Origin of the sequence: Lysobacter sp. CA199, from assembly GCF_052078715.1 — a bacterium.
Lineage (GTDB): Bacteria > Pseudomonadota > Gammaproteobacteria > Xanthomonadales > Xanthomonadaceae > Lysobacter.
In genome coordinates this window covers 57,672-519,044 of the sequence record NZ_JBQJIL010000002.1, presented here as the reverse complement: position 1 = coordinate 519,044, position 461,373 = coordinate 57,672, and the positions used below count along the sequence as shown (strand labels likewise).

359 protein-coding genes and 2 pseudogenes (2 of these 361 running past the window's edge) are annotated in these 461,373 nt (G+C 66.1%); 175 read left to right on the top strand and 186 right to left on the bottom strand.

The genetic code is table 11. The annotated features are described in order from the left end of the window. From rluB to ACTOWJ_RS04875, 3 genes are all read right to left on the bottom strand, one after another. Window positions 1–28, bottom strand: partial view of a 23S rRNA pseudouridine(2605) synthase RluB gene (gene rluB, locus ACTOWJ_RS04885; RefSeq protein ID WP_441333468.1) — the beginning only. It extends 1,640 nt beyond the left edge of the window; the window shows 28 of its 1,668 coding nt (coding positions 1–28); its start codon is at window positions 26–28; the stop codon falls past the left edge of the window. Next, window positions 25–1,050, bottom strand: coding sequence for an SMC-Scp complex subunit ScpB (scpB, locus tag ACTOWJ_RS04880; RefSeq protein ID WP_441333467.1), 1,026 nt, complete (start codon window positions 1,048–1,050; stop codon window positions 25–27). The genes rluB and scpB overlap by 4 nt, the downstream gene beginning before the upstream one ends. Before the next feature lie 155 nt (window positions 1,051–1,205). Continuing rightward, on the bottom strand, window positions 1,206–2,126 hold the full coding sequence (locus tag ACTOWJ_RS04875; RefSeq protein WP_441333466.1) for a segregation and condensation protein A: 921 nt from the start codon (window positions 2,124–2,126) through the stop codon (window positions 1,206–1,208). 748 nt (window positions 2,127–2,874) lie between these two features. Here ACTOWJ_RS04875 and ACTOWJ_RS04870 point away from each other — a divergent pair. From ACTOWJ_RS04870 to ACTOWJ_RS04825, 10 genes and pseudogenes are all read left to right on the top strand, one after another. Beyond that, window positions 2,875–3,483, top strand: a complete 609-nt coding sequence (locus ACTOWJ_RS04870; protein WP_441333465.1) for a hypothetical protein — start codon at window positions 2,875–2,877, stop codon at window positions 3,481–3,483. A 289-nt stretch (window positions 3,484–3,772) separates the two neighbouring features. Next, the gene (locus ACTOWJ_RS04865; protein ID WP_441333464.1) at window positions 3,773–4,072 is read left to right on the top strand and encodes a YciI family protein; all 300 of its coding nucleotides are present in this window, start codon (window positions 3,773–3,775) and stop codon (window positions 4,070–4,072) included. After that, entirely contained in the window at window positions 4,069–4,359 is a 291-nt protein-coding gene (locus ACTOWJ_RS04860; RefSeq protein WP_441333463.1) for a BolA family protein, read from the top strand. The genes ACTOWJ_RS04865 and ACTOWJ_RS04860 overlap by 4 nt, the downstream gene beginning before the upstream one ends. Window positions 4,360–4,541: 182 nt before the next feature. Next, entirely contained in the window at window positions 4,542–5,642 is a 1,101-nt protein-coding gene (locus ACTOWJ_RS04855; protein WP_441333462.1) for a LacI family DNA-binding transcriptional regulator, read from the top strand. A 102-nt stretch (window positions 5,643–5,744) separates the two neighbouring features. Further along, the gene (locus ACTOWJ_RS04850; protein WP_441333461.1) at window positions 5,745–8,771 is read left to right on the top strand and encodes a TonB-dependent receptor; all 3,027 of its coding nucleotides are present in this window, start codon (window positions 5,745–5,747) and stop codon (window positions 8,769–8,771) included. A gap of 171 nt (window positions 8,772–8,942) precedes the next feature. After that, window positions 8,943–10,382: pseudogene (locus tag ACTOWJ_RS04845) on the top strand (glucoamylase family protein); the annotation flags it as partial. A gap of 322 nt (window positions 10,383–10,704) precedes the next feature. Next, window positions 10,705–12,006 (top strand): sugar ABC transporter substrate-binding protein, encoded by a 1,302-nt coding sequence (locus ACTOWJ_RS04840; protein ID WP_441333460.1) that lies wholly within the window; start codon window positions 10,705–10,707, stop codon window positions 12,004–12,006. Continuing rightward, window positions 12,003–12,881 (top strand): carbohydrate ABC transporter permease, encoded by an 879-nt coding sequence (locus ACTOWJ_RS04835; RefSeq protein ID WP_441333459.1) that lies wholly within the window; start codon window positions 12,003–12,005, stop codon window positions 12,879–12,881. Before ACTOWJ_RS04840 ends, ACTOWJ_RS04835 begins: the two co-directional genes overlap by 4 nt. Continuing rightward, complete coding sequence (locus ACTOWJ_RS04830; protein ID WP_441333458.1) at window positions 12,878–13,714, top strand: carbohydrate ABC transporter permease; 837 nt, start codon at window positions 12,878–12,880, stop codon at window positions 13,712–13,714. The genes ACTOWJ_RS04835 and ACTOWJ_RS04830 overlap by 4 nt, the downstream gene beginning before the upstream one ends. A gap of 188 nt (window positions 13,715–13,902) precedes the next feature. Next, window positions 13,903–17,103 carry a discoidin domain-containing protein gene (locus ACTOWJ_RS04825; protein ID WP_441333498.1) on the top strand — a complete coding sequence of 1,067 codons (3,201 nt, stop codon included), beginning with the start codon at window positions 13,903–13,905 and terminating at the stop codon, window positions 17,101–17,103. 110 nt (window positions 17,104–17,213) lie between these two features. On the opposite strand, the gene pgl is transcribed toward ACTOWJ_RS04825, so the two are convergent. From pgl to zwf, 3 genes are all read right to left on the bottom strand, one after another. Then, a complete protein-coding gene (pgl, locus tag ACTOWJ_RS04820) occupies window positions 17,214–17,960 on the bottom strand; it encodes a 6-phosphogluconolactonase (protein WP_441333457.1) in 747 nt (248 codons plus the stop codon). A gap of 132 nt (window positions 17,961–18,092) precedes the next feature. Then, window positions 18,093–19,100, bottom strand: a complete 1,008-nt coding sequence (glk, locus tag ACTOWJ_RS04815; protein ID WP_441333456.1) for a glucokinase — start codon at window positions 19,098–19,100, stop codon at window positions 18,093–18,095. Beyond that, the gene (gene zwf / locus ACTOWJ_RS04810) at window positions 19,097–20,518 is read right to left on the bottom strand and encodes a glucose-6-phosphate dehydrogenase (protein ID WP_441333455.1); all 1,422 of its coding nucleotides are present in this window, start codon (window positions 20,516–20,518) and stop codon (window positions 19,097–19,099) included. The genes glk and zwf overlap by 4 nt, the downstream gene beginning before the upstream one ends. A gap of 430 nt (window positions 20,519–20,948) precedes the next feature. On the opposite strand from zwf, the gene ACTOWJ_RS04805 reads away from it, so the two are divergent. From ACTOWJ_RS04805 to ACTOWJ_RS04785, 5 genes are all read left to right on the top strand, one after another. Beyond that, on the top strand, window positions 20,949–22,043 hold the full coding sequence (locus ACTOWJ_RS04805) for an ABC transporter ATP-binding protein (RefSeq protein ID WP_441333454.1): 1,095 nt from the start codon (window positions 20,949–20,951) through the stop codon (window positions 22,041–22,043). A gap of 512 nt (window positions 22,044–22,555) precedes the next feature. Further along, entirely contained in the window at window positions 22,556–23,095 is a 540-nt protein-coding gene (locus ACTOWJ_RS04800) for a hypothetical protein (protein ID WP_441333453.1), read from the top strand. Window positions 23,096–23,204: 109 nt separating this feature from the next. Continuing rightward, window positions 23,205–24,629, top strand: a complete 1,425-nt coding sequence (locus tag ACTOWJ_RS04795) for a phospholipase effector Tle1 domain-containing protein (RefSeq protein ID WP_441333452.1) — start codon at window positions 23,205–23,207, stop codon at window positions 24,627–24,629. An 18-nt stretch (window positions 24,630–24,647) separates the two neighbouring features. Continuing rightward, window positions 24,648–25,217, top strand: a complete 570-nt coding sequence (locus ACTOWJ_RS04790) for a hypothetical protein (RefSeq protein WP_441333451.1) — start codon at window positions 24,648–24,650, stop codon at window positions 25,215–25,217. A gap of 105 nt (window positions 25,218–25,322) precedes the next feature. Next, entirely contained in the window at window positions 25,323–26,348 is a 1,026-nt protein-coding gene (locus ACTOWJ_RS04785; RefSeq protein ID WP_441333450.1) for an SDR family oxidoreductase, read from the top strand. 79 nt (window positions 26,349–26,427) lie between these two features. Here ACTOWJ_RS04785 and ACTOWJ_RS04780 read toward each other — a convergent pair whose 3' ends face one another. From ACTOWJ_RS04780 to ACTOWJ_RS04750, 7 genes are all read right to left on the bottom strand, one after another. Then, on the bottom strand, window positions 26,428–27,684 hold the full coding sequence (locus ACTOWJ_RS04780) for an MFS transporter (protein ID WP_441333449.1): 1,257 nt from the start codon (window positions 27,682–27,684) through the stop codon (window positions 26,428–26,430). Window positions 27,685–27,915: 231 nt separating this feature from the next. Then, entirely contained in the window at window positions 27,916–30,294 is a 2,379-nt protein-coding gene (locus ACTOWJ_RS04775) for a TonB-dependent receptor (RefSeq protein ID WP_441333497.1), read from the bottom strand. A 122-nt stretch (window positions 30,295–30,416) separates the two neighbouring features. Further along, on the bottom strand, window positions 30,417–33,485 hold the full coding sequence (gene pgmB / locus ACTOWJ_RS04770) for a beta-phosphoglucomutase (RefSeq protein WP_441333448.1): 3,069 nt from the start codon (window positions 33,483–33,485) through the stop codon (window positions 30,417–30,419). Window positions 33,486–34,071: 586 nt separating this feature from the next. Continuing rightward, window positions 34,072–35,085, bottom strand: a complete 1,014-nt coding sequence (locus ACTOWJ_RS04765) for a LacI family DNA-binding transcriptional regulator (protein WP_441333447.1) — start codon at window positions 35,083–35,085, stop codon at window positions 34,072–34,074. Between the two features lie 155 nt (window positions 35,086–35,240). Beyond that, complete coding sequence (locus ACTOWJ_RS04760) at window positions 35,241–36,806, bottom strand: serine hydrolase domain-containing protein (RefSeq protein WP_441333446.1); 1,566 nt, start codon at window positions 36,804–36,806, stop codon at window positions 35,241–35,243. Between the two features lie 124 nt (window positions 36,807–36,930). Beyond that, window positions 36,931–38,475: a M56 family metallopeptidase gene (locus tag ACTOWJ_RS04755; protein WP_441333445.1), complete on the bottom strand. Its 1,545-nt coding sequence runs from the start codon at window positions 38,473–38,475 to the stop codon at window positions 36,931–36,933. Beyond that, window positions 38,475–38,867, bottom strand: coding sequence for a BlaI/MecI/CopY family transcriptional regulator (locus ACTOWJ_RS04750; protein WP_441333444.1), 393 nt, complete (start codon window positions 38,865–38,867; stop codon window positions 38,475–38,477). The genes ACTOWJ_RS04755 and ACTOWJ_RS04750 overlap by 1 nt, the downstream gene beginning before the upstream one ends. Before the next feature lie 349 nt (window positions 38,868–39,216). On the opposite strand from ACTOWJ_RS04750, the gene smc reads away from it, so the two are divergent. The 10 genes from smc to ACTOWJ_RS04700 all read left to right on the top strand — a co-directional run bounded on the left by smc (window position 39,217) and on the right by ACTOWJ_RS04700 (window position 55,385). Next, a complete protein-coding gene (smc, locus tag ACTOWJ_RS04745; protein ID WP_441333443.1) occupies window positions 39,217–42,720 on the top strand; it encodes a chromosome segregation protein SMC in 3,504 nt (1,167 codons plus the stop codon). 255 nt (window positions 42,721–42,975) lie between these two features. Further along, on the top strand, window positions 42,976–43,746 hold the full coding sequence (gene zipA / locus ACTOWJ_RS04740; RefSeq protein WP_441333442.1) for a cell division protein ZipA: 771 nt from the start codon (window positions 42,976–42,978) through the stop codon (window positions 43,744–43,746). Window positions 43,747–44,017: 271 nt separating this feature from the next. Next, complete coding sequence (ligA, locus tag ACTOWJ_RS04735; RefSeq protein ID WP_441333441.1) at window positions 44,018–46,375, top strand: NAD-dependent DNA ligase LigA; 2,358 nt, start codon at window positions 44,018–44,020, stop codon at window positions 46,373–46,375. Further along, on the top strand, window positions 46,372–47,370 hold the full coding sequence (gene epmA / locus ACTOWJ_RS04730; RefSeq protein WP_441333440.1) for an EF-P lysine aminoacylase EpmA: 999 nt from the start codon (window positions 46,372–46,374) through the stop codon (window positions 47,368–47,370). Before ligA ends, epmA begins: the two co-directional genes overlap by 4 nt. Window positions 47,371–47,473: 103 nt before the next feature. Then, window positions 47,474–48,211: a DUF3011 domain-containing protein gene (locus ACTOWJ_RS04725; RefSeq protein WP_441333439.1), complete on the top strand. Its 738-nt coding sequence runs from the start codon at window positions 47,474–47,476 to the stop codon at window positions 48,209–48,211. 215 nt (window positions 48,212–48,426) lie between these two features. Further along, window positions 48,427–49,176, top strand: coding sequence for a DUF3011 domain-containing protein (locus ACTOWJ_RS04720; protein ID WP_441333438.1), 750 nt, complete (start codon window positions 48,427–48,429; stop codon window positions 49,174–49,176). A gap of 223 nt (window positions 49,177–49,399) precedes the next feature. Further along, a complete protein-coding gene (mtnA, locus tag ACTOWJ_RS04715; protein WP_441333437.1) occupies window positions 49,400–50,458 on the top strand; it encodes an S-methyl-5-thioribose-1-phosphate isomerase in 1,059 nt (352 codons plus the stop codon). A 634-nt stretch (window positions 50,459–51,092) separates the two neighbouring features. Then, window positions 51,093–53,735, top strand: coding sequence for a DNA gyrase subunit A (gyrA, locus tag ACTOWJ_RS04710; protein ID WP_441333436.1), 2,643 nt, complete (start codon window positions 51,093–51,095; stop codon window positions 53,733–53,735). Window positions 53,736–54,053: 318 nt separating this feature from the next. Further along, a complete protein-coding gene (locus ACTOWJ_RS04705) occupies window positions 54,054–54,635 on the top strand; it encodes a YceI family protein (protein WP_441333435.1) in 582 nt (193 codons plus the stop codon). Window positions 54,636–55,028: 393 nt separating this feature from the next. Next, on the top strand, window positions 55,029–55,385 hold the full coding sequence (locus ACTOWJ_RS04700) for a DUF1428 domain-containing protein (protein ID WP_441333434.1): 357 nt from the start codon (window positions 55,029–55,031) through the stop codon (window positions 55,383–55,385). A gap of 66 nt (window positions 55,386–55,451) precedes the next feature. Here the strand turns inward: ACTOWJ_RS04700 and ACTOWJ_RS04695 are convergent, their stop codons facing one another. From ACTOWJ_RS04695 to ACTOWJ_RS04675, 5 genes are all read right to left on the bottom strand, one after another. Next, entirely contained in the window at window positions 55,452–56,357 is a 906-nt protein-coding gene (locus tag ACTOWJ_RS04695) for a S1 family serine peptidase (protein WP_441333433.1), read from the bottom strand. A gap of 576 nt (window positions 56,358–56,933) precedes the next feature. Beyond that, window positions 56,934–58,844 (bottom strand): M4 family metallopeptidase, encoded by a 1,911-nt coding sequence (locus ACTOWJ_RS04690; RefSeq protein WP_441333432.1) that lies wholly within the window; start codon window positions 58,842–58,844, stop codon window positions 56,934–56,936. Window positions 58,845–59,588: 744 nt separating this feature from the next. Next, complete coding sequence (locus ACTOWJ_RS04685) at window positions 59,589–61,508, bottom strand: M4 family metallopeptidase (RefSeq protein WP_441333431.1); 1,920 nt, start codon at window positions 61,506–61,508, stop codon at window positions 59,589–59,591. 815 nt (window positions 61,509–62,323) lie between these two features. After that, window positions 62,324–63,874, bottom strand: a complete 1,551-nt coding sequence (locus tag ACTOWJ_RS04680; RefSeq protein ID WP_441333430.1) for a M4 family metallopeptidase — start codon at window positions 63,872–63,874, stop codon at window positions 62,324–62,326. A gap of 741 nt (window positions 63,875–64,615) precedes the next feature. Further along, window positions 64,616–66,367 (bottom strand): S8 family serine peptidase, encoded by a 1,752-nt coding sequence (locus tag ACTOWJ_RS04675; protein WP_441333429.1) that lies wholly within the window; start codon window positions 66,365–66,367, stop codon window positions 64,616–64,618. 405 nt (window positions 66,368–66,772) lie between these two features. Between ACTOWJ_RS04675 and ACTOWJ_RS04670 the strand changes: the two genes are divergently transcribed. The 5 genes from ACTOWJ_RS04670 to pbpC all read left to right on the top strand — a co-directional run bounded on the left by ACTOWJ_RS04670 (window position 66,773) and on the right by pbpC (window position 77,560). Beyond that, on the top strand, window positions 66,773–71,713 hold the full coding sequence (locus ACTOWJ_RS04670) for an alpha-2-macroglobulin family protein (RefSeq protein ID WP_441333496.1): 4,941 nt from the start codon (window positions 66,773–66,775) through the stop codon (window positions 71,711–71,713). A gap of 38 nt (window positions 71,714–71,751) precedes the next feature. Beyond that, the gene (locus tag ACTOWJ_RS04665; protein WP_441333428.1) at window positions 71,752–72,780 is read left to right on the top strand and encodes a hypothetical protein; all 1,029 of its coding nucleotides are present in this window, start codon (window positions 71,752–71,754) and stop codon (window positions 72,778–72,780) included. 121 nt (window positions 72,781–72,901) lie between these two features. Next, window positions 72,902–73,975 (top strand): hypothetical protein, encoded by a 1,074-nt coding sequence (locus ACTOWJ_RS04660; protein WP_441333427.1) that lies wholly within the window; start codon window positions 72,902–72,904, stop codon window positions 73,973–73,975. Between the two features lie 50 nt (window positions 73,976–74,025). Next, a complete protein-coding gene (locus ACTOWJ_RS04655; protein ID WP_441333426.1) occupies window positions 74,026–75,084 on the top strand; it encodes an adenosine deaminase in 1,059 nt (352 codons plus the stop codon). 127 nt (window positions 75,085–75,211) lie between these two features. Then, entirely contained in the window at window positions 75,212–77,560 is a 2,349-nt protein-coding gene (gene pbpC / locus ACTOWJ_RS04650; RefSeq protein ID WP_441333495.1) for a penicillin-binding protein 1C, read from the top strand. A 39-nt stretch (window positions 77,561–77,599) separates the two neighbouring features. Here pbpC and ACTOWJ_RS04645 read toward each other — a convergent pair whose 3' ends face one another. The 3 genes from ACTOWJ_RS04645 to ACTOWJ_RS04635 all read right to left on the bottom strand — a co-directional run bounded on the left by ACTOWJ_RS04645 (window position 77,600) and on the right by ACTOWJ_RS04635 (window position 79,579). Then, window positions 77,600–78,220 (bottom strand): hypothetical protein, encoded by a 621-nt coding sequence (locus ACTOWJ_RS04645; protein WP_441333425.1) that lies wholly within the window; start codon window positions 78,218–78,220, stop codon window positions 77,600–77,602. A gap of 198 nt (window positions 78,221–78,418) precedes the next feature. Next, complete coding sequence (locus ACTOWJ_RS04640; protein ID WP_441333424.1) at window positions 78,419–79,009, bottom strand: ferritin-like domain-containing protein; 591 nt, start codon at window positions 79,007–79,009, stop codon at window positions 78,419–78,421. A 93-nt stretch (window positions 79,010–79,102) separates the two neighbouring features. After that, window positions 79,103–79,579 carry a peroxiredoxin gene (locus ACTOWJ_RS04635; RefSeq protein ID WP_441333423.1) on the bottom strand — a complete coding sequence of 159 codons (477 nt, stop codon included), beginning with the start codon at window positions 79,577–79,579 and terminating at the stop codon, window positions 79,103–79,105. Window positions 79,580–79,746: 167 nt separating this feature from the next. On the opposite strand from ACTOWJ_RS04635, the gene ACTOWJ_RS04630 reads away from it, so the two are divergent. Next, window positions 79,747–80,646 carry a DnaJ C-terminal domain-containing protein gene (locus ACTOWJ_RS04630; protein ID WP_441333422.1) on the top strand — a complete coding sequence of 300 codons (900 nt, stop codon included), beginning with the start codon at window positions 79,747–79,749 and terminating at the stop codon, window positions 80,644–80,646. Between the two features lie 233 nt (window positions 80,647–80,879). Here ACTOWJ_RS04630 and pilH read toward each other — a convergent pair whose 3' ends face one another. From pilH to ACTOWJ_RS04610, 4 genes are all read right to left on the bottom strand, one after another. After that, entirely contained in the window at window positions 80,880–81,251 is a 372-nt protein-coding gene (gene pilH / locus ACTOWJ_RS04625; protein WP_441333421.1) for a twitching motility response regulator PilH, read from the bottom strand. Window positions 81,252–81,311: 60 nt separating this feature from the next. Continuing rightward, on the bottom strand, window positions 81,312–82,304 hold the full coding sequence (locus tag ACTOWJ_RS04620) for a YhdH/YhfP family quinone oxidoreductase (RefSeq protein ID WP_441333420.1): 993 nt from the start codon (window positions 82,302–82,304) through the stop codon (window positions 81,312–81,314). Window positions 82,305–82,466: 162 nt separating this feature from the next. After that, entirely contained in the window at window positions 82,467–83,543 is a 1,077-nt protein-coding gene (locus ACTOWJ_RS04615; protein WP_441333419.1) for an IS5 family transposase, read from the bottom strand. A gap of 93 nt (window positions 83,544–83,636) precedes the next feature. Further along, window positions 83,637–83,834 carry a hypothetical protein gene (locus tag ACTOWJ_RS04610; RefSeq protein ID WP_441333418.1) on the bottom strand — a complete coding sequence of 66 codons (198 nt, stop codon included), beginning with the start codon at window positions 83,832–83,834 and terminating at the stop codon, window positions 83,637–83,639. A gap of 128 nt (window positions 83,835–83,962) precedes the next feature. On the opposite strand from ACTOWJ_RS04610, the gene ACTOWJ_RS04605 reads away from it, so the two are divergent. Then, a complete protein-coding gene (locus ACTOWJ_RS04605) occupies window positions 83,963–86,551 on the top strand; it encodes an autotransporter outer membrane beta-barrel domain-containing protein (RefSeq protein ID WP_441333417.1) in 2,589 nt (862 codons plus the stop codon). A 218-nt stretch (window positions 86,552–86,769) separates the two neighbouring features. Here ACTOWJ_RS04605 and ACTOWJ_RS04600 read toward each other — a convergent pair whose 3' ends face one another. From ACTOWJ_RS04600 to ACTOWJ_RS04580, 5 genes are all read right to left on the bottom strand, one after another. Next, window positions 86,770–87,132: a hypothetical protein gene (locus tag ACTOWJ_RS04600; RefSeq protein WP_441333416.1), complete on the bottom strand. Its 363-nt coding sequence runs from the start codon at window positions 87,130–87,132 to the stop codon at window positions 86,770–86,772. A 64-nt stretch (window positions 87,133–87,196) separates the two neighbouring features. Then, window positions 87,197–87,790 (bottom strand): TIGR00730 family Rossman fold protein, encoded by a 594-nt coding sequence (locus ACTOWJ_RS04595; RefSeq protein WP_441333415.1) that lies wholly within the window; start codon window positions 87,788–87,790, stop codon window positions 87,197–87,199. 151 nt (window positions 87,791–87,941) lie between these two features. Then, window positions 87,942–89,366: a dihydrolipoyl dehydrogenase gene (gene lpdA / locus ACTOWJ_RS04590; RefSeq protein WP_441333414.1), complete on the bottom strand. Its 1,425-nt coding sequence runs from the start codon at window positions 89,364–89,366 to the stop codon at window positions 87,942–87,944. Window positions 89,367–89,535: 169 nt separating this feature from the next. Then, on the bottom strand, window positions 89,536–90,762 hold the full coding sequence (gene sucB / locus ACTOWJ_RS04585; RefSeq protein ID WP_441333413.1) for a dihydrolipoyllysine-residue succinyltransferase: 1,227 nt from the start codon (window positions 90,760–90,762) through the stop codon (window positions 89,536–89,538). A gap of 61 nt (window positions 90,763–90,823) precedes the next feature. Beyond that, window positions 90,824–93,658: a 2-oxoglutarate dehydrogenase E1 component gene (locus ACTOWJ_RS04580; protein WP_441333412.1), complete on the bottom strand. Its 2,835-nt coding sequence runs from the start codon at window positions 93,656–93,658 to the stop codon at window positions 90,824–90,826. 450 nt (window positions 93,659–94,108) lie between these two features. Here ACTOWJ_RS04580 and ACTOWJ_RS04575 point away from each other — a divergent pair, with 450 nt between their 5' ends. Next, window positions 94,109–94,588 carry a hypothetical protein gene (locus tag ACTOWJ_RS04575; protein WP_441333411.1) on the top strand — a complete coding sequence of 160 codons (480 nt, stop codon included), beginning with the start codon at window positions 94,109–94,111 and terminating at the stop codon, window positions 94,586–94,588. Window positions 94,589–94,612: 24 nt separating this feature from the next. Here ACTOWJ_RS04575 and ACTOWJ_RS04570 read toward each other — a convergent pair whose 3' ends face one another. The 6 genes from ACTOWJ_RS04570 to purB form a co-directional block, all read right to left on the bottom strand. Next, the gene (locus ACTOWJ_RS04570; RefSeq protein ID WP_441333410.1) at window positions 94,613–95,587 is read right to left on the bottom strand and encodes a GNAT family N-acetyltransferase; all 975 of its coding nucleotides are present in this window, start codon (window positions 95,585–95,587) and stop codon (window positions 94,613–94,615) included. 72 nt (window positions 95,588–95,659) lie between these two features. After that, entirely contained in the window at window positions 95,660–96,913 is a 1,254-nt protein-coding gene (locus tag ACTOWJ_RS04565) for a JmjC domain-containing protein (protein ID WP_441333409.1), read from the bottom strand. 168 nt (window positions 96,914–97,081) lie between these two features. After that, window positions 97,082–97,480, bottom strand: coding sequence for a VOC family protein (locus ACTOWJ_RS04560; RefSeq protein ID WP_441333408.1), 399 nt, complete (start codon window positions 97,478–97,480; stop codon window positions 97,082–97,084). A gap of 82 nt (window positions 97,481–97,562) precedes the next feature. Continuing rightward, window positions 97,563–98,477: a subclass B3 metallo-beta-lactamase gene (bla, locus tag ACTOWJ_RS04555; RefSeq protein ID WP_441333407.1), complete on the bottom strand. Its 915-nt coding sequence runs from the start codon at window positions 98,475–98,477 to the stop codon at window positions 97,563–97,565. A gap of 125 nt (window positions 98,478–98,602) precedes the next feature. Beyond that, window positions 98,603–99,031: a DUF695 domain-containing protein gene (locus tag ACTOWJ_RS04550; RefSeq protein WP_441333406.1), complete on the bottom strand. Its 429-nt coding sequence runs from the start codon at window positions 99,029–99,031 to the stop codon at window positions 98,603–98,605. Between the two features lie 22 nt (window positions 99,032–99,053). Next, window positions 99,054–100,430: an adenylosuccinate lyase gene (gene purB, locus ACTOWJ_RS04545; RefSeq protein ID WP_441333405.1), complete on the bottom strand. Its 1,377-nt coding sequence runs from the start codon at window positions 100,428–100,430 to the stop codon at window positions 99,054–99,056. A gap of 348 nt (window positions 100,431–100,778) precedes the next feature. On the opposite strand from purB, the gene ACTOWJ_RS04540 reads away from it, so the two are divergent. The 3 genes from ACTOWJ_RS04540 to yiaA all read left to right on the top strand — a co-directional run bounded on the left by ACTOWJ_RS04540 (window position 100,779) and on the right by yiaA (window position 103,854). Further along, complete coding sequence (locus tag ACTOWJ_RS04540) at window positions 100,779–102,251, top strand: class II fumarate hydratase (RefSeq protein WP_441333404.1); 1,473 nt, start codon at window positions 100,779–100,781, stop codon at window positions 102,249–102,251. 548 nt (window positions 102,252–102,799) lie between these two features. Further along, on the top strand, window positions 102,800–102,988 hold the full coding sequence (locus ACTOWJ_RS04535; protein WP_441333403.1) for a hypothetical protein: 189 nt from the start codon (window positions 102,800–102,802) through the stop codon (window positions 102,986–102,988). A gap of 452 nt (window positions 102,989–103,440) precedes the next feature. Then, entirely contained in the window at window positions 103,441–103,854 is a 414-nt protein-coding gene (gene yiaA / locus ACTOWJ_RS04530) for an inner membrane protein YiaA (RefSeq protein WP_441333402.1), read from the top strand. 79 nt (window positions 103,855–103,933) lie between these two features. Here yiaA and ACTOWJ_RS04525 read toward each other — a convergent pair whose 3' ends face one another. The 6 genes from ACTOWJ_RS04525 to ACTOWJ_RS04500 all read right to left on the bottom strand — a co-directional run bounded on the left by ACTOWJ_RS04525 (window position 103,934) and on the right by ACTOWJ_RS04500 (window position 108,268). Next, window positions 103,934–104,479, bottom strand: a complete 546-nt coding sequence (locus ACTOWJ_RS04525) for a DUF2884 family protein (RefSeq protein ID WP_441333401.1) — start codon at window positions 104,477–104,479, stop codon at window positions 103,934–103,936. A gap of 83 nt (window positions 104,480–104,562) precedes the next feature. After that, complete coding sequence (locus ACTOWJ_RS04520) at window positions 104,563–105,336, bottom strand: DUF4097 family beta strand repeat-containing protein (protein ID WP_441333400.1); 774 nt, start codon at window positions 105,334–105,336, stop codon at window positions 104,563–104,565. A gap of 135 nt (window positions 105,337–105,471) precedes the next feature. Further along, on the bottom strand, window positions 105,472–106,473 hold the full coding sequence (locus ACTOWJ_RS04515; protein WP_441333494.1) for an ABC transporter permease: 1,002 nt from the start codon (window positions 106,471–106,473) through the stop codon (window positions 105,472–105,474). A gap of 20 nt (window positions 106,474–106,493) precedes the next feature. Continuing rightward, window positions 106,494–107,378: an ABC transporter ATP-binding protein gene (locus ACTOWJ_RS04510; RefSeq protein ID WP_441333399.1), complete on the bottom strand. Its 885-nt coding sequence runs from the start codon at window positions 107,376–107,378 to the stop codon at window positions 106,494–106,496. Beyond that, a complete protein-coding gene (locus tag ACTOWJ_RS04505) occupies window positions 107,375–107,770 on the bottom strand; it encodes a GntR family transcriptional regulator (RefSeq protein ID WP_441333398.1) in 396 nt (131 codons plus the stop codon). Before ACTOWJ_RS04505 ends, ACTOWJ_RS04510 begins: the two co-directional genes overlap by 4 nt. Window positions 107,771–107,773: 3 nt before the next feature. Further along, window positions 107,774–108,268, bottom strand: coding sequence for a hypothetical protein (locus tag ACTOWJ_RS04500; protein ID WP_441333397.1), 495 nt, complete (start codon window positions 108,266–108,268; stop codon window positions 107,774–107,776). Between the two features lie 178 nt (window positions 108,269–108,446). Between ACTOWJ_RS04500 and ACTOWJ_RS04495 the strand changes: the two genes are divergently transcribed. The 6 genes from ACTOWJ_RS04495 (at window position 108,447) to ACTOWJ_RS04470 (ending at window position 113,840) form a co-directional block, all read left to right on the top strand. Next, window positions 108,447–109,082: a glutathione peroxidase gene (locus ACTOWJ_RS04495; protein WP_441333396.1), complete on the top strand. Its 636-nt coding sequence runs from the start codon at window positions 108,447–108,449 to the stop codon at window positions 109,080–109,082. 212 nt (window positions 109,083–109,294) lie between these two features. Next, window positions 109,295–110,239, top strand: coding sequence for an FKBP-type peptidyl-prolyl cis-trans isomerase (locus ACTOWJ_RS04490; RefSeq protein ID WP_441333395.1), 945 nt, complete (start codon window positions 109,295–109,297; stop codon window positions 110,237–110,239). 137 nt (window positions 110,240–110,376) lie between these two features. Beyond that, window positions 110,377–111,210 (top strand): FKBP-type peptidyl-prolyl cis-trans isomerase, encoded by an 834-nt coding sequence (locus ACTOWJ_RS04485; RefSeq protein ID WP_441333394.1) that lies wholly within the window; start codon window positions 110,377–110,379, stop codon window positions 111,208–111,210. A 171-nt stretch (window positions 111,211–111,381) separates the two neighbouring features. Beyond that, on the top strand, window positions 111,382–112,728 hold the full coding sequence (locus tag ACTOWJ_RS04480) for a UDP-glucose dehydrogenase family protein (RefSeq protein WP_441333393.1): 1,347 nt from the start codon (window positions 111,382–111,384) through the stop codon (window positions 112,726–112,728). Window positions 112,729–112,786: 58 nt separating this feature from the next. Further along, entirely contained in the window at window positions 112,787–113,020 is a 234-nt protein-coding gene (locus ACTOWJ_RS04475) for a SlyX family protein (RefSeq protein ID WP_441333392.1), read from the top strand. A gap of 10 nt (window positions 113,021–113,030) precedes the next feature. After that, entirely contained in the window at window positions 113,031–113,840 is an 810-nt protein-coding gene (locus ACTOWJ_RS04470) for a DUF2058 family protein (RefSeq protein ID WP_441333391.1), read from the top strand. A 38-nt stretch (window positions 113,841–113,878) separates the two neighbouring features. On the opposite strand, the gene ACTOWJ_RS04465 is transcribed toward ACTOWJ_RS04470, so the two are convergent. Beyond that, window positions 113,879–114,745, bottom strand: a complete 867-nt coding sequence (locus ACTOWJ_RS04465; protein WP_441333390.1) for an alpha/beta fold hydrolase — start codon at window positions 114,743–114,745, stop codon at window positions 113,879–113,881. A gap of 128 nt (window positions 114,746–114,873) precedes the next feature. Next, complete coding sequence (locus tag ACTOWJ_RS04460; RefSeq protein WP_441333389.1) at window positions 114,874–115,662, bottom strand: SDR family NAD(P)-dependent oxidoreductase; 789 nt, start codon at window positions 115,660–115,662, stop codon at window positions 114,874–114,876. A gap of 114 nt (window positions 115,663–115,776) precedes the next feature. Between ACTOWJ_RS04460 and ACTOWJ_RS04455 the strand changes: the two genes are divergently transcribed. After that, complete coding sequence (locus ACTOWJ_RS04455; protein WP_441333388.1) at window positions 115,777–116,352, top strand: TetR/AcrR family transcriptional regulator; 576 nt, start codon at window positions 115,777–115,779, stop codon at window positions 116,350–116,352. Window positions 116,353–116,520: 168 nt separating this feature from the next. Here ACTOWJ_RS04455 and ACTOWJ_RS04450 read toward each other — a convergent pair whose 3' ends face one another. The 6 genes from ACTOWJ_RS04450 to ACTOWJ_RS04425 form a co-directional block, all read right to left on the bottom strand. Further along, entirely contained in the window at window positions 116,521–116,907 is a 387-nt protein-coding gene (locus ACTOWJ_RS04450) for an XVIPCD domain-containing protein (RefSeq protein WP_441333387.1), read from the bottom strand. Beyond that, window positions 116,817–117,770: a hypothetical protein gene (locus tag ACTOWJ_RS04445; RefSeq protein WP_441333386.1), complete on the bottom strand. Its 954-nt coding sequence runs from the start codon at window positions 117,768–117,770 to the stop codon at window positions 116,817–116,819. Before ACTOWJ_RS04445 ends, ACTOWJ_RS04450 begins: the two co-directional genes overlap by 91 nt. A gap of 206 nt (window positions 117,771–117,976) precedes the next feature. Next, on the bottom strand, window positions 117,977–118,699 hold the full coding sequence (locus ACTOWJ_RS04440; RefSeq protein WP_441333385.1) for a hypothetical protein: 723 nt from the start codon (window positions 118,697–118,699) through the stop codon (window positions 117,977–117,979). Between the two features lie 124 nt (window positions 118,700–118,823). Next, a complete protein-coding gene (metH, locus tag ACTOWJ_RS04435) occupies window positions 118,824–121,601 on the bottom strand; it encodes a methionine synthase (protein ID WP_441333384.1) in 2,778 nt (925 codons plus the stop codon). A gap of 148 nt (window positions 121,602–121,749) precedes the next feature. Next, window positions 121,750–122,877, bottom strand: coding sequence for a homocysteine S-methyltransferase family protein (locus ACTOWJ_RS04430; protein ID WP_441333383.1), 1,128 nt, complete (start codon window positions 122,875–122,877; stop codon window positions 121,750–121,752). A 10-nt stretch (window positions 122,878–122,887) separates the two neighbouring features. Further along, on the bottom strand, window positions 122,888–123,850 hold the full coding sequence (locus tag ACTOWJ_RS04425) for an ArsR/SmtB family transcription factor (RefSeq protein WP_441333382.1): 963 nt from the start codon (window positions 123,848–123,850) through the stop codon (window positions 122,888–122,890). Window positions 123,851–124,227: 377 nt separating this feature from the next. Between ACTOWJ_RS04425 and ACTOWJ_RS04420 the strand changes: the two genes are divergently transcribed. From ACTOWJ_RS04420 to ACTOWJ_RS04405, 4 genes are all read left to right on the top strand, one after another. After that, complete coding sequence (locus tag ACTOWJ_RS04420; RefSeq protein ID WP_441333493.1) at window positions 124,228–125,412, top strand: acyl-CoA dehydrogenase family protein; 1,185 nt, start codon at window positions 124,228–124,230, stop codon at window positions 125,410–125,412. A 322-nt stretch (window positions 125,413–125,734) separates the two neighbouring features. Further along, on the top strand, window positions 125,735–130,834 hold the full coding sequence (locus tag ACTOWJ_RS04415) for an NAD-glutamate dehydrogenase (protein WP_441333381.1): 5,100 nt from the start codon (window positions 125,735–125,737) through the stop codon (window positions 130,832–130,834). A gap of 268 nt (window positions 130,835–131,102) precedes the next feature. Then, the gene (locus ACTOWJ_RS04410; RefSeq protein WP_441333380.1) at window positions 131,103–131,693 is read left to right on the top strand and encodes a hypothetical protein; all 591 of its coding nucleotides are present in this window, start codon (window positions 131,103–131,105) and stop codon (window positions 131,691–131,693) included. Between the two features lie 278 nt (window positions 131,694–131,971). Continuing rightward, entirely contained in the window at window positions 131,972–132,751 is a 780-nt protein-coding gene (locus ACTOWJ_RS04405) for an NAD kinase (protein WP_441333379.1), read from the top strand. A gap of 7 nt (window positions 132,752–132,758) precedes the next feature. Here the strand turns inward: ACTOWJ_RS04405 and ACTOWJ_RS04400 are convergent, their stop codons facing one another. Together ACTOWJ_RS04400 and ACTOWJ_RS04395 are read right to left on the bottom strand one after the other, a co-directional pair. Further along, window positions 132,759–133,202, bottom strand: a complete 444-nt coding sequence (locus ACTOWJ_RS04400) for an NUDIX domain-containing protein (RefSeq protein ID WP_441333378.1) — start codon at window positions 133,200–133,202, stop codon at window positions 132,759–132,761. Further along, window positions 133,199–134,143: a LysR family transcriptional regulator gene (locus ACTOWJ_RS04395; RefSeq protein ID WP_441333377.1), complete on the bottom strand. Its 945-nt coding sequence runs from the start codon at window positions 134,141–134,143 to the stop codon at window positions 133,199–133,201. Before ACTOWJ_RS04395 ends, ACTOWJ_RS04400 begins: the two co-directional genes overlap by 4 nt. 167 nt (window positions 134,144–134,310) lie before the next feature. On the opposite strand from ACTOWJ_RS04395, the gene ACTOWJ_RS04390 reads away from it, so the two are divergent. Further along, the gene (locus ACTOWJ_RS04390; protein WP_441333376.1) at window positions 134,311–134,907 is read left to right on the top strand and encodes an NADPH-dependent F420 reductase; all 597 of its coding nucleotides are present in this window, start codon (window positions 134,311–134,313) and stop codon (window positions 134,905–134,907) included. A 28-nt stretch (window positions 134,908–134,935) separates the two neighbouring features. On the opposite strand, the gene ACTOWJ_RS04385 is transcribed toward ACTOWJ_RS04390, so the two are convergent. Further along, window positions 134,936–136,309 (bottom strand): amino acid permease, encoded by a 1,374-nt coding sequence (locus ACTOWJ_RS04385; RefSeq protein WP_441333375.1) that lies wholly within the window; start codon window positions 136,307–136,309, stop codon window positions 134,936–134,938. A gap of 280 nt (window positions 136,310–136,589) precedes the next feature. Here ACTOWJ_RS04385 and ACTOWJ_RS04380 point away from each other — a divergent pair, with 280 nt between their 5' ends. Then, on the top strand, window positions 136,590–137,510 hold the full coding sequence (locus ACTOWJ_RS04380; RefSeq protein ID WP_441333374.1) for a 5'-nucleotidase: 921 nt from the start codon (window positions 136,590–136,592) through the stop codon (window positions 137,508–137,510). Window positions 137,511–137,574: 64 nt separating this feature from the next. Here the strand turns inward: ACTOWJ_RS04380 and ACTOWJ_RS04375 are convergent, their stop codons facing one another. The 5 genes from ACTOWJ_RS04375 to ACTOWJ_RS04355 form a co-directional block, all read right to left on the bottom strand. Then, window positions 137,575–138,468, bottom strand: coding sequence for a GNAT family N-acetyltransferase (locus ACTOWJ_RS04375; RefSeq protein WP_441333373.1), 894 nt, complete (start codon window positions 138,466–138,468; stop codon window positions 137,575–137,577). Window positions 138,469–138,549: 81 nt separating this feature from the next. Then, window positions 138,550–139,071 (bottom strand): CHRD domain-containing protein, encoded by a 522-nt coding sequence (locus ACTOWJ_RS04370; protein WP_441333372.1) that lies wholly within the window; start codon window positions 139,069–139,071, stop codon window positions 138,550–138,552. Window positions 139,072–139,360: 289 nt separating this feature from the next. Next, a complete protein-coding gene (locus ACTOWJ_RS04365; RefSeq protein WP_441333371.1) occupies window positions 139,361–139,912 on the bottom strand; it encodes a DUF2939 domain-containing protein in 552 nt (183 codons plus the stop codon). 214 nt (window positions 139,913–140,126) lie between these two features. Continuing rightward, window positions 140,127–141,302 (bottom strand): DUF4785 domain-containing protein, encoded by a 1,176-nt coding sequence (locus ACTOWJ_RS04360; protein ID WP_441333370.1) that lies wholly within the window; start codon window positions 141,300–141,302, stop codon window positions 140,127–140,129. An 11-nt stretch (window positions 141,303–141,313) separates the two neighbouring features. Next, window positions 141,314–142,207 (bottom strand): hypothetical protein, encoded by an 894-nt coding sequence (locus tag ACTOWJ_RS04355; RefSeq protein ID WP_441333369.1) that lies wholly within the window; start codon window positions 142,205–142,207, stop codon window positions 141,314–141,316. Between the two features lie 599 nt (window positions 142,208–142,806). On the opposite strand from ACTOWJ_RS04355, the gene ACTOWJ_RS04350 reads away from it, so the two are divergent. Continuing rightward, a complete protein-coding gene (locus tag ACTOWJ_RS04350; protein WP_441333368.1) occupies window positions 142,807–145,095 on the top strand; it encodes a S8 family serine peptidase in 2,289 nt (762 codons plus the stop codon). Between the two features lie 47 nt (window positions 145,096–145,142). Here ACTOWJ_RS04350 and ACTOWJ_RS04345 read toward each other — a convergent pair whose 3' ends face one another. Further along, window positions 145,143–146,342 carry an MFS transporter gene (locus tag ACTOWJ_RS04345; protein WP_441333367.1) on the bottom strand — a complete coding sequence of 400 codons (1,200 nt, stop codon included), beginning with the start codon at window positions 146,340–146,342 and terminating at the stop codon, window positions 145,143–145,145. Between the two features lie 115 nt (window positions 146,343–146,457). Between ACTOWJ_RS04345 and ACTOWJ_RS04340 the strand changes: the two genes are divergently transcribed. Further along, window positions 146,458–146,676, top strand: a complete 219-nt coding sequence (locus ACTOWJ_RS04340; RefSeq protein ID WP_441333366.1) for a hypothetical protein — start codon at window positions 146,458–146,460, stop codon at window positions 146,674–146,676. Window positions 146,677–146,730: 54 nt separating this feature from the next. Here ACTOWJ_RS04340 and ACTOWJ_RS04335 read toward each other — a convergent pair whose 3' ends face one another. From ACTOWJ_RS04335 to ACTOWJ_RS04280, 12 genes are all read right to left on the bottom strand, one after another. After that, window positions 146,731–147,417: a DUF2461 domain-containing protein gene (locus tag ACTOWJ_RS04335; protein ID WP_441333365.1), complete on the bottom strand. Its 687-nt coding sequence runs from the start codon at window positions 147,415–147,417 to the stop codon at window positions 146,731–146,733. 170 nt (window positions 147,418–147,587) lie between these two features. Continuing rightward, a complete protein-coding gene (sbcB, locus tag ACTOWJ_RS04330; protein ID WP_441333364.1) occupies window positions 147,588–149,039 on the bottom strand; it encodes an exodeoxyribonuclease I in 1,452 nt (483 codons plus the stop codon). Between the two features lie 2 nt (window positions 149,040–149,041). Continuing rightward, on the bottom strand, window positions 149,042–150,412 hold the full coding sequence (locus ACTOWJ_RS04325; protein WP_441333363.1) for an FAD-dependent oxidoreductase: 1,371 nt from the start codon (window positions 150,410–150,412) through the stop codon (window positions 149,042–149,044). A gap of 118 nt (window positions 150,413–150,530) precedes the next feature. Beyond that, entirely contained in the window at window positions 150,531–150,767 is a 237-nt protein-coding gene (locus ACTOWJ_RS04320) for a GIY-YIG nuclease family protein (protein ID WP_441333362.1), read from the bottom strand. A gap of 138 nt (window positions 150,768–150,905) precedes the next feature. Then, window positions 150,906–152,192: a kynureninase gene (gene kynU, locus ACTOWJ_RS04315; RefSeq protein WP_441333361.1), complete on the bottom strand. Its 1,287-nt coding sequence runs from the start codon at window positions 152,190–152,192 to the stop codon at window positions 150,906–150,908. Between the two features lie 4 nt (window positions 152,193–152,196). Beyond that, window positions 152,197–152,565, bottom strand: coding sequence for a 5-carboxymethyl-2-hydroxymuconate Delta-isomerase (locus ACTOWJ_RS04310; protein WP_441333360.1), 369 nt, complete (start codon window positions 152,563–152,565; stop codon window positions 152,197–152,199). Window positions 152,566–152,590: 25 nt separating this feature from the next. Next, window positions 152,591–153,601 carry an amidohydrolase family protein gene (locus tag ACTOWJ_RS04305; protein ID WP_441333359.1) on the bottom strand — a complete coding sequence of 337 codons (1,011 nt, stop codon included), beginning with the start codon at window positions 153,599–153,601 and terminating at the stop codon, window positions 152,591–152,593. Window positions 153,602–153,610: 9 nt separating this feature from the next. Further along, window positions 153,611–154,990 (bottom strand): amidohydrolase family protein, encoded by a 1,380-nt coding sequence (locus ACTOWJ_RS04300; RefSeq protein WP_441333358.1) that lies wholly within the window; start codon window positions 154,988–154,990, stop codon window positions 153,611–153,613. A gap of 7 nt (window positions 154,991–154,997) precedes the next feature. Continuing rightward, window positions 154,998–155,543 (bottom strand): 3-hydroxyanthranilate 3,4-dioxygenase, encoded by a 546-nt coding sequence (locus ACTOWJ_RS04295; protein ID WP_441333357.1) that lies wholly within the window; start codon window positions 155,541–155,543, stop codon window positions 154,998–155,000. Window positions 155,544–155,547: 4 nt separating this feature from the next. Beyond that, entirely contained in the window at window positions 155,548–156,000 is a 453-nt protein-coding gene (locus ACTOWJ_RS04290; protein WP_441333356.1) for a RidA family protein, read from the bottom strand. Beyond that, on the bottom strand, window positions 155,997–156,671 hold the full coding sequence (gene can, locus ACTOWJ_RS04285) for a carbonate dehydratase (RefSeq protein ID WP_441333355.1): 675 nt from the start codon (window positions 156,669–156,671) through the stop codon (window positions 155,997–155,999). Before can ends, ACTOWJ_RS04290 begins: the two co-directional genes overlap by 4 nt. A 7-nt stretch (window positions 156,672–156,678) precedes the next feature. Beyond that, complete coding sequence (locus ACTOWJ_RS04280; protein ID WP_441333354.1) at window positions 156,679–158,106, bottom strand: aldehyde dehydrogenase; 1,428 nt, start codon at window positions 158,104–158,106, stop codon at window positions 156,679–156,681. 784 nt (window positions 158,107–158,890) lie between these two features. Between ACTOWJ_RS04280 and ACTOWJ_RS04275 the strand changes: the two genes are divergently transcribed. The 9 genes from ACTOWJ_RS04275 to ACTOWJ_RS04235 all read left to right on the top strand — a co-directional run bounded on the left by ACTOWJ_RS04275 (window position 158,891) and on the right by ACTOWJ_RS04235 (window position 171,849). Beyond that, complete coding sequence (locus ACTOWJ_RS04275; protein ID WP_441333353.1) at window positions 158,891–160,519, top strand: TldD/PmbA family protein; 1,629 nt, start codon at window positions 158,891–158,893, stop codon at window positions 160,517–160,519. A 20-nt stretch (window positions 160,520–160,539) separates the two neighbouring features. Beyond that, window positions 160,540–161,874 (top strand): TldD/PmbA family protein, encoded by a 1,335-nt coding sequence (locus tag ACTOWJ_RS04270; protein ID WP_441333352.1) that lies wholly within the window; start codon window positions 160,540–160,542, stop codon window positions 161,872–161,874. A gap of 76 nt (window positions 161,875–161,950) precedes the next feature. Next, the gene (locus tag ACTOWJ_RS04265; protein ID WP_441333351.1) at window positions 161,951–163,576 is read left to right on the top strand and encodes a TldD/PmbA family protein; all 1,626 of its coding nucleotides are present in this window, start codon (window positions 161,951–161,953) and stop codon (window positions 163,574–163,576) included. Between the two features lie 92 nt (window positions 163,577–163,668). Next, the gene (locus ACTOWJ_RS04260; protein WP_441333492.1) at window positions 163,669–164,343 is read left to right on the top strand and encodes a DUF4159 domain-containing protein; all 675 of its coding nucleotides are present in this window, start codon (window positions 163,669–163,671) and stop codon (window positions 164,341–164,343) included. Between the two features lie 216 nt (window positions 164,344–164,559). Continuing rightward, the gene (locus ACTOWJ_RS04255) at window positions 164,560–165,570 is read left to right on the top strand and encodes an AAA family ATPase (protein WP_441333350.1); all 1,011 of its coding nucleotides are present in this window, start codon (window positions 164,560–164,562) and stop codon (window positions 165,568–165,570) included. A gap of 213 nt (window positions 165,571–165,783) precedes the next feature. Next, window positions 165,784–166,677 (top strand): DUF58 domain-containing protein, encoded by an 894-nt coding sequence (locus tag ACTOWJ_RS04250; RefSeq protein ID WP_441333349.1) that lies wholly within the window; start codon window positions 165,784–165,786, stop codon window positions 166,675–166,677. Then, window positions 166,674–167,849, top strand: coding sequence for a BatA domain-containing protein (locus ACTOWJ_RS04245; protein ID WP_441333348.1), 1,176 nt, complete (start codon window positions 166,674–166,676; stop codon window positions 167,847–167,849). The genes ACTOWJ_RS04250 and ACTOWJ_RS04245 overlap by 4 nt, the downstream gene beginning before the upstream one ends. Next, window positions 167,846–170,023, top strand: a complete 2,178-nt coding sequence (locus ACTOWJ_RS04240; protein ID WP_441333347.1) for a hypothetical protein — start codon at window positions 167,846–167,848, stop codon at window positions 170,021–170,023. The genes ACTOWJ_RS04245 and ACTOWJ_RS04240 overlap by 4 nt, the downstream gene beginning before the upstream one ends. Continuing rightward, window positions 170,020–171,849: a carboxypeptidase regulatory-like domain-containing protein gene (locus tag ACTOWJ_RS04235; RefSeq protein ID WP_441333346.1), complete on the top strand. Its 1,830-nt coding sequence runs from the start codon at window positions 170,020–170,022 to the stop codon at window positions 171,847–171,849. The genes ACTOWJ_RS04240 and ACTOWJ_RS04235 overlap by 4 nt, the downstream gene beginning before the upstream one ends. 416 nt (window positions 171,850–172,265) lie before the next feature. On the opposite strand, the gene ACTOWJ_RS04230 is transcribed toward ACTOWJ_RS04235, so the two are convergent. The 4 genes from ACTOWJ_RS04230 to asnS all read right to left on the bottom strand — a co-directional run bounded on the left by ACTOWJ_RS04230 (window position 172,266) and on the right by asnS (window position 175,417). After that, window positions 172,266–173,051 carry an SDR family NAD(P)-dependent oxidoreductase gene (locus ACTOWJ_RS04230; protein WP_441333345.1) on the bottom strand — a complete coding sequence of 262 codons (786 nt, stop codon included), beginning with the start codon at window positions 173,049–173,051 and terminating at the stop codon, window positions 172,266–172,268. A gap of 88 nt (window positions 173,052–173,139) precedes the next feature. Continuing rightward, complete coding sequence (locus tag ACTOWJ_RS04225; RefSeq protein ID WP_441333344.1) at window positions 173,140–173,451, bottom strand: hypothetical protein; 312 nt, start codon at window positions 173,449–173,451, stop codon at window positions 173,140–173,142. Window positions 173,452–173,494: 43 nt separating this feature from the next. Next, window positions 173,495–173,800, bottom strand: a complete 306-nt coding sequence (locus ACTOWJ_RS04220) for a hypothetical protein (RefSeq protein ID WP_441333343.1) — start codon at window positions 173,798–173,800, stop codon at window positions 173,495–173,497. Window positions 173,801–174,016: 216 nt separating this feature from the next. Continuing rightward, window positions 174,017–175,417, bottom strand: coding sequence for an asparagine--tRNA ligase (gene asnS, locus ACTOWJ_RS04215; protein ID WP_441333342.1), 1,401 nt, complete (start codon window positions 175,415–175,417; stop codon window positions 174,017–174,019). A 119-nt stretch (window positions 175,418–175,536) separates the two neighbouring features. Between asnS and ACTOWJ_RS04210 the strand changes: the two genes are divergently transcribed. The 7 genes from ACTOWJ_RS04210 to ACTOWJ_RS04180 all read left to right on the top strand — a co-directional run bounded on the left by ACTOWJ_RS04210 (window position 175,537) and on the right by ACTOWJ_RS04180 (window position 182,838). Beyond that, window positions 175,537–176,799 carry a DUF2891 domain-containing protein gene (locus ACTOWJ_RS04210; protein WP_441333341.1) on the top strand — a complete coding sequence of 421 codons (1,263 nt, stop codon included), beginning with the start codon at window positions 175,537–175,539 and terminating at the stop codon, window positions 176,797–176,799. 226 nt (window positions 176,800–177,025) lie between these two features. Continuing rightward, entirely contained in the window at window positions 177,026–177,364 is a 339-nt protein-coding gene (locus tag ACTOWJ_RS04205) for a HesB/IscA family protein (RefSeq protein ID WP_441333340.1), read from the top strand. 138 nt (window positions 177,365–177,502) lie between these two features. Beyond that, on the top strand, window positions 177,503–179,299 hold the full coding sequence (locus tag ACTOWJ_RS04200) for a DUF885 domain-containing protein (RefSeq protein WP_441333339.1): 1,797 nt from the start codon (window positions 177,503–177,505) through the stop codon (window positions 179,297–179,299). A gap of 398 nt (window positions 179,300–179,697) precedes the next feature. After that, window positions 179,698–180,126 (top strand): 30S ribosomal protein S6, encoded by a 429-nt coding sequence (gene rpsF / locus ACTOWJ_RS04195; RefSeq protein ID WP_441333338.1) that lies wholly within the window; start codon window positions 179,698–179,700, stop codon window positions 180,124–180,126. Between the two features lie 11 nt (window positions 180,127–180,137). Further along, on the top strand, window positions 180,138–180,368 hold the full coding sequence (gene rpsR / locus ACTOWJ_RS04190; protein WP_031372470.1) for a 30S ribosomal protein S18: 231 nt from the start codon (window positions 180,138–180,140) through the stop codon (window positions 180,366–180,368). 263 nt (window positions 180,369–180,631) lie between these two features. Then, on the top strand, window positions 180,632–181,084 hold the full coding sequence (gene rplI / locus ACTOWJ_RS04185; protein WP_441333337.1) for a 50S ribosomal protein L9: 453 nt from the start codon (window positions 180,632–180,634) through the stop codon (window positions 181,082–181,084). A 338-nt stretch (window positions 181,085–181,422) separates the two neighbouring features. Next, entirely contained in the window at window positions 181,423–182,838 is a 1,416-nt protein-coding gene (locus tag ACTOWJ_RS04180) for a replicative DNA helicase (RefSeq protein WP_441333336.1), read from the top strand. Window positions 182,839–182,942: 104 nt separating this feature from the next. On the opposite strand, the gene ACTOWJ_RS04175 is transcribed toward ACTOWJ_RS04180, so the two are convergent. Together ACTOWJ_RS04175 and ACTOWJ_RS04170 are read right to left on the bottom strand one after the other, a co-directional pair. After that, window positions 182,943–185,771: a protein kinase domain-containing protein gene (locus ACTOWJ_RS04175; protein WP_441333335.1), complete on the bottom strand. Its 2,829-nt coding sequence runs from the start codon at window positions 185,769–185,771 to the stop codon at window positions 182,943–182,945. An 81-nt stretch (window positions 185,772–185,852) separates the two neighbouring features. Next, window positions 185,853–186,398 (bottom strand): ECF-type sigma factor, encoded by a 546-nt coding sequence (locus ACTOWJ_RS04170; RefSeq protein ID WP_441333334.1) that lies wholly within the window; start codon window positions 186,396–186,398, stop codon window positions 185,853–185,855. A gap of 318 nt (window positions 186,399–186,716) precedes the next feature. Here ACTOWJ_RS04170 and ACTOWJ_RS04165 point away from each other — a divergent pair, with 318 nt between their 5' ends. Together ACTOWJ_RS04165 and mddA are read left to right on the top strand one after the other, a co-directional pair. Next, window positions 186,717–187,088 carry a hypothetical protein gene (locus ACTOWJ_RS04165; RefSeq protein ID WP_441333333.1) on the top strand — a complete coding sequence of 124 codons (372 nt, stop codon included), beginning with the start codon at window positions 186,717–186,719 and terminating at the stop codon, window positions 187,086–187,088. Window positions 187,089–187,276: 188 nt separating this feature from the next. Further along, window positions 187,277–188,056 carry a methanethiol S-methyltransferase gene (gene mddA, locus ACTOWJ_RS04160; RefSeq protein WP_441333332.1) on the top strand — a complete coding sequence of 260 codons (780 nt, stop codon included), beginning with the start codon at window positions 187,277–187,279 and terminating at the stop codon, window positions 188,054–188,056. A 665-nt stretch (window positions 188,057–188,721) separates the two neighbouring features. On the opposite strand, the gene ACTOWJ_RS04155 is transcribed toward mddA, so the two are convergent. Next, window positions 188,722–189,474, bottom strand: coding sequence for a TSUP family transporter (locus ACTOWJ_RS04155; RefSeq protein WP_441333331.1), 753 nt, complete (start codon window positions 189,472–189,474; stop codon window positions 188,722–188,724). Between the two features lie 170 nt (window positions 189,475–189,644). Between ACTOWJ_RS04155 and ACTOWJ_RS04150 the strand changes: the two genes are divergently transcribed. Genes ACTOWJ_RS04150 through ACTOWJ_RS04125 form a run of 6 tightly spaced genes read left to right on the top strand, consistent with a single transcriptional unit; the run spans window position 189,645 to window position 194,242 of the window. Beyond that, the gene (locus ACTOWJ_RS04150; RefSeq protein WP_441333330.1) at window positions 189,645–190,124 is read left to right on the top strand and encodes a hypothetical protein; all 480 of its coding nucleotides are present in this window, start codon (window positions 189,645–189,647) and stop codon (window positions 190,122–190,124) included. A 36-nt stretch (window positions 190,125–190,160) separates the two neighbouring features. Next, window positions 190,161–191,666, top strand: a complete 1,506-nt coding sequence (locus tag ACTOWJ_RS04145) for an aKG-HExxH-type peptide beta-hydroxylase (RefSeq protein ID WP_441333329.1) — start codon at window positions 190,161–190,163, stop codon at window positions 191,664–191,666. Continuing rightward, window positions 191,663–192,826 (top strand): aKG-HExxH-type peptide beta-hydroxylase, encoded by a 1,164-nt coding sequence (locus ACTOWJ_RS04140; RefSeq protein ID WP_441333328.1) that lies wholly within the window; start codon window positions 191,663–191,665, stop codon window positions 192,824–192,826. Before ACTOWJ_RS04145 ends, ACTOWJ_RS04140 begins: the two co-directional genes overlap by 4 nt. Then, window positions 192,811–193,131, top strand: a complete 321-nt coding sequence (locus ACTOWJ_RS04135) for a hypothetical protein (protein ID WP_441333327.1) — start codon at window positions 192,811–192,813, stop codon at window positions 193,129–193,131. Before ACTOWJ_RS04140 ends, ACTOWJ_RS04135 begins: the two co-directional genes overlap by 16 nt. A gap of 57 nt (window positions 193,132–193,188) precedes the next feature. Next, a complete protein-coding gene (locus tag ACTOWJ_RS04130; RefSeq protein ID WP_441333326.1) occupies window positions 193,189–193,341 on the top strand; it encodes a hypothetical protein in 153 nt (50 codons plus the stop codon). A 46-nt stretch (window positions 193,342–193,387) separates the two neighbouring features. After that, the gene (locus tag ACTOWJ_RS04125) at window positions 193,388–194,242 is read left to right on the top strand and encodes a class I SAM-dependent methyltransferase (RefSeq protein WP_441333325.1); all 855 of its coding nucleotides are present in this window, start codon (window positions 193,388–193,390) and stop codon (window positions 194,240–194,242) included. Between the two features lie 16 nt (window positions 194,243–194,258). On the opposite strand, the gene ACTOWJ_RS04120 is transcribed toward ACTOWJ_RS04125, so the two are convergent. Beyond that, on the bottom strand, window positions 194,259–195,710 hold the full coding sequence (locus ACTOWJ_RS04120) for an NAD(P)/FAD-dependent oxidoreductase (RefSeq protein WP_441333324.1): 1,452 nt from the start codon (window positions 195,708–195,710) through the stop codon (window positions 194,259–194,261). Window positions 195,711–196,384: 674 nt separating this feature from the next. Between ACTOWJ_RS04120 and ACTOWJ_RS04115 the strand changes: the two genes are divergently transcribed. From ACTOWJ_RS04115 to ACTOWJ_RS04075, 9 genes are all read left to right on the top strand, one after another. Next, window positions 196,385–196,672: a glycine zipper 2TM domain-containing protein gene (locus tag ACTOWJ_RS04115; protein ID WP_441333491.1), complete on the top strand. Its 288-nt coding sequence runs from the start codon at window positions 196,385–196,387 to the stop codon at window positions 196,670–196,672. A gap of 285 nt (window positions 196,673–196,957) precedes the next feature. Then, window positions 196,958–198,049, top strand: coding sequence for an alanine racemase (gene alr, locus ACTOWJ_RS04110; protein WP_441333323.1), 1,092 nt, complete (start codon window positions 196,958–196,960; stop codon window positions 198,047–198,049). 255 nt (window positions 198,050–198,304) lie between these two features. Then, the gene (locus ACTOWJ_RS04105; RefSeq protein WP_441333322.1) at window positions 198,305–199,984 is read left to right on the top strand and encodes a S8 family serine peptidase; all 1,680 of its coding nucleotides are present in this window, start codon (window positions 198,305–198,307) and stop codon (window positions 199,982–199,984) included. A gap of 205 nt (window positions 199,985–200,189) precedes the next feature. Further along, window positions 200,190–201,614: a cryptochrome/photolyase family protein gene (locus tag ACTOWJ_RS04100; RefSeq protein ID WP_441333321.1), complete on the top strand. Its 1,425-nt coding sequence runs from the start codon at window positions 200,190–200,192 to the stop codon at window positions 201,612–201,614. Between the two features lie 150 nt (window positions 201,615–201,764). Next, complete coding sequence (locus ACTOWJ_RS04095; protein WP_441333320.1) at window positions 201,765–203,225, top strand: WS/DGAT/MGAT family O-acyltransferase; 1,461 nt, start codon at window positions 201,765–201,767, stop codon at window positions 203,223–203,225. A 361-nt stretch (window positions 203,226–203,586) separates the two neighbouring features. Then, the gene (locus ACTOWJ_RS04090) at window positions 203,587–204,324 is read left to right on the top strand and encodes an OmpA family protein (RefSeq protein ID WP_441333319.1); all 738 of its coding nucleotides are present in this window, start codon (window positions 203,587–203,589) and stop codon (window positions 204,322–204,324) included. A 289-nt stretch (window positions 204,325–204,613) separates the two neighbouring features. Next, on the top strand, window positions 204,614–205,267 hold the full coding sequence (locus tag ACTOWJ_RS04085) for a response regulator (protein WP_441333318.1): 654 nt from the start codon (window positions 204,614–204,616) through the stop codon (window positions 205,265–205,267). 16 nt (window positions 205,268–205,283) lie between these two features. Beyond that, window positions 205,284–206,360, top strand: a complete 1,077-nt coding sequence (locus ACTOWJ_RS04080) for a transporter substrate-binding domain-containing protein (RefSeq protein WP_441333317.1) — start codon at window positions 205,284–205,286, stop codon at window positions 206,358–206,360. Window positions 206,361–206,390: 30 nt separating this feature from the next. Continuing rightward, on the top strand, window positions 206,391–209,363 hold the full coding sequence (locus ACTOWJ_RS04075) for an ATP-binding protein (RefSeq protein ID WP_441333316.1): 2,973 nt from the start codon (window positions 206,391–206,393) through the stop codon (window positions 209,361–209,363). A 51-nt stretch (window positions 209,364–209,414) separates the two neighbouring features. Here the strand turns inward: ACTOWJ_RS04075 and ACTOWJ_RS04070 are convergent, their stop codons facing one another. The 7 genes from ACTOWJ_RS04070 to ACTOWJ_RS04040 form a co-directional block, all read right to left on the bottom strand. Beyond that, window positions 209,415–210,629, bottom strand: coding sequence for an NAD(P)/FAD-dependent oxidoreductase (locus ACTOWJ_RS04070; protein ID WP_441333315.1), 1,215 nt, complete (start codon window positions 210,627–210,629; stop codon window positions 209,415–209,417). 103 nt (window positions 210,630–210,732) lie between these two features. Continuing rightward, complete coding sequence (locus ACTOWJ_RS04065; protein WP_441333314.1) at window positions 210,733–211,164, bottom strand: hypothetical protein; 432 nt, start codon at window positions 211,162–211,164, stop codon at window positions 210,733–210,735. A 185-nt stretch (window positions 211,165–211,349) separates the two neighbouring features. Further along, on the bottom strand, window positions 211,350–212,084 hold the full coding sequence (locus ACTOWJ_RS04060; protein ID WP_441333313.1) for a c-type cytochrome: 735 nt from the start codon (window positions 212,082–212,084) through the stop codon (window positions 211,350–211,352). Window positions 212,085–212,103: 19 nt separating this feature from the next. Continuing rightward, on the bottom strand, window positions 212,104–213,144 hold the full coding sequence (locus ACTOWJ_RS04055; protein WP_441333312.1) for a copper resistance protein B: 1,041 nt from the start codon (window positions 213,142–213,144) through the stop codon (window positions 212,104–212,106). Beyond that, window positions 213,141–214,952 carry a copper resistance system multicopper oxidase gene (locus ACTOWJ_RS04050; RefSeq protein WP_441333311.1) on the bottom strand — a complete coding sequence of 604 codons (1,812 nt, stop codon included), beginning with the start codon at window positions 214,950–214,952 and terminating at the stop codon, window positions 213,141–213,143. The genes ACTOWJ_RS04055 and ACTOWJ_RS04050 overlap by 4 nt, the downstream gene beginning before the upstream one ends. A 166-nt stretch (window positions 214,953–215,118) precedes the next feature. Continuing rightward, window positions 215,119–215,544: a CopL family metal-binding regulatory protein gene (locus tag ACTOWJ_RS04045; RefSeq protein ID WP_441333310.1), complete on the bottom strand. Its 426-nt coding sequence runs from the start codon at window positions 215,542–215,544 to the stop codon at window positions 215,119–215,121. Between the two features lie 167 nt (window positions 215,545–215,711). Continuing rightward, entirely contained in the window at window positions 215,712–217,232 is a 1,521-nt protein-coding gene (locus ACTOWJ_RS04040; RefSeq protein ID WP_441333309.1) for an MBL fold metallo-hydrolase, read from the bottom strand. A gap of 293 nt (window positions 217,233–217,525) precedes the next feature. On the opposite strand from ACTOWJ_RS04040, the gene ACTOWJ_RS04035 reads away from it, so the two are divergent. The 7 genes from ACTOWJ_RS04035 (at window position 217,526) to ACTOWJ_RS04005 (ending at window position 226,102) form a co-directional block, all read left to right on the top strand. After that, a complete protein-coding gene (locus tag ACTOWJ_RS04035; RefSeq protein WP_441333308.1) occupies window positions 217,526–218,872 on the top strand; it encodes a glycoside hydrolase family 16 protein in 1,347 nt (448 codons plus the stop codon). Between the two features lie 401 nt (window positions 218,873–219,273). Further along, the gene (locus ACTOWJ_RS04030) at window positions 219,274–220,527 is read left to right on the top strand and encodes an isochorismate synthase (RefSeq protein WP_441333307.1); all 1,254 of its coding nucleotides are present in this window, start codon (window positions 219,274–219,276) and stop codon (window positions 220,525–220,527) included. Further along, the gene (locus ACTOWJ_RS04025; protein ID WP_441333306.1) at window positions 220,524–222,281 is read left to right on the top strand and encodes a (2,3-dihydroxybenzoyl)adenylate synthase; all 1,758 of its coding nucleotides are present in this window, start codon (window positions 220,524–220,526) and stop codon (window positions 222,279–222,281) included. Before ACTOWJ_RS04030 ends, ACTOWJ_RS04025 begins: the two co-directional genes overlap by 4 nt. After that, window positions 222,278–223,156: an isochorismatase family protein gene (locus ACTOWJ_RS04020; RefSeq protein ID WP_441333305.1), complete on the top strand. Its 879-nt coding sequence runs from the start codon at window positions 222,278–222,280 to the stop codon at window positions 223,154–223,156. The genes ACTOWJ_RS04025 and ACTOWJ_RS04020 overlap by 4 nt, the downstream gene beginning before the upstream one ends. After that, window positions 223,153–224,484, top strand: coding sequence for a condensation domain-containing protein (locus ACTOWJ_RS04015; protein ID WP_441333304.1), 1,332 nt, complete (start codon window positions 223,153–223,155; stop codon window positions 224,482–224,484). The genes ACTOWJ_RS04020 and ACTOWJ_RS04015 overlap by 4 nt, the downstream gene beginning before the upstream one ends. Further along, a complete protein-coding gene (locus ACTOWJ_RS04010) occupies window positions 224,481–225,308 on the top strand; it encodes a siderophore-interacting protein (protein ID WP_441333303.1) in 828 nt (275 codons plus the stop codon). The genes ACTOWJ_RS04015 and ACTOWJ_RS04010 overlap by 4 nt, the downstream gene beginning before the upstream one ends. Then, complete coding sequence (locus ACTOWJ_RS04005) at window positions 225,305–226,102, top strand: 2,3-dihydro-2,3-dihydroxybenzoate dehydrogenase (protein ID WP_441333302.1); 798 nt, start codon at window positions 225,305–225,307, stop codon at window positions 226,100–226,102. Before ACTOWJ_RS04010 ends, ACTOWJ_RS04005 begins: the two co-directional genes overlap by 4 nt. 162 nt (window positions 226,103–226,264) lie before the next feature. Here the strand turns inward: ACTOWJ_RS04005 and ACTOWJ_RS04000 are convergent, their stop codons facing one another. Then, the gene (locus ACTOWJ_RS04000) at window positions 226,265–226,606 is read right to left on the bottom strand and encodes a hypothetical protein (RefSeq protein ID WP_441333301.1); all 342 of its coding nucleotides are present in this window, start codon (window positions 226,604–226,606) and stop codon (window positions 226,265–226,267) included. 285 nt (window positions 226,607–226,891) lie between these two features. On the opposite strand from ACTOWJ_RS04000, the gene ACTOWJ_RS03995 reads away from it, so the two are divergent. The 5 genes from ACTOWJ_RS03995 to ACTOWJ_RS03975 all read left to right on the top strand — a co-directional run bounded on the left by ACTOWJ_RS03995 (window position 226,892) and on the right by ACTOWJ_RS03975 (window position 233,197). Next, window positions 226,892–228,565 (top strand): outer membrane protein assembly factor BamB family protein, encoded by a 1,674-nt coding sequence (locus ACTOWJ_RS03995; protein ID WP_441333300.1) that lies wholly within the window; start codon window positions 226,892–226,894, stop codon window positions 228,563–228,565. Between the two features lie 398 nt (window positions 228,566–228,963). Further along, window positions 228,964–229,713: a glycoside hydrolase family 16 protein gene (locus tag ACTOWJ_RS03990; RefSeq protein ID WP_441333299.1), complete on the top strand. Its 750-nt coding sequence runs from the start codon at window positions 228,964–228,966 to the stop codon at window positions 229,711–229,713. Window positions 229,714–230,270: 557 nt separating this feature from the next. Further along, a complete protein-coding gene (locus ACTOWJ_RS03985; RefSeq protein ID WP_441333298.1) occupies window positions 230,271–231,221 on the top strand; it encodes a sterol desaturase family protein in 951 nt (316 codons plus the stop codon). Continuing rightward, on the top strand, window positions 231,218–232,330 hold the full coding sequence (locus ACTOWJ_RS03980) for a methyltransferase (protein WP_441333297.1): 1,113 nt from the start codon (window positions 231,218–231,220) through the stop codon (window positions 232,328–232,330). Before ACTOWJ_RS03985 ends, ACTOWJ_RS03980 begins: the two co-directional genes overlap by 4 nt. Window positions 232,331–232,570: 240 nt before the next feature. Then, window positions 232,571–233,197 (top strand): DedA family protein, encoded by a 627-nt coding sequence (locus tag ACTOWJ_RS03975; protein WP_441333296.1) that lies wholly within the window; start codon window positions 232,571–232,573, stop codon window positions 233,195–233,197. Window positions 233,198–233,273: 76 nt separating this feature from the next. On the opposite strand, the gene ACTOWJ_RS03970 is transcribed toward ACTOWJ_RS03975, so the two are convergent. Then, complete coding sequence (locus tag ACTOWJ_RS03970) at window positions 233,274–233,873, bottom strand: TetR/AcrR family transcriptional regulator (protein ID WP_441333295.1); 600 nt, start codon at window positions 233,871–233,873, stop codon at window positions 233,274–233,276. Window positions 233,874–234,073: 200 nt separating this feature from the next. Between ACTOWJ_RS03970 and ACTOWJ_RS03965 the strand changes: the two genes are divergently transcribed. Then, window positions 234,074–234,664: a class I SAM-dependent methyltransferase gene (locus ACTOWJ_RS03965; protein ID WP_441333294.1), complete on the top strand. Its 591-nt coding sequence runs from the start codon at window positions 234,074–234,076 to the stop codon at window positions 234,662–234,664. Next, on the top strand, window positions 234,661–235,677 hold the full coding sequence (locus ACTOWJ_RS03960) for an SDR family oxidoreductase (RefSeq protein WP_441333293.1): 1,017 nt from the start codon (window positions 234,661–234,663) through the stop codon (window positions 235,675–235,677). The genes ACTOWJ_RS03965 and ACTOWJ_RS03960 overlap by 4 nt, the downstream gene beginning before the upstream one ends. A gap of 271 nt (window positions 235,678–235,948) precedes the next feature. Here the strand turns inward: ACTOWJ_RS03960 and ACTOWJ_RS03955 are convergent, their stop codons facing one another. Further along, entirely contained in the window at window positions 235,949–236,533 is a 585-nt protein-coding gene (locus tag ACTOWJ_RS03955) for a class I SAM-dependent methyltransferase (protein WP_441333292.1), read from the bottom strand. Continuing rightward, window positions 236,530–237,513, bottom strand: coding sequence for an oxidoreductase (locus ACTOWJ_RS03950; protein ID WP_441333291.1), 984 nt, complete (start codon window positions 237,511–237,513; stop codon window positions 236,530–236,532). The genes ACTOWJ_RS03955 and ACTOWJ_RS03950 overlap by 4 nt, the downstream gene beginning before the upstream one ends. 47 nt (window positions 237,514–237,560) lie before the next feature. Here ACTOWJ_RS03950 and ACTOWJ_RS03945 point away from each other — a divergent pair, with 47 nt between their 5' ends. After that, complete coding sequence (locus tag ACTOWJ_RS03945) at window positions 237,561–238,217, top strand: TetR/AcrR family transcriptional regulator (RefSeq protein ID WP_441333290.1); 657 nt, start codon at window positions 237,561–237,563, stop codon at window positions 238,215–238,217. A gap of 170 nt (window positions 238,218–238,387) precedes the next feature. Here the strand turns inward: ACTOWJ_RS03945 and ACTOWJ_RS03940 are convergent, their stop codons facing one another. Continuing rightward, window positions 238,388–239,308, bottom strand: a complete 921-nt coding sequence (locus ACTOWJ_RS03940; protein WP_441333289.1) for a LysR substrate-binding domain-containing protein — start codon at window positions 239,306–239,308, stop codon at window positions 238,388–238,390. Window positions 239,309–239,698: 390 nt separating this feature from the next. On the opposite strand from ACTOWJ_RS03940, the gene ACTOWJ_RS03935 reads away from it, so the two are divergent. Continuing rightward, window positions 239,699–240,196, top strand: a complete 498-nt coding sequence (locus ACTOWJ_RS03935; protein WP_441333288.1) for a RidA family protein — start codon at window positions 239,699–239,701, stop codon at window positions 240,194–240,196. A gap of 176 nt (window positions 240,197–240,372) precedes the next feature. Here ACTOWJ_RS03935 and ACTOWJ_RS03930 read toward each other — a convergent pair whose 3' ends face one another. From ACTOWJ_RS03930 to ACTOWJ_RS03915, 4 genes are read right to left on the bottom strand one after another with little or no spacing between them, the layout of a single operon-like run. After that, complete coding sequence (locus ACTOWJ_RS03930) at window positions 240,373–242,682, bottom strand: TonB-dependent siderophore receptor (RefSeq protein WP_441333287.1); 2,310 nt, start codon at window positions 242,680–242,682, stop codon at window positions 240,373–240,375. Beyond that, window positions 242,673–242,981, bottom strand: coding sequence for a DUF3325 domain-containing protein (locus ACTOWJ_RS03925; protein WP_441333286.1), 309 nt, complete (start codon window positions 242,979–242,981; stop codon window positions 242,673–242,675). Before ACTOWJ_RS03925 ends, ACTOWJ_RS03930 begins: the two co-directional genes overlap by 10 nt. Before the next feature lie 2 nt (window positions 242,982–242,983). Then, the gene (locus ACTOWJ_RS03920) at window positions 242,984–244,564 is read right to left on the bottom strand and encodes a PepSY-associated TM helix domain-containing protein (protein WP_441333285.1); all 1,581 of its coding nucleotides are present in this window, start codon (window positions 244,562–244,564) and stop codon (window positions 242,984–242,986) included. Beyond that, window positions 244,561–244,851: a hypothetical protein gene (locus tag ACTOWJ_RS03915; protein ID WP_441333284.1), complete on the bottom strand. Its 291-nt coding sequence runs from the start codon at window positions 244,849–244,851 to the stop codon at window positions 244,561–244,563. Before ACTOWJ_RS03915 ends, ACTOWJ_RS03920 begins: the two co-directional genes overlap by 4 nt. Before the next feature lie 411 nt (window positions 244,852–245,262). Here ACTOWJ_RS03915 and ACTOWJ_RS03910 point away from each other — a divergent pair, with 411 nt between their 5' ends. Beyond that, the gene (locus tag ACTOWJ_RS03910) at window positions 245,263–246,864 is read left to right on the top strand and encodes a delta-60 repeat domain-containing protein (protein WP_441333283.1); all 1,602 of its coding nucleotides are present in this window, start codon (window positions 245,263–245,265) and stop codon (window positions 246,862–246,864) included. A gap of 154 nt (window positions 246,865–247,018) precedes the next feature. Here the strand turns inward: ACTOWJ_RS03910 and ACTOWJ_RS03905 are convergent, their stop codons facing one another. Beyond that, on the bottom strand, window positions 247,019–248,419 hold the full coding sequence (locus ACTOWJ_RS03905; protein ID WP_441333282.1) for a trypsin-like serine peptidase: 1,401 nt from the start codon (window positions 248,417–248,419) through the stop codon (window positions 247,019–247,021). Between the two features lie 522 nt (window positions 248,420–248,941). On the opposite strand from ACTOWJ_RS03905, the gene ACTOWJ_RS03900 reads away from it, so the two are divergent. Beyond that, window positions 248,942–249,235 (top strand): hypothetical protein, encoded by a 294-nt coding sequence (locus ACTOWJ_RS03900; protein ID WP_441333281.1) that lies wholly within the window; start codon window positions 248,942–248,944, stop codon window positions 249,233–249,235. Between the two features lie 71 nt (window positions 249,236–249,306). On the opposite strand, the gene ACTOWJ_RS03895 is transcribed toward ACTOWJ_RS03900, so the two are convergent. From ACTOWJ_RS03895 to ACTOWJ_RS03885, 3 genes are all read right to left on the bottom strand, one after another. Next, window positions 249,307–250,191 (bottom strand): hypothetical protein, encoded by an 885-nt coding sequence (locus tag ACTOWJ_RS03895; RefSeq protein WP_441333280.1) that lies wholly within the window; start codon window positions 250,189–250,191, stop codon window positions 249,307–249,309. Window positions 250,192–250,890: 699 nt separating this feature from the next. Further along, complete coding sequence (locus ACTOWJ_RS03890; protein WP_441333279.1) at window positions 250,891–251,664, bottom strand: LytR/AlgR family response regulator transcription factor; 774 nt, start codon at window positions 251,662–251,664, stop codon at window positions 250,891–250,893. A gap of 34 nt (window positions 251,665–251,698) precedes the next feature. Then, window positions 251,699–252,772 (bottom strand): sensor histidine kinase, encoded by a 1,074-nt coding sequence (locus ACTOWJ_RS03885; RefSeq protein WP_441333278.1) that lies wholly within the window; start codon window positions 252,770–252,772, stop codon window positions 251,699–251,701. A 182-nt stretch (window positions 252,773–252,954) separates the two neighbouring features. Between ACTOWJ_RS03885 and ACTOWJ_RS03880 the strand changes: the two genes are divergently transcribed. Next, a complete protein-coding gene (locus ACTOWJ_RS03880; RefSeq protein ID WP_441333277.1) occupies window positions 252,955–253,389 on the top strand; it encodes a nuclear transport factor 2 family protein in 435 nt (144 codons plus the stop codon). Between the two features lie 82 nt (window positions 253,390–253,471). Then, window positions 253,472–254,503 (top strand): hypothetical protein, encoded by a 1,032-nt coding sequence (locus ACTOWJ_RS03875; RefSeq protein WP_441333276.1) that lies wholly within the window; start codon window positions 253,472–253,474, stop codon window positions 254,501–254,503. Window positions 254,504–254,561: 58 nt separating this feature from the next. Here ACTOWJ_RS03875 and ACTOWJ_RS03870 read toward each other — a convergent pair whose 3' ends face one another. Genes ACTOWJ_RS03870 through ACTOWJ_RS03850 form a run of 5 tightly spaced genes read right to left on the bottom strand, consistent with a single transcriptional unit; the run spans window position 254,562 to window position 260,132 of the window. Then, the gene (locus tag ACTOWJ_RS03870) at window positions 254,562–255,935 is read right to left on the bottom strand and encodes an ATP-binding protein (RefSeq protein ID WP_441333275.1); all 1,374 of its coding nucleotides are present in this window, start codon (window positions 255,933–255,935) and stop codon (window positions 254,562–254,564) included. 44 nt (window positions 255,936–255,979) lie between these two features. Beyond that, window positions 255,980–256,702 carry a response regulator gene (locus ACTOWJ_RS03865; protein WP_441333274.1) on the bottom strand — a complete coding sequence of 241 codons (723 nt, stop codon included), beginning with the start codon at window positions 256,700–256,702 and terminating at the stop codon, window positions 255,980–255,982. A 57-nt stretch (window positions 256,703–256,759) separates the two neighbouring features. Beyond that, a complete protein-coding gene (locus tag ACTOWJ_RS03860) occupies window positions 256,760–257,392 on the bottom strand; it encodes a hypothetical protein (RefSeq protein WP_441333273.1) in 633 nt (210 codons plus the stop codon). Then, window positions 257,389–259,548: a molybdopterin cofactor-binding domain-containing protein gene (locus tag ACTOWJ_RS03855; RefSeq protein WP_441333272.1), complete on the bottom strand. Its 2,160-nt coding sequence runs from the start codon at window positions 259,546–259,548 to the stop codon at window positions 257,389–257,391. Before ACTOWJ_RS03855 ends, ACTOWJ_RS03860 begins: the two co-directional genes overlap by 4 nt. Continuing rightward, window positions 259,545–260,132 (bottom strand): (2Fe-2S)-binding protein, encoded by a 588-nt coding sequence (locus ACTOWJ_RS03850; protein WP_441333271.1) that lies wholly within the window; start codon window positions 260,130–260,132, stop codon window positions 259,545–259,547. Before ACTOWJ_RS03850 ends, ACTOWJ_RS03855 begins: the two co-directional genes overlap by 4 nt. Window positions 260,133–260,423: 291 nt before the next feature. Between ACTOWJ_RS03850 and ACTOWJ_RS03845 the strand changes: the two genes are divergently transcribed. From ACTOWJ_RS03845 to ACTOWJ_RS03805, 9 genes and pseudogenes are all read left to right on the top strand, one after another. After that, window positions 260,424–261,395 (top strand): MlaA family lipoprotein, encoded by a 972-nt coding sequence (locus ACTOWJ_RS03845; protein ID WP_441333270.1) that lies wholly within the window; start codon window positions 260,424–260,426, stop codon window positions 261,393–261,395. Window positions 261,396–261,609: 214 nt separating this feature from the next. Further along, window positions 261,610–262,782 (top strand): efflux RND transporter periplasmic adaptor subunit, encoded by a 1,173-nt coding sequence (locus tag ACTOWJ_RS03840; RefSeq protein ID WP_441333269.1) that lies wholly within the window; start codon window positions 261,610–261,612, stop codon window positions 262,780–262,782. Further along, window positions 262,767–265,883: an efflux RND transporter permease subunit gene (locus tag ACTOWJ_RS03835; RefSeq protein WP_441333268.1), complete on the top strand. Its 3,117-nt coding sequence runs from the start codon at window positions 262,767–262,769 to the stop codon at window positions 265,881–265,883. Before ACTOWJ_RS03840 ends, ACTOWJ_RS03835 begins: the two co-directional genes overlap by 16 nt. Before the next feature lie 366 nt (window positions 265,884–266,249). Continuing rightward, complete coding sequence (locus tag ACTOWJ_RS03830; protein WP_441333490.1) at window positions 266,250–266,924, top strand: response regulator transcription factor; 675 nt, start codon at window positions 266,250–266,252, stop codon at window positions 266,922–266,924. A gap of 35 nt (window positions 266,925–266,959) precedes the next feature. Continuing rightward, window positions 266,960–268,258, top strand: coding sequence for a sensor histidine kinase (locus tag ACTOWJ_RS03825; protein ID WP_441333267.1), 1,299 nt, complete (start codon window positions 266,960–266,962; stop codon window positions 268,256–268,258). Window positions 268,259–268,467: 209 nt separating this feature from the next. Continuing rightward, the gene (locus ACTOWJ_RS03820; RefSeq protein ID WP_441333266.1) at window positions 268,468–269,265 is read left to right on the top strand and encodes a MipA/OmpV family protein; all 798 of its coding nucleotides are present in this window, start codon (window positions 268,468–268,470) and stop codon (window positions 269,263–269,265) included. 82 nt (window positions 269,266–269,347) lie between these two features. After that, window positions 269,348–269,665 (top strand): annotated as a pseudogene (locus tag ACTOWJ_RS03815) (VC1465 family Xer recombination activation factor); the annotation flags it as partial. Between the two features lie 268 nt (window positions 269,666–269,933). Beyond that, the gene (locus tag ACTOWJ_RS03810; RefSeq protein WP_441333265.1) at window positions 269,934–270,254 is read left to right on the top strand and encodes an SEC-C metal-binding domain-containing protein; all 321 of its coding nucleotides are present in this window, start codon (window positions 269,934–269,936) and stop codon (window positions 270,252–270,254) included. A gap of 16 nt (window positions 270,255–270,270) precedes the next feature. Next, window positions 270,271–270,753, top strand: coding sequence for a hypothetical protein (locus tag ACTOWJ_RS03805; protein ID WP_441333264.1), 483 nt, complete (start codon window positions 270,271–270,273; stop codon window positions 270,751–270,753). Window positions 270,754–271,295: 542 nt separating this feature from the next. Here ACTOWJ_RS03805 and ACTOWJ_RS03800 read toward each other — a convergent pair. The 3 genes from ACTOWJ_RS03800 to ACTOWJ_RS03790 form a co-directional block, all read right to left on the bottom strand. Further along, window positions 271,296–273,434, bottom strand: coding sequence for a TonB-dependent receptor (locus tag ACTOWJ_RS03800; protein WP_441333263.1), 2,139 nt, complete (start codon window positions 273,432–273,434; stop codon window positions 271,296–271,298). A 98-nt stretch (window positions 273,435–273,532) separates the two neighbouring features. Continuing rightward, window positions 273,533–276,931: an ABC transporter permease gene (locus ACTOWJ_RS03795; RefSeq protein WP_441333262.1), complete on the bottom strand. Its 3,399-nt coding sequence runs from the start codon at window positions 276,929–276,931 to the stop codon at window positions 273,533–273,535. Beyond that, window positions 276,928–277,812 carry an ABC transporter ATP-binding protein gene (locus ACTOWJ_RS03790; protein ID WP_441333261.1) on the bottom strand — a complete coding sequence of 295 codons (885 nt, stop codon included), beginning with the start codon at window positions 277,810–277,812 and terminating at the stop codon, window positions 276,928–276,930. Before ACTOWJ_RS03790 ends, ACTOWJ_RS03795 begins: the two co-directional genes overlap by 4 nt. A gap of 466 nt (window positions 277,813–278,278) precedes the next feature. Here ACTOWJ_RS03790 and ACTOWJ_RS03785 point away from each other — a divergent pair, with 466 nt between their 5' ends. The 14 genes from ACTOWJ_RS03785 to ACTOWJ_RS03720 all read left to right on the top strand — a co-directional run bounded on the left by ACTOWJ_RS03785 (window position 278,279) and on the right by ACTOWJ_RS03720 (window position 306,739). Further along, a complete protein-coding gene (locus ACTOWJ_RS03785) occupies window positions 278,279–284,854 on the top strand; it encodes an amino acid adenylation domain-containing protein (protein ID WP_441333260.1) in 6,576 nt (2,191 codons plus the stop codon). Between the two features lie 95 nt (window positions 284,855–284,949). Next, window positions 284,950–290,478 carry an amino acid adenylation domain-containing protein gene (locus ACTOWJ_RS03780; protein WP_441333259.1) on the top strand — a complete coding sequence of 1,843 codons (5,529 nt, stop codon included), beginning with the start codon at window positions 284,950–284,952 and terminating at the stop codon, window positions 290,476–290,478. Window positions 290,479–290,552: 74 nt separating this feature from the next. After that, window positions 290,553–292,316, top strand: coding sequence for an ABC transporter ATP-binding protein (locus ACTOWJ_RS03775; protein WP_441333258.1), 1,764 nt, complete (start codon window positions 290,553–290,555; stop codon window positions 292,314–292,316). Continuing rightward, the gene (locus ACTOWJ_RS03770) at window positions 292,316–294,058 is read left to right on the top strand and encodes an ABC transporter ATP-binding protein (RefSeq protein WP_441333257.1); all 1,743 of its coding nucleotides are present in this window, start codon (window positions 292,316–292,318) and stop codon (window positions 294,056–294,058) included. The genes ACTOWJ_RS03775 and ACTOWJ_RS03770 overlap by 1 nt, the downstream gene beginning before the upstream one ends. Continuing rightward, the gene (locus ACTOWJ_RS03765; protein ID WP_441333256.1) at window positions 294,055–295,212 is read left to right on the top strand and encodes a saccharopine dehydrogenase NADP-binding domain-containing protein; all 1,158 of its coding nucleotides are present in this window, start codon (window positions 294,055–294,057) and stop codon (window positions 295,210–295,212) included. The genes ACTOWJ_RS03770 and ACTOWJ_RS03765 overlap by 4 nt, the downstream gene beginning before the upstream one ends. After that, entirely contained in the window at window positions 295,209–297,353 is a 2,145-nt protein-coding gene (locus ACTOWJ_RS03760; RefSeq protein ID WP_441333255.1) for a bifunctional Gfo/Idh/MocA family oxidoreductase/class I SAM-dependent methyltransferase, read from the top strand. The genes ACTOWJ_RS03765 and ACTOWJ_RS03760 overlap by 4 nt, the downstream gene beginning before the upstream one ends. Continuing rightward, the gene (locus ACTOWJ_RS03755; protein ID WP_441333254.1) at window positions 297,350–299,542 is read left to right on the top strand and encodes a methyltransferase; all 2,193 of its coding nucleotides are present in this window, start codon (window positions 297,350–297,352) and stop codon (window positions 299,540–299,542) included. Before ACTOWJ_RS03760 ends, ACTOWJ_RS03755 begins: the two co-directional genes overlap by 4 nt. Next, window positions 299,539–300,726 carry a cytochrome P450 gene (locus tag ACTOWJ_RS03750; protein WP_441333253.1) on the top strand — a complete coding sequence of 396 codons (1,188 nt, stop codon included), beginning with the start codon at window positions 299,539–299,541 and terminating at the stop codon, window positions 300,724–300,726. Before ACTOWJ_RS03755 ends, ACTOWJ_RS03750 begins: the two co-directional genes overlap by 4 nt. Then, on the top strand, window positions 300,723–301,895 hold the full coding sequence (locus tag ACTOWJ_RS03745; RefSeq protein ID WP_441333252.1) for a Gfo/Idh/MocA family oxidoreductase: 1,173 nt from the start codon (window positions 300,723–300,725) through the stop codon (window positions 301,893–301,895). The genes ACTOWJ_RS03750 and ACTOWJ_RS03745 overlap by 4 nt, the downstream gene beginning before the upstream one ends. Beyond that, complete coding sequence (locus ACTOWJ_RS03740) at window positions 301,895–302,602, top strand: VOC family protein (RefSeq protein ID WP_441333251.1); 708 nt, start codon at window positions 301,895–301,897, stop codon at window positions 302,600–302,602. The genes ACTOWJ_RS03745 and ACTOWJ_RS03740 overlap by 1 nt, the downstream gene beginning before the upstream one ends. A gap of 39 nt (window positions 302,603–302,641) precedes the next feature. Then, window positions 302,642–304,264, top strand: coding sequence for a (2,3-dihydroxybenzoyl)adenylate synthase (locus tag ACTOWJ_RS03735; RefSeq protein WP_441333250.1), 1,623 nt, complete (start codon window positions 302,642–302,644; stop codon window positions 304,262–304,264). After that, on the top strand, window positions 304,261–305,013 hold the full coding sequence (locus ACTOWJ_RS03730) for a thioesterase II family protein (RefSeq protein WP_441333249.1): 753 nt from the start codon (window positions 304,261–304,263) through the stop codon (window positions 305,011–305,013). Before ACTOWJ_RS03735 ends, ACTOWJ_RS03730 begins: the two co-directional genes overlap by 4 nt. Window positions 305,014–305,018: 5 nt before the next feature. After that, entirely contained in the window at window positions 305,019–305,339 is a 321-nt protein-coding gene (locus ACTOWJ_RS03725) for an isochorismate lyase (RefSeq protein WP_441333248.1), read from the top strand. Then, window positions 305,336–306,739, top strand: coding sequence for an isochorismate synthase (locus ACTOWJ_RS03720; RefSeq protein ID WP_441333247.1), 1,404 nt, complete (start codon window positions 305,336–305,338; stop codon window positions 306,737–306,739). Before ACTOWJ_RS03725 ends, ACTOWJ_RS03720 begins: the two co-directional genes overlap by 4 nt. Before the next feature lie 500 nt (window positions 306,740–307,239). On the opposite strand, the gene ACTOWJ_RS03715 is transcribed toward ACTOWJ_RS03720, so the two are convergent. Further along, window positions 307,240–307,614, bottom strand: a complete 375-nt coding sequence (locus tag ACTOWJ_RS03715) for a nuclear transport factor 2 family protein (RefSeq protein WP_441333246.1) — start codon at window positions 307,612–307,614, stop codon at window positions 307,240–307,242. A gap of 166 nt (window positions 307,615–307,780) precedes the next feature. On the opposite strand from ACTOWJ_RS03715, the gene ACTOWJ_RS03710 reads away from it, so the two are divergent. Next, the gene (locus tag ACTOWJ_RS03710) at window positions 307,781–308,662 is read left to right on the top strand and encodes a LysR substrate-binding domain-containing protein (protein ID WP_441333245.1); all 882 of its coding nucleotides are present in this window, start codon (window positions 307,781–307,783) and stop codon (window positions 308,660–308,662) included. Between the two features lie 30 nt (window positions 308,663–308,692). Here the strand turns inward: ACTOWJ_RS03710 and ACTOWJ_RS03705 are convergent, their stop codons facing one another. Both ACTOWJ_RS03705 and ACTOWJ_RS03700 read right to left on the bottom strand, forming a co-directional pair. Further along, entirely contained in the window at window positions 308,693–309,088 is a 396-nt protein-coding gene (locus tag ACTOWJ_RS03705) for a RidA family protein (RefSeq protein WP_441333244.1), read from the bottom strand. A gap of 250 nt (window positions 309,089–309,338) precedes the next feature. After that, on the bottom strand, window positions 309,339–311,168 hold the full coding sequence (locus ACTOWJ_RS03700; RefSeq protein WP_441333243.1) for a glycoside hydrolase family 9 protein: 1,830 nt from the start codon (window positions 311,166–311,168) through the stop codon (window positions 309,339–309,341). Window positions 311,169–311,339: 171 nt separating this feature from the next. On the opposite strand from ACTOWJ_RS03700, the gene ACTOWJ_RS03695 reads away from it, so the two are divergent. The 5 genes from ACTOWJ_RS03695 (at window position 311,340) to ACTOWJ_RS03675 (ending at window position 319,239) form a co-directional block, all read left to right on the top strand. After that, entirely contained in the window at window positions 311,340–312,590 is a 1,251-nt protein-coding gene (locus ACTOWJ_RS03695; RefSeq protein ID WP_441333242.1) for an ROK family transcriptional regulator, read from the top strand. 60 nt (window positions 312,591–312,650) lie between these two features. Next, window positions 312,651–313,655 (top strand): carbohydrate kinase family protein, encoded by a 1,005-nt coding sequence (locus tag ACTOWJ_RS03690; protein ID WP_441333241.1) that lies wholly within the window; start codon window positions 312,651–312,653, stop codon window positions 313,653–313,655. A gap of 15 nt (window positions 313,656–313,670) precedes the next feature. Next, a complete protein-coding gene (locus tag ACTOWJ_RS03685; RefSeq protein ID WP_441333240.1) occupies window positions 313,671–314,888 on the top strand; it encodes an MFS transporter in 1,218 nt (405 codons plus the stop codon). Window positions 314,889–314,952: 64 nt separating this feature from the next. Beyond that, window positions 314,953–317,637, top strand: a complete 2,685-nt coding sequence (locus ACTOWJ_RS03680) for a TonB-dependent receptor (RefSeq protein ID WP_441333239.1) — start codon at window positions 314,953–314,955, stop codon at window positions 317,635–317,637. Window positions 317,638–317,832: 195 nt separating this feature from the next. Continuing rightward, window positions 317,833–319,239 (top strand): beta-N-acetylhexosaminidase, encoded by a 1,407-nt coding sequence (locus ACTOWJ_RS03675; protein WP_441333238.1) that lies wholly within the window; start codon window positions 317,833–317,835, stop codon window positions 319,237–319,239. A gap of 234 nt (window positions 319,240–319,473) precedes the next feature. Here ACTOWJ_RS03675 and ACTOWJ_RS03670 read toward each other — a convergent pair whose 3' ends face one another. Further along, on the bottom strand, window positions 319,474–322,572 hold the full coding sequence (locus ACTOWJ_RS03670; RefSeq protein ID WP_441333237.1) for a TonB-dependent receptor: 3,099 nt from the start codon (window positions 322,570–322,572) through the stop codon (window positions 319,474–319,476). Between the two features lie 414 nt (window positions 322,573–322,986). Here ACTOWJ_RS03670 and ACTOWJ_RS03665 point away from each other — a divergent pair, with 414 nt between their 5' ends. After that, the gene (locus tag ACTOWJ_RS03665) at window positions 322,987–323,118 is read left to right on the top strand and encodes a hypothetical protein (protein WP_441333236.1); all 132 of its coding nucleotides are present in this window, start codon (window positions 322,987–322,989) and stop codon (window positions 323,116–323,118) included. Window positions 323,119–323,268: 150 nt separating this feature from the next. After that, a complete protein-coding gene (locus ACTOWJ_RS03660) occupies window positions 323,269–323,787 on the top strand; it encodes a YybH family protein (protein ID WP_441333489.1) in 519 nt (172 codons plus the stop codon). 105 nt (window positions 323,788–323,892) lie between these two features. Here the strand turns inward: ACTOWJ_RS03660 and ACTOWJ_RS03655 are convergent, their stop codons facing one another. Together ACTOWJ_RS03655 and ACTOWJ_RS03650 are read right to left on the bottom strand one after the other, a co-directional pair. Continuing rightward, the gene (locus ACTOWJ_RS03655; protein WP_441333235.1) at window positions 323,893–324,405 is read right to left on the bottom strand and encodes a DUF4189 domain-containing protein; all 513 of its coding nucleotides are present in this window, start codon (window positions 324,403–324,405) and stop codon (window positions 323,893–323,895) included. A 102-nt stretch (window positions 324,406–324,507) separates the two neighbouring features. Further along, a complete protein-coding gene (locus tag ACTOWJ_RS03650; protein ID WP_441333234.1) occupies window positions 324,508–325,284 on the bottom strand; it encodes an IclR family transcriptional regulator in 777 nt (258 codons plus the stop codon). Between the two features lie 170 nt (window positions 325,285–325,454). Here ACTOWJ_RS03650 and fucP point away from each other — a divergent pair, with 170 nt between their 5' ends. The 3 genes from fucP (at window position 325,455) to ACTOWJ_RS03635 (ending at window position 328,746) form a co-directional block, all read left to right on the top strand. Continuing rightward, complete coding sequence (fucP, locus tag ACTOWJ_RS03645) at window positions 325,455–326,774, top strand: L-fucose:H+ symporter permease (RefSeq protein WP_441333233.1); 1,320 nt, start codon at window positions 325,455–325,457, stop codon at window positions 326,772–326,774. An 86-nt stretch (window positions 326,775–326,860) separates the two neighbouring features. Continuing rightward, window positions 326,861–327,250: an L-rhamnose mutarotase gene (locus ACTOWJ_RS03640; protein ID WP_441333232.1), complete on the top strand. Its 390-nt coding sequence runs from the start codon at window positions 326,861–326,863 to the stop codon at window positions 327,248–327,250. An 80-nt stretch (window positions 327,251–327,330) separates the two neighbouring features. Continuing rightward, window positions 327,331–328,746, top strand: coding sequence for an alpha-L-fucosidase (locus tag ACTOWJ_RS03635; protein ID WP_441333231.1), 1,416 nt, complete (start codon window positions 327,331–327,333; stop codon window positions 328,744–328,746). A gap of 380 nt (window positions 328,747–329,126) precedes the next feature. Here the strand turns inward: ACTOWJ_RS03635 and ACTOWJ_RS03630 are convergent, their stop codons facing one another. The 7 genes from ACTOWJ_RS03630 to ACTOWJ_RS03600 all read right to left on the bottom strand — a co-directional run bounded on the left by ACTOWJ_RS03630 (window position 329,127) and on the right by ACTOWJ_RS03600 (window position 336,695). Next, complete coding sequence (locus ACTOWJ_RS03630) at window positions 329,127–330,266, bottom strand: L-lactate dehydrogenase (RefSeq protein WP_441333230.1); 1,140 nt, start codon at window positions 330,264–330,266, stop codon at window positions 329,127–329,129. A gap of 11 nt (window positions 330,267–330,277) precedes the next feature. Further along, entirely contained in the window at window positions 330,278–331,657 is a 1,380-nt protein-coding gene (locus ACTOWJ_RS03625; RefSeq protein WP_441333229.1) for an L-fuconate dehydratase, read from the bottom strand. 48 nt (window positions 331,658–331,705) lie between these two features. Then, complete coding sequence (locus ACTOWJ_RS03620; RefSeq protein WP_441333228.1) at window positions 331,706–332,566, bottom strand: fumarylacetoacetate hydrolase family protein; 861 nt, start codon at window positions 332,564–332,566, stop codon at window positions 331,706–331,708. A gap of 40 nt (window positions 332,567–332,606) precedes the next feature. Then, window positions 332,607–333,383, bottom strand: a complete 777-nt coding sequence (locus ACTOWJ_RS03615; protein ID WP_441333227.1) for an SDR family oxidoreductase — start codon at window positions 333,381–333,383, stop codon at window positions 332,607–332,609. Between the two features lie 38 nt (window positions 333,384–333,421). Further along, window positions 333,422–334,273, bottom strand: a complete 852-nt coding sequence (locus tag ACTOWJ_RS03610; protein ID WP_441333226.1) for an amidohydrolase family protein — start codon at window positions 334,271–334,273, stop codon at window positions 333,422–333,424. Next, window positions 334,270–335,319, bottom strand: coding sequence for an aldo/keto reductase (locus ACTOWJ_RS03605; RefSeq protein WP_441333225.1), 1,050 nt, complete (start codon window positions 335,317–335,319; stop codon window positions 334,270–334,272). Before ACTOWJ_RS03605 ends, ACTOWJ_RS03610 begins: the two co-directional genes overlap by 4 nt. Before the next feature lie 590 nt (window positions 335,320–335,909). Then, entirely contained in the window at window positions 335,910–336,695 is a 786-nt protein-coding gene (locus ACTOWJ_RS03600; RefSeq protein WP_441333224.1) for a FadR/GntR family transcriptional regulator, read from the bottom strand. A gap of 158 nt (window positions 336,696–336,853) precedes the next feature. Between ACTOWJ_RS03600 and ACTOWJ_RS03595 the strand changes: the two genes are divergently transcribed. Next, the gene (locus tag ACTOWJ_RS03595; protein WP_441333223.1) at window positions 336,854–339,154 is read left to right on the top strand and encodes a family 20 glycosylhydrolase; all 2,301 of its coding nucleotides are present in this window, start codon (window positions 336,854–336,856) and stop codon (window positions 339,152–339,154) included. Window positions 339,155–339,331: 177 nt separating this feature from the next. Here ACTOWJ_RS03595 and ACTOWJ_RS03590 read toward each other — a convergent pair whose 3' ends face one another. The 10 genes from ACTOWJ_RS03590 to ACTOWJ_RS03545 form a co-directional block, all read right to left on the bottom strand. Continuing rightward, window positions 339,332–340,795, bottom strand: a complete 1,464-nt coding sequence (locus ACTOWJ_RS03590; protein WP_441333222.1) for an alpha-L-fucosidase — start codon at window positions 340,793–340,795, stop codon at window positions 339,332–339,334. A 90-nt stretch (window positions 340,796–340,885) separates the two neighbouring features. After that, window positions 340,886–341,809, bottom strand: a complete 924-nt coding sequence (locus ACTOWJ_RS03585) for a hydroxypyruvate isomerase family protein (RefSeq protein WP_441333221.1) — start codon at window positions 341,807–341,809, stop codon at window positions 340,886–340,888. A 64-nt stretch (window positions 341,810–341,873) separates the two neighbouring features. Further along, complete coding sequence (locus ACTOWJ_RS03580) at window positions 341,874–342,836, bottom strand: sugar phosphate isomerase/epimerase family protein (RefSeq protein ID WP_441333220.1); 963 nt, start codon at window positions 342,834–342,836, stop codon at window positions 341,874–341,876. Further along, on the bottom strand, window positions 342,833–344,023 hold the full coding sequence (locus ACTOWJ_RS03575; RefSeq protein WP_441333219.1) for a Gfo/Idh/MocA family protein: 1,191 nt from the start codon (window positions 344,021–344,023) through the stop codon (window positions 342,833–342,835). Before ACTOWJ_RS03575 ends, ACTOWJ_RS03580 begins: the two co-directional genes overlap by 4 nt. Next, window positions 344,020–345,258: a nucleoside permease gene (locus ACTOWJ_RS03570; RefSeq protein WP_441333218.1), complete on the bottom strand. Its 1,239-nt coding sequence runs from the start codon at window positions 345,256–345,258 to the stop codon at window positions 344,020–344,022. The genes ACTOWJ_RS03575 and ACTOWJ_RS03570 overlap by 4 nt, the downstream gene beginning before the upstream one ends. A 72-nt stretch (window positions 345,259–345,330) precedes the next feature. After that, a complete protein-coding gene (locus tag ACTOWJ_RS03565; protein WP_441333217.1) occupies window positions 345,331–346,059 on the bottom strand; it encodes a 3-keto-disaccharide hydrolase in 729 nt (242 codons plus the stop codon). Beyond that, a complete protein-coding gene (locus ACTOWJ_RS03560) occupies window positions 346,056–347,201 on the bottom strand; it encodes an FAD:protein FMN transferase (protein ID WP_441333216.1) in 1,146 nt (381 codons plus the stop codon). The genes ACTOWJ_RS03565 and ACTOWJ_RS03560 overlap by 4 nt, the downstream gene beginning before the upstream one ends. Next, window positions 347,198–348,001 (bottom strand): ThuA domain-containing protein, encoded by an 804-nt coding sequence (locus ACTOWJ_RS03555; RefSeq protein ID WP_441333215.1) that lies wholly within the window; start codon window positions 347,999–348,001, stop codon window positions 347,198–347,200. Before ACTOWJ_RS03555 ends, ACTOWJ_RS03560 begins: the two co-directional genes overlap by 4 nt. Further along, a complete protein-coding gene (locus ACTOWJ_RS03550; protein WP_441333214.1) occupies window positions 347,998–349,311 on the bottom strand; it encodes a Gfo/Idh/MocA family protein in 1,314 nt (437 codons plus the stop codon). The genes ACTOWJ_RS03555 and ACTOWJ_RS03550 overlap by 4 nt, the downstream gene beginning before the upstream one ends. A gap of 73 nt (window positions 349,312–349,384) precedes the next feature. Beyond that, window positions 349,385–350,239 carry a formylglycine-generating enzyme family protein gene (locus tag ACTOWJ_RS03545; protein WP_441333213.1) on the bottom strand — a complete coding sequence of 285 codons (855 nt, stop codon included), beginning with the start codon at window positions 350,237–350,239 and terminating at the stop codon, window positions 349,385–349,387. On the opposite strand from ACTOWJ_RS03545, the gene ACTOWJ_RS03540 reads away from it, so the two are divergent. After that, the gene (locus ACTOWJ_RS03540) at window positions 350,238–350,570 is read left to right on the top strand and encodes a hypothetical protein (protein WP_441333212.1); all 333 of its coding nucleotides are present in this window, start codon (window positions 350,238–350,240) and stop codon (window positions 350,568–350,570) included. The genes ACTOWJ_RS03545 and ACTOWJ_RS03540 overlap by 2 nt on opposite strands. Here ACTOWJ_RS03540 and ACTOWJ_RS03535 read toward each other — a convergent pair. Then, window positions 350,555–353,479, bottom strand: a complete 2,925-nt coding sequence (locus tag ACTOWJ_RS03535; RefSeq protein ID WP_441333211.1) for a TonB-dependent receptor plug domain-containing protein — start codon at window positions 353,477–353,479, stop codon at window positions 350,555–350,557. The two genes, ACTOWJ_RS03540 and ACTOWJ_RS03535, sit on opposite strands and share 16 nt — an antisense overlap. A 336-nt stretch (window positions 353,480–353,815) precedes the next feature. On the opposite strand from ACTOWJ_RS03535, the gene ACTOWJ_RS03530 reads away from it, so the two are divergent. Both ACTOWJ_RS03530 and ACTOWJ_RS03525 read left to right on the top strand, forming a co-directional pair. Next, window positions 353,816–355,192, top strand: a complete 1,377-nt coding sequence (locus ACTOWJ_RS03530) for an alpha-L-fucosidase (protein WP_441333210.1) — start codon at window positions 353,816–353,818, stop codon at window positions 355,190–355,192. Window positions 355,193–355,308: 116 nt separating this feature from the next. Continuing rightward, entirely contained in the window at window positions 355,309–357,072 is a 1,764-nt protein-coding gene (locus ACTOWJ_RS03525; protein WP_441333209.1) for an alpha-L-fucosidase, read from the top strand. 59 nt (window positions 357,073–357,131) lie between these two features. On the opposite strand, the gene ACTOWJ_RS03520 is transcribed toward ACTOWJ_RS03525, so the two are convergent. Further along, window positions 357,132–358,553: a tannase/feruloyl esterase family alpha/beta hydrolase gene (locus tag ACTOWJ_RS03520; protein WP_441333208.1), complete on the bottom strand. Its 1,422-nt coding sequence runs from the start codon at window positions 358,551–358,553 to the stop codon at window positions 357,132–357,134. Between the two features lie 775 nt (window positions 358,554–359,328). On the opposite strand from ACTOWJ_RS03520, the gene ACTOWJ_RS03515 reads away from it, so the two are divergent. Beyond that, window positions 359,329–359,859, top strand: coding sequence for a hypothetical protein (locus tag ACTOWJ_RS03515; RefSeq protein WP_441333207.1), 531 nt, complete (start codon window positions 359,329–359,331; stop codon window positions 359,857–359,859). Between the two features lie 122 nt (window positions 359,860–359,981). Further along, window positions 359,982–361,637 (top strand): hypothetical protein, encoded by a 1,656-nt coding sequence (locus ACTOWJ_RS03510; protein WP_441333206.1) that lies wholly within the window; start codon window positions 359,982–359,984, stop codon window positions 361,635–361,637. 146 nt (window positions 361,638–361,783) lie between these two features. Here the strand turns inward: ACTOWJ_RS03510 and ACTOWJ_RS03505 are convergent, their stop codons facing one another. The 6 genes from ACTOWJ_RS03505 to ACTOWJ_RS03480 all read right to left on the bottom strand — a co-directional run bounded on the left by ACTOWJ_RS03505 (window position 361,784) and on the right by ACTOWJ_RS03480 (window position 368,356). Beyond that, window positions 361,784–363,736 carry a 3-hydroxyacyl-CoA dehydrogenase NAD-binding domain-containing protein gene (locus ACTOWJ_RS03505; RefSeq protein ID WP_441333205.1) on the bottom strand — a complete coding sequence of 651 codons (1,953 nt, stop codon included), beginning with the start codon at window positions 363,734–363,736 and terminating at the stop codon, window positions 361,784–361,786. Between the two features lies 1 nt (window position 363,737). Next, window positions 363,738–364,439 (bottom strand): ABC transporter ATP-binding protein, encoded by a 702-nt coding sequence (locus ACTOWJ_RS03500; protein WP_441333204.1) that lies wholly within the window; start codon window positions 364,437–364,439, stop codon window positions 363,738–363,740. After that, window positions 364,426–365,226 carry an ABC transporter ATP-binding protein gene (locus ACTOWJ_RS03495; protein WP_441333203.1) on the bottom strand — a complete coding sequence of 267 codons (801 nt, stop codon included), beginning with the start codon at window positions 365,224–365,226 and terminating at the stop codon, window positions 364,426–364,428. The genes ACTOWJ_RS03500 and ACTOWJ_RS03495 overlap by 14 nt, the downstream gene beginning before the upstream one ends. After that, window positions 365,223–366,179 carry a branched-chain amino acid ABC transporter permease gene (locus ACTOWJ_RS03490; RefSeq protein WP_441333202.1) on the bottom strand — a complete coding sequence of 319 codons (957 nt, stop codon included), beginning with the start codon at window positions 366,177–366,179 and terminating at the stop codon, window positions 365,223–365,225. Before ACTOWJ_RS03490 ends, ACTOWJ_RS03495 begins: the two co-directional genes overlap by 4 nt. A 1-nt stretch (window position 366,180) precedes the next feature. Then, window positions 366,181–367,053, bottom strand: a complete 873-nt coding sequence (locus ACTOWJ_RS03485) for a branched-chain amino acid ABC transporter permease (protein ID WP_441333201.1) — start codon at window positions 367,051–367,053, stop codon at window positions 366,181–366,183. A gap of 106 nt (window positions 367,054–367,159) precedes the next feature. Continuing rightward, the gene (locus ACTOWJ_RS03480; protein ID WP_441333200.1) at window positions 367,160–368,356 is read right to left on the bottom strand and encodes an ABC transporter substrate-binding protein; all 1,197 of its coding nucleotides are present in this window, start codon (window positions 368,354–368,356) and stop codon (window positions 367,160–367,162) included. Here ACTOWJ_RS03480 and ACTOWJ_RS03475 point away from each other — a divergent pair. From ACTOWJ_RS03475 to ACTOWJ_RS03455, 5 genes are all read left to right on the top strand, one after another. Then, window positions 368,355–368,579: a hypothetical protein gene (locus ACTOWJ_RS03475; protein ID WP_441333199.1), complete on the top strand. Its 225-nt coding sequence runs from the start codon at window positions 368,355–368,357 to the stop codon at window positions 368,577–368,579. The two genes, ACTOWJ_RS03480 and ACTOWJ_RS03475, sit on opposite strands and share 2 nt — an antisense overlap. Window positions 368,580–369,018: 439 nt before the next feature. Further along, window positions 369,019–369,771, top strand: a complete 753-nt coding sequence (gene paaG / locus ACTOWJ_RS03470) for a 2-(1,2-epoxy-1,2-dihydrophenyl)acetyl-CoA isomerase PaaG (protein WP_441333198.1) — start codon at window positions 369,019–369,021, stop codon at window positions 369,769–369,771. Continuing rightward, on the top strand, window positions 369,768–370,217 hold the full coding sequence (paaI, locus tag ACTOWJ_RS03465) for a hydroxyphenylacetyl-CoA thioesterase PaaI (RefSeq protein WP_441333197.1): 450 nt from the start codon (window positions 369,768–369,770) through the stop codon (window positions 370,215–370,217). Before paaG ends, paaI begins: the two co-directional genes overlap by 4 nt. 32 nt (window positions 370,218–370,249) lie before the next feature. After that, window positions 370,250–371,566 (top strand): phenylacetate--CoA ligase PaaK, encoded by a 1,317-nt coding sequence (paaK, locus tag ACTOWJ_RS03460; RefSeq protein WP_441333196.1) that lies wholly within the window; start codon window positions 370,250–370,252, stop codon window positions 371,564–371,566. Window positions 371,567–371,639: 73 nt separating this feature from the next. Further along, window positions 371,640–372,269 (top strand): TetR/AcrR family transcriptional regulator, encoded by a 630-nt coding sequence (locus tag ACTOWJ_RS03455; RefSeq protein ID WP_441333195.1) that lies wholly within the window; start codon window positions 371,640–371,642, stop codon window positions 372,267–372,269. A gap of 23 nt (window positions 372,270–372,292) precedes the next feature. On the opposite strand, the gene paaZ is transcribed toward ACTOWJ_RS03455, so the two are convergent. The 9 genes from paaZ to ACTOWJ_RS03410 form a co-directional block, all read right to left on the bottom strand. After that, entirely contained in the window at window positions 372,293–374,371 is a 2,079-nt protein-coding gene (paaZ, locus tag ACTOWJ_RS03450; protein WP_441333194.1) for a phenylacetic acid degradation bifunctional protein PaaZ, read from the bottom strand. A gap of 88 nt (window positions 374,372–374,459) precedes the next feature. Further along, complete coding sequence (locus tag ACTOWJ_RS03445; RefSeq protein WP_441333193.1) at window positions 374,460–375,227, bottom strand: Phenylacetic acid catabolic protein; 768 nt, start codon at window positions 375,225–375,227, stop codon at window positions 374,460–374,462. Between the two features lie 18 nt (window positions 375,228–375,245). Continuing rightward, window positions 375,246–376,322: a 2Fe-2S iron-sulfur cluster-binding protein gene (locus tag ACTOWJ_RS03440; RefSeq protein ID WP_441333192.1), complete on the bottom strand. Its 1,077-nt coding sequence runs from the start codon at window positions 376,320–376,322 to the stop codon at window positions 375,246–375,248. Window positions 376,323–376,340: 18 nt separating this feature from the next. Continuing rightward, window positions 376,341–376,877, bottom strand: coding sequence for a 1,2-phenylacetyl-CoA epoxidase subunit PaaD (paaD, locus tag ACTOWJ_RS03435; RefSeq protein ID WP_441333191.1), 537 nt, complete (start codon window positions 376,875–376,877; stop codon window positions 376,341–376,343). Next, window positions 376,874–377,677 (bottom strand): 1,2-phenylacetyl-CoA epoxidase subunit PaaC, encoded by an 804-nt coding sequence (gene paaC, locus ACTOWJ_RS03430; protein ID WP_441333190.1) that lies wholly within the window; start codon window positions 377,675–377,677, stop codon window positions 376,874–376,876. Before paaC ends, paaD begins: the two co-directional genes overlap by 4 nt. A gap of 8 nt (window positions 377,678–377,685) precedes the next feature. Further along, on the bottom strand, window positions 377,686–377,970 hold the full coding sequence (gene paaB, locus ACTOWJ_RS03425; protein ID WP_441333189.1) for a 1,2-phenylacetyl-CoA epoxidase subunit PaaB: 285 nt from the start codon (window positions 377,968–377,970) through the stop codon (window positions 377,686–377,688). 20 nt (window positions 377,971–377,990) lie between these two features. Beyond that, the gene (gene paaA, locus ACTOWJ_RS03420) at window positions 377,991–378,977 is read right to left on the bottom strand and encodes a 1,2-phenylacetyl-CoA epoxidase subunit PaaA (protein ID WP_441333188.1); all 987 of its coding nucleotides are present in this window, start codon (window positions 378,975–378,977) and stop codon (window positions 377,991–377,993) included. A gap of 14 nt (window positions 378,978–378,991) precedes the next feature. Beyond that, window positions 378,992–380,197 (bottom strand): 3-oxoadipyl-CoA thiolase, encoded by a 1,206-nt coding sequence (gene pcaF / locus ACTOWJ_RS03415; RefSeq protein ID WP_441333187.1) that lies wholly within the window; start codon window positions 380,195–380,197, stop codon window positions 378,992–378,994. A gap of 471 nt (window positions 380,198–380,668) precedes the next feature. Beyond that, the gene (locus ACTOWJ_RS03410; protein ID WP_441333186.1) at window positions 380,669–382,303 is read right to left on the bottom strand and encodes a hypothetical protein; all 1,635 of its coding nucleotides are present in this window, start codon (window positions 382,301–382,303) and stop codon (window positions 380,669–380,671) included. A gap of 164 nt (window positions 382,304–382,467) precedes the next feature. On the opposite strand from ACTOWJ_RS03410, the gene ACTOWJ_RS03405 reads away from it, so the two are divergent. Beyond that, window positions 382,468–382,743, top strand: a complete 276-nt coding sequence (locus ACTOWJ_RS03405) for a hypothetical protein (protein WP_441333185.1) — start codon at window positions 382,468–382,470, stop codon at window positions 382,741–382,743. 4 nt (window positions 382,744–382,747) lie between these two features. Here ACTOWJ_RS03405 and ACTOWJ_RS03400 read toward each other — a convergent pair whose 3' ends face one another. From ACTOWJ_RS03400 to ACTOWJ_RS03380, 5 genes are read right to left on the bottom strand one after another with little or no spacing between them, the layout of a single operon-like run. After that, entirely contained in the window at window positions 382,748–384,055 is a 1,308-nt protein-coding gene (locus tag ACTOWJ_RS03400) for a hypothetical protein (RefSeq protein ID WP_441333184.1), read from the bottom strand. Between the two features lie 13 nt (window positions 384,056–384,068). Beyond that, the gene (locus ACTOWJ_RS03395; protein ID WP_441333183.1) at window positions 384,069–385,460 is read right to left on the bottom strand and encodes a hypothetical protein; all 1,392 of its coding nucleotides are present in this window, start codon (window positions 385,458–385,460) and stop codon (window positions 384,069–384,071) included. Then, on the bottom strand, window positions 385,457–389,308 hold the full coding sequence (locus tag ACTOWJ_RS03390) for a WD40 repeat domain-containing protein (protein ID WP_441333182.1): 3,852 nt from the start codon (window positions 389,306–389,308) through the stop codon (window positions 385,457–385,459). Before ACTOWJ_RS03390 ends, ACTOWJ_RS03395 begins: the two co-directional genes overlap by 4 nt. Further along, window positions 389,305–391,398 (bottom strand): CHAT domain-containing protein, encoded by a 2,094-nt coding sequence (locus ACTOWJ_RS03385; protein WP_441333181.1) that lies wholly within the window; start codon window positions 391,396–391,398, stop codon window positions 389,305–389,307. The genes ACTOWJ_RS03390 and ACTOWJ_RS03385 overlap by 4 nt, the downstream gene beginning before the upstream one ends. A gap of 40 nt (window positions 391,399–391,438) precedes the next feature. Beyond that, a complete protein-coding gene (locus tag ACTOWJ_RS03380; protein ID WP_441333180.1) occupies window positions 391,439–392,083 on the bottom strand; it encodes an N-acetylmuramoyl-L-alanine amidase in 645 nt (214 codons plus the stop codon). 369 nt (window positions 392,084–392,452) lie between these two features. Between ACTOWJ_RS03380 and ACTOWJ_RS03375 the strand changes: the two genes are divergently transcribed. Continuing rightward, complete coding sequence (locus ACTOWJ_RS03375; protein WP_441333179.1) at window positions 392,453–393,415, top strand: MBL fold metallo-hydrolase; 963 nt, start codon at window positions 392,453–392,455, stop codon at window positions 393,413–393,415. 170 nt (window positions 393,416–393,585) lie between these two features. On the opposite strand, the gene ACTOWJ_RS03370 is transcribed toward ACTOWJ_RS03375, so the two are convergent. Continuing rightward, window positions 393,586–394,512 (bottom strand): LysR substrate-binding domain-containing protein, encoded by a 927-nt coding sequence (locus ACTOWJ_RS03370; protein WP_441333178.1) that lies wholly within the window; start codon window positions 394,510–394,512, stop codon window positions 393,586–393,588. Window positions 394,513–394,652: 140 nt separating this feature from the next. On the opposite strand from ACTOWJ_RS03370, the gene ACTOWJ_RS03365 reads away from it, so the two are divergent. After that, window positions 394,653–395,054: a RidA family protein gene (locus ACTOWJ_RS03365; RefSeq protein ID WP_441333177.1), complete on the top strand. Its 402-nt coding sequence runs from the start codon at window positions 394,653–394,655 to the stop codon at window positions 395,052–395,054. A gap of 72 nt (window positions 395,055–395,126) precedes the next feature. Here ACTOWJ_RS03365 and ACTOWJ_RS03360 read toward each other — a convergent pair whose 3' ends face one another. From ACTOWJ_RS03360 to ACTOWJ_RS03290, 15 genes are all read right to left on the bottom strand, one after another. Continuing rightward, entirely contained in the window at window positions 395,127–395,516 is a 390-nt protein-coding gene (locus ACTOWJ_RS03360) for a hypothetical protein (protein ID WP_441333176.1), read from the bottom strand. Beyond that, a complete protein-coding gene (locus ACTOWJ_RS03355) occupies window positions 395,513–395,677 on the bottom strand; it encodes a hypothetical protein (protein WP_441333175.1) in 165 nt (54 codons plus the stop codon). Before ACTOWJ_RS03355 ends, ACTOWJ_RS03360 begins: the two co-directional genes overlap by 4 nt. Before the next feature lie 3 nt (window positions 395,678–395,680). Next, window positions 395,681–396,199: a flavin reductase family protein gene (locus ACTOWJ_RS03350; protein WP_441333174.1), complete on the bottom strand. Its 519-nt coding sequence runs from the start codon at window positions 396,197–396,199 to the stop codon at window positions 395,681–395,683. Between the two features lie 135 nt (window positions 396,200–396,334). Then, window positions 396,335–396,964, bottom strand: a complete 630-nt coding sequence (locus ACTOWJ_RS03345; protein WP_441333173.1) for an NAD-dependent dehydratase — start codon at window positions 396,962–396,964, stop codon at window positions 396,335–396,337. A gap of 188 nt (window positions 396,965–397,152) precedes the next feature. Beyond that, window positions 397,153–397,419 carry a helix-turn-helix domain-containing protein gene (locus tag ACTOWJ_RS03340; RefSeq protein WP_441333172.1) on the bottom strand — a complete coding sequence of 89 codons (267 nt, stop codon included), beginning with the start codon at window positions 397,417–397,419 and terminating at the stop codon, window positions 397,153–397,155. 166 nt (window positions 397,420–397,585) lie between these two features. Beyond that, entirely contained in the window at window positions 397,586–398,929 is a 1,344-nt protein-coding gene (locus ACTOWJ_RS03335; protein ID WP_441333171.1) for a lipase family protein, read from the bottom strand. 362 nt (window positions 398,930–399,291) lie between these two features. Next, on the bottom strand, window positions 399,292–399,525 hold the full coding sequence (locus ACTOWJ_RS03330; protein ID WP_441333170.1) for a hypothetical protein: 234 nt from the start codon (window positions 399,523–399,525) through the stop codon (window positions 399,292–399,294). After that, window positions 399,522–408,332 carry a GH36-type glycosyl hydrolase domain-containing protein gene (locus ACTOWJ_RS03325; RefSeq protein WP_441333169.1) on the bottom strand — a complete coding sequence of 2,937 codons (8,811 nt, stop codon included), beginning with the start codon at window positions 408,330–408,332 and terminating at the stop codon, window positions 399,522–399,524. The genes ACTOWJ_RS03330 and ACTOWJ_RS03325 overlap by 4 nt, the downstream gene beginning before the upstream one ends. A 162-nt stretch (window positions 408,333–408,494) precedes the next feature. After that, complete coding sequence (locus tag ACTOWJ_RS03320; RefSeq protein ID WP_441333168.1) at window positions 408,495–408,977, bottom strand: fasciclin domain-containing protein; 483 nt, start codon at window positions 408,975–408,977, stop codon at window positions 408,495–408,497. A gap of 294 nt (window positions 408,978–409,271) precedes the next feature. Next, window positions 409,272–409,457: a hypothetical protein gene (locus ACTOWJ_RS03315; protein ID WP_441333167.1), complete on the bottom strand. Its 186-nt coding sequence runs from the start codon at window positions 409,455–409,457 to the stop codon at window positions 409,272–409,274. Beyond that, complete coding sequence (locus tag ACTOWJ_RS03310; protein WP_441333166.1) at window positions 409,454–410,599, bottom strand: PepSY-associated TM helix domain-containing protein; 1,146 nt, start codon at window positions 410,597–410,599, stop codon at window positions 409,454–409,456. Before ACTOWJ_RS03310 ends, ACTOWJ_RS03315 begins: the two co-directional genes overlap by 4 nt. Before the next feature lie 3 nt (window positions 410,600–410,602). Beyond that, entirely contained in the window at window positions 410,603–412,609 is a 2,007-nt protein-coding gene (locus ACTOWJ_RS03305) for a TonB-dependent receptor (RefSeq protein WP_441333165.1), read from the bottom strand. A 353-nt stretch (window positions 412,610–412,962) separates the two neighbouring features. Next, the gene (locus ACTOWJ_RS03300) at window positions 412,963–414,702 is read right to left on the bottom strand and encodes a serine hydrolase domain-containing protein (RefSeq protein WP_441333164.1); all 1,740 of its coding nucleotides are present in this window, start codon (window positions 414,700–414,702) and stop codon (window positions 412,963–412,965) included. Window positions 414,703–414,848: 146 nt separating this feature from the next. Continuing rightward, window positions 414,849–415,187 (bottom strand): hypothetical protein, encoded by a 339-nt coding sequence (locus tag ACTOWJ_RS03295; RefSeq protein WP_441333163.1) that lies wholly within the window; start codon window positions 415,185–415,187, stop codon window positions 414,849–414,851. Between the two features lie 44 nt (window positions 415,188–415,231). Continuing rightward, window positions 415,232–415,429, bottom strand: coding sequence for a LysM peptidoglycan-binding domain-containing protein (locus tag ACTOWJ_RS03290; RefSeq protein WP_441333162.1), 198 nt, complete (start codon window positions 415,427–415,429; stop codon window positions 415,232–415,234). Window positions 415,430–416,266: 837 nt separating this feature from the next. Between ACTOWJ_RS03290 and ACTOWJ_RS03285 the strand changes: the two genes are divergently transcribed. Next, entirely contained in the window at window positions 416,267–418,024 is a 1,758-nt protein-coding gene (locus ACTOWJ_RS03285) for an ABC transporter ATP-binding protein (RefSeq protein ID WP_441333161.1), read from the top strand. A 5-nt stretch (window positions 418,025–418,029) separates the two neighbouring features. Here ACTOWJ_RS03285 and ACTOWJ_RS03280 read toward each other — a convergent pair whose 3' ends face one another. Then, on the bottom strand, window positions 418,030–418,467 hold the full coding sequence (locus ACTOWJ_RS03280; protein ID WP_441333160.1) for an SAM-dependent methyltransferase: 438 nt from the start codon (window positions 418,465–418,467) through the stop codon (window positions 418,030–418,032). A 344-nt stretch (window positions 418,468–418,811) separates the two neighbouring features. On the opposite strand from ACTOWJ_RS03280, the gene ACTOWJ_RS03275 reads away from it, so the two are divergent. Next, complete coding sequence (locus ACTOWJ_RS03275) at window positions 418,812–419,948, top strand: discoidin domain-containing protein (RefSeq protein ID WP_441333159.1); 1,137 nt, start codon at window positions 418,812–418,814, stop codon at window positions 419,946–419,948. 18 nt (window positions 419,949–419,966) lie between these two features. After that, a complete protein-coding gene (locus ACTOWJ_RS03270; protein WP_441333488.1) occupies window positions 419,967–420,320 on the top strand; it encodes a peptide-N-glycosidase F-related protein in 354 nt (117 codons plus the stop codon). A gap of 47 nt (window positions 420,321–420,367) precedes the next feature. On the opposite strand, the gene ACTOWJ_RS03265 is transcribed toward ACTOWJ_RS03270, so the two are convergent. From ACTOWJ_RS03265 to ACTOWJ_RS03225, 9 genes are all read right to left on the bottom strand, one after another. Further along, entirely contained in the window at window positions 420,368–421,381 is a 1,014-nt protein-coding gene (locus ACTOWJ_RS03265; protein ID WP_441333158.1) for a GGDEF domain-containing response regulator, read from the bottom strand. Beyond that, a complete protein-coding gene (locus ACTOWJ_RS03260) occupies window positions 421,378–422,409 on the bottom strand; it encodes a chemotaxis response regulator protein-glutamate methylesterase (protein WP_441333157.1) in 1,032 nt (343 codons plus the stop codon). Before ACTOWJ_RS03260 ends, ACTOWJ_RS03265 begins: the two co-directional genes overlap by 4 nt. Continuing rightward, a complete protein-coding gene (locus tag ACTOWJ_RS03255; RefSeq protein ID WP_441333156.1) occupies window positions 422,406–424,655 on the bottom strand; it encodes a hybrid sensor histidine kinase/response regulator in 2,250 nt (749 codons plus the stop codon). The genes ACTOWJ_RS03260 and ACTOWJ_RS03255 overlap by 4 nt, the downstream gene beginning before the upstream one ends. Further along, window positions 424,652–425,251 carry a chemotaxis protein CheW gene (locus ACTOWJ_RS03250; protein ID WP_441333155.1) on the bottom strand — a complete coding sequence of 200 codons (600 nt, stop codon included), beginning with the start codon at window positions 425,249–425,251 and terminating at the stop codon, window positions 424,652–424,654. Before ACTOWJ_RS03250 ends, ACTOWJ_RS03255 begins: the two co-directional genes overlap by 4 nt. Beyond that, window positions 425,248–426,519, bottom strand: coding sequence for a CheR family methyltransferase (locus ACTOWJ_RS03245; protein WP_441333154.1), 1,272 nt, complete (start codon window positions 426,517–426,519; stop codon window positions 425,248–425,250). Before ACTOWJ_RS03245 ends, ACTOWJ_RS03250 begins: the two co-directional genes overlap by 4 nt. Further along, a complete protein-coding gene (locus ACTOWJ_RS03240; protein WP_441333153.1) occupies window positions 426,516–426,980 on the bottom strand; it encodes a chemotaxis protein CheW in 465 nt (154 codons plus the stop codon). The genes ACTOWJ_RS03245 and ACTOWJ_RS03240 overlap by 4 nt, the downstream gene beginning before the upstream one ends. A 45-nt stretch (window positions 426,981–427,025) precedes the next feature. Beyond that, window positions 427,026–428,645 carry a methyl-accepting chemotaxis protein gene (locus tag ACTOWJ_RS03235; protein ID WP_441333152.1) on the bottom strand — a complete coding sequence of 540 codons (1,620 nt, stop codon included), beginning with the start codon at window positions 428,643–428,645 and terminating at the stop codon, window positions 427,026–427,028. A gap of 687 nt (window positions 428,646–429,332) precedes the next feature. Further along, window positions 429,333–429,944 (bottom strand): DsbA family protein, encoded by a 612-nt coding sequence (locus tag ACTOWJ_RS03230; RefSeq protein ID WP_441333151.1) that lies wholly within the window; start codon window positions 429,942–429,944, stop codon window positions 429,333–429,335. A gap of 127 nt (window positions 429,945–430,071) precedes the next feature. Beyond that, window positions 430,072–431,016, bottom strand: a complete 945-nt coding sequence (locus ACTOWJ_RS03225) for an MBL fold metallo-hydrolase (protein ID WP_441333150.1) — start codon at window positions 431,014–431,016, stop codon at window positions 430,072–430,074. Window positions 431,017–431,155: 139 nt separating this feature from the next. Between ACTOWJ_RS03225 and ACTOWJ_RS03220 the strand changes: the two genes are divergently transcribed. Further along, window positions 431,156–432,064 (top strand): LysR family transcriptional regulator, encoded by a 909-nt coding sequence (locus ACTOWJ_RS03220; protein WP_441333149.1) that lies wholly within the window; start codon window positions 431,156–431,158, stop codon window positions 432,062–432,064. A gap of 9 nt (window positions 432,065–432,073) precedes the next feature. On the opposite strand, the gene ACTOWJ_RS03215 is transcribed toward ACTOWJ_RS03220, so the two are convergent. After that, window positions 432,074–432,664 carry a DUF1989 domain-containing protein gene (locus tag ACTOWJ_RS03215; RefSeq protein ID WP_441333148.1) on the bottom strand — a complete coding sequence of 197 codons (591 nt, stop codon included), beginning with the start codon at window positions 432,662–432,664 and terminating at the stop codon, window positions 432,074–432,076. Between the two features lie 175 nt (window positions 432,665–432,839). Further along, on the bottom strand, window positions 432,840–433,133 hold the full coding sequence (locus tag ACTOWJ_RS03210; protein WP_441333147.1) for a hypothetical protein: 294 nt from the start codon (window positions 433,131–433,133) through the stop codon (window positions 432,840–432,842). Window positions 433,134–433,162: 29 nt separating this feature from the next. Between ACTOWJ_RS03210 and ACTOWJ_RS03205 the strand changes: the two genes are divergently transcribed. Further along, window positions 433,163–434,329, top strand: a complete 1,167-nt coding sequence (locus tag ACTOWJ_RS03205) for a benzoate/H(+) symporter BenE family transporter (protein WP_441333146.1) — start codon at window positions 433,163–433,165, stop codon at window positions 434,327–434,329. Between the two features lie 452 nt (window positions 434,330–434,781). Next, window positions 434,782–435,138: a hypothetical protein gene (locus tag ACTOWJ_RS03200; RefSeq protein ID WP_441333145.1), complete on the top strand. Its 357-nt coding sequence runs from the start codon at window positions 434,782–434,784 to the stop codon at window positions 435,136–435,138. Between the two features lie 64 nt (window positions 435,139–435,202). On the opposite strand, the gene ACTOWJ_RS03195 is transcribed toward ACTOWJ_RS03200, so the two are convergent. Further along, complete coding sequence (locus tag ACTOWJ_RS03195; protein WP_441333144.1) at window positions 435,203–435,658, bottom strand: hypothetical protein; 456 nt, start codon at window positions 435,656–435,658, stop codon at window positions 435,203–435,205. Between the two features lie 124 nt (window positions 435,659–435,782). Here ACTOWJ_RS03195 and ACTOWJ_RS03190 point away from each other — a divergent pair, with 124 nt between their 5' ends. The 3 genes from ACTOWJ_RS03190 (at window position 435,783) to ACTOWJ_RS03180 (ending at window position 438,543) form a co-directional block, all read left to right on the top strand. Next, the gene (locus tag ACTOWJ_RS03190) at window positions 435,783–436,799 is read left to right on the top strand and encodes a transporter (RefSeq protein ID WP_441333143.1); all 1,017 of its coding nucleotides are present in this window, start codon (window positions 435,783–435,785) and stop codon (window positions 436,797–436,799) included. A gap of 199 nt (window positions 436,800–436,998) precedes the next feature. Next, window positions 436,999–437,139, top strand: coding sequence for a hypothetical protein (locus tag ACTOWJ_RS03185; RefSeq protein ID WP_441333142.1), 141 nt, complete (start codon window positions 436,999–437,001; stop codon window positions 437,137–437,139). 144 nt (window positions 437,140–437,283) lie between these two features. Beyond that, on the top strand, window positions 437,284–438,543 hold the full coding sequence (locus ACTOWJ_RS03180; protein WP_441333141.1) for a YcaO-like family protein: 1,260 nt from the start codon (window positions 437,284–437,286) through the stop codon (window positions 438,541–438,543). Between the two features lie 47 nt (window positions 438,544–438,590). Here the strand turns inward: ACTOWJ_RS03180 and ACTOWJ_RS03175 are convergent, their stop codons facing one another. From ACTOWJ_RS03175 to ACTOWJ_RS03165, 3 genes are all read right to left on the bottom strand, one after another. Then, window positions 438,591–439,778: a M23 family metallopeptidase gene (locus ACTOWJ_RS03175; protein WP_441333140.1), complete on the bottom strand. Its 1,188-nt coding sequence runs from the start codon at window positions 439,776–439,778 to the stop codon at window positions 438,591–438,593. 235 nt (window positions 439,779–440,013) lie between these two features. After that, a complete protein-coding gene (locus ACTOWJ_RS03170) occupies window positions 440,014–441,477 on the bottom strand; it encodes a hypothetical protein (RefSeq protein WP_441333139.1) in 1,464 nt (487 codons plus the stop codon). 133 nt (window positions 441,478–441,610) lie between these two features. After that, the gene (locus ACTOWJ_RS03165; protein WP_441333138.1) at window positions 441,611–442,366 is read right to left on the bottom strand and encodes a glycoside hydrolase family 16 protein; all 756 of its coding nucleotides are present in this window, start codon (window positions 442,364–442,366) and stop codon (window positions 441,611–441,613) included. Window positions 442,367–442,615: 249 nt separating this feature from the next. Between ACTOWJ_RS03165 and ACTOWJ_RS03160 the strand changes: the two genes are divergently transcribed. Next, window positions 442,616–444,220, top strand: coding sequence for an alkaline phosphatase D family protein (locus tag ACTOWJ_RS03160; RefSeq protein WP_441333137.1), 1,605 nt, complete (start codon window positions 442,616–442,618; stop codon window positions 444,218–444,220). Between the two features lie 641 nt (window positions 444,221–444,861). Here ACTOWJ_RS03160 and ACTOWJ_RS03155 read toward each other — a convergent pair. Beyond that, window positions 444,862–445,128 (bottom strand): hypothetical protein, encoded by a 267-nt coding sequence (locus tag ACTOWJ_RS03155; RefSeq protein WP_441333136.1) that lies wholly within the window; start codon window positions 445,126–445,128, stop codon window positions 444,862–444,864. Between the two features lie 24 nt (window positions 445,129–445,152). Between ACTOWJ_RS03155 and ACTOWJ_RS03150 the strand changes: the two genes are divergently transcribed. Then, window positions 445,153–446,556 (top strand): pyridoxal phosphate-dependent decarboxylase family protein, encoded by a 1,404-nt coding sequence (locus tag ACTOWJ_RS03150; protein ID WP_441333135.1) that lies wholly within the window; start codon window positions 445,153–445,155, stop codon window positions 446,554–446,556. Window positions 446,557–446,595: 39 nt separating this feature from the next. On the opposite strand, the gene ACTOWJ_RS03145 is transcribed toward ACTOWJ_RS03150, so the two are convergent. Next, window positions 446,596–447,873 carry an MFS transporter gene (locus tag ACTOWJ_RS03145; RefSeq protein WP_441333134.1) on the bottom strand — a complete coding sequence of 426 codons (1,278 nt, stop codon included), beginning with the start codon at window positions 447,871–447,873 and terminating at the stop codon, window positions 446,596–446,598. A gap of 494 nt (window positions 447,874–448,367) precedes the next feature. On the opposite strand from ACTOWJ_RS03145, the gene cyoA reads away from it, so the two are divergent. From cyoA to ACTOWJ_RS03085, 12 genes are all read left to right on the top strand, one after another. After that, window positions 448,368–449,417, top strand: a complete 1,050-nt coding sequence (gene cyoA, locus ACTOWJ_RS03140; protein ID WP_441333133.1) for a ubiquinol oxidase subunit II — start codon at window positions 448,368–448,370, stop codon at window positions 449,415–449,417. 70 nt (window positions 449,418–449,487) lie between these two features. Beyond that, window positions 449,488–451,494 (top strand): cytochrome o ubiquinol oxidase subunit I, encoded by a 2,007-nt coding sequence (cyoB, locus tag ACTOWJ_RS03135; protein WP_441333132.1) that lies wholly within the window; start codon window positions 449,488–449,490, stop codon window positions 451,492–451,494. Continuing rightward, window positions 451,487–452,122 carry a cytochrome o ubiquinol oxidase subunit III gene (gene cyoC / locus ACTOWJ_RS03130; RefSeq protein ID WP_441333131.1) on the top strand — a complete coding sequence of 212 codons (636 nt, stop codon included), beginning with the start codon at window positions 451,487–451,489 and terminating at the stop codon, window positions 452,120–452,122. Before cyoB ends, cyoC begins: the two co-directional genes overlap by 8 nt. After that, complete coding sequence (gene cyoD, locus ACTOWJ_RS03125; RefSeq protein WP_441333130.1) at window positions 452,119–452,535, top strand: cytochrome o ubiquinol oxidase subunit IV; 417 nt, start codon at window positions 452,119–452,121, stop codon at window positions 452,533–452,535. Before cyoC ends, cyoD begins: the two co-directional genes overlap by 4 nt. Window positions 452,536–452,856: 321 nt before the next feature. Continuing rightward, complete coding sequence (locus ACTOWJ_RS03120) at window positions 452,857–453,633, top strand: SURF1 family protein (RefSeq protein WP_441333129.1); 777 nt, start codon at window positions 452,857–452,859, stop codon at window positions 453,631–453,633. Between the two features lie 8 nt (window positions 453,634–453,641). Continuing rightward, window positions 453,642–455,012 (top strand): ATP-binding protein, encoded by a 1,371-nt coding sequence (locus tag ACTOWJ_RS03115; RefSeq protein ID WP_441333128.1) that lies wholly within the window; start codon window positions 453,642–453,644, stop codon window positions 455,010–455,012. After that, window positions 455,005–455,589 (top strand): response regulator transcription factor, encoded by a 585-nt coding sequence (locus ACTOWJ_RS03110; RefSeq protein ID WP_441333127.1) that lies wholly within the window; start codon window positions 455,005–455,007, stop codon window positions 455,587–455,589. Before ACTOWJ_RS03115 ends, ACTOWJ_RS03110 begins: the two co-directional genes overlap by 8 nt. A 332-nt stretch (window positions 455,590–455,921) precedes the next feature. After that, window positions 455,922–457,352: a sigma 54-interacting transcriptional regulator gene (locus tag ACTOWJ_RS03105; RefSeq protein ID WP_441333126.1), complete on the top strand. Its 1,431-nt coding sequence runs from the start codon at window positions 455,922–455,924 to the stop codon at window positions 457,350–457,352. 332 nt (window positions 457,353–457,684) lie between these two features. After that, a complete protein-coding gene (locus ACTOWJ_RS03100; RefSeq protein ID WP_441333125.1) occupies window positions 457,685–457,960 on the top strand; it encodes a hypothetical protein in 276 nt (91 codons plus the stop codon). A gap of 1 nt (window position 457,961) precedes the next feature. Then, complete coding sequence (locus tag ACTOWJ_RS03095) at window positions 457,962–458,546, top strand: DUF4255 domain-containing protein (protein WP_441333124.1); 585 nt, start codon at window positions 457,962–457,964, stop codon at window positions 458,544–458,546. After that, complete coding sequence (locus ACTOWJ_RS03090) at window positions 458,543–459,466, top strand: hypothetical protein (protein ID WP_441333123.1); 924 nt, start codon at window positions 458,543–458,545, stop codon at window positions 459,464–459,466. The genes ACTOWJ_RS03095 and ACTOWJ_RS03090 overlap by 4 nt, the downstream gene beginning before the upstream one ends. 54 nt (window positions 459,467–459,520) lie before the next feature. After that, window positions 459,521–461,373, top strand: partial view of a phage tail sheath family protein gene (locus tag ACTOWJ_RS03085; RefSeq protein WP_441333122.1) — the 5' portion only. The gene runs 73 nt beyond the window's last position; the window shows 1,853 of its 1,926 coding nt (coding positions 1–1,853); the start codon lies at window positions 459,521–459,523; its stop codon lies off the right edge, out of view.

Below are 461,373 nucleotides of genomic sequence, written 5' to 3'. Positions count from 1 at the left end.
AGAGCTTGCGGGGTTTTTCGTCAGTCATTTCTGTTGCTCCGGCTGGTCGTCTTCGGACTCAGCCTCAAGTTCCGGAACGGTCGTCGTCTCGACGGCGTGTTGGTCTTGCTCGTGATCGTTCGCGTCCGCCGCGCGCTTGCCCGGCGCGGCTTCGGGGTCGTCCGAAAGGACGGTGTGTTCGGTGTGTTCGGTGTCGTCTTCGCCGTCGGCGGTTGCGCCGGCGGCTTCGGATTGGGGAGTTGCTTCATCGCCGGCTTCGGCTTCGGCCGGGGCCGAGGCGTCTTCGGCGGCGGCGATTTCTTCATCGCCGTAGTCGTCGTCGTTGACTTCACCGCGCTTGTCGATGGATTCGTCGGCGAGATCCGTATTGGCGAGATCCGCATTGGCGAAAGCCGCATCGGCGTTGCCGGCTTCGGATTCGCCCGGTGCCCGATCGTCGCCGCCGTCCGCTTCCCTGCCGCCGCGGCCGATGCCGCCGGCCACGATCGGCTCGCCGTCCAGTGCCAGCTGCGGTTCGAGCTCGCCGATGTCCTTGAGCTCCGACAGCGGCGGCAGTTCGTCCAGGCGCTTGAGCCCGAAGTAATCCAGGAAGGTCTTGGTGGTGCCGAACAGGGCCGGCTTGCCGGGCACGTCGCGGTGGCCGACCACGCGGATCCACTCGCGTTCTTCCAGGGCCTTGATGATGTTGCTGCTGACCGCCACGCCGCGGACCTGCTCGATCTCGCCGCGGGTGATCGGCTGGCGGTAGGCGATCAGCGCCAAGGTTTCCAGGGTGGCGCGGGTGTAGCGGGTCTGGCGTTCGGTCCACAGCCGCGCCACCCAAGGGTGCACGTCGGCCTGAACCTGGAAGCGGAAGCCGGAGGCCAGCTCGACCAGTTCCACGCCGCGCTCGGCGCAGCCCTGGCGCAGGGTCTGCAGCGCGGTCTCGATACTGTCCGGCGGCGCGGGCTGGTCCTCGGGGAACAGTTCACGCAACTGCGCCAGCGTCAGCGGCTGGTTGGCCGCGAGCAGGGCGGCTTCGACGATGCGGGTGATGAGATGTTGGTCCATGGAGCCGGGATTCGGGAATGGGGATTCGTGATTCGGAAGAGCAAAAACGGTTCAGCCGTGACGCGGGCCGATGCGAGGCGGGCGGGACAGGGCAGACAGCGGTGGCGCGTCGGATGCGAGTGACGTCCGCGCTACGGACTGTCCGACGCCGGCGCTCACAGGGCGCGATCGTCGTCGTTGGCGGCGTCGTCGAACTCGCTGCTGAGTTCGATCTCGTCCGGGTCTTTCATCAGCGCCAGCGACTTGACGTAGATCGGCGCCAGCGGCCCCTCCTGCACGATTTCGATCAACTGCTCCTTGGCCAGGGTCAGCAGCCCCAGGAAGGTCACCACCACGCCGAGCCGGCCTTCCTCGACCGTGAACAGCGATTCGAAACGGTGGAACACGCCGTCGTTCATGCGCGTGAGCAGCTCGCCCATGCGCTGACGCACGCTCAGCGCATCGCGCTTGATCGCGTGCTGGGTATACAGCTCGGCGCGCTTGAACACGTCGTGCAGCGCCAGCAGCATTTCCTTCAACTCCACCGGCGGCGGCAGCTTGACCGAGGCGCGATCGGGCACGTAAGCCTGCACCGGCACGGTATCGCGGTCCTGACGGGGCAGGGTGTCGATGTCCTCGGCGGCCTTCTTGAACCGCTCGTACTCCTGCAGGCGGCGGACCAGTTCGGCGCGGGGGTCTTCCTCGATGCCTTCCTCGTTCGGCGCGCGCGGCAGCAGCATGCGCGATTTGATCTCGGCCAGGATCGCGGCCATGACCAGGTATTCGGCGGCCAGCTCGAAACGCATTTCGTGCATGGCCTGGATGTAGTCGACGTATTGCCGGGTGATCTCGGCGACCGGGATGTCCAGGATGTCCAGGTTCTGCCGGCGGATCAGGTAAAGCAGCAGGTCCAGCGGGCCCTCGAAGGCTTCCAGAATGACTTCCAGCGCGTCCGGCGGGATGTACAGATCCTGCGGAATCTGCAGCACCGGCTGGCCGTGGATCACCGCCAGCGGCATTTCCTGCTGCTGAGGCGTCGTCGGGCCTGGGGCGGGCCCCGGGGGTTCGGTCGCGGCGGGCGCGGGTTCGTTGGTCATTCAGAACCGGCCCCTCCGGGCCATGGGCACAGCTGTTGCGACGATGCGTACGGCACGAGGCCGCACCAGGAATGCCGTGACGGTTGCGTACAACCGACTGCGTACACTCGGGACGTACACCCGAAAACCGAGCGTCCCTACGGGTGCTACCAACCACTCAATAAAAGGCGTGTGCTTGGCCCGAACGATCCCGGCCTGCGCGACACGCTAAGGGCGTGGCGGCTAAGGCGTCGAGGGTTGCGGGCGCGGGCCGGTGGACTGCAGCGATGCAAGCGTACTGGCGCACCGATGATGTGCGGGAGAGTACGGGTGCGGACGTGGCGACGGTGTGGGTTCCGGTCGCGACGGGTTTGCTGCATCCGGCCTGACGGCAATTGACGTTTAGGGTAAGGGCTGGGGCGGGCAGTGTCCAGCGCCGGGATGAATGCCGGCTTCGACGCAGCTCCCGGTTCAGCCAATCCGGATCGCGCCGACGGTGTGCCCGGGGCGAGGGTGGCGCGGCCAGGGGCGGGGCCAGGCTGGTGCAATCAGGCGACGAAACCCGTCCACATTGCTGCGGGGACTCGAACGCGCGCGGTGGCTGGATCGGGAGCCCGGGTCCGTTCGGACTATCGGGGGCATGCAAGGTACGCCGGAGATCGGGCGCCGAAGATCGGGCACCGAAAATCAGGCACCGAAAATCAGGCACGAATCAGCGGCTAAACTGACGTCAGCCAGCTGCATCCACCTTCATGGAACGGGGAATCAGATGAATCGAACAAGGATCGCGGCCGCCGTGCTGGTCGTCGTATTGTCGGCCTGCAAGGCCTCGGCTCCGGCCGAACCAGCGGCTGCCGCGGCAGCGGTACCGGCGCCGGCGGTTGATGCGGCGCCTTCGCAACCCACCCCGGACGCATCCCAACTGGCCCCGCAGGGCGGTAAGCCCGGATTCGAAACCGCGCCGCGGCCGCAACTGGCCGAAGGCGCCTGCGCCAAGACCGAGGACGGCTTCGGCGCCTTCCTCGAACAGTTCATCTCCGAGCCCGAGCTGCGCGCCGCCTACAGCGCGCCGCAGATCGAGGTCCGCGACATCAAGCATCCAGACAAGCTGATCGCCGCGCACACCCCGCAACAGGCCGACCCGTTCCGGATCGCGCTGGTCGACTATCAGTGGTCTTACGACGAGCCGGGCAAGGACGCGGGACAGTTGAGCCGCATCAAACTCGATCGCAAACTCTCCGGCGACAGCATGCGCCTGGATTTCGTCAAGGCCGAGTTCTCGCCGGACGAGGACGTGGTCAAGACCTTCGGTTCGCCGGAAGCCTACGTATTCCAATTCAAGCGCGACTGCTGGCAACTCGCCCAGCATCTGCGCTGATTCGCCGGCCCGCGCCTCGCGGGCCGGTGCGAATCAACATCGACAAGGAGATGTGCGATGCCCAAGTACGCCATCGTCGAATCGGTCGGCAAAGGCGTTCAACATGGGTCGCCTGAGCGAGATTTCGAAGCGTCGTCCCGGAACGGCCCGCATCCGCGCGATGCGGGCCGTTTTCGTAAGCGGCCGCCGCATCGCCGCGCTGCGTTCGCCGATCGGGGTATCGCCGGACGTCGGGCCGTCGCCGCTACAATGGCGGCCTCATTGCGCAGCTACGAGTCGAGGCAAGGCCATGTGGTATTTGATCGAAGGTTACGACGTCGCCGACGCCCTGCCCAAGCGCGGCGCCGCGCGCCCGGCGCATCTGCAGCGCCTGACCGCGTTGCGCGACCAAGGCCGCCTGTTGCTCGCCGGCCCGTGCCCGGCCATCGATGCGGAAGACCCGGGTCCGGCCGGTTTCAGCGGCAGTCTGATCGTGGCCGAGTTCGAATCGCTGGAAGCCGCGCGCGTTTGGGCCGATGCCGATCCTTACGTCGAAGCCGGGGTGTACGCACGCGTCGAGGTGCGGCCGTTCCGCAAGGTGTTGCCGTGAACGCCGGGCCGTTGCCGCGCGAGCAGCGGGTCGAGGCGATCCGCGCCGCGATCGAAGCCGCGTTGGCGCCGACCGCGCTGGAGATCGAAGACGAAAGCCATCGCCACGCCGGACACGCCGGCGCGCTGGATGGGCGAGGGCACTTCCGCGTCGCGGTGGTCAGCGCCGCGTTCGCCGGTCTGAATCCGATCGCGCGGCACCGCGCGGTGTATGCGGCGGTCGGCGAACTGATGACCACCGATATTCACGCGTTGGCGATCAGCGCCAAGACGCCGCAAGAAGTTTGAAGGCTGCCGCACACGAGGCCGCGCCGGTCGACAGTTCCATGGCGCAGCGCAGCATGATCGGCGCGATCGAATCGGGCAGTCTGGCGCTCTAACCGTTTTTCATAACAAGCGCTTTACACTTGTTCCTGAAAACGTTTACAGTCGTCGCACTTTCCAGCCGCGAGGGGCGGTCCAGGACAGTGGTGAGCGTGACGATCAAAGATGTCGCCCGCGCGGCCCAGGTGTCGGTGGCGACCGTATCGCGGACCTTGAACGGCCACGGCAACGTCGCCGAGGAGGTGCGTCGGCGCGTGCTCGCCGTCGCCAACGACCTTCGCTACACGCCGCACGCGGCCGCCCGCAGTCTGAGCAGCCGGCGCACGCAGACGCTGGGCGTGGTGTTGCCGGATCTGCACGGCGAATTCTTCTCCGAACTGGTGCGCGGCGTCGATCAGGTCGCGCGCGAGCATCGGCTGCACCTGCTGGTGTCCAGCTATCACGGCCGTCCCGACGAACAAGTCTCGGCGCTGCGCGCGATGCGCGGCCGCGTCGACGGGCTGCTGGTGATGTCGCCGTATGCCGCCGCGCATGCCTCGATCGTCGAGGAACTGTCGCCGGCGCTGCCGATCGTGTTGATCAACGCGCAGAGCGACGCACCCGAGGTGTTGTCGCTGAGCGTGGACAACTACGGCGGCGCGCAGGCCATGGTCGAGTACCTGGTCGCCAGCGGCCACCGCCGGATCGTCTTCATCGCCGGCCCGGAAGACAATTTCGACGCTCACGAACGCCTGCGCGGTTACCGCGAGGCGCTCGCGCGTCTGTTGCCGGACGCAACGGAATGGGTCTTGCCCGGCGCGTTCGACGAGGCCTCCGGCCACGCCGCCGGACAGACGCTGCTGGCCGCGTCGCAGCGGCCCGATGCGGTGTTCGCGGCCAACGACATGATGGCGCTGGGCTGCCTGTTCTCGCTGGTTCAGGCCGGCCTGAAGGTGCCCGCCGACATCGCGGTGACCGGTTTCGATGATATTCCGCTCGCGCGCTACGTCCACCCCACGCTCACGACCATGCGGGTCAATATCGCCGAGCTCGGCGCCCGCGCCGCGCGTTTGCTGCTCACCCGTTTGAATACGGACACCGCCGCGCAGGACGCGCAATCGCACCAAGCCAGACACGACCTGCGCGAGCAGGAGGAAAGCCAGCACGACCAGATCAAACCAGAGAACCAACGTCAGCGGCAAAGCGAGCCGTTGCGGCCGGAATTGATCGTGCGCGAGTCGGGAGCACGCCGAGGGGGCGGTGCCTGATCGCGTCGAAAAAAATTTGGTCGCGTGTGTAAGCGATTACACAAGCAAGCCGCCTTACCGACGCAATTTTGCAGTACGTGCTCCTTGGAGGGAGGAACGCAAATGACTCACCACGATTCGCAAGCCCAACGCCGCCCCGGATCCGTTTTTCGCATCGCCTCGCGCCGCAATCTGCTCGCCTGCGCGCTGCTCAGCTGCATGGCCATGGCCGCGCCTACCGCGCTGGCGCAAAGCACCGCGGCGACGATCCGCGGAGTGGTCAGCAGCGACGGCGGCCCGGCCGCCAACGCCAGCGTCACCGCGACCAACATCGCCAGCGGCCTGAGCCGCAAGGTGCAGACCGGCGCGGACGGCCACTATTCGCTCGCCGGCCTGCCGCCGGGCACTTATCGCATCGACGTCAACGCAGGCGGCCAGACCAACACCCGCAACGTCACCGTCGCGGTCGGCCAGTCGGCGACGCTCAATCTGTCCACCGGCGGCGTGGCCGAGACCGCGCCGGCGGGAGAGGCCACCGATCTGGACAAGGTGACGGTGACGTCCACCGCGCTGGTCGAGACCAAGACCTCGGAAATCGCGACCTACGTCAGCAACAAGCAGATCGCCGCGTTGCCGCAGGCCTCGCGCAACTTCCTCGCCTTCGCCGACATCGTGCCGGGCGTGCAGTTCACCACCGGCACCGAAGGCTCGACCAAGTTGCGCAGCGGCGGCCAGCTCAGCAGCGGCATCAACGTCTACGTCGATGGCGTGGGCCAGAAGGACTACGTGCTCAAGGGCGGCATCACCGGCCAGGACTCCAGCCGCGGCAACCCGTTTCCGCAGTTGGGCATCGCCGAATACAAGGTGATCACCTCCAACTACAAGGCCGAGTACGACCAGCTCAGCAGCGCGGCGATCACCGCGGTGACCAAGTCCGGCGGCAATGAGTTTCATGGCAGCTTCTTCTGGGATCACACCTCCGATGAATGGTCGGCCAAGACCGTGCGCGAGGAAAAGGGCGAAGTGCCCAAGGCGCAGCAGAAGGAAGATCAGTACGGCGCGTCCTTCAGCGGTCCGCTGATTCAGGACAAGATGCATTTCTTCGTGACCTACGAGGCCAAGGAATACAACTCGCCGCGTTCGATCACACCCGGTCGCAATTACCGGATCGACCAGCTGCCGGCGCAGTTCCAGGACATGGCGCGCGAGTCGATCAGCGCGCCGTTCAAGGAAGACCTGTATTTCGGCAAGATCGATTGGACCCCGGGCGACGCCCATCTGATCGAGTTCACCGCCAAGTACCGCAAGGAAGATGAGCTGACCGGCATCGGCGGCGCCCGGCTCGGCGATTACGGCACGCTCAAGGCCGGCGAGGAGACTCGCCTGGATCTGCGCTACCAGTACAGCGCGGCCAACTGGCTCAACGACGCGCACCTGACCTACGAGGACACCACCTTCGGCCCGCGCCCGGTAACCGTGGCCAATGGCTACCAACTGCGCGTGCCCAAACAGGGCGAGGAGAATCTCAACAATCCGGTGATGGAAGAAGTGCTGTTCTTCGGCGGTGGCGGTGATTTCCAGGACAAGGGCCAGAAGGGTTACGCGCTGCAGAACGACTTCACCTGGAACGGCTGGGAAGGCCACACGGTCAAGGCCGGCGTGAAGTACAAGATGATCGATATCAGCGCGATGGAGAAGCAGCCGTACTCGCCGCAGTTCCGCTACGACATCCGTAATTTCGCCACGCCCTACGAGGTGAATTTCTCCGGCACCGCCAGCGATTTCCCGCCGAGCGTGAAGTCGAAGAACAAACAGTTCGGCATCTATCTGCAGGACGACTGGGAAGTCAACGAGCACCTGACCTTGAACCTGGGTCTGCGTTGGGATTACGAGACCACGCCGAGCTATGAGAATTTCCGCACCCCGGCCAATCTGGTCGCCGCGCTGCAGAATTTCTCCAACATCCACCAGCCCGGCGTCGACTACGACATCAACGATTACATCAGCACCGGCAACAACCGCAAAGCGTTCAAGGACGGTTGGCAGCCGCGTCTGGGCTTCTCCTACGATCTCAATGGCGACGAACGCCATGTGATCTTCGGCGGCGCCGGCCGTTCGTACAACCGCAATCAGTTCGACTATCTCTCTTTCGAGAGCTACCGCCTGGCGTTCCAGCAGATCACTTATCAGTTCAATTCGCCCGGCCATACCTGCACAGTCACCCCGACCGGCAATTGCTTCAACTTCGATCCCAGCTTCTACGATCCCGAAACGCTGGCCGCGCTGGCGCGTCAGCGTCCGAACGCGGGCAGCGAAGTGTTCCTGATCAACAACGATCTGAAGACGCCTTACTCGGATCAGTTCAGCCTCGGCATGCGCAACGGCTTTGCGATGTTCGGTCACGAGTGGAATTCCTCGGCGACCCTGGCCTACGTGCGCAGTCACGACGGGATCTTGTTCGCGCTGGGCAACCGCCGTCCCGACGGCAGCTTCCATGAGGCGGGCCGGACGTTCGGCGGTGCGCCGTTCGACTTCAACCTGCCGGGCTTCGGCAAATTCTTCATCGGCGACAACGCGGTGGAGACCAAGACCAAGCAGGTGCTGCTGTCGCTGGACAAGCCGTTCACCGAAGAGTCGGGCTGGGGTGCGAGCTTCGCCTATACGTTTACCGACGCCAAAGAGAACCGCTTCAACTCCGATATCTTCACCTTCGACTATCCGAATCTGGACAACGTCGGTTTCACCCGCGCGGTGGGCGTGTCCAGGCATCGCTTCGTCGCCACCGGCATCATGGATTTTTACGGCATGACCCTGTCGGGCAAGTTGACCCTGGCCAGCCCGGAGGTGGAAGAATCGACCAACTGCGTCAAGTTCGGCGACAAGAACTGCTTTTTCGATCCGTATACGCCGGACAGCACCATCGGCTTCAAGCAGTTCGATATGGCCTTGCAGAAGGAATGGGACACCGGCGCCGGCATCAAATTCTGGGCCCGCGGCGATGTCCTGAACGTTTTCAACTGGCGCAACTACATCGATTTCGACACCTACCGCGGCACTCAGATAGCGCCGAATCCGAGGCTCGGCGAGCGTCGCGACAACATCGCGCTGCCGACCCGCACGTTCAAGCTGTCGATGGGCTTCAATTGGTGATCGCCGGCGCCGGCCGTCGCGAGGCGGCCGGCGCCGCACCATCGATCCGCAATCGTAATCCGTGAACGTTTCACCGCTCCGCCGGTCTATACCGGCAACCACGAAGACACAGGGGTTTTCGGTTTCATGCAACGCGTCAAAACGACAACACGTGCAGTTTCCTTCGCTGTCATGGGCACGCTGTTGCTCGTCCTGTCCGCCTGCAAGAAGCCGGAAACGCAATCGCAAACGCAACCGATCGTAAGTCCGGAGCCCGTCGTGGTCGAGCCGCTCAAGCAGGAGCGGCTGGAGCTGCCGCCGTTGTTCCGCGATATCGAGAAGCGGACGTTTCAGTTCTTCTGGGATACGACCAACGAGCAGAACGGGCTGACGCCGGACCGGTATCCCTCCAGGCCGTTCGCCAGTATCGCTTCGGTCGGGTTCGCGTTGACCGCATACCCGGTTGGAATCGAGCGCGGCTGGGTCAGCCGCACCCAGGCGGTGGACCGCACCCTGACCACGCTGAAGTTCCTGCGCGATCTGCCCAGCGGTCCGCAGGCGACCGGCAAGGGCGCGTACAAGGGCTTCTACTACCACTTCCTGGACATGCAGAAGGGCCAGCGCTACGACAGCTGGGTCGAGCTGTCGAGCGTGGACACCGGTCTGCTGATGATGGGCGTGTTGTTCGCCCAGTCCTATTACGACCGCGACGATCCGCGCGAGAAGGAAATCCGCGAGATGGCCGACACGCTGTACAAGCGCGTGGACTGGACCTGGCTGCAGCAGAACAAGCCGCTGGTGTCGATGGGCTGGTTCCCAGAGAGCGGCTTCATCAAGCACGACTGGATGGGCTACAACGAGGCCATGCTGCTGTACGTGCTCGCGCTGGGCTCGCCGACCTATCCGGTCGGGCCGGAAGCGTGGACGGTGTGGACGCGGACCTATAACGACGTGTGGGGCGTGTACCAGGGCGAGGAATTCCTGGCCTTCGGCCCCTTGTTCGGCCACCAGTACAGCCACGTCTGGATCGATTTCCGCGGCATCCAGGACGATTACATGCGCGAGCGCGGCATCGATTATTTCGAGAACAGCCGCCGCGCCGCTTATGCGCAGCGCGCCTACGCCATCGCCAATCCGATGAAGTGGGAGGATTACGGCCCGGAAGTGTGGGGCCTGACCGCGAGCGATGGCCCGCAGCAGACCTTGCAGGAATACCGCGGCGAGCAGCGCCAGTTCCGCCACTACTCCGCGCGCGGCGCCGGCCTGCGCGAGAATTTCGACGACGGCACCATCGCCCCGACCGCGGCGATCGCGTCGTTGCCGTTCGCACCGGAGATCGTGATTCCGACCACCGTGACCCTGCACGAGCGCTACGGCGAGTACATCTACTCCAGCTACGGTTTCCTGGACTCCTTCAATCCCAGCTTCAAGTACGACATTCCGCTCAAGACCGGACGGCTGGTGCCCGATCACGGCTGGGTGTCGAGCGACTACATCGGCATCGACCAGGGCCCGATCCTGGCGATGATCAGCAACTACCGCAACGAGTTCGTGTGGAACGTGATGAAGCGCAATCCCTACATCCGCGCGGGACTGGAACGCGCCGGATTCAAGGGCGGCTGGCTGGCCCCGGCGGAAGACAAGAGCAAGGGCAAGGACGGCGATAACGACAAGAAAGAGGCCGAAGCGGCCAAGCCCGAGGCGAAACCGGCCGGCACCATGGATCCGGCCACCGCGCGCGCGCTTGGCGAGGCCGAATCGCGTGCGGGTCGCACCAATGCGCCGGCGAAGCAGAATGCGCCCAAGCCGGAATGACGGTATGAGCGGGAGCGGGCCGGCGGCGATGCGATCGAAGTCCCGGCGGGTGGGCGCGGTGTCGTTGCTTGTTGCAAACAGCAAATCCCCCCTGGCCCCTCTTTTAAAAAGGGGGGGGCTCGGTTGGTGGGGGCGCGGCGTGCGTGCGGTTTCTCGGGTCGTGGCGGTCGCGCTGTTTGCGTTGGTGCTGGGCAGTTGCTCGGGCCGCGGCGATGGACGCACGGTGGTGAAGTTCTGGGCGATGGGCTTCGAGGGCGAAATGGTCGCCCAGCTGATTCCCGAGTTCGAACGCCGCCATCCCGACATCCGCGTGCAAGTGCAGCAGCTGCCGATCATTTCCGCGCACGAGAAGCTGTTGACCGCGTTCGCCGGCGATTCTCTGCCGGATGTCTGCGCGATCGGCAACACCTGGGTGTCCGAATTCGCCTTGCTCGATGCCTTGTCGCCGCTGGAACCGAGGCTGCAGGCGGCGCCCGAGGTAAGTCGCGCGGATTATTTTGCCGGCGCCTGGGACACCGGCGTGATCGCCGGGCAGGTGTATGCGGTGCCGTGGTACGTGGAAACGCGGCTGCCGTTCTATCGCCAGGATCTGCTCAAGCAAGCCGGTATCGCCGAGCCGCCGCGGACTTGGGCGGAATGGAAGACCGCGATGGCGGCGATCAAGCGCGAGGTCGGTCCCGACCGTTACGCCATGCTGCTGCCGCTCAACGAGGCCGAGCCGCTGTTGAATTTGGGCATCCAATCGCCCGAACCGCTGCTGCGCGACGGCGGGCGTTACGGCAACTTCCGCAGCCCCGGATTCAAGCGCGCGCTGACGTTCTATCGCGAAGTGTTCCAGCGCCAGTGGGCGCCGCTGGCCAGCAACACCCAGATCGCCAACGTCTGGAACGAGTTCGGCCGCGGCTATTTCAGCTTCTACGTCAACGGCCCTTGGAACATCGCCGAATTCAAGAAGCGCTTGCCGCCGAATCTGCAATCGACCTGGATGACGATGCTGCTGCCGGGCGAAAACGGCCCCGGCGCTTCGGTCGCCGGCGGCGCCAGCTTCGTGCTGTTCCGCGGATCGCAGCGCCAGGACGCGGCGTGGAAACTCATCGCGTATTTGTCCGAGCCGCAGGTGCAGGTGCGCTTCCATGCGCTGACCGGCAACCTGCCGCCGCGACGCACCTCGTGGAACGCGCCAGCACTGGTCAGCGATCCGTACGCGCGCGCCTTCCGCGATCAGCTCGAACGCGCGCGGCCGGCGCCGAAGGTGCCGGAGTGGGAGCGCATCGCCGTGGAGATCAAGCTGGTCGGCGAGCAACTGGCCAACGGCCGGGTGACCGTGGACCAGGCCGCGGAGGAACTCGATCGCCGCGCCGACAGGATTCTCGAGAAGCGCCGCTGGATGCTCGATCGCGCCGCACAAGCGACGCCGGCGGCGGCGAAGGAGGGCGGATGAAACCCGCGACCGCCGGTTGGGTGTTCGCCGCGCCCGCGCTGACCGTGATCGGGCTGTTCTTCGGCCTGCCGGTGCTGGCCGCGCTGGCCTTGAGTCTGACCGACTTCGATATCTATTCGCTGGCGCACATCGAGAACCTGCGTTTCGTCGCCTTCGACAATTATCTCAACCTGCTCAAGAATCCGCTGTTCTGGAGCGCGCTGGGCAATACCTTGTACTTCGTCGCGGTCGGCGTGCCGTTGTCGATCGCGGTGTCGCTGGGCGCGGCCTTGCTGTTGCATTCCAGGCTCGGCGCTTTCAAGCCGTTCTTCCGCACCGCGTATTTCGCGCCGGTGGTGACCACGGTGGTGGCGGTCGCGGTGATCTGGCGCTATCTGTTCCATACCCGCTACGGCCTGGTGAACTGGGGGCTGAGCTGGGTGGGGATCGATCCGGTCGATTGGCTCGGCGATCCGCGCTGGGCCATGCCGACCATCATCTTGTTCGCGGTGTGGAAGAACTTCGGCTACAACATGATCATCTTCCTGGCCGGCCTGCAGGCGATTCCGGAAGACCTGTATGAGGCCGCGCGCATCGACGGCGCCGGGCAGGGACGACAGTTCCGCTACATCACCTTGCCGATCCTAGGGCCGGTGCTGCTGATGGTCGGCATCCTGACCCTGGCCGGTTATTTCCAGTTGTTCGCCGAGCCTTACGTCATCACCCAGGGCGGTCCGCTGCAGAGCACGGTCAGCGTGCTGTACCTGATGTACGAAGAAGGCTTCAAGTGGTGGAATCTGGGCAACGCCTCGGCGGTGGCCTTCTTGCTGTTCGTGCTGATGACTGCGGTCACCAGCGGCCTGATGTGGTTCGCGCGGCGCAAGGGGGTCGAATGAACGACTCGGGCATGCCGGCCTGGCTGGCCAAATCGATCGTCAACGGTCTGTTGATCGGCCTGGCGGCGTTGAGCCTGGCGCCGTTGCTGTGGATGTTCGCGGTTTCGCTGATGCAGCCCGGCGAGGCCAGCGCGTTTCCGCCGCCGTTGTGGCCGGCCGATCCGACCCTGCACAACTACCGCGAACTGTTCTCGCGCATGGGCATGGGCCGTTACCTGTTCAACAGTTTCCTGGTCTCCACCGTGGTGACGGTGATCGCGGTGCTGCTCAACACCCTGGCCGGCTACGCCTTCGCCAAGCTCAAGTTCCCCGGGCGCGAGGGCGTGTTCCGCGTGCTGCTGGCGGCGCTGGTGATTCCGGCGCAGGTGTCGATGATGCCGCTGTTCCTGATGCTCAAGCAGATGGGCCTGATCAACAGCTACGCCGGCGCGGTGGTGCCGGGCATGGCGGGCATCTTCGGGATCTTCCTGGTGCGCCAGTACGCGCGCTCGATTCCCGACGAACTGCTCGAAGCGCCGCGCATCGACGGCGCGGGCGAGTTGCGGATATTCTTCCAGATCGTGCTGCCGGCGTTGCGGCCGATCCTGGTGACGTTGGCGATCTTCAGTTTCCTCGGCGCCTGGAACGATTTCATGTGGCCGCTGATCGTGCTCAGCGATCAGGATCTGCAGACCCTGCCGGTGGCATTGGCTTCGCTGTCGCGCGAGCACGTGCAGGACAACGAGATGATGATGGCCGGCTCGGTGGTGACCGTGGTGCCGGTGTTGCTGCTGTTTCTGGTGTTGCAGCGTTATTACCTGCAGGGCTTGCTGGTCGGCAGCGTCAAAGGTTGAACCGTCTGCCGCGAGGTCGCGGCGCGAACAAGGTGGATTGGATGTCGAAACCCTGCCTGTCGGCCGCGGTCGAGGCCGCGAAATCTTTTGTGGGAGGGCCTTCAGGCCCGACCGCGGGGCCGAAATCTCGCGGCGATCGTGCGTCGGGCCTGAAGGCCCTCCCACAAAAGACCTCGTGGTTTGCGCTGTTGTGGGTGGCGTTGGCCGTAACGGCGCATGCGCAACAGCCACGAGCGCTCGACGACTTCGAATCGGCCGCGCCGTGGAAAGTGGTCGTCTCCAATCAGGTCAGCGCCAGCTTGCGCAAGGTTGAGGGCGCGCAGGGCGGCGGCTTGTGCCTGGACTACGATTTCAACGGCGTATCGGGCTATGCCGGACTGCAGCGCGAGCTGCCGCTGGACTATCCGGACAACTACCAATTCGCGTTCCAGTTGCGCGGCGATTCGCCGGCCAACGATCTGCAGTTCAAACTGGTCGACGCCAGTGGCGACAATGTGTGGTGGGTCAACAAGCCCAAGTACGAGTTCCCGGCGCGGTGGACGCCGGTCGTCTACAAGCAGCGCCATATCAGCCGCGCCTGGGGACCTGCGCCGGATCCGGCGTTGCGGCGCAGCGCCAAGCTCGAATTCACCGTCTACAACAGCGCCGGCGGCAAGGGTTCGGTCTGTTTCGATTCGTTGAGCCTGCAACCGCTGCCGATCGATCCCGCCGGGCCGTACACCGGCAAGGCCAGCGCCAACGCGGCGCTGCCCGGTGGTGCGGCCAGTCTCGCCGTCGACGGTAAGCCCGACAGCGCATGGCGCGCGCGCCTGGATCCGGCCAAGCCGCCGCAGCTGATTTTCGATCTGGGCCGTTCGCGCGAGTTCGGCGGCGTGGTGCTGCGCTGGGCGCCGCAGGCCTACGCATCGGCCTATCGTCTGGCGCTGTCCGAGGACGGGCGGCAATGGCGCGAAGTCGCCGCGCTCGGCGATGGCGACGGCGATGCGGACTATCTGGCGCTGCCCGAATCGCAGGCGCGCTACCTGCGCCTGACCGCGCAGGTCGGACCGAAGGCGGAGATCGCGCTGTCCGAGTTCGAAGTCAAACCGTTGGCGTTCGCCGCAACGCCCAACGATTTCGTCCGTTCGATCGCCGCCGAAGCGCCGCGCGGTCGGTTCCCGCGCGGCTTCAGCGGCGAGCAACCGTACTGGACCGTGATCGGCGTCGACGGCGGCGACGATCAAGCGCTGATCGGCGAGGACGGCGCGGTCGAAGTCGGCAAGGGCGCCTTCAGCCTGGAGCCGTTCGTGGTCAGCGACGGCAAGCTGCTCGGCTGGGCCGATGTGCGCGCCTCGCAATCGCTGCAGGACGGTTATCTGCCGATTCCTTCGGTGCACTGGCGGCATCCGCAGTTCAAGCTCGACGTCACTGCGTTCGCCGACGACCGTCGTGAGGTCGGCGGCGGTTCGCGGCTGATGGCGCGCTACCGCCTGAGCAACGACAGTGCGCAGGAACGTACTTATCATTTCGTGCTTGCGTTGCGGCCGTTGCAGGTGAATCCGCCGACCCAGTTCCTCAGTCAGGTCGGCGGCGTCAGCCGCATCCGCAGCCTGCGCAGCGACAAGCACGGCTTCAGCGTCGAAGGCGCCGACGGCCGCATGGCTGCGCGCCGCATCCAGGCCAGCGCCGCCGATGCCGCACTGGCGGCCAGTTTCGACCATGGCGATGTGGTCAAGTATCTGGCGCAGGCGGACTGGGCGCGGGTTTGCGAGGCCTGCACGCCCGAAGCCCGGATGTTGCGCCGCCTGGGCGGTTCGGCCACGACCGGGGTCGAGGCGGATCGCAACGCGATGGCTTCCGGCGCGCTGGTCTATGAGGTGACGCTGCGGCCCGGCCAATCGCGCGAGTTCGTCTGGAGCAGCGCCTTGATCGGCCAGGACGACGGCCGTTTCGTCGATGCGGCCGAAGTGGCCTCGCGCCAGCGACTGGTCGCCGGCCAATGGCGCGAGAAGCTCGACCGGGTCAAGCTGCGTGCGCCGCCGGCCGGTCAGCACGTGATCGACACATTGCGCACGGGGCTGGCGCACATGCTGATCAGCCGGGTCGGCCCGCGCCTACAGCCGGGTACGCGCTCGTATGCGCGCGCCTGGATCCGCGACGGCGCGATGATCGGCGAAGGCCTGCTGCGCATGGGCCGCGAGGACGTGGCCGAGGAATTTCTGCGCTGGTACGCGCCGTATCAGTTCGCCAACGGCAAGGTGCCGTGCTGCGTCGACGATCGCGGCAGCGACCCGGTGCCGGAGAACGACAGCCACGGCGAGTTGATCTTCACCATCGCCGAGGTCTATCGCTACCGCCGCGATCGCAAGCTGCTCGAGGCGATGTGGCCGCACGTCGAGGGCGCGGTGCGCTACATGGACGAACTGCGGCTGAGCGAGCGCACGCAGGCCAACCGCGCGTCGAATCCGGCGTTCTACGGCATGATGCCGGCCTCGATCAGCCACGAAGGTTATTCGGCCAAGCCGATGCATTCGTACTGGGACAATTTCTGGGCTTTGCGCGGCTACAAGGACGCGGTGGAAATCGCGCAATGGCTGGGCAAGGACGCGCAGGCCAAGGCGTTCGCGGCTTCGCGCGATGAGTTCCGCCAGGACCTGTACGCCTCGATCGGCCATGCCACGAGCGCGCATGGCATCGACTACATTCCCGGCGCGGCCGAGCTCGGCGATTTCGATGCGACCTCCACCACCATCGCCCTGGCGCCGGGCGGCGAGCAGGGGCTGTTGCCGCAAACGCTGTTGAACAACACCTTCGAGCGTTACTGGAAGGAATTCGTCGATAGGCGCGACGGCCGCCGCGAGTGGAAGGACTACACGCCTTACGAGCTGCGCACCATCGGCAGCTTCGTGCGCCTGGGTTGGCGTGATCGCGCGCACGAGGCGCTGGATTTCTTCTTCAAGGATCAGCAGCCGCGCGGCTGGAACCAGTGGGCCGAAGTGGTCTCGCGCACGCCGCGCAAGCCGTTCTTCGTCGGCGATCTGCCGCACGCCTGGGTCGAGTCGGACTATGTGCGCTCGGCCTTGGATCTGTTCGCCTACACCCGCGATGTCGATCAGGCGCTGGTGATCGGCGCTGGGGTGCCGGCGATGTGGCTGGACGGCGAGGGCATCAGCGTGGAGGGCCTGCGTACGCCGTATGGCGCGTTGGGCTATCGGTTCAAGCGCGCGGGCAAGCAGGCGACGCTGGAGATCGACGGCGGGCTCCACGCGCCCGCCGGTGGCGTCGTCGTGACTTGGCCGTTTGCGGGTGCGCCGGGCAAGACGCTGGTGGACGGGCGCGAAACGGCCTGGGCGAAGGGTGAGCTCAAGATCGAACGGGTGCCGGCGAGGATTTCGATCGCGCTTGATTGAGTGGGCGGTCGGGTGCTGCGTGAGCTGCGCGGGCGTGGGGCGGTGCGTGGTCGCGGCTTGCGCCGCTCCTACATTCGGATGGCTTCAGTACGACAGCGTCTGGCGGCGATTCACGGACACCAATGCACGTCCAGGCCGGCATCGCCGTCCAGACCGATCAGTACCGGCCAGCGCTTCACCTCGCCGTTGGCGAGGGCTTGCTTGAAGGTCTCGCGCTTGGCCGTGCCCTGGATCAGCAACAGCCGCGATTGTGCATAGGCCAGACCGGCCGGGGTCAGGCTGATGCGCTTGGTCCATTGCTTGGCGCCGAGCGAACCGGTCGCGTCGATCGCGATGTAGGGCTGCTTGGACGCCAATGCGCGATCCAGCGCGGCCATGCCCGGGAACAGCGAAGCGGTATGGCCGTCCTCGCCCATGCCCAGCACCGCCGCGCAGGCGGCCTGACGCGCGTGCGCGTTGGCGAAGGCGACCGATTCCTCCAGCGTACGGCCCGATTGGGTCAGCGATTCGAAGCGCGCGGCTGCGGCGTTGTCGCGCAGCAGGTGCTGGCGCACCAGCCGGGCATTGCTGTCGGGATCGTCGGGCAACAACCAGCGCTCGTCGACCAGGGCCACGTCGACCCGCGCCCAATCCAGCGGAGCGCGCGCCAGCGCGCGATACACCGGCGCCGGTGAAGTTCCGCCGGACAGCAGCAGGCGCACGCGTCCGCGCCGGACCAGGTCGCGGCGCAGTTCGGCGGCGATCGCCACCGCACAGGCCCAGACCCAGGTGTCGGTGCTGCGGTGTTCGTGCCAGCGGTACGCGGCGGTCTGGGGTAGGGCGGGATCGTGCGGGACGGGAGTGGAATCGTCGAGCATGCCCCGATCTTCGCACGCCGGGGTTTAAGTCCGTGTGCTCATCGACTGTGACTGAGGCCACACGCGCGGGGCCGCACGCCTATCGCCGCGACCGAGGCGACGAAGGCCAGCGGCCGTCGTCGCCCGCGACCGTTACGCCGCGGCCTTGATCGAGCGTTGCGCGGCCAGCGCCGCCGCGCCGAGCAGGCCCGGCTGCGCGTGGGTCACCGCCAGGGTCGGCACTCGCGCCATGGTCGGCGAGAACCGGCCCTTGTGTTCGAAGCGCTGACGGAAACCCGAGTGGGCCAGCCATGGCATCAGCTTGGGCACCAGGCCGCCGGGCAGGAACACGCCGTCCCAGGCGCCCAGGGTCAGCACCAGATCGCCCGCGGCGGCGCCGAACACCGCGCAGAACACGTCGATCGCGCGCAGGCAACGCACGTCGCCCTCGCGCGCCATGGCGGTGATGTCCTGCGGCTGCAGCGGGCCGGGGTCCTCGCCGGCGATCTGGCTCAGGGCGCGGTGCAGGTTGACCAGTCCGCTGCCGCTGATCAGGCGTTCGTTGGAGACCCGGCCGAACTCGCCCGACAGGCGCTGCAGCACCTCGATCTCCTCGGGATTGTTCGGCGCGAAGCTGACGTGGCCGCCTTCGGTCTGCAAGGGATAGAAGCGACCGTCGCGGCGCAGCAGCGCGCCCACGCCCAGACCAGTGCCCGGGCCGATGATCGCGTAGGTGCGATCGCCCGTGTCGTTGCGGCCATCGCTGTTACCCCAGCCCGCCCAGCGCGCGCCGCCGATCGCCACCACGTCGGCCGGGTGCAGCAGCGACACCGCCATCGCCTGGGCGGCGAAATCGTTGACCAGGTCGATCCGCGCCAGCCCCAAAGCGATCCGCGTCCTTTCCGCCGAGATGACCCAAGGATGATTGGTGATGCGCGCCTCGTCGCCATCTACGCGCCCGGCGACCGCGAACACGCCATGGCTCGGCGTGGCGCCGATCCGGTCCAGGTAATGGCGCGCGGCGTCGGCCAGCGACGGGAAATCGGCGACCGCGAACACCTGCACGCTGTCGGGCAGCAGCGCGGGCGTGGACGGATCGGACGAGGCCAGGGCGAAGCGGGCGTTGGTGCCGCCGATATCCGCGAGCAAGGCGCCGCTCATGCCTGGCCTCCCCGGTAGCCGTTGGTGGGCGGCAGGAACGCTTCGGCCTCGCTCGGGCCCCAGGAACCGGCCGGGTACTCGACGGCCGCTTGCTTGGTTTGCGTCCACGCGCTTTCGATGCTGTCGATCCACTGCCACGCGGCCTCGACTTCGTCGTCGCGCACGAACAGGGTCTGGTTGCCGCGCAACGCGTCGACGATCAGGCGTTCATAAGCGATCCGCCTCTGCGGCGAGCCCGACATTGACAGATCCAGCGACATCGGCTTGAGTTCCAGCGCGCCCCATTCCGGCGCGGCCAGACTGCCCATGAGGCCCAGTTCGATGGTTTCGTCCGGCTGCAGGCGCATGCGCAGGCGATTGGGGCGCTCGCGACCGCGGCGCGGGCGTTCGAACAGCCAGTGCGAGGTCGGGCGGAACGAAACCACCACTTCGGTCGCGCGCTCGGCCAAGCGTTTGCCGGTGACCAACCGAAAGGGGACGCCCGCCCAGCGCCAGTTATCGATATAGGTTTCGACCGCGACAAAGGTCTCGACCGTGGATTCGTGCACGAAGCCCTTCACCGCGCGGCCTTCGACCACGCCCGCCGCGTAGCGGCCGCGCACGGTGCGGGTGGCGACATCGTCGTTGTTCATCGGCCGCAGGGCGCGCAGCACTTTGCGTTTCTCGTCGCGGATGCTGTCGGCGTCGAGCGCCGCCGGCGGCTCCATCGCGATCAGCGCCAGCAGCTGCAGCATGTGGTTCTGGACCATGTCGCGCAGCGCGCCGTAATTGGCGTAGTAGCCCTCGCGGCCGTCCACGCCGGCGGTTTCGCCGACGAAGATGTCGACCGATTCGATCCAGCGGTGCTGCCACACCGCTTCGAGCAAGGTGTTGCCGAAACGCAGTGCCAGCAGGTTCTGCACCGCGGCCTTGCCCAGGTAATGGTCGATGCGGAAGATCCGCGATTCGTCCAGGCAGGCCTTGAGCGCGGCGTTGATCTCGCGCGCCGAGGCCAGATCGCGACCGATCGGCTTTTCCAGGACCAACCGAGATTCGCCTTCCAGCAGGCCCGCCGCTTTCAGACCTTTGGCGCAGGGCACGAACAAATCCGGCGGAGTCGCCAGATAGCTCACGCTGGGCCGATCGGCGTAGGACGCCAGCGCCGTGGCGATGGCCGCTTCGTCGCGCAGATCGACCGACACGTAGGCGATCTTGCCCAGCAGCTCCTCGACCACCGCCGGATCGTCGGCGACCTCGCCGGCCATGCGCTCGCGCAGCCAAGCGCGGAAGTCGTCGTCGGACAACTCCTGGCGACCGACCGCGACGATCCGGAACGCGGGCGGCAGCAGCCGATCGCGCCACAGGTGGACCAGCGAGGGGAACAGGTAACGCTGGGAGAGATCGCCGGTGGCGCCGAACAGCAACAGGGTGTCGTGCATGGAGCGGGTGGGCCATGAAGGGAGGGGGGAGTCGAGCGGACGCGTGGATCGCATCCGTTCAAGTCGCCGGGACGGTGGCGGTCCAGGCGGATCGCCCAAGCATATCGCTGCTTGGACGGTGGGCGAACTTTCGCGCGGCGGATCGGTGGCGGCCGAAAACCGCGGCTGAGTGCCGATTGAGCGAACCGGGCGTGCCACGGGTTGCGTTCGACCGCGAAGCCGGGCGAAGTCGTTTGCGACGATATTGCAATCAGCAGGCGGGGCGGGGTCTCCGGGCGGGTCGGGCAGGGCCGCGCGTCCGACCCGCGCAGGCGCGGTTCGGGCCGGCTGCGGGTATTCACGACGGGGCCGCGCATGAAAACGGTTACATGGCAGAATAGCCCAGGGCGCGGCCAAACGCATCGCCCGGTTCGCATTGTCCGGAGATTTCATGGCGAAGGTCACTCTGCAGCATCTGCGCAAGGTTTATCCGAACGGTTACGTCGGCGTCGCCGACGCCAGTTTCGACATCGCCGACGGCGAACTGCTGGTGCTGGTCGGCCCTTCCGGCTGCGGAAAGTCGACCCTGCTGCGCATGGTCGCGGGCCTGGAAACGATCAGCGACGGTGAACTGCGCATCGGCGACCGGCGGGTCAACGACGTGTCGCCGAAAGACCGCGACATCGCCATGGTGTTTCAAAGCTATGCGCTGTATCCGCACATGACCGTGGCCGAGAACCTCGGCTTCGGCCTGAAACTGCGCGGGTTGAGCAAGTCCGAGGTCGCCCGCCAGGTCGGCGAGGCCGCGGCGATGCTGGAACTGGAACCCTTGCTGGACCGCAAGCCGGCCGCGCTGTCGGGCGGCCAGCGCCAGCGCGTCGCGCTGGGGCGCGCGCTGGTGCGCAAGGCGCAGGTGTTCCTGCTCGACGAGCCGCTGTCCAATCTCGACGCCAAGCTGCGCATGACCATGCGCGTGGAAATCGCGAGGCTGCATCGCCAGTTGGGCACCACCATGATCTACGTCACTCACGATCAGGTCGAGGCGATGACCCTGGGCCAGCGCATCGTGGTGATGAAGGACGGCAAGATCCAGCAGATCGACACGCCGATGGCGCTGTACGAGCGGCCGGTGAATCTGTTCGTCGCGACCTTCCTCGGCAGTCCCAAGATGAACATCCTGTGGGGGCCGGTGACCCAGCGCGAGGGCGAGCTGTACCTGCGTATCGGCGAGGGCGTGGAACTGCATCTGCGGCCGCAGGACGAGATGCTGGAGAAGGTGCGCGGCTACCTCGGGCGCGAGCTGATGGTCGGCCTGCGTCCGGAAGACATGCATCTGGCGCCGGCCGGTCCGGGCACCTTGCCGGCCAAGGTCGAAGTGGTCGAGCCGGTCGGCAACGAGGCCTTCCTCAATCTGGGTTGCGGCGGCTGCGATCTGGTCCTGCGCTTGCCGCCGTTCCATCTGCCCGGGCCGGGCGACACCGTGCATCTGTCGTATCAGGCCGAGCGCATGCACTTTTTCGATCGCGAGAGCGAGCTGAGGTTGTAAGCGCGGCGGTGGTTGGGGGCTGCGGCCCAGGCGATGTGCGTGTCTGCGCTGACGAGGTGCGGACACCGGCGCGGCGGTTCGATTGGCGCGGTCGCGGCTTGCGCCGCTCCTACACAGGGCCCATGCCGCGACGCAGTGTCGGACCGCCCCTGTAGGAGCGGCGCAAGCCGCGACCGCGCCGCAACCAGCACCGAGGCAAGCATCGAAGCCCACCGCGAACCGCCACTCGCCGGATTGAGTCGGAGCGCCGATTGCGGTCAAACTGGCTGCGCGCTTCGGCGACATTCGCGCAGTACGGAAGGGGAACTCTCCGTACAGTGGGCGTGTCTGGTCCGCGATGTTAGTGTGCCCGGGCACCCGGAGGGATCCAGATGGACAGTCAGTCCGCGACCGGCCGCCGTCGCCGCCATGCCGCCCCACGTTGCCGTCCGCAGCGTTTCGCCCATGGCCGCCGCGTCCGCGCCTTGGCCGCGATGCTTGCTCTATTGACCGCAACAGGATGTCAAACCGCCATGTCTACGCCAGCCGCAACCCACACCACCGCGCAGTCCGCGACCGGCGCGGGCACCACGGCCGAGTGGCCGCTGCGCTTCCAGCGTCACCGCTTCGGCGGTTTCTGCTTCGACACCTACGGCTGCAGCATCGTCTACAACGGCTTTCCGCACGGCAAGGACGATCCCGAGCAACTCAGCGCGCCGGCGTCCTCGTTCGGCGCCGACTACCAGCAGCGCATGAAGGCCGCGCATCTGGACATCGCCAATTTCCCCGCGCCGGCTGAGGTGACGTGGCGCGCGAAGGACAAGAGCGAGCATCGGGCCAGCATCGACATCGCCGAGATTTTCCGCGACCAATTGATCCGCCATGAAGTCGCGCGCGAAGACGTGGCCGAAGGCGTGAGCGTCAACGACCCGGAGATCATCCTGGAAGTGGACGACCGCACCGTCAACGTCTACATGCGCAGCATGATTCCGCTGAAGAAACCGCGCGATCCAGCCAACCCGAACAGCGATTTCCGCGCCGACCTGGTGCGGGTGTTCAGCCGCACTTATTGATTCGGCGCATGGCTTGCAGCGCAGCGGCACGGCCGCTGCGACCCTGCCGCGATCGTTACGGCCGCCTTCAGCGCCGACGCTCGCGCCGCACAGCTAAGGAGAGTTTGCGATGGGCGGTGGCAAGAATCCCGACGGCGTCAAGACTTATCCCGCCGACGAGCACGACCTGGACAGTTATCGGCTAGCCAGCGAGCGGCTCGCGCAGTTGCGCGCGCCCACGCTGCTGGATTCCTCCGATCCGCATGCGCGCTTGTTCGTCGCCGCCTTCGACGGCACCGGCAACAGCATGTACGACGGCGATCCGAAGAATCACACCAACGTCGCCGACCTGGTCAAGCAGATCCAGAACGGCATGCACGACAACATCGGCGTGGGCTACGTCGAAGGGCCGGGCACCCAGAGCGGGTTTTTCCGTAGCACTCTCGACGCCGCCACCGGCCGCAGCTTCGAGCCGCGGGTGGAGAAGATGTACGCGCAGTTCATCGAGCAGGCCAAGCAATGGAAGGCCGACGATCCGCAGGCCAAGATCGGCCTGGCCGGGATCGGCTTCAGCCGCGGCGCCGAGCAGGAGGCCGCGTTTTCGCGGCTGGTGCACGAGCGCGGCATCCAGGATCCGGCCGGCGCCAAGTACAGCAAGGACAAGGACGGCAACATCACCGGAGTGGAATATTCCAAGCCGCCGCTGGTGGCGCCGGGGCAGGTTGCGCAGGCGGTCGGTCTGTTCGACCCGGTCGGAACCGGCGAGCCGCGCCATCACGACCGGCGCTTGCCGCCTTCGGTGATGTCGGCCTTCCAGATCACCGCCGAGGACGAGCGCCGCGACCAGTTCAAGTCCACCAGCATCGTGCGCGACGGGTTCGCCGAGGACAAACGTTTCCTCAACGTCACCGTCGGCGGCGCGCACAGCAATATCGGCGGCAGTTACGAGCTCAACGGCTTGTCGATCCGCAGCGGCAATCTGATGGTGGACTACCTCAACGGGCTCAGCGACCGGCCGTATCTGGCCAAGCGCGCCGAACCCGAGGATCCCAAGCTCAACGTGGTGCACCGTTCCGAGCAACACCTGATCTTCTACACCACTCGCGGTTTCCGCGACGGCGTGCGCGACCGCGTCGACGAGGTCGCGAGCAAGGAGCAGATCAAGCACGGTTCGGTCGCCGATCCGCGCAACAAGGAGCCGATCGACGCGAACCTGGACGCGCGCCTGGAGCGCCGGCCGGTAACCATCGGTCCTATCCCGGGCGGCGAATCCCGGATCACCGCCGGCAGACACGCGCACGAGGGCAGCCCGATCGACCAGACGTTCGCGCGGCTGGTCGACGCGGCGCGTAACCGCGACGACGGCGCCTTCCGCGCCGCCACCCAGGAACACGCACAAACCCAAACCACCCAGGCGTGGTTGCAGGGCGGACGCGAGCAGCACCAGCAGATGCAGGCCGACCGGGCCGCGCCGCAGCAGCCCGCATCCCCGCCGCAACAACCGTTGCCGCCCGAGGCACCGCCGAACCCGCAGCCGCGGGCGCCGGGCCCGTAACCCCAGACGGAGAGCGAAGTGCAGGACGCGCAAGACCTGAAACGATTGGCCGCCGATCTGGCGGTGTTCGCCCAACATCTGCAGGAACAAAGCGAGCGCGCGGTGCAGCATGTCGACCGCAGCGCCGACGAATTGCATCGCGCCGCGCTGGGCATGGGCGCGGGCGCGCAGGAGTTGGCCACCCAATTGGTCGACGCGGTGCGCGGCCAGGCGCAGGAGGCGATCGGCCGCGGCGCCATGCAGGCGTTCGGGCCGATCGGCGCGCAACTGCGTGAAAGCGCCGAGGTGGCCACGCGCGCGGCCAAGGCGCTGGAGGATCAGCGCAAGGCGCTCGAGCGCGCCCAGCAGATACTGATCTACAAAGGCACGCTGGCCTTGCTGGTCGCCTCGGCGATCGCGGTGGGCGGCAGTTGGTTCTTCATCAGCAAGTCGATGGACGAAATCCGGCGCGCCAAGTTCGGCCGCGACCTCATCGAGGCGACCCGCTCCGGCGCGCTGACCCGCTGCGACGGCCAACTGTGCGTCCGCGCAGGCGAGCGTTTCGGCAGCAAGGGCGATTACGTGCTGATCGAGCAAGAAAAAAAGTAAGGGACGCGCCGCCGGCCGCAACCCGGCGATCCGCGCATCGGCGTGCGCAGCGAATCCCGGCGCGGCCCTTCGGCCGCGCTCTCATTCCTCTATCGGCCTGTCGGCATGAATGCAGCGACGACTTCGGTGTTGGTCACCGGCGGCTCGGGTTTCCTCGGCGGCCATTGCATCGCGCGACTGCTCGCGGACGGTTACCGCGTGCGCACCAGCCTGCGCGATCCGGGTCGCGAAGCCGGGGTGCGGGCGGCGATCGCGCACGCTGGCATCGATGCGGGCGCGCGTTTGTCGTTCTTCGCCGCCGATCTGCAGCGCGATGCCGGTTGGGACGAGGCCGTCGCCGGTTGCGACTACGTGCTGCATGTGGCGTCGCCGTTTCCGGCCGGGGTGCCCAAGCACGAGGACGAACTGATCGTCCCGGCGCGCGAAGGCAGCCTGCGGGTGCTGCGAGCGGCGCGCGAGGCCGGGGTCAAGCGGGTCGTGCTGACTTCTTCGTTCGCGGCGATCGGCTATGGCCATCGCGAACGCACCGCGCCGTTCGACGAAACCGTGTGGTCGCAATTGAGCGACAAGGTCGGCGCGTATCCGAAATCCAAGACCTTGGCCGAACGCGCCGCCTGGGACTTCATCGAGCGCGAAGGCGAGGGGCTGGAACTGGCGACGGTCAACCCCGTCGGCGTGTTCGGCCCGGTGTTGGGGCCGGATTATTCGACTTCGATCGCCTTGATCAAACGCATGCTCGACGGTGGACTGCCTGGATGTCCGGCCTTGTATTTCGGCACGGTCGACGCGCGCGACGTGGCCGATCTGCATCTGCGCGCAATGATCGATCCGGCCGCCAAGGGCGAGCGCTTCCTCGCCGTCGCCGACGATTTCATGTCGGTGTTGGAGATCGCCCAGACCCTGCGCCGCGGCCTTGGCGCAGCGGCCAGGAAAGTGCCCAAGCGGCAGTTGCCCGACTGGCAGGTACGCATCGCCGCTTGGTTCGATCCGGCGGTGCGCCAGATCGTGCCCGATCTGGGCCAGCGCAAGAACGCGAGCAATGCCAAGGCCAAGCGTGTTCTGGGCTGGGCGCCGCGCTCGCGCGAGGAAGGCCTGATCGCCGCCGCCGAAAGCCTGCTTGCGTTGAACTAGCCCGGAAGCGCGATCGATCGGGCTACGATTCGAGGCCCGGCAAAATTCTCGACAGGACGCTTCGAACCGAACCGGGCGCTCAGCGCGCCGCGAGCGCCCGTTCGGCGCGGCCGGACTGGCGCTTGAGCATCGCGATGGCCGCCAACAGTAGCGCCATCGGCACCAGCGAGAGATAAAACGCGGTGCCGCCGCCGATGCGCGCGAACAACTGACCGGTGATGAACGAACCAGTGGTGCCGCCGAGCGCGGAGAACACCACGATCAGGCCGGTCATGGCCGCATGCCGCGATTTGGGCAAGGAGCTGAGCACCACCGAATTGATCGCCGGATAGATCGGTGCCATGAACAGACCGATCAACGGGAACACGTACGCCGCCAGCGGCGCGCGCATCCAAGTCATGTCAGCATGCGGTCGCGCGTCGCCGGCCAAGGGCAGGGCCAGCAGCATCAACACCGCCATCGCCACCACGCACACGCTCAGCAGCCAGTGCCAGGGCACGCGGCGCAACGCCACACCCGCGGCCAGGCGGCCCAGCGCCAGCGACACGGCGAAGATGCTCGCCGCCTGCACGCTCATCTTGGTCGGCAAATGCAGGATTTCGCGATTGAAGGTCGGAAGCCACGTGCCCACGCTCTGTTCGATCAGCACGTAGAGGAACGCCGAGGCCAGGAATGCGGCGACCAGCGGCTGGGCGACCAGGCGGAACATGTCGAAAAACGATTCGCCCGAGGCGTGGCCGTCGCGCGCCGCCGATTCGTCCAGGTTCGAACCCGCCAGCAGGGCGACGATGGCCGCGGCGATCGCCGCGAGCAGCCAGTACACGTGCAGCCACACCGGATCGCCGGGCGAATCGGGATTGATGAACCAGGCGAAGATCCAGTAGCCGGCGAGCACGCCGACCATGAACCAGCCTTCGATGATGCTGGTCAGACTGGCGTGCGCCTGTTTGCCTTCGGTCAGCAGGCCGATGGAGGAATACACCGAGACCTTGGCCAGGGCGAAGGACGCGCCGATGGCGATGAACAAGACCTTGGTCATCCAGAACGAAGACAGCGCCGGCATCAGCAAACAAGCGACGCCGACGATGCTCAGGCCGAGCATCATCGCCCGGCGGTAACCCAATCGAGGCATCAGCGCGGCGGTGAAGAAGGAAACCACCGCGATCGGCAGATCCTTGAACGCCTCCAGGACGCTGGCTTCGCCCTTGCTGATGCCGAAGCCCTGGATCGCCTGCAGGATCACGGTGCCCACGCTGTTGAGCATGATCCCGAACATCATGTAGGTCAGGATCATCGCCGCGATCATGCGGCGGCGGTTGGCGGCGGTGGAGGTCATGCGGACTCCATGGGTGCAACCGTTGCGCCCTCTCCCGCGTGCGGGAGAGGGCCGGGGTGAGGGCGCGCGTTATCGGGGCCCCCGCGCCTGTAGAGATTCTGTCAGAACAGCGGTGCCGGGCGGCTTTGAGGTTGCACGTTGGCCCTCACCCCAACCCCTCTCCCGCGTTGCGGGAGAGGGGCTTCTAGAGCAATCGGGAGAAGGGCCGGGCGCGGGTGACTCAGCCGTCAATCACCACTTGTAAGCCGCCGAGAACAGATACTGCCGCCCGGCGATCGGCCGCCCCATGAACACGCCGCCGCTGGCCGCGCCGGGCACGCGCACGTTGCCTTCGGTCAGGCCCAGTTCGTTGGTGACGTTGCTGCCGCTGACCGACAGCTCCCAGTTGTCGCCGATGTGCATGTTCGCGCCGACATCGAGCGTTTGGTACGAGGGCAGCTTCTGGGTATTGGCCAAGTCCGCATAACGATCGCCGATGCTTGAATACGTCGCGAAGATCTTCAGATCGCCGAACGGCAGGGTCCAGAAATAGCTCGGAGTGAAGCGGAACTGCTGCTTGGGCTGGCGCATCACCTGGTTGCCGGTGAACTCGCGGTAGTTCTCGTATTGCGCGTCCAGCCACACGCCGGTCAGGGCCAGTTCCAGTCCGCCGATCGGACGCACCGCGCCTTCGACTTCCACACCGTAGGCGCGCGAATCGCCGGAGGTGGTGAAATTTGTACCGTCATCGAGGAAGGCCTGGAACGGCGAGTTGGTGAAGCTGTTGTAGAACGCGGTCAGGTACAGGTCGTAGACCGAATTGCCGGACTTGAAGCCCAACTCGTACTGATCGATCTCCTGCACCTTGGTATTGCCGTCGCGCAGATTGTCGAACGCCGGCAGCTTGTAGCCGGAGTTGGCGCGGGCGAACACGCTGGCGTTGTCGTTGAGCTTGTAGTTCAGGCCCAAGGTCCAGGAGAAATGCTTGTCGTCCTGATCGATGCGGCGCGAGGAGGGCAGCGAGATCGAAGTGGCGTTGTCGTAAAGCGTGTTCGGATTGCCGTCCAGATCGACCGTGGCGGTGTCGTGCACGGTGCCGTCGACCTGCTGCCACTCGTAGCGGATGCCGCCGTCCAGGCGCAGGCGGTCGTTGATCTGCCATTCGTCGGCGAGGAACACCGCGGTGTTCTGGCCGTCGTAGTCGCCGCGCAGCGAGAAGAACGAAGTGCCGGTGAAGCCGTCGCGGGTGACCTGGCGGCCATCGGCCAGGCTCAGGTCGATCCGGCGCGCGTTGTTCTGCGCGGTCAACAGCATGTTGTTGCCCAGGTACCAGGTGTCCTTGGACGAATACTTGGCGAAATACACGCCGGCGGTGAGGGTGTTGCCTTCGAACAGATACTTGCTGAAACGCAGATCGTTGGTGAACGATTCGATCTCCTTGTCGACCACCCAGAAGCCTGCGGTCAGCACTTGCTGGTTGGGATCGACCGCACCGCCGCCGTTGACGTAGGTCGCCGTGCCGGCGCTGCCGAAACCGGCGATGAAGGACGACAGCGTCTGTGGGCTGGCGCCGGTGAACAGGCCATTGGTCGGCGCGCTGCCGGTGACAAAGTTGGCCCGGTCGCTGATGGTCCAGTCGCCGACGTAGAAGTCCATCGAAGCGCCGAACACGTCCAGGTTGATGCCGCGGCCGTCGGCCAGATCGCGCTGGATGCTGGTGCCCGGACCAGTGGGAAGGGTGACGCGGCGGAAATCGTTGCCGAGCAGGGTGCCGGTCTGCGCGTCCAGGCCCGGGAAGCTCGACAGGCTGCTGCCGTCGTTGCGCGAGAGCAGCGGGATCGGGGTGAAGAACGCGTTCTTGTCGTTGGTGTGGCGCGCGTAGACGGTGACCTCGCCGCTGTCCCAGCTGTGGGTCAAGGTCGCGCTGAGCTGGCCGCCTTTTTCTGCGGGGAACTGGGTGTCGCGCACGCCGTCGGTGGTGCGGTAGAAACCGCCGACGCTGTAGAACCAGCCGTCGGCGAGCTTGCCGCTGTTGAACAGATCGACCCGGCGGAAGCCGTCGCTGCCCAGCCCGACCCGCACGCTGCCTTCGGTTTCTTCGCCGCCTTTTTTCTGGATGAAGTTGACCGTCGCGCCGGGCTGGCCGTTGGAGAAGATCGGGCTCGGTCCGCCGCGCAGCACTTCCATGCGCTCGATGGTGTCGTCCATGCGGAACAGCGTGGAGTTTTCCAAAAACGACAGGGTCGGCGGCGGATACAACGGCGCGCCGTCCATCTGCACGGTCACGAACGGCGCATCGCCTTCCGAGGGCATGCCGCGCACGAAGATGTTCGCCCCGGTGCTGCCGCCGGCCGATTCGGCCCAGATGCCCGGTACGACTTTCAGCGCGTCGGCGGTACTCAGCGGCACCGCTTCCTGGATCTGCTCCAGCGAGGCGGTGGTGATGGAGAAGCTGGCGTCGCGCTTGCGCACGCCCTTGAAGCGCGCGGTACCGCTGACCACGACCGCGTCGAGCGTGGTCGCCGCGTCGGCGGCGGCCGGCGCGGCCTGCTGCGGCGCGGGCGCGTCCTGGGCCAGTGCGTAGCCGGGCGCGAGCACGGCCAGGATCGCCGCCGACAAGGCGTAAGGCATCAGCCGGGTTTGCTTGAACTGCGCCTGCTTGGAAACTGCGTGCTGCATGTTGTTCTCCCCACCCATTGTCATGGATTGTTGGTCAAGGACGGCCCTGCCGCGGCGGTACGTGCCGCGCGCGGTCAAGGCGAAACGAAATCGTTCAGATCGAAGGACGCGATATCGGGCACGCAGGCATCGGCGCGCGCCAGCGCGACCGCGTCGCCGATGCCGATCGCGGCCATGCCGGCGGTCTTGATCGACACCACGCCGGCGGCCGCGTCTTCCAGGCCGATGCATTGCGACGGCGCCACGCCCAGCGCGGCGGCGACATCGAGAAAAATGTCCGGTGCCGGCTTGGCGCGGGCGATGCGCGCAGCGTCGGCGATGTAGTCGAAGCGCTCGGCGATGCCCAGGCGGTCGAGCAGCGCGGCGGCGTTGCGGCTGGCCGAGGCCACGCCGAGCTTGAGCCCGCGCGCGCGCGCCTGTTCGAGCACGCGCTCCACGCCCGGGAACAGATCCTTCGGCGTGACCTCGGCGATGGCTTGCACGTAATAACCGTTCTTGCATTCGGCCAGCGCCTGTTTCTGCTCGTCGCTCAGGGTCTTGCCGGCATGGCGCAGGATGATTTCCAGCGAACTCATCCGGTCCACGCCCTTGAGCTGTTCGTTGACGTGTTGATCGAACGGAAAGCCTTCTTCGTCGGCCATGCGCTTCCAGGCGCGGTAATGGGTCTGGGCGGTGTCGGTGAGCACGCCGTCGAGATCGAAGATCAAGGCCTGGGCCTGGCGCGGGAACGCCAGCTTGGCGTCGACGACGGGCGCGGCCAGCGCGCGGCGCAGTGGCGCGTCGCGATGCAACTCGATGCGCTCGCCGGCGTGTTCGATGCTCAACGGCGCGCCGTCGAGCAGCAGGTACTCCACGCCGTCGCGGTGCAGATTCACTCGCAGGCGCCGGCCCTGCCAGCGCAGGCCGAAGCCAAAACCATTCCATTGCCGCGGCAGCGTAGGCGCAAATTTCAGATCGCCGTCAGAAACGCGCAAGCCGGCGAAACCCGCCACCAGTCCCAACCACGTCCCCGCCAGCGCCGCCATGTGCACGCCGTGATCGGTATTGCCGTGCAGATCGTCCAGATCCACCCGCAGGTTGTCGTGGAAGAAGCGCTCGGCCTGGTCGGCCAGGCCGACTTCGCTGGCCAGAATGCCGAACACCGACGCCGACAAGGTCGAATCGTGGGTGGTCACCGCTTCGTAGTAGTCGTAGCTGCGGCGCTTGACCTGCGCGGGAATGCCGTCGCCGGCCAACACCAGGGCCATCACCACGTCGGCCTGTTTGCAGATCTGGTGGCGGTACAGCGTGACCGGGTGGTAGTCGAGCAGCAGCGGACGGTGCTCGCCCTCGTGCTTGGGGACGTGCTGGGGGAATGGCCAGCGCGGCTTGTCGAGGAAGGTGTCGTCCTGGGCGTAGATGCCCAACGCCTGGTCGTAATGCAGGAACATGCGCTCGCCGGCGCGGCGCCAGGTGTCGATCTCGTGCGCCTGCAGTTGCAGGCGTTGCGCCAATGCCTGCAATTGCTGCGGGCGCGCGCGCTGCAACTGTTCCCAGACCCGCACCGCGCGCAGCAGATGCTGCTGGGCCATGCGGTTGGTATAGAAGTTATTGTCGACCAGCGCGGTGTACTCGTCCGGGCCGGTGACTTCGTTGATGCAGAACGCGCCGCCGCGGCGCGGGTTGAAATGGCCGACCTGCGGCCAGATTCGCGCGGTCTCGAACAGGATTTCGGCGCCGCATTCGATCAGGAAGTCGATGTCGTCGGTGGCGTCGAGGTACAGGCCCAGGCCGTAGGCCACCGCGGCGTTGATGTGATACGCCGCCGAACCGGACGGGTAGTGCGCCGAGCATTCGCCGCCGGTGATGGTGCGCCACGGGAACAATGCGCCGAGCGGATGGTTCATCTCGCGCGCGTGCTTGCGCGCCGGTTCCAGTGCCAGGAAGCGCGCATGCAGCATCGCTCGCGCGACGTCCGGCGCGGTGTAGGCCATCACCGGCAGCATGAAGGCCTCGGTGTCCCAGAAATAATGGCCTTCGTAGCCTTCGCCGGTGAGGCCCTTGGCGGCGGTGCCGTTGATGCCGTCGCGGCCGGCAGACTGCAGCAGATGGAAGAGATTGAAGCGCAGCGCCTGTTCGGCCGCGCGATCGCCGTCGATCCACAATTCCGCGCCGTCCCAGAATCGCGCCAATGCCGCGGCCTGCCGCGCTGCGATCGCATCGAAGCCCTGTGCGGCCGCGCGGCTCAGCGCCTGCGCGGCGTGCGCGGGCAGATCGGTCGCGTGCGGGGCGTCGTCGGTGTTGACGTTGTCGGCGGTGATTTTATCGGTGGTGTAAACGACGAACTTCTCGATCGTCGCCGCCTGGCCGGGCCGCAGTTGTGCGACATAGCGCTGCGCGACCCGTTCGGCGCCCAGATCGGCCTGATCGAACGACAGCGCCTGGTCGAGCCGGTGCGCCTGACTGCAGATCACCCGCACGCCGCTGCGGCGGGTCGCCTGGACCACGTGCGCGCCGTGCTCGTCGGCCTGGCGCGACAACAGTTGCAGGCCTTCGGCCGAGGCCACGCCGATGCGCGGGTCGTCGCCTTGTTCGGCCGCCGCGTGACCGCATTCGATCGCCGAAACCAGGCTCAGCGGGCCGCTGTAATCGATCGACTGCACCGTGTAGCGGATCGCCAACAGGTCGACCCCGGCCACGCCGGTGTCGAAGGGCAGCACGCGCTCGGCGCGGATTTCCACGGTCTGGCCCTGCGCGGTCTTCAGCCGCAGGCGGCGGCTCAGCAGACCGCTGCGCAGATTCAGTTCGCGCTCGAACGCGAGCCACTGCGCCGCGGCCGGGTCCAGGCGCTGCGCGCCGAGCCATACCGCGATGCGTTGGCCGTCGGCGACCGGCAGGCGGGTGTCGGTGGTGCGGGCGAAGCCCGGGAAGCGCTCGTGGTAGTGGATCGGGTGTTTCTCGAAGACCGCGGCGAGGAAACTGCCGTCGCTGCCGCCGTCGGCCTCCTCGAAGCCGCCGCGCACGCCGAGCGAGCCGTTGGCCAGGGCGAACAAGGTTTCGTCGCGACGGCCGCGGTTGGCGTCGTAGCGGTCCTGGCGCAGGACCCAGGCCTGGGTGTCTGCGGCGGGAGAGGGAAGGGGTACGGCGGGTTGAGGCTGAGTCACGCGAACGGGCCCTGGGTCTGCGCTGCGCCGGCGCGGTCGCGACGGCTTGGAGGCGGACCCTAGGGATTGATTGTTATCGATGTCAAGTTATCGATATCAATCGGTTGCGGAGGCTACGGATCGGGTGTGACCTGGGCGTGCCAGCCGAGAGCGCGGGTTTGAGAATTAAGGCCACCGAATCAGTCGGTTAAGAAGCCGTTGCGATGCACAAGGCGGCTTCGCGAGCGTTCGCCAGGTCAGCCCACGTTCGTTGCATCGCAGCATGGTTTGCGACACCCGCAGCGCGGCCGCGATCCCGACCGTAGGAGCGGCGCAAGCCGCGACCGGGACACCGCATCGACGACGCAAACTGGAAACCCGCGGTCGCGGCTTGCGCCGCTCCTACAGGGCCGTCCAGCCTTCCTGGGCTTGCGCGGCGCGGAATCAGGTAGCTCGCGCGACGCCTCCCGCGCCACCGCGATCCCGACGGTAGGAGCGGCGCAAGCCGCTACCGGGATACCGCATCGACGACGCGAGCCGGAGAGCCCGCGGTCGCGGCTTGCGCCGCTCCTGCAGGGGCCGTCCAGCCTTCGGGGTCATGGGGAAATCAGGTGACTCGCGCGACCAGATGGGTCGGCAGGATCTCCGACTGCGCCGGCTCGCCTTCGATCATCGCCAGGATCTTGCGCGCCAGCGATACGCCCGCATCGACGAAGTTCTGATGGATCGAGGTCAGCGGCGGCAGGTAGGTGGCGCCGAGTGGGGTGTCGTCGTAGCCGATCACCGACACGTCTTCGGGCACGCGCCGGCCGCGTTCGATCAAGGCGCGGATCGCGCCGATCGCGAGCAAGTCGCTGGCCGCGAACAAGGCGTCGAACTGCGGGTGCTGGTCGAGCAACGCGTGCACCGCCTGAGCGCCCGCGCTGACGGTGAAATTGGCGACCGTCGGAGTCAGCGGCACGATGCCGTGTTCGGCCAGCGCCTGCGCGAACCCGTCCAGGCGCTCGGCGAATTCGCCGTGCGCCTGATCGCCCAGAAACACCGGCCGGCGCCGGCCGAGCGCGAGGAAGCGCTCGGCGGCGAGTTTGCCGCCGCGGTGGTTGTCGCTGCCGACCACCACTTCCGATTCGTGCCGGCTGACCGCGCCCCACACCACCATCGGCCGGCCCCAGCGCTTGACCTGGTGCATGGCGTCCTCATGCGCGCCCTGGCCGAGCAGGATCACTCCGTCGGCAGCCTGCACGCTGGGCAATCCGCCACCTTGCAGCGAAGTCAGCAGCACGCTGTAGCCGGCCGAAGTGAGCTCCTGGCTGATGCCGCCGAGCAGGTCGAGCGGGTAGGGGCCGGACATCTGGCGTTCGACGGTGGGTTTCATTTCCACCACCACCGCGACGGTCATGCTGCGGCGCAGGCGCAGATTGCGCGCGCTGATGTTGAACTGATAGCCCTGGCTTTCGGCCAGTTCCTTGATCTTGGCGCGGGTTTCGGGATTGACCAGCGGGCTGTCGCGCAACGCGCGCGAGACGGTGATCGCCGAGACCCCGGCCAGTTCGGCCAGGTCGGCCATGGTCAGGTGTTCGCCGGCCTTGCGGGTCGGATTGGAGGCGCGCGGTCGGCTCATAGGGGACGGATCGATCCAGGATCACGGTCGAAGACGGGCCGTGCCTATGTACCACGTCGCGCGTAACGGCTGCAGAAACCCGATGCGTGCGCGAACGCGTCGCATCGTGGATCGTTCGGCTGTGCGCCGCGTCCGCGTCGGGATCCGGACGGGTTTTAGGGGCCGCGCCCGCCGACGGAACCGGCTGTCGCTGTCGATGTCGCCGGCGCCGCGTTGCGCCGGTAGTAGATGCGCGATCCGCCGTCCACCACGCTCAACGCATGCACGACACCGTGCGCATTGCGATGGAATTCCAGTTCCGCGCCGACGCTCGTGGCGAGAAACCGGGTCGGGCTCAGTGGCGACAGGTTGGCGGGCGACTCGTCGGGCAAGGCGAGGGTGACCGCGCCGTTGGCCACGGTGATGCTGATCGACTCGTAGCCGAACCAATCCGGCAGCGCGCCGAGCACGTCGGCCGGCACCACGGGATCCAGGCGATAGCTGCCGGCGTAATCGGCATACACCGGCGCGCTGAGATCCAGCGCGACGGTTCGGATGGTCGGTTTGATGCCGTCGCCCAGCGCATCGGAGATCGCATTGCGGATCTCGCCGCGCAGCAGGTAGCCGTTCTCGCCGTTGGTAAGGATGGCGAAACCGTAGCCGGTTTCCGGATAGCCCTCGATCGCAGCGTGATAACTGTCGTTGTCGCCGTTGTGGAAGAATCTGCGCGTGCTGCCCGAGCCGGCCAGATACGGCCCCAGGCCGCGCGTGCCCGGCGCGACCTCGGACATCATCTGCCGGGTGATGCCCGGTGGCAGGACCCCGGCCTCGCCGCGGTAGCTGCGGATCAACGCGGCGACGAACGCGCCCAGATCGTTCGCGCTGGTCCACAGACCCGAGGCGGCCTGTTCGGGGAAGCTCTGCCAACCGCGCGGCAACGCGGTGAGCGCGCCGGCGGCGTCGTGCGCCTTGGCGATGTTGCCGCGCGCGGCCGACAACGGGCTTTCGAAGGTGCTGCGGCGCATGCCGGCGCGCTCGAACACTTGCGCGCGCGCGACCGCGTCCAGCGGCTGGCCGGTGACGTCCTCGATCAGTTGTTGCTCGACCATGATCCCGCCACCGGAATAGTCGGCGCGCGTGCCGGGTTCGCGCTGCAGCCGGATCGGCTTGTTCTTCGCCGGCGGCGTTCCGTTCAAGGTCTGCACCAGCGTGGGCAGGGCTTCTTCCGGCAGATAGTCCTTGAAACCATGCACCGTCAGGCCCGAGGTGTGCGACAGCAGCATGCGCATCGTCACCGTGGGGCGATCGATCCCGGGCGCGTCGGGAATGCGCCAGGATTTCAGATAAGCGTTGACGTCGCGGTCGAGATCGATCTTGCCCTGCGATACCAGTTGCAGCGTGGTCGTCGCGGTGATCATCTTGCTGACCGATCCGACCGAGAACAGCGTGTCCGCGTCGACCGCGTCGCGGGTTCCGGTTTCGCGGACGCCGTAGCCGGCGGCATAGGCGAGCTTGCCGTCCTTGACGATGGCGATGGCCACGCCGGGCACCTTGTGATGCGCCATGCGCTCTTGCAAGGTCCAGGCGGGCAGGGGCTCGCCCATCTTGACGATGCTGGGCCGCAGTCCGCGCTGTATCGCGTCCGCCAGTTCGGCGACGTCGCGATCGGCCGGCGGCCGCGCATGGGCGGTAGCGCCCAGAAAGCACGCAACCACAGTGCAGGCGAACATCGTGGATTTCATTCTTGGTTACCCTTGTGGTGGAGGTGTGGAGCGGCTGCGGCGAGCAAACGCGGGCAAAGCGAGGCCGTACGCGGCCGCAACCGCGCTGCAACGATACGAACGGATAAAAAACGGGGGCCGATGGTCAGGGGTGGCCCGCGACTGCTCCCTGACTGATCAGATAGGCGCGAACGCCCGGATTGCGGGTCTGATTCAGCGGCGACCGCCAGCGTCCTAGCCAGCCATCGGCCACCACCCCCAAATTGACGTCGGCGCCGTGCGCGACCAGGTACTCGACCGTCGCCAGGTGGCCCTCGCGCGCGGCGTTGATCAAAGGCGTTTCGTCGTAGGTCACCACGCGGTTGACGTCCGCGCCGGCTTGCACGAGCCGTTCGACGATGGGTTGCGCGCCGAGTTCGGAGGCGGCGATCAAGGGGTTGCCTTCTCCGAGCGAGGCGCGGTTGGGGTCGGCCCCCAGCGCCAACAAGGCCTCCACCGTGCTCAGATCGCGCGAATGCACCGCTTGGATCAGTGCGGTGCCGTCGCCGAGGACGCGCGCATTGACGTCGACGCCGCGTCCGGCCAGTTTCCGCACGGTGGCGGCGTCGCCCTCGCGGGCTGCTGCGAGCAGTTCGACCACCCGCGCGTCGGGCTCGGCGACCTGCGGCCCGGCCAGTCCCAGCCGCGGCGTGCTCGCGACCGAAAGACCGGCGAAGGCGAGCATGGCCGATACGCACAGCACGATCGCGGTACGTTCGCGCCGAGGCTCCGCGAGCGGGTTTTGCTCGATCAATCCGTCGATGCGCTGGGCGAGATGGCTGCGCCGTTCGAGCATGGCGACCGCCAGCCACGCGGGTCGTTCGCCCAGGTCCAACAGTGTCTCGGCGCTGCTCAGCAAGGAGCCGGCGTAGTCCACGCGCGTATCGCCAGCGCGGGCGGCGCGCGCGTCGCAGGCCATTTCCCGGGCCAGATCCAGGCGCGCATGGATCAGCCGCAGGAAGGGACTCCACCAGAACGCCGCCAACAGGATGCGGACTACCGTGGTCAGCCACAGATCGCCGCGGCGGATATGCGCGATCTCGTGGCGCAGGATGTCGCGCAGCGCTTCCGGTTCCAGGCGGTACGCCAATGCGTGCGGAATCAGGATCGTGGGGCGCAGCAGGCCCACCACCATCGGACCATCGACGGCCGTGGTGGCGATCCGAGCGTACAGCGGCAGTTCCCCTGCCAGCGCCGTCTCCAGCGCCAGCGCCGGACGCGCGCAGCGGCGCAGCCGGCGCGCCTGGCGCGCGCCTTCGACCAGCCGCATCAGCTGCCACAGCGCGCCCAACGCCCAGGCCAAGGCCAGTACGCCGGTGAACGATCGCGGTATCTCCAGGTACATCATGTCCGGGCGGCGGCCGGCGTCGAACACCGCCTCGTCGGCGGTCGGACCTTCTTCTGGTTGCGGCACGATGTGTGCGGCGTAAGTCCACGATGGCGAAGAAGACGTTCCCGGCAGGAACGCCGCCAACGGACACAGCACCGCCAGCGCGAGCACCGCCAGCAGCAACCACGAGCGCAATTCGGCGCTGAGCGCCCGCATGCGCATGAACGTCAGCGCCAGTGCGAACAGCGCGGCGCTTTGCAGCAGATGCTGGGCCGCCAACGCCGGTGCGGCTTCGATCAGGTTTTCGATCGCGCTTTCCATCAAGCGCCCCCCCTTGCCTTGGCCGCATTGACTTTATCGCGCAGTGTCTCAAGTTCGGCGCGGTCGATGTCGTGTTCGTCGAGCAGATGCTGCGCCAGCAAGTCCGGGGAGCCTTCGAAAAATTGCAGCAGCAGGTGGTCCAAGGCCTGCCTGCGGGCCTGATCGCGGCTGATCGCGGCGCGATAGATGAACGCGCGCCCTTCCTGGCGATACGTCACCAAGCCCTTCTTGGCGAGGACGTTGAACATCGTCAGCACCGTCGTATACGCCGCCGGTTTTTGCTTGGACAGTTCGTCCGCTACCTCGCGCACGGAGGCCTCGTCCTTGTCCCACAATACCTCCAGGATCGCTTGCTCGGACTGAGTGAGCGTGGGCGAGGGCGGTCGGGCCATGGCGATCTACGGGTTCATTAGTTGATTTATAGGAGCACGGCCTGTTCCGGCCTGTCAACTATGGAATTAGTAATGGGTCTTTTCGATGCCATCGCGTTGAGTGTCGGGGTGGCGAGGTTCTCGCGTCGATGCCCAGGTCGATGCCCAGACCGGCGTGGATCGGCGGCCGCCCGCGCCGGCGCCGGCACCTCGACGGCGAGCTCGACGCCAGCCCGCTATACTCCCGGATAAGCGCGGCCAAGAACCGTGTCCGGCCCAAGCGATTCAATCACTTGGGCGCCTTACTTAACATCCCACTTAACAACCTACTCACGGCCGCGTCCGCCGCACCCAGAGGCCCCAACGCCGCATGCGTCTGTCCACGATCAAGCTGTCCGGTTTCAAGTCCTTCGTCGATCCGACCACGCTGCACCTGCCCACCAATATGACCGGCGTGGTCGGTCCGAACGGCTGCGGCAAGTCGAACATCATCGACGCGGTGCGCTGGGTGATGGGCGAAAGCTCGGCCAGCCGCCTGCGCGGCGACTCGCTCACCGATGTGATCTTCGCCGGTTCCTCGGCGCGCAAGCCGGTGTCGCAGGCGATGGTCGAGTTGATCTTCGACAACTCCGATCACACCATCACCGGCGAATTCGCCGCGTTCAACGAAATCTCGGTCAAGCGCCTGGTCAGCCGCGACGGCACCAGCCAGTACTACCTCAACGGCGGCAAGTGCCGGCGTCGCGACATCACCGATCTGTTCCTCGGCACCGGCCTGGGCCCGCGCAGTTATTCGATCATCGAGCAGGGCATGATCAGCCAGATCATCGAGGCCAAGCCCGAGGATCTGCGCGTCTACCTGGAAGAGGCCGCCGGCATTTCCAAGTACAAGGAACGGCGCCGCGAAACCGAGACCCGCATCCGCCACACCCGCGAAAACCTCGATCGCTTGAACGATCTGCGCGAGGAAATCGGCAAGCAGCTCGAACACCTGCGCCGCCAGGCCCGCCAGGCCGAGCAGTACCAGGCGATCCAGGCCGAGCGCAAGATCAAAGATGTCGAATGGAAGGCGCTGGAATACCGCGCCCTGGATCAGAAACTGCAAGTCCAGCGCGAGAAGCTCTCGCAGCAGGAAACCCGGCTGCAGCAGTTGATCGCCGAACAGCGCGAGGCCGAGCGCGAGCTGGAAACCGGCCGTGTCAGCCGCGAGGAAGCCGCGGAGAAACTCAACAAGGCCCAGGCCGCCAGCTACGAAGTCGGCGGCGCGTTGGCGCGCATCGAGCAACAGATCCAGCACCAGCGCGAAATGTCCAGCCGCCTGCTCAAGGCGCGCGACGAGGCGATGGCGCAGTTGGCCGAGATCGGCGAGCACATCGGCAGCGATCAATCGCGCCTGGACGTGCTGCTGACCGCGGTGGCCGACGCCGAGCCGCGCATCGAAGCCATGCGCGAGGACGACGAGGCGCGCCAGGACGCGCTGCGCGAAGCCGAAGCCAAGCTCGGCGACTGGCAGCAGCGCTGGGACGCGCACAGCCGCGAACAATCCGAGGCCGCGCGCGCGGCCGAAGTCGAACGCACCCGCATCGAAGGCCTGGACCGCCAGACCCTGGACGCCGACCGCCGCCGCGAATCGCTGAGCAGCGAGCGCACCGGCCTGGACGTGGCTGCGCTGGCCGATGCGTTCGAACAATTGCAAAGCCAGCACGACTTGCAGAAAGAGTCGCTGGACAGTCTTACCGAAGAACTGGAAACGCGTAAGGCCGCGGTCTCGGACCTGCAGGAGCAACAACGCGCCACCCAGAACCAACTCGCCGAGGTGCGCAAGCAGGCGCAGACCTCGCGCGGCCGTTTGTCCTCGCTGGAAACGCTGCAGCACGCCGCGTTGGGCCAGGAGCAGGGCGCGGCGCTGACTTGGCTCAAGGCGCGCGGCCTGGATTCGGCGCAGCGCGTGGGCGAAACCCTGACCGTCGATCCGGGCTGGGAAAACGCGGTGGAAAGCGCGTTGGGCCAGTTGATCGAAGGCGTGCTGGTGGAAGCGCCGGAAGCCCTGGTCGATGCGATCGGCGAACTCGGCGAAGGCCGGCTGACCCTGGTCTCGCCCGAACGCGACGGCGCCAGCTACGCCGCGACTTCGCTGGCCTCCAAGGTGCAGGGCCCGGCGGCGATCCGGCGCTTGCTCGCGCGTCTGCACGGCGCCGAGGACCTGGCCGCCGCGCGCGCGCTGCAGCCGAGCCTGGGCGCGGAAGAAACCGTGATCACCCGCAACGGCGAGCGTCTGGGCGCCGGCTGGGTGCGGGTGTTGCGTTCGGGCGCGGCCAAGCAGGGCGCGCTGCTGCGCGAACGCGAGATCCAGACCCTGCGGGTGGAGATCGAAGAACTGCAGACCCGCGAGCGCGAGCTGGAACACAATCAGATCCAGTTGCGCGACCGCTCGCTCGCGGGCGAACAACATCGCGAAGACGCGCAACGCGCCTTGTACATGGCCCATCGCGGCGTGTCCGAATTGGCCGGCCAGTTGCAGAGCCATCAGGGCCGTCTGGATTCGGCGCGCAACCGCATCGAGAAGATCGACGCCGATCTCGAACAATTGCTGATCGGCCTGGATTCCGGCCACGAGCAGGCGCGCGAGGCGCGCATGCGCCAGGAAGCCGCGGTCGAGCGCATGGGCGAATTGGAAGACTCGCGCCTGCAGCTCGAATCCGAGCGCCGTTCGCTGTCGGACGCGCGCGACGCCGCGCGCAACGCCGCGCGCGAGTCGCGCGACGCAGCGCATGCGCTGACCCTGACTTTGGAAACCCAGCGTGCGCAGGTCGCCGGCCTCAGCCAGACCCTGGAGCGCATGGGCGGCCAGCGCGGTCAGCTCGACTCGCGTCTGAGCGAACTGCGCGCCCAGCTCAGCGACGGCGACGAGCCGGTGGTCGAGTTGGAACAGCAGCGCCAGGTCGCGCTGGAACAGCGCGTGATCGCCGAACAAGACCTCACCGCCGCGCGCACCGCGCTCGACGGCATCGACAACGACCTGCGCAAGTTCGAACAGACCCGCCAACAACGCGACGAGCAGGCCTTGCAGCAGCGCGAGGCCATCGGCTCGCGGCGCCTGGAGCAACAGGCCCTGGTGCTCAAGGCCGAAACCCTGACCGAAGCGATCGCCGAAGCCGGCGCGGTGCTGCAGGACGTGGTCAACGCGCTCGACGAGAACGCCGAGCCGCAGACCTGGGAGCGCACGGTCGCCGAACTCGACAACAAGCTGCGCCGGCTGGAACCGGTCAATCTGGCGGCCATCGCCGAACACGCCGAGTCGCAGCAGCGCAAGGATTACCTGGACGCGCAGTTCCTCGACCTCAACACCGCGCTGGACACTCTGGAAGAGGCGATCCGCAAGATCGACCGCGAAACCCGCGGCCGCTTCAAGGACACCTTCGACCGGGTCAACTCCGGCGTGCAGGAGTTGTATCCGCGCCTGTTCGGCGGCGGCCATGCCTATCTGGAACTCACCGGCGAGGACCTGCTCGATACCGGCGTGGCGATCATGGCGCGTCCGCCCGGCAAGCGCGTGTCCAATATCTCGCTGCTGTCCGGCGGCGAGAAGGCGATGACCGCGGTGGCGCTGGTGTTCGCGATCTTCCGCTTGAATCCCGCGCCGTTCTGCCTGCTCGACGAGGTCGACGCGCCGCTGGACGAGGCCAACGTCGGTCGCTTCACCGCGATGGTCAGCGAGATGAGCGAACAGGTACAGTTCCTGTTCGTGAGCCATAACAAGGCGACGATGGAGGCCGCGCACCAGTTGTCCGGCGTGACCATGCGCGAACCGGGCGTGAGCCGCCTGGTCTCGGTCGATCTGGCCGAGGCGACGCGTCTGGCCGGCGCGGCCTGAGGCCGCGCCCAGGATGGGTGATTCGGGATTCGGGATGGGCAAGCGCCATGTCGTAACGAGTCTTTAGCAAATTTTTTCTGAGTTGGTGCAACGTAAGTCGTCGAACGTCGGTGCGTCCGCCGTTCTTACGAACACCCATCTCTCAATCGTCTTTATTTTGGAGTCGGTATCGGGCAGGGAATCAAGGATCGGCGTCGCCGCTCTTGCCAATCCCGAAGCCCCAATCCCGAATCCCCGCGACAAAAGGAGCAACGAATGTCCGACGTGACCCTGATGAGGATCGGCATCCTGATTGCCGGCCTGGTCCTGATCGGCGCCATCGTGTTCTTCGGCCGACCGCGCAAGCCGGGGCAGGGCAAGCGCGTGGCGCGCGAAGACGAAGCGCGCGCCGGCGAGCGCAAGCCGGTCTCGCGTCAGGAACCGACCCTGGGCGAACAGATCGAGAGCGAACTCGGCCAGGCCGGCGGTCCGCCCGGCGAAGCCACCACCCAGGCCGAGCTGGAACTGTTCGACAAGACCCTGGAAGGCAGCGCCGCGGCCGCCAACAGCGAGCTGGGCCGCCGCATCAGCGACGAGTTCGACAAGATCGTCACCCTGTACCTGGCCGCACGCGCCGGGCAGAAACTGCACGGCCCCGACATCGTGGTCGCGGCCGAGAAGGCCGGTCTGGTCTACGGCCACATGGGCGTGTTCCATCGCCTGGTCGAAGGCCATCCCGAACGCGGCCCGGTGTTCAGCGTGGCCAACATCATGAAGCCGGGCAGCTTCGACATGGCGACGATCCAGTCGCTGGAAACCCCGGCGGTGGCGTTCTTCCTGACCTTGCCGGCACCCGTTCCGGCCTTGGACGCGTGGGAAACCATGCTGCCGACCGCCCAGCGCATGGCCGAACTGCTCGACGCGGTGGTGCTGGACGAACAGCGCAATGCGCTCGGCCGCCAGCGCATCGCCCATCTGCGCGACGAGTTGCGCGCCTACGACCGTCAGCGCGAAGCGCCGCCGTTGAGCAAGCCGACGCGTTGGTAAAGCGCGGGGATTGTCCGCGTCGGTTCGACGCCCCCTGTAGGAGCGGCGCAAGCCGCGACCGCGCCAACTCAACCACGGCGTAAGCGGGAAGGCCGATGCCCGGCCATGACGGCATTCGCGCGGTTCGTCGTAGTCGAGTTGCGGCAGTCGCGGCTTGCGCCGCTCCTACGGGGCGCTTCGCCGCCAGGTCGCAATCCGGGCGACCCCGGCCATGCACAATTGTCCGATTCCCGTTCAAAATGCCGCAACCGCCGCGCCAGGACGCCGACCCGTGACCCCGAAGAAGACTGCGGACCAAGCCGCGCCGCGCGCCGCCGAATTGCGCGCCCAACTCGAAGACGCCAACTACCGCTACTACGTCCTCGACGATCCGACCCTGGCCGACGCCGACTACGACCGGCTGTTGCGCGAACTGGAAGCTCTGGAAGCCGCGCATCCCGAACTGGCCAGCGCCGATTCGCCGACCCAGCGCGTGGGCAGCACGCCCGCGGGTACGTTCGCCGAGGTCGTGCACGCGGTGCCGATGCTGTCGCTGGGCAATGCCTTCACCGACGAGGAAGTCGTCGATTTCGTGCGCAAGATCGTCGAGCGTCTGGACGTGGCGAGTCCGCAGTTTTCGGTCGAGCCCAAGCTCGACGGCCTGGCCATCAGCCTGCGTTACGAAGGCGGCCGGTTCGTCCAGGGCGCGACCCGCGGCGACGGCGCGACCGGCGAGGACGTCACTCTCAACCTGCGCACGGTCAAGGCGATTCCGATGAAGCTTCGCGGCAGCGGTTGGCCGCCGGCGCTGGAAGTGCGCGGCGAGGTCTACATGCCGCTGGCCGCGTTCAAGGCCTACAACGAAAAAGCGCTCAAGGAAGGCGGCAAGGTGCTGGCCAATCCGCGCAACGGCGCGGCCGGTTCGCTGCGCCAACTCGATCCGCGCATCACCGCGCAGCGCCCGCTGGCGTTCTACGCCTACGCGGTCGGCGTGGTCGAGGGCTACGAGTTGCCGGCCACCCATTCGGCCACGCTCAAGCAACTGCGCGACTGGGGCTTTCCGGTCAGCGGCGAAAGCGATGTGGTCGCCGGCAGCGACGGTCTGCTCGGGTATTACCGACAGATGGGCGACAAGCGCGACGGCTTGCCGTTCGACATCGACGGAGTGGTCTACAAGCTCGACGACTACGCCGGCCAGCGCGAAATGGGCTTCGTCTCGCGCGCACCGCGCTGGGCGATCGCGCACAAGTTCCCGGCGCAGGAACAATCCACCGTGCTGGAAGGCATCGACATCCAGATCGGCCGCACCGGTGCGGCCACGCCGGTCGCGCGGCTCAGGCCGGTGCAGGTCGCCGGCGTGGTGGTGACCAATGCGACCTTGCACAACGCCGATCAGATCGCGCGCCTGGACGTGCGCATCGGCGATACGGTGATCGTGCGCCGCGCCGGCGACGTGATTCCCGAAGTCGTCCGGGTGGTGCCCGAGTACCGGGCTCCCGACGCGCCGGAATGGCGCATGCCGGCGCAGTGCCCGGTGTGCGGTTCGGAGATCGTGCGCGAAGAAGGCGAAGCGGCATGGCGCTGCTCGGGCGAACTGAGCTGTCCGGCCCAGCGCAAGGAAGCGATCCGTCATTTCGCCTCGCGCCGGGCGATGGACATCGAAGGCCTGGGCGATCGTTACATCGAGGACTTGTCCGACCTGGGCTATCTGCAGTCGGTCGCGGACCTGTACAAACTCACGCTCGAAGATCTGCTGGAAATGAAGCGCCGCGCCGACGAGCGCGACGGCACTACTCCAGAGACGGTCAAGGCCGGCAAGGTCGCGACCAAATGGGCCGACAACCTGCTCGAAGCGATCGACCACAGCCGCAAGACCACCCTGGAGCGGTTCTTGTTCGCGCTCGGCATTCAGCACGTCGGCGAGAACACCTCCAAGGGCCTGGCGACCTGGTTCGGCGATCTGCAACTGGTTCGCGGCCTGCCGTGGCCCTTGTTCAAGCGGGTGACCGACATCGGCGGCGAATCGGCGCGCGCGATCGGCCATTTCTTCGATCAGCCCGGCAACCAGCAGGTGATCGATGCTTTGCTCGAACGCGGCGTGCATATCGCCGACAGTCACGCGCCGTCGGCGAAACTGCGCGAAGGCCTGAACCTGGCGACTTTGCTGGTCGACATGGAGATTCCCAAGGTCACCAAGATCCGCGCCGATCAACTCGCCACCGCGTTCGCCGACGCGGAAACGCTGCGCGACGCGCCGGAACATGCCTACATCACCGCGGGACTGCCGGCCGACAGCGCGCAGGCTCTGGCGTCGTGGTTGAGCGTGGAGGAGAACGCGCAGTTGCTGGGGCGGGTGGGCGACGCGCTTAAGCGGCTCGATGCGTTGACGCCGGCTTCGTCTGCGTCTTCGGCCGGACCGCTCGACGGCAAGACCGCCGTGCTGACCGGCACGCTCACCGCCTTGACCCGCGACGAGGCCAAGGCGCGGCTGGAGGCCTTGGGCGCCAAGGTCGCCGGCAGCGTGTCGAAGAAGACCAGCTTCGTGGTCGCCGGCACCGAGGCCGGTTCCAAACTCGACAAGGCCCAGGAACTGGGCGTGGAGGTCTGGGACGAGGCGCAGTTGCTGACCTATCTGGCCGAGCACGAATGAGCGCGAACGGTTCGCACGCTCCACGCTGGCGGCCTTCGGCGGAATTGACCGCGTTGCATCTGCGCGCACGGCTCAACGCGGCGGTGCGCGCTTATTTCGCCGAGCGCGCGGTGACCGAGGTGGAAACCCCGGTGTTGTCGGTCGCCGGCAACACCGATCCCAACATCGCCTCGTTCTCGCTGCAGTTCAGCGGCCGCACCGACGGCGCGCCGCGCACGCGCTGGTTGCGCACCTCGCCCGAGTTCGCGCTCAAGCGTTTGCTCGCCGCCGGTTTCGGCGACTGTTACGAACTGGGCCGGGTGTTTCGCGACGGCGAAGCCGGTGGCCGCCACAATCCCGAATTCACCATGCTCGAGTGGTACCGGGTCGGTTGGGACCAACGCCGCCTGATCGGCGAGACCGCGGACTTGGTGCGTGTCGCGCTGGCCCTGGTCGGCCGCGATGCACGCCTGCGCGAAGTCGCCTATCGCGATCTGTATCGCGAGCGGCTGGGCCTGGATCCGTTCAGCGCCAGCGATGAAGCTCTGCAAGCGGCCTTGGGCGAGGTGGTGATCGACCCGGCCGGGCTGAATCGCGACGACTGGCTCGACCTGCTGATGACCCATCGCCTGCAGCCGGGCTTCGCGCGCGACGAACTGTTGGCGGTGCGCGATTACCCCGCCTCGCAATGTGCCCTGGCGCGGCTGCGCGACGATGGCGACGGTTGGCCGGTCGCCGAGCGCTTCGAGTTGTACTTGGGGCCGTTGGAGTTGGCCAACGGTTACCACGAGTTGGCCGACGCGGACGAGCAGGGCGCGCGTTTCGATCGCGACCGGGCTGTGCGCGAACGGCGCGGCGCGGCCGCGCCGCCGCGCGACGAGGCCTTGCTGAGCGCGCTGGCAGCCGGTTTTCCGAGCTGCGCCGGCGTGGCCATGGGCATGGACCGGCTGCTGATGGCGATGCTCGATACCGACCGTATCGGCGCGGTATTGGCCTTCGATTTCACGCGTGCTTGACCGCGATGAACATCGCGCCCTGCGCGCGAGTCGGCTAACGGTTTTTTGATTGCAAGTTCGCCGTTCGCGGTTAGAGTGGCCGCATCGGGTGCGGGGGCCATGCATGCGCAATGTGAAAGCCGCGATCCATCTGTTCGCGTTCGCCGCCATGGCGTGCGCGGGCACGGTGCGCGCGGGACCGGCGGGCGAGCGGCTGTATGGCGGCGACGTGCTGCGCTGCGCGTCCGACGACGAACAAACCGTGCACTGTCCGGCCGATACTCGTGGCGGCGTGCGCCTGATCCGCCGCACCTCCGGCAAGCCCTGCGTGGAAGGCACCAGTTGGGGCGCCGATCGCGGCGGCGTGTGGGTTTCGCAGGGCTGCTCGGCCGACTTCGTGTTCGGCAAGGGCGGCAGCGGCGCCGACAGCACCCGCGGCACGCGGGTGATCAAGTGTGAGTCTCGCGGCGGGCGCTGGAGTCATTGTCCGGCCAAGACCGACGCCGGCGTGGCATTGGCTCAGCAACTGTCCAAACAACCTTGCCTGCGCAATCAAAGCTGGGGCGCCGATGCCAGCGGCGTGTGGGTGTCCGGCGGCTGTCGCGGCGAGTTCCGCCTGCTCGGAGTGGAAGCCCAGCCCGAACCGGTCGCCGCGCCCAGCACCGTGCTGCGTTGCGAATCGCTGGACCGCCGTGCGCGCCGCTGCGACAGCGAAACCGGCGCGGGCGTGCGCATGGTCAAGCAGTTGTCCAGGTCCGAATGCATCGAAGGCCGCAGTTGGGGTTACGACGCGCACGGCGTGTGGGTCGAGAACGGTTGCCGCGCGGAATTCGAACTCGATTTCAAGCGCGGCGGCGGTTGATCCGGGCCGGGTGTTCGCGCATCTGCCTGTGCGCATAGGCCGAAGGTCATGCGACAAACGGCGGAGATTTTCAGGGATTTAGGCGGCAAAATTAGTCTCGCATGAACATTTTTGCGTTGTTTCGACCCGATGCGTCGAAGTACCGGAATCTTGAGCTGGCGTTAAGCAGGCTTCGCTAGAGTCCTCGCAAAATCGACCACGACAAGGAGCACGAAATGTCCGCACGCATTGTTTCCGGCCTGGGCTTGGCAGTCGGCCTCGGCCTTTCCGCCGGTGCGGTCCAGGCCGCGCCGCAGTACGACGATTACGGCAGCGGCAGCAACTCGATTCGTTGCGAATCCGATGGCGGCCGTCGGCGCTACTGCGATGCCGACACCCGAGGCGGCGTGAATCTGCGCCGGCAGTTGTCCAAATCCTCGTGCGTCCAGGGCCGCAGCTGGGGTTACGACGGTCGCGGCGTCTGGGTGTCCGAAGGCTGTCGCGCCGAGTTCGAACTCGGCCGCGGTGGTGGTTGGAACGGCGGTGGTGGTGGCTGGAACAGCGGCGGAAACGGCGCGGTAGTGCGTTGCGAATCCGATGGCGGCCGCTATCGCACTTGTCCGATCAGCGGCAATCGCGCGCAACTGCAGCGCCAGCTGTCGAGCTCTTCGTGCATCGAAGGCCAGAGCTGGGGCACGCGTCCGGGCGAGGTGTGGGTCAACAAAGGTTGCCGCGCCGAGTTCGTCGCCGGCGGTGGCGGCGGCGGTTGGAATGGCGGCGGTGGCGGCTGGAGCGGCGGTGGTCAGGTGATCAACTGCGACTCCAGCAAGAATCGCCAGAATCGTTGCAACGTCTCCGTGCGCCGCGATGTGCGTCTGATCAGGCAGAACTCCAGTTCGGCCTGCGTCGAAGGCCAGAGCTGGGGTTGGGACCGCAACGGTGTGTGGGTCAGCAACGGCTGCCGAGGCCAGTTCCAGGTCAACTGAGTTCGATGCGGTTGCGCAGCGCTCCGGCCACAAGCCGGAGCGTTGTCGTATCCGGGGTGGGACGATGTCGTCTGGCGAAAGCACCGGACCATGGCATCCCAGTCGCTTTTGTAGGCGGGCTTTCAGGTCCGATGCTTTTTCGAGCGCCGAGTTTCTCCTGAATCGGGCCGCCGGCGAACCCCCGATTTCGGCACCGACACATGCATCCGTTAAACTGGCTTGCATGAACGACACCATCGATTTCGACCGCTACGACCGCATCCGTCCGATTCGCTGGACCGGCCAGGCCCTGGAACTGCTCGATCAGCGCAAGCTGCCGTTCGCCGTGGAGTACGTGACTTGCGCCGACAGCGACGCGGTCGCCGCGGCGATCCATGCGCTGACCGTGCGCGGCGCGCCGGCGATCGGCATCGCCGCGGCCTGGGGCGTGGTGCTGGCGGCGGGCGAGGTCGAGGCGACCGACGGCGCGCAGGCGCTGGCCGCGATCGAACCGGCCCTGCAGCGCCTCAACGCCGCGCGCCCGACCGCGGTCAACCTGGGCTGGGCGCTGGCGCGCATGCGCCGGGTGTTGGCCGCGGCCGGCGCCGATTGGCGCGAGGTGCTCGCGCGCGAAGCGCAGGCGATCGCCGATGAGGATCTGGCCGCGAACCGACGCATGGGCGCGCTCGGCGCGGCCTTGATCGAACCGGGCAACGGCGTGCTGACCCATTGCAACACCGGCTCGCTGGCCACCGCCGGCTTCGGCACCGCCTTGGGCGTGATTCGCGCTGGCGTGGCCCAGGGCCGCATCGCCCAGGTGTACGCGGGCGAGACCCGGCCGTGGCTGCAGGGCGCGCGCCTGACCGTCTGGGAGCTCGAACAGGACGGCATCGCGCCGACCCTGATCGCCGACTCGGCCGCCGCGCATCTGATGAAAACCGGCAAGGTCGGCTGGGTGATCGTCGGCGCCGACCGGATCTGCGCCAATGGCGACACCGCCAACAAGATCGGCACCTACCAGTTGGCCATCGGCGCGCGCCATCACGGGGTCAAGTTCATGGTCGCCGCGCCGTCCTCGACGGTCGACATGGCCACCGCCTCGGGCGATCTGATCGAGATCGAGGAGCGCGATCCGGGCGAACTGTTCGCGGTCGGCGGCACCCGCACCGCGGCCGAGCGGGTCGGGGCCTGGAACCCGGTGTTCGACGTGACCCCGCACGAGCTGATCGACGCCATCGTGACCGAGCGCGGCGTGATCGAGCGCCCCGACGCGGCGGCGATGAAGGCGGCGTTCGGGGGCTGAGCGGCCTGTGCGCCGCATTCCCGTCTATGTGAACCCTCAGAACCGTCGCTCCGGTACCTTAGGCCGGCCTTTCCCGAAACGTCATCCCCGCGTAGGCGGGAATCCAGGGCCTTTCGTGCGAAAGCGCTTGAAGTCCCGGTCTTCGTTCCTCGGCGGCATGGTTGCGCGCAGGCGGCGTCGTTCGACGTTCCTTGAACTCGTCATTACCGCGAACGCGGGTTCTGCCGTACTTCGGCTTGGCCGAACATCCGACGACTTCAAACGTTCTCGCACGAAAGGCCCTGGATCCCCGCCTCCGCGGGGATGACGTTCTGGAGGGGCGCGAAAGTCATTGGATTGCCGACTCTCGACTCCCCAAAAAGCCCTGTTGTGGCACCCACCCGACCCAGCGTCGCAATCGATGCTGCAGCGCAGCTGAAAATCCCCGCCAAGTGCTTGTTTCTGCGTGGGAATCAGGCCCCTGTGAAACCGCGTTTCGTGCTATGATTTCCTGTCTCTTTGATGCCGCCCCGAGCGAGCTGCAGGACAGGCCCGCAGACGGCCTGTTTCCGGTGGTTTTGCCGGCGTTCCCAATGGAATGCCGGCACGGTTCGCGCGGGGCGTTCGAATCACCGCCCGCAGCAACGGAACCCTGATGGCCGAACTCGCCAAGGAAATCATCCAGGTCAATCTCGAAGACGAGATGCGCCGCAGTTACCTCGATTACGCCATGAGCGTGATCGTCGGACGCGCGCTTCCCGACGTTCGCGACGGCCTCAAGCCTGTGCACCGTCGCGTCCTGTACGCGATGAGCGAACTGGGCGCTCACAGCAACAAGGCGCACTTCAAGTCGGCACGTATCGTCGGCGACGTGATCGGTAAGTATCACCCGCACGGCGATCAGTCGGTCTACGACACGCTGGTGCGCATGGCCCAGCCGTTCTCGCTGCGCTACCTGCTGGTCGACGGCCAAGGCAACTTCGGTTCGGTCGACGGCGACCCGGCCGCGGCGATGCGTTACACCGAATCGCGCATGGCCAAGCTCACTCACGAGCTGATGGCCGACATCGACAAGGAAACCGTCGATTTCCAGCCCAATTACGACGAAAAGGAATTCGAACCCACGGTCATGCCGACCCGGGTGCCGAACCTGCTGGTCAACGGCTCGTCCGGTATCGCCGTGGGCATGGCGACCAACATCCCGCCGCACAACCTGTCGGAAGTGATCGAGGCGACCATCGCCCTGATCAACGATCCCGAGCTCGATGTCGACGGGCTGATGGAGTACATCCCGGGCCCAGACTTCCCGACCGCGGGCATCATCAACGGCACCGCCGGGATCATCAACGCCTACCGCACCGGCCGCGGCCGCGTGCGCATGCGCGCGCGCGCCGAGATCGAGGTCAACGAGGACACCGGCCGCGAAGCCGTGGTCGTCACCGAGATTCCGTACCAGGTCAACAAGGCGCGTCTGATCGAGAAGATCGCCGAGTTGGTCAAGGAAAAGCGCCTGGAAGGCATCAGCGAACTGCGCGATGAGTCCGACAAGGACGGCATGCGCATCTTCATCGAGGTCAAGCGCGGCGAATCGGCCGAAGTGGTGCTCAACAACCTCTATCAGCAGACGCAGATGGAGTCGGTGTTCGGTATCAACATGGTGGCGCTGGTCGACGGCCGCCCGCAGTTGCTGAACCTCAAGCAGATCATCGAAGCCTTCATCCGTCACCGCCGCGAAGTGGTGACCCGCCGCACCATCTTCGAACTGCGCAAGGCGCGCCAGCGCGCGCACATCCTGGAAGGCCTGACGGTCGCGCTCGCGAACATCGACGAGATGATCGAGCTGATCAAGACCTCGGCCAATCCGAACGAAGCGCGCGAGCGCATGTTGTCCAAGACCTGGGAACCGGGCCTGGTCGGCGCGCTGCTCGGCGCGTCCGGCGCCGAGGACTCGCGTCCGGAAGAGCTGGCGGACGAGTTCGGTCTGCACGACGGCCGTTATCAGCTGACCGAAGTGCAGGCCACCCAGATCCTGGAAATGCGCCTGCACCGCCTGACCGGCCTGGAGCAGGAAAAGCTCACCGAAGAATACAAGCTGCTGCTCGAAGCGATCCGCGGGCTCATCGAGATCCTCGAGAACCCCGACGTGCTGCTGGAAGTGATCCGCACCGAGCTGCGCAACCTCAAGGAAGAATTCGGCGATGCGCGCCGCAGCGAGATCCGTGCGAGCGAAGAAGATCTCGACATCCTCGACCTGATCGCGCCGGAAGATGTGGTGGTGACCCTGTCGCATTCGGGTTACGCCAAGCGCCAGCCGGTCAGCGCCTACCGCGCGCAGAAGCGCGGCGGCAAGGGCCGCAACGCGGCGGCGACCAAGGACGAGGACTTCATCGACAAGTTGTGGCTGGTCAACACCCACGACACGCTGCTGACCTTCACCAGCACCGGCCGGGTGTTCTGGCTGCCGGTGCACCAGTTGCCCGAAGCCGGTCCCAACGCGCGCGGTCGTCCGATCATCAACTGGCTGGCGCTGGAAGCCGGCGAGCAGGTCCAGGCCGTGTTGCCGGTGCGCACCTACGACGACGATCACTTCGTGTTCTTCGCCACCCGCTTCGGCACGGTCAAGAAGACGCCGCTGACCGAGTTCGCGTTCCGTCTGGCGCGCGGCAAGATCGCGATCAACCTCGACGACGGCGACGCCCTGGTCGATGTCGCGCTCACCGACGGCAAGCGCGACGTGATGCTGTTCGCCAGCAACGGCAAGGCCGTGCGCTTCTCCGAGGACGAAGTACGCGCGATGGGCCGCACCGCCACCGGCGTGCGCGGTATCCGTCTGACCGAAGGCGAGGAAGGCCAGGGCAAGGCGATCGTGGTCAGCATGGTGGTGATCGACGGCGACGGCGACATCCTTACCGCCAGCCAGCGCGGTTTCGGCAAGCGCACCGCGGTCGACGAGTACCCGTGCAAGGGTCGCGGCACTCAGGGCGTGATCGCGCTCAAGACCACCGAGCGCAACGGCGCGCTGGTCGGCGCGATCCAGCTCAGCGATCACCACGAAGTGCTGATGATCTCCGACGGCGGCACCCTGGTGCGCACGCGCGCGGCGGAAATCTCGCAGGTCGGCCGCAACACCCAGGGCGTGACCCTGATGCGGTTGGCCGACGACGAGACCTTGCAGACCATCGAGCGCGTCGACGCTTCGCTGGACGAGGTCGAGGAGGGCGCCGAAGGCGAGTTGCCGGCGGCTCCGGGCGCCGACGTCGCCGGCGAATCCTCGCAGACGCCGCAGCCGGACGCCTGATCCAGGCATTGATCCAGGCACGGAATAAAACGCCGCCTTCGGGCGGCGTTTTGTTTTGGGGAACAGGCACAGGGGCAGCGCACGCCACGACTGCGAACAGTGCCGGCGGTGTCGTGCCGCCCGCGGCGCACCGAGCGTCTGCCGCCAGCGCGAACCGCTCGGAACCGCAGCTCCTGCGAATCGCGGTCCGAATGGATTTGCTGCACTGCATCGACGCTTTCCGCTCCATGCTGCTGGCAACCGTGCGGGTTCGGCCTCGATTGCGAGGCGCCAGCCGGCGGTGTAGCGTGGCCCCACTTCCCGCCTCGGAAACTCGCCATGAACAAGCTCACGCTCTGCGTCATGACTTCGCTCGTCGTATTCGCCGGCAACGCCGCCGCGGCACCGGCGACCTACAAGATCGATCCCTCGCACACCTATCCGAGTTTCGAAGCCGACCACATGGGCGGCTTGTCGACGTGGCGCGGCAAGTTCAACAAATCCGAAGGCACGATCACGCTGGACAAGAAAGCCGGCGCCGGCACGGTCGACATCGTGGTCGACACCACCAGCATCGATTTCGGCCTGGATGCGATGAACGAGCATGCCCACAAGGCCGATCTGTTCGACACCGCCAAATTCCCGACTGCGACCTACAAGGGCAAGTTGGCCGGTTTCAAGGACGGCGTGCCGAGTAAGGTCGAAGGCGAGTTGACCCTGCGCGGCGTGACCAAGCCGCTCACGTTGAGCATCAACAAGTTCAAGTGCATGCCGCATCCGATGCACAAGCGCGAAGTCTGCGGCGCCGATGCCGCCGCCACGTTTCAGCGCGATCAGTTCGGCATGAGCGCCGGCAAGGATTGGGGCTTCAGCATGGACGTGAATCTGCGTATTCAGGTCGAGGCGATCGTGGCCGAATAAACCGCGCTTGCGCGATTGCGATCGCCACTGCGCTATCGACGACACGCCGCCTGCGGGCGGCGTGTCGCGTTATGGGGGCGCTGCGTTGCAGCATGACAAATCGCACTGTACCGGCTGCGATCGCATGGGGATAGTAGATCGGGCCTCGTCATGGTCGAGGTGTGCGAATAGAGCGCCGTGCCTTGCGTGCGACGCGATCATTTCGCGCGCAAGCCGCTGCGACGCAACCCGCCGTGAGCGCACGGCCGAGGCCGATCGGTACACACGCTTATCACACGGCGTTTCCGCTCGGTGCGCTATCGGTCTGGCGCGAGACGGTGCGTGCCGACTCACCGAAACGCCATCGCAAGGTTTGCGTTCCCAACACAGGGGTCTGACAGCACAGGAGGATTCATGAGCTACGTCGACGGTTTCGTACTGGCGGTACCGAAAGACAAGATCGCCGCCTATCGCACGGTGTCGCGCAAGGCCGGCAAGGTCTGGATGGAACACGGCGCGTTGGCCTACGTCGAGACGGTCGAGGACGATGTCCCGGTCGGCAAAGTCACTTCGTTTCCCAAGGCGGTGAAGCTCAAGCCCGGCGAGGTGGTGGTGTTCGCGTGGATCGTCTACAAGTCGCGCAGGGACCGCGACCGGATCAACAAGCGGGTCATGGCAGATCCGCGCCTGTCGGGGATGAAGCCCGACGCGATGCCGTTCGACGGCCAGCGCATGATCTTCGGCGGATTCAAGCCGATCGTGACGTTCTGATCGTCGCGTTTCTACGCTGGCGATATCCCGCGCCGGCCCCGCATCGGGGCCGGCGCGAGATGAGGATCAACGCGATTTGGGCGCGAGCTTGACGCCGCTGAACGGGTCGGCGATGAAGGCCGAGATGTCCGGATTGGCCACGCGGGTGAAGATGCCCGGATAACCGGTGGCGCCGCAGCCTTCGCCGCGGCTGACCACGCCGACCTGGATGAATCGCTTGCCGCCGGGCAGGGCGACGAACAGCGGGCCGCCGGAATCGCCCTGGCAGGCGTCCTTGCCGGTGCGTCCGGCGCAGATGTCCACGCCCTCGGTCACGGTGATGCTGCGGCTGTTGCGATAAGCGAAGGCGCATTCGGCGTACGACACCACCGGCAAGTCCACGCCCTGCAGACGATTGGGCGAATTCACGCCGCTGCCGCCCGGCGGAAACGGATTTTGCTGGATGGTGTTGCCCCAGCCGGTGTTGGTCAGCAGGGTGCCGGGACGTTCCAGCGCGTCGGTGCCGGCGGTGACCAGTTCGATCGGCTTGATCTTGGTGATCGGCGATTTCAGCACCAGCACCGCGACGTCATAGCCCTGATCGCCGGCGACATACTTGGGATGCACGTAGATGCCGTCGACGTCGGCGGCGACACCCTGGCCGTCGTTGGTGAGCACGGTGCGGCCGGCGATCACCGACAGATTTTCGCTCTCGAAGCCTTCCGCGCAATGCGCGGCGGTCAGCACCAGCCAGGGCGAGATCAGCGACGCGCCGCACCAGTGGCGGTCGTAAGCGTTGTCGCCGCCGAAGCCCTTGAGCTGCACGGTCACCATGAACGGATATTTGCCGCTGGCGACGGGCGTGCCGCCGATGATCGTGGGGTTGATGTCGGTGCCCAGGCTCGCGGACGCTTTATCGGCCGCGTGCGCGGCGCTGGCGACGCCGGCGAAGGCGAGCAGGCTCGCCAGACACATCCATTTGCGGGATTTCATTGGGGGGTACTCCATTGTTTGTGTTTTTGGTGGCGAAGCCATGCCGTCCCGGCCCGTCGTGAACGGTCAGGCGATCGAGAGGCGATGGCGTTGCGGCGGCGCGATGGCGAATCAGGAGTGGTGGCTGTTCGCGTCCGTCGCGATATAAGAAATATCGTCATGCGTCGCGGCGATGAAGACGTGCGCGGGCACCGCGTCGATCGCAATTGCGAAGCCGATTCCAGATCGAAACATCCGGCGCATGAATGCGCAGTATCGATGTGCGTGCGATTGATCCGATGGCCGCGCGATCGCTTTTCGCTTTCGCGGGGCGGTGCGATTTCGCGTGTCGAGGTTCAGGCCTCCAACAAAGCTGTAGCGACGCTACGTAAGCTTTTGTGGGAGGGCTTCATCCCCGACGCCCCACGCCACGTTGCATCGCTTAACCGGTTCATGGCGCCGCGAAATCGACGAGCCGCATAACCGCCAGCGCGAGCTCGTTCTGAATTTAAACGCAGCCGCACCGACGACACAGGTAAAAAGACCCCGGCCGAAGCCGGGGTCTCCAAGGCGATCATGCGCAATCGCCTGCAACGATCAGAACGTGATGCTCCAAGTGTCGATGCGGCCGACGTCGGCGTTGGCGTTATCGTTCACGCGCAGCTTCCAGGCGCCGTTGAGCGGTTCGCTGGACAGGTTGAAGGTGAAGGTGCCGCTCAGGTTGTCGGCGCTGCCGCCGGCGCGGTTGCTGATGTTATACAGCGAGCCATCCGGCGCCACCAGGTCGACCTTCAGATCGCCGCGGTAGGTGTGGATGATGTTGACCGAGACCTGAGCGTTGGTCGGCGCATTGCCGGGACGGTTGGACACGGTGATCGGGCTGTCGACGGTGGCGTTATCGTTGATCGCGTAGTCGGTGTCGTTGGTGTACTTGGTGCCCGGGCCCGGGCCGGGGCCGCCGGGGCAGGTCACGCCCACCACCGAGAACGCGGCGGTGACGTCGGCCTTGGCGAAGCCCAGATCGGTCGCGGCGGTTTCCACGCCGCACGCGCCGTTGTTGAAGTCGGTGCTCGGGGTCCAGTAGTCCTTGTTGGCCTTGGCGAACACCTTGAACGCCTTGACCGTGTCCCAGCCGGCCTTCTTGGCCAGGGTGTAGAACGCGCGGTTGTACACGCCCGAGGAGTAGTGCACGTCCATGCCGGAGGTGTAGTTGCTGGCATGGCCGATCGAACGGCCGTCGCGGGTCGGGTCGTCCATGTAACGCAACGCGCCGGTGGCCTTGAAGATCTGCGCGCCGACCAGGAAGTCGTTGGTGTTGTTCATGAAGTACTCGGCCGCTTCGCCGGCGATGTCCGAATAGGCTTCGTTGATGCCGCCGGACTGGCCGGAGTACACCAGGCCCGACTGCTGCTCGGTGAAGCCGTGCGAGACTTCGTGCGCCGACACGTCCAGGCTCACCAGCGGGTAGAAGCGCGTGGCGCCGTCGCCGAAGGTCATCGCCGTGCCGTTCCAGAACGCGTTCTCGTAGCTGTTGCTGTAGTGCACCTTCATCTGCAGCTGGAAGGTCAGCGGCGGGGTGCCGACGTAGCTGTTGTACATGTCGAACACGACATGGCCGAAGTAGTGCGCGTCGTTGAGCGGCGAGAACGCGCCGTTGATGGCCTTGACCGTGTTGCGCGGGCAGGTGTACGAGAACGCGGTGGTGCCGCTGGTGCCGTGATTGAGGTTCACCGTCTTGACGTTGGTGTTGCTCATCGAGCAGTTGGTGCCGCTCTGGGTGACGTCGTTGAAGCCGAAGTCGGTGCCGTACTCGTACTGGCCGGTTTTGGTGTTGCCGCCCGGACCGGTGCCGACCAGCGCGTGGTTCAAGCCTTCCCACTGCTTGAGCACGCGGCCGGTATCGGCGTCGAGGATCACGAACGGACGGGTCGGCTCGCTGCCCTTGGCCGCATCGGCGAAGTAATTGACCACGTAGGCCATGTGCGCGCGGCCGTTGTCGTCGATGTAGATCATCTTCTGGCTGTTTTCGTTGCTGACCTGCAGCGCGCTGGCGCGCTTGCCCAGCACCGCGCTCTTGGCCAGGCCCAGGGCCTGAGCGGCGCTGAGCTTGGGCGCGGTGGCCGGCAGTTCGGCGGCCAGACCGGCGACCGAGCGGCCGAACAGAGTGCGCACGTTGCCCTTGGCGTCTTCGCTGACCACCACGTGCTCGCCGAACACCGGCACGCCGCGGAAGGTCTGCTGATAACGGTAGTTGCGCGTGCCGTTGGCGTCCTGGCTGCTCTTGACCTGGGTCAGCGCCGAATCGGCGTCGAGCGAGATCAGTTCGGCGTGGCGCAGGTTGGCCTTGGCGGCGGCGCCGGACTTGGCGACGGCGGCCTGGTACTGCTGATTGAGCTTGGCGACGTCCTGGCTGTGCAGGTCGACGCGCTGGGCGGCGCCGGCGGCGCCGGAGGCGAGGGCGAGCGAAAGGGCGAAGGACAGGGCGGTCTGCGTTACGTTGCGATTCACTGGTATTACCCCCAAACGAGTGTGGATGGTGGCCGCGTTCGCGGCCGGCTCTCAGTGCTCGTGCATCCGCTTCCCCGTAGTCCGCGCGCTCGGTCGCAGGCATTCCGTGCCTGTGTCGATGCGCGTGGTTGGACTTCGTTGCGGATACCGCGTCGACGCGTAACGCGGCGGAGGGACGCTAGGGGCGGGCCAAAAAAAACGTCAATCCGGATTACGGAGTTCACAGTCCGAATGCGACCTGTGCGTGTGCGTGCGCAACATGATTTCGGCTGAGAGCGTTCTACGATCAGGCTTGAAGCGTTTTCTCGTTTTTGCGACGGCAAACCACGGGGCGTAATACTGTTTCAATAGCATTGCTGCGTCGCAACAGATTATTGCGGTAATTGGGTAGGGGCCTGAGTCACATAACGCGTTACATACCAATGCGTGTGGCCTTCGCGAGGGCTCGGGGGCGGTTTTCGAGCGGTTTCAATGCCTGCCCGTTGTCGGAGAAACTGGGCTTTTTAGTGTTTTTTAGCGGTTTTTAAAAAAAACCATCCCTGCATGTGATGGCTGCACGCATGGTTCTGCGAGCACGCATCGCAAATGCATAATCATTATGTTTTTGCATAAGGCCGAATGCGTCGGCGCGACGTCACCGCGAAATAATCCACGCCTGCGAAGGCCGCGCCCGCGCAAGCCAAAAGAGAAAACCCCGGCGCAGGCCGGGGTTTTCCGAGGGGCAAACTGCGACGCGGCGAAGACTCAGAAAGTGATGCTCCAAGTGTCGATGCGGCCGACGTCGTTGCTGGCGTTGTCGTTGACCCGCAGCTTCCAGGAGCCGTTGAGCGGTTCGCTCGACAAGTCGAAGGTGAAGGTGCCGGTCACGTTGTCGGTGGCCTGACCGGTACGGTTGTGGATGTTGTAGAGCGTGCCGTCGGGCGCGACCAGATCGACTTTCAGATCGCCCTTGTAGGTGTGGATGATGTTGACCGACACGCTGGCGTTGCTCGGCGCATTGCCGGTGCGGCCGGACACCGCGATCGGGCTGTCGACGGTGGTGTTGTCGCCGATCGCGACATCGTTGCCGTTGCTGTAGGTCTGCGTGCCGGGACCCGGGCCGGGGCCGCCGCCGGGGCAATCCACGCCCACGACCAGGAATGCGGCCGAGACGTCGGCGACGCTCAAGCCCAGGTCGGTGGCGGCCTGTTCGACGCCGCAGGCGCCGCTGTTGAAATCGGTGTTCGGGGTCCAGTAGTCGATATTGGCCTTGGCGAACACCTTGAACGCTTTGACCGTGTCCCAACCGGCCTTCTTGCTCAGGGTATAGAAGGCCTTGTTGTAGACGCCGGAGGAATGGTGCACGTTCATGCCGCTGCGGTAGTTGCTGGCATGGCCGATCGAAACGCCGTCCCGGGTGGGATCGTCCATGTAGCGCAGCGCGCCGCTTCCCTTGAAGATCTGCGCGCCGACCATGAAATCGTTGCTGCCGCGCATGAAGAACTCGGAGGCTTCGCCGGCCATGTCGGAATAGGCTTCGTTGATGCCGCCGGACTGGCCGGAGTACACCAGCCCCGATTGCTCTTGGGTGAACCCATGCGAAACCTCGTGGCCGAGCACGTCGAGGCTGACCAAAGGATGGAATCTCGTCGCGCCATCGCCGAATATCATGGTCTTGGTCGCGCCATTCCAGCCTGCGTTCTCGTAGTTGCTCGAGTAATGCACGCCGAGGGTCAGCTGCACCGTCAGGGCCGGCATATTCAGATAGGCGGCGTACATGTCGTAGACCACTCCGCCGAAGTAATGCGCATCGTTGAGCGGCGAGAACGCGCCGTTGATTTGCTTGACGGTGTTGCGCGGGCAGGTATAGGAATGCGCGGTCTTGCCGGAAGGATTGGTGCCGCCGTTGAGGTTGATGGTCTTGACGTTGACGTTCTGCATGACGCAGTTGCTGGCGTTCTGAGTCACGTCGAGGAAGCCGAAATCGGTGCCGAATTCGTACTGGCCGGTTTTCTGGTTGCCGCCGGGACCCGTGCCGATCTTGGCATGCTGCAGATTGTCGATCTGATTCAATACCCGACCGTCGTTGGCGTCGATCACCAACTGCGGCGCGGTGAGTTCTCCGCCTTTCGCGCTGTCGGCGGACAACTGCACCAGATAGGCCAGGTGGGCGCGATCGTCGCCGTCGATGTAGATGGTCGGTTCGATCTTCTGCGATTCGATCTTCATCTGCGCAAGACGCTTGCCGAACGCGGCGCGCTTGGCGGCGTTCAGCGCTTGCGCGGAACTCAGCCTGGCCTTCGTGCCGGGCACTTCGGCTTCAAGACCCTGAATCAACTGGCCGAACATCGTGCGCACGCTGCCGCTCGCGTCTTCGCTGACCACCACGTGCTGGCCGAACACCGGCAGCCCACGGAAGCTGAGCTGATAACGATGTTGGCGATGGCCGGCCTCATCGCTGCGCGAGGTCAAGGGCGTCAGGGTCGAGTTCGCATCGAGCGCGATCATCTCGGCGTGGCGCAGGTGAGCGGCGGCGCCGATCGCGGTGCCGGCGACAGCGCGATATTGGCGATTGAGCTGGGACATGTCTTGCCGGTGCAAGTCGACGCGTTGCACCGCGCCGGCGGCGCCGGCGATCGTGGCGAGCGAGATGGCGATCGCCAGGATGGACAAGTTGCGATTCATTAGGTGTGACCCCCAAAGCGTAATGGGAAGGCCGGCGATGCGGACGCGGACGCGGAGGGCGCGCCATCGATGGCGTACCGCCGCTGTTCTGCAACCTGCGCCGTTCGGCAAGTAGGCCGCGACCAGGGTTGGTTGCGTCGTGGCGGGCCGAACCTGGAATCGCGAGGGCGAAGCGTCAACGGCTCCAATACATGTCACATCGGAAATGTGAAGCCGGTAATGTAGGCGGCCGCGGTGGTTTTAACGCGATGAATGGGAAAACAGGCGATGCCGGACCGGAGTCATCGATACCAGCACGGTCGGGTATGTTTGTTATGTTATTTCATTGATTTTGCTGCGGCGCAAAAAATTATCCGCAAGTGCTTGTGTATAAAGGAAATATCAGAGGTGCCGCAGGGCATTTTTCTTCTGTTTCCGACGCTTTTCTCGCAGAGGCGGGCGATCTGATCGATTATCCAATGGGACCGCGGCCACTGTTTTCCTGGCGCGGCCTTATTTATCGGCGCCCCGACGATCGCGGCGTGAACCAGTACTTCTCCGATTTGAGATTACGATCAAACTTGCCGCATGGAGTCTCAGGCCGTCTCGCCTAGGGTCGGCGGCGATCGGCAGGGTTCATTCCGACGCGTTTCGATAGCGTGAGCGCCTGGCTCATTCGCCACTCGCGTGCGGTGTCGGTGCATACGCCCGTCGAGCCGCCGCGATGCGGACAAAAGAAACCCCGGCCAGGGCCGGGGTTTCCACGGTGTCGGTCTTGTCTATGCGCGGTCGCCGTCGAGGGCCGCGACAGACCGCGAGGGCGTGGCGCCTGGGATTTACTGCGCGGTCACCCCCACCTGCGAGAACGCATTGACCACATCGGCCGTGTTGAAGCCCAGATCGGTGGCGGCCTGGCGCACGCCGGTGGCGCCCTGGTTGAAGTTGGTGCTCGGCGTCCAGTAGTCCTTGTTGGCCTTGGCGAAGGCCTGGAACGCCTTGACCGTGCCCCAGTTCGGCTTGTTGGCCAGCAGGTAGAAGGCCTTGTTGAACACGCCCGAGGAGTAATGCACGTCCAGGCCGCTGGTGTAGTTGCTGGCGTGGCCGATGGAGCGGCCGTCCTGCGGCGGGTTGGCGAAGTAGCGCAGGGCGCGGCCGCTGGCCTTGAAGATGTCGGCGCCGACCAGGAAGTCGTTGCTGCCGCGCGCGTAGAACTCGGCGGCTTCGCCGGCGATGTCGGAGAACGATTCGTTGATGCCGCCGGACTGGCCCGAGTAGATCAGGCCCGACTGCTGTTCGGTGTAGCCGTGCGAGGCTTCGTGCGCGACCACGTCCAGCGAGACCAGCGGATAGAACGTGGTGCGGCCGTCGCCGAAGGTCAGTGCGCGGCCGTCCCAGAACGCGTTTTCGTAGTTGTTGCTGTAGTGCACGCGCAGGCTCAACTGGAAGGTCAGCGGCGACAGGCCCACATAGGCGCGATAGGTGTCGAACACGACCTTGCCGAAGTAATGCGCGTCGTTGAGCGGCGAATAGGCGCCATTGATGGTTTTGACCGTGTTGCGCGGGCCGGTGTACGAGTACGCGGTGGTGCCGCTGGTGCCGTGGTTGAGGTTCACCGTCTTCACGTTCGGGGTATTGAACGTGTAGGTGTTGCCGCTGCGGGTCACGTCGAGGAAGGCGCGGCCGCCGCTGCCGTACTCGTACTGGCCGATCTTCTGATTGCCGCCGGGGCCGGTGCCGATCTCGACGTGGTTCAAGCCTTCCCACTGCTTGAGCACGCGACCGGTGTTCGCATCGAGGATCACGAACGGACGGCTGGGCTCGCCGCCGCTCGGCGCATCGGCGAAGTAATCGACCGCATAGGCCAGATGGGCGCGATCGCCGTCGTCGAGGTAGATCACCTTGCGACTGTTTTCGTTGCTGGTGCGCAAGGTGGCCGCGCGCTTGCCGAGCGTGGCGCCCTTGGCCAGGCCCAGGGCCTGCGCGCCGCTGAGCTTGACATCGAGGCTGGGCAGATCGGCGGCCAGGCCGGCGACCGATCGTCCGAACAGGGCGCGCACGTTGCCCTTCGCATCCTCGCGTACGACCACGTGCTCGCCGAACACCGGCACGCCGCGGAAGCTTTGTTGGTAGCGGTAGTTGCGTGAGCCGTCGGTGTCCTGGCTGCTCTTGAGCGGGCTCAAGCTCGAATCTGCGTCGAGCGCGATCAACTCGGCGTGGCGCACGTCGGCCTTGGCGGCGACGCCGGATGTGGCGCTGGCGGCCTGGAACTGCTGGTTGAGCTTGGCGACGTCCGCGCCGTGCAGGTCCACCCGTTGGGCCGCGCCGGCGGCGCCGGCGAGCAGGGCGAGCGAAACAGCGAGGGACAGTGCCGATACGTTGCGATTCATAAGTGACCCCGAAGTGAGAGATTGAATGACGGCCGTGGGCGGCCGGTTCGTGACGTTTCGCGTCCGCGTCCGACTTCCGTTGCGCGCCGGTTACAGGCGTCGCATGGGTGGGGAGGGATGTATGCGGATGCCGCGCGGATGGCCGTGCGGCGGAATCGACGCTAGGCGGCCGCGGCGGCGACGGTCAAACCGACTCGCGATAATCGCCGGGCGGAGCGGACGATTATTTTCCCGCGGTTCGGGGGATTAAGCGCGAAAGCCTTGCGCCGCTTGGTTTGAGCTATTCCCCTGATTTTCAAGGGTAATTGTATTTTTCGGAATAATGTTTCATTATCTATGTTGCGATGCAACATAAATTCGAATGATCCGTCCGCTGACTTTGCCGGGCTGGCATCATGATAATGTGACCGCGATAGAAAATTGAGCCGCTTGGCCGCGGGTCAGGCCTATGCTCGCGACGGCAAGGCGGTGCGGGAAATAAGCGGATTCCGGCACGTCAATAGCCTGATGTGACCGCCGTTACGAGGCTTGTGCGATATGTCCTGGCATTATTCATTGATTATCAGCGACATAACTATTCGCTATGGCCAGGGTATATGGCCGAAATCTGCGCGCCGCCACAATTCGCTGGCCGGCGCATGGCGAAAAAGAAAACCCCGGCCTGAGCCGGGGTTTTCGATAAGGCCGGCGCCCGCCGCAGCGAGCGAGTCGGCCAGGTGGAAAACGGCGCTCGCGGCGGCTTTAGTGCCCGCCGGTACCGCTGTTCCACAAGGCGACGCCTGAAGTGGAGTAGATCACCACATTGCCGTCGTCCTGCACGAGCAACTGCGCGACAGGCTGGCCCCAGGTACCGCTGCTCCAGGTCGGGGTGAAGCCGCCGGTGTAGACGACGAAGTTGCCGTCGCCTTGCAACACCGCCGAACTCGGGCCGATGCCGCCGGTGTTGGACGCCCACAAGGCGCCGCCGGGTGCGTACAGCACCAGATTGCCGTCGGTCTGCATGGCCAGATGGAAGCGGTTGTCGCACGAGTTCAGGCCGGTGCCGTTGTTGAGGCCTTCGCCCGGCAGCAGACGGCCGCAGGCGGTCGGTCCGGGGAAGCTCGGCGGCGGCAATACCCGCGCTACCGCGGCGGCGGCGTTGACGATGCCGGTACCGCAGCCGCCCGGGCACGAGCCGGGCAGGGCACGGGCGGTGGATTTGAGGATCGACTCGATCTCGGCCGGAGTGCGGCTGGCCTTACCGAGAATCAGCGCGGCCACGCCGGCGACGTGCGGCGCCGCCATCGACGTGCCCTGATACCAGGCATAGCCCCCGCCGCCGACCGTGGACAACACGCCTTGGCTGGCGATCGCGGTCTCGCCGCCGGGCGCGGTCACGTCGATGCCGCCACCGTAGTTGGAATACGCGGCGCGGTTGCCGCCGATGTCGTTGGCCGCCACCGCCACCACGTTGGCGCAGTTGGCCGGGCGGAATCCGGACACGTCGGAATTGCTGTTGCCGGCGGCGATCACCACCACCGTGCCGCGCGAGACCGCGCCGTTGATCGCGGTCTGATACACCGGATCGCAGGTGCCGCTGCCGCCCAGGCTGAGGTTGATGACCTTGGCCGGATTGGGATTGCCCGGCGCGCCCGGAACCGAGCCGCCCGAGGCCCAGGTGATGGCGTCGGCGATATCGGAAATGCTGCCGAAGCCGCCGTTTCCGAGCACCCGCAGCGGCGAGACCTTGGATCCGAACGCGACTCCGGCCACGCCGGTGCCGTTATGGGTGACCGCGGCGACGGTACCGGCGACGTGGGTGCCGTGTTGGACGTTGGACGAGTCGGTCGGGTCGCCGTCGCGGCCGTTGCCGTCGCCGGAGCCGCCGTTGCCGGCGCTGGTGGAACTGACGAAATCGTAGCCGCTCACGATGTTGGCGTTGAGATCGGCGTGGCTGAGGATGCCGCTGTCGATCACCGCCACGGTCACGCCACTGCCGTTGGCGTTGTCCCAGGCCGCGGGCAGATTGAGTCCGCCGGTGGCGTTGAAGTAGTGCCATTGCTGCGGGTACAGCGAATCGTTCGGGGTGAACATCGTCCGCGCCAGCGCATCGGCCTGCACCGATTCGACCTGCGGATCGGCGGCCAGCCGGCGGATCAGCGCGGCGGCCTGAACGCTGTCGAGCGGGCGGTCGGCGCCGATCACGTCGAAGCCGATGCCCAGGCGGCGCTGATGACGCAACGCCGGGCCCCGGCCGTTGCGTGTGTCCAGGGCCTGGGCGGCGGCGTCCAGGCCGCGCTGGCGCAGATCGGCGTCGCGCTGCGCGGTGCTGCCGTCTTTGTACTTGACGATGAAACGTTCGAACGTGGTGCCGGGCGAAACGCCGCTGAGGTTGGCGTCGCCGGCGACGGCGGCGAACGGACCCAACAGCGACAACGCCGCCGCGGTGGCCGCGGCGAGCGCAGCCGGACGCGCGGCGCGCGAGCGGCGGAGCAAGGACAAGGTGCCTGACATGGGAGATATCCTTCTCTGAGTGGACAGTACCGGCCCGCGAGGCGCGGGCATCCATTCGAAGGCGGGCAGCGGACGAGTGGGCGATCCTTTGCGCGTCTCGAATCGCGTGGGCGACCAGGTTCCATGTCGCGCGATGGCGGCAGTCTGGGCGGGGCCGCGGGCGAGGGCAGTGATCGCGGTGGCAAGTCGGCGAGAAGGCCGGCGCCGGCCTGTTGTTCAGCGACGGGAGTCCGCTCGCGGGATGCGCGCGGTCGCGTGTCGCCTGTGCGCGTCGGTGGCGACGCGGCGCCGGGCCGATGGGCCGATGGGCCGATCGGTCGATCCGCATAGGCTCGTTCTATACTCGTCGCAGTTTCCGGAGAGATACGCATGAAGCGCTCGCACCCCCTGGATGGCACCGCGATCTTGAACCCGCCGGCGAAGACGGCGGCCCGAGGTTGGCTGATCCGCACGCTCGGCATCGCACTGATCGCCACCGCGGCGCTGGCCGCCGGTTGCAAACGCGACACCACCGGCCAGTTGCCGGTGGTCAGCGGCGAGGCCATCGAGGCCAAGCGCGAGGCAGTCAAGGGCTTCGCCCTGGTCGCGGCCTATCCGGATCAGAAGCGCGGCGACGAACTGGCGATCGCATTGGAATTCAGTCAGCCGCTGGTCGGCACGCAGAGCTTCGACGAGTTGCTCGCGGTCGCCGACAAGAACGGCGCGGCGGTGCAGGGCAGTTGGGTGCTCGACGAGGGCGGCAAGATCCTGCGCTTCCCGCATGTGGAAGCGAGCAAGGACTACACGGTCACGATCAAGCCCGGTTTGACCGCGGCGGCGGGCGATCGCATCGCCCAGGCCATCACCAAGCAGGTCTACACCGGCCCCTTGGAGCCGGTAGTCGGTTTCGCCTCGCAAGGCAGCGTGCTGCCGGCGCGCGACAGCCGCGGCCTGCCGGTGGTGTCGATCAACGTGGCCGAGGTCGACGTCGAGTTCCTGCGGGTCAAGGAAAAGGAACTGCCGAAGTTCTTCGCCGAGTATCAGCGCGGCGGACGCAAGGGCAGTTGGGATCTGGAACGCGATTACGACGACAACCAGCCGCTGTCGAAGCTGGCCGAACCGGTTTACGTCAATCGCTTCGTGCTCGGCGGCAAGCCCAACGAGCGCGTGCTGACCTATCTGCCGCTGCAAGACATCAAGGAACTGCAGGAACCGGGCCTGTACTTCGCGGTGATGAAACGCGCCGGCCAGTTCAAGGACGAGTTCGAGACCGCGTTCTTCACCGTCAGCGATCTGGGCCTGCATGCGCGCGCCTACAAGGACAAGCTGTTCGTGCACGTGGCCTCGCTGGAGAAAGGCGGCGCGGTCGGCGGGGTGGCGCTGAAAGTACTCGACGCCAAGGGCGAGCCGGTGCTCAAGGGCGAGACCGACAGCAACGGCAACGCGATGCTCGGCTACAAGCTCGATGCCGGTCAGGTGTTGATCGCGAGCAAGGGCAGCGATGTGTCGATGCTGCCGTTCAACCAGCCGGCGCTGGATCTGTCCGAATTCGCCGTGGCCGGCCGCGAGCAGGCCTGGTTCGACGTGTTCGCCTGGGCCGGCCGCGATCTGTATCGCCCCGGCGAAACCGTGCGCCTGTCGGCGCTGCTGCGCGATCAGGACGGCAAGCCCATCGACGCCAAGGGCAAGGCCTTGCAGCCGGTGTTCCTGCGCTACGTCCAGCCCGACGGCAAGACCTTCCTGGAAACGCGCCTGCAACCCGACGCGCAAGGTTACGTGCGCCATGCCCAGCTGATTCCCGCCGACGCCGCCACCGGCCGCTGGCGGGTCGAGTTCCGCACCGATCCGGCCAGCAAGGAAGCGGTGCAGGGCATGACTCTGCGGATCGAGGAATTCCTGCCCGAACGACTCAAGCTCGATCTGAGCGCGCCGGCGGTGCTCAAGCCCGGCCAGCCGTTCAAGCTCGGCGTCGACGCGGCGTATCTGTACGGCGCGCCGGCCGCGGGCAATCGCTTCACCGCCAAGATGACGGTCGCGGTCGAGCAGCATCCTTTGGAGCAACTGCCGGGGTATTTCTTCGGCGATCCGACCCTGACCCTGCCCAAGGACGCCAAGGACGTGGTCGACACCACCTTGGACGAGAACGGCAAGCTCAGCCAGGACATCGCGCTGCCCGACGAGGCCAAACCGGTCAGCACCATCGCCGCGATGATCACCGGCAGCGTGTTCGAAACCGGCGGCCGCAGCGTCAATCGCAGCGTCAAGCGGGTGCTGTGGCCGGCCGATGCGCTGGTCGGCGTGCGTCCCTTGTTCGACGACAAGGACGGCGCCGACAGCAACACCAACGCCGGTTTCGAACTCACCCGCGTCGGCAGCGACGGCAAGCCGCGTCCGGGCAATGGCCTGCGCGTGACCTTGGTACGCGAGCACCGCGACTACCACTGGAACTACGGCGACGACGGCGGCTGGGATTACGACTTCACCCGCCGTTTCGAAGACGTGGAAGTGCGCAACGTGGATCTGACCGCGTCGCCGGCCAAGCTCGACTTCCCGGTCGAGTGGGGCGAGTACCGCCTGGACGTCTACGATCCGGCGACCAAGCTCACCAGCCGCTATCCGTTCCGCGCCGGCTGGAGCTGGGACGACCAGAACCGCGGCCTGGACGCGCGCCCGGACAAGGTCAAGCTGGCGTTGGACAAGACTGCTTACAAGGCGGGCGATACGCTGGAGGTTGCGGTGACGCCGCCGCACGAAGGCACCGGCCTGCTGATGGTGGAAAGCGACAAGATGCTGTACGTGCAGGCGATCGAAGCCAAGGCCGGCAGCAAGTTCAAGATTCCGGTCACCGCCGAATGGGAGCGCCACGACGTCTACGTGACCGCACTGGTGTTCCGCGGCGGCAACGCGCCGAGCAAGATCACGCCGGCGCGCGCGGTCGGCGTGGCGCACGTGCCGATGGACCGGCGCGAGCGCAAGGTCGCCGTCGGCATCAACGTGCCCAAGCTGATGAAGCCCGAGCAGGAACTGCCGGTGATTGTCAGCGCGCCGCAACTGGCCGGCAAGGATGCGTACGTCACCGTCTCCGCGGTCGATGTCGGCATTCTCAACATCACCCGTTTCCCGGTGCCGGATGCGGCCGCGCATTTCTTCGCCCAGCGCCGGCTTGGCGTCGATTCTTACGATGTTTACGGGCGGGTGATCGAAAGCTACGAAGGCGACGCCGCCAAGATCCGCTTCGGCGGCGACATGGCGCTGGAAGCCTTGCCGCAGGCTCGGCGTCCGACCGCGCGGGTGCAGACGGTGGATCTGTTCGCAGGGCCGGTGAAGCTCGACGCGCAAGGCATCGCCCGGATCAAGCTGGCGGTGCCGGACTTCAACGGCACCTTGCGGGTGTCGGCGCTGGTCTATTCCGGCGGCAGCTACGGCAACAAGGACGCCGAAACCGTGGTGCGCGCGCCGGTGCTGGCCGAAGCCAGCACGCCGCGGGTGCTGGCGCCGGGCGACAAGAGCAACGTGACCCTGGACGTGCAGAATTTCACCGGCAAGCCGGGCGAGTTCGCGGTCAAGGTCGAGGGCATCGGCCCGCTGTCGCTCAGCGAAGGCGAGCACAAGCTCAGCCTGGGCGTGGAGGCCAAGAAGACCTTGATCTTCCCGATCCTTGCGCGCGAGGGCTATACCACCGCGCAAGTGCGGGTGCGGGTCGAGGGCAACGGCTACAAGGTCGACCGGCGCTACGATCTGCCGGTGCGTCCGGCCTGGCCGTCGGTGCTGCGTTCGCGCACCCGCGTGCTCGATGAGATCGGCGCGATCCAGCTCGGTACCGATTTTGCCGACGGGTTGATGCCGGACTCGGTCAACGCGCGCATGGTGGTCAGCGCGCTGCCGCCGATTCCGTTCGCCAGCGCCTTGCAGGGCGCGCTCGAGTATCCCTACGGCTGCGCCGAGCAGACCACCAGCAAGGGCTATGCCGCGCTGGAACTCGACGAGGCCACCGCCAAGATGCTCGGGGTCAAGGGCATCGACGCCAAGCAGCGGCGCGCGCGCATGGAAGGCGCGTTCGGGCGGCTGGCGGCGATGCAGATCGCCTCGGGCCACTTCTCGATGTGGGGCGACGGCGATTACGTCAATCCGGCGCTGACGCCGTACATCGTCGAGTTCCTGCTGGATGCGCGCGACGGCGGTTTCGCCGTGCCCGAGGCGCTGTTGCAGAAGGCGCTCAAGGTGCTGGGCGAGGACCTGCTCTCGGGCGATGCCTCGTTCTACGGCTACGATCGCCGTGAACATCTCAAGTTCGCCTACCAGGCCCATGCCGGTTACGTGTTGGCGCGGGTCAACCGCGCTCCGCTCGGCACGCTGCGCGCGCTGTACGACAACGATCGCAAGCAGAGCCTGACCGGCCTGCCGCTGGTGCATCTGGGCCTGGCGCTGTCGCTGCAGGGCGACAAGGCGCGCGGCGGCAAGGCGATCAAGGAAGGCTTCGCCCGCGATCCGGCTCAGCGTCCGCCGTACCTGGGCGATTACGGCAGCCGTCTGCGCGACGACGCACTGATGATCGCGCTGGTGCACGAGCACAAGCTGTCGCAGCCCGAGTTTGATGCGCGCACCGTGTCGATGGGCCGCGATCTGGATGCGCGCCGCAACAGCGGCTGGTTGTACTTGAGCACCCAGGAACAGGTGGCGTTGGCACGTCTGGGCAAGGCTTTGATGGCCGATCAGGGCAAGCAGATCTCCGGCCGCTGGACCGTGGCCGGCGCTTCCACCGACGCCGATCCGGCCAAATTGATCGGCCGCGTGTTCGACTACGCCACCCTGGCCTCGGGCGTGAGCTTCGCCCCGAGCGGCCAGCCGCCGCTGTACGCCAGCCTGGAAGTGGCCGGCGTGCCGCGCACCGCGCCGGCCGCCGATGCTTCGCAGATCGAAGTCGGCCGCAAGTACTACACCACGCAAGGCAAGGAGTGGTCCGGCGGCAGCCTGGTCGAAGGCGAGGCGTTGATCGTGCAGGTCGCGATCAAGGCCCACAGCGCGATGCCCGATGCGCTGCTCACCGATCTGTTGCCGGCCGGTCTGGAGATCGAGAACTTCAATCTCGGCGACGCCAAGCAATGGGCCGGCGTGGTGGTGGACGGGATCGAAATATCCGAACGCTCCAGCGCCGCCGACGTCAAGCACGAGGAGTTCCGCGACGACCGTTACATCGCCGCGCTCAAGCTCGACGCCAACCGCACCGCGCGCGTGTTCTACCTGGTGCGCGCGGTGACGCCGGGTACGTACACGGTGCCGCCGTCGTTGGTCGAGGACATGTACCGTCCCGAGATGCGCGGCGTCGGCAAGGCCAGTCCGGCGAGTCTGTCGGTGCGCCAGCCGTGAGTTCGGTGCCCAGGGCGGGAGGCTTCGCGCTTCCCGCCGTGCGCGCGGCATCGCTTACGGCGCTGCTGGCGCTGACGGCGGGCTGCGGCGGTGGCGACGGCACGCAGGCCGCGCAGGGGAACGAGGGCGCCAGCAAGGGCCAAAAAACCGTCGCGGCCGGCAACGCCGCCGACCCGGCGCTGAACTGGGGCGGTACCACGCCGCACGACACGCAGCCGCTGGGTAATGCGCTGCTCGAACAGGCCGATGCGGTCATGCGCAAGGCCGATCCGGCGTTCGACCGGTTCATGGTCGATCACGCCGTCGGCGATCTCGACCGCGACGGCCGCGACGATGTGGTGATCGAGTACGGCATCGGCGAGAAGGGCGCGATGCGCCACGTCGCCAAGCGCGTGCGTGTGCTGTTGGCGCGCGAGAGCGGTCTGCAACTGCAGCCCGATCAGACCGACGCATTTGCCGACTGCCCGCGGGTACGCGAAATCCGCGACGGGCGTCTGTGGGTCGACGGCCTGGAGGCGTGCATGCTGCCGTTCCCGAAGACGTTGGGTTACTACGCCTTCGAATGGGACGGCAAAGGCCTGCGCCGAGTTTCGCAGCAATCGCGCGAGCAGCGCGTGATCGCGCAACTGCTCGCACTGCGCGATGCCTTGCGGGCCGGCCGCGACGATGAAGTTGCACCGCACCTGCGGCCGATCCCTGAGCCTGCCCAAGCGACGGACAAAAACGCGGCGGCGCCCGGGGCCGTCTTCGCCGACCCGGAGCGACGTCGCGCCTTCATCGACACCGTCGGCATGCTCAGCCATCTGGAACTGAGCACGATCGCCGATCGCCGCCGTTTCGCCTCGGTGACCACGCGCGGCGGCGCGGCTCCGGGCGAGCGCGCGTTGCAGATCGATCTGGCGCCCGACGAAGCCATGCCCGAGGTCGCGGGAACCGCTCATACGGTCGACGCGACCGCGACGCTGCAATGGCCGCAGACCGGTGGCGTGGACTATCACATGAGCTTTCGCCTGATCGACGGCGCGCTGTATCTGTCCGATCATGAAGAACACGATTCGAGCGATTGAGCGCCGCGCCGTCAGCCGCGCTGTTGTATCCAGCGCCGCGAACGCCAGGCGTCGCTGACTCGTCACCCGACACAACCGATTCGGCGATCCACCGAATCCAGATTTTTCGCAAGGAGCGAACATGCGCAAGACCCCGATGCTGTCCCCGTTGCTGCTGGTCCTGGCGCTGAGCGCCTGCCAATCCGGCGACCAGTCCGCCCAGCCGCAGCCCGCCGCCGACGCGAGCGCTCCCGCCGCACCGGCCGCGCCGGTCGATCCCAAGCAGACCGCCGAGCGCGCCTTCGCCGAACTGCGCAAGACCGTGCCGGACTTCGAACGTCTGGGCTATTCGCACCTGGTCGGCGACATCGACAAGGACGGTCGGGACGACGTCGCCATCGCATACGGCGAGGGCACGCCCGACGCGACCATGGCCGCGAACATGCGCCTGGCCGTACTGATGACCCGCGCGCAAGGCCCGCAGTTGCTGCCGGCGGTGCAAATGCCGGATTTCTGCGTCAATCTGCGCAAGATCGAGCCGGGTCGTCTGTATATCGACAGCCCGGACATCTGCAGCGCGGCGCGGCCCAAGATCGCCGATTACTACGTTTACCAATGGAACGGCCAGGGCCTGGTCGAGGCCGCGCACGAAACCCGCCAGCAGCGCGTCATGAACGGTTTGCGCACGCTCGCCAAGGCCTTCGCCGATAACGACAAGGCCGGCATCCTGGCTTCGTTGAAGTTCCCGATGGACGCCGGCACGGTGCCGGTCTACGACACCGCGCTGGGCAAGGCCGCCGAAGCCAACGCCGGCAAGATCGACCGCGCGCTGGCCGAGCAACATTTCGCCGATCTGTTTCCGCCCAAGCTGATGACCGATTTCGCCTTGATCCTCTCGCAAGTGCAATCGCTCCAGCCGGCCGCCGGCGAGGACGGTCTGCTCAATGCGGGAACCAAGCGCAAGAAGGGCGACCTCGATGAATGGTTCACCATCACCATCGATCTGGATCCGGAGGAAGACCGCTTCGACGGCAATCAGGAGATCATCGATGCGCGGATCAACCTGGACGGCGGCACCGGCAAGAACATCGAGGTGACCGGCGAATCCCTGGGTGAGGTGCTCGATCGCGAGCAGGCCAGCCAGATGTACCGCAGCATGATGCTGTTCCTGATCGACGGCGAGCTGCGGCTGGTGATCCCCAACGCCGCCGGCTGAGTTTCAGCGGCGGCTTCGGCCACCCACATAGACCACGAGGAACCTGCGACATGGCCGAGCCGACCACGACCCGCCCCGACTTCGCCCGCATCGATGCGCAGCGGTTGCCCGAGCTGTTGCGCGTCATGCCCAAGGCCGAGTTGCACATGCATATCGAAGGTTCGCTGGAGCCGGAGCTGATCTTCGCGCTGGCCCGGCGCAACGGCGTCGATGTGCCGTACGCGGATGTCGAGGAACTGCGCAAGGCCTATGCCTTCACCGATCTGCAGAGTTTCCTCGATATCTATTACGCCGGCGCCAGCGTGCTGTTGCGCGAGCAGGACTTCTACGACATGGCCTGGGCCTACCTGGAGCGCGCCGCGGCCGACAACGTGGTGCACACCGAGATGTTCTTCGATCCGCAGACGCATACCGCGCGCGGCGTGTCGATGCAGACCGTGATCGACGGTCTGCATCGTGCCTGCGTCGATGCCCGGGAGCAGTTGGGCGTAAGCGCGCTGCTGATCCTGTGCTTCTTGCGCCATCTGAGCGAGCGCGAAGCGTTCGAGACCTTGGAGCAGGCCCTGCCGCTGCGCGACAAGTTCATCGGCGTCGGCCTGGATTCCAGCGAGCTGGGGCATCCGCCGGAGAAGTTCGCGCGGGTGTTCGCGCGTTGCCGCGAGCTGGGCCTGCGCCTGGTCGCGCACGCCGGCGAGGAGGGGCCGCCGGCCTATGTGTGGAGCGCGCTCGACGTGCTCAAGGTGGAGCGGATCGATCACGGCGTGCGCAGCGTGCAGGATCCGGAGCTGATGGAGCGGCTTGCGCGCGACCGCATCCCGCTCACCGTCTGCCCGCTGTCGAATCTGAAGCTGTGCGTGTTCGCGCAACTGAGCGAGCACAACCTGGGCGCGCTGCTCGACGCCGGATTGGTCGCCACGGTCAACTCCGACGATCCGGCCTATTTCGGCGGCTACGTCAACCAGAACTTCACCGAAACCTTCGCCGCCATCGGCCTGCAGGCGCAGCACGCCTGGCAATTGGCGGCGAACAGCTTCGAGGGCAGTTTCATCGACGACGTCGCCAAGCGCGCCTATCGCGATCGCCTCGATCAGGTATTCGCGAGCTTCTGAACGCCTCGCCCGGCGGCGCACTCCGCGCAAGCGGGCGCCGCCGCCTCCGCGCTTTTTTCATCGTCCTGCGTCCTTGTCCAAGCCCGCAACCGCCGCCGAATCCCCTCGACCCGCCGGGTCCGCGCGCCTGCGCCGATTCGCGCTGAAATCGCTGCTGGCGCTGCTCACGCTGACGATCGCGGCGATGCTGCTGGATCTGGCCTTTCCGCTGCCGTTGCCCAAGCCGCGCGATGCCGGCGCGGTGGTGGTCGCGCGCGACGGCACGCCGCTGCGCGCGTTCGCCGACCGCGACGGGGTGTGGCGTTATCCGGTGAACGCCGCGCAGGTGTCGCCGTTGTATCTGCAGGCCTTGCTCAACTACGAAGACCGTTGGTTCTGGAAACATCCGGGCATCAATCCGGTGGCGATGCTGCGCGCGGCCGGACAATGGTTGCGCAGCGGCCGGGTGGTCTCGGGCGGTTCGACGCTGACCATGCAGGTCGCGCGCATTCTCGATGCGCGGCCCGGCGAACGCCGGCGCAGCCTGTGGGCCAAGAGCCGACAGATGCTGCGCGCGCTGCAGTTGGAAACGCATCTGTCCAAGACGCAGATTCTCGCGCTGTACCTCAACCGCGCGCCGTTCGGCGGCACCGTCGAGGGCGTGGAAGCCGCCAGTTGGGCGTACTTGGGCAAGCCGTCCTCGCGCTTGTCGCATGCCGAAGCGGCGTTGTTGACCGTGCTGCCGCAATCGCCGAGCCGCCTGCGTCCGGATCGCGAACCCGAGCGCGCGCGCATCGCGCGAGACAAGGTGCTGGCGCGCATGGCTGCGCTGGGCGTGTGGTCGCGCGCGCAAGTCGCCGATGCGCGGGTCGAGCCGGTAGTGGCGCGTTCGCTGCAGCCGCCGCGTTTCGCGCCCTTGCTCGCGCAACGCCTGCGCTTCGCCAACCCCGGCGCGGCGCGGGTGGTGTCGACCATCGATCCGCAACTGCAGCGCACCTTGGAAGACCGCCTCGCCGCGTATTTTTCCAGCTTGCCCGAGCGCACCTCCGCGGCGCTGCTGGTGGTCGACAACACCAGCCTGGAAGCGCGCGCCTATGTCGGTTCGGTGACCTTCGGCGACGCCGCGCGCCTGGGCCATGTCGACATGGTCCAGGCCTGGCGCTCGCCGGGTTCGACCTTGAAGCCCTTCCTGTACGGATTGGCGCTGGACGACGGCCTGATCCATTCCGAAAGCCTGTTCGTCGACGCGCCGCAATCGTTCGGCGGCTATCGGCCGGGTAACTTCGATGCGGCGTTCAACGGCCCGGTCAGCGCGGCGACCGCGTTGCGTCTGTCGCTCAACGTGCCGGCGGTGGATCTGCTCGATCGGGTCGGTGCGGCGCGGTTCTCCGCGCGCCTGGCCCACGCCGGGATCGATCTGCAATGGCCGCGCGGGGCGCAACCCAATCTGTCGATGATCCTCGGCGGCACCGGTGCGCGGCTGGAGGATCTGGTCGGGGCCTATGCCGCGTTCAATCGCGGCGGGATCGCCGGACGCGTGCGTTATCAACAGGGAGAGCAGAAAACTGAGCGTCGGCTGCTGTCGCCGGGCGCGGCCTGGATCGTGCGCGAGATCCTCGAAGCCAACCCGCGTCCCGGCAGCGTCGAACAGACTCTGGATGCGAGCGGCCGCCCGCGCGTGGCCTGGAAGACCGGTACCAGCTATGGGTTTCGCGATGCCTGGGCCTTGGGCAGCACGCGGCGTTATTCGGTCGGCGTCTGGGTCGGTCGGCCCGATGGCACGCCGCTGCCGGGCCAATACGGCGCGGTGACCGCGCTGCCGCTGCTGTTCGAGGTGATCGACAGTCTGCCGCGCGTGCGCGGCGACGCCGTGCCGTTACCGCCGCCGGCCAACGTGCGCCAGATCGAGGTGTGCTGGCCGCTGGGCTTGCCGCCGGATCCGGCCGCGCCGGAGTTGTGTCATCGCCGCTTGCAGGCCTGGACGGTGGACGGATCGGTGCCGCCGACCCTGGCCGAACGCGATGCGCGGCTGTGGAATGCGGGCATCGAGCGTTTCGATGTCGATGCGCGCAGCGGACTGCGTGTGTCGGCCGAATGCGCCAAGCCGCACGAACGCAAGCCCATGCAACTGGCGCGTTGGCCCGCCTTGGCCTCGCCCTGGTTGGCCGCCGACATCCGCAAGGCCGCGCGGCTGCCGCCGCTGTCGCCGGACTGCAGCGAGGACGGCCGCGACGCCAACGAGGAACTGCGCATCGAAGGCATCGACGATCGGGCCACGCTCGCGCGCGCTCCCGGCAGCGCGACGCCGCTGCGTTTGTCGGTGCGCGCCCTCGGCAGTGATGCCCGGGTGCGTTGGCTGCTCGACGGCCGCTTGATCGGCGAATCGCAGGGCAAGGCGCGGCTGGATCACGACTTCGGCGAAGTCGGCGATCACACCCTGACCGCGCTGGCCGACACCGGCGCGTGGTCGCGAGTGCGGTTCAAGGTGCTGCGCTGATCAAACGATTTTCGCGCGGCCTTCGGTTCGCGGCTTGACTCAGCGGCGTTTGCGCCGCTCGTCCAGAGAAACGATTTTGTCGTCGCCGGTTTTGCGCGGCGAGGCGGGCTTTGGCGACGGTGGAGCGGGACGCGCGCGCAGCTTGTCGCGGATGCGTTGCGCCATCCACGGAAAAACCCGCCATGCGGTGCGTCCGTCGAACGGCGAGATCGGCAGCAGATTGACCATCGCGTTCAACAGATTCAACGGCCCCCACACCAATACCACCGTCGCCAAGATCGGGCTCAGTGGGCCGCCGGTACCGGGCGACAGCTTCGACAACGCTACCGCCAGCGCGAACAGCAACGCCTGCGCCGCGACGCCGCCCCACGCCACGGCGATTTCCTGCCCGCGCGTGCCCCCGCCCTGGTACAAGCACCAGCCGTGCATCGGAAAAATCTGCAGCTCGTACACGTGCAGCCCGTTGCGCACCGCGACCCAGGCGTGTCCGGCTTCGTGGGCGAAGATCAACGCAATGTAGGCGGCCAATGCGCTTAGCAGCACCAGAGGATCGCGGCTGAACAACAAGCCCAGCAATACGATCAGCAGCACCGACCAGTGAACCCGGACCGGTGCGCCGAACAGACGGAACAAAGTCGGGTTGCTGCGGTTCGTGGACATGGGCAGGCGATACCAGAGGGCCGGATGGTGATGCGAAGTCGCGCCAGGCAACCGGCAGCGCCGTATCCTAGCGCGAGGCGACGTGCGCCTGCCAACGGCGACCGCACCGTGGCATGGGATCGAAACGAACGACCCCGCGCGAACGCGGGGTCGTCGGTTGCCGGCCACGAATCGCAGCGGCGGCTCGCGATGAAGCGGCTACTTGCCGGTCCAGCCGTCGAGCATGTCCGCCAGTTCGTCGGCGTGCTCTTCTTCCTGCGCCAGGATGTCTTCCATCATGCGCTTGGTGGTGGTGTCCTTGTCGCCGATGTAGTTGATGATTTCGCGATAGCTGTCGATCGCGATGCGCTCGGCGACCAGATCCTCCTTGACCATGTCGCGCAGATCGCTGCCTTCCACATACTCGGCATGCGAGCGCTTGGACAGCACGTCGGGATTGAGATCGGGTTCGCCGCCGAGCTGGACGATGCGTTCGGCGATGCGGTCGGCGTGCGCCTGCTCTTCGTTGGCGTGCTCGAGAAATTCGGATTTGACCGCGTCGGCCATCAGGCCGCTGGCCATGAAATAGTGGCGCTTGTAGCGCAGCACGCAGACGATCTCGGTCGCCAGGGCTTCGTTGAGCAGCTTGACGACGGCTTCGCGATCGGCGGTGTAGCTGCCGGTGATCGCGCCGTCTTCGATGTGCTTGCGGGCGCGCGAGCGGATCGTAGCGATGTCGGTGACGAACGGCGACGACTTGGCGGCGTTCGATTTGCGCGGTTCGATCTTGCTGATGGGCTTGGCAGACATGACGTCTCCTGGCGGGTCGGGGGAAAGACGGTTACCTCGTCTTGCTGGCGGTGAAGGAAACGGGCCCGGCGCGCCGCCGGGCCCGCGTGGGGATCAAACCTGTTCGAGCATGTATTCGGCCGAGGACACGCGGTACTCGCCCGGCGCCTCGACGTGCAACTGCTTGACCACCCCGTCGTCGGCGTACAGGGCGAAGCGCTTGGCGCGCGTGCCCATGCCGTAGGCGCTTGCGTCCAGCTCCAGGCCGAGCGCGCGGGTGAAGTCGCCGTTGCCGTCGGCCAGCATCATCATGCCGTCGGGCACGTGCTGGCTCTGCGCCCAGGCCTGCATCACGAATGGATCGTTGACGGCCAGGCAGGCGACCTCGATGCCCTTGTCGCGGAACTGCTGGAAATGTTCGACGAAACCGGGCAGGTGCTTCTCCGAGCAGGTCGGAGTGAAGGCGCCGGGCACCGCGAACACCACGGCTTTGCGGCCGTCGAACAGCGTGCGGGTGTCGACGGTCTCGATGCCGTTGTTGATGCGCTTGAGCGCGATTTCGGGCAGGCGTTCGCCGACTTGGATGCTCATGGGATTCTCCTGATGTGGGGGCAGTCTAGGCAGCCGGTTCTAAATACCGCGTCAAGGCGACTTGAAATCGCGGGCGCAACCGCCATGCTGTGGGGTTAATGATGCGTCAAGGCAAGGTGAGCGGATAGCGCCGCGCTTGGCGCTTGCGCCGTTGGAGCGATTGATCGATGCAGTTCAAGGACTATTACGAAACCCTGGGCCTGGAGCCCAGCGCGGGCGAGGCCGAGATCAAGACGGCCTATCGCCGTCTGGCGCGTAAGTATCACCCCGACGTCAGCAAGGAGGCCGGCGCGGAGGACAAGTTCAAGGCGGTCAACGAGGCCTATGAGGCGCTGCGCGATCCGGCCAAGCGTGCGGCCTACGATCAGCTGCGCGCGCGCGGCTACCGCCCCGGCGACGAAGTGCAGCCGCCTCCGGGCGGTTTCGGCGGCGGCCCCGGCGGCGGCGTGGATTTCGAGGAAATCTTTGCAGGCGGCGGCGCGGGCGGCGGTTTCAGCGACTTTTTCGAGAACCTGTTCGGCCGCGGCCGTTCGGCCGGAGGATTCGCCGGCAACGCACGTACTGCGCAACCGCCGCGCGGCGACACCCGGGCCAAGCTGGCGATTTCGCTGGAGATGGTTTACGAAGGCGGCAGCGTACGGATCTCGGTCAACAACAAGACCCTGGACGTGCGCGTGCCCAAGGGCATCCGGCCGGGCCAGCTGATCCGCCTGGCCGGGCAGGGCACGCACGGCGATCTGCTGTTGGAAATCGAGTACGCCGCGCATCCGCAATTCGAAGTCGACGGCCGCAACGTCATCCATGTGCTGCCGTTGGCGCCATGGGAAGCCGCGCTGGGCGCCACGATCAGCGTGCCGACCCTGGGCGGGCCGGTGGAGTTGAAGATTCCCAGCGGATCGGAAGCCGGTCGCAAGCTGCGCCTGCGCGGCCGCGGCTTGCCGGGCACGCCGGCGGGCGATCAGATCGTCGAGCTGGAGGTGCTGGCGCCGCGTCCGGAGAACGATGCGCAGCGCGAGGCTTACCAGACCATGCGCGAGGCTTTCGGCGAGGATTGGCGCCGCGCCTGAGCCACGGTCGGATCGCCGCGAACATCTCCCTCTCCCGCTGCGGGAGAGGGCTGGGGTGAGGGCCCGAGCGCCGCAGGCGCGAACGCTGTCGCTTGAATCGCGCCCATATCCCTCGCGCAATCGCGGGCGCTGCGAACTTCGAAGCAGGCAAGGCTCAGCAGCCCCAAACGCGAAATCCCGGCATACGCCGGGATCCGCATTCATCTGATCGGCGGCGCAGCCGCCTGGCGCATTCAGCCGGCCGAGGGCAGCAACTGGCTGATGATTTCCGACAGGTCGGTTTCGCTGAACGGCTTGGTGATGTAAGCCTTCGCGCCCTGACGCATTCCCCACACCCGGTCGGTGTCCTGGTCCTTGGTGGTCACCAGCACGATCGGGATGTGCTTGGTGGTGGCCTCTCGGCAGATCGAGCGGGTGGCCTGGAAACCGTTGAGGTTGGGCATGACCACGTCCATGAGGATCATGTCGGGCAACTCGCGCTTGGCCGCCTCGACGCCCGCGGCGCCGTCCTCCGCGGTCAACGCTTCATGCCCCAATTTCTCGACGATGCGCCGGATGCCCATCAGCTGGGACGGCGAATCGTCGACGATCAAAATACGCGCCATGTGTTTTCCCCAAGGATCTGCGGCCGATTGTAGCGACGCCGCGCGTGGCTGCAATGCCAACTAGATCACGACCAGCGTCCGGCCCAGCGAGCCGCCGGCCAGCATGCCCGGAAACACCTGCGGCAGTTCGCTCAAGGACACCTCGCGGGTGCAGATGCGGTCCAGGTACGCGGGCTTCCAGTCGCCGCCCAGGCGCTGCCAGATGTCCTCGCGGATCGCGCGCGCGGTGCCGGCCGAAGCCACTCCGAGCAGGGAAACGCCGCGAATAATGAAGGGCATTACCGTGGTATCGAGCGCATGGCTGGCGGCCAGACCGGCGGTGGCGACGTTGCCGTAGGGCGCGGTTTGCGCGAGCAGACTGGCGAGCATCGGCCCGCCGACGTTGTCCAGGCCGCCGCCGAAACGTGCCGACTCCATCGGCCGTTGCGTGCTCAGCGCATCGCGTCCCAGCACCTGACGAGCGCCGATGGATTTCAGATAATCGGTCTGCTCGGGTTTCCCGCTGATCGCGTGCGCCTCGAAACCCGCGCGGCTGAAGATGTCCAGCGCCAGCGAGCCGACCCCGCCGGTCGCGCCGGTTACCGCCAGCGGCCCGTGTTCGGGCGTCTGCCGGTTGTCGAGCATGCGATGCAGCGCCAACGCGGCGGTGAAGCCGGCGGTGCCGAGGATCATGCTTTCGCGCAGGCTCAGCCCGGCCGGCAGCGGAATCGCCCATTGCGCCTGCAGTCGCGCGTACTCGCCGTAGCCGCCGTCGCGGGTCTCGCTGAGGCCGCAGCCGGTGACCAGCACCGCATCGCCCTCTTTGAATTTTCCGTCGCTGCTCGCGACTACGTGACCAGCCACATCGATTCCGCCCACCAGCGGGAACTTGCGCAGGATCTTGCCTTCGCCGGTGCCGGCCAGCGCGTCCTTGAAGTTGACCGAGGAGTAGGCGGTCTTGATCACCAACTCGCCGGGCGACAGGTCGTCGATGCCGACGGGCTCGATGCCGCTGCGATGGCCGGCAGAGTCATTGTGGATGCGGAAGGCGTTGAACGCGGTGGTAATAGGCACGATCACGATCACGATGACGATGCTCGGTGGGCCGTAATAATAGCCTTAACAGGCTGTTGAGAAACCCCACTACAGCCATCGTGCGATAGGCCCGACATATGAATAGTCGGTCCAATCCCGATCGTCTCCAACGACAATGCCGCTCTCGCACCGATCTCGCGCTTAGGTTGGCGCCGGCGTCCACCAGCCGCCAATGCCTCCCAGCCGGATCAGGTTATATGCAGCAAAATTCCAAGTCGCCCAAGCGCGGACTTTCGCCAAGCCGACCACCGGAAGCTTGCGCAGATCGCCTACGGTCTTGACCCAGCCGAAGCCTTGTTCAATGCGCTTACGCGCCCGTTGGCTCATCGCATACCCCTTGCCCCGCGCCGTGCGACCATCCACCGCACTGCGTCGCCGCGTGGTGTGACGGGCGATATGCGGCGCGATTCCACGCGTCAGCAATGACGTCACGAACTCACGCGTGTCGTAACCTTTGTCCGCACCCAGACTCGCGCCTGTCCCTATCCCGGCCGCGTCCAACAACGCCAACGCGCCGTCACGCTCGCCGGTTCCGCTGGCGATGCGAACGTCTACGCCTATCAACAAGCCGTTGCGATTCTCCATCAGCACATTGGCCAGATAACCCAGACGGGCTTGCTGGCCTGCGCTCTTGCGGACCAAGCGAGCGTCCGGATCGCTGGTCGAGGCATGCGTGTCGTTGCTGCGCTTTTGTCCACGAAAATCGCCGCCGTCCGCGTCGTCGTCGCCGTCCTTGCGGCGAAAGCTCTTGTGCGAAGCCCACGCTTCCAACAAGGTTCCGTCGACGCAGAAATGTTCGTCGCTTACCAAGTCCTGCAAACGCGCCAGCAAGACGGTGTTCTCAAAGAATCGTTGGGCGATGTGCTCATCGAACAATCGCTCGCGGTTGAACGAAAACGTCGAGTGATCCCAAACCGGGTCGTCGACGTTGAGCCCCACGAACCAGCGAAACAACAGGTTGTAGTTCAACTGCTCCATCAGCAGACGTTCGCTGCGCACGCTGTAGACCACTTGCAGCAGGCAGGCACGCAGCAACCGCTCCGGCGGGATCGAGGGTCGGCCCGTGCTCGAATAGCGCCGAGCCAATTCACTATCCAGTTCGAGCAACAAGGCATCGACCAGCACACGCAGCCTGCGAATCGGATGGGACGCGGGGACCCGGTCCTCTACTGAAACATACGAAAACAGGCCCGATTGCTGAGTGTCACGACTGCGCATGGAAAGGGGACTGATTGGGTGGGGCTATTATTGTCGCCGGTTGCTGTGGTTTCTCAACAGCCTGTTAAAGCGGTTCGCGCCCGGGTCTCCGATTCACCCGACGTTTGCGGAAGCGGCGCGCGTGCGCATCAGGACGGGCTCAGACTTGTTTGCCGGCGGCAGCAGGCCGATCCAAGTCATGCGATCCGCAGGCGTCACGCATTGCAACGCTGACGGCGATTCAGTCGAGTATTTCGATCCGGGTAGCGTAAACTTTACTTCGCCCGTGAGATGCCGGGCAATGCCGCTCATGTACACACTCGCGGCCCAGTGCTCTTCGATTGAGTGAAGTGCGTCGGCGCTTCTCATCGGTTCGACCGGAAAATCGTGGCCCTGTAGGGCGAGACGACAGAACTTGGATAGGCAATATGGAGTTTTCAATGAACCGTGTACGTAAGGATGCTGATCTTGGCTGCTCAGACGGAAAGCAGCTTCTGGCTCAAGCTATTGCCATTATCTGTGGTGGATTACTGCCTGTGGCGCCTGTCTTAGCGCAGACCATTCCCAATGGCGTCACCGTAACGGTGCCCGGGACCTATCCAAGTCCGTGGCAGATGCCCGTTTCCAGCGATCAATGGATCGCTGGGCACTTGATCGTCGAGTCAGGCGGTGTGGTGAACAGCGCCGGCCCATTGCGTATTCATGTAGAACTCTTCAGTCCTCCCCAAGCAAACGCCGGGGTAATTGTGCGTGGAGACGGCGCTGTCTGGAATCACAAAGGCCAGCTTTGCGTGGCTTGTAACAATACGGCTTTCACGTCGCCCCGCGGTTTTGTCCGCGTTGAGAACGGGGGTGTCGTCAATGTCGACGATACCGTCTTTGCGTCCAGGGGCTTTGCTGAAATCGATATAACCGGCAGAGGATCCGTCTGGAATACGAACACACTGCAGTTCTCCATCGGCTATGGTGTATTTACTATATCGGCGGCCATTTTGAAAGTGTCGGACGGAGCCGTTCTCAACTCCTCAGGCTTAGCCGTTGTCGGCGTAACTGGTTCTTCGATTGATGCGAGGCAGAGTAATGGGGCTGTAATCAGGATCGATGGGGAGGGAACGCAATGGAATGCTTCGGGGGGAATGTCTCTCCGTACTTCCACCGAGATGATCATTTCGTCTCAAGGCACAGTCTCCGCGCCTAGCATCGAGATGCTTCCGCGCGGTGTTACCGGTGCTCCAATCCGGGGTTCGTCAATCACGTTCGGGGGTGCCGTCAACGACTCTTCCGGACGTCCGGATTTAGTTCCCGACGCCCCCGTCGCTGCCGGCAGGCTGGATACGGATGTCATCAATATCCGTGGGGCGGGCAGTATCAACTTCAATCACACCGAATCCGATTATCGTTTCAGTACGAAACTCGTAGGCGGCGATGATCCCGCTGCTCCGGGTTTCAGTTTCGTCAATGTATTTGCCGGCACCACTCGCTTGACCGCAGACAACAGCGCTTTCAACGGCCAGGCAAGGGTGTTCGGGGGTAAGTTGCTCGTAGACGGCGTGTTCGGCGGTGGGGCGACGATCAATGCGGGCGGCACGCTGGGCGGTAACGGGCGTTTGAACGGCAATGTGCTTGTCAATTACGGGGGGCGATTGGCGCCGGGTAACTCGATCGGCTCGTTGAGTGTCGGAGGCGACCTGACGTTCGCGCCGGGTTCGATCTACGAAGCCGAAGTGACGCCGCAAGGCGCGAGCGATCGTGTCGTGGTCGGCGGCAAGGCGACGATCAACGGCGGCTCGGTGGTTTCCCTCGGACAGGATTCGGGCTTTCAACCGTTGACCCAATACACGATCCTGACGGCCTCCGGCGGTGTCAGCGGCCGATTCGCCGGCGCGAGCAACAACTACGCGTTCCTGAACCCGTCGCTGGTGTACGAACCGAATGCAGTCAAACTGCAGTTGCTGCGCAACGACGTCAGCTTCGGCTCGATCGGCGCGACGGCCAATCAGCGCGCGGCTGCGGCCGGTGCGGAATCCACCGGCCCGGGCAATCCCGTCTGGAACGCAGTGGCGGTTCTGAGCGCGGAGCAGGCGCGGGCGGCGCTCGATTCGATCTCGGGCGAACTGCATGCGTCGACCCAAACGGCATTGATCGAAGATGCGTTGTCGATCCAGCACGCGGTGCTGGACGGTTACACCGACAGCCAGCAGCGCGGCGATATGCGCGTATGGATCAAGGCGCTGGGCGCACGCGCGCAAACCGATGCGACGCACGAAACCGCCAAGCTCGAGCGCGACAGCAGCGGGCTGTTGTTCGGCGCCGACTGGGCGCTGGGCCAGAACTGGCGTCTGGGTGCGCTGGCTGGCGGCGGCAAGACCCGCAACGACGTCGATGCGCGCGGTTCGCGCAGCGAGAGCGACAACTTGCATTACGGGCTCTATGCCGACGCGGCGTGGGAGAACGGTTGGCGCCTGCGTCTGGGCGGTATCCGTTCGGACTATGACGTCGATACGCGTCGCCGGGCGACGGTCGTAGGATTGGGCAACAGCTTTACCGCCACGACCGATGCGCGTGCGACCCAGTTCTATGGCGAATTGGGTTACGCCTTCAATGCAGGCGCGGTCGAGTTGGAGCCGTTCCTGGGCGCATCGCAGATCAAGCTGAAAACCGATGGTTTCGGCGAGCGTGGCGGTGTCGGCGCGTTGCACAGCGAAGACGTGGACGCAAGCACGCGTTACGCGACGCTGGGTCTGCGTCTGGGCTACGGTTTCGGCGACAGCAGCCGTTGGCGTTTGGGCGGTTCGTTGGCCTGGCGGCGCGCCAGCGGCGATCTGGAGCCGGTCTCGAAGCTGCGTTTCGACGGTGGCCAGTCGTTCCTGGTCGAAGGGGCGCCGATCGCGCGTAACGCGGCGGTGGTGACGGCGGGAGTCAGCGCGCAGCTGAGCGAACGCATCAGCCTGAATCTGTTGTACTTGGGGCAGATCGCTTCGGATGCCGACGATCACGGCGCATCGGCCAAGCTGATCGCGAAGTTCTGATCCAAGACGCGGTAGTCGGTTACCCCTCAACAGGCGATAGGTCATGAGGCCGGCTGGGCATTGGCCCAGCCGACCTCATGAGGTTATGCCTATCGGAGTCAAGCCGGCGAAAGTGGTCGCGGGCTTCTCGTTCATTCACTTCGATGCCGTCGCCGAGATGTAATCGCGCATCGGCCCTTTCGCGCAGCTCCCGGGCAAAGGATTCCGCAGCCTTCGGTCTATTCGTGACTGGTGATGGCGTAACGGCCGTGCCGCCGTCCATCCAGCGACGCGACCCGCACCTCGCCGGTGTCGGCATCCACATGCAACACGCGCGCGACCGGATGGCCGTTTTGATGGATCACATTGCCGGCGATACGGTACCTCGTGCCGGGAGCGTCGGACAATTCGATGAAGTAGTCCTTGCCGATGCGCCAGCCGTCCTGGTGGGCCAGTACTTCGTTGACGAGGTAGGCGCCGTCGGGCGGCGACCAGCGTGCGCGGGCGAGGTAATACGCGGCTTGGAGCTCTGCGCGATAAACCGCGCCGAGCGCCATCGCGGCGAGCAGCAGGGCGATCAGCGCATAGCGTGGTCGGAGCATGCGGTGGAGGGTAGCGTCGGCACGCGGCCGGCGCAACGAGAGACCATCGGGCCGGTGAGTGCGATCAACGCAACGCGTTGCGCCGCTTCTCGTCCATCCACTTCGAAGCCGCCGCGGGCGTGTAGTCGCGCATCCATTCGAGCATCGTCGCGATGTCGTCGCCGTGCCACAGATCCTGGCGCTGGTCGGCGTGCAGGAAGCGTTCTTCGACCATCCGATCGAGCATCGCCATCAGCGGCGAATAGAAGCCGTCGATGTCGAGGAAGGCGCAGGGCTTGTTGCCGATGCCGAGCTGGCGCCAGGTCAGCATCTCGAACATTTCATCCAGGGTGCCGAAGCCGCCGGGCAGGGCGACGAAGCCGTCGGCCAGATCGAACATGCGCGCCTTGCGCTCGTGCATCGAGCCGACGATTTCCAGCTTGCTCAGGCCGCGATGGGCGACTTCCCAGTTGACCAGTTGTTCCGGAATCACGCCGATCGCTTCGCCGCCGGCATCCAGCACCGCATCGGCGACCGTGCCCATCAGGCCGACGTTGCCGCCGCCGTACACCAGGGCGATACCGTCGCGGGCCATGCGCGTGCCGAGCGCGATCGCGCGTTCGGTGTAGATCGGCTTGTTGCCGGAGTTGGAACCGCAATAGACGCAGAGGGTTTTCATGGGCACAGGTTTCTAGATTAGGGAAGCGGGATTCGCGGATCGACTGCTCGCGATAGGGCGGCGGAAAACGCAAAACGCCAGGCAAGGCCTGGCGTCTGCGTGGGATTCGGTTGGGGTCGCTGGCGCAGATCCGCAATACCGAACCCCGGTTTCAATTGGCTTTGTGGATCGCGCGCTTATCGACCGCCATCGCCGCATCGTGGATCGCTTCCGACAAGGTTGGATGCGCGTGGCAGATGCGGGCCAGGTCGTCGGCTGAGCCGTTGAACTCCATGGTCAGCACGCCTTCGTGCACGAGTTCGGACACGCCGACACCGACCAGATGCAGGCCGAGCACGCGGTCGGTCTCGGCATGCGCGATGACCTTGACGAAGCCGGCCGGCTCGCCCATGGCCACCGCACGGCCGATCGCCGCGAACGGGAAGCTGCCGGTCTTGTACGGGATGTTCTCGGCCTTGAGCTGCTGCTCGGTCTTGCCGACCCAGGCGATTTCCGGCTCGGTGTAGATCACCCACGGCACGGTGTCGAGGTTGACGTGACCCGGCAGGCCGGCGATGAGTTCGGCCACCGCGATGCCTTCTTCGAAGCCCTTGTGCGCGAGCATCGGCCCGCGCACGCAGTCGCCGACCGCCCACACGCCGTCGACGCCGGTGTGGCAGTGTTCGTCGACTTCGATCTGGCCGCGTTCGTTGATCTTGACGCCGGTGCCTTCCGCGAGCAGGCCCTTCGAGGCGGCGCGGCGGCCCACGGCCACCAGCAGCTTGTCGACGACCAGTTGCTGATCGGACTTGCCGTCGTTGTAGGTCAGGTGCACGCCGTCCTTCTTGATTTCGGCCTTGCTGACCTTCGCGCCGAGCTTGATCTCCAGGCCCTGCTTCTTGAATTCCTTGGCCGCGGTCTTGGCGACCTCGGCATCGGCGGCGGCGAGGAACTCGGGCAGGGCTTCGAGAATGGTGACTTCCGAACCCAGGCGCTTCCACACGCTGCCCAGTTCCAGGCCGATCACGCCGGCGCCGATCACGCCCAGGCGCTTGGGCACTTCGGTGAAGTCCAGCGCGCCGACGTTGTCGACGATCTTGTCGCCGTCGAACTTGGCGAACGGCAGTTCGATCGAATCCGAACCGGCGGCGATGATGACGTTGGTGCCCTTGAGCTCGACCTCGGAACCGTCGTGCTGCTTGACCTTAACCACGTTGCCCGGATGCAGGGTGCCGAAGCCGTAGTACGGGGTGATCTTGTTCGCCTTGAACAGCATCGCGATGCCGCCGGTGAACTGCTTCACGATCTTGTCCTTGCGGCCGACCATGGTCGCGACGTCGATCTTGGCGTTGTCGGCGCTGATGCCGTGCTCGCCGAACAGATGCTGCAGGTTCCAGAACTGGCGCGAGCTGTCGAGCAGCGCCTTGGACGGGATGCAGCCCACGCGCAGGCAAGTGCCGCCCAGAGCGGGTTTTCCGTCCTTGCCGAGCGCGGCATCGATGCAGGCGGTCTTCAGACCGAGTTGGGCGGCGCGGATGGCGGCGTGATAACCGGCCGGGCCGGCGCCGATGACGACTACGTCGAATTGCTCAGACATCTAAGAATTCCTTTGCCTTGTCCCTTCTCCCGCTGGCGGGAGAAGGTGCCCGAAGGGCGGATGAGGGAGGCGGGGAGGGCGGCGTGGCGGATCGCTGCGGGCCCTCACCCCAACCCCTCTCCCGCTGAGCGGGAGAGGGGCTCGAGCGGTATGAGAGGGGCTTAGTGCATCACATGCCGAGCAGCATGCGATGCGGATTTTCCAACTGGTTCTTGATGTCGACCAGGAACAGCACCGCGTCCTTGCCGTCGATGATTCGGTGGTCGTAGCTCAACGCGATATACATCATCGGCGCGGCCACTACTGCACCATTTTCAACGATCGCGCGTTCCTTGATCGCGTGCATGCCGAGGATCGCCGACTGCGGCGGGTTGACGATCGGGGTCGACATCAGCGAGCCGAAGGTGCCGCCGTTGGTGATGGTGAAGGTGCCGCCCTGCAGGTCTTCCAGCGCCAGCTTGCCGTCGCGGGCCTTCTTGGCGTAATCGCCGATGGCCTTCTCGACGTCGGCGAAGCCCATGCGCTCGACATTGCGCAGCACCGGCGTGACCAGGCCCTTGTCGGTCGACACGGCGATCGAGATGTCGGCATAGCCGTGATAGACGATGTCGTTGCCGTCGACCGAGGCGTTGACCACCGGGTGACGCTGCAGCGCGTTGGCCGCGGCCTTGGCGAAGAAGCTCATGAAGCCCAGCTTGACGCCGTTGGCCTTCTCGAAGGACTCGCCCAGCTCCTTGCGCATGGCCATGACCTTGCCGAGGTTGACTTCGTTGAACGAGGTCAGCATCGCGATCGAATTCTTCGACTGCATCAGGCGCTCGGCGATGCGCGCGCGGATGCGGGTCATCGGCACGCGCTCTTCCGGACGCGCGCCGGCGGCGTTGCCGACGCCGCCGCTCTTGGCGTAATTGACGATGTCTTCCTTGGTCACCGCGCCCTTGCGACCGGTGCCTTCGACCTGCGAAGCGTCGATGCCCTGGGTGTTGGCGGTGAAGCGCGCGCCCGGGGGCAGTTGGTCGTTGCCGGCCGGGGCCTTCGGCGCTTCGGCGGACGCGTTGGCCTTGGGCGTGATTGGCTGGGCGCCGGCGGCCGGCAGCGCTTCGGTCTTGGCCGCGGCCGGTGCGGCTTCGGCGGCCGGTGCGCTCGCAGCGGCGACGGCACCGGCCTCGACGATCGCGATCAGCTGCTGGCTGGTCACGGTCGCGCCTTCCTCGAACTTGATTTCCTTGAGCACGCCGTCGACCGGCGAGGGCACCTCGAGCACGACCTTGTCGGTTTCCAGATCGACCAGGTTCTCGTCGCGCTTGACCGCATCGCCCGGCTTCTTGTGCCACGTGGCGATCGTGGCGTCGGAGACCGACTCGGGAAGGACGGGGACTTTGATCTCGGTGCTCATGGGGCAGGCATCCTGGAGTGCTTGAATGTGGGGTTGTAAGTTGTTTCGGGAGAACAGCGCCTTACTCGGCGCTGGACTCTCCGTGCAGCGAATTGACCAGCGCGTCGGCGACCAACTTGGTCTGCTCGACGACGTGATCGGCCAGATGCCCGGCCGCCGGCGACGGCGAACGCGCGCGTCCGGCGTAGTGCAGGGTCTGCTTCGGCGCCAGGCAGGCGGTCAAGTGGTGACGGATCTGGTACCACGCGCCCTGGTTCTGCGGCTCTTCCTGACACCACACCACGTCCTTGGCCGCGCTGAAGCGCTTGAGTTCGGCGGCCAGGACTTCGCGCGGGAACGGGTAGAGCTGTTCGATGCGGACGATGGCGACGTCTTCCAGACCGTCCTTCTGCGCCTGTTCGAACAGGTCGTAATAGACCTTGCCCGAGCACAGCACTACGCGCTTGACCTTCTTCGGGTTGGCCGCGGCATCGGGAATCAGATGCTGGAATTCGCCGTTGGCCAGATCGTCCAGGGTCGACACCGCCAGCTTGTGGCGCAGCAGCGACTTGGGCGTCATCACCACCAGCGGCTTGCGCGTGCTCATGCACATCTGCCGGCGGATCATGTGGTAGGCCTGGGCCGGCGTGGTCGGCACGCAGACCAGCATGTTCTCCAGCGCGCACAGTTGCAGGAAGCGCTCCAGGCGCGCGGAGCTGTGCTCGGGGCCTTGGCCTTCGTAGCCATGCGGCAGCAGCAGGGTCAGGCCGCACAGACGGCCCCACTTGGCTTCGCCGGAGGACAGGAACTGATCGATCACCACCTGGGCGCCGTTGGCGAAGTCGCCGAACTGCGCTTCCCAGATGTCGAGCGTCTGAGGGTCGGCGGTGGAGTAGCCGTACTCGAACGCCATCACCGCTTCTTCGCTGAGCAAGGAGTCGATGATGGTGACGTCGGAGGGGTTGGTGACCAACTCACGCAGCGGCACGATGTATTCGTCCGTGGTCTGCTCGTGCTGGATCGCGTGGCGGTGGAAGAAGGTGCCGCGGCCGCTGTCCTGACCGACCAGACGCAGCCTGTAGCCTTCGCTGATCAAGGTGGCGTAGGCCAGATTTTCCGCGAAGCCCCAGTCGCCCGGCAATTCGCCGGAGACCATCTTGCGGCGGTCTTCGTAGATCTTGGCCACGCGCGGGTGCAGCTTGACGGTGTCGGCGACGGCGTTGATCTGGGTCGCGAGCGCGTCGAGCTTGGCGCGCGGAAACTTGGTGTCGACCGGATCGCTGATCTTGCCCGACAGGTACTTCGACCAGTCGATGGTGAACTCGTCCGGCTTGACCTCGACTATTTCGGTGGTGACCTCGCCGGCGTCGAGCTTGTCGCGGTACTGGTCGACCAGTGCCTGCGCCTGCTCGGCGGTGATCGCGCCTTCGCCGATCAGTTGCTCGGCGTAGATCTCGCGCGGGGTCTTGTGCTTGCGGATCACCTGGTACATCAGCGGCTGTGTCGCCGCCGGCTCGTCGGCCTCGTTATGGCCGTGGCGGCGGTAGCAGACCAGGTCGACGACCACGTCGCGGCCGAAGCGCTGACGGAAGTCCAGCGCCATCTCTGCGCAGAACGCAACCGCTTCGGGGTGATCGGAGTTCACGTGCAGGATCGGCGCGCCGACCATCTTGGCCACGTCGGTGCAGTACAGCGTGGAACGCGCGTCCTGGCGCTCGCTGGTGGTGAAGCCGACCTGGTTGTTGATGACGATGTGGACCGTGCCGCCGACCGCGAAACCGCGTGCCTGCGACATCTGGAACAGCTCCATGCCCACGCCTTGGCCGGCGAACGCGGCGTCGCCGTGCAGCAGCACCGGCAGCACCTGGGCGCGGCCGTTGTCGCCGCGGCGGGTCTGGCGCGAGCGAACGCTGCCGGCGACCACCGGGTTGACGATTTCCAGGTGCGAGGGATTGAACGCCAGCGCCAGATGCACCGGGCCGCCCGGCGTGGCGACGTCGGCGCTGAAGCCCATGTGGTACTTCACGTCGCCGGTGTGGGCGTGTTCGTCGTGGTCGAACTTGCCTTCGAACTCGTCGAACAGCTTGCGCGGCGACTTGCCGAGGGTGTTGACCAGGACGTTGAGGCGGCCGCGGTGGGCCATGCCGATGACCACGTCCTGCACGCCCTGTTCGCCGGAGCGGCGGATGGTCACGTCCATCAGCGGGATCAGCGCGTCGCCGCCTTCCAGCGAGAAGCGCTTCTGGCCGACGTACTTGGTGCCCAGGTAACGCTCCAGGCCGTCGGCGGCAGTCAGCCGCTCGAGGATGCGCTTCTTGTCTTCGGCGCTGCGGCCGTACTTGCCGGCGGCGGTTTCCAGGCGCTCGTACATCCAGCGGCGCTGTTCGGCGTCGGCGATGTGCATGAACTCGGCGCCGATCGGACCGGTATAGGTCGCCTTGAGCAGGGCGAGCAGCTCGCCGAGCTTCATGCGCTCCTTGCCGGCCACGCCGCCGGTCGAGAACTCGACCGACTGGTCGCTCTCGGACAGGCGGTGGAAGCCCAGCGCCAGGTCAGGCGCGTCGGGTTTTTCCAGCAGGCCGAGCGGATCGATGTTGGCGGCGAGGTGACCGCGCGAGCGGTACGCCGTGATCACCTTGCCGACCGAGCGCTCGCGCTCGTCGCTGCCGGTCGGCGAGGCGCCATTGGCGGCGACTACGCCGCGCGAGGCGGCCTTGCCGGCCTGGGTGATGCTTTCGATCGCGGCCGAATGCGGAATGTCGCCGGCTTCGCGGCCCTTGAAGCCGTCGAAGTAGCTTTTCCACTTGGCCCCGACGCTGTCGGGATCGACCAGGTACTGCTCGTACAGGTCTTCGATGAAGGCGGCGTTGGCGCCGAGTTGCGAGGATTGCGAGAACTGCTTGAGGAGGCTGTCCACGATGGCTATCGGGAAACTCTTGGGGGGCGGAAGTGGCGTCGCGCGCACGCGCAAGGCGGGTGGCGCGGACAAGGCTCGGAATTATAGCGGTAGTGTTAAGCCCAGCGGCATAACTACTTATGTCTAAGCGACCGATTTGCTTCGATTTCGGGCCGGTCGGGGCGGGTGGGCGGGACCGGGAGGCCAAGAGGACCGTTCCGGCAATGCCGTTAAAGTCTTGGGCCAACCCCGCGCGGTTCAAGTCGGCTCCCCCGCGCAGGGCCTGCGAGGCTGGACCGATGGCATCGATCGCGCGATTCATCCCGCGCTCAGGCCGCGGCATCCGCGCCGGTATCGACCCGTCCGCGATCGGCAATCCGTGGCGGCGGTCGTGATTCGGCGGCCCGGTGCGCGGTTGGGCGCGGCGGCGGCCTATGATCGGGTCGGGTCGGGTCGCTGGGGAGAGGATGGATGCGGAGAGTCGGATCGTTTTGGACGGGCGCGGCGTTGTTGATCGCGCTCAATGGTTGTGGGCTGCAACCCGGTGCGGCGCCCGCGCAGGGCGGCGAAGTCCAGCGCGGTTCGGGTTCGCCGGGAAACGGTTTCACCACCCAGGCCGCGGCGACGGCCGCACCCGGTTCCATCGGTGATCCGGCGAGCGCGCCGCCCGCGACCGAGCGGGCTTCGGCCGAAACGGTGCGCGATCGTTACAACGCCCTGTTTCCGGCGTCGTGCCGGGTCGATTCGGTGCGTTTTTCCGAGCGCGGCGCCGTGCTGCGCGGCAAGGCCGAGAGCAACGCCGCCGTCGCCGAAGCCTTGCGCGCGATCGATAACGCGCAGCGCCGGCCTTCGCGCTCGCCCGGCGCGGATTTGCTGCTGATCGAGCGCCAGCCCGACGGGCGGTACGCGTTCGAGATGGTGCTCAACGATCCGGCCGCCTACGCGCGTTAACCACACGGGTTGACGCCGCCGGACTCAGATTCCCAGCGCGCGGTACTCGCTGCACGGCCGACCGCGTTCCCAGACCGGTTCGAAATGCGCGCGCAACTGGCGCGCGCGGGCGCCGCCGTCGAGCCGGGTTTCGCCGTCGAAGCGGTGGCCGAGCGGGCGGAAATACCAGCCGTCGCGGTCGTTGACCAGGTAGGCGGCCGGATGATTGCGGTCGACCGGTTCTTCGATCGCGCGGAATTCGAACGCGCTCGGCAGACGCTGGGCCAAGGCGATCAGCGGCGCCAGCGCGCGCTGCGGCGCGGCTGGGTCCTGCAGCAGGATCTGCGCGATGCCGCCACCGGTGGCGAATCGGCGCAACGCGGCGATCGCGTCGGCACGATCGAGCAACCCGGGGTCGAGCTCGCGGCTGTAGATCGCCAAGCCGTGGCGCGCGCCGGCGACGATGCCGATCAATGCGGCCAGCGCGGCTTCGCGGGTCTCCACCGGATTGGCGGCACCGAGCAGGCGGCGCATGGTCAGGTGGTCGATGCCGGCTTCGACGAAGCGTTCGCCTTCGGGCAGGAAGCCGTTGCGGGCGTAGAAACCGATCGCCGATGCCTGCGCGTGCAACGACAGCTCGCGCCAACCCAGCCGTTGGGCATGCTCGATCAAGGCGGCCAACAGAGCCTCGCCGACGCCGCGGCCGCGCCACTGCGCGAGCACGGCCATGCGGCCGATGCGTCGGTCCGGGGTGAGCCGGGCGGTGCCGATCGGGTTGTCCTGGCGGTCGAAGGCCAGGACGTGCTGGCACAGCGGATCGCGTTCGGCGTCCAACTCCAGTTCGCGCGGGACGTTCTGTTCGTGCACGAACACGGTCTCGCGCACCGCGCGCAATGCCGGTTGCGCCGCGGCATAGTCGGCGACCACCACCACCCGGAAACCGGCGGCCGGGTCGGTCGACGAAGTCGGTGGGGTCGAATCGGCGGTGGTCGGGTCGGTATCCATCGGACGCGAACTCATGGTGGTTGAATCCATCGCAGGGGCGGCCCGGATCGGCCGGGCCGGATCGTTCGGGCGCGGGCGGCGCCGGACTTATTCCTGATCGTCGTCTTCGCCTTCGTCCACGCCCAGGCGGTAATGCCCGCCGGCGATCAGTTCGAGCACGCAGGCGCGCCCGTTTTCCGACAGCGCCGAATACGCCGCCAGATCCAGTTCGGCTGCGGCCGCGATCGTCTGCGCGTCCCGCGCAGGCAGGGCGAATTCCTGTCCGCTGACGTACAGGCGGGCCGCGCCGCCCTTGGCATGCGCGCGGCGCCAGGCCATGCGCGACCACGGATGCCGCCACAGGCTCGCGCTGCGCTGCAGATCCCATTCGATTTCGATCCGCGAACGCGGCGCCTCGCCGCCAGCGGACACCTCGCCGGCGGCGCGATAGACGGTGATGAAGCGGCCGAACCAGTCGCCGAGGCGATCGGGATCGTTCATGCGCAAGGCGTTCAAGGCCTCGACTACGCGGGTCATCGACTCGGCGTCGATTTCGTTCGGATCGCGCGGCGGGGTCAGGTCGGGATCGTGGTAGCGCAGGCTTTCGTCGGCTTCCCCGGCCAGGGTGTCGATGTAGTCGCCCATCAATTCGGCCGCCGAGGGCGCGCGCATGCCGACCGAGAAAGTCAGGCAGGCGTCTTCGGCGACGCCGTGGTGCGGCACGCCGGGCGGCAGATACAACATGTCGCCGGGGCCGAGCACCCAATCGTGGCTGGGCTCGAACTCGCGCAGCAGCTTGAGTTCGGCATCGGGTCGGAAGTCCTGCGGCGCGTCGGCGCGCGCATTGATCTGCCAGCGCCGATGGCCCTGGGCCTGCAGCAGGAATACGTCGTATTGATCGACGTGCGCGCCGACCGAACCGCCCGGCGCGGCGAACGACACCATGATGTCGTCGATGCGCCAGCGCGGCAGGAAATCGAATGCGGGCAGCAGCGCGGCGACGTCGGCGTCCCACTTGTCCACGTCCTGCACGAGCAGGGTCCAGTCCTGGTGCGGCATGCCCGGGAACTCGGATTCTTCGAACGGCCCGTGCCGCACCGAATAACGATCGTTGGCGCGGTCGTGCTGGATCAGCCGCGACAGCGCGCCTTCTTCGCAGGCCAGACCGGCCAGGTCTTCGGGCTGCAGCGGCGATTCCAGACCCGGGAAGGCGTTGCGGATCAGCAGCGGACGCTTTTGCCAGTAATCGCGCAGGAAGGTCTCGGCGGGCATGCCCAGCGGCGGATGCCGACTGGCGTCGACTTCGATCGCCGGAGCGCCTGGAGTTTTCTTGGACGAGGCGGTGGCGGGCTTCTTGGGCATGGTTCGAACACAGTGGCGGGCGCATCGCGCCGATGCGGGCATTGTCGCTCATGCGAGACGGGCGTGTCGGCGCCGGCCAGGACCGCGGCGATGGCCGCCCGGTTCGGATTTATCCAGGACGGCTTTATCCAGAACGGCTGCGGTCGATCGCCGGCGCGCGGCCGCCGTTCAATCCGCGATCTCGTCGTAGCCGCGCCCCAGAAACTGCAGCAGGCACCAGCCATGGCCGAACGGATCGGCGATCTGCACGATCCGGCCCCAGTTGGCGCTGCGGATCTCGCCCTCCTGCCGCGCCCCGGCCTGGAGCGCGCTGGCCAGGGCCGCGTCCAGGTCCTCGACCACCGCATCCACATGCAGCGGCGACCAATGCCGCGCGTAACGCCGCGTATCGGACCCGGCCGCGGCAGAGCCCTCGGGTTTGCGCAACAAATACATCGGCGCCTGTCCGCCGAGCAGTTCGACGACTTCGCCGCCGAGCCGGCGCCCGGCGTGCAGGCCGAAGGCGCGGGTATAGAACCTCAGCGCCGCTTCCAGATCGGGCACATCGATATTGATCAGTTGCTGCATCGCAGTCCTCCGTTCGCGTCGTCGCCGACTGTGCGCGCACAGGCGCCAAGGCCGCGTGGTCGCGGCCGTGCTCGCGGTCCGCTCACGGCGTGGTCGCGCCGCGCTCCTTGGCGATGCGCGCGTCGAGTTTGGCGGTGCCGGTGGCGGCATAGACGCGGCAGGCGCCGGCGTCGACCAACGATTTGCTCGCCTGCGGGCCCAGTCGCGCGAACAGGTCGCTGGCGCTGGGGTGCGGCGTCAACAGAATGTCGCAAGGCAATCGGGCGACCGTGGCCAGGCTCTGGCGGAACGCGGCGATCACGCCCGGGTGGGCGGCCTCGTCGGTGTAGCGGTACTCGTCGTCGGAAAACGGGGTCAGGCTGTCGGCGTAGGCGATCGCGCGGCACACGCCGGCCTGATCGCAAGCGTTCCAGGTCCAACTGGTGCTGCCCGGGGTATGGCCGGGCGTGGCGTGCGGGGTCAGCGCGATCGGGCCCAGGCTCAGCGTTTCGCCGACGGCGATCCGGCGCACCGCGCGCACCGGCTTGAACGGTGGAGTGCTCAGGAACTGCGGATCGCCGCGGTCGCCCTGGCCGCGTTCGAGCGAAACCGCTTCGGCCGGCAGCGCGACCACGGTCGCGCCGCTGTCGCGCTGCAACTGGGCGATGCCGCCAGCGTGGTCGAGGTGTTCGTGCGAACTGAGGATGTACTTGACGTCTTCGACGCGGAAACCCAGCGTGCGAATGTTGGCTTCGATCTGCGTCGCGGCCTTTTCGGTGGCGCCGTCGATCAGCACATGGCCCTGATCGGAGGCGATCAGGATCGAACTGATCCCGCAGGTGCCGACATACCAGGTGTTGCCGTGGATGCGGCGGGGCGGCGAGGGCGTGTCCCAGGTCGGATCGGCCGGACAGACCGTTGCGGCCGTGGCCGGATCCGCCTTTCGATCGGGCTTGGAGACGGACGCGGCGCAGCCGCTGAGTATCAGTGCACCGATCAGACCCATCGCCAAACGCATCATCGCCTCGCTCGCGGAAGTGAAAAACGATTGGACACTATCGGCTATCGCGATGCGTTGCGGAATCGGGTCTGGTGATCGGTACTGCCGATCGGGTCTCGTGTTTCGATTCGCGATGGGCGGGCTTAGCGCGCGCCGAGCGCGTCGGCGAAGGACTGGTAGAACTCGCCCTTGGGATCGCTCTCGTGGTCGATCTCGATCGGATAGGGCGCGGCTTCCTGCGGCATCGTGTTGAGCACGCCGATGAAGGCATTCACGTCGCGGGTATGGAACACGTACTCGCGGTGGTCGGGTTCGGTGAACACGATCGCCAACAGGCTGTGGCCGGCGGCCTCGATGCGCTCGCAGACCCGGTCCTCGAAGCGCTGCATCGCTTCAAGCTCGGCCGGCGAGGCGGTGCCGGTGCCCGGGTCGTCGCGATAGGCCCAGATCAGGTTCAAGCGTTCGGGATAGGTGCGGAAATCGAAACCGCGCTCGATCTGCTTGAGCCGAATCAGGGACAGGCCATCGTCGGCATGCTGCTCGGCGAGGGTCCAGCCGCGGGTGTCTTCCATCGCGATCGCGCTCCGTTCCGGGTCAGATCTCGCGCGCCAGGCGCTCGGCCAAGCCGGTGTAGCTGCCCGGCGTCATCGCCAGCAGACGCTGCTTGTCCTGCGCCGGCAGATCCAGCGAGGCGATGAACTCGCGCATCGAGGCTTCGGTGATGCCCTGACCGCGGGTCAGCGCCTTGAGGTGTTCGTAGGGATTGGGCAGGCCGTGGCGGCGCATCACCGTCTGCACGGCTTCGGCCAGCACTTCCCAGGCCGCGTCCAGATCGGCGGCCAGGCGCTCGGGATTGACGCTGAGCTTGTTCAGCCCGCGCAGCAGCGCGTCGATGCCGATCAGGGCGTGGCCGAACGCGGTGCCCAGCGCGCGCAACACGGTCGAGTCGGTCAGATCGCGCTGCCAGCGGCTGATCGGCAGCTTGGCGGCGAAGTGTTCGAACAAGGCGTTGGCGATGCCGAAGTTGCCCTCGGCGTTTTCGAAATCGATCGGATTGACCTTGTGCGGCATGGTCGAGCTGCCGACTTCGCCGGCCTTCACGGCCTGCTTGAAGTAACCCAGCGAGATGTAGCCCCACACGTCGCGGCACAGATCGATGCAGATCGTGTCGATGCGGCGCTGCGCGTCGCAGACCTCGGCGATGCCGTCGTGCGGCTCGATCTGGGTGGTGTAAGGCTGCCAGTCCAGGCCCAGCGAGGTCACGAAACGCTGGGAGAAGGCGGCCCAATCGATATCGGGATACGAGGCCAGGTGGGCGTTGTAGTTGCCGACCGCGCCGTTGATCTTGCCCGGCATCTGCGCGCCGGCCAGGGTTTCGCCCTGACGCAGCAGGCGCGCGACCACGTTGGCGAGTTCCTTGCCGACCGTGGTCGGCGAGGCGGTCTGGCCGTGGGTGCGCGAGAGCATCGGCAGGCCGGCGTGCTCGTGGGCCATCGCGCGCAGCTTCTGGATCAGTTCGTCGAGCTTGGGCAGCAGCACCTGCTGGCGCGCCTGATTGAGCATCAGCGCGTAGCTGAGGTTGTTGATGTCCTCGCTGGTGCAGGCGAAGTGCACGAATTCCAGGGCCGGGCCCAGCTCGGCATCGTCCTTGAGGCGCTCCTTGATCAGGTATTCCACCGCTTTGACGTCGTGGTTGGTGGTGCGCTCGATTTCCTTGACCCGGGCTGCGTCCGCCAGCGACAGCTCGTCGGCGAGCTTGCGCAGGCGCGCGGCCGCGGCCGCGGAGAACGGCTTGAGTTCGACAATGCCCGGCTCGTCGGCCAGGGCCAGCAGCCATTCCACTTCGACCTTGACCCGGGCCTTGATCAGGCCGAATTCGGAGAAGATCGGTCGCAGCGCATCGACTTTGCCGGCGTAGCGGCCATCGAGCGGGGACAGGGCGAGCAGGGTGGTCTGGGAGTCGGCGGACATGGCACGCGTGGAGAGTAAGCAGTCCGCCATTCTACCCCAGCGCTTGGGTCCTGCCGGGCCCTCACTGTAGGAGCGGCGCAAGCCGCGACTGCGGTCTGACCCGCTTGCGGCGCGAGCATGAGTGGCCGCGGTCGCGGCTCCTACAGAAGCTGCAAACCCTGCCGGATCGGGCGGAAATCCGGACTGCACTCGACGTCCATCGCGCACATCGCGATGATGGCCCTGCCAGCGAAAACGATGCCAGCACGGCGTGAACCCTTGCGATAGCCGGGTTCTCCCCAGACCTAATCGACACGCGGGCGGCATCGATCCGCGGCGTGTCTCCCCCACGACTCAATGGAGTTGGCAATGGCGAGCAAACGCAAGACCCCGGCCCGGACCTCCGGCCAGCCCGCGAAACCGGCGGCCAAACCCGCCGCGGCGGGTTTCCGTCTCGAACACGACAGCATGGGCGAACTCAGCGTTCCCGCCGATGCGCTGTGGGGCGCGCAGACCCAGCGCGCAGTGCAGAATTTCCCCATCTCCGGCCAGCCGATGCCGCGAGAGTTCATTCGCGCCCTGGCCCTGGTCAAGGCCGCCGCGGCGCAGGTCAACGGCGGTTTCGGCCTGCTCGACGCGCCCGCGGCCAAGGCGATCCGCGCCGCCGCGGCCGAAGTCGCCGAGGGCCGCTTCGATGCGCATTTCCCGATCGACGTCTACCAGACCGGCTCGGGCACCTCGAGCAATATGAATGCCAACGAGGTCATCGCCACGCTGGCCTCGCGCACGGGCAAACACAAGATCCATCCCAACGATCACGTCAATCTGGGCCAAAGCTCCAACGACGTGATCCCGACCGCGATCCGGGTGTCGGCGCAGTTGGCGGTGATGGAGTCGCTGCTGCCGGCGCTCAAGCATCTGCGCAAGACCATCGGCAAGCGCGCCAAGGAGCTGGCCAAGGTCACCAAGACCGGGCGCACCCATCTGATGGACGCCATGCCGCTGACCTTCGGGCAGGAATTCGGCGCCTGGGCCGCGCAGTTGGATTCGGCCGAACAGCGCCTGCTCGACAGCCTCAAGCGCCTGCGCCGGCTGCCGATCGGCGGCACCGCGATCGGCACCGGCATCAATGCCGATCCGCGCTTCGGCAAGGCCATGGCCAAGGCCTTGTCCGACGCCACCGGGACGCGTTTCGAATCGGCCGCGGACAAGTTCGAGGGCCTGGCCGCGCAGGACGATGCGGTGGAATTGTCGGGTCAGCTCAACGCCCTGGCGGTGGCGCTGATGAAGATCGCCAACGACCTGCGCTGGATGAATTCCGGTCCGCTGGCCGGGCTGGGCGAAATCGAATTGCCGGCGCTGCAGCCGGGCAGCTCGATCATGCCGGGCAAGGTCAACCCGGTGATTCCCGAAGCCTTGGCGATGGTCTGCGCGCAGGTGATCGGCCACCACGCAGCGATCACCGTGGCCGGGCAAAGCGGCAATTTCCAGCTCAATGTGATGTTGCCGCTGATCGCCTTCGATCTGCTCGACTCGATCCGCCTGCTCGCGCGCGCCATGCCGCTGCTGGCCGACAGCGCGATCGCCGGACTCAAGGTGCGTCAGGCGCATGTGCGCGAAGCGCTCGACCGCAACCCGATCCTGGTGACCGCGCTCAATCCCATCATCGGCTACGAAAAGGCCGCCGCGATCGCCAAGCAAGCCTATAAAGAAGGCCGGCCGGTGTTGGAGGTGGCGGTGGAAACCAGCGGTCTGAGCGAGAAACAACTGCGCCGGCTGCTCGATCCGGCCTCGCTGACCCGCGGCGGCATCCAGTCTGGCGGCGGCAGCGGCGGCGGTTGATCGCGACTCGCGCGGCGGCGGCGCACTAAATGCCGCCGCCGTGTGAGCGCCGCGTATAGGGCGCGTGAAGTAAATGTTCCGGGAATTTAATCTGCGAACACGGTTGGATTCCGTCGGTGGGGCGATTGGATATCCTGCGGGCGACACGAAGGAATAATCGGAGTTATTCGGCGGTAACCACCGCAGCAAACCGGCCCGAGGCGTCGTGGGGATGCGCGCCAGGGCATGAAGCCGGGCGGTTCGCGCCGAAACGACAGGGGTTCAGGCCTTTTTGGGGAATATCCGCGACGGGGCGCTGCGGCCACGATCGCGGCGACAGGCGAGCGAAAGCCCGCATTGGGTAAAGTCGCCGGTCGTGCCCGATGCCGGCGCCCAGGCGTGGCGCCGCCCGCGGTTCGATGACGACATTTCTTCTGCAATACCCGAGACATGAAATTTTTGCTGCACCGGTACGGCGACCAAGGGATCACGGCGCGCCGTAGCGTTTTTCGCCCCGCCGGGCTTCGCGGTCCGGCAGCCACAACCAGAAAGTTTTTTGGAGCCCAGCCATGAAATCCAACCGCTACTTCGTACTCGCCATCGCCCTCGCCACGACGCTTTGCGCCGGTTGCGATCCGCAGTTCATGCGTTTCGACGACAACGCCCGCGCGCAGGCCGCGGCCCAGGCGGCGGCAGCGGCCGATGCGGCGTTGCGCGCTTCGGTGCCGAAGCAGGCGTTGGCCGCGGCCGGGCGCTGATACCCGTTGCCGCGCCGGCGATTGAGTGGCGCGCGGCGACCTGCCGGCTGCGTCCGGCCCGCGACCGCGTGCTTGCGCGGCCGCTGATTACACGCTCGATTCGACGGCGCGGACCGGTTCGCGGCCGCCGCGGTTTCCCGCGCTCCGCGCCAAGCGCCGATGCGCTCGCGTGCGCAACGCATCGATCGGAGCGTTGCATTTGGATTTCAGATAATGCCGGCCGGGGTGTCCGCCGCCGGGACGTTCCCGCGCGGACCGCTCGCGCAGTTCCGGACCGCATCGTGTCTACGCTCCCGGCCACCGCGTCCGGCGCGGCGCGGACGATGACAGCCATCGCGCTTCAAGGCATAGTGCGCACGCGGGCTGGGAGCGCCCGCACGGCACGCCGGCCCATCGGGTCGGCGCAGATATCGGCGATTGCCCAGCCGCTACCCCACGATCAAGGAATCGATATGAACTCTGCCTTTTCCCGGAAGCCCTCGGCGGCTTTCGTCGGCGCTTCATGGACCGCGCTCATGCTCGGCGCACTGGCCTATCTGATCGGCCTGTGGAATGCGCAAATGCAGCTCAACGAAAAGGGCTACTACCTGACCTTGCTGCTGTACGGCCTGTTCGCGGCCGTGTCGGTGCAAAAAGCGGTGCGCGACCGCATGGAAGGCATTCCGGTCACCAACATCTACTACGGCCTGGCCTGGGTGTCGGTGGTCAGCTCGTTGCTGCTGTTGTTCATCGGCCTGTGGAACGCGCAGATCAGTTTCAGCGAGAAGGGCTTCTACGGCATGGCCTATGCGTTGAGTCTGTTCGCGGCGATCGCGGTGCAGAAGAACACCCGCGACAGCGCGACCTCCGGCGACGACATCGAGTAATCCCGCCGCGTGGATCGCGGCCGTCGCCGCGCGGTACGGCGACGGTGGAGGCGTTCGGGCATCGAACTTGGGGTGCCGATCAGCTCGCGCAGTCGGCGCCGGGGTCGGCTTGGATCCGCGAGAACGGCGCGAACGCCGGCAGCGAAGCGCGCAGTTGATCCTGCGCGGCGCGCAGGTTCACCACGTGTCCGCACATTTGCTTGGCCCGCGCCTGCAGCTTGGAGGTCTCGGCTTCGACCTTCTTGCCGATGTCGTCGGTGTTGCCGGTGCGGATGCCCTCCAGCGCCGAACTCACCGCGTGGCCGGCGATCGCCGTGCCGGCCTTGCCCATTTGCGCGCCTTCGCGACCGATCGCCGAGGCTTCCTGGTAATACCGTCGGCTGAAGGCCTGTTGCGCCGGGGTCAGCGCGATCGTCCGGCCGTCGATGCTGAGCGCACCGTCGGCGCGGAATTCGGCTTCGCCGCCGCCATCGCCACGCACCAGGACGCGATCGCCGTCGATCCGCAGGTGATCGATCACCAACACGCGCAGTCCGCTGTCGGAGGATTTGGCGCAACCGGCGGTGGAGGCCAGCAACAGCGCGGCCGCGACCGCGAGCGAAGCCAATGGCGAAAAAGCCTTCATGATCTCGATCCTCGGCGCGGCGCGCCCATGTGGGAACAGTAGGGTGAGGCGGCGTGGCCTGACGCCGCGCTCGCGTTTTGCGCTCAGTCGTCCTGCGGCACGTCGACCCGGCCGGCGACGCCGCGGTGGTGCACCGAGCCGCTGCCGACCCGGGCCACGCGCAGGTTGCCGCGCACATCCTCGACTTCCAGATCGCCCGAGCCGAGCCGTTCGAGTTCGACTGAACCGCCGACGCGACGCAATTCGACATCGCCCGAACCGACCGAGCCGATCTTGACGTCGCGGGCGATGCCGCGCGCCTTCAGATCGCCCGAACCGAGCTTGATCAGTTGCAGCGAACCGACTTCGTCCATATCGATATCGCCCGAACCCACCGAGACGGCGACCAAGCCGCGTACGCGACTGATCTTGATATCGCCGGAATTCACATCCGCGCTCAGCGAGGCGACCTTGTCGACCGAGGCATCGCCGGAGCCGACCTTGAGCTGGACCATCAGGCTGTCCGGCACCGTGGCATGCAACTGCATGTAGCGATGGCCGTTGAAGCCGAGGCTGATCTTGTTGCTGTGCTCGGCGGTGACGATGAGTTTGTCGCCGGCCCGGCGCTGGGTCAGGGTCAACCCGGCCAGGTCGGAGGCGTCGGAGGCGCAGGCGCGGCCTGTGACCTCGCCGGCGCCGCTAGCGCCGCTGGCGCCCCTGACGGCCAGATCGTCGGAGCCGATTTCGAACACCACCGCTTTCACGCCGGTCAGATCCAGGCGCAGATCGCGCGGCTGGGCGTGATCGCAGCGATCGTTGGCCTGGGCGGCCAACGGCAACAGCAGCGCGACGGAGAGGAGGGCGAGGGGCAGGCGCATTGGGCGCTCCGGGGCAGGATGGAACTTGATGGATGCCGATCGGGCGCAAACGGTTGAAGCCGTCGCGCAGCGATACGTCGCGATACGTCCCGCGCCGGCGCCGGGCCGGCGCCGGGCCGGCACGGGACGCGGGTTTCAGCCCTCGTCGCGCCAGCGGCGCAGGCGGATCGCGCCGTAGACCATCGCCGCGCCGATCACCGCGCCGACCCACAGGTCGAGCGTGGTCAGGGCGTGCAGGCTGCTGGTGACGTCGATCGACTGGGTCAGCGCCTGCGGACCGGTCATCGCCGCGTCCTTGGCGCTGGCGGCGACCTGTTCGTTGAGGAACCAGGTGCCCGGCACCACGCTGAGCAGGCCGCGCAAGCCGATCACGTACCAGATCGCGCCGTGCGGGATATCGATGCCCGGCATGATGTCCAGAAAGCTCACGAACACGCAGGCCAGCAGCGGAATCACCACCGCCCAGACGAAGGGCACGCTGCGTACCCAGGCCGAGCACAGCATCAGCCAGCCCACCGTCGGCAGCGCCCACAGCGCATACACCGGGATGGCCAGGACGATCTCGGCGACCAACTGCAGCGGATGGGCCTGGGTGAAGATCGCCGAAGCGCCGTCCACTCCGTTGAGCAGCGCCGCCAGCCAGGCCAGCACCCACATCACCAGCCCGACCCCCAGTCCGATCACCGCGGTCATCACCGGCGCGAGCACCAACGCCCACAACAGCTTGGACAGCACCGCCTGCGCGTCCGATACCGGCAGCGATTTCCAGAACAGGATGCTGCGGTCCTTGCGTTCGTCGTAGATCGAGCCCAGGGCGTAGAAGAACACCACGAACACGTACACCGTGAACACCAGGCCCAGGCCGCCGGCCAGGGCCATGTCGCCGATACCGCCTATCTTCTCGCTGTTGCCCGACAGATCCACGCTGACGCCGTCGGAACTGCGTGCGGCGACGTTGTGGAACAGCACCGAGCCGGCGATCACGCCGATCAACGCGAAGCCGATCGCGATCGCTCCGGCGATCAGCGGCCCCCACAGGAAACCGCCGCGGTGTTCCCAGAACTCGCGCTTGAGCAGCATCTTGAACGTCCGCTGCGGCGGGAACGCGGCCACCGTGCGCGGTGCGGTCGGGGTCATCATTTCGTCTGCGCCGGCGTTCATGCGTAGGTCCCCTTCATGGTTGCGACGAACAGGTCGGCCAGGCCCGGAGTGCGGACTTCGCCGAGGTCTTGCAGTTGCGCGGCGTTGACGCCGTCGAACAGCATCACAGTCTTGCCGAACGGCAGGGCGCGCTCGTCCAACGGGCCCAGGGTGCGGGCGTGGTCGGCCTTCTCGCGATCGACCAGCACCTCGGCGAAACGCTCGCCCAGGCTTTCCATCGGGCAATCGAGCACGATCTTGCCGTCGCGGATGAACATCACGTCGGTGAGGATGTGTTCGATCTCCTCGACTTGATGGGTGGTGATCACGATGGTCTTGTTCTCGTCGAAGTAATCCTCCAGCAGGCGCTGGTAGAACTGCTTGCGATACAGGATGTCCAGGCCCAGGGTCGGTTCGTCGAGCACCAGCAGGCGCGCATCGATGGCCATCACCAGCGCCAGGTGCAACTGCACGATCATGCCCTTGGACATTTCGCGCACTCGCATGCCCGGCTTGAGCTGGGTGCCGTGCAGGAAACGCTCGCACTTGGCGCGGTCGAAGCGCGGATGCACGCCGGCGACGAACTCGATCGCCTCGCGCACCTTGAGCCAGCGTGGCAGCACCGCGACGTCGGCGATGAAGCACACATCGCGCATGAGTTCGTCGCGTTCGCTGCGCGGATCGCGGCCGAGCACCGACAGTTCGCCTTCGAACGCGGTCAGGCCCAGGATCGCCTTGAGCGCGGTGGTCTTGCCGGCGCCGTTGGGGCCGATCAGGCCGACGATGCGGCCGGTGGGGATGTCGAAACTGGTGTCGTCGAGCGCGAGCTTGTTGCGATAGGCCTTGCGCAGGCCGCGCGCGGTGACTACGTGGCCCGGATCGATGTGGATGGCGTTGGTCATGGCGTGCCTGCCTTGTCGTTGCCGGCATCGCTGCGGTTGGCGGCGGCGCCGAGCAGTTCCTGGGTGCTCAGGCCGAGTCGGCCGATGCGTTCTAGCACCAGCGGCCATTCCTCGCGCAGGAAGCGTTCGCGCTCGTTGATGAGCAATTTCCTTGCGGCTTCTTCGGTCACGTACATCCCCAGGCCTCGGCGTTTTTCGACCAACGCCTCGTCGGCCAACTCCTGGTAGGCGCGCGAGACGGTGATGGGATTGAGTTGGTATTCGGCTGCGACCTGCCGCACGGAGGGCAGGGCATCGCCGGGTTTGAGCACGCCGTCGAGCATCATCGCGACGACGCGCTCCTTGAGCTGGCGATAGATCGGAGCGCCGTCGCTCCATTGGATTGCGGTCATGGCTCAGCCCCGCGACAGGAAGGAGAAATAGGGCATGACTAGATTGCTTCGGTTGCGGCGCGAGGCCTTCCCTGTTTTGCGCTTGAGTTCGGCGCGCGCCGACTCCGCGGCGGCGTTGGGTTCGATGGCGTTGGCCATCGCGCTGAGATCGGCCACGTCGCGGACCAGCACGCCGGCGAAGTCCGCCAGTTCGCTGGCGCTGGTGGCGCGTTCGAGTTGGGTCGCGCTGGCCTCGATCCGGCGCGCGGCGCCGCTGAGATCGCCGGAACGGCTGCGGGCGCGTTCGAGGTAATTGTGGTTGAAGCGGATCCGGGCCTTGACCGCGCCCAGGTTGACTTCGATCGGGCGGGTGGCCGGCGCATCGCCGGCGAACTGGGCCAGGCCCTGCGCCGGAGCCGCGACCGGAGCGGGCAGGGGCAGCACGATCACCAGGCCCAGAACCAGGGCGCCGCCGGCAGCCATCAGGCCGGAGATCGAGTTGTGCAGCTTGCGGTTCATGGGGTCATCCTGCTCGTTAGTGGGCCGGTGTTGTATGCAACTATAACACCTAAACACGCCGAGTCAACCGGCTTGGACCCAACTGAAGTCATACTTGGCCCTGTCCCGTCGCATCCCCATTGCCTGCGGTCTGCTGCGGCAATGGCTGCCGGCCCCACCGCCCAACCGAGTCCGACCCATGACTTCGTCCTTGCTCCCGCGTTCGCGCGCCGCCCGCGCCGCCTCCGCCGTGTTGCTGACCCTCGCCCTGGCCACCGGCACCGCCGCAGCGGCCGGTGCCGCCGGCGGCCTGCTCGATCGCAGTTACCGCCCGCTGGCCGGCAAGCAGCCGGTCGATCTGGCCCGCACCTACGGCGGCGACGTGGTGCTGGTGGTCAATACCGCCAGCAAATGCGGTTTCACCCCGCAGTTCGAGGCCCTGGAAGGCCTGCACGCCAAGTACAAGGCCAAGGGATTCGCCGTGCTCGGCTTCCCCTCGGGCGATTTCAAGGCGCAGGAATTCGAGGACGAGAAGCAGATCCAGGAGTTCTGCACGCTGACCTACGGGGTCAAGTTCCCGATGTTCGAGAAAGTGCATGTGGTCGGCGACCAGGCCACGCCGCTGTACAAGGATCTGAGCAAGGCCGCCGGCGAAGCGCCCAAGTGGAACTTCCATAAGTATCTGATCGGCCGCGACGGCAAGTTGATCGCCAGCTACGGCAGCAAGGTCACCCCGAACGACCCCAGCGTGGTCGCGGCGATCGAGCGCGCCCTGGCCGCACCGTCGGCCAAATCGGCGGTCAAGCCCGGTGCCGCCAAGGCTGCGGGCAAGTAAGCGGCGTGCGGAACACAGCCGATCGCGCGCGATTTTGCGCGCGCGGTCAGGTTTCCCGATCGGCGACGCATCCGACCGGCGGAACTTCGGCGCTTGTCCGCCGTCACACTGGAACATTGCCGCATCCGCTCGCGCCCGCGACAATGGTGGGCTGGCGCCGCGCCGCGGCGAATCATTCGTAGTCAGGACAAGCAACCAGGAGCTGGACCCCGATGAAGGCTTTCGTGCGCGGCGCAGCCGTGTTGATCACCACTGCAGCGCTGTACGGCGGCGCCGCTTCTGCTCAGGACAAGACCGTGCTCGCCAACGACCGCGAAAAAATCAGTTACGCCATCGGCCTGGACGTCGCGTCCTCGCTCAAGCCGGTCGGCCCGGACCTGGACACCGCCGCGTTCGAGCGCGCAGTCAAGAACGTGTTCGACGACGGCAAGCCGCTGATCACCCAGGACGAGGCGCGCACCGTCGACACCGCCCTGCGCGCGCGGATCGCCTCGCGCGACGGCAAGCCGGTTGCGGGCGCCGCGCCGGGCGCGCAGCCGCCGGCGGTGGCCAAGGACAAGGTCGGTCTGCTGATCGGCACCTTCATGGTCGGCCCGGCCCTGAAGCAGATCAAGAACGAGATCGAGCTGCCGTTGCTGGTGCAGGCCGTGCGCACCTCGCTGAGCGGCGGCAAGACCCTGCTCGCCGAAGGCGATGCGCGCACCGTGCTGACCAACTTCAGCGAGAAGATGCAGGCCAAGCTCAAGGCCGAGGCCGCCGCGGCCGGCGACAAGAACCTCAACGACGGCAAGGTCTTCCTGGAGAACAACAAGAAGGTCAAGGGCGTGTTCTCGACCGGCTCGGGCCTGCAGTACATGATCCTGCGCCAGGGTTCGGGCGAGCGTCCCAAGCCGACCGACAAGGTCAGCGTGAACTACAAGGGCACGCTGCTCGACGGCAAGACCTTCGACAGCTCCTACGATCGCGGCCAGCCGGCCGAATTCCCGGTCAACGGCGTGATCCAGGGCTGGCAGGAAGGCCTGGCGATGATGCCGGTCGGCAGCAAGTTCAAGTTCTGGATTCCGGCCGAACTGGCTTACGGCGCCAACGGCGCGCCGCCGAGCATCGGTCCGAACGCGACGCTGACCTTCGAGGTCGAGCTGCTCGACATCCTGTGATCCGCGCGACCCGCATCGTCCGATGTGGGCCGTACTCGCGTAGCGTTCAGCGGCCGGCCGGCAGTCCGCGCGGCCGGTCCGGTTTCCCACCTTCCGGTTATTCAGTCTCTTAGGAGTGCAGTTTGATGAAGCCTTTCATGCGTAACACCGCCCTCGCGATCGCCGTGGCCTCGATGGCGCTGTTCGCCGCCGGTTGCAACCAGGCCGGCAAGCCGGCCGACAAGGCCGCCGATACCAAGAGCGGCGAGAAGGCCGATCCCAAGGCCCCCGAAGTCAAGGCGCTGGGCGGTATGAAGACCGAAAAGGAACAGGACAGCTATCTGATCGGCATGGACATGGGCCGTTCGCTGGAACTGCTCAAGGACGATCTGGACCTGGCCGTGCTGCAGAAGTCCATGCAGGCCAACATGAAGGGCGACAAGCCGCTGCTGACCGATGAGGAAGCGCAGCAGATCCGCCAGCGCCTGCAGGAAAAGGTGCGTAACAAGCAGGTCGAGAAGATGGTCGCCATGGCCAAGAAGAACCAGGAAGACGGCGTGAAGTTCCTAGCCGACAACGGCAAGAAGGCCGGCGTGGTGACCACCGCTTCGGGCCTGCAGTACCAGATGGTGACCGAAGGCAAGGGCGCCAAGCCCAAGATCAGCGACACCGTGCGCGTGCATTACAAGGGCACGCTGCTCGACGGCAAGACCTTCGACAGCTCCTACGATCGCAACGAACCGGCGGTGTTCCCGCTCGGCGCGGTGGTCCCGGGCTGGCAGGAAGGCATCGCGCTGATGCCGGTCGGCAGCAAGTTCAAGCTGTGGATCCCGAGCAAGCTGGGTTACGGCGAGCAGGGCACCCCGGGCGGCCCGATCGGCCCGAACGCGACCTTGGTGTTCGACGTCGAGCTGCTCGACATCGTCAAGCCCGACGCGCCGGCCGGCGGCCCGGAATCGGCGGCCATGGGCACCGGCCCCAAGGCGCATTGATCGGTTGATGCATTGATGTGGTAAAGCGGGAATGATGGAGCGGGACTGAAGGGAACGGGGGGAATGTGGGGCGCGGCACGGCTCGTGCGCGATCTTCCATCCCCCCAATTCCCCGCTGTTGATCCGCTCCTCATTCCCGTTTTTTGTTTCATCCAGAAAGAGAACCAACGAATGCGCGTCACCATCTTCGGCACCGGTTACGTGGGTCTGGTTACCGGCACCTGTCTGGCCGATGTCGGGCACGACGTGGTTTGCGTCGATATCGACCTGGCCAAGATCGAAGGCCTGAACCAGGGCGTGATTCCGATCTACGAACCCGGCCTGGAAGCGATGGTCAAGGCCAATCACGCCGCCGGACGCCTGCACTTCACCGCCGACGCGGCCGGAGCGATCGCCCACGGCGATCTGATCTTCATCGCGGTCGGCACGCCGCCCGACGAAGACGGCAGCGCCGACCTGCGTTACGTGCTTGCGGTGGCCTCGACCATCGGCCGGCACATCGAACGTCCGGTGGTGGTGGTCAACAAGTCCACCGTGCCGGTCGGCACCGCCGACAAGGTGCAGGCGACCATCGCCCGCGAACTGGCCGCGCGCGAGATGAACATCACCTTCGATGTCGCCTCCAACCCGGAATTCCTCAAGGAGGGCGACGCGGTCAACGACTGCATGCGCCCGGACCGCATCGTGATCGGCTCGGCCAATCAAGTCGCGGTGGAGAAGCTCAAACGCCTGTATGCGCCGTTCAACCGCAACCACGAGCGCATCGTGGTCATGGACCTGCGCTCGGCGGAACTGACCAAGTACGCGGCCAATGCGATGCTCGCGACCAAGATCAGTTTCATGAACGAGATCGCCAACATCGCCGAGAAAGTCGGCGCCGACATCGAAATGGTCCGGCAGGGCATCGGCTCGGATCCGCGCATCGGCTGGCATTTCATCTACCCCGGCGCCGGTTACGGCGGCTCGTGCTTTCCCAAGGACGTGCAGGCCCTGGCGCGCACCGCGCAGCAGCACGGCTATCAGGCGCGCCTGCTCGATGCGGTGGAGGCGGTCAACGACAGCCAGAAGGGCCATTTGTTCGAATTGATCATTCGTCATTACGGCGCCGACATCGCGGGCAAGACCTTCGCGGTGTGGGGCCTGGCGTTCAAGCCCAACACCGACGACATGCGCGAAGCCTCCAGCCGCAAGCTGCTGGCGCAGTTGTGGGAGGCCGGCGCGCGCGTGCGCGCCTACGATCCCGAGGCCAGCGAGGAAGCCCAGCGCATCTTCGGCGAGCGCGACGATCTGGTGCTGTGCGACTCGGCCCGCGCCGCGTTGGTCGACGCCGACGCGCTGGTGGTGGTGACCGAGTGGAAGCAGTTCCGCAGTCCGGATTTCGTCCGCGTGCGTCAGGCGCTGGCCGACGGTGTGATCTTCGACGGACGCAACCTGTACCATCCCGATGAAGTCGAAGCTGCGGACCTGGCCTATTACGGCATCGGCCGCGGCCGCTCGATCCTGATCGACGGCGACTGAGCCGTCGATTCCACAGTTTCCGCCGCTCCATTCTTCACCAGTGCATGGGTCCATCGTTTTGTCCGATACCGAACTCCAGCAGCGCCTGATCGATCTGGAAACGCGCGTCGCGTTCCAGGAGCACGCATTGAACGAACTCAGCGATGCCCTGGCCGCCGCGCGCAGCGAAGAGGCGCGCAATTCCTTGCTGCTGTTTCGCGCGCTCGACGAGATCAAGCACCTGCGCGCCGCCATGGCGGCCAGCCCGCTGACCGGCGATGCCGACAGCGAACCACCCCCGCCGCATTACTGATTACCGAGCAATGAGCGACACTCTCCGCGACCAATTGCTGGGTCTGGGCTTCAAGCCCGCACCCAAGCCCGAACGTACCGAACGCCGTGCCGACGACCGCCGTGGCGGCCACAACAAGCCCGGTGAAAGCCGCGGCGCCGGCCGCGGCGACGGCAAACCGCAACCGCGCGCTGAAGGCGCCAACCGCGGCGATGCGCGCAAGCCCGGCGAACATCGCCCGGGCCGGGCCGCGCATGCCCGGCCCGGCCAAAAGCCGTCCGACCCGAACCGTTCCGATCAGGTTCGCGCCGATCAAGGCCGCGCCAATCCAGGCCGCACCGATCAAGGCCGCGCCGATCGCGGCGGCAAGCCGGGGCAGGGCCGGCCGGCCCAGTCGGGCAAGCCGCGCACGCGCGAGGACATCGATCTGGCCAAGGCCTATGCGATCCGCGCGCAACGCGAGAAAGACGAACGCATCGCCGCCGAACAGGCCAAGCAGGAAGAGGCGCGCCTGCGCCGCGAGGCGCGCGCCAGGCTCGCCGAACTGCTCAAGGACCAGGGCCTGAACGTCGCCGATGCCGAGATCGCCCGGCATTTTCCCTACGGCGGCAAGATCAAGCGCGTCTACGTGACCGCCGAGCAGCTCAAGCAGCTCAATGCCGGCGAACTCGGCGTGGTCCAGTTGGAAGGCCGCTACGTGCTGGTGACCGCGGCGATGCTGGAGCAGGCCGAAGCGGTGTTCGCGCCCGCGGTGGCGCTCAAGGTCGATCCGAACGCGACCGCCGAGGAAGACCCTTACGCCGATCCGCAATATCAGGTGCCCGACGATCTGGTCTGGTAAGCGTTGAATGGTCGGCGCGCACGCGTGCGTGCCGCCGATCAGGCGCCGACCGCGCGCGCCAACTCGGCCGGTCCGGCGTCCTGCGACAGCCTCGGCGCGATCGCGTCGATCATCGCTTCGATCGCGCGTGCGGTGTCCAGCGGGCGTTCCATCGGGAACAGATGCCCGCCCTCGATCCAGGTCCAGCGCTCGCCGACCAGCCGGCGGGTCGCGGCCGAACCGGCGCTGCGCAGTTCGCGCGAATGGGTACCGGCGAGGAAACCGACCGGCACCCGCAAGCGCGGCGTCAGCCCGCTCAGCGAGGTGGTCGGCAGACTGCGGTAGATCCTGTATTCGATATCGCGGTCGAAGGCCAGTTCGCGCGCGCCGTCGGCGGCCGCGTGCGTGCCGTGTTCGACGTAATCGTCTAGCACCCGCGCATCCCAGCGCGCGAACGTCGGCTTGGCCAGGAAATGCGCGCGCACCGCGGCGCGGTCGGGCCAGTGCTTGCGCCGTTGCAGGGTCGCGCGGGTCGGCATGACCAGATTGTCCAGGCCGGTGCGGCGTCCGATCGAGACCAGATGCGCGCGCCAGCCGGCGATCAACGGCGAGTCGAGCATCACCACCCCGGCCAGGCGCGAAGCGATCGCCGAGTCGGCCAGGCGATGGGCCGCCAACAGGCTCAGATAACCGCCGAGCGAATGGCCGACCAGCCAGATACTGGGTGCGTCGCCGGCGGCGGATTCGACCCGCGCGGCGAGTTCCTCGACCAGATGCGGCCAGTCCAGGGTGACCGGATAACGCGGATCGTGGCCGATCCGTTCCGGCCGTTCGATCCGGAAGCGCGCGGCCAGCGCGTCGAGCATCACCCCGTAGACCGGCGCGGGGAAACCGTTGGCGTGTGAGAACAACAGAAGGTCAGGCATGCGGGCCGTGTCTGGGGAGGGCGGCGGTCGAAAACGGCCGCCGCTCGGGAATCGGCAAAACATACCATTGCGTACTGTCTGGCGATAGGACGCCGGTGCCGGGACCGGACCGATCCCGGGTGTGCCGCTCAGGCGGCGGCGCGGTAACGCGGCGCGGGCAGGGCTTGCATGTAGTGAGGCAGCATCGCCTGGCGCGCTGCCTCGAACGTTTCCCACTGACCGGTGTCGTGCAGCGGCGGGATGGTGATCGTTTCGCGGCGGTCGTAACCGGCCAGTGCGGCATCGACCAGATCGCCGACCTCCATGACCGCCGGCAGTGCGTTGATGTCGCGTTCTGAGCGCTCCCAGATCTCGGTGCGGGTGGCCGCCGGCAGTACCGCCTGCACGTATACGCCCTTGGGGCCGAGTTCGAGCTGCAGGCCTTGGCTCAGGAACAGCACGAAGGCCTTGGTCGCGCCGTACACGGTCATGCCCAGTTCCGGCGCCAGGCCGACCACCGAGCCGATATTGACGATGCTGCCGCCGCCGGACGCGGCCAGACGCGGCGCGACCGCCGAGGCGAGCCGGGCCAGGGCGGTGGTGTTGAGGCCGATCAATTGCGCGACCTGATCCGGGGACTGATCGAGGAAGCCGCCGACCCCGGCGGCGCCGGCGTTGTTGATCAGCACGCCGATCCGGGCGTCCTCGCGCAGGCGGGTTTCGACCCGCGCAAGCGCCGCGGTGTCGGTGAGATCGGTCGGCAGCACGTCCACGGCAACGCCGTAATCGCTGCGCAGACGCGCGGCCAGGGCGTCGAGGCGGGCTTGGTCGCGTGCGACCAGAACCAGATCGTGGCCGCGGCGGGCGAAGCGGTCGGCATAGACGGCGCCGATGCCGGTGGAAGCGCCGGTAATCAGAACGGAAGGAAGGGCGGACATGGCGGTGAACCTCGGGTCGGGGAAGGTAACGAGATATTCATGATGAATATCATGTTTGAGTTATCATGATTGCCATCATGTAAGATGTCAAGCACCCGAAAGGAGGGTTACCCGATGAAAGTCAGCCGCGAGCAGGTCGGCGAAAACCGCCGCCGGATCCTCGACGAGGCCGGCCGGCTGTTCCGCGCGCGTGGTTTCGACGCGGTCACCGTGGCCGAAGTGATGAAGGCCGCCGGGCTGACCCATGGCGCGTTCTACGGCCATTTCCAGTCCAAGGACGATCTGATCGCGCAGACCCTGGCGCACGTGCTCGTCCACACCGGCACCGCCGAGGATCCGGCCGAATTCGTAGACGGCTATTTGTCGTCGGCGCACTGCGAGGATCTGGCCGGCGGCTGTCCGACCGCGGGTCTGGGCGCCGAATCGATCCGTCAGTCGCCGCAGGCGCGGGCGGCGATGACCGCCGGCCTGGGCGAACAACTGCGGCGCATGGCCGCACGCATTCCCGGCAACGACGAAGCGCAGCGGCGACGTCAGGCGATCGGTCAATGGTCGGCGATGGTCGGCGCGGTGATCCTGGCGCGGCTCAGCGACGATCCTGCGTTGTCGCGGGAGATGTTGACTCAGACCCGCGCGTGGATCGCCGACACGCAGAGCGCGACGGCGAGCGTGGACGACGGCGAAGATTGACTCGGCTACGCCGGTGCGGCCGTCGTCGACTCAATAGTGACGCTTGAGCCGTCGTCGACTCAATAGTGACGCTTGATCGGCGCGTTGGCGCGGTCGAAACCACCCGCGACGCATCGATGCAGGCACTTCGCGACCGCGATAGGCGCAGTCGCGGTGGCGGAAGTACGCTTACCGGCGCGGACCGCCGCCCGACGGGCCGGAAGGCTCCTGCGGCTGTTCGAACATCTGCCGCAGCACGCTGACCGAGTTCTGCGACGCGGCAGTTTCGGGCGCGGGCGCGCGGACCGAAGTGGTTTCGGACGAAGGCGCGGTGGCATTACGCGCTGGCGTCCGCGGATCGAAGTGCGCGCGCAGGCTGGTCGGATCGCTTGCGTTGCCCTGAATCGCGAACAGGCCCCCATTGAGGCCGGCCGCGACCGAGTCGATACGATTCAATGGAGGCGTGGCGATGAGCGCGGCATCGGTCAGGCCGGCGGCGCTGCGCGCGCGTTCTGACAGCTGCGCGTGTGCGGTCTGCGACAAGCCTTCCAGATGACCGAGCGCCTGCCGGTACATCGCATGGTTGTCGTGACCCGGATGTGCGTAGGGATGCGCATTACTCGGGTGCGGCGACGCGGAGGACGCGATCGCCGAAGCTTGCGACTGCGACTGTGGGGCCGGCGCGCTGTGCACCGTCGATGCGACGTTGGGCGCCGAGGATGCCTGCGATGCGGCCCTGCGGCCGGCGGCGGCTGGGGTGGCGCCACCGGCGCGGTACCGCGGTTCGCCGGTGCCTGCGCGTGAGCGTTGGGCATCGGCTGCCACGGGCCCTTGTTTTCCAGGCTGCGGGTCTGGGTGATCCATTCTTTCGGCACGCTGGTGAGGAAGGCGACTTCGCCGTCGCCGGCCGGGCTGGAAATTGCGAACAGGCGGGCGGTGTCGATGCTGTCGGTGTCGGTCAACAGCACCGGCTTGGTGGAAGGCACGCCGGTTTTCGGATCGGCGGCCGGATGGGCCTGATCCAGACGGGTGATTTCCAGCGGGGTCGTGGCCAACCGGGTCGCCGCCGTGGTCTGCCACGCATACAAGCGCCCGTTCGGCACTTCGATCCGATACATGTTGCTGCGATTGAGGATTCCGCCCACGCCGATGTCGGGCGACGTCGACACGTGCATGGTGCTGGCGCTGGTCTCGCGACGGAACTCGGCGTACAGCGCCGGCAAACCGACCAGAGTCGGATTGGCCTGAGTGCGTTGGAAGTAACCGACGATGGCGCTGTCGCGCGCGTCCGGTAATTGCAGCGGGGCGTGCGGGTCGATCAGGCTACGCCTGACGAGCTGGCGCGCGGTGTCTTCATCCAGTGGCATCCGCGCCTGGAAACCATCGGTGGCGATGGTCTGCGGCGGGCGGTTGTCGCTGCGATACATATGGAAGGGCATGACGTGAACTCGATTGGAAGGGAGAGGTCTGCTGCATCGATCGCAGCGAGCGAAGCTCGGATCCAATTAGCGTCTTGCGCGACTTTCATATCTATCAGACGAGTATCAGATAGCATCGATCAAGCTGATCGTACTGATAGGCGCTTCGTATTGAGGGGCGGTGCTGCGTCGAGCGCGCCACATCGCCGCAGCGCATTGTCGCCAGATCAATCGAACACTTCGCCGATCCATTCGTGCGAACGGTGGCTCAGCTCGCGCACGCTCGACACACCCAGATCGCGAATGATGCGATGGGTGCGATGCGGCAGCGGCGATTCGTCGATGTCGTGCGGGGCGATGTTCTTGCCCGGAACGCCGGGCAGGAACTCGATATCGGCGGCGTGATAGCAGTGCTGCACCAGCGCCGAGCAATACAGCGCGCCTTCCTTGGCCAACAGATTGCTGCGCTTGCGCAGACGGCGGCTGTGCATGGCCATCAAGGTGCCGACCAGTTCGCTGATCGAATAACTCGACAATCCCGCCAACAGATCCAGCCCGGCGATCTGGACCTTGCGCAGTTGTTCCTCGCTCAGTTCGAAATCCAGGATCGCGATGTTCGGAAACGCCTGCGCATCGTAGTAACGCTCGACCCGGTTCTCCTGCACGCCCAGGCGGATCTGCTTGTAACGCAGGTCCAGGTCGGATTCGATCACCCACCAGTGTCCGTCGATGCGCCGTTCGCTGAACAAGAACGCGTGCGACCACAGGCTGCGATGGCCGTCCACGGTCAGCGGCGATTGCGCCTTGCGGATCAGTTTGTTGATGAAGTCGCGGCCGCCGCACAGGCCGATACGGCCCGGCGCGGCGTGCTTTTCGATGAAGGCGGCGTTGCCGCGCGGGTCGGAGGACTCTTCGTCGGCGATGTCTTCGGGCAGGAGGATTTCGCTCATCCGTGCAGCTCTCGTGCGTACAGCGCCTGGGCAGGTCCACTCGATCTGGAGCGGCCGGGTTGGGCTCGCCGCGGCGAGGCGGCGGGCGAACCGCGCATCGCGAGCCCCGGGGCCCGCGACGCGCTCATTCGGGATCGTAATCCAGATTCGAGGCCAGCCAGCGTTCGGCCTGAATCAGGCTCACGCCCTTGCGGCGGGCATAGTCCTCGACTTGTTCCTTGTTGACCCGGCCGACCACGAAGTACTGGCTACCCGGATGGCTGAAGTAATAGCCCGAGACCGCGGCAGCCGGGTACATGGCGAAGCTTTCGGTGAGTTCCAGGGTGGTGTGGCGGGTCGCGTCGAGCATCCGGAACAGCGTGGCCTTCTCGCTGTGCTCCGGGCAGGCCGGGTAACCCGGGGCCGGACGGATGCCGCGGTAACCTTCGTCGATCAGCGCGTCGTTGTTGAGGGTTTCGTCGCTGCCGTAACCCCAGAATTCCTTGCGCACGCGCTGGTGCAGGCGTTCGGCCAGGGCCTCGGCGAGGCGGTCGGCCAGCGCCTTGACCATGATCGAGTTGTAGTCGTCGTGATCGGCTTCGAAACGCGCCACGTGCGGCTCGATGCCGATGCCGGCGGTGACGGCGAAGCCGCCGATCCAGTCCTGGCGGCCCGAATCCTTCGGCGCGATGAAATCGGCGAGGCAGAAGTCGGGCCGGTCGGCGGGTTTGTCGGCTTGTTGGCGCAGGAAGTGCAGGCGTACCGTTTGGCTCTTTCCCCCGCTTGCGGCGGAAGGCTGGGATGGGGGCGCGCCAGCCGCGATGTCCTGCGAGCCCTCTCCCGCAGGCGGGAGAGGGAGTTCAACCTGGACGTCGACATCGTCGCCGACCGAATTCGCCGGCCACAGGCCGAACACCGCCTTGGCCCGGATCCACTTTCCATCGACCAGTTGCTTGAGCATCTTGCGCGCGTCGCGGTAGAGCTCGCTGGCCTGAGTGCCGACGATTTCGTCGGTGAGGATCGCCGGATAGCGACCGGCCAGTTCCCAGGTATTGAAGAACGGGGTCCAGTCGATGTACTCGACCAGTTCGGCCAGCGCGTAGTCGTCGAACACGTGCAGGCCCGGCTGCAGCGGCGTGGGCGGGACGTAGTCGTTCCAGCCGCCGTCGAAACGCTGGCCGCGCGCCTTTTCCAGCGACACCAGACGCTTGCCGTCGCCGCGGTTCTTGTGACGCTCGCGGATCTCGGCGTAGTCCGAGGCATTGGCCGCGACGAAAGGCTCGCGCAGCTCGATCGAGATCAGCGACTGGGCGACGCCGACCGCGCGCGAGGCGTCCTTGACCCAGATCGTCGGCGCCTTGTAATGCGGGTCGATCTTCAGCGCGGTGTGCGCGCGCGAAGTGGTCGCGCCGCCGATCAGCAGGGGCATGGTGAAGCCCTGGCGCTGCATCTCGCGGGCGACGTGGCTCATTTCTTCCAGCGAAGGCGTGATCAGGCCGGACAGGCCGATCAGGTCGGCGTTCTCGGCGCGGGCGCGGTCCAGGATCGTCTGCGCCGGCACCATCACGCCCAGATCGACCACGTCGAAGTTGTTGCAGGCCAGCACCACGCCGACGATGTTCTTGCCGATGTCGTGCACGTCGCCCTTGACCGTGGCCATGACGATCTTGCCGTTGGACTTGCCGACATCGCCGGTGCGCAGCTTTTCGGCTTCGATGTAGGGCAGCAGATAGGCGACGGCTTTCTTCATCACCCGCGCGGATTTGACCACCTGCGGCAGGAACATCTTGCCGGCGCCGAACAGATCGCCGACCACGTTCATGCCCGACATCAGCGGGCCTTCGATCACGTCCAGCGGACGCGTGGACTCGGCGCGTGCGGCTTCGGTGTCTTCCTCGATCCACTGGTCGATGCCATAGACCAGTGCGTGGCTCAGGCGGTCGCGCACCGGCTTGTCGCGCCAGCGCAGGTCTTCGACTTTCTTCTCGCCTTTCTTGCCCTTGAATCGGTCGGCGATTTCGAGCAGGCGTTCGGTGCCGTCAGCGCGGCGGTTGAGCACCACGTCCTCGACCCGTTCACGCAGGTCCGGGTCCAGATCGTCGTACAGCGGCAGGCCACCGGCGTTGACGATGCCCATGTCCATGCCGGCCTTGATCGCGTAGTACAGGAACACCACGTGGATGGCCTGGCGCACGAGTTCGTTGCCGCGGAACGAGAACGAGACGTTGGATACGCCGCCGGAGATATGGCTGAACGGAAAACGCCGCTTGAGTTCGCGCGCGGCCTCGATGAAATCGACCGCGTAATTGTTGTGTTCCTCGATTCCGGTGGCGATGGCGAACACGTTCGGGTCGAAGATGATGTCTTCCGGCGGAAAGCCGATTTCTTCCGTCAGCAGCTTGTAGGCGCGCGAGCAGATGTCGACCTTGCGATCGATGGTGTCGGCCTGGCCGACCTCGTCGAAAGCCATCACCACCACGGCCGCGCCGTAGCGCCGCACCAGCCGCGCCTGGCGCAGGAACTCGGCTTCGCCTTCCTTCATCGAGATCGAGTTGACGATGCCCTTGCCCTGCAGGCATTTCAGGCCGGCCTCGATCACCGTCCACTTGGAGCTGTCGACCATCACCGGGATGCGGGCGATATCGGGCTCGGCCGCGATCAGGTTGAGGTAGGTGACCATGGCCAGCTCGGAATCGAGCATGCCTTCGTCCATGTTGACGTCGAGCACCTGGGCGCCGTTCTCGACCTGTTGGCGCGCGACGACGATGGCTTCGTCGTAACGGCTTTCCATGATCAGTTTCTTGAACTGCGCGCTGCCGGTGACGTTGGTGCGCTCGCCGACGTTGACGAAGTTGCTTTCCGGCGTGATCTGCAGCGGTTCGAGGCCGCTGAGGCGGGTTTGGCGGGGAAGGGTGGCGGTCATTGCTTCAAGTGGTCTGTATTTGCTTTTTGTTCGTCATTCCCGCGAACGCGGGAATCCAGCGACTTTCGTGCCGATACGATTAAAGACACTGGATTCCCGCGTTCGCGGGAATGACGATAGGAAGGTGGCGACGGCGGAGAGGGAAGCCTCACGCCGCCGCATCGACCAGTTGCAACGGCTGCCGCGGCGCCACGCCCTCGACCACCGCGGCGATCGCGGCGATATGCGCAGGCGTCGTTCCGCAGCAGCCGCCGACCAGATTGAGCAGGCCGGCTCGGGCGAACTCGCCCAGCACCTCGGCCATGTCTTCCGGAGTCTCGTCGTAGCCGCCGAAGGCATTGGGCAGGCCGGCGTTGGGGTGAGTGCTGATATTGGCGTCGGCGATCTGCGCCAGCACGTCGATGTGCACGCGCAGATCCTTGGCGCCGAGTGCGCAGTTCAGGCCGACCGCGATCGGCTGGTTGTGTCGTACCGAATACCAGAACGCCTCCGCGGTCTGTCCCGACAAGGTGCGGCCGGAGGCGTCGGTGATGGTGCCGGAGATCATCACCGGCAAGCGCGCGCCGCGCGCGTCGAAGGCTTCCTCGATCGCGAACAGCGCGGCCTTGGCGTTGAGCGTGTCGAAGATGGTCTCGACCATGATCACGTCGGCGCCGCCGTCGATCAGGCCGTCGGTGGCTTGGCGGTAAGCGATGCGCAACTCGTCGAAGGTGATCGCGCGGTAGCCGGGGCGGTTCACGTCCGGGCTCAGCGAGGCGGTGCGGCTGGTCGGGCCGAGCACGCCGATCACGTAGCGCGGCTTGCTCCGGCCTTGTGCGGCATCGCGCGCTTCGGCTTCGTCGCAGGCCTTGCGCGCCAGGCGCGCGCCTTCCTCGTTGAGTTCGCGCGCCAGATGCTCCAGGCCGTAATCGGTCAGCGAGATGGTGGTCGAGTTGAAGGTATTGGTTTCGATCAGGTCGGCGCCGGCGGCGAGGTACTCGGCGTGGATGCCGCCGATGATGTCGGGCCGGGTCAGGGTCAGCAGGTCGTTATTGCCGCGCTGGTCGTGCGAGCAGCCGCAGCCTTCCCTGTGCGCGTGTTCGCCGCCGTGCTCGTCGCGCGGCGCGTACAGCCGGTCGTAGCCTTGCGCGAAGCGTTCGCCGCGATAGTCGGCTTCCTCCAGCGAATGCTGCTGGATCATCGTGCCCATCGCGCCGTCCATGATCAGGATGCGTTGGGCGAGCCCGTCTTGCAGCGCTTGCGCGCGCTCGGGGTTGATCCACGGTAACTGCTTCATGGTCGGTTCCTCACTTCTTCGCCGGTTTGCGCGCCGGCTCGCCGCCGGGCTTGCGCGCCATCAGCGCGATCACTTCGAAATGCGGCGGGCGGCGTTCGCGGGTCACCGTCTCGCAGCTGACGATGTCGAAGCCGGCCTTGGTCGCGAACTTCTGCAGGTCTTTCTCGGCGAAGCCCAGGTTGACGTGGCCGAAGGCTTCGACCGCGCCGCGATGTTCGTGCTTGGCCAGGCTGGTCAGCAGCAAGCGGCCGCCCGGGCGCAACACCCGCGCGGCCTCGACCACGGCCTGGGCCGGGTGTTCGGCGTAGGTGAGGGCGTGCATCAGCACGACCAGATCGAAGGTTTCGCTGTCGAACGGCAGCGCGTGCATGTCGCCTTCGCGCACTTCCACGTTCTTGAGCTTGCGCAGCCGCTCGGACGCGGCGGCGACGACCTTGGTGCTGGCGTCCAGGCAGATGTAGCGGTGCGAGTGCGGGGCCAGCAGTTCGGCCAGCACGCCGTCGCCGGAGGCGATGTCGAGCACGTCGCCGGGCTGCAGCAAGGGCAACGCCGAACGCGCCAGGGCTTCCCAGGTTCGGCCGGGCGAGTAATGGCGTTCCATGTCGCCGGCCACCGAATCGGCCCAGTTCTGGTCGGAGGCGCGCATCGCCAGCACCGCGGTCACCCGCTCGGCGTCCTGGCGCAGCAGCGGGTCGTCGCTGCCGGTGCTCAGGGTCTGCCACAGCGCCCGCTGGGCCTGGTCGAGCGAGCCGTCATCGAAACGGTAATACGCCGAGACCCCGGCGCGGCGGTCGCGCACCAGCCCGGCCTCCTTGAGCTTGGACAGATGGGTGGACACGCGCGGCTGGGCCAGGCGAGTGATCGCCGAAAGTTCGGCCACGGTCAGCTCCTCGCGCTCGAGCAGGGTCAGCAGACGCACACGGGTGGCGTCGGCGAACACTTTCAAACGGGATGACCAGCCTTCGAGATCCATGGGTTGCCTTGGGATTGGGGATTCGGGATTCGGGATTGGAAAGAGCGAAGGCCGGGAGGCTTGGCCAATCCCGAATCTCTAATCCCTGATCCCGGCTTCCATCAACGTATCGCGATATAGCGATAAGTGTGGTGGCGGCGGGCGTGCAGGTCAAGTCGTGCGGCAATGCAGCACATCCGTTACGGACCGAAAGCGCCCCGGCGTAACGCCAGATCGGGGCAGGCCGATGGGTGGGGTTATTCGGCGCGCGCGGCTACAATTCGCATTCGCGACTCGACGAATGGGTTGCGGGCCTTGAGACGGCCCGGTGATACCGCCTTGGCGCCCCTGTGGCGACGGCGCGGGCCGGACCGTTCAAGACGCAATTACGACCAGCAATCACCACACGAAGAGGTGCCGACGTGGATTTTGGCTTTACCGAAGAGCAGTTGATGATCCAGGACGTGGCGCGCCGTATCGCCCAGGAAGTAATTGCTCCCAGCGCCGAGCACCACGATCACACCGGCGAATTCCCGCTCGCCAACATCCGCACCCTCGGCGAGAACGGCCTGATGGGCATCGAGGTGCCGGCCGAGTACGGCGGCGCGGGCATGGACCCGATCTCCTACGTGCTGGCGATGGTCGAAATCGCCGCCGGCGACGCCGCCCATTCGACCATCGTGTCGGTCAACAATTCGCTGTTCTGCAACGGCATTCTCAAGTTCGGCAGCGAGGCGCAGAAGCAGTTGTACGTGCGCGCGATCGCCGAAGGCCGCGAGATCGGCGCCTTCGCCCTGACCGAGCCGCAGTCCGGTTCCGATGCCACGGCCATGCGCTGCAAGGCGATCAAGCAGGCCGACGGCACGTTCCTGATCAACGGCAAGAAGAGCTGGATTACGTCCGGCCCGGTCGCCAAGTACATCGTGCTGTTCGCGATGACCGACCCGGACAAGGGCGCGCGCGGCATCACCGCGTTCATGATCGACACGGCCAAGCCCGGTTTCCACCGCGGCAAGACCGAGCCCAAGCTCGGCATTCGCGCCTCGGCGACCTGCGAGATCGAATTCGAGGACTACGTCGCCGCCGCAGACGACGTGCTCGGCGACGAGGGTCACGGGTTCAAGATCGCCATGGGTGTGCTCGACGCCGGCCGCATCGGCATCGCTTCGCAGGCCATCGGCATCGCCCGCGCCGCCTATGAAGCGACCCTGGCCTACGTGCGCGAGCGCAAGGCCTTCGGCCAGCCGATCGGCGCGTTCCAGATGACCCAGGCCAAGATCGCCGACATGAAGTGCAAGCTCGACGCGGCTCTGCTGCTGACCTTGCGCGCGGCCTGGCAGAAGGGCCAGACCGAGAAGCACGGCGGCCGTTTCAGCAACGAGGCGGCGATCGCCAAGCTCACCGCGTCGGAAGCGGCGATGTGGATCGCCCATCAGGCTGTGCAGATCCACGGCGGCATGGGCTATTCCAAGGAAATGCCGTTGGAACGGTACTTCCGCGACGCCAAGATCACCGAAATCTACGAAGGCACCAGCGAGATCCAGCGTCTGGTCATCGCCCGCAACGAAACCGGTCTGCGCTGAATCCATCCCGATGAAATATTTCGGCTCGTCCAGCCTCACCGCCTGTCCCAAGGACGGCGGTGTCGGCTTGCGCGCTTCGCAAGACGCCTTCGCATACGGCTCGCGCCTCACCGCGCGCGGCCGCGCCTGGGCGGCGCTCGATTACGGCGCCGCCCAAGCGCCGATACCGCCGTCAAACGTAAACGCTCTGTTCATTGATCTACGATCGAGTCAGAGCCTGGCGCGGTAGTTCGGTTTTCTTCGCCGACATCCGATTTTCAAGCAGACCTCCTGCGCCAGCCTCGTCTCTTGGCCTCATTCCATCCGGATCTCAAACGTTCCCATGAGCAAGAAACCCAAAGCTTCCAAGCCCGAACCGGCCAAACGCGCTGCCGCCAAACCGGCCGCGAAACAGGCATCGGCCAAGCAAGCCCCGGTCAAGAAGACGGCTGCCGCGGCGAGTCCGTCGGCTTCGGTCAAGAAGGCCGCGCCCGCGTCGACCGCCAAGAACCAGTCCGCACCGCCGGTCGATGCGCAGGCGGTGAATCTGGAGCCGATCATCGCGGCGATGCGCAAGCGCCTGCCCAAGGCGCGCCACACCGAGGCCGAGGCCTTCGCCCAGACCTTCTATAAGCGCATGAGCCTGGATGAGCTGCCGCAGCATCAGCCCGACGGTTGGGCGGCGTTGGCGGCGGATTTCCTCGACTATGCGCGCGATCGCAAGCAAGGGTCGGCGCTGGTGCGCCTTTTCAACCCCACGCTGAAGTCTCATGGCTGGGAATCGCCGCACACCGTGCTGCAGATCGCCAACGACGACATGCCGTTCCTGGTCGATTCGGTGACCATGGCGCTGGCCGATCAAGGCATCGGCGTGCACGTGCTCGGCCATCCGGTGGTGACCTTCCAGCGCGACAAGGCCGGCAAGCTGCTGGCGGTCGGGCAGGGCGTGGCCGAATCGCTGATGCACCTGGAAATCGACCGGCAGACCACCGAGTCGGCGGCCAAGATCAAGCAGGCGCTGGAAGTGGTGCTGGCCGACGTGCGCGCGATCGTGCGCGACTGGTCGCAGATGCGCGACAAGATGAATCAGGTCGCCGACGGTCTGAGCGGCGAGATCATGCCGATCAACGAGGAAGGCAAGCGCGAGGCGCAGGCGTTCCTGCATTGGGCCGCGGAGAACCACTTCACCTTCCTGGGTTACCGCGAATACGAGGTGGTCAAGCTCGGCGGGCAGGAGGTACTGCGCGCGATCAAGGACAGCGGCCTGGGCCTGCTGCGCGGCAAGGACACCGGCAAGCCGCGTCCGCTGGCCTCGCTGGCGGCGCATTACATGCCGCAGTCCGGTTCGGTCGACGCGCTGATCCTGACCAAGACCAATGCGCGTTCCACGGTGCACCGTCCCGGCTACATGGACTACATCGGCGTGCTGAGCTTCGACGCCCAGGGCCGACCGACCGCCGAGAAGCGTTTCCTCGGTCTGTACACCTCCAGCGCCTACAACCGCCGTCCGTGGGACATTCCGCTGGTGCGCCAGCGCCACGCCTATGTGATGCAGCAGTCCGGCCTGGCGCCCGACAGCCACAGCGGCAAGGCCCTGCGCCACGTGCTGGAAACCCTGCCGCGCGACGAGCTGTTCCAGTCCAGCGAGGACGAACTGCTCAAGACCACCTCGGGCATCCTCGGCCTGCAGGAGCGCGTGCGCAGCAAGCTGTTCCTGCGTCGCGACCGCTACGGCCGTTACTACTCCGGCCTGGTCTACATCCCGCGCGAGCGCTTCAACACCGACGTGCGCCTGCGCGTGGAAGCGATGCTCAAGGACAAGCTGCACGGCGAGCACATCGACACCACCGTGCACATCGGCGAATCGCCGCTGGCGCAGCTGCATCTGATCGTGCGTCCGAAGTCGGGCGATGGCGCTCAGAACGGCACCCGCGTCATCGACAATGCCGCGATCGAGGCCGAACTGGCCGATATCGTGCGCAACCGCCAGGACGACCTGCGCGAAGCGCTGGTGCGCAACAACGGCGAGCAACAGGGCCTGGCCCTGGCCAATCGCTACGGTCGCGCCTTGCCGCCGGGCTATATCGATGAAGTGTCGGCGGGCGTGGCCGCGCAGGATATCGCGCATCTGGCGGCCTTGAGCGGTCCGGACGATCTGCGCCTGAGCCTGTGCCGCACCCGGCAGGGCGAGGGCGGCCTGCGCTTCAAGTTCTATCGCCAGCTCGACGACATTCCGCTGTCGGACGCGCTGCCGATGATGGAGAACATGGGCCTGAGGGTGATCTCCGAACACCCGTATCGCTTGAATGTCGACAACCAGCCGGTCTACATCCAGGACTTCGAAGTCGAGACCGCCAACAACGACATCGACGTCGACCGCCTCGACGAGAATTTCGAGGAAGCCTTCGCCCAGATCTGGCGCGGCAACGCCGAGAACGACGGCTTCAACCGCCTGATCCTCACCGCCAATCTGTCCTGGCGCCAGGTCGCCATGCTGCGCGCCTACTGCAAGTATCTGCTGCAGGTCGGCGTGCCGTTCTCGCAGAGCTACGTCGAGGAAACCTTCAGCCGCTATCCGCTGCTGGCGCGCCTGCTGGTGGAATTGTTCGAAGCCCGCTTCGACCCGTGCACCGGCAGCGAAAGCAAGGACGAGATCAAGGCCGGCCAGGAGCGCCTGGTCCAGCAGTTCGACACGCTGTCCGGCGGCGATGCCGCGGTCATGGCCGCGCTCAAGCCGGTGATCGAAGCGCGCAACTGCAAGCGCGATCAGCAGGCCCAGGCCACGGTCGAATCGATCAAGGCGCTGCTCGACCGCGTCTCCAGCCTCGATGAGGACCGCATCCTGCGCAGCTTCATCGGCGTGATCAACGCGACCTTGCGCACCAGCTATTACCAGACCACCGCCAACGGGTCCGACCGCGGCTACGTCAGCTACAAGTTCGATTCGGCGCAGGTGCCGGATCTGCCCAAGCCGCGTCCGTACCGCGAAATCTTCGTCTACGGCCCGCGCGTGGAAGGTGTGCACCTGCGCTTCGGTCCGGTCGCGCGCGGCGGTCTGCGCTGGTCCGATCGCCGCGAAGACTTCCGCACCGAGGTGCTGGGCCTGGTCAAGGCGCAGATGGTCAAAAACACCGTGATCGTGCCGGTCGGTTCGAAGGGCGGCTTCTTCGCCAAGCGTTCGCCGGTCGGCGGCGACCGCGACGCGGTGCTGGCCGAGGGCATCGCCTGCTACAAGATGTTCATCAACGGGTTGCTCGATATCACCGACAACATCGTCGATGGGAAAATCGTCGCGCCGAAGAATGTCGTGCGCCACGATAACGACGATCCCTACTTGGTCGTCGCCGCCGACAAGGGCACCGCGACCTTCTCCGACATCGCCAACGGCATCGCCGCCGAGCACAAGTTCTGGCTCGACGACGCCTTCGCCTCGGGCGGTTCGGTCGGTTACGACCACAAGGGCATGGGCATCACCGCCAAGGGCGCGTGGGAGTCGGTCAAGCGCCACTTCCGCAGCATCGGCCGCGACAGCCAGACTCAAGATTTCAGCACGGTCGGCATCGGCGACATGTCCGGCGACGTGTTCGGCAACGGCATGCTGCTGAGCGAGCACATCCGCTTGCTGGCCGCGTTCGACCACCGCCACATCTTCCTGGACCCGAACCCGGACGCGGCCAAGACGTTCAAAGAACGCGACCGCATGTTCAAGCTGCCGCGTTCGAGCTGGGACGACTACAACAAAGCGCTGATCAGCAAGGGCGGCGGCGTGTACCCGCGTTCGGCCAAGTCGATTCCGCTGTCGCCGGAGATCAAGACCGCGCTCGGCATCGAAGGCAACGCCACGGCGATGAGCCCGGTCGAGCTGATGAGCGCGATCCTCAAGGCGCCGGTCGATCTGCTGTGGAACGGCGGCATCGGCACCTACGTCAAGTCCAGCAGCGAGAGCAACAGCGATGTCGGCGATCGCGCCAACAACGCGCTGCGCGTCAACGGCAACGACCTGCGCTGCAAGATGGTCGGCGAGGGCGGCAACCTGGGCCTGACCCAGCTCGGCCGCATCGAGGCCGCCCAGCACGGCGTGCTGCTCAACACCGACTTCATCGACAACTCGGCCGGCGTGGACACCTCGGACCATGAGGTCAACATCAAGATCCTGCTCAACGGTCAGGTCCAGGCGAAGAAGCTCACGCTGCCCGAGCGCAACAAGCTGCTGGCGTCGATGACCGATGAGGTCGCCGACCTGGTGCTCAACGACAACTACCGCCAGAACCAGGCGATCAGCCTGATGGAGCGGATGAGCCTGTCGCGCCTGGGTTCCAAGCAGCATTTCATCCGCACCCTGGAATCGCAGGGCTTGCTCGATCGCCAGATCGAATTCCTGCCCAGCGATGCCGAAATCGCCGAGCGCAAGGCGCGCGGCCAGGGCCTGACTCGTCCTGAACTGTCGGTGCTGTTGTCGTACTCCAAGCTGGTGGCGTTCCAGCAGATGCTGGATTCTGACGTGCCCGAAGACCCGTACCTGTCCAAGGAACTGGTGCGCTACTTCCCGCAGCCGCTGCAGGTCAAGTACGCCAAGGCGATGGAGAACCACCGCCTGAAGCGCGAAATCATCGCCACCGCGGTGACCAACTCGACCATCAACCGGATGGGCGCGACCTTCCTGTTGCGCATGCAGGAAGACAGCGGCCGCACCCCGGGCGAGGTCGCCAAGGCCTTCACCATCACCCGCGAGACCTTGGACGCGCGCGAGTTGTGGACGCAGATCGACGCGCTCGACGGCAAGGTCGCCGAGTCGACCCAGATCGACGCGCTGCAGGTGATCTGGAACCTGCAACGTTCCTTCACCCGTTGGCTGCTGTCTCGTCCGGGTGCGATCCCCGACATCACCACCGCGGTGGAGCGTTATCACGACGGCTTCAAGAACATCCGCGCCGGCCACGGCATTCTCGGCGACGGCGAGCGCCCGGCGCACGATGCCGCGTTCGCCGACTGGAAGGCCAAGGGCGTGCCCGAAGCGCTGGCCGCGCAGCTGGCGGCGTTGCCGTACCTGGAGCCGAGCTGCGACATCATCGAGCTGGCGCGCGAGCGCAAGCTCAAGCCGGTCGATGTGGCCAAGGTCCACTTCCGCCTCGGCGAAGCGTTGCGTCTGCCGTGGCTGCAGGAGCAGATCGACGCGCTGACCGTCGACGGCCGCTGGCATGCGGTCGCGCGCGGCGTGCTGCGCGAGGAACTGTCGACCCAGCAGCGCATTCTGGTCGGCCAGGTGCTCAACATGGCCGGCGCCAACCCCGATGCGAAGGTCCAGCAGTGGCTGAGCCGCGACGACCAGTCGCTGCGCTTCACCCTGACGATGCTGACCGAACTGGCGGCGCAGAAGACGCTCGATTACCCGACCGCTTCGGTCGCGGTGCAGCGTCTGTCGCAGTTGGCCGCGCGCGGCTGAGTACGCTGTAAGCCTTTCCCGCTTGCGGGGGAGGCAACGCGGCGTGCGAGCCATCGGCTCGCGCGTCGCCGGATGCCCGAACGCCATGCGTTCGGGTCTGGGCGGCGGTTGTGAGGGCACGAGGCGGTGCAGTCGCCTCGTTGCTGCATTTCGCGGGCCCGTGTCCGCCTTCGCGGGTGCAGGCCGCGCCCCCGACAAGCGGGAACAAAGGCGATACGAATCGGATTCGCGCGTTGTCGCTCGTCAACCTGATCAAGGATCCAATCGCATGCCGCAATCGGAGAGCTCGAAACTGATCGCGCAGGCCGAGGCCATGGCTCGTCCCTGCCTGGTGCTCAAGCGCGATGGCGACAGCGTCGCCGCGCTGTGGGGCGGGGAGGGCGTGGTCACCGCGCCGGATCCGAACCATCGTCACTGGTTGAGCATCGATTGCCGGTTCCTGCCGGAAGGCTTGGGACCGGATGTCGGCGTGCTCAGCGTGTACACCGACGAAGAGGACGGCGAGTCGGGATTCGCCGTCTACGACCCGCAGGCGGTATTGCCGCACGCCTTGCAGCGGATAGACGGGCAACAAGGCGAGCCGCTGTTCGCGCACCCGGCGCGGTCGCTGCCGCCGCCGGACGCCTTCGAAGACGGCCACGACGATGACGCCTATGTGCGGCACTGGCAGGATCAGTGTCCGATGTACGCCGACGACATCGTCGCCGTGCTCGGCGGCTGGCACTTCCCGTGGCCCGACGGCGATTGGGAATCCAACCGCGAACGCCCGCTGCTGGTCTGGACCCTGGAAGAGAGCGAGCCCTGGGTCGAGGTGTGGGGCGGCGGCGCGGCCTTCCAGGTGACGCAGCGGGTGACCTGATCCGCCTGCGGCGACCGCGGCATCGGGGTCGAGACGCGTCCGTCCGGCCCGATGCGGCAGCTGCTCTTACCCAAGCCGCCATCGCCATCCGACTGCGTAGGAGCGGCGCAAGCCGCGACCGCGACACCGCAATTGCGACGAAGGACACGCCGTAGCCGGCCTATCGCGAGCGCCGCTCGTGCAAACGGCCGCGGATCATCGCCGAATCGGGTGAGCCCTGGTGAATCATTCCGTCGCGGCGACCGGGTTATGCTGAGCGCATCCTTCCGGAGCCGCCGATGACCGCGACGCCACGCATCGCCTTCCTCGCCAGTCATACCGACGACGCCCAACGCGCGCTCGCCACCTTGTCCGCGCAGCACGGCCAGCGCGAACCCGACGACGCCGACGTGCTGGTCGCGCTCGGCGGCGACGGTTTCATGCTGCAGACCCTGCACCGCCACGGCGCGCTCGGCAAACCCGTATACGGGATGAAGCTGGGCACCGTCGGTTTTTTGATGAACCAGTACGCGGACGCCACCGGCGATCTGCTCTCACGCATCGCCAGCGCCGAGCCGGCGGTGTTGCGGCCGCTGGAAATGGTGGCCCAGACCGAATCGGGCGCGACCTTCGGCTCGCTCGCCTACAACGAGGTTTCGCTGCTGCGCCAGACCCGCCAGGCCGCGCACGTTCGCATCGATCTCAACGGCCAGACCCGGTTGGACGAGTTGATCTGCGACGGCGTACTGGTGGCCACTCCGGCCGGCAGCACCGCCTACAACTTCTCCGCGCACGGGCCGATCCTGCCGCTGGGCTCGGCGGTGATCGCGCTGACCCCGATCGCCGCGTTCCGTCCGCGCCGCTGGCGCGGCGCGCTGCTCAAGGCCGACACCGAGGTGCGCTTTCGCGTGCTCGATCCGTACAAGCGGCCGGTCAGCGCGACCGCCGATTCGCATGAAGTACGCGACGTGGTCGAGGTGATGATCCGCGAGTCGCGCGACCGCACGGTCACCTTGCTGTTCGACCCCGAGCACAATCTCGAGGAGCGGATGCTGATCGAGCAGTTCACCAGCGGCTGAGCGCGGCTCAGCCCGTATCGCCGCGCAAGCGGCCGATCAGCTCGATCAAGCGGCCGTCGGCCAGGTTCGGCAGCGCCAGCGCCTGCGCCGGTTCGAACCACTGCAGCCGAACGTGTTCGTCGCCGAGCATGGTCGGCTCGCCTTGCCAGTCGTCGACGCGGTACACGGTCAGGCTCGCATCGGCCCAGGGCAGGGGCTCGCCGAGTTGGCGGTAGACGGTCGCGACGACGCCGGCTTCTTCCTGCAATTCACGCAGCAGCGCCTGGATCAGGGTTTCGCCGACCTCGACATGGCCGCCGAGGATGTCCCAGCAATTCGGCGCCAGGCGCTTGTGCGCGTTGCGCAAGCCCAGCAGCACGCGGCCGTCGCGAACCAACACCGCGCCGACCATGCGCACGCCGGTGTCGTTGGCGGCCACGGCGGAATCGCTGGACCCGATGGGCGAACTCATGCCGCCGCTCCGGCCGCGGCGCGCCCGGCCAGCCGTTGCGTCAGCCGTGCCTGTTCGGCGGCCTGGATCAGATAGTCCACGAACGCCCGGGTCTTGGCCGGCATCAGGCTGCGCCCGGCGTAATACAGATGGATCGAACCCAGATCGGCGTACCACTGCGGCAACAGGCGCACCAGGCGGCCGTCGTCCAGATAAGGCAGCGCGTGCTGCACCGCGACCAGGGCCACCCCAAGGCCGTGCAGCGCCGCGCGGCACATGGCTTCGGGATCGTTGAGCACGATCCGTTCGCGGGTGAGCGCCAGCGCTTCGCGGCCGGCGCCATCGCGCATGCTCCAGTGACGCACCCGGCCGGTGCGCGCCGAACGCATCGCGATGCCCTCGTGCGCGGCCAGATCCTCCGGAGTTTCCGGCAAGGCCCGGCCGTCCAGGTAGGCGGGCGAGGCCACCGCGATCACGTGCAGAGGCGCCAGCGGGCGCGCGACCATCCCGGCGGCCAGTTCGATCCCGCCGCCGATCGCGGCGTCGAAGCCTTCCGCGATCAGATCGACCTGGCGGTTCTCCAGCAGCCAGTCCAGGCGGATATGCGGATAGCGGCGAAGGAACTCGGGCATCAGTGGAAGCACGTAATCCATGCCGAAACCGGGCGACATGCTGATCTTAAGCGTGCCGGCTGGCGCTGCGCGCTCCACCGCGGCCACGCTCAGCGCGCTGTTCAAGGCGTCGACGTGCTCGCGCACCGAATCCAGAAAGCGCTCGCCCGATTCGGTCAGCGTGAGCTTGCGGGTGCTGCGCTGAAACAGGCGCAGACCGAGATTGCGTTCCAGCACCGCGACATTGCGGCTGACCGCGGCCGGGGTCAGGCCGAGTTGGCGCGCGGCGGCGGAAAAACCGCGCAGATCGGCGCTGCGGACGAAGGATTCCAGATTGGCCAGGCTTTCCACGCGCTTGCAGCCTTCAACTGATGCTTGAAATTAATTCTAGCCATTACTGGCTTATCCGGGCGAAGTGCTGCGCGCATAGTTCGCAGCACAACGCCCAGGCCGGCTCGAAACGGCTTTAAGTTAAGGGAAATTTGTTATTATTATCAATAATTTGAAGGATAAACCTCATGAGCATCGGCATCCTGGGTGCTGGTCACATCGGCAGCGCCATCGCCCGCACTCTGGCCCGCGCGGGCATTCCCGCCCAGATCGCCAACCGCCGCCGCCCGCAATCGCTGGCCGGCCTGGTTGCCGAACTGGGGCCGAACATCAGCGCGGCCACGGCCGAACAGGTGGCGCAGGCCGATCTGGTCTTCGTCGCGATCAACTGGAGCAAGTTGCCCCAGGCCCTGGCCGGTCTGGACTGGCGCGGCCGCATCGTGGTCGACGCCAACAACCCGATTGAGGCGCCGCAGTTCAAGCCCTTCGATCTGCACGGCCGCACCTCCAGCGAAGTGTTCGCCGATCTGGTTCCGGGCGCGCGCGTGGTCAAGGCGATGAACCATCTGCTGGCCGAAGTGCTCGGCGACGACCCGCGCGGTAACGGTGGCCAACGCGTGTTGTTCCTGTCCGGCGACGATGCCGCGGCCAAGGCCGAGGTCGCCGCGCTGCTGGAGCGCACGGGTTACTTCGCGATCGATCTGGGCGGTCTGGCCGAAGGCGGCCGTGCGCACCAGTTTCCGGGCGGACCGCTGGCGATCCACCATCTGGTCAAACAGGCCTGAGCGGTGCCGGCCGCAACCGGCGCGGGGTTCAGTCGCGCGCGCGCATCCGCCGCGCGACTTCGCTGATCGCGGCGATGCACAGGGTCAGCGCCGCGGTCGACAACAGCTGCATGCGCGGGCCTTCGGTCATCAGCGCCAGCACGAACACCATCGCCAGGATCGCCAGGCCCAGCCAGGTGACGTACGGGAAGGCCCACATCTTGAACGGCAGCACGACGCCGGCGCGGTCGGCGCGGCGGCGCAGGATCAGTTGCGACACCAGCGACAAGGTCCACACCAAAAGACAGGTCGAACCCACCACGTTGAGCAGCGCCGGCAGTACCTTCTCCGGATACAGCAGCTCCAGGGCGGTGGCGATGAAACCGAACGCCACGCTGGCCAGCACCGCGGCGACCGGCACCCGGCTGCGGCTGAGATGGGCGAGAAAACGCGGCGCTTCGCGGCGCTCGGCGAGCGAATAGATCATCCGCGAGGCGCCGTACAGATTGGCGTTGAGCGCCGACAGCAGGGCGATCACCGCGACCAAGGTGATCGCCGTGCTCGCCCCGGGAATGCGCGCCACGTCCAACACCGCGGCGAACGGCGATTTCAGCGCCTCGCTGGTCCACGGCACCACCGCGATGATCACCGCCAGCGAGCCGATGTAGAACACCAGGATGCGCCAGGCCACGGTGCGGATCGCGCGGGTGATGCTGCGCTCGGGATCCTGGGTTTCGGCCGCGGCGATGGCCACGATCTCGGTGCCGCCGAAGGCGAACACCACCACCAGCAAGGCCGCGCCGACGCCGCCCCAGCCCTTGGGCGCGAAGCCGCCGTGGGCGGTGAAATTGGCCAGGCCCGGCGAAGCCACCTCGGGCAGCAGCCCCAGCAGCAACAGCGCGCCGATGGCGATGAAGGCGAGGATCGCGGCGACCTTGAGGATAGCGAACCAGAATTCGAACTCGCCGAAGTTCTTGACCCCGAGCAGGTTGACGCAGGTGAACACGGACATGAACACCAGCGACATCGCCGCGACCGGCAATTGCGGCCAGATCGTCGCCAGCAGGCCGGCCGCGCCGACCGATTCGGCGGCGATCACGATCACCAACTGCACCCACCACAGCCAGCCCAGGGTCGCGCCGGCGGTCGGGCCCATCGCATCGGCGGCATAGACCGAGAACGCGCCGCTGGTCGGCCGCATCACCGCCATCTCGCCGAGCGCGCGCATCACGATGATCACCAGCACGCCGGCGATCAGATACGACAGCAGCACCGCCGGTCCGGCGGTCTGCACGCCCACGCCGGAGCCGAGGAACAGGCCGGCGCCGATCGCGCTGCCCAGCCCCATCATGACCAACTGGCGCGATTTCAGCGCATGGCCGAGTCTGGAGTCGGCGGCGGGCGAGGCGGAACTGATCGACATAGGGCGGGTCCGGGGCACGGGCGGGTCGGGCGGTGCGGAACGATACCGCGTTGGGACTTGTACCGCTGCTGCCGGGGCTCATCGCGATGCGATGAATTCGCAAAGCGCCTGTAGGAGCTGCGCGAGCTGCGACCGCGAAAGCCGGATAACCGCGCCGGCTCGGACCAGCGTCGTCGTTTCATTGGCGCGGTCGCAGCTCGCGCAGCTCCTACGGGGGCTGCCTGAGCCCAATCGCGATCGGGTGCGTACGGCGCGGTGTTCCGCGGTGCACAATAGCCCCATGCCCGACCGTGATGCCGACCCGTTGATCGTCGCGATTTCATCGCGCACCTTGTTCGACATGGAAGAGAGCCACGCGCTGTTCGAGCGCGAGGGCATCGACGCCTACGCGGCGTTCCAGCGCGAGCGCGAGGACGATCTGTTGCGGCCCGGCATCGCCTTCCCGTTGGTGCGCAAGCTGCTGGCGCTGAACCAGGGCGCGCCGGCGGAAGCACCGCGGGTCGAGGTGATCCTGATCTCGCGCAATTCCGCCGACAGCGGCCTGCGCATTTTCAATTCGATCGCTCATCACGGCCTGTCGATCAAGCGCGCGGCGTTCAGCAACGGCGCGCCGCCGTTTCCCTACATCCGCCCGTTCGGCGCCGATCTGTTCCTGTCGGCCAACGCCCAGGACGTCAGCGCCGCGCTCGCCGCCGGCGTCGCCGCGGCGACGCTGCTACCGGCGCTGCCCAGTTCGAAGCTGGCGCCGCACCTGCGTCCGGACCAATTGCGCATCGCCTTCGACGGCGATGCGGTGATCTTCGACGACGAGGGCGAGCGGGTTTCGCGCGAAGGCGGTCTGGCCGCGTTCGCCGAGCACGAGCGCAGCCATGCCGGCGAGCCGCTCTCGGGCGGGCCGTTCCGCGGCTTCCTCGATGCCTTGCACCGGCTGCAGGCGGCGTTCCCGGTCGGCCAGGACGCGCCGATCCGCACCGCCCTGGTCACCGCGCGTTCGGTACCCGCGCACGAACGAGTAATCCGCACCTTGCGCGAATGGGGCATCCGTCTGGACGAGGCGCTGTTCCTCGGCGGACGCGCGAAGGGCCCGTTCCTGGAAGCGTTCGGCGCCGATATCTTCTTCGACGATTCAGAGCACAACATCCTGTCGGCGCGCGATCACGTCGCGGCCGGGCATGTGCCGCATGGGGTTGCGAACCGCTAGCTGCGTGCATGAGGCGTGACGGTCCATTGTCAGTGCGCTGCATTGCGGTGCGCCGGTATCGCTCTCAGTCGTGCCGGAGATTTTTCTGGAACCAGTGGTGTGCATACGGCTCATCGTTGAACGCCTCGACCTCGACGAACCCCGCCGACTCGTAGAGGTGTCTAGCCTCAGTCAGTGAGCGGTTCGTCTCCAGTCGCAGAATCAGCATCTCCCGCGATGCGGCTTCTGCCGCGAGTCGCTCAAGCAGGCGTCGCCCCAATCCAAGGCCGCGCACGTTCGGAGATACCCACATCCGTTTCACTTCGGCAATCCGTGTGTCCGGGTGAAGCTTCAGCGCCCCACACGCCACCGCAGACCCTTGCAAGTTCGCAATCAGTAGCAGCCCGTTCGGCGAGGTCATCTCTTCATCGCTGGCGGGGATGCTCTGCGCGGGGTCGAAGCCGGTATCGAAGCGGCGACCCAGTTCCTCGAAGTACGACCGCAGGCAATACCGTGCGTCGAGGTCGCGCGGATCGGTGATCTCGATCCGCACCTGGGATGCCAGGATGAGTCTTTCCACGTCGGTCATCGCGGCGACCAGACGATCCCGCTGCGACTGCACCAGTGGTTCCAGGATCGATTCGGCGAGTTCGTCGGATGAGCGGTCCAACACCGCCCGCTCCGCGAGGCCTTTGCGGGTCAGTCGAACCTTTCGTACGCGCCCATCGCCGTCGTCGGGATCGGTGGTCGCCAGCCCGTCCGTCTCCAGCCGGCGCAATTGCCGGCTGAAGTATCCCGAGTCCAGACCCAGCCGGGCGCGCAACAGGCGTACCTCAGCCCCAACCGGCCCGATTTCCCACAGCAGTCGCGACAACCCCAGCGAGCGCCCTCGAGAAAGATAGGCATCGTCCAGCGCTCCGATGCGCTGAGTAATTGCGCGATTGAATCGCCGCACGACATCAATCTGACTGCGTTTCATTCTCTGACTATAGTCAGAGAACTTGGTTTTGAAAAGGGAGGCCTGAATGGGTGCGATGAATCGCGATCCCGGACAACCCGTTCAATCGTCGCCCCACCCACGGTTGCCGCCGAGCTGACTGCGCACTTCTCCGCCCGGGAACTTGCTGCTGTGCACGTTCGCGTACGCATGCCCGCGACGCAGCGCCCGCACCAGTTCCTCGAATTCACCGGCGGCGATGCCTTGGCCGCTGGGTCCGACCACGTCCGCTGCGGTGATGACGCCCTGGATCCGTCCCGGCGATGCCGGACACGCCTGCACGCCAGGCGGCGTCGGCGGACTGGCGAGATTCGAGCACAACCATACGGCGATGCCGCCGTTCACGCTCTTCTGGCCCAGATGGATATGCGCCTGGGTGATATCGCCTTCCAGACTGGAATACGAAAGTTCGTAATGGATCGCGCCGCTGGAACCGATACGGGCGCGGAATCCGCCACTGGCGGCGCTGGATACCAAAGGCACTTCCTGACTGCTTTCCAATACCGCGCGGAACTCGCGGTGATCGGCTTGTGCTGGCGCGAACGGAAGCAACGCGGCCATCGCGAACAGGGCGATGCGTGTCATGTCGTCGTTCTCCTGGTTAAGACCGGGCCGGGGGCCAGATGGGAGCGAGGTGGATGCGAGGGCGCATCCGAGCGGACGCTGCGCTCATTCCCGTTAGCCAGGAGTGAAAAATACGGCCGGCAAAAAATGCGCCAAAAACGCCGCGAAAACGCCGCGAATATGACGATTCCGTCCGGTTTCGAGAGGGCGATTGCGAGCCTGCGCTCGGGGCCGGGTCTTTACCTGGCGCGATCAGGCCGATGCGCGACCACTAGGCCGCGATCTCGGAGCGCCTTGCGCCCGAGCGCGACTAAGGCAGCATCTTCTCCAACGGCAGGCGCACGTCGGTGACGGTCCAGCTCAGCCCGTCGCGGGTGAGCACGAACACCACCGGATCGCCGTCGGCGTTGTTCACCGTGGCGGTGAAACGCGAGGGCGATTCGAAACGGTAGCTCAGCTCCTTCAGCGGTTCGGCTGGCGGTACCTGCGCATAAGCGTCGCGACTGGCGGCGTCGCGGTCGAAGCGCTTGAACAACTTGCGGCCTTCCAGCACCGCGCCGATGCCGACGGGAGTGGCGACCGCGTCGACCGCGGTGCCGGCCACGCCGCTGGCCAGGCTCAGGCCGATTGAGCCGAACAGGCTGGACTGCGCGTCGGGACCCGCGCGACGCACGATGTAGTCGTCGACCTGGGCGCGCAGGCTGAGCCGGATCGCGGCGAAGTCGACATGCTTGGACAGCTCGCCGGTATTGCCTTCCTTGACCGCGGCGCGGATCGCTTGGACGGTCAGGAACGGGCCGGCGGCAATGTAGCCGACCAGCAGCACCACGATCAGAACGGCGGCGGCGATCCATTTCTTCATGGCAGCGATCCAGGGTGTGGACCGTCAGATTAGCTGCGTCGGCTTTACTGCGCTTAAGTCATCCATCCTGCTGCCGCTTGCGGGAGAAGGTGACGGAAGAGGTTGCCCTGCGAAGGCGGGGCCGGGTGAGGAGGAGTGGCGATCTTGGGGTCCCTCACCCCAACCCCTCTCCCGTTTTACGGGAGAGGGGCTTGAAGTGGCCTGATTACGATTCTTACCGAGCCACGCGCGCGACCCGCTGGCGCCGCTCGATCGGCGCCAATCGGGTCTGATCGTTGAGCTCGACATTGCGCAGTTCGTACGGCGCGCCGAAGCCTTTCGGCAGTTGCGAGTGGTCGAATGCGAGCTCGATCCGTCCGGCGCCGCCGTCGATCCACTGGGCGCTGTGCGCGACCGCGATCGGACGCAGTTCGCGCCGGGCGTTGCTCGCGTACAACGTGCCGCGCACCTCGTAACGTCCCGGCGCGGCCGCGCGCAAGGGCAGGCCGAAGCTGAGCTTGCCCGCATCGAAGGCGTAGGCGCCGTCGAGCTTGGCGGTGGGCTGGGCGACCGCGATCGCAGTGCGCGCATCGCGCTGGATCTCGCCGTCGCCGGCGAACACCTGCACCTCCCACAGGCCCGGCGGTTGATCGCCGGCGTCGTGCGGCAACGGCACCGCGGCGCGCAGAAGACCGTCCTTGCCGCGCTTGAGCGTCAGCGGCCAGCTGCGGCCGGAAGGCGCGACCAGCAGCGCGCCGCCATCGGCTTTGAGCGTGGCGTCGCCGCGCTTGAGATCGATCACCACCTCGCGGCTGCCGCCGGCCAGCGCGCGGTCGCGATCGAGCCGCGCGAGCAGACGCACGTCGCTGTGCGGTTCGAACACGTGCACGACGTAGCGGCCGCTGGCCTGGGCGACCTGCACCGCGTAATGGCCCGGCGAGGCATCGGCGGCGAGCTGCACCGCGGCGGTACCGGCGCCGACCGCGAGGCCGGCGGCCTGCAGTTGTTCGGCGCCGGTGCGCTTGGCCGCGCTCACCGTGGCGCCTGCGCGGCTGATGCGCACGGCATCGGCCGCGACGTGGGCCGCGCCGTCGACCGGACTGACCCGGATCAACGCGCCCGGCGCGCTGATGGCGACGTCCAGGCCGCGTTGCAGCGTGGCACCGTCGGTCTCCTGCCAGTATTCGCGGCTTTCCACCGCGGCCGGTACCGCATCGGCGTCGAGCGCCGCATTCGGATCCAGCGCCCAGGAGAAACGCAACGGCGCGCGTTCGCCGGCGGCCGTGGGCGTGGACAGCGCGGTCAGGCGCTGAGGAATCTGATCGGACGCGGCGGCCGGCAACATCGGCGCGTCGGCGGCGGCCGCGTCGCTGAGCGCGGCGAGCAGGGCGAGAGTCAGGATCGTTCGCATGGTCGTCGGCCTCACGGGGTCATGTCGCTGCGCAGGATGGTGTTGAGGTTGAAGCAGGCGCGCCGGCTCTGGTTATGGCTCAGCGGCTCGGCGTCCGCGGTGCGCTGCTTGTCCTGGAACCACACGCTGCCCGCGGCCGATTGGCTGGAGCAGTTGAGGAAACCGTCGGAGCAGCTGTTCAACCAGTTCTGGGTGGTTTCCAGTCCCACGTTCTCGGCGTAGCCGCCGCAGTAGCTGTCGCTGTCGAACGGCGAGGAATCCACGTCGGTGCCGACCACGCTGCGGAACGGCTTGGGCAGCGCCGGGCGTCCGGCGGTGCCGTAGAGATTGTTCGCGTTGTAGGTCGCCATCCAACTGACCTGCTGCATCTTCACCGCGTCGGACTTGTAGCCCAGCAGCCAGCCGACCGCCTGTTCGAAGGCGTTGCCGTTCATCGCCGCATCGGCCAGCGGCGTACCGGCGGAAGAAGGCGCGATGGCGTTGACGCGGACGATCTTGCTGATGATGTTCGGGTAGCGGCTGTCGTAAGTCGGGTTGGACATGATCCAACGCATCACGTTGCCGCCGTTGGAGTGGGTGATCACGATCAACTGGGTGATCTGTCTGGCGTTGATGAAGTCGGTGAGTTGCTGGGCCAGGCAACCGGCGGCGCGACTGTCCCACATGTATTGCTCGAAGTCGCAATTGACGACCGTGTAGTTGGACGGATTGGCCAGGCCGCCGCGCACGCTGTCGACCATCGCCGGCTGCCAGTAGTCCTGATAGGCGTTGGTCTGCTTGCCGGTGCCGTGGACGAAGGCCACGCCGGTGGCGGCGGCGCCGGCGGTCAAGGGCGCCGCGAGCGTCGATGCGGCCACGAGCAGCGCCGCGGCGAGCGATCGCCGCGTGATACGAAGCTGATGCATGTTTTCTCCCCGATGTACCGCGACGCGTTGTCGCGGGCGTCCTGCCCGCCGGCTGCGGTCGATGTGGCCGCGCGTTCCTGCGCGGCGATGCGATCGAGCATACGTAGGCGAATGTCGCTGTCATGCGGCAACGCGCCATCGAATCGAGGAAAAACGTGACCGCTGGTACGAATCGATACGACCGCGCGCACAGATGCGGCAAACGCCAGCGCAAATGGGCGCTTGCCGCCACCGCCTCGCGGCGATCGTCGCAAGGCGCGCGAAGCGCGATCCCGATGTGCGCAGTCGTTCACGCAATTAATCAGAAGCGATGGCATTCGCACGATCGGCGCGGCGCAATCGTGACGGCAGTAGCGTCGTGAGAATCGTGGATCTTTACGCTGATCCTGCGGACGGGCCGGATGCTCGCCGCGGATCGCGCAAGCGCTGCTCTCACAAACAGCGCTATCGCGAGCGAAGCTCCCGCAAGCGGACTTCGCGTATCCGACACCGGCCTGCGTTCGCGCCTCGTCCGCGACGCAGCCGCGCTTTCGCTCCTGGCGAACGCCGGCGTTCTCATCCCGCCTCGCGGGTCAACCAGCCTTGAGAAGGAATCTCGTATGTCTGGCATTACCGCTCGCTCGCTCGTTTCCCGTCGCCGCCTGTTGGCGACCGCTTTGCTCTGCGCTTTATCGGCCGGCGCCGCCGCGCCGGCGCTGGCCGGACGCGCGGATCTGTCCGCGCTGCCGTCGCAGACCGCATTTCAGCAGTTCATCGTCCAGTACAAGGCCGACGCGGCCGAACGCCGCGACGCGGCCGTGCTCAAGCGCGGTCTGGATCGGCTTGGGACCGCGTTGCGCACGCGCGACGGTCGCGCGCTCGCGCTCAAGCACCATCGACGCATGGCGATCGGCTTCGACGTGATCGCGGTCGATCGACCGCTCGATCGCGTCGACGCGGAAGCGTTGATGCGCCGGCTGGCCGCCGATCCGGCGGTGGAATCGGTCGAGGTCGATGCATTGGTGCGCACCGCGCTGACGCCCAACGACCCGATGTACAACGGCGCCAACGACAAGCAATGGCATTACTTCCAACCCGCCGGCGGACTGAATCTGCCGGCGGCTTGGGATCTGGCCAGCGGCAACGGCCAGATCGTCGCGGTGATCGACAGCGGCCGGCTCGCGCATCCGGATCTGGATGCGAACCTGATCGCCGGTTACGACTTCGTCAGCACGCCGGGCTCGGGCCTGGGGCAGTCGGGCGACGGCGACGGCCGCGATCCGGATCCCACCGACGTGTCCAACGTCCAGCACGGCACCCACGTCGCCGGCACCATCGGCGCGGTAACCAACAACGGCGTCGGCGTGGCCGGGGTGGCGTTCAACAGCCGCATCGTGCATGCGCGTGTGCTGGGTAACGGCGGTTACGGCAATATTTCCGATATCGCCGATGCGATCAGCTGGGCCTCCGGCGGCAACGTGCCGGGCGTGCCCGGCATCGCCAATCGAGCGAGCGTGATCAATCTCAGCCTCGGCGGCAGCGGTGGTTGCGGCGCGGCCTACCAGACCGCGATCGACGGCGCGGTGGCGCGCGGCACGACCGTGGTGATCGCCGCCGGCAACAGCAATTCCGACGTCGCCAACTTCACCCCGGCCAATTGCAATCAGGTGATCGCGGTGGCGTCCAACGACATCCACGGCGATCGCGCCTGGTACTCGAACTTCGGTGGCGGCATCGACGTCACCGCGCCGGGCGGCGAAACCTGCGAGCCCAATCCCACCAGCACCGGTTGCGGCAGCGTTTCGCATCCGAAGGAGGGCGTGCTGTCGACCGTCGGCGGCAACGGCTATGCCTATTACCAGGGCACTTCGATGGCCGCGCCGCACGTGGCCGGCGTGGTCGCGCTGATCCGCAGCCGCGCCGCGCGCACGCCGGCGCAGATCGAACAACTGCTCAAATCGACCGCGCGGCCCTTGCCGGGGGTGTGCAGCGGCGGTTGCGGCGCGGGCATCGTCGATGCGACCCAGGCCGCGCGCGCGGTCGCCGGCGCGCCGAACTTGCAGGTGATCGCCAAGCAAGGCGCATCGGGCAAGACCGAAGTGCATCCGCTAAACGGCGCCGACAACTACGCCAGTTTCGCAGCCCATTTGGCCACCGCGCAGGGCGTCACCGGCAGCGATCAGCGCTGGGTGTTCGACCTGGGCGACTACAACGGCGACGGCACCGCCGATCTGTACGCGATCGACCGCATGGGCGGCTCCAACACCACCGAGGTGCACGTGCTCAACGGCGCCGATAACTACCAGACGTATCTGCTGCACAGCACCAGCGGCCTGCATCAGACCGGAGCCGACGGCACCTGGCAGTTCCGCCTGGGCGACTACGATCGCAACGGCAAGCTCGACCTGTACGTGATCCTGCGCCAAGGCGCATCGGGCAAGACCGAAGTGCACGTGCTCAACGGCGCCGACGGGTTCAAAACCTTCCTCGCCCATAACGCCACAGGCCTGGGTCAGACCGGCAGCGGCGGCGATTGGGTGTTCGATGTCGCCGATTACGATCGCGACGGCACGCCGGACTTGTACGCCATCGCCAAGCAGGGCGGCTCGGGCAAGACCGAGGTGCACGTGCTCGGCGGAAACGGCAACTTCCAGAACTTCATCGCGCACATCGCCACCGGCCTGGGCGCGACTGGTTCGGACTACGGTTGGGTGTTCGATCTGGGCGACTACAACGCAGACGGCCGCCTCGATCTGTACGCGATCGCGCGCCAGAACACCGGAACCAACACCACCGAGGCGCATATCCTCGATGGCAACGGCTTCCAGAACTTCCTGCTGCAGACCGGCACCGGCTTGCACGTCACCGGCGCCGGCAACGCTTGGGTGTTCGTGATCGGGCAACGCTGAAAACCGCGGCGGCCGCCCGCTTCAGGGCGGCCGCTGTCTCCGGGAATTCACGCCGCCGTCGACGGCGATACCCGCGCGTATCGATGCGCGGCCATGTGCACGCCCAGGGCCAGCAAGGCGCAGGCCGCGCCGGCCAGAAACGCGTACTTGCCACCGCCGTGCTGCCAGGCGAAGGCAGCCATGCCGGCGCCGAGCACGCCCCCGATGCCGCCGCTGAAGCCGTACAACATGCCCTGCGCCGAAGCCATGTCGCGCCGCGCGGGAAACAGTTCGGCCATGCGCCGCATGCAGCCGGCGTGGAAGGCGGCGAAACTCAGCGAGTGGCCGGTCTGCACCAGCGCCATCCAGACGAAGGAATCGGCGAAGAACGCCACCAGGATCCAGCGCAGCGAGGTGGCGATCAGGCAGGCGGCCATCAGCTTGTGCGCGCCGAAGCGCTGCACCAACCGCGGCGCCTGCCAGAACATCGCGATCTCGCAGATCACGCCGATCGCCCAGAGCACTCCGACCGCGAAACCGTCGTGGCCGTGCGCCTGCAACTGCAGGGTATAGAAGACGTAGAACGGGCCGAAGCCCAGTTGCATCAACATCGCCGTGCACAACAGCCGGCGCGTGCCGGGACGCCGCCACAACTGTTCGCGAGGCGCGCCGGTCTGCTCAGGCGGCGACGGCGGATCGGCGCGGTGCAACCACGCGGCGGCCACGGTCAACAGCAGCCAAGGCAGGGTCAGCCAGACGAAGGCGTCGTTGCCGAGCCGGTCGAGCAGCCAGCCGTAACTCGCGGCGACCACCAGGAAGCCGACCGATCCCCACATGCGGATCTTGCCGTAGTCGTGATTGCGCGTGCCCAGTGCGTTCAAGGTCATCGCCTCGAACTGCGGCATCACCGCGTTGAAGAACAGCGCGAACGCGCCCATCACCACGAATAGCATCGCGCCGCCGTCGAACCAACCGAAGTTGGCGAACGCAAGCGCAGCCACCAGACACCCCGCCACCAGCCAACTCCCCGGCGCCTTACTCCGCGCCACCCCTCTGGCCCAGGTAGGCGGCGCCAGAATCCGCCCTCCGTACCAAAGCGCCAACATCGCTCCGACCGCATAGGCCCCATGCCCGTTGGCGCTGACCCAGCGGCCGATATAGGGCGTGTAGGCGCCGAGCGCGCCGTAATAGCCGAGGTAGAACAGCGCGTAACGGCGGAATTCGGCGGTGGACAAGCGCGAGCTCGGCGGCGAGCGGGACAGGCGCATACGATAGCCGAAGCCGCCCCTGGCCCGTTACGCGTTCGCTCGCATTGCTCCACGGCGATGGGGTACGCTCGATCTGCCGACAATGACGTCGGTATCGATGCAAGGAGACGCAACGATGCGCAACAAGAAGTTGATTGCCGCCCTGGCCCTGAGCCTGTGCGCGATTGCCACCGCTGCCTGGGCGGTACCGCCGGTGTACGTCGGCGAGGTGCACGAGTACTACCAGAATGGTCAGGTGGTCGGCTGGGCCCAGCGCGACTGCAGGGGCCGCCTCACTCAAGGCGGGATCGTGACCGACGAGGTCGGGATCAGTTATCTGGTCTGTCCGAACTGAGCCCAAGAAAGTTTCGACCGCCGCGGGCGCCGTGCGCGCCCGCGGCTTCAAACGTCAGAACTCCAGATCCAACGCCGCGCACAGATAGTCGGTGAACGGCGCCAGCCCGGCCAGATCCTTCTCCAGGGTCTTGAGCAGACGCGGACCGGTCATGGTCTCGTCGTCGATCGCGCGCAGGGCGACGAAGTTCTTGCGCCGCAGATCCTCGGCGAATTCGAACTCGGCCGGGAAGCCGCGCGGGGCGCGGGTGAGCATTTCGCTGTCGTCCAGATCGAAACGCCTGCGGAACTTGGGATCGTGCGCCGCGGCCTTCCAACTGCCGGGATTGTCGAGCACGAAGTGGCGGATCTTGCGCAGCGAATCGGGCTGCGGATGCCACACGCCGGAGGCGATGAAACATTCGCCGCCCTGTAGATGCAGATAGAACGAGGGCGCCTCGATCTGGCGGCTGCGCTCGTGGAACAGGCGCGCGCCCTGCCAATTCTTGTACGGCGTCTTGTCGTTGGCGAACCGGGTGTCGCGGTGGATGCGGAACAACGAGCCGCCGACGTTCTTGGGCTCGCTGCGGTAATGCGGGCTGATTTCCGCGAGCGCCGGCTGCAGGTCGCCGAGCAGTTGCAGGAACGGCCCGCGCACGTGCTCCTCATAGGCGCTCTTGTGCGCATGGAACCATTCGCGGTTGTTGTTGCGCGCCAGCGAGCGCAGGAACTTGAAGCTGGCGTCGGAGAAGTATCGGCTCATGCGGTGGTCTCAAGAACGGGGAGCGCGGAAGCGAACGCGTCGGCGACGCGCCGGCGTGCCGCCGACGTACCGCCGGGACGGCTCGTGCTGATTACGGGGCTGTCCATGGAGATGGCGGCCGTCGGCGCGATTCCAAGCGTTCGCGGATCGATTCGCTCATCGCCGCGTCCTCAGCCTGCAGCGTTCAGATCGCGGTCGATCTCGCCGGCCCAAGCTTCCAGCCGGTCGAGCAGCACTTGCTTGGCGCCGTCTTCGCCGGCCAAGGCACGGGCTTGCTGCAGCTCGGCGCGGAAACGCTCGAAGCTGTATTCGGACAGGCCCGACTCGGTGTACAGACGGCGGCGCCGGTATTCGTTCCAACGCTCGCGTTCGTCAGCGTCCAGGCTGTGCGGCCAGTTGCGTGCGCGGTAACGGAACAGCAATTCGGGCAGGCGCGCATCGCGGAAGTCGAAGCGGGCGCCGGCCAGCGCCTCGGGCGCGGTACTGCGCACGTTGCGGAACAAGCGCTTGTCGCCGTCGCCGATGAAGGCGTCGTAGAGCGAAGCATCGACATCCGACGGCGCGCGGGCCGCGTCGGTGGCGTACACCCGGCGTACTTTCTCGACCAGTTCCTGGCCCGCTTCGCGGATCTGCGCGGCGTGGCGTTCGGTCAGGGCCGGATCGATCTGCAACCGCGCAAAATCGGCCGGACGCAGATGGTTCCAGGCGATCAGGGCCGGGCATCGGTTCAGATGCACTTCCTTGAGCGCGACGCGTTCTTCGCCCTCGGGCAGGTCGGCGGCCGGGGTGTAGAGGCGGTCGGCGATCGCCTCCGGCGCCAGGGTCAGCAGGGCCTGCGGATCCTGGGCCAGATCGAACACCAATACGCGATTGTCGATGCGCGGATGCCGGGCCAGCGGAATCACCGGCGCCGCGCACAGCCGCGCGGCCGGATAACGCTGCGAGACGTGCAGCACCGGCGTCATCGCGATCACGTCGAGCAGGCTCGCGGCGAAACGCTTGTCGCGCAGGCGCAGCGCGTAGTCCCACAACTTGGGCTGGGCCTGCTTGAACTTGCGCGCGATGCCGATCAGGGCGCGCACGTCCGACAACGCCTCGTGCGCGTCGCCTATCCGCACTTCGTTGGCGCTGGCCAGGTGTTCGAGCTTGAACGAAGTCGCCCCGTCCTCGCGCTTGGGCCAGATCACCCCGTCCGGGCGCAGCGCATGCGCCAGCCGCAGCACGTCGAGCAAGTCCCAGCGCGAGTTGCCGCCGCGCCATTCGCGTTCGTAAGGATCGTAGAAATTGCGGAACAGGCCGTGGCGCACGAACTCGTCATCGAAACGCAGCGAGTTGTAACCGACGCTGCAGGTTTCCGGCCGCGCCATTTCCTCGAAGATCAGGGCGAATATCTCCGCCTCGCCGACGCCGTCGCGCAGCGCGTCCTGCGGGGCGATGCCGGTGATCAAGGTGGCCGCGGGCGAGGGCAGCAGGTCGTCGGCGGGTTTGACGAACACGCTGATCGGCGCTTCGATCTCGTTGAGGTCGGCGTCGGTGCGCATCGCCGCGAACTGGGCGATACGGGTCGTGCGCGGATCGGCGCCGAAGGTTTCCAGGTCGTAGAACAGAAAGCTGGCGGGCATGGTCAATCGTCCGCGGGCAGTGGGGTCAGGCGATCGCGCACCGCCGCATCGACCGCGTCCCAATCCAGCGTGTCCAGGCTGGCATGGCCGCGGGTCAGCTCGATCAGCAGTTCGCGCTGGCGCTGGCCGCGTTCGAAGGCGACTTCATAGGGCATGCGGTGAAACGTCACCATCGCGTAGCGCGGCATGAAGCGATCGGGATGGCGTTCGGCCAAGCTACGTTCCAGCGCCCGCTGCAGCAGGTAGTCGTCGTCGTCGACGCGGTCGCGCATTTCCAGATAATTCTCCAGCGCCATCGCCTGGATCGCGCGCGCACTGGGTAAGCGCTGCTTCTGGAAATCGGCGAAGGCGCGGGCGCGGTCGCCGTCGGCGAGCAAGCGCTCGGCCAGGGCGACGCAGTCCTCGAACGCGCAGTTCATGCCCTGGCCGTGGAAAGGCACCATCGCATGCGCGGCATCGCCGAGCAGTACCGCGCGTTCGTCCAGGTGCCAGCGCTCCAGGTACAAGGTCGCCAACAGACCGGTCGGATTGTTTTCGAAGTCGTGCTCCAGTTGCGGGATCAGCGGCAGCGCGTCGGCGAAGTCGCGTTCGAACAGGGCGCGCGCCTGGGCGCCGGTGCGGATGCTGTCGAAGCCGGGGTCGCCCTCGTTGGGCAGGAACAAAGTGACGGTGAAGGTGCGCTCGTCGTTGGGCAGCGCGATGCACATGTAGCGGCCGCGTGGCCAGATGTGCAGGGCGTTGGGTTCGACGCTGAAGCCGCCGTCGGGCGAGGGCGGGATTTCCAGTTCCTTGTAGGAATGGCCCAGAAACTCGGTGCGTTCGCCCAGGTCCGAGGCCCGGTTCATCGCCCTGCGCAAGGCCGAGCCCGCACCGTCGGCGCCGACCAGACTGTCGAAGCCGATCTCGTGCGTGCTCCCGTCGCGATCGTCGCTGAAGCGGGCAATGCGGGCGTCGAAATCGACCGAGTTCAAGCCGCGGTGGAAATGCAGCCGGGCACCGGCTTCCTCGGCGATCTGCAGCAGGATCAGATTGAGCTCGCCGCGGTGTACCGACCAGATGACCTCGCTGTCGTCGCGGCCGTAGCGCTGCAGATCGGTGCGCCCGTCGAGAAAGTGCACCATGCGTCCGCGCATCATCACCGCCTGGGCCATGACCGTCTGGTCCGCGCCGGCCAGCCGCAGCGCATGGCGCCCGCGTTCGGCCAGGGCCAGATTGATCGAGCGGCCGCCGGCGTAACCCTTCAAGCGCGGATCGCCGCGCTTTTCGTACACATCGACCTGCCAGCCTTGGCGGGCGAGCAGGGTGGCCAGCAGCGCACCGGCGAGGCCAGCGCCGATGAGGGTGATGTGGTTGGCCTTTTCGGTGGTGTTCAAGGCGCCGTGTCCGTGGTTTCGATAGGTGAATGAAGCGAAGACTTCGATGGCGGGAATGTGGCGCGCGACTTCGCAACCACAAGGCCGTCATTCCCGCGAAGGCGGGAATCCAGAGACTTCAGCGGGTACTTACGATGTCTGGCCATAAAACCCGCCAATCCGGGTTGGACTCCTCAATCAAGCGAATCTTCCACTCTCGATTCCATTTCTTCAGTCGCTTCTCTCGAAGAATGGCGCTTTCCATTGTTTCATGCATTTCATGCCAAACCAGTCGATTCACGTCGTAGCGTTCGGTAAACCCTTCTGTTACATGTTCTCGATGTTGCCATATCCGTTGCACCAGGTCGGAGGTCACGCCGATGTACAAAGTGCCGTGTCTTGCACTGGCCAGGATGTATACGGCGGGAGACCTGGACACATCGGCCTCACTCTGGATTCCCGCCTTCGCGGGAATGACGGTAGGAGGAGGTGTCGCGTCCGATCGTTAAGAGCATCAACCCGCTCTCCACGCGCCGACTGCCTCAGTAAACCGCAACACATCCGCATGCGTGTTGTACAACGGCGCGGGCGAGATGCGGATCACATCCGGCTCGCGCCAATCGCCGAGCACGCCGTGTTCGGCCAAGTATTCGAACAGCGCGCGGCCCGCGGCGCGTCCGCTCAGGCCGCGGCCGCCGATCACCCGCAGCGACAGCTGGCAACCGCGTTGCGAGGCCTGCGCCGGGGTCACGATGTCGAGGGTGTCGCTCAGACGATCGCGGATCAGGGTTTCCAGGTAACCGGTCAGGCGCTGCGACTTCTCGCGCAAGGCGCGCATGCCGACCCGGTCGAACAGTTCCAGCGAAGCGCGCAGCGGCGCCAGACCCAGGATCGGTGGATTGCTGAGCTGCCAGCCGTCGGCGCCCGCGGTCGGTACGAATTGCGGCCCCATGCGGAAGCGGGTCGAGGTTTCATGCCCCCACCAGCCGGCGAAGCGCGGCCGATCGCTGTGCGCGTGGCGTTCGTGCACGAAGCAGCCGGCGACCGCGCCCGGGCCCGAGTTCAGATATTTGTAGTGGCACCACACCGCGAAATCCACGCCGCTGTCGTGCAGGGCCAGATCCAGATTGCCCGCGCCATGAGCGAGGTCGAAGCCGCATACCGCGCCCTGCGCATGCGTCAGACGCGCGATCTGCGCCAGATCGAAGGCCTGGCCGGTGCGGTACTGCACGCCCGGCCACAGCACCAGCGCCAGGCGCGGGCCGTGCTCGGCGATGGTGCGCTCGATGCTGGCCATCGAGATCAATCCACCCGGCTCGTCGGGCTGCAGTTCGATCAGATCGGTGTCCGGATCGAAACCGTGAAAGGCGATCTGCGAGGCGACGGCATAGCGGTCGGAAGGAAACGAACCGGCTTCGATCAGGATCGCCGAACGCTCGCGGGTCGGGCGATAGAAGCTCACCATCATCAGATGCAGGTTGGCGGTGAGCGAGTTCATCGCCACCACTTCGTGCGGCTGCGCGCCGACCACCCGCGCCAGGGGTTCGCGTACCAGTTCGTGATACGGCAGCCACTGCGCCCGGCCGGTGAAGTGGCCTTCGACCGCCTCCATCGCCCACTTGTCCATGACTTCCTCGACATGCGCGCGCGCGCCGCGCGGTTGCAGGCCGAGCGAGTTGCCGACGAAATAGGCCTGTTCCCGATCGTGGTGGCGCGGAATCAGGAACTCATCGCGCAGCGTCGGCAGCGGATCGGCGGCGTCGAGCGCGGCGGCGTGGGCGGGAGCATGCAGGTCGGTCATGGGATCAGGGCAGGTTCGCTGCGAAGGCGTGCTTGGTGTAGGCGCCGGCGTCGAGTTCGTCGACTTCCACGCACAGTTGCGATTCGGGGTGATGGGCGGGCAGCAGTTCGCGCAATACGCTCAACACGGTATCCGACAAGGCCTTGCGCAACGCCGCGTCGCGCCCGGGCAGGACCTTGAGTTGCGCGTGGACGAAACCGCGCCCGCTCTCGGCGGTGCCGATGCGGTAACGATCCAGGCGCAGCGCGCGGCTCTTGATGTCGGCTTCGTTGAAATGGCCGCTGTCGGCCAGGGCCTGATTGATCCGCGCCAGCGCCCGGTCCGGATCGAAACCCTCGAGATTGGCGGTGTAGTGCAAGATCAGATGCGGCATCGGGGCGTCGTCGATCCGGTGTGCGCTAGATGAAACGCGACTTCGACAGGCCCAGCCATTCCAGCGCGGTGCCGTGATACAGCCGCGCCTGATCTGCTTCGTTCAAGCTCAGCGAAGCGATGCCGGCGCCGGGCGTCTGTTCGCCGAGCGGGAAGGGGTAGTCGGTGCCCAGCATTACCCGCGACACGCTGCAGGTGTCGAGCAGATACTGCAGTGCGCGCGGATCGGCCACCCACGAGTCGAAGTAGAACTGCGACAGGTAATCGCGCGGATTGCGCGGGTTGTCGGTCGCGACCAGGTCCGGGCGCATATTGAAGCCGTGCTCGATCCGGCCGATGGTGTAGGGGAAGCTGCCGCCGCCATGGGCCAGGCAGATCTTGAGCTTGGGCAAGCGCTCCAGCACGCCGCCGAACACCAGACAGCAGGCCGCGCGCGATTGCTCGGCCGGCATGCCGACCAACCACGGCAGCCAGTACTTGGGCATGCTCGGCGTTCCCATCATGTCCCAGGGATGGACCAGGATCGCCGCGCCCAGATCGGCGGCGGCTTCGAAGAACTCGAACAGCTCCGGCGCGTCGAGGTTCCAGTCGTTGACGTGGCTGCCGATCTGGCAGCCCTGCAGGCCGAGCTGGTCCATACAGCGCTCCAACTCCTGCACGGCCAAGCGCGGCGATTGCAGCGGTACCGTGCCCAGGCCGGCGTAATGGCGCGAGTAATCGCGGCAGGCCTGGGCCATGTGATCGTTGAGCGCCTGATGCAGCTCCAATGCCTGATTGGCCTTGGCCCAGTAACTGAACATCACCGGCACGGTGCTGATGACCTGCACTTGCACGCCGAAGCGCGAGTAATCGTCGATGCGTTCCTGCGGATCCCAGGTCTTGGACCAAATCTCGCGAAAGAACTTGCCGTCTTTGTAAATGCGATGGCGCCCGTCGTCGGTGTGATGGATCACCGGAAAGCGATCGTCGCCGAACTTGCGCGCCAGATCGGGCCAGTCGCGCGGCAGGTAATGGGCATGGGTGTCGATCTTGAGCATGCGGGCAGTCTACTTGGACGGTGCCGGCGCCGACGATTCGGCGGCCGGTTCGGCGCAGTCGCGCAGGCAGGCGATGTGGCCGTGCTTCATCACCATACGCATGCCTTGCAGGTACGAAGCGTCGCGTTGCGGATCGCCCGCGACGGCGATCAGATCGGCGCGATAGCCCGTGCGCAGCCGGCCCAGTTCCGCGCCCAGGCCCAACGCATCGGCGTTGCCGACCGTGGCCGCGCGCAGCGCCTGGGGCAGCGGCACGCCGGATTCCGCGTACAGCGCGATCTCGCGCGCGGTCGCGCTCGGCTCGAAGCTGGGGCCGCCGTCGGTGCCCAGCGCCAGCGGCACGCCCGCGCGCCAGGCGCGTCCCGGTCCGGCCTTGGCCGCTTCGGTCCAGCGTCGCAGATCTTCCGGGCCGCGACCGTCGCGGCCGCCGGCGAACATGCTCAACTTCGAGGCCACGTGATCGGCGACGAAGGCGGTCGGCACCAGATACGCCCGATGCTTCTTGAACAAAGCCACGGAGGCGTCGTCGAAATAGGTGCCGTGCTCGATGGTGCGCGCGCCCGAACGCAGCGCCAGGTTGATCGCCGCAGTGCTGTGCGCATGCGCGGCGACCGGCCGTCCGGCCTGGCGCGCGGCGGCGACGGCGCTTTCGACTTCGTCCTCGAACATATCCGGCGCGGCCTGAGGCTGGCCGCCGGCTTCGCGTCCCGAACCGGATACGGTGAGCTTGATCCAGTCCGCGCCGTCCTCGATGTTCTCGCGCACCGCGCGCCGGCACGATTCCGAGCCGTCGCAGGCGGCCGGCGCATAGTCGATCTCGCCAGGGCCGGCGCGTTTGGCGCCATGGCCGCCGCTGCGCGAGACGATCCGTCCGGCGGCGAGGATGCGTGGCCCTTGCAGATCTCCCCGATCGATCGCGTCGCGCACGGCATAAGTGACGCCGCTGTTGTCGCCGACATCGCGCACGGTGGTGATGCCGGCGCGCAACAGGCGCCTGGCGTAGGCCGCGGTCGCCAGCGCCATCCGCGCCGGCGAGGCGAAGGTGACCGGATCGACATCGCTGTCGATGGCCAGGTGCATGTGCACGTCGATCAGGCCCGGCAGCACATGCGCATCGGACAGATCGATCACCCGCGCGCCCGGTTCGATGTTCGGCTCCAGACCGGGCTGGAGCCGGGCCACGCGCCCGTCGCGGATCACCAGGGTGTGCGCGCCCAAAGTCGGCTCGCCGGGTTCTGCGATCAGATGGCCGGCGAGCACCACGGTGGTTTCGGCGACCGGCGCCGGCGGCGCGATCGAGACCGCGTTGGCGTGGACGATGCTCAACGGCAGCGCGGCGACGAGCAAGGCGGGCAGCCGGCGCAGCGCAAACGGCAGAGGTGCCTTCATCGGCGACTCAAGTGTCCGGCATCACATAGCGCGCGGGCGCCGGATTGAGATGACCGCATTGCTGGCAGGTGCGGTGCTCGCGAGACGAATAAAAACGCTCGAACACCGGCGGAAAGTCGGTTTCGATATTGCGCAGGTGGAAATACTCTTCATAGATCTTGTGGTTGCATTGCTCGCAGAACCACAGTAGACCGTCGTCTTCGTGCGGCAGGCGCTTGCGCTCGATCACCAGCCCGATCGAGTCGGGCATGCGCTGCGGCGAGTGCGGCACCCGCGCGGGCAACAGGAAGGTCTCGCCGGCGCGGATCGGAATATCGCGCACCGCGACACTGCCGTCGGAAAGCGTGTCTTGAATGCGCAGCACCATCTCGCCTTCGAGCTGATAGAACCACTCCGGGCCTTCGTCCCAGTGGTAATCGGTGCGCTGATTCGGCCCGCCGACCACCATCACGATGAAATCGCCGACATAGATGACCTTGTTGCCGACCGGCGGCTTGAGCAGATGCCGGTGTTCTTCGATCCATGAGGCGAGGTTGATCGGTCCGGGAAGCATGGCCTTACTCCGCTGCGGCGCCGGATGGGCGCGTGGCTGGCAAATGCGCGACGCATTTGAGTTCGATCGCGATCGGCGTGGGCAGGGCGGTGATGCCTACGGTGGTCCGGCACGGGGCGCGGTCGATATCGGGGAAATACTCTGCCCACACGGCGTTGTAGGCGGTGAAATCGCGGGCCATGTCGGTCAGGTAGACGGTGACGTCGACCAGATCGTCCCAGCCGGCGTCGCTGGCCTGGAGCACCGCGCGCACGTTGGCGAACACCGAACGGCATTGCAGGTCGATGTCGTAGGCGATCAGGCGGCCTTGGGCGTCGTGCACGTTGCCCGGGATCGCGTTGCTGGCTGCGTCGCGCGGACCGATGCCCGACAGGAACAGCAGCTCGCCGACCCGGCGCGCATGCGGATACAGGCCGACCGGTCGCGGTGCGTTGCCGGTGCGCACCGAGTCGCTCATCGCGGCGAACCGCCGTGGGTGGAGTGGACCTTGGCGATCGCGCGGTCGTACGCCGGTTGCAGATTCTCGAACGCGTCCACGTTCATGCCGGTGTCGTGCACGCGGCCGTTGCGCAGGCTGTAGACCCAGCCGTGCACGCTCAGCGGCTGGCCGCGCGACCAGGCGTCGCGGACGATGGTGGTCAGGCAGACGTTCTGCACCTGTTCGATCGCATTGAGTTCGCACAGGCGGTCGTGGCGTTCGCTTTCGTGGGCATGGGCCATGCAGTCGCCGTGCTTGTCGGCGACGTCGCTGACGTGGCGCAGCCAGTTGTCGGCCAGGCCCACGCGCACGCCGTGCAGGGCCGCGTGCACGCCGCCGCAGCCGTAGTGGCCGACCACCAGGATGTGCTTGACCTTGAGCACGTCGACCGCGTACTGGATCACCGACAGGCAATTCAGATCGGTATGCACCACCACGTTGGCGATGTTGCGATGGACGAACACCTCGCCCGGGGCCATGTCGATGATCTGGTTGGCCGGCACCCGCGAGTCCGAGCAGCCGATCCACAGATACTCCGGCGCCTGTTGGTGCGAGAGGCGGTCGAAGAATTCGGGATCCTCGGCATTGACGCGTTTGGACCACTCCCTGTTGCGCTCGAGCAGGTCTTCGAGATTGATATTGGAACTCATGCAGCGGTCATCCCAGGTGGAGGCCGACGTTCTTGGCGTCGGTGAAAAAACGCATCGCCTCGAAACCGCCTTCGCGGCCGAGGCCGGACGCGCCGGTGCCGCCGAACGGCGTGCGCAGGTCGCGTTGCAGCCAGGTGTTGATCCAGACCATGCCGACCTGGAGGCGCGCGGCCAGGCGGTGAGCGCGGTTGAGGTCGCAGGTCCACAGCGAGGCGCACAGACCGTAGTCGCTGGCGTTGGCCAGGCTCAACGCGTGCTCATCGTCGTCGAAGGGTTGCAAGGTCGCGACCGGGCCGAAGATTTCCTCGCGGTTGCTCGCGCAATCCGGGCCCAGCCCTTCGATCAGGGTCGGCGCGACAAACCAGCCGGGCCGGTCGAGCGCGGCGCCGCCGCACAGTATGCGACCGCCTTCATGACGGGCGCGGGCCAGGGCCGCCACGACTTTGTCGAAATGCGCCTGCGAGACCAACGGACCGAGCGAGGTGGTTTCATCCGACGGATCGCCGATCTTGAGCGCGTCGGCGCGTTCGACCAGCGCGTCGCGGACCTCGGCGTAGATCGAACGCTCGATCAGGATGCGCGAGCCGCACAGACAGATCTGCCCGGAGTTCTGGAACGCCGAACGCACCAGCGTGTCGAGATTCGCGCGCCAATCGCTGTCGGCGAAGATCAGGGTCGGATTCTTGCCGCCCAGTTCCAGCGAGACCTTGCGCAACAGCGGCGCGGCGATCGCGGCGATGTGCCGGCCGACCGCGGTGCTGCCGGTGAACGACACCGCGCGCACGGCCGGGTGGCCGACCAGCGGTTCGCCGACCTGCGGGCCCAGTCCCTGAACGATGTTCAGCACCCCGCGCGGGAAACCGATCTGCGCGCACAACTCGCCGAGCATCGCCGCGGTGGCCGGGGTCACTTCGGAGGGCTTGGCGACCACGGTATTGCCCGCGGCCAGCGCCGGCGCGATCTTCCAGGTGAACAGGTACAGCGGCAGGTTCCACGGCGAGATCGCCGCGACCACGCCCAGCGGCGCGCGCAGGGTGTAGTTGAGACCGGCCTGGCCGTGGTGGGATTGGCTGTCGAACTGGGTCGCGGCCTGGGCGTAGAAGCGCAGGTTGGAGACGGCGCGCGGAATCTCGGCGTCACGGGCGAGCCGGATCGGTTTGCCGCCGTCGCGCGATTCGGCCCGGGCGAATTCGTCCAGACGATCTTCCAGGGCCGAAGCCAGGACATCGAGCCAACGCGCGCGTTCGCTGTGGGGCAGGCCGGACCAGGCCGGGAACGCCGCCTGCGCCGCGGCGACCGCGGCTTCGACCTCCTCGGCGCCGCCGGCCGCGACCTGCGCGTACGGCTGCGCATTGGCCGGATCGTGGACATCGAGCCAACGCCCGCTGGCCGCATCGCGCGGCTCGCCGTCGATCCAGTGCCGGAATCTGTGCATGCGCCAAGCTTAACGCGTGGGGGTGACGGCGCCCATAGCGCGGCCTGGCGGCGGTTGGCCCAGCGCGGCGGGATCGAGGCGGATTGCGACCGCGATGGCGATGGGCGGACAGCGATGGGCGACACGGTTCGTTGTGGCGCGGGTTTCGAGGCGAGCTGAGCCGGCTCGGATCGGATCGCGCAAGCGCGAAGGCTCAGGGGCTTAGCCCCGACTCGGGAGTTGGAGGATGGCCGGCTCCGGGTGTCGGGCCTGAAGGCCCTCCCACAAAAGACTTCGGGCTTGCCTGCTTCGCGCCGAAAATGTCCACGTATGGGGCGGGCGGACGACATGGTTGCGAACGGACGAGTCGCAGCGAATGAGCAAGGCCGCCGCTGGCAGTGAATGAGCAGGGCCGCCACGGACGCTGGATGTCCCGCGAATCTCCGAGGTCTTTTGTGGGAGGGGCTTGAGCCCCGACACGTTCGTCTCAGTTCTCCGCGCCGGATCGGAAAACACCGGGCGCCAGGAACGTTCCACGAAAGGCTCGCGGCTCGGACCGTCACGCGAGCGGAGTTTGCCGATCGAGGCCGCAACGATCGTCATAGGTCGAAAGTCATGCCCGATCGATGCGGCGATGCGCGATTCGCGCCGATTGCGCGTCGTCGATCGCGCGAAGCCGGGCGACCACTGCCTCACGGCACTTGACGCGCAACTTCGACGCTGCGCACATTCCGGCGGGGTCACTTTCTTCCATTGCCTGGCGAACGCCGCGCGCGCTCGCGGGCCACAACGGCGGGACCAACACGTGGATAGACGCAACTTCCTGGGCATGTCCGGACTCGGCATCGCCGGACTCATGATTCCCTTCGGCAATCTGATCGCCGCCGAAGACCTGTTGGCGCCGCTGGATGTGGCCAAGAAGAAGGTGTGGGCGGACGCCGCGCTCAACGCGGCGCGAGGCGCCGGCGCGAGCTATTGCGACGTGCGTATCGGCCGTTATCTGCGCCAGTTCGTGATCACGCGCGAAGACAAGGTCCAGAACGTGACCAATGTCGAATCCACCGGCATCGGCATCCGCGTGCTGGTCGACGGCGCCTGGGGCTTCGCCGCGACCAACCAGCTCAACAACGACGCCATCGCCAAGGCCGCGCAGCAGGCCGCCGCGATCGCCCGCGCCAACGCCAAGAGCCAGACCGCCAAGGTGCAACTGGCCAAGGCGCCGGGCGTGGGCGAGATCAGCTGGAAGACGCCGATCCGCAAGAACTCGATGGCCGTGCCGCTCAAGGACAAGGCCGAGCTGCTGCTCGGGGTCAATGCCGCGGCGATCAACGCCGGCGCCAACTTCGTCAACTCGATGCTGTTCCTGGTCAACGAGCAGAAATACTTCGCCTCCACCGACGGCTCCTACATCGATCAGGACGTGCACCGGGTCTGGGCGCCGATGACGATCACCGCGATCGACAAGGCCAGCGGCAAGTTCCGCACCCGCCAGGGCCTGTCCTCGCCGATGGGCATGGGCTTCGAGTATCTCGACGGCGACGCTTCGGGCAAGGTCGTCTCGCCCAACGGCGTGGTGAACTACCACAAGTCCTACGACATGCTCGGCGACGCGGTCGCCGCGGCCAAGCAGGCGCGCGAGAAACTCACCGCGCCCTCGGTCAAGCCGGGCAAGTACGATCTGGTGCTCGACCCCTCGCACACTTGGCTCACCATCCACGAGTCCATCGGCCATCCGCTCGAACTCGACCGCGTGCTGGGCTACGAGGCCAACTACGCCGGCACCAGTTTCGCCACGCTCGACAAGCGCGAATCCGGCTTCAAGTACGGCAGCGACCTGGTCACCGTGTTCGCCGACAAGACCCAGACCGGCAGCCTGGGCGCGGTCGGTTTCGACGACGAGGGAGTCAAGACCAAGCGCTGGGATCTGATCAAGGACGGCATCCTGGTCGATTACCAGACCATCCGCGATCAGGCCCACATCCTGGGCAAGACCGAGTCCGACGGCTGCTGCTACGCCGATTCGTGGTCCTCAGTGCAGTTCCAGCGCATGGCCAACGTCTCGCTGGCGGCCGGCAAGAACAAGCTCAGCGTCGCCGACATGATCAAGGACGTGGAGAACGGCATCTACATCATCGGCGACGGTTCGTTCTCGATCGATCAGCAGCGCTACAACGCCCAGTTCGGCGGCCAGCTGTTCTATGAGATCAAGAACGGCAAGATCACCGGCATGCTCGAGGACGTGGCCTACCAGATCCGCACGCCCGAGTTCTGGAACTCCTGCGTGGCGGTGTGCGACGAGAGCGATTACCGTCTGGGCGGCTCGTTCTTCGACGGCAAGGGGCAACCGGGCCAGGTCTCGGCGGTCTCGCACGGTTCCAGCACGGCGCGGTTCAACGGCGTCAACGTCATCAACACCGCCCGCAAGCTCGGCTGACCGGCACAGGAGAATTCCACATGAGCATTTTCAGCGAAGCCCAATCCAAGACCCTCCTCGACAAGGTCATCGCCCTGTCCAAGGCCGACGAATGCACCGCGGTGTTGACCGGCGCGATCGAAGGCAACGTGCGTTTCGCCCTCAACAACATCTCCACCAGCGGCATCGTCAGCGACGTCAGCCTGGCGGTGCAGGTGGCGTTCGGCAAGCGCGTGGGCACGGCCACCATCAACGAATTCGACGACTCCGCGCTGGAACGGGTGGTGCGCCGGGCCGAAGATCTGGCGCGGCTGGCGCCGGAGAACCCGGAGTTCATCCCGGCCATCGACAAGCAGAACTACACCGCCAGCCCGACCTTCAGCGCGGCCACCGCGGCGATCACGCCCGAGTACCGCGCCAAGGTCGCCGCCGATTCGATCGCCCCTTGCCGCGACAACAAGCTCACCGCCGCCGGCTTCCTCGAGGACGGCCAGAGCTTCGTCGCCTTCGCCAACAGCAAGGGCAACTTCGGTTACCAGACCGCGACCAGCTTCAACTACACCTGTACGGTGCGCACCGACGACGGCCGCGGTTCGGGCTGGGTCGGCCGCAATCTCAAGGATTCCTCCGAATTCAAGGGCGATGCCGACGTGCGCGTGGCGATGCGCAAGGCGACCGAATCGGCCGAGGCCAAGGCGCTGGAACCCGGCAAGTACACGGTGATCCTGGAGCCGCACGCGGCCGCCGGGCTGATCTCGTTCATGATGAATTTCTTCGACGCGCGCCAGGCCGATGAAGGCCGCAGCTTCCTGTCCAAGAAAGGCGGCGGCAACAAGCTCGGCGAACAGGTCTATGACACCCGCGTCAACATCACCGCCGACCCCTGGGATCCGCGCGCGCCGGTGATGCCCTGGGATCAGGAAGGCCTGCCGCGCGAGAAGATGGCGGTGATCGAGAACGGCAAGGTCGCATCCTTGCGCTACTCGCGCTATTGGGCGCAGAAGCAGGGCAAGAAGGCGGTCGGCGCGCCGGGCAATCTGTTGATGGCCGGCGGCGACAAGTCCACCGCCGACCTGATCAAGGGCACCCAGAAGGGCATCCTGGTCACCCGCACCTGGTACATCCGCATGGTCGATCCGCAGACCGTGCTGCTGACCGGTCTGACCCGCGACGGCACCTTCTACATCGAGAACGGGGTCATCAAGCATCCGGTGAAGAATTTCCGCTTCAACGAATCGCCGGTGATCATGCTCAACAACATCGAGGAACTCGGACGTCCGGTGCGCGTGGCCGGCGACGAGTCCGGTTTCGTGATGATGATCCCGCCGATGAAGCTGCGCGATTTCACCTTCACCTCGCTGTCGGACGCGGTCTGACGTTTCCTGGTCGGGCGGCGGATCGACCGGTCCGCCGCCCGCGCGCCCCTTCGACCACGACGAGGCCGATTCACCCGTGCAACGACGCGACTTTCTCAGTTTCACCGGCTTAGGGTTGGCCGGTCTCATGTTGCCCTACGGCCGCAGCATCGCCGCCGAGGCGATGCTGGAACCGGCCGACATCGTCCAGCGCCGCCGCTTGGCCGACATCGCCCTGAGCGCGGCGCGCGAAGGCGGGGCGAGCTATTGCGACGTCCGCATCGGCCGCTACCTGCGGCAATCGGTGATCACCCGCGAGGCGCAGGTGCGCAACATCGTCAACGCCGAATCGGCCGGGGTGGGCATCCGCGTGTTGTGCGAAGGCGCATGGGGTTTCGCCGCCACCGCCAACCCGAACGCCGATACGGTCGCCGCGGCGACCCGCCAGGCCCTGGCCATCGCCCGCGCCAATGCGCGCGTGCAGACCCGCAAGGTCGAGCTGGCGCCGGTAGCTGGCGTGGGCGAGGTGCGTTGGGCCACGCCGGTGCGCAAGAACGCGATGGCGGTGCCGATCAAGGAAAAGGTCGAGCTGCTGCTCGGGATCAACGCGGCCGCGCTCAAGGCCGGCGCGGACTACTTCAATTCGACCCTGTTCGTAGTCAACGAACAAAAGTACTTCGCCTCCACCGACGGCAGCTACATCGATCAGGACGTGCACCGCATCTGGCTGCCGCTGACCGCCACCGCGGTCGACAAGGCCAGCGGCAAGTTCCGCACTCGCGACGGTCTGTCGGCGCCGATGGGCCTGGGCTACGAATACCTGGACGCCGATCCGGCCGGCAAGGTCGTGCTGCCCGGCGGGCTGACCGGCTACGGCCGTTCCTACGATGTGATGGAGGACGCGGTCGCGACCGCGCGCCACGCCCGCGCCAAGCTCAAGGCGCCGTCGGTCAAACCGGGCAAGTACGATCTGGTGCTGGACCCGTCCAACCTGTTTCTGACCATCCACGAGAACGTTGGCCATCCGCTCGAGCTCGATCGCGTGCTCGGCTACGAGGCCAACTACGCCGGCACCAGCTTCGCCACCCTCGACAAGCGCGATCAGGCCTATCGCTACGGCAGCGAACGGGTGAACTTCGTCGCCGACAAGACCCGCCCGGGCAGCCTGGGCGCGGTGGGCTACGACGACGAGGGCGTGAAGACCCGCGAATGGGATCTGATCCGCGACGGCATCCTGGTCGATTACCAGGCCACCCGCGACGAAGCGCATTTGCTCGGCCACAAGCAATCGCACGGCTGCAGCTACGCCGATTCCTGGTCCAGCGTGCAGTTCCAGCGCATGGCCAATGTCTCGCTCAAGCCCGGCAAACAATCGCTGAGCGTGGCCGAGATGATCAAGGACGTCGAGCATGGGCTGTACGTGCACGGACGCGGCTCGTATTCGATCGACCAGCAGCGCTACAACGCCCAGTTCGGCGGGCAGCTGTTCTTCGAGATCAAGAACGGGCAGGTGGCCGGCATGATCGAGGACGCGGCCTATCAAATCCGCACGCCGGAGTTCTGGAACGCCTGCGTGGCGGTGTGCGATGAGCGCGATTTCCGTCTCGGCGGTTCGTTCTTCGACGGCAAGGGCCAGCCGAGCCAGGTGTCGGCGGTCTCGCACGGCTCCAGCACGACCCGCTTCAACGGCATCAACATCATCAACACCGCGCGTGCGCTGTAGGCGATGGCGTTGATGCGACACTCGCTCGGGTCTGTGGGCCGCGCATCGGCGCGGGGCAGAGCGACGTGAACCGCGCGCAGTTCCTGCGCCTGATGCTGGCCGGCGCGGCCGGCGCCTGGCTGTCGCGCACGCCGCTGGCGCACGCCGCGGCCGACTACGACTTCTGGTTCACCCGGTTGAAGTACGACTCCGGCGACTGGGACGTCGACCAGCGCATGCCGGCGAACCTGATCACCTCGCTGATCGATTACACCAATCTGCGGGTGGATCCGAAGGAACACGTGCTGGCGCTGGCCGATCCCAAGATGTTGACCGCGCCGTTCTGTTATCTGGCCGGGCACAAGCTGGTGGAATTCAATCCGGACGAGCGGCGCAATTTCGAGCGTTACGTGCGCAACGGCGGCTTCGTGTTCGTCGACGATTGCAACCACGACATCGACGGCCTGTTCGCCAAGTCCTTCGAAGCGCAGATGGCGAAGATATTCGGGTCCAAGGCGCTCAAGCGCTTGCCGAAGAATCACCCGATCTACCGCAGCTTCTTCGTCTTCGACGGCCCGCCGGCGACCGGATTCGAACTCAACGGCTGGGGCGACGATCTGGTCCACGATTACCTGCAGGGCATCCACATCGACGGCCGGCTCGGCCTGCTGTACAGCAACAAAGACTACGGTTGCGAATGGGACTACGACTGGCGCAACAAGCGGTTTCTGGCCGAGGACAATACGAAGTTCGGGGTCAATATCGTGATGTATGCGTTGAATTCGTGATTAGAGGCTCGGGATTCGGGATTCGGGATTCAGGATTCGAAAACGACGTCGTGCTGTTGCCTCCTTTGTAGAGGGGGCGGCGACCGCGAAGCGGGTGAGGGGGATTTGCTTTTGCTGCCGTTGTTGCAAAAGCAAATCCCCCCTTACCCCCCTTTTTCAAAGGGGGAATAGGTTAGGTGGTTTAGGTCGGGTTTTGGCATCGGGAGTGTTATAGGCATGAGTAATCAACCAACAGGCGCGGCCGTCGAAGCGCAACTGCAAGCGCAACTTGCCCGCCTGGGCGAACTGCGCAGCGCGATCGCCCAGGCGATCGTCGGCCAGGACGAAGTGGTCGAACAACTGCTGATCGGCCTGCTCGCCGGCGGCCACTGCCTGCTCGAAGGCGTACCCGGGCTCGGCAAGACCCTGCTGGTGCGTTCGCTGGGCCAAGCGCTGGAGCTGCAGTTCCGTCGCGTGCAATTCACTCCCGACCTGATGCCCAGCGACATTCTCGGCACCGAATTGCTCGAAGAGGATCATGGCACCGGCCATCGCCATTTCCGCTTCCAGCCCGGGCCGATCTTCACCAACCTGTTGCTCGCCGACGAACTCAACCGCACCCCGCCCAAGACCCAGGCCGCGTTGCTGGAAGCGATGCAGGAACGCACGGTCAGCTACGCCGGCGTGACCCATTCGCTGCCGGCGCCGTTCTTCGTGCTGGCTACCCAGAATCCGCTCGAACAAGCCGGCACCTATCCCTTGCCGGAAGCGCAGTTGGACCGTTTCCTGCTGCATATCCGCGTGGGTTATCCGAGCGAGCGCGAGGAGCACGACATCCTGCTGCAGACGACCGGTTCGCACAGCGCGCAGGTGCCGCGGGTGATGGGCGGCGAGGACGTGCTCGCGCTGCAGGCGCGCGTGCGCGAGGTGCATCTGGGCGAGGATCTGTTGTTGTGGGTGACGCGTCTGGTGCGTGCCAGCCGTCCGGACGAGCGCTCCATTGCCGAGGTGCGGCAATGGGTCAAGTGGGGCGCCGGCCCGCGCGCCGGCCAGTCGCTGGTGCTCGCGGCCAAGGCGCGCGCGTTGCTGCACGGACGTTTCGCCGCAACCCGCGAGGACATCGTCGCCCTGGCCGGGCCGGTGATGCGTCATCGCTTGTTGTTGTCGTTCGCAGCCGAGGCCGAGAACAAAAGCGCCGACGACGTGATCGTCGCCTTGCTGCACGGCGTGCCGTACACCGCTGACTGACGCGATGAGCGCCGCCCCGGGTAAATCGCTTATCGCATTCCCTCCTTTGGAAAAGGGGGGGCAGGAGGGATTTGCTTTTGCAACTACAACAGCAAAAGCAAAAGCAAATCTCCCGCACCCGCTGCGCGGACGCCATCCCCTTTTTCAAAGGGAACCGCCCACGGCGGCGCTGTCTATTGGACTGCATGAACCGGACCTGCGCGGGAGCCGAGCGTGCGGGATTTGATTCCACCCGACGTGCGCGCGCGACTGCGCAATCTGCGTCTGGTCTCCAAGCGCGCCGTCGGCGCGCACGGCATCGGCGTGCACAGCAGCCGCAGCCGCGGCGCCGGGCTGGAATTCGCCCAGTACCGGGCCTACGAACCCGGCGACGAACTGCGCCAGATCGATTGGAAGCTGTACGCGCGTTCGGACCGGTTCTTCGTCCGCGAAGCCGAGCGTGAAAGTCCGCTGGCGGTGTGGCTGCTGCTCGACGCCAGCGCCTCGATGGCCCAGGAAGACGCTGCGCGTCCGGGCTGGTCGCGCCTGGATGCGGGCAAGGCGCTGGTCGCCTGCGTGGCCGAACTGGCGCTGCGTCAGGGCGACCGCTTCGGCCTGATCGCGTTGCGCGGCGACGGCCTGCGCCTGCTCGCGCCCGCGACCGGCGCGCGCCAACGCGATCGCCTGCTGCTGGAACTGCATTCGCTGTCGGCGCACGGCGCCTGGCCGGCCGCACAGCAATTGCGGCCGCTGTGGGAACGGATCGGCGCGGGCGATCTGGTGTTGATGATCGGCGACGGTTTCGACGAGGCTTCGGTCGAGGTCGCCGAACGTCTGGCCTCGGCCCGGCGCGAGGTGCTCAGCCTGCGCATCCTGACCGTCGAAGAACGCGATTTCCCGTTCCGCGGCGGCTACCGTTTCCGCGATCCGGAAACCTTCGAGGAACTGCTCGGCGACGGCGTCGCGCTGCGCGAGGGATTCCTCGAACGCTTCAAGGCCGCGCGCGCGGCCCTGGACGCGCGGCTGGACGCCAGCGGCATCCGCCACGTTGAGTACGTCCTCGACGAAGAACTCGACCTGCCGCTGCGCCGCTTGTTCGGCGCACGCGACGCGGCGGAGCCGTCGTGACCCCGGTGCTGCTGTTGCCGATCGCGCTGGCCGCGCTGGCGGCGCTGATCGTGCCGCTGCTGATCCATCTGGCCCGGCGCAGCGAACAGCGGCCGACCGACTTCGCCGCGCTGCGTTGGCTGCGGCAACGGCCCAAGCCGCGTCATCGCATTCGTTTCGACGAGTGGCCGCTGCTGTTGCTGCGCCTGATCTTGCTGACCTTGCTGGCGCTGCTGCTGGCCCAGCCGGCCTTGTTCGGCGCGCACAGCGCCAAGCCCTGGGCGGTGGTGTGGCCGGGCGCCGATGCGGCGCGGGCGCGCGCGGAACTCGCTGCCGGGCCGGTCGAACTGCGCTGGCTGGCGCCGGGCTTTCCGGCGTTGAGCGAGCCGCCGCCCGCGGCCTCGACCGCGGCCGCCAGTGTGCTGCGCGAGTTGGATGCGAACCTGCCGGCCGGCGTCGCGCTCACGGTGTACCTGCCGTCGAATCTGCACGGCGTCGACGGCGAACGCTTGCGGTTGTCGCGTCCGCTGCAATGGCGGATCAGCGACGTCGCCGCCACGGATGCGGTCGCGTCCGCGCCGCGGCCGGCGCGGGTGTCGCCGCAGATTCGTTACGCGCCCGATCGCGCCGCGGGTCGGGTGTATCTGCAAGCCGCGCTCGCGGCTTGGAGCGGCTCGACCGATGCCGCCGATCCCAATCCGGCGGCGCCGCTGGAACAGGCCTTCGACCGCAAGGCGCGTGCGTTGATCTGGCTGGCGCCCGACGCCGTGCCCGAAAGCGTAAGCGATTGGGTGGAGCAGGGCGGCCGCGTCCTGCTCGACGCCGACAGCCGGTGGCCCGGCCCTGCATTGGTGTTCGACACGCCGCTATGGCGCGACGCCAGCGGCCAGGTCCGGGTGGAAGGCGCGGTGTTCGGCCGCGGCCAAGTGCTGCGCTTCACCGGACCGCTGTCGCCACGGGCCTGGCCGGAGCTGTCGCAGCCCGGTTTCGCGCAACGCTTCGGCCGCTTGTTCGAGCCGCCCGCGCCGGCGCCGGCGCGCGTGCGGGCGCTCGATTACGCGCCGGCCACCGGCGGCCCCGCGTTCTCGCTGCCGCCGTTGGATCTGGCGCCGTGGTTGGCGCTGCTGATCGCGTCGTTGTTCTTGCTCGAGCGTTGGCTCGCCACGCGTTCGCGTCGCGGCGGTGCGCCGTGAGTGCGTCATCGCGGCTGCGGACCTGGCTGCGCGCCGCGCGTTGGCGGCGCGGCGCCGATGCGGCGGCGACTTGGTCGCCGTGGCTGATTCCGATCGCCTGGGGCACGGCGCGCGCTGGCGGAGCGGTGTGGGCTTGGGGCGCGGCGTTGTCGTGTGCGGCGTTGCTCGCCGGTTTCGCTTGGCGTCGCGCGGTCGATTTGGATACGCAATGGTTGATCCGCCGGCTCAACGCGTTGCGGCCCGACATGGACGACAGCGCCGATCTGTTGTTCGCGCGCGGCGACGGCCTCAATGGCCTACAACGCCTGCAACAGGCGCGGCTGCAAGATCGCATTGTGACCGCGCCCGCCGTCGAGCTGCGTCCTTCGTGGTCGCGGCGGCGGATCGCGGTATCGGCCTTATTCGCGGCGCTGGTGTCGACGGCCATTGCGTTGTGGCCGGTATCGCCGCCGCGCGATGCGCTCGATCGGCTCGCACCCGCGCCGTCGATCGCCGCGGCCCCGGGCCAGCCGCGCTTGATCGGGCAGTCGCTGCGCGTGGACCCGCCGGCCTACACCGCGCTCGCGCCACGCATGGAACCCAGCTTGGAAGGCCGCGTCGCCGAAGCCTCGCGGCTGCGCTGGACTCTGCGTTTCCAGCCGCAACCGACGACGGTGACGCTGGTGTTTCACGACGGTCAGCGCCTGCCGCTGCGGCGCGACGCGGAGGATTGGAGCGCGCAGCGCGTGCTGAACAAGTCCGTGCTGTATCGGATCGAGGCCAGCGCAGCGCCGGCGGCGCTGGCGCGCAAGCTGTATCGGATCGACGTGACCGCCGACCGTCCGCCGCAGTTGCGCGTGCTGGAGCCCGAACGCGGCCTGACCCTGTTGACCGCCGGGCAGAAAACCTGGCCGCTGAATTTCGAAGCCAGCGACGACTACGGCCTGGCCACCGCCGCGCGGCTGCGCATCACCCTGGCTCAGGGCAGCGGCGAGAACATCACTTTCCGCGAACAGTTCCTGAGTCTGCGCGGCAGCGGCCCGGCCAAGCTCAAGCGCTACGCGCACCGGCTGGATCTGGCCGCGTTGGGCTTCGCCGTGGGCGACGATCTGATCGTGCAGTTGCAGGTCGAAGACAACCGCGCGCCCAAGCCGCAGAACGCGCTCAGTCCGAGCCTGATCCTGCGTTGGCCGGCCGATCTGGGCAGCCAGGCGACCGGAATCGAGGGCCTGGTCAAGACCACCTTGCCGGCTTATTTCCGCAGTCAACGCCAGATCATCATCGATGCGCAGGCCTTGATCGCGCAGCGGCGCAAGCTCGATGCCGAGCGCTTTATCAAGCGCTCCGACGAGATCGGCGTGGATCAACGCCTGCTGCGGCTGCGCTACGGCCAGTTCCTCGGCGAGGAAGCCGAGGGCGAGCCGAAGCTGCCGACCAGCGACAGCGAGGATGCGCACGACGAAGACCACGACCATGCCGAGGGCGCCGACGCGCCCAAGCAAACCGCGGCGCACGACGATCACGACCACGCGCCGACCGCGGCGCCGGTGTTCGGTCAGGAAGGTTCAGTGCTTGAGCAGTACGGCCACACCCACGATCACGCCGAGGCGGCGACCTTGCTCGATCCGCAGACCCGCCAACTGCTCAAGTCCGCGCTCGATCAGATGTGGCAATCGGAATTGCATCTGCGCCAAGGCCATCCGCAACAGGCCTTGCCGTTCGCCTACAAAGCCTTGGGTTTCATCAAGCAGGTGCAGCAGGCCAGCCGGATCTATCTGGCGCGGGTCGGGCCGGAACTGCCGCCGATCGACGAAAGCCGACGGCTCAGCGGCAAGCGCGAAGGACTGGCGCGGCGCGGCGACGAACTCGACGCGGCGACCGCGGCCGATCCGACATTGGCCGCGCTGTGGCGCGAGCTGGAACCCGGCGCGGGCGCGACGGCCGCCGGCGCGATCGACTACGCCGCACTGGAGCGCTGGCTGCGCGAACACGAGGCGCGCGTGCCCGATCCGCTGGCATTCGCCGCAGCGTTGTCGGCGTTGCGCGAACAACCCGATTGCGCGGCCTGCCGCGCGCAATTGCGCGCTCTGCTGTGGCCGCTGTTGCAGCGACCCGCGGCGACGGTACGTCCGCGCGACGGCGGCGATGCGGTCGACCGTCGCTATTTCGAAGCCTTGCAGCAGGCGCGGCCATGACGATCGAGACGATCATCGCCGCGGTGCTGGCGCTGAGCGCGATCGTCGCGATCGCGCGGCTGTGCCTGCGCCAGTACCGCGCGCAACCGGGGCAAGGCGCGCGCGCGAGGCGCCTGATCTTGTTGCTCGCCGCCCAGCCGTTGGCGGCGGCGCTGCTGTATTTCGCGCTGTTGCCGCCGCGGCTGCCGGGGCAGGCGGGCGCCATGGTCGTCGCCACCGCCGATGCCGGCGCAGCCACCGCGCAGGCCGCGGGCGATGTCCGTATCGCACTGCCTCAGGCGCCGGCCACCGCGATCGGCGAACGCGTTCCTGATCTGGCCACGGCGCTGCGGCGGCATCCGGACACGCAACGTCTGCGCGTGCTCGGCGCGGGCTTGACTGCGCGCGATCGCGATGCGGCGAACGGCCGACAGATCGAGTTCGTGCCCGCGCCGCTGCCGCGTGGATTGACCAGCCTGTGGTCGCCGCAGCGCGTCGCCGAAGGCGAAGACTTCGCGATCGCCGGGCGGGTCGAAGCGATGCCGGGCGGCAGCGTCGAACTGCTTGATCCCGGTCTGCAGCGGGTGGATCGTGCGATACCGCGCGGCGACGGCGGCTTCCTCGTGCACGCGCTGGCGCGCGGCGCCGGCCTGGCGACGTTCAAGCTGCGCCTGCGCGATGCGCGTCAGCGGGTGATCGAAGAGGTCGACGTTCCGGTCGCGATCGCCGCCGTGCCCGCGCCGAAACTGCTGCTGTTGGCCGGCGCGCCCGGCCCGGAACTCAAGTACCTGCGGCGCTGGGCCCTCGACGCCGGTCTGAAACCGCATACCCAGATCAGCGTCGGCGCGGGCCTGCAGTTGGGCGATGCGCCGATCGCCCTTGATGCCGCGAGCTTGTCCGGATTCGATCTGCTGGTGCTCGACGAACGCGCCTGGGAATCGCTGAGCGCTTCGCAACGCGGCGCCGCGGTCGGCGCCGCGCGCGCCGGCCTGGGCGTGTTGTTGCGCGTGTCCGGCCCGCTGTCGCCGGCGTTGCGCGCGCAATGGCGCCAACTGGGTTTCGAAACCGGCGCCGGCAACGAGTCGAACGCGCTGCGATGGCCTGCGGCGGAGATCGACGAAGCGGCCTCGCGCGCGCGCCTGGGGCCGGGCTCGGCCGATGCGCCGAGGCCGCGCGATCAGGCTCCGGCGCAGGCGCCGGCTCTGACACGGCGGGTGTTGGCGCTCGACGGCGCCGATCTGCAGCCGCTCGGCCGCGATGCCGACGGCAAGGCGTTCGCCGCGTGGCGCGCGATCGGGCAGGGGCGCATGGGCGTAACCGGCTTGAGCGACAGTTTCCGTTTGGTGCTGGCCGGCCGCGACGATCTGCATGCGCGACTGTGGAGCGATGCGTTCTCGGTGCTGGCGCGCGCCCGCGCGGGCGAATCCGCACGTGTGGAAGGCGCATCGCGCCAAGGCGAACGGATGCGTCTGTGCGGCTTGAGCGAGTCGGCGCAGGTGCTGCCTCCGCGCGGCCCGGCGGTAGCGCTGCTGATCGACCCTGCAGCGGGCGATGCGCGATGCGCGGGGTTCTGGCCGACCGCGACGGGCTGGCATGCGCTCAGGCAGGGCGAGCGCACGCTGCCGTTCTATGTGCGTGGCCGCGACGAAGCGCCGGGCTTGCGCGCCAGCGAACTGCGCGAGGCCACCGCGGCATTGCGTCTGGCCGCGCTCGGCGCGCAGGGATCGCGCACGAGCGCGCTCGATGCCGGCGGCGCACGCGGCTCGCGCTGGCCCTGGTTTTTCGCCTGGCTGATAGTGAGCGCGGGTTTGTGGTGGCTGGAACGGTCGCGGCGCGGTCGGCGCTAGCGGTGGAATCCCTCGCGCTGATCGAACAGCGTCGGGCCTGAAGGCCCTCCCACAAAAGAATTCGCGATGACGAAAAAAAGCGCAGATGCGCGCACGGATAATGTCCGCGGCCATCCTTATCCACGTCGGGGTTGACGCCGCTCCCACGCCGATGGTCGCGACAATGGAGCTTCCGCGCTGCGCCGCAGACTAATGAAGCCTCTGCGCTGCGCCGGAGACTTTTGTGCGAGGGCCTTCAGGCCCGACGCTGTTCGATCCGATCGCAACACACCTGCCAGAGCACCCGCTCCGGAGAAAAAAGCGTCGGGCCTTGAGGCCCTCCCACAAAAGCAGTGGTGGTTGCGTTAAAGCCTTGCGGCTCTTTCCCCCGGTTGCATTCGCGCCAAGACTTCAGCCCCGACTGTCGAGGCATCCGGTCAGATCGACTGCATCCGCCCGCCGTCCACCGCCAGGCTCACGCCATTGACGTATGCGGCGGCCGGCGAGCACAAGAACGCGATGCAGGCGGCGATTTCGGATGCCTCGGCGAAGCGGTTCGCCGGCACGGTCTTGCGCATCGCCTCGATCACCGACTCCTCGGACTGGCCGCTGTTGCGCGCGCGATCGCCGATGATCTGTTCGATCCGCGCGGTCTTGGTGTAACCGGGCAGCACGTTGTTGACGGTGATGCCGTCGGCGCCGAGTTCGCGCGACAAGGTCTTGGCCCAGCTGGCGACCGCGCCGCGGATGGCGTTGGACACGCCCAGGCCGGCGATGGGTTCTTTGACCGAAGTCGAGATCACGTTGACCACGCGGCCCCACTGCGCCGAACGCATGCCCGGCAGCACCGCGCGCAGCAGGGTCTGGTTGGCGATCAGATGGCGCTCGAACGACTCCAGGTACGCCGTGTTGGTCGCGGTATGCGCCGGACCGCCCGGTGGACCGCCGGTGTTGTTGATCAGGATGTGCACCGGCTTGCCCGCGGCCAGGGCCTGGGCTTGAGCCGACAGCGCCGCGCTGTCGGCGACATCGGCGGCGATCCAGCCGTGCGCCTGGGCGCCGCTGCGAGGTAGGTCCCGGGCGACCGCCGCCAGCGCGTCTGCGCGACGCGCCAGCACGGTGACGTCGCAGCCGAGCAGGGCCAACTCATGCGCGGCCGCGCGGCCGATGCCTTCGGAGGCGCCGCAGACCAGAGCGTGTTTGCCGGTGAGGTTGAGATCCATGCGAGCTCCAGAAACGATGCGGCGTGGCGGCGTGGCGGCGCGATGTGCGATGCGATACGGCGAACGCGGGTGGCGACCGCCGCGAGATTCAGTGCGGCAGCGGCAGCTTTTGCACCATCAAGGCGGCCAGCGCGGCGTCGTCGCCGGCCTGCGGCGGCGTGAGTTCGCTCAGCGCGAAGCCGCGCGTGCGCGCATCGTCTTCGTCCAGCCCTTCGAGCTCGACGAACTCGGCGTCCATCAACGCCGCCCGCGCGGTGTCTTCGCTGTCGTAGGACAGGGTGTTGCCGTCGCTGTCGAAGACCTCGGCGGTGCCGGCCTCGCGGACGCGCAGGCGCGCCCAGATCACGGTGCGGCCGAGCGTGGCCAGCCACCATTGCGCGTAGTCGTTCGTATCGTTCATTGGAGCACCATCGATCAGGACATCTAAAGTCAGGGCAGCAAGGTCAGGACAGCAAGTTGGAAAGCAGCCACAGCAGGCCGGCGCAGGCCAACGAGGCGATCACGACCAGCAGCGACACCCGCGCGGGCGTGGCCAGGCCGTCCAGATTGCGATCGCCGGCAGTGCGATAGCGCTGGCGCAGCAGCCAGTTCCAGGCCGAAGGATGCACGAAGGCGGCCTCGCCGAGTTGTCCGCGCAAGGCCGGATGGCGGTCGCGCAGATGCACCAGGGCCAGCGGCCAGAAAATCGCGAAGGCGCAGAACGCCGAGATCGCGATGCCTACGAAGGTCAGGGCCAGGAACAGGATCACTTGGGTGTTACCTCATTGACCGGTCGACGCGGCGATTGCAATCGAGTACCGCGTTTTTCACGCATGTCGCGTAGTTTCAGGCCGTCATCCCCGCGCATGTGGGGATCCAGAGACTTCAGAATCATGTCGCGATGGAGCCCTGGACCCCCGCCTGCGCGGGATGACGAGCAAAAGCCGACACGCTTCAGGGGCGTATCGCCGCGAGCGTTCGCGAAATCAAAACTCCGCATTACCCGGAGCACGCGGATACGCGATCGCATCGCGGATATTGCTCAGCCCGCACACGTACACCACCAGCCGCTCGAAACCCAGGCCGAAGCCGGCGTGCGGCACCGATCCGTAACGGCGGAAGTCGCGGTACCAGCCGTAGTGCGCCGGGTCAAGGCCGAACTGCGCCATGCGCGCGTCGAGCACGTCCAGGCGCTCCTCGCGTTGGCTGCCGCCGATGATCTCGCCGATGCCGGGCGCCAGCACGTCCATCGCCGCGACGGTCTTGCCGTCGTCGTTCAGGCGCATGTAGAAGGCCTTGAAGTGCTCGGGGTAGTTGGTCACCACCACCGGGCGGCCGACGTGCTGCTCGGTCAGCCAGCGCTCGTGCTCGGTCTGCAGGTCCAGGCCCCATTCGACCGGGAATTCGAACTTCTGCCCCGACTTCTGCAGCAGCGCGATCGCATCGGTGTAGTCGATGCGCTCGAACGGCGAATTGACGAACGCCTCCAGGCGGGTCAGCGCGCTGGGTTCGACGCGTTCGGCGATGAAGGCCAGATCGTCGGCGCGTTCGGCGAGCACCGCGCGGAACAAGTACTTGAGGAAGTCCTCGGCCAGTTGCGCGTTGGCGGCCAGATCGTTGAACGCGACCTCCGGCTCGATCATCCAGAACTCGGCCAGATGGCGGGTGGTGTTGCTGTTCTCGGCGCGGAAGGTCGGGCCGAAGGTGTAGACCTTGCTCAGCGCCAGCGCGTAGGCTTCGGCGTTGAGCTGTCCGGACACGGTCAGGAAGGTTTCCTTGCCGAAGAAGTCGCGCGAGAAATCCACCGCGCCGTCCTTGCCGCGCGGCAGGTTGACCATGTCCAGCGTGGACACGCGGAACATCTGCCCGGCGCCTTCGGCATCGGAAGTGGTGATGATCGGCGTGCTGATCCAGAAATAGCCGTTCTCGTGGAAGAACCGGTGCACGGCCTGGGCCAGCGAGTTGCGGATGCGGGTGACCGCGCCGAACAGATTGGTGCGCGGGCGCAGGTGGGCGAACTCGCGCAGGTACTCCAGCGTGTGCTGCTTGGGCTGCATCGGATAGGTGAGCGGATCCTCGACCCAGCCGACCACTTCCAGCGCGCTGGCCTGGATTTCGAAGCTCTGGCCCTGACCCTGCGAGGCGACCAGGGTGCCGGTGGCGATCACCGAACAGCCGGCGGTGAGGTGCTTCACCTCCTCGTCGTAGTTCGCCAGGGTATTGGGGACCACCACCTGGATCGGCGCGAAGCAGGAGCCGTCGCTGACATTGACGAAGCTCAGACCGGCCTTGGAATCGCGCCGGGTGCGCACCCAGCCGCGTACCGTGACCTCTCCGCCCGCCGGAATCTTGCCCGCGAGTGCCTGTTCGACGCTTACCACCGTCATGTCGTGCCGCCTTAGCGCTATGAAAAGTGAGGGACGGCGATCATAACGGATGGAAACGGCGCAGCGCGCCGGCGCGGCCGCCTTTAGACTGCGTAATGGATCACGGGCGGGGGCGCGGCATGGGCGGTATCGAGGCGAACAAGGCGGGCGAATCGGGGCAGGGCACAGGCCTGCGCAACGGCGCGTCGCGCAGATGGGGCACTGTGGCGCGACGTCTGGGCCTGCGCATCGCGGCGGCGTCGCTGTGCTGCGCGGCGGCCGGTGCCCAGGCGCAGGAACCCTTACCCAAATCGCCCCTATTACCCGAGCCCGCACCGGTGGTGCTGGACGAAGCCCGCGCCGCCCACTTCGCTGGCCTGGCGCTGAGCTGCGTGAGCCGCGAATACCCGAACAAGATCGCCCATCGCCTGGAGGACGCGCAGGACGTGGCCGCGCCGAGCAAGCTGTATCCGGCGTTCTACGGCTGCTACGACTGGCATTCCTCGGTCCACGGGCATTGGTTGCTGGCGCGGTTGACGCAGCGGTTTCCGCAGGCGCCGTTCGCCGCGCAGGCCCGCGCCGCGCTGGCGCGCAACCTCACCGAAGCCAACATCGCCGGCGAGCTGGCGTATCTGCGCCACAGCGACGACGAGAGTTTCGAGCGGCCCTACGGTCTGGCCTGGCTGCTGCAACTGGGCGCGCAGTTGCGCGGCTGGGACGATCCGCAGGCCCGGCAATGGGCGCAGGCCCTGCAACCGCTGGAGCGCGAAGCTTCCGCGCGCCTGCTGCGCTGGCTACCCAAGCTGACCAAGCCGATCCGGGTCGGCGAACACAGCCAGACCGCGTTCGCCTTCGGTCTGGCCCTGGACTGGACCGCGATCAGCGGCGATCAGGCCTTGCGCGATGCGCTGATCGTTCGCTCGCGTTACTACTACCTGGCCGACCGCGATTGCCCGCTGGCCTACGAGCCGTCCGGGCAGGATTTTCTCTCTCCCTGCCTGGCCGAGGCCGATCTGATGCGGCGGGTGCTGGCGCCGCAGGAATTCTCGCGCTGGCTCAAGACCTTCCTGCCGCAGATTCCGCGCCGCGCCCGCGCCGACTGGCTGGTGCCAGGACTGGTGCTGGATCCGGGCGACGGCAAGCTGGCGCATCTGGACGGCCTCAATCTCAGCCGCGCCTGGATGCTCGAAGGCATCACCGGCGGGCTGCCGCCGCGCGACCGTCGCATCGGCGCCCTGCGCGCGGCGGCGGCGCTGCATCGCGAACTGGGCCTGATCGCGGTCGGCGACACCCATTACGCCGGCGCGCATTGGCTGGGCAGTTTCGCGACCTATCTGCTGGCACCGCCGCAGTCCGAGCCGGCCGCCAGCGCTGCGGCGGTGGGCGCGGGCGGGGCGGATTGAGGCGGGGCGGATTGAGGCAGGGCTGATGGGCGCCGCCTGAACGCGCGGCTTAACGGGGAACGGGGCCGGCTTGACGGCGCTGGCTTGAACCGGGCCGGCACGCCGCCATATCCGGTACAGCCCCGCGATGCCGGCCTGATAAGATGCCGCCATCGCTTGATTCAGCCGCCGCCGCCCTGGCCGATACTCGCAGGGCCCGCCGATCGAGCCCTCTTACGAGTACCCCATGTCCGTGACCCTCGCCCCCGCCGCACTCGCCCGAGTCCAGCATTTCCTGACCGAGACGCCGACCGCTCTGGGCCTGCGCTTCGGCGTCACCCGCACCGGCTGCTCGGGCTGGCAGCACACCGCCGATCTGGCCCGGGAGCAGCGCGAAGGCGATACCGTGTTCGAACAGGACGGCGTGCGCATCTTCGTCGACCCGATCAGCCTGCCGCTGGTCGAAGGCACCCGCATCGACTTCCTCAAGCAGGGCCTGGGCGAGATGTTCGTGTTCCAGAACCCCAACGCCACCGCCGAATGCGGCTGCGGCGAAAGCTTCACCACCTCGGCCGACGCGGCCTGATCGCGTGCTCCCTCTCCCGCGGCGCGGGAGAGGGTCGGGGTGAGGGCCTGCACGGCCACGCCGCTCACCAACTTCCGGCATGCGGAACCCCGAACAGCGGCGGCTAGACTCGACCGCTGGCTCCGAGGGAACTCCGACATGCTCCGTCCCGTTGTATTGGCTGCGGCGATCGCCGCCGGCCTGATGCTCGCGCCCGTTTCTTTCGCGGCGCCCGCGCCGGCCTCCAGCGCCGCATCCACGCGCAATCCCACCGCGCAAGCGCTGCATCGTTTGTTCGACGAACAATGGGAGCGCGGTCTGCGCGAGAGCCCGGAGAGCGCCAGTTTCAACGGCGACAAGCGCTATAACGACCGCTGGTCCGACTTCAGCCTCAGCGCGATCCAAGCCCGCGGCGAAGCCGACCGTCAGGCGCTCGGACAACTCAAGAAGATCGATCGCAATGCGCTGTCGGCCGACGACCAGCTCAACTACGACGTGTTCGCCTGGAACCTGGAAAAAGCCATCGAACGGCGCAAGTTCCGCGAATACCTGACTCCGGTCGGCCAGCAGGGCGGGGTGCAGACCGCCGACGGGCTGACCGAGGCGCTGTCGTTCACCCAGGCCAAGGACTACCGCGACTGGCTCGCGCGCATGCGCGCCTTGCCGGCGCTGATCGAGCAGAACCAGGCGCTGATGCACGAAGGCGTCAAGGCCGGCATCACCCCGCCGCGGGTGCTGATGCAACGCGTGCCGGCGCAGATCGCCAAACAGATCGTCGCCGACCCGACCCAGAGCCCGTTCTACAAGCCGTTCACCCGTTTTCCCGACGGGCTGCCGGCGGGCGAGCAGGCGGCGCTGCAGGCCGAAGCGAAGAAAGTGATCGGCGAAATCGTGGTGCCGGCGTACCGCCGCTTCGGCGAATTCTTCGACAAGGAGTATCTGCCCAATACCCGCACCAGCATCGCCGCCAGCGATCTGCCCGACGGCAAGGCGTATTACGACTTCCTCGCCGCCGACTACACCACCACCGATCTGAGCGCCGAGGCGATCCATCAGATCGGCCTGAAGGAAGTCGCGCGCATCCGCGCGCAGATGGAGAAGATCAAGACCGAGGTCGAATACAAGGGCGGCCTGGCCGAGTTCTTCCATTACCTGCGCACCGATCCGAAGTTCTTCCATAAGACTCCCGCGGCGTTGCTGGAGGCGTATCAGGCCGCGGCCAAGCGGATCGATCCGGAACTGGTGAAGATCTCGCGGATCATCCCGCGCCAGCCCTACGGCGTGCGCCCGATTCCCGACAACGTGGCCCCGGATACCACCACCGCCTACTACCTGCCGGGCGCGCTCGACGGCAGCCGCGCCGGCTTCTACTACGTCAATCTGTACAAACCCGAATCGCGCCCGATCTGGGAGATGGTCCCGCTGTCGCTGCACGAGGCAGTGCCGGGTCATCACTTCCAGTTCGCCCGCGGCCTGGAGCTGCCGGACGCGCCGATGTTCCGCCGCACCGGTTATTTCGTCGCCTACGGCGAGGGCTGGGGCCTGTACGCCGAACGCCTGGGCTACGACATGGGGCTGTACGACAACCCCTACGACCGCATGGGCCAGCTGTCCTACGACATGTGGCGCGCGGTGCGGCTGGTGGTCGACACCGGCATGCACGCCAAGGGCTGGAGCCGCGACAAGGCGATCAAGTACTTCATGGACAACGCGCCCAAGACCGAGCAGGACGTGGTCAACGAGATCGACCGCTACATCGGCACCCCCGGCCAGGCGCTGGCGTACAAGATCGGCCAGCTCAAGATCTCCGAGCTGCGCGAACGCGCGAGCCAGGCGCTGGGCAAGGACTTCGATCTGCGCGACTTCAACGACGAGGTGCTGGGCACCGGTTCGGTGCCGTTGAGCGTGCTGGAAAAGCATATCGACGCCTGGATCGCGGCGAAGAAGGCCGGGTAGTCTCTCCAGATGTTGAGATAGGGCGAGGTCTCGGGGTAGGAGCGGCGCGAGCCGCGATCAACCGCAGAGGCCGGATACCACTACATCGACCGAAGTCCTGAGAGTCGGCGGGCTCCATGCCGTGAGCGCTCAGACTGTCCTGGCTCCGGCTACTAACGCTTCCGAACATCACTTCGGTTGATCGCGGCTTGCGCCGCCCCTGCCCAAAGCGGTTGCGCCGCCAGGGGCTTTCCACCTGCCGTCCGCGGATTTGCACCTAAGCCCTTGTCCTGCCATACTTTCTGGCTCCCGCACGGCCTGAGGCCGCGTCGGGACCTTGCTCCACCGGATCCGCAACGGGTCTCGGGGGGCTGAACTGGGTCGCCCTCGGCGATCCCTCATCCACGAGGAATCACACCATGCGTCATTACGAAGTCGTGTTCCTGGTCCATCCGGATCAGAGCGAGCAGGTGCCGGCCATGATCGAGCGCTACAAGTCGCTGATCGAAACCGGTGAAGGCAAAATCCACCGTCTCGAAGACTGGGGCCGCCGTCAGCTGGCCTACCCGATCTCGAACCTGGTCAAGGCCCACTACGTCCTGCTGAACATCGAAGTCACCCAGACCGTGCTCAACGAGCTGGTCGACGGTTTCCGTTTCAACGATGCCGTGCTGCGTCACCTGGTCATGAAGCGCGACGAAGCCGACACCGAGCAGTCCCTGATCATGAAGTTCAAGGACGAGAAGGGCGACAAGCCCGAGCGCGGCGAGCGCCGTCGTCGTGACGACGACAGCGACAATGCTATCGGCACCGCCGACAGCGCCGAAGATAACGCCGAAGCCGCCTGAGGATTGCCCCCATGTCCAAGTTCTTCCGTCGCCGCAAGTTCTGCAAGTTCACCGCCGAGGGCGTCAAAGAGATCGATTACAAGGATCTCAACACCCTGCGCCAGTACCTGACCGAGACCGGCAAGATCGTGCCGAGCCGCGTCACCGGCACCAAGTCCAAGTACCAGCGCCAGCTGGCCACGGCGGTCAAGCGCGCGCGTTTCCTCGCGCTGATCCCGTACACGGACAACCACAACGCTTGATCAAAGTTGTTCGCTTCCACTGGAAGCGAACACTTCCTCCTCCTCTCCCGTTTACGGGGTGAGCGAACGCTGCTTACGAGCCACTGGCTCGTGCGTTCGGGAACGCCAAAACGCTATGCGTTTTGGCAGGGGAGGCCAAGATGATCCAAGCGAGCGTCATCTTCCATAGAAGCCGCCCGCGATCCCCGATCAAGCTAACGTTTTTTCGGACAGCGTCCTTTGCTGCGGACCTACAGGCCCGCTAACGAATACGGAGCAATCCCATGCAACTGATCCTCCTGCAGAAAGTCACCAACCTCGGCAACCTCGGCGACAAGGTCAACGTGAAGCCGGGCTACGGCCGCAACTTCCTGGTCCCGCAGGGCAAGGCCGTGCCGGCCACCGCCACCAACCTGGCCGAGTTCGAAACCCGCCGCGCCGAGTACGAAGCCAAGGCCAAGTCGCAGCTCGACGGCGCCGAAGGCCGCAAGGTCAAGCTGGAGGGCGCCACGGTGACCATCCACGCCAACGCCGCGACCGAAGGCAAGCTGTACGGTTCGGTGACCCCGCGCGACATCGCCGAGGCGCTGACCAAGGCCGGCTACCCGGTCGAGAAGTCGGAAGTCATCATGGGCGAAGGCCCGATCCGCCGCACCGGCGAATACGACGTGCTGGTCCACCTGCACGCCGACGTCGAAATCACCGTCAAGGTCACGGTCGCCGGCGAAGCCGCCTGATCCGAGCCTGATCGCGGTACTTACGAGAGGCGCCGGAAGGCGCCTTTCGTTTTTTGCGGGGTACCTACGCTGTGGTCTCAGGCTGTGAGATCGCGAGCGAGCATTAGATAGTCAAGTTACACACCTGTTATCCACAGGTTTGCCACAAGTCCGCAACAGAGCTATCTGCAACGGTTGCGGACCCATCGCGTCTACGATGCATGCTCGGCACCATTTCGCCGCCTGACGCCGACACAGCGTCAGATCGGAAGATCGGCCGGCACGCCAATGACCAGTTCCGGGCCCTCGCGGGCTCGATCGGCCGCTTTACGGCCGAACCGACGAGGATCGTCTCCCTGATGAGCGCACGTGCCGGCGGATTCCGTGGCGAAAAACGTTTCGAGACCCGCGCCGAACAGCGCATCGACCAGTTGCGCGTACCGCCGCAGTCGATCGAGGCCGAGCAGGCCGTGCTCGGCGGCCTCATGCTGGCGCCGGACGCCTACGATCGCGTCGCCGACCAGATCGTCGAGGAAGACTTCTACCGCCGCGATCACCAGCTGATCTATCGCGCGATTCGCGAGCTGGCCGAGAAAAGCCGCCCCTTCGATGCGGTGACCCTGGGCGAGTGGTTCGAATCGCAAGGCCTGACCGAACAGGTCGCCGGCGGCGCTTATCTGATCGAGCTGGCCACGACCACGCCGTCGGCCGCCAACATCACCGCCTATGCCGAGATCGTTCGCGACAAGGCGGTGATGCGCAAGCTGATCGAGGTCGGCACCGAAATCGTCAACGACGGTTTCCAGCCCGACGGCCGCGACAGCGGCGAGATCCTGGCCAAGGCCGAGCAGCAGGTGTTCGCGATCGCCGAAGCCGGCGCGCGCGGTCGCACCGACTTCACCCCGGTCACCAAGGCGCTGTCGGAAGCCTTCGACATGTTGCAGACCCGCTACGCCAACGGCGGATCGGTCACCGGCATACCGACGGGCTACACCGAATTCGACGAGATGACCGCCGGCCTGCAGAACACCGACCTGCTGATCCTGGCCGCGCGTCCGGCGATGGGCAAGACCGCCTTCGCCCTCAACATCGCCGAGCACGCCGCCTTCCGCACAAAAAAGGCGGTGGCGGTGTTCTCGATGGAAATGTCGGCCAGCCAGCTGGCGCTGCGACTGATCTCCTCGGTCGGCCGCGTCAACGCCCAGCGCCTGCGCTCGGGCCAGTTGGAGGACGAGGATTGGGCGCGCGTCACCGGCGCGATCCGCCAGTTGCGCGAGGTCAAGATCTTCATCGACGACACCCCGGGCCTGTCGCCGGAAGTGCTGCGCGCCAAGTCGCGCCGGCTCAAGCGCGAACACGACCTGGGACTGATCGTGATCGACTACCTGCAGCTGATGTCGGTGCCGGGCAACAACGAAAACCGCGCGACCGAAATCTCCGAAATCTCGCGCTCGCTCAAGCATCTGGCCAAGGAACTCAACCTGCCGGTGATCGCGCTGTCGCAGCTCAACCGTTCGCTGGAACAGCGCGCCGACAAGCGCCCGGTGATGGCCGACTTGCGCGAATCGGGCGCTATCGAGCAGGACGCGGATGTCATCGTGTTCATCTACCGCGACGATTACTACAACAAAGAAACCTCGCCCGACAAAGGCCTGGCCGAAGTCATCATCGGCAAACAGCGTTCCGGCCCGACCGGCTCGCTCAAGCTCAAGTTCTTCGGCGAATACACCCGTTTCGACAACTTGGCGCACGATTCGGTCGGCAGCTTCGAATAAGCGGCACTATCGATAGCCGCCGCGAGATACGGCGGGATCGCCTTGTTTCGCCGGCATCGACCGGGCCGGCTTCAGATGCGTTCCAGAACGAATCGCGATCGTGATCAGCGCGTCTGTATGCCGAGTGTTCTGGCGTTCTCCTCCGACAGCAGAGAGGCAGGCACGCGCAATGCTCGTGCGTCCGCAATGACGGACGCTGAAAGATCGACTCTTCCGGTCGCTTGATACAAGCGTGCCTGAAGAGCCAGTAATCCTGCGCGTCTGGCGTTCGCGTTTGGACTGGATATCTTCAGGGCGGAAAGAGCCTTGGTCAGCTCATCCATGGCGTCGGTCCTGCGTCCGAGAGCGTTCAGCGCCAAAGCACGAAGGTAACGGTTCTCGGCCTCGCCACGCGGGTGCGATTTTCCGGGGCGAGTGAAGGCCGGAAGCGCGCGATCCAGATCGATCAGAGCCGATTGCGGATCGTTGCGTGCCAGATGGATCTCCGCCCTGCCGTGCAGAACTCCTGCGACATAGGCGCTGTCCTGTCCGTATCGTTGGCTGAAGAAGGCGATTGATTCTTCAATCAGAGACAACGCCTCGCCAAGCTTGCCCGTCTCGACCAGGACTCGGCCAAGGTTGGCGCGCGCCAAAGCAAGCCCATCAGTTTGATTGGTCGCGTCGATGTGGCTGGCATAAATGGCGGCCGATTCGCGTGCGTACCTCTCTGCTTCAGGAAAATTCCGCCGCGAAAACTCCAGTCTGCTCAGCACATCGAGCGTGTCGGCGACCTCGTGGTGCTCCGGGCCAAGGACCGTGCGATTTATCGATAAGGCCTCTTGCAGCAGAGATTGCGCCTCTTCGAACCGTTCCTGCTTGATGAGAAAGATAGAAAAATTACTCATCGCTTCGGCAGTATTGTCGTGTGGACCATCGTAAATACTTCGACGTAATGCAATGCCTTCTCGATACAGGTCCTCGGCTTCGACCAGGTCCCCTTCGAGTTCCTTGGCGACAGCGAGGTTGCTGACCGCCTGCGCGAAGTTGTCGTTTCTGATCGAGCCGAGCATGCGCCATCGCGAGACGATGGGCTCGAGTTGCGCAATCCCTTCGTCATATCGACGCGCAACTACGTTCAGCTGGCCCAACATCGAGGAGGCATTCATCGCCTCAAGTGAATCCGGCTCAAAAACGCGCTTCGCCTTGGCGATCATCTCCCTCGCTATCGCCATGGCTTCATCCGTGCTTCCTGCATCAAGGCGGGTTTCGGCGTAAGCGGTCAAACCCTCGATCGCGATCTTGTTCTCTTGCATCCGCATTTGCGGAAGAACGCTTAAAAACAGTTTGTCGGCTTCTGCATTGCGGTTGGTCCGCATCAGCAGAACGCCTTTCTGCACAAAAGGCTCCAGCCATTCAGGCGCAGATTCCGCGAGACCCAGCTTGCGGCCGTTGGCTATCGCTTCGTCGAGCAGAGCTTCTGCCTCGGTGTAATTGCCGAGGGTGATGCTGACCTTGCCCAGGGTGCCTAACAGATCGGTGCGCAAAGCAAGATCGATGCTCGGATTGGCCTTGACTCGCTTTACCGCCTGTCGCACCAGCAGCTCCGGGGTAGGGCGCTGGTCCCGAGGCAGCATGGCCTTGCCCGAATCAAGCAGCTCCACCAGGAAGTCGCGGACTTCACTGGCGCGCTTGGCTTGCCGCTGCGCCACCTGGGTCTGCCAAAGACTCACACCTAGCGCTGCGCAGATCGCAACCACCACCAAAGCCGAGGCCGCTACCCACACGCGATGGCGCGCCACGAACTTTCGCAAGCGATAGCCCGCGCTGGGAGGATGGGCTTGGATCGGCCGACGCTCGCGCCATCGCTTCAGATCGTCTGCGAGCGCTTCGATACTCGCATATCGCCGTTCCGCCTTGTATTTCAGGGCCTTCGCCACGATCGTGTCGAGATCTCCCTGCAGTCGTCGAGACATCTGGCGTCGCTGCGCCTCGGGTTTCGTCGCATCCCGCTTGACTATGCTCGATGGCGAAAGCGCCTCAACCCAAGCACCTGCTTTACCCACCAGCCGCGGCGATTGGCCGCTCAGCATCCGGTAGAGCAGCGCTCCCAACCCATAGACGTCCATTGCGGTGCTGGGCGGCCCCCCGGCGAACTGTTCCGGCGCCGCGTACTCCGGCGTAAGCGCTCGTAATGCGGTGGCTGTTTGTTCGGGGTCAAGCTCGTCGGTGAGTCGGGCAATGCCGAAGTCCAGCAACCGCACATGTCCCTCGCTGTCCACTAATACGTTCGACGGCTTGATATCGCGGTGGATCACCAGGTTGCGATGAGCGTAGGCGAGCGCCTCGGCTACATGCAAGATGAGATCGACGCGCTGCTCCATCGTGAGTTGCCGATGCTGGCACCAATCGTCGATGCGTTCGCCATCCACCAGCGCCATAGCCAGCCATGGCGTGCCGTCATCGGCCAGGCCGGCATCATAGAGCGGGGCGATATAGGGATGGTGCAGGCGCGCGAGCAACTGCTGCTCGCGCAGGAAGCGTTCGCGCCCACCGCTGGCGAGCGCACCCACGGTCAGTATCTTGACCGCTGCATGCTGATCGAGTGGCGCTTGTGTAGATACCGCCCGATATACCACCGCCATGCCGCCGTGGCCGATCTCCTGTTGCAACCGCCAGCGGCCGAAGCAGCGCTCTTTTAATGCATCGGCGCCATACGCCATTGCGTCGACCGCGATCATGCGCTCCAACGGACCTTCATTGCGGGCGTGAGCGACCAGCAAACGCGTCGCCAGAGCGCGCACCTCAGCCGAAGGGTCGCTGTTCGACAAAGCCTCGTCGCGTCGCTCAATTGGAAGCTCCAGCAGCGTGTCAAGCAGCAGCAAGGCCTGCTCCCAGATCGAATCCCTGATTTGCCTTGGCTGATCCACTTTCGACTTCTCCCGTGGATTGAACACCGCAGGTCGCTCAATCCAGTGAGGCCCCGGTTCATGAAGCCGCAAGAGATGCCACGATCCCGGTTCGGAGTCGGCGCGTGCCTATTGCGCCATCAGTTCGTACAAAGCCGCGCGCGCGCTCGCCCATTCACGTTTGAGCGTCCTCACCGATCGACCCAGCAACTGCTCCAGCTCCTCGTACTCCAGGCCGGCGAAGTAACGCAACTCGACCAGTTCCTTGCGCGCTGGATCGATACGGCCAAGCGAATCCAACGCGCTGTTCAGGGCCAGCAGTTCCTCGGACTTCAGTTCCTCGACCAGATCCTCCGGCAGTTCGACCCTGACGGCGCCGCCGCCATGTCGCAGGGCCAGGTTGCGCCGGGCATCGTCGACCAGAATCCAGCGCATCGCCTGCGCCGCAGCGGCAAAGAAGTGCTTGCGGCTTTCAAGCGGCATGGCATCGTCGCCGCTGCATAGTTTGAGATAAGTCTCGTGGACTAGGACCGTTGGCGTCAGCGTCGCCTCCTGCCCGCGCAGCTTGCTGTTTGCCAGCTTGCGCAACTCGGCGTAGAGCAGGGCGAACACGCGCGGCAGACTGTCGACGTCACCAGCCCGAGCCTGCGCCAATAAGTTTGTGACCTCGCTCACCTCCACTTCCGTTTATCGCAGATCTCCTTAAACGATACACGCAATAAGACGCCCGGTTAGGCCAGCTTGGGGAGCGTGGCACTTTTCGTCATCGGCTTGCGAATGTCTTGGTAGTCCCTGTCCTGCGGTTATCGGATGGCGGACTCAGCGTGGGCGAAGGATTGCGATCGCCGGGTTTTAAACATAACTATCGGGGTCATTAATAAGCTTCGGTTCGCGGACTTCGACGGCGATGGTGCCACCGATGTATTCAGCCTGGCGGGCAACCAATGGTCCGTCTCTTGGCGGGGAACGATGCCATGGCTGCGATTGAATCAAATGCTGTCGGACGACTTGAGCTCGTTGCGATTCGGCAACGTCGACGGGCTTGCTGGTGACGACATCGTGTTGGCGAGGCAGACCACTGGAGTTCCCAACCCCTCCGGTACCGTCATGATCAGTCTCGATTTCAGACTCTCGTCGGGTGGCCGCGCTCCAGGCTGGACAGCCATCGAATCCCCATATTGGTATCGGACCAAGAGCATGATGGTGGAGCTGTCGGTCGGCCCGTATTTTCGCGTGCCCATTCTCATGGGGCGGTTCGATACGAGACCTGGCTCCGACGTGTTCATGCTCGATGATGAGCGAAGAGCCAACATCTATTCCCAAGACCGTGGGAGGTTCGTCCCGTACAGCAGCTTCAGGTACTGACTTGCGGCCGTTACTTTCCCGGAGGCGATGGCGATGCATGACACCACCCGGATCGTACAGTCCCACCCAAATCGCTGGCACTTGTGGCCATCAAATCTCGTACTAATCAATAAGTACACCTTGCGCACCGTGAAGTTCAGGAATTGCGCTTCACGGTGCCCCAGTCATCTAACCGCAAGTCGATACCTATGAATACAACGAATCGGACTGACGATAGAACAACTGCAAGCGGCTTCTTACGGCTGCTGGCCCTGCTCTACGGGACGCTCTGCTACGGCTTGTTCTTGGTCGTTTTTCTGTATGCCATCGGTTTCGTTATGGGGAAATTTGTCCCCAAGAACATCGATAGCGGAACGACCGATGATTTCGTCACTGCATTGACGATAGATCTGGCTCTACTGGCCTTATTCGCCGTGCAGCACAGCGGCATGGCGCGCCAGGGTTTCAAGCGCTGGTGGACCCGTATCGTGCCGGCGCCGATTGAGCGCAGCACTTATGTACTGCTATCGAGTGCGGTTCTGGCCTTGCTGTTCTGGCAATGGCGGCCACTGGCGCCGTTGCTGTGGGACGTGCAGGACTACAGCGCGCGCTGCGTTGTGGATGCGCTGGCGGTGTTGGGGTGGCTGTTGGTGCTGAGCAGTACCTTCATCATCAGCCACTTCGACTTGTTCGGCTTGCGCCAGGTCTGGCTGCATGCGCGCAACCGCGCCTATCCGGACACACCCTTCGTGATCCGCGCCTTCTACCGCTTTGTCCGCCATCCGCTCTACTTGGGATTCGCGATTGCATTCTGGGCTGCGCCGACGATGAGCTTGGGACATTTGTTGTTTGCCGTTGGCACTACCAGCTACATCTTGATTGCGATTCGGTTGGAGGAGCGCGACTTGGTTGCGGCCTACGGCGATGACTATCGCGACTATCAGCGGCGCGTTCCCAAGTTGCTGCCGCTGCTGAAACGGCGAGCATAGCCATCTATATCGCGCTGACATGTCTTTGGTTGCCAGTGCGCGACAGAACATATTGATTTCGGCCCCGGGGCCGAAAGAGCCGTGCGCCGTCACATGCGCGCGAATGTTGTCGAGTCAAAAAAATGGAGAGGTTTCATGAAGCCGAAATTTCTATCGCTGGTGCCGTTTGCAGTACTTGCGCTCGGAATGGGCGTGTCGCAACCGAGTCAGGCTGCCGACTGTTCAGATTGCTATCACAACTACGCAATGTGCCTCGCGGACGGTGTGCTTACTCCTACGATGTGTCGAATCAAGTTCAACGGCTGTATTCGTACCTGCGTTCCCGATACGGGCGTATCCGTAAATTCAACGGTTCGTAGCAGGAACGTCGGTCGCGCGGATCTTCCGGGCTCCGCTGGCCCTTGAATCGTCCTGCAAGCCAAGCGCGACGACTGCTGACTGCGACGGACGGCATGCAGTACCTGTGCTTCGGGCGATACACCGCCTTCGCTGTCGGAGCGCTCTGCATGGTCCGAGGAACAACTCGGGCCATGCCGTGCAAACAGCCATGAACCGCATCGAGATGATCTTGATCGGCGTGTTGCTTCATGCTTCCGCAAGCACACCGGTATCGACGACCGCTGCGGCGGCATCGCCGGGGCCGCCGGGCATCGCTGGGGACGGTGTCAAATGCGTTCCAGCACGAACCGGGTCAGCGGATTGGTGGGATCGGCGAGCAACTTGGCGGTCAGCAGCAGCGACATGGTGAGCAGCAGCGGTCGGATTGCCTTGCCGCCGATCCGCAACGCGAGGTGGGCGCCGACTTGCCCTCCGGCGATGCTCGATACGGCCATCAGCAGCCCCACGACCCACAGCACCTTGCCGCCGATGATCAGGATCATCAGCGCGGCGAGATTGCTGGCGAGATTCAGAAATTTGGTGTGGGCCGTGGCGGATACCAGCCCCATGCCGAACAGGGCGACCAGAACGGTAGTCAGGAACGCGCCGGTGCCGGGCCCGAAAAATCCGTCGTAGAAACCGATCGCCGCGACGATGCCGATCAGCGACGCGGGGCCGAGCCAGCTGCGGCGATCCTCTTCGGACGCCTTGGGCGCGAGCATGAAGTAGATCACCATCGCGATCAGCATCAGCGGAATCAGCCCGCGCAGGAAACCCGGGTCGACGCTCTGCAGCGCCCACGCGCCCAGGGCCGAGCCGACGAAGGCGGCCAGGGCCGGCTTCAGGAAACGGCGGAAATCGATCCGCCCCTTGCGCGCGAACGCATACACCGCGCTGGCCGTCCCCAGGCTGCTCTGGAGCTTGTTGGTGGCGATGGCATTGACCGGAGGGATCCCCGCGGCCATCAGCGCCGGAATGGTCAGCAAGCCGCCGCCGCCCGCGAGCGCATCGATTACACCGGCCACGAATGCTATAGCCATGAGCAGCACGATGACATCGACACCGAATTCCATACGCTAACCGATCAGGGCCAGACGGAATTGTCGCACGACCGCGGCGGCGGCCGTCGAATAGGTTCGATCGGCGCCGATGGTGCAGGTGTGGCGGTGGTTCGATCCGCAAGGATGCGCAACGGCGGCGCGGAGCCCGCGTGCGCATCGCGCGGGCGCAACGCGGCACCGTCGAGCGCCCGCCGATCTGGATCGAGTTCGGCAAGAGCCGATACGCAATGGCCGTGTCGTGCGCTCGACGAATCGACGAGGCCGCGATCGTCGGCCGATTTTGTTTTTTTCTGTTCTTTTTCCCAGCTCGATCGCCGCCGTCGATGCACGAAGCGGCATCGCCATCGTCGCGGAATTCACCGGCCCTGCGCCGATGGATGTGCCGAAGCTGTCCACAAACTGTCGCTATCGCCGTGACGACAGTGTTTTTTTGCGACTTTCTTCGCGTTTTCGCGCCCATCCGTGCGCAGGGCCTGTTTAGATTCGTCATGCCACCCGCGCTTGCACAAGACCTTTCGGTTTGGAAACAGCAAGCACATTGCGGCGCGCATGTTCTTGCTATAACCGATACGAGTAGACGAGCGCTGTGCGGCGATGTCGCATCCGTGCCGTTTTGCGCTTCGAACTAAAACTTGAACACTGGATTCGCGAGGATAGGTCTTCCGATGATAGAGCTGATCAAGCAAGTCGACGCCGGTCTGCAAAGCCACGACGAGTTCGGGAATTCGCAACAGATCATCCGGCTCAACACCGAGCGCTATAAGTTCGCCCTGGCGGTGCTAGCGCGCGAGGATGCGCAACTGCAAGGATTATTGCCCGCGGTGGAGCGCCTGGACGAGCGCGTCGCCGACCGACTGTTCGGCGACGTGTTGATGCGGGCCGAACTGGAAGCGGCCATCGAGCGCATGGAGACGGCCGCCGAGACGGCCCGCGACGGCGGACGGCTCGCGTGGTGCCTTGAGCGCAACGTGGCCAGAGTTGCCGAGCCCACGAGTTTGTCCGCGGCGGCGATGGCGCGGGATTTCGTCGTGGGGCCGCAGATCGAGGGCCGGCGGATATGGGTCTGGGACCTGCCCGAGGCGAGCGAACCGGTCGCCGATGCGCTGCGCGAGGCCTTGCGCCTGGGGTTCATGCCCGGCGGTCACTGCGAGGCGAGCCTGATCCGGCCCACGCCGGAATTGGTGGCGCAACTCGACCGCGCCTGCGCCTTGTTGCAGGCGCTGGTGCCGCAGGTCGCGCACAGCGTGTTCCAGCATCTGCATTCGGTCGCGCTCGCCCACATGCGCAACGAGCGGGGGCCGATGCTGACCGCCTCCGGCGGCGATTCCACGCCTTGCATGATCTTCATCGCGCCCGAAGAACTGGCCAATCCTTGGGACACCGCCGTGCACATCATGCACGAGGCGGTGCACCTGAAGCTGTCGGACATGGTCCGCACCAGCGCGGCGGTGATTCACGAAGCCATGGTGACGCTGCCGTGGGGACGGGAGATCTCCATCTCGAACTGTCTGTTCGCGTTCCATGCCTATGTGCATCTGCAGGTGTTCCGCGCCGCGGTCGAGCAGCGTGGCGCGGAATTCCATGACGCATTCGGGGCGCCGCAGACGTACCTGTCGCGCACCCGGCCGCATGCGATGTCGGTGGTCAACACCGCGTCGACCGCGCCGTTCTCGCGCGGTCATGAGCGGATGATCTATCTGGGCGAGCAGTTCCGCACGGCCTGGGCCGGTTATCTCACGCCGTCCGCGCGCAGGATGGTCGAGTGGCTGTGTCAGGCGATCGAGCCCTTGATCGATATGAGCCTGGCCGCGCCGCGCGCGCCGGAGACGGCGCACAGCGAGTCTCAGGCGCGGACCGAGCCCGCCGCATCGGTGCGGTACGCGAAGAATCCCAAGCTGCAACTGCGCCCGGTCCAGGATCGCGGCATCTTGTTCGCGGCCGATACCTCGCTGCCGCAGATCCGCAAACTCAATACGCCCGCGTGGTTGATGTTCGAGCTGTGCGACGGCCGCAGCGAGCGCGATCTGGCCCAGGCCTATGCGCAGATCGCCGGGATCGGCGCGGACAGCGCATGGCGACAGATCGAACCGATGTTGGGGAACCTGGTCGCCAGCGGCCTGGTCCTGCCGATTCGCGAGACCGCGACTTCGCAAGAAGGCAGGGCGGCATGAGCGCTCACACCCAGGTCGTCGACACCGCCGACCGCCTGTTGTCCGCGCACCCAAGTTTTGGCGACTCGCCGCGGATTCTCGCGAAGGTCTATGCACGCTATCGGTTCGGCATGGAACTGTTCGCCGAACGGCTGCCCGCGCTCGCGCCGATCGCCGGACGCATCCAGACGATGTCCGATGCGCAGGTGCGCCGCATTTTCTTCGACCCGCTGGTCCGCCTGGCGGCCGAAGACGCATTCACCGCGCTGGAAGCCGGCGATCTGAGATCGCCGCACCGGCTCGAACATCTGTTGCCAAAGGCGATCGCGGCGCAGCCGCTGGGCTTGTGCGAATCGCATATGGCGGCGCATTGGGAGCTGCGTTCGGACGAGCCGCATTGGATGTGGTCCATCGTCGGCAGCGACGATCGGTATGCGGGCGAGCTGCAGGCCTCGTTCGATCGCATATTCGCCGACAACCCGGCCAATCGCGGCACGCTGCTGAACCCCGATGCGGCCTCGCGCGACAAGGTCCAGGCCGCGATGAGGCTGCTGTCGATGCTGTTGCCCAATTCCGGCACGGCCGCGTTGAGGCATGTGGGCTGCATCGCGCTGCTGGACGCGCAACTGGAAGGCGGTATCGTGCTGTCCGCCGCCGGCGGCGATCTGACTCCGTCGACGGTGTTCATCTCGCTCGAACAACTGGGCAATCCCTGGGACATCGCCGGATGTCTGTTGCACGAGGGTCTGCACATGAAGCTGTTCGACGCGGCGCGTTCGGTGTCGCTGGCCAAGGCGCCGGACCAGACCATCCAGGTGCCTTGGCGCAACGTGCGCTGGTCGATCGTGCGGGCGATCTTCGCTTACCACGTCTATGTGCACCTGTCGCTGTTCAAGGCCGCGGCCTTGGGGGCGCAGCCGCGTTGTTTCGAACTGTTCGGCGATCCGGCGGCCTACGTCATCCGTCCCCATGCCATGTCGGTGGTCAACAACGACACCGCGGCGCAGTTCGGACGCTCCATCGACCGCGCGCGTTACCTCGGGCAAATGCTGGAAACGCAATGGTCGCCGCTGCTGTCGCCGGGCGGAGCGGAATTCGTGCACTGGCTCAGGACCTCGCTCGATCCGGTCGATGAAGCAGTGTTCACCGATGCAGGAGAAGCCTTATGCGCGACGAACTGACGGTACGCAAGGCCAGCGGCCTGCGCGCCAGACCGGTGCCGCAGGCCGATTGCCTGATGGTGTTTTCGCCGCTGTCGGGAAAGATCCATTGGCTGGGTTTGAACACCTGGCTGCTGTTCGAGCTGTGCGATGGCCGCACGATCCACGAGGTGGAGCGGGGCTACGCCGAACTTGCCGGCGAAAAACTGGGCGACGGCGATGCCCATCGTCAGGTGCGGCGAGGCTTGGACTCCTTGCTGAGCAGTCGGCTCATCGAAACGGTTCCTGCCCAAAGCGGGCAGGCGATAACGGAGCAGGGGCGTTAGACCCACACGGATGTGGCAGCACTATCCAGCAGTACTTCCAACACAGAGGAGTAGTTCATGAACAATGAATCGAATTGCCTGGAGACTCTCAAGAGCCTGCTGAGCAATAAGAAGACTCTGGAAGAATCGGAAGTGACCACCGGCTCGGCCGAAGAGCGGCGTTGGTGGCCTCCGTACAGCGTCGCGCCCACACAGGCGACGAGTTCCTAAGCAGCGGGGATCTGCCGCGCTCGGATGCGAGTGCGGCAGGTTTCTTGTGCTGTCCGCCGCCGGTTTGAGCCAGCCGCCGACCATGGGCGAGATATGGCGCCCGATACGCGACGCGAATCGGGCGGTCGTGGTGGTGCGCTGCGCGGCCGAATCGATCGAGTACGCCTGGCTCGACAGCCAGGCCGGCGAGGTCGGCGTCTGCCCGGCCGCCCAGTGGGATGCGCAGTTCGAGATCGTCCTGGAGCAGTCCGATCATGCCCATGCCACGCCGGTGCGCCGGCGCTATCTGATCGACGATCACGCGCCGTGGTTCCGCGGCCGTTCGGTGCTAGAACTCGGCGCGCATACCGGAGGCTTGACCCAATCGATCCTCGACCACGCCGGCGCGGTGACCGTGGTCGAAAACAATCCGCGTTGCACCCGGCATCTGCGCGACAGGTTCGCCGATCGCGTAGAGATCGTTGAAGGCGACATGCACCACGCGTTGTGGGACTTCGCGCCGTGCAGGTTCGAGCTGGTGGTCTGCGCGGGTGTGTTGTACCACTCCGCCCATCCGTTCCTGCTGCTCGAGGCGATGGCCTATCTCAAGCCGCGACGGATCCTGATCGACACCTTGAATCATGGCGTGACCGGGCTGCGCGCGGTCGTGCCGCACATGATCAACAGCTGCAATTACCGGTACAACCAGCGGCCCGATTGCGGGTTATCGGTGGTCGTGGGCGATGGGTTGATCGAACAGGCCCTGGGCCGGCTCGGCTACGCCAAAACCATCGGCATCGACAAGCAATCGGCCCGGATCGATCGCGAACACGACAGCACCTACTTCCAGGAATGGAAGAACAGCTACTCGGCGTGGTTCCACGCGGCCGACACGGAACCGGCCGCAGCCCTGACGGGCTGACCACGCCGCCGATCGCTCAGGCCCAGGCCTGGCGAACCTGCGCGTAGTAGTCGCGAAAGAACGGAACCATCCGGGCGCGATCGCTGGCGACGATGGCCAGCAACTCCGGCGGCAACACGAACTCGTCGTCGCCCAGTTCGTCGTACAGGCCATTGAGCATCTGTTCGTAGAACTTCGGAAAGGCACGGTGCCAACCGACTCTGGGCAAGCGGATGCCGTGCTCGGAGCCCATCGCCAGATAGTGCTTGAGCGCTTCGGCGCGCGCCTGCGCCTGGGTGTAGAGAGCGATCGGCTTGCGCTCGGGCGAGAAGGCTTCCTCGAACAGTCCGGGCCCGCCGCATACGCGATCGGCCATGTGTTGGCCGAGCAGGGGCGACAGGAACAGGCCGTCGCGATAGGTACCGGTCAGCAGCCACAGTCCTTCGACCGAGGTCGGGCCGATCAGCGGACAGGTGTCGATCGCGACCGGCCGGTTGCCCGCCTGCCAAGCCACCAGTTGCGCCGCGCACAAGTCCTGATCGAGCTGATCGAGTGCGCATTCGAGCAGGAAGAACATATCCGCGGGCGAGGTGCGCAGCATCGGCTGAGCGAACAAGGTATTGGTGGCGCCCACGTACAACTGGTTGCCGCCGCGCGGCACCGCGTGCAGCCCGCAGGCGAAGGCGCGGTTGGGCGTGCGCAGGACGTGCGGCGGCGCGGGCGCAATCGTCTCCAGCACCAGCGAGGTGCCGCCGCCTGAGAACAGGCGCGGAATGCGCCGCGCCAACTCCGGCGCCGTATCCAGAATCGTCTGCGTCCACACGCCGGCGGCCAGCACGACTTGCGGCGCCGCCACGACGCGGCCGTCGGCGAGCCGCACGCCCTTGATCCGGCCGCCGTGGATCTCCAGCGCCGTTACCGTGGCATCGAGGAAGCTCAAGCTCGAAGACCGTTCGATCAGCGCGGTCAGCGCCCGCAGCAACTGGGCGGCGTCGATCGAGCCTTCGCCCGGCAACCGCAAGGCGCGCGAAGGGCGGCAGTCCTCGGCCGGATTCAAGCCGGGCACGCGATTGGGATCGAGTTCTTCGAAGGCCGCGCCGTGTTCGCGCAGGGCCTGTTGGATGGCGGCGTAGTTCTCGTCTTCGATCGTGCCGGACTTGGCATTGCTGAACACCACCGTGCCCAGGTTCATCGACACGCGCTCGGCCTGCGGCAGTTCGGCGTTGATGCCTTCCATCCAGGCCGGCCAATGGCCCGCGGCGGCGATGCCCTTGGCCAGTTTGGCCCGGCCCGACGGCGTGCGCAGCAGTTGCGCGGTGACCTCGCCGTAGCAACCCATCATGGCGCCGGCGGCGGCCGAAGCCGCGCCGGTGCGCGCCGCCGGACCGACCACCAGCACACGCAGTCGCGGGTCGCGCAGTTGCAGCGCTCGCGCGGTGGCCATGCCCAGCACACCGTTGCCCACCACCACGACGTCATAGCTCGCCATGATCTCTCCTTCGACTGATCGCTATCGCGCTTGCGCGAGCGCCTTCATCGCAGGCGACGACAGGGTATGCGCGGGGATACGACATCGGTTAACTAACATAGCGCGTGCGTCGGTTCTACAAGACGGCTGTAGGCTTGCGATCCACTGCGCACAACGCGACGGCGCTTCGGACATTTCGTCTTTCGCGCGATTCGCGAAAGCTGTGCGCGGACGCGCGAAGATCGGGCGCAGGGGGTCGGCCGTCGTTCGATGCTGCTTGCGTGCACGATCCACGCGCAACCGATGGCAACCGAATCGGCAAAGCGGGGCGCTCGCTCATCGTCGCGATGTCCCGTTTGCCGGCAGCGAATTTGATCGCCGGGTGCTGCGGCAACCGGGAATCGGCCCGTCGCGGCCGCGCCGGCCGCCGTGCGGCGATGCATCCGGGCTGTCGCGCGGGCGGATTGTTGACCTCGCGCACGCTCTGACGCTTTCGCGGCTGCAACCGGTTTCTCGAATGCGCCCGTTCAGCCAATGCCGGCTAGCCTGCGGACGCGATCCACGCATTCCTCACAGGCTTGACGCCTTGATGACGAGCCGCGGCGCATCGTAGCCCTTGCCCCCCAACTCCATCGGTGAGTTATATGAACTCCAATATCAAATCCATGATCGCCGTCGCGGTGATGTCCTGCGTCATGGTGACCGGCGCGGCGAGCGCGCAGAGCAAGTCGTCCAAGTCCAAGACGCCGCATTGCTACAACGTCGAAGTGCAGCGTCCCAAGCAGGTCAAGGACCAGCACAAGATCGCCGGCACGGCGATCGGCGCGGTGGCCGGCGGTCTGCTCGGCAACCAGGTCGGCGGCGGCAAGGGCAAGAAGCTGGCGACGGCGGCCGGCGCGGTCGGTGGTGCGTTCGCCGGGCGCAAGATCCAGGAACATCAGCAGAACAAGACCGAGACGGTGATCGAGCGCCGCTGCGACTAAGCGGACGCGGGCCCCAGGGTCGCGGCAATAACAGCCGCATCAACCGCGCGTGGGCGACCACGCGCGGTTTTTGTTTGAGGCGCCAGCGTCGGGACTGTGTCGCCGTGGCGCTCCGGCGGGTTCTCGTGGGAGGGGCTGAAGGCCCTCCCACAAAAGATTTCCTTGCCACAGCGCCTGTGCGACTGCGCGGTCGAAGCCCCGCGCCGGCTTTGCCCATCCGGCGTGTTGCGGCGACTTCACACTCGCCTCATAGGCCGGATGGCGCGCTTGGCTAGAATGTGCGCCATGGCACGACCGACCTGCGCAAACATTCATACCGACGCTCTGCGTCATAACCTCGCCCAGGCCCGGGCGCTCGCTCCGCACAGCCGGGTGATGGCGGTGGTCAAGGCCGACGGCTACGGCCACGGGCTCGAACGCGTCGCGCGCGCGCTCGAAGGCGCGGACGCTTTCGGCGTGGCCGCGCTGTCGGACGCCGATCGCCTGCGCTCGGCCGGGCTGTCGCAGCCGATCGTGTTGTTGTCGGGCTTCGATGAGGCCGACGATCTGCCGCAACTGCGCCGGCTCGGCGTGGAGACGGTGGTCCATCACATCAGCCAGATCGAAATGCTGGAGCAGGCCGCGCCGGGCGATCCGATCCGTTGCTGGCTCAAGGTCGACAGCGGCATGCACCGGCTCGGTTTCGCGCCCGAGCAAGTGCGCCAGGCGTATGCGCGCCTGAGCGAAGCGGCCAGCGTCGCCGACGGCATCGTGCTGATGAATCACTTCGCCAGCTCCGACGAGTTCGACGGCAACTCGCCCGGCAGCCGCCAGACCCGCGAGCAGTTGGCCGCCTTCGCCGCCGCGACCGAGGGTCTGCGCGGCGTGCGTTCGCTGTCCAATTCCGCCGCCGTGCTCGGCTGGCCCGATGCCCACGCCGACTGGATTCGTCCGGGAGGCCTGCTGTACGGCATCAGCGCGGTCGAAGGCCGCACCGGCGCCGACTTCGGCCTGCGCCCGGCGATGACGCTGTCCACGCGCCTGATCGCGGTCAACCGCGTGCGCAAGGGCGAACGCATCGGCTACGCCGCGACCTGGGAAGCGCCGCAGGACATGCTGATCGGCGTAGCCGCGATCGGCTACGGCGACGGCTACCCGCGCGCCGCGCCGTCGGGCACGCCGGTGCGCGTGGCCGGACACGACACGCAGGTGATCGGCCGGGTGTCGATGGACCTGATGACCATCGACCTGCGCGGCCTCCCCGCGGCCAAGGTCGGCGACCCGGTCGAGTTGTGGGGACCGGAGCTGCCGGTCGAACGCATCGCCGAGATCAGCGGCACGATCGGTTACGAGCTGACCTGCTCGATCACCCGCCGGGTGCGTTTCGTCGAAAGCTGAGCCACGCGTCCCAGGCTCGCGGCGGCCCGCCCGCGACCGCTCCCTCGGGCCGTCCGTGCGGGCGGCCACGCCGTCCGGAGCGAGAACGCGACCGTTCATTGCGCTCGATGCGCATGGGTACTCGTCCGAAAACCGCCCGCCCGGGGTAGGGGGGGGGCCGCGCGCGGCCGTTTGCTTAAAGGTCGGCCGCCCCTGCGCGGCCGATGGCCGCTCCTGTCGGAGCCCGGTCTGGTCGTTCCAATCTGGGGGATGTGAATGAAGCAGAGCAAGTTGATGCACGCGTTGGGCTTGGGGCTGGCGACGATGATCGCTTCGGCCGCGGTATCGGCGCAGACCGTGCCGGCCGCCAATCCGAACCGGGTCTGGGTCAAGTTCAAGTCCGCTGCCGCCCCGGCCATCGAGGGTGCGAGCGCTCGCAGCGCCGCGGTGTCCGGCGCAAGCCTGGGACAACGGGTCAAGACCCTGCGCGGCCGCCTCGCCAAGCTGCGCAACGGCGGCGAGCCTGTCGTGCATTATCAATTCGACCGCCTCAACGCTGCGGTGATGACGCTGCCCTCGGCCGAAGCGGTGCGCGCCCTGCGCGACAATCCCGAAGTGGAATCGGTCGAGATCGACCAGCCGCGTTACCTGATGGCGCAGAGCGTGCCCTACGGCATCGACAGCGTACAGGCGCGCGATGCGTGGGATGCCGATCGCAACGGCGTACTCGATACCGGCGCCGCCACCGGCGCGGGCATCAAGGTCTGCGTGATCGACTCGGGCATCAACAAGCGCCACGAAGAATTCGCCGGCATCGCCATCACTGGCGCGGTCAGCGGCACCGGTACGGCGGCCGCCTGGGACGTCGACACCTGCGGCCACGGCACCCATGTCGCCGGCACCATCGCCGCGGCCAACAACGGCAGCGGCGTGGTCGGCGTGAGCCCGGGCAAGGTCTCGCTGCACATCGTCAAGATCTTCGGCACCAGCCCGGGTACCAACAACGGCAGCGCTCAGTGCTCGATGAGCTTCACCTCCAATCTGGTCGCCGCGGCCGAAAGCTGCGAAGCGGCCGGCGCCAAGGTCATCAACATGAGCCTGGGCGGCGGCGCCAGTTCCGAATCCGAACGCGCGACCTTCCAGCGTCTGGCCGACAACGGCATTCTCAGCATCGCCGCGGCCGGCAACGACGGCAACACTGTCCAGAGCTATCCGGCCGGTTATCCCAGCGTGGTGTCGGTGGCGGCGGTGGACGCCAACAACGTCAAGGCCGCCTTCTCGCAGTTCACCCCCAAGGTCGAACTGGCGGCGCCGGGCGTGGATACGCTCAGCACCTTGCCCGATCAGAGCGACCCGCTGCTGGTCGGCAATTCCAGCTTCGCCACCGTCTCGGCCGACGGCGGCAAGCGCAGCACCGCCAGCGCGGGTTGGGTCAACGGCGGCTTGTGCCAGACCTCGTCGAGCACCTGGCGCAACAAGATCGTGTTGTGCCAGCGCGGCACCATCAGCTTCTATGAAAAGGCCAACAAGGCGCAGACCGCCCGCGCCTTGGGCGTGGCGATCTACAACAACGTCGGCACCGCGTTCACAGGCATCGCGCTGGTGAATCCGACCACCAACAAAGTGGTCAACAGCACCTTGCCGGTGGTGGGCATCAGCAAGGCCGACGGCGAGGCCATCATCGCCGGTCTGGCCGGGCAGACCATGACCGTGGACGGCACGCCTTCGGCGAGCAACAGCGCCTATGGCCTCAAGAGCGGCACCTCGATGGCCACCCCGCACGTCGCCGGCGCTGCCGCCGTGGTGTGGAGCGCCAAGCCGACCGCGACCGCGCAGCAGGTCCGCGATGCGCTCGATTCGACCGCGCTCGACATCGACGCGGTCGGACGCGACGACAACACCGGCTGGGGCCTGATCCAGATCCCGGCGGCGATCGCCGAGCTGCAGTCGCAGTAAATCGCAAGCGGCCGGTTGCGTGACCGGCCTTGCGAGGGTCTCCCGTCCCTTTCCGTTCGCGGGCAGGGGCGGGAGCCACCGCCGGCGCGGGACGACCCGCCCCGGGCCCCGCGATCGCCGAAGCCGGTACGCCGTCGCGTTCGCCCCATCCACGCACCGCCGGCGAGACGGCATACTTCGGTCCTTCTTCGCTTCGGCCGTCGCGATGCCCGCAACCAACGCACTGGCCTTGGTCTGGTTCCGCAACGACCTGCGCCTGGCCGACAACCCGGCCCTGCGCGCCGCGCTCGACGCCGGCTACACCCCGGTCCCGATCTACATCCATGCACCCGACGAACACGGCGGCTGGCGCCCCGGCGCGGCTTCGGACGCTTGGCGGCACCGCTCGCTGGCCGCGCTCGACGCCGATCTGCGCAAACGCGGTTCGCGCTTGCGGCGCTTTTTCGGCCCCAGTCTGCAGACCCTGCAGTCGCTGGTGCTGGCCACCGACGCCCAGGCGGTGTTCTGGAACCGCCGCTACGAGCCGCAGATCGAGAAGCGCGACACCCGCATCAAGCAGACCCTGCGGCGCATGGGCCTGGAGGTGGAGAGCTTCAACAGCGCGCTGATGTTCGAGCCCTGGACCCTGCGCACCAAGCAGGGCGGGCCGTTCAAAGTGTTCACCCCGTTCTGGCGATCGGCGTTGACCCAGTGGCCGTCGCCGACGCCGTGGCAGCCGCCGGCCTCGCTGCCGGCCCGCCACGAAGGGCCCGACGGCGTGCCGTTGGAAGCGCTCAAGCTGACGCCGTCGCTGGACTGGTCGGACGGCCTCTGGGCGCACTGGACGCCCGGCGAGGCCGGGGCGCACGCCGCGCTTGAAACCTTCATCGAAGGTGCGCTCAACGGCTACGCCGAACAACGCGACCGGCCCGACCGCGCCGGGACTTCGCGACTGTCGCCGCATCTGCACTTCGGCGAGATCGCGCCGTGGCGGGTGGCCGCCTTGTTGCGCGAACAAGGCGATCAACCGCGCGATTTCGAATCGGCCGTCCGCGAACTGGGCTGGCGCGAGTTCGCCCACCACCTGCTGCACCACTTTCCCGACACGCCGGAACAGAACTTCAACCCGCGTTTCGTCGATTTCGATTGGGCCAGGGTGTCGCAGCCCAAGCTCGAGGCGTGGCAGCACGGCCGCACCGGCGTGCCGATCGTCGACGCGGGCATGCGCGAGCTGTGGCACACCGGCTGGATGCACAACCGCGTGCGCATGGTGGTGGCCAGCTATCTCACCAAGCATCTGCGTTACCACTGGCGCCATGGCGCACGCTGGTTCTGGGACACCCTGGTCGATGCCGATCTGGCCAACAACACCCTGGGCTGGCAGTGGGTCGCGGGAACCGGCGCCGACGCAGCGCCGTATTTCCGCGTGTTCAATCCGGTGACCCAGGCCGAGAAGTTCGACCCCGCCGGCGATTACATCGCGCGTTGGGTGCCCGAGTTGGCGGGCTTGCCGGCACCGCTGCGGCACGCGCCCTGGCGCGATCCCCGGTTGTTGCGCAAGCACGCGCCCGACTATCCGCCGCAGCCGCTGGTGGATCTGGGAGCGGGACGCGATGCGGCGTTGCTGGCTTATCGAAGGTTGCGGGAGTAGGGCGCCCGCAACGGGGCACGCAAGCAACCGCAGAGCCGAGCGCGACGAATCATCCATCCATTCCCCGTTCCCACTTCCCCATTCCCCTCTCTTCGCGTTGACCGGCCCGCGGCCGCGTGATTCACTCGACCCACACGCTTGGGAGGGCGCATGGCCAAGGCAGAACCGGGTGCAACACAGCGCAAGCGCGCGCGCCGCGAACCGATGTCGCGGGTCGATACGGCCTGGTTGCGGATGGAGCGTCCGACCAATCCGATGATGATCACCGGCGTGCTGATGTTCGCCGAATCGATGTCGGTCGACGCGCTCAAGCGGGTCATCAAACAACGCTTCCTGGCCTACGGCCGGTTCCGCCAGAAGGCGGTCGACACCGCGGCGGGCGCGTACTGGCAGACCGACGAAGATCTGGATCTGGACTGGCACGTCCAGCACACCGCGTTGCCGGGCCGCGGCGGCAAGCGCGCCCTGGAGCGCCTGGTGAGTCAGCTCGCATCGAGCCCGCTCGATGCGAGCCGGCCGCTGTGGCAATTCCATTTGGTCGAACGCTACAACGGCGGCTCGGCGCTGATCGCGCGCATCCACCACAGCTATGCCGACGGCATCGCCCTGGTCCAGGTGCTGTTGTCGCTGACCGACACCACCGCGCAGCCGGCCAAGGGCAGCGATCTGCCGCATGCCTGGCTCAAGCAGGACGGCGTCGAGGTGGCGCGCCGGGTCGGCGCGGTCGATCGCTACATGAAGCTCGGCAGCCGCGCGATCGAGAAGGGCATGGAGATGTACCGCGATCCGACCCTGGCCGCGATGCTGGCCAAGGAGGGCGGAGAGATCGCGCGCGAACTGCTGCATGCGCTGTCACTGTCGGACGATCCGCCTTCGATGTTGCGCGGCAAACTCGGCGTGTCCAAACGCGTGGCCTGGGCCGAACCGCTGGACCTGGAAGAGGTCAAGGCGGTCGGACGCGCCTGCGACTGTACCGTCAACGACGTGCTGATGGCGACCGCGGCCGGCGCGCTGCGCAGCTACATGATCGAGCGCGGCGACCAGGTCGACGGCCTGACCCTGCGCGCGACCGTGCCGGTCAACCTGCGTCCGCTGGAGCATGCGCGCAAGCTCGGCAACCACTTCGGCCTGGTGTTTCTGGACCTGCCGGTCGGCGAGTCCAACCCGATCCGCCGGGTCGAACGCGTCGCCGAATGCATGAATAATCTTAAAAATTCACGGCAAGCCATTGTTGCATTTGGGCTTTTGGCCGCACTCGGCATGGCGCCCGCGCAGGTGCAAGGACTGGCGCTGGAGTTGTTCAGCCGCAAGGCCACTGCGGTGGCGACCAACGTACCCGGCCCGCAGCAACCGCTGTACCTGGCCGGTTGCCGTCTGGACGAGATGATGTTCTGGGTGCCGCAAACCGGCTCGATCGGCGTGGGCATTTCGATCCTCAGCTACAACGGCCGGGTTCATTTCGGCCTGATCGCCGACGGCAAGCTCATCCCCGATCCGGACGAAGTCATCAGCCGCTTCGGCGGCGAGTTCGACAAACTGCTGTATCTGGCGCTGATGGGCAGTTGGGATGTGACGCTGGATGCCGAAGGGGCGGATGCGTTGATGGCTTGAAAGCTGGGATTGGGGATTCGGACTCGCGATTCGGATACTGGATTGGATTGGATTGGATTCGGGATTCGGGATTCGGGATTCGGGATTCGGGATTCGGGATTCGGGATTCGCATAGAGTGTACTTTCCTACCGTCATTCCCGCGAAGGCGGGAATCCAGGGCCTTTCATGCGAGAACGACTGAAGTCACTGGATTCCCGCCTTCGCGGGAATGACGATAGGAAAATACGCGGGTTGCGAGTCCAAGTTCCGATTCCGATTCCCGGCTTTCCCTCGCCTGAACAGGCGCCGATCCTCATCACTCGCCGCCAACGGCGGCGTGATTAGCTTGTGTGCGCTCCGCCACACAGACGAGGACTCCCCATGAAGACCCAACTCAAACTCGCCCTCGCGGCCGCGGCCATGACCGCGCTGCTCGCCGGTTGCGCCACCGGCGGAGGCGGTTATTACGGTGGCCAGCAACAGCCTTATCCCAACAATCAGTATCCGCAGGGCCAGAACCCGCCGCCGCCGCAGCAAGGCGGCATGAGCCGCACCCAGAAGGGCGCCCTGATCGGCGCGCTGGCCGGCGTGGCGGCCGGTCTGCTGAGCGGCGACGACGCCACCGAACGCCGCCAGCGCGCCTTGATCGGCGCCGGCGTGGGCGGCCTGGCCGGCGGCGCGATCGGCAACTACCAGGACCGCCAGGAACGCGCCTTGCGCGAACGCATGGCCGGCACCGGCGTGGACGTGGTCCGCCAGGGCGACAACATCACCCTCAACATGCCCAGCAACATCACCTTCGCCTTCAACAGCGCCAACCTGGAACCGCAGTTCTATTCGGTGCTCGACAACGTCGCCAGCACGCTGACCGAGTACAACCAGACTATCGTTGAGGTCGCAGGCCACACCGACAGCATCGGTACCGACGCGGTCAATCAGCGTCTGTCCGAACAGCGCGCGGCCAGCGTCGGCAATTACCTGATGACCAAGGGCCTGATGCGCGATCGTTTCATCCTCACCGGCGCCGGCAAAACCCGGCCGATCGCCAGCAACGACACCGACGCCGGGCGCGCGCAGAATCGCCGCGTCGAAATCACTTTGGTGCCGGTGCGTTCCTGACGTTTGCGCTCCGGGCACATCGCTCGAAGCTGGGAACAGGCAGATCAGCGATGGGGCCGCATGCGGCCCCATGGTCATGCCGCATAGTCGTTACCGAATTCGCGCAGTACGCAACTTGATGCCGCGTGCGCAGTCATTGTCGACGGTGGCTGGAGTCGCGAGGAGACGGCACCTTGGTTGTGCGCGGCCGCGACGGTTGAGACCTTAGTAGTGGATGTGCGGCGTCCGCATTGTGATAGTAATGCCCACTAAGGAACCAATGGCGGCTGAGGATTCTGGTATCGATGGCATGAGCCTACGCATCGCTCTCTCCGATGATCATCCGGTGGTGCGCGCCGGCGTGCGCGCTTTGCTCGAATCGGCCTGCGGGCCCAGCGAAGCTTGGCAAGTGGTCGCAGAAGCGGCCAACGGCGACGAGTTGTTGAGCCTGCTGGCGGTCACGCCGGTGGACCTGCTGATCACCGACTTTTCCATGCCCGGCAGCCGTGGCGGCGACGGGCTGACCCTGCTCGGCCAGATCCGGCGGCGGCACCCGCAATTGCCGGTGATCGTGCTGACCATGATCGGCAACGTGCCGGTGTTGCGCGCCATCGTCGACGCCGGGGTCAACGGGCTGCTGGATAAAGCCGCCGCGGCCACCGAACTGCCGCAAGCGGTACGCACGGTCGCCCATGGCCGCACGTATTACGGCGAAGCCCTGCGCGGACTGCTGGATCTGGACGGCCGCCAGGCAGGCGAACGCGGCCAACTCGCGCTGTCGCCTCGCGAAACCGATGTACTGCGTTTGTTCGCCGCCGGCCACAGCGTCTCGCAGATCGCCGCGCAACTGCATCGCAGCAAGCAGACCATCAGCCGGCAGAAGACCGATGCGATGCTCAAGCTCGGCCTCAAGAACGATCTGGAAATCTACGGCTACGCGCGTTCCCAAGGTCTGCTGTCCTGAGCGAGGGGTGAAACGCATGGGCGCCATCGCTCCGGCCGTCGTCGTCTCGTGGCGTTGGGCTTGCGCGCATGCGCGCGAACGACTGATGGGCCTGCGCTGTATCGCCATGGCGACCGCGTTGGCGCTGATGGCGGGCGCGGCAGCGGCCTCGCCGACGCCGCAGGAATCCGATGCCGCGGTGTCCACCGACGCCGAACCGGCGCAGGAAGCCGCGGCGCAAACGCCGTCCCCGGTCGGCGTCGAGGCGGTATCGGCTCCGCCTGAGCCCACCGGTCCGGCTACCGACCCGGCCGCCGCCGTCGCGAGCGGCGTGCCGGCCGCGTCGCCGCGCAGTCGCGACGCTGCGCCCGCGTTGCCCAAGCGGGTGCGCATGGCGGTGCCGGACTGGCAGACCTTGCCGTTCACCGACTACAACGGCGGACAGGCCCGCGGTTTCAGCGTCGAACTGGTCGAACGGATCTTGAAGCGGCGCGGCATCCAACTGCAGTTCGTGCGCACTTCATCGACGGTGGAAACCCTCAAGCTGTTGTGCGAGGGCCGGGTCGATTTGGCCGCGAACTTGCTGCTGACGCCTCAACGCACGCGCTGCTTGGTCTACAGCGATCCGATCCTGCAAATGTCGATGTACGCGGTCAAGCGCAAGGACGATGCGCGCCTGCTCAGCGAGCACAACCTCAAGCGCATGCGTCTGGCGGTGCCGCGCGGAATGATCGAACACATCCGCGACCGCAAGCGTTACCCGCAGGTCGAGCTGATTCCCGTCGACGACAACGTGCAGGCGCTGCGCATGCTCGAACAGGGCCAGGCCGACGTGTTCTTCGAAGCGCCGTACGTGATCGACTGGTACCTGCGCCATGGCGACTATCCGCATCTGGAGATGCTGTCGACCGCGCAACTGCCGCCGACCATGCAGCAGCGCGACATGTTCATGCTCTACGCCGCGCCGCATGCGCAACTGGCGCTGCTGAACTTCATCGATGAGCAGATCAAGCGCGATCCGGCCGTGCTGGCGGAACTGCGCGAACGCTGGCTCGGCACCGACCTGCTCAATCCCCGGCCCGGCAACGAACTGACCGTGGCGCAGCGCGAATGACTGAGCACGCTGCCCAAGTTGCGCATGGCCATGAGCGACAACGCCGCGCCGATGTCCTCGCGCGACGAGGACGGCAGCGCGGTCGGCGTCCTGCCCGATTACGCGCACCTCATCGAAGACCGACTCGGCCTGCAGTTCCAGCCGGTGATCGGCAACGGCTTCAAGGCCATGGCCAGCGCGCTGACCACCGGCGCGGCCGATCTTGCGGTGTTGCCGGTCGGCAGTCTGCCCGGCGCGCACTGGGTTTACAGCCAGCCGGTCGAGCGCATACCGGTGGTGATCGTGACCCGTCACGACGATCGCACCGTGATCGGGCTGGAGGGCCTGGCCGGCAAGCGGGTGTCGGTCACCCATCTGCATCTGACCGGCCGCGCGGCGCTCAAGGTCGCGCCGGACGTCAATCTGGTCGCGGTGAACAGCAACGCCGAGGGTCTAAAGCTGCTGATCGCCGGCAAGGTCGACGCGCATGTGGGCAATCTGGCGATGATCGACCGGGTCATCAACGCGCAGTACAAATCCAACGCCTTGCAGATCGCGCCCGCGGGCTTGGACGAGGAGCTCGCTTTCGTCGCCGACCGGCGCCTGGCCCCGCTGATGGCGACGATCGATCAGCAATTGGCGACCGTGTCGGAAGCCGAACGCCAGCGCATCCACAACCACTGGATCAGCGCCAAATACAACTACGGCGTGGCCTGGAGCAAGGTGATCGCGATCATGGCGGTGGCGCTGCTGGTGATCGGCGCGATCGCCGCCGGTTACCTGCGCCTGCGCCAGGAATCGCGCCGTCGCGAAGCGGCCGACAGCAAGTTGCGCGAAGTCGCCGGCAACCTGCCCGGGGTGGTGTTCAAGGCCCAGCGCGGCGCCGACGGCCAAGTCCGGTTTCCGTATCTGACCGGGCGGCCGGAGTTGCTGTTCGGTATCGGTGCCGAACGCATCGTCGGCGATGCGATGGCGCTGTTCTCGCGCATCCATCGCGACGATCGCGCCGGCGTGGTCGAAGCCATCTCGAAGGCCGCGCGTTCGGAGAGCGAGATCAATGCCGACTTCCGCGTGTCCAGCGACGACGGCGGCGAGCGCTGGGTCAGAGTCAACGCGCTGCCGCGTCAGCCGCAAGCCGGCGAGAATCAGGACGACGCCGGCTATACCGGCTACTTCGTCGATGTGACCCACGCCCACGCCCAGGCCGCGGCGCTGGAAACGGCCAAGGAGCAGGCCGAGACGGCGACCCGGGCCAAGTCGAGCTTCCTGGCCAGCATGAGTCACGAGATCCGCACGCCGATGGGCGGCATGGTCGGCATGCTGGAACTGCTCGGCCAGTCGCCGTTGGACGACGATCAATACGTGCTGCTCGGCCATGTGCGGGATTCCGCGCGGGCGTTGCAGAATATCCTCGACGACATTCTCGACGTGTCCAAGATCGAAGCCGGCCATCTGCGCATCGAGCACGCGCGGTTGCAACCGCGCGTGCTCGCCGACGCGGTGGCCATGCACGCGGCGACGATCTGCCGCAAGAAAGCGCTGCGCCTGGACGTGCGCGTGGATGCGGCGGTGGATCGCTTCTACTTGGGCGACGCGATGCGGTTGCGGCAAGTGCTATTGAACCTGCTCGGCAACGCGGTCAAATTCACAGAAAGCGGCGGCGTGTGGCTCGATCTCAGGCTCGAACCCGGGCCGGCCGGCACAGACCCGGCCGGCACAGACGAGGAGACGGCATGGTTGAGCATCGAAGCCGGCGACACCGGTATCGGGATGTCGCCCGAGCAGGTCGCGCGGGTGTTCGAGCCGTTCCATCAGGCCGACGACACCACCTCGCACCGGTTCGGCGGAACCGGCTTGGGGCTGTCGATCTGCCGCAGCCTGGTCGAATTGATGGGCGGCACGATCCGCATCGACAGCGCCGTGGGCGAGGGGACCCGGGTGGTGGCGACCATGCCACTGGGCCGCACCGATGCGCCGAGCGTGGAAATCGCGGGACTGCGCGTGGCGATCGATTTCAGCGACGAGCGCCGCGCCGATGCGTTGCGCCAGTTGCTGCTGGCGATGGGCCATTCGGTCGGACGCTCGGAAGCGGCCGATCTGCGCTTCGCCGACGGCGATGTCGCCGATACGGTGCGGGTGGTGCGCATGCCCGGCACAGCCGAAGCCGCCGACTACGTCATCGACGCCAATCCGCTGTTGCATCTGCATGTGCTGCGCGCCTGCGCCTGGGCGCGCGATCCGACCGGCGAGAGTCGGGCGGGCGGCCGCCGCGATCCGCTGCGGCCGCCGCCGGTGTCGAGCGACGCGCGGATCCTGGTGGTGGAAGACAATACGGTCAATCGCGAACTGATCCATCGGCAATTGCGGCAACTCGGTTATGCCTGCGATCTGTGTAACGACGGCCGCTCGGCGCTGGTGGCGCTCGAACACGGCCGCTACGATCTGTTGCTGACCGACTGCCAGATGCCGTTGATGGACGGCTATACCCTGGCTCGCGAGATTCGCGCGGACAAACGCAAGTTCGGCCAGACGCGGCTTCCGATCGTCGCGATCACCGCCAGCGCGCTGCCGGAGCAGGTCGATCTGTGTCTGGCCGCCGGGATGGACGCTTATCTGATCAAGCCGGTGCAGTTGTCCGAGCTCGACGAGACGCTCAAGCACTGGCTGCCCGGGCGGGTAACCGCGATCGAGGATGCGACCGAAGCGCCGGCGATCGACGAGCCCGGCGCAATTCCGCAGGCCTTGCGCGCGGTGTTGCCGTTATTGCTCAGCGAACTGCCGAACGATCGCGAGCGCCTGGCTCAGACGCTCGCCTCCGGCAGTGGCGCCGCGGTCGCCGCCGCGGTGCATCGCGCGGTCGGCAGCGTGGCTTTGTACGACGCCGCCATCGCCCAGTCCGGCCAGCAGTTGGAAGCGCGGCTGCTGAGCCAGCCGCTGAGCGAACTGCAGGCGCAGGTCGCGGCGTTCGACGCGCAGTTGCAGGCCTTGCAAGAACGCCTGCAGCGGGCCTTGCAAGCGCGTTGATTCGCCGGCGGCTCGGTTCCGGGTTTGCGCCGCGCGGGGTCCGGGCGGGCGCTAGCGGCGCAAGCGTTTGAACGAGAACAAACGCGTCAGCGGATGCTTGCGCCGCTCGATCCGCGCGCGCAGCAATCCGGCGCCGATCATGCTGTAGGTGATGCCGTTGCCGCCGTAGGCCATAGCGAATTGCACGCGTGGCCCGTACTGCGGATGCGGCCCGAACCAGGGCAGGCCGTCGGCGGTTTCGGCGAAAGTGCCGGCCCAGGCGAAGGCCGGCTGCAAGCGCAGGCGCGCGATGCGACGGGCAACTTGTTCGGTCAGCTTGCGCGCGCGCGATTCGACCCGACGGTCGCGGCGGGCCGGGATATCGATCGCATCGTCGCAGCCGCCGACCACCAGGCGGCCGTCGCCGGTACTGCGCAGATACAGATACGGACGCGCCGACTCCCAGACCATGGTTTCGCGCAGCGCCTGCAATTCCTCCGCCGGCAATGGATCGGTCACGAACGCATAGCTGCTGCGATTGCGCGCCAGGCGCCGGTCGATCCAGCGCTGTCCGGCGTAGCCCGCGGCGATCACCGCATGGTCGGCGCGCACGCGCACGCCTTCGCTGCTGCGCAGTTCGACCGAGCGCGTGGTGGTGGTCATCGACTCGATCCGGCTGCGATCGAACACCTGCGCGCCGCGCCGGCGCAAGCGCGCCAGCAGGCGCGAGGTCATGCGGTACGGGTCGACCGAGGCCGCGCATTCGCTGAGGATCGCGCCGGGCGCGCGCAGGCCGTATTCGTCGGCCAGTGTCGCCGCATCCAGCCAGCGCAGACGCAGGCCGTGACGGGCGCGCAGCGCGGCTTCCTCGCGCAGCACCGGCACGTGAGCCGGCTTGCTGGCGTAGTACAGACTGGATTGATCGCGAAAATCCACGTCGCGCAAATCGCGCGCGACCGCGCGCAGATCGCCGATCGCCTCGGCGCAGGCGCAGTACGCCATCGCCGCGGGACGTTCGCCGTACTGCCGGCTCAGGTCCAGCAGATGGGTATCGATTTCGTATTGCAGCAGGGCGGTGCTGGCGGCGGTGCTGCCCCAGCCGATGTCGCGTTGTTCGATCACCGCCACATCCAGACCGTGCGCGGCCAGTTCGTCGGCGATCAGCGCGCCGCTGATGCCGCCGCCGACGACCGCGACCTCGCAGCGCAGATCGCGCTCCAGTCGCGGGAACGCATGCATCAGGCCGTTGCGGATCGCCCAATAGGGATAGCCGCTTTTCAGATCCACGCGGGACGGGGCAAAGTGCGCATGCGCCTAGCAGAACCGGCGCGGCGTCGTCGTGGAGTGATTGCGCGGCCGGCCGCGAGGCACGGACGCGGCCGCGCTCGGATCAGTGGCGGACTTCGCTGACGTCCTGAACCACGTTGAGCCCGGGCAACGGATCGATCGCCAGTTCTTTTTCCAGTTCCTGCTGGAACTGCTCGAAGCTCAGCCCGCGCTCGGCGACTTCGGTCTGCGCCGCGCTGCGCAGGGCACTGGAACAGCCCAGGCTGACCTCGCGGCCCTCGCGGCGGTGCAGGGTGGCGGCGCGTTCGAGCAGCGCCAGCACCCGCGCCGCGCTTTCCGAACCGCCGACGATGCGCCCGCCCAGGCCCAGGGTCCACTCGCCCTCGCGACGCACGATTCCGCCCAGCAGGCGGCCGTGCGCGTCGCGCAGCTCGGCATGGGGCTCGATCCGGGTGCCTCCCGGCAGCGGCGCGTTGCGGGCCTTGGCCAGCTTGCGTTTCTTGGCGTCGCGGCGGGCCTTGGAATTGATCGACATGGTGCTTCCTCGGCTGTGCCGGAACGTTTTCGGGGCCATCATAGCGTGTCGGCCGTTGCGGCCAAACCCACGCCGGCGTTCATGCCGGGGCGACCGAATCGCGCCTGGTGATCGGCCCGGTAATCGACCCCGAAATGAGGCCGGGTTCTCGGGCCGGGGCCGGGCCGCGCGGTCGTCTGGGCGGGTCAGTGGCGGTGCTCGTGCCCTGCGTGCTCGGCTTGCGGTGGTGGCGACGCGGCTTGGTCGTGAGCATGCGCATGCGGCGGCGATGCGGCGTGCGAGGGGTCGCCCTGAGCCGATGGCGGGCTGGGATGGGCGTCGGTCGCGGCCGGATCGGGTGCCGGGGCCGGCATCGGCGAATGATCCTCTTCGCCATCGCTATGGGTTTCGCCGCCGCCGTGCGAATGGCCGCCGCTGCGCGCGACCAGATCGCGGTATCGGGCCGCGTCCAGGCTCGGCAATTTGCCCACGAATGCGACCAGATCCCACAAATGCGCATCGCCCATGCTCGGCCCCCAGGCCGGCATGCCCGAGGCCTTGATCCCGTGCTTGATCGTCCAGAATGCCTGCGCCGCTTCGACCGTGTGCTTGGAAAGATCGGGCGGCGCGGGGTAGAGACCGCGCGACAGCTCGGTCTGCGTCATGCCGGGCGCGAGATGGCAGCCCGCGCACATGGCCTGGTAGTTGCCCGCGCCATTGCGGATGCGCCGTTCGTCCTCGAGTGCGGGCACCTCGATCGCGTCCGCGCGCACCGCGACCGAGCGCTCGCGCGCGAATTCGAGCAAGGCATACACCGGCCGGGTATGCGGTGCATCGGCGCCGACGTCGTACGCGCCCCACCACAGCGCGCCCGCGCCCAGGGCGAACGCCGCCAGCGTCGCGGCGGCGAGCCGCAACGTATTGCATTTCATGTTGTTCATGGCTACCTCTGAGGATCGATCAGAACCACACGCGTACACCGGCGACCCAGCGGGTATCGTCGATACCCTCGCCTTCGTCGCGGCGATAGTCCGCCGTGCCGCCGAACGCGCGCTCGCGGCTGATGCCGAGGTAGGGCGCGAACCGGCGGGTGATTTCGTAACGCAGGCGCAGGCCCGCCTCGAGCGTGCTCAGTCCCGAACCGACGCCGCGCCGCGGGTCCTGTTTGCCCGACACTTCGACTTCGATCAGCGGCTGCAGGATCAGGCGGTTGGTCAACAGCAGTTCGTACTCGGCTTCGAAGTTCAGCGCGCTGCGTCCGGACGGGCCGACATAGGCGGTCGCGGCGACTTCGAACTTGTACGGCGACATGCCCTGCACGCCGATCGCGGCCCAGGTTTGCGAACGCCGCGGGCGGAAATCGTGCTTGGCGCCGACCACCAGATCCCACCACGGCGAGATCGCGCGGCCGTACAAAGCCTCCAGATCGGCCGACTCGGTGCGTCCGCGTTCGCGTTCGCCTTCGCTGCGCAGCCACAGCCGGTCGGTGTCGTTGCCGATCCAGGCCTGGCCTTCCCAGGCCTGAGCGCCGCCGTGCTCGGCTTCGACCGCTTCCAGGCGATTGAACAAGACGTAGTGGTTGAGCTCGGACGCGTGCTGCATGTGGTGCGACAGCGGCGGAAACGCCGCGGCGCGATCGGCTTGGGTCGGCGCCGGGATCGGTTCGCGCGGCGCGGTCGGCGCCTGCGATTGCGCTTCCGGCGGGTGAACCATCTTCGAATGATCGACCGTCGCCGGCGGCGCCGAAGGGCCCATGTTCGAATGATCCATCTTCGAATGGTCCATGCCCGAGTGGTCCATGTTCGCATCGGCCTGCGTCGCCGGACCCGAATCGCTCATGTCCGAGTGATCCATTTTCGAATGATCGACGGCTGCCGCCGATTGCGAGGTTTGCGCCGCCGCCTCATGCGCGCGGTGATCGTGGCTCTGCGCCTGTGCGGCGCCGCTCAGCAACAGGCCCAACGCGAGCGTGGAGCGGGGGAGGTTGGACAGGGTCTTCATTCCTCCACCCTCACTTCGCGCATCATGCCGGCTTCCATGTGGTAGAGCAGATGGCAGTGATAGGCCCAGCGCCCCAGAGCGTCGGCGCGCACGCGATAGCTGCGTCGGGTTCCCGGCGGCATGTCGATGGTGTGCTTGCGCACCTGGAACTCGCCTTGTTCGTTCTCCAGATCGCTCCACAGGCCGTGCAGGTGGATGGGATGGGTCATCATCGTGTCGTTGACCAGCACGATGCGCAGGCGTTCGCCGTAGGTCAGCCGAATCGGCTCGGCGCCCATGAACTTCTGGCCGTCGAAGGACCAGGCGAATTTCTCCATGTGGCCGGTCAGGTGCAGTTCGATCTCGCGGCCGGGTTCGCGTCCGTCCGGATCGTCGAACAAGCTGCGCAGGTCGGCGTAGGTCAGCACCTTGCGGCCGTTGTCGCGCAGGCCGATGCCCGGGTCGTCGAGCCTGGCCGAGGTGGCCATCGCGCGCATGTCGATCAGGCGCGGATCGCCGGTCGCCGGTGTTTTCGCCAACGCCGAATGATCCATGCCGGCCATCGCGCCGGCCGGTGCCTGCGCGGAATGATCCATGCCGCCCATGTTCGCGCCGCAACCGCCTTCCATGCCCTTCATGCCTTGCATCTTCGACATGTCGTGACCGGCCTGGTCCATGCCGCCGTGGCCCATGTCGTCCATGGTCAGCAGCGGCCGCGGATCGTTGCGCGGCACCTCGGCCTGCAAGCCTTCGCGCACCGCCAGGGTGCCGCGCACATAACCGGTACGGGCGTTGTCCTGGGCGAAGACGGTGTAGGCGTCCTGGCCGGAGGGTTCGACCAGCACGTCGAAGGTTTCGGCCACCGCGATGCGGAACTCGTCGACGCTGACCGGATGGATGTACTGGCCGTCGGCGGCGACCACGGTCATCTTCAGACCAGGAATGCGCACATCGAAATACGTCATCGCCGAGCCGTTGATGAAACGCAGCAACACCTTTTCGCCCGGCCGGAACAGGCCGGTCCAGTTGGCCGCGGGCGTGGCGCCGTTGAGCAGATAGGTGTAGGTGTGCGCGTTGACGTCGGACAGATCGGTCGGGGTCATGCGCATCCGCCCCCATTCGCCGCGGTCGCGCAGGGCCCGCGCCAGGCCGTCTTCGCGCGCATCGCGCAGGAAATCGCCGACCGTGCGCTTGTAGTAGTTGTCGTAGCTCGACATCTTCTTGAGCCGGCGGAACAGCGCGGCCGGATCGACGTCGGTCCAGTCCGACAACAGCATCACGTGTTCGCGATCGTAGTGGAATGGCGCGGGCTCGCGCGGGTCGATCACGATCGCGCCGTACAGACCGGCCTGCTCCTGGAACAGCGAATGGCTGTGATACCAGTAGGTGCCCGACTGGCCCACGCGGAAGCGATAGAGGTAGCTCTCGCCCGGGCGGATGCCGTCGAAGCTCAGTCCGGGCACGCCGTCCATGTTGGCCGGCAGGATCAGCCCGTGCCAATGGATCGAGCTCATGCCCTCGCGCAGGCGATTGGCCACGCGCAGGGTCACCGTGTCGCCTTCGCGCCAACGCAGGACCGGCGCAGGCAGGCTGCCGTTGACCGTGATCGAGGGCCGCACGCGGCCGGTGAAGTTGGCCAGGGTCTGCCCGATCGACAGGTCGAACTCGGTGCCGCTGAGAACTTGCGGGGCTTGGGCCATGGCCGGCGCGGCGTGCGCGCCGCGCCACAGACCGCTGCCGGCGATGGCGCCGCCGGCGGCGAGGCCGGCGACGAAACGGCGACGGCCGGCATCGGCCGGCGCGCCGTCGTTGGAAACATATCGGTTCATCAGAATCTTCCAGTGGGAAGAGTCGCGATCAATCTCGCGATGCGCGCAAGCCAGGAGTGAGCCACGAAAAAAGTCTGCGCTTGCGCGTACGAACGGTGGATCGGCACGAGGCATCGACGATGCGCGCGCGAACGACCGCATGCCGGGGACGGCCCGGCGGCGAGAATCAGGCGATCGGAGGCCTTAACGGCAGACTCGACACGCCCTTGGGCGCATCGGCCTGGCGCGGCGATGCCAGCGCGGCGTGGTGCAGCGGCGGCGGCATCGGCAGATCGATACGCACGATCGCCATCGCCTGCAGACAATCGCATTGGCAACGGAACTTGCCGCAGCAGTCTTCGTCGTGCCCGGCCGGAGCGGGCTGAGGCGCAGGATCGGCCGCGGCGGGGTGGGCCATAGCCATGTCGACGCCGTCGTGACAATCCGATTCCATCGCCATGTCCGATGGTCCGGCCTGCGGCGCCACCACGGCGGCAGCCTTGGCCATGAACATCGCGTGCCCGCCGCCAACCGACATCGCCGCCGACGCGTAGCCGTTCAGGCTCAGCGCGACGATCAGCAGCAAGCGCAGCAGTAGCGAGGAATAGGTCATGGGGCGCCGGTTCGGATACGGCAAGAATGGTGTACGGACGCGACAGTTTCAAGCATTCGCGCGCGCCCAAGGTTAAGCATGCGTGAGTCGCGAACGCGGACACGGACACGGTGGGAAGGTTGCCGGCTATGGCGCATCGCTGCGGCCTGCTTCTACTCGACCTGCTTCTATTCGGCAAGATCGCCGTATTCGGTGTAGATCACCCGTTGCACCTGCAGGTCGCCGACGCGATCGCCGACACGCAGCGCGCCGCCGGGCGAAGCCGTCGGCGTTTCGATCGACAGCGGCTGGTTCTCCGGCGCAGGCGGCGATCCGGCCGCAGGCGAGACTTGAACGAGCTGATCCATATCCGGCGGCCCTTCGATCCGATGCGCGAGGAAGCGTTCGCTGGCGCGACCGAAACCGATCCACTGCGCCGGTTGCGCCGCGCGGCCGGGTTCGAAGCGGCGGAAATGAACGAGCCGGCGCACGCCGACTTCGAAGTCCTTGGCGATCAGCACCCCGCCGCGTTCGAAGTGGCCGCGATACAGGTCGGCCTTGAAACGGCCGTCGGGTCGGATCGTCTCCGCCAGCACCCATTGCCCGGTAGGCGCCAGGGTGTAGTACTCGCGCGGATGTTCGGCGGCGTCGGCGCGATAGCTGCGCAACACCTCGTCGGGCAGTTGCGCTTCGAAGATCAGCTGATAGTTGTGCGGACGATGCAACATAGGCAGGTGCGACAAGTACACCGCATCGAGTCCGGCCACCAGCATGCCGTGGGTATTGGGCTTGTCGGCGAACTCCTCGGGCGCGGCGATGCGGGCGAAGGCGAAATCCTCGCCGGCCTGCTCGTGCACGAAATCGCCGAGATTCTCGGCCGCGCTGGTCCACTGCGCCAACTGTTTCGCGCTCAACGCAAGGCCATGTTCTTCGGGCTGGAAAGCGCTGCCGAGCGAATACAACCGACCCGGCGTGGCGCTCATCTCGATATGCGCTCCGAGCACGTTGTCGATCCGCTGCGTTCCTGCGAACTTGGCCAGGCGCCGCGCACTGGCGCGGTAGGCGCGCCAATCGCGCACGGTGAGCAGCCCCGGATAGAGGCTGTCGCCGCTGAGCAGGGTCGCGGTGTCCGCGTCGTAGATCGCGATATGCGCGGTTTCGTGCCCGGGCAGCGGCAACACGGTCAGCGGCCGATGGCCGAGGTCGAACCGTGCCTGGCCCTCGGGCCAGCGATCCAGGCCGAAAAACGCGGCGACTTCGGGCGCTTGCGCGCCGACGATGCGGGTGTCGGCGCGATCGCGGAACTGCGCGTCGCCGTGGACGTGGTCGCGATGTCCATGGCTGTGCGCGACCACCAGCGGCAGCGCAGCCAGTCCGCGCTCGCTTTGCCATTGCGCGAGCAGGCGATCGACCGTCGCCCGCAGCGGCAGTTCGACGCCGTTCGCCGGCTCGGCGCCGGTATCGAGCAACAAGGCGCGCTCGTCGCCGGCCAACAGATAGATGAACGGCGCTTCGAAATTGCTCGCCTTGGACTGGCGCAGCACCCAAAAGCCCGGCGCGGCTTGTTGCACCTGCAAAGGCGGTTCGCCGCCGGCGCCGTGGATCCAGCGCTGCGGCAGATCCAACCTCGACGCAGGCGCGTCCGCGCAAAGCAGCGCCATGATCGGGAGCAGAAGACGCGGCAGCCAACGGTCGAAACGCAGATTCATGTAAGGGCAGGGCGGACGGCGGAGGCGCGATTATCCGTCACCGACGCGGTTTGCGCGCCGGTTGCGGCTGTTCGAAAGCCTTGCTGTCGTGCAACACGGCCACGGCCCAGGTGTGCGCGTACTACCAACCCGCCCACAACCCGAATGTGAAATCGGCCCGGTAAAAGGAAAACCAGGAAAAACAGCCGTTGACAGCGCTGTCATACGAACCCAGTTTCGGCCGCGAATCTGCGGCGCGGCGACAGTGCGGCCGCGACGGGCAGGTTCGTCCCTATCCAGCCGGAGCCGTTCCCATGAACTTCCAGCACGTCTTCGCTGCCGCGCTGCTCGCGGCCGGCGGCCTGTTCGTCCCGCACGATGCCAGCGCCCAGACCCTGGTCTGGGAAGACAACTTCAACGGCCCGTCGATCGACGGCGAGAAATGGATCTACGACGTCGGCGACGGCTGCCAGATCGGCATCTGCGGCTGGGGCAACAGCGAGCTGCAGTACTACACCAGCCGCCCGGAGAACGCGCGGATCGAGAACGGCCGCCTGGTCATCGAAGCGCGGCGCGAGAACTTCGGCAGCCGCGCCTTCACCTCGGCGCGCCTGAAGACCGAAGGCCGGATGCACTTCAAGTACGGCACGCTGGAAGCGCGGATCAAGGTTTCGGACCTGCGCAACGGCCTGTGGCCGGCGTATTGGATGCTGGGCACGATGGGCAACTGGCCGGCGCGCGGCGAGATCGATCTGATGGAGATGGGCTCGGCCGCGGCGATCGCCGCCGGCGCGACCAATCGCCGCGCGGGCGCGGCGGTACACTGGGACTACAACGGTTCGCAGGCCGATTACGGTCTCGACCACAACAGCCCGTTCGATCTCAACAACGATTTCCACACCTACCGCATGACCTGGGACCCGCAGTTCATCCGCGTGTCGATCGACGGCCAGCAATTCTTCGAGTTCGCCATCTCCAACATCGAAGGCGCCTCCCTGCACGAGTTCCACCACCAGTACTACTTGCTGCTCAATCTCGCCGTCGGCGGCAGTTACACCGGCGTGATGTCGAACGAGGCGATCAGCGCGCCGCTGCCGGGACGGATGGAGATCGACTACATCCGCCTGTACCAGAATCCGGGCAGCGAGCTGTACACCGGCGCCAATCCGCCCACCGGCAAGTTCGGCGTCTTCACCGAACGCAGCGACATGAACGCTCGGCTGAACTACAACGGCGACGCCAACCTGTGGCTGTGGAACAACCTCACCGCGATCTCGGCGCCGGCTTACGAAGGCAGCCAGTCGATGGCCTATCGCGCCAACGCCGGCGCCTGGTACGGCCTGGGCGTGGCGCTGAACGCGCACAAGAACATGAGCCGCTTCGGCAACGGCCGACTCAAGTTCCATATGCGCACCACCACTCCGTCGACCTTCAAGATCGGCATCAGCACCTCTTTCGGCGACAGTTGGATCGATTTCGTCAACGGCGGCCAGCAATACGGGCTGGTGCGCGATGGGCAGTGGCGCGAGGTCAGCATTCCGTTCAGCGCCTTCCACGATCTGGATCTGCACGCGGTGAAGCAGATGTTCATGGTGGTGTCCGATCCGCCGGCATCGAATGTCGATGTGTTGATCGACAACGTGTACTACCAGGATTTTTGATCCGACAGTACGGCACCGATGCCGTGATGCGCGTCTCAGCCGCTCGTGCCGTGGCTGTGACGCGCATCGCGATGAAGCGCTTGATTACCGCGCGCGGGTTGGGCTAATCGCGAGCGCGCCATCACATTCGAACGGCGTGCTGCGCCGCAACACCTTGCCGATATCGCAGGCTTGGCGTAATTTAGATGGCCACGGACGCCGCGATTACGCCACGTCCGTTCGGCCAGCCGGCGTTCGCGCCCGCAAGCTCCATCATTCATAAGAGCTTGCAGGTGACCCTTGAACGCATTCCCACGCGCGGCTTGCGCGCAGCTTCGTGCCCGATCGTTCGCCGTCGCGCGGCTCGATCGCGCAGCTTCGTCCGTTGTCCTCGCCGCGCCTGCGCTTGTGGGAGCGCAGCGATGATCGGCGAAGCGCAAGCGGCGTACGCATCGGTCGACACTGCGCCTGCTTTGCAGTCGCTGCCGGGAATGTCGACGACTTCGTTGCTGTCGGGTTATCACCCGCGCGACTCGCTGTTCTCTTCGGCCAACCATCAACTGCATACGCGCGGCGTGCTGCACTGGCTCGCCGATCCGATCCAGGCCGATCTGGCCGGCGCGGCCGAACGCATGCTTACGCAGAACGCCCTGGAAATCGGCCGTTTGCCGCTGTTGGGCGCGGTCCCGTTCGAGCCAGACCAGCCTTCGCGCTTGTGGATGCCCGCGCAGGCGGCGTTCGCGGCCGGGCGCGCGCGCCACCGCGGCGCGATGCTCAGCGGCCTGAGCCATGAGCCGCGCGCCTTGCCGCAGATCGAGCCGGTGCCGGCGGCGGCGCAGTTCAAGCGCAACGTCGAGAGATCGCTGGATCGCATACACGACGGCGATCTGAGCAAGGTGGTGATGTCGCGCAGTCTGCGCATCGCCACGCGGGTGGATGTGACCCAACTGCTGGGGCAATTGCTCGCACGCGCGCCGGCGGCCTACACCTTCGCGATGGATCTGGCCGGCGCCGGCGGTCCGCCGGCCTGCCTGATCGGTTCCAGCCCGGAGCTGCTGCTTTCCAAGCGCGGCGCGCGCATCGTCTCCAATCCCCTGGCCGGTTCGATCCCGCGTTCGCCCGATCCGGAAGAAGATCAGCGGCGCGCGCGCGACTTGCTCGAATCGGCCAAGGATCTGCACGAACACGCCCTGGTGATCGACGCCGTCGCCGCGGCCTTGCGTCCGTATTGCAAGCAGCTGCACGTGCCCGCGTCGCCGTCGCTGGTGGTCACCCCGACCATGTGGCACCTGTCGACGCGGGTGGACGGGGTATTGCACGATCCGGCCACCAGCTCGCTGCGACTGGCGCTGGCCCTGCATCCCACTCCCGCGGTTTGCGGCTATCCGACCGAACCGGCGCGGCGGGCGATCCGCGAACTGGAAGGCTACGATCGCGGCCTGTTCACCGGATTGGTCGGCTGGTGCGACGGCGAAGGCGACGGCGAATGGGCGGTGACCATCCGCTGCGCGCTGATCGAGGAAGACAGCGCGACCGTGTTCGCCGGCGCGGGCATCGTCGCGGGCTCGCAACCGGACGCCGAACTGGCCGAAACCAGCGCCAAGCTTGGGACCATGCTCGGCGCGATGGGGCTGGCGCATGCGCTCGACGCCGGCGCGGCGGAGGGCAGGGCATGAACGCCGCGCTGTCGATTGCGCAGTCGTCGGACTTCACCGCCTGGCCCGACGCGCTGGCCACGCATTACCGCGAGCGCGGTTATTGGGCCGGTATCGGCCTGTACGCCGATCTGGCGCGCAGCGCGGCCGAGCATGCCGATCGAATCGCCATCGTCTGCGGCGAACGCCGCTGGAGTTACGCCCATTTCGACGAGCGGGTGCGGCGGTTCGCCTCGGGACTGATCCGGCTCGGCATCGGCCCGCGCGATACGGTGCTGCTGCAATTGCCCAACATCGGCGAGTTCTATGTCGCCTGTCAGGCCCTGTTCCGGATCGGCGCTCTGCCGGTGTTCGCCTTGCCGGCGCATCGCCGCGCCGAGATCGGCTATTTCGTCGAGCATGCGCAGATCCGCGCCTGCGTGATCGCCGACCGCGAGGCCGGCTTCGACTATCGCGAGCTGATCCGCGAGATCCGCGGCGCGCATGCCTGCCTGCGCGAGGTGATCGTGGTCGGCGAGGCGCAGGAGTTCGTCGGCTTCGACAGCTTGCTCAACGACAGCTTGCTCGACGAGCCGTGCCAGTCGCCCGCACCCGACGCCGGCGACGTCGCGTTCCTGCAGCTGTCCGGTGGCAGCACCGGCGTGCCCAAGCTGATTCCGCGCACCCACGACGATTATCTGTACAGCGTTCGCGCCAGCGCCCGAATCTGCGGGCTCAGCGAGCGCACCGTGTACCTGTGCGCCTTGCCGGCCGCGCACAATTTTCCGATGAGCTCGCCCGGCGCGCTGGGCGTGTTCCATGCCGGCGGCTGCGTGGTGCTGGCGCGTCAGGCCGATCCGGAATCGTGCTTTGCGCTGATCCAGCGCGAGCGGGTCACCCTGACCGCGCTGGTGCCGTCGCTGGCGCTGGCTTGGTTGGAATCGCGCGTGCGCGGCCGCTACGACCTGAGCAGTCTGGACTGCGTGCAGATCGGCGGCGCGCATCTGGCCGGCGATGTCGCGCGGCGGGTGCCGGATGCGTTCGGTTGCCGTCTGCAGCAGGTGTTCGGCATGGCCGAAGGCCTGGTCAACTACACCCGCGAGGACGATCCGCCCGAACTCGCGCTCGCCACCCAGGGCCGGCCGATCAGCGAAGACGACGAGATCCGCATCGTCGACGACGAGGATCGCGAGGTCGCCGAGGGCGAGGTCGGCCATCTGCTGACGCGCGGTCCGTACACCATCCGCGGTTACTTCCGCGCCGATGCGCACAATGCCCGCGCGTTCACCCGCGACGGCTTCTATCGCACCGGCGACCGCGTGCGCCGTTTGCCCAGCGGGCATCTGATCGTCGAAGGCCGGGCCAAGGATCAGATCAACCGCGGCGGCGAGAAAATCGCCGCCGAAGAGATCGAGGGCTATCTACTGGCCCATCCGGCGGTGTTCGACGCCGCGCTGGTGGCGATGCCGGACCGTTGGCTGGGCGAGAAGTCCTGCGCGTTCGTGGTACCGCGCAACGACACCCACGGCGTGCCGGTGGTGACGGTGCGCGAACTGGCGGCGTTCCTGCGCGAACGCGGCATCGCCGCCTACAAGATTCCCGACCGGATCGAGTTTCTCAACGCCTTGCCGCGCACCGCGGTCGACAAGATCGACAAGAAGGCCTTGCGCGCGCGTTTCGCCGCGCCCGCCGCCTCGGTTCAGAACGTCTCGGCTCAGAGCGTGTCCTCCCAAAACGTCCCGCCCCAGATCGCGCCGTCCGGCGCTCCGGCCCCCTTCGCAGAAGCAACGTCATGACCATTCCCACCATCGCCTCTTATTCCATGCCCGATGCGGCGCAACTGCCGGCCAACCGGGTCGACTGGCGTCCGGATCCGGCCCGCGCGGTACTGCTGATCCACGACATGCAGGATTACTTCCTCGCGTTCTACGACCGCGAGCAGGCGCCGGTGCCGCAACTGTTGGCAAACATCAGCGCCTTGCGCGAGGCCTGCGACGACGCCGGCGTGCCGGTGGTCTACACCGCCCAGCCGACCGAGCAGAGTCCGCTGCAGCGCGGCCTGTTGCAGCCCTGGTGGGGGGCCGGCATCACCGCCAAGCCCGAGTTGGCGCCGGTGGCCGCAGAGATCGCGCCGCGGCCGCAGGACACGGTGCTGACCAAGTGGCGCTACAGCGCCTTCGTCTCCAGCAATCTGCGCGAACGCATGCGCGCGCAGGGCCGCGACCAACTGATCGTCTGCGGCATCTACGCCCACATCGGCTGCATGATGACCGTCGCCGATGCGTTCATGCACGACATCCAGCCGTTCCTGATCGCCGATGCGGTCGCCGACTTCTCGGCCGATGAACACGCGATGGCGCTGCACTATGTCTCGCGCCGTTGCGGCGTGGTGATCGATCGTGCCGCCTGCATCCAGGCGCTGAGCGAAGGCCTGGGCCTGCCGGCGAGCCTGATCGCCTTGCGCACCGAGCTGGCGTTGATCACAGAGCGGCCGCTGGACGAGATCGCGGCCGAGGACAATCCGTTCGAGGCCGGGCTGGATTCGATCCGGCTGATGACCTTGCTGGAACGCTGGTCCGGCCGCGGCGAGCGCATCGGTCTGGTCGAACTGGCCGAGCGCGGCAGCGTGGCGCAATGGTGGGAACTGATTCAATCGCGGCGGGCCGCATGATGCGCGAGGAGCATCCGGCGCTGCCGTTGACCGGCCCGCAATTGGGCATGTGGGCCGGGCAGCAACTCGATCCGCACAGCCCTTCGTTCTGGACCGGCGAGGCGATCGAACTCGATGGGCCGCTCGACGCGGCGGCGCTCGAAGCCTCGATCCGCGAGGCGCTGGGCGCCTGCGACGCGCTGCACATGCGTTATGCCGATCAAGGCGAGGGCGTCCGGCAACGGCTGCGGGAACGGCGCAACGTGCTGATCTCGCGCGAAGACTACGCCGACTGTTCCGATCCCTGGGCCAGCGCTTGGCAATGGATGCGCGAGGATCTGCTGCGCAACGCCGATCTGGGGCAACGGCCGTTGTTCGCCACCGCGTTGATCCGGATCGCCGAGCAGCGCCACCTGTGGTATCTGCGCGCGCACCATATCGCCCTGGACGGCTTCGGTTATCTGTTGTTGATCCATCGCGTCGCCGAACTGTACTCGGCGCGGATCGCCGGCCGCGAGCCGCCGCCGGCGCGCGACTGGTCGCTGGCGCCGGTGATCGCCGAGGAAACGGTCTATCGCCAGTCGCCCGCATGTCTGGACAGCCGTCGGTTCTGGACGCAGCATCTCGCCGGCGCGGGCGAACCGGTCACTTTAGGGCCCAAATGCGCCCCGGCCGACAGCTCGCACTCGCAGCGCAGCCTGTTGCCGCCGGCGGACTACGCGCAATGGCAGGGTGCGGCGCGGCGGGTCGGCGTGGATTGGTCGGCATGGCTGATCGCGGCGATCTTCGCCTGGATGCGCGTGCGCAGCGGCGAGTTCGAACTCAGTATCGGCCTGCTGGTGATGAACCGGCTCGGCTCGGTCGCGCTCGGCGTGCCGTGCATGGCGATGAACGTGGTGCCGCTGCGTCTGCGCGTACCGCCCGAGCAGAGCTTCGACGCGCTGGCCCGCGCGGTCGCCGCGCAACTGCGCGAGTTGCGCCCGCATCAGCGCTACAACTACGAGTGGCTGCGCAACGATCTCGGCCTGGGCGACAGCCACGCGCAGTTGTACGGGCCGGTGGTCAACATCATGCCGTTCGATCGCGGTTTCGTGTTCGAAGGGCTGCGCAGCCGCGCGCATCCGGTCTCGGTGGGTTCGGTCGAGGATCTGGACATCACCGTGTCGCCGTTGGCCGAAGGCCTGCGTTTCGATATCGAAGCCAACCCCGACGCATACCCCGCGCCGGTATTGGCCGCGCATCAGGCGGCCTTGCTGCGGCTGATCGCCACGGTCGCCGCCGAGCCTTCGATCGCGCTGCATGAACTGGCCCGCCGCGACGCGGCCGGACACGAGCGCGCGGCGGCATGAGCGCACGGCCGCGGGCGCGTCTGCTGCGGGTGCTGCGCATCGCCGAGCGCACGCCGCGGATGCGCCGGATCACTTTGGGCGGCGCCGACCTGGCCGGTTTTCCGGCCGGCAGCGAAGGCGCGCACATCAAGCTGCTGTTTCCATCGCTCGCCGGCGAAGCGCCGGTGTTACCGGTGCTCGGCGAACACGGCCCGATCTGGCCCGAGGGCGCGGTGCGGCCGGTGGTGCGCACCTACAGTGTCGCGCGCATCGATACGCGAGCCAACGAACTCGACGTCGACATCGTCCTGCACGGCGACGACGGTCCGGCCTCGCGCTGGGCCGCGACCGCGCGCAACGGCGATCCCTTGGGCGTGGCCGGACCGGGCGGTCCGGAACTGTCGCGCGCCGACGCCGATCGTCATGTATTGATCGGCGATCCCAGCAGCTACGCGCTGTTGTGCGCGGTGATCGCGCGGGCGCCGCACCACGCCCGCATCGACGCGCTGCTGGAAGTGCCCGATGCCGATGAGATCCAACCGTTGCCGCCGCATCCGCGGCTGACGATCCGCTGGGTGTCGCGCGACGGCGCGCCGGCCGGTCCGAGCCTGCGCCTGCTCGAGGCGGTGCGCGCCTTGGCGTGGCCGCCGGGCGATCGGGTATCGGTGACCTTGGCCGGCGAAAGCGCCCAGGTCGTGGCGATCCGCGACTTCCTCAGCCGCGAACGCGGCGTGTCCAAGCCGATGATGTACGCGGTGCCGTACTGGAAGGATCGCTGGGACGAGGAGCGCTATCACGAGGAACGCCACCGGATCATGGACGAGTTCAACGAGGCGCAGGCGTGAGCGCGGCGATCGGGGCAGGGGAGTTCGGGGAACGGATCGCGCTGGTGACCGGCGCGGCGCAGGGGATCGGCGCGGCGGTCGCGATGCAGTTGGCGCGGGCGGGGGCCGCGCTGGCGTTGATCGATCGCGACGCCGACGGGCTGGCGGCGGTCGCCGAGGCGTTGCGCGCGAAGGGGACTCGCGTGCTGACGACGGCGGTGGACCTGGCCGATGCCGCCGCGGTCGAAGCCGCCGTCGGCGGGATCGAGGACCGGTTCGGGCCGATCGATCATCTGGCCCATGTCGCCGGCATCCTGCGCGTGGGCGAGGCGATCGATCTGGATCTGGAGGACTGGGACGCCTGCATGGCGGTCAATGCGCGCGGCGCGTTCGCGGTCACCCGGGCGGTGGCGCGGAGGATGAAGCCGCGCGGCCGCGGCAGCATCGTCGCGGTCGGGTCCAACGCGGCCGCCGCGCCGCGGATCGGCATGTCGGCCTATGCCGCGTCCAAGGCCGCGCTCACCCAGTACCTGCGCTGCCTGGCGCTGGAACTGGCGCCGCACGGCATCCGTTGCAACATCGTCTCGCCCGGTTCCACCGACACCGCGATGCAACGTGCCTTCGCCGCCGACGAAACCGCCCGCGAGCAGATCCTGCGCGGCTCCCGCGAACGCTTCCGGCTGGGCGTGCCGCTGGGCCGGATCGCCGATCCGGACGATATCGCCGAGGCGATCTGCTTCCTGTTGTCCGATCGCGCGCGTCATATCACCTTGCACGATCTGCGCGTGGACGGCGGGGCGACCCTGGACGCCTGACGGCCCGATGAGCGCGAGCATCGCGGCCAAGCCGATGCGGCCCCGGCGCAGCGCCGCAGCCCACGGACAAAAACGCGCCGGCCGGAATCCGGCCAGCGCGAAGGAAGAAACCAGATCGGTGCAAACCCGGGCGCAAGGATCGGCCCCGGGCAAAAAAAGGACTTACGGCAGAATGATGCCGCGATCGTCGTTCTCGCCGACCACGCCGCTGCTTTCGCCGTTGTTGCTCCATACGATGTACAGGTACTTGCGCTCGCCCGGCGCCGGGTCGCCGTAGTCGCCGTTGTTGGCCAAGAACTCGCGCTGCTTGTTGGCGTACTGCTGGCTGACCTTGCTGGTGACGTCGTTGGTCGAGTTCCAGACGCCGTAGCCGGCATAAGTGATGGTCGTCATGTCGAAATCCTCGCGATGGGTGAGACGACGGTCGCTCGCGCGTCCTTGCATTCGGCAACGGCTGGCGAGCCACGCGCCGGTGTCGTCCTGACCGGCGGCTGCGGACAGCATCCACAGCTCCGGCTGCTTCAACCTTCCGGAAACCTTACGGTCGCCGTGGCGAGCGCCAGAACAGGGGATGCTCACGCAACTTCACCGGGCGCGGCCGTATTTGCCATCCGAATCTGGCGATGCGCCGCTGCGAAGAGTCGCAAACTGACGGACGCGATACGGCTAAGATGCCACGCCCCTGCCCTGAATCGGCCCCGCTACCGCGACACGATGTCGTCGGCCGCTCGGCGCGTGTACAGGGGTTAACGCTCCAACTCATCCACGACCCATCATGGAGGTGGTCGAATGAAGTCATTGCATCTGGCAACGCTGGTCGCAGCGTTGGGCCTATCCGGTTTCGCCGCGGCATATTTCGTCGGCGACGGCACCCCGGCCCCACAGGGCTCCCCCGAAAGCGCCGGTAAAGTCGCCTTGGCCAAGCCTGCCGCCACGGCGAGCGACAGCTCGACCGCCCGGCAGATTCTGTTCGTCGAACCGGGCAGCTTTTCGCTGACGTCCGAGCAAGGCGAGCAGGTCGACAAGAGTCTCAAGGCGAGCTACCTGGGCCGCGGCGGTTTCATTTTCGCCGAGCCCGACAACGCGACCTTCGTGGCGCATCCGAGCATCACCTGGCTCGGTCGCACCGGTTATCGGATCGACCTGCGCACCTCGCCAGGCCTGGCCGCAGGCACCTATAGCGGCTTCATCGACGTGCGAGTCTGCCGCGAGTCGCCCTGCGTCAACATCATCCCCGGCGCGCAGGCGTTGGTGGCCTATGAGGTGATCGTCAAGTCCGACGGCAGCGAATGGGTCAATACCGGCGAATGGCGCACCTTCCAGCGCAACGCCGCCCACGACGGCTACATCCCGGTCAAGCTCAAGCCCGAGCGCTTCGCCTACAAGTGGGAATGGAAGCGCACCACCGGCACCAGCGCCGATCGCAACTTCATCAACTCGGTGGCGACCGAAGACGGTCAGGTGTTCGTGTCCGAGGACATCTCCGCCACGCCCTGGCTGTATGCGCTCAACGAGGCCGACGGCAGCGAGCGATGGAAGCAGCAGTTCAGCCTGGAGAAGCGGCCGGCGCTCAATCCGCCCGCGACCGCCGGCGGCAAAGTGTTCTTGACCACCACGGGATCAACCAGCACCTATCTGTGGGGCTTCAAGGCCACCGACGGCGCACCGCTGATGCAAAGCGCTTTCTCCGTGCAATGGGACAATCAGTTGGCGCCGACCGTGCATAAGGATCTGGTCTACATCAACGGCGGTTATTACGGCGGCACGGTGCTGGCCTACGACATCAACGACGGCATCCTCAAGTGGTCGCAGAACAGCGGCGGCGACGACGACATGGCCACCCCGGCGGTCGACGACAACAACGTCTACCACTACGACGGCATCGGCCTGAAGGTCTACAACGCCGCCACCGGCGCCAACGTGGCCAACATCAACGATCCGTACACACCGGAGCAGGGCTACTCGTACCATTCCTCGCCGATGCTCGGCTCGGCCGACAACGTGATCGCTTTCAGCGGCGGCTCGTTCAGCGGTCTGGGCGCATCCAGCGCGGAGCAGTACGGCAGCCGTCCGTTGGTCAACTATTCGGTGACCGGTTACAACACCCGTTGGCGCAGCGCGAAGAAATACCTGACCCAGCCGGCGACGGCGGGTGGGGTGATCTACGCCGGCTCCAACAATCCCAAGTCGTTCGACGCGATCGACGAAGCCACGGGGCAGGTGTTGTGGTCGTGGGTGCCGGGCCCTGAGGACATCGAGTTCCACCGCAATGTCGTGGTGACCAAGAACCTGGCGTTCGTCAGCACCAACCGCGCCGTCTACGCGATCGATCTGGCGACCCACCAGCCGGTGTGGTCGTATCCGGCGCCGGGCATGCTGGCGGTCTCCGGCAACGGCATGCTGTACATCGTCGAAGGCGCGCGCACCACCACCGGGCGCTTGATCGCGATCACCCTGAAGTAAACCGATAGTCCCCAACGCGCCGGAGCATCGGTGCGTTGGGGCGATGCACGAACCGCGGCTGCTTCGGCAGTCGCGGTTTTTTTATGAACGCAATCGGTCGGCACGCGATAGGCACGGATGCAAAAGCGCGGCCTCGTGCTGTCGTGCAACACCGCTTTATCCGATAACGGCGCGTATTACCAACCAGCCCACATCGGGAATGTGAAACCGACCGCAAACGGCAAACCTCATGAAAACACCGATTGACAGCGCTGTCATGCGAATCCAGCCTCGGCCGCGAACCTGGCGCGCGTCGGACCTGCGACGTCGGCGTACAGGCACGTTCCCACGCAAAGCCGGACCGGATCGATCAGCGTCTTTCACGTTTTTCACGAGGGCAAGACATCATGAAACGACTAATGCGAAGCTTGATTTTCTTTCTCGCTTGCGGCTTCGCCGGCGGCGCCTGGGCGCAGAGCTGGCAATTGGTATGGCAGGACGAGTTCAACGGATCGATCGGGCCGTCCTGGGTGTTTGAGACCGGTAACGGCAGCAGCGGCTGGGGCAATAACGAGTTGCAGTATTACCGGCGCGAAAACGCCGGCATCGAGAACAACGCACTGGTCATCACCGCCAGGCGCCAGGATTTCGGCGGGTATCGCTACACCTCCGCGCGGATGAAGACGCAGGGCGTGCGTACCTTCAAGTACGGCAAGATCGAAGCGCGGATGAGACTGCCCTCGTTCATGGGCGCGTGGCCGGCGTTCTGGATGCTCGGCGCCAACATGCCGCAAGTGGGCTGGCCCGATTCGGGCGAAATCGACGTGATGGAGCACATCAACAACGAGAGCCGCACCTACGGCACCATCCATTGGCGCGACCACAACGGCAACTACGCGCAGTACGGCGGCAACACCACGCTCAACGTCGCCGACTGGCATGTCTACGCCATCGAATGGGACGCCAACGCGATCCGCTGGTATGTGGACGGCAACAAGTTCCACGAAGCCAACATCCAGAACGGCATCAACGGAACCCACGAGTTCCACAACGATTTCTTTCTTCTGTTGAACTTCGCCATCGGCGGCAACTGGCCGGGCTTCAACATCGACGAAAGCAAGCTGCCGGCGAAGATGCACGTGGACTACGTGCGCGTGTATCGCCGCTGATAGCCGAACCACGACTGCGACAGCGCGACGCCGGCCGACGGCGGCGGCGCGTCGTCGCAGCGTACCGGCGCCGGGTCGCCGGGCCGGCACATCCTCAAAGAGGGTGGCAATCGAGTGGCCAGCTCTCAAAGATGAAGGCGTGAGCGACGACCGCCCATCGAACGGCAGATCCGCGGCATGAGAGCCGATAAGAACGCCACGTTTCCAGGGCTGCGAGCCCCTCGCGGAAATCCATCGCTGTGCGTCCGCGCGCACCGTCGCGGTATCCGCGTGACCTGCGCCATGAAGCCTTTCTGAGACCGCAGGTTCAGTCTCGACACGCGGGTGTGCGCCTCATGGTTATCCATGATCGGTGTCACCGATGGCGCGCGGGGATGCGTGTAAAAAGCAGCCGTTCTCGATCCGTCGATCGGTCGAACGAGCCTCTCCGTCTCGACGTCCGGATCGCTCCAGAAGCGAAGGATCACGACTCGACCAACGAGCGGTGCGTTCGATTGCGCGCACTGCTCTGAGCGGATCGCTCGATCACGTCCCGTGCTTTGCGACGATCAAGGAGGATGGCGATGTTCATGAAAACCGACGGCGGGCGGCTCTGGGGCCGCTGGCTGCTGCGACGTGCCGCGTATCCGCTGATCCTGGCGGCCGTACTGGTCACGGTGGTGCTGGGACTGCGCCTGCAGTGGAATCCCGGAGGCACGAGCTTCATGTTCCTGATCGGGACGATGCTGTATTTCGGAATACTGGAGCGTTTCATACCCTACGACGTCGACTGGCATCCCACGCGCCAGGAGTGGGGGCAGTACGGAATCTATTTCCTGCTGACGGTCCTCGGCGGCGCGCTCGCGGCGGGTTTCGTCGCGGCCGCGGCCACCGCGGTGGCGCCGTCGCAGTCGAGCCTGCCGATGTGGGCGGAGATTCCGCTGGCGCTGCTGCTCAGTTCGCTCGTCGGTTACGGCATGCATCGCCTCAGTCATCACAATCGGTGGCTGTGGCGCGTGCACGGCATCCATCACACGCCGAACAAGGTCAACGTCGGCAACAACGGCGTCAATCACGTCTTCGACGTCGCTCTGGATCAGTTCGCCGTGCAGTTCTCATTGGCGCTCGCCGGATTTTCCGAGGCGTCGGTGTTCGCCATCGGCATCTTCGTGCTGGCCCAGGGCTACATCGCCCACGCCAATATCGACGTGCACCTGGGCTGGCTCAACTACATCGTGGTCGGGCCGGAGCAGCATCGTCTGCACCACAGCACCGACCCGAGCGAAGCGGGGCACTTCGGCGCGGAACTGTCGCTCTGGGATCACGTGTTCGGCAGCTACACCTGGCGTCCGGGGCGCCAGCCGCGCAGCGTGGGATTGATCGACCCGGGCTCGTTTCCGCAAACGCGCTCGATCCTCTCCAGCGTCCTGCACCCGCTGCGCCGTCGTGAGCGATACGACACGCAGCCTGCGACGGACGTTTCGCTAGCTCACAGTCAGACAACGCCAGACAAGGACGCTCGCTCATGACTAACTCAAACACTACGGTCCTCGCCGACCAGCACGAACACCCGCACCCGCACGCCGGCCGCAGTTCCTCCAGGGCAGGGCAGCGCGACGAGGGCCGCCTGGTTCGTATCGCGGCGAGCGGCGGTTTTCCGCGCGCGCTCGCGGTCGCGGCGCGGCTCGGCCTGGCCGATCTCACCGCGACTCAGGCCCGTTCCCCCGCGGAGCTTGCGGCGCACACCGGGACCGATCCCGAAGCGCTGGCTCTGCTGCTGCGCACCTTGGCCCTGATCGAAGTGTTCAACGTCGATGCGGACGGCCACTTCCGTCTCGGCGAGGACTTCGCGCAACTGCGCTCCGATCATTCCCAGTCGCTGCGCAATTTCTGCATCCTGCTGGCGGAGACCTACGACGACGCGTTCGGCGGACTGCTGACCACCGTGCGCACGGGAAAGTCGGGATTCCAGTCGATGTTCGGCGCTTCGCTCTACGAGTATCTCGCCGGCCATCCCGAAGCGGAGGCGATCTTCGACAACGCCATGGCCGAACTGGCCAGGCCGGACGCCGCGGCCCTGGCCGAGCATTACGACTTCGCCGAGGTCGCTTCGGTGGTCGATATCGGCGGAGGCGGCGGCGCGTTTCTGCGCGGAATCCTCGCCGCTCATCCGCATCTGCGCGGAATCTGCCTCGACCGGCCCAGCGTGTGCGCCCGCGCTCAAGCCGCGCAACGCGCCGATGCCGGCGACGAACTCGCCGATCGCCTCACGTTCCAGCCCGCGGACATCTTTCGCGAAATTCCCGAAGGCGGCGATCGCTACCTGGTGAAGAACGTGTTGTACGACTGGTCGTTCGACAATTGCCTGAGGCTGCTGGTCGCCGCGCGGACCGCGATGCTGGCAACGATCGACGCCCGCGCATCCGGTCCGGAGTCCTCGCGCCTGCTGATCGTCGAGCCCTTGTTCGAGCGCGAATCCGACGCCGCCCGCGCTCTGTTCCAGATGGTGATCTGCGAGGACGGCACGCGCGGCTTCAACGAAGCGCACTTGCGCAAGCTGACCGAGGCGGCCGGACTGAAAGTGCTCAGTGTCGAGCGCTTGCCCGGCGGCCACACGGTGTTCGAATGCGCGCCTTGAATCAGGACCTGCAAGGACATCGCCGGATGACGGGGTTGCCAGCCCCTTTCGGGCCCGGCCAGCGCGCTTAAACGAATATTAATAAGCCCCGGTCACACTGCAGTCTCATCGCGACAGGCCAGGGCATGGACCGGACACAGGCAGGACGGGTCGATTTTCACGCTCATCGCTCGGCCCATGGCTGCAGCGGGTCCCACCTGCGCGCGGCGCGGTGGGGCTTGGCCGGGGCTGGGGCCTGAGATGGATCCGCTCGGCACGCTGATCGCCTGGGTCGCCGAGTACGGCGTCGTCGGCCTGATCCTCATCGCGGCCAGCGAACGATTCGTTCCGGTGTTGCCGTCGTATGGCGTGCTGGTGGCCATCGGCATCGCGGCCGCCGGCGGTCCGTGGTCGGTCGCCGGCGCGGTCGCGGCGACCGCGATCGGCGGGGTGGCGGGTTCTCTCGTGCTTTACGGCGTCGCGCTTACCGTGTCCGAGCACCGAAGCCGCTGGTTGTTGGCCGGTGCCGGACGGATGGTCGGAATGTCCGCGATACGGATGCAGGGTGTGACCCAGGCGTTTTGCGTCAATCAGCGCACGCTCGCGTTCGGCTTGCAGCTCGTTCCGACGGTACGGCTGGTGTCGCCCATGATCGCCGGTTTGTTCCGCGCCGACGCCAGGACGTTCACCATGGCCACCTTGTCGGGAATCGCGATCTGGAACGGATTGTTCATCGGTATCGGCTATATCGCCGCGACGGTGGCGCCGGGCACGAACGCCTCGACGCTGGCGCTGCAGGTGCTGGCCGCGCTGATCGTCGCCGAAGTGACGCTGGCCCTGCTGTGGCGCAGGCTCCGGCGCGCCGTGCCCGACGGCATCGTTCAATGACCAAGACGCCGCTGTAAGCAACCCTCGGTAGTTTGGCTTTTGATCGAAGACTGATCGGTGGTCCGGTGAGGGCGCGTCATCCTCGCGCGTCGTCGCCGCCGTCGACCAGTTGTTGCAGCAACGGCGCGAGGATCGAAGTCAAAGTATCGGGATCGGCCTCAGCCAGCGCGGGCAGGGCGATCATTTGCCGCATCACTTGCACGCCCGCGACCAGGGCCAGCATCAGCGCGGCGCGCTGCGGCGCGAAGTCGCCCTTCAACGCGGCGGTAAGCAGCGCCTGATAGTGCTGATCGATCTGCTCGCGGCCGATCTGCGCGGCGCGTTCGCTGGAGGCCGAGCGCAGCATGATCTCGAAGCCTTCCAGCGGTGTCGCGCCGGCTTGGGTGATCTCGATCAGCTTGGCCGCCATATCGCGGCCCAGGGTCGGCGAGCGCAGCGTGTCGCCGGTCAACACCGTGGGCCGGGACATCGCATCGGCGATCACTTCGGCGAACAAGCGCTCCTTGGTGCCGAAGTAGCGGTTCACCAGCATGGCGGTGACGCCCGCGCCGGCGGCGATGTCGCGCACCCCGGCGCCGTCATAACCGGCCTGGGCGAAGGCCCGCCGGGCCGAAGCGAAGATGGCCTCGCGGGTGGCGGCGGCGTTGCGGCGCCTCGGCGGCGTTTGGTCGGACATATCGGTTCAGTCTCGTTAATTTTACAGGTGTAGACATGCGACTTGAACGGCGTTAGTCTACGCCTGTAGATTTAATTCGGCAACGTCCCCAGGGCGTCGCCGCCCGACGATCCTCCGGAGCTCCGGCCGTGACGACTGCTTCCGCCAACGCCTCAGATTTCGCTCGTTTCTTCTGCTCGTGGATCGCCGCGCCGCGCCGGGTGGCCGCGATCGCCCCGTCGGGCCAGGCCCTGGCGCGGCTGATCACCCGGGAGGTGAGGCCCTCGCAGGGCCCGGTGCTGGAACTGGGTGCCGGGACCGGCGTGTTCACCCGGGCCTTGCTGGGGCAGGGAGTTCGCGAGGCCGACCTGACCTTGATCGAAGCCGGCGTAGCGTTCGCGCAGGACCTCCGCCAACGCTTTCCGCAAGCACGGGTGTTGTGCATGGACGCATCGCGTTTGGCCCGATCCGATTTATATGCCGACACGAAACTCGGCGCAGTCGTCAGCGGATTGCCCCTGCTGTCGATGCCGCGGCGACGGGTGATGGAAATACTGTCGGGAGCCTTCGCTTACCTGGGGCCCGCTGGAAGCTTTTATCAGTTCACTTATTTTCCCGGCTGTCCGGTGCCGCGCCCATTGCTGGACCGTCTGGGGCTCAAAGCCGTCCGCATCGGCGGCACGTTTCGCAATCTGCCGCCGGCCGCGGTCTACCGCATCAGCCGGCGCCGGCCCTTCGGCGCCGCGCGCGCATCGCAGATCCGTAGTCCTGCCAGCCATCGGCGCGCCGCAAGCGGTCAGGAGTTCTTATGAGTGAGATCGTTCTGGTTACCGGCGGCACGGGTTTCGTCGCCGGCTGGTGCATCGTCGAACTGTTGCGGCGCGGTTATGAAGTGCGCACGACGGTGCGCAATCTCGCCAAAGAACCGGCCTTGCGCGAAGCGATCGGCTCGGCGATCGAGGCGGGCGACCGATTGACCTGCTTCGCCGCCGACCTGACTCGGGACGAAGGCTGGGACGCGGCGATGGCCGGTTGCGACTACGTCCTGCACGTCGCTTCGCCGCTCGGTTTCGACGCGGGAGCGGGCGAGGGCGAGTTGTCGATCCCGGCCCGCGACGGAACGCTGCGGGTGTTGCGCGCCGCCGTGGACGCCGCAGTCAAGCGAGTGGTGATGACCTCGGCCGCGGCCGTGGCCACGCCGCCGCTGCGCGATGGCGACACGCTCAGCGACGAGACGGTCTGGTTCGATCCGGCCGAAGCCGTCGATGGCTATCGCCAGTCCAAGCGTCTGGCCGAACGCGCCGCGTGGGACTTCATGCACCACTGCTCGGGGCCGATGACGCTCGCCACCATCCTGCCGGGCGCGGTGTTCGGCCCGGTGCTCAGCCGCGACAATCTGGGCTCGGCGCAGATCATCGATCGGCTGATGCAGGGCAAGATGCCGGCCACCCCGCGACTGGGCTTCGAGGTGGTGGACGTGCGCGATCTGGCCGATATCCATATTCGCGCCATGTCCTCGCCGCGAGCGGCCAATCAGCGGTTTCTCGCCGTCGGCGAGTTCTTGTGGATGAGCGAGATCGCCCAGGTTCTGCGCAGCCGGCTCGGTCCGGCGGCGAACAAGGTGCCGCGGCGCACGTTGCCCGACTTCGTGTTCCGGCTGATGGCGCGCCTGGATCCCTCGCTGCGCGCGATGACGCCGCGCCTGGGCCGGAAGATCCTCCACACCTCGGCCAAGGCCAAAGAGTCGCTGGGTTGGCAGTCGCGATCGACCGCCAGCACCTTGGTCGATTGCGCCAACAGCCTGCGCGCCAGGATGCCCGCATGAAATTTCTGCTCACCGGCGCCACCGGTTTCGCCGGCGGCGAAGTGCTTCGTCAGGCCTTGAACGATCCGCGGATCGCGCGGGTGACCGTGCTCGGCCGACGGCCCGCGCGTGGCCTGGCAAACCGCGGCGCAAAGTCCGCTCTCCACGACCAAGTCCGGCGATCCGGGCGCGCGCGTCCAGATCGCCGCATGCGGGGCTTGAACCGGCGTGGCCCGCGGTGGCTCGTGCGCGCTGCAATGCACAGAGCGCATCCGGTGGGCCGGCTCAGGCGTCAGAGTCCGACCAGGGCAGGGCGCTTGCAGATGCGATACACCGAAGCAGGCGGCAGGTTGAGCAGCGTGCCGCCGATGCGCTGGGCCTTGAGGCCGAGCCGGTCGAGAATGCGTTGCGGGACGGGACAACTCGGTCCGTAAGTGAACTGATAGAAGGCCCCGCCCGGGCGCAGTCCGCCGAACGTCCCGCGCAGGATCGCCATTACCTTCCTGGGCTTCATCGACAGCAGCGGCAGTCCGCTGACGACGCCGCCGATGCCGCCGTCCTCGTGCAGGCCCAGCGACGCCAACCGCGCCGCATCCATGTGGCGCACGCGCGCGGCTGGAAACCGGCGCTTCAGCAGACCGGCGAAATCGACGCTGTGTTCGATCAAGGTGAGATCGCGCTCGCGCACGCCACGCGCCAACAGCGCGCGGGTGAAAGCGCCGGTGCCCGGGCCCAGTTCGAGCACAGGCCCGCTGTCGGCGGAGATTTCGCCGGTCATCAGTCGGGCCAGGGCCGTGCTCGACGGCGCGATGGCGGCGACCTGCAATGGGTTGGACACCCAGGCGCGGAAAAAAGACAGGGTATCGGTCGAGTTCATAAGTCACCTTCCACGGCATGGAAATCCGCGCGCACGCCGGTGAGTTCTTCCGAGACCCGCCACAAGCGTTCGGCCAGTGCTTCATCGCGCGCCGCATCCGCCGGCTGCACCCGGGTGGGATGGCCTTTCTTTTCCTTCGGACCGTCGGGGCCGAAGAATTCTCCGCCGCGCACGTCCGGCGCCGTGGCCGCATACAGTTGCGGCAGTACGCCCATCTCGGCCGGCTGGGCGAAAAAGCGGTTGCCGATGTGCATGAACAGTTTGAGCACGCCGCTCGGCCCGCTCATCTGCAGGTTGGTGGCGGCGTAGCCCGGATGCGCCAGCAGGCTTTTCACCGGCGATCGGGCCGCCCTGAGCCGGCGGTCGAGTTCCAACGCGAACAGCGTGTTAGCGAATTTGGATTGGGCGTAGTAGTCGATGCGACCGTACTTGCCGCTGCCGGTGAGATCGTCGAAATGGATCCGGCCGCGCTTGTGCAGATCGGAGCTGAGGGTGACGACGCGGCTGTCGTCGCCTTTGAGCAACAACGGCAACAGCCGGCAGGTAAGAACGAAGTGGGCCAGATGATTGACGCCGAACTGCAGCTCGTGGCCCTGCCGGGTCAAGGAACGCGGCGGCATCATGATGCCGGCGTTGTTGACGATCACATCCAGGCGAGGGTTTTCGCGCAGCAGTTGATCGGCGAAGGCCTTGACCTCTTCGAGGTCGGCCAGATCGAGCCGGCGCAGATCGGCGCTGCCCTTGGGACGCGAGGCCATGATCGCGGCCTGCGCGCGGCGTCCTTTCTCCAGATCGCGCGCGGTCATGATGACCTGCGCGCCGTGCCTGGCCAGATTCAGGCTGGTCAGGTAGCCCAGTCCGCTGTTGGCGCCGGTCACCAGGACGGTGCGTCCGCTCTGGTCGGGGATGTCGCGCTGGGTCCATGCGTGCGCGGCCGTGAGAGCCATCGAGGTGTTGTGGTGCTTGAGTATCGCGTTCATGTCGCTTCCTCATCTGAACAGTGTTAACATGCACACTAGCGCCTAATTTGAACACTGTCAAGATGACTCAAGCCAAGCCCAATCGCCGCAAAACCAGCCCGGTCGAGCGTTACCACCACGGCGACCTGAAAACCGCCCTGATTGAGGCCGCCGACCGGATCCTCGCCGAGCACGGCGTCGCGGGGTTCAGCCTGCGCGAAGCGGCCCGGCGCGCGGGCGTGTCGCCAGCCGCGCCGGCCCACCATTTCGGCAGCGCCGCCGGCCTGCTTTCTGAGGTGGCGATCCTCGGCTTCGAGGAATTGGCCCATTGCCTGGACGTCGATCCCGCCGCCGGCACGCCGACGCAACGCATGCGGATGCAGGGCGTCGGCTATGTCCGTTTCGCGCTGACGTATCCGGGCCGCTTCCATCTGATGTTCCGTCACGACCTGCTGAGCCCGGATCACGCCGCCTTGCAGGCCGCGGGCGACCGAACCTTGATGCAGCTCGAACAGACCATCCGGGCGATGCGCTCGCTGCCGCCGCAACAACCGCTGGACGCGTCGGCTCGCGCCGAACTGCTGGCGGCGTGGTCGATGGTGCACGGCTTCGCCCACCTCGCGCTCGACGGCAAGCTCGCCCAGTTGCATGCCGACGCGCCGTCCAGCGACCTGCTCAGCGAGGTGCTGCCGAAGATGCTGGAGAATCGCTGGCCCGACGCTTGAGCGGTCGCATCGGGACGCGTTGGTTCTCTTGCGCGATGCGCGTCGCGCGCAGGTCCGCAGGTATTGCGGGCATGACCCGCTTAGGGAATGGCCGCTTACCTGGTTTCAGTCACCCGTTCCCACTATGAGGAGCTTGGTGTTGCCGTCGTTGAGGTTTCGCCGTGGGCGCTTCAAGGCTGGAAGGAAACGATTTTGGGAAATTCCGCCACAAGGTGATCGATGAAAGCGCGAACCGCGGGCAGCAGGCCGTGACGGTCAGGGATCAGGGCGGTAAAGGTCGAGTCGCCGGCTCGCCAGTCCGGTAGCACGCGCGTCATTTCGCCGGCTCGGACTTCGTCGCGACAGGTGTATCCGGGCAGCGCAACGATGCCGAAACCATCGAGCGCGGCCTGCTTGAGGGAAATAATATCGTCGCTGATCAAGCGAGGCGTAAGCGGAAGGATCAACTCTTCCCGCGCCCCGCGTACCGGACGACTCAGATGCCATGCCGGCGCGACACCGCTGCGCATCATGAACAATGATGGATGCTTGGCGAGATCCTTCGGCGCCGTTGGCGCGCCGGCACGTCGCAGGTAGTCCGTTCCGGCGAACAGAAACCATGGCGCGGGCGCGAGCGTGCGTTGAACCAGGCTGGAATCGGGCAATGGGGCGGAGTGAGCGCGAATGGCGACGTCGAAGTTCTCGCCGACCAAATCGACGCTCCGATCGACAGCATGCTCGACCAGATTGACTTTCGGGTACTTCGCCAGGAAATCGCTGACCATCTTGCGCATCGCGAACTGTGCGGTGATCACGCCGGTGGTGAAGCGGACCGTGCCGGAAGGCTCAGACAGCCGTTGACGGATGACGCTTTCGGCTTGCTCGGCGCGTTGCAGCATTCCGACTGCGTGCTGGTAGAACTCCTCGCCGGCGTCGGTCATGCCGAATCGACGCGAGGTTCGATTCAGCAAACGAACCCCCAGATCGCTCTCCAGTCGCTGTATTCGCCCGCTGAGCGTGGATTTTGGAACGCGCAACATCCGTCCGGCGGACGTGAACCCGCCGCGATCGACGACCTGGACGTAGTAGTAGAAGTCGTTCAAGTCCAGCATGGCGCTCCCATCGTTTGATTTTCAGGACGATGTTTCTGATTTTCGCGATCGTCCGAAAGATGATGCGCTCCCGGCGTTCCGGTCAAGAGGCCGCGACGGTCGCGCAAGGCGCGGCTTTGCACTGTTCGGCCAGCGCTCGCTGGCGCTCGGGCGCGCGCGACAGTCGATAAATCAAGGCGATGCGCGCCATTCGCGCGTCCCGACCGATATTCGCCGCGAAAGGTGTTTTCCGTATCGGCAAGCACGGTGTCCGGCCGCGATGCCCATCGTTCGGATATCCGGACGCTAAGTCCGCAATTGGCCGGCTTATGCAACGACGGTCCACGACCTAGATTGAATCGCGTCGCGACGAAGCTCGCGGCCCCCATACCCGACTCAGGAGTCGAAATCATGTCCTCTATCACTGGTTTAAAAACAGCGTTGACGCTTTCGCTTGGCTTGGCACTGGCTGTGTTCCACCCGGCCGCCGGCGCAAAGCAACTGGTCGAACTTAGCGACTATCAGAAGCAATGGGGTTTCTCGCCCTTGGTCGTAACCAAGGGTGGGGAGATCATATGGCTAGGTGGTCACACCACCACGACCGATGAAAACGGCAAGGACATCTCGTACGACTTCAAGGCGCAGGTGCGCCAGATCTTCAAGAACATCGATACCGATCTGCGCCGGGTCGGAGGCAGCGTTTCGGATCTAGTCTCGATCACCGTATACGTCAACGATCCGCGTATGAATCAGGCCGAGGCGGAAGTCATCAAGGAGGTGTTCAAGGACGGCCCGTATCCCGGTTCGTCGCTGCTGACCATCTCCAACTTCGCCCGGCCCGGGATCGTCGTCGAAGTCCAGGGCATCGCGGTCATCAAGGACGAACTCCATCGCCCGCCGGCGAAGTGAGAGGACTCTCGGTGCAGCGGGAACGCCCGAATCCGCCTGCCGCCTCGTCTGATTTGCGCAGTTGACCGCAGACCGGGCAAGCGTCGGAAAACAGGCGATTGCAGTGAATCCTCATCGGGGTATGCGGTGACGGGGGCGAGGCCACTCGCCCCCGATGGGATACCCAAGTCAGTCCATCAGAACTTCGCCCGCAGGTTGAACAACACCCGCCGCGGCTCGCCCCAGTAGCCAGCATTGAAATAACCGACGTTGCGGTAGTACGCCTTGTCGAACACGTTGGTCACCGTCACGCCCAGACTGATGCGGTCGTTGACGGCGTAGCGGCCCATCAGATCGGCCAGGACATAGCCGCCCTGGGTCACCCGGCCCGGCGCGGTGATCGGGGTTGCGTTGGGATTGAACCTGCCGGTGGGAATGGATTGGTTCTGGTAGACCTCGCTCTGCCAGCTGAAGCCGCCGCCGAGCGTCCACTTGCCGAACCGGTAGGTGGTGTTGAAGCGCGCCAGATGCATCGGGCTGACGGTGAACACGCGCGCGCCGCTCTGGTCGCGGCTGTAAGCATAGGTGTAGCCGCCGGTCATGCTCCAGTCGCGGGTGATCGAACCGGACACCTCGAACTCGCCGCCCCAGGTCCTCACGCCGGACACCGTGCGGTAAGCAGAGCTGCCGTCGGGCAGCGAGTTCGGCGGGACTTCGGGATCGAGCTCGGCGACGTTGTCCTGCTGCATGTGGAAGCCGTTGAGCGAGGCGTACAGAAGACCGTCGAAGAACTCGCCTTTCAATCCGTACTCGTAGTTGGCGCCGATCAGCGGATCGATCTGCAGGTTGTCGCGGTCGCGGCGGCTTTGCGGCGTGAACACGTCGGAATAGCTGACGAATGCGGAGATCTGGTCGGTGAGATCCTGGATCGCGCCGAAGTAGGGGGTGAGCCGGCTTTCGGACAAAGCATTGCTGCGCCCGGTGAAATTTCCGCCGATGTTGAAGTTGTCGGTCGCGGTTTCCCAGTCGGTATATCGCGCGCCGGCGATGACCTTCAGCCGGTCGGTGGGATTGAACCGCGCGGCGAGGTAATAGCCGGTTTCGGTGGTGTTGGCGATGTTGCTGGGGATGCCGTAGTTGCGCGTGGTGGGCCGCCCGATATTGCCGTCCCAGTCGAAGATGCTCGGGAACGAAGGCGCGGTGGTGCTGGTGCTGTAGGGGCGGCTGGTGATCGCGGTGCGGATCGTGGACAGATCGCGGTCGTAGCGGTTGGCGCCGATCATCAACTCGTGCTCGCGGCCGAACAGGCGGAACGGGCCGGAAGCGTAGAGATCGAACGAGTTCTCGCGCGTTTCCGATACCGAGTAGGTATCCACGATGGGCAGCCCGAGTCCGGTCGTCGGGTTGGCGAAGCTCGCGCTGTTGGAACCGGCCAACAGCAGACTGTCGGTGTCGGTCTTGCGGTGGTTGTAGGCCGCGCGGCCGGTCCAGCCGCCGGGCAGTTGCTGTTCGATCACGGCGAACAGATTGGTGCTTTCGCGATCCCAGCGGTTCCAGCGCGCCGCCGCGCTGTAGGAACGCGACATGCGCGCGGGCGTGCCGTCGTTGAAGAACAGCGGCGATGCGCTCCAGGCGCCGCCGTCGGAACTCGTCTTCAGATAGTCGATGCCCGCGCGCACGCGCGTGCTGTCGGTCAGATCGACCTCGATCACGCCGTAGGCGCTGGGCGAGGTGTCGTGCTGGAAGCGCACGAACGATTCGCGATCGGTATAAGCGCCGACGAAGCGGCCGCGGACGCGATCGCCCGATGTCAGCGGTCCGGAGACGTCCACTTCGGCGCGCCGGTAATCCCATGAGCCGGCGCTGAGGCTGGTGCTGGCGCGGAAATCCGCGGTCGGCCGCTTACGCACCATGTTGACGGTCGCCGAGGGATTGCCGGCGCCGGTCACCAGGCCGGTCGCGCCGCGCACCACTTCGATGCGCTCGTAGATCGAGGTATCGCTGAGGATCGAGTTGCCGCCGGAGCCGGTGTTGTAGTTGGTCGGCACGCCGTCGAACATGAAATTGTTGATCGGGAAGCCGCGCGCATTGAACAGCGTGCGATTGCTGTCGTAGGACTGGATGGTCACGCCCGGCGTCTGCTGCAGCACCTCGGAGATGGTGATGAGGTTGAAGTCCTCGATCCGCTGGCGGGTGAAGACGGTCAGCGACTGCGGGGTTTCGCGCAGGGTCAGGGGAAGCTTGGTGGCGGTATTGGTGCCGCGCACCTGGTAGCCCTCGGTGCGGGTGGTGACCAGCACCTTGTCGAGCGTCGTCGCCTGATCGTCGGCCGCGTCGCCGCCGCTCGCGGGCGGCTCGGTCCGCGGCCCGTTGTGCTGCAGGTTCTGCTGCGCGAAGGCACAGGGCGTCAGGACGATGGACAGGGCCAGCGCAAGCGCCGTCGTCGTGATGCGCGGGGCCGGCGCAAGCGTCGGGTGGGAGCGGGGTCGCAGCGCAATCAAGGGCATGGATCGGACTTCTTGGAGGACGGATGAGGGCCAGGACGGCGCGAAGGGGCATAGCGCAGCGTCAGCAGAACGACGGCCGCGCCGGCGCTGAGCGCGCCGAACCAGCCGACCGCGCCTTGCGCCGGTCCCCAGGCCGCGATGCAGGGCAGCAGCGCGCTGGCGAGCGCCAGCGCGCCCGCGGCACGAAGCGCGGTGCGCAAGCGCGGACGCAGCGGCCGCGTGGTCAGCACGGAGCGATGCCGATCCATCGCCGAGGCGAGCGCGGCGAATCCCGCCACGCACAGCAATAGCGCCAGCACGATCACGTTGCGGGCCCGGCGGCGGGAGTGGAGGAGGGCGCGACGGCCCGACGCGCGCGATCGCGTGCGGGCGCGCGCGCCGGCGCATGTCGGTGCACCGCCCGGGCCGTCAACGCGAGCGCGATGGCGATGGCCGACAGCCCAAGGTCCATGCCGGCCAACGCGGCATCGCCCGCGGCCAGGCTGTCGAACAGGCCATGGCGGGTCAGCGCGATGTTGAAGATCGGCAGGCCCGCGCTCAGCACCGCGGCGGCGGCCAACAGCTCGACCCAGGCCCGCCGCGGCCGGCGCAGGCCGCTCCACAGCAGGCAGCCGGCCCAGACCAGAAAGAACGAGTGGATTTCCCAGTCCGCGCGCGATTCCAGGCCGAGCGGCAACAAGCGGTTGGCCCACAGATAGCCGGCCATCGCCATCGGCAGTCCCGCGATGAACGCGATGTTGAGCGTTTCGACCAGCCGAAATCCGAAGTGCGGCCGCTGCGGATCGGCCAGCCGAGCGCGCCGCTTCACCGTCCACAGCACCAGGCCGCTGGCGACCATCAAGGTACCGGCGAGGCTGGACAGGAAGTACAGCCAGCGCATGGTGAGCGGGGCGAACCGCGCGGTGTGCAGGCCGATCATGGCGCCGCGGGTGTCGCTGGCCGCATTCGGCGACGGCGTACGCCAGGTCGTATCGCCCGAGACGCCGTCGAACTCGATCGCGCCGCCATCGACGATGCGGCCGGAGGTGGCGCGGGTGATCAGCACCCGTGCATTGCGGTCGCCGGGATGGGCGATGCGGATCGACTCGATCGCGCCGCCGCCCCAATCCTGCTCGGCGCGCCGCACCAACGGGCCGATGGCCGCCAGCGGCGCGGCCACGCCGGACGCGGCGAGCTCGGGCGGCCGCGGGAACAGCTCGGCGTTCATCGCGTCGCGGCTGGCGTAGTTCGCGGTCGCGCCGAACGGCATGTACAGCGTCATCAAGGTGATCAGCCCGGTGTAGGTGATCATCAGATGGAACGGCAGCGACAGCACCGCCAAAGCGTTGTGGCCGTCCAGCCAACTGCGCTGGCCCTTGCCGCGGCGGAAGGTGAAGAAGTCCGCGAAGATTTTCTTGTGAGTGATCACGCCGCTGACGATCGCCACCAGCATGAACATCGCGCAGAAGCCGGCGATCCAGCGTCCCCACAGCCTGGGCACGTAATGCAGATCGAAGTGCAGGCGATAGAAGAAGTCGCCGCCCTTGCTGTCGCGACCCTCGACCGGCTCGCCGCCGCGGCTGAGCACCGCGCGATCGGCCGGTTTGGCGCGCCCGCCGTCGTGTTGCCACGACACCTGGATGCCGGCCTGGCGTTCGCCGGGCAGTCCGATCGTCCAGCCCTGCACCGCGCCCGCGCGTTGCCGCAGGAACTCGATGGCCTGCGCGGCCTGCACAGCGGCGGCGTCGGTGGATGCAGCGACTTCGGGGGTCGCCCAGCGGGTGATTTCCTCCCGCCAATAGCTCGCCGTACCGGTCAGGAACATCGCGTACAACACCCAGCCCACCAGCAAGCCGGACCAGGTATGCAGCGTGGCCTGGGATTGGCGGAAGCCGCCGCTCATGCGACCGCCCGCAGCGAGTCGACCGCGACGATCCCGGCCGCGCACAGGCCGCCCAATACCACCATCCACACGGTGGCGCGCAGCGCACTGCGGGCGGCGAAGATGCCGACGACGCAAGTCGCGCAGACCGCGAACGACAGCATCGTGGCGGTCAACGAGGCCGACAGCGCGCCGCCCGGCAGCAGCCGGGCCAGCATTCCCGTCGTCACCGCGGCCAGCGCGTAGCTGCCGGGAATCGCCAGGACGACACGCCAGGCGGTGTCGGCCGCCGCGCGAAAACGCTGCATGTGGCTGTCGGGAGGCGAGGCCGAGAGGCCTTTCCTGGAGGATTGAGCGGGCATAAGCGGGGACGGATGGCGCACAAACGGAGTGCGCGGGTCGTCATACATTCAACCAAATGATAATTATTCGCAACAAGTGTGAGCGGCTTCGCGGTTCATCGAGCCGCTTGGGACCGGCGGCAGCGACCGGCGGATCGGGACCCAGCCGTGGTGATGCGCGGGGCCGGCGCAGGCGTCGGGTGGGAGCCGGGCCGGAGCGCCATGCGGCCGTATCCGCCGGCGCCACCCGTGCCTGAAGTGCTTCCGTCCGCTCGCTTTGCCCGGCCGGGCCGGTGCTAGGGTGTGCCCGTGCCGGGTCGGTGTCGTCGCTCAGGTCCGGGGCAGGGGCAGCGAGCGTCGCCGACCGGTGCAAGCCCCATGACATCTCCTCATTGTTTTTTCGCCGCGCTGGCCTGCGCGGCCGCGCTGATATGCGCAAGTTCCGCCCAGCCCGCGCGGGCGCAAAGCGCTGCGCCGGAAGGCGGGCTCGACCGCGGCTTCGGTGTCGACGGCCGGTTCGTCGACGATTACCCGGGCTCCTACTTCCAGTCCAGCGCCATCGCCGTCCAGCGCGACGGCAAGATCCTCGTGGTGTCCAATGCCGGCGGTTGGCCTCGGCCGAGGTGTCGTCTGTTGCGCTTGCTGCCGGACGGCGGGCTCGATCCCGCTTTCGGCGACGGCGGCGCGACCTGGGTCGGCGACGAGAGCGGGGTCGTATGCCATTCGCTGGCGGTGCGCGCGGACGGCAAGATCGTGATAGCGGGCTACGCGACCAATACGTTCATGACCTTCCGACATCTGGCCGACGGTTCGCTCGACAAAGGCTTCGGCGACGGCGGCGTCGCCCGCGCCGATTTCACCGACCTGGGTTTTCCCGAAACCATCGCCTGGGACATGGCGGTGCAGCGCGACGGCAAGATCGTCGTAGTGGGCGGCGCGGAAGATCCGCGCGTATCGCCCAAGCGTTCGCGCTTCGCCGTAGTGCGCTTGGGCGAAGACGGTCGGCTGGATCCGGACTTCGGCGACGGCGGCCGCGTGCTGACCTCGTTCGCTGACTACTCCGAACGCGCCGCCGCGGCTTACAGCGTGGCGGTGCAAGCCGACGGACGCATCGTCGTGGTCGGATCGCTGGCGGCCACCCAAGCCACCGCGTTGGCGCGCTACCTGCCCGATGGACGCCTGGACCCGAGCTTCGGCCAGGGCGGCCGCACCGCGTCCTACGGCAATCGCGGCGGCCACATGCTGGCGATACAAGCCGACGGCGGCTTATTGACGATGCACTCGATGATGGGCGGCGACGGCCACACGGCGATCGAACGCCATCTTGCCGACGGCAGCGCCGATGCGTCGTACCAGAAGACCCCCATTCTCGGCCTGACCACCGGGCTGAAACTGCAGGCCGACGGGCGCTTGCTGGTGGTCGGACAGTCGAGTGCCCCGGGCCGGAGCAAACCCTTCCTCATCCGTCTGAACCAGGACGGCACGCGCGACACCAGTTTCGAGATGGAGCCGTTTAGCTTCGTCGCCGACGGCGCGGATTTCTTCTATGGAGTCGGGCTGCAACCCGGCGGCAAGATTCTGGTGTTGGCGTTTTCGCAAGCCCGTACCGGCGGCGGTCATACCGTGATGGGCCTGGCGCGATTGCGCGCGACCACGCATTGCATCGCCGATGCGCTCGATCCCGACCGCTACCTGGGCTTCAGCCCCGACGGTTGGTTCGCCACCGCCGGGCGCGACCGCAAAGGACCCAACTTCGGCGCGCTCGGCCGCGGCCGAACGACCTCGTTGCCGGCAGCGGGGCTGCATCTGTTCCAAGCCCGCGATGTCGCCGGCGTAAGCGCCGATGCGGCGGTGTTCGCCACCGAGCCCGGACGCGGATGGGGATTGGGCCGGGTCCGCGCGAGCGCGCCGGCCGACGCGCGGTTCGCGATCCTCGATCCGCGCCTGGACGATTCGGCCTGCGGCATCGGCCGGCGTTGATTCGCCGGCGACGCAGTTGCCGATCGATTCGAAGCCGAGGCCGCGGCGAACAGTTTTCGCTGTGGTTTTTCATCGATTGGCGAGCCGCTCCGGCATGGAGCGGCTCGCCGACCCGATCGATGCTCAGTCGGGCATAAGCGATATCAGCGCCGGATCAGTTGATGCCATTGATGAACTGCGCGCCGGTATTGTTCGGATCGAGCCAGTTGCTCAAACGGGTAGCCGCGGTGCCGCCACCGGTCCAAGAGGTGAACACGCGGCCGTATTGATCGCTGCGATTGGTGCCGGTGGCGCTGCAGCTCGACGGACCGCCATGCAACTGACCGATTACGCGTCTATCCGGGCTGTACAAGGGCGAGCCCGACGACCCCGGTTCGGTCACGCCGCCGCTGGGTTGCCACTGCACATTGAGGTGAGTGGTGCCGGCGCCGCCGCCCCAAGCCACGAACGAAGTCGAGCTGGTGGACAGACTGATGCGCTTCTCGGCGACATTCGGATGATGGATGCCGATGGCGCTCGGGAAGTTCTGGTTGCGGCGGTCCCAACCGGCCCAGAACAGACTGAAGGCGGGATTGGCCGCGGTCCGCAGTTCCAACAAGGTGAAGTCGGAATTGGCCGAGGTGGCGCGCAGCGTCGAGCCCGACTGGTTCTGGCTCAGCGATCCGTTGCCGTTGGCGCCGCTGGCCGGCGTGTTGGGCGCGCGGCAGGTCGAGTTCTGGTAATTCCAGTACACCACGATGCTGTTGGCGTTCGCCGCCGTAGTCATGCCGCAGTGATGCGCGGTAAGAAAATACATCTTCTTATTGTTGGCGGTGTTGTTGACCAGCGAACCGGTGCAGGCCAACGAACCGTTCTTCGAATACGCCGCCACCGAGCGGATGATGTCGCGGCGGCCGTTGCCGTCGGGACAGACCACATCGACATTGCACGCGCCCGACACGCCTTTCTCGCCGCTGGCTTCGGCCAGGCGACGTGCGAGCGGGCCGAAACCGACGTAGTCGTGATTGACCTTGCTCAAGCGCAGCTTCAACTGGCCGGCGCTTGCGCGCGGCACCACCACCTCGATCACCGCTTCCTGGCCCGGGACGATCGCCGTCCACAGTTGACCCAGCTCATTGTTGTCGCTGTCGTTGTACTCGCGGATCAGATCGCGGTCGCCGCCCTTGGCCTGGGTCGCCGGATAGATGAGCATGCGGCCGCCAGCCGGCATCTGGTACTGAGTGAAGCCGAAATTCAGCGACATCGCCTTGTCCGAGCGGATGCGCTGACGCCACACCACATGCTCGGCGTCGAGATCCTCCCACACGCCCGAATTCAACGGGGTCATATCCACCGTCATCGGGAACGCGAAGCGCGGAATATCGCCGCGCTTGTCGCGCTGACGGTCTTCGGCCTTCAACTTTTCGACATTGACCGCGGGCATGGTACGCAGCGCGACCTTGTCGACGGAGGAAACGTTCGGATGATCGAACGCCGCCGGAAGCGTGGCCGGGGCGGCGATCGCGGCGCCGATCGAAAGCGATAACAAAGCTAAGGAACCGTACAGTCGTTTCATGGGTCTTTCCTTCCTAGAGAGATTAGGCCTTGTCCGCGACGCGGGCACACGCATCCGGCAAGCCAAGCCGTATGGGTGGCGAGGCCGGCGATGGGAATCGGCAATTGAAAGACGGTTGCGGAAGCACTCGACTACGCGAGGCGCCGATCGACGGCCGCCTCGGACGTGACCCGGCTTGGCGGCCACAGCGCACCGTATGCCTGCCTCGCACTGCACAACAACGCAAAAAAACGTCGCGCGCACGCGGCTTCCGGACTCGCATCACGCAAGCGGAAAATAAGATCGTTCAGGTATCTACACGCTGTGCGGCATCAGTCGGGCGCCTGACTTTTCCGGCGAAGACCGGCGCCGACGTCGGCGCCGCGAACGCATCATCGTTCAATCAGGCAAACTCCCAGCCGTGGGAAGGCTCTGACTTGACGGGGCAGGGTGGTCTACCCATGCGGCCACGGCATCCTGCCGGCCTCGGCTTTCGTTCTCGACGGGCGTTGGGCCCGGGCGTCAGGTCACTGGAGAATAATTATGAAGACAACGGATCAGCCCACCCGAGTGTTCGCCTTCATCGAACTGGCCATCGCGGCTTTTTTGGCGGTTCTTTGCATCAACTACTTCATACAGGTCTATTTCCTGCTTCCTTCCGACAAGCATGGGCTGGAGACCAAAGGCTGGCTCACCATCGGACTCGTCGTGCTTTCCCCACTTTGCGTAGCGCTTGCGATCGCCGGCTTCACCTTGCTGCGCCCGATACCTTGGCGATGGGGGTTCCAGTTGCTGCCATTGGGTGTCGTCGCCTGGCTACTCTCCTATCTGGCATGAGTGCCGCTGCTCGGATCGCCGCAAGGCCAGGCAACGGAAATCCATCCGCAAGAACATGAGCCGCTACGTGATTACGACCGACCGGCAACGGCGTCCAGGCTCTTGCGAGCGCGTTTCAGCGCGGTATGGGCACTGTCGTTCTCGTCCAGGTCATCCGCTCCTGCGGCTTCGGCGGCCTGAATCATCGCCTTCAAGGCCGTGGCGAATGCGGTGTCGTCGCCTTTGATCTCTCCGGCGGCCCACGCCGCATCGTAACGGACCCATACGGCCGGATCGCTCATCCCTTCGACGATGCGTCGGTCGAGCGTTTGCGGATCGAAATCCCGGCCGCCTTGGCCCATGAAGCGCAATGCAGTATGGGCGACGCGGCGAACGAACGCGTTGTCATCGTCGAAGAACTGCTCCATGGCGGCGAGAGCCTCGCCCCGGTCCTCGTGATCGGCCAGGCGACGGGCGAGCGAGAATATCTGCGCCGGCATGGCGACGCTCTGCTGTCCGAGCGCGAATGCATCGTCCATGATGCTGACGATGCCCGAAGACAGCGCATGGGCGGTTTCCGATTCATCGTCGCCGACGCCTGTCTCGCTCGCGTGTATGGCGGTTCCCGCCGCCAAGCCGAGAACCAACAAACCGCCTGCAAGCATCAGGTCGAACCCGTCAAGACGCTCGGCGAGGCCGTGATTGCCCGCGATCGCGCCGATGCCCAGGCCCATGAGGTAGAAAATGCCCACCAGCACGGCTTGGATGGGAAGCGTGAGCAGCAGCGCCTTGATAACGCCAGCCGTCCCCTGGCTGCTGGCGAGCAGCTTCCATTGCTTGATTTTTCCGCTCACGTAGAGGGCCGTGAAACTGAGGGTAAGCGGCGCGACGATCCAGGGAGAACGATAAAGAACGCCGGCGTAAATCGGTATGCCGACGACCATTAGCGCGACGATGATACGCAAAGCGTTTCTCATGATGTCTCCGATGCTCCATCGCCATGGTGGAGCCAAGATGGAAGTGGATGCCTGCGGCCTGGATACTGGAAGTATGCTGCCTTATGGGCGGAAAGTGCAGCGACGGGTACTCGTGAATGTTTCGCCGGGAAACCATCGATCGAGGTCAAGACGGTTTCTGCCTTGACAGGTCGCGGCGCGGGTGCCGAACATCCGCATTACAACCCGAACAAGGGTTCTGCTGGACTTTGGGTCGCGGACCATGGACATGAGAGCAATAAAGCCAAGCGACACTCGCCTGCTGACCGACCAGGATGTCGAATACGCTTACTTCAAATGCTGCGGAGATGAAGACCTGGTCTTTCTGCGGTGCTCATCGTGCGGCCATATCTGGGTCGATTGCTACGAGTGCGACACGTGGTATCCAGATCTGAACGATCCGACAAACATGAGCGGCGCTTTCATCTCAAGCACCGATCAACGACCGGGGTGCCCGCACTGCCAAAAACCATTCGACGACCGGTGCTATTTGAAGAATGAGTTAGTCGACAAGTATCTTCCCACGGCGGAACAAGTGATCGAGGCCGGCTTCGGACGGTTCCTGGCTCCCCGTCTGAGGGCAAAACATGGCGTTCTCCAGAGCCCGCCGTAAGGATCCGCCGACCTTCTGATCGCCGGTTGCCGCCCTGGCAGGCAGCAATTGTCTTGGACCCAGGCAAGTCAGGTAAAAAATTTGATCTTGTCGCGATAGCTGCGCGACAGCTTCAGCTCTTGTCCTGAATCGAGCAATAGAAAGTATTCGCCATTGACGTGGGGTCGCATCTCCTTGACGCGCTCCAGGTTGACGATGGTGGATCGGTGGATGCGCGCAAATTTCTGCGGGTCGAGACGACGCTCGAGTTGCTGCATCGTGCCGCGCAGGACATGGGTTTCATCGCCCGCGTGGATGCACATGTAATCGCCGGCGGCATCGATCCAGCGAATCGAGTCGACGTCGATGCGCAGCACGCGATGGCCGTCCTTGATCGTCAACCTGCAGTCGGCGCGTGGACCCTCATCGCCAAGCAACGCGTCGATTTCCGATCGACGTCCTCCAGGCAGGGTCGCAATGAACTTGAGCAGGCGCTCGTAGTGATCCTCGGTCTTTCGCGCCGCCAAACGTGCACGCGTGCGATCGACGGACTCGTCCAGGCGCGCGTCGTCGACGGGCTTGAGAAGGTAGTCGAGCGCGCTCGCGGCAAACGCGGCGGTCGCATAGTGATCGTAGGCCGTGACGAAAACAGTCAGCGGAACCTGTGTCGCCGGCAGCATGCGCAACAGCCCGAAACCGTCGATCCCTGGCATTTGCACGTCGAGAAACATCAAGTCGGGACGCAAGGCGGAAATGGCGTGGAAGGCTTGGCGACCGTTGCCGGCTTCACCGACGATCTCGATATCGGCATGACGAGCCAGCCGCAGTTCCAGGCCTCTGCGGGCCAACGGTTCGTCGTCCACGATGAGCGTTCGGATAGTCTTCATTTCACGCGTCCTAGGCGGCTGTGAACGGAAGACGAAGATGCACATCAGCGCCACCAGACACGCGGTTGCGGATCTCCAGATGTTGGCGCTCGCCATACAGCACGCGCAACCTCTCGCGCGTGTTGGCCAGGCCGACACGTGGATGGCCGTTCGCTGTCAGATCGGCTTCTACCAAGCCGGGGCCGTCGTCATGGAGATGCAAGTCGAGCATGTCGCCGTCCAGACGCGCGATGAGCTCGATGCGTCCGCCTTCCTCGCGTTTGGAAACCGCGTGCTTGATCGCGTTCTCGATCAGCGGTTGCAGGATCAGGCCGGGCACCAGCGCTTCACGGACAGCGGGTTCGATATCGACAGACATATGCAGGCGCTCGCCGAAGCGTACCTGTTCGATGCCGAGGTAAAGATTGAGCGCGTCGATCTCCTGCATGAGCGTGACGTGCTGCTCCGGATCGGAGTCGAGAGAATGGCGCAGAAATGCCGAAAGGCTTACGACCATCCGGTATGCCGTATCGCGTTTGTCGTCGAGCACCAGGGTGGAAATCGCATTGAGCGTATTGAACAGGAAATGCGGATTGAGCTGATACCGAAGCATCTTGATTTGCGCCAGGTGCGCGGCGTTCTGCGAGCGCAACGCGGCCTCTTTCTGCTGCTGAAGCTGCAGCGCGAACTTGATTCCGAAATAGAGCCCGCTCCACGACAAAAGAATGTAGAGCGTCGAGGTGAAGTACCACAGGTAACCGAAAACATTACGGATTTCGCAGTCGTCGCAGTAGCCAAACGCGATCGTCACGTAAAGCTTCATCTGCAAGAGCGTGGCAAGCACCAGCAGGCCGATCGCGACCGCCGCCATCTGCGGCACGGGCAATCCCCACAAGCGCCGATAGCCCAGACGCAACAAGCTGGTGACGACGAAGCCGCAGGCGGTCACGGACAGCGAGGCGGACACATACGACAACGGTTTCCCGTCGCCCATCGCCGCGGTGAAATGGAGGATGAAATAGCCGAGCCAGCCGACGGTCTGCAATGGCCAGAACAATCGCTTCGAGGCTTCCGTGCTCGAACCGGGCAAGACTGGGGCACTCATGCGGAGATTCTCCATGACAGGCACCCACTATGGATGACTCCTTGCCCGGTGTGAAGAACGACGGGGCAGGGCGTTCAACGCCTCGTCGCGTGCCGGCAACGCTTCATCGCACGACATGAAGACTTTCGCTTTGCAGCCATGCTTAATACGAGGATAGATACGACCCGGCGATTGAGAGAATTATGTTGACATTTTCCTTGGTTCTTGCAGCGGCAGGCACGGCAGCTCCCGGCCCGGCGAATGTCGATCCGTCGACCATCGCCGCTATCGAAGCCACCTGCTTCGATTATGTGGACGGTCAGTTGGAGGCCGATCCGGATCGCGTCGCGCGCGCATTGCATCCCGACCTCGCCAAGCGCGCGGTGATAGGGGATACGCCTTACGAACGGCTTGGCTTGCGGCGCATGTCGAAGGAAGAACTGGTGGGACTGACCAGGAAAGGGGCCTTGAAGACGCCCAAGGAGCAGTGGGACCGCAGCTGCCGCGTGCTCGATGTCATCGGCAATGCGGCGTCGGTACGGCTGGAAACCCAATGGTTCGTCGACTATTTCCACATGGGGAAATTCGAAGACAGATGGATCATCGTCAATGCGCTGTGGTACAGCAAGCCCAAGTGATCCCAGCGCCATTCGATAAGTCGCCTGTCGCCGAGTCCCTATGGGGTATGCAATGAGAAGTACGGAACTGATGGCGCTTTGCTTGCTGGCGTCGGCCTGCGCGCCGATGGATCATGCCGAGTCTTCGAATGCGTCGGCCCGATCGCCAGCACTTCCGCACGCACACGATTCCGGCGCTGTCGCCGAGCGGCAGTTGCCATTGCCGCAGGCCGATGTCGCCCGCCTGGTCGGTGCAGATTGGTTGTCGGGTACTCGCAACGACTACAACCTCAGCACGGATACCGCGCAGAACTTCATGGTGTTCGCGCGTTCGGCGTCGAACTTCAAGGACAGCCGAATCTGGTTCGCACGCAGGGACGGTAGCGGCTGGGGCGAGGCGGCCGAGGTGCCGTTTTCCGATCCGCGCTACCGCGATTCCGATCCTTGGTTGACGCCGGACGGCCAACTGCTCTATTTCGTTTCCAACCGCTCGATCGGCGGTGAGTCGCCGAATACCAGCCTGGATATCTGGCGCGTCGCGCTGGAGAACGGTAGTTTCGGCGTGCCCGAGCACCTTGAAGCGGTTGCCAGTGAGGGCGAGGAGCTCGGTCCCGAATTGCACGATGGTTGGCTTTACTTCAACAGCTCGCGCAAGGGCGGGCCAGCGAAGTTGGCGATTTATCGGGCACGCATGAATGCCAGCGGCTTCGACGCGCCGCAGCCACTGGCAGCGCCGTTCAACGAAGGCGCGGTTCAAGGCGACTTCACCCTCTCGTCGAATGGCCGTCTGGCCGTGTTCTGGAGTCGGCGCGACGACTCCACGGATCCGGATCTGTTCGCCGCCTGTCGAACGAATGAGGGTTGGTCTGCGGCAGTGCGCTTGCCGCCGCCGATCAATGCACCCGGCATGGATTTCACTCCGTCGTTTTCCGCCGACGGCAAGGAACTACGGTTTGCCAGTATGCGCACGTCGGCGAACCCGGGCGATCCCGCCGATGTGTTGAACGGACAGGCCAACCTCTATGTGGTCCAGACGGCCGTGGCGATTCAGGCGACTCGACTGGCACTGCGGGCGACCGTCGGAGAACCCAATCCCGAAGGCTGCGACTCGTCGCGCGCGCAAGCGCCTGGTTAGTGCGGTCGAGAGCGTAGCCGCCATGCGCCACGCCGAACGAAGGCAAGTTGTCGGTTCTTCACCGGGAGCCCGGTGCCGCCGCCTCGATTGCCGGCAGACGGATCGTCGCCCTGAGGCCTCCGCCTGTGCGGTTCTCCAAAATGACGTCGCCCCCGTGGCTGCGGGCGATGGTGCGCGCGATGGCCAATCCCAGGCCGGCGCCTCCGGTCTCGCGGCTGCGCGAAGCCTCCAGGCGAATGAACGGCATGAATACCCGTTCCATGTCGTCATCGGGAATGCCCGGCCCATCGTCCTCGACCACGATGCGCACCCCGTCCACGCCGGCCGTCACCCGGATGCGCGCCCGGCCGCCGTAACGGATGGCGTTCTCTACCAGGTTGCCGATGGCGCGCCTGAGCGCGGAGGGGCGACATCGATACGGCACACGCTCGGTTTCTTCGAAGACGACCTCGCGCCCGAGCTCGGTCAAGTCGTGGCAGATGCTTTCGGCCAGCGCGGCGACATCGACCAGTCGCGCGGTTTCTCCCGTCGCTTGTTCGCTGGCGAAACTGAGCGTCGATTCGATCATGCTCTGCATGTCGTCCAGGGTCGCCAGAAATCGGCCGCGTTCGTCGGGATCCTCGATGAATTCCGCACGAAGCCTCAGCGAGGTGACAGGCGTTCTGAGGTCGTGGCCGATCGCCGCGAGCATCACCGTCCTGTCGGACAGGAAACGCTGAAGCCGGTCCTGCATGACATTGAATGCCGCGGTCATGCGGCGGATATCTTCCGGCCCTTCCTCCGGCAAGCAGTCCACCGTTTCGCCGCGCCCCAACGCTTCCGCGGCGGCCGAGAGCCTGCGCACGGGGCGCGCGATGCGGTGGCCGATCGACAAAGCTATCGCTGAGAGCAAGGCCGCGGTAAGGGAGATCGCAAGCAAAGACTGCGATTTCCAGATCTGTCCGTAACGAGGTTTCGAGAACGCGCCTCGAAGCCATTGTCCTTGCGATGTCGGAACGACAACTCCGGTGCCGAAGCGCGAATCGACTTGGATCGCTCGCGTGCTCGGGGGCAATCCCCAGTCGCCCGGAGGCGGCGGGTGCCAACCGCTGGCCGGCTCCCAATGGGATTCGATGCTTCGGCCGCGCGATCCGGACGATGCGTTTGCCCGGTTTGGCAAAGCGCTTTCGTCGCTGAGGCGCGCCAGCGCCTCGCGCCTGAACTCGGACGCGTCGGTCGGCTGTTTGTCGCTCAACCAGAAGCGAATGTTCGCCGAAGCCATCCCTTCCACGATCTCCCGATGATCGACGGAAGGTGTCGTATCGAGCAATCGGGCGACGGACGCCGTCCTCATCAGAAATTCGTCGCGTTCGGCGATGCGAATGGCGCGGATGCGTTCATCGGCCGATATGACGAAACCGGCGATCTGCGCCGCGGCCAGGGTCGGCAGCAAGAGGGCGACCAGTTGGCCGGCAAGACTTCTTGGCCATATCCGCATCACACCGCCTCCACGTCGGCGGCGAAGGAATATCCGCCGCCATAATGCGTCCTGATCAATTTCGGATTGCGGGGGTCGACTTCGATCTTCCGGCGCAAGCGGCTGACCAGATTGTCGATGGCGCGATCGAAAACTTCGGCGGTGTCTTTTCCCGCGGTCAGGTCCAAAAGTTGATCTCGGGTCAGTACATGACGGGGACTCTCGATCAGGACCGAAAGCAGGCGAAACTCGGCGGTGCTGAGCGGCACCGCCACGTTGTCCTTGCCGATGAGCTCGCGACGTCCCACATCGAAGGTCCAGCGATCGAACTTGAATTGCCTGGCGCGCGGAACGTAACGGCTGGGCGATGCGCCGCCGGCCCGGCGCAGGACCGCACGGATGCGGGCAAGCAGCTCCCGAGGATTGAAGGGCTTGGGCAGGTAGTCGTCGGCGCCCAGCTCGAGCCCGGCGATCCGGTCGACGTCTTCGGTCAACGCGGTCAGAAGAATGATCGGTATCTCGCCCGAAGCGCGCAGTCTCCTGCACAGGGACAGGCCATCCTCTCCCGGCATCATGATGTCCAGGACGATCAAGTCGGGCGTGGCTTGAAGCATCAAACGTTCCAGGGACACCGCGCTGTCGGCCTCGCTGACGCGATAACCCTGCTCGCGCAGGTACCGGCAGACCAACTGCCTGATATCGCGATGGTCATCGACGACGGCAATGTGAGGCTGTCGCTCCATGGCAGGCTCTATAGCACAGCGCATCATCGGCCGCGATCGTCCCGCGTCACGTCGCGGTCAATCCGGACAGATGGCCCCGCTGGCCACCCAGTCGCGCACCAGCCGGCCGAAATCCGCATGCGATATCGGTGGCATCGAGCGAAGCTTTCCCGACAGATCCACCCCAGGATTCCAGGCCCAGGCAACGAGCGGATCGGTCGCCAGATGCTCGATGAGGCGTTCATGGGTCATGCCGCCGCGCTTCGGATCGGTCAACGACCGACATATCTCACCGGCGCTCAGCCCCTCCCAACCCATGCGTAGCGGAGCGAGATGCCAAACGGCGTTGCCCGGCACGCCGGAGGCCGAATTGGTCCGTTGATGGCAGGTCGTGCATTGAAGCGCCGGCGTGCCCGAATCGTGCGGGCCTCGCTTCACCTGCATGATGTGCGGGTGACCGTCGTCGCCCTGGCGGGGAAAATCCGTGACGGTGTGACAGTTCATGCAACGCGGGTGCTGGAGAACGGTCGCGATGCGCGCGTAATGAGCCAACGAAATCCGGCGTTCGTCCGTGGCCAGCGCGGCTCTGCGCGCATTCGCTGCCGAGGCCAGGAGCGCGGCACTGGCCATCGTCCCGAACACCATGGACATCGTCCCGAGCACCATGACGGCAGCTATCGCAAACGTCAGTTTCTTGCCGTCCGGACTCATGGCGGCGCCCCCAGATCGTACAGCGACAACGGGAGGCGCCGGATGCGTCTGCCGGTGGCCGCATGGATCGCGTTGACGAGCGCGGGAGCCGTCGGGGGCAGGGCGGTTTCGCCGACGCCACCCCATTGCTCGCCATACCTTCCCATGCTGGGCAGCAGGTGCACTTCGATCTTCGGCATTTCATTCATCCGAAGAAACGGATAGTCGTGGAAATTGCGTTGTTCAACCCGGCCGTCGCGGACCGTGATCCGGCCCATCAGCGCCGCGGCAAGACCTTGCACGATCCCTCCCTCCATCTGCGCGGTGGTGATATCCGGATTGACGATGAAGTTCGGGTCGACCACGCAGACCACACGATGGATTTTCAGCCCGCGCCTGCTCACCGAGACCTCGACTACCTGGGCGCACCAGGAGTAGTCGCCCTCGACGATCGCGATCCCTTGATGGCGACCGGCCGTTCGCCGGCCCCATCCGGCGCGTTCGGCGCAGGCGTTGAGGACGCGAAGCGCTCGCGGGTTGTCGTGCATGAGTTCGCGCCTGAATTCGAGCGGATCCTTGCCGCTGGCTTGGGCCATCTCGTCGACGAACGCTTCGCGAAAGAAGCCGTTCTGCGAAAGGTTGACTCCGCGCCAGAATCCCACCGGAACCACCGTGTCCCGCCTGGCGCAGGCGACCTCGTAGGCGGGGCAGGGGTAGGGGAAATTCTCCTCGGAAAAACCATCCATGAGCGCGTAATCGACGCCGTCGCGCAGCCACTCCGGCGCCAGGACCGCCGCGATCGACGAGCCGGCGAGACGTACTTGCCAGGCGATCAGTTTTCCGTAGGCATCGAAACCCGCGGTGTGGCGCGCAACGATCATCGGTCGGTAGTAGTCGTGCGTCATGTCTTCCTCGCGCGACCAGGTCATCTTGACGGGCGCGTCGACCTGACGCGCTATTTGCACCGACATCCGCGCCCAATCCTGCGAACGTCCGCGGCGTCCGAATCCGCCACCGAGATGGAGCTTGTGCACGTACACTTGCGAAGGGGCCAGGCCCAGGGTCGCGGCCACCACCGCGGTGGTGCCTTCGCCGTTCTGGGTCGGTGCCCATACCTCCGCGCGCCCGCCGCTGACCCGCGCCGTACAGGTTTGAGGCTCCATGGTCGCGTGCGCCAGATGCGGAACCTCGTACTCCGATTCGAGCAGCCTCGCGGCTCCGAGCAGCGCCGATTCGACATCTCCGACGCGACGACCGACCGCGACATCGGCGGCGTCGAGTCCGGCGCGGAACGTATCGCGCATCGCATCGGTATTGGTCCCGATCGCAGCCGTCTCGTTCCATTCCACCTCAAGCCGGTCCAAGCCTTTCTTTGCCTGCCACCAACTGCGCGCTACCACCGCAACCGCTGTTTCGCCCACCGGTACGACATGAGTCACGCCGGGCATGTCCAGGACCGGCGCGGCATCGAAACGGACGAGTTTGCCGCCATGCGCGGGGCAGGCGGCGACGGCGGCATGCAGCATCCCCGGCAGGTCGACATCGCTGGCGTAGATCGTGCCGCCGGTCACCTTGGGCTTTGCGTCATGGCGACGGACCGTGGTGCCGATCAGCCGCCACTGGTCGGGCGTTTTAAGCGCGACCGCGGCGGGCACGGGGCGTTGCGACGCGGCCGAGGCGATCTTGCCGAAGCGGACGGATCGACCGCTCGATGGGTGACGGACGCTGCCTGCGCGAGCGACACATTCTTCCATCGGCACCTGCCACTGTTCCGCAGCCTCCGCGATCAGCATCGAGCGCGCTTGCGCGCCCGCCCGCCGCAGATAGAGGTGGCTGTCTCGAACGGAAATGCTGGTCGAGGTCACCATGTTGCCGAAGGGTCTGCCCGTCGTCACATTTCGATGCGTATCGGCGTACTCGGCCCGCACCCTGGACCAGTCGCATTCGAGCTCTTCGGCCACCAGCATCGGCAAGGCCGTGAAAATGCCTTGCCCCATGTCCGAACGCGCGACGCGGATAATCGTGGTGTCGTCGGGTTGAATGGCCACCCATACCGTGACTTCCGGCGTTGTCTCGCTTTGAGTCCCGGCCCAGGCCAACATCGGTTTGCGCAAGAGCACCATGCCGCCCGCAACGGCGCTCGCTCCGAACAGGAAGGTGCGGCGCGACATCATCATCGCGGCGTTTCCCGACCCGGCCCGAACGCCGCCAACTTGATCGCCTGGCGAACGCGCTGGTAGGTACCGCAACGACACAGATTGCCCGACATCGCTTCGTCGATGTCGCGATCCGAAGGTTTCGGAATGACGCTAAGCAGCGCCGCCGCTTGCATGATCTGCCCGGATTGGCAGTAGCCGCACTGCGCCACATCGACTTCCAACCAGGCAGCCTGGAGAGGATGCAGGGCGCCATTGCCCAGGCCTTCGATCGTCGTGATGGCCTGTCCTTCGACCTCGTTTACAGGCACGACGCAAGCGCGCCGGGCTTGCCCGTCCACATGCACGGTGCAGCAGCCGCACAGAGCGGCGCCGCAGCCGTAGCGCGTGCCGAACAGCTTGAGGTGATCGCGCAGAACCCAGAGCAGCGGCGTGTCCGGTTCGACATCCAGCGCGTGCGCTTGCCCATTGATCACGAGCCTGATCATCTGCCTACCCTCAGTTGAACCATCGTCGATGGCGACATTTCGAACGCGTCCGGAGCATGCGCCGGAACCGAATTCAGGGCAGGGCGGGTGAGGCTTACGACAAGCCGTACCAATCACGTGTTGACTGGCTGGCGTCTCTCATTCCGGCCCTGTGTCGCAGAGTATTCGCGGGCAGGGACGCGAAATATGTCAGGATTGTCGCGACTGGAGGGGGCGCCTTGCTGCGGTGGCGGCACGGCCTCTGATCAAGAGTGCAGTTACGGAAATGGGGATCTGGTGCTTTATCCATAGCTGAGCCGACATTGCGCCGACATTGCACCGACATTGCACCGACATCGTCGATCCACATTGAGGCCAACGCCTCAGTCCGACTGCTAGTCGGCGGGCACTTGCCCAGTGAGATCGCCGATGAAGTTCTTTCAATCCGTTTTACTCGCCGCGATGGTTCTGGCGGCCACTGCCTGTGCCGGTAAGCCCGCGAACTTGCGGACGTCTGCCTCCACTGCGGCGGAACGCGTGGCAGATGAAGCCGCCCGCCAGCAGGTCTCGTTGTCGTCCACCGCGAACGAATCACCCTCCTCCGGGGAGGGCGCGACAGTCGCGCTGGCCGCGCCGACGACCAACGAAGACGCAGACGTCGCCGGCGCGGATCGAACGCAGATCGCTGACGGCGACGATGCTCTCGATGCGTCCTTGCCGATGCCGCCTGCCTCAGAGGATTCGGCCGAGGTGGAAGACGTCGCCGCAACGCTCTATGCACGCGCTGCGGTGCGGGATCCATGGGAGCGCTACAACCGGCGGATCCATCGTTTCAACAACGTGGTCGACAAGCATGTACTGCGTCCGCTCGCAGTCGGTTACATCAAAGTGGTTCCACCGCCCGTGCGTTCTGGCGTTTCCAGGTTCTTCGGAAATCTGGGCGAGCCCGCCAACGCGATCAACCAGGCATTGCAGGGCGATCCGCTACTCGCGCTTAAATCTCTGGGCCGATTCGCCGTCAATACGACGCTGGGCATCGGCGGGGTACTGGATCCCGCCGCACGGATGGGGCTGGCCGGTCGCGACGGCGAGGACCTGGGGCAGACGCTGGCCGTCTGGGGATGGCGCAACTCACGTTACTTGGTCATGCCGTTCCTGGGCCCGCGCACAGTGCGCGATTCGATCGCAATCGTCGGCGACCAACGGCTCGCGCCCATCGGCTACCTCAACGACAGCGGCACCGCGAGTGCGCTGCAATTGCTGGAGATCGTCGACGGCCGGACGCAGCTCATGTCCATCGATCGAATGAGGCAGGACGCCTATGACGACTACACGTTCGTGCGTGATGCATGGACGCAGCGCAGGAACCACCAGATCGACAAGGGCGATCGGGGCGATTGAGCCCTCCAGTGCACCGTCCCGTGTCGACTCCCTGCGTAATCGGAGTCGATCTTGATTGGCTCGGGATGAGGTAGGTGAACAAATCCGCGGCTTCGCGCCACCACGACATTTGCGCGACACCCGTCTTTCATCATGGCCAAAGCGTTCCCCCGACATGGAAGGACCAGCGCCGACGGCGCGGATAACGATGCGACAGATAAAAGCCGGTTCCAGAATGAAGTTCGCCGAAATCGCAATCACGGGCGCTGCCGTCCTGGTCCTGGCCGCAGTCGTGACTTTCCTGAAGTCGCGGGACGAGCAAGGCAGTTCGCAGGCCTCTGCGCCGGCGCCGGTCATGTCCGTGCTGGTGACACGCGCGCGCGCGTCGGAACTGCCGATTCGCGTCCCGGCTTCGGGCAGTATTGCCGCGTGGCAAGAAGCGATCGTCGGCAACGAAAGCAACGGGCTGCGGTTGACGGAAGTCAGAGTCAACATCGGCGACACCGTCCGCAGCGGCGACGTATTGGCGTTGCTCAACGCCGACGTGGTCGAAGCCGAGTTGGCGGAGGCGCGCGCGGCGGTGGCGCAGGTCGAAGCGGAGTCGATCGAGGCTACGGCGAACTCCGCTCGTGCCAAGGCGCTGGAAGGTTCCGGAGCCATGTCCGCGCAACAGATCGCCCAGTACTTCGCCGCCGCACAAACCGCGCACGCACGCCTGCAAGCGGCCCGAGCAGCGGAGAAACGCAATCGCGTACGCCTGGCCCAGGCGCGAGTGCTCGCGCCGAGCGACGGCGTAGTCACTTCGCGCACCGCGACCGTCGGTGCGGTGGTGCCGGCCGGAGAGGAGTTATTCCGTGTAATCAAGGACGGGCGGCTTGAATGGCGTGCCGCCGTGTCCACCGCGGACCTGGATAAGCTGCGCCCCGGGCAGGCGGTGGAACTCGTCATTCCCGGACGCCCGCCGATTCGCGGCGAGTTGCGGGCGCTTGCCCCTACCATCAGCACCGACACCCGCAGCGGTCTGGCCTACGTCGATCTTCCGCGCGACAGCACGATCCGCGCCGGCGCTTTTGCCAGCGGCCACATCGAAGTGGGGCAGGGGCGCGCCCTGACCCTGCCGCAGAGTGCGGTGCTGCTGCGCGACGGATTCAACTACGTCCTGCAGGTCGGAGCGAGCGCGAAGGTATCGAAGAGGAAAGTCAGCGTCGGCCGGCGCGCCGGCGATCGGATCGAGATCGTCGCCGGCTTGTCCGAGAGCGAGGAGGTGATCGCTTCAGGGGTCGGATTCCTCAGCGACGGAGATATGGTCAAGGTCGTCGGTCGGTTCGGGGGCGATGACGCAACCACCCGCGCGGCCACCGCCGGTCCCGGGCGCGCGTTCGCTATTCCGGCGTGGAGCGGACCGTGAGCTTCAATGTTTCGGCCTGGTCGATTCGCAATCCGGTAGCGACCACGCTGTTGTTCGTCCTGCTGACGCTGGCCGGCTGGGCCGGCTTCGCGGCGATGAAGGTCCAGGATTTTCCCGACCTCGACTTTCCCATCGTCACCGTCACCGCCGCGCTGCCGGGCGCATCGCCGTCGCAGTTGGAGAGCGATGTGGTGCGCAAGATCGAGGACGCGCTGGCCAAGCTTCCGGGCATCAAGCACATCAAGACTTCGCTGACCGATGGGATCGCCACGATCAACGCCGAGTTCGATATCGGAAAGCCCGTGCAGGAGGCGGTGGACGACGTACGCAGCGCCGTCTCCAGCACACGCGCGAACCTGCCGGCGGACCTGCAGGATCCCATCATCAAGAAGGTGGAAGTGGCCGATTCGCCGGTGTTGATCTACGCGCTGTCCTCGAGCGCGCTGGATGAGGAGGCGCTGTCCTGGTTTGTCGACGGAAAAGTCGCCAAGCGACTGTTGGCCGTGCCGGGCGTCGGCGCGGTATCGCGCGTAGGCGGCGCCGAACGGGAAATACGCGTCGAGCTGGATCCGCAACGGCTGCTGGCCTTGAACACCACGGCAGCCGACGTCTCCCGTCAACTGCGCGAATTACAACAAGAAGCATCAGGCGGCCGGGTCGATCTCGGCGGCGCCGAGCAATCCATCCGCACCATCGCGACCGTGGCCTCAGCGGGCGAAATCGCCGCACTCGACATCGCCCTCGGCGACGGCCGCCGGATCCGCCTCGACCAGATTGCCGCCGTATCCGATACCACCTCCGATCCGCGCTCGGCGGCCCGGTTCGACGGCAAGCCCGTGGTGGCGTTCGAAGTCGTCCGAGCGCGCGCCGCCGGCGAGCTCGATGTCGCACAGGGCGCACGCGCTGCGATCGAGGAACTGCGAGCCGCGCATCCCGACGTGCGCTTCGTGGAGACGGTCAACTACGTCGATCCGATCGTGGATAACTACGCCGGGTCGATGATGTTGCTCTACGAAGGCGCCGCGCTGGCGGTTCTGGTGGTGTTCTTCTTCCTGCGCGACTGGCGGGCGACCTTGATCGCGGCGGTGGCGCTGCCCCTGTCCGCGATTCCGACGTTCGCGGTGATGCACCTGATCGGCTTCAGCCTCAACACGGTGTCGCTGCTGTCGTTGTCGCTCGTGATCGGCGTGCTGGTCGACGACGCGATCGTCGAGATTGAGAACATCGAGCGCCACTTGCTGATGGGAAAAACCCCCATGCGTGCCGCCAGCGAAGCCGCCGATGAGATCGGCATGGCGGTCATCGCCACCACGTTTACCCTGGTGGCGGTTTTCCTGCCGACTTCGTCGATGGGCGGCGTGGTCGGAAAATACTTCGTCCAGTTCGGATGGACCGCGGCGGTGGCCGTGTTCTTCTCCCTGGTGGTTGCGCGCATGCTGACGCCGACCATGGCGGCGTATCTGCTCAAAGCCGCGCACCGGCGGCAGCGTCTGCCTCGGTGGGTCCTGGTCTATCTGCAATGGGCGCGTGCCTGCCTGCGACGCCGCACACTCACCCTCGCATCGGCAGCGCTGCTGATCGGTGCGGGCCTGGCGATCGCGCTCGGGCTGCCAGGCGAATTCATGCCAGCCGACGACAGCGACCAGACCCAAATCACAGTGACTTTGCTACCAGGATGCACTCTGCGCGACACCCTGGCCGCGGCTGAGCACGCCCGCCGCACGATAGCCGCCCATCCCCAGGTCCGTTCCGTTTACACCGCGATCGGCAGCGGCGGCGGCGACGCTGGCGCGGGGCCGGACGCGCCCGCTGCCGCGACGGTCACCACCGCGGTGCTGACCGCCAACCTGATGCCGCGCGCAGAACGGCGCGGCACGACGCGGCAGGCGATCGAAAGCGACCTGCGCGACGCGCTGCGGCGGCTGCCTGGCGTGCGCATCAGCGTCGGAGCGGGCGGCGGCGCCGAAGGCTATGAATTGGCGCTGGCCTCGGAGGACGGGCAACGACTGGCACAACATGCCGCCGTGGTCGAGCGCGAACTCAGAAGCTTGCCGGGCGTTGGATCGGTGGTTTCTTCCGCGAGCCTGGTCCGGCCGGAACTGGTCGTCCGCCCGGATTTCGCGCGCGCGGCAGACCTCGGCGTGAGCTCGGCGGCGATCGCCGAAACGCTTCGGGTCGCGACCCTCGGCGATTACAGCCAGGACGTTGCGAAACTCAATCTCAGCGAGCGCCAAGTGCCGGTGGTGGTGAGGCTGGCCGATCGCGGTCGCAACGATCTGGACGTACTGCGTCGCTTGCCGGTTCCTGGCGCGCGCGGTGCGGTGCCTCTGGAGAGCGTTGCAGACCTGCAGATCCTCGACGGTCCGTCCGAACTCACCCGCCTGGACCGGATGCGCAATGTCAATTTCAAGGTCGAACTCAACGGGCTCCCGCTGGGTGAGATCGAACGTGCAGCCACCGCGCTGCCCAGTCTGCGCAGTCTGCCGGGGGACATCACGTTGAGCGCCACCGGAGACGCCGAGGCGATGGCGGAGCTGGCCTCCGGCTTCGCCATGGCGATGCTCGCAGGGATCGCGTGCATCTATACGGTCCTGGTCCTGCTGCTCAAGGATTTCGCCCAACCGCTGACCGTGCTCACCGCGCTAGTGCTGTCCGCCCCTGGTGCGTTCCTGGCCCTGCTCGCGACCGGTTTCGGACTGTCCATGCCATCAATGATCGGCCTGATCATGCTGATGGGGATCACCACCAAGAACTCGATCCTGCTGGTCGACTACATCATCATCGCGCGCCGCGATCATGGGCTGAACCGACACCGTGCCATTGTCGATGCGTGTCGCAAACGCGCACGGCCGATCGTAATGACCACGGTCGCGATGGGCGCGGGCATGTTGCCGATCGCGTTGGGCATGGGCGCCGATCCGAGCTTCCGCGCGCCGATGGCGATCGTGGTGATCGGCGGCCTCATCACCTCCACCGTGCTGTGCCTGCTGGTCGTGCCGGTGGTCTACAGCTGCGTCGACGACGCGGCTGTATTCGTCAAACGCGGCTTCCGGAAGCCTGCGCTCGCAAGCGCGCCGGGGCCGTTCGTAGCATCGGCCTGAGCGGCCGGAACCCGTGGGTACCGGTGCCATTACTTCACTTCAGACCGGGCGGGGCGAATCCGAATTTCGTTCGCGTCCATGCGGCGATGTTCTCGATGCTGCCCGTTGGCGCGGAACTGAGCCTGCATTCCGATCTGAGCGCTCGACCTACGTGCTGCTTAAGATGGTATTGAACTGGATCGCGGCGGGACTCGCATTTTCATTCGTTTACGCCATGCTAGGGTGGGCCGAGCGCGTCGGCAGCGCGGTCCTGGCCTAGTCTGGAGTTCTCGCGCCGCCTGGCCCGATTCGGCACGAGCGACGCGGTGATGAGCCTTGGGCGGCGGCGGGTTCGGCAACAACGAGGGGCGCATGAACAAGGAATCTCTGTCGATCCTGATCATCGAGGACAACGCGCAGTTGGCTGCCAATCTCTATGATTACCTGGAAGCCTGCGGCCATCAGCTCGACGCCGCGCCGGACGGCCAATCCGGCTTGCACCTGGCCACGTCGAAGGATTACGACGCCATCGTGCTCGACTGGAACCTGCCGCGGCTCGATGGTCTGACGGTACTGCGCAGACTCAGGGGCGAGGCCAAGAAAAAGGTGCCCGTGATCATGCTGACGGCGCGCGATCAGCTGGCCGATAAGATCGACGGCTTCGAGGCCGGCCTGGACGATTATCTGGTCAAGCCGGTGGCCCTGCCCGAGATCGAGGTGCGTCTGCGCTCGCTGGTGTCGCGTCGCCGGCAGTCCGCGGCGCCCGAGGACGCGCTCTTCGTCGGCGATCTTCGCTTCAATCTGGCCACGATGGAGGCGTATCGCGGCGAGCGGCGGATCCCGCTGTCCCGCACCGGACGCCGTCTGCTCGAACTGCTGATGCGGGAGAGCCCGAACATGGTTCCACGGGCGCGGCTGGAACGCGAAGCCTGGGGCGACAGTCCGCCCGGGACCGATCTGTTGCGATCGCACATGCACGTGTTGCGCAAGGCGATCCAGCTCGATTCGGAGAAGGCCTTGTTGCACACGGTGCCCGGATCCGGCTACAGGCTCCACGAGTGAATACGTCCACGCCATCGACGGGAAGGCCGCGCAGTGTGCACCTGTGGATCAGTGCGACCTTCATCCTGTTCGGTGTGGTCATGCTGGTGGCCTTGTCGATCCAGGCCTACAACAGCCAGCTTCTGCTCGAGCACAAGAGCTGGACGGATATCCTGCGCTCGCTCTCGGCGGATTATGCAGCGCGCGTGCGGAGCGGGCAGGGGGCATCGCTTCCGAGCACGGGTTTGGTCAGGGCCTGGTACGTCGAGGGCAAGCACGTCGAGGGCAGGCGCAACGCGGCCCTGGCGCCCGATTATTTGATCGATCTGCCGCCTGGATACTATTCGACCGAAGGCGAAGATATCGATGTCGATACCGACGCTCGCTTTCATTTGTTGATCGAAGACCTCCCGCCGGGGCGGCTCATCACCCAGATCGATATCACCGCGCTGGAGGAACAACAGAACCACGATGCCATCGTAAGCGGCGTTTGGGCGATCGCATTGCTCGCGCTCATAGGCGGCTCGATCGCCTGGCTGCACGCCAATCTGGTGCGTCCGGTGCGGGATTTGGCCGACCGCATGCGATCGATGGATCCCGGCGCGGTCGGTGGCAGGCTTCCGACGACCTACCGCCACGAAGAAATTCAGATCATCGCCCAAGCGAGCAATGCGCACCTGGAACGGGTCGAGCGGTTCATCGAACGCGAACGCAGCCTGCTCGATCAGGCCAGCCACGAGTTCCGCACGCCGATAGCGGTCATCTCCGGCGCTATCGACGTGCTCAAACAGATTTCGCTGCCGGACGCTTCGAAGCCCGCGTTGACGCGGATCGAGCACGCGGTGGAAAACCTGTCGGAAACGATGGTCGCGCTGCTGTATCTGGCCCGCGAGCCGGACCCAGGCGTCGACGCGGTCGAGGTCACCGTGTTGCACGAGCTGTTGCCGCGACTGGTCCAGGATCACGAACACCTGTTGCGCGGAAAAGCGGCGCAACTGCGACTCGGCGAGCTGGAACCTACCATCATCGCCGCGCCCGATGCGATGGTGCGCATCGCCGTCAGCAATCTGGTCCGCAACGCCATCGAGAACACCGAAGCGGGCTACGTCGAGATCGCCTTGCACAAGGGCATGGTGTCGGTCGCCGACTCAGGGAGCGGCTTCGACCCGGTCGAAGCCGCGCGGCGATATCGCGACAACCTGCGCCATGCCGTACCTGTACGCGGCCAGGGGCTCGGCCTGTTCCTGATCGGCCGCATCTGCGATCGCTTCGGCTGGAAGCTGGTGATCGAGACGACCGCAAGCGGCGGCACGCGCGCCAAACTCGACGTGAACGCCAGCGTCATCGCGCTCTGAGCCGGGCCGCGCCGCCGCCGCGCCGCACGCTCGTCCAACGCTGCCTCCGCCCCGCGCAATACAGCGGCCGTTAAGGCCGGAGCAGACGGTCGCGACATTTCGGCGACATCGCCGATTCAACCTGACGCGGTCGTTCGCATCCACGCACCGGCACGGCGCGGCGGACTCGCGAACGCCGCACTCCATTACTCGAGAAGGTCAGTCTTCCCATGAAGAAACTACTGTGGCCCGTGCTGCTGCTCGGCATGTCGTTGGACGCGTCGGCGCAAACGGGAGAACCGGACGATGCCTGGGACCCAAAGCCGCCCCGCTGGAGCGTAGGGCTGGCAGCGGCGATCGCCGACAGTCCGTATGCAGGGGAGGGGACTCGTATCATGCCGATTCCGATGGTGAGCTACCAGGGCGAACGATTCTCCTTCCGCGGGCTCACCGCCAACTGGCGGATATGGGGCAACGATTCGTTCGAATTGTCGGCCTTGAGCAAGTTCCGTTTCGACGGATTCAAGGTGGACGACCTCGGCAAGCGCGAACTCGCCAGGAATGGCATCGATTACCGTCTGATCGAAGATCGCGACAAAGGCTTCGATCTCGGGCTCGCAATGAAGTGGAACGGCCGCGTCGGCGAGATCGAAGCCGAGTTGCTCGCCGACGCCACCGACACCAGCGGCGGGCAGGAGATCAACCTGCAGTACGGTTACCCGATCCAGATCGGCAAGGGCATGCTGACGCCAAACATCGGGGTCACCTGGATGTCCAAGGACATGGCCAACTACTACTACGGCACGCTCGACAAAGAGGTCGCTCGCGGCGTCGTCGATTACAAACCTGGAGCGGTCACGATTCCGCATGCAGGCGTCGGCTATTTCCGACCGATCGGCGAGAAGTGGACGGTCATGGGCTTTCTCAAATACAGCCGCTTGCCAGACGCCATCCAGCACAGTCCGTTCATCGAACCCGATACCGACAGCTCGGTGTCGATGTTGATCGGATTCTCGCGGGGATTCTGAAAACGCCTCTTGGTAACATAATACATATTATGCGAACTCAAAGCCCAAGCACGCCTGCCGTGTAAGCACCCCCAAACGGAAGATATTTCCAACGTCGCCGTGGGCTTTCCGGGAAGCCCGGCTCTCTTGCGGCCTTGGCATTCGGGCCTGCGCTGATCTGCTCAAGGTCAGTGAGCGCACCGTTCGCAATTGGGAGTCTGGCGAAGCCCGCATTCCGTATGCCGCCTACAAGCTCATGAAGCTTTCTCGCGGCGGTCAGGTTTTGGGGCCTGAGTGGCACGGCTATCGGGTCTGGCGTGACCTGCTGATCACCCCGGAGGGCCACCGCTTCCATGCCTCGGAACTGGCTTGGTGGTCGCTGACCATTCGGCGAGCAAAGGCGTTCTCCGACGTTCTGAGGGACTTGCACGACGCACGCGACCGCTTGCGCGGAGCGTTTGAGCGAGAGCGTGAGCGAGCGCGTGCGATCGCCGCTGAGGGACAAAACGACCTGGTGCCTGCCCACGCTGGATGGACGGCCAGCACCCCGGCTGGCTGGGCGAGCGCCGCAGGCGCGAGCCTTGGGCTTGTCTCTTCTACAACAAGTCGTACGCCAAACAGTAAAAGCCTTGGTACATATGCGTTTCAGGCCCTTGCGCATGGCCCTATAATGGGGCCACAATGGGGCCATGAAGTCGCCCAAGACCCCAGCCAGCAAGTTCAATCTTCGGCTTCCGCCCGAGATTCGGGAGGCGGCCGAGGCGCAGGCGGACTCGATGGGGATGAGTCTCAACGCCTACTGCATCCAGGCCTTGCAGAACTTCATCCCGTACACAGCCAAGCGACCGCGGTTGCCTGCAAGACCAACAAGTCACACGCCCGCAGCCAGATCAACAACGCCAACGGCCCGCAAGATCACTGCGCCGACCTGGGCCAAGGTCGGCCGCAACGATCCATGTCCTTGTGGCAGCGGCCGGAAGGCCAAGCATTGCCATCCAGAGGCCTGCTGATTCCGGAGGCTTCGCCATGAGCCTGACGCTTACGTTTCGGGCTTCCGGCGAGGAAGTCATTGTTTTAAAGGCGCTGGTTGATGCCTACGAACGCGTTCTGCATGGGATCGACTCAGATCTGATTCTCGCCGCTGCTGACGACGCCGATAGCCTTCGCATCCTGTCGGATATCACTGACTACGCTGCGACGCGCAGAGCGCAGCTCGCGCGGCGCTGGCGGAAAGCGGTTCGCCGTATGAACCGCGAGCACCGCGCCGATTCTCTCGCTTCATTGGGGGTGTTGGGGGCATCGCCCCCAACGACTATGGCGCATGGATGCGCCGCTCTGCCTTCAGCGGTCGGAACCGCGCTTTCGTCCCCTGCCCTGGCCAGCGAACAGCGCGAGAAATCCCAAGGCGACATAACCACTAATGCGAACCCGTTTTTTTGCGATCCGAAGGTGCAGAGATTGCAGAGCGGCGGAGACGTTACGACTAGCGATTTTGGAGGTGGCCAGTGAGCACCGTAACTCGACCTACACATTATGCGAAGTAGTGTATCGTCGCGTCTGGTGCGTTTCCTGCGTGTTTTCATGGGCTTACTCATACAGACAGGAGGTCACCGTAGCCACTTGTTCGTCGTAGAGAAATTCCCCCAGTCTCCGTAGAAATACTGCGCACATGTAGCTACTTGTCTGCTGTCGCTTTTGACTTAAAGCCTAGCTCCAGGTGGTTCTTCGGCGTCAACCGCAAATCTTGCACATTTAAAACCAGGCAACTTCCGGCCGGCCGCCCGGCTGCTGGATTAAGCGCAGCCACTGTCGGGTCTGAGCCTGGAAGGTTTGCGCGCCTGCTTCAGGCTTCAACCCAACGTACGCCCTTGCCTTCATCGACTTGATCCAATTCTATGACCGTCCCTGCTAAGGGAAAACATCGGCCAGACCAGTCGATCACTACGCCGATCGGAGCCGCGTTCCGATGCTTCGCTTCCCGTGCTGGCAGTGATCGCACTGCCGGCGCGGTAACTTCTTGACCCGGGCCGTCGTTCGACGACGGCAGGAACTCAAAAGGCATAACGGAAACCCACCCCCACAGTTCGTCCGCGCGCCGGCGCACCGGTGATCACGTCAGGGCGCGAGTAGTTCAAGTACATGTCGTAGCGTTCGTCGAGCAGATTGTCGGCCCAGGCGTAGAACTCGACGTTGCCCGTTTCCAGGCCCACGCGCAAATCCACTTTTTCGTAGCCGGCCAGATTCAGATGATTCTGCGCATCGATCGGTCGTGCGCCGATGTTGCGGTAGGCCAGGCGTGCATTGAAAGTAGGCGTGGCCAGGCCCCAGAACGGCTGCAGTTCGCGACGATAGGACACAGTCGCGCTGCCGCTCCAGTGCGGCACGTCCGGCGTTCGATTGCCAGCGGCGACATCGCCACCGGACACGCCTAGCGCCGAACTGGTGATCTTGGCATCGTTGTAGCTGAGCCCGCCCGACAACGACAGACCGTACTGGAAGCGCCAGCTGCCTTCGAATTCGGCACCGCGACTGCGGGTGTCGGCATTGATCGCGCTGACGGCCATGGTGTTGAAGTCGTAGCCGAGCAGATGATCGTCGCGAACCTTGTTCTCATACACCGCGCCGCTGAGCTGCAGGCGCCGATCGGCGGACTCGTGCTTGAAGCCCAACTCCGCGGTGTTCACCGTCGCGGCCTTGTACGGAATGCTGTCGACCACTTGCGTGGTGTAGTCGTTGAATCCGCGCGGTTTGTAGCCGCGGGCGAGAACCGCGTACAGGTTGGTGGTCGGTGTGACCTCGTAAGACAACGCCACCCGGCCGGTCGCGAAATCCTCGCTGAGCTTGCGGGCATCGCTGACGCTCGCTCCGCGCGCGAGGTACAAGCCCTTGTAGTCCTTGTTCTCCCACGAATAACGCAAGCCAGCGGTCAACTTGAGCTTGTCGGCCAAGGGCACGGTGGTTTCACCGTAGATACCATAACTGTCGGTAGTGAAATCGCGCAGTTGCTGGTCGCCGGTGCTCAAGTACAGCGAATCGAAACTGCGTTCGGACTTGGTCAGATTCAGTCCGGCGACCCAGAACACGCGCGCACTCGGCAACGAGGACCAACGCAGGTCTTGGCTGTTGACCTGTTCGTTCGAAGTATCGGGAACCAGGTACTCCATCGGCATGCCGTACAAAGCCTGGGTGAGGCGGCGGTCGTAGCCCTTGGTGCCGCGGAAATCGGCGACGGTGCGCGCGGTGATCGAGGTGATGCGGCTGTTGTCGAGATCGTGATTGATCTCCACCGAGTAGCGCTGAACTTTCTTGCGATTTCCGTCGAACACGCCCGGAGCGAAATCCAGGCTCGGCGCATCGCCGAACGGACGCAACAGCTCCAACCAAGCCTTGTGCTTCATCTCCTGCATCTCGGCGATGAACAGCGCGCTGGTCGCGCCCGAGCTCCATAGCAAACTGCCGCGCACCGCTTGTTCGGTCGGTTCGATCATCGGCTTGCCGTCGTTGGCGTTGTCGATCCAACTCTCCGAACCGGCGTTGCGCACCGCGATGCGGCCGGACCATTGTTCCGACAGCGCGCCGCCGACCGCGGCTTCTTCCAGGTGCTGGCCTTCCTCACCCGCTTCCAGGCGTACATAGCCTTCGCGTTCGCGGGTCGGACGGCGCGTGGTGACGTTGATCGCGCCAGCCTCGCTGTTGCGACCGAACAAGGTGCCTTGCGGTCCCTTCAACACTTCGATCCGATCCACGTCGAACGTCGCCAGCGAAGCATGTCGCGCCGACATCGCCACGCCATCGATGCTCATCACCACCGAGCCGTCGTCCATGCTGACCTGATTGAGCGAACCCACACCGCGCACGCGCACGTTGGCATCGTTGGCGCTGCCGTAGGTATTGATCTCCACGCCCGGCGAGTTGCGCAGCACGTCCTGAACATCGAGCAGGCGGCCGGCTTCGACGTCGGCACCGCGCGTCACGCTGAGCCCGAATGGAATGTCCTTGGGACTTTCCTGGCCCAAACGCGCGGTGACCGTTACGGTCGCCAGGTCGGTGGCGTCGGCCGCTGCATCGGTGTCGGCGTCCGGCGCCGCGATCGCCGCGCACGGCAGCAAGGCCATAGCGACAGCGAGGGCCAGCGCATCGGCGCGGCTCCCTGCGACGAGCAGACGGGCGGCATCTATCGGGTACGACATGTTGAATCCTTGAAGAAGAAAAGTAGGAGATCGAAGGTGGGAGGCGATCGCGCCACGAACCGCGCTTGATGGCGGGTCGCGGCGCGTCATGGGCCGGATCAATGCACGGCCGCGGCTACGGGTTGCAACAGGGCTTGTTGCGGTGCCCGTTGGTAGGAAGGCCAGGTGTCGAGCAGCAAACCCTCGCTGTCGAGCGGATAGCGCGGATACGCGGCCGGTTCGGCTTGGACAACGGCCACGCCAGCGCGGCGGACGAGAAGTCGGTAACGCGATTGCGTGCCCTCCATCGGCAACCAACCACCGTCGCGCCATTGCCATCGGCTGCCTTCGATGCGGATGCCGGTGGCATCGGCCTTGCGGGACAACTGCGAGGCCAGCGGTACGCCGAGCAGCCCGGCCGCGCGTTCTTCCCCGGCCAGTTGGTTCAGCGCGGCAGGCAATTGCGTCGAGGCGGCGAGTGCGCGGGTCAGCGCCTCGAAATCCTGCGGCCGTTGCTGCGCTGCCCATTCCAATGTCGCCAGCGGTGCGTAGTGCATCGCCCATCCCGAAGCTGGCGCTTGCGCCACCGGGCCGACGGGAACCTCACTGGCGGCGAGCGTCCGCGCGGTGGTGTCGGATTCACGGATCAAGACCTGATCGAGCGCGGCCAGCCCGTCCTCGTCGCCGACGCAGAGCAGTCCCAGCGCACCAGCGACACCTTCCTGCAACCACACCGCGCCCTCGCCTTCGCGCAGATCGGATGCGGACACCAGTTGTTGACGCGCCAATGCGGTGGCGATGCGTGCGCGGCGCATCGAGCGTCCGACGCCGGTGTCGGCCACATCCCAACTCGGCTCCTCCGGCAGCACCAAGATGCGATCGAGCAGACGCGGCTCAGCCAATCCGCGCGGCCATTGCGCCACTTCATCGACCTCCCCTACCCGCCCCAGACGCCGCCGTACACAGGTCTGCATCGCCTGAACATCCGCGCCGATCGCATGCGCGGCGTCGTCACGGCTGCGGTCGTGGACGATGCGCAGGTCTCCGACACGAGTAGTCGAAGAGTTCGCCGACCATTGCTCCGCGAACGCCAGCGGGCCGTTCGATCGACCTTGCGCGCGGTCCGTTTTTTCGCCGGCGATGCGCAGCGACCAGCTCCATTCTCCGCGCGGCGCAATCGCGTCGGCGGCGACCGCGACCGACGACGCCGGCAACGCAAACGAAGCCTTCAAGCCGTGGCGCGTGCGGTCGGCGGGCGCACGCAATACGCGTTGCGGATCCAACCCCAATCGCGGTGCCGCATCCTGCGCACGCAACCACACACCGGCACGACTGAGCCAAGGCGTTTCGCCTTCCGATTGCCAGATCGGAGGCTTCACCGTCCAACGTAAATCCACCGTACAACCTTCGCTGGAAACGGCACAGTCACCCAGCGACAACGCCAAATGGTCGTAGCGGGTATCGGCTTTCACCATGCGGCCGCCGACCAGCGCCCGCTCCAGAACGAAGCCACTCGGCAACTCCGCATGCAGGACGCCGCCGACGGCGCGCACTCCGCGCAAAGTCCATTCACCGTGCAGGCTGGCGGTGTGCGGATCCGCCTGCAGACGTAAGGCGCCGCCAGCGACCGAGTAAGCACCGGCGCTGGCCAGCCACGACTGCTCCCACGCGGCGTTTTCGCGTTGGGTTTCGGCCAAGGGGTGATAACCGCCGCGCTCCACCAACTGCCCATGCAGCAATGCGCCGAACCCCAGCATCGCCGCGATCGCAAGACACGCCAACGCGCCGATCGGACCGCGCAGGCGCGCGCGCGCTTGCGCCATGCCACGATGCAGGCGACTGTCGACGCCGCGCGGCAGTACCAGTGCCGCCGCTGCGATCAGCACGCCGCCCCCGGCGAGCTTGTACGCGTCCAGCGACGACACGTACGGCCACCACGGCGTCCAGCCGCTCAAGGTGGACAGATTCATATGCGCCGGAATGCCGAATTCGTACAGCGGATAGTCGACCAAACCGAGTTCATGATTGAGCACGAAAAAGAACGTCAGCAGCATCGACGCGGTGTAGGCGACGCCGGCGCGTCGGCATAGGGCGTGAACCAGGAAAACCAGCAAAGCCAGTTCGATCAACGGCGGCGCCATCACCAGGGTCTGGTACAGCAAGGGATCGCCCAGACTGAGCGCCGCCGGCGCCGCCAATGCAGTCACGATCAAGCTTGAAATGCCGGGCAGCAACGCTAAAGCGAATGCCGTCGCGATCGCTGTAAGCGCACGCGCGAACGGACGCAGCCACACCGGCGCCGGCGTCGCGTCGAACATGCCGTCGAAGCCCTCGACCTGATCGCGGCGCGAAACCCAGCCGACCAGTGCGGCGACGATGAAAGCGATGACCAGGAACACCGCGCTTCTGAGCAAGGGCAGCAGCATGTCCGGACGCGGCACCATCGGGCCTTCGGCATGCCAGACCCCATGCACGAACGCGCTGAGCACGCCCATCGCCAGCAGCACCGCAACGCCGATCCACCAGCCGCGGCTGCGTGCGATCTGCCCTAGTTGCCATTGCGTTTCCAAGCGCAACGCGGACCACCAGCGCGGTGTGTCGATCACGCCAAGCAGACGCTCGGATTTGGGCGCGACCTGCGCGTTCACGCGCGCGGATTTTCCGGCGCGACCGCGCGCCGGTCGCTCCAGCACGAGCGACTCACGCTGAATATTGCGCAAGGCCCAATACAACACCAGCAACGGCAGTCCACCCCACAGCGCACGGTTGAGCAGGAATTCCGGCGTCAGCGGCAACAGCGCGCTGGTCTTCTGCAGCGGCGTCCAGGTTTCGATCTGAGTCTGCGCGTAGGTGAACAACGATGGATCCAACGCCGCCGCCAGGATCGGGTTGATGTGGCCGCCCTTGAGCACCACCACGGCGAACATCCACAACAGCATCAACAGCGCCGACAAACCGAATGCGCCCGCGACGCTGCGAGTGCGCAGCGTCGCGAGGTAGTACAAGGCGCCGATGCCGGTGCCGGCCGGAATCAGCAGCCAGATCCAGGCGAACAGCAACGCCCGCCACGGCGGCGCGGTGATCGAACCCGCCGGCACCATCCCGAGCCATCCCAACAGAGGCGTGGCGATAAAACCGACGATCAAGGCGCCGGCCAGTAACGCCCCGACCAGGGACGCGCCGATGAAACGCCCCCACAACAGCGCAGGCAGCGAATTCGGCATCGACAGCACGATCTCGTGCAGACTGACCTGGCGATCGCGCAGCAGCGGTTGAGCGAACACCCAGGCCCAGGCGAAGAACAGGAAGAACATGCAACCGGTCGACATCAGGTAGACCAGGCTCGGGGCGTTGCGCGGAATGTCCGCCGCGCCCATCTTCTGCACGTAGTCGGCGTTGGTCAGCGACATCAGCAGATAGCCGGCCAAGCCGAGGAACACCAACCCGACGATGCCGCTGCGCAAACCCGCGCGCAGTTCCGCGCGCGCCTCGTGCGCCAGCAAAGCGAGTGCGTTCATGCCGCCTCCGCCAGACCCGCCTGGGCCAACGCCACGTAGTAGACGTCTTCCAGACGCGGCGCATGCGGCGCGAAACCCGCCCCGGGAGCGATCGGCGCATGCACGATCACCCGCGAACCCTCGGGACTGGCGGCGACGTGCAAGTGCTCGGGCAAACGTTCGCCGCGCGGAATCACGCACTCCCACAAGCGCCCTTGATAGGGTTGAGTGAGTTCGGTCGGCGTGCCTTCGACGAGAATCTTGCCTCCGGCAAGGATCGCCAAACGGTGGCAGAGATTCTCCACGTCTTCGACGATGTGGGTCGATAGCAACACGATCGATTCGGCGGCGACGTCGGCGAGCACGCGATGGAAACGATTGCGTTCGGCCGGATCCAGCCCCGCGGTGGGCTCGTCGACGATCAACAGGCGCGGCGCGCCGACCAAGGCCAGAGCGATGCCGAAACGACGCAACATGCCGCCGGAATACGTCGCCACCGCTCGATCGGCGACCTGGGTCAGGTTGACCTTCTCCAGCAGCGTGCCGACTTCCTCGCCGCGTTGCCGCGCGTCGGTGCGGCCTTTGAGCCAAGCGAAACGATCGAGCAAGCTGCGCGCCGACATGCCGGGATAAGCGCCGATCTGCTGCGGCAGATAGCCGAGCCGGCGGCGCTGATAGTCGGGATCGGCGAGGACATCGACTCCGTCCAGACGGATCTTGCCGCCATCGGGCGACTGCAACGTCGCCAGCGTTCGCATCAGGCTGCTCTTGCCCGCTCCGTTCGGGCCGAGCAATCCGTACATGCCCGGCGGCACGTGCAGATTCACGCCGTTCAAGGCGCGCACGCCGTTGCGGTAAGTCTTGGTGAGGTCTTCGATCAGCAGGCCGTTCTCGTGGGTCATGCGCGTTCCGTGGCGTTCGCAGAGAGGCCGGCGTAACAGGACACGCTGACGCAGCGCAGCGCGTTCGTTGCCGGCGATGGATGGAATTCCCGTCGTCGGCGCTGAGCGTTTTTGCTCAATCCGGCGACTTGAGGATGTTGATTGCGCTCGCAGTACCCGCTTTTCCGTCGCGACGATCGCGATCGGGGCGGGCCGTGCTGGCTGTGAAAGCGTTCGCGATTGCCGGCGAATCCTTGCGGCGTATTGCTCCCCTGCCTCGCGCGATGTGACCGACTCGTGCGGTCAATCGTGGCGACAGTGTGCCCGGCGTGGCGATCTAATTAAATACTAATGATTATCATTTGCAAAAGAAAAACTCCCATGGCATTGTGAGGTCACGACAATTGTGCATAATGTTATAACATAACAAAACTGCGACAAGTTGCTCGTTTTGTCAACGCGATCCATCCCACGCCACGGGCTACACATGGACGAACAACACACCCCCCAGTTGCGCGATCAGCTCGCGGAACTGCTAGATCTGTCCGCCTGCGATATTGCGAACGACCGCAATCTCATTGAACTGGGCATGGACTCCATCACGATGATGCGGCTGGCCGGCCGATGGCGGCGCCAGGGCATCCCGGTCAGCTTCGCCGAGCTTGCCGCGCAGCCCAGCCTCGCCGCGTGGCAGGCGCTGATTGCTCGTCCGAGTACGAATCCCGCCTCGAAGCCAGCCGCGGGCCCTGCCCCACCGGCCGCTCCGGCAGCGATTGATTTCGACGAATACGCTCCGTTCGACCTGGCGTTGATGCAGCACGCCTACTGGGTCGGACGGGCCCAAGATCAACAATTGGGCGGCGTCGCGGCGCACTTCTACAACGAATTCGACGGCGCCGGCATCGAGCCGGCACGCATCGAACGCGCCATCGTTCGCCTGATCGAACGCCACCCCATGCTGCGTGTGCGTGTGCTCGAAGACGGTCGTCAGCAAGTGCTGGCACGCAGCGCATGGCCCGGACTGCGCGTGCACGACCTGCGCGACTTGCCGACCGATGCCGCCGAGCTCGCGCTGGAACAAACCCGCGCCTCGCTATCGCACCGGCATCTGGACGTCGGCCTCGGAGAAGTCTTCGACATCCAGTTGTCGCTGTTGCCCGATGCGTTGCGTGCAGGCGGCACGCGCCTGCACGTGAATCTGGACATGATCGCCGCCGATGCGCTGAGCCTGCGCGTGCTGCTGGGCGATCTGGCTCGTTTGTACGCGCAGCCCGACGCGGAGCCGGCACCGGTCGACTACAGCTACGCACGCTATCTGGCCGATCGCGAAACCGCATTGCGCTCGCCCGAACGCGCCGCCGCACTGACCGCCGACCGCGAATACTGGCGCGGGCGCCTCGCGCAACTTCCGGCCGCGCCGCAACTTCCGGCGGCCGCGCACGATGCGGTGCTCGGCGCAACGCGGGTGCTGCGCCGCCATCGCTGGCTCGCGCCGCAGCGCATGCGCGCGTTCGAAGCGCGCGCGCGTCGTCACGGCCTCACTCCGGCGATGGCGCTGGCCGCAGTATTCGCCGAAACGCTGGGCGCGTGGAGCGCAGAACCGCGTTTCTTGCTGAATCTGCCGGTATTCGATCGCGAACCGCTGCACAGCGATGTCGGCTCGCTGGTCGGCGACTTCACTTCTTCACTGTTGCTCAGTTGGGACGGCGCTCTGCCCGGCAGCTTCGCCGAACGCGCCATCGCCCTGCAGGAACGCTTCCATGCCGATGTGCGGCATATCGGCTGCTCGGGCGTGGAGGTGCTGCGTGAACTGTCGCGTTCACGCGGCGAACAGGTGCTGGCGCCGGTCGTCTATACCAGCGCGCTCGGCCTGGGCGAGTTGTTCCCGCCGCAGGTCAAGCGCGAGTTCGGTCAAGCCGCGTGGATCATCTCGCAAGGTCCGCAAGTGTGGCTGGACGCGCAAGTCACCGAGCTGGACGACGGCCTGCTGATCAATATCGACGCACGCGAGGATGCGTTCGCGCCGGGCGTGCTCGATGCGATGTTCGAAGCCTACGGCAATCTGCTCGATCGCCTGACCGACGATGAAAACGCCTGGCTCGCACCTCCGCAAGCGCTGTTGCCGGCCGCGCAAACCGCGGTGCGCGAGGCCGCCAACGACAGCGACGCGCCGCGTTCGCGGCGACGCCTGCACGACGGTTTCTTCGAATACGCGCAGCGCGATCCCGATCGCGTCGCCCTGTTGTGGGGCGAGGACGGCACGATGCGCTACGGCGAGTTGCGCGAACGCGCGCTCGCTCTCGCCGGCTGGTTGCACGGCCGCGGGATCGTGGCCGGAGATACGGTCGCGATCAATCTGGCCAAGGGACCGGAACAGGCGATCGCCGCGCTCGGCGTACTTGCAGCCGGAGCGGTGTATCTGCCGATCGGCATCGACCAACCGCCGTTGCGCAGACAGCGCATCTGCGACGCGGCCAAGGTGGCTTGCATCATCGATGCCCTGCCTTCGCCCGATGCCAACACGGCCTTGTCCGCTCCGCTGCCCGGCGTGGATACCGATCTCGCCTACGTTCTCTACACCTCGGGTTCGACTGGCGAACCCAAGGGCGTGGAGATCGAACACGGCGCGGCGATGAACACCATCGACGATCTCAACCGCCGCCTTGGCTTGAACGTGATCGATCGGACGCTGGCACTGTCGGCGCTGGAATTCGATCTGTCGGTTTACGACCTGTTCGCGCCTTTGTCGGTCGGCGGCGCGGTGATTTGCATCCGCGAACACGAACGCCGCGATGCCGCCGCCTGGGTCGCCTTGGCGCAACGACATCAAGCGACCATTCTCAATTGCGTACCGGCGCTGTTGGACATGACCCTGAGCGCGGCGGTCGACTGCGCGCCCGCATCGAGTCTGCGCGCGGTGCTGCTCGGCGGCGACTGGGTCACCCTGGATTTGCCGCCCCGACTCAAACGTTGGGCGCCGTCGTGCCGCTTCATCGCGCTCGGCGGCACCACCGAAACCGCGATCCACTCGACCTTCTGCGAAGTCGAGCAATTGCCCGCGCACTGGAAATCCGTGCCATACGCCAAGCCGCTGGGTAATGTGCGTTTGCGCGTGGTCGATGCGCTCGGCCGCGATTGCCCGGACTACGTCGAAGGCGAATTGTGGATCGGCGGCGACGGCGTCGCCCGCGGCTATCGCGGCGATCCGCAACGCAGCGCGCAGAAATTCCTCCACCGCGACGGCGTGCGCTGGTACCGCACCGGCGATCGCGCCCGTTATTGGGCCGATGGCGATGTCGAGTTCCTCGGGCGCGCCGACTTCCAGGTCAAGCTGCGCGGTCATCGTATCGAACTGGGCGAGATCGAAGCCGCGCTCGGCGCGAGTCCGCAGATCGCGCAGGCGGTAGCGGTAGTCGGCGAACGCGGTTTGACCGCTGTCGTCGTAGCCCGCGAAGGCGCGTTCGACGAATCGATCGACCTGCGCCAGCCGCCGCCGCAATGGGCGCCGCTGCGCGAATTCCTGGCCGAACGTCTGCCGCCGGCGATGTTGCCGGAGCGTTTGTGGCTGCGTCCGGCCTTGCCGCTGACCGCCAACGGCAAGATCGACCGCCCTGCCCTGCGCAAAGCCGTGGATGCATTGACGCCCGATACCTGCGTCTCGATCAGCGCGCCGCAAGGCGAGATCGAACAACGTGTCGCCCAGGCCTGGTCGTCGTTGTTGGGCGTGGCCGAAGTCGGTCGCGAACACAGCTTCTTCGCCTTGGGCGGCGACTCGCTGTCGGCGACGCGCCTGGTGCGAGCGCTGAAGGCCGATGGCTTGACCGGAGTGAGTTTGGGCGAATTGTTCGCGCACCCCGTGTTGGCCGAGTTCTCCGCGACCCTGCGCCTGGGCGAGACCCGCGAAACCGCGCCGACCGTTATCGCCGACCTGGCTAATCGCTACGCGCCGTTCGAGCCAACCGAAGTGCAACGAGCTTATTGGCTGGGTCGCGACGAGGGCTTCGTCCTGGGCGGCGTCGGCTGCCATTTCTACCGCGAGTACGATGCGGACGATCTGGATCTTCCGCGCCTGCAAAATGCGCTCAATCGTCTGATTACGCGCCACGACATGCTGCGCGCCGTATTCGATGCGCAAGGCCGGCAACGCGTGCTCGAACAGGTGCCTCAGTACGCCATCGAATGCATCGACGGCGGCGCCGATCCGCTCGTGGCCGAAGCTCAGCTGCGCGCGCAATGCGCGCACCGCGTATTCGATCCAACCCAGTGGCCCTTGTTCTGCGTGCGCGCGGTGCGTTCGGGCCGGCGTACCCGGCTCGCGGTGGGCCTGGACAATCTGATCCTGGACGCGCTGAGCATTCTGCGCTTCTACACCGAGCTGGCTGAGCTTTACGACGCGCCCGACGAAGATACGCCGGCACCGGCCTTGAGCTTCCGCGATTACCTGCACAGTTGCGCGCCCGATGCCGCGGAGACCACGGCGGCGCGTAGCTACTGGGACGAAGTGCTGCCGCAATTGCCGCCGGCGCCGCAATTGCCGCTCGCGCAAGACCCGGCGCAGATTCGTCCGCCGCGTTTCCTGCGACACGACGGCGCGGTCGACGCGCCGCGTTGGCAAGCCATTCTCGAACGCGCCGCTGCGCACGGCCTGACCGCATCCGGGGTTCTTCTCGGCGCGTTCGCGGAAGTGCTGAGTCAATGGAGCGCGCAACCGGAACTCTCGCTCAATCTGACCTTGTTCGATCGCAAGGACGTGCATCCCGAAATCCATCGGGTCATGGGCGATTTCACCTCGCTGACCTTGGTCGGCTACCGCCCTGAGGCCGGCGACAGTTGGATGCTGCGCGCACGGCGGGTTCAGAGCGAACTCGGTCGCGCGCTGGATCATCGCGCATTGTCCAGCATCGACCTGATCCGCGATCTCGGCCGCTTGCACGGCCAAAACGAGGTCGGCATGCCGGTAGTGTTCACGAGCGCCTTGGGCGTTCCTGGCGGCACGCGTGCGGCCGAGCACGGACCGTTTAGCCGTCAGGTGTGGGGGCTCACGCAGACGCCGCAGGTCTGGCTCGATCATCAAGTGGTCGAGGCCGATGGCGGTATCGCACTCAACTGGGATGTGGTGGAAGGTCTGTTCCCCGATAGCCTGATCGAAACCATGTTCGCCGCGTACCTGCGCTTGCTCGACTGGTTGGCCGTGGCCGATTGGTCGCTGCCCGCACCGGTGCTGCAACCGGAACAACAATTGGCATTGCGCGCGTCGATCCATCATCAGACCGATGCCGATGTTTCCGCGCATGTCGATGCGACCTTGCGCGAATCGTTCTTCCGTATCGCCAGCGAATCACCACAACGCGTCGCGCTGCGCTGGGGCGCGGATGCGTCCATGAGCTATGGCGATCTGGCCGAGCGCGCACTGCGGGTGGCCGCGGCCTTGCGCGCCGACGGCGCGCAAGCCGGCGACATCGTCGCGGTCAGTCTGCGCAAAGGCCCGGAGCAGATCGCCGCGGTGCTCGGTGTGCTCGCCGCGGGCGCGGCGTATCTGCCGCTCGGGGTGGATCAACCGCCGGCGCGGCGCGAACGCATTCTCAGTCAAGCCCGCGTGCTTCGCGTCATCGCCGAACCCGACGCAGACGATGATGCTGGGCGTCGCGTGCATACCTTCCAACAGACCCAGCAACACCCGCCCTTGCCGGCGTCGTTGCCGGCTTCGCCGCAGGACACCGCGTATCTGATTTTCACCTCCGGCTCGACCGGCGAACCCAAGGGCGTGGAGATCACCCACGCCGCGGCCTGGAACACCATCGCCGACATCAACCGGCGTTTCGATGTCGTCGTCGACGATCGGATCATGGCGATATCGGCCCTGGATTTCGATCTGTCGGTGTACGACCTGTTCGGTGCGCTCTCGGCTGGCGCATCGATGGTGCTGATCGAAGAAGACGCGCGGCGCGATGCGCGGCGTTGGCACGAACTGGCTTGCGCGCATCGGGCGACGGTGTGGAACAGCGTGCCGGCCCTGCTCGACATGCTGCTCACCGTCGGCTCTAAGCAACAGCCGCCTGGCGCGCTGCGCCTGGCGTTGTTGTCGGGCGACTGGATTGGCCTGGATCTTCCGGGCCGGCTTGCCGAACAACTCCCGCACTGCCGCTGCATTGCGCTCGGCGGCGCCACCGAAGCATCGATCTGGTCGAACTTCCACGAAGTGCTTGCGATCGATCCGGCGTGGCGTTCGATTCCCTACGGACGCCCGTTGTCGCGACAACGCTTCCGGGTGGTGGACGCGTTCGGCCGCGACTGCCCGGACTGGGTCGCGGGCGAGCTATGGATCGGCGGCGCTGGCGTGGCGCGCGGCTACTACGGAGCGCCAGAACAGAGCGCGCGCCAGTTCGTCGAACACGCCGGCGAGCGCTGGTACCGCACCGGCGATCTGGGCCGATATTGGCCCGACGGCACGCTCGAATTCCTCGGCCGTCGCGATCACCAGGTCAAGATTCGCGGCCATCGCATCGAGCTGGGCGAAATCGAAAGCGCGCTGTCGGCCGAAGCCGGCGTGACCCAGGCGGTCGCGCTGGTGGTGGTCGCAGCCGGCGCGCGCCGTCTGGCCGCGGCGGTGGTCGCCGCGAACGACTTCGACGCCGACGCCTTGCAAGCGCGCCTCGCCGCGACCCTGCCCGCGCACATGTGGCCCGAACGCGTGCACATGCTGGCACAGTTGCCGCTGAGCGGTAACGGCAAGGTCGACCGCGCCGCGATAACCCTCGCGCTCGAACACGATTGGCGCGACGAACGCGGATCGGCGCAACCGCCGCAGGACGAATGGGAGCGCGCGGTCGCCAGCGATTGGTCGGCGTTGCTCGATATCCACGTCGACGATCGCGAGGCCGGTTTCTTCGCCCTCGGCGGCGACAGCCTGCGTGCCACTCGCTATATCGAACACGTGCGGCAACGCCACGGCGTGGATCTTCCCTTGCGGCGTCTGTTCGCCGCGCCACGGCTGCGCGAGGTCGCCGCCGCGCTACGGCAGGCACACGAAGCCGTTCAATCGCTGGAAGAAGGCGTGCTGTGAAACCGCCCGCTGTCGTTTCCTGAGGCCGTCATTTTCTAAGCTCGCCGCCGCGCGCTTGTGCCCCCACTGCTCAACAACACAGGATCGTGCAACCCATGCCTGCCGCCAAGATCATCAGCGAGCTCAACGCCCTCGGCGTCGAGTTATGGGCCGACGCTGGCCAATTGCGTTTCCGCGCGCCCAAGGACCTGCTCACCGACGACCATAAGAACCTGCTGCGCGAGCACAAAGCACAGATCGTCGATCTGCTCAGCCGCGAACGCATCGTCGAAGTCAGCGCCGACCCGGCGCAGCGCCACGCGCCGTTCCCGCTCACCGACGTGCAGACGGCGTATCTGCTGGGCCGCCAGGATTCCTTCGGCTACGGCGGCGTGGCCTGCCACGGCTATCTGGAACTGACCTATCCTCAGCTCGACGCTCAGGCGCTGCAGGCGGCGTGGAATACGCTGATCCAGCGCCACGACATGCTGCGCGCGGTAGTCGAACGCGACGGCTACCAGCGCGTGTTGGAACAGGTGCCGACCTTCAAGGTGATCAGCGCGGATCTGCGTTCAACCAATCCGGTTGCACTGGAACAAGCGCTCGCCGAGACCCGCGCGCAAATGGATCACCGTCTCTACGACACCACCGTTTGGCCACTGTTCGAGTTGCGCCATACCCGCACCGACGCGGGCGATATCGTGCATTTCTCGATGGATGCCTTGATCGCCGACTGGGCCAGCGCCGGCGTTTTGTTCGACGAACTCGATGCAGTGTTGGCTGGACGCGCCGAAGAACTGCCGGTCTTGCAGATCGGCTTCCGCGACTATCTGTTGGCCGAACGCGGTCTGCGCGATGGCGCGCGTTATCAGCGCGATCGCCGATACTGGCTCGAACGCGTCGACGATTTGCCGTTGGCGCCCGAGTTGCCGGCCGCGCCGATCGCCAGCGCGGCGACGCTGGTACGTTTCCGCCGTCATGCCTTGCGCCTGCCGGAAACGCAGTGGAGTCGCTTGCGCGACCGCGCCGCCGCGCACGGGCTGACGCCGTCGGTGGCGGTGCTCACCGCATACGCGCAAGTGCTGCAACGCTGGAGCCGCAGCGCCCGCTTCAGCCTCAATCTCACCTTGCTCAATCGCCTGCCGCTACACCCGCAAGTGGATCGCCTCATCGGCGACTTCACTTCGGTCGGCCTGCTCGCGGTCGAACCGCTCGCGCACGGCGGCTTTGCCGCACAGGCCGAACATCTGGGCCGGCAGTTGTTCGCCGATCTCGATCATCGGCTGTTCTCCGGGGTGGAAGTGGTGCGCGAATTGGCGCGCCGCCGCGGCCGCGAGGCGGCGTTGATGCCGGTAGTGTTCACCAGCGCGATCGGCCTGCGCGGCGTGGGCGCGCGGCAGGCGCCGCTCAGCGGTCGCCGCGCCGGCGTCGGTGTGACGCAGACGCCGCAAGTGACCTTGGACTGTCAGGCAATGGACGACGCGGAGGGTCTGACGGTGAGCTTGGACGTGCGCCAAGGCGTGTTCCCCGAGGGTCTGATCGAAGACATGTTCGAAGCTTTCGGTGCATTGCTGGGCCAGCTCGCCGATGGCGATATGGCCTGGGCCGCGAGCGATCCGATCGCTTTACCGGCCTGGCAGCAGCGCGAACGCGAACTAGCTAACGCCACCGCCGCGTTGCTGCCCGACGGGCTGCTGCACGCGCAGGTGTTCGCCCAGGCCGCGCGTACGCCCGATGCCTTGGCGGTGATCGATCGCGACGGTGCTATCACCTATCGCGAACTAGCGTTGCGCGCGGCAGGTGTCGCGCAGGCGCTGCGAGAGCGCGACTGCGCTGCCGGCGACCGGGTCGCGATCGTGCTCGATAAAAGCGCGGAGCAAGTCGTGGCGGTACTCGGCGCACTGTTGGCTGGCGCCGCGTATTTGCCGCTGGACCCGCACCAACCGGCACTGCGCCGCGACAAGATCCTGGGCAATGCCGAGGTGCGTCATCTGCTGAGCCGACGCGAGCTGATAGACGGCGCGCAGTGGCCCGAATCGCTGCAAGCGCTGGCGCTCGACGAGATCAGCGCGGCGGAAACACTGCCGACACCGCCGCAGGGCGATGCGGACGCACTCGCCTATGTGATCTACACCTCCGGTTCCAGCGGCGAACCCAAGGGCGTGATGATCAGCCACCGCGCCGCACTCAACACCATCGCCGACGTCAACCAGCGCTTCGGCATCGGTGCCGGCGATCGCGGTCTCGGCTTGGCCCAGCTCGGTTTCGATCTGTCGGTGTACGACATCTTCGGCCTGCTCGGCTGCGGCGCGAGTCTGGTTCTGCCCGATCCGGCGCGCGGCGCCGATCCCTCGCATTGGGCCGCGATGATCGCCGAACACGACATCAGTCTGTGGAACTCAGTGCCGGCGCAGTTGCAGATGCTCGCGCACTATCTCGACACCGCGCCGATCGCCCTGCCGAGTTTGCGACTGGCGCTGTTGTCTGGCGATTGGATCGCGGTAACGTTGCCGGCGCAGATCGGCCATCATCTGCCGCAGTTGTCGCTGATCGCACTCGGCGGCGCTACAGAAGCGGCGATCTGGTCGAACTATCACCGCATCGAGCGCGTCGATCCGTCGTGGTCGAGCATTCCTTACGGATTGCCGCTGGCCAATCAAGGTTTCCGCGTTCTCGATGGCGCATTGCGCGACGCACCCGTATGGGCGGCCGGCGACCTCTACATCACCGGCGCCGGTCTGGCCCAGGGCTATCTCGGCGACCCGGCGCTCAGCGCGGAGCGCTTCTTCGCTCATCCCCGCGACGGTCAGCGCTTGTATCGCACTGGCGACCTCGGCCGCTATTTGCCCGGCGGCGAGATCGAATTTCTCGGCCGCGAGGATGGCCAGGTCAAGATTCGCGGCCATCGCATTGAGTTAGGCGAAATCGAAGCGGCCTTGCTCGCGCATCCGGCGGTCGCCGCGGCCGCGGTGGTGGTGTCCGGGCGCGATGCGGGCGATCGCGCCCTGATCGGCTTCGTCGAAACCGCGCGTCGCGAAGCGCCGGGCGAGGCTGAAACCCATGAACATCACGCCCGCCTGCTCGACAGTGCGCGTCGGTATGCCGATCGCCAGGCTGGCAATTTTCAGCCCGATGCAGTGGCCGCGCATGTGCGCGACCTGCACGCGGCGTCGCTGGCCTCGATGCTGCATGCGTTGATCCAACGCGGTGCGTTGAGTTCGGAGCAGGTGCATTACGGCGCCGAGAAGATCCTGCTCGATGCCCGCGTGCACGAACGTCATCGCTGGTTGGTCCGCGGTTGGCTGGATCTGCTGCATGCGGCCGGATGGCTCGCTCGCGACGAGCACGGCGAGTACCGTCGTTTGCGCAGTATCGACACTGCCGCCGTCGACGCGGCCTGGGCAGCGGTCGAAGTCCGCGTAGCCGAAGGATTGTGCGGAGACGAGTTCATCCGCTATCACCGCGAACACGTGCAGCGTCTCGACGAGTTGCTGGAAGACCGGCAGAACCCGTTCGAACTGCTGTTCCCGCAGGGCAAGCTCGACACCGCGCTGGCGCTGTATCGCGACGATCCGATCGCGCGTTTCAACAATCACGCCGCGGCCGCGCTGATCCAGCGGCTGGCCAGCTCGCGCGAAGACGGCGCGCCGCTGCGTGTGCTCGAACTCGGCGCCGGCACCGGCGCCACCACGACCGCGGTCGCACCGCTGCTCGACGGTTTGGACGTGGACTATCTGTTCACCGACATGACCGCGTTCTTCCTGCCCGAAGCACGTCAGCGTTTCTCTGCGTACCCGTGGATGCGCTTCGGCCTGCTCGACCTCAATCGCGATTACCGCGCCCAGGGACTGCGCCCGAACGGCGCCGACGTAGTGCTGTGCGCGGGCATGCTCAACAGCGTCGCCGATCTCAACCAAGCGCTTAGCGCCGCGGTCGAACTGCTGGCACCGGACGGCTGGCTGGTGTTCACCGAGCCGACCGCCGATCACCCGCATATTCTGCTGACTCAGGGCTTCATGATGAGTCCGAGCGGCGGCGATCGCGAACACGGCCGCAGTCCATTCCTGTCGCATCAAGCCTGGGCCGAGCGTGTGCGCGCGCACGGCGGCGAACTGGCGTGGAGCCTGCCCGATGACGGACACGCGCTGGCCTCCAGCGCCATGCATGTGTTCGCGGCGCGCTTCAAACGCGAACGCGCGGCGCTGAACGCGACCGAGTTGGAAGCGTTCCTGGCCCGGCGTCTGCCGGCGCAGATGCTGCCTGCGCAATTGCAGATCCTCGATCGCCTGCCCTTGACCGCAAACGGCAAGATCGATCGAAAGACTCTGGGCAACTGGCGTATTTCCGCTGCGGTCGACGGCGATCACGGCGCGGACGGCAACGAGGCCGACGAACTCGAACAGCGCCTCGGGCAGTTGTGGTCGCAGGCACTGGGCATCGCGCGGATCGGCCGCGAAGAGAACTTCTACGATCGTGGCGCCGATTCGCTGATCGTGGCGCGGGTCGCCGGACGGATGCGCGAAGAATTGCCGGAAGCCGCCGATCAGGCCTACGACACTTTGCTGCGACAGATGCTCAACGAACCGACCGTAGCGGCGCTGGCGCGTTTGTTACGGCGCGAGTCGGCCGAGGTATCGACGACCACGTCGTCCGACGCCACGACCGCCACCGCCCCGCCGCAGCGACGCGAGGGCAGCAACTCGCTGCTGGTGCCGTTCGGCGGCGGAAATGAAGGACCGGTGAGGGTGATGTTCCATGCCGCGCTCGGCACCCTGGATTACTTCCAGCATCTGGGCAAAGCGCTGGCGGCGCAGCAATTGGGGCCGGTGATCGGCGTGGCCGTGGCCGACACCGAACACTACCTGGCGATCGAACCGCGACAATTGATCGAACGCGTCGCCGACGACTACGCACAACGCCTGATCGACGAGGGCTATACGCGATTCCAGTTGATCGGCTATTGCCTCGGCGGCCTGCTCGCCACCGAAGTCGCACGGCGCCTGCTCGAACGCGGCCTGGACGTGGTCGATCTATCGTTGGTCGACAGCATTCCGATGTTCATCGAGACCGACGAGGAACTGGCGTTCGAAGCGATCTTCGTTCCCAACCTCAACCTCGATCCGGTCAAGGCGGTATTCGGCGAAGAGATCAGCGACATCGACGTCTATCGCGCCATCGAACGGTTGATGGGCGAGCACGATCGCCGCGTGCCGGCCGGAGCGATGGCGGCCTTGAACGGCGACGCCGGACTGGAAGCGCTGGCCGCGGCGGTGCGCCGTCGCAACACGCTGACGCAGGAACAGCGCTTGGCCGAATACGCCAACGCCGCCGCTTCGCAGGCCGGCGTGCCGGTAAGCGCGGAACTGGTTCCGGCCTTGTTCCGAGTCTGTCGCCACAGCATGCGCGCGGCGCGTTTCGATCCGCCGCCGTATCTGGGCGATATGACTTATCTGCGTTGCCTGGAGCAGCAGTCCTTCGGCATCACCGGCGGTGTCGGCCATCTCGCCGCGCCGTTCTGGGAAAACACCTGCCTCGGCGAGTTCCGTCTGATCGACGTGCCCGGCAATCACTTCAGCGTGGTCGAACCGCCGCATGTGGCGGTGACCACGGCGCATCTGCTCGATGCGCTGCGGAGGCGCCTGTGAGCGAAGCAAGCGATTCAGCCGTCTCCTCTAAGGCTGCTTCCTCGGCGGACGCATTAGCGCGCTTGCGCCGGCCAGTGGCTCCGTTGTCGCGGGCCGGCATGTTGCTCGGCGGCATCGGCGCTCTGACCGCGCTGGTGCCGTACGTGGGCTTGACCGAACTGGCGCGGGCGCTGTTGGTGCCGCGCATCGACACCGCTCATGTCATCGCGGTCGCGGTGACGATCGTCGCCGGTCTCTGCATCGGCTGGCTGTGCACCGGGTTGGCGTTGTGGTTGACCCATATCGCTGATCACCGGTTGCAGGCGTCATTACGGCGAGCCATGGTCGCGAAGTTGGGCGCAGTGCCGCTGGGCTGGTATTCGGACAAAACCTCGGGCCAGGTGCGCAAGGCAGTCGAAGACGATTTGCACGCCCTGCACCATCTGACCGCGCATCACGATGTCGAATGGGTCGGCGCGATCGTGCTGCCGCTGGCCGGTATCGCGTATCTGATCTGGCTGGATTGGCGGCTGGCGCTGCTGGCGGTGGCGACTCTGCCGATCTACATGGGCGCCTACGCCTGGATGATGCGCGGTTTCGCCGTTCAAATGGTTCAACTTGACGCCAGCTTCGCCAAGGTCAGCGCGGCGATCGTCGAATTCGTACACGGCATCGCGGTGGTCAAGGCCTTCGGCCAAACCGGCCGCGCGCATCGCGCTTACCGCGGCGCGGTCAACGAGTTCAGCGAACGGTATGCCGGTTGGGTGCGACCGCTAATGCGATTGGAAGCGTTCACGTCGATGGCACTGTCGGTACCGGTGATCCTGCTGGTGAGCCTGAGCGCAGGCAGTTGGATGATCCGGCGCGGCTGGATCGCGCCGCTGGATCTGTTCGCCGAGGTGCTGATCGCAGTGGCGATTCCGCAAACCTTGCTTGCGCTCAATCAGAGCATGACCGCGCAGCGCTTGGCCGTGGCGGCCGCGCAGCGCATCGACGGCCTGCTCGCGACCGATCCGCTGCCGCAGCCGGCGCAACCGCGCACGCCGCAGGACGCGCGGATCGAATTCGATGGAGTGAGCTTCGGCTACGACCAGGCACATCCGGTGCTCGATCGAATCGCGCTGGAATGCCGGCCCGGCACCATCACCGCTCTGGTCGGCGCATCGGGCGCGGGCAAGTCGACCTTGGCCAAACTGGTGCCGCGGTTCTACGACGTCAGCGCGGGCGCGGTCCGCATCGGCGGCGTCGACGTGCGCGAGATCGCGCCGCGCGAGCTGTATAGGCATGTCGGTTTCGTGCTGCAAGACGTGCAACTGCTGCACGGCAGCGTCGCCGACAATCTGCGCCTGGGCCGTCCCGATGCCAGCGTCGATGCGATGATCGCCGCGGCCCGCGCCGCGCGCATCCACGAACGAATCATGGCCCTGCCGCGCGGTTTCGACGCGGTCATCGGCGAAGATGCGGTGTTCTCCGGCGGCGAAGCGCAACGCTTGTCGATCGCGCGCGCGTTGCTGGCCGATGCGCCGATCCTGATTCTCGACGAAGCCACCGCTCATGCCGATCCCGAAGCGGAAGCGCATATCCAGGACGCGCTGTCGGCCCTGGCGCGCGGCCGCACCGTGCTGGTGATCGCGCACCGGCTGGCGAGCATCGCCGGCGCCGACCGCATCGTGGTGATGGACCGCGGCCGCATCGTCGAAAGCGGCACGCAAGCGAGTCTACTCGCCGCCAACGGCGTGTACGCGCGGATGTGGCGTTACGCAAACGGCGATGCCAGCGACGACGCCGCGATCGAGTCGACGTCGGTTGACGGCGCAGCGCTTGGTTCGTCTCTCTCTACAGCCGGAGGAATCGCCTGATGCTATCGCGGCTGAAAAAGATTCTCGGGCCCGAGCACAACCGCGCACTGCACGGTTACCTGGCCTGGTTGCTCGCCTACTGCATCTTGGAAGGGCTCAGTGTGGTGTTGCTGGTTCCAGTGCTGCGGGCATTGCTGAGCGGTGAGATGGCCGTGGCAGCGCAGTGGCTCATGGTCATGGCGGCCATGATCGTACTCACCTGCTTCGCCCGCTATCGCCAGACCATGTTGAGCTTCGGCCTGGCGTTGACCGTGCTGACCACCTTGCATGAACGGCTCGGCGATCATCTGGCGCGCTTACCGCTGGGTTGGTTCGGTTCGGAAAAAGTAGGACGTCTTTCGCGCAGCGCCACCGGCGGCACGATGATGGTCACGAACGTGTTCGCGCATTTGCTCGGCCCAGTGGTCGGCGGTGTGCTGACGCCGGCGACCATCGCCGTGGCGATGGTGGTGCTGGACTGGCGATTGGGCCTGACCGCATTGTTGTCCGCTCCATTGATCTACCTCGCTCATCGCGGATCCACGCATTGGATCGGCCGCAGCGAAGAACGAGTCGACGCGGCCGGCGCTCTGGCCAGCAGCCGCGTGGTCGAGTTCGCGCGCAATCAACCGACCTTGCGCGCCTTCGGCCGCACCAGCGAAGGCTATGCGCCGTTGGAAGCCGCGATCCAGGAGCAAAAGCAGGCCGGCGGATCGATGCTCGCGCAGACGTTTCCGCGCTTGTTCGCCGGCGGCTTGTCGGTGCAGCTGGCGTTCGCCGCGCTGGTCGCGGTGGGCGTGATGCTGGCGCTGCAAGGCCGAATCGCGGCGGCCGAACTGGTGGCCTTGCTGGCCCTGGCCGCGCGCTTCGTCGGCCCCTTGGCCGAAGCCGCTGCGCGCAGCGGTCTGTTGCGCATCGCCGACAACGATCTGCGCCGGATCGCGTCGGTCTTCGACGAAGCGCCGTTGCCGGAACCCGCGCACCCGCAAGCGCCGAGCGAACCCGGTGCGATCGAGTTCGACCGCGTCGATTTCGCCTATCGCAGCGGCGAATCGGTACTGCGCGAACTGTCGTTGCGGATACCGCCGCGCAGCATGACCGCGATCGTCGGCGCTTCGGGTTCGGGCAAGACCACCTTGACCCGCCTGCTGATGCGTTTCTTCGATGTCGACGTGGGCCAGGTGCGGGTCGGCGGCAGCGACGTGCGCGCGCAGACCAGCGCCGGATTGATGGCGCAATTGTCGGCGGTGATGCAGGACGTGTATCTGTTCGACGATACCTTGCAGGCGAACATCCGCGTGGGTCGCCCCGACGCCAGCGACGATGAAGTCGCGGAAGCGGCGCGCTTGGCCGGCGTGGACGAAATCGTCGCGCGTCTGCCGCAAGGCTGGCAGACCCGGGTCGGCGAAGGCGGCACGGCCTTGTCGGGCGGCGAACGCCAACGCGTGTCGGTGGCGCGCGCCCTGCTCAAGAACGCGCCGATCGTGCTGCTCGATGAGGCCACGGCTGCGTTGGATCCGGAGAACGAACGTTACGTGCAGAACGCCATCGCCCGGCTCAAGCGCGATGCGACCTTGTTGGTGATCGCGCATCAACTGCCGACGGTGATGGCGGCCGATCAGATTCTGGTATTGGAGAACGGCGCGGTTGCCGAGGCTGGGACTCACACCGAGTTGCTCGCCCGCGGCGGCCGTTATGCCGCGTTCTGGCATGAACGCCGGCGTGCGCGCGGCTGGCGCCTGGGCGCGGAGGCGAGCGCATGAGCAGCCAGTGCGATCTGGCCGTGCTTGGCGGCTATGGCGATGTCGGCTTTGAGGCCTCGCGCGCCTGGTTGCGGTTGCGCGCATTGGCCGGTATGGATGCGCGCCTGCGCATCGGTGGCCGCGATCTGCACGCGGCTCGGGAAAGCGTCGAACGGCTTCGTGCCATCGCGACCGACTCCGGGCGCGCTGCGCGAACGATCACGATCGAGGCAATGGCAGTGGATCTGTTCGACGCCGAGTCCTTGCGCGCCTTCGTCACCGGCAGTCGCGCCGTGCTCAACTGCGCCGGGCCTTCGCACCGGATCGGCGATCGGGTCGCACGCACAGCGCGTGAAGCCAACGCAGACTATATCGACGCGGCCGGCGACGATGCCTTGCACGCCCTGCTCGATCCCGCCGATTACCAGCGTTCGGGCCGCCGCGCCCTGCTCTCAGCCGGCATGCAACCAGGACTGAGCGCGCTGCTGCCGCGCTGGTTGGCCAGCTATCTCACGCGGCCGCTGCGCCTTACCAGCTATCTCGGGCTCAACGACCGTTTCACCGCTGTCGCCGCCGACGATTATCTGCACGGCGCCGCCGACGGCAGCAGCGAACCGCTCGCGGCTTGGCGCGATCACGGCCGTCGCGCCGGTGCATCGCGGCGACAGCGCGACACGACGCTGCCGTTCTTCAACGGACCGGTCACTGTGCTGCCATATCTCAATCGCGAAGGCGAGCGTCTGGCGCGCGCCCTGGATTTGCGCGACGGCGATTGGCATAGCGCGATCGAAGGCCGTCACGTGCTGGCCGCATTCGATCGCGCGCATGCGCTGCCGCGCGAAGATGCGATCGCCTTGTTGCGACACGCCAGCGCATTGGATCTGGCCGGTCGCCGGCCGCAAGCGACCTTGCTGTGCCAGCTCGATGGCGAACACAGCAGCGTGTCGGCGTTGCTGCGCGCGCCCGGCAACGCCGCGCTCAGCGGCGGCTTCGCCGCAGTCGCGGTGCAGGCCGCGTTGAACGAAAGCATCGCGCCCGGCCGTTACTACGCGGCAATGACGATGGATCCGGCGAGCAGCCTGCAGGCCTTGCGCGACTGCGGTGCGGTGGACGTGCTCAATCGTTTCGATGCCCCGATTCCGACCGAAGTGCTGACCGAAGAAGGTGCGCTGTGAGCGCGACGCGTTCGCTGTTGTTATGCGGCGACGGGTTCGGTGAGGCGCAGTTCGCTGCTCTGTCGTCGCAGCGCATGCGACTGCGTGTCGTTGCGCGGAAGATGCATGACTGCAACTCCGCCGATGTTGCGGTGCAGCCCACCGATCCTTCGTTGTCGACCGATTCGGTGCACGGTTCCGAGACCACCGACGCGGTCTGGATCGGCGCTGACTGCGTCGACGCCGGGACGCTGGTTCTGAATGCTCTGCGGCAAGGCCGCGCGGTGCTGTGCGATGCCGGGCTGACTCAACAAGAGTTGGCCGAATGCGTACGCGTGGCGCGCGGCGGCCGCGCGCCATTGCGATTCGGCGGCGCTGTGACGCGTCTGCCGGCGGTGCGTCGCATGAGCGCCTGTGTGCGCTTGCTGCGTCCGCGCCTGCGCGCGATCCAGGCCGAATGCGACCGGTCGCGTTTGCCCGTGCTGATGGACGTGCTCGGCTCAGCCCTGGGCACGCTGCGGCCGTGGCGCTTTCGTGTGGCCACCGATGACGACGGCATCCGGTGGATTCATGGCGAACTCGCCGGAGTCCCTCTGCGCTTGCATGTGCGCGATGCGGTTTCGCATCTGCGCTTGACCTTGGACAGTCTCGATGGAGAACTGCGCTTGATCGACGCTCACGGACCGCTGCGTTGGACCCCACGCGACGCGGGATCGCCACTCGACCTCGGCGATCCCACTCATGCCGATCCGCTGGCCGAATGGGCCGAAGCGATCGGCTCGGATCTGCATGAACTCCTGGCCGTGCTCGACAGTTCCGGTGCGCCCTTGCCCAGCGATCTCGCCCAACGATTGGCGTTGGCGCAGTTGCTGCAAGAACTGCAGGCCTTGCTCGGCGATAGCAATACGAGCGTCGTAACAGCCGACGCCGGCGATCCCGTCGATGCCGCCCAGTTGCAGACTGCCGCGCTCGCGGCAGGGAACGACGACGAACTGCGCGAACGCGGCGAAATCGTTCATTCCGATAGCGTTCACGCCGCCGGCCTGAAGGCCTTGCACGCTCGCCTTCCCGGCAGAGCGGCGGCATTAGACGGGTGCGCGGCGCTGTTGCGCGAGCTCGAAGCGATCAGCCTGGCCGCGCAGGCCCGTGTGTTGTACGACAGCGGCGCGCTGCGCGAGGGCGAAGAGCGCGATGCAGCGACGCTGATCAAAGCCACTTCGACCGCGCCGCGCCATGCCTGGCTGCTGCGCCGCTGGTTGGCCGCGCTGACCGAAACCGGGGCCTTGCAGCAGCGTGGCGAGACCTATCGCTGGCTACGGCGCCCGCCCGCCGTCGCGCCCGCGACAATCGCACCGATGCTCGGCGAGGTCTACGCGCAACTCGGTTTCCCGCTGGCGATGACGCACTTCCATAACGCTGCATTGGCGCGCTTGGAAACGCTGCTGCGCGATGATCTGCAAGTGCAGGAGCTGTTGTTCGCGCAGGCCGACCCCATCGCCGCCCTCGCCGCTTATCAGGACAATCCGTTCACCGCCTACGCCAACGCCGCCGCGGCCGAACTGTTGCGCCAGTGCCCGGCGCGAGGCGCCGCGTTGCGGGTGATCGAACTCGGCGGCGGGCCCGGCATGAGCACCGACGCGGCATTGACCGCGTTGGCTGGCCGCGACATCGACTATTTGTTCAGCGACGTCTCGCGCATGTTCACCCTCGCCGCGCAGCAGCGATACGCCGGCCGCGGCGATCTGCGCTACGGCCTGCTCGACCTCGACGCCGACTTCGCCGCGCAAGGCATCGCGCCGCGCTCGGCCGATGTGGTGCTGGCCGGCAACGTGCTGCACAACGCGGCCGATATCGGCCGCAGCCTGCGCCGTATCCGCCGCAGTCTGGCGCCGGGCGGCTGGCTGGTGTTCACCGAATCGCTGGCCGACAACCGCGCGGTGCTCACCTCGATGCAGTTTTTGCTTTCACCAGCGGACGGCGCCGAATTGCCGGGTACTAGCGACGTCCGCGCCGCCAGCGGCACGGTGTTCCTGGACACTCCCGGCTGGCACGAGGCACTAATCGCCGCCGGTTTCCGACCGCGCCTGCGACTGCCCGCCGATCCGCAATCGCCGATGGCCGCCGCCGGCCAATCCCTGTTCTTCGCGACCGCCTGCCTATGACTACCCTGGCTGAAACCACGAATCCCGCTACCGCGATCCTCAGTGAGCTTGAGCGCCTGGATCGGCAGCCCGCACTGATCGATGGCGACCGTCGCTGGAGCGGCGCGCAAGTGCTGGAAGCGGGTGCCAGCGCTGCCGGATGGCTGTCTGCACGCGGTGTGGGCGTGGGTAGCGTGCTTCGCTGGAACGCCGACGACTGTGCTTCTGCATTGTTCGCACGATTGGCGGCGCTACGTCTGGGTGCGGTCTGGTCGCAACGCGACGACGAAGCGATCACCCTGCATATCGACGCTGCCGATACGCTTGCGATGCTCCAGCACGCGCCTTTCACCGACATCGATAGCGACGTAGATGGCGAAGAGGATGGCGCCGAATCCGTTGCGCTACCGAGTGCGCCATTCGACGGCCGCCCCGAGCGAGTCGCAGTGCTACTGCCCTTGATCGGTCGTGGCGGTGACATCGCACTTGCAGCATGGCAGATCGGGGCTTGCGTCCATATCGCCGCGCAGACATCGACAGCCAAGACGCTGACGTGGCTGGAACGCAGCGGCGCCGACCATGTCGCCGCACCCGCTGCGGTATGGGGCGCATTGCTCGCGCATCCGGCTTTGGCTCTGAGCGATCTAAGCCGGTTGCGCCGATGCTTGTGCGAGAACCCCAGCGCGGAGGAACGCGAACAGTTACGCAAGCAGTTGGGTTGCGAACTCGTGGCCTTGGCTGAAACTTCTATGGGCGCAGAGCATATCGCGCAAATCACCGAGGCCTTGCGCGCACATGCGCACCTCGCCGACGCAGCCGCAGTCGTCTGCGCGGACGCAACGACGGTTGCCTACGTCGTCCCCGGCCCGCGTGAATCCACAGCAGCCGTACCGCCTACCGACTTACAAGAACAATCCGCCATCGCGGTAGATACCGCCTTGGCCGGCACCGATGCCGCCGGTGCCGTCGCCGCCACCGAAGCGCTCAGCCGCACCGCTTTGTATTCGATGCTCGGCGCGCTGCAACGCTGCGGTCTGTTCGCGGACACCCAACAAACCCACGACGCCAAAACGGTGCTCAGCCGCGCCCGCGTCGCCAGCGCTCATCGACGCCTGATACGACGCTGGCTCAAGGTACTGCACGAACAAGGCTTGTTGCATTGCGACGACGGCCACTACCGATTGGCCGATAGCGCCCCCGATTGCAGCGATACGGCGATGCGCGCGGCTTGGGACAGCGTCGAACGCGATTGGCGCGCCAACGCCGAGGCCAGCGGCACCATCGACTATGCGCGCCGCAACGCCGAACGACTGCCGCAATTGATCGCCGGCGAACTCAATGCGGTGCACTTGCTGTTTCCCGAAGGCCGCTCCGATCTGGCCCGTGCTTTGTACCGCGAAAGCATCGCGGCGCGTTATCAGCACAAATCGGTCGCCGCGCTGGTCACCATGCTCGCCCGCCGCAGCGAGCGGCCGTTGCGCCTGCTGGAAGTGGGCGCCGGCACCGGCGCGACCAGCGAAACCGTGCTGCCGGCGCTACGCGATTTGCCGGTCGATTATCTCTACACCGACGTCTCACGCTACTTCATCGAACAAGCGGCGACCCGTCTGCACGACTACCCGCGCCTGCGCTTCGGCCTGTACGACATCGACCGGCCCGGCCGCGAACAAGGTTATGCATCCAATCGCTTCGACGTGATCGTCGCCGGCGGCGTACTCAACGCCGCGCGCAATACCGATGCTTCGCTGCGCTGGCTCGGCGAACTGCTGCGGCCGGGCGGTTGGTTGCTGCTGACCGAACCGACCGTGGAAGAATTCTGGGTCATGGCCTCGCAAGCTTTGATGCTCGTCGATGCCGACGACGATCGCGCCGACAGTCAGGCCACCTTCTTGTCCTGGACGCAGTGGCGGCAGGCGTTGGATCAGGCCGGGTTCGAACGCAAGGTGGATCTGCCGCCGCCGGGCCACGCGCTGGAGCGTCTGGGCCATCGCGTGTTCGCCGCGCAAGCGAAAACCGATCGCCATGCGCCCGACGAAGCGCGCTTGCGCGCTGAGCTTGGCGCCCTCGGCCAGGCTCTGTCGCGCATCGATGCAATCGATGCCCTGCCGCTGCGCGCCGATGGCGCACCCGATACCGACCTGTTGCGCCGCTGGGCCGAGCAGCCCGCAGCGGCGGCTCTCTCCCCCAGCGATCTGCGAGGCCCGCAATGACTCCCGACACCGTCCCGCTCGCGTATCCGTTCAACGGTTTCACCGACCTCGGCCTCGCCGACGCCTATGCGCAGGCGCAAGCGCGCCCAGGTCTGACCCGCATCCGTCTGCCGTTCGGCGAGCCGGCCTGGCTGGCCACCCGCTATGAGGAAGTGCGTCTGGTGCTGTCGGACAAACGCTTCAGCCGCAGCGAAGCCACCCGACGCGAGCAGGTGCCGCGCGCTTTCGCCCGCGTCGCCGGCGGCATCGTGATGATGGACGCGCCCGAACTCACTCGCATCCGCAAGCTGGCGATGCAGGCGTTCACTCACCGCCGGGTCGAACAGCTTCGGCCGCACGTGCGCGAGCTTTCGCATCGTCTGATCGATCAGATGATCGAAACGGGCGGTCCGGCCGACTTGGTCGCCGACTACGCCATGCCGATTCCGATTTCGGTGATCTGCGAATTGCTCGGCGTGCCGATGCAGGACCAGGACCGTTTCCGCGTCTGGAACGACTCGCTGCTGTCCACCGACGCCAGCGCGGCCGAACAGATCCAGCGCCATCTCGGCGAGCTGGCGCAATACATCCTGCAACTGATCGCGTCGCGCCGGGCGCAACCGCGCGACGATCTGATGAGCGCGCTGCTGGAGGCGCACGATCAGGGCGACCGGCTTAGCGAGCCGGAAATGATCTCGCTGTGCATCGCCATCTTGGTCGCCGGTTACGAGGGCACCTCCTCGCAGATTCCCAATTTCGTCCACACCCTGCTGGCCCAGCCGCAGGCCTGGCAGCGCTTGCAGCGCGAGCCCGAGCGAATCGACGCGGCGATCGAAGAACTGCTGCGCTTCGTGCCCTTGGCCTCGGCGGCGATGTTCGTTCACTACGCGACCGAGGACGTGCAGGTCGGCGACACCCTGGTGCGCCAGGGCGAGCCAGTGTTCGCTTCGATCGGCGCGGCCAACCGCGATCCCGAGCGCTATCCGCTGCCGGACGAACTCGACTTCGATCGCGATGCGCGCGCCCATTTCGCCTTCGGCTGCGGCATGCACGCCTGCATCGGCGCGTCTCTGGCGCGAGTGGAACTGCAGGAGTCGATGCGCGCCCTGCTAGAGCGCCTGCCCGAGTTGCGTCAGGCCGGTCCGGTGAGCTGGAAAACCCAGAGCTTCTTCCGCGGCTTGCTGACGATGCCGGTGCTGTGGTGAGCGCGCCGCGCCCCTTGAACGTGGTCGTCGCCGGCACCGGATTCGGACGCGTCTATCTGACCGCGTTGGCCGCGGCGCCAGCGCAGTTCCGATTGAGTGGTGTGCTCGCCCACGGCAGCGATTACTCGCGCCGCTGCGCGCAAGAGTACGGCGCACCGCTGTATACCGATCCAGTGCAGGTGCCCGACGACACCGACATCGTCTGCGTGGTGGTGCGTTCCGGCGCGACCGGCGGTAACGGCTCGCAACTAGCGCAAAGTTTCTTGCGCCGCGGCATGCATGTGCTGCAGGAACATCCGGTCCACCACAGCGAGATCGCCGCCTGCCTGCAAGCGGCACGCGACGGCGACGCGGCGTATGCGGTCAATACCCTGCATCCGAATCTCGCGCCGGTCCGGCGATTCCTGGCGGTGGCGGACTATCTGCGCGCGCGTCAGCGTTTGCATTACATCGATGCCGCCAGCAACAGCCAGATGATTTACCCGTTGCTGGATCTGATCGGTCGCGCCGCCGGCGGCATGCGGCCGTGGTCGTTCGGCGAGCCGCTGGCCGACAGTGCGGCGCATCCGTTTCGCAGCCTGCACGGCAGCCTCAACGGCGTTCCGCTGAGCTTGCGCGTGCAGAACCAAGTGCATCCCGACGATCCTGACAACCACTCGCTGTTGCTCGGCCAAGTCGCGCTGGGCTGCGAAGCCGGCGTGCTGATCCTGCCCGACCTGCACGGCCCGGTGCTGTGGAATGCGCGTCTGCACTCACCGCGCGATGACGGCGGCCGCCTGCTGATGCGCGGCCCGGGCAGCGAACGCCTCGCAGTGAGCAGCACCAGCGTGCTCGGCGATACCGACAGCGGCGACTACCACCAAGTGTTCGAACAGATCTGGCCCGGTGCGGTGACCTACGCCTTGCACGAATTGCGCCGCGATATCGCCGATCCGGCTCGTCGCCGCCGCGCCGGCCAATGGGCGCTGAGCGTGTCGCAAGCCTGGCGCGATCTGACCGGGCGCATCGGCCTGCCGGAATTGATTCGCCCGGACGAACCGCAGGCGTTGCCGATAGACGAACTGGTCGCCGCCGCGCGCAGCGCCGACGGCGACGGCGGATTCGACCTCGCCACCGGGCCCTCGCGCGTCGCGGCGGCCTTCTCCCCCACTCTCGTGGAGACCTGTTGATGGCCCCGACCTGCAGCCACGTCCTGCTCTGGGTGCGCGATCTGCATCAAGCGGTGCAGGACTATCGCCGCCTCGGCTTTCAAGTGGATTACGCCACCGATCCCGCACGCGCGCAGCATGCCCACATCTGGTTCGCGCACGGACCGATCATCGAACTGTTGACCACGCCGCGCAGCGCAGCGTTTTTCAAATGGCCGCTGGAACTCGCGTTCGGGCGCGGATCGGGCGTGCGCATGCTGCGTTGGCCGGCCGGCGGCGAAGGCTTTTGCGACGTCGCCGTGCGCATCGAACAGCCCGATCTGCGGCCCGCGCTGGATGCGCTACGCGCCGACGGCGTCGCGGTCGGACGCGCGGTGCGCTGGAAGCGGACTCGTCCCGACGGCGACAAAACCACGTTCCAGTTCGCTTATCCGCGCAACGATCGTCTGCCGTTCCTGGTCTCGCCCTACGACCCGCCGCAGTATCCGCCGCACAGCGCTCATGCCAACGGCGCCACCGCGCTGAGCCGCGTGCATTTGGGCGTACGCGCCGAAGATGAAGTCGCTTTGCGCCGTTTGATCGGCGCCGACCCGCACTTCGCCGTGCAACGCGCCGCGGTCACCGGCGTGATCGCGGTCGAGCTACGCGGCCTGCGCTCGCGCTGCGATCCGGCCATGACCCACGGCGGCGACATCCGCCCAGAAGCCGCCACCGACATCGCGGCGTGAACCCTCGAACCTATTTTCCATCGCCATTGCGAGGACATCATGTTGAAAGGTTGTGAGCCCTGGCCCGAGGATCTGGCCCAGCGCTATCGCGAACGCGGTTATTGGCAAGGCCGCACGCTCGGTGAGCTGTTGCGTGCGCAGGCCGAACGCAATCCGCAACGGATCGCGGTGATCGATGGCGAGCGGCGCTGGACCTACGGCGAACTCGATAGCCGCGCCGATCGCCTCGCCGCCGGCCTGCATCGGCTCGGCCTGCGCGCCGGCGAGCGGGTGCTGGTGCAATTGCCCAACATCGCCGAATTCGCCTCGCTATTTTTTGCTTTGCAGCGGATCGGCGCGATACCGGTGTTGGCCCTGCCGGCCCATCGCGAAATCGAAATCGGGCATCTGGCCGAGTTATCGCAGGCCAGCGTTTACGTCATCGCCGACAACCACCACGGCTACGATTATCGCGAACTGGCGCGCGCACTGCGACCGCGCGCACCAGCGCTGCAGCACGTGCTCGTGGTCGGCGAGGCAGAGGAATTCGTCGCTCTCGACACGCTGGACGCGGGACCGATCGAACTGCCCGCGCCTGCCGCGGACGAAGTCGCGGTGCTGCTGCTGTCGGGAGGCACCACGGGTCTGCCCAAGTTGATCCCGCGCACGCACGACGATTACCACTACAACGCCCGCGCCAGCGCCGAAATCGCCGGACTCAACGCCGACAGCCGCTATCTGATTGTGTTGCCGGTGGCGCACAACTTTCCGCTGGCCTGCCCGGGCCTGCTCGGCACGCTGCATGCCGGAGGCACGGCAGTCTTTTGCGCCAATCCCGATCCGGACCATACGCTTGAGATGATCGAACGCGAACGCATCACCATCACGGCGCTGATTCCGCCGCTGGCGCTGCTATGGCTGGAAGCGCGCGAGTGGAACGACGCCGATCTGAGCAGTCTGCAGTGGCTGCAGGTCGGTGGCGCCCGGCTCAAGGACGAAAGCGCCGCGCGCATCCGGCCGCAGTTGGGTTGCCGATTGCAACAGGTCTACGGCATGGCCGAAGGCCTGCTGTGCTACACGCGCCAGGACGACGGCGTCGAACGCGTTCTGCACACCCAGGGCCGCCCCTTGGCCGACGACGACGAGGTGCGGATCGTCGATGAGCACGAACGCGAAGTCGCCGAAGGCGAGATCGGCGAATTGCAAGTGCGCGGCCCGTACACCTTGCGCGGCTACTACTGCGCACAGGAATACAACCGTCGCGCCTTCACCGGCGACGGCTATTACCGCAGCGGCGATCTGGTCCGACGCCTGCCGGGCGGTTATCTCGCGGTGGAAGGCCGCAACAAGGACGTGATCAACCGCGGCGGCGAAAAAGTTCCGGTCGAGGAAGTCGAGAACCTGCTGCTGGGGCATCCGGCGGTGCTCGACGTGGCGATCGTCGGCGTGCCCGATGAGACCCTCGGCGAACGCACCTGCGCCTGCGTGCTGGCGCGCGGCGACGCGCCGACGCTGCCGGAGTTGAAGACGTTTCTCAATCGGCTCGGTCTGGCCGCATTCAAGTTGCCCGACCGCCTGCAAGTGATGCAGCAGTTTCCCACTACCCGGCTGGGCAAGGTCAATCGCAAAGCACTGGCCGAACAACTGCTGGGGGCTGCACCGTTGGGAGCGGCACAGCCATGAGTGCGCCGTTGTTCCGCCGCTCCGCATGGATTCGCGAACTGCGCCACAGCCCGGCCCCGCGCGCGCGGCTGGTATGCATGCCGCATGCCGGCGGCAGCGCCAGTTTCTTCCGCGGCTGGCGCGAGCCCTTGCCGGCCGATGTCGATCTGCTCGCGGTGCAATACCCCGGCCGCGAAGATCGTTTCGGCGAGGCTTGCGTAAGCGACATGCAGACTCTCGCCGAAGGCACTGCGCACGCGCTGCGCGATTACGCCGACCGGCCGCTGTTCTTGTTCGGCCACAGCCTCGGCGCGAGTCTGGCCTACGAGGTGGCATTGCGTCTGGAACGCGACGGCCATCCTCTGCGCCGGGTGTTCGTATCGGCGCATCCGCCGCCGCATCAACAACGCGGCAGCGACTTGTACCGCCAGGACGACGAAGCCTTGATCGAGGACGTGCGCCGCCTCGCCGGCGGCGGCGCGACCTTGCTCGACGAACCGGAAGTGCGGGCGATGTTCCTGCCGATGCTGCGCGCCGATTATCGAATCATCGAAACCTATCGGCGGGTCGAACCGCCGCCGCTGCAAGCGCCGATCGAAGTGCTGCTGCCGCTGGACGACAGCGAGTTCAGCCGCGACGAAGCGCTCTCCTGGCAGACGTTGAGCGGCGACCGCTTGGTCGTGCACGAGTTCGACGGCGGCCACTTCTACCTACAACAACAGCCCGCCGCCCTGGTGCGGCGGCTGCTGCCGAGTCTGCTCACACGGTGACCTCCATGACCGCCATTCCAATCCTGCCCCCGCGGGACTGCCGCGACTTGAACGATATCCGTATCGCCATCGACCGCATCGACCAGGACATCATCCAGGCCCTCGGCCTGCGCATGCGCTATGTCGAAGCCGCCTCAGCGTTCAAGCCCGACGAGGCCTCGATCCCCGCGCCCGACCGGGTCGCGGCCATGCTGCCGCAACGGCGGAGCTGGGCCGAAAGCGTCAACCTCGACGGCCAGTTCGTACACGATCTCTACCATCAGATCATCCACTGGTACATCCAGCAGCAGATCGTCTACTGGCGCAGCCAGAGGGAGCTGACATGAACGCGGTGGTAGAAACCGAACCGGCTCATGAAGCGCTGTACTCGACCTTCGCCGAAGCGCGGCGACGCGCGCACATCTGCGGCAGTGCCGTGCTCGCCGCGGTCAGCTGGCCGGTGCAGGTCCCACAACCGTTGGAATTGTTCCGTGCTTGGCGCGATGCGCGCACCTCGTGTTTCTATTGGGAATCCCAGCAACCCACGCTCAAGATGTTCGGTTGGGACGCGTGCCTGGAGCTGCGTTGCGACGATGAGCGGCGATTCGCCGACATCGACCGCGCCTGGCGCGCCCTTCAGACTCAGGCCGTGGTCCATGGCGATCAGCCGCCGCGTTTGTTCGGCGGTTTCGGCTTCGATCCGCAACGTCGCTCCGAATCACAATGGCGTTGTTTCCCAGCCGCGCGCATGGTGGTGCCGCGGCTGCTGCTCAGCGACGATGGCTCCGGCCAATATTTGCTGTGTCAGCATCTGACCGAAGCCGATGACGACCCGAGTGCGCTCGCCGAGCAATACCTTGCCTGGGCCGATGAATTGGCGCGGCCGACGCCGACGGAGGAATCGATCTCCGAGCTGATCGATGTGGAGGAGACTTCGCATCTGCACTGGTGCGACGAAGTACAACGCGCACTCGGCGAAATCGAGCGTCGCAGGTTGTTCAAAGTGGTATTGGCCCGACAGGTGCGACAGTCCTATGCGCGGACGCTGGACCCGGCACGGGTACTGCGGCGACTGAGCGGGGCACGCCGCAACGCGCACGTATTCGCCGTATCGCACGGCGATTGCTGCTTCCTCGGCGCCACGCCCGAACGTCTGGCGCGCGTTGAATGCGGCCTGTTGCATACCCACGCACTGGCTGGTTCGATTCGCCGTGGCGAGACCGAGCAGGAAGATCACGCGCTGGGCGAAGCGTTGTTGGACAGCGCCAAGGATCGTCACGAGCACGCCCTGGTGGTCGACGCAATCCGCGCTGTGCTGGCGCCGCGTACGCAAAGCCTCGACATGCCGCCCAAGCCCGGCTTGCACCGACTCGCCAATATCCAGCATCTGAGCACGCCGTTTCGGGCGCTCCTGCGCGATGGCGTCGGTGTATTGGATGCAATCCAGGCGCTGCATCCCACGCCGGCGGTAGCCGGGCTGGATCGCGACGAGGCGATGCGTCACATCCGCGACCATGAAGGCTTCGATCGTGGCTGGTACGCCGCTCCGGTCGGTTGGCTCGATGGCAACGGTACCGGCGACTTCGTAGTGGCCTTGCGTTCGGCCCTGATCGACGGCGCGACCTGCTACCTGTTCGCGGGCTGCGGCATCGTCGCCGATTCCGATCCGGAGTCGGAGTATCGCGAAACCTGTCTCAAGCTCGCGCCGATGCAAGCGGCCCTATCCGCCGTCGCGACCGAGCATTGACCTCGCACCGCGTCGCACCTCCGCGCCTCGCCGACTGGCACCAGGATGACGCCAGAGCGCTTGAGCCGTTTGGCATGGCGCGAACACAGCGAAGCGCGCTTTGCCTCAAGAAACTGAGTGGAGCTTCTGGTAAACGCAAATAGCAACGCGGGCATATGTAACTCTAGCGGTACGCTTTCCACGCCAGCAATCTCAGCCTTAAAGACTCAAATGAACGCGATGCCCGCGAAGGCGAGTTGTCGGACGTTCTCGCTGAGTCTCTGCGAAAAACCGGAATAGGCGTCTCGGTAGTCCTTCAAGGTACTCATGACTTCATTCCCCTGTCCGCACCGAAATTCCTGCCTCCGGCCACAACGTACTGTCCGTTGAAAGCAGGACACAACCGGGCAGCTACGGTGCGGGCTGAGACTTGCCGGCGGTGCTGATGCCGCCATGGCCAGCAATCTGCTGCGCGGCTCCAAGGCTTGCCGCGTCGCCGCAGGGGACTCGCATCCTGGTGCTCATTGGCGGACGTCGACCGACATCACCTTCTGAACAATCTTCCAGGCGCCGTGCACCTTCAGGCATGACAGCAGGTCGGTGAAGTAACGCGGCGGCATCTGAAGCCTCAGCTTTACCAGGGCGAGATTGTCCGAAACATCGATCACGACGACCTCGTCCTTGCGCTCCAGTTCGAGCTTTCGCGGCGCGGTCGCATTGCGCACGCCGGCCAGCCAGGTCTCGATCGGCATCACACCGACCTCGCCGTCATCGCCGATTCTGGTTACGGCGCTGAGGGGGTGAAATATCGTCTGGAACCGCTCCGCGTCCATGTCGTACGCGGCATCGAAATAGACTTGAGCCAAGGCTCGCAAAGCATGTTCGGCGTCTTGCATGGATTTATTCCGCTGCCTGGTGTCGGAGATTGCTGCGAAAGCGCGGACGGCAGGTCCGTTCTTCCGCACTGAGGCGTTCTCTCCCGGTCGCCGTATGGAGCATGCTAGATTGCGCTCATATATGAGTAAAGTGCACATATCTGCATAGGACTCGTGAGCTTATTTCATGAAGAGCGAACTGAACGACCTCGCGGCGTTCGCCGTCGTCGCCACCGAGCGAAGCTTTACCCGGGCCGCGGCGCGGCTTGGAGTCACGCAGTCCGCGCTGAGCCACACGATCCGCGGCCTGGAGCGTCGGCTGGAACTGCAGCTCCTCGCCCGGACGACCAAGAGCGTCGCGCCGACCACCGCGGGCGCCGCGCTCTTGAAGAGTCTCTCGCCGGCGCTCGAGCAGATCGATCGCGCGCTCAACGAGGTTCGCACCGCGCGAGATCGGCCGGTGGGCCGGCTTCGTCTTGCCGTCTCGAAATCCGCCGCTGCGTTGGTGCTGTTGCCCAAACTGCCGGCGTTCACCGCGGCCTATCCCGAGGTGGTGCTGGATGTATCCACCTGCACGGGCCCGGTGGATCTGGTCGGGGGCGGGTTCGACGCCGGCATTCAACTCGAAGAATTCATTCAGAAGGACATGGTCGCCGCACGCGTGACCCAGGAATTGCGACTGGCCGCCGTCGCTTCACCTGAGTATTTCGCGGCGCGCAGCCGGCCACTGAACCCGCGCGATCTGAGCGCGCACAACTGCATCGGGCTTCGCCTTCCAGGCGGCGCGTATCGATGGGAATTCGAGAAGAGTGGCGCCCCCGTGACAACCACCGTGACCGGGCCGCTCGTCGTCGATGACACGAACCTCGCCATCCAGGGCGCGTTGGCCGGTCTGGGCATCGCGCTGGCCTATGAAGATCAGGTAGCGGACTACATCGACCAAGGCAAACTCATCAGGGTGCTGGAAGATTGGTCGCCCTCCTTTCCCGGCTTCTTCATCTACTACCCGGACCGTCGCCATCAATCGGCGGCGCTTTCCGTCCTGATCCGCGCCCTGCGCGTAAGCTAACTCGTCCGTGGGCAGCTCTCTGTGGCGCGGTCAATCAATGACCGCGATCGCATCAACCTCGATCAGGTAGCCTGGGGACAGCGACGCTACGCCGAGCACCACGTCTGCTGGCTTGTGATCTCCGAACAGCGTTTTCCGGGCTTCTTCGATAATTGGCAGGCATTCGTCGCGGTTGTAATTGACGACGTAGATTGTGATTCTTGCGACCTGCTTGGGTCCGGCGCCGGCAGCGGCAAGTGCACGGCCGAGATTGGCATACACCTGGCGCGCCTGAGCCGCAAGATCACCAGGGCCAACCAGATTGCCGTTGATGTCTTCGGGCTCCTGGCCCGAGACAAATACCAATTTGCTTCCCGTCGCAACGACGACCTGAGTGTAGGTTTGCTGAGGCGGCAAATCACTGGGATTGATGAATTTCAGCGTCATTGATTACGTCTCCTGGCGATGGCGGGAACCGGGTAGCCTTGCGCTTGCTCCATAAGATACAGCGAAGCTGTGCGCTCATCTGCGCGTTAAAGCGCTCCCACGCAAGCCGTGTCCGAACAACTGCGCCGCCGCCTTGCATGAGCGCGTGGTCTACAACCGCCAGGATCTCACCGGGCCGTGGCAAAGCCGGCGTTTTCGCGGCCGTGACCTGATATCGCCGGACCGAACGCGAATGACTGCCGCAGGCAGCTCAACGAGCTTCGTCGGTCGTCATCGTCATGACCGCAAACAGCATCCAGGTAGTGTGAGGAATCCACTGCTCCACCCAGCGCCACTGTTCCGAATCCGGACCGGGCGCGAAGCTGATTCCTGCGCCCGTGTCGCTGCCCACCGCACCGGTGATGCCGTTGGAAATGCCGCCCGTGAACATTTCACCGGCGCTCTCCAGCACGGTCGGCGGGTTCTTCTTTCCAAAGCCGTAGAGCATGGAGATGCCGTAAGGGTTGCGGCCCAGCGTCCAGTCGAGCTGGCTCTGCGCATAACCGGCTCGGTCGGCGGGCAGACCATAGCCGGCCGTGCCCTGCTCTGCCAGCGTGCGGCTACCGATGATCATGGCCGCGCTGAGCGAAGCCAGGCGGGCGCTTTCGCCCTGCCACCAGTAGCCGGTTTCATTGCGATGCGGAATGAAGAAGCCTTCCAGCACCTCGCCTGCGGCTTTGCCGTCCTTCGTCAGCTGGAAGCGTTGACGGGCGTAGCCATACGGGTTGGAAACCTCGTTGGTGATGGTCAACTCGTGTGTGAGCGCCAAGCCGATGACATCCAACGCACGCTGACGACGTCCCTGCTCCGGTTCGATATCGACATAGGCCGAGAGGCTGATCACCGGCAAGCCCGCCTCGGCGGCGTGGTAGTACGGACGGCTACCGCCGTCGCTGATGAAAGCGCCGTCGGCTTGCTGCCGTGCCATCAGGCCGGCGGCGCGCTCGCGCGCATCGTCGAGATAGCGCGATTGGCCGGTGGCGTTGTGCAGTTCCACCAGCGCCATCAGCGCGGTGTAATCGTCGATGATGTTTTCTTTGCGATCGGCGCCGTACTGCGGGTTGAACTTGCGCAAGTGCGCGTAGGCGCGTTCCGCGTCGGCCAGATATTGGGCGCCGTCGAATTCGCCGTGGCGGCCGGTTTGCTTGGCCAACATCGATGCACGCGCAAGCGCCGCGATGGCCATGCCGCCGCCGGCGCGAAATGCCGAGCGGTATAGCGTCGTATACGTTCCGGCCGCGCCTTCATAGCCGGTGACCATGCGCTTGGCTCCCGGCGTACCCCACTGGTCGAACACCGTGGTGTAGAAGTAGCCTTCCGCATCGAGTGTGCGATGCAGATAGTCCGCGCCCCAGAACGCCTCGTCTTCGATCTGCGTCTGCAGGCCGTGGGCGGCGAACAGGGCCTTGCGCGCATGCGCGCCATAGGCCAGCACCCAGGCCGCCATCGAGGCCTGCTGCGGATTGAAATAGTTGGCGTAGCCCAGGTGCGACAGGTATTTGCCCTTGTCGCCGCCGGCATCCTGCCAGCCGCCCCAGGCGTTCACTCGGCGCGAGGTCTGGAAGATGGGCAGGTCGCGGTCGGCCTCGTCGGTATGGCGACTGCGTTTGAAGTAGCCCAGCAGTTGCGCGCCGGTCGTGGCGAAGACTGCGTTGTCGCGCACCGACACTGAAGTCGATACCGCACGCTGCTTGCCGATGCGCACTTCCACTTCGTACTTGCCGACTTGCTCGGCATCGGAGAAGTCGACGCTGAAATAGCGCTTGCCCGGGCTCCACTCGGCAAACGGCTGCAGCGGCTGCAGAACGCCTTTCTTGATCGGCTTGCCATCGCGCAGCACGGTGTAGCGGCCCTCCCCGCCCTCGCCTGCATATTCGACGATGGCCAGCTTCGGTCCCTGCCGTTCCAGCGCCACCTGGTTGACCTGTACCAGCAGCGACGCTTTGGGCAGGCTCAGCGATACCGTGGTCTTCGACTCTTCGGCCGAAGCAGCGCAGGCCACTTGCAGCAGGCTGGACAAGGCCATCGCCAGCGCGGCCATCGCTTGAATTCCGATCTTGCGGGAATGCGACAAGGGGGTCATCGGCACGGTTCCGGATAGACTAGGCATCGAAACTTAGCCATGTAGTCGTCTGTCGTCAATAAATACTTCACATGGATGTATTAATAATACTCGCGACACCTCCCCTACGCTCAACCGGTTTCAACGCCTATGAATAGTGGCCGCGGCGCCACCCAGCAATCCAGCGCCCCCTACAACCGTCGCCTCGTGCTGGATTTCATCCGCCAGCAGGGCGCGGTGTCGCGCAAGGACATCCAGGAAAAGGTCTCGCTCAGCCCGCAGACGGTCGCCAACATCACCAATGAACTGGAATCGATCGGCCTGATCGTCTCGCGCCGGCAAAAGGATCTGAAAACCCGCGGTCAGCCGCCTATCGCTTTCGAGATCAATCCCGATGCCGGCCAGTCCATCGGCATCAGCCTGGAACCAGGCCGCGCCTCGGGCGCGCTGGTCAACCTGGTGGGCCGGATCGATGCTCGCTATGAGGTGCAGTTGCAGGGCTGCGATCGCCCGCAACTGCTGGCCGGCCTGCTGGAATTGGTGGCCAACCTGCGCCGGCAGGCCAATGCCCGGCTGTGGGGCATCGGCGTGGCCCTGCCCGGCCCGCTCGGCGACACCGAACTGAGTTTTGTCGGCCCGACCGCGCTGGAGGGCTGGAAGGACCTGTCGATCCTCGACCAGTTGCAGGAAGCCACCGGCCTGCCCCTGTTCCACAGCGTCGACAGCGTGGCGGGCGCACTGGGCGAGACCTTGTACGGGGTCGCCAGGCACCTGGACAACTTCTTCTACCTGCACCTGAGCATGGGCCTGGGCGGCTCGTTGATCGTCGGGCGCAACAACTACCGCGGCGCCGACGGCAACGCCACCGAGATCGGCCACGTGCCGGTCGTCCCAGGTGGCACGCCCTGTTATTGCGGTAACCAGGGGTGCCTGGAACGTTACTTGTCGCTGCACTCGCTGGCCGAGGCGCTGGGCCTGGACGACGCACAGATCCATGCCCCGGACCTGCTCAACCGGTTGGACGACGCCGGTGATCAAGCTTTGCAGCAGTGGTGCCAGCAAGCCTCCCAGCGACTGCGCGATGCCATCTGCATGATCGAGAACATGCTCGACCCGCAGACCATCGTCATCGGCGGATCGGCGCCGCAGAAACTGGTGCAGCGCCTGGTCGAACTGGCCCAGCCCTTGCACCGCTCGGTCCGCGGCCGCCCTGCCCCGGAATTGCCGCGGGTGATGATTTCCCAGCGCGAGGAGGACTGCTCGCTGTTGGGCGCCGCGGTGCTGCCGATCCATGAGCTGCTCTCGCCGCGTCTGGAAGGCCTGCAGAAAGATGACCTCGCCGAACTCCAGACGGCGGAGCTGCTCGGCCACCGCCCGGCCGCCGGCGGTCGTCGCATTTAATTAAACTTCCATTGGATATTTTTATTGACGGAGTTGAATCGGGCTGGCTATAGTCGCCCGATGAAGCAAGATCAGTCCCCACTAAACCGGCCTCAATTCAACCCGCCTCAGTTCTGCATCATCGGCGACGTCAGCGTGGACCTGGTTCTGGGCACGCTGGACGGTTGGCCGAAGATCGGCACCGAACAGTTGCTGCCGCGCAGCGAGCTGCGGGCCGGCGGTTCGGCCGCCAACTCCGCCCTCGCCGCCCGCCACCTCGGCCTGAGCCCGCATCTGATCGGCGCCATCGGTAACGACGACCTGGCGCAGTGGCTGCTGCTGCAGCTGGCCGGTATTCGCGTCGAACTGCAGACCTGCGCCAGCGACACCACCCTGTCGGTCGGGCTGCTGCATGCCGATGGCGAGCGCACCTTCTTCACCAGCTACGGGCATCTGCAGCATCTGACGCCGGCCTTCGTGCTGAAACACCTGCCGCCGGCATCGCCCGGCAGCGTCGCCCTGTTCACCGCCCCCTTCCTGCTGCCGGGCCTGCGCGAACACTTCAGCCAGTTGCTGGCCGAGGCGTCGCGCAAAGGCTATGAAGTCGCGCTGGATACCGGCTGGCCGCCGGAAGGTTGGACGCCGCAGGTACACCAGGAAGTCGAAGGCTGGCTGGCGCATTGCGACCATCTGCTGGTCAACGAGTTGGAGGCGATGAGCATTGCCAACAGCCAGGACGACAGCCAGGACGACAGCCGCCAGGACCTGGAGCTTGCCGCGCAACGCGTCGCCCACCTGCTCAAGCCCGGCGCCCATCTGATCGTCAAGCTGGGCGCCGCGGGCGCGTTGGGTCACGTCAATGGTCAGAGCACTCGCTACGCCACGCAGGCGGTCTCGGAAATTTTCGACACCGTGGGCGCCGGCGACAGCTTCAACACCGGCTATCTGGCGGCACGCCTCAACCAGGCCAGCCTGCGCGACGCGCTCGCGGCCGGCTGCCGCACCGCCAGCGCGATCCTGCCCCGCTTCCCGCGCAAGAGCATCGCCGCCGGCGAACTCTCCCATTGTCTGCAGCCGCAATCCTGACCCGGAGGCGCGACCATGAAGCACCGGCCGATGATCATCAGCTACATCCTCCTGATCTGGTTCGCGATCTCCTTCATCACCAACCTGATCGGGCCGCTGATGCCCATCGCCATCCAGGATTTCAAGCTGAGCCTGACCATGGCCGGCTTCATGCCGTTCTCCTTCTTCCTGGCTTACGGCTTGATCTCGATCCCTGGCGGCTTGTTGATCGAAGTCCGCGGCACTCGCTTCACTCTGTTCACCGCCTTTGCGTTGAATTTCATCGGCGCGCTGGCGATCGCCGTGATGCCGGGCTACGTCTCGGTCGTGGCCGGCCTGTTCGTCATCGGCCTGGGGATGGCTCTGCTGCAGGTGGTGATCAACCCGCTGATGCGCACGGCCGGCGGCGAGCAGCACTTCGCCTTCTTCTCGGTCATGGCGCAGTTGGTGTTCGGCCTGGCCTCCTTCCTCAGCCCGCTAGCGTTCCGGCTCTACATGCAGCGCCCGGACGTGGACGGACAGCCGCTGGCTTGGCTGACGTTCTACTGGTACTTCAGCGCCGCCTTCGTGCTGCTGGCCCTGCTCAATTACAAGCTGCCGTTGCCGGCGGTGGAACTGAAGGAAGACGAGCGCGCGGGCAACCGCGAGGCCTACCGCAGCCTGCTGCGACGCCGCGATGTGCGCCTGTTCTTCCTGGCCATCGTCGCTTATGTGGGCACCGAACAATCCCTCGCCAACTGGATGTCGCAGTTCCTGCACAGCTACCACGGCATGTCGGCCACCGAACAGGGCGCCATTGCCGTCAGCCGTTTCTGGGGCTTGATGTCGCTGGGCTGCCTGGCCGGGTTGGGCTTGCTGAAACTGCTGGACTCCAAGCGGGTGCTGGCGATCTTTTCGACGCTGGCGATCGCCTGCCTCGGTCTGGCGCTTTTCGGCTCTGCAGACATTTCTCTAGTGGCCTTTCCCGCCGCGGGTTTTTTCTTGTCGGTGATGTTCTCGGTGATCTTCTCGCTGGGGTTGAACTCGGTCACCCAACACCACGGCGCGTTCTCGGGAATCCTGTGCAGCGGCATTCTCGGCGGCGCCATCGTGCCGCTGCTGATCGGCTTCATCGCCGATCACTGGGGCCTGCGCGTGGGCCTGTCGCTGGTCTTCATCCCTCTGCTCTACATCCTCAGCGTCAGTGCCTGGGCCAGGCCACTGGTACGCAATCAGACCGTGTACACCGCGAAAAACACGCCCGCCTCGCCCTGATCGAAACGCACCAGCCACCGCGCGGGCCCGCCGGCCCGAGTCGCCGCACAACCAGGAGCCCATGATGAAAAAGCATCCCAGCGATGTTCGACCGACCGGCATCGCCGTCGCGGTGGCCGCGGTCTTGATCGGCTGCGCAACCGCTCCGGTCATGGCCCAGTCCAGTACGACCGAGGAGGCCAAACCGGTCAACGTTGGGCAGGCCAACGCTGGCGAAGCCCGCACTACCCTGGAGACCGTGCACGTTTCCGCCACCCGCATCGAATCGGACCTGCTCAAGACGCCGGTGACCGTCACCGCCGTCACCCAGGAAGCGCTGACCCGGGAAGGCATCCGCGACGTACGCGGCCTGTCGGGCAGCATGCCCAATCTGCAGATCGCCGCCGGTCCGGATTCGGGCGTGCAGGTCAGCATCCGCGGCATCGGCGCCAACAATTTCACCGAGATCGGCGACCCGGCCGTGGGCCTGCACGTGGCCGGCCTGTACTCGCCGCGTCCGCAAGGTGCGCTGGCGCTGATGTTCGACGTCGACCAGGTCGAAGTGTTGCGCGGCCCGCAGGGCACGCTGTTCGGCCGCAACTCCACCGGCGGCAGCATCAACATCATTCCGGCCAAGCCGCGCTTCGATTCCAGCTTCGGCAGCGCCGAGCTCGATGTGGGCAGCTATAACCTGCGCCAGCTCAACCTGATCCAGAACATCGCGGTGAACGATCGCTTCGCCCTGCGCTTCTCCGCCACCAAGGTCGAGCGCGATGGCTGGATCAACCAGCAGCAGGATTTCACCGACGTCAATATTCCAGAACGCGGGTTCATCGCCGATGGCATCCCGGACGTGGACCAGCGCCGCAACGTCAAGGTCGGCCGCGACAAGTACTACTACAACCGCGACGAATGGGCGGTCCGCCTCGCCGCCCGCTTCGCCTTCACCGACAACGTCGAGTGGCTGCTGGCCTACGAGAAATTCCAGAACAACGGCGCCGGCCAGGTGGGGTTGAAAGACTGCGACCAAGCCGCCGGCACCCGCTTCGCCTGCCAAGGCGGCAAATGGGACGTGAAGATCAACGTGCCCGGCAAGACCGACATGTCGATCGACACGGTGCGCTCCAACCTCAACTGGTTTCTCAGCGACACCAACAGCCTCGAATACAGCGTGGCCTTCGCCACCCAGAAGCGCTCGCAGATCGCCGACGACGACGGCGGCTACCACGAGATCCCGTCGCAGGTCACCGCCACCTTGCCGGTACCGCACGAGGGCGACTGGGGTGTCTGGCCGGTGCGCGACAACACCTCGATCACCCTGGACTCGAAGTACAAGTCGTTCGTGCACGAATTGCAGTTCAAGCATCAGGGCGAACGCCTGAAGCTGGTGTCGGGCCTGTTCTGGATGCACGAGAAGAACCAGATCAACTATGCGCAGGAACTGCTGGTCAACGCGCCGTTCGGCTACCCGATCAGCCAGCTGTATCACCAGCCCGATCGTCAGATCGACGCCAAGGCGATCTTCACTCAAGCGGACTGGCGCTTCGCGCCTACCTGGACCCTGACGGCGGGCGCGCGCTACAGCCGCGACGAAAAGACCGACCGCGGCGGCCAGGTGTACGGCGGTTGGGATACCGAATCGACGGCTTACTACAACGGCCTGTACAACCCCGGCACGCCGGGTGAGCCGGGTTTCCGACCCCACAACGGCCGCGACCTGACCGAACGGATGGGACCGTTCGGCGGTATCGATGCCTACAAGCTGTGGGGACCGCCGGCGGAGAACGCCAATTCCGAATCCTGGCGCAAGGTCACTTGGCGCTTGGGCCTGACCAAGGACCTGTCCGACGACGAAATCCTGTTCACCTCGCTGTCCACCGGCTACAAGGCCGGCGGCTTCGGCGACAAGGACGATAAATGCGGCGGCAAAGTCTGCGTGGACGGCCCGGCCGGCCCGCAGTACACCTTCTTCTCGTACAAGCCGGAAACCGTCACCAACTTCGAAGTCGGCTACAAGGGCCTGTTGCTGGACAAGCGCCTGAGCTTGTCGGTCACCGCCTTCTACAGCCGCTACAAGGACATGCAAGTGACCGGCGACTTCTTCGCCGCCAAGGTGCACGTCAACGAACCCTGCCCGGATTTCGACCCGACCTGCGACGTGATCAAGAAGTGGCAGACCGTCAACGTCGGCACGGTGGACATCCCAGGCCTGGAAGTGGAAGTGGACTACCTGGCCACGCCTAATACCCGTATCGGCGGCTTCTTCTCGTACATCAACAGCAAGATCAAGGACTACCCCAGCTTCAGCGACGAATGGAACTGCGGCGTGCGCGAAGAGTTCGGCGCACCGCCTTGCCCGGCGCCCTACACCGGCCCCGATCCGACGCTGGCCGGCCGCCAGATCTACGACATCACCGGCCACCATCTGCCGATGACGCCGAAATTCACTGCCGGCGTCAACGTGTCGCACACCTTCAAGTTCGGCAATGGTTATGAACTGGTGCCGTGGATCAACGTGAAGTGGCAGGACAAGATGTACTTCACCCTGCGCAATCTCGACAACGCGCATGTCTCCGACGCGCAGGAGGCTTATACGACGGTCGATGCCAGCCTGAGCCTGAAGTCGCCGTCGTTCTGGCGCGCCGAGCTGTATGTGCTCAACGCCACCGACAAGATGACCAAGAACTGGGCCGACGACGGCGGCGGTTTCATCCGCGGCTACTGGAACGACCCGCGCACGACCGGCCTGCGTGTGCGCTTCGACTATTGATGCTGTCATTGCAGCGCATGAAGCCCCACTCCTCTTGTGAGACAGTGGGGGCTGAACTGCGTATGGGGTCGTGCCGAAATGAAAATGCCCTTCAAGCTCGAAGTCCTGCTGATCTGTCTGATTGCCGCTGCTGGTGTCGGATGCGACCACCGCCCTGCGGCGGTCGCGGAAGCTAAGCCGTCACCGGTGCATATCGTGCCCATTCCCCAATCGGTGCAAGTAGCGTCCGGCGAGTTGCGGATATCTGCCGCAGTGGTGGAGCGGCCGGCTGCCGCGGCCAACGCTGGAAGATCGCTGGAGGAATTGCTGACAAAGCTCAACATCGGCAGCAAGGGCGCGGCGGCAGTACCGATCCGGCTGCAGTTGGTCGATGACCCGGCACTGGGCGAGGAAGGCTATCGGTTGGTGGTGGACGATGCGATCCATCTGAGTGCGCGTACCGACACCGGCTTGTTGCATGCGGTGCAGAGCCTGCGCCAGTTGTTGCCGGCGCGGGCCCAAACGCAACCCGAGTATCGCCTGCCCCGCATCGCGATCGACGATGTGCCGGCGTATCGCTGGCGCGGTAGTTCCGTGGATGTGGCCAGGAGTTTTCTGTCGATCGAATACCTGAAGCAACACATCGATCGCATGGCGCTGTTCAAATTGAACCGCCTGCACCTGCACCTGACCGACGACCAGGGCTGGCGCATCGAGATCAAGCGTTATCCGAAATTGGTGGAGATCGGCGGCGCCAGCGCGGTGAAGGACGGGCGCGCCGGCTATTACACCCAGGCGCAGCTGAAGGATCTGGTGGCCTATGCGCAGGCGCGCGGCGTCACCATCGTGCCGGAGATCGACATGCCTGGGCACGTGCAGGCGGCGCTGGCTTCGTACAACGAACTGGCCTGCGATGACACGAAGAACCTGCGTCCCTACTCGGGCGTGGAAGTGGGCTTCAGCGTGTTCTGCCTGGAAAAGCCCGAGGTCGTGTATCCCTTCGTGCGCAATGTGCTGGAAGAAGTGGTGGCGATCTTCCCTTCTGCGCAGATCCATATCGGCGGCGATGAGATCAAGCACCCGCTGTACGCCGATTTCGTCGCACGCACTGCGGCGATGGTGGATGCGATGGGGCGTACCGCGATCCTCTGGGAGGAGGGATCGGTGGCCGACATCAAACCCAACGTGCTGCTGCAATTGTGGAATGACGGCTACGCCATCGAAGCGGCGGTTGCCAAGGGGCATCCACTGATCCTGTCGCCGTGTTCGTATCTGTACATCGACCACGGCAACTACAAGGGCCAGCCCGGCGCCGACTGGTGCCGCGCGGAAGGCCTGCCGCTGAAGCGGGTCTATGGCTTCGATCCGGCGCCGTTCAAGAGCGCGGTGGGTATCGAAGCCGCGCTATGGACGGAGTTCGTGCACTCCGATGCTGCAACGGACGATCACCTCTGGCCGCGCCTGGCGGCGGTCGCCGAACTTGCATGGAGCCCTGCCGGGCAGCGCAGCTATGCCGGGTTCGTACAGCGCATGAGAGCGTTGCGCCCGCAGTTGGATGCGCTGGGTGTCCGCTATCACCCTGAGCCGGATCTGGGCTGGGCTGATACGAAGGGTGCGCACTGAGACCACGAATCCGCAGCTACGTCGTCGTTTTTTCTGATGCTGCGAAGTAAAGACGCGCGGCTCGCGGTTCTACGACGCGATCGGTCACGGCGCGGTCGCGGCTTGCGCCGCTCCTACAGGGGGCGATCCGGCTACGTTGTGCTATCTGTAGGAGCGGCGCAAGCCGCGACCGCGAATCCGCGACGTATTGGCGGACTACGGGCCTGCGGTCACCGCAGGCCCGTAATGCAACGATCAGAATTTGTACGTCAAGCCCAAATACATGATCCGACCGGAGTAGTTGTTGGTCCATAAGCGCGCATTGGTGTCATTGCCCAGATGCGCCCGCTGCTCCTCCTTGGTCACGTTCAGTACCGACCCGCTCACGGTGAATCGGTCGCTGAGGTTGTAGGACGCATTGAGATCGAGCTGGGCGTACGGCTCGGTGTAGATGCTCAGACCGCTGTGCAGGCCCTGCACCACTTCACCACGACGGTTGTACGATGCACGCACGAGGAACTTCGGAGTCTCGTAGAACACCGTGAAGTTGGCCTGGTTCTTGGCGCTGCCCACCAGGGGCGAACTGGCGATCCTCTCGCCGTTGAGCTCGACGGCGGCCAGGTTGGTGTCGTTGTAGGTGTAGTTGGCCTGGAAGCCCAGACCGAAATCGAAGGTGTGCTGCGTGTACAGTTCGACGCCCTGCGAGACACCGTCGCGACCATTGGCGGAGGTGCTGTAGTCCTGCACGGTCACCGTTTCCCCGCCGATGGTCACCTGAGAGTCCTGGACCACAGGCACGACGAAGTTCTTGACGTTCTTGCGGAACAAGCCCAGACCCAAGACCGAGCCTGGACGGAAATACCACTCCACACCGATGTCGAACTGCGTCGCCTCGTAGGGGTCCAGGGCCTTGTTGCTGCCGTTGCCTCTCCAGCCCAGATCACCGCCGCCGGCGGCTGACCGGTCGTTGCTGTATTCCGGGCTGTAGAAATTGAGAGCACCCGGATAGGCGATGTCGGTGAAGGCCGATCGCGCGATGACCTTGGAAGCCGCCCCGCGCAGCACGATGTTTTCGGTCAGATCCCAGGCGATATTGAAGCTGGGCAGGTAGTCGGTGTAACTCTTGTCCAGCGTACTGAGCGCGAAGGTCTTGGACCTGGCCAGTCGCTCGGGCAATCTCACGAAGCCGCTTTCGCAGGTATACCCGCCATTGGATCCCAACAGCGCGGCGGCGGCGGGGTCGGTGCATGACATTGGATTGCCGCCGGTGTTATCGGCGAAGTAATCCGTGAAGCGCTCGACCGAGTCGGTCGATGCCGCGCTCTGCTTGGTTTTGACCACGCGCACGCCGAAGTTGCCGCGCAGGCGCTGGGTGCGGAAATTGGCCTGGAAGTAACCACCCGTGGTTTTTTCATCGACGTCGTAGATGAAGTCCGGTTCCCGGCGGCTTTGCATCGCACCATAGCGACCGTTGAGATAGTCGATGTAAGCCGGGAAGTCGATCCCAGGGAAAACATTGGCACTAAAGCCACCAGTGATGTCGCCGATCGGATTGGACAAAAAGAAGCCCGGCTGAGCGATTCCCGCGGTCGAATCGCAACCGGCCTGATATCTCTTGTCGTAGTCGCCCGGGTCGGCTCCCTGACAGACCCAGTAAGTGTTGCCGGTGTTGCGATGGACCGAACTGTCGCTGAACTTCGCGCCGAACTGTACCGATTCGAGCCAGCCGCTCAAGAACGTCTTGGTGGCATCGATCTGGAAATGGTTCTGCTTGATGCTGGTTTCCTTCCACGACGAGTCGGTGGAACCGGTGTCTATCTCGGCGATGCCGGCCATCAACTGGTTCTGCATATTCGGCGCGACCGTGATCGATGGCGTACCGCTCAAATTCCAAGCGCTGTAGGTATTGCCGGCTTCCCATACGCCATTGACGTTGCGCCGCGGCTTGGCCGACATGCGGAAATTCATCGAAGGTCCGCCCTCGGACCAGGTCCGCCCACCCTTGGCCGAGATGCGCAGCAGATCGGTGGCCTGCCATTCGATCTCGATATCGCCCGTCTGCGACAGCGCTTTTTCGCGGCTGTAGGCGCCGCTCAGTTGCGGCGTCGGCACGGTGCAGTCGTCCGAGCCCCAACCGCCGGTAGGCAGGCCCTGCGCCGCGGCCTGGGCATCGTTGCAGGGGTAGACCTTGCCAGCGAGTTTTTCGTACTCCGCGGCGGTGACGACCGTACCGCTGCGATCCAGGGTGAATCCGTTGAGCAGCCTGCCGCCCGCCCAGTTGCGGTCCTGTTTGAAGCGCGCCAGATTCCACTCGGGAATCTTGAGAAGATTGAGCGTGTAGTCGCTCTTGAGCTCGAAACGGAAGTAGTTGGCCGTCAGCGTCAGCTTGTCGGTCGGCTTGAATTGATAGGTCAGCTGCAAGCCCTTGCGTTCGCGCTCTTCCTCGCGCACGCCGAAATTGACCGAGGTCGGCATGAAGAAGCCCGAGTAGTTATTCCCTTTCTGGTCGTTGATGCCGGAGCCTTGGCCCCACCAGTTGCCGACGCTCGGATCGAGCGGGCGGCCATTGGCATCGACGACGGGATTCCTCGCGACACCATTGACCTTATCGGTGTACCAGTTCCAATCCTCGGTGCTGACTTCCATGCTGCGGTTGGTGCGCTCCTGCTGGGTCGCGCCGATCAGGAAACCGAAGCGGCTGTCCTCGCTGTGCCAGGAGTACATGGCCGCCAACTGCGGATCGGTGGTCTTGCTGGTATCGGAGTAAGTGCCTTCGAGCGTCACGAAACCGGTATTGGATTCCTGATCCAGCGGACGTCGGGTATGCAGGATCACCGTGCCGCCGATGCCGCCTTCGTCGAGGCGCGCTTCCGGCGTCTTGAACAGTTCCGCGCTGGAGAGCATGTTCGCCGGCAGCAAGGTGTAGTTGAACGAGCGCGTGGCCTCGTCGTTGCTTTCCGACGAGGCGACATAGTTGCCGTTCAACTGGGTCAGCGTGAGGTCCGGAGCCAGACCGCGGACGCTCACGCTCTTGCCTTCGCCACCGCTGCGGGTAATCACCACGCCCGGCACGCGCTGCAGCGCATCGGCCACGTTCTTGTCGGGGAACTTGCTGGCGTCTTCGGCCGTGACGACTTCGACCACCGCGTTCGCGTTGCGCTTTTGGTCCAGGCTTTTTTCGATCGAATAGCGAAAGCCGGTGACTACGACCTTGTCGAGATCCTTGGCCCGATCGGACGCATCGGCGCTTGCCGGAGCTTGCTGAGTGTTCTGGGATTGAGCGTGCGCGCAGAGCGGCACATAGAGCGCCGCGCACAGCGCTGCTGCCAACGTATTACGAGCGTGGACTTTCATTGAGTACCCCCGGAGTAGCCCCTGTGACTGGTGTCTTGATTGAGCGAAGCTGACTTAGATCGATCTAAACAAGGCGTAGACGTGTGGGGTTTTCGCCGCCTCGATCCGTATAAGAACGCTATTGGATCGATCTAAGTATCACCAGAAGCCGGGCCCTAAAGCATGTGGCGGCGCAGCAAGGGCGGCCGTTTGCCAATCGGGTCACCCTTTGGGCTCCCTGCATTGGAATGGATGCCGCAGTTTCCAGGACCTGCGGCCCCGACCCAGGGCGCGCGGCGTATGGCTCGATTGGCTCCAGAGTCGGGCGGCCGCGCAGACAGCTCCATCGTCACCTATCGACATGGAGGCCTGCAGGGCTTCGCCTTGGTGGTGGGCCCTCACGCCCTCGGGCGTCGCCACCATCAGCGGGAGGACATGCACACCAGCAAGCCGGCCTCGCCGAGCTCCGGTTCGAGCACCGGGCAGACCTTTTCAGACCTCGCCGGGCGCCGTGCCTGCGTGGTTGTCGGCATCGAGAAACTGGAGGTCGAGGACTTGGAGATGTAGTGTCATTGCATGGTTCCACATCCGCGTGAACGATCGGAATCGTAAGAGCCGCGACTTCGGACCAAGGGCGCGCGCCCTGCCCCCACCTCAAAGGAATTGAGACATATGAGCCATTCCATCTTCGCTGCCTTCGCCCTCGGCCTCATGCAGATGGCCGGAACAGATCCTAAACAGGACATCGCGAAGCCGACCGTGTCCGTAGCGCCTGCCGATGTCGCATTGCCCCCTGAACTGGATCGAGTGCTTCGCGACTATGAGCGCGCATGGCGCGTGGGCGATGCGGCGGCCCTTGCTTCACTGTTCGCAGAGGATGGATTCGTGCTGCCAACCAATAGTCCGCCAATCCGCGGACGAGCGGCCATCCGGGCGAATTACCAGAAGCAAGCAGGCGCAGCCCTGCGGCTACGTGCGCTCTCTTTCGCCAGCAAAGACACGATCGGCTACATCATTGGTGCGTATGGCTACGACAATAAGCCCGGCGACGCAGGAAAGTTCACTCTCACCTTGCGTCGTGCGCCCGGCGAGCCGTGGCTGATCTTTTCGGACATGGACAACTCGAACGCATCGCCTGGGCGCGGGAACGTACCGAGCACCCCTTCGCCAGCAGATGCGCCGGCACCGCACAGAGACAAAAAGCTTACAACCACTTCAACCTCTGCGGGGCCGTGATCTGGTGTCATCCGAAGGCCTATGCGTCGATTACTGCAAAGGGTGTATCAGATCAGCTGAGCCGTTGAGCCTTCTGTGTTCAGCGAGATTCCCTGAAAGCTCGAATCAGTAGGGATGAAAGATCGGCTTCGTGCATTCGGAGTGATGCACCCTGCAATTTTCATCGGAGATATTGCACTTCTGCATACCTAGACTGGAGGCCAGTTGCTCCGTTTCTGCGCCTTGCACCAAGAACTCTCTATTGCCAGTCACGAGCGCAGCGCATTGATTGAAATAAGCCAGGCTTACCTTGCACCCATCACCCCCGCCATTGGCACGGCATTGGTCCATGGCACCACGTTCGGCTTCACCCTTACTGGTCTTGCCTACTACCGTTCCAAGAATGCCTTTTAGTCCATTGGCGGCAAATGCCCCCCACGTGGTTTCCCAATACCCTGTTGGCGTCGGCGGCGCGACTGGCTGCCCTTGCGTCGGCGCATCGTTACCTCCCGGCGCACAACCCCAAACATCCCCGTATAGCTTGGGCGTTTGACCGTGCGGACAGCCGCCCTCCGCGCGCGCCACATCCGTTACAGCCATCAAGCAGATACCCATCAGCAGCAATGACCGAACGTTCATCACGACCTCCTTTCCGTAAATTAATAACTCCTACGCGGCGTACTGATCTGCGCACCCACCGCATTCGCCAACGCCGTGCGGATGCGTTCGCATCAAAATAGCTCAGCGCCGCGGCGGATCGTACATAAGCGCATGCGAGATCTCCTTCGCCGCCGCGCATACCGCAGCCAGCGCTTGCTCGATGCCGATCTTTTCCGGCACGCGCTGGATGTACGGCATCGACAGCGTGTAGATCGCATGGTCGTTCTGCAGCACCGGAGCAGTCAGGTCGGTGACGCCGACCACCGCTTCACTTTTCAGCAGCGCATAGCCTTGCTGGCGGATCCGCTTGGCCTGCTGCACGAATTTGGCCTGGTCGTATTCGACGTCGCTGTCGCCGAGCATCTGCAGCCACTGCGCCTGCACCGGTTCGTGCTGGAACGCGTACAGCACCAGGCCGGAGGTCGAATGCACGATCGGCCGACGGTGCCCTGGGCGCACCGCCATGCCCAAATCGCTCGGCGCGTCGATCTGAGCGATCACCACGATCTGATCTTCCGAAGGCGCGACCAGATGGCACGGCTGGCCGACCTGATCGGCGAGCCGCCGCATGATCGGCAACGCGATCTCGGTGACGTTCTGCACCTGCGGCTGTTGCATGCCGAGCATGAAAAGCCGGTTGGTCAGCACATAGCCGGCGTCGCCCGGCGCCTTGGCGAGGTAGCCGCGTTCCTCCAGCACCTGCAGCATGCGGAATATCTCGTTGCGGGAACGGCCGACGCCCTCGGAGATATCGCCCATGGATTTGGGTCCCGCCGCCTGGGCGAGCAACTCCAGGATGTCCAATCCCTTGTCCAAGGCCGGGGCGCGGTACTTAGCGACCTCTTTCTTCACGGTCATATCCCTTGTTTTTCAAAAGCATACAGCGAACTTGCGGTGTTTTCCTGCACCCCGGAAAGTTTACCAATGAATTTAAATTTCATATTTGCAATGATCAAGCGGCGGCAGTAAGCTCGGTTTACGGGGCTCGCCCCGCCGCCAGCGGGTAGAACCTTGGGAGGGGTGAAGCCATGCATTACAGCAGTGAACCGCAGGTCGCCGTAACGGCTGCCCCATCACGCACGGCGATGGGGGCGCTGGTCCTGATCGTGAGCTTGTTCTTTCTCTGGGGCGCCGCCAACAACCTCAACGACATCCTGATAAAACAGTTCAAGAAAGCCTTCGAACTATCGGACTTCCAGGCCGGGCTGGTCCAGAGCGCGTTCTACTTCGGGTACTTCCTGCTGGCCCTGCCTGCTGGATTGTTCATGCGCCGCTACAGCTACAAGGCCGGCATCGTGCTCGGCCTGCTGCTGTTCGCCGCCGGCGCGTTCCTGTTCTACCCGGCGGCGCAGACGCATACCTACGGAATTTTCCTGCTGGCGCTGTTCGTGATCGCCAGCGGTCTGGCGTTCCTGGAAACCGCCGCCAATCCGCTGGTGACCGTGCTCGGCCCGCCGCAAACCGCGGCGCGACGCCTGAACCTGGCGCAGGCGTTCAATCCGCTGGGCTCCATCGCCGGCGTGCTGGTCGGCCAGCACTTCATTTTCTCCGGGGTCGAGCACAGCGCCGAACAACTCGCGGCGATGACGCCGCAAGCGCGGGCCGCGTTCTATACGGTCGAATCGGCCGCGGTGCAGACGCCCTACCTCATCATCGGCAGTCTGGTGTTGTTGTATGCGGCCGTGGTCGCATGCACCCGCTTCCCCAAGGCCGGCGCCGATGGGTTCGCCTCGCCCTCGCGGGCCGCCAGCAGTTCGCAGACGCTGCGCGCGTTGCGCGGGAATCGCCGTTTCGTCGGCGCCGTGATCGCTCAGTTCTTCTATGTCGGCGCGCAAGTCGGCATCTGGAGTTATCTGATCCGCTACGTGCAGGATGGCGTGCCAGGAACCGCCGAAAAGGCCGCGGCCACTTATCTCACAGCCTCGCTCGTGTTGTTCATGGTCGGCCGCTTCATCGGCGCCGCGCTGTTGCGCAGTTTCGCGCCGGCGAAGTTGCTGGCGATGTTCTGCGCGATCAATCTGGGGCTGACCGTCGCCGCGATCGCCTTGCCTGGGTCCATCGGCGTGTACGCCTTGGTCGCCTGCAGCGTGTTCATGTCGGTGATGTTCCCGACGATCTTCGTGCTCGGCCTGGAAGGCTTGCAGGACGACGAACGCAAGCTCGGTTCGTCGCTGATCGTGATGGCGATCATCGGCGGCGCGGTGCTTACCGCCGCGATGGGCGCGGTGTCGGACTACGCCGGAATCCACTGGTCGATGGCGGTCCCGGCCGTATGCTTCGCCGCGATCCTGGTGTTCGCGCTTCAAGCGCGACAGCCGCACGGGAATCATCCCGCCGCCGCGGGATAAGGCCGCGCAGCGCGTCTGCGCGAATCGCATCAGCGTCGCCGGTCCCTGAAGCGCGGCCTCGTCGTTCCGCTCATCGAGTCAGAACCATGCCCAGATTGTGCTACGCCCTCGACCTGCACGACGACCCGGCGCTGATCGCCGAATACGAACGCTGGCATCGGCCCGACACGATCTGGCCGGAGATCGTCGAATCGATCCGCGCGGCCGGCATCCGGGAATTGGAGATACACCGCAGCGGCGACCGGCTGGTGCTGATCATGGACGTGGAGGACGACTACGACCCCGCCGTGAAATCGGCCGCCGACGCGTCCAACCCGGCGGTGCAGGCCTGGGAGGAGTTGATGTGGAAGTTCCAGGAGCCGCTGCCGGGTTCGCCTCCGGGAGAGAAATGGAGCGCGATGCGACGCATCTTTGCGCTCAGCGATTTTGCGCTCAGCGATATCCGGGCCGGGACGTCCACGCCCGACCGCGAATGACGCGGCGTTCGCCCGCGCAGCTCGCCGCTCGACCTTGCCTTCCACGCCATGTTCCGTTGCAGCACTCATGGAGGTTCATCATGACGTCGTCCGTTCAGATCGCCGCACGCCGGCGCTGGAACCCGCCCTGCCCCGCTCGCCGGATCGTGTTCTCCGCCATCGCGGCCACCGGCCTGCTGTTGGGTCAGGCGATCCATACGGTGTGCGCCGCCGAATCTACCCCCGCCAGCGCCAAGCCGATCCCGGCGGGTAATCTCGGCGCCCGCCTGCGGGCCGATCCCGAAGCGGTGCGCTGGTTTGACGAGGCACGCTTCGGCATGTTCATCCATTGGGGCGTGTACAGCGTTCCCGGGCGCGGCGAATGGGTGATGAACAACGAGAAGATCCCGATCGCCCAGTACGAGCGCTTCGCCGAACAGTTCAATCCGACCGGATACGACGCCAAGGCCATCGTCGGCCTGGCCAAGCGCGCCGGCATGAAGTACATCACCATCACCAGCAAGCACCACGACGGCTTCGCGATGTGGCCGACCAAGCAGTCGCGCTGGAACATCGCCGATGCCACCTCGTTCAAGCGCGATCCGCTGAAGGAACTCGCCGCGGAAGCGCGGCGCCAGAACATCAAACTGTTCTTTTATTACTCGCAGTTGGATTGGCATCACGCCGATTTCGCGCCGCTCGGCGGTACCGGCCATGCGTCGGGACGCGCCCAAGGCGGCGATTTCAACCGCTACCTGGACTACATGGATGCGCAATTGACCGAACTGTTGACGCAGTACGGCGACATCGGCGGTATCTGGTTCGATGGAATGTGGGACAGACCCGACGCCGATTGGCGACTGGCGCGGACCTACGATCTGATCCACCGTCTGCAGCCCAAGGCGCTGGTCGGCAGCAACCATCACGTCAAGCCGTATCCGGGCGAAGACTTCCAGATGTTCGAGAAGGATCTGCCGGGAGCCAACTCGGCCGGATTCAACACCGCCCATGTCAGCGCGTTGCCGCTGGAAGCCTGCGACACCATCAGTGGCGCCTGGGGCTATAACGCCCAGGATACGAACTACAAGAGCACCAGACAGTTGGTTCACTTCCTGGTGCGCGCGGCGGGTGCGGGATCGAACTTCCTGCTCAACATCGGCCCGACCGCGCAAGGCACGGTACAACCCGAGTTCGCCACGCGCCTGGAGGAAATCGGCCGCTGGATGGATACGAACGGCTCGACGATCTACGCCACGCGCGCCGGTCCGATTCCGCCACGCAGTTGGGGCGTCAGCACGCAGACGAAGGACGGCACGGTGTTCGTGCATGTGCTGGACTGGCAGGATCGATATCTATTGCTGCCGCCGCTGGAAGGCATCGCCTCGGCCAGCGAGTTCGGCAACGGCCGCGCTCTGGAGTTGAAGCGGTTGCCCGAAGGCTTGCTGGTGCGAGTGCCGGAGGCCGCGCCGGGACAACTCGATCGCATCATCGTGCTTAAGCCCGGCGGCGGGGGCTGACGGTATCGCCGTGCAGGAGAGCGTCGGGGCTGAAGCCCCTCCCACAAAAGACTTCGGGGCTGAAACCTTCTGCGCAAATCGCTTCGGGAGTGGGCGGGCCCAAAGGCCAAAGCGTCGGGGCTGAAGCCCCTCCCACAAAAGACTTCGGGGCTGAAACCTTCTGCACAAATCGCTTCGGGACTGGACAGCGCCTCGGGATTGAACGGACCCAAAGGCTTTGGTACTGCGAGGTCTTTTGTGGGAGGGGCTTCAGCCCCGACGCTTTCCTCCCAACTCGCCGGCAACGATCACTTTGCGATCTTCCGTGAGCCTGGCTGCACTCTGCCCCGCCCTTCGCAAACTCTCGCCGACGCCCAACCGATCAAGCCCAGGCCTCGCGCTCAATCCACCAGCAAATGGCGCCCTGCCTCGCGCACGTCCGTGCAGCCGGTCAGCGACATCGCCACCTCAAGCTCCGAGCGCAAGGTGGCGAGCATTTCCGCGACGCCGGCTTCGCCGGCCGCTCCCAACGCATAGGCCCAGGCCCGGCCGACCAGACAGGCATCGGCGCCGAGCGCGAGCATGCGCAAAACGTCCAGACCGGAGCGGATCCCGCCGTCGGCCAGCACCGGCACGCGTCCGGCCACTTCCTCCACGATCGCCGGCAACGCGCTCGCACTCGCCGGCACGCCGTCGAGCTGACGGCCGCCGTGATTGGACACCACGATGCCGTCGACGCCGCAGGCGAGCGCTTCGCGCGCATCGGCGCGATCGAGCAAGCCCTTGATCACGATCGGCCCATCCCAGCGTTCGCGCAGCCAGGCGATGTCCTTCCAGGTCACGGTCGGATCTAAATTGGACTTGATCCAGTCCGCGAATCCGCCCACGCCGCCTTCGCCGATCACCTCGGGCGGGATATTGCCGAAACCGTGCGGGCGGCCGTTGAGCTGGACGTTCCACAGCCAGGCCGGATGCGTGGCGCCCTGCCAGGCCCGCATCGCCGCGCCGCGCCATCCGGCCGGGCCGGACATGCCCGAGCGCAGGTCGCGGTAGCGCGCACCGGCGATCGGCAGATCCACGGTCAACAGCAGCACCGGGCTGGCGGCCGCGCGCGCGCGTTGCAACAGGGCCTGGCAGAAGCCGCGGTCGCGCACCATGTAAAGCTGGAACCAGACCGGCGCGCCGCTGTCGCGCACCACTTCCTCCAGGCCGCAGATGCTCAGCGTGGACAGGCAGAACGGCACGCCGGCCGCCTTCGCGGCGCGAGCCGCCTGGACCTCGCCGCGCCGCGCGTACATGCCGGCGAACCCCACCGGCGCCAGCGCCAACGGCAGCGCCAGCGACTGTCCGAACAGCGTGGTGTCCATGCGCAAACTCGAGATATCGGTCATCACCCGCTGGCGCAACGCGATCGATCGAAGCGCGTCGCGATTGCGCTGCAGGGTGACTTCATCGTAAGAGCCGCCGTCGATGTAATCGAACAGCAGCCTGGGCAGCCGCGCTTTCGCCGCTTCGCGCAGATCGCAGATCGGTCGTCCCATCGCGCAGGCCCTCAGTAAGGCGGGATATGGCCGGTGTTCGCGCCCTCGCGCACCGTGCGCAACAAGGTCGACAGCGTGGATTGAGCGCCGGCTTGCTCCGTCCAGGCCGGTCCGTCGGGATAGCGGAACCGCTGCAGCGAGGCCTGGTGCATTTGCGCCGAGAAGCCGGGCGCCGTCGGCGCCAGATAACGGCCGTCGCGGATCCGCACCGGGTCGAGGAAGTGCTCGTGCAGATGATCGACGAATTCGATCGCGCGATCTTCCATCGACGCGCTGATCGCGACGAAATCCGCCATCGCCAGATGCTGGACCAGTTCGCACAGGCCAACGCCGCCGGCATGCGGGAACACCCGCACGCCGAACTTGGCCGCGAGCAACAAGATGGCCAGATTCTCGTTGACGCCGCCGACGCGGGCCGCGTCGATCTGGATCAGGTCCACCGCCTGCGCCTGCAACAGCTGTTTGAACACGATGCGGTTCTGGGTGTGTTCGCCGGTGGAGACCGGCACCGGCGCGATGCCGCAGCGGATCGCGGCGTGGCCGAGGATATCGTCCGGACTGGTCGGCTCCTCGATCCAGGCGATGTCGAACGGCGCCAGGTGCCGCATCCATTCGATCGCCGGCGCCACGTCCCAGCGCTGGTTGGCGTCGACGGCCATCGCGATGTCCGGACCGATCGCCTGGCGCGCAAGACGGCAACGCCGGACGTCATCGTCGAGATTCGCGCCCACCTTGAGCTTGATGGTGCGAAATCCCTCGGCCACCGCTTCGCGCGCCAGACGCACGAGCTTCTCGTCGGAATAGCCGAGCCAGCCCGGCGAAGTGGTATAGGCCGGATAGCCGTGCGCTTCGAGTTCGCGAATGCGTTCCAGCTTGCCCGGCTCGGCTCGCTTGAGCAGCGCCAAGGCGTCGTCGGGCGTGAGCGCATCGGTGAGGTAACGGAAATCGACCGCGGCCACCACTTGTTCCGGCGTCATGTCGGCGATGTAGCGCCACAACGGTTTGCCGGCGCGGCGCGCGGCCAGATCCCAGGCGGCGTTGATCACGCCGCCGATGGCCATGTGCATCACGCCCTTCTCCGGCCCCAGCCAGCGCAATTGAGAATCGTCGTTGAGACGCCTGGCGAACGCGCCCAGATCGTCGACGACCGCCTCCACGTCCAGACCGACCACCAAATGCGACAACGCGCCGATCGCCGCAGTCTGCACGTCGTTGCCGCGACCGATGGTGAATACCAGCCCGTGGCCGGCCAAGCCGTCTGCGTCGTCGGTGCGCAGCGCCAGATAAGCCGCCGAGTAGTCCGGGTCCGGGTTCATCGCATCGGAGCCGTCGAGCTCGCGCGAGGTTGGAAAACGGACGTCCAGGGTGTCGATGGCGACAATCTTGCTCATGGGGGTTTCGCGGTCCTTAGGGTGTCTTGGCGAGGAATCGGGCGACGATCACGAACGGGCCGAGCCGTCGTGCGCGACGACGCGCTGGCGTTGTCTGCCCAATCCTTCGATCTCCAGTTCGATGACATCGCCGGGCTTGAGATAAGTCGGGGGCTTTTGTCCCAAGCCGACGCCGGGCGGCGTGCCCGTGCTGATCACGTCGCCCGGCATCAGCGTCATGTAGCGGCTGATGTGGCTGACGATATCGGCCACGGTGAACACCATCGTTCGAGTATTTCCGTTCTGATAGCGGTGTCCGTTCACTTCCAGCCACAACGACAGATTCTGCGGATCGGGAACTTCGTCGCGCGTGACCAGCCACGGGCCGATCGGCCCGAAGGTGTCGCAACTCTTGCCCTTGACCCATTGGCCGCCGTGTTCGAGCTGGAACTCCCGTTCGGACAGGTCGTTGACGACCAGGTAGCCGGCTACGTGGTCCAACGCGGCTTGCGGCGTCACATCGCGCGCGATATCGCCGATCACCACGCCCAGTTCCACTTCCCAATCGGTCTTGACCGAACCGCGCGGAATCACCACGGTGTCGTCGGGTCCGACGATGGCGGTGGTCGCCTTCATGAACAACACCGGCATGGGCGGCACTTCCATGCCCGATTCGGCGGCATGGTCGGCGTAGTTCAATCCCACGCAGATGAACTTGCCCACGTTGCCGACCGCCGGGCCGTAGCGCACCGGCCCGGCCACCACGGGCAAGGCGTCGGTATCCAGCGCGCGAAGCCGCGCCAGGCCCGCCCGGGTCAGGCAATCGCCCGCGACGTCGGCGACGACGCCGCTCAGATCGCGCACGCGTCCTTCGTGATCCAACACACCCGGGCGCTCGCTGCCGGGATCGCCATAACGCAGTAGTTTCATTGCCGCTTCCGCTGAAGTTCCAAGGGGCCGCCGATCGGTCTCAGTTCGACCAACCGCCGTCGATGATGTGGGTCTGTCCGGTGGTGAACGAGGATTCTTCCGAAGCCAGATAAACCACCAGCGCCGCGATTTCCTTCGGATCGCCCAGGCGGCCCATCGGCTGGCGCTCGGTGAAGCTGCGCCACACCGCCTCTTCGTCGCCGCCGAGTGCGGCGACGCGCTGCGCCAGCGACGGCGTCCTGACCGTGCCCGGACAAATGGCGTTGCAGCGCACGCCCTGGGCGACGAAATCGGCGGCGATCGACTTGGTCAAACCGATCACCGCGGCCTTGGTCACGCCATAGACGAAGCGGTTGGGCACGCCCTTGATGCTGGAGGCCACCGAGGACATGTTGATGATGCTGCCGCGTCCGCGTTCGATCATGCCGGGCAACACCGCCCTGCACAGGCGATACATCGAATGGACGTTGATGTCGAACGAGCGTCGCCAGGCCGCTTCGTCGCAGTCGAGGATGCTGCCTTGGTGCACATAGCCCGCGCAGTTGAACAACACATCGAAGCCGGACTGCGACCGGACCAGATCGTCGATGGCGTTCGGATCGGTGACGTCCAGCGCCAGGGTCCGGATCGATCCGGATTGCGCCTCCAGCTCGGCCAGCGCGCGCGCATCGATGTCGGTCGCCAGCACCGTCGCGCCTTCGCGCGCGCAGGCCAGGGCCGCCTCGCGGCCGATGCCGGCGCCCGCCGCGGTGATCAGGCAGCGCTTGCCCTGGAGCCTGGTGCCGGCGGCTTCGTGGGCGTGGGTGATTTGAGTCATGGTCGTGGGCATCTCATCGATAAGAAAACACGGAAGGTTCAGTCGCCGGCGGGCCGCGGCAAACGGTAGAAGGCGCGCGAGTTGTCGCCGAACACCTGCGCTTCGTGGCCGGGCGCGTGACGCCGTATCAGTTCGCGCGCCATCCGATGCCAATGGCCGTAATCGGCGCGCAAGGTGAGCACGGGCCAGTCGCTGCCCCACATCACCCGCTCCGGGCCGAAACAGTGCAGGACATGGGCTACGAAGGGATCGAGCTCATCCAATGACGCCGCGCGATCGCCTTCGGTCAGCAGGCCGGACAATTTGCAGAACAGTCGCGGTTGCTCGGCGAGCGCCGCGATGTCCTCGGCCCAGGCCGCGCGGCCCTCGCCGTGCACATCGGGTTTGCCGGCGTGATCGACCACCGCGCGCAGTTCCGGATGCAGCGACAGGCGCTGGCGCAGCACCGGCAGGTGCACGGGCTTGACCAACGCATCGAAGCTCAGGTCGCGCTCGATCAGCGCCTGGAAAGCGCCGTCCAGCGACGGCCGCAGCAGCCAGTCCGGATCGGCGATGTCCTGCACCATCGGCCGGAATCCCTTCAGCCGTGCGCGACCGATCTCGATCAACGCATCCATGCGCTGCGCGCAGTGCGGCGATTCGAAATCGGTCCAGCCCACCACGCCGGCGATGCGCGGATGGCGCGCGGCCAGATCGAGCAGGAAGCGGGTTTCGGCCTCGGTGCCGGTGGCTTGTACCGCGATCACCATCGACACGCCGCGCTGCGCGAGTTCGGCCTCGATGTCGGCCGGTTCGAAATCGCGGTAGAGCGCGCTCACATCCGGCGTCAGCCAGTCGTAGTCGCCGCGCGCGAGCGACCAGAAGTGCATGTGCGCATCCACGATCTTCATGGCGTCGGCACCGAATCGTCCAGCAATCCGGCCTCGCGCAAGCGCTGCCAGACCGCCTTGGGTATCGCGCTGCGCGAACGCGCGATCGCGGCATCGACCTGCGCGCGATCGCGCAGGCCGGCCACCACCGTCGCCACCGCGGGATGGGCCAACGGAAACTGCAGCGCCGCCGCGCCCACTTCGACGTCGAACTCGGCGCAGATCGCGTACAGGCGCTCGGCGCGGGCAAGCGTGTCCGGATCGACCTGGGAATAGTTGTAGTGCCGGCCGGGTGCGCGCGCATTGCTGGTGAGGCCCGAACTGTAGGGCCCCGCAGCGAGCACCGACACGCCGCGGCGCTCGGCTTCGGCCAAGGCCCGGATCGCGCCGTGCTGTTCGAGCACCGTGTAGCGGCCGGCGAGCATCACGCAGTCCAGATCGAATCGGGGCAGCAGCTCCAGTATCACCTCCTGTTCGTTGACGCCGATACCGATCGCCCGGCAGGCCCCGGATGCCTTCAGCTCGGCCATCGCCGGCAAGGCCTGATCCAAGGCCTGACGCAGCATCTGCGGATGACGTTCGCCGTGCGTGAGCCGGCCGATGTCGTGCAGCAACAAGATGTCGACGTAGCCGGTATCCAGGCGCTGCAGGCTGGACTCGAACGAACGCAGCACGCCGGTCCGGCTGTAGTCGAACTCGGCGCGCCATCCGTCGACCGCGAAACCATCGTCGCCGCCCACGGCATGGTCGTCGCGATAGACGCGGCGCCCGACCTTGGTCGAGATCGCGATCGCTTCGCGCGGCAATCGTTTAAGTCCCTGGCCGAGCCGGGTTTCGCTCAAACCGTAACCGTAGTAAGGCGCGGTATCGAAGTAACGCACGCCCGCGTCGCACGCCGCTTCGACCGATGCGACCGCGGCGGCGGCGTCGACCTTCTCGTACAGATTGCCGATCGGCGCGGCCCCGTATCCCAAGCTGGAGACACGCACCTCGGAGCCGCCCACGCGGCGCGTGGGCAATGCGGCGCCCGTGGAATGATCGATCGCGCCGCGAACCGGTTCGGACATGGGCTGCTCGGACATGGGTGGCATGGTCATGGCTCGGCGAACAGCAGGCGCAAACCTACTGGGCTGTCGACTGAGCATGGACCGCCCCATTGGCGAACAATCCCATCAACAGCACGCATCGCACCGATTCAGCGAGTTTCGACCTGCGCATACCTTCCTCCCTGTAGGACTGACGAGATTCGCGGGAACCCGATGCATGAGCCGGTAGCCCTCGAGAGGAGAGGCTTAGTTCATATATAAATTATATTTCGTATTTGAACATATCAAGTTGCGGTGCACCATACCGCGCCCTCCCGCCTGGGCCAAAGGGCCAGAGCGTTGTGCGATTGCTGGCCCGGTCGTAGTCCGGGAGATGAGGAGATCGAGCGGTCCAGTTGGACACGCGGGCCGCGTCACCGCGTCGGGGAAAGCATCAAGGCGCGGCGGCGGGTACACGACGGACGCCGGACAGGCGCCGCCCTCGCTCCCCCGCGATCAAGAAAGTCTGTAGTGCCCGCGCACGGGTAAACCGGGCTCGGCGTTTCGCTCGCCCGACTTATCTAAATGCCACGAAAGACAGCCTGCCGGCGCCGGCCAGGACGATCAGACGCTCAGCGTTCGCCGCCGGAGAAGATGCGCAGCACCGAATCCAGATGCAGTTCCATGGCCTGACGCGAAGCGTCGGCATCGCGGCGGCGGATCGCGGCGACGATGGCGGCGTGCTCATGTTCAGATCGGTGCGGCATGTCCTCGCTCGAATACAACTGCTGCACGCGTTGGAACATAGGCCCGTACTTGTGCCCCAGCAGATGCCGGATCAGCAGCGCGTACGCGGGATTGCCGCTCGCATCGGCGATACGGATGTGCAGCAGACGATCGCCGGGATGGGTCACCGAACCCACGCGGTTGTCTTCGATGTTGCGCTGGTAAGCCTCTTCGATGCCGTCGATCTCCGCATCGGTGGCGTTTTCCGCGGCCAGCGCGGCCGTTTCCGGTTCCACCAACCTGCGCGCCTGCAGCAGCGAGAACGGCGGGATCTCCACCTCCAGATCGACCACCACACCCAGTTCGGGATCCTGCACCCAGGGCTGGCTGCGCATGGCCTGGTCCAACACACGGCGCGCCGGCTTGTCGCCCTGAGCCGCCGCTTCGGCAGCGGTGGGCTCCGGCCCGACCACCATCACGCCGTCGCCGACGCGCACCCGCACCATCCCGATCACTTCCAGAGCGATCAGCGCCTCGCGCAAGGAAGTCCGGCTCACCCCGAACTGCTGCGACAACTCGCGTTCGGCCGGCAAATAGCTGCCCGGCGGGTACTCCCCGCGGTTGATCAGCACGCGCAGTTGATCCGCGATCTGTTGGTAAAGCCGGCGGTTCTGGATGCTTTGGACGGGCATAGTGTGTTATTGGTTGGACCACTGAACCTTTGACGGGTTCATTCAGTCCCGTCCAGGCGTCGTCAGGGAACCGGCCGGTACGGCATTCGATTAGACGCCGCGGGACCGGATGCGTCCACCCCGGGGGCCGTCGCGCTCACCCCAAATCGGAGTTTGTCGTGAGTCTTCTTTCGCGTGTTTGCGTCCTTCTTTGTCTAGCATCGCTGTGGCCCTGCGCGTCGGCGGCGGCCGATCCGGCCCCGCCGGCCCCGCAGATCGTGCCGATACCGGCCCGGATGCAGGTCTTGCCGGGGCGTTATCGGCCCGACGCGTCCGTGCGGGTGGCGATCGCGGCCGATACCGCCGAGATGCGTCCCCTGGGCGAACTGGCGGCGACGATTCTGCGCGAGGCCTGGACGCTACCGGTCGCGGTGCAATCGGGCGGCGAGCCCCACGCCGATCTGAGCTTGACCCTGGCCCCGGCCCCGGACGCCAACCCCGAAGCGTACCGCCTTGAGGTGGATGCCGACGGCATCCGCCTGAAAGCGGCCACTCCCGCCGGCCTGTTCTACGGCCTGCAGACCCTGCGCCAGTTGGCGCCGCCAGGCAGCGCTCAGGCCGGCGTGGCCGCGCTCGCCATCGACGACGCGCCGCGCCTGGGCTATCGCGGCGTGATGCTCGACGTCGGCCGTCATCTGTACCCGCTCGACTTCCTCAAGCGCACGCTCGATCTGATGGCGCGCTACAAGTTCAACACCTTCCATTGGCATCTCACCGAAGACCAAGGCTGGCGCCTTGAGATCAAGCGCTACCCGCGCCTCACCGAAGTCGGTGCCTGGCGCAAGGACACCCAGGTTCAACACCGCGATGGTCCCGATACCGCCGACGGCCGCCGCTATGGCGGTTTCTACACCCAGGCCGAGGCGCGCGAATTGGTGGCGTATGCCAAGAATCTGCATATCGAGGTCATTCCGGAAATCGAAATGCCCGGCCATGCCCTCGCCGCGCTGGCCGCCTATCCGGAACTGGCCTGCACGCCCGGGCCGTTCGAGGTCGGCAACGTGTGGGGCGTGGAAAGCAACATCCTGTGTCCGAGCGAAGCGACCTTCACCTTCATCGAAGGCGTGCTCGACGAGGTGATGGACATCTTCCCCTCGGCCTACATCCACCTCGGCGGCGATGAAGCGCCGACCACGCGCTGGAAGCAAAGCGCGCTGGCGCAACAGATCATCCAGCGCGAAGGCCTCAAGGACGAGCACGCACTGCAAGGCTGGTTCATGCGCCGGGTGGAGAAATACCTGCACGCGCACGGGCGCAAGATGATCGGCTGGGACGAGATTCTCGATGGCGACCCGCTGCCCAGCGCCGCGGTCATGTCCTGGCGCGGCATGGACGGCGGCATCCGCGCCGCGCGACTGGGCCACCGGGTGATCATGTCGCCGACCTCCTACGTCTATTTCGACTATTGCCAGTCGCTGGCCAAGAGCGAACCGATCTGCAGCGGCCACCTGCCCTTGCGCCAGGTCTACGACTTCGAACCGGTGCCCGAGCAGCTGACGCCGGAACAGCAGGCGCGCATCGCCGGCGCGCAAGGCAATTTATGGACCGAACGCATGCGGACCAGCGAGTCGGTCGAATACATGATGTGGCCGCGCGCACTGGCCCTGAGCGAAGTGCTGTGGTCGCCGCGCGAGCGACGCGATTGGACCGATTTCACCCGTCGCCTGGAACCGCAGTTGCGCACATTGGACGCATTGCGGGTCAACTACCGCGTTCCGGACGTGATGGGACTGGAAGGCGATGCGATCACGCTGAGCCCGAAAATGCAGGTGCGGCTGTCCTCGCCCTTGCCCGCCGCGCGCATCCGCTACCACCTCGACGCCGCCGATCCGACCCAGGCCTCGCCGCTGTACCGAGGGGCCATCGCCTTGACGCCCGACCCCGCGGGCACCACGGTTTCGGCGCGGCTGGAACTGCCCGGCGGCCGCTTGGGACCGGTCAGCCGCGCGCGTTATTCACTCGCGCAACTGCAACCGGCCACACGCAGCGATCGCAAGGGACTGCGCACCGGACTCGACCGCGACTACTACGAAACCGCGGTTACCAGTTCGCAACAGCTGCTGACCCAGCGACCGCTGCGCAGCGACACCGCGTCGGGCATCGGCCTGCCCGCGGACGCGCGCGCCGAAACCTTCGGTTTGCGCTACCGCGGCTACCTCGATGTACCGCGCGACGGCGTGTATCGCTTCGTGCTCAGTTCCGACGACGGCGCGCAGGTGTGGATCGACGACAAGGTGGTGGTCGACCGCGACGGCCCGCAATCGCCCGGCGACTCCTACGGCAGCGCCGCTCTCGCCGCCGGGCTGCACGCCTTCGATCTGCGCTATTTCCAGGGCGGCGGCGACAAACAACTGCGGTTGCGGGTCGAACGAGACGGCGAAGCGGCCGTATCGGTGCCAGACGCCTGGTGGCTGCATTGATGCATTGATCGGGTAGCGCAACGGCGCTCGCGACTTGTACGCGAGCTCCGTTCGACGGGCGGCGCTCGGCCCGGGCTTGTTCGGAGCCGGCACTATGAGCTCGAACGCTATCGGCCCGCCCCGCCTTCGCCGGGCCGTTCGGGGCCAAGCGCCCTGCGCGCCAAGACAGACGAATACTTAGGCCGTTGCCCCGCGATACAGCGCCACGGTGCTCAGCCGCGGCGCCCGATACGCGTGCTCGATCACCACGCGGATCTTGCGCGCGCGCGCCAGCCCGAAACGCTGCAGCCGCTTGCAGCCGACCGTCGTGCCCCAGGCGAACGGCAGCCATTGCCCTTCGTGCCACCGTTCGACCCGATAGTTGGTGATGTCCTGCCCGAGCGCGATCGCTTCTTGCAGGCATACAGTGTCGAACGCGATCTCGCGCTCCAGTTCGAATTCGATCCAGCGTTCGCCGCCGGCATCGGCCGCGCGCCAATGCGAATCCGGATCCTGGTCGAGCACGCGTTCGGGTGCGTGCCCGGCCGCGCTCGCGCTGGCGCGCGTTCGCGCGCCTTGCAGCAGATTGCCACCCCCAAACAGCGCTGCGCGCCTGCTGGCGAAGCCGGCCAGGCTGGCGACATCGGCATCGTGGAAACGCCCCGCGGGCGTCGGCGGAACATTGAGCAACAATTTGCTGTTGCGCCCGACCGAGTTGAAGTACAGATCGAGCAAGCCTGCGGCGCTGCGCACCTTGGCGTTCTCTTGCTCGTGCCAGAACCAGCCCGGCCGGATCGAAACATCGGATTCGCCTGGACGCCAGACCGGGCCGTGAGGGTCGCCCTGTTGCAAGGCATCGGCGGTCCAAACGCTGTCGAAACCCGCCGACGGCACGCGCGCCGGATCGACCGTCGACCAGCAGGTGGTGCCGGCGATGCCGCTTTCGTTGCCGATCCAGCGCACATCCGGGCCGGCATCGGAGAACACGACCGCATCGGGCTGCAGCTCGCGCACCGTGCGATGGATGCGTGGCCAGTCGTAGGTCTGGCGCTTGCCGTTCGGCCCTTCGCCGTTGGCGCCGTCGAACCAGACCTCGACGACCGGACCATACTGCGTGAGCAGTTCGGTCAGCTGCGCGATATAGAAATCGTTATAGGCCTGGCCGCTGCCATAACGCGGTTCGTGACGATCCCAGGGCGAGAGATAAAAGCCGACGCCCAACCCTTCCGCGCGGCAGGCATCGACGAACTCGCGCACCACGTCGCCCTTCCCGCCGCGCCACGGGCTGCTGCGCACGCAATGCGCGGTGGTCGCGGTAGGCCACAGGCAAAAGCCGTCGTGGTGCTTGGCGGTCAGAATCATGCTGCCAAAGCCGCTGGATTTGGCCGCGCGCGCCCATTGCCGCGCATCCAGGTCGGTGGGATCGAAGATCTTCGGATCTTCGTCGCCCTCGCCCCATTCCTTGCCGGTGAAGGTATTGACGGTGAAGTGCACGAACATCGACAGCTCTTCGCGCTGCCAGGCCAGTTGCTGGGGCGTCGGCCGCGGCCTCGCGGACGTCTCGGCGGCGGAGCGTTCGCTCGTGGATGCGGTGACCGGAACGCCGACGACCGCGGTGGCGACGCCGGCGGTACCGGTCAGGAGGAAACGACGACGATCCATGAAACTCCTCGAGCGAATTCGAATACGGGCAAGAACATCGACAAGACCGGACGCGCGCGACTGGTTCCGAGCGCGGCGATCCAAGCGCGATCAATCGATATCGCATCGCCGGTACGCGTCGATCACACGGCGTTCGCCCTCGACGCCGGGCGTTGCGTTTCCGTGCTCCATGCCGAACACGAAATCCTGGCCGTCCTTGCGCATGCGCGCGTCGATGTGGCGCAGGACATTGCGGTAATCGATCTCGCCGGTGCCCGGCTCTTTACGGCCGGGGACATCGCCGATCTGGAAGTAGGCGATCTCGTCCCAGGCGGCGTCGATGTGCGCGATCAGATTCCCTTCGTTGCGCTGCATGTGATAGATGTCGTAGAGGATCTTGCATGCCGGACTGTTCACCGATCGCGCGATCGCGTAGGCCTGGTCGGAGGTGCGCAGGAACAGCTCCGGGGTATCGCTCAGCGGCTCCATCACCATGACCAGGCCATGCGGCTCCATCACCTCGGCGCCGGCGCGGATCGCGTCGACGACATGGCCGGTCTGGATGCCGATCGGCAGGCTTCGGTCGAAGAACCCCGGCACGATGGTCATCCATTTCGCATTGACGCGCCGCGCGGTGGTGACCGCATCGCGACAGGCCTTGACGAAGGCTTCGCGGAATTCCTTCTTGCCGGTGGCGTAGGACACTTTCCAGTTATGGCCGGCGTCGATCACGAACACGCCCATGGTCATGCCGGCGTTGGCGAGGGTCTGGCCGATCCGCTCCTGCAAGGCCGGCGGCCGCTGCATCAGTTCGTTGTCCTCGTAGGCGCGGAAGCCCGCATCGGCCATGAATTGGATCTGCGCGATCGGGTCTTTCCCCGCCGAGGCCTCGAACATGCCCAAGTGCGGGGCGAATTTGAGCTTGAAACGCTGCGCCGGCGCCGGCGCGGCCGCCAGCGCGGCTCCGCTCACGGCGCTGGCGGACATCGCCACCAACGCGGCTGCCGTGGACTGCAGAAAAGATCGTCGTTGCATGAGGGATTCCTGCTTGAGCTGAGTGGGCGTGGTCCTGGCTTTCAGGGCGCGGCGTCGCGGCCGGTCAAGTCCACCACGGTTCGTCGGGCGGATCGCGCAGCAGCGCGCGCTTGAGCGTGTCGATCGCGGTGTGGAAGCCTTGATCGGAAGACATCAGCGCGTCTTCGTGTTCCAGACTCACCACATAGTCGTACCCGGCCACGCGCAAGGCCTGCATGATCTGCTTCCACACCAGCAGGTCGTGCCCATGCCCGACCGAGCGGAAACTCCAGGCGCGCTGGTCGATATCGCGATAGGACTTGGCGTCGATCACGCCGTTGACCGCGATGTTGGCGCGATCCAGCGCCACGTCCTTGGCATGGAAGTGAAAGATCGCCGGCCCGAGCGCGCGGATCGCCTGGGGCACGTCGACCCCTCGCCACAGCAGATGGCTGGGATCCAGATTGACTCCGAGGTGATCGCCGGCCGCCGCACGCAGTCGCAATGCCGATTCCGGATTGTGAACGAGGAAATTCGGGTGCGGCTCCAAGGCGACGCGGATGCCATGCTCGCGCGCGAACGCGGTGGCCTGGCGCCAGTATGGAATCGCCTTTTCGTTCCATTGCCATTCCAGCGTTTCCAGCATCTCCGGCGGCCAGGGCGAGGTGATCCAATTGGGCACGCGCGCGGTATCGCTGTCGCCGGGGCAGCCGGAAAAAGTGATCACGACCGGGACCTGCAGGCGTTCGGCCAGTTGCACGGTTCGGCGGAAGGTCGCATCGTCGCGCCGAGCGATATCGCCATTGGGATGCAGGGGATTGCCGTGGCACGACAGCGCGCTGATGGTCAGCCCGTGATCGTCGATCAGTGCGCGGAATTCGCGGACGCGTTCGGACGAAGCCAACAGGCCTTCGACATCGAGGTGGTCGGCGCCGGGGAAACCGCCGGCGCCGAGTTCCACCGCGTCCAGACCTGCCGACCGCACCCGCTCCAGCACGTCGCCCAGGCTCAGCTTGGCGAACAACGGGGTGAATACACCGAGTTTCATGTCCTGGCTCTCCGGGATGGGGTGGGCGGTGCGACCGTGGTCCAGACACCGCCGGCGGCGGCGCTGGCCAGCATGGCCTCGATCGTGCTTTGGGTGTGCAGCGCGTCGGCGAATGTCGCCACGGTAGGCGGCAGTTCGTCGCGGCCGTCGGGCCAGCGTTCGATCGCCGCATACAGATCGCGCATCAGATTGCAGAACGCATCGCTCCAGGCTTCCTGATGTCCGCCGGGCAGTCGCGCGTAAGGTCGGGCCTGCGGCGCCATCAGCGCGGGATCTTTCTGCAGCAACTCGTTGGCGCGGTCGCGGTGGCCGATCCAGAGCTCGTTCTGCGCTTCCTGGCGCCACTTCATCGATCCCTCGCTCGCGCAGACCTCCAGCATCAGATCGTTCTTGTGTCCGGCGCAGACCTGACCGACCAGCAAGGTACCGCGAGCGCCGTTATCGAAGCGCAGCAACACCGTGGCCAGATCCTCGCGCGTCATTTCGATCCATTCGCCTGCCTCGGCCGCGTCGGCGGAACCGAACGTGCCCGCAGTCCGCGCGGGCTTGCGCCGTCGCGGCACCACCGTGGCCGGATCGGCGAGCACCTGGGCGATACGCTGGCCGGTCACGTGTTCGGCCAGATCGCACCAGTGCGAGCCGATGTCGGCCAGCGCGAGCGAAGCGCCGCCCTCCTCCGGCTGCAGCCGCCAGGACCAGTCGCTGTCGTGCAGCAACCAGTCCTGCAGGTACTGGCCGTGGATCAGATGCGGCGTGCCGATCGCGCCCTCGGCGATGGCGATGCGCGCCTGTTGCACCAGCGGATTGCCGCGGTAGTTAAACGTCACTGCATGGAACACGCCGGCCGCGTCGGCCGCGTCGAGCAGTTCCCGCGCCTGTTCGGTGGTGTCGGCGAGCGGCTTGTCGCAGATCACGTGTTTGCCGTTGGCGATCGCCGCCATCGCGACCGGATGGTGCAGGCGGTTGGGCACCGCGATGTGCACCACGTCGATGGCCGGGTCCGCGACCAGTTCGCGCCAGTCGCCGTAGGCCTGCGGAATGGCCAGTTCGCGCGCGCGGATCTGGGTCCGCGCGAGGTCGCTGCCGGCGAGACCCGCGACTTCGACATGGCCCAGGCGCCGGATCGCATCGAGGTGCCATGGGCCGATGAAGCCGGCACCGACCAAGCCTGCGCGCAATCGCTTCATGGGCCCGCCGCCCCGTCGTCGTCCGGGTTCGCCCGGGTGCGGTCGCGGAAAAACAATACGAACACGACGAACACCGCGGCCGCGCCGAGCGCCGGCACCAGCCAGATCCGCGACCAATCGTGCGCGACCGGATCGCCGGCGACGCGGTAAGCATCGACCACCCGGCCCGACAGCCACGATCCGATCAGCATGCCCACGCCCCAGGTCACCAAGGTCAGGAAGCCTTGCGCGGAGGCGCGCAGATGCGCCGGCGCCTGGCGATCGACATAGATCTGTCCGCTCACGAAGAAGAAGTCGTAGCACACGCCATGCACGATGATGCCCAGATACAGCATCCACATGCCGGCACCGGCGTCTCCGGCGGCGAACAGCAGGTAGCGCGCCGCCCACGCGGCCATGCCGATCAGCAGCATCGCCTTGATGCCCAGGCGCCGGAAGAACAGCGGCATCGCCAGCATGAAGGCGATCTCGGACATCTGTCCGAAGGTCATCTTCGCGGCCGCGTTGGCCACGCCGATTTCATTGAGGAATCCGTTGGTGAAGGCGTAGTAGAACTGCAGCGGGATGCACACCAACAACGAGCCCAGCACGAACACCGCGAACGATCGGTCGCGCATCAGCTGCAGCGCGTCCAGGCCGAGGAAATCGCGCAGACCGAGCTTGCGTGCGCCCTCGACCCGCGCCAGCGGCGGCGTATGCGGCAGGGCCAGCGAGAACAGGCCCAGCACCGCCAGCGCGATCACCGCGACATGGAACTGCATCGCGCTGTTTTCCGCGCCGAGCACGTAACCGACCAGCCATCCCGCGGCGATCCAGCCGACCGTGCCGAGCACGCGCACGCCGGGGAACTGCTGTTGCGGCTTGTCCATATGCCGGAACGCGATCGCGTTGCCGAGCGCGAGGGTCGGCATGAAGCACAGCATGTGCAGCAGCAGCGCCGCGTAGAACGGCGCGAAGGAGGTCTGGGTGCTGGCGTAGTACAGCGTCGCCGCGCTGAGCAGGAACAACACCGAGAGCGCGCGCTGACTGGCGAACCAGCGGTCGACGACCAGGCCGACGAACAGCGGCGAGACGATCGCGGCGATCGACGCGGTGCCGTACGCCAGTCCGGTCTGTTCGCCGCTGAAGCGCATCGCCTGCAACAGGTAGGTGCCCATCGTGACCGTCCAGGCGCCCCACGCGAAGTACTGCAGGAACATCATGATCGACAGGCGGAGACGGATCGATGGGGTCATGGCGGTTCCGTGGTGTGGGCGGGCAACGTGGGCGGGCGCGGTCGTCGACTCGCGCGGCGGTTTCCTTCGGCGTTACAGCTCGCGCAGACGGATGTTGCGGTAGCGCACTTCGTCGCCGTGGTCCTGCAAGCCGATGACGCCGCTGCGCGCGATGCCGAACGACGGCCAATCCTTGAACTTGCTGGCGGCCACGCGCGCCTTCCAATCCGCCGATCCGAGCGTGTAAGTCGCGACCTTCTGTCCGTTGAGCCAGTGCTCGACCTGGTCCCCGCGCGCGACGATCCGGCTCTGGTTCCATTCGCCGACCGGTCGCGTCGCGATTTTTTCGGGAGCATACAGGCCGTAGACGGCCGACGCCCAGCGGTCGCGGCCGTTCTTGCCGTCGGGATGGCGGTCGTTGTCCAGCACCTGATACTCGATCGCGCTGCGATAAATGTCAGGCTCGGTTTCGCTGCCGCGATAGAAGATCCCGCTGTTGCCGCCCGAAGCGATCTTCCAGTCGATGCGCAGGTCGAAATCGCCGTAACTGCGATCGCTGACCAAATCGCCACCGGGCCCGGTGCGCACTATCGCACCGTCCACGACCTGCCAGCCCTGCACCGCCTGCCCCGATTTGCGATAGCCGTGCCACCCGCGCAGCGTGCGGCCGTCGAACAGCGGCACGAAACCTTCGCGGCGTTCGGCCCGGCTCAGGCCGCCGTCCGTGGTTTTCGGCGATGCGGCGACTGTGCAAGCAGCGAAGGCCAGCAGACCGCAGCAGGCGATCGTCGACAAAATCCGGGGAAAGGCTGAGCGAGTCATGGCGAATCCGGTGATGGCGATGAGTGAGTCGAATGGGCGGCGACGGCCGCCGATGGCGAATGCGCGCGCGTGCTGCCATCGTAGAGCAAGCGATCGCGCCGCGGCCAACCCAGCGAGGTGCGCACGTCGACGGCGTTCTCGCCCGGCATCTGCCGCTCCATGCGCATGACCGCGCCCGGCACGGTTTCGACCAGGCGCGCGCCCGCATCCGGGCCGAGCAAGGCGGCGGCGGTGTCCAGTCCGTCGGCATCGATGCCGCGGCGCGCGATCACCGTGGTCGCGCTGCGGCCCTGCATCGGCCAACCGCTGCGCGGATCGATCAGATGCGAATAGCGCCGCCCATCGGCCTGGAACCATTGTTCGGCATCGCCCGCGGTGGAAATCGCGGCATGACGCAGGATCAGCGCCGTGGCGGACGCCGTCGTCGGGGTTTGCGCCGCGGCAAGCGGACGCAAGGGCGCGATGCTCACGCGCCATCCGGCTTCGCCCGGCGGCGCGTCGGAGACCGCGATATCTCCGCCCAACGCGACCAGCGCGCGGGTCACGCCCTGCGCGGCCACCGCCGACAGCGCCTCGTCGGCGGCATAACCCTTGGCGATGCCGCCCACGTCGAGGCCGACGCCGGGACGATCGATGCGGGCGGTACGCGCGAGCGCATCCAGATGCAGGAACCGGTAGCCGCCGTTCGCGCGCGCGAACTCGACGCGCTCGCTGCGCGGCAGTTCGCTGAGCCTGCGGGCGCTGCGCCACAATCGGGTGAGCGCGCCTTGGGCCACGTCGAAGGCGCCGTCGGAGCGCACCGCCAGATCGCGGCCGGCCTGCAACACGCGGAACAGGTCGTCGCCGACCCGCACTTCGCCCTGCCCCGCCTGCGCGGCCAATCGCATCAGGCCGCTGTCTTGGCGATAGTCGCTGAGTTCGCGATCCAGATCGGCGATGCGCCGGAAGCCGGCCTGCAAGGCTCGTTGCGCGGTCGCCGCATCGGCGGCGTACACCACGATCCCGGTCTGCGTGCCCATATGCGCTTCGCGGCGTTCGTAGCGCGTCAGCCGCGCGTCGCCGGCGGCATCGCCCGGGTTGCGCGCCCACGCCGTCGGCGAGAGCGCGGCGCAGATCGCCACGAGGGCCAGCGCGCGTTTCACTCGCCCAGCACCCAACGCAGGCCGCCGATCAGGAAACGCTGGAAACGCGGGTCGCGCCACACCTCGGGCCGATGACCGAGCGCGGAATAGAACACCCGTCCCTTGCCTTGGTTTCGGGTCCAGGCGAGCGCGAAGTCGCCGTCCTTGCGATGGACCTTGGGATGGGCCGGGTCGACCGAGGCGGTGTCCAGGCTGAGCAATACGTGCACGTCGGCGCGCGACCAATCTTTGAACTGGTAGATCTCGTCGGCGATGTCGAAACTCGCGCCGAGATGGCGCGTGGCCGGATTCGCGCGGTCTTCGACCTTGACCGTCACCTCTTCGTTCCAGGGATGCTCGTCGAAGTAGCCGCCGAGCATGCGCCCGTACTGCGGCCACTGATAGAACGTGTCGCTGGCGCTGTGCACGCCGAGAAAACCCTTGCCGCCTTCGACGAAGGCCAGCAGATCGCGTTTCTGGCGCGCATCGATCGGCAGTTCGCCGGTGGTGTAGAACACGATCGCGTCATAGCGCGCCAGATGCGCGGCGTCGAGCACCGCCGGATCGTGGCTGACAGTCACGCGGAAACAACCGGACTGTTCGCCGAGCTTGCTCAGAATCTGTTCGGATTCCGGCACGACTTCGTGCTTGAAACCGGCCGAATAGGTGAAGTACAGCACCGCGGGCGCGGGTCGGGTGGTGCACTCGCGTTGCGCCGCCCCGGCCGAGGAAACGCCGGCGAGCAGCAGCGCCAGCACCGGCAGCGACACCCGCGCCATCGACGCAGGCGATGAATCGGCACGCCTGCGCCGCGCGCTCATGCGGTTTTCTCGGCGGCCTTGCCGGGCATGGCGACCGCCGGAATCTTGATCGAACCGCTCAACGCGAACGGGCCGGGAGCCAGCGCTTCTTCGGAGTTGAGCGCCTCCTCCCAGGTGACGCGGCTGCCGCTGTAACCGGCCATGCGCCCCATGATCGCGGTCAAGGTGGCTTCCGACACCTGCTTGAGTTCGTTGAGCGGTTTGCCGCCGCGTATCGCCGAAATCAGGTCGACGTGCTCTTGCATGTAGGGATCGACATCGCTTTCGGCCAACCGCGAGTCGCGCTTCCAGGCATTGGCGCCGGTGATCACGTGCTGATCGACGCGCGCGTTGCCGCGCGTGCCGACCACCGCTTCGGAGATGTTGTTGGCGCAGCCGGCGATCTGCCGGCACATGCTGATCATGTGCGTACCGCTTTCGTACTCGAAGTCGGTGGCGAAATGATCGTAGACGTTGCCGAACACCGCCTCGGTGCGCACCTGGCGTCCGGCCAGGCTCACCGCGCTGACCGGATGCGCGTTCATGGCCCAGTTGATCACGTCCATGTTGTGGATGTGTTGTTCGACGATGATGTCGCCGGCCAGCCAGTTGAAATACAGCCAGTTGCGCAACATCCATTCGCCGTCGCTCCAGCCTTGCAGCCGGTCGATATGCCACAGGCTGCCCTGATTCCAGTAAGCGCGCGCGGCCACGATCTCGCCGATCGCTCCGTCGCGAATGCGCTGAATGGTTTCCAGGTAACCGGCCTGATGCCGGCGCTGGGTGCCGGCGGCGATCTTCAGGCCCTTGCTGTCGGCCAGGTCCGACAAGGCCAGTACCTGGCGCACGCCGGGTGAATCCACGGCGATGGGTTTCTCGGTGAAGACGTGCTTTCCGGCCTCGATCGCCGCGCGCAGATGCTCGGGCCGGAACGCCGGCGGCGTCGCCAGAATGACGTAGTTGATGTCCTGGGCCAGCACCTGCTTGTAGGCGTCCAGGCCGACGAAGCGGCGCTCGGCGGGTACGCCGATCGGTTTGCCGATCTTGGCCTCGATCGCGGCGACGCTCTTGTCCAGGTTGTCCTGGAACGCATCGCCGATCGCCACCACGCGCACGCCGGGCGCGGCCTCCAATGCGTTGCGCAAAGCGCCGGTGCCGCGGCCGCCGGCGCCGATCAGGCCGATGCGGATTTCGTCGCTGCCCGCGGCATACGCGGTTCCGAACGTCGAGGCCAGGCCGATCGTCGCCGCCGTGCCCGCGCCGCGCTTGAGAAACTTCCGGCGTAGCGGATCGAAGGGAAGCATGGCCGCAGGGCGCTGTTCGTCAGTCATTCGTGTCTCCGGATCGAGTGGTCAGATCAAGTGGTCGGGATCGGTTATCGGGCGACAGCGCGGCTTGCGCGCTTCACTGATTGGGGCTGGCGCGCGTCACCTTGGATTTGAACGGTTTCAGCGCCGGCGTTTCCTCGACGGCGCGCACAACGCGGAAACCGACGAAGCTGGCGTCGGTATGCCACCAGATGCTTTGCGGCTCCTGCGGGTCGCGTCGGCTCCAGGCCGGCTTGGACGCGCGGCGGGCGGCGCTACGCAGGTGTTCGGCGTCGTCTTCGAAAGATCCGCCGCGAACCACGTGCGGGTAGCGCGCCGCGCCCGGCAATGCGACCGGATTCTTGGCCGCCGCGCCCTTGAGTGCGGCGTAACGTTGGGGGTCGTATCGGTCCAGCGTCCATTCGGCGACGTTGCCGTGCATGTCGTGCAGACCGTAGGCGTTGGCCCGCTTGCCGCCGCCCCGGTGCGGCACGCTGTTGGCGTTGCCGGCGTACCACGCGCTCGCATCAAGCGAAGCGGCCTCGCCGCCCGACGACCAAGGCGCGGTCGTGCCGGCACGCGCCGCGTATTCCCATTCGGCTTCGGTGGGCAGGCGATAGCGATGCCCGGTCTTGGCCGAAAGCCAGCGGCAGTATTCGGTCGCCGCATGCCAGGTCATGCCGATGGCGGGCTGTCGGCCTTTGCCGAAACCCCACGACTCGTCCGCATAAGGCGGCGTCGGCGCGGTCACCGTGCCGGTCGGCGCGTCGGCGCCCTTGCTCAGCGCGGGCGCCTGCTTACGGAACTGGTCGTACTCGTCCCAGGTGACTTCGTGCTTGCCGATCCAGAACGCGCCCACGGCGACCTCCGCCTGCGGGCCTTCGTCGGCCGCTCGTCCGCTCTCCGAGGCCGCGCTGCCCATGCGGAAGCTGCCCGCGGGGATGGGCACCATGTCGAAACCGACCTGGCTGCCCGGAATCGTTTCGGTGTACGCCGCGGGCTTGTCCGCGCCGCCCTGCCTGGCTTGCGTCGGCGATGCCGACAGCCATAGCGAGGAAACAATCACCGCCGACAGCCATCGGCGCATGCGGTTCCTACGTACGGGCCTGCTTACGAGCCTACTTAAGGGCTTGTCGGTGGCGGCGGATAAAACGGCGCCGGTGAAATGCGTCCGGCCTCCAGGCGCCGCCGCGTATCGCGCCGAGGCAACCGTCACCGGCACCGATTTCGAACTGGATCTGGAAAGGTTCGTCGTCATCGCTACCCATCAATCGAATTTGTAAACGACTTCCGCCGCGACCTCGCGGCCGACCGGATCGTCGACGCAGAAGCTGAAGCCGCCGCACCAATTGTCGCGATATATCTTATCGAACACGTTGTTCACATACACATTGAGCTTGAGCGCATCGTTGATCTGATAGCCGACGCTGCCGCTGACATAGCGCGGCGTCGGTCTGCGACCGTAGACACGTTCGGTGCGCTGACCGAAGGTCGGGCTATTGGTGTCGGTGTCCACGCAGTCGTTCGAGCTCGACGGCATGTAGCCGTCGGCGAAGCGCCTGCAACCGTTCCAGTTGTTGACCCGGCCTCCGGATTTCTGGGTCATGAACAAAGTAGCGTCCCAATCGCGGTAATTCCAACTCGCGCGCAGATTGAGCTTGCTGCGCTGACGGGTGGGCTGCTGGTCGTCGAGCGGATCCTGTGGGTACTGGCGGGTTTCGTAAGTCAGCAGATAGGTGTGATCGAGCGCGAACGCGAAACGGCCGATCGCGGTATTGAAGCTGTACGTGGCGCTGAGATCCACGCCGCTGGTCCGGGTTTCGGTGCGGTTGATCGGCCCTTCCTCGACGTATGCGATCCGGCCGTTCGCATCGCGGACGATCCGTCGCGCCAGCACCGCGCAGGTTTCCGGGCTCACCGGCGATGTGCGGGGCAAGCCATTGGGCATCAGGCCGGTGCGGCACCAGGCGTCGTCTTCCACGGTCTGGTTGGCGCTGATGTCGTCGATCAGATTGTCGATGCGGATGCGCCAATAGTCGGCGCTGATCGAAAAGCCTTCGAACGCGTCCCAGACGAAACCCGCGCTGAGCGACTCGCCTTCTTCGTATTTCAGATCTCTCGCGCCTTGACGCACGGCGCGATAGTCGTCGAGGTAGTAAGGATCGCCGGCGGTCTGCCTGCCGCAGTCGACCGCGGAGCGTCCCGACTGATAACAAGGCACCAGGTCGATGTAATCGACGATTCTCTGGCTCGGATCGGCATAGACGAAATGCATGTCCGGAGCGCGGAACGCGGTGCCGTAGCTTCCGCGGACCAGCAGGTTGTCGAACGGCCGCCATTCCAGGCCGACTTGATAGGTGGTGGCGGCGTCGCTCGACACCGCATCGTATTTGTCGTAACGGCCGGCGACGTTCAGCAGCAGCGACTTGGCCAAGGGGATGCTGAACTCCACGCCGGCGGCGTAACGGCTGCGATCGCCGCCGCCGGTTTCGACGTTGCCGAACGGCGTCTGCCAGATCGCGTCCGCGCCGAGCGTGCGCGGGTCCGGGGTCAGTTTGTAGCCTTGGCGCGCGGCTTCCAGGGCGCCGGCGAAACCGACCGGGCCGGCCCAGCCTTCGAACAGATCGCCCGAAACGGTGAAGGTGGCCTGGCTCAGCCACGAACGCGCCTTCTTGCGCCCGGTCCGGTAGAACTCGGAAACGTTCTCGCGCGACAGCGGAGTCCACAACCGACCGTCGTAGTCCGGCGCGTAGATCGGCAGATCGCCCTTGGTGGGATGCGCGTAAGTGCCCAGTCGGGGGCCGAGGAAGAACCGGTTGCTGGTGGCCGGGTCGATGACCGGGAAATCTTCCTTGATCGAGTACTGCGCGCGATCGATCATCAGATCCCAATCGAAGCGATCGCCGAACATCTTGCCGCTCAAACCGGCGCTGACGTCGATCGACAATTCTTCCGACTGGGTCAACAAGTTGTCTTGCCCACCGACCTCCCGCGACGACAGCACGCGGGTGAAACTGCGCGAACCCTGGGCGTTGGCGTCCCAGTATTCCGGGCTGCTGTATTGAGGCGGAAACGCCGCCTGAGAACCCGTGCTTTTCCACACGGTCGCGCTGGCCCAGCCTTTCAACGTGTCGCTGAAGTCGTAGTCGCCGTACACATAGGCCGAATCGTCCTTGCTGCCGGTACGCAGGTTCCACTCGTAGAACACCCGCTGCGCGCAGTAGGCGCCGGCATCGGTTCCGACGCCGCTGTTGCGGTCGTAGGCGTATCGATGGGTTTCGAACAGCAGGTCGCCGAACCGGTCGCAGGCTCCGGGAGGAGGCGCGATGCGCGGGTTGAGGCTGGTCGGCGACAAGGTCACCTCGGTATTGCTCAATCGGATGCCGGGGTAGTAATCGAGCCGGGCCTGGTTGTAGTGGCGTTCGCCGGGATCCCAGGTTTTCTCGTAGTCCTTGTCGCCCTCGTCGTCCATGAAAGGACGGCTCTTGGCCATCAACACGCCGCGATCGAAATGCTGCAGGTTGTAGACCACGTTCCAGTTCGTGCCGGACAGGCCGCCGGAGAACACCACATCGAGATTGTCGCTGCCTCCGCGGGTCGCCTCGCCGTACTTCACCCGCAGTTGCTGCCCCTCGAACTTCTTCTTGGTGATGATGTTGACCACGCCGCCCATGGCGTCGGAGCCGTAGATCGCCGACGCGCTGCCGGACAATATCTCGATGCGGTCGATGATGCCGCTGGGGATGTTGTTGTAGTTGGCGAAATTGCTCTTGCCGCCGGCGGGCATCGGGTAATCGGCCACGCGGTGGCCGTTGATCAATTGCAGCGTGCGTCCCGGGCCCAGGCCGCGCAGGTCGATCTTGCTGCTGTTGACGTCGCTCTGCCCCCAGCCGCTGTCGTCGCTGACGGCGGTGTTGCCGGTCAGCGTCAGCAATGCCTCGTACGCGGTCGAGAAGCCTTCCTTCCTGATCTGTTCGCCGGTGATCACGGTGACCGGCGCCGGGCCCTCGATTTCCGCGCGCTTGATGCGCGAGCCGGTGACGGTGACCGCGTCCAGGGTCTTGGCTTTGTCGTCGTCTTTGTTTTGCGCCGGGGCCGGAGCGGCCTGCTGCCCCATCGCGGGACCGCACAGAAGCATGGCGATCGCACACGGCAAGGTGCGGCGGGACAGCGGTCTGAAGCTCGCGCTCATCGTGGAACTCCCCGTGACATCGAGTGGCCCAATGGTCCAGCCACTGAGTGCATACAGAACCGAATCCCCATGATTTCGGTAACGATGCTGGAACGAAGTCTGGTCCATTCGCCTCCCGGCGAAAGGACCTTAGCGGCAAAGACTACAGATAAAATGTGATCTAAACCGCATTTATAACGATCTAATCGCCTCTTTGGTCCCGGCATGCTGTCGGGGCTACCGAAACCAGCGCTGACCGTCTCATCATATTACGAGATGATAGGCGCAGTATCCGCGCCCTTTCCTTCAAGCAAAGACACGCCTAAATTGGTCCAACCAATGGATCGACGAAGCCGCATGAAAGCCTGCCTGCTCGCCCTGCTGTCCGGATTCGCGTTGCTGTTGCCCGCAGGGCCAGTACCGGCCGCGGAGCCGGCAACACCGCCGCCGCCCGACGCCGCCGAGAGCCCTGCGGACAAAACCGAGCGTATGCAGTGGTTCGCCGACGCCAAGCTCGGCGTCTTTATCCACTGGGGCATCTATGCGGTGGATGGCGTCGACGAATCCTGGGCGTTCTTCAACGGCAAGATGTCGCACGCCGCGTATATGAAGCAGCTGCGCGGCTTCACCGCCGATCGCTACGATCCGGCGGCCTGGGCCGATCTGATCAAGCGCAGCGGCGCGCGCTATGCGGTGCTCACCGCCCGCCATCACGACGGCGTCGCCTTGTGGGACAGCCAGCAAGGCGTCAACGTCGTCAAGGACACACCGGCCCGCCGCGATCTCATCGCTCCCTTCGTCGACGCCTTGCGCGGCACCGACTTGAAAGTCGGCCTGTATTACTCGCTGCCGGATTGGTCGTATGCCGACTACGACGTGTTTACCCGCAAGCGCAAACGTTACGACTTCAGCGCGCAACCCCAGCGCTGGCAGCGATTTGTCGACTACTACCAAGGCCAGCTCGCGGAGCTGGGCGAGCGTTACCGGCCCGACCTTTACTGGTTCGACGGCGATTGGGAACACGACGCCGACGCGTGGCAATCGGCGAAGCTCCGGCGCGACATCCTCGCGCGCAATCCGAAGGCGATCATCAATTCCAGACTGAATGCTTACGGCGATTACGCCACGCCCGAGCAAGGCGTGCCGGTGCTGAGGCCCGACGCGCCGTACTGGGAACTGTGCCTGACGATGAACCGATCGTGGGGTTATCAACCGCGCGATGAGGAGTACAAGAACGCCAACCAGATCGTCCATCTGTTCGCCGACGTGATCGGCATGGGCGGCAACCTGCTGCTGGATATCGGGCCGAGGCAGGACGGGACGCTGGATCCGCGTCAGGTCGCGATTCTGGAAGGCCTGGGCCGTTGGACCTCAAAGCATGTGCAGGCGATCTATGGCACCGTCGCGGGGCCGTCCCTGGACCACTACGCCGGACCGAGCACTTTGTCGAAGGACCGCAAGACGCTGTACCTGTTCGTGGACGGCAAGCCGAGCGGCGAATTGCTGGTCAAAGGCCTGGACTCGAGGGTGTCGAAAGCTTACGTCGTCGGCGCCGGCCAGCCGGTGCCCACGCGCGTGCTCGGCAAGCACGACTGGAGCAAAGTACCGGGGCTGCTGTACTTGTCGGTTCCGCAGGACGCCTTCGATCCGGATATGACCGTGATCGCATTGGAACTCGACGGCCCGGCGACGCTGTACCGCGAAGCCTCCAAGCCCATAACCGGCGCTCAATAAGCACTCGCGATAAGGTCCCGGCCTGCGCTGTCTCGCAAACCGGCCGCCTTGCCGGACCGAACGCACGATCCAGAACCCATGCCGCCTGCTGCGCTCACGATCGGGAAATCGAATTCATGCCCTTCCGCTTGAACCAGGTCATCGCTGTCGCCATCGCCTTGCTGCTCGCCGGCCCGGCATCCCATCCCGCGTTCGCCCAGGGCCGGGCGGACGTCGATGCGGCCGCATCGGCCGACACCGCCAACCGACACCTCGCGCAGTGGCAGCGCCTGGGCTACGGCATGTTCATTCATTGGGGGCTGTATTCCGAACTCGGCGGCGTGTGGAAAGGCGCGCCGGTGCGGGAGGGCTATTCCGAGCAGATCCAGAGCTGGGCGAAGATTCCGCATTCCGACTATGCCCAGGTCGCCACGCGTTTTCGTGCCGGGAAATTCGACCCCGATGCGATATGCGCCCTGGCGAAGGACGCCGGTGCCCGCTACATCGTGGTGACCAGCAAGCATCACGATGGTTTCGTCATGTTCAAGACGGCATCGACCGATTTCAACGTCGTCGCCCGCACGCCGTTCAAGCGCGATCCCTTGAAACTGTTGTCCGACGCCTGTCGCCGGCAAGGCCTGGGCTTCGGCGTGTACTTCTCGCTGGTGGACTGGCATGCCGGGCACCGCTTCGACGGAAACAACAACAACCCCGTTCCGGCATCGATGGAGCCGCTGATCGAACAACAACTGCGCGAGCTGATGACCGGTTACGGGCCGCTGGTCGAGGTGTGGTTCGATATGTCGACACTGACGCCGGAACAAAGCCGCCGCTTCGCCGGAATCGTGCGCAGCCTGCAGCCCCGCGCGGCGATCAACGGCCGCATCTGGAACAACGCCGGAGACTTCGTCACGCTCGGCGACAACCAGGCGCCGCCCGTCGGCATGCAGCCGCCGTTCGAAGTTCCGGCGTCCATCTATCACTCCACCTGGGGCTATCGCAGCTGGCAAGAACGCAAAGATCGGCCTGAGAAGGTCCGCGAACTGGCCTTCGGCCTGGTCGGCGCGCGCGTGGCGGGCGGCGGCTATCTGCTCAATATCGGCCCGGACGGCGATGGCGCCGTGGTGCCGTTCGAGGCGGACGTGCTGCGTGGAATCGGCGGTTGGCTCAAACGGCACTCCGATGTTCCGCTGGATATTTCGCCCAGTGGACTGCCGGCCCAGCCCTGGGGCGTCACCGGCCGGCAGGGCGACGCGCTGTATCTGTTCGTGCGCGATTGGCGCGCCGGAGAGTTGCGCGTCGCGGGCTTCGCCTCCCGGCCTTCCGAGGTACGAATCCACGGTGTGAACGACGACACCGCCCTGACATGGCGCCAGGACGGCAACGATCTGCTGATTGCCTTGCCGCCGCGAATCCCCGATGAGGTGTTGCCGGTGGTGCGCGTCGCCGTTTCCGATGGACTGCGCATTCAACCGGCGGGCACCGTCGCGATCGCGGCGAGCGGCATCACGCCGATCCCGGCCGATCGCTGGCAGACCGGCGGCAGCTATGCATACGGGGACAGCTATTCGACGCAGCGATCGACCCAGGTGCTGTTGACCGCGTACCTGCGCTCCGCCCAGGCCACCCGGATCGGGCTGCGCATGCCCGGCGTCCGGGTGAACGCAGAACACGATTACCGGGTGTCGGTGGCGGGACACTCATATGTTGTCCCAGGCAAATCATTGGCGACGCGTACCATCGGGCCCTTCGCCCTGCCCGCCAACGAAGCGGTCGCGCTGTCCATCCGCATCGCCAAACCCGACTATGTCGCGGAAGACCTGGGGCTGCATTTTTCCGCGGACGTTCAAGTGCTCCAGTGTTCTCCCGATCGGGTTACTGACGCCGACCGCGGCTGCTAGGCCGCGGTCGGCAGCGTTGTCCGCCCGCAGACACCGCACGGTCGAACCTTGCGCAGCCGTCAGTACGTGCAGGTGTAGCTGGCCGCCGCGCTGATGTCGCCGCGGCCGTCGTATCGCGGATACTGCGGGTACAGGCAAACCGGCAGGCTTCTTGGCGCGGTGGAACCGGGTTGTATGAAGGTGTAAGTCAGTCGCGTCGGCGCGACGCCCTTTTCCACCCAATCGACGATGGCGCCGGCCCAGTCGATCTGGGTCAGCGCCGAGCCCGCGCCATGATCGTTGCCGGGCACCAGGAAGAAACGGGTATTGGCCGCAGGATCGCCGGCACGCGATGCCTTCGCCGCCCCGATCATCGCCTGGTGGTTGCGATAGTGATCGGGCGCCGACAACAGCGGATCGCCGCCGTCGTGCCAGGAAATCAGTTTCTTGCCCGACGCCACGTAAGCGGCGATCGCCGCGTTGTCGTTATCGACTCCGGCCTGTCGCAAGCCGTTTCTGATCAGCGGATAGTCGCGCGCCAGATCGAATCGCGCCTGTTGCGCCTGAGTCAGCCAGGCGCGATCGCCGGTCGCCAGGAATGCGTATCCGCCACCGAGATCGTTGTAGAAACCACCCGCCAACCAGCGCGAGAAATCGGTCCAGCGATAGCCTGAGTACAGCACCCCGCCATCGGGCAATCTCAACGGCGACAGCAGCCCTTTCAAGGTCCGCACCTGGGCGATGGACAGGCACAGGCCGGGATCGCTGTTCGCGGTAGGCAAGCCGCACGACAGCAAGGCGGGTTCGAAGTCGCAGCTCGCCGGATTCGCCAGATAACCATCGCTCGCGCCGTCGCGCGCATCGCAGGCGGCGACGGCCGATGCGTACGCGGCCCGATACTGCGCCGCGGACAAGGCCGCCGGCGTCGCGAGCGTTTTGGACAGTTGCAACAAGGCCGGTATCGCCGTGCCCATGTTCTGGGTTTCGCAGCCCGAGACGATGCCGTCGTACTGGCCGGGCCAACGTTCGGCCACTTTGTAGGCTTCGCGGCCGCCGTTGGAGCAACCATTGAAATAGGTGAATCTGGGGCGAGCGCCGAAGAACATCTGCGTCACCGCCTTGGCGAAGCCGACCGTCGTACCCAACGCGGCGTACGCATAGTCGGTGGCGGATACACGGCCTTCGGCGGTTCCGTTCGCCCACACGCCGGGCGCCGCTTGCGCGGGCACGAACGCGCGGTTGCCTCCGTTGGAGGCCGCATACACCCCGCGCTGCACGGTAAGCATCGGGCTCAAGGCGATGACGGCGCCGGTCGGATCGGTGGTGACCGCCGAGAAGATGAAACCGTCGAAGCCGCCGCCGCCCTGGTGGAACAGACGACCGGACCAGTTGTCGGGCACATCCACTTCGATGTCCAGATACGGCAACCGCGTGCCGAATACCTGGCAGAAGCCGCTGGTGCTGATCCCGGCAATCGCCTCGACGCGCCGAGTGCGGGTCACCCGGACATCGCCCAGTGTCCGGCCCTCGAGCGCAGCGCATGCCGTGGTGAGCTGTCGCACTGTTGCAGGCGCATCGGCCCCGGTATTCGCGCCGGTAGCCGCATTCGCGGCTCCGCAAACGGCGAGCAAGCAAGCCGTTACCAGCCCTGCGGCCATCGGCAAGCGCCGCGTCCCACGTTCCATCCTCGACTCCAGTTGCATAGCGATCTCCTCAGTGGCTCGGTGTGCGTTCGTTTTCAACCTGGAACGTCGTAGTTGGAGCGTCGCAAGTGCCGATCGATTGCTCCGCAGTGGGTTTCGCGAGCAGCACCTGGCGCGCAGAACCGAGCGCGCAGAACCCAGGGACGGCCGCAAGCCGATCCCGTCCCGCGGAGTCGGAACGCTCTTCCAAGTGCTGCGGACCCATGATATAAACCGGCCAGTCGGTTAATCAATAGGGAGGAGAGGTGTTGTGCCGAAAGCATCCACCTCCGTCACGGTTGGAAAGCTGGTTCGGCCGGCGTGCCGGGGGCTTGAGCCCAGGCCGGGTCCGACGATTCGTCAGTCATCGTCCGCGGCTGCCCACGGCAGCGCATCGCGCATCACAGCCTCGTGCCCTCCCCCACGGCACGCAAGATTCACGTACGCGCATGAGCCGCGATCAGGCCGAACTGAGCACGGCCGTCATCGAGTGGCGCGGTAACCGCCGATGTCGAACATCTACGCCTTCGAAGGCCTGGTACCTGTGGTCGATCCGAGCGCCTACGTGCACCCCACCGCTGTGTTGATCGGCGATGTGATCGTCGGCCCGTGCTGTTACCTCGGTCCGCATGCGGTCCTGCGCGGCGACTTCGGCCGGCTGATTCTGCAAGAGGGAAGCAATCTGCAGGACACCTGCGTCATGCACGGTTTCCCCGACAGCGACACGGTCATCGAAGTCGATGGACACATCGGTCACGGCGCCGTGTTGCATGGCTGCCGGATCGGCAGGAACGCGATGGTCGGCATGAATGCGGTGGTGATGGACAACGCAGTCATCGGCGAATCGAGCATCGTGGCCGCGCTCGCTTTCGTGAAGGCCAACATGACCGTTCCCGCGCGCAGCCTGATCGCGGGCACTCCGGGCAAGGTCGTGCGCGAACTGACCGATCAGGAGATCGCCTGGAAGTCGATCGGCACCGCGGCGTATCGACAATTGGCGGCCCGAAGCCGCGCGTCGTTGCGAGCGGTTGCACCCCTGCGCGAGGTGGAACCCGATCGTCCGCGTCTGCCGCTCGTGCAAGGCGTCGAGCCTCTGTTCCGGTCCAGGCATCCATCCGATTCCTGAGCCTGCGTCTGAGTGCGTACCCGAAGCAACAAGATTCTGCAGTCGCCGATCCACCGGAGAAGAAGAAAGAAACCACTTAGTTCCGCTCCGACAAGGAGCATGCCTCTTGGGAGGGAGGGATCATGAACCACGAGAAAAATCCGTTGCCGACTTCAAGCCGGTTTGGACGCGTTCCTGCCGGCCGCCTCGCCAATACCGCCAAACCCCTGAAAACGGCCGTGCTTACCGGCACGATTGCCCTGCTGCTCGCCCTCGGCGCCGCGAACGATGCGCTCGCGGCGGGTCAGGCGGCCAATTCCGTCGATGCCAAGATCGATCGGATGCAGGCGCAGATCGAAGCACTGCAGAAAGAACTTTCGGAACTGAAGGCGGCACAGGCGGACAATGCGCAAGCCACCGTCCAGGCGCAGCAAACCGCGCAGACGGCGCAGGACACCGCGACCAAGGTCGTCGAGAAGAAAATCGCCGACAACAGCAAACCGGTGATCATGGCGGGGCCGGTCTCGGTGTCGCTCGGCGGCTTCCTCGATTTCACCGCGGCCTATCGCGACCTCAACACGGTTTCCGACGTTGCGACCGCGTTCAACACCATTCCCTACGCCAACTCACCGAATCATGACGTCAGCGAGTTCCGTCCCTCGGCGCGCGGAAGCCGCATCACCCTGCTCGCCAAGGGCCCGAGCGACGGCAACCGCAGCGTCGACGCCTACGTCGAAGGCGATTTCTCCGGCGCGGCGCCCACCGCGAATTCGGGCCAGAGCAACAGCTACACCCCACGCCTGCGCCAGGCCTGGGCCGCGTACAACAACAAGAACGCGGGCCTCTACTTGCTGGCCGGCCAGGCGTGGAGCCTGACCACATTGAGCAAGAACGCGGGCATGACCGCGAACAGCGAGGCGATCCCGATCGGCGTGGACCAGGGTTATGTGGTCGGCTTCAACTGGACGCGCGCGCCGCAGGTCCGCGTGGTCAAGAAATTCAGCGACAAGGTCGCTGGCGGCATTTCGTTCGAAGGTCCGCAGACCTCGGTCTTCCGGGGGCCGAACGCGCCGCTGACGCCGACCATCACGACCAATCCCGGCGGTCCGGGATTCGCGCCGACCTCGAACTACTCGCTCGACATCGCGCCCGACATCGTCGCCAAGTTCGGTATCGACACCTCGATCGGCCACTTCGAGGGCTTCGGTCTCGGCCGCTGGTTCCGTTCGCGCATCGGTACCGAGAACGACACCGTATTCGCGGGCGGCATCGGGCTGGGCGCCTTCCTGCCGATCGTTCCCAAAGTGCTGGACGTAAGCGCCACGGTGATGACCGGCAAGGGCATCGGCCGCTACGGCACGGGCCAGTTGCCCGACGCGACGCTCAAGCCCACCGGCGAGCTTGCGCCGATCGAGCAGACCACGGCGATGCTCGGGGTGATCGGCCATGTCTCGCCGACCGTGGACCTGTTCGGCTACTTCGGCGTCGAGCGTGCGAAACGCGAGGACTACACCGCCGTTTCCGGGGGCCGCACGCTCGCCTATGGCTACGGCAACTCGCTGTACGACAACTCCGGTTGCTGGACCGAAGGCGCGGCGAACTGCATGGGCAACACGCGCAAGCTGGAAATGGCGGTGATCGGCGGCTACTGGAAGTTCTACAAGGGCGAGGTCGGCACGATGATGGCCGGCCTGCAGTTCGAGCATGTGCGCAAGCAAGGATTCGACGGGATCGGCGGCACGCCGGAGACGTCGATGAACGCGTTGCTGTTCACGCTGCGCTATTTCCCGTTCCAATAGCGTCCATCGCCCTTCTCCCCGCTGCACTCAGCGGGGAGAAGCGGCCGGCCGGCTCGTGAGTCCTTCGCGCGAATCAGCGCGAATCAACGCGAATTCGCTCAGCGGGACCGTCGGTCTGATACGCCCTGCGTTCCGTCGGCACACGATCAATCGGCCGGCCCGCCGCTGGCCCGCGCGAACATCGGTCCACCCCGCCAGCGCGGAAAGCCGTAACCGTGGATCTCCACCAGATCGATGTCCGACGCCTGGCCGGCGATACCCTCGGCCAGGATCGCATCGCCTTCGTCCGCCATCTCGCCGACCAGACGATCGGCGATCGCCGATCGAGCCATGAGATTGCGCCCACCGATCCTGGCGCCGAGCAGTTCCGATACGATCGCCGAAGATTGCGGCGTGCGGTCCCCCAGCGTGTAGTCGTACCACCCTGCCCTGGTCTTGTGCCCCTTGCGTCCGGCGCGCACCAGAATATCGCCGAGCGTTTCCGCGATGCTCTGTCCGCTCGCGCGCGCGCCTTCGCGCTGCAGATAGGCGATGTCCAGGCCGCCCAGGTCCTGCGCCTCGAAAGGCCCCATCGCGAATCCGTATTCGCGCATCGCCGCATCGATCTGCGCGATGGGCACGCCGTCGCGCACGAGCGACTCGGCCGCGGCCCGATAGCGCTTGAGGATGCGGTTGCCGATGAAGCCTTCGCAGATGCCGGACTGGATCGGCACCTTTCCCAGGGTCCTGGCGAGCGCGAAGCTGCTCGCCAATACCTGCGCCGAGGTCTGCGGGATCGGCACGATCTCCAGCAGTTTCATGACATTGGCAGGGCTGAAGAAGTGCAATCCGATGAAACGCGACGGGTCGTGCACGTCCTGCGCGATCAGGCGCGGGTCGAGATACGAGGTGTTGGTGGCCAGCACCGCATCGCCGCGGCACGCCGCGGTGAGCCGTTCGAACACCGCACGCTTGACGCTGAGTTCCTCGAACACGGCTTCGATGACCATGTCCGCGTCGGCCAGAAGGCCGTAGTCCGTCGAGGCCGTCACGCCGGCCAACCTCGCTTCGGCCTGAGCCGGCGTCAGCTTGCCGCGTTTGACGCCGCCTTCGACGATCGAACGGATATTGCCCAGGCCACGTGCCACGGCCTCGTCGTCGCGCTCGATCATCACGACCGGAAGGTCGGCATCGCGCAAGGCCGCCGCGATACCGGCGCCCATCGTGCCGCCGCCGACCACGCCGATCTTGCGCAGCGGCGCAAACTCGATGTTCCTCATGCCGGCCGGATGCGCCGCGGCGCGTTCGGCGAAGAAGACCGTTCGCAACGCCGCCGCCTGTGGCGATCCGCGCAGTTCGAGAAAGGACTTGCGTTCGAAGGCCAATGCTTCGGCGAAGGGTGCTTCCACCGCCTTGCGCACGCACTCCAGCGCGATCAGCGGCGCTGTTTCGCCCTTGGCCCGTTTTGCGATGGCCGCCTTGCGTTCGTCCCAGAACGCCGGCGGCGGCGCGGCGACAGGTCGCTGCGAAACCGGCAGTGGCGCTTGCCTGGCCATTGCCTGGCGGGCGAAGGCCTTCGCGGCGGCGAGCAGGTCGCCTTCGACCACCGCATCGAGCAGTCCCATGTCCAGCGCCTTGGCCGCCTTGACGGGCTTGCCGGTGGTGACCAGTTCCAGCGCCGCCTCGGCGCCGACCAGGCGCGGCGTGCGTACCGTTCCCGACGCACCGGGCACCAGGCCCAGGCCGACTTCCGGCAAGCCGACCGAAGCGGTCGGCGACGCGATGCGGAAGCGGCAGCCGAGTGCGATCTCGAAACCGCCTCCCAGAGCGGTTCCGTGGATCGCCGCCGTCCACGGTTTGCTCGCCGCCTCGATGCGGTTCACCACCTGCGGCAGATGAGGTTCCATCGGCGCCTTGCCGAATTCGGCAACGTCGGCGCCGGCGATAAAGGTGCGCCCGGCGCAATGGAGCACGACGGCCTTGACGTCCTCGGCGGCGTCCAGTTCGGCCGCCGCCTTGAGCAGGCCTTCGCGCACCGGTTGGCTCAGTGCGTTGACCGGAGGATGGTCGATGGTGACGACGGCGATGTCGCCGTCCACGCAGATGGTGACGACGGACATTTCAAACACCCAGATAAGCTTCGCGGATACGCGGGTCGGCGATCAACGCGTCTGCCGCGCCCTCCATTCCGACTTTTCCGTTTTCGAGAACGTAGCCGCGGTCGGCGATCTTGAGCGCGCCGAAGGCGTTCTGTTCGACCAGCAGCACCGTCACGTCCGAGGCTTTCAAGCCCTTCACCACCTCGAAGATCTGCTGGACGAGGATCGGCGCGAGCCCCATGGACGGCTCGTCCAGCAGCAGACACGACGGCCGCCCCATGAGCGCTCGTGCGATGGCCAACATCTGCTGCTGGCCGCCGGAAAGACCGCCGGCCGAAAGATTGCGCTTTTCCTTGAGAACCGGAAACATCTGGAAGGTGTCCTGCATGTCTTTGACGACCTTGTCGTCGCGAAACAGAAACGCTCCCAGGCGCAGGTTCTCTTCCACGCTGAGGTTGGTGAAAATCTGCCGTCCCTCGGGCGATTGCGCCAGACCGCGACCCACACGTTTGTACGCGGCCACCTGCGTCAGCGGCTCGCCGCGGAACGTTATCGTGCCGGTGGTCACCGGCTGAACGCCCGACAAGCAGCGCAGGAGCGTGGTTTTGCCCGCGCCGTTGGCGCCGACGACCGCGACGATTTCGCCCGGGCCGACATGCAAATCGATCCCGTGCAGTACCTCGATGCGCCCGTAGTGCGAACGCAGGCCTTCAACCGTGAGCACGATCCGCCTCCACGCCGAGATAGGCGGCGATCACCGCGGGATTGCGACTGACCGTCGCCGGATCGCCTTCGGCGATCTTCTTGCCGTGGTCGAGCACGACGATATGGTTGGAGATGCGCATGACCATCTTCATGTCGTGCTCGACCAACAAGATCGCGACGCCGGACGAAGCCACCTCCGCGATCAGACGGTCGATCTCCTCGGTTTCCACCGCGTTGCATCCGGCCGCCGGTTCGTCCAACAGCAAGATCCTCGGGCTCAGCCCGAGCGCGCGCGCGATTTCCAGCCGCTTGAGCGACCCGTAGGACAGGCTTCCCGCTTCGCATGCCGCCGCGCTTTCGAGCCCGACCCGCGCCAGCAGTTGGCGCGCGCCCTCCTCCGCCCGCCTGGCCCGGCGCCGCGACGATGGCAGGCCGAACATATCGGCCAGAACCGGCCCGCGTTCTTGCAGGTGATACCCAACGATTGCGTTTTCGAGCACGCTCATCGACTGGAATATCTGCAGGTTCTGGAAAGTGCGCGACATGCCCAGACGCGCCAGCAGATAAGGCGGCATGCCGGTTATGTCGCGTCCGTTCAACGCGACCCGCCCCGCGCCCGGCCGGTAGATGCCCGAGATCATGTTGAACAGCGTCGTCTTGCCGGCGCCGTTCGGACCGATCATCGAAACGATCTCGCCGGGCCTCACGCAAAAGCCCACGTCCTGCACCGCCTTGAGGCCGCCGAATCCGATGCTCAGGCCCTCGACGGAAAGCAGCGTATCGCGCTGGTCCCTGTCCAGGCTCATGCGCCCCCCTTCTTGAACTTGCGCAACACGGAAGGCAGCAAGCCGCGCGGCAGGAAGATCATGACCACGATCATGATCAGGCCGAGCACCATCTGTTCGTACTCGGCGAATACCGTGAGCACTTGCGGCAACAGCGTCAGCACCGCCGCGCCGAAGATCGCGCCGAGAACCGAGTTGACGCCGCCGAGAACGGCCATGGTGACCAACTCGATCGAATGCATGAACCCCGCGACATCGGGCGTGACCAACTTGTTCTGCAAGGCCAGCAGCGAACCCGACACCGATGCGTAGATCGCCGACACGACGAACGCCTGCAATTTCGCTCGAGCGACGTCGATACCGACCGTCCCGGCGGCGACCTCCGAATCGTGCAGCGCCCGCAACGATCGGCCGATCGGGCTGTTGTAGATGTTGAGCGCCGTCCAGGCGGCGATCAGCAGGCAAAAGCCGGAGAAGAAATACCAGAATTGGCTGTCGGACAATTTCAGGCCGATATCTTTCAGCAAGCCGCGCAAGCCCAGGTCGGGAACCTCCATGCCGTCCGGGCCGCGGGTCAGCTGGTGCTCGTTGTTCAACACCATCGATACAAGGATGCCGAAGCCGAGCGTGGCGACGCTGAGGTAGTAGCCCTTGAGCCGCAGGATCGGACGCCCGACCAGGAAGGCCAACACCGCGGAAACCAATGCGCCCAGCGGGAGCGCCAGGGCCGGCGGAATCCCGAGATGTATCGGCGCGAGCGCACAGGCATAACCGCCGATACCGGCGAACCCGGCCTGCCCGAGACTGACCTGTCCCGCATAGCCGGTGAGGATGACGATGCCGAGCACGGCGATGGCGTTGACGCAGATCAACGCGCCGACGCGGTAGTAGTAGTTCGAAGGAAACAGCAACGGCGCGAGCGCTATCGCGGCGATCAGAACGATCAGGGTGGCTTGTTTGGCGGTCAGTTTCACGTCACACCCTGTCCATCGACTTGCGGCCGAACAGGCCTTGCGGCATGAGGAAGAGCACCGCGAGGATGACGATGAAGGCCGCCGCATCCTTGTACTGCGAAGAAACGTACCCGGCCGTCAGCGCCTCGATCAATCCCAACAGCAAGCCGCCGACGAGCGCTCCCTTCGGATTGCCCATGCCGCCGAGCATGGCGCCGGCGAATCCCTTCAGCGCCAGACCGAGGCCGACATCGTAGGACGTCAGCGTGATCGGCGTGACCAACACGCCGGCCAGCGCGCCGATGGCCGCCGAAAGCGCGAAGGACAAGGTCATGATGAAGCGGGTGTTGATGCCGACCAACTGCGCCGCGAGCCGGTTATTGGAAGTCGCGAGCACCGCGGCGCCGGTCAGGGTCTTGGTGAAGAAAAGCCACAGGCCGACGAAGACCGCGATCGCACCGGCGATGACCCAAAGGCTCTGCGGAAGGATCGTCGCCCCGAACAGGCGCAAGGGTTCGTCGCCCGAGAACGCCGGAAAGGAACGGATCTGCTTTCCGAACACCAACTGGGCGATACCGCGGATGAAGATCGAAACGCCGATGGTGATGATGATCAGCGAGACCACCGGTGCGCCGCGCGCCGGCTCGATCGTCAATCGGTTCATCCCGACGCCGATCAGTCCGGCCACCGCGATGGCTATCAGCGCGGCCAGCGGCAGGGGAACTCCCGAAGTAAACATAACGACGGTCGTCATTCCGCCCAGCATGACGAATTCGCCCTGGGCGAAGTTCACCACGTCCGACGCGTTGTAAATGATCGTGAAGCCCAGCGCGACCAGCGCGTAGACCGCGCCGATCGTCACCCCCGAGAACAGGAATTGCAGAAGGTCCGACATCACAGGCTCCAACCGGCGTCAGTGGCGCAATCCGGATGCGGACTACGCGTGGTCCGCACGACGGTGTCGAACGGCCCCGCCTCGCGGCAGGCGCCGTATCGGAGCGCTACTCCACCAGCGTCCACTTGCCGTTTTTGATTTCCAGCATGCGGAACGCCGACTGATTGAGGCCCAGATGGTCGGTCGGGCCGAAGCTATAGACGCCGGTCGTCCCCGCCAGGTTGCTGGTGGCTTCGATCGCATCGCGAATCGCTGCGGGCTTGGCCGAACCGGCGCGCTTGATCGCATCGGTCGTGATCAGGAAAGCGTCGTTGGCATAACCGCCGAAGGTGCTGACCGGTATCGCGTACTTGGCTTCGAAGGCCGCCTTGTAGGTCGCGACGGGGGCCTTCTGCGGATCGCCGTTCTGCAGCAGGTCGGCCACCAGCAGCGCCGTGCCCGGCAGGCGCACGCCCTCGGCCGCCGGCGCGCCGGCCAGTTCGATGAAACCGTCCGAAGCCACGCCGTGCGACTGATAGAACGGCAGGCCGATCGCGAGCTGCTTGTAATTGCGAGTCACGATCGACGGGCCCTGGCCGAAACCGGGATTGAGCACGGCCTGAATGCCGGGCGCGCCCTTGATCTTGGTGAGCTGCGCCGTCATGTCGGCGTCCTTGGGATCGTAGGTCTCGTCGGCGACGATCTCGATACCGTAGTCGCCGACGACCGACTTGCACTGCGCGCGCATCGACGCGCCGAAACCGTCGGTTCCCGAGATCATGCCGATCTTGGTGAAGCCGCGCGTCTTGATGTCCTCGAAGATCTTCTGGCAAGCCATGCGATCGGTATGCGGCGTCTTGAACGTGAACTTCTTGACCGGCTGGATGATGTCGATTGCGCCGGCCAGCGAGACGAACGGTACTTCGGCATCCTCGGCCACGGCGAGGATGGACATGGTCGTGCCGGTGGTCGTGCCGCCGATGATCGCGACGACCCCGTCGTTCTCCACCAGTCGGGTGGCGAAGGTCCGCGCCTTGTTCGGATCGCCGCCGTCGTCGTAGAGCACGAGACTGATTTTTTCGCCGTTGATGCCGCCGGCGGCGTTCAGTTCATCGACCAGCATCTGCAAGGTCTTGGCTTCGGGGTCGCCGAGGAAGGCGGCCGGTCCGGTGGCGGACACCGAGGCGCCGATCTTGATTCCGCCGGAGCTGATTTTGGCGGACGCTGTTTTATCCGGCGTAGGGGTCGCATCGTCGGATGAGGTCCGGGCGCAGCCCAGACCCACCATCGCCGCAAATACGGCGATCGCAATGACTCGTTTCATGTTCTCTTCCCTCCCAGAAAGAAAGCTGATGAATGCAACAGGGCCGCCGCCGGCCTGTGCCGCATGGCGCGGCGGAAACGAACGGCACGACGACGGCGTCGGTAAGGCGGGCCTTGCCTTCGAGGTCGCCCCCGGTCATGTGGAAATCGCGAAGCTCGCGGACGGGTTCATGAAGCGGTTGCCGGCCGGATCGATCGACGCATCCGCGCCCGGCCCTTGCTGAGACGACGATTGCGTTCGATACGATCCTGGTTCGTGTCGTGGAGAACGGCGGAGAGGCTGTCCTCGGCCTTGGCGATTCCGACGATCCACACCCATCTCGGCCACGGTAAAGAAGAAGGCCGGACCGAACGTTCGGTCTGCACGGCGGGCACGTCCGCATCGGCGGCCCCGTCCCGCACGGGCCGCTGGCGCTCGAAGCACTCCGACATCCAATCCCTCCATTGGAGTCTTCATTTCCTCACGAATCTAATATTGACCGAATGGTCGGTTTAACGCAAGATTCGCCAGAAAGCAACCGACGGGCAGCAAATCGCCCACCGAGCTAGAGAGGAAAAACGATGCTTGCTTCTGAAACCAAGCGGCCGACAAGCGCGCAGTCGACAGGCCTGCAGTCCACAGGCGCGCCATCGACCAGCGTCCTGTCCGAGCTGACCGACGGCGTGCTGCGGCTGACCCTCAATCGCCCGGACAAGCTCAACTCCTTCAACGAAGAAATGCACCTTGCGCTTCGCGCCGGCATCCAGCGCGCCCAGGACGACGACGCTGTTCGCGCCGTTCTGCTGACCGGCGCGGGGCGTGGCTTCTGCGCCGGACAGGATCTGGGCGATCGCGATCCGCGCAACGCCGAAGCGGCGCCCGACCTCGGCCATACGCTAGAGACCTTCTACAATCCCACATTGCGATTGATGCGCGGACTCGAGAAGCCCATCGTTTGCGCGGTCAACGGCGTGGCCGCGGGTGCCGGCGCCAACATCGCCTTCGCCTGCGACATCGTCCTCGCGGCGAAATCCGCCAAGTTCATCCAGTCATTCGCCAGGGTCGGCCTGGTGCCGGACGCGGGCGGCACATGGAGCCTGACCCGTATTCTGGGAGAGCCGCGCGCCAAAGCCCTGACCATGACGGCCGAACCGTTGCCCGCGCAGAAAGCGGCCGAATGGGGACTGATCTGGAAAGTCGTTGAAGACGCCGAACTCATCGATGAAGCTCAGGCGCTCGCGGCGTCGCTGGCCAGCGGTCCGACGCTCGGCCTGGGTCTTACCAAGCGCCTGATCCACGCATCGGCAACGAACAGCCTGGAGGAACAACTGGATGCGGAGCGCGACTGTCAGCGCATCGCCGGCCGCAGCGGCGACTATGCCGAGGGCGTTACCGCCTTCCTGGAAAAGCGCGCGGCGAAGTTCCACGGTCAATGACCCGCGCCTCGCCGATGACCCCGATCGAGCTGGCGCAAGCGTCGGCCGAGGCGATGTGGGATAACGACTGCGCGAGCCAAGCCTTGGGCATGACGCTCGAACACACCGCTCCCGGCGAAGCGACACTGTCGATGACGATCACCCAAGCCATGTCCAACGGTCACGGCCATTGCCATGGCGGCTTCATGTTCACGCTCGCCGACTCGGCCTTCGCCTTTGCCTGCAACAGCTACAACCAGATGACGGTCGCGCAGCACTGCTCGATCACCTATCTGACTCCTGTCCACGTAGGCGATCGCCTGACGGCGACGGCGCGGGAGGTTTCGCGCCGCGGCAGATCGGGCCTCTACGATGTTCGCCTCACCAATCAGGCCGGCGACGCCGTCGGCGAGTTCCGGGGGCATTCGCGCACCGTAAAAGGCACCCATCTGCCCATCGACGAATAGAATCAGACTCAGTTTCCTTGAGGGAGGAGACCTTGGAGAACCTTGCCCCACGCAAAGAAGATCTCGAACCGATCGAAGTCGCCTCGCGCGACGAGATCTCCGCGCTCCAGTTGAACCGGATGAAGCAATCTCTCAAGCACGCCTACGAGAACTCGCCCTTCTTCCGCAAGCGCTTCGACGAGAAAGGCGTGCACCCCGACGACCTGAAATCGCTCGCCGATCTGTCGAAATTCCCGTTCACCAGCAAGCAGGACCTGCGCGACACCTATCCGTTCGGCATGTTCGCCGTCGCGCGGAACAAGCTGGCACGCATCCATGGCTCCTCGGGAACCACCGGCAAGCCGACGGTCGTCGGCTACACGGCTGCGGACATCGATACGTGGGCCGGCCTGATGGCGCGCTCGATCCGCGCCGCTGGCGGCCGTGCCGGCGATATCCTGCACAACGCGTATGGCTACGGCCTGTTTACCGGCGGACTCGGCGCTCACTACGGCGCCGAGCGCCTGGGCTGCACCGTGGTGCCGATTTCCGGCGGCATGACCGAACGCCAGGTCACCTTCATCGACGACTTCAAGCCATCGATCATCATGGTCACCCCGTCGTACATGCTGTCGATCCTCGACGAGTTCAGACGACAGGGCCTGGACCCGCGCGAGAGCTCGCTCAAGGTCGGCATCTTCGGGGCCGAGCCTTGGACCAACGCCATGCGCGGCGAGATCGAAGAGGCCTTCGACATGCACGCGGTCGATATCTACGGCTTGTCGGAAGTCATGGGCCCCGGCGTCGCGCAGGAATGCGTGGAGAGCAAGGACGGCCTGCATGTGTGGGAAGACCATTTCTATCCGGAAGTCGTCGATCCGGTAACAGGCCGCACGCTCCCCGACGGCGAGTTGGGCGAACTGGTGTTCACCACGCTCAGCAAGGAAGCCTTGCCGATGGTGCGCTATCGCACGCGCGATCTGACGCGCCTGCTGCCGGGCACCGCGCGCTCGATGCGCCGCATCGAGAAGATCACCGGCCGTTCGGACGACATGATGATCCTGCGTGGCGTCAACGTCTTCCCGACCCAGATCGAAGAACAGATTCTCAAGTGCAAGGGACTCGCGCCGCATTTCTACATCGAACTGACCCGCGCCGGCCGCATGGACGACATGGTGGTGCATGTCGAATGCGCGCAGGACATGAGCGGCGCCGACGCTCGCGCCGGATCGGCGAAGGAGTTGGCTCATCACATCAAGAGCGTCGTCGGCGTCTCGACCAGGATCGAGGTTCGCGACCCGAGTTCGGTGGCGCGATCGGAAGGCAAGGCCAAGCGCGTGGTGGACAACAGGCCGAAAAATGGCGGATGATAACTGAGAGGCAATTCATACTTTCACGTTTGCCGGAACGCACCATCCCCCGCACTCGCGCGGCTTGCGGAGGGTGCTCCGGGTATTAGGGCATTGGACCGATATGGCTCGGACACGAGCACAAGACTTCGAAGAAAAGCAACTCGCCCTGCTGGACTACGCCGCCCAGACGCTGGCGACTCTGGGCGTCGATAAGGCATCGATGTCGCAGATCGCCAAACAGGCGAATGTGTCGAAGGCGTTGCTTTACCACTACTACCCGAGCAAGGACGCGCTCGTCTTCGCGATCATCTTTACGCATCTGGAAGCGCTCGACGCGGACTTGGCCGCGTCCGACAACCCGGCGATGCGGCCGACAGCGCGGTTGAAGCTTCTGGTGAGCGTCGTGCTCGAGAACTATCGCGGTGCGGACGATCGGCACCGGGTGCAACTCAACGCGATGAGCATGCTGACCGACGAGCAACGACAGACGATCACCGAAGTCGAACGACGCATCGTTCGCCGGTTCGCGTCGACCTTGCGCGAGATCAGGCCCGACCTGGACAGCAAGGATCGCCCGCTCGTCATGCCGGTCACCATGTCGCTGTTCGGCATGCTCAACTGGATGTACATGTGGTTCAGGGACGGTGGCCAGGTCACCCGCGAAGACTATGCTTCGATCGTAACCGCCTTGATCCTCAAGGGCATCAAGGCAGTACGCTGAACGGCGTCGCGTCGGCCTGAACGTCACTGCGGCGTTGCGTGTGTTTCCGTCATCGGCCAGGTCTTCGCCACCATGGTCAGGACGTCGTACTGCGCGACTACCTCGCCCTTCTGATTGGTCACCTGACAATCCCAACGCACTTCGCCGTGCTCGGCGTTGTCGCGCGGATTGATCTCCTTGCAGGTCAGCCTGACCTGCAGCGTGTCGCCGAAATAGACCGGCGTCATGAAGCGCAGATCGTCGACGCCGTAGTTGGCCAGCACCGGGCCCGGATTGGGCTCGACGAACAGGCCCGCGGCGAAAGAAACGATCAGATAGCCGTGGGCCACGCGATCGTCGAAGAACGGGTTGGCCTTCGCCGCCGCTTCGTCCATGTGCGCATAGAACGTATCGCCGGTGAAGCGGGCGAAGTGTTCGACGTCTTCTTGAGTGATTTGGCGCTTCGCGGTGATCAGTTGGTCGCCGATCCGCAACTGCGCGAGCGACTTGCGGAACGGATGCTCGCCCTCGCCGCCCGCGTCGGCGCCCTCGACCCAGCGGCCGGTGACGGCCGAAAGCAGGCGCGGCGTGCCCTGTACGGCGGTGCGCTGCATGTAATGCTTGACGCCGCGCATCCCGCCCATCTCCTCGCCGCCGCCGGCGCGTCCGGGACCGCCATGGACCAGGCCCGCCAGCGGCGAACCGTGGCCGGTGGATGTCTTGGCCGAGCGTCGGTTGCCGATCAGCACGCGGCCGTGCAACGGCGCGACGCCGATCACCACTTCCTCGGCCACCTTGGGATCGTCGGTGAAGATCGATGAAACCAGCGAGCCCTTGCCCAGCTTCGCGAGCTCGATCGCCTCTTCGATCGAATCGTAAGGCAGCACGGTCGATACCGGACCGAAAGCCTCGACCTCGTGCACCTTGGTCGCGGCGAACGGATTTTGCGCGTACAGCAGCACCGGATTGAGGAACGCGCCTTTTTCCGGATCGCCCGAGCTCAGGCGCACATCGTCCGGATTGCCGGCGACGATTTCCGCATCGGCCAGCAAATCCTGGATGCGCTCTCGTACTTCCTTGAGCTGATCCAGCGACGCCAACGGTCCCATGCGCGTCGCCTCTTCTCCAGGCAAGCCGAGCGCGGTCTTGTCCAGGCGGTCGCGCAGCGCCTCGATCAGCGCGCCGACATGATCGCGCGGCGCGATCACGCGGCGGATCGCCGTGCATTTCTGCCCGGCCTTCACGGTCATCTCGCGCGCGACTTCCTTGACGAACAGATCGAACTCCGGCGTGCCCGGCGCGGCGTCAGGACCGAGAATCGAAGCGTTGAGGCTGTCGGCCTCCATGGTGAAGCGCACCGAATTGGCGATGATCGCCCGGCCCGCCTTGAGCTTCTGGCCGGTCCAGGCCGAACCGGTGAACGTCACCACGTCCTGCCCGGTGACATGATCGAGCAGGTCGCCGACCGAGCCGGAAATCAGCTGTAATGCGCCTTCGGGCAACAGGCCGGTCTCGACGATGCGACGCACCATCAGTTCGGTCAGATACGCCGTCTGCGACGCGGGCTTGACGATGCAGGGCACGCCGGCGAGAAAAGTGGGCGAAATCTTCTCCAGCATGCCCCAGATCGGAAAATTGAAGGCGTTGATATGCACCGCCACGCCTTGCAACGGGGTGTAGATGTGCTGCGCGCTGAAGCTGCTGTCCTTGGACAGCGGCTCGACGTCGCCATCGGTGAGAACACGCGTATTGGGCAATTCGCGCCGGCCCTTGGAGGCGAACGCGAACATCGTGCCAATGCCGCCTTCGATGTCGACCCAGCCGTCGGCGCGGGTCGCGCCGGTGCGAAAACTTTCGGCATAGAACTCTTCTTTCTTCTCCATCAGCGCGATGCCGAGCGCCTTGAGCATGCCGGCGCGTTCGTGGAAGGACATCGCGCGCAGCTCAGGACCGGCGACCGAACGCCCATAATCGAGCACTTCCGCGAAATCCAGACCCTTCGAGTCGATCAGCGCGACCGGTTCGCCGGTGGCGGCGTCGAGCAGCGGCTGGCCCTCGCCCTGGCCCGCCGTCCAGGCTCCGTAAACGTAACTTTGCAGCCGACGCGGCGCTGTATTTGCCATGGTGTGCCCTCTGTCGTGTTGTGCGGCTCGGCCGTGAGGCCATGCCGATGATTGATCGTCGATAGGCTTTCAGAGCCTGCGCGCTTTTTTACAAGCCCAGCGCACCCAACCGTTCGGCGACCGCTTGTCGCCATTGCGCCGACAACACCTCGTTGGGCGCGTGTCGCAGGCCGAACTTGCGCAGCGTGTCGAACCGACCGGAGCCGGCGACGCCGAAGGTGGTGGCCACACGCGGCTTCCAGTAGGCCAGCGCCTGTTCGACCGCCGTTTTGCCTTCAGGCGCGGAGGCGATCTTCTGCAATCCCTCGAAGCCGAGTTCGGCATGGCGCGCTTCGCGCGGCGCGATAGCGCGAAACACCTCGGCCAGTGGCGCGTAGGACACTTGTGTCAGATCGGCCATCTGAATACCCGTCGCCAGGCCCTGCAACACATTCATGACGACCGCGTCGGCCCAGCTTTCGATCGGATAGTGGAACACCGCGAGCCGCATGTCGCCGCCCTGGCGCGCCGCACCGATGTCGACGTTGCGCTCGACCCGCGCCGTCCAATCGTGTTGGGCCTGGTAGCGATCGGCATCCGTTCCGAAATCGGCCATGATCCCCAGCACGCGCTCGGCATGATCGGCCTTCTCCAGGGTGATGCGACTGGCGGCGATGCGCTCCTTTATGCCCGGCGCAAAGTTGATCGAACCGGCGAAGCCCGCGGAGGCCGCCAGTTCGCTGTCCACGAAAGAGGACATCAGGCGCATCAATTCTCCGCGATAGCGAGCCGGCGCGTTGCCCGGCGCGGTCAGCACACCGCCCTGCGCGAGGTAGTCTTCGATGTTCATCGAATCGGTGTTCGTCGTATCGGCCATCGTCTGCGCTCCCCTGGCCTATTCGTCGTAGGTCACGACGATGCGATCGGTCAGCGGAAACGCCTGACAGCTCAGCGCGTACCCGGCGCGCACCTCGTAGTCCTCGAGCGCGTGGTTCACCGCCATTTCCACCTCGCCTTCCAACACCTTGCAGCGGCAGGTGGAGCAAACGCCGGCCTTGCACGCGAACGGAACGTCCATATGGGCGCCATGCGCCGCATCGAGAACGCTCTGGCCGCTGCGCGGCATGGTGAAAGTGCGGGTCGCGCCGTCCAGGGTCACGGTTGCGCTGACATTGGCTTGCGAAGCGACCGCCGTCGCGGACACCGCCCTGGCTTTCGCCCGGCCCGGCTGGCCGGAGGCGAAAAGCTCGAACTTGATCTGCGCGTCGCTCAACCCGTGCTCGCGCAGAGCCGCGGCGACCGCGAGCATCATCGGCTCGGGTCCGCAAATGAACGCGGTATCGACCGAGGCGGCATCGATCCAGTGCGCGAACAGCGCCTTCACCTTTTCGCCGTCGACGCGGCCGGTAAACAGTGCGATGTCCTGCGCCTCGGCGCGCAGCACATGGATCACCGACAAGCGGCCGAGATAAAGATTCTTGAGGTCATCGAGTTCCTCGCGGAACATGATCGAGCTGATCTGCCGGTTGGCGTAGACCAGGGTGAAGCTCGATCCAGGTTCGCGCGCCAGCACGGTCTTGATGATCGACACCAGCGGGGTGATGCCCGAGCCACCGGCAAAACCCAGATAGTGCTTGACAGTGTCCGGTTCGATCGGGGTGAAGAACCTGCCCATCGGCGGCATGGCGTCGATCTCGTCGCCGACCGCCAGATGTTCGTTCGCCCAGGTCGAGAACGCTCCGCCGTCGACCCGCTTGATGCCGACCTTCAACACGCCCTCGTCGCAGCCGGCGCAGATCGAATAGGAGCGCCGCAATTCGTCGTCGCCGAAATCCCGGCGCAAGGTCAGGTATTGCCCTTGGGTGAAGTCGAACAGCGCACGATCCTGTTCACGCGGCATGAGCGTCACCACCACGGCATCGCGGGTTTCGCGCCGCACATCGGTGACTTTCAGCGGGTGAAATCGCGCCATCGCGTCAGTCCTTCGCTCTCAGATGCATTTGAAATAGTCGAACGGTTCCAGGCAGTCCTCGCAGCGATAGCTCGCCTTGCAGGGTGTGGATCCGAACTGGCTGACCTTCTGCGTTCGCATCGATGCGCAGCGGGGACAGGCGATCGCCAAACCGGGCCGCCCCGATAATTTCGCGATGCGCGCCGCCGTGCGTCCGTCCGCGGCCGTGCCGTCGATGGGCGGCGCAATGCCGTAGTCGAGCAGCTTCCGGCGCCCTTCGCGACTGATCCAGTCGGTCGTCCACGGCGGAGAAATCCGGCGCCGCAGTCTGATCTTTTCCACGCCGCGGTCCCTGAGCGCATTCTCGATATCCAGATTGATGACGCCGGTGGCCGGACAACCCGAATACGTCGGCGTCACCGTCACCACCAGCGTGTCGCTCTCCCACTCCACCTCACGGATGACGCCCAGATCGGTCAGGGAAATGACCGGAATTTCCGGATCCGGAACCTGGCTGAGCCAATCCCAGACTTGCGCGGTGCTGGGCAGCGTGCTCGCTTCCACGACGAGTCTCACCAGCTCGCGCCTGGATACGCGCGCTGCAGGAACTGCATGTCGGCGAGCAGGTAGCCCAGGTGTTCGGTGTGTATGCCGCGCTTGCCGCCCTTGTGCGCGAACGTTCCGTCGGGAACGGTCAGCGTCGCTTCGGCGAGCACCTCGTGCACCACCTCGTCCCAAGCCGGGCGCAGGCTTTCCAGGTTCGGCGCGATACCGGCCGCTGCAACGGCCCGGTCCGTCTCGTCGGCGGTGAACATCTCGCCGACATACGGCCACAACGCATCGATCGCGGCCTGCATGCGGCGCTGGCTTTCCGGTGTGCCGTCGCCGAGGCGAACCACGAGGTCCGAGCTTCGCTCGACGTGATAGGCGACTTCCTTCCGTGCCTTGGCGGCGATCTCGGCGACGCGCCGGTCGGACGAATCCGCCAGCGCCTTGAGCAGTTCCAAGTGGTAAACGTCGAACAGGAAATGCCGCATCACGGTGTTGCCGAAATCGCCGTTGGGGCGTTCGACGAGCAGCAGGTTGCGGAAATCGCAGGCATCGCGCAGGTAGGCGATATCGTCCGCTGTGCGGCCCTTGCCTTCGATCTCGGCGGCGAGGCCGAGCCAAAGCTGAGTTTGCCCGATCAAGTCGAGCGCGATGTTGGCCAGCGCGATGTCTTCTTCCAGGGCAGGGGAATGTCCGCACCATTGCGAATCGCGGTGCCCCAGGATCAAGGTCGTATCGCCGAGCCGCAACGCGAACTCGAAAAGCGCATCGCGATCCGCATCGGCAGACGACGCGTGCGGGGTCGTTGCGGGCGCGATTGCGGGCATCGACGACATCACATATGCCCCACTTCGTCGGGAATTTCGTAGAAGGTCGGGTGACGGTAGACCTTCGAATTCGCCGGATCGAACATCGGCCCTTTCTCCGACGGGCTCGACGCGGCGATGTCCGAGGAGCGCACGACCCAGATCGACACGCCCTCGTTGCGACGCGTATAGACATCGCGAGCATTGAGAATCGCCATCTCGGCGTCGACCGCGTGAAGACTGCCGACATGGCGATGGTTCAAGCCATGCTGGCCACGGATGAAGACCTCCCACAACGGCCATCCTTTCGACATGATCAACTCTCCCGACCAGGTTATGCGGCAGCGCCGACGCGGCGAGACGCTTTCTTCTGCGCATGCGCGAGCATCGCCTCGCGGAACCACGCGCCGTCTTCCCAGGCCTTCACGCGGGCGCCGAGGCGGTCTTTATTGCAGGGGCCGTTGCCGTTGATGACATCGAAGAACTCGTTCCAGTCCGGCTCGGAGAAGTCGTAGCCGGCTTTGTCCTCGTTCCACTTCACATTCGGATCGGGAACGGTCAAGCCGATATGTTCGGCCTGCGGAACCGTCTGATCGACGAACTTCTGGCGAAGCTCGTCGTTGGTGTTCATCTTGATCTTCCAGGCCATGGACTGGGCCGAATGGACCGAATCTTTGTCGGAAGGCCCGAACATCATCAGCGCCGGATACCAGAAGCGGTTCAACGCGTCCTGCGCCATTCGCTTCTGCGCCGGCGTTCCGCCGGCCATCTTCATCATGATGGCGTAGCCCTGGCGCTGATGAAACGATTCCTCCTTGCAGATCCGGACCATGGCGCGGGCGTAGGGACCGTAGGACGTGCGCTGCAGCGGCACCTGATTCATGATCGCCGCTCCATCCACCAGCCAGCCCACCGCGCCCATGTCGGCCCAGGTCAGCGTCGGATAGTTGAAGATCGAGGAATACTTCATCTGTCCGCTGTGCAGCCGTTCCATCAATTCGTCGCGCGAGATGCCCAGCGTCTCGGCCGCGCAATACAGGTACAAGCCGTGGCCCGCCTCGTCCTGCACTTTCGCGAGCAGGATCGCCTTGCGCTCGAGCGTCGGCGCACGGGTGATCCAGTTGGCCTCGGGCAGCTGTCCGACGATCTCGGAATGCGCGTGCTGACCGATCTGGCGGATCAAAGTCTTGCGATAGCCTTCGGGCATCCACTCCTTAGGCTCGATCTTCTCGCCGCGATCGATGCGTGCCTGGAAAGCGATGTCCTGCGGCGTCAGTTCTTCGGCCGCTTTGCCTTCGGATTTCACCATTTGCGCATACATGGCCCGACCCTCGATCAGACGCGTTCGATGACGATGGCGATGCCCTGCCCCACGCCGATGCACATGGCGCACAGCGCGTAGCGGCCGCCGGTACGGTGGAGCTGGTACATCGCGGTGGTGACGAGCCGCGCACCCGACATCCCAAGAGGATGGCCGAGCGCGATCGCGCCCCCATTTGGATTGACGTGAGGCGCGTCGTCCGCCAGGCCGAGATCGCGCAGCGTGGCGAGCGCCTGCGACGCGAAGGCCTCGTTGAGTTCGATCACATCCATCTGATCGAGCTTGAGCCCCGTGCGCGCCAGGACCTTTTTTATCGCCGGCGCCGGCCCGAAGCCCATGATCCGAGGCTCGACACCGACCGCGGCCATGCCGACCACGCGCGCCTTCGGCGTCAGGCCCTGCTTCTTCGCTTCGTCAGCCGATAGCAGCAGCAGCGCCGCAGCGCCGTCGTTGACGCCCGAAGCGTTGCCGGCGGTGACGGAAAGATCCGGGCCGTTGACGCCCTTGAGCCTGGCGAGTTGTTCGACAGTCGTATCCGGGCGCGGATGCTCGTCCGTATCGACCACGATCGGATCGCCCTTCTTCTGCGCCACCGTCACCGGAACGATTTCGTCGCCGAAAAGCCCTTGTTTCTGGGCCGCCGCCCAGCGCGCCTGCGAACGCGCCGCAAAAGCGTCCTGATCGGCGCGAGAGATATGGAAGTCGGCCGCCACGTTGTCCGCCGTTTGCGGCATCGAATCCACGCCGAACCGCTGCTTCATCACCGGGTTGACGAAACGCCAGCCGAGAGTCGTGTCGTACACCGCATTGGAACGCGACCAGGCGCTGTCCGGCTTCGGCATGACGAACGGCGCGCGGGTCATGCTTTCCACGCCGCCGGCGATGACGAAACCGCAGTCGCCCGCCCTGATCGCCCGCGCCGCCATGCCCACGGCATCCATGCCCGAACCGCACAGGCGATTGACCGTCGTGCCCGGAACACAAACCGGCATGCCCGCAAGCAAGACCGCCATGCGGCCGACATTGCGGTTGTCTTCGCCAGCCTGATTGGCGCAGCCGAAGATCAAGTCGTCCACCGCCGACCAGTCGACCTGCGGATTGCGGGCCATCAAGCCCGTCAACGGCACGGCAGCCAGGTCGTCGGCCCGAACCGAAGCCAACGCCCCGCCGTACCGTCCGATCGGCGTCCTGAGCGCATCGCAGATGAATGCTTCCAGCAAGCAAGCCTCCAATTCATTGACCGAACGGACGGTTTATAACATGGATGCCCACCCCTTGGAAGGGTGCGTGTCATGACTGGGCCGGTCGGCATACCCAGGCCTTGCGGACTGCCGCTGACGCGGACGATCCGACGCGGCGTCGTTGCGCGACGATCGGCCCTTGCGCGACGTTGACCAACCTGATGACCGGTGAAACCACGTGGGGCGGCATCGACAGAGCAGTCGGCGGACCGAGGCGGCTACTGCCGGAACCGGGAAAGTTGGACAAAGCGATGCCGGAACCAGGGCCGGACGCGCGGGGACGGAATCGCGATACCGCGTCAATGCAATGATCTGCGCGTTAACGCAAGTCTTGGAAGCGCAGCTGTATCAGCGTGGCGCCGACAAAGGGACCATCGAGAAACGAAATACGCCCGCAACGCAAAGAGGGCCGCATTCGCGGCCCTCTTTCATCAGCGATGGGCGATCAACTTATGCGGGATCCACAGAGAAGTCCAAGCGCGTAAAGCCCGGATTGCCTATGTCACCATCTGCTCCACGAGCGATTTCAACCAGCCTGATGCCGAAACCCTGCGGGTCCTGGCCTGGGCTGGTAGCCATCGACATGGCAAAGTCGAAAGCATTCAGAGGGCTTCCATCCTCCTGGCTGGCTATGCTCTGGAGTGCCAGATTGCCCATTCCCGCTTTGCTTGCCGCATTCGCTTGATAGCTCAGGTTCAACATCTGAGCCTCGGTGAACTTGAGATTCACCGTCTGTCCAGCAGTGACGGGGCCGTCCTGAGTGATCCCTCCGCTGGTGACGAAATTGATCTGCCGGGCCGAGTTCCCATCGGTCGGCAAGGTGAACTCATAGGTGGTGGCAGAAGGTATTTCCTTGCCGACCGTATCGAATCTCTGAACGACCTCCATCTGCAAGTTCCCCCGATACGAGATATCTCGCGTCAGCGTGAAAGATCCATCAGGAAGCGTCGTCTTGGTGATCGTGCGCGTGATCGGTTCATTCAACGCGAGATCGGCCTTGGCTTCAAAGCCGATGCCTTTGTCGAGCTTGGGATTTTCCCCGGTGAAATGCCCGATAACATCGTTGAGCAGCGCGGTCGGCTTGATCTTGGTTTGCAACCGAGCCTGGGATGAAAGATCCACGCGCTCGATAGTGGCCACGTCGCTGACGCCGGCCGTCTGGTGTACGACCTCGCCCGTATTGGTGAAGTGCTCGAAGGCCTTCTGGCCGTCAGGGATCGAAATGTCGAAGGTAGCGGTACGAACGGTGGACGATCCGATGGTGTTCTGAGAACCGAGCACAGCGGTGATGGTATCGAAGCGCACACCGACTCCACCGTAAGCCTCGAACGCTTTACTGGGACCCATCATCACCTGCACGCTCTTATCGTCGACACGAGTGATCGAATAGCTGCTCCCTTCGCCGCTCTTGACCTTTACCTCTGCGCCGATATGGCGGAACGATGCGGCAAAGTCGGTCTGGACGAAATTCTGTTCGTCCATGATGACGGTTGCGCCGACCGGTATGGTCGTCGGATTGAAAGGGTCGATTTTGGCTGCCACCGCGGGATCGGCATTCGGCCCCGGTAAAATGACCTTGAAACGTTCGCGCGATCCGCCGCCAATGTTGCTTTCCAGGTCGAGGCCGGCTTTCTTGGGTTCGCTTTCCTTCTTCGCGTTCACCGTAGCCGCATGCGACTCGCTGACCGTTATCTCGGTGTTGCCGTCCTTGTTGTTCTTGATCGCCAGGCCGACTTCCACTTCGCCCTTCAACTTGGATTGGAATACGGGCGTCTGTGTTTTCAGCGCGCCCTTCACGCTGCCTGCGCCGGGGTTCCAGGTGATTGAGCCGTTGTCGTTGCCTACGGAGAACTCGCTGCTTGGCGCGCCGTGGCTGGCCTTGTATTTGCTCAGGATCGGCGGGTCGCCAAGGCTCATCGGCTTTGGCGACGCGACAGGTGCCGCTGCCGTGTTCGGCGACGGCGGAACGGGCTGCGGAACCGCGGCCGCAGCAGGAGGTACCGCTGCAGGCAGCACTTCCTCGGGCGGGATCTTGTACGGCTCGATCGGTTCCAAGGGTCGGGTCTGAATGCCGTTGACGCTCATGAACTGCCCCTTTGCTGTAGTTCGGAAAAACAGCCTAGGCCTGGAGAATCTCCGCAACAACCTAGGCACCGCCCTAGGAAAATACGATCAATAATGCGTTCGCCATCGCGAACTGTAACAAGCCGTTTACCTCATTCATTTTCAGATGAGACCGCTGCTCGACATTGCCGTTAAGGAAGCTGCGCACACTCGTCGCCACGCTGCGCAAGGACAGCGGTGTCGACGGGGATCGGCTGGAACGCAAGATCAACAACACCGCCTACACCATCCTCTCTAACCTCGGCGTCGATGCCGCTCTGCTCTTTCATTCCTCCGACAACACGTGGGACAGCCTCGCCGAGGCCTGCGAGGCCTGCGAGGCCTGCGAGGTCAAGGGCGACGCAGCCCGGGCCAAGGCTATCCGGCTGACGAAAAGCTATCCGCCCGACGCGGCGAGATGAGACCTCAGCCGGCCAACGCGGCCGACCAGATCAGGTGACCGATCTGCGGATGCGCGATGTCGCTGTGAGCGCCGGAAGGCGGACGGCCCGCGCGGATCACCCGGTCGCAGTTCACGTTGTGGATCCGCCCCGGCTTGAATGCGTAGGCGAAACCGGCGTCGCCGATATCGATATCCTCGATCTGCAGAGCGCTGCCTTGCAAGCCGAAGCTTCCGACGCCGCCGTAGGTGGGCAATTGATCGGGCGCGAGCGAGACCTGCCGCGCGACTCCGGCGGCCAGCGGGTACAGGGAACCGACCGCCGAGTCGTGTTTGCTGCGAGTGGTGACGATCGGCCCGGATACCGCATCGCCGTTCGCAAGACGGCGGAAGTATCCTGCCTTGCCGGAATCGGGCAGATTTCCGGCGCACGACCACAGCGACAACGCGCCCTGCACCAGCACGAGCGAGCGCACCGGACGCGGCAGTTTCGCGCCGTCCGGCCCGCATACCGATGCCGACGCCACGATGCAACCGAAGCTGTGTCCCATCAGATGAAAGCGCACGCCGCGTTCGCGCGTCGCGTCCATCAGCAAGCGCAACAGCGCGTGACCACCGCTCTCCCCCACCTTCTTGGCGCGTTTCTTCATCTTCCAGAAGGACAGTTGCACCAGCGGCGACAACAACGCGTTGCGCACACCCCCGCCGCCGAAGCTCGCTTCTTCGGCCAGGCCGCGCGCATAGGCCACGTCGGGATCGAACGGCTCGCGATCCGCGCCCGGATCGCCTTCCACGCCCTGCGCGCCCAGTCCGGCTTCTTCGTCGAGTACGCGGTAGGCCTCGACCAGATCCGGCGGCAACGTGCTGGGCTGATACTCGATCCGATCCGCGGCCTGGAAGATCGTCCGCAACGCTTCGCGCGCGCGCGGCGTATCGGCGAGACCTTGCGCGGCCGCGTCGATGTCGTCATCGACGCGGGTGGCGCCGCCCACGGCGAAGGATTCGGCGGCGTCGAACGATTCGTCGCCGAACAACAAGCTGGGCCAGTGCAGCCCCACGAGCAAGGGCACGAAGTCCGGCCCCGCCCGCGCCATGTCGGCGGTTTGCGCCATCAGCGTCCCCATCCAGGCGGCGTACTGCGATTTTGCGGCGGGAAGGTCGCCTTTCCAACCGTGGATGAAGATGAAGACATCGGTGGCGCCGCCGTCGGCGATCGCCTGCGCGATGCGCCGGCTTTCCATGCCGTCTCCGTCGTCGTCGCGCTCGGCGCCGTCTTCGTCGAAGCAGATCAGGTGATAGCGCGAGGCGGTACCCGGTATGGTTTCCAGCGACATGGCATGGGCTCCTTCAGACGGGAATGCGGACGGCGGGATCGCCGAGCAACAAATAGCTACGGGCGTCGTTGTGTGCGGTCCACAGTCCGGCGATCTTGTAGTCGTCGACGCTCGCGCCGTAACGGATGTCGGCCAGTTCGCCGTTGAGCACGATCGCCAGGTCGGCGTGCTTCATCGCGAAGGCATCCATGGTGAATCCGACCCGCGCCCCGGCCATCAACGCACGCAGGCAGTTTTCGAAGGTATGGGTCTGCGAACCCAGGCCCGGCCAGGAGAACGAATAGCTCCAGGCGCGTTCGACATGGCCGATCACCGCCAGCGCGCCTCCGTCGGGCTTGCCGAGCAGGCGCTGCGGCAAGCGCGCGATGAACGGCGCATCGGCGATCTGCGGCGGACGCGCGTCTGCCGGCGCGTAGTCGTCGAGCAACGGCGTTCCCGCCCCGTAGCAGGCGAAATGAAACGCCAGGGTGCGCGACAGGTCGACCGTCTGCGGCACGTCGTCGCCGCCGAAATAGAGTTCGGGTCCGACCGCGCCGCGATGCCGCAGCGGGCCTTGCCAATCCTGGCAGAGCAGCGCGCCCTGGCATGCGAGCTGATTCTCGTGCCCGCGCGGGAAACCGATGCCGTGGCTCGCGGTGAACAGCAACGCGGGCGAGGAACTCAGGCAATCGCTCAGGCCGGCTTTGGTCGCCTGATCGGCCACTATGCGATCGATCGTCCAATCAGGATGCGATTCCTGCAATTGATCGGCCAATGGCGCGACCAGCTGCGAACTGCTCAGTTCGGTGGCGCGATCGTCCAGGTTGCATACGCCGAACAGGCTGGCGCGCCGCTCGACCGGGGCGGAATTTTCCTCGCTGGCCACCACGCTCTCGGCGTAGTTGCGATATTCCTGGACGCTGTCGAAATGCAGGCGGCCCACCGCGTAATTGAGTTCGAGTTCGTACTGGAAACGGAACGGAATCGACTCGGGGCTGCCGACGATCAGCAGGTAGTACGGCACCTTGTTGACCTGGGCCATGCCCAGTCCCGCGCCTTGCCGCCCGAGCCAGGCTATGGCGCGCTCGTCCGGCCGATAGGCGGAAGCGCCGGTGAAGCTCTTGTAGCGAGCTCCGGCTTGCTGTTGGCGTCGATCGCACAAGAGCTCGAGCGCGTCGGCGATTTCGGGCGGCGCATCGTGGGCGAAGACGATGCCCCAGCCCACCTGCTCCAGATCGTTGGGGTCCATGCCGAAAGGCAGGGAGAGATGGGCCGCCTGCCGCTGTTGTTTATCGGCGAGCGATCTTTCGTCGACCGAGGGCTCGCGCGTCGCGCGCGCCGCGCGGGAAATGTCCTCCACGGTCGGCGCGGCGAGGTAGGCGCCGCTGGTGGCGTCGATGCCGTTGAATCCATGAGGGACGGTCATTGTTCTGTCGCCTTCGTTGTATCGCTCCCGACGCTGGGTGCATCGTCCCGGCTCCTCGCCACATACGCCTTGGCCGCGTCGACGACTCGATCCACGCCCAAGTCCCAACCGAGCAGCGAGGCGCCTGCGGATATCAGGAAGGTCCCCTCGCCATTGAGTGCGACCGTCTGTACTACGCCACTGGCGCGTGGTTCGAGTTCGGTCGTCGAGATGCGTTCGGCGTCGTTCAGCGGCGCGCTCCACTCCACGACGTAGCCGTCGGAGTCCGCGCTGATCGTGATCGACCGTTCGCCGCCGCGCGCGTTTGCCAACGCGGTAATCGCGTGATCGTGGCGCCGAATCACGCCGATCGGCTTGAGCGTCGGCAGCTCGCACTTGGTGAGGAAGCCTTCGATGCCGCCGGCGAGCAACTCGTTCTTGTTGCGGGAGAACACCAACGCCGATACGCCCTGCCCGATCTGCGCATCGCGCAGGAGTTCGAGATGCGGCGCGCCTGCGCCATCCGTGGAGACCTCCCACAGATGCACATGTCCGCTGTCCGTGCCGGCGGCTAGATAGCGTGAGTCCTCACTGAACGCTACCGACAGAATCCGATCGGTCACCGTGGCCGTACCGGACTTCACTCGGAACGCGCGGGAATAAACTTGCCGCCAGTGCGTATCGGTCGCTGCATCGCGCGTCCACATGTGCAGGACGTTGCGATCGGTCGTCGCCAGCAGGCGGCTGTTCTGGCTGAAGGACATCACCGGCAGAGCTTCGGGCGGACGATGCTCGTTGCAGAACCGAGGGGTTTTCGCCATGACCTGCAAAGCGGGCGCCGGGCGCTTGCCGTTCTCCAACGTCCATGCGGATAGCGACCGGCAATCCCAGACCACGAACTGCCGACCGTCGGGCCGCCATGCGAACGCGGCCGCCTCGTCCACCGCCATCGACCACTCCGGCGCGGCTTCGATGCCGGACGCTCCGCGCCGCCAGAAGCGGAGCTGATCCTCTCCCCGTGCGGCGATCGACTTGCCTTCGGTATCCATCGAGACTGCCGTCCACGCTTTGAAGTCGCGCGCACCGGGCAAAGGCGAGGCCATGGCCGGACCGGTGCCGCGGTCCAGGTCCAGCAAGACGATCTTGTGCGTCGCTCCGACCGCCACCTGCGCCCGAGAGCCGGGTCTGTGGGTTACGCTGTACAAGCGTTCGCCCAAGCTGAAATGCTCGCGACGCGTTTTTTTCGGGAAGTCATCCAAGTTCGTTATCGTCTCGTCCGGCAGTGTCCAACGCACCAGCGACCCGTCGGCGCCGACGGTGACGAAATCGCCGGGGCCAAGGAAGTCGATGTCCTTGACGTAGGTATCCCGCCCGCGCCCACGATGGGTCAGATGGCCAAGGACGATGCCTGGCTGCTTGTCGTCGGCTCGCATATCCCAAAGATGCACACTGCCGTCGGTATCGCCGGCCACGATGTAGCTGCCTCTCGGATCGGCGGCCAATGTCGTGACCGCTATGTTGTAGCCGGTATGTTTCTGGATGCTGTACTCGCCTTCCAGAATTGGCGCATGTCGCGTCGCGTCATCGAAGCGCCAGCGACGAAGGTTTCCTTCCGTGTCGGCCGACACCAGGCGGTATCCTTGCGTGGTCGGAAGGAATGCCAGGCCGAGCATCGACGACAAGGTCCTTCCGAACGCGGGAGCCGGCACCGGGTTATCCGGATCGGCGAAATCCCACATCAAAACCTGCTTGTTCCAGCCCGCGACCGCCAGCCAGCGGCCATCTTCGCTGAATGTCGCCACCGCCAGCCGATCTTCCTCGGACTGCGCTTTCAATAGCACTCTCATAACGCGCAGGCGATGGGTTTCATCCAGTTTCCACAGAGTGACTTGTCCCTCTCTGTCGGTGGAAACCACCCGTGATCCGTACACTGCAACGGCATAGATGTCGGCTTTCTGACCCGGCGTTATGAACTCCGGCGATCCCGGCTCATCGACGTTCTGTACGGAAATCCGGTTGTCCCACGATCCGGCGATCAGCCGCTTGCCGTCCTGCGTGAACGCCAGCGACCAGACCACGTAGCCACGCGGACGCAGCTCCTGCTTCAACGCCGCGGGCGCGCGCGTCAACTGCTGCCGCAGTTCGTCCTCGATGGTTCGCGACAGACCTCCGTCGTCGCCGAAGTCCCTGCTGTTCGCGTCATCCATGAGTGGAATCAGCGCACGCAAGGTCCTGCCGGGCGTGTCCTGTTTTTCGCGTGCCAATGACAGGGCCCGATAGGCTTTGCTTCGCGCCGCCCTCTGGGCTTCATCGGCCTCGCTTCGGGTGTAGAACACGATCAACGCCACCACGGCCACCGCGCAAACAGCGGCCAGCACGATCAGGAGTCGACGCCAGCGACGCTGCCTGTTTTCGACTTCGCGTCTTTGCCGCGATGCCCTCAGGAAATCGTCGTCGCTCGGCGGCAGAACCTGCTCATGCGCGGCCAGATACGCCTCGGCCACTTTCAATTCGTGCGTCGACAGAAGCAGAGTGTCCGCGTTCGCTCCACTGCACTGGTACCAGCGTTCGGCACGCATCTGGAAGAATTGCAGATGGGTCTGGCGCCAGACCCTGTTGGATTCGCGGATCGGCGTCACCAGCCGATCGTGCGGCAACTCGACCCAGTCGCGTCCCGAACGCTTGTCCAAGCGCAGCAGATGGGCCTCGATCAGCCGGGCGATGGCCGAGCGAACGTCCTGCCCGTCCTCATCGTCGTACAGACAGGGGGTACGCACACCCGCCGTCGAGATGAGCTTGCTTTCCATCCAGTCGCGCAAGCGGCGCTCCATCGCCAGATCGTCGTGGGCGGCGGCGGCTATTTCCGCGTCGATGAAATCGCGCAATGCGCGATCCACCTGGTTGTATTCGATCGACTGCACGTCCTCCAGGCGGATGCTGCGATGCTGGCGGCCGACGATCTTCTGCCACAGGTCGCGACAGACCACCTGCAGTTGGACGGGCTCGACGAAACGGCCGGGTTGTTGGGTCTCATGCCCGTCCAGGCCGCGTATGCGCACCGTGCTCAGATCGCCGACCAGGCTCTCGGCCACGCCGGACTCCATCCAGCGCTCGCCCGCGGTACGAACAATGGCATCGGTGGCCGCTTCCACACTCAACGCCTCCAGCCGATAGCGATAGGCGAGCGAGGTGGGAATCAGGTCCAGATAGGATTGCAGCTCCGCCAGCCGATCCTCGCGGATGATGAACAACGCCCAGATGCGCACCGCGGAATCGCCGGCCCACGGGTTGATCCGCTCTCCGCGCAGCAGATCCCCCAGTTCGGTAAGGAACTGATGCTTCTGCTCCTGGTCCAGCGGATTGAAGGTGAACAGTTCTTCGAACTGGTCGAACACCAGCAAGGGATAACTCGGGTGTCCCGACGCCGACTCGCCGGCGGCCGCGAAGGCGTATTCGTCGATGTACTGTTTAAGCGTGTAACGCCCGAGCTCCCCGCACGGTTTTCGCAAGACTTCCGCGCGCGCGCGCTCCAGCGCGCTCAGCGTGGCGAGCCTGTACCGGTTGAGCCCCGGGTCGTTGGCGAATTCGGGATCGCAATGGCCCAGCCGGACGATAGGCAAGGCATCGATTCCATACTCGTCGCGCAAGCGCGGAATGACACCCGCGCGCACCAGCGAGGTCTTGCCCGCGCCGGAGGGCGAGAACAGCAGGACGATCCGTTTGCTCACCAACAGATCGGACAGCTCCTCGATTTCCCGGTTGCGTCCATGCAAGGGCTGGCCGAAATCGATCGGCACCGGCCCTACGAACGGGTTGGACGATGCTTGTCCGGCCGCGATCGCCGGAACCTCTGCGGCGATCGCGTTCATGCCGCGCGATCGCGCTGGAAGCGATCGACCAGTTGCGCCAGGAATTCCTGCGGCGAACTCCAGAACAGGTTGATGTTGGACTGGTCGTGGAAGTAACGCCGCAGGTACTTGAACATCCGCTCGGGCACGGCATGTTCGTCCGACGGCGTCATCTGGATGGCCACGCTGGTGCGCCGCCACTGCAGCACCCGCCCCGGCTGACGCAGGATGCTGCCGAGCACGGTGCGGAAATCCCAATCCTCGACCCGGAAGCCGAGCAGCAACAAACCCGAAGAGGCTATGGCGGCGGTCACGGCGCGGGGAATTCCGTTCATCCCGCGCGTTTCGTTGCGGGTCACGCCCATCAGGAACTCGAAGTAATCGTCCTCGGTGATGACCAGGCTCTCGGGATACTGGTAATTGCCGAAGACGTGGAGGATCAGCGGCTCGGTTTCGCTCGGCGTGTAGGATGCATCGAGCTGCGGCCCGTATTCGATGCTCTGGTCGCCGCTGCTGCGCCACGCGCACAGCAGGATGCGCGGCTTCTTGCCTTCTTCGACCAAGGCGTCGTACAGCAGGTTGTCGCGGTTGGCGTTCACGTAGATGGGCAGCGGTAGTTGCGCCAGCAGCGTATGCACCTCGCCCGGGTCGCTGTCGCGCAAGTCCTTGCCGATATGCGACACCATGCTGTCGACCATGCCCTGCTTCACCGGCGCGGCCATCAACTCGGGCGGCAGCACGTGGCTGTAATTGCGCCGCAGATAGCCGACCACGTAGGAGCGCATCGCATCGACCACGAAGCTCGGGCCGTTCTGGTACGCCAGGTGCTGCGCGACCTGGGCCAGATCGTCGCGCTGATTGGGCGCCAGCGGGAACTCGTAGCGTTCAGCCCAGGCGCGCGCGATCTCGCGGGAGGGTCCGATGACCGGTTCCACCAGGCCGGGGCCGAGTACCGGCACGCATTTCTGGTTGGCGACGTTGGACACGACCGCCTCCCAGTGTTCGAAGGCGCCGGCGTCCGTGCCGCGCGGCGGCCATACGACGCCGCTCTTGGACTGGGTGTAGAGAACCGGCATCCACCAGTCGTGCTGTTCGTGGATGTCGGCCCGCGCGATGGCGACGGCGCGGTCTATCTGGCCGTCCTTGACCAGTTCGCGGAAGAACCGCCGCATGAAGCGCTCGACCGATTTGACGCTGACATCGCCCTGCATGGCCAGCACGTTGGGCACGCCGGCCAGCAACAGGCGCGGCGCCAACGCCGCCAAGGCCTGATCGCCTTGTCCGCCGGCGCCGCGGCACGAGGCCAGTATGATCAGCCGCGGGCGCTCGTCGGCCGCCGCGATGCGCTGCACCAACTCTTCGCCGCGAACCACATCGCCGAGGCCCTCGTCGTTTTCGAGCAGCAGCCGCGGCGCGCCGTCGGGGGTGATGGTGCCGTGGCAGGCCAGATACAGGATGTCGGAGTAGCGATCGCGCAAGCTGGAGACGATGTTGTAGAGCGATGCCCTGCCGTCCAATGCGCGCAACGTGACCTTGCGAGGGCCGTGCCAAGCCTCCGCGTCGATCGCTTCTTGGGTCCGGCGCAGTTCCTGTTGCGCATCGATCGGCGCCTGTTGCCAGCGCGACGCCAGATCGCTGGGATTGGCCACCACCGCCAGCATCTGCACGTTGTCGGGATCCGACAGCGGACGCAGCAGAAAATCGTCGGAACTCAGGAATCGGCAGAACCACAGCGAGGTATTGAACAGCAGCGGTGTCGTCTTGCCGGGTTCTCTCATCAGCTCCCAGTGCACGGCGTGAAGTTCCGGGGCGCTGGCCTGCACATGCAGGCGTATCCGCAACCCGTCGCGATTGGCCGCATAGGCGCGCGCACGCGTGAAGGCCTGATGGATGCGGCTGTCCGGCCCGCCGAACACCATCTCGGTCAACGCCGCTCCGTAAGCCTGCGGATCCAACGCATGGCGCTGCAGTTCCGCCAGATCGATACCGATACGCACCGGCTCGATCAGATCGGTCTCGCGATCGGTTTCCGGATCGATGTAGCGGCCGCCGATGAAGTACTCGCCGCGATCGAGCCACTGTATGCGCAGTTCCAGTTCGCTGTGGGACATGACCGGTCCTTGTGTCCTGCGTCAGGCCGCGAAAACCGGCTCAGCGCACGATCACCTCGTAGCCGTCCCCGGGTTCGGGCAGCGGTTCGGCCATCTCGGCGAAGGCGAAGGACGCAGCGGCTTGCAAATGCTCGTCGATCGCCTGGAGCAACGCTGCGGCGAGGGCGTCGAGGTAGGCCGCGTCGCCGAGCCGTTGTTCTTCCTGCGCCAGATCCATGAAGCTGATCTCTACCAGACACGCCGCGGTGGCCGAATGATGCGACGCCGGCTTGAGCACGGCGAACTGCTCGCGCTTGACGCCGCGATCGGGATGCCCGGTGATCGCGAGCACCGAGCGCTGGACCCTTTTGGCCAGATCCAGCGATCCGGTGCCCGCGCCGACGTGGGCGAAAGTTTCCGTTCCCTGCGCCTTGGCGTTGAAGCCGTTGAAATGGATCGAGACGAAGACTCTGGCCCTGCGGTCGCGCGCCACGTGGGCGCGATCGGTCAAGCCCACGTTGACGTCTTCGGTGCGGGTCAGCACCACCGTATGGCGCTGCGCACCGGGCAGTCGCGCGAGCCTGCGCGCGATATCCAAGGTGACGTTCTTTTCCAGCAGTCCCTTCGGCCCGCTGGCGTTGTTAGGGCTGGATCCTCCGACCGTCCGGCTTCCGCCGTGGCCGGGATCGATTACGACGACGTCCATGCGTTGAACTCCACTGCAACCCTTGTATTCGAACGAGGGAACCGCGCCCTGTCGGCCAACGCGTGCACGCCGCCGACCTGGCCGATGGATGCGACCGAAACCGTTCTAGCGCGGCAGCAAACGGCATCGCCGTCTGACGGTCGTCGCATCGATTCGCGCGATCATTGCGTCCCATCGTGCCGCCGCCTCCTTCACTGAACGCGGCCGCGGCCGATACGCGTATCGCAGATCGCATTACTTGCTAACGAGCTCCCCGGTCGAAAGCGGACATCGCCTTGTTGCACGACTGCATCGCGTATAAGCTCGCATGGCCATCGCATCGATCGGCGGCGAGTTCCGCCGTATCCCGTCTTCATTGTCGAGCGCCTTGTGACCCCTATCTATTTCTCCGCCGCGGTCGCCGCACTCATGACCACCGCGACGCTGTGCGGATGCTCGCAGTCCGAGCCCGCGCCGACTCAGGCGCCGTCTTCGGCCCCGACCGCCACCGCTTCGCCTTCATCGCCGCCGCAGACCGCGAACCCGGACGTGCTGCGCTTTCGCATCGGCACGCTCGACGCGGTGGCGCTGAAGGACGGCGATATCGACACCGCCAACGACGGCAAGACGTTCGCCATCGGTCAGCCGGTCGATCAGGTCGCCGCGTTGCTGGCCGCCGCGGGACAACCGACCGACGTCCTGCATCTGAGCATCCAGCCGCTGCTGGTGCGCAGCGGGACACGCAATCTGCTGTTCGACACCGGCGCGGCCGACGCGTCCTTCGCCCGCGCCGGACGCCTGCCGGCCTCGCTGCGCGCAGCCGGCGTCGAGCCGTCGCAGATCACCGACATCTTCATTTCGCATCAGCATCCCGATCATGTCGGCGGCCTGCTCACCGGCGCGGGCGCGCTCGCCTTCCCCAACGCCGCGATCCACCTCTCGGCTCCGGAATGGGAATCGATGAAGAGCGATGGCGACGCCGCCGCGCGGGTCGCCGCGATCGCACCGAAGGTCCAGACCTTCCAGCCCGGCGCGGCGATCGTTCCCGGCGTGGTCACTGCGGTGGCGGTCGACGGGCATACCCCGGGGCACAGCGCCTACGAGATCGCATCGGGCGACGAGCGCCTGCTCTACATCGGCGACACCGCGCATCATTTCGTGATCTCGGTACAGCGTCCGGAATGGACCGTGCAGTACGACCGCAACGCGCCGCTGGCCCAGACCCACCGGCGTGCGCTGCTGCAGCGTGCCGCCGACGGCAACCTGCGCGTCTACGCCGTGCATTTCCCCTTCCCTGGCCTGGGAAGGATCAAGGCCCAGGGCGACAGTTTCGTCTGGGAACCCGAGCGCTGATTCAAGCAAGCGCTGATTCAAGCAAGCACCGATTCAAACAGGCACCGATTCAAGCAAACGCTGATTCAAGCAAGCACCGATTCAAGCAAACACCAATTCAAGCAAACACCAATTCAAGTTCAAGCAAACACGGCCCCCGGGCGGTCGCGCCGAAGCGCACCGCCCACCGATCAGGGGTCGTATCGACCGGCGATCGGCGCGTGTCGCGCGATCACATCGACGACCCAATCGATGAACACGCGCAATTTTCTGCTGACGTGCCGGTTCGGTGGAAACGCCAGGTACAACGGCATCGGATCGAGCCGCCAGTCCTCGAACAAACGTATCAATTCGCCTCTCTCGCAATGCGCCTTGGCCATGTAGTCCGGTAGCCAGAGCACGCCCATGCCGGCCAAACCGGCGGCGAGGTAGGCATTGCCGTCGTCGACGGCGAGTAAGTAGCGGCCTTGCACCTTGATGCTCTCCGCGTCGCGTTGCATGGCGTAGGGAACGACCTTGCCGGTGCGCGCCCAGTGGAAACCCACGATGCGGTGATGGCTGTCCTGAAGCGCTTGCGGGTGCGAGGGAGTGCCGGCGCGTTCGAGGTAGCTCGGCGCTGCGTAAACGCCGAGTTGCAGATCGCCCACCCGGCGCGCCATCAACGACTGATCGGTGAGTTCGCCGCCGCGTACGACGCAGTCCACGTTTTCGCCGATCAGGTCGACCCTGCGATCGCTCACGCCCATGTCCAGCTGGATGTCCGGGTACTGGGCGTGGAAGGCCGGCAGCGCCGGTATCAGGATCATGCGCGCCAACGGACTGGGCACGTCCACCCGCAGCCGCCCCCTCGGAGCGGCCGAGGCGTTGGACAAGCTGGTCTCGGCATCGTCCATGTCGGCCAGCAGCCGCACCACGCGTTCGTAATACGCCGCACCGTCGGCGGTGACGTTGACCTTGCGCGTGGTGCGGTTGAGTAGCTTGACCCGCAACCGCGCCTCCAGTTGCTGCACCAGCTGGGTGACGCTGGTCTTGCTCATCCGCAGCGTTTCGGCTGCCTTGGTGAAGCTGCCGGTCTCCACCACCCGGGCGAATGCCTGCATCGCGTCGATACGGTCCATCAGCCCTCCAGGCGTTTGGGATTGTTTGGATTCTACAAACAGTGATGGCCGCAGATGCGTGTTTATCCGGGCGGTTGCGCCGCCTAAAGTCCGCCCATCGTTCAACCCGGGTCGCCTCAGACCCATTGATGGAGGTATCGGTGACAAAGCGCGACGTGGTTTTCCCTCCTGGGCGCCAGGCCTTGTATGAACGCAATCGCTATTCGCCGGCGATCCGCTCCAACGGTTTCCTGTTCGTATCCGGGCAAGTCGGCAGCCGCGAAGACGGCTCGCCCGAGCCGGACCTGGAAGCCCAGGTCCGGCTGGCGTTCGAAAATTTGAACGCGGTCCTGAAAGCCGCCGGTTGCACCTTCGACGACGTGATCGATGCGACCGTGTTCATCGTCGATCCCGAATCGAAGTTCGACACCATCTGGAAGATCCTGCCCGAGTACTGGGGTCAGGCCCCGCACCCGACGCTCACCGGCATCGGCGTGACCTGGCTGTACGGTTTTCAGTTCGAGATCAAAGTGATCGCGAAGCTGCCGGAGACGGTCGACTGAGGCGTCTGGGTGCGACGACGAACCGTCAGCTTCTGACTCGCCGCCGCTCGCCGAGGGGTTGGCTCGATCTGTTCAGGGCAGGAATCGCGATGAATTCGCAACCAGGACATGCAGGCACTTTCCCCTGCCGTCGGTGGTGATGCTGAGGTAGGACGAAGACGAGATGGATTGCACCACGGCGATGATGTTCGGATCCGTCGATGAGCATTCGAGCCGGGCCCCGGCCGAATCGCGCGCCATGCATTGAGCGACGACTTGCGACGAGACGGAGTTCGCTTCGGACGTGCATTCGATGTATTGCGTGGCGTCCGGGCTGTTGCGAGCCGCTGCCAGGGATCCCGTCGCATACACGTCGCTGACGATGACCGATGGGTTGGTGACGGTTCCCGCTTGCGCCGCGGCGGACAGCAGCAGCAAGCCGGTGGCGCCGAAGGTTTTGATGGAGACCTGATTCGATTTCATGGCATGCCTTCCTTGATTGTCGCCTCGACCGAGGCGGTGTGACGGATGAAGTATTCGCGAGAATTCCAGGATGCCGTAACGCCGTTTTCAGGAACGGAATTACCGCACAAGCCGCCGATTCTTCGTCCGCTCCGCTCAGCGCGGAACACCTGGCGCGCCATCGCTCAATCCGTACTCGCCTGCGGATCGGCGTTCATGCCCTCGCCGATCGCATAGAACTGGCCGCCGGCGATGTAGTGCAGGCTGCGCAGTGAGGGATCGGCCTGTTCGAAGTTCCAATGGCCGTGGGCGAACACCCGCGGATCGGACCAGGCTCCGACGACCTCGCCTATGAACAGATCGTAGGTTTCCTGATTGTGCGGCTCGGGAATCAGCCGACAGGCCAGCCATCCCGAACATCCCACGACGAACGGCAGATCGTGGCCATCGATAGCGAACAGTTCCACGCCGCTGCGCGTGAGCTTGTCGGGCACATCGAGCCGGCTGTGGGTGCCGCGCCAATGCGTCAGGCCGAGCTGGCTCACCGTCGGTACCTGGATCGCGAAGGCGCCGCTGCGTTCGATCAAGCCGCGCGTGCGCGTCGCCTTGTCGACCACCACAGTCAACTTGGCCGGCGCGTAGTCCAAGGCGCAGGCCCACGCGGCCGCCATGACGTTGTCCACGCCACCGTGACGGGCCGACACCGCACGGTCGGTCCGTGATTGAGCAGACGATAGGCCTTGGCCAGATCTACCGCGGCGATGGGATTTTGCATGAGCGTTCCTGAGCGTGCTCGACGATTCGTTACGGCTGCGGCAACGGTCGATCGGCGGCGGGCGTCAGACCAGACGATCCGAGGCGACGACATGGATGCCGGGCATCGCATCCCGCGCGGCATCGAGCAGAGCCTGCGCGATCCGAGCTGCGGGATTGAGCCGCCAGCGTTTGGGCAATAAGGGCCCGACCACGCTCAGGCCCGCGATCAGAGCGCGTTCGCCCGGGCGGGATTCCTGACGCTGCCCCGAAATCATCCCGGGCCGGACGTAGGTCAGCGAAACGAAGCCCTGGTTCGCGAGCTCGCGTTCCAACTCGCCCTTGACCCGGTTGTAGAACAAACGCGATCGCGGATCGGCGCCGATGGCCGAGTTCAAGGCATAGGTCGCCGCGCCCGCGCCTCGGGCCAGGCGCGCCACGTCCAAGGGATAGTCGTGGTCCACCTTGACGAACGCCTGCTGCGATCCGGCCGCGCGCATCGTGGTTCCCAGCGCGCAGATCACCGCATCGGCGCGCCACCACGGCGCATCGCGCGGCAGCGCGTCCCATTCGATCACCGGCGCTTCGAGTTTGGGATGGGTCGGCAGCGCTCGGCGCACCGGCGCGATCACCCGCTCCACGCCGGGATCGGCCAACGCCAGACGCAGTACATGGCTTCCGACCAGACCGGTCGCTCCGGCAAGCAGTAGCTTCAAGCAGGTTCCTCTCTTTGATCGATGCCTTGGCGCATCGCCATGGACGGTGGTGGCGAGCGATCCACTCTACCTCCTGCGATGCGCCGCGGGCGTGGGCAAGGAGCGATGTGGACGTCGGCCGATACGACGCCGGGCGACGGCCGTTCCCGCCGAGCCCTGCCTGCCGGTTCCGTCGACGCGTAACCCGGTTACTTCGAACGCCATCGCAACTCGCTCGGCAACAAGCCGAACGCGCGCCGGAACGCTGCGTCGAAATGGCTCAGATTGGCGTAGCCCAGGTTCAACCCGGACTCGATCAGACGCCACGCCGCGGCCATGCGTTCGCGCTGATGCAAGGCGTGCGCCGGCTGGCCGAACAACAGCTTGAACCCGCGCTTGAGCGTGAGCGTGTTCAAACCGCAGGCGCGACTGAGCTCGACGATGGTCGGAGGCCGCGCCAGATCCTGCAACAACAACTCACGCGCGCGCGAACGGTTTCTGGCGGTGCTCGATCTGATGCGGCGCCGATACCCGTGGCGGTCGCTGATGCCGCGGCCGCTTATCAACTGTTGTGGTTGACGCCGGCAGCTTGACCGCGCGGCGCAGCCTGCCTGCCGCCGTCACGGCGGCAGGCGGCTTGGATCAAGGCGCGGGAATCGGCGCGAGCGAATTGCCCGGCGCGATCCACGCGCAGTTCTGCGGCGCCCGCCGTCCGGCGAAGCGATCGTTGATCCACAGCAGCGTCTCGGGAATCCACGCCGCGGCGGCCCCGACGTGGCTGAGCAATTCGCTCTGGCCGTACTGCACCTTGACTCCGCGCGCGCAGTATTCGAGCGCCAGACTGCGCACGTCGCCGGCGATCATCACGCCGTCGCCGCGGCCGATTCCCGGCTTGTTGCCCAAGGTGCCCTCCAACTCGCCGGCGGCGCCCTGCCGGATCAGCATCGGCGCCGACGGCGTGCCGCCGGTGCTCATGATCAGGTCGTTGACGATCTCCACGAACGCCGGGATCGTCTCCGGCGACTGATACTCCGGCTTGGCCATCGAGGCCCAGGTCAACCCGGGATACTGGCCCAGTACGTTGATGATCGACGCCTTCTGCAGGCGCTCATGCAACATCTTGCCGTGATCGTTGAGATACGGCGTCAGATCGACCTCGTAGGAGCGCGAGGCGCCGATGATCGCCATCGGCATGATTCCGGCCCACAGGATGCTGCCGTCGACGTAATGCAGATTGTGTCCCGGGTGCACCAGCACGCCGCCCATCGAGGAACCGACGATGCGCCGGTCCATGTCCGGCGCGTACGACGGCGCCAACTCGGCCGCCCACTCGGTCGCGATCGCGCCGCCGGAGTAGCCGATCAACGCCGCCTTGGTGTCGGCGGGCAGCCCCACCGCGCTCGAGCTGAGCGTCGCGCGCAGGGAATCCAAGGTATTCATGCCGTACTCGCGCCCGGCGGCGAAGTTGGCTTTCTGGCCCTGGGTGTCGGGGATGGTGATGCTGTAGCCCTGCGCCAGGAACGGCGCGATCAGCGCGGTCTCGATGTTGGGAATCAACCCGCCCAGGGTGAGCCCGCCGGAGATCGCGTAGGACGGCTGGTCGTCGGGATTGAGCGAATCGTAGAAGGACTGGTACGAGATCAGCTTCTGCCGGCCCAAGCTCAGCAGCGGCCGGATCACCGAAGTGACGTTCACCGTCGGCTGTCCGAGCTGGCCGGTGGAGCGATACAACAGTTGGGTGGTCTTGATCGGCAGCGGGAATCCGACCACGTGGTAGGGCACGGTACGGGTCTTGAGCACCGTGCCCGGCGCGATGTCGCGCAGTGGCGTGTTGCCGGAGTACTGATAGAAGGGATCCTGGCCGGGCGGCAAGCGCGCCTGGGCCGGACTCGCCACGCTCAGGATCGCCAGCGTCGCGGCGATCAGGCCCGCCCATCGTTGCGTCGAGGCGGGCCGACGGCGTGCCACATGATCGATCTCAGACATTTGCTGACCTCTGCTGACGGTAGGTACCGGGGGAAGGAATCGAGCCGGCAAGCATCGCTATCGATGCCGGTGACCGGACGATCACGAGCCGCCTTCCCTAACTCAAGCCGCAGTGCACCATACGCTTGCGAATAGTCGTTTTCGGTGGTGTTTTGTCTGTTTAAATCGCATAAAAGCCGTATTTATTGTGCGTCGCATCAACCGCACGCGTAACTGAACGTCGCGCGGCCGGACGCGGTGAAATTCGGTTAAATCGGCGACGGCAGCGCGGTCGGCATGAGCCGCGACGGCATCGCCCGCAAGGCCCGTACCGCGCTTGTTTGACCGGCGAAATGCGACCGTGTCTGCGCCGCCGGCCGGCGCTACCAGCCTTCGACATGGCGCTTGCCCGGATCGCAACCGTGCAAGGTCAGCATGCGTGCGATCCGCTCCTCGACATAGCGGCGATCCGCACGGCCCAGCCCCTCGCTGATCTGGTCCACGAGCGCTCTGAACTGCGGCCAGAACAGCGCCTCATGGCGCAACGTGCCGCGCCATTCCGGCAGCATCCGCTCCAGGCGCGCGAGTTCGCGATCCAGTTGCTGCCGGGTACTCATGCGACCGCCCGCGGCCAGACCAGTTCGACCCGATGGACCAGACCGTCGTCGAGCAACGGGAAGCTCGCGCCGTCCTGCGGCACGCCGTCGAGCTCGAGGCGGCTCGCGCCCGGTTCGCCATCGCCGCCGCCATCGCCGTCGACTTGCACGATCCGGATCAGATACGCGGTATCGCCGTAGCGGTAACGCAGCTTGTACTCCGGCCATTCGGGCGGAATGCAGGGCGCGAGCGTCAAGCGATCGCCATTGCGGCGCAGGCCCAGCAAGGATTCGGTCAGCAGGCGGTACATCCAGCCCGCCGAGCCGGTGTACCAGGTCCAGCCGCCCCGCCCGGTATGCGGTGCCACCCCATAGACATCGGCGGCCAGAACATAGGGTTCGACCTTGTAACGCTGGACCGACGCGGCGTCTTCGGCGTGATGGATCGGATTGATCATGCGCGCCAACTCCCACGCGCGCCGGCCATCGCCCAACTCGGCGAAGGCCATCGCCGCCCACACCGCCGCGTGGGTGTACTGCCCGCCGTTCTCGCGCACGCCCGGCACATAGCCGCGGATGTAGCCCGGGTCCTTGGAGGTCAGATCGAAGGGCGGATCGAGCAGTTGGATCAGTCCCGCGTCGCGGCGCACCAAGTGGCGATCGAGCGAGTCCATCGCCTGGCGCGCGCGCGCCGGATCGGCCGCGCCCGACAGCACCGACCAGCTCTGCGAGATCGAATCGATGCGGCACTCGTCGCCCTCGCTCGATCCCAACGCGGTGCCGTCGTCGAACCACGCACGCCGGTACCACTCGCCGTCCCAGGCCTGGGCCTGCAGACTCTCGCGCAAGGTCAGCGCGGTGCGCCCGCAGTAATCGGCGAACGCCGCATCGCCGCGTTCGCGCGCGACCGGTTCGAACTGCATCAACGCGTCGTACAAGAAGAAACCCAGCCACACGCTCTCGCCGCGGCCGGCCTCGCCCACCAGGTTCATGCCGTCGTTCCAGTCGCCGCTGCCGATCAAGGGCAGGCCGCGTTCGCCGAGCAAACGGCTCCCACGTTCCAGCGCCAGCACGCAGTGATCGTAGAACGGCTGGCGGCGATCGGAAGGCCACGGCCGGTCGTAGTACGACTCCTCCTCGGCATTGAGCGCGCGGCCTTCGACGAAGCCGACCGGCTCGTCGAGCACGCTGCGGTCGCCGGTCACTTGCAGATAGCGGCACGCCGCGAACGGCAGCCACAGATAGTCGTCCGAACAGCGCGTGCGCACGCCGCGATCCGCCGGCGGATGCCACCAATGCATGACATCGCCCTGCGGGAACTGGTGCGCCGCGCTCAACAGCAGATGCTCGCGACTGAGCGAGGGCTGCGCGTGCACGGTCGCCATGGTGTCTTGCAGCTGATCGCGGAAACCGAACGCGCCGCCGGACTGGTAGTAGCCGCTGCGTGCGACGTAGCGGCAGGCCAGCGCCTGATACGCAAGCCAGCCGTTGACCAGCGCATCCACGCTGGGATCCGGGGTTTCCACCCGGATCGCTCCCAGTATCCGGGCCCAATGCATGCGCACCTTGTCGAGCGCGTCGTGAGCGGCGGCGACGCCTTTGCAACGCTGCGCGAGATCGGCCACGGCCGCGCTGTCCTTGCCTGCGCCCAGGCGGAATACGATTTCGGTCGTTTCCCCGGGCGCCAGCGTTACCGGCACCTGGATCGCGGCGCACGGATCCATGCCGACGCCCAGGCGGCCGGACAGCCGCTGATTGGCCAGCGCCGCCGGATGGGCCAGGTCGCCGTTGCGGCCGAGAAACTCGGTGCGGTCGGCGGTGTAGCTGCAGCCCTCGCCATCGGTATCGAAGAACGCGGCGCGGCCTTCGAACTCGGTGTTGTACGGGTTGCGCGCGGTCAAGGCGCCGCTGCCCGGATCGATCTCGCTGACCAGGTGCATGTGCGAACGCGCGCGTATGTCGCCCAACACCCACTCGACATAACCGGTCGCCGACAAGCTGCGCGCTCGACCGGAGCCGTTGCGCAACCGCAGCACCGAGTACTTCACCGCATCGTCGAGACCGACATACACCCACAGTTCGCTGGCGATGCCGTCCTCGACGTGTTCGAACACGCTGTAACCGAAACCGTGCCGGGTGCGATACGCGCCGCGGCCGCGGCACGGCAACGGCATCGGCGACCACAGCCGGCCGGTGTCCTCGTCGCGCAGGTAGAAGGCTTCGCCGCCGGTGTCGGCGACCGGGTCGTTATGCCAGGGCGTCAGCCGGAACTCGTGCGCGTTCTCGAACCAGGTGTAGCCCGGCGCGCTTTCGCTGACCACCGTACCCAGTTGGGCGTTGGCCATCACGTTGGACCACGGCGCCGGGGTCGGCGCGCCTTCGCGCAACACGATCACGTATTCGCGCCCGTCCTGCGCGAACGCGCCGGTGCCGTTGTCGAAGCGCAAGGCCTCGGCGACCGGCTCGAACGGCCAGGCGTCCTCGCTTTCGATCAGCGCGGTCGGCAATCCCGACAGCGGCGCCGGATCGGCCGGCGCATTGGCGGTCTCCACCGCCGTCGCCGCTTCGGCCGCGATCGGCGCGCCGTCGGGATGCAGCAAGGTCGCCGCGCGCGCCGCCGGCACGTGGCGGCTGACCTGGGCGGCGAGCGTGCCGCGCTCGTCGCTGATGATCACCCGTGCCACCGACTGCAGCAGGATGCGGTCTTCCTGCGACATTTGCTGGATCGGCCGGACGAAGATGCCGCCGGGACGATCGAGCACGCTGCCTTCCGGGCCGGCCGAAACCAATCCCAGAATCTGATCCTGCAGTTGTTGGCGATAGCCGCCCTGCTCTTCGTTCCAGATCACCAGATCGACGTTGAGGCCTTTCAACCGCCAGTACGCGTGCGCTTGCACCATCTGCCGCACCAGCTCGATGTTGGCCGCGTCGGCGATCTGCAACAGCACGATCGGGAAATCGCCCGAGATCGAATGCCCCCACAATCCCGACTGGCCGCGCCGATTCTGCAACAGCACTGCCTGTTCGGCGCGCAGATACGGATGTGCGTACACCATCGAGCCGGCCAGGCGTTCGTAGAGTTGCGCGTCGGCCTGCGAGGCGTTGATCTGACGCCGCACGACCTGGCTGTGGGTCCAGGCTAGATCGAATACGCGATCGGCCAGACGGCGGTCGCGGTAGCGATCGATCAGCGCGGAGCAGGCGTCGCGATCGGCGCCCACGCCGGTCACCGTATCCACGATCGCGGTCTGATCCGGTTCCAGCACGATGCGGGTGCGGATCGCGACGATCGGGTCGAGCACCGACCCGGCCGAATCCGACAAGGTCTCCCCGCCGGTCATCGCCCGCGGCGTGCGCGGCGTGTTGCCCCGGCCGAGGAACCGCGCGCGATCGGTTTCGTAGGAAATCTGAGCGATATCGGCATCGTGCACCGCGACCAGATGGAACATCCACGGCGGCGTTTCGGCGTGCGAGCGCGAACGGCGGGTGCACAGCAACGCCTGCTTGTCGCGCGCGATCTCGGTCTGCACGAACAGATTGCTGAAGGCCGGATGCATCTCATCCGACAGCGACGGCGCCAGCACCACTTCGGCGTAACTGGTGATCTCGATCGTGCGCGTACGGCGCGAACGGTTGCTCACGCGCAGACGCCGCAGCTCGATGTCGTCTTCGGCGGAGATCGCGATCTCCAGATGGGTTTCGTAACGGTGCTTGCGCCCGCGGAACTCGGCCTTGGCGTCGGAGAAGATCGCCTCGTAGTGGTCCACCGGCACGCAGGTCGGCTGATGCGTCGCCGACCAGAACTCGCCGGTGTCCACATCGCGCAGGTAGCAGAACGCACCCCAGTGATCGCGGGTGGCGTCTTCGCGCCAGCGGGTGACGGCCATGTCGCCCAGGCGCAGATAACCGCCGCCGGCGCTACTCAGCAAGCCGTGGCAACGGCCGTTGGACAGCAGTTGCACCGCCGGCCGCGCCGTGGCGGGATTGCGGAACACCCGCAGTTGGGTTTCGGTCGCCGGCGGCGGCGCGCGCGCGCCGCTGGTTTCGGCTTCGTGCGGATGGAATACGCCGGTGCGCGGGATGCGTTCTTGCAGCAGCAGCAAGGTCGCCTGGAACTCGGCATCGGCGACGAAGCGCTTCTGCATCGGCTGATCGCGCAGCAGATAGTCCAGCGCCAGCAGGCTCATGCCTTGGTGGTGGGCCATGAACGAGCGCACCACCGCATGGTCCTGGCCGCGCGGCACTCGTCCGGGGGTGTAGTCGATGGCCTCGTACAAGCCGAACTCGCCGCCGAAGCCCAGTGCGGTCAGGCGTTGCAGATTATCGCAAGCCGCCTCGGGCATCACCATCAGCGCCATCGCGCTGGCGTAGGGCGCGATCACCAGATCCTGCCCGAGCCCGCGCTTGAGCCCCAGTCCCGGCACGCCGAACGCGCGGTACTGGTAGTTCATGCGGGTATCGACCGTGTTGTAGCCCGACTCGGAGATTCCCCACGGCACGTTGCGCTGGCGGCCGTAATGGATCTGCGCCGACACGGCGTGCTGCGAGGTCTGGTCCAGCAAGGTGTCCGGATAGCTGGGCATGACCAACTGCGGCATCAGGTACTCGAACATCGAGCCGCTCCACGACAACAAGGTCGCGCCGCTGTCGACTTCGGTGAGCAGACGGCCCAGCGCGAACCAGGTCTCCTGCGGCAACTGTCCCTGGGCAATGGCGACGAAACTGCACAAGCGCGCTTCGGAGGCCAGCAGATCGTAATAGCCGGCATCCAGACGACGCTCGTCCACGTTGTAGCCGATCGACAACAGATGCCGGCCGCGATCGTAGAGAAATTCGTACTCCATCAGCGACAGTTGCCCGGCGATGTGCGCCAGGCGCTCGAGTTCGCGAATGCGCCGCCGGGCGCGCTCGCCGATCGCGTCGTCGCCCGAGCGATGCAGCAGGTCGCGCAAGCTGGGCATCAGGTCGAAGCCATCGTCCGGATGGGCCGCATCATTGCTGCCCTCCTCATCGGCGCGCTCCGAGGGATGGTCCGCCGGCACGGTATCGGCCGGGGCCGGCGTCGGCAGGAACTCGGCCAGTTCGGCAAGCGCATCGCCGCAGGTCTGGCTCAACGCGCGCGACCATCGCCTTGCGGCTTGTTCGCGATCGCTGTCGCCCGCGTCTCGCCACGCCGTCTCTATCGCTTCGGTCAGAACCTGGACCTGCGAAAGCGCCGACGCGATCGTGGTCGGCGTCCGCGGCGGCTGCGCCGCGAGCGCGTCGATCCGCTCGCGCGCGGCCGCCAGTGCCTGCGTCTGTGCGGGGGTGTTCGCGGTCCCGCTCGAGCTGTCTTGCAGCACGCCGCAGGTATCGGCCAAGCCTTGAAACACCGTCGCGGTCACCAGTGGTTCGTCGGCCAGCGCCAGCAAGCCCTGGCGCAGGGTCAGCAGATGCGCGGCGAAATTGCCGCTGTCGACCGTGGAGATGTAGCGCGGCGGCAACGGCTGCAGGGTTTCGGTGTCGTACCAGTTGTAGAAGTGGCCGCGGTGGCGCGGCAGCGTCTGCAAGGTTTCCAGCGCCAGACGCGTGCGTTCCATCAGCGCGCCGACCTGCAAGTAGCCCAGGTCGTAAGCGCTCAGATTGGCGAGCAGCGACAAACCGATGTTGGTCGGCGAGGTGCGCCGCGCCACGACCGGCGCGGGATGCTCTTGATAGTTGTCCGGCGGCAGCCAATGGTCCTCGGCGCGGACGTGGGTTTCGAAGAACGCCCAAGTCCGTCGCGCCAGCCGGCCCAGAAACCGCAACTGCACCTGCGACAGACCCGCATGGCGCTGCCTGGGCGGCCGTCCCAGCCACGCCATCAATCCGGGCGACAACAGCCACGCCAGAAGAAAGGGAGCCGCGACCGGCAGCGATGCCGGCTGGATCCGCCACAGCAACACCGCCGTGGCGACGGCGACCGCGGGCGCCGGCCACATGCCGCGCAGTTCCGCGCCGAAGCGGTCGCCCAGGCTGCGTTCGACTTCGCTCGACGGGTTCCACTGCAGCAAGCGGCGATGGCTCACGATCATGCGCCACAGCGTTCGCGCGATCGCATCCAGACTGAAGACCGCCTCGAACGGCAGGCAGGCCACGTTGACCAGTGCGCGCTGCGATTGACGTGCGAGCGCGGTGCCCACTTGCACCAGATGGGTCTCCAGCGCCATGTCCACCGGACGCCGGACCAGATCCCAGCCGGCCAGCGCCAACATCGGCGCCAGCCACAGCGTCAGCAGCCACAGCGTCCACAGCAGCGGCTGCGACAGCGTCGCCCAGCCCCAGATCAACAAGGCCAGGGTCGCGGCGGGAACCAGGCTGCGGCGCAGATTGTCGATCAGCTTGCCGCGCGACAGCCACGACAAAGGATTGCGCTCGAAGCCGCCGCCCATGCGCGGCACCCACGGCAACACCCACGGCAGCAATTGCCAGTCGCCGCGTATCCAGCGATAGCGGCGCTTCACGTCGGCCGCGTAGCGCGAGGGATAATCCTCGAACAGACGTACGTCGCTGATCAGTCCGGCGCGCGCGTAGCAACCCTCCAGCAGATCGTGGCTGAGCACCCGGTTGTCGGGCAGGCGCTCGCCCAACGCGTATTCGAACGCGTCCACGTCGTAGATGCCCTTGCCGACGAAAGAGCCTTCGCCGAACAGATCCTGATACACGTCCGAGACCGTACGCGTATAAGGATCGATGCCCGCCTCGCTGCCGAACATGCGCGCGTAGCGCGAACCGCGCCGCTCGCCCATGCCGCTGCCGACGCTGGGCTGCAGGATGCCGTAGCCGCGGGTAACCCGCCGCCGGCGCTCGTCGAACCGCGCCTGATTCAGTGGATGGGCCAAGGTGGCGATGAACTCGCGCGCGGCGTCGCGCGGCAGGCGCGTGTCGGTGTCCAGGGTAATGACGTAACGCACGTTGGCCAGCGCCTCGGTGTTGCCGACCACCGCCGCGAAGTCCTCGCCCAAGCCGCCGCGCAGCAGGCGATTGAGCGCCGCCAGCTTGCCGCGCTTGCGTTCCAGCCCCATCCATTTGCGCTCCTGCGCATTCCACAGGCGCGGGCGATGGAGCAGGAAGAACACGTCGCCGCGCTCGCCTGCATAGCGCTGGTTGAGCCGTTCGATCTGGCGCGAAGCCTGGGCCACCAGCAACTCGTCGCCGGGCAAGTTCTGCTGGTCGGCGTCGAGGAAGTCGGTCAGCAAGGCGAAATGCAGATAGGCGTCGCGATTGGCGAGAAAACGCACCTCCAACCCTTCCACCAGTCGTTCCACCGCCTCGGCGTTGGAGATCATGGTCGGCACCACCACCAGACTGCGCGCATGCGCCGGCAGTCCCTTGGCGTAGTCCATGCGCGGTAATGGCTTGGGCGAAATCAGCACGGTCGCGAGCCAGTTGACCAGGTGGATGCCCAGTTCGCTGAAAGCGACGAACGCAAGCATCGCCAACACGGCGATCCAGCCCAACCCCAACGGCTCGCCGCGCGCCTGCCACAACAATCCGTAGGCGCAACCGCCCGCGATCGTCGCGATCGGCAGCAGATACGCCGCCAACGGCAAGCGGCGCCGCTGCGGCCGCACCGTCTTGCGCGCGCCGGCCGCTGCGCTCAACGCCTCGGCGACCAGTGCGGCGCCGTCGTCGATCAGGTAGTAACCCACATGCGCCTTGTTGCCGTGCGCATCGCCGGCCGCGCGCGCCAGCCCGAGCACGAGCGCGGCCACCTCGGTTTCGCCGACGCCGCTGCGGCGCGCCAGCTTTTCGACCACGTGCCGGTACATGTCGCGGGTGTTGAAATCCATCTGCGCGTAGATGCCCGGCGGGTCTTCGCGCAAGGTCCGGTCGACCAGGCTCATGGTCTCGACGAATTCGCGCCAATCCATGTTCGCCAGGAACCGCAGGCTGCCGATGCTGTTGCTGATCGATACCTGATCGGACGCCTGTTGCTGACTTTCGGCGCGCACCAGTTCTTCCACGCTGTGTCCGCCGTCGGCCAACCACTGGTCGATCCAGCTGACCGGCATGGCCAGCGCCGCGGTGCGGCCGTGCAGCCCGCGCGCCAGTTCGGCGACGAATGCGCCGGACATCGGCGGATCCGACCGGGCCATGTCGGCCACGACCAGGACCACATTCTTGGGATTCTGATCGGCGGTGTCGTTAAGCAGCTTCGACCATTCCGCGGCGCGGCGATGATCCAGGCCATCGCGCATCACCCGTACCGACATCCGCCGCAGGTTCTCGATCAGCGCCAGGCGCAGCATGATCGGGATCGCCCACAATTCGCCCAGCTTCAGCGGCGTCACCGATTGATAGGCGGCGACGAAGCGGGTCATGGTCTCGGCATCGATGCGCCCGTCGCCATGGGCGATGGCCTGCATCGCCAGCGCGTAGACCCGCGGCAGACCGGTTTGCGGGCCTTCGCTCAGACTCGGCAGTTCGCGGCTGTAGCCCTTGGGCAGATGCCGGCGCGCGGTGCGGATCTGTTCTTCGATCAGGTAGAAGTTGTCGAGCAGCCATTCGCCCGCGGGCGTGATGCGCACCTCGTCCTGCACCATCTGGGTGAGCAAGCCGCTGGCGTCGTCGAGCATGCCTTCGTTGTCTTTCAAGCGCGCCAACAACAGATCCGAGCCTGCTTCGGCCTGCACCCGATGGGTCTGCGCGAGCGCCTTACCGTATTGCTCCATCTGCTCGGCGCTGAGAAGACGCGAGCGCAGCGGTTCCTCGGCCAACCAGGGCCTGCGTTTCGCTATCCGTCCCCACCGCCGCAAACGGCGGGGAAAACTCAACCATCGACTGAATGTTTTCCGCACATAAGACATACGTTATCCAAAAAGTACCGGTCGCCGGCTTCAGTCGGACGCAGGCGGATCGGCGGACTGAATCGGCAACCTCGACACTGCGTCGCTGGCGCCCCACGCAGCTGAAGCTTGGTTGCACGCACGCGGACGAACGGATCACAGCCGCGCATGCACGGCCCGCGGCTAACGCGCCGGCAGATTGACCTGATCGATGCCGTGGATGACCGCGTTGCTGGAATGGATATCGGCCAGGACGACCTTGCCGACGCCGAAGGCGACATGGCCGTTGTTGGCCTGGATCGCCACATTGCTGCCGCTGACCGTCTTGAGCGCATCCCATCGGGCGAAGTCGGCCACGGCCTTGCGTTTGGCAAGTACGTGTCCGTAGATGAGCTCGGCGAGCCTGACCGTGTTTTGCGGCAGCAGCAGCGTATCGAGCAAGCCGCGCGGCAAGGCGTAGAACGCGGCGTCGATCGGGATGAACGCGGTGAACGGACCGTGGCCATTGAGAAATTCGGTCAGGCCGGCGCGATCGACCGCTTCGCAGAACACCGAGAACGAGCCCTGCGCCGCGGCGACTTCGAGCAGGTTCTTCGGCGCCGTTTCGCTCAGCGCAACAGGAAAAGGATCGGCAAGCGCACCGACGGAAGGGGTCCAGGTACTCATTGGTCAGGCCTCCAGGATCGCTCGCCCCAGTACGAGGCAAACGAAAGCCCCGCTCGCGTCGTCTAGGACACGAACACATTCAGGCTCGTTTAGGTCGGGCGAAGACCATCGCATCGCCCGGGGCGCTGCCACACTTTGCGTTGCGGCACGCAGTCACCTTGCGCCGGCGAGTGTTAGCCAGCCGTGATTCCGGGCCGCTGAATAGCCGCCAGCGTCGGTCCCGCGCTTACGCGACCGAACCTGCAAGCTCCCTCGTTCGGGCGCGATACGCCCCGTATTTCGGCGGCGTTTGACCTATGAACCGCGCGGCGCGGGCTTGCGCCGGCGATGCCAGCGCCACAGTCCCACCGCCAGCGGCAGCGCCGCCAGAACGAAGAACGCCGTATCGGCGATACCGTCGGCCACCAACATGCCGACGATGCCGGCCATGCAGACCGCGGCCATCGCCAGCACCCATTTCAACGGACTGGAGGTTCTCACGACCGCGCCCTCGCCCGGCCCTCGGATTTGCGTTTGCGCCGGCGGTCCCACCACAGCCAGGCGCCGTTGCCGGTGATGAACAAGGTCAGCCAGGTGCACAACGTCCACAGCAGCTTGAGCGCGAGCCCGCCGTAATCGCCGAAGTGCAGCGGCTGGGCCAGCACGATCGCCTTCAAGTACCAGGGCAACTCGACGATGGTGGCGACCTTGCCGTCGGTCGCGTCGACCAGGGCCACGCGGAACAACTTCTCGTCCAGGCCTTGACCGCCCAGCAACACGGTGTAATGGCGGTTGGTCGAAAAATCGGTATCGGGGTAGATCATCGAGATGACGTGCCAGCCCTTCGGCGCCGCCGCGAGCGAGGCGGCATAGACCCGATCCGGATCCGCCGGCGGATCGCGACGGTCGACCGCAGCGCCGGCATAACGCGCTTGCAGCACCGGCAGTTCGGTCGCCTGCCAGATGCCGGTGGCGATGGTGCCGAAACCCAGCAGGAATCCGGTCAGCGTCACCGCCAGCGCCCAGCCCAGCACCACCGCGCCGATCAGATTGTGCAGATCCAGTTGCAGCAGGCGCGGACTGCGCCCGCGGCGCAACACGCCGAAGGCGATCTTCTTGACATAAGGCGCATACACCACCAATCCCGACAGCAACGAGACCAGCACCAGCAACGCGATCAGCGCGCCCACCAGTTCGCCGAGCGGCCCCAGAAACCACTGCGCATGCAGTTCCAGCAGGAAGCCGGTCAGGGTCTTGCTGGCCTCGCCGCCCTCCTGGGTCGGTTGCGCGGTCGCCAGGCGGGTGAAGCGCAGATTGGCGCGGTCGAAGCCGCGGTCCTCCTGCGGTGCGGTCACCAGCAGCAACACCCCGGGATGTTCTTCCGCATCGATGCCGACCGACATGATCCGTTCGTTGGGGAAGGCCGCGCGCAGATTGGCCACCGATTCGGCCAGCGGCCGATGCGGCGCCGATTCCAATCCGGCCGCGGTCGGCACCACGCCCATCGCCGAGTCGATCTCTTCGTGGAAGATCAACACCGTACCGGTCAGGCACAGGATCAGAAACGGAATCGTCGCCACCAAGCTGGCCCAGCGATGCAGCCAGAGATTGAAACGGAACCAGCGCGAGCCGTGAGCGTGCATGGGCTACCAGTCGTACTGCAGGCCGGCGTACCAGCTGCGCGGGCGGAGCAGCGAAGCGGTATCGAACGGCGAGGGTTGATTGGTGAACGTCGACAGTTCGGTCGCCGAGCGATCGTCGAACAGATTGTCGACACCGGCGAACAAGTACAGACGGCCGAAGTGATAACCGCCCTTGGCGTTGGCGATCCAGTAAGGATCGGTGCGACCGAAGGAGCGATTCTCGATGTCGGAGAAATAAGCGTTGGAGTAGCGCGCGTTGAGGCTGAACTCGCCGCCGCTCTGGCCGCGCCAGATCAATCCCAGATTGGAGGTCAGCGACGGCGCATGAGCGAATTCGTTGCCCTGGATGCCCGAACCGGGATACTCGGTGACCTTGGTGCGCAACAGACCGATGTCGGAGTACAGCTCCAGGCCCGGCATCGCCTTCCAGCGCAGGCCGAACTCGGCGCCGTAGTTGCGCGCGCGATCGGCGTTGCGCACCACCACCGACCACACCGCCGGATCGGGATTGAGGTCGAACGGCAGCTGCATGTCGCGGAAATCGCCGTAGAACACGTTGCCGGTGATCTGCACGCGGCCGTCGGCCAGTTCGCCGCGGAAGTAGGCTTCGTAATTGATTACGTATTCCGGGGCGTAGCTGTAGCTGACGATCGGGAAATCCAAGGTCACCCCGCCGCCGCCGGCGTTGTAGCCGCGCGAGACCAGGCCGCCGACCGTCCACGACGCATTGGGCTTGAAACTCACGCCGAGCTTGGGCATGAACGCGCTGTAGGTCTCGTCGATGTCGATCTTTACCAGCACGCCCTCGCCGCCCTGGCGGCGGTGGCTTTCGCGCTCGTAACGCGCGCCCACGGTGAGCTCCCAGCGGTCGCTCAACGCGACCTGGCTCTCGCCGTAGATCGCCGCGGTGCGGATCTCGTCGTTGAAGCGCTCATCGGCCGGGAAGTCGATCAATTCGTCTTGCTTGGCCTGGAACAGATAAGCGCCGAACACGCCGCTGCTGCGCGCGTCGCCGCGATCGAGCACCAGCTTGGGTTCGAGCACGTACTCGCGGTTGTCGATGGTGGCGATGCCGCCGCGCACCGGCGCGTAACGGTTGACCCGCAGATCGGTCGCCGAAATCAGATTGTCCCAGCGCAGGCGCTCGCTCAGGCGCCACTGAGTATCCAGGATCAGCGCGTTGCTGCGGTTGGCGAACACCGGCATGTCGGGCGTGCTGTTGATGCCGTGACCGAACGGACGCGATTCGGTTTCGCCCTGCGGCGCCTTGGCTTGCGCGTGCTGGAAGGTCAGCAGCGCGGTCAGGTCGGGCAAGGCCTCGGGTTTGAATAGCAACTTGCCGCGCAGGGTGCGGGTTTCGAACTCGCCCGGATCGGACGCGCCGGGAATCGGCAGGAAGTCCAGATAGCTGTGCTGGCGCTGGATATCGCCGGACAAACGGAACGCGAGTTGATCGCCGGCGAGCGGCCCGGACACCGCGAACGCGGCCTGGCGCCGCTCGTAGTCGCCGGCCAGCACGCGCACGCTGCCTTCGGGCTCGAAGCTGGGATCGCGGGTCTTGATCGCCAGGGTTCCGGCGATCGCGTTGCGGCCCTGCAGCAGGCTTTGCGGACCGCGCAGCAGTTCGATCTGCTCCACGTCCCACAGCGAGCTGCCGCCGAACACGATTTCGTTATAGCTGGCCGGACGGCCGTCGATGGCCAAGTTCAGGCGCGGCCGGGTGCCGGCGAAGAACGCATCCACTCCGCCCGCCGGGCCGGTACCGTCGACGCCGCGCACCGCCGGGGCCACGTTGCCCACGCCGACGTTGGTGACGTTGACCAGATTGGACAGCACCGCGCGGCTGTCCTCCAGCCCGCGCGCCTCCAGCATGCGCTGGTTCAACACCGTGGCGCTGGTACCGGTCTGCTGCTGCGAACGGCCCTGCTTCTCGGCCTTGACCACGATCCGGTCCAACGAGGTGGCATCGGCGCGCGGCGCCTGCTCGGCATGCGCGCTGAACCCGCTCACCGCGACCGCCAGAACCGACAGGGCCGGAACCCGCCTCCACCCGCGCTGCGAGCCAATCATCAACGTCATTGCTTTCGATCCCCATCAGACCCGCGGTGCCAGGCGGAAACTGGAACAGCGCTATCAACCGGCGCCCCTGCCCGCATGCTAATGAGAACTGTTATCGTTTTCAAACAAAACCGTAGATTTTCCGCAGATTTGCGCCGATATCCGCAAGATGGGGACAGCCGCGCTCGGGCCCGGGTGGCCCGATCTGCTCAAGCCCGAAGCCGTCCCAGCCCGCGCCGACGGCATGCGTGGGCCCTGCAAACGCGGCCCTGCGCGCCGCTTCGACCGGCGCCGGACACTTATCGTCAGGGTTGCGCGCGGCCGTCCGGATGCCGTGCGGCTTCGCTCAATCGGGTCATCCGCAAGCGTTTGGCTTCGGCGAAGTCCCTGCCCCAGCCCGCGCGCACCGCGTTGCGGATGCCGGTCCAGTAACAGGCGCGGCCAGCGGCGATATCGGCCTGCTCGAAGTAATAATCGCCCAACGCGAAGGCGGTGTTGATGGTCGCATCGTTGGCGTGGTATCCCGGCGCCTGCAGCAGCGCCCGCCGGTAACGCACCGATCGTCCCGCGTCGCCCATCCAGGCATAGAAATCGCCGAGGTCCTGACTGACCTGCGGGTCGATGCGTCCGGCCGCATCGTAGGCCCGCGCCAATTCGTCCATCGGTCCGCTCAGCGAACGCTGCCGTAGTTCCGCAATCAACGCGATCAACTGCGGATGCGGGGTGCGGAAATAGACCGGATCCACGTCGTACAGCATCGACACCAGCGCGGTTGCGGACTCGCCGCGGCCGGATCGGGCCGGCTGCAATCGGTCCGCGTAGTGCCGGGTGAACGCCACACCGATCGTCTGCGCGAACGCCTCGCGCCTGCGCTGCGCGCTCAGGCCCGATAAGCGCGCTCCGAGCGCGTCGCTGTCCTCGTCGAGCGCTACCGTGGCGATATCGGCGCCGGCGAACTCGCGCAGGAACCCCGCCGCGAGCGGAAACTGCAGTGCATTGCCATAGCCCAGCCGCAAGGCCGCGGTCGGCCCGTCGGTATTGGCCAGAAAGATCAGGCTCACGCGCCGTTCCGGCACGTGCATGACGAACGACGCGTACGACGGGCCGAGCCCGTACACCCACTGCACCGGCCGGCCGTCCCAGGTTTCGGAGAACCAGCCCAGCGCATACGGCGAATCGCGGCCGTCGTTGAGCTTGAACGGCGTGGTCATCGCGCGCGCGTCGGGGCCGGCCAGATCGGTCGTGCGCAGCGCATCGAGATAACGCGCTAGGTCGGCGAGCGTGGAGAGCATGCCGCTGTTCGGATACGCGCGCCGATGCCCGCCTTGCAGATCGTCGTCGGCGATGAACGATGCGCGTCCGGCATCGTAGCGGTACGGCGTGACGATGCGCGCCGTGTGCGCCGAGTCCGAAGGCTCCGGCATTCCGGCCAGAGTGTCGCGCAGGCCGATGCGCTTCAAGATCTGCGCGTCGACCTCGCCCGCGAACGCTTTGGCGTAGTCCTTCTCGCCGGTGAGTTTGGCGAACACGCCATAGACGTAATTGAACCGGTTGCCGTTGTACGAATACCCATCGCCCGGCGCGGCGCCCTCGGAGGTATGCGAGAGCACATGGCGGATGCGGATGTCGGGGCTGTCGTAGAGCCAGGCCGAGGCGTCGTCAATCTGCGGATAGTCGGCGATGTAGTCGTCCAGCGCGATGCGGCGCTCGGCGGCGTACTGCAGCATCAGCGTCGCGGTAAAGGTCTTGGTGACCGAGGCGATCGGGAAGATCGAATCGGCCCGTACCGGCTTGCGCCGGGCGATGTCGGCGTAGCCGCCGGTGTGCAGGTACACGATCTTTCCATGGTTGGCGACCGCCAGCGCATAACCCGGCAAACGCAACAGGTCCGCATACGCCTCGACCGTTTCGCAGAACCGGCGCTCGCCCGCACGCTCGGCGCGGCAGTCCTTGCGCGGCGGCGCATCGCCCGCGGGCGCGGCGACGGCATGGCCCAGCAACAACGCCGATAACGCCAGCGCGGCTCTTGCACCCGATCGTGTCATCGCAGCTTCCTCCTTCCGCCGGCATCTGCGATGCGCGATGCGGCGAAAAGGTTTATCGCAGCGACGGGACGGCACGGGGCGAATAAATCCACGGCGCGCCCTGAACAGGCGCGCCGTTGCGGCAGCGCGATCGAGGCGGCGCCGCTTCAGTCCGTATCGCTGATCTGCTTGGCCCGTTCCTGCGCCACTCCCCGCGCCGCCTGGGCCAATTCCGGCTCGCCTTGCGCCTCGTAGCGCAGGGCGATCCGTTCGCCGACGGCGACCACCTGCTTGGCGTGGTCTTCACGGTTGGCTTTGGGCGGCAGCACGACGCCCGCATCGATCTCGGCCTTCACCGCTTGAGTGAATTCCTTCTTGGCCGCGGTGGCCGGCGCCGACGCGGGCGCATGGCCCTGATCGAGCGTGGCCTCGTAGCGGGTCGCCGCGGCATCGGTCGCCTTGGCTTTATCGCCCGATACGAAGATCACTTCGCCCGGATAGATCAAGTCGGCGCTGCGCGTGTTCGGCTCGGACGCGGGGTCGAGACTGACTACGGATTGATCGCCAGCAGTTGCTCCAGCGTCATGCCGTTGTCGGCGGCGATCCGGCTGAGGTTGCTGCCCGGTTCGACCACTACCGGTTTCATTCCCGTGGGCACGGCGACCTGCGAGGTTTCCACTTCGGATTTGGTGTGGACCAGGGAACCCAATTGCGGGCCCGAGTAGGAAGGGCCGTTCAAAGTAGTCATGTGATGCCTCGGAACTCGTGGAAGGGGACGGCGGCTCGGCTTACTGCGATCGACATCCGACTTGCGTCACAACCGGGGCCGGGCCTGGTTCTCGGAAAGGGCCGAACCAGGCTGGTCCCCAACGGTTGCGATGCGGCGACTTGATCGCCTGCGCCGCCAACTTCGCGACGCTGCGTCGGTATGCGTCGATGCTAGCCGCCGCGGCCCGCTATCGAAGCCGGCATCGCGCGTGTTGTCGTATGCGGTCATACCGATCAGCAATCGCGGTCAACGAATCGTCATCGCGCGCGACTTGGAACCGGCTGCGATCGCCATGCGCGTCGTCGGCGGCGCGGGCCCGTTACGAAACCGCTTGCTCCATCGCCTCGTCGGCGGTTCGGATAACCCCTGAAATCGCGGAAAATATGAGGAAACACTCAGTCCGGCAACGACGCGAGCATTGGATCAAACCGCCGATCGCGGGCGTTTATGTGATCGCTCACTGGCTTATTTGCGATTGTCATCGCTACTTCGAAGCGCGAAGCCGTGTGGTCGTTGACCGGCCCGGCGGCGCGCCGCGACACTGCACAAGCAGCCCGTAGACATAACCGGCGATGGCAAGCGCAAGCGGTCTCGTGCGAACGGGGCACGGCAGTCGGAGTCGATCGCCCGCTTTCGCTCGCCGCCACCGGCTCTCTCCCTCCAACTTTCATCGCGTGATCCGATGCACGACGCGTGCGAACGCGTCGTCCGCATCCGCGCGCGATCGAGCGCCATCGTCCATCCGCCCGCTCCTTCCGGACGACTTCCACCTCGTCGCGGCCCACCCCGAACGGCATCGCGCCATCCGGAGTTCGAATGCGCAGTTCCCATCACGATCTATGGCGCCTGATCCGGACCGGCCAACCTTCGCCGGTCGCCTTGAGCATGGCCACTCTGGCGGCGATGGTCTCGGTCGCCGGCACCCTCTGGTTCCCGATCCAGATCCGCCAGATCATCGACCGCTTCAGCAGCGGCGGCGTGGACGTGGGGGCCATCGTCGGCCTGGTCGCGATCCTGGCCGGCACCAGCTTGGTCGGCGCCTTGTCGGCCTATCTGCTGGCGCGGGTCGGCTACCAACTGGTCGCGCGCCTGCGCCAGCGGCTGGTCGACAAACTGCTGAGCCTTCCGGTCGCGTCCTTCGACAGCGAAAGCAGCGGCGAACGCGTCAGCCGGGTGGTGCGCGACTGCGAATCGATCAGCGAACTGATCACCCGCCAGCTCATCAACCTGCTCAGCGGCGTGTTGCTGCTGGCCGGTTCGACGGTGGTGCTGTTGTTGCTGGACGTACGCTTGACCCTGACCTTGCTGGGATCGATCGGCGCGGCGTTCGCGATCATGATTCCGATCGCGTTCCTGCTCGACGGCCTGTCGCGGCGGATCCAGGATCGCACCGCGCGCTTCAGCGGCATCCTCACCCACATCTTCCAGGAAATCCGCCTGGTCAAGGCGTTCACCGCCGAGCCGCGCGAACGCCGGCGCAGTCATGAGGAAATCGACGACCTCAAGCGCCTGGGGCTGCGGGTGGCGCGGGTCAACGTGCTGCTGGAACCGCTGATGCGCTTGGCGATGACCCTGGCGATCATCGTGATCCTGCTGTACGGCGCCGCGCGCGTGGCCGCCGGCGAGATCACCGTCGGCACCTTGACCGCCTTCATCCTGTACATCTTCAACGTCGTCACGCCGTTGATGCAGCTGACCCATTTCACCGCCGAGTTGCAGAAGGCCAAGGGCGCCTCGGTGCGGATCGCGGCGATCCTGGGCGAAACCGAAGAAGAGCCGCATCCGGGCGACGCTCCGCGCATCCCCGGTTCCCTGCTGGAGTTTCATAACGTGTCCTTCGCCTACGAAGGGCGCCAGAGCACGGTCTTGCGCGGGATCGATCTGCGTTTCGAACCCGGCAAGACCACCGCCCTGGTCGGCACCAGCGGCAGCGGCAAGACCACCTTGCTGGCCTTGATCGAACGTTTCTATTCGCCCAGCGGCGGCCGAATCGTCTACGGCGGCCGAGCCATCGCCGAGTTACCGCTGCGGCAATGGCGCGCCAGCATCGGCTATGTCGCGCAAAGCGCGCCGGTGATGCCCGGCAGCGTGCGCGACAACATCGCCTATGGCCTGGACGGCGAGTTCTCGGACGAACAGCTGCGCTCGGCAGCGCGCCGCGCCGGCGCCCTGGATTTCATCGAGAAGATGCCGCAAGGCTTCGACACGGTGCTGATCGAGCAAGGCAACAACTTGTCCGGCGGCCAGCGCCAGCGCATAGCCATCGCGCGCATGTTCCTGCGCGATCCGGACATCCTGATCCTCGATGAAGCCACCTCCAACCTCGACAGCGAAACCGAACACCAGGTCAAGCTGGCGCTGGAAGAGTTGATGCAGGGCCGCACCAACATCATCGTCGCCCATCGCCTGTCCACGGTGATGCACGCCGACCGCATCTGTTTTCTCGACAACGGCCGCATCTCGGGGATCGGTAGCCACGCCGAACTGTTGGCCACCCATCCCTATTACGCGCGGCTGGTCGAACGCCAGTTTCAGCGTCCGCCCGAGCCGGAACTGGCCCTGGCTCCGGGCTGAGCGCATCAGCGCGGCGGCGCGAGCGCGATTTCGCGCAGGGGATCGCCGCCGTCGATGAACAATCGGCCGCGCGGGCCCAGGGCATGACGGATACGCTCCAGCGCGATCCGGCCGGCTTGCCGGTGGCGCCCGTCCAGCGCGCCGACCCGCACGGCGAAGGCCAGATCGAACGGCGCTTCGCCGTCCGCACGCTCGAAGTGTTCGATCGCGACCACGCGAAAACTCAGCACGCCCGAAGCGATCGCATCAGTCGAACCCGCGATCGCCTGGGCGATGGCGCGCGGCGAGCGGTCGATGCCCAGCACCTGCCCGTCGCCGATGCGCGCGGCGACCGCGCGCGCCGCGGCGCCCGGGCCGCAACCGATTTCCAGCACGCGCAGTCCTGGCCGCAACGGCAATGCGGCGACGATCGCGGCCAGGCGCGGCGACAATCCCACGCTCATGAAACCCGGCCTGTTGAAATCGCGTCAATCATGCGACGACTGCGCTCCTTGGACCGGACACCACACTACCCGCGGCCGCGCGCCGACGACAACGCGACCAGGCGGGTGCGCCAGGAATCGCGAACTGCGACGCAACGCACCGATTTGCTTGCGCAAGCTGCATGCGGCATCGCAAATCCCGCCCTGGGCGAACTTACTCTCTCGTTTGGATCGATCTAAATCCGGTCGTATCCAGTTTGTCCCGGATCGGCCCAGACGCTGCGCGCAACTCGCGCTCTCCACGCCCGCACTCGCCCCGGCCGCCGTTCACGCAGCGATCCCACCGTCAAGAAAAGGACCTCTCCATGCAATCGAGACATCGTGTTCCGCGAACCCCGTGGCTGCAGGCGGCCGGCGTGCTGGCCTGCATGGGCCTGGCCGGCACGGCTGCGGCGGCCAATCTGGCGCTCAACAAGGCTGCGACCGGTTCGGCCGCGTGCAACGCCAACGAAAGCGCGCCCAAGGCCTTCAACGGCAGCGTGAGCGGCGGCAACAGCGACAAATTCTGCTCCACCGCCAGCAGCAAGTGGCTGCAGGTCGACCTGGGTTCGAGCCGCTCGATCTCCAGCTTCGTGGTCAAGCACGCCGGCAGCGGCGGCGAGCCGGCCAGCTTCAACAGCAAGAACTTCAACATCCAGATCTCCGCCGACGGCACCGCCTGGACCACGCCGGTCACGGTGAGCAACAACACCGCCAACCTCACCACTCACTCCATCGCCGCGGCCAGCGCGCGCTATGTACGCCTCAACATCACCACGCCCACCCAGGGCAGCGACAGCGCCGCGCGCATCTACGAGTTCGAAGTCCACGACGCGCCGCCGGCCGCGGAGAAGCTGGTGCAAGTGCTCGATCAAGTGCCGCAGTTCGGCATCTACCGCAGCACCGAACCGACCACCTACACCCCGCCGGCCGGGACGCTGATGTGGAAGCGCGGAACTGAGTTCACGCGCAAGCTCAGCGATGCGGAAAAAGCCAAGATCGGCGACGACGTCGCCTTGCGCATCACCTATCACGCCCAGTGCGATCCCTACGATCGCTTCGCTTCGGCGTTCTTCATCAGCACGCCCAAGGGCACCGCGCCGACGGTGGACACGCCGCGGGTGACCTTCACCGATTTCATTTCGCCCTTCAGCGACATGTGGCAAGGCGCCAAGGCGACGCGGGTGTATCCGGATGCGCCGATGGATCCGTATGCCGCGGCGCTGGCCAATCCCGACCGCGACATCTGGGTCGGCATCAGCGGCGGCTCCAATCCGCAGTACGGCGACGACGCTTGCGAAAATCACGGAGTGACCGATCCGGCGATCGCTGAAGTCGGTTTCAAGTACTCCTTGGCGCTGGTCTCGACCAAGTCGCTGACGGCCGGCAGCGATCCAGACGTGGTCAGCGTGTTGTCGCGCTCATCGGAGAAAGACGCCGACATCGCCACCGCGGCGGTTTAGCACAGCGCCAATCTCGGCATCGGCACGCTGGCGGTCAGCATCGCCGGTTACGGCGCCTCCTCCGGAGGACAGGAGTACACCAACACCAATATCTCGGTGAAGGTCAACGGCAACTCGCTCGCCACTTTCAGCACCAAGATCGATTGCGCGAGCTACGAGCAATTCAGTCCGCGCGGCAATCCGGGGATCTTCCGCAACAACAACACCAGCAATCCGCGCAGCTGGTGCCCGGGCGCCTTGGTGCCGATGCGTTACTTCGATCTGGGCGACATCGCCGGCAAGACCATCCAGGTAACCCTGGGCGTGGGCAATCCCTCGCCGTGGACGAGCGACTCGCAGTACGTCACCAGCGTGAGCGTGCTCGAACACTGACCGGTAGCGGCAGCGCGCCGGCCGCGTTCGTCGCGGCCGGCGCGCTTTCAACCCACTTCGCAGATCAGCGAGCGGTTCTTGCCGGCCCGCTTGGCGTCGTACAAGGCCCGGTCCGCCGCCTGCAGCAGCGATTCGTAACTGCCCACGTGACGCTGCGAACTGGTGGCGCCGCCGACGCTGACGGTGATGCGCTGGGTCGGCGCGCCTTCGTTGGGAATGGCCAGATCGTAGACCCGCGCGCAGATCTGTTCGGCGATCCGCGCGGCGCCGTCGGCCGAGGTCGAGGGCAACACCAGCGAGAACTCCTCGCCGCCGTAACGCGCGGCCACGTCGGCCGGGCGTTGCGCGCACTGCTGGATTTCGCTGGCCACCGCCTTGAGCGCCTCGTCGCCGGCCAGATGGCCGTACAGATCGTTGTAGACCTTGAAGTTGTCCACGTCGATCATCAGCAACGAGAACTCGGCGCGCTCGCGCGCGGCGCGGCGCCACTCCTGATCCAGGTACTGATCCAGATAACGCCGGTTGTTGAGCCCGGTCAGTCCGTCCACGTCGCTCAGACGGCGCAAGGTCTCGTTCATTTCCAACAGTTTCTGCTGGCTCTCGCGCAAGGCCTGGTAGGCCAGGTCGCGTTCGACGTGGTACAGGTAGGACTGCGAATGGTGGCGGATGCGCGCGATCAGTTCGATCGGATCGGGCAGCTTGACCAGATAGTCGGCCGCGCCGGTGGCGAAGGCCTGGCTCTTGACCGCCGCGTCCTCCTTGCTCGACAGCACCACGATCGGCACGTTGCGCAGCGCCGGATGCACCCGGTACAGATGCACCAGGGTCATGCCATCGACGTCGGGCATCACCAGGTCCTGCATGATCACCGTCGGCTTCAGCGCTTCGGCCATGGCGATCGCGTCGCTGGCCGAACTGCAGTAATGGAAGTCGATATCCAGTTCTTTGGCGATGGCGCGACGAACCGCCTCGCCGATGAAGGGCTGATCGTCGACCAGCAGCACCACGAACCGATGTTCGCTCGGCAACCCCAGGTGACGGTTCACGGGGGGGACACTCATGGGGAGACACTCCTGTGATCTGCGAACAGCTCGCGCAGTTTCGCGGCGATGCGGTTCAACGGAAGAACATCGACCGCCGCGCCGCGCTCGGCCGCCGCCTTGGGCATGCCGTAGACGGCGCTGCTGGCCTGATCTTGTGCGATGGTGTGATGACCGTTCAGGCGCAGCGCTTCCAGGCCCTTGGCGCCGTCGCGGCCCATCCCGGTCAGCAGCACACCGACGATCTCGCCGTTCCAGACGCGATTGGCGCTGTCGAAAAACACATCGACCGAGGGACGATACGGCTGCTCGACCGGTTCGCGCGTATAGCCCAACGCGCCGTCGGTCTCGAGCACCAGATGCTCGTTGGTGCCGGCCAGCAGCACCGTGCCTGCGGCCGGCCGCTCGCCCTGCGCGGCCACGCGCACCGGGTTGGGCGAGAACCGGTTGAGCCAGTCGGCCATGCTCAAGGCGAATTTTTCGTCGATGTGCTGCACGATCACCAGGGCCGCGGGAAAATTCGCCGGCAGACCGGCCAGCAGTTCGGACAACGCCGCCGGGCCGCCGGCGGATGCGCCGATCGCGACCAGCCGCCGCGCGTTGCCGCGCCGCGGCGTCGGCTTGATCGCGCGCTGCGCGGGGGTGTCGCCGATCAAACGGGCGATCAGATCGATCTTGGCCAGCAACTCGCGGCCGCCGTTGCCGTTACCGTTGCCGCCCTCCAAGCCCAGCGCGGGCACGTCGGTGGCGTCCATCGCGCCATAGCCCATGGCCTCGAACACCAACGGCGCGTTGCCGCCGACGCTCGCGGTGACGATCAGGATCGGGCACGGACTGGCCGCCATGATCCGGCGCGTGGCCTCGACCCCGCCGATGCCGGGCATCAGCAGATCCATCAGCACCAGATCGGGCGGATCGAGCGCGCAGCGCTGCACCGCCTCCTCGCCGTTGGCCGCGGTCCAGGCGATGGAGTGATCGCGGCGTTGCCCGATCACCCGCCGCAGCGCTTCCACCGCCAGCGCCAGATCGTTGACAATGGCGATCCTCATGCCGCCGCCTCGCCGATCAAGTCGACCACCGCCTGCAACAACGCTTCTTCATGGAACCCGCCCTTGGTCAGATAGAAATCGGCGCCGGCTTCCAGACCGCGGCGGCGGTCTTCCTCGCGGTCCTTGTAGGAGACGATCATGATCGGCAGATCGCGCAGGCGCGCGTCCTTCTTGATCAGGCCGACCAGTTCGATGCCGTCCATGCGCGGCATGTCGATATCGGTGACGACCAGATCGAAATGACCGGAACGCACCGCGTTCCATCCGTCCATGCCGTCGACGGCGACTTCGACCTGGTAGCCGCCGCTCTCGATGAGTTTGCGTTCCAGCTCGCGCACGGTCAGCGAATCGTCGACCACCAGCACGCGCTTGCGCGCCGAGGCCTGGGCGTGATCCTGATAGCGCAGTTGCGCCAGCCGTCCGGTCGAAACCAGGCGCTCGACCGAACGCACCAGATCGTCGACGTCCACGATCAGCACCGGGGTGCCGTCGTCGAGCAAGGCGCCGGCGCTGATGTCCTTGATCTTGCCCAACTGGGTCGGCAGCGGCTGCACCACCAGTTCGTTGGCGCCGCGGAATCCGTCCACCGCCAGACCGTATTCGTGTTCGCTGCCGCCGACCACGACCACGTGCAATCGATCCGGCGAAGCCTGCTCGTCGTTGCCGCCGAGCACCTGGGTCGCCGACACCAGTCCGATACGGCGCCCGTGCAAGTGGAAGTGCTGGCGCCCTTCCAGCCACTGGATGTCCTCGCGCGGCACCATCGCGGTACAGGCGACCTGGGTCATCGGGAACGCATAGGCTTCCTCGCCGATGTCCACGACCAGCCCGCGCAGCACCGAGGTGGTGAGCGGCAATTGCAATTGAAAACGCGAGCCCATGCCCGGCTGCGAGGACAGGCGCACGCTGCCGCGCAATTGCTTGACCATGTCCTGGACCGCGTCCAGCCCGACCCCGCGCCCGGATATCTCCGTCACCACCTCGCGCAAGGTGAAACCCGGCAGGAACAGGAACTCCAGCAACTCGGCCTCGCTGAGCCGCGCGGCGATGTCCTCGTCGGCCAGACGCCGCGCGACCACGATCGCGCGGATATGCTCCAGATCGATGCCGGCGCCGTCGTCTTCGACGGTGATCTCCAACAGGCCCGATACGTGGTGCGCTTCCAGGCGGATCAGGCCCGCCGCCGGTTTGCCGGCCTCCAGGCGCTGCGCCTCGGGCTCGATGCCGTGATCGACCGCATTGCGCAGCAGATGGCTCAGCGGCGCTTCCAGCTTGGCCAGCACATCGCGATCGACCTGGGTCTTGGCGCCGACAATTTCCAGTCGCGCCTGCTTGCCCAGCTCGCGCGCCAGGTCGCGGACCATGCGCTTGAAGCCGTGGGTGCCGTCGGCGAACGGCCGCATATGGCTCGACAACGCCTCTTCGTAAAGACGATGAGCAACGCTGGCGCTGCGCCGTTCGAACAGATCCAACTGGGCCACGCGTTCGGTGAGCAGACGCTGCGACTCGGCGGCCAGCGAACGCGCTTCCATCAGCAGCGCGGTGGCGCGCGGATCGCGCGAGACGCTGGCCAGCTCGGCGAGCTTGTCCAGCGCCTGCGCGCCGCTGTGCTGCACGCGCTTGAGCCGGTCGAGCGAACGGATGTAGGGATCGAGCCAGCGCGAGGCGACCAGCGATTCGCCGGCCAGTCCGAGCAAACGGTTGAGGCTGCGCGCGGTGATCCGCAGCACCCGCTCTTCGCCCTCGGCCAGCACTGCGCCCTCGCCTCGCGTTTCGCGGCTTTCGATACGTGACGGCGGTGGCGACGGCGCTTCGGTGGCGGGCGCCGGGTTGGATTCCGATGCCAACGCCTGGGCGAGCAAGTCGCAATACGCCTGCGCCTGCGGCGCGTCGTCGCGCATCCACGCGCCGGCCTGCTCCGGCGGCGTGGCCGCGATCTTGCTGAGCAGATCCACGCCACGCAGCAAAGCATCGACCGCGGCGCGATCCAACACCAGCCGCCGTTCCTGCGCGGCGACCAGGCAATCCTCCATCACATGCGCGATCGCCACCGCCGCCGACAAACCCAGAATGCGCGCGGCGCCTTTCACCGAATGCGCCGCACGCATGCACGATTCCAGTTCGGCGGCCGAATCGGGCTGACTTTCCAGCACCAGCAGGCCTTCGGTGAGCACCTGCGCCTGCCCTTCCACTTCCATCCGGAACAGGTCGTGCAGCGAGTAATTCTGGAGATTGCCTGTGCTCATCCCAGCCGCCGGTTGATTGCGCCGATCATCAGCTCGACATCGAGCAGACCCACGCTGCGTCCGCCGTCCATGCTCAGCACGCCGGTGCTGAACGGCGCGCCGGATAAGGCCACCGTGGCCGGAACATTGCCGACGGCGGCCGGATCGTAACGGTGCGAGCCGTGCACCTCGTCGGATTCGAACGCCAGGCGTTGATCGTGCACCGACAACACCACCAGCCGTTTGCTCAACAGATTGCGGCGCGCGCCGGGACGCTCGGCCACCGCGCCGGGCTGCAATTGCAGCAGCGCTTCCAGCGCGACGCAGACGGTCAGCTGGCCGCGCACATTGACCAGCCCGCGCACCACGCCTTCGCGGCGGTGGGGCAGGCCGTGGATCGGCCGCGGCTCGATCACCTCGTCGGCGACCGCTGCGGGCAATCCCAGCCACTCGCTGCCCAGGCGGAACACGAACAAAGTCCGGGTCAGCGAGCGCAGGTCTTGTTCGCGGGCGGCGACGTGCAACGTCGCCGATTGCAACTCACCATGGTCGGGCGCGCGGTCCAGCAGGCGCGCGACCGCGCTGTGCGAGGCGTCGTTGGAAGGTTTGGCGCTCATCGGGACCGGCCCTGCGCGGCGTCGCCGCGGCAACGTTCGGCGCGCGAGCGCAACACCCGGCCGCCGGCCGCGTCGCCGCGGGTTTCCAGCAGCAAGGCCAGATGCATCAGCGCTTCTTCATGGCAGGGTTCCAGATACAGCGCCTTACGGAAATGCTGCTCGGCCTCGCGCTCGCGCCCACTGGCGCTGTCGATCAGGCCGATCAAATACAACATGCGCGAAGACGGTCCATGCGCGCGCTGGTGCGACTGGCATGCGGCCAAGGCTTCGCTGAGCCGGCCGTTGTCGGCCAGGCGCTGGGCCTGGTCGAGCAAGGATTCGTCGACCGGCGCGACGACCGCGCTGGCGGGCGCGGGCGCCCGCACCGGCGCCGATCGCGTCGCGACCGGTCGCGCCGGCGACGCAACGCGGCCGGTCGGCAGCGGCGCGACGACGCTGCGCGGCGCCGGCGTATCCACCACGCCAGCCGGTTGCGCCGCGGCTTTGCGGAACGCAAACGCCATCGGGAACTGGGCCGAGACGAAATTCAACGACAGCAGCAGGCTCGCTTCCGACGGTCCCACGAACAACAAGCCTTGCGGGCGCAGCAGACGCCGGAGCACTTCGACGGTGCGCAACTGAGTCTGCGCGTCGAAATAGATCAGCAGATTGCGGCAGAAGATCGCGTCGTACAGCGATTCGCCGGGCAGAAAGCCGATATCGAGCACATTGCCCTGAGTGAAGTTGACCCGCGAGCGGATCGAATTGGGCAACTGCCAGCCCTCGTCCGTCGCCTCGAAATGGCGTTCGCGATAATCCAGCTCGCGGCCGCGGAAGGAGTTGCTGCCGTAACGGCCCTGACGCGCCTTGTGCAAGGCGCGTTCGCTGATGTCGATCGCCTCCACGTCCATGCGTTCCCGCGGAAACCCGGCCTCTTGCAGCGCCATCACCATGGTGTAGGGCTCTTCGCCGGTCGAACACGGCAGGCTCAGCAGGCGCAGGCGTTCGTTGGGCCGGGCCGCCGCCCACGATGGATCGTAATGCCGGGCCAGCGCCTGGAACGCTTGCGCGTCGCGGAAGAACCAGGTTTCCGGCACCACCACCGCTTCGATCAGTTCTTGTTGCTCCAAGGCCGAACCGCGCAGCAGCGACCAGTACTGGCTGAGGTCGGCGCGGCCGGACTCGGCCATGCGCCGCTGCACCGCGCGCTCGACGATGGTCGGACCGATGGTGCTGGCGTCCAGACCCATTGTGTCCTTGAGCCATTGCTGGAACCCGCCGGGCTTCATGCGTCCGCCGTCCGCTGCTGGAACAGCAGTTCGCACAGCGACTCGGGCAACAGGCTCTCGATGGCGATGCGCTGGATCGCGCCGCGCGCATCGGCCGCCACCGGGCCCAGATAGGCCGTGTCGGGATGATCTACGCCTGAGTCCTGAAAATCGCTCTCCCGCAAACGCACCGTCTCCAGCACCTGCTCGCCGATCAGGCCCAGTTTGCGCGGCCGACCGGCGCTGTCGTCGTACTGCGCGACGATGATCCGCGTGCTCAGCAACGGCCGCGCCGCGCGCCCCAATGCGAGCCGGCACAGATCGATCAGCGGCAACAGCTCGCCGCGGTAATCAAACAGACCGGCCACCGCCTCGGGCGCCTGCGGGATCGCCTTGACCTGCACCAGCGGCAACACCGAGATCACCCGCGCCGCCTCGATGACGTAGCGGTCGCGATCCAGATGGAAGACCAGGAACAGCAAGGCGGGGCTCTCCTGAGCGAACGAAGCTTCGGCCACGGCGAACGATCAGGCCTGCAGCTTGAATTTGGAGACGCCGTCGCGCAGCCCGGCACTGACCTGATGCAGCTCGTCGATGGCCTGGTTGGACTGCTTGAGCGCATCCACGGTCTGTTGCGCGGCCTCGCTGAGCTGGACCAGGGCCAGATTGATCTGCTCGGCGCCGGCGGCCTGCGCCTGCACGCCTTCGTTGACCGTCTCGAAGCGCGGCACCATCGCCTGCACGTGTTCGATCACCTTCGACAGTTGGCCGCCGACCTGCTGCACGTCGCCGGTGCCGCGGCGGACCTCCTCGGAGAATTTGTCCATGCCCATCACGCCGGCCGACACCGCCGACTGGATCTCGCGCACCATCTGTTCGATGTCCAGCGTGGCCACCGCGGTCTGATCGGCCAGACGGCGGATTTCCACCGCGACCACCGAGAAGCCGCGGCCGTACTCGCCGGCCTTCTCCGCTTCGATGGCGGCGTTGAGCGAGAGCAGATTGGTCTGGTCGGCGACCTTGGTGATGGTGGTGACCACCTGGCTGATGTTGCTGGCCTTCTCGGCCAGCACCGCCAGCTTGCCGCTGATCGCCGCGGTCGCGTCGATCATCCGGCCCATCGTTTCTTCCATCTGCGCCACGCCGTCCTGGCCGTGGCCGGCCAGCGAGGCGGTCTGCTCGGCGCTGCCGGCGACATCGCCCATCGCCCGCGCCAGCTCTTTGGAGGTCGCGGCGATCTCGCGCGAGGTCGCGCCGATCTCGGTGGTGGTGGCGGCGATCTGCGCCGCGGTGGCCTGTTGCTCGCGCAGGGTCGCGGTGATCTCGTTGATCGAGGAATTGACCTGGATGCCCGAGGTCTGGATCTGCCCGACCAGTTCGGACAAATCGCTGCTCATGCGGTCGTAGCCCTGCGCGACCGCGCCGAATTCGTCGCGCCGGTTGAAGCCCAGGCGCCGGCTGAAATCGCCCTTGGCCATCACTTCCGAGGCGCGCGCCAGCAGATCCAAGGGGTGGGTGACCGAACGCCACAGGTAGAACCCGGCCAGCCCGGCGACCAGCAAGGCCACGGTAAAGGTGCTGGCGATGCCGATCCGCGCATCGCCCACCGCCCCGTCGATACGGGTGCCCGACTCGGTCGCGCGGCGAAAGTTGTATTCGATCAGCGCGCTGACCAGATCGTCGGATTTGTCGAAGATCGGGGCGACCTGCACCTGCAGCATCTGCTGCACCGACACCGGATCGACGTTGCCGGCGCTGACCAGTTCGGGTTGCAGCGCGAATATCTTCGAGGCGAGTTGATCGAGCGCTTCGAAACTGCGCTGGTCCACCGCCTCCACGATGGTGGGGCGGTAACGGTTCATCGCGGTCTGGAACGCCACGCGGCGCTCATTCAGGCGCAGGACCGCGTCGGCGCGTTTTTCCGGCTTGGACGAGGTCAGGCCAGTGAGCGCGGTGTAATAGGCATGCCACTCGGTTTCGATCTTGCCGGAGATATGCAAGCCGGGGACGAAATACTGCCGCAGTTGGTTTTCTTCGCTCTGGATCTTCTGCAGACGCTGCAGGGAGATTGCGCCCATCACCAGCATCACCGCGACGATGATCGCGAAGCTGAGGATTATTCTCTGGCGAATCGTGATGTTGGGCATGACCGGTCCTGGTGAATGAACGAAGGGCTACGGTCCGATCGCCGGTGCGCGTCGCACCGATGCCGGACGTACCGCGGCGCGGGACGCTGGTAAGCGTTTATTTTTCTGGTTGTCGCATCCTCGATACCGCCGCGCTCGACCCGGCGGCGCTCCCCGATCGCGCATTCAGGGCAGGCTGATCGAGACCGGCCGCCGCGTTAATTTACACGTTAAACATGCCATCGAATCACCTATATATATCGCCGGCGATGCCGTATTTGTCCGATCAGGGCGCCTCCACGACCTCATTAGGAAACGTGAACGCAATGGCCGTGCAGTGCCTGTGAATGCGCCGGGCCGGGCGGCGGGCCGATCTGAATATGCGATTTTCAGCGCCGCCCGGGCGGGGCATCGAAGCTCCGGCCCGCCGATTTCGGGGTCGATAATCGCCGCTGACGTCCGGCAAACCGCGGGGTCGGCCGACGCGGCTGGTACGCCGGATCGCGATGCGGGCTCCAGGCGCTTTCGAGGATGGTTTCGATGTCAGTGAACCGCCGCGCCCGGCCCAACTTGGCGCGGGCGGGTGTGGGATGTGGTCGCGGCTCGCGCCGCTCCTACAGGGGGAAACCGGAGTGGCGCGGCCACGAAGTGATGGTCACGACGCAGGCACCAACGACCGTCGAGCGACGCCGTCGATCCGGCAAGAGATCAAACGATGGCGCAGCCGTCCGCCGCGCAGGTCGCCGGATCGATCGACGCCACGAGCGGCGACGAACCCGCGATCGCCTCCAGCAGATGCGCGCGCCAGGCCTCGGCGCGGCCCAGATACGCGCCGAGATCGAGCACGCGCCAGCCCTCGCCCACGCGCAAGGCCAGGGTCGGGAAACCGTGGCCGCCCAGCCGCGACAACAGCGCGCGGCTTTGTTCGATATGCCGCTCGACCGCGCCGCCGCCGAATCCTTGCATCGTCTCGGCCATCGCCCGCGCCGGCAGGCCGATCTCCCCGGCCACGGCCAGCAGCACCGACGTCTGCGCGATGCGGCGGCCTTCGGCGTAATGCGCGTGCTGCAGGCGATGCAACAGATCCAGACCGCGCCGCGCCAAGGCCTGCGCGGCCAATACCGCCGCGATCGGCGGCGTGGAATCCAGCACCGCGGCGGTATCGCGCAGCAAACCGTCGAAATAACCCGCGCCGAACGGCTGGCCGCTGACCTGGGCGATGCGGCGGTCGTGCGGCAGCACGAACTCGCGCCAGCGCGGATCGATGCGTCGCCGGTTCGCGCCGCTCATCATGCCGCCGGCATGCAATTCGATCCGCACGCCCGGGATCGAGCGGCGGCGCGGACCAGCGGCGCGGCGGCGTAGCACCAACCGCACAGCGGGTCGTAGACGTAGTCCAGGCTCGTCGCATGTGCGGATTCGACCGCGACGGCGGGCCGGGCCAGGCTCATGGCCATTTCATCTCGCCCTTGGCGACCTTGGCGCTCAGGTCCAGCGAAGCCTGCGCGCCCAGGCCCGGATAGCGCCGCTGCATCGCCGCGATCAGCGCCGCCGAGTCCTTGGCCTTGGCGGTTTCCTCATCGAAGGCGCGGATGTAGTCGGCGGTGAAACGCACCGCGTCCAGATCGCGCGCCGCGCCCGGGGCGAAATGTCCGGGAATCACCACCTCGGGCTTGAGCTCGGCGATCCGGTCGAGCGTGCTCAACCAGTTCGCGTGCGACTGCGGCGTCTGGGTATCGGCCATCCACACGTGCTCGCCGGCCATCACCGGAATGCCGCCGAGCACGGTCTTGATCGGTTCGATCCAGACGAAGCTGCGATCGGGCGTCGGGCCGTCCAGGCCGACGATGCGCAAGGCATTGCCTTCCAGATCGATCGTGTCGCCCTGCAAGGGTTCGGGGATCACGATCCGGCTCGGCGCGCCGGCGCCGAGTTTCGGCCCCCAGAACTGCAGCTTGCCGGCCGAGGTTTCGCGGATGTGGGCGATGGTCTGCGGCGTGGCCAGCACCCGCGCCTGCGGAAACGCTTCGCTGAGGGCGACCAGGCCGAAGTAGAAATCCGGATCGCCGTGGCTGATGTAGATGGTGGTCAGGCGCTTGCCGGAGGCCTTGATTCGTTCGACCAGCTTGGCCGCGTCGACGGTGGAGAACTGCGCGTCGATCAACACCGCGTCCTTGGCGCCGGTCACCAGGGTCGAGGAGACCGCGAAGATGCCCTGCTCGCCGGGGTTGTAGACCTCGATCGTCAGCGGCTGCGCGACCGGAGCCGAGGCGGAGGGCGTCGCACCGGCGGATTCGGCGACGGACGCGGCGACCGGCGCTTTCTCGGCGCAGGCGCCGACGGCGAGGGTCATGGCGATCGCGCAGGCGGCGCTCAAACGGAGGGTTTTCATGCTCGTGTCCTGGTCGGAGTGGATGGGGCGGGCGGCAGGAGTCAGCGCCGGTGAAAGCCACGATAGGCGAATGAAACCGCGCGAAAAACTGCGTATAAGTCGACTGACTGTTGCGCAGATCGAGCAAATGAGCTGACCCATGGACCGGTTCACCGCGATCAACGTGTTCGTGCAAGTCGCCGAACGCGGTAGCCTGACCGCCGCCGCGGAAGCGCTGTCGATGTCGCGGGCGATGGTCTCGCGCTATCTGGCCGAACTGGAGGACTGGCTGGGCGCGCGCGTCCTGCACCGTACCACCCGCCGTATCAGCCTTACCCCGGCAGGCGAAGCCGCGCTCGCCCGCTGCCGTTCGATCCTGGAACTGGGTGAAGACCTGCGCGCGGCGCTGGCCAACCCCGGCGACGCGCCGCACGGCCAGATCCGCATCACCTGCAGCACCTCCTTCGGCCTGAGCCACATGGCCGCGGCGGTGGCCGACTACGTGGCGCGCTATCCCGGCACCGCGGTCGACATGCTGCTGATCGATCGCGCGGTGAACCTGGTCGAGGAACGCATCGATCTGGCGATCCGCATCAGCGGCGAACTCGACGCCGGCCTGATCGCGCGGCGGTTGTCGCTGTGCCGTTCGCTGCTGTGCGCCACGCCGGCGTATCTGCGCGCGCACGGCGTCCCGCAGTGTCCCGAGGATCTGACCACCCACAATTGCCTCACCCATCACTACGTCGGCCGCAGCCTGTGGCGCCTGCACGGCGAAGGCCGCACCGCGACGGTGGCGGTCAGCGGCAACCTCAGCGCGAACGAAGCCACCGCGCTGATGCAGGCGGTGCGCGCCGACGCCGGCATCGCGATGTTGCCGACCTATCTGGTCGCGCCGCGAATCGCCGCGGGCGAACTGGCGGTGGTGTTGCCCGGCTATGCGCCCGAGCCGATGGGCATCTACGGCGTCTACGCCTCGCGCCGGCAGATGCCGTTGATCGTGCGCAGTTTTCTGGAGTTCCTCGCCGCACGTTTCGGCGAAACACCGGAATGGGACCGGGCCCTGGACTGAGCGCGGCGCTCAGTCGTCGAGCAGTTCGATCGCCAGCGCCCGCGCCGTCGCGCCGTCGTTGCAGGTCGAGGCCGGGCACGAGGACACCGCCACCGCCAGATCCATTTCCGCGCGCAGCACGATCGCATCGCCGGCGCGCGACTTAGGCGGCAGGAAACGCAAGCGTCCGTCGGCGTCCACCTCGACATGCATGAACAGATTGAACGGCGACGGCAGCGGCCCGGGATCCACGCCGAGTTCGCGCAATGCCGCGCACAGATTGTCGTGGCAGTTGGCGTGGTATTGGGTCATCCCGTATTGGATGCGGTACATCTGCGCGCTGCAGGCCGCGTACAGAAAATCGTGCCGGCCCACGTCGTCGTCGACGATGGTCAGCATCGGTCGGCTGCGGTCCGACCACAGCACATCGCCGCTGGAGAAATAGATCTTGCCGGCGTAATCGAAGCTGCGGCCGTTGCTCAGGCGCTCGCTGGCGTCGGCGGAGTACGCCATCAGATCGCCGCTCTGCCCGCCCACCGGATCGATGATGCGCAGCCGCTGTCCGCGCCGGATCCGCAGGCCGATCGCGCTGGCGGCCGGAACCGGTTGTCGTGTGCTCATGAGTTCTCCGCCCAAGCGGGCCGGTTGCCGCTATCCGCGCCGCTCGCCCGTGCCGAAGTCGCGCGCCGTGCGTGCGTCGGCGCGCGCGGCGCGGGTTTGCGGGTTCGGCGACGAACATACCCGCCCGGCCGACAACGGTCCAGCGCGCAGTCTCGCGATCGCGGCGGCGGAAACGTCAGTGCCGCATATGCTGCGGCTGCGAATCCACCTGCGTGGTGTTGTTCTGCGCCTGCGCATTGGTATTGGGCGGGGTCTGCGCCAGTCCCCTCTGGCTCACTTCGCGCGAACTGTGCGCGATCGACTGATTCGCCGCCGCCTTCGGGCCGGGCCCGCCCCAAGCTTCGGGCCCCTGCCACGAAGCAACCGCGGCTTCACCACAGTCGATGCCTGCGCAAACTGCGAACGGCGCCTCGCGCAACGACGAAAGTTCCACCCGGCATCGCCTCGCCCAAGGCAATTGCCGCATCATGACCGCCTCCCCCGCCGATCGGTTCTTGCATGCGAGTGTTGCGCGATCTGTCGCTGTCCGCGGTCACCGCGGGTTTCGTCGCCGTCCTGGTCGGCTTCACCAGTTCGGCCGCCATCGTGTTCAGCGCCGCGCAGGCCTCCGGCGCCGATCAGGCGCAGATCGCCTCGTGGATGTGGGCGCTCGGCATGGGCATGGGCCTGACCTGCATCGGCCTGTCGCTGCGTTACAAGGTGCCGGTGGTGACGGCCTGGTCGACCCCGGGCGCGGCGATGCTCATCACCGGCGCGGCCGGATTGCCGCTGGCGGAAGTCGTCGGCGCGTTCGTGGTCAGCGCGGCGCTGACCACCTTGTTGGGTTTCAGCGGCTGGCTCGAGCGCCTCCTGAGCCGGCTGCCGACCAGCCTGGCCTCGGGCATGCTCGCCGGCGTGCTGCTGCGCTTCGGCTTGAACGTGTTCACCTCGATGGAGCAACGCTTCTGGCTGGTCGCGGCGATGTTCGTCGGCTGGCTGCTGGCGCGGCGCTGGAGCCCGCGCTATGCGGTGGTGATCACCCTGGCGATCGGCGTGGCGATCGCCGCGGCGCAAGGCGAACTGCATCTGGAACGGCTCCGCTTCGCGGTGGCCATGCCGATCTGGGTGACGCCGCAATTCTCGCTGGCGGCGATCGTCGGCGTGGCGGTGCCGCTGTTCGTGGTGACCATGGCCTCGCAGAACGTTCCCGGCATCGCCATCCTGCGCGCGCACGGCTACCAGGACACGCCGGTCTCGCCGCTGATCGGCTGGACCGGCCTGACCAATCTGCTGCTGGCGCCGTTCGGTGCGTTCGCACTGAGTCTGGCGGCGATCACCGCGGCGATCTGCATGGGCCACGACGCCCACGAAGACCCGCGCAAGCGCTACACCGCGGCCATCGCCGCCGGCGTGTTCTATCTGCTGACTGGCGTGTTCGGCGCCACCGTGGCGGCCTTGTTCGCGGCGTTTCCGCAGCAACTGGTGCTGGCGATCGCCGGCATCGCCTTGTTCACCACCATCGGCAACGGTCTGGCGGCGGCGGTGCACGATCCGCAGGAACGCGAGCCGGCGCTGATCACCTTCCTGGTTACCGCTTCGGGCGTCAGCGCGTTCCAGATCGGCTCGGTGTTCTGGGGCATGGTCGCCGGGCTGTTGGCGTTGGCGGTGTTGCGGGTACGCAAGTGAGCCGCGGCGATGGCGCCCGATCACACTCAGACCGATAACACTCAGACCGACGGCACTCAGGCCGACCGCGCCCGGGCCGGGCGCGCCGGCCGCGAGCGACTGGCACGGCCGGCTGCATCTGGACCAGGATTTCGCAGCGCTGTACGCCGCCATCGGCGATGCCGCATCGCCACTATTGCCACCAAGTGGTCCGCGGCGAGGCGATCTCGGCCTGGACCGAACAATGTCGTTCCGAGCCGGTGCGAGGGCGCTGAGGCTTGGTGTCGAGGCGGGTGCGGCATGGGTCGATCCGGCGATGAGGGCGCCGCGGTGTCGCGGCCGCTGCGCTGTCGGGGCCTGAACGAACGGCGCATCGCGGCGGCCGTCGGCGAGGTCCAAACTGAGCAATGCCGCGCATTTGCCGGGTGCATGCGCCGGCTATGCTCCGGGCAATCGATCCGGGAGCCCAACGCATGGAAGCCAGCCAAGGCCGGTCTGCCGCCGTCGCCGGACTGTTGGCGCAGCTCGATCCGGACCGCGCGAGCGCCCGCCGCTTCAGCCCCGGCCTGATCGTGAGCCTGTCGCTGACCCTGCTGCTGGTCCTGCTCGCTTCGGCCCATGCGATGTTGCGGCGCGATCCGCCGCCGCCCGCCGCCGCCGCCCTGCCGGACATCGAGGTTGCGACCAACGCGCACCATATCAACGCCGTCGACCGCGCCGACCCGTTCACCGGCCAGGGCATCGTCGAAGACCTGGTCGAGTTCCGCTGCGTGGACGGAGTGCGCATGCGCAAGCAAGCCAGCAGTTACACCCAGGTCGGGCGTTGCTGATCGGCGAGCGCGGCGGACGCCGAACGCGGGTGACGCCGAACACGCCTGCGCCGTCACGCACAGCTCAGGCGTCGGTTGCCGGACTCCAGCGCAGACACACGTAAACGCCTTCGCTCTTGTCGCGCAACACGCCCATGCGCCCCCAACTGGCGACGACCGGATCGGCGGCCACGCCGGTCGCGGTGCGCAGCCACCGGCGATGCACGGCCAGACGCGCCTGGACGCTGGCATAGAAGCCCGCTTCGTCCAATCCGCGGTGTTCGCGCGGCGTCAGGCACAAGGACAGGCTCGCCAGCCGGGCCGCTTCGAAACGCAGGGTCGCTTCGGCCAAGGCACCGTTGTGCTCGCGGCTGACGCGGGCTATCCGCTCGGCGATGCGAAGCGCATCGACCTCGAAGACCCGGTCCTCGCCGGGCCAATGCCTCGGCACGTGATGAATCGGCATCCCCGGGCGCAACGCGCATTCGAAGCCGTGCAAGGCGCCGTCGACGGGGGCGATCGTGTATTGGGCGAAGGTCATGGGCTCGGGCGGCGTCGGCGGGCTTGGAACATCGCGAAAACGGCTCACAAGCGCGGCAATGGTGGGAGTTGTCCGCGGTTTCCGCTAGCTTAAGCGAGCCGCCCGCTCCAATAGCCGTCCACGTATGCGCATCGCCGATTCCAGTTACGGTTCCAACCAGGACGGCCTGATCTGGGGGTATCGCTTCGTGCCGGGCCAACCGGCGCAGACGATCAGCACCGATGCGGTCGCGCAGTTCCTGGTTGCGCCTGCCGACGACGAGGACCGCGGCTTCCTGTGGCTGCATTTCTCCTTGTCCAACACCGGCAGCGAGCGCTTCCTGCGCCGCGCCCTGGAATTGCCCGACGCGTTCTACGACAGCCTGCGCAGCGAAGTCGGCTCGACCCGGCTGGAGCTCGACGACGGCGCCTTGATCGCGGTAATCCACGACGTCCTGTTCGATTCCAGCTTCGACGCATCGGAAGTCGGCACCACCAGCCTGTGCATCGGTCCCCGGCTGCTGGTCAGCGCGCGCTTGCGGCCGCTGCGCTCGGTCGACCAGTTGCGCGCGGCGGTGCGTTCAGGACAAGGCTTCCGCTCGCCGGTGGAACTGCTGGCGCATCTGCTGCGCGATCAGGCCAGCGTGCTCGGCGAGATCCTGCGCAAGTCGACCCTGCAGGTCGATCGGATCGAAGACCGCTTGTTGGCCAATCGCATCTCCACCGACCGCACCCAGATCGGCGCGCTGCGACGCAGCCTGGTGCGCTTGCAGCGCCTGCTCGCGCCCGAGCCGACCGCGCTGTTCCGCCTGCTCAACCGTCCGCCGGACTGGATCGACCACGACGACATCCAGGACCTGCAGCAGGCCGCGGAAGAATTCTCCACCGCCATCGGCGACTCGGCGGCGCTGGTGGAACGGGTCAAGCTGATCCAGGAAGAACTGGCCGCGCTGGTCAACGAGCAGACCGGCCGCACCTTGTTCGTGCTGACCGTGGTGACCGTGCTGGCGCTGCCGATCAATCTGATCGCCGGCCTGTTCGGCATGAACGTGGGCGGCATGCCGCTGGCCGAGAGCGGGCACGGCTTCTGGACCGTGGTGGTGGGGTTGTTCGTATTGACCGCGATCCTGGCCTATGCCGCGTTCGGGCGGCGCCGAGACTGACCTTGCCGGCCCGCCGGTTCAGCCAGGGCGGCGGAGACATACCGCTGGCCTCGGTCACAGTTTCGCGCATCCGGCGCTTCGCCGGGCCTGCGCCTTTGGTATAGAGGTCCGGCAGCCAGCGGACGGCGATAGCCCCTTACGCGCCGCTCTGCCCGGCTGCGACCTGTTTCATCGGACGAACCACCATATGAGGGACTATATGAAGAAGCACATCGATATGCCGTTGATCATCAAGAGCCGTCCGTATCTGATCGAGGCCGTGACCACGCTGGAAGCCCAGCAGATCAAGCCGGAACTGACCGACGACGAGCAGGCCTTCCTGGAACAGCACGCTAAGTAACTGCAGGCTAGATAACAGCAGGCCTAGTAAGCGCGACCGGCGCAAGCCGTCGCGAGCAGGTATGGGCGACGGCACGGAGGCCTCTCCGTGCCGTCGTGTCCGCGGCGTCCGCGCGCCGCGTCCCGCGCGAAGGAGAGCGCGAACGTGATTCCCCTGGAACGAGAACGCAGCCTCGACGAGGCCGAACGGATACTGCGCGGCTTTCTCGACGCGCAAGGCTGGCGCGCGGAACTGCAAGACACCGGCGAGCCGTTCGCGGCGACGATCTGCACGCTCTACGACGACGACGGCAGCCTGCTCGGCAACGGCTTCGGCAAGGGCGAGCCGGAACCGGCGCGGGTCGGCGCGCTGTACGAAGCGGTCGAACACCTGTTCACCGGCAAGACCCCCGCGGACGCCGCGCTGAGTCTGCGCAGCGGCGCCGACTGCCTGAGCGACGCGCGCCTGACCGAGCTGCCGTTCCGCGCCGCGTTCGCGCGACAGCCCGATCGCCATCTGGCCTGTCGCGCCTATCGTTCCTTCGTCGACGGCGAACCCGAGGCGGCGCTGCCGCTGTTCCTGTCCTACCCCACCTATCTGGACTGGCGCCCGCCGCAGGACGATTTCGATTACGCCAGCGCGCTGCGCTTCGGTTCCAACAACGGCACCGCGATCGGCGGCAGTTTCGCCGAGGCGGCGGTGCACGCGATCGGCGAACTGGTCGAGCGCGATGCCTGGTCGTTGTTTCTGGCCGCGCATTTTCTCGGCGATCCGGCCGGTTACGGCTACCGCATGGACGCCGACGATCTGCCCGCGACCTTGGCCCGCTGCCTGCGCCAGGCCAGCGCGCAGTTGCAGCGCCAGATCGTGCTGATCGACGTCACCAGCGACCTCGACGTGCCGTGCTACATCGCCACCGCCACCGACCTGGGCGAGGACGAATTGCTGCATCCCTGCGGTTACGGCGCCTCGCTCTACCCCGAACACGCCGCCACGCGCGCGATCACCGAACTGGTGCAGGGACTGGAGTTGCCGCGGCTGGCGCCCAGGCTGCGCGGCCATTCGCGCAGACTGCTCGATGCGCTGGCCGCTTATCCCAAGTTGCGCGACTGCGCGGTGTTCGAGATCGACGCCGTGCGTCTGCGCCGCGGCCGCTGGCGCCAGGACGCGCCCGCACCGATGCCGCCGGCCGGGCTGCTGCAAACCCTGCTGACGCGCCTGCGTGCGCGCGACATCGACCTGCACTACGCGATCAACCACGACGAGCCCGGACACTTCTGCGTCGTCAACGTGGTGTCGCTGGCGCTGGAGCGGTTCTTCCTGGTCAGCTCCGGCATCGTCATGGCGCCGGGCCGGCGCGGCCGGCGATTGTTGGAAACGTTGTCGCCGGCGGCGCCGGCGGATGCGCAGATCAGTGCGGCCTGATCGCGGCCCGACCACAGCCTGATCGCGGAAAGTTCGGCGCAGAAAGTTCAGCGCGGAAACTCGATCACCGCGTTGGACGCCGGCAGTTCGTCGCGACGCTGCGGCTCGACACCGGCCGGTAACGCGTCCCAACGCTGCTTGCCGAGCCCTTCGAACTGCGAGTAATGCCCCAGCAGACGGAAGCCGGCGAAGCCATACGGCAGGCCTTCCGCCGCCAGCGGCACACGACCGTCGGCGAGATGGAAATGCAGGTGCGGGCCAGTGGAGTCGCCGGTGAACCCCAATTCGGCGATGGTCTGGCCCACCCGCACCTTGTCGCCCTCGCGCACCTTCACGCTGCCCGTGCGCAGGTGCTCGTAGGTGGCGAAACGCCCGTCGGCCAGCGCCAGCACCACGTAGTTGCCGGGCGCCTGGCCGAACGCGTGCTTGGGATTGAGCGAGACCCGCGCGGCCTCGTCGACGCCGTCGCGCGCCACCGCGACGGTGGCGTCGGCCACCGCCAGCACCGGCTCGCCATAGCCCAGCGAATCGGACACCAGGTCCTGATCCTTACCGCCGCGGCCGGTACGGCCATCGCCGTCGAGCCTGACCCAATCGATGGCGTAGCGGCCGGGCAAGCGCGCGCGCCCGTCCAGGGTGTAGAACACGCGCCGATGGCCGCGCGGCCATTGCGGCGCGTAGATCGCGATCCACGGTCCACCGCGCAGCGGCGGGCCCAATTGCAGCGCGGGCGCCGTGCCGATCGCGATGCTCGCCCCTTCCACGACCACGGTCTCGACGGAGCCGGTCTTATCGGAGCCGGTCTTGTCGGAGCGGGTCTTGTCGGAGCCGGCCGCCGTGAATTCCAGTGCATGGCGCAAGCGCTTGGGCACGACGCCGCCCGGCTCGACCTCCAGATAGATCACTTCGCGCTCGCCCGGCCGCAAGGCGCCGGTCTCGCCGGACTTGCGGCCGATGATCCGGCTGCGCGCGGCCAATTCGGAACCGGTAAAGCTCGCCAGCGCGGTGCCGCGGTCGGCATCGACGATGCGCAGCGCCGTCGGAGTCAACTCGCGCTCGCCGAAGTGGCTCAGATGCAATTCGTAGATCAACCGCGGGCGGCCTTCCACCGACACCGGCGCCGGCGGCTGCGGCACGCTGAGGTCGAAACTGTCGAACAGCGCGGCCGCGCCGGCGTCAGCGGCCAGACCGCACAGCAGGATCACGGTCGATACCAAAGCGAGCGGGCGCGGCATGCGTGCGGATCCTGGAGGGCGGCGGCAGCGCAGCATCGGTCCGCGCCGCCACCGCGTCCCATGCCATTTGTCATCCGCCGCGGCGACGCCCGCGGTACGGTTAATCCTCCAGTTCATCGTCGCGCATGCGAACGCGCGTTGCGGCCGAACATCCTTCCGCAACGCGCGGCGCGGCAAACGCACGAGGCCCGCGACGATGCCGCGGGCCCCGCATCGGGCAGCGAACGCGCGCGGATCAGTTCACGTCGATCACCACCACGCTCATCCACGGCACGCTGACGCTGATGCGTCCTTGCGAGAACGCGGCCGCATTGGCGACCTTGGCCGGAGGCTGGTACTGGGCGCCGCCGACGAAGTTGGCCGGATCCATGCCGCGCGCGTGACGCCAGGCGGTGTAGCGGCCGCTGGCGGTGCCGGTCAACGCGATCACGGCCTGCCGGTCGGTGGTTTCGGATTTGTTGATGAGCACGATCTTCTTCGCGTTGTCGGTGGCGAACACCTCCAGGTCCGATACCTGGGTGCTGGCCGCGACCATCGACTCGCCGTAACGCCGCGACCATATCCCGCCGCTCCAGGCCGACACGCCCCAATACGCCGGCAGCCGCAGTTGCTTGCCGGCGGGCTGATCGTTGCGGTCGGTGCCGTCGGTGAGCAGGCCCAGCGGCCCGTTGTTGTCCGAGTACTGATAGGCATTGCCGCCGGCGCGCAACACATGCCCGATCAACGAGGCGGTGTGCACGGTGTTGCGCGAGGTGTAGAACGACGCGCGCCACTGCGCCCCGTACCACGAGTTGTAGTTGAACTCGCCGAGTTGGATCGCGATGCCGCCCGCGCGGTCGCCGAAGTACTGATCGATCTCGTTGCGCAGCCAGGCGATGGCCGCGCCGTAATCGGCGGTGGTGCCCAGATTGCCCAAGGGGCTGCCGCTGCCGTACTTGTGGAAATCGACCACGTCGGTGTCGGCATGGCTGGCGGCGAAGAACTGGCGGAAATCGCCGTATTTGTAATCGGCCCAGGTCACCAGCGAGGGGCCGGCCAGCGACAGCGACTGCGCGCTGGCGCCGCGCATCGCGGTGGCGATGGCGTGGAACCCGTCGCTGCCGTTGCCGCCGTGGATGTAGGGATCCATGCCGAAGCCGTTATCGGGTTCGTTGCCGATGATGTAGTCGACCACCGGGCCGCCGCGCTGGCCGCCGTTGTCGTTGAAGTAGCGCACCAGCGCCGCCGCGTCGCCGGCGCGGATATCGTTGTCGTTGCTGGTGCCGCCCACGGCGATCATCGGGATGCCGCCGATGCCCTTGATCGCGCGGATATAGGCCTCGCCTTCGTTGCCGCCGTGGATGCCGCCGGCCGCCGAGCCCACCTGACCGTCGTGATGGAACAGCGGAATGCGCCATACCAGCGGCCCCAGATCGGCCAGGTATTGGCGCCATTGCGCGCTGTTCGGTCCCTTGATCAGATTGCTGCCGCCGTCGGCGAAGGTGGAGACGGTCGAGCCCAGCGAATATTCGGAGGTCGGTTGGCCGTGCGCGGTGAAATCGACGAAGACGTTCGCGGCCGGAGCCGCGAGGCGGGTCGCGTCGGCCGCCGACGCCACGGTGGCCAAAGCGGCCAGGCCGATGGCGACTGCGCTCTTGAGCGCGGCCTGGGCCCAACGGTGGCGTGCGCGCCCGGGAAAAGCATGGGAAACGATTGGCATCACAAGTCCTTGCACTGTGGGAAAGAACGCCGCGGCGACGCGCAGCGCTGCGCCGCCGCGGCTGGTGGAGAGCGAAATCCGGCGCGAGCGAGCGAGCAAGCGCGCCGGAAGAATCAAGCGATCGGCGGCCCGCTCAGGGCAAAGCCGAAACGCGCACGTAATCGACGGTCATCGTGCTGTCGAGCGCCGGGTCGGGCGTGCCGGCATAGGAGCCCACCGCGATGTTCAACAACACCGTCGACGGCGAAACCGCGGGCACCGCATACGGCAAGGTCCGCGCCAGCCGGCCGTCGACGTAGAACGAAGCGGTGGCCGTGGGGCCGGCGCTCCAACGCACTTCGTAGACATGCCATTGGGTCGGATCGATCGCGTACTCGCCGCCCTCGCCCGAGGTGTCGGTATGCACGTGGTACTCCGGACGCCAGCGCGAACCGTTGAGGCCGTTCTCCATCAAGTCCAGTTCGCCGTGCCGCGGCCACGCCGCCTCGGGTTGGCCCAAGGTCCAGATCGCCGGCCATGCGCCGGACTGCCAGCCCGACATGCGCGCGCGCACCTGCACCCGGCCGCGGGCGTGGGTTTGCCGGCTCATCAAGCGCGCCGAGGTGTAGCGATAGCCGTTGTAGTCCTCGCGCCGGGCGGTGATGACCAACTGACCGCTGCCGTTGAGGCGGACGTTGTGGCCGCCGTCGGTGTAGCACTGCTGCTCGGCGCCATTGCCCCATTCGCAACCGGTCTGCTGCTCCCATTTGTTCGGATCGGGTTGGCTGCCGGCGGCGCCGTTGAACTCGTCGTTGAACACGTAGGCCTGGGCCTGCGCCTGGGCGCAGAGCGACAACGACAGGGCGCACACGGCCCATGGCAGGCAGGTGGACAGACGGATCGGCGACATGGGCGGAGGTCCTGGATGGAGGTGGCCGCGACGTTAAGGGCGCAAGCTGTCGCTCACCTGTCGAACGGGTCACTTCGGCGAGAAGCGCTTGTACGCGATGTCGAAAGCGGAATGGGGCTCGCTAATTGGCGCGATCCGACGCGGCCCGGCGCTCCCGCCCGCCCCCGGCTGCGGCCGCAGATGACAGCCATAAGACTGCCATCTGCACAGGCTAGGGTCGGGTCTCCCCCCACAGTGCGAGCCGACGCCATGCACGATCACGATTCCTTCCGCCGCCGTTTTCTGTTCCAGTCCGGCAGCGCCCTGGGCCTGGGCGCTCTCGGCGCCGCCCTGCCGGTCCTGCCCGCGCTCGCCGCCGGACCGCATCCGATCACCGCCGAATCGGCGCGCCCGCAATTGCCCTACGGCCTGCAGTTCGGCGATGTCGGCGAACGCGGCGCGACGGTGTGGGCGCGCAGCGACCGGCCGGCGCGGATGTGGGTCGAGATCGGCGACGAGGACGGCTTCCGCCGCGCCCTGCGCCTGCGCGGGCCACTGGCGACCGCGGCCAGCGACTACACCGCGCGCCTGGACGTTCCGCTGCTGCCCGGCCCGGCCCAACGCAAGGTCCGGGTCGCCTTCGAAGACGCGCGCAGCGGCGTGCGCAGCGCCTGGAGCGAAGGTCGCCTGCGCGCCGCGCCGTGCGGCTCTCGCCATGGCCGCGGCCGCCCGGTGCGCTTCGTCTGGGGCGGGGACGTCGCTGGCCAGGGCTGGGGCATCAATCCGGAGATCGGCGGCATGCGCATCTTCGAAGCCATGCGTCTGCGCGATCCGGATTTCTTCCTGCATTCGGGCGACACCATCTACGCCGACGGCCCGATCGCCGAACAGGCCCAGGCCGAGAACGGCCGCGTATGGCGCAACCTGGTCGCCGAGGGCGTGCACAAGGTCGCCGAAACCCTCGACGAATACCGCGGCCGCTACCGCTACAACCTGCTCGACGACAACCTGCGCCGCTTCGCCGCGCAGGTGCCGCAGTTGTGGCAGTGGGACGATCATGAAGTGGTCAACAACTGGTCGCCGTCGAAGGATCTCAGCGCCGATCCGCGCTACATGGTCAAGGACATCGACGTGCTGGTGCGGCGCGCGCGTCAGGCCTTCCTGGAGTACTCGCCGCAGCGCCAAAGCGGCGATCCGCGCAGGCAGCGCATCGAACGGGTTATCCATTACGGGCCGCTGCTGGATGTGTTCATGCTCGACATGCGCAGCTATCGCGGCCCCAATACCGACAATCTGCAAGCCGCGCCCGGCCCGGACACCGCGTTTCTCGGCCGCCGTCAACTGCGCGAACTGGCCGAGGGACTGCGCCGCTCGCGCGCCACCTGGAAGATCGTCGCCGCCGACATGCCGCTGGGATTGCACGTACCCGACGGTACCGACGCGCAAGGCCGGCCGCGCTGGGAAGCGGTGGCCAACGGCGACAACGGCCTGCCGCGCGGCCGCGAGCTGGAGTTCGCCGAGCTGTTGCACGCGATCCGTCACGTCGACAACGTGGTCTGGCTGACCGCCGACGTGCACTACTGCGCGGCCCACTACTACGATCCCGGTCGCGCCGCGTTCCAGGATTTCTCGCCGTTCTGGGAATTCGTCGCCGGCCCGCTCAACGCCGGCGCGTTCGGACCCAACGCGCTCGACGGCAGCTTCGGCCCGCAGGTGGTGTTCCAGAAAGCGCCGCCATCGCCGAACGCATCGCCGCTGGCGGGCTATCAGTTCTTCGGCGAGGTCAACATCGATCCCGATACGCGCGCGCTCAGCGTCGACCTTCGCGACCTGCACGGCGACAGCGCGTTCGCCAAGACGCTTTCAGCGACCTGAACCACGCGTTGAACCAGCCGACTGCGGCCGATTCGCGCGAGCGCGGACCGGCCGTCGTCGTTCTGGCGCACTGCCCATGCGCTGCCCATGCGCTGCCCATGCGCGGCGCAAAGCGACGCGATGCGTCGCCTCGAATTCGATCCGACTCGATCCGAGCGGATCGAACTTCAGCAGCGGTCACGCCGCGGCAATCGCCGCATCACGCTCGCTATACATCGCTCACCGATACTCACCGCGCAAACCCGATCGCGCACATCGCGCATCGCCTGTTTCGGCCCTGCATCGCACTTCACAACTGCGATCACATATCGACAATACCCGCGAAATCAAGGCGAATTCGCAATGCCACGCGACACTCGCGCGAACGATGCAAAGCAAAGCACGCGCGATTGATTCTGTGATACCTCGCGATGCGCAATGCGATAGGCATCGCTACTTCGACACACGAACGCGCGCGATCGTTGACCGACGCAACACCAGGACGTAACACTGTCCTGGCAGTTTTGATCTAACCATTTCGTCGCAACCGCCGACGGCGCGCATACCGATTACAACAAGCGCGCATCTCCCGTTCGGCCGCGTATGCGCAGTACACGCGATTCATTCTTCGTGACACGGAGCAAGTCCTTTGAAGAAGTTCATCAGCGCCCGCACGCGACCCCAGGGTCGTTCGATTCCTCGCCCGATCCGGTTCGGCATCGCCGCCGGAACGGCACCACGCGTCCGCGACTCATACGGCGATGCGTCGCCGGAACGCTGTCGCCCATGAGTCGCGCGCACTGACCCGATTCCCACGCGTCGAACGTCCCGGTTTTCGATTCGCCCGCCTTCGCGCCGTCGCCACTGGCGCGAATCGGTGATCGCCTCGACACGCCGGGCCTGTCGTTGATCGCAATGCCGATCGCCATCGATCACCGCCGAGCGCGGTGGCCGTGCCGTGCGCATTCGCATCGTCGCGCCTTCGCGTTTCCCGCCCGCCGCGCCGCTGCGCCACCGTTTCCCGCTCACCGTTGCCCTTCCCCTTCCCCGCTTACGAGACCGCGCCCATGATGTCCACGCTGAATGTTCCGTTGAATGTTCCCGGACGCAAGACCCTTCCCGCCCGCGGACGGCCCTGGAGCGAACTGCAGGAAGCCCTGACGGATCTGCGCAGCGACGACGCCGACTGGCGCCATGGCCGCGGATCGCTGCACGTCTACTACGCCGGCGAGGACGTGCTCGATGTCGCCCGCCGCGCCTATAGCATGTTCATCAGCGAGAACGCGCTGGCGCCGACCATGTTCCCGAGCCTGCGCAAGATGCAGGACGACCTGGTGCAGATTTCGCTGTCGTTGCTGGGCGGCGGCCGCGACGCCTGCGGCACCGTCACCTCCGGCGGCAGCGAGAGCGTGATGCTGGCGGTGCGCAGCGCCTACCGCGCCTTCCGCGCCAAGCGTCCGCAGGTCCGGCGTCCGCATCTGCTGCTGCCGGCCAGTGCCCATCCGGCGTACGACCAGGCCGCCGAAGTGATGGGCCTGGACGTGATCCGGGTGGCGATCGGCGGCGACTACCGCGCCAACGTCCAGGCGCTGGCGCAATGCGTCGAGCACGAGACGATGATGATCGTCGCCTCGGCGCCGTCGTTGCCGTTCGGCATGATCGATCCGATCGAGGAACTGGCGCGCATCGCCCGCGAACACGAAGTCTGGTTGCATGTGGACGCGTGCATCGGCGGTTTTCTGGCCCCACACGTGGCGCGCTTCATGACCGGCGTGCCGCGCTTCGATCTGGGCATCGCCGGAGTCCGCTCGCTGTCGGCCGATCTGCACAAGTTCGGTTATGCCGCCAACGGCGCCTCGGTGGTGCTCTACGCCGATGCCGAGGATCAGGCGCATCAGTTCTTCGAATACAGCGACTGGCCCAAGGGGCTGTATCGCACCGAAACCCTGTCGGGCACCCTGCCCGGCGGCGCGGTGGCCGCGGCCTGGGCGGTGATGCATTACCTTGGGGGAAACCGGCTATCGCACCCTGGCGCAGCGGGTCATGCATCTGCGCGACCGCTACATCGAAGGCATCGAACGCATTCCGGGCCTGCACGTGCTCGGCGCGCCGCATCTGAGCGTGATCGCGTTCGGCTCCGACGAGTTCGACATCCACGGCGTCGGCGATGCGATGCAGCAACGCGGCTGGCATATCAGCCGCCTGACTCATCCGGCCGCGCTGCACATGACCGTCACCCCGGTGCACGATCAGGGCGTGGATGCGTATCTGGAAGATTTGGAGCGCTGCGTGCAACGCCAGTACTGAGGTGGCTCTGCTGCGCTCCCTCTCCCGCTTGCGGGAGAGGGCCGGGGTGAGGGCCCGCTCACCTCAGGACAAAGCGCCCCTCACAAGGCTCAGCTGCGCAGGTTCAAGGCCCGGTTCACGGCCAACGCGGCCATGGTGCAGATCGCGCCGGAGAGCAGATACACGCCGATAAAGCCCAAGCCGAAATGCGCGCTCAAGCCCAACGCGACCAGCGGCGCGAACGCGGCGCCGATCAGCCAGGCCAGGTCCGAGGTCAGCGCGGCGCCGGTGTAGCGATACTTGGAACCGAAGTTGGCGGTCACCGAACCGGCGGCCTGCCCGTAGGACAGGCCCAGCAGGACGAAGCCGATCAGGATGAACGCGTCCTGGCCCAGATCGCCCGAAGCCATCAGGGTCGGCGCGAATCCGCTGAACATCGCGATCGCCGCGGCCAGCGCGGCCAGAGTGCGCGGCCGGCCGAAGCGGTCGGCGATCCAGCCCGAGGCCACCACCGCGCCGGCGGCGAGGCAGGCGCCGATGATCTGCACCACCAGGAACTGAGTCACCGACTGATCCGAGTACAGCAGGATCCACGACAGCGGGAAGATCGTGACGATGTGGAACAGCGCATAGCTGGCGAGCGCGGCGAACGCGCCGATCACCACATGGCGGCCCTTGGCGCTGAACAGTTCCAGCACCGGCGTGGGTTCGAGTTCGTGCTCGCCCAGTTCGCGTTCGTACTCGTGGGTGACCACCAGGCGCAGCCGGGCGAACAGCGCGACCACGTTGATCGCGAACGCGGCGAAGAACGGATAGCGCCAGCCCCAGTCGAGGAAGTCGCTGCGCGGCAGCGCGGTGTTGAGGTAGGCGAACAACGCCGCGGCGATGATGAAACCCGCCGGCGCGCCGAGCTGGCCCAGCATCGCGTACCAGCCGCGGCGTTCCTTGGGCGCGTTGAGCGCGAGCAGCGACGGCAGGCCGTCCCAGGAACCGCCCAGGGCCACGCCCTGGCCGAGCCGGAACAGCGACAGCAACACGATTGACAACGGGCCGATGGTGCCGAAGCCGGGCAGGAAGGCGATGCCCGCGGTGCAGGTGCCAAGCAGGAACAGCGCGATGGTGAGCTTGGTGCTGCGATCCCAGCGGCGCTGGATCCACATGAACAACACGGTGCCGAACGGACGCGAGATGAAGGCCAGCGCGAAGATCGCGAACGACCACAAAGTACCTTCCAGCTTGCCCAGGTGCGGGAAGAACACCGAGGGGAACACCAGCGCCGAGGCGATGCCGTAGACGAAGAAGTCGAAGTATTCCGAAGTGCGCCCGATCACCACGCCGACCGCGATATCGCCCGGCGCCACCTCCGCGTGCGAACCGGTGCTGTGCACCGATACGGTCTGGGAGGAAGCATCTGTATTTGCGTGATTGGGCGTATGCATCATGGAGTCGGCTGTAGTGCGTGGCGCGATTCGGGCCTGAGTGGTTTGCGTAAACAGGCGGATACGTTCAGTTAGTGCGGTTACGCGGTAGCATGAGGACGCGAATAGATTTCTGTACTCATTGAACGACGGGCGGCGACGAACCTTACCTGTCGTCATTCCCGCGAAGGCGGGAATCCAGAGACTTCAAGCGTTCTCGCACGAAAGGCACTGGATTCCCGCCTTCGCGGGAATGACGTCTTGAAGTGGCGCGGCGACCCGATGGTCACAGCGGCCTTCACCCAACACCCATCGCCCCGAACCCGGGAACGCCGCTAGCTTCCCACCACCCGCCCGGCGCTGCCATAGGACAAAACGTCCAATCGTCGTCACAGTCCGCGCGGCCTAAAGTGGCGCCCATCGCCGCGGCTGTCGCGGCCTTGTCGTGCACCCGCGTCAGGTTGATGAACGCTATCAAATCCCTGCTTCGACCCCTGCTTCTGCTCAGCGCGCTGTTGCCGCTGGCGGGCTGCAATACGATCCTGCTGAACGCGCCCGGCGACGTGGCCGCTCAACAGGGCGATCTCATCGTCGTGTCCACCGTGCTGATGCTGCTGATCATCGTGCCGGTGATCGCGCTGACCCTGTTCTTCGCCTGGCGTTACCGGGCCTCGAACAAGGCCGCGGTGTACAAGCCCGACTGGGACCACTCGACCCAGTTGGAGCTGCTGATCTGGGCCGCGCCGCTGCTGATCATCATCGTGCTCGGCGCGATCACCTGGGTCAGCACCCACACGCTCGATCCCTACCGCTCGCTCAACCGGATCAAGGCCGGCCAGCCGGTCCCGGCCGACGTCAAGCCGCTGGTGATCGAAGTGGTGGCGCTGGACTGGAAGTGGCTGTTCCTCTATCCGGAGCAGAACATCGCCACGGTCAACGAGATCGCCGCGCCGATCGACCGTCCGATCCAGTTCAAGATCACCGCCTCGTCGGTGATGAACTCCTTCTACATCCCCGCCCTGGCCGGTCAGATCTACGCTATGCCGGGCATGGAAACCAAGCTGCACGCGGTGATGAATCACCCCGGCAACTACGAAGGCTTCTCGGCCAACTACAGCGGCGAAGGCTTCTCGCACATGCGCTTCCGCTTCCACGGCGTGAGCCAAGCCGACTTCGACGCGTGGGTCGCGCAGAACCGCGCCACCGGCAAGACCTTGCAGCGCGCCGATTACCTGGAACTGGAACGCCCGAGCGAGAAGGAACCGGTGCGCCGCTACGGCGCGGTCGCGCCGGGCCTGTACCAGGCCATCCTCAACCGTTGCGTGGACTCCACCAAGATGTGCATGGACGAGATGATGGCCATCGACGCCGGCGGCGGCCTGGGCCTGAACACCAATGCGCTGGCGCCGCGCCGTCGCGGCGACCTGCGCGGCGGCCCGGTGGTGGCCTCGGCGATGTGCGTGACCGAGCCGACCGCCGCGCCGAACTGGGGCGTCGCCACGCTGGCGCCGTGATCGCAAACCGAAGCTTTCAACAGGCGCGCGCCACGCGCGCCGAGTCCGCGAGCGGACTTTTGGAGTGAAGATGTCTGAACCGTCCAACCAAGCCTCGCTGATCTTTGGCCGGCTCAGCTGGGAATCGATCCCGCTGCACGAACCGATCCTGATCGCCACCTTCGCCATGGTCGTGCTCGGCGGTCTCGCCGTGCTCGGCGCGGTGACCTACTTCAAGCTCTGGGGTTATCTCTGGAAGGAGTGGTTCACCAGCATCGATCACAAGAAGATCGGCATCATGTACGTCATCCTGGGCCTGGTGATGATGCTGCGCGGCTTCGCCGACGCGATCATGATGCGCCTGCAGCAGGCGATGGCCTTCGGCGAGAACGCCGGCTACCTGCCGCCGGAGCACTACGACCAGATCTTCACCGCCCACGGCGTGATCATGATCTTCTTCGTGGCCATGCCGCTGGTCACCGGACTGATGAACTACCTGGTGCCGCTGCAGATCGGCGCGCGCGACGTGGCGTTTCCGTTCCTCAACAACTTCAGCTTCTGGATGACCGCCTGCGGCGCTGCGCTGGTGATGGCATCGCTGTTCATCGGCGAGTTCGCCAAGACCGGCTGGCTGGCGTATCCGCCGCTGTCGGGCATCGCCTACAGTCCCGGGGTCGGCGTCGACTACTACATCTGGGCGCTGCAGATCGCCGGCGTCGGAACATTGCTGTCGGGCATCAACCTGATCGCGACCATCGTCAAGATGCGCGCACCGGGCATGAGCATGATGAAGATGCCGGTGTTCACCTGGACCTCGCTGTGCACCAACGTGCTGATCGTCGCCGCATTCCCGGTGCTGACCGCGGTGCTGGGGCTGTTGTCGCTGGACCGCTACGCCGGCACCAACTTCTTCACGAACGATCTGGGCGGCAACCCCATGATGTACGTGAACCTGATCTGGATCTGGGGCCACCCGGAGGTCTACATCCTGATCCTGCCGTGCTTCGGCATCTTTTCCGAGATCGTCTCGACCTTCAGCGGCAAGCGCCTGTTCGGCTACGCCTCGATGGTCTACGCGACGGTGGTGATCACCATCCTGTCCTACCTGGTGTGGCTGCACCACTTCTTCACCATGGGCTCGGGCGCCAGCGTCAACTCGTTCTTCGGCATCACCACGATGATCATCTCGATCCCCACGGGCGCGAAGATCTTCAACTGGCTGTTCACCATGTACCGCGGGCGGATCCGCTTCGAGGTACCGATGCTGTGGACGATCGGCTTCATGGTCACCTTCACCATCGGCGGCATGACCGGCGTGCTGCTGGCGGTGCCGCCGGCCGACTTCGTCCTGCACAACAGCCTGTTCCTGATCGCGCACTTCCATAACGTGATCATCGGCGGCGTGCTGTTCGGCCTGTTCGCCGGCATCAACTTCTGGTGGCCCAAGGCGTTCGGCTTCAAGCTCGATCCGTTCTGGGGCAAGTGCTCGTTCTGGTTCTGGATCACCGGCTTCTTCTTCGCCTTCATGCCGCTGTACGTGCTGGGGCTGATGGGCGTGACCCGCCGCATGAGCCACTTCGAGGACCAGTCGCTGCAGATCTGGTTCGTCATCGCCGCCTTCGGCGCGGTGCTGATCGCCATCGGCATCGCCTGCATGCTGATCCAGTTCGCCGTCAGCATCCGCCGCCGCCACGAGCTGCGCGACGAAACCGGCGACCCGTGGCAGGGCCGCACCCTGGAATGGTCGACCTCCTCGCCGCCGCCGGACTACAACTTCGCCTTCACTCCGGTGGTGCACGACAACGACGCCTGGCACGACATGAAGCAGCGCGGATTCGAGCGTCCTACCTCCGGGTTCCTGTCGGTGCACATGCCCAAGAACACCGGCGCCGGCGTGGTGATCGCCGGCCTGAGCACGCTGTGCGCGTTCGCGATGATCTGGCAGATGTGGCTGGTCGCCGGCGTGTCCTTCGCGGCGATGCTGATCGCCGCGATCGTCCACACCTTCAACTACAAGCGCGACTACTACATCCCGGCCGAGCGAGTGGCCGAGACCGAAGCCCAGCGCACGCAACAACTGGCCGCCGCCCATGTCTGACGCCCACGCCATCGCTACCCACACCGCCCAGGGACAGCCGTTGTTCCTGGACCTGAAGGGCAAGCACCATCCGCAGAACGGCACCCTGCTCGGGTTCTGGCTCTACCTGATGAGCGACTGCCTGGTGTTCGCCTGCCTGTTCGCCGTCTACGGCGTGCTGGGCCGCAGCTACGCGGCCGGCCCGTCGGGCGCGGATCTGTTCGATCTGCAATTGGTGGCGATCAACACCTCGATGCTGTTGCTGTCGTCGATCACCTACGGCTTCGCGATGATCGCGATGCAGAAGCGCAAGGTCGCCGCGGTGCAGGGCTGGCTGGCGATCACCGGCCTGTTCGGCCTGGCCTTCATCGGTCTGGAACAGTACGAGTTCGCGCACCTGATCGATGAGGGCGCCGGTCCGCAGCGCAGCGCGTTCCTGTCCTCGTTCTTCGCCCTGGTCGGCACCCACGGCCTGCACGTGACCTTCGGCATCGTCTGGCTGGTCACGCTGATGGCGCAGGTCGGAAAACACGGACTGACGCCGGAAAACCGCCGTCGCCTGCTGTGCCTGTCGATGTTCTGGCATTTCCTCGACGTCGTCTGGATCGGCGTCTTCACCTTCGTCTATCTGATGGGAGTGCTGCCGTGAGTCAGCCCACCGACACGCATCGCCATGACCACGCGGCCCATGAAGGCGGCGATCACGATCATGGCCACGACGATCACGACGACGGCGCCCACGGCAGCATCGGCAGCTACACCATCGGCTTCGTGCTGTCGGTGGTGCTGACCGCGATTCCGTTCTGGCTGGTCATGGCCAAGGTCATCCCCAATTCGAGCCTGACCGCGGTGGTGATCCTGGCCCTGGCCGTGGTCCAGATCGTCGTGCACATGATCTACTTCCTGCACATGAACACGAAGTCGGAAGGCGGCTGGAACATGCTCGCACTGATCTTCACCATCGTCATCGTGGTTATCACCCTGGCCGGCTCGTTGTGGGTCATGCATCACCTCAACACCAACATGATGCCGATGATGCACGATATGCGGAACATGCCCTGATTCGGGATTCGGGATTCGGGATTCGGGATTCGGGATTCGGGATTCGGGATTCGGGATTCGGGATTCGGGATTCGGGATTCGGGATTCGGGCACAGCGTATCTACCTACCGTCATTCCCGCGAAGGCGGGAATCCAGTGACTTCAAACGTTCTCGCACGAAAGGCACTGGATTCCCGCTTTCGCGGGAATGACGAACTGGAAGGATTACGCTGAAGTCTCTGGATCCCCGACTTCGCGGGAATGACGACCCGGAGAGATGACACACAAGGTTTTCGACTCCCGTTTTCGATGACCACCAGCAACAACATAAGAGGTCCACTCATGACCGCGAATCCTGCCAAGCGCCCACGCGGCCGCTTCGCGATGACGGTCCTGTCGCTGGTCTTCATCGCCGCCTTCCTCGGCCTGATCGCATTGGGCGCGTGGCAAGTCCAGCGCCGCGCCTGGAAGCTCGACCTGATCCAGCGCGTCGAAGCACGCGTGCACGCACCGCCCGGCGCGGCGCCGGGCCCGGCCGAGTGGCCCACGGTCAACGCCTCGCGCGACGAGTACAAGCACGTGCGCCTGCAAGGCCGCTACTTGCCCGGCCACGACACCCTGACCCAGGCGGTGACCGAACTCGGCCCGGGTTTCTGGCTGATCTCCCCGTTCCGAACCGGCGACGGCACGGTCGTGCTGATCAATCGCGGTTTCGTGCCGAACGCGCGCGCAGTGCCCGCGACCGTGCCCACCGACGCTCAGATCGATGGCTTGCTGCGTCTGAGCGAACCCGGCGGCGGTTTCATGCGCAAGAACGCGCCCGCGCAGAACCTGTGGTACTCGCGCGACGTCCAGGCGATCGCCGCCGCACGCGGACTGTCGCCGGTGGCGCCCTACTTCGTCGATGCCGACCGCACCGCGCCGTTGCCGAGCGATCCCAAGGCCCGACCGGTCTGGCCGGTCGGCGGTCTGACGGTGATAAAGTTTCCCGACAACCATCTGCAGTACGCGCTGACCTGGTTCGTGCTGGCCCTGATGGTGGCCGCGGCCGCCTGGCGCGTGGCGCTGGAAGAACGCCGCCTGCGCCGCAAAGCGCTCGACCTCGACGACAGACCATGAGGACGCCGATGCAGGACTCTCCGCTTTCGCGCACCGAACCCCACGGGCCTGCATCGCAACCCTCCGCTCCGATGCCGCCGCTCGACGAGCCCGGCGCGGCGACCTCGCGCGACAGCGCCGGGGTCAAGAACATGCACCAGCTGATCCAGTTGCGCTGGATCGCGGTGATCGGCCAGGTCGCGACCATCGCCTTCGTGCATTTCGGCTTCGGCATCAAACTGCCGTTGATGCCGATGGCGATCGTGCTGGCCTGTCTGGCCGCGTTCAATCTGGTCAGCATGCTGCGCTGGCGCCACCGCGTGGAGGTCACCAACGGCGCGCTGTTCCTGGCCTTGCTGGTGGACGTCCTCACCCTGACCGCGCAGTTGTACCTCAGCGGCGGCGCGGCCAATCCGTTCGTGTTCCTGTATCTGCTGCAGGTGGTGCTGGCCGCGGTGCTGCTGCGCACCTGGGCCAGTTGCGCGGTGGTGGCGGTCACCAGCCTGTGCTTCATCGCCCTGACTACCTTCGCCGGCCCCGTGGTGATTCCCGCCGACCCGACCCGCGGACTGGCCGATCCCTACGTGCAGGGCATGCTGTTGTGCTTCGTGCTCAACGCGACCTTGCTGGTGGTGTTCATCACCCGCATCGGCCGGATCCTGCGCGCGCGCGACGCGCGCCTGGCCGATCTGCGCCAGCGCGCCGCCGAGGAAGAACACATCGTGCGCATGGGCCTGCTGGCTTCCGGCGCAGCGCACGAGTTGGGCACGCCGCTGGCGACGCTGTCGGTGATCCTCGGCGACTGGCGGCGCATGCCGCAGTTCACCCAGCAGCCCGAACTGCTGCAGGAACTCGACGAAATGCAGACCCAGCTGACCCGCTGCAAGAGCATCGTCACCGGCATCCTGCTTTCGGCCGGCGAAACCCGCGGCGAAGCGCCGGCGCCGACCAGCGTGGTGCGGTTCCTCGACGATCTGGTCGAGGAGTGGCGCGGCACCCGCCCGGTGCGCGGATTCGACTACCACAACGGCTTCGGCGAGGATGTCGCCATCATTTCCGATTCCGGCCTCAAGCAGATGATCTGCAACGTGCTCGACAACGCGCTGGAGGCCTCGCCGGGCTGGGTCGGGCTGGAGTCGTGGCGCGATCAGGACAAGCTGGTGCTGCGGGTCAGCGACGCAGGCCCGGGCTTCGCCCCGGCGATGCTGTCGCATTTCGGCAAACCCTATCAGTCCAGCAAGGGCCGTCCGGGCGGCGGGCTCGGGCTGTTTCTTTCGCTCAACGTGATCCGCCAACTCGGCGGCAGCATCGTCCCGCACAATCGCGAACCCAGCGGCGCGGTGGTGACGATGAGCCTGCCGCTGTCTGCGCTGAGCGTCAGCGAGGCCGACGATGACTGAGCCCTGCGAACCCGACGCCGGCACGGCCGCGGCACCCGATGACGACGAGTCCCGGCGCCTGTTGATCGTCGAAGACGATGCCGCGTTCGCGCGCACGCTCAGTCGTTCCTTCGAGCGTCGCGGTTACATCGTGCACAACGCCAGCCACCTGTCCGACGTGCAGGCGCTGCTGCGAATCCATTCGCCCGGCTACGCGGTGGTAGACCTGAAACTGGCCGGCGGCGATTCGGGCCTGACCTGCGTGCAGGCCCTGCACGAACACGATCCGGACATGCTGATCGTGGTGCTGACCGGTTACGCCAGCATCGCCACCGCGGTGGAGGCGATCAAACTCGGCGCCTGCCACTACCTGGCCAAACCGTCGAACACCGACGACATCGAAGCCGCGTTCGGCCGCGCCGAAGGCGATGCGACGGTCGAACTGACCGAACGCCAGACCTCGATCAAGACCCTGGAATGGGAGCGTATCCACGAGATGCTGGCCGCCACCGACTTCAACATCTCCGAAACCGCGCGGCGGCTGGGCATGCACCGGCGCACGCTGGCGCGCAAGCTCGGCAAGCATCGGATCAAATAAAACCGCGGCGCCGCCGCGACGTGCGCCGGTTTGATCGATCGCGCGTGCAGATTCAGCTGACTGAATAACGCATGTGCGACTTGAGCAACATTATTTGTCGTACCCGAAAAATCTGCGCCGCGCGCTGCGCGGCTTGGCATGGTTTATCCACACCTCGCCCCTGCGTTCGCACAAACGTTGCAGATCTGCATCCTGCTCGATGACCGCCCGGCGCCGACGGCTGCGTTAGTTCTGCTGCGACACCTGGAACCCCCGCCAGCCGAGTCGGACCGCAGGCCGCTAGCGGACGGGTGACGCGCCGGACGCGGGCTCGTACCGACAGGGAGGCTGGGATGGATGTGCCGGGTTGGGCCGTGGTTCCGTTGGGACAGGCGCCCATGCCGCTGCGCGCGGTACAGACTGCTTTGGGTGCGTGCGCCGGCGTGCGCGTGCTGCCCGGCGGTTATCTGCAAGCGGCGCTGCGCGATGCCGACGGCATCGTACTGGTGCCCGGCGGCGACGGCCTCGGCACGGTGATCGAATGCATCGCGACGATCCGGCGCGAACGCCCGCATCTGCCGGTGGTGGTGACCATGCAGTCGGCCAGCGAATTCGAACTCGACAGCGTGCTGCGCGCCGGCGTCTCCGATTTCGTCTGCCTTCCCGCCGATGCCGCCGAATGGGGCGCACGGCTGCTGCGCGCCAGCATCGAAGCCCCGGTCCCGGCAACCGAACCGCCCCGCGACGACCGGGCGACCGCCAAGCCGAGCGAGGCGCCGAAAATCCGCGGTTTCGTCCACGCCAGCGCGGCCGGCGCGGCGATCGCCACGCGTCTGCCGGTATTGGCCGGATGCGATGCCAGCGTATTGATCGTCGGCGAGACCGGCACCGGCAAGGAAGTCTGCGCGCAGGCGATCCACTATCTGTCCTCGCGTTGCGACCGCCCCTGGGTCGCGGTCAACTGCGGCGCGATTCCGCTCGAACTGGTCGAGAACGAATTGTTCGGCCACGTCAAAGGCGCCTACACCCACGCCCACAGCGCCTGCACCGGGCTGGTGGGCGAAGCCGAAGGCGGCACCTTGTTCCTCGACGACGTCGATTGCCTGCCTTTGTCGGCGCAGTCCAAGCTGTTGCGGTTCTTGCAGGAACGCGAGTACCGGCCGGTCGGCGGCAATACCGTGCACCGCGCCGACCTGCGGGTGATCGCCGCCAGCAACTGCAATCTGCATGCTCTCGCCCGCGGCGGCGGCTTTCGCCAGGATCTGTATTACCGCCTCAACGTGTTGAATCTGCACCTGCCCGCGCTGCGCCAGCGGCGCGAGGACATCGCCGTGCTCGCGCGCCATTTCGCCGCGCATTTCGCCCGCGAATTCGGCCGCGCGCCGGGGCGCGACGGCATCGCGTTCTCGTCGGCGGCGATGGAACGGCTGCTGCGCCACGACTGGCCGGGCAATGTGCGCGAGCTCAAGCACGTGATCGAACGCGCGGTGCTGATGTCGGCCGGCCGCATGCTCGATGCCGGCGACATCCAGATCGACAACGCCGGCGAACCCACGCCCGATGAGGTCGGCGACGCCGAACGCGCCTCCTTCCGCGACGCCAAACAGCGCGTGGTCGAGGATTTCGAACGCGACTACGTCGAACGCCTGCTCGCCGCGCACGGCGGCAACGTCACCCATGCCGCGCTGGCGGCGCGCAAGGATCGGCGCGCGTTCTTCGAGCTGATGCGCAAGCATCGGATCGAACCCCGCCGGTTCCGCGCGTTCGAACCCGAAGCGGGCTGATCGGCGGGCTCGCCCGCGCATCGATCCCGACACGCTTCCAATCGTACCGATCGCATCGACGGCCGCACGGCCGCGCGCATCGTCGCGCGCGCGCCGCCGTCGGCATCGGCCGGCACCAGGACGAATCCCGCGCGCGCCAGGACAAAAACATCCCACCGCCGATACGCCGCGCAATAAGGCGTCCGGCGTCCGAACGTGATGCGCAGCGAACTCCAGCCCGGACAAAAACCTCCTGGCGCGCCGCGCCCAACCCGCGTCAATCACTGAAACACAAGGGTTTCCGCAGTTGGCATCGCTCTTGCAAAGACTTACCGCATAGAGGCTCGCACGCGATGGATGACGACTGCGCGGCATCGGCATGTGTACGCAGCTTGGCCGGTTATCTGCGCGCCAATCCGCAGGCATGCGATACGGCCGAGGGCATCCGGCGCTGGTGGTTCGATTCCGAACTTGAGGTCGACATGGAGCAACTGCAGGACGCGCTGGATTGGATGAAACGCCGTGGCGTGATCGAGGAGAGCCTCGCCGCCGACGGGCGGCGCCGTTATCGGCGCCTGGCCGGCGACGCGCAACTGGCGGCGCTGCTGCGCGCGGGCCGGAGCGATTGAGATGGCCAACTACCGCGCCATCGCCGCGATCAGCACTGCCCTGGCCGGGTTGTTGCGCGATCGTTATCCGCGCGACGAGTTCGGCGGCGGCCTGGAAGTGAGCCTGTATCAGAGCCGCGATTTCGAATCGCCGATGCAGGACGGTTTTTCGATCTATCTGTATCGCACCGGCATCAATGGTTCAGTGCGCAATCTCACCATGCGGCGTTCGCCCGACGGCAAACGCTTCCGGCCGTCGCTGCCGCTGGACCTGTACTACATGGTCACGCCCTGGGCGCAGGACACCGAACGCCAGCACCGCATGCTCGGCTGGGCGATGCGGCTGCTGGAAGACACCGGCGTGCTCAGCGCCGGCCATCTCAATCACTACATGCCCGAAACCGACACCTTCGCCGCGCACGAGGGCGTGGAGCTGATCTGCGACCCCTTGAACCTGGCCGATCACTTGACCCTGTGGGACCGGCTGCGGCGGCTGCCGCCGTCGGCCACGTACGCGCTGCGCATGGTGTTGATCGATTCGGACGTCACTATCGACGACGGCGCCGCGGTACAGACCCGCCGCTTCGAAGTGGAGACCGTCGCATGAGCGCGGTGCTGCGTCCGGGCGAGGTGGTGCAACGCAACGCCGCGCTGGGCCTGCGGTTCTGGGACGCGGCCGCGGCGACCTCGACGATCGACGGATTACTGGTCGAGGTCTATCCGCGCGCCAATCCGAACGCACGCGCCCGCGCCCTGCCCAATCCCAGCGGCGTCTACGTCGCGCATCGTTTGCCGCAGTTGGCGGCGTTCGAATTCGACGACAGCCAACCCGCCGGACAACCCTGGATCGAAGCGGCGAACGCCTCGCCGCCGCTGATGCACGGTTATCGGATCGAAGTCAGCGATCCCGCCGGGCGTTATCTGCCGATCGCCTTCGACGCCGAATTGCCGGCGCGCGGCCTGTTCGATTGGCTGGCGCCGTGGATCTCGCCGCCGCAGGCGGTGATCTGGCCGGGCGACGGCGGCTCGCCGCCGCAATGGCTGATCGAACGCATCCCCTTGTTCAGCGCGCCCGGTCGCGCGCCGCCCTCGCCGCTGGCCGTGGTGTACGCGCAGATGCGCGAAGCCGGCAGCGGACAGGTCGCGGCCTGGAGCCTGCTCGCGGTGAACATCGCCGGACAACGCTGTGGCATCGGCCTGGCCGATCGCGAAGGACGGGTCGCGGTGATGTTCGCCTATCCCGAACCGCCGCGCGCGCCCCTGGCCTCGCCGCCGGCCGAACGCGCGGACTTCGCCTGGACGGTCGAGTTGGACGCCTACTGGGCGCCGCTGTCGCCGCCATCCACGCCGCCCGCGGTGCCGGATCTGGCGCAAGTGCTGATGCAACTGGCGACGCCGTGCGCGGTCGTGGACTCGCTGTCCTCGCCCGCGCCGCGCCGGCGCCTGGATTACCGCCGCGCGCTGACCGCGCGCACCGAAGGCCAGAACGCGGCGGACGCGTCATGGCTGTTGTTGTCCACCGCATGAGCGCACCGCGCCCGCGTGCCGCTTCGTCTGCCGTTCCTGGCAAGGAGAACTGCTATGTCTGAGTACCTGGCTCCCGGTGTTTTCGTCGAAGAAGTCTCCTTCCGCGCGAAGTCAATCGAGGGCGTCAGCACCACCACCACCGGCTTCGTCGGTCCCACCCGCTACGGCCCGGTCAACATCGAGCCGGAAATCGTCACCAGCCTGGTCGAGTTCGAGCGCACCTACGGCGGCCGCGACAAGCTGGTGTTCGACGGCCCGGTCGAAATCGACAACTTCATGTGGCATGGCGTGCGCGCGTTCTTCGAGGAAGGCGGCAAACGCATCTACATCAGCCGCGCGTTCACTCCATTGGCCGGCACCGACGTGCGTCCGGGCTGCGCCCGCGGCGAATTGCCGAGCAGCCCGCCGGCGCTGAGGGTGTTCGCGCGCTTCCCCGGCCGCGCCGGCAACGCCCGGGTCGGCTTCACCTTGAACCTGGGCCAGAACCTGCTGTCGGACATCCCGGTTCCCGGCGGCGGCACGGTGACCGTGGTCAACGCGCTGTTGCCGCGCGATGTGGTGTGGATCCGCGCGCGTGCCGGCGCGCCGTCGCCGGCGGTCGAGGACGGCTATTACCTCGCACTGTGGGACGCCAGCAACGAAACCTGGGTCTTCATCGCCAACGGCGACGACATCACCAACTCCCCGGTGCCGTTGACCGATTTGACCGCGGCCGGCTACGAGTTGAGCGTGATCACCGCGACGGTCACCGTGCAGCCGCTCGGCGGCGGCGATACCTTCGTCGCACCGGACCTGCCGCTGGATCCCAGGCATCAGCGCGCCGGCAGCCCGGATTCGCTGTTCGCCTATTTCGCCGAGCATCCGGCCAGCCTGAGCCGCGCGCGCACCTTGCCGATCGTGATCCGCGCCGAGGACGTCGCCGCCATCGGCACCGGCACCGAGTTGCTCGCCGCGTTCCTCGAGGCCGCCCCGGACGTCTCGCCGTCGCCTCCGCTGGGCCTGCGCGCCGCGCTGCAGAGCGCCGACAGCACGCCGGCCGAACGCACGCTGGCGATACTGCTCGACGACGGCAACGACGGCCGGCGCCCGTTCGCCTCGGCCTACGAGGGCGAGGTCGACAGCGCCGACCGAAAGACCGGCCTGCGCCAGTTCGAGGACCTGGAGGACATCTCCATCGTCGCCGCGCCGGGATCGACCTTCGGTTACGGCGACAGCTACGCCACCCATGCGCCGTCGATCGTGCGCGCGCTGATCCGCCACGCCGAACGCATGAAGTACTGCATCGCCGTGCTCGACAGCGGCGACAACCAGTCGATCAGCGAAGTGCGGGCCATGCGCGCCCAGCTCGATTCCAAGCACGCCGCGCTGTATTACCCCTGGGTGCGCGTGCTCGATCCGCTGACCCAGCGCGAGACCCATATGCCGCCGTCGGGATTCGTCGCCGGCATCTACGCGCGCAACGACGTCAACCGCGCGGTCTACAAGGCGCCGGCCAACGAAGTCGTCAACCTGGCCCTGGGCTTCGAGCGCTTCCTCAACAAGGCGCAGCAGGAAGTGCTCAATCCCGAAGGCATCAACTGCTTCCGCTACTTCGAGGGCCGCGGCATGCGCCTGTGGGGCGCGCGCACGATCAGCTCCGACCCGGAATGGAAGTACGTCAACCTGCGGCGCTACTTCGCCTATTTGGAACGCTCCATCGACAAGGGCACGCAGTGGGCGGTGTTCGAGCCCAACGGCGAGCAGTTGTGGGCCAACGTGCGCCGCACCATCGAGGACTTCCTGCTCAACGAATGGCAGAACGGCGCGCTGCTCGGCGACAAGCCGGAGAAGTCGTACTTCGTCAAATGCGACCGCTCGACCATGTCGCAGAACGATCTCGACAACGGCCGCCTGATCTGCCTGATCGG

Bases quoted from the DNA above. Each gene is read 5' to 3' on its own strand.
- ACTOWJ_RS04260 (WP_441333492.1), top strand. From the start codon at position 163,669: ATGCTGGCCGGCGCGGCCGGCGCCTGGCTGTCGCGCACGCCGCTGGCG.
- ACTOWJ_RS04565 (WP_441333409.1), bottom strand. From the start codon at position 96,913: ATGCCCAAGAAGCCCGCCACCGCCTCGTCCAAGAAAACTCCAGGCGCT.
- ACTOWJ_RS03360 (WP_441333176.1), bottom strand. From the start codon at position 395,516: ATGAAATCGAATCAGGTCTCCATCAAAACCTTCGGCGCCACCGGCTTG.
- ACTOWJ_RS04050 (WP_441333311.1), bottom strand. From the start codon at position 214,952: ATGAACCGATATGTTTCCAACGACGGCGCGCCGGCCGATGCCGGCCGT.
- ACTOWJ_RS04335 (WP_441333365.1), bottom strand. From the start codon at position 147,417: ATGAGCCGATACTTCTCCGACGCCAGCTTCAAGTTCCTGCGCTCGCTG.
- ACTOWJ_RS04570 (WP_441333410.1), bottom strand. From the start codon at position 95,587: ATGAGTTCGCGTCCGATGGATACCGACCCGACCACCGCCGATTCGACC.
- ACTOWJ_RS04605 (WP_441333417.1), top strand. From the start codon at position 83,963: ATGAACCGTGTACGTAAGGATGCTGATCTTGGCTGCTCAGACGGAAAG.
- ACTOWJ_RS03750 (WP_441333253.1), top strand. From the start codon at position 299,539: ATGACTCCCGACACCGTCCCGCTCGCGTATCCGTTCAACGGTTTCACC.
- ACTOWJ_RS04030 (WP_441333307.1), top strand. From the start codon at position 219,274: ATGATCGGCGAAGCGCAAGCGGCGTACGCATCGGTCGACACTGCGCCT.
- lpdA (WP_441333414.1), bottom strand. From the start codon at position 89,366: ATGTCTGAGCAATTCGACGTAGTCGTCATCGGCGCCGGCCCGGCCGGT.
- ACTOWJ_RS03260 (WP_441333157.1), bottom strand. From the start codon at position 422,409: ATGAGGATCGCCATTGTCAACGATCTGGCGCTGGCGGTGGAAGCGCTG.
- ACTOWJ_RS03390 (WP_441333182.1), bottom strand. From the start codon at position 389,308: ATGAACGCGATCGCCGCAGAGGTTCCGGCGATCGCGGCCGGACAAGCA.
- ACTOWJ_RS04680 (WP_441333430.1), bottom strand. From the start codon at position 63,874: ATGAATCGCAACGTATCGGCACTGTCCCTCGCTGTTTCGCTCGCCCTG.
- ACTOWJ_RS03680 (WP_441333239.1), top strand. From the start codon at position 314,953: ATGAAAAAGCATCCCAGCGATGTTCGACCGACCGGCATCGCCGTCGCG.
- ACTOWJ_RS04460 (WP_441333389.1), bottom strand. From the start codon at position 115,662: ATGTCCGCCCTTCCTTCCGTTCTGATTACCGGCGCTTCCACCGGCATC.
- ACTOWJ_RS04425 (WP_441333382.1), bottom strand. From the start codon at position 123,850: ATGGATCTCGAAGGCTGGTCATCCCGTTTGAAAGTGTTCGCCGACGCC.
- ACTOWJ_RS03785 (WP_441333260.1), top strand. From the start codon at position 278,279: ATGGACGAACAACACACCCCCCAGTTGCGCGATCAGCTCGCGGAACTG.
- ACTOWJ_RS03700 (WP_441333243.1), bottom strand. From the start codon at position 311,168: ATGGCCGCGCTGGCGATGGCCTTGTCCAGCCTGCTGCAAGTGGCCTGC.
- ACTOWJ_RS03250 (WP_441333155.1), bottom strand. From the start codon at position 425,251: ATGAGCGCCAAACCTTCCAACGACGCCTCGCACAGCGCGGTCGCGCGC.
- rpsF (WP_441333338.1), top strand. From the start codon at position 179,698: ATGCGTCATTACGAAGTCGTGTTCCTGGTCCATCCGGATCAGAGCGAG.
- ACTOWJ_RS03320 (WP_441333168.1), bottom strand. From the start codon at position 408,977: ATGAGTACCTGGACCCCTTCCGTCGGTGCGCTTGCCGATCCTTTTCCT.
- ACTOWJ_RS04405 (WP_441333379.1), top strand. From the start codon at position 131,972: ATGACCGCGACGCCACGCATCGCCTTCCTCGCCAGTCATACCGACGAC.
- ACTOWJ_RS04135 (WP_441333327.1), top strand. From the start codon at position 192,811: ATGCGCGACGAACTGACGGTACGCAAGGCCAGCGGCCTGCGCGCCAGA.
- ACTOWJ_RS03120 (WP_441333129.1), top strand. From the start codon at position 452,857: ATGACCGCGAATCCTGCCAAGCGCCCACGCGGCCGCTTCGCGATGACG.
- ACTOWJ_RS04060 (WP_441333313.1), bottom strand. From the start codon at position 212,084: ATGAACAACATGAAATGCAATACGTTGCGGCTCGCCGCCGCGACGCTG.
- ACTOWJ_RS03970 (WP_441333295.1), bottom strand. From the start codon at position 233,873: ATGTCCGACCAAACGCCGCCGAGGCGCCGCAACGCCGCCGCCACCCGC.
- paaA (WP_441333188.1), bottom strand. From the start codon at position 378,977: ATGTATGCGCAAATGGTGAAATCCGAAGGCAAAGCGGCCGAAGAACTG.
- ACTOWJ_RS03570 (WP_441333218.1), bottom strand. From the start codon at position 345,258: ATGACCCCATCGATCCGTCTCCGCCTGTCGATCATGATGTTCCTGCAG.
- ACTOWJ_RS04080 (WP_441333317.1), top strand. From the start codon at position 205,284: ATGGGCGCCATCGCTCCGGCCGTCGTCGTCTCGTGGCGTTGGGCTTGC.
- ACTOWJ_RS04355 (WP_441333369.1), bottom strand. From the start codon at position 142,207: ATGCATCAGCTTCGTATCACGCGGCGATCGCTCGCCGCGGCGCTGCTC.
- ACTOWJ_RS03855 (WP_441333272.1), bottom strand. From the start codon at position 259,548: ATGATGATGTCGCGCCGCACCTTCCTGTTCGGAGCGAGCGCCGTTGCG.
- ACTOWJ_RS04640 (WP_441333424.1), bottom strand. From the start codon at position 79,009: ATGTCTGCCAAGCCCATCAGCAAGATCGAACCGCGCAAATCGAACGCC.
- ACTOWJ_RS04090 (WP_441333319.1), top strand. From the start codon at position 203,587: ATGAAGACCCAACTCAAACTCGCCCTCGCGGCCGCGGCCATGACCGCG.
- ACTOWJ_RS03510 (WP_441333206.1), top strand. From the start codon at position 359,982: ATGAACCACGAGAAAAATCCGTTGCCGACTTCAAGCCGGTTTGGACGC.
- ACTOWJ_RS04575 (WP_441333411.1), top strand. From the start codon at position 94,109: ATGCGGAGAGTCGGATCGTTTTGGACGGGCGCGGCGTTGTTGATCGCG.
- rpsR (WP_031372470.1), top strand. From the start codon at position 180,138: ATGTCCAAGTTCTTCCGTCGCCGCAAGTTCTGCAAGTTCACCGCCGAG.
- ACTOWJ_RS03940 (WP_441333289.1), bottom strand. From the start codon at position 239,308: ATGCTGGACTTGAACGACTTCTACTACTACGTCCAGGTCGTCGATCGC.
- ACTOWJ_RS03545 (WP_441333213.1), bottom strand. From the start codon at position 350,239: ATGGTGCCCATCCCCGCGGGCAGCTTCCGCATGGGCAGCGCGGCCTCG.
- ACTOWJ_RS03115 (WP_441333128.1), top strand. From the start codon at position 453,642: ATGCAGGACTCTCCGCTTTCGCGCACCGAACCCCACGGGCCTGCATCG.
- ACTOWJ_RS03665 (WP_441333236.1), top strand. From the start codon at position 322,987: ATGCACACCAGCAAGCCGGCCTCGCCGAGCTCCGGTTCGAGCACCGGG.
- ACTOWJ_RS04230 (WP_441333345.1), bottom strand. From the start codon at position 173,051: ATGGATCTCAACCTCACCGGCAAACACGCTCTGGTCTGCGGCGCCTCC.
- ACTOWJ_RS03625 (WP_441333229.1), bottom strand. From the start codon at position 331,657: ATGAGCAAGATTGTCGCCATCGACACCCTGGACGTCCGTTTTCCAACC.
- ACTOWJ_RS04870 (WP_441333465.1), top strand. From the start codon at position 2,875: ATGAATCGAACAAGGATCGCGGCCGCCGTGCTGGTCGTCGTATTGTCG.
- ACTOWJ_RS04550 (WP_441333406.1), bottom strand. From the start codon at position 99,031: ATGGAAGACACCCGCGGCTGGACCCTCGCCGAGCAGCATGCCGACGAT.
- ACTOWJ_RS03795 (WP_441333262.1), bottom strand. From the start codon at position 276,931: ATGAACGCACTCGCTTTGCTGGCGCACGAGGCGCGCGCGGAACTGCGC.
- ACTOWJ_RS04535 (WP_441333403.1), top strand. From the start codon at position 102,800: ATGAAATCCAACCGCTACTTCGTACTCGCCATCGCCCTCGCCACGACG.
- ACTOWJ_RS04015 (WP_441333304.1), top strand. From the start codon at position 223,153: ATGATGCGCGAGGAGCATCCGGCGCTGCCGTTGACCGGCCCGCAATTG.
- ACTOWJ_RS03880 (WP_441333277.1), top strand. From the start codon at position 252,955: ATGTTGACATTTTCCTTGGTTCTTGCAGCGGCAGGCACGGCAGCTCCC.
- ACTOWJ_RS04800 (WP_441333453.1), top strand. From the start codon at position 22,556: ATGTCTACGCCAGCCGCAACCCACACCACCGCGCAGTCCGCGACCGGC.
- ACTOWJ_RS04635 (WP_441333423.1), bottom strand. From the start codon at position 79,579: ATGAGCATCCAAGTCGGCGAACGCCTGCCCGAAATCGCGCTCAAGCGC.
- ACTOWJ_RS04465 (WP_441333390.1), bottom strand. From the start codon at position 114,745: ATGCCTGACCTTCTGTTGTTCTCACACGCCAACGGTTTCCCCGCGCCG.
- ACTOWJ_RS04255 (WP_441333350.1), top strand. From the start codon at position 164,560: ATGAGTAATCAACCAACAGGCGCGGCCGTCGAAGCGCAACTGCAAGCG.
- paaI (WP_441333197.1), top strand. From the start codon at position 369,768: ATGACCCGCGCCTCGCCGATGACCCCGATCGAGCTGGCGCAAGCGTCG.
- ACTOWJ_RS03310 (WP_441333166.1), bottom strand. From the start codon at position 410,599: ATGCACGCTCACGGCTCGCGCTGGTTCCGTTTCAATCTCTGGCTGCAT.
- ACTOWJ_RS04865 (WP_441333464.1), top strand. From the start codon at position 3,773: ATGTGGTATTTGATCGAAGGTTACGACGTCGCCGACGCCCTGCCCAAG.
- ACTOWJ_RS04455 (WP_441333388.1), top strand. From the start codon at position 115,777: ATGAAAGTCAGCCGCGAGCAGGTCGGCGAAAACCGCCGCCGGATCCTC.
- fucP (WP_441333233.1), top strand. From the start codon at position 325,455: ATGCATTACAGCAGTGAACCGCAGGTCGCCGTAACGGCTGCCCCATCA.
- ACTOWJ_RS03475 (WP_441333199.1), top strand. From the start codon at position 368,355: ATGTTCTCTTCCCTCCCAGAAAGAAAGCTGATGAATGCAACAGGGCCG.
- ACTOWJ_RS03905 (WP_441333282.1), bottom strand. From the start codon at position 248,419: ATGAAACGACTGTACGGTTCCTTAGCTTTGTTATCGCTTTCGATCGGC.
- ACTOWJ_RS03530 (WP_441333210.1), top strand. From the start codon at position 353,816: ATGAAAGCCTGCCTGCTCGCCCTGCTGTCCGGATTCGCGTTGCTGTTG.
- ACTOWJ_RS04130 (WP_441333326.1), top strand. From the start codon at position 193,189: ATGAACAATGAATCGAATTGCCTGGAGACTCTCAAGAGCCTGCTGAGC.
- ACTOWJ_RS04385 (WP_441333375.1), bottom strand. From the start codon at position 136,309: ATGTCGATCAGTTCCGCCTCGCCCGCCGCCGACTCCAGACTCGGCCAT.
- ACTOWJ_RS03865 (WP_441333274.1), bottom strand. From the start codon at position 256,702: ATGGAGCGACAGCCTCACATTGCCGTCGTCGATGACCATCGCGATATC.
- ACTOWJ_RS03660 (WP_441333489.1), top strand. From the start codon at position 323,269: ATGGCCGGAACAGATCCTAAACAGGACATCGCGAAGCCGACCGTGTCC.
- ACTOWJ_RS04755 (WP_441333445.1), bottom strand. From the start codon at position 38,475: ATGGAAAGCGCGATCGAAAACCTGATCGAAGCCGCACCGGCGTTGGCG.
- ACTOWJ_RS04200 (WP_441333339.1), top strand. From the start codon at position 177,503: ATGCTCCGTCCCGTTGTATTGGCTGCGGCGATCGCCGCCGGCCTGATG.
- ACTOWJ_RS04415 (WP_441333381.1), top strand. From the start codon at position 125,735: ATGAGCAAGAAACCCAAAGCTTCCAAGCCCGAACCGGCCAAACGCGCT.
- ACTOWJ_RS04020 (WP_441333305.1), top strand. From the start codon at position 222,278: ATGACCATTCCCACCATCGCCTCTTATTCCATGCCCGATGCGGCGCAA.
- ACTOWJ_RS03930 (WP_441333287.1), bottom strand. From the start codon at position 242,682: ATGCCCTTGATTGCGCTGCGACCCCGCTCCCACCCGACGCTTGCGCCG.
- mtnA (WP_441333437.1), top strand. From the start codon at position 49,400: ATGAACGACACCATCGATTTCGACCGCTACGACCGCATCCGTCCGATT.
- epmA (WP_441333440.1), top strand. From the start codon at position 46,372: ATGAGCGCGAACGGTTCGCACGCTCCACGCTGGCGGCCTTCGGCGGAA.
- sucB (WP_441333413.1), bottom strand. From the start codon at position 90,762: ATGAGCACCGAGATCAAAGTCCCCGTCCTTCCCGAGTCGGTCTCCGAC.
- ACTOWJ_RS03845 (WP_441333270.1), top strand. From the start codon at position 260,424: ATGAAGTTCTTTCAATCCGTTTTACTCGCCGCGATGGTTCTGGCGGCC.
- ACTOWJ_RS04210 (WP_441333341.1), top strand. From the start codon at position 175,537: ATGGGCGGTATCGAGGCGAACAAGGCGGGCGAATCGGGGCAGGGCACA.
- ACTOWJ_RS04350 (WP_441333368.1), top strand. From the start codon at position 142,807: ATGTCTGGCATTACCGCTCGCTCGCTCGTTTCCCGTCGCCGCCTGTTG.
- ACTOWJ_RS04595 (WP_441333415.1), bottom strand. From the start codon at position 87,790: ATGAAAACCCTCTGCGTCTATTGCGGTTCCAACTCCGGCAACAAGCCG.
- ACTOWJ_RS04100 (WP_441333321.1), top strand. From the start codon at position 200,190: ATGCCCGCAACCAACGCACTGGCCTTGGTCTGGTTCCGCAACGACCTG.
- ACTOWJ_RS04000 (WP_441333301.1), bottom strand. From the start codon at position 226,606: ATGCTGTCCGCAGCCGCCGGTCAGGACGACACCGGCGCGTGGCTCGCC.
- ACTOWJ_RS03195 (WP_441333144.1), bottom strand. From the start codon at position 435,658: ATGACCTTCGCCCAATACACGATCGCCCCCGTCGACGGCGCCTTGCAC.
- ACTOWJ_RS03265 (WP_441333158.1), bottom strand. From the start codon at position 421,381: ATGAGTGTCCCCCCCGTGAACCGTCACCTGGGGTTGCCGAGCGAACAT.
- ACTOWJ_RS04780 (WP_441333449.1), bottom strand. From the start codon at position 27,684: ATGACCTCCACCGCCGCCAACCGCCGCCGCATGATCGCGGCGATGATC.
- ACTOWJ_RS03095 (WP_441333124.1), top strand. From the start codon at position 457,962: ATGGCCAACTACCGCGCCATCGCCGCGATCAGCACTGCCCTGGCCGGG.
- ACTOWJ_RS04305 (WP_441333359.1), bottom strand. From the start codon at position 153,601: ATGCTCAAGATCGACACCCATGCCCATTACCTGCCGCGCGACTGGCCC.
- ACTOWJ_RS03355 (WP_441333175.1), bottom strand. From the start codon at position 395,677: ATGGCGCGCCAGGTGTTCCGCGCTGAGCGGAGCGGACGAAGAATCGGC.
- scpB (WP_441333467.1), bottom strand. From the start codon at position 1,050: ATGGACCAACATCTCATCACCCGCATCGTCGAAGCCGCCCTGCTCGCG.
- ACTOWJ_RS04695 (WP_441333433.1), bottom strand. From the start codon at position 56,357: ATGAAATCCCGCAAATGGATGTGTCTGGCGAGCCTGCTCGCCTTCGCC.
- ACTOWJ_RS03720 (WP_441333247.1), top strand. From the start codon at position 305,336: ATGAACGCGGTGGTAGAAACCGAACCGGCTCATGAAGCGCTGTACTCG.
- ACTOWJ_RS03900 (WP_441333281.1), top strand. From the start codon at position 248,942: ATGAAGACAACGGATCAGCCCACCCGAGTGTTCGCCTTCATCGAACTG.
- ACTOWJ_RS03575 (WP_441333219.1), bottom strand. From the start codon at position 344,023: ATGAAGCGATTGCGCGCAGGCTTGGTCGGTGCCGGCTTCATCGGCCCA.
- ACTOWJ_RS04430 (WP_441333383.1), bottom strand. From the start codon at position 122,877: ATGAAGCAGTTACCGTGGATCAACCCCGAGCGCGCGCAAGCGCTGCAA.
- ACTOWJ_RS03090 (WP_441333123.1), top strand. From the start codon at position 458,543: ATGAGCGCGGTGCTGCGTCCGGGCGAGGTGGTGCAACGCAACGCCGCG.
- ACTOWJ_RS03385 (WP_441333181.1), bottom strand. From the start codon at position 391,398: ATGTCCCACAGCGAACTGGAACTGCGCATACAGTGGCTCGATCGCGGC.
- ACTOWJ_RS04775 (WP_441333497.1), bottom strand. From the start codon at position 30,294: ATGCCTTACGCCTTGTCGGCGGCGATCCTGGCCGTGCTCGCGCCCGGC.
- ACTOWJ_RS04105 (WP_441333322.1), top strand. From the start codon at position 198,305: ATGAAGCAGAGCAAGTTGATGCACGCGTTGGGCTTGGGGCTGGCGACG.
- cyoB (WP_441333132.1), top strand. From the start codon at position 449,488: ATGTCTGAACCGTCCAACCAAGCCTCGCTGATCTTTGGCCGGCTCAGC.
- ACTOWJ_RS04290 (WP_441333356.1), bottom strand. From the start codon at position 156,000: ATGAGCGACTCGGTGCGCACCGGCAACGCACCGCGACCGGTCGGCCTG.
- ACTOWJ_RS03280 (WP_441333160.1), bottom strand. From the start codon at position 418,467: ATGAGCGTGGGATTGTCGCCGCGCCTGGCCGCGATCGTCGCCGCATTG.
- ACTOWJ_RS03445 (WP_441333193.1), bottom strand. From the start codon at position 375,227: ATGGCCGATACGACGAACACCGATTCGATGAACATCGAAGACTACCTC.
- ACTOWJ_RS03485 (WP_441333201.1), bottom strand. From the start codon at position 367,053: ATGTCGGACCTTCTGCAATTCCTGTTCTCGGGGGTGACGATCGGCGCG.
- smc (WP_441333443.1), top strand. From the start codon at position 39,217: ATGCGTCTGTCCACGATCAAGCTGTCCGGTTTCAAGTCCTTCGTCGAT.
- kynU (WP_441333361.1), bottom strand. From the start codon at position 152,192: ATGACCGACCTGCATGCTCCCGCCCACGCCGCCGCGCTCGACGCCGCC.
- ACTOWJ_RS03400 (WP_441333184.1), bottom strand. From the start codon at position 384,055: ATGTCGCTGGAAACCATACCGGGTACCGCCTCGCGCTATCACCTGATC.
- ACTOWJ_RS03670 (WP_441333237.1), bottom strand. From the start codon at position 322,572: ATGAAAGTCCACGCTCGTAATACGTTGGCAGCAGCGCTGTGCGCGGCG.
- can (WP_441333355.1), bottom strand. From the start codon at position 156,671: ATGAGTTCCAATATCAATCTCGAAGACCTGCTCGAGCGCAACAGGGAG.
- ACTOWJ_RS03285 (WP_441333161.1), top strand. From the start codon at position 416,267: ATGCGCAGTTCCCATCACGATCTATGGCGCCTGATCCGGACCGGCCAA.
- ACTOWJ_RS04615 (WP_441333419.1), bottom strand. From the start codon at position 83,543: ATGCGCAGTCGTGACACTCAGCAATCGGGCCTGTTTTCGTATGTTTCA.
- ACTOWJ_RS03100 (WP_441333125.1), top strand. From the start codon at position 457,685: ATGGATGACGACTGCGCGGCATCGGCATGTGTACGCAGCTTGGCCGGT.
- pgl (WP_441333457.1), bottom strand. From the start codon at position 17,960: ATGCTCGACGATTCCACTCCCGTCCCGCACGATCCCGCCCTACCCCAG.
- ACTOWJ_RS03995 (WP_441333300.1), top strand. From the start codon at position 226,892: ATGAAGTCATTGCATCTGGCAACGCTGGTCGCAGCGTTGGGCCTATCC.
- ACTOWJ_RS03820 (WP_441333266.1), top strand. From the start codon at position 268,468: ATGAAGAAACTACTGTGGCCCGTGCTGCTGCTCGGCATGTCGTTGGAC.
- ACTOWJ_RS03225 (WP_441333150.1), bottom strand. From the start codon at position 431,016: ATGAAAACCCTCCGTTTGAGCGCCGCCTGCGCGATCGCCATGACCCTC.
- ACTOWJ_RS04480 (WP_441333393.1), top strand. From the start codon at position 111,382: ATGCGCGTCACCATCTTCGGCACCGGTTACGTGGGTCTGGTTACCGGC.
- ACTOWJ_RS03980 (WP_441333297.1), top strand. From the start codon at position 231,218: ATGACTAACTCAAACACTACGGTCCTCGCCGACCAGCACGAACACCCG.
- pilH (WP_441333421.1), bottom strand. From the start codon at position 81,251: ATGGCGCGTATTTTGATCGTCGACGATTCGCCGTCCCAGCTGATGGGC.
- ACTOWJ_RS03860 (WP_441333273.1), bottom strand. From the start codon at position 257,392: ATGAGTCCGGACGGCAAGAAACTGACGTTTGCGATAGCTGCCGTCATG.
- ACTOWJ_RS03730 (WP_441333249.1), top strand. From the start codon at position 304,261: ATGAGTGCGCCGTTGTTCCGCCGCTCCGCATGGATTCGCGAACTGCGC.
- ACTOWJ_RS04390 (WP_441333376.1), top strand. From the start codon at position 134,311: ATGAGCATCGGCATCCTGGGTGCTGGTCACATCGGCAGCGCCATCGCC.
- ACTOWJ_RS04120 (WP_441333324.1), bottom strand. From the start codon at position 195,710: ATGGCGAGCTATGACGTCGTGGTGGTGGGCAACGGTGTGCTGGGCATG.
- ACTOWJ_RS04675 (WP_441333429.1), bottom strand. From the start codon at position 66,367: ATGTCAGGCACCTTGTCCTTGCTCCGCCGCTCGCGCGCCGCGCGTCCG.
- ACTOWJ_RS03555 (WP_441333215.1), bottom strand. From the start codon at position 348,001: ATGAGCGCGCGGCGCAGGCGTGCCGATTCATCGCCTGCGTCGATGGCG.
- ACTOWJ_RS04830 (WP_441333458.1), top strand. From the start codon at position 12,878: ATGAACGACTCGGGCATGCCGGCCTGGCTGGCCAAATCGATCGTCAAC.
- ACTOWJ_RS04075 (WP_441333316.1), top strand. From the start codon at position 206,391: ATGAGCGACAACGCCGCGCCGATGTCCTCGCGCGACGAGGACGGCAGC.
- ACTOWJ_RS04705 (WP_441333435.1), top strand. From the start codon at position 54,054: ATGAACAAGCTCACGCTCTGCGTCATGACTTCGCTCGTCGTATTCGCC.
- ACTOWJ_RS04410 (WP_441333380.1), top strand. From the start codon at position 131,103: ATGCCGCAATCGGAGAGCTCGAAACTGATCGCGCAGGCCGAGGCCATG.
- ACTOWJ_RS03790 (WP_441333261.1), bottom strand. From the start codon at position 277,812: ATGACCCACGAGAACGGCCTGCTGATCGAAGACCTCACCAAGACTTAC.
- ACTOWJ_RS03710 (WP_441333245.1), top strand. From the start codon at position 307,781: ATGAAGAGCGAACTGAACGACCTCGCGGCGTTCGCCGTCGTCGCCACC.
- paaC (WP_441333190.1), bottom strand. From the start codon at position 377,677: ATGCCCGCAATCGCGCCCGCAACGACCCCGCACGCGTCGTCTGCCGAT.
- ACTOWJ_RS04835 (WP_441333459.1), top strand. From the start codon at position 12,003: ATGAAACCCGCGACCGCCGGTTGGGTGTTCGCCGCGCCCGCGCTGACC.
- ACTOWJ_RS04010 (WP_441333303.1), top strand. From the start codon at position 224,481: ATGAGCGCACGGCCGCGGGCGCGTCTGCTGCGGGTGCTGCGCATCGCC.
- ACTOWJ_RS03325 (WP_441333169.1), bottom strand. From the start codon at position 408,332: ATGTCTTATGTGCGGAAAACATTCAGTCGATGGTTGAGTTTTCCCCGC.
- ACTOWJ_RS03805 (WP_441333264.1), top strand. From the start codon at position 270,271: ATGAGCCTGACGCTTACGTTTCGGGCTTCCGGCGAGGAAGTCATTGTT.
- ACTOWJ_RS04470 (WP_441333391.1), top strand. From the start codon at position 113,031: ATGAGCGACACTCTCCGCGACCAATTGCTGGGTCTGGGCTTCAAGCCC.
- cyoC (WP_441333131.1), top strand. From the start codon at position 451,487: ATGTCTGACGCCCACGCCATCGCTACCCACACCGCCCAGGGACAGCCG.
- ACTOWJ_RS03740 (WP_441333251.1), top strand. From the start codon at position 301,895: ATGGCCCCGACCTGCAGCCACGTCCTGCTCTGGGTGCGCGATCTGCAT.
- ACTOWJ_RS04560 (WP_441333408.1), bottom strand. From the start codon at position 97,480: ATGCAGCAACTGATCAATATCGATGTGCCCGATCTGGAAGCGGCGCTG.
- metH (WP_441333384.1), bottom strand. From the start codon at position 121,601: ATGACCGCCACCCTTCCCCGCCAAACCCGCCTCAGCGGCCTCGAACCG.
- ACTOWJ_RS04445 (WP_441333386.1), bottom strand. From the start codon at position 117,770: ATGCCCTTCCATATGTATCGCAGCGACAACCGCCCGCCGCAGACCATC.
- asnS (WP_441333342.1), bottom strand. From the start codon at position 175,417: ATGACGGTGGTAAGCGTCGAACAGGCACTCGCGGGCAAGATTCCGGCG.
- ACTOWJ_RS03840 (WP_441333269.1), top strand. From the start codon at position 261,610: ATGAAGTTCGCCGAAATCGCAATCACGGGCGCTGCCGTCCTGGTCCTG.
- yiaA (WP_441333402.1), top strand. From the start codon at position 103,441: ATGAACTCTGCCTTTTCCCGGAAGCCCTCGGCGGCTTTCGTCGGCGCT.
- ACTOWJ_RS03990 (WP_441333299.1), top strand. From the start codon at position 228,964: ATGCGAAGCTTGATTTTCTTTCTCGCTTGCGGCTTCGCCGGCGGCGCC.
- ACTOWJ_RS03920 (WP_441333285.1), bottom strand. From the start codon at position 244,564: ATGAGCGGCGGCTTCCGCCAATCCCAGGCCACGCTGCATACCTGGTCC.
- ACTOWJ_RS04600 (WP_441333416.1), bottom strand. From the start codon at position 87,132: ATGCTCCGACCACGCTATGCGCTGATCGCCCTGCTGCTCGCCGCGATG.
- ACTOWJ_RS04380 (WP_441333374.1), top strand. From the start codon at position 136,590: ATGCCCGACCGTGATGCCGACCCGTTGATCGTCGCGATTTCATCGCGC.
- ACTOWJ_RS03300 (WP_441333164.1), bottom strand. From the start codon at position 414,702: ATGACACGATCGGGTGCAAGAGCCGCGCTGGCGTTATCGGCGTTGTTG.
- ACTOWJ_RS03210 (WP_441333147.1), bottom strand. From the start codon at position 433,133: ATGATGCGGCAATTGCCTTGGGCGAGGCGATGCCGGGTGGAACTTTCG.
- ACTOWJ_RS04440 (WP_441333385.1), bottom strand. From the start codon at position 118,699: ATGAGCGAAATCCTCCTGCCCGAAGACATCGCCGACGAAGAGTCCTCC.
- ACTOWJ_RS03895 (WP_441333280.1), bottom strand. From the start codon at position 250,191: ATGAGAAACGCTTTGCGTATCATCGTCGCGCTAATGGTCGTCGGCATA.
- ACTOWJ_RS04165 (WP_441333333.1), top strand. From the start codon at position 186,717: ATGCTGTCGGACGACTTGAGCTCGTTGCGATTCGGCAACGTCGACGGG.
- ACTOWJ_RS04645 (WP_441333425.1), bottom strand. From the start codon at position 78,220: ATGTCCACGAACCGCAGCAACCCGACTTTGTTCCGTCTGTTCGGCGCA.
- ACTOWJ_RS03335 (WP_441333171.1), bottom strand. From the start codon at position 398,929: ATGTCTGAGATCGATCATGTGGCACGCCGTCGGCCCGCCTCGACGCAA.
- ACTOWJ_RS03615 (WP_441333227.1), bottom strand. From the start codon at position 333,383: ATGACTCAAATCACCCACGCCCACGAAGCCGCCGGCACCAGGCTCCAG.
- ACTOWJ_RS04345 (WP_441333367.1), bottom strand. From the start codon at position 146,342: ATGCGCCTGTCCCGCTCGCCGCCGAGCTCGCGCTTGTCCACCGCCGAA.
- ACTOWJ_RS03215 (WP_441333148.1), bottom strand. From the start codon at position 432,664: ATGAGCACACGACAACCGGTTCCGGCCGCCAGCGCGATCGGCCTGCGG.
- zipA (WP_441333442.1), top strand. From the start codon at position 42,976: ATGTCCGACGTGACCCTGATGAGGATCGGCATCCTGATTGCCGGCCTG.
- ACTOWJ_RS03765 (WP_441333256.1), top strand. From the start codon at position 294,055: ATGAGCAGCCAGTGCGATCTGGCCGTGCTTGGCGGCTATGGCGATGTC.
- cyoA (WP_441333133.1), top strand. From the start codon at position 448,368: ATGAACGCTATCAAATCCCTGCTTCGACCCCTGCTTCTGCTCAGCGCG.
- ACTOWJ_RS04365 (WP_441333371.1), bottom strand. From the start codon at position 139,912: ATGAAGAAATGGATCGCCGCCGCCGTTCTGATCGTGGTGCTGCTGGTC.
- ACTOWJ_RS04485 (WP_441333394.1), top strand. From the start codon at position 110,377: ATGCGTAACACCGCCCTCGCGATCGCCGTGGCCTCGATGGCGCTGTTC.
- ACTOWJ_RS04375 (WP_441333373.1), bottom strand. From the start codon at position 138,468: ATGAAACGCAGTCAGATTGATGTCGTGCGGCGATTCAATCGCGCAATT.
- ACTOWJ_RS04720 (WP_441333438.1), top strand. From the start codon at position 48,427: ATGTCCGCACGCATTGTTTCCGGCCTGGGCTTGGCAGTCGGCCTCGGC.
- alr (WP_441333323.1), top strand. From the start codon at position 196,958: ATGGCACGACCGACCTGCGCAAACATTCATACCGACGCTCTGCGTCAT.
- ACTOWJ_RS03175 (WP_441333140.1), bottom strand. From the start codon at position 439,778: ATGCCGCGCCCGCTCGCTTTGGTATCGACCGTGATCCTGCTGTGCGGT.
- ACTOWJ_RS03160 (WP_441333137.1), top strand. From the start codon at position 442,616: ATGCACGATCACGATTCCTTCCGCCGCCGTTTTCTGTTCCAGTCCGGC.
- ACTOWJ_RS04630 (WP_441333422.1), top strand. From the start codon at position 79,747: ATGCAGTTCAAGGACTATTACGAAACCCTGGGCCTGGAGCCCAGCGCG.
- ACTOWJ_RS03110 (WP_441333127.1), top strand. From the start codon at position 455,005: ATGACTGAGCCCTGCGAACCCGACGCCGGCACGGCCGCGGCACCCGAT.
- ACTOWJ_RS03935 (WP_441333288.1), top strand. From the start codon at position 239,699: ATGTCCTCTATCACTGGTTTAAAAACAGCGTTGACGCTTTCGCTTGGC.
- ACTOWJ_RS03535 (WP_441333211.1), bottom strand. From the start codon at position 353,479: ATGAGCGCGAGCTTCAGACCGCTGTCCCGCCGCACCTTGCCGTGTGCG.
- ACTOWJ_RS03915 (WP_441333284.1), bottom strand. From the start codon at position 244,851: ATGCAGCGTTTTCGCGCGGCGGCCGACACCGCCTGGCGTGTCGTCCTG.
- ACTOWJ_RS04040 (WP_441333309.1), bottom strand. From the start codon at position 217,232: ATGAATCTGCGTTTCGACCGTTGGCTGCCGCGTCTTCTGCTCCCGATC.
- ACTOWJ_RS04155 (WP_441333331.1), bottom strand. From the start codon at position 189,474: ATGGCTATAGCATTCGTGGCCGGTGTAATCGATGCGCTCGCGGGCGGC.
- ACTOWJ_RS04310 (WP_441333360.1), bottom strand. From the start codon at position 152,565: ATGCCGCATCTGATCTTGCACTACACCGCCAATCTCGAGGGTTTCGAT.
- ACTOWJ_RS04500 (WP_441333397.1), bottom strand. From the start codon at position 108,268: ATGAACCGCAAGCTGCACAACTCGATCTCCGGCCTGATGGCTGCCGGC.
- ACTOWJ_RS03395 (WP_441333183.1), bottom strand. From the start codon at position 385,460: ATGACCGTCCCTCATGGATTCAACGGCATCGACGCCACCAGCGGCGCC.
- ACTOWJ_RS03505 (WP_441333205.1), bottom strand. From the start codon at position 363,736: ATGTCCGTCGTCACCATCTGCGTGGACGGCGACATCGCCGTCGTCACC.
- ACTOWJ_RS03910 (WP_441333283.1), top strand. From the start codon at position 245,263: ATGACATCTCCTCATTGTTTTTTCGCCGCGCTGGCCTGCGCGGCCGCG.
- gyrA (WP_441333436.1), top strand. From the start codon at position 51,093: ATGGCCGAACTCGCCAAGGAAATCATCCAGGTCAATCTCGAAGACGAG.
- ACTOWJ_RS03275 (WP_441333159.1), top strand. From the start codon at position 418,812: ATGCAATCGAGACATCGTGTTCCGCGAACCCCGTGGCTGCAGGCGGCC.
- ACTOWJ_RS03105 (WP_441333126.1), top strand. From the start codon at position 455,922: ATGGATGTGCCGGGTTGGGCCGTGGTTCCGTTGGGACAGGCGCCCATG.
- ACTOWJ_RS04085 (WP_441333318.1), top strand. From the start codon at position 204,614: ATGAGCCTACGCATCGCTCTCTCCGATGATCATCCGGTGGTGCGCGCC.
- ACTOWJ_RS03605 (WP_441333225.1), bottom strand. From the start codon at position 335,319: ATGTCCGAACCGGTTCGCGGCGCGATCGATCATTCCACGGGCGCCGCA.
- ACTOWJ_RS04360 (WP_441333370.1), bottom strand. From the start codon at position 141,302: ATGCGAACGATCCTGACTCTCGCCCTGCTCGCCGCGCTCAGCGACGCG.
- ACTOWJ_RS03580 (WP_441333220.1), bottom strand. From the start codon at position 342,836: ATGAAACTCGGTGTATTCACCCCGTTGTTCGCCAAGCTGAGCCTGGGC.
- bla (WP_441333407.1), bottom strand. From the start codon at position 98,477: ATGCGTTTGGCGATGGGTCTGATCGGTGCACTGATACTCAGCGGCTGC.
- ACTOWJ_RS04065 (WP_441333314.1), bottom strand. From the start codon at position 211,164: ATGTCGATCAATTCCAAGGCCCGCCGCGACGCCAAGAAACGCAAGCTG.
- ACTOWJ_RS04145 (WP_441333329.1), top strand. From the start codon at position 190,161: ATGATAGAGCTGATCAAGCAAGTCGACGCCGGTCTGCAAAGCCACGAC.
- ACTOWJ_RS04055 (WP_441333312.1), bottom strand. From the start codon at position 213,144: ATGAAGACCCTGTCCAACCTCCCCCGCTCCACGCTCGCGTTGGGCCTG.
- ACTOWJ_RS03960 (WP_441333293.1), top strand. From the start codon at position 234,661: ATGAGTGAGATCGTTCTGGTTACCGGCGGCACGGGTTTCGTCGCCGGC.
- ACTOWJ_RS04610 (WP_441333418.1), bottom strand. From the start codon at position 83,834: ATGAGCGGCATTGCCCGGCATCTCACGGGCGAAGTAAAGTTTACGCTA.
- ACTOWJ_RS03410 (WP_441333186.1), bottom strand. From the start codon at position 382,303: ATGAGCGTCAACGGCATTCAGACCCGACCCTTGGAACCGATCGAGCCG.
- ACTOWJ_RS04760 (WP_441333446.1), bottom strand. From the start codon at position 36,806: ATGAAATCCACGATGTTCGCCTGCACTGTGGTTGCGTGCTTTCTGGGC.
- ACTOWJ_RS03380 (WP_441333180.1), bottom strand. From the start codon at position 392,083: ATGGACGTCGTCGTAATCGATCCCGGCCACGGCGGAAGCCGGACGGTC.
- ACTOWJ_RS04490 (WP_441333395.1), top strand. From the start codon at position 109,295: ATGAAGGCTTTCGTGCGCGGCGCAGCCGTGTTGATCACCACTGCAGCG.
- ACTOWJ_RS03330 (WP_441333170.1), bottom strand. From the start codon at position 399,525: ATGAGTACCCGGCAGCAACTGGATCGCGAACTCGCGCGCCTGGAGCGG.
- ACTOWJ_RS03165 (WP_441333138.1), bottom strand. From the start codon at position 442,366: ATGTCGCCGATCCGTCTGTCCACCTGCCTGCCATGGGCCGTGTGCGCC.
- ACTOWJ_RS04270 (WP_441333352.1), top strand. From the start codon at position 160,540: ATGAGCATTTTCAGCGAAGCCCAATCCAAGACCCTCCTCGACAAGGTC.
- ACTOWJ_RS03610 (WP_441333226.1), bottom strand. From the start codon at position 334,273: ATGAAGATCGTGGATGCGCACATGCACTTCTGGTCGCTCGCGCGCGGC.
- ACTOWJ_RS04785 (WP_441333450.1), top strand. From the start codon at position 25,323: ATGAATGCAGCGACGACTTCGGTGTTGGTCACCGGCGGCTCGGGTTTC.
- ACTOWJ_RS03480 (WP_441333200.1), bottom strand. From the start codon at position 368,356: ATGAAACGAGTCATTGCGATCGCCGTATTTGCGGCGATGGTGGGTCTG.
- ACTOWJ_RS04850 (WP_441333461.1), top strand. From the start codon at position 5,745: ATGACTCACCACGATTCGCAAGCCCAACGCCGCCCCGGATCCGTTTTT.
- ACTOWJ_RS04725 (WP_441333439.1), top strand. From the start codon at position 47,474: ATGCGCAATGTGAAAGCCGCGATCCATCTGTTCGCGTTCGCCGCCATG.
- ACTOWJ_RS03715 (WP_441333246.1), bottom strand. From the start codon at position 307,614: ATGCAAGACGCCGAACATGCTTTGCGAGCCTTGGCTCAAGTCTATTTC.
- ACTOWJ_RS03630 (WP_441333230.1), bottom strand. From the start codon at position 330,266: ATGGGACGACCGATCTGCGATCTGCGCGAAGCGGCGAAAGCGCGGCTG.
- ACTOWJ_RS03800 (WP_441333263.1), bottom strand. From the start codon at position 273,434: ATGTCGTACCCGATAGATGCCGCCCGTCTGCTCGTCGCAGGGAGCCGC.
- ACTOWJ_RS04280 (WP_441333354.1), bottom strand. From the start codon at position 158,106: ATGCACAGATTCCGGCACTGGATCGACGGCGAGCCGCGCGATGCGGCC.
- ACTOWJ_RS03585 (WP_441333221.1), bottom strand. From the start codon at position 341,809: ATGCAACGACGATCTTTTCTGCAGTCCACGGCAGCCGCGTTGGTGGCG.
- ACTOWJ_RS04095 (WP_441333320.1), top strand. From the start codon at position 201,765: ATGGCCAAGGCAGAACCGGGTGCAACACAGCGCAAGCGCGCGCGCCGC.
- ACTOWJ_RS04495 (WP_441333396.1), top strand. From the start codon at position 108,447: ATGACTTCGTCCTTGCTCCCGCGTTCGCGCGCCGCCCGCGCCGCCTCC.
- ACTOWJ_RS03640 (WP_441333232.1), top strand. From the start codon at position 326,861: ATGCCCAGATTGTGCTACGCCCTCGACCTGCACGACGACCCGGCGCTG.
- ACTOWJ_RS03725 (WP_441333248.1), top strand. From the start codon at position 305,019: ATGACCGCCATTCCAATCCTGCCCCCGCGGGACTGCCGCGACTTGAAC.
- ACTOWJ_RS04660 (WP_441333427.1), top strand. From the start codon at position 72,902: ATGCGCAAGACCCCGATGCTGTCCCCGTTGCTGCTGGTCCTGGCGCTG.
- ACTOWJ_RS04400 (WP_441333378.1), bottom strand. From the start codon at position 133,202: ATGAGTTCGCCCATCGGGTCCAGCGATTCCGCCGTGGCCGCCAACGAC.
- ACTOWJ_RS04525 (WP_441333401.1), bottom strand. From the start codon at position 104,479: ATGAAGGCTTTTTCGCCATTGGCTTCGCTCGCGGTCGCGGCCGCGCTG.
- ACTOWJ_RS04505 (WP_441333398.1), bottom strand. From the start codon at position 107,770: ATGACCGCAATCCAATGGAGCGACGGCGCTCCGATCTATCGCCAGCTC.
- ACTOWJ_RS03590 (WP_441333222.1), bottom strand. From the start codon at position 340,795: ATGGATCGTCGTCGTTTCCTCCTGACCGGTACCGCCGGCGTCGCCACC.
- ACTOWJ_RS03690 (WP_441333241.1), top strand. From the start codon at position 312,651: ATGAAGCAAGATCAGTCCCCACTAAACCGGCCTCAATTCAACCCGCCT.
- ACTOWJ_RS03525 (WP_441333209.1), top strand. From the start codon at position 355,309: ATGCCCTTCCGCTTGAACCAGGTCATCGCTGTCGCCATCGCCTTGCTG.
- ACTOWJ_RS03770 (WP_441333257.1), top strand. From the start codon at position 292,316: ATGCTATCGCGGCTGAAAAAGATTCTCGGGCCCGAGCACAACCGCGCA.
- ACTOWJ_RS03780 (WP_441333259.1), top strand. From the start codon at position 284,950: ATGCCTGCCGCCAAGATCATCAGCGAGCTCAACGCCCTCGGCGTCGAG.
- ACTOWJ_RS03245 (WP_441333154.1), bottom strand. From the start codon at position 426,519: ATGAAGCCCGGCGGGTTCCAGCAATGGCTCAAGGACACAATGGGTCTG.
- ACTOWJ_RS04340 (WP_441333366.1), top strand. From the start codon at position 146,458: ATGCGCAACAAGAAGTTGATTGCCGCCCTGGCCCTGAGCCTGTGCGCG.
- ACTOWJ_RS04225 (WP_441333344.1), bottom strand. From the start codon at position 173,451: ATGAACGATACGAACGACTACGCGCAATGGTGGCTGGCCACGCTCGGC.
- ACTOWJ_RS04795 (WP_441333452.1), top strand. From the start codon at position 23,205: ATGGGCGGTGGCAAGAATCCCGACGGCGTCAAGACTTATCCCGCCGAC.
- ACTOWJ_RS04700 (WP_441333434.1), top strand. From the start codon at position 55,029: ATGAGCTACGTCGACGGTTTCGTACTGGCGGTACCGAAAGACAAGATC.
- ACTOWJ_RS03950 (WP_441333291.1), bottom strand. From the start codon at position 237,513: ATGAACGCGATACTCAAGCACCACAACACCTCGATGGCTCTCACGGCC.
- purB (WP_441333405.1), bottom strand. From the start codon at position 100,430: ATGTCCGCCGACTCCCAGACCACCCTGCTCGCCCTGTCCCCGCTCGAT.
- ACTOWJ_RS03550 (WP_441333214.1), bottom strand. From the start codon at position 349,311: ATGACTGACGAACAGCGCCCTGCGGCCATGCTTCCCTTCGATCCGCTA.
- ACTOWJ_RS04045 (WP_441333310.1), bottom strand. From the start codon at position 215,544: ATGACCTATTCCTCGCTACTGCTGCGCTTGCTGCTGATCGTCGCGCTG.
- ACTOWJ_RS04765 (WP_441333447.1), bottom strand. From the start codon at position 35,085: ATGAGCCGACCGCGCGCCTCCAATCCGACCCGCAAGGCCGGCGAACAC.
- ACTOWJ_RS03955 (WP_441333292.1), bottom strand. From the start codon at position 236,533: ATGAACTCGACCGATACCCTGTCTTTTTTCCGCGCCTGGGTGTCCAAC.
- ACTOWJ_RS03685 (WP_441333240.1), top strand. From the start codon at position 313,671: ATGAAGCACCGGCCGATGATCATCAGCTACATCCTCCTGATCTGGTTC.
- ACTOWJ_RS03705 (WP_441333244.1), bottom strand. From the start codon at position 309,088: ATGACGCTGAAATTCATCAATCCCAGTGATTTGCCGCCTCAGCAAACC.
- ACTOWJ_RS03370 (WP_441333178.1), bottom strand. From the start codon at position 394,512: ATGGACCGTATCGACGCGATGCAGGCATTCGCCCGGGTGGTGGAGACC.
- ACTOWJ_RS04510 (WP_441333399.1), bottom strand. From the start codon at position 107,378: ATGACCAACGCCATCCACATCGATCCGGGCCACGTAGTCACCGCGCGC.
- ACTOWJ_RS04180 (WP_441333336.1), top strand. From the start codon at position 181,423: ATGAGCGCACGTGCCGGCGGATTCCGTGGCGAAAAACGTTTCGAGACC.
- ACTOWJ_RS03155 (WP_441333136.1), bottom strand. From the start codon at position 445,128: ATGGCGATCGGCATTGCGATCAACGACAGGCCCGGCGTGTCGAGGCGA.
- ACTOWJ_RS04875 (WP_441333466.1), bottom strand. From the start codon at position 2,126: ATGACCAACGAACCCGCGCCCGCCGCGACCGAACCCCCGGGGCCCGCC.
- ACTOWJ_RS04115 (WP_441333491.1), top strand. From the start codon at position 196,385: ATGGTGACCGGCGCGGCGAGCGCGCAGAGCAAGTCGTCCAAGTCCAAG.
- ACTOWJ_RS04450 (WP_441333387.1), bottom strand. From the start codon at position 116,907: ATGTACCGGCAGGCGCTCGGTCATCTGGAAGGCTTGTCGCAGACCGCA.
- ACTOWJ_RS03735 (WP_441333250.1), top strand. From the start codon at position 302,642: ATGTTGAAAGGTTGTGAGCCCTGGCCCGAGGATCTGGCCCAGCGCTAT.
- ACTOWJ_RS03755 (WP_441333254.1), top strand. From the start codon at position 297,350: ATGACTACCCTGGCTGAAACCACGAATCCCGCTACCGCGATCCTCAGT.
- ACTOWJ_RS04655 (WP_441333426.1), top strand. From the start codon at position 74,026: ATGGCCGAGCCGACCACGACCCGCCCCGACTTCGCCCGCATCGATGCG.
- ACTOWJ_RS03985 (WP_441333298.1), top strand. From the start codon at position 230,271: ATGGCGATGTTCATGAAAACCGACGGCGGGCGGCTCTGGGGCCGCTGG.
- ACTOWJ_RS03565 (WP_441333217.1), bottom strand. From the start codon at position 346,059: ATGACTCGCTCAGCCTTTCCCCGGATTTTGTCGACGATCGCCTGCTGC.
- paaZ (WP_441333194.1), bottom strand. From the start codon at position 374,371: ATGGCAAATACAGCGCCGCGTCGGCTGCAAAGTTACGTTTACGGAGCC.
- ACTOWJ_RS03200 (WP_441333145.1), top strand. From the start codon at position 434,782: ATGGAAGCCAGCCAAGGCCGGTCTGCCGCCGTCGCCGGACTGTTGGCG.
- ACTOWJ_RS04520 (WP_441333400.1), bottom strand. From the start codon at position 105,336: ATGCGCCTGCCCCTCGCCCTCCTCTCCGTCGCGCTGCTGTTGCCGTTG.
- ACTOWJ_RS04140 (WP_441333328.1), top strand. From the start codon at position 191,663: ATGAGCGCTCACACCCAGGTCGTCGACACCGCCGACCGCCTGTTGTCC.
- sbcB (WP_441333364.1), bottom strand. From the start codon at position 149,039: ATGCCCGCCAGCTTTCTGTTCTACGACCTGGAAACCTTCGGCGCCGAT.
- ACTOWJ_RS04300 (WP_441333358.1), bottom strand. From the start codon at position 154,990: ATGAAGGCACCTCTGCCGTTTGCGCTGCGCCGGCTGCCCGCCTTGCTC.
- ACTOWJ_RS04515 (WP_441333494.1), bottom strand. From the start codon at position 106,473: ATGACCCCGACCGCACCGCGCACGGTGGCCGCGTTCCCGCCGCAGCGG.
- ACTOWJ_RS04370 (WP_441333372.1), bottom strand. From the start codon at position 139,071: ATGACACGCATCGCCCTGTTCGCGATGGCCGCGTTGCTTCCGTTCGCG.
- ACTOWJ_RS03185 (WP_441333142.1), top strand. From the start codon at position 436,999: ATGAAGAAGCACATCGATATGCCGTTGATCATCAAGAGCCGTCCGTAT.
- ACTOWJ_RS03495 (WP_441333203.1), bottom strand. From the start codon at position 365,226: ATGAGCCTGGACAGGGACCAGCGCGATACGCTGCTTTCCGTCGAGGGC.
- ACTOWJ_RS03440 (WP_441333192.1), bottom strand. From the start codon at position 376,322: ATGGCGCGATTTCACCCGCTGAAAGTCACCGATGTGCGGCGCGAAACC.
- ACTOWJ_RS03290 (WP_441333162.1), bottom strand. From the start codon at position 415,429: ATGACTACTTTGAACGGCCCTTCCTACTCGGGCCCGCAATTGGGTTCC.
- ACTOWJ_RS03255 (WP_441333156.1), bottom strand. From the start codon at position 424,655: ATGAGCACAGGCAATCTCCAGAATTACTCGCTGCACGACCTGTTCCGG.
- ACTOWJ_RS03655 (WP_441333235.1), bottom strand. From the start codon at position 324,405: ATGAACGTTCGGTCATTGCTGCTGATGGGTATCTGCTTGATGGCTGTA.
- ACTOWJ_RS04205 (WP_441333340.1), top strand. From the start codon at position 177,026: ATGTCCGTGACCCTCGCCCCCGCCGCACTCGCCCGAGTCCAGCATTTC.
- ACTOWJ_RS03695 (WP_441333242.1), top strand. From the start codon at position 311,340: ATGAATAGTGGCCGCGGCGCCACCCAGCAATCCAGCGCCCCCTACAAC.
- ACTOWJ_RS04540 (WP_441333404.1), top strand. From the start codon at position 100,779: ATGGCGAGCAAACGCAAGACCCCGGCCCGGACCTCCGGCCAGCCCGCG.
- ACTOWJ_RS03620 (WP_441333228.1), bottom strand. From the start codon at position 332,566: ATGAAACTACTGCGTTATGGCGATCCCGGCAGCGAGCGCCCGGGTGTG.
- ACTOWJ_RS04750 (WP_441333444.1), bottom strand. From the start codon at position 38,867: ATGGCCCGACCGCCCTCGCCCACGCTCACTCAGTCCGAGCAAGCGATC.
- ACTOWJ_RS03600 (WP_441333224.1), bottom strand. From the start codon at position 336,695: ATGCCCGTCCAAAGCATCCAGAACCGCCGGCTTTACCAACAGATCGCG.
- ACTOWJ_RS03205 (WP_441333146.1), top strand. From the start codon at position 433,163: ATGCGAGTGTTGCGCGATCTGTCGCTGTCCGCGGTCACCGCGGGTTTC.
- ACTOWJ_RS03190 (WP_441333143.1), top strand. From the start codon at position 435,783: ATGCGCATCGCCGATTCCAGTTACGGTTCCAACCAGGACGGCCTGATC.
- mddA (WP_441333332.1), top strand. From the start codon at position 187,277: ATGAATACAACGAATCGGACTGACGATAGAACAACTGCAAGCGGCTTC.
- ACTOWJ_RS04805 (WP_441333454.1), top strand. From the start codon at position 20,949: ATGGCGAAGGTCACTCTGCAGCATCTGCGCAAGGTTTATCCGAACGGT.
- ACTOWJ_RS04685 (WP_441333431.1), bottom strand. From the start codon at position 61,508: ATGAATCGCAACTTGTCCATCCTGGCGATCGCCATCTCGCTCGCCACG.
- ACTOWJ_RS03975 (WP_441333296.1), top strand. From the start codon at position 232,571: ATGGATCCGCTCGGCACGCTGATCGCCTGGGTCGCCGAGTACGGCGTC.
- rplI (WP_441333337.1), top strand. From the start codon at position 180,632: ATGCAACTGATCCTCCTGCAGAAAGTCACCAACCTCGGCAACCTCGGC.
- ACTOWJ_RS03885 (WP_441333278.1), bottom strand. From the start codon at position 252,772: ATGAGTGCCCCAGTCTTGCCCGGTTCGAGCACGGAAGCCTCGAAGCGA.
- ACTOWJ_RS04235 (WP_441333346.1), top strand. From the start codon at position 170,020: ATGACGATCGAGACGATCATCGCCGCGGTGCTGGCGCTGAGCGCGATC.
- ACTOWJ_RS03635 (WP_441333231.1), top strand. From the start codon at position 327,331: ATGACGTCGTCCGTTCAGATCGCCGCACGCCGGCGCTGGAACCCGCCC.
- ACTOWJ_RS03540 (WP_441333212.1), top strand. From the start codon at position 350,238: ATGTCGAAACCGACCTGGCTGCCCGGAATCGTTTCGGTGTACGCCGCG.
- ACTOWJ_RS04295 (WP_441333357.1), bottom strand. From the start codon at position 155,543: ATGCTTCCCGGACCGATCAACCTCGCCTCATGGATCGAAGAACACCGG.
- paaB (WP_441333189.1), bottom strand. From the start codon at position 377,970: ATGTCGAAAGGATGGCCGTTGTGGGAGGTCTTCATCCGTGGCCAGCAT.
- ACTOWJ_RS03235 (WP_441333152.1), bottom strand. From the start codon at position 428,645: ATGCCCAACATCACGATTCGCCAGAGAATAATCCTCAGCTTCGCGATC.
- ACTOWJ_RS03170 (WP_441333139.1), bottom strand. From the start codon at position 441,477: ATGCCAATCGTTTCCCATGCTTTTCCCGGGCGCGCACGCCACCGTTGG.
- glk (WP_441333456.1), bottom strand. From the start codon at position 19,100: ATGAGCGGCGCCTTGCTCGCGGATATCGGCGGCACCAACGCCCGCTTC.
- ACTOWJ_RS03810 (WP_441333265.1), top strand. From the start codon at position 269,934: ATGAAGTCGCCCAAGACCCCAGCCAGCAAGTTCAATCTTCGGCTTCCG.
- ACTOWJ_RS04025 (WP_441333306.1), top strand. From the start codon at position 220,524: ATGAACGCCGCGCTGTCGATTGCGCAGTCGTCGGACTTCACCGCCTGG.
- ACTOWJ_RS04035 (WP_441333308.1), top strand. From the start codon at position 217,526: ATGAACTTCCAGCACGTCTTCGCTGCCGCGCTGCTCGCGGCCGGCGGC.
- ACTOWJ_RS03650 (WP_441333234.1), bottom strand. From the start codon at position 325,284: ATGACCGTGAAGAAAGAGGTCGCTAAGTACCGCGCCCCGGCCTTGGAC.
- ACTOWJ_RS03220 (WP_441333149.1), top strand. From the start codon at position 431,156: ATGGACCGGTTCACCGCGATCAACGTGTTCGTGCAAGTCGCCGAACGC.
- zwf (WP_441333455.1), bottom strand. From the start codon at position 20,518: ATGCACGACACCCTGTTGCTGTTCGGCGCCACCGGCGATCTCTCCCAG.